The organism is Candidatus Pantoea rara (assembly GCF_051136265.1).
GTDB classification, from domain to species: Bacteria; Pseudomonadota; Gammaproteobacteria; order Enterobacterales; family Enterobacteriaceae; genus Pantoea; species Pantoea rara.
The window spans coordinates 2,569,546-3,030,918 of record NZ_CP194942.1; the positions used below are offsets into that span (position 1 = coordinate 2,569,546).

Consider the following 461,373-nt stretch of genomic DNA (forward strand, 5'->3'; position numbering starts at 1 on the left):
CTCGACGTCATAGCCACCGAGAAGCTCTGCGACCGTGAATTCCCCAATTTGGTCACGAATAACGATGTAACCATTGCGGTGTTCATGATGTCCGAGGACTCCGCGCATAAATATCCCTTTCTGGATGTATGAGAGCAACCAGAATACCACCTCGCCTGATGTGGTTAAAAGCAGGCTTATTTTCAAATGTGGAGAAACGGCAGTGGGCTATTGCAGTAGCCCACCAGCCATAATCGAGGAAATGATTATGATCCAGGACATCGACGACCTGATTACTGAAATTTTCGACGAATACCCCCAACCACGCCTCATCTGTAACACTCCTGGCGATTACACACCGAGGCTGGTTTCGCAGCTCAACCTAAGACGCACCGCACGCATCAACCCATCTCCTACCCGCTCCCCGGCAGGTTCCAGTCTTGCTCAGCAGGAGGCGCAGTTATGAAAAAACTCGCCCAATATCGCCGCAGCAACGGCCCGAACGCAGGTTTCAGCGAAAAACTCGCCTGGCAATTATCAAAAGGCCCGGCGACAGGCCGCGAGCTGGCGGAACGGTTTGGCATGAGCCTGCGTGAGTTCAATCGCCTAATCATTAATACGATGCGGCATGGCGGCAAAACGCTGCAGGTTGAGGCTTCCAATCCGGTCTGTCTCGGTGGCAACTCTATCGACCGCACCTACACGCTGATCAGACGTCCACGCCGGGTTGCTCCGCAGGCACTGCCGCCGATGGTCATTAACCAGAGCAATGACCGGTCCGAAGAGGCTATTAAGCGCCACCGTGCTGCAGCCAAACGACGTGCCCGATTGATTGCCAGCGGGATTTACATGGAATGTATGGGTTAAGGGGATCGAGATGAACGTAACTCAAGTTGGAGAAATTCATAACTGCGACTGTGGTTTCTCATGGCGCACCGGGAAAAGTGGTTCGCATGAATGCGGCTATGGACTAAGAAAGCAGCTGGCCGCCCTCAAAGCAGAGCGTGACTCCCTGGCGGCTGAGGGTGCGGCGCGGGGCGAAATCATCGAGCGCCTGATTGGTCAATACAGTGCAGCGGGTTATCACGCCGTGCAGAATTCACTTAATCCAGCACAGTCATTGCTATACGACGCAATGCAGGTGCTGAAACAGTCAGCCACCGACGCCTACCTCAACTCTGTGCGGGCTGAGGGTGTGGAGATGTTTGCGAAAGAATTGGGTAGTCCATATGGCGATGATGAGGGTCGAGACTACGAAACCGGCTTTAACAGAGCTATTGAGGTTTCAAAAAGCAAAGCAGCCAAATTTGTTACCCAGCTCCGCGCCGGTAAGGATGGTGAGTGATGGAACAGCCGATCCTCGATATGTGCTGTGGCTCTCGGATGTTCTGGCTCGACAAGAAAGACAGCCGCGCGATATTCGCAGACATCCGCAAAGAGTCACACGTGCTGTGTGATTACCGAGCTTTGCATATTAACCCGGATATCATCGCAGACTTCCGTTCTTTACCCTTTGCTGACTGCAGCTTCGCACAGGTGGTGTTTGATCCACCCCACCTGGACCGCGCTGGAGAGAACGGCTGGATGCGGAAAAAGTACGGTGCGCTGGATAAGCAGAGCTGGTGTGATGATATCCGAGCTGGTTTCAATGAGGCGTTTCGGGTTTTGCGGCCACACGGCACTCTGATTTTTAAATGGAATGAGACTCAGATACCGGTGAGCCAGGTGATCGCCCTTACCGAACAGAAGCCAACCATCTGGCAACGCACTGGCAAGGGAGATAAAACGCACTGGATTATCTTTTTGAAGGAGGCGAGTGATGGCGCTGACTCACGGAGAACTTAATTCGATAGCGGCAAAATGGCTGAAACGCCCACTGAGCAATAACGGACCAGGCTGCCAGGTTGCACTGACTGAGGTTGGTGGGCTATTCGAAGGCGAACGCGCAGATGCTTTCGGCTACCGCTGGGGATATGACGGCGGCTCAGTTGTTGTTGAGAGCAAAGTAAGCCGCTCTGACTTCCTTGCTGACCGTGCCAAACCTCACAGAAACGGCACCAGCCCTGGCATGGGAACCTACCGCTATTACATTTGCCCGGAAGGGCTGATTGATATCCCTGACCTGCCCCACGGATGGGGGCTTTTGTGGGTAAATCAGCGCGGTCACGTCAAACTGAAGGCAGGACATGTCTGTTGTCACAAGGTCGGCGGTTATGGTCCAGCGCGTGATATGGCGCTGTTCTGGCAGCATCCGGCTGATTTACGCTTTGAGTTGGACATGATGGCTCACTCACTGGTCAGGTTTGGCGATCCTGAAGAGGCCAAGGAGATGGTGCGCAGTGCTAACCGGGAATACCGCCGGGTAGCTGCGGAAGTGAACAAGCTGAGGGAAGATATCAAACAGTACCGGACGGATGCTTATCGCCTAAAACTGTATGAATCTCAAAATGGGGGCTTGTCCAATGCCTAAATCCCCCGCCGAACGCAAAGCAGCACAGCGTGCTCGCCAGGCCGCTGCCGGTGGTAAAAAGCTGGAGCTGGCGCTGGATAGTCAGGAACTGGAGATGCTGGCGCAGAACTGCGCCGCACGCCGCCCTGGTCGTGAACCGTATGAGCTGAACGAGTATATCGCGCTGTTAATCCGGAAAGACTCCGCTGAGCTGGCGCAGCAACTTGAGGCAATGGCCCACCAGCAGTGCGGGAAATGCAAAGAGCAGTTGCCGGTGCAGTCATGCCCTTGCAAGGGTGAAGCCGCATGCTGGACCACCAGCGGATGGCAGAAACTGAAATTAAATATTGATACGCCGTGATATGTCACGGCTCAGCAGACCTGTTGCAGCGGGGATGTGTGGAGAGAACGAGATGTCTGATATTGATAACGTGATAATTTCTGATGCCGATATCGAAAAAATAACCGGCTATAAAATCCCCTCAAAACAATGCCAGTGCCTGAAACAGGCGGGTATATTTTTCGTGGTTCGCCGTGATGGTCGTCCGAGAACAACATGGCAGCATTTCAATGATCCAATATCGTCACGGAAAGCCCCTGAAGCCAGCTTTCCTGAACCCAACTTTGGAGCACTGGATTAATGGCGCGCGTTCGCAAAAACGCTGCAGATGCCTGGATGCCGCCACGCGTTTATCGCGGGAGATCAGCCTATGAGTTCCATCCAAAAAACGGCGGCGCTATCCGCCTATGCGCGCTGGATGCAGCTCAGTCCTCAGTATGGGCTGCATATGAGGCGTTGATAAATGAGATACCTGATGACAGGCTGCTGGCGTCACTAGCTGACCGCTTTTTCAAATCGGCTGATTTTTTCGAACTGGCACGTGAAACACAACGGGACTACCTGAAATATTCAAAAAATGTTTTAGCTGTTTTTGGTGCCATGCCCTCTGATGCAATCCGGCCTGAGCACGTCAGAAAGTACATGGACAAACGCGGATTAAAAAGCCGGGTGCAGGCCAACAGGGAAAAAGCGTTTATGTCCCGCATGTACCGCTGGGGCTATGAGCGTGGCATGGTTAAGGGTAACCCAACGAAAGGAGTTAAGAAGTTCAAGGAGGTGTCCAGGGATCGGTATGTGACCGATGCGGAGTACCAAGCTCTCTATTCATGCGCGCCTGATGTGGTGAAAATCGCTATGGAATTAGCCTACCTCACCTGCTCGCGTCAGGGTGATATTCTCGCAATGAAAAAGAGCCAGATCATGGATGAGGGCATATTGATCAAACAGAGTAAAACCGGTGTTGCTCAGATCAAGGCGTGGTCGCCACGGTTTGCAGCAGCAATCAAAATGGCAGCGGAGTTGCCGCTCAAACCAGGGATGAGCAGTATTTTCATCATCCACCAGCCTAATGGTTCTGGCTACACCCGAGACGGGTTTAATAGCCGCTGGAGTGCTGCACGTGAAGCGGCAAAGATCAAATTTCCAGAACTACTGTTTGATTTCACTTTTCACGATTTGAAGGCAAAGGGCGTGTCTGATCTGGAGGGGGACTTGTACGAGAAGAGAGCCATTACGGGGCATAAAAATGTGGAGCAGACTGCGGCTTATGATAGAAAAATTACTGTAGTGCCAGTAGTTGGAGGACAGACAACGAGCAGATAAGAGAGGTCAATCCTCATCATCACTTGTTGGTGTAGCAGGAATAACAATTGGTTGAGGTTGTTTTAACGAATTATTAACCTGATCGAACAACTCAAAATCGAACCATGAAACATGCGATATCTCATCGGCAGAAAATATTATGTCCATTTTACTGTTTAACCTAACAGGTTTTACGGAGTTAGATGTAGCAGCAGATACAGTCATAACATAGCCAGGGTAAGCATTTGTGAATTCGATAGTTAAATCGTTTTTGTTTCTGTAGCCTGACATGATGGGGAAAATCGATAATGCGCTATTGGCACCCTCATCTTCTGTAGGCTCAAGTATGCCGTTAACAATTCCAACATAGACTTTTCTTGATTGAAGCGTAATCAATATAGGTTCTTTTTTTTGAGCTTCTATGCAGTCGATAAGCATCATATCTAGACTTCCTGTAGAAAGTGTTTTCCTTAACACCCGTAGTCTTGACGCATGATTGATGCTTTCGTGAGTATCTTTTTTATAAAATATCCCCATAAAAAAGTCTTTGATTTTTACCAAGCTAACCCAGACTATCGAAGAAAGCACACTACATAATGATATTATGACAAGCCAAACTTCTGCTTTGTTAGCGTCGACAATTTTTTTTATTCTTAATGACGTAGACACCTGTTCAATAAGGTGAAATTCTGGAAAGAAAAACTTTAGCAAAGCTGCGATGGTCATAACTACTATGACATTAAACGATCCAAAAGCTGCAACTTTAAGATAAAGAAGCTGACCATCGTATTTATGAAGTTGGTAAAAGTGATAAAGGTTAGCGACAACTAAAATGTAACCGCTAACCAGTATAGGAATGAGAAGAAGTGCGAACAACTAGGCCTTCCTTGGTTGAGGCGTCCCGACCATAGCTTCCTCACGGTTTTGTTGCCGTATAGAAGCAGTTCTGTTCACGATAGCAAGAGCCTTACGCTGCATCTCCTGAACTTCAGGAAGTGTTGCGATTTCTTCTGAAGGTATGAAGACCTCACCGCGACCGCCAACTCGAACCCTAGCTCTAGCCAAAACGGGATTGCCGTGCTTTGCAAAAGCTTTTCTAATCCTATTAGCGAATGACATAGTACTCTCCTTACAGCTTCAAAGCTGTCATGCGTAAGAATATCCATACGATAAAATTTTGCAACTTTTTATCGGATCTTATCCTTTGAGTAAGTATGGAGTTAAAGCTACAAGATTCAACATTTCTTCGCGAACGTATCAATAAATTTTGAAACTTCGATACCTACTTGTGTTCAGACAACCTTGCTCCCATAACGTTTGCCTTAAAGATAGTTTTTAGTTCGCCAACATTTAGTCCAGTAAATGAAATTGTAGCTTTATCAGGCACAACTAAGAGCATTGGATATTAGGAAGAGGTATTAGGAAGCTGAATTCAGGCACAAAAAAACCGCCTCTGAGGGGCGGTCATACGACACTGCTTATCATTGATTTTATTGGTAATTCGATATGGTGCCCGGGGCGGGACTTGAACCCGCACAGCCTTACAGCCGAGGGATTTTAAATCCCTTGTGTCTACCGATTTCACCACCCGGGCAGGGTGTAACTGGAGGCGCGTCCCGGAGTCGAACCGAGGTACACGGATTTGCAATCCGCTGCATAGCCACTCTGCCAACGCGCCTTAACTGATGTGCCGCCAGGATAACCTGACCTGCTAATCTGGAGCGGGAAACGAGACTCGAACTCGCGACCCCGACCTTGGCAAGGTCGTGCTCTACCAACTGAGCTATTCCCGCAATTTTCAGCAAATTTATCGAACCTGCTGATTTTACTTATCTTCTGGCAGCCTGGCCGCCGTTCGATGCGATGCATTCTACTTAGATGACGCAATGAGTCAATAAAATTATCCTCACAGGACGTCCGTTTGCTGCTTTTTAAATCGTATCGATCACGGTTCGAGCAGATCGCCGCGTGCGGCGCTTAAATACTGAAACATCGACCAGAAAGTCAGTACGGCTGCAATGTACAATGCCACCACGCCAATCGCTACGACGGTAGCATCCGGACGCCATAACAGTGCAAAAAGAGACAGCATTTGTGCCGTCGTTTTCACTTTACCAATCCATGAAACAGATACGCTACTGCGCTTGCCGATTTCCGCCATCCATTCACGCAACGCAGAGATAATGATCTCGCGGGCAATCATGGTCGCCGCAGGCAGCGTAATCCACCAGGCGTGGAAATGTTCTGCCACAAGCACCAGCGCGATCGCGACCAGCACTTTATCGGCAACCGGGTCGAGAAACGCCCCAAAGCGCGTCGTCTGCTTCCAGCGGCGCGCCAGAAAGCCATCAAACCAGTCTGTTACAGCAGCAAAGATGAAAATCAGTGCGGTGGCCAGCGGCGCCCAGGTGAACGGCAGATAGAAAGCCAGCACAAAGAACGGGATGAGCACGACTCGAAACAGGGTGAGACACGTCGGGATGTTTAATTGCATATGCCGGTAACTGTCTGGATATAGGTAGAATTTAGCCTATGTTCCTACATTGCCCCCCCTGTTTCAATGCTAGTGTTTCAACGAGTAGTATATTTTTTCTGCCAGAGCATGTGAGATACCGGGTACATTGGCGATCTCCTCCACCGACGCATTCATCAGCGGTTGCAGGCCCCCCATGTACTTAAGCAGTTGCTGACGCCGTTTCGGCCCCACACCTTCGATGCTTTCCAGCGCACTGGTGTTCTTTACTTTGGCGCGTTTTTTTCGGTGACCCGAAATGGCATGATTGTGAGCATCATCACGAATGTGCTGAATGACATGCAGCGCAGGCGCATCAGACGGCAGTGAAACGCCCTCGCCTTCCGCTTCAAAGAACAGCGTTTCCAGCCCGGCTTTACGATCGCTGCCTTTGGCGACGCCGAGTAAGATGGGCTGGTTTTTATCCCACGGCACATCCAGCTCTGCGAAGACCTGTATGGCCTGCGAGAGCTGGCCTTTACCACCATCGATCAGAATCACATCCGGAATCTTATCTTCTTCAATCGCTTTACCATACCGACGGCGCAACACCTGGTTCATGGCGGCGTAGTCATCACCCGGTGTAATGCCAGTGATGTTGTAGCGGCGATAATCGGCACGCAGCGGACCATTCTGGTCAAACACTACGCAGGAGGCGATGGTCTGCTCACCCATGGTATGGCTGATATCGAAGCACTCCATGCGTTTAATCTTGTCGAGATCAAGAAACTCCGCCAGCGCCATCAGTCGCTGATGAATCGTGGAGTGCTGTGCCAGACGCGTGGTTAACGCTGTGGCGGCGTTGGTACGTGCCAGCTTGAGATAACGGGCACGATCGCCGCGCGGCTTGCTCTGAATCGTCACCCGGCGTCCCGCCAGCTCGCTGAGCGACTCCGCCAGCAGTTCGCGCTCCGGCAGGGTAAAGTCCAGCAGGATGTCGCCTGGCAACGTGCGTGCCTCACTGCCCTGCAGGTAGAACTGCCCGACGAAGGTCTGCACGACCTCAGCCAGATCGGTATCCACCGGCACTTTCGGGAAGTAACTGCGGCTGCCAAGCACTTTGCCCTGACGGATAAAAAGCACGTGTAGACAGGCCATACCCGCTTCATAAGCGACACCCATCACATCAAGGTCATCGCCCTGATTCGAGACAAACTGTTTTTCCGTGATGCGTCGCACGGCCTGAATCTGATCGCGCAGGCGTGCCGCCTCTTCGAAACGCAGGCCAGTGCTCGCCTCTTCCATGCGTTTCACCAGCTGGTTGAGGACCTGATCGTCTTTACCGGCCAGGAACAGGCGCACGTAGTCGGTCTGCTGGGCATACTCCTCCTCACTGACCAGCCCCGACACACAGGGTCCCAGACAGCGGCCAATCTGATATTGCAGACAGGGACGTGAGCGATTGCGGTAGACGCTGTTTTCGCACTGGCGGATAGGAAAGACTTTTTGCAGCAGCCCTAACGTTTCACGCACCGCATAGCCGTTCGGGAACGGACCAAAGTATTCGCCTTTAGCATGCTTTGCACCACGGTGCATCGCCAGCCGAGGATGAGTATCGCTGCTGAGAAATATATAGGGGTACGATTTATCGTCGCGCAACAGTACGTTGTAACGCGGCTGATAGAGCTTGATGTAGTTATGCTCAAGCAGCAGCGCTTCGGTTTCGGTATGGGTAACGGTGACATCGATGTGCTGGATATTGCTGACCAGCGCTTCGGTTTTGCGGCTGCCGACCTGAACGCGGAAGTAGCTGGTCAGACGCTTCTTCAGGTCTTTGGCTTTGCCCACATAGATGACGGTGCCTGAGGCGTCATACATGCGGTAAACACCGGGTTTGCTGGTTACCGTACTCAGAAAGGCTTTAGAATCAAAAACGTCATTCACTACTGATTAACGGCTCCGCATTATAGAGGCCATGTCGAATGGCCAGATGCGTTAACTCTACGTCGCCACTGATATTCAGCTTGCTGAACATCCGGTAGCGATAACTGTTAACGGTTTTGGGACTGAGATTTAACTGCTCGGAAATTTCCGTCACCTTTTGTCCCCGGGTTATCATCAGCATAATCTGCAATTCCCTTTCCGACAAACAGCTAAAGGGAGATTCCGCTTTTTGCGGCTCAATCTGGCTCAGTGCCATCTGCTGAGCGATATCGGATGCGATGTAGCGCTGACCAGCATTGACCGAGCGAATCGCATTGATCACCTCCTGTGGCGCAGCGCCTTTACTGAGGTAGCCTGCTGCACCCGCCTGCATCACTTTAGCAGGCAGCGGATTTTCCGTGTGAATGGTTAGCATGATGATTTTGATATCGGGGTTGTAACGCACGATTTTGCGCGTCGCTTCCAGTCCGCCGATCCCAGGCATATTCATATCCATAAGGATTACATCAACCTGGTTGGCACGACACCACTTAGCCGCATCTTCGCCACAGTTGACCTCTCCGACCACGGCCAGACCTTTGACATCCTCAAGGATGCGACGGATTCCGGCACGGACAAGTTCATGGTCATCAACAAGAAGCACACTGATCAACGGGGAAACTCCAGAGGCTAAAAAAAGAGGAAGCAATTAACGATTGCAAGCGGTAATCATACCCGTTTTTACTTTAAAAGCACATCAACAAAGCAAAACTGTCCAGCCTTTACATCATAGCTTTTAGCCTTACCCAGCCAGCAATAACAGACATTTCTGATAACGAACAGCGCCGTTTAATAATAATTAAACTCTCACTATTTCATGGCATTAACATCCTGATCTTTGGATATGCGCCGCTGCAGGCTGATGGGTTCCCGGGTCCAGTAAACGCTGTGATTACTTTCAGCGATTGATTAGTTGTGCTGGATAAACCCGCTATTACTGAGGAAGCGAACCGGCTACTCAGCAACTTATCGACCCTGTGATATACTCACGCACTGCTGTTCGGACAGATTGCCGACACGTTGTCATTCACCAAGGAGAAATGCATGAGCGACGAAGATTTTGCAACTTCGCAGGAAGCCCGGAAATTAGCGGATGAAATCGCGGGTCTGAAGATGATGATTACCCTGATCCTGAAAGGTATGGGCCAGGCTGATGCCGGCAAAGTGATTATCAATATGGAACGCTATGTACAGACGCTTGGCGACAAGCCTCAGGCGGAAGTATTCAGCAACACCATCAAACAGATTAAAACAGCCTACCGTCAGTAAGTTTTTTTTGCCCCCAGCTGCGGGGGCAAATCCGCTAACTGTGTGCCTGCCAGTTAACCGAAACGCCCAGCGTTGGCAGCACCTCTTCAGGACTAAAGCGCCGTGTTCCCCGATACTTCTCTGCCAGCGCCGGCTGAACGACCGGAATGCGGATCGCAAACAGATTATCTTCTGACAGAATAAGTCCCGGCGTCAGGGGTTCATAGACCACCCCATGTTGTTCGAACATCTTCTCCAGCATTGGCGTTGCCGAACTGATGATGTACTCAATGCCGTTCAGTTCTGCCAGTTGCACAGCATGCCAGAGAATATTAAGTGGCAGTTCAGCATCGACCTCAAGCCGGGCCGAGAAGCGCGACATTTCCCACACTTTCTCATGGCTGAACGGCAACACGATGCCTTCGCTCTGCTCAGGACCGAACCAGGGCATCAGACGCGCGCAACCACTGATACCCTCACGCGCATTCCATGCAATAAGCCAGGTAACATCTGAACGATCGTAGCGATCATATTCCTGGCCCGGCGTGCTCAGGCGTGGCGGTATTGACCACCCTTCACCGCGCGCAAAAACGCTGTAACGGTAGCTGCCGAGTTCGGCAAGCAAAGAGGATGGCATATCCTTTAATTGCGTTTGCACTATTTTCATCATGCGCCTCTGACATCCCCATGTTTGCAATGATTTCTTTGCGCCAGCCTGGCAAAGTCCCGGCGCAGGGTAGACAACAGACCCTTACAAAGGAACTGCCATATGTAGCAGTTGTTTATGTTCAAATCAGTCCGATTGCGGCTGCGTAGCAGGCAATCTGCGTTTTATTGGAAACATTGAAACGCTTTTGTATATTCTTTTGGTGAAAGTTAACGGTATGTTCAGAGATAGATAAAATTAGTGAAATTTCGGCTGCTGTTTTCCCCTCAGCTGTCCATTTCAGAATTTCCAGCTCGCGCTGACTAAACTCTTTTTTTAGTACCATCATTGCATCATCGCTAAAGCGTTCCAGCGTATCCAGACTTAGTTCCGCTAAAAGCTGTAGTTTTACCTCCAGCTCAGAAAGGCAGAGCCGGGCAGAAGTGGGCTGTTGCGACGATATAGATAATATACCAAGGACGCGATTTGGTGCCATTGCAGAGCAAGAAAATCCGCTCTGTAGCCCATATTCTCTCGCCTCACGCCAAAAATTGCTGGCGTTTGCGAACAGATCATCCGTCCACGCTACCCCCTTGCCCGGTCGCTGACACACGATGAGCACCGGATCGACAGCGTAATAATTCTGCTTCTCATAACGTTTAACCCATAATTTGGGATAGGTGCTATGTAAATGAATACGTGGTCGATTAAAAGGCACCGGATGCTGAATCAAAAAGGCAAAATAATCGAAACCAAACGATTCAGTAAATTGCTGCAGTAACGGCTTCAATTCAGAAGCAGCCGTTAATGCCTGAAATTGTTCTTTCACCTCACTTCGCCAGGCGAAATAATTTTCAGTACTCATATTGCCTCAGTATTAATTTCACTCGCTCTTACGGTATTATTCATTCGGATTCATCGGATAAATAAATTAACAGAAGAAACTTAATTCATCGCAGGGCCTGAATCTTTCGTAAAGGTGCAGCGTATTTAACCTTTCACCGTTGGAGCGGAGTGAAAAAGTGTCTCTGCCTGTTCAATGTGAGGCCGATCCCAGCATTTTCAATCACCCCGATAGAATAAGATTTTTCTGATAGAATTTCAATCCCCGCCCTTAGGTATGATTTTATTTTATGTACGGAATTTCTGCTGAAAATATTCAAAAGCGCTGTTTCCTGTTGAGTAAATAACGAGTAAACAAGGCATTAATTGTGAACGGGTAAGTGAGGCAGCAGCTCTTTTTAGCTGACATAATTTTTATCAGGAAATAAGAGTCGCTTTGTTATTGTCGCCATAAGTCCAGGTATGGCCAGCCGACACCGAAATCGTGGTGCCCCTTCTCGTAACAAATCACCGGCTCACACCCCACGTTCTGCCACTCCTGCGTCAGTTCAGCCTCTGTTACTACGGGGTGTCATGGAAGCGTGAAGATGCCCTGTTGAATAAAGGCATTCTGCTAAGTCACGCTATGAGGTTACGATGCTAAACCATTCGCTGATTGCAGGGATATATCCACTTATCTGATTAAGGCTAATCCGGTGCAAGCACAGCACAACTATGACACTGACCTCGTCTGCCTTAGCGCAAGGCATGGCGGAAAAGGCTATATATAGTGAAAGCATGATGAATGCTGACTCTATTATAGCCAGTTAAATCACCTCACCGATAGTCACGCAACTAAATTACCTGAGAAATAAATGATGGTGTAGCCCGCTTCTTTTTCTTAACGGTTCCTTCATTATTTATACGATTAATTTGGCTTATCTCTTCCAGAGAGATCGTGAAGGAATTTCACTATAAAGCCTGCCGAACTGGCGCAGGTAATGCTGAGAATTTGCACACGTGGTTTATTCCGCTGGCGTTATTTTATTAAAATACCTGGCACTAAATTAAGGTCCTTTATCAGTGTGCTCATGCGCTGACAGACTCTTGCAGCGATGGATCCGGTTCAGCGAGGATCGCTGGAATGAATTTGCTGTCACCCTCTGAAAATCTCTTAACCAAACACGGTATTAATCCTGCCCGATGATTTATCGGCAATAGCCTGCTCCTCGCATACCCAGATGAAAATGTGAGGCGTGCGCGGCATTGTAATTCGGACCCAGTGCATTACCGAATACGTCACAGCCGCCGCGCCACAGCGTATGAAGCATGGCCGCTTTTTCTTCCGGCTTTTGCCAGTGACGACTGACTTCAAGCCGCTGTCCATCAGCCAACTGAAAGCCTGTTACATCCCAGGCATCAGCAGTAGCATGTTCACTAAGCCGCCCCTGTGTGCGGTGATAAATGTTACGACAGGCATAGCTGCCGACATGGGTAATTCGTACCAGTGGGCTGTGCATATCTCTGGCAGTCTGTTCGCGACTGCGTAGCGCATACATGGTGCTGGCGACTGCCATCGGACAGCTGGCAAGAAAGCTGCTGCTGAGGCTGACCGGCCCAAATTTATGAATCCGAAGCGGATGATTGAGCGGACAGTTCCCCGTAACGGCGGGACGCTCGCTGAAACTGACCCAGCCTGCCTGTTGAGCACGGCGCATCACCGCCAGACACGCCTGGGGATCGCTTAACCTTTTCATCTTGATCTGCGTGATCCAGCCCGGCGGATCGGTGACAGAGAGCGGTGTAAAAGGATTGAACTGCGGCGGCAGATGTTGCTTCAGCCAGGGTAAGCTGACCCATCCCAGCGCGATTAACAGCAGAAACAGGATAAGCGTGCGCATAGTCCCCTTTGCAGCATGATGATTAGCAAACGAAAAGTGTAGAAGCTCATTGCCCTTCACGCCGTTGGCCTGACACAACGTGATGAATCATTACTCAGTTTGACGGAGGATTGACCAGAATAACCTGCCGCTGTCACGTCTGCGCAGGATCCGGGTCACATCAGGTAAAAAACTGTTACCGGCTTTGGGGTGACTTCCTCTATCTTATCCGACTTGCCCTTGGGCAGATGCCTTTACTAACAGCCAGCAGAGCTGACACAACATCAAGACAGGAAAGACAATTCTATGGTTGATCAATCTAAAGAAACCGCACATGCCCCCGACGCGCCCGATAAGCTCCAGCGCAATCTGCATAATCGCCACATCCAGCTCATCGCCATTGGCGGTGCTATCGGCACCGGTCTGTTTATGGGCTCCGGTAAAACCATCAGCCTGGCTGGCCCCTCGATCATCTTCGTCTATATGATCATCGGCTTTATGCTGTTCTTTGTGATGCGTGCGATGGGGGAGTTGCTGCTCTCTAACCTTGAGTACAAATCCTTCAGCGATTTTGCCGCCGATCTGCTTGGCCCCTGGGCTGGGTACTTTACCGGATGGACTTACTGGTTCTGCTGGGTGGTAACCGGCATCGCCGACGTAGTGGCCATCAGCGCCTATTTCCAGCTCTGGTTCCCAGGCTTCTCGATATGGATGAGCGCCCTGCTCTGCGTGGTCGTTTTTCTGGCGCTCAACATTGCCACCGTCAAGCTGTTTGGCGAGATGGAGTTCTGGTTCGCGATTATTAAAATCGTCGCTATTGTGGCGCTGATCGTGACCGGCATTGTGCTGGTGTCGATTCACTATCCTTCACCCGGGGGCGGCACGGCAGCACTCAGCAACATCTGGGATCATGGCGGGATGTTCCCTAAAGGTCTGAGCGGCTTCTTTGCCGGGTTCCAGATCGCGGTGTTTGCCTTTGTCGGTATTGAACTGGTGGGTACGGCAGCCGCTGAAACCCATAATCCGCATAAAGTCTTACCGCGCGCGATCAACGCGATTCCGCTACGTGTGATTATGTTCTACGTGCTGGCACTGATGGTGATTATGGCGGTAACGCCGTGGACCCAGGTGATGGCCGATCGCAGTCCGTTTGTTGAGATGTTCGTACTGATTGGTCTGCCTGCTGCCGCGAGTATTGTTAACTTTGTGGTGCTGACCTCTGCCGCCTCCTCAGCCAACAGCGGCATCTTTTCCACCAGCCGTATGCTCTATGGCCTGTCGCAGCAGGGTGTGGCCAGTCGCGCCTTTGGCCGGCTCTCTGCGCGTGCGGTCCCAACCACTGGCCTGTTCTTCTCCTGCCTGTGTCTGCTGATTGGCGTAGCGTTAATCTACCTGATTCCGGATGTGATGAAGGTCTTTACGCTGGTGACCACCGTTTCGGCCATTCTGTTTATGTTCGTCTGGACCATCATTCTGTGCAGTTATCTGGCGTATCGTAAAAAGCATCCACAGCGCCATGCTGAATCAGCATTTAAGATGCCGCTGGGCAAGTTCATGTGCTGGGTCTGTATGGCCTTCTTTGCCTTTGTGCTGGTGCTGCTGACGCTGCAGGAGGATACGCGCCAGGCGCTGATGGTGACGCCTCTCTGGTTTGCCCTGCTGGGTGTGGGCTGGATGCTGCGTAATCGTCGCGGCCGCTAATCGGTAACAGCAGGAAAAAAGCCCGGTCAGTTGACCGGGCTTTTTTACAGACGCTCGCCCAACGCAGAGAAAATAGCCGAAAACGAGGGGCGTTCATAAGGTAAGCGCTCTGGCCGTGGATCAGGCTGCAGAGGCGTGCCCAGACCAAAGGTGAACGTATAATTATCGCCTTCGCCCATGCGCAGATCGGCAATCGTCGTCTGCCCATCCTGCTCACGCAGGGCATAAAAGCCGTGGCTGAACCAGGCAACACGTTCTGCGGACCAGCTACCCCGGAAGGCGTCGAACAGTTCGGGATGTCGCGGATACCACGTGACCTGCAACGGATGCGAGGGTGATAACAGCGACCAGTAAGCTTCGCCGTAGCGATCCTGCGTCATAATTACGCTGCGCCAGACCAGCGTGTTAAAGGCAGTTGGCGTCACCAGCACTTTATTTGCAGCAATCCCCTGCTGTGTCAGCGAATCACGAATCTGCCAGCCTGCGATGCCCTGAATCATCACGCTCCAGACGAGATACAATGTACTCAGCATCAGTCCGAGTCGGTTTCCGCGCAGCCCTTTACCACCACGACGCCAGAGCGCGACGCACAACCCTATAAGCAGCGGCAGCGTATAGAGGGGATCGACGATATAAATACTGCCAATGGCATAGGGATGATCAGTGATCGGCAGACCAAGCTGCGTGCCATACACCGTCATCAAATCGAGCAGCGGATGGGTAATCAGCGCCAGCCAGATCGCGGGCCACCAGTGCGGCCACTTCACCCGCTGACGAAACCATCCCGCGACAAGCCAGGCAATCAGTGGCGATGCCAGCGTGAGCCAGAGCAGCGCATGCGTTTCCGTGCGATGCAGCGTCATGTTGCGTATCGCATCGCCATGGTCAATAAACACATCGAGATCGGGTAAAGTGCCGCAGATACCGCCCACCAGCGCGGCCTGCCAGACCGGTACCCGACGTCCCATCACGGCGACACTGACCGAAGCACCCAGAACGAACTGCGAAACAGAATCCATTGATTAACTCCGTCACCGAACGGTGAATGTGGCCTGATTTAGCGTACGCGAATCCCTTCTATGATCATGCGCTGAACGTTATCAACGGCCTGGTCGAAAAACGCCGGATCGCTGAGTGTCTGGCCGGTGACGGCCTCAACCTGAGTAGCAAAATCGGCGTAGTGCTGCGTGGTGGCCCAGAGCATAAAGATCAGATGCTGTGGCTGTACGCCGGCCAGTTGTCCTTCATCAATCCAGCGTTCAATAATTGCCGCCTTGTCATCCACCAGTTGCTTGAGATCGCCCGCCAGCTCTCCTTTCAGCAACGGCGCCCCCTGCAACATCTCCAGACAGAACAGTCGGGAAGCCTGAGGATGATCGCGCGACACCTCCAGTTTCAGCCGGATGTAACGTCGGATCGCGACCAGCGGATCCTGATCGTGCGCCAGCGCGCGCAACGGAGCCAGCCAGACGTCCAGGATCTGTTTGAGCACCGCCACATAGAGCACTTCTTTAGAGGGGAAATAGTAGAGCAGATTGGTTTTAGAGACATCGGCCAGCTCAGCCACCTTATCGAGGCTGGTACCGTGAATGCCATACTGTGAGAAGAAGGTTAATGCCGCATCCAGTATGGCGGCCCGCTTCGCTGCGACCGCACGCGAACGACGCGTTGGCTTTTTTTCATCGGTATTCACACATTTACCTCATCCATCTGGTGTCAGCGCATCATAGCAAAGGGATTCATCGCTGCCCAATCCGCGTCCTGCACCTTTTTTGCTCACCCTGCATGCAAAACGTGCAGCGAATTTTGACCAGATGGTCCGAAATGGACCCGTTACTCCACTTACCTCTTTTGGGTTAAATTTAACTCATTGTTATTTAAAAGAATAAAAAATGTGGCACACAGATTGCAGAATTGTGACTGAGCGCAGCCTACAGGGACGTAGCAGGATGCAGTGCAGCGCGTGAAACACCTTTCCCCCATCGCAACGAGGTTTCACATGAAGATAGGCGTCTTTATTCCGATTGGTAACAATGGCTGGCTGATTTCGTCCAATGCGCCGCAGTACATGCCAACCTTTGAACTGAACAAAGCCATCGTGCTGAAAGCAGAGCATTACCACTTCGACTTTGCGCTCTCGATGATCAAACTGCGCGGCTTCGGCGGAAAAACAGAATTCTGGGATCATAACCTGGAGTCATTCACCCTGATGGCGGGACTGGCTGCCGTCACATCACGTATTGAGATTTATGCCACCGCGGCCACTCTGACACTGCCACCGGCAATTGTGGCGCGCATGGCATCCACTATCGATTCCATTTCAGGTGGTCGCTTCGGCGTTAACCTGGTGACTGGCTGGCAGAAACCAGAATATGAACAGATGGGGATGTGGCCAGGTGATGAGTACTTCGGCAGCCGTTACGCTTATCTGACCGAATACGTTACCGTGCTGCGTGACCTGTGGGGCACCGGAAAATCGGACTTCAAAGGTGAGTTCTTCACCATGAATGACTGCCGCGTCAGTCCGCAACCACAGCGCCCGATGAAAGTGATTTGCGCCGGACAGAGTGATGCCGGTATGGCCTTCTCCGCCCAGCACGCCGATTACAACTTCTGCTTCGGCAAAGGGGTAAACACGCCTTCTGCGTTCAGCCCGACCTCAATTCGCATGAAGCAGGCCGCTGAAAAAGCGGGCCGTGATGTCGGCTCCTATGTGCTGTTTATGATCATTGCCGCTGAAACAGATGAAGAAGCGCGGGCTAAGTGGGAACACTACAAAGCCGGTGCGGATGAAGAGGCGCTCTCCTGGCTCACCACCCAGAGTCAGCAGGACACCAAATCAGGCAGTGACACCAATGTGCGCCAGATGGCGGATCCGACCTCGGCCGTCAACATCAATATGGGCACGCTGGTAGGGTCGTACGCAAACGTAGCGCGGATGCTGGATGAAGTGGCGCAGGTTGAAGGCACTCACGGCGTGCTGCTGACCTTTGATGATTTCCTGCAAGGTATTGAGAACTTCGGTCAGCACATTCAGCCGCTGATGGCCTGTCGCAGCGCCCTGCCCGACGCACAGCAGGAGGTGGCATAATGAGTACCGTTTATTGTGCCCACACCCCGGATGCTCTGCAGGTTGAACTGCCTGCACGGCCAGAGCCCATCGCCTTTCCACCCGGCCAGACGGCGCTGATTGTTGTCGATATGCAGAATGCCTATGCCACTGAAGGCGGCTACCTCGATCTGGCGGGCTTCGATGTTTCCGCTACGAAACCGGTGATTGAGAAGATCCATCAGGCGGTGACGGCGGCCCGTGCGGCAGGTGTTCAGATCATCTGGTTTCAGAACGGCTGGGACAGTGACTATGTTGAAGCCGGTGACGCGGGTTCCCCCAACTTCCACAAGTCGAATGCGCTGAAAACCATGCGCAAGCGGCCTGAACTGCAGGGCTCGCTGCTGTCGAAAGGCGGCTGGGATTATGCGCTGGTCGATGAACTGGTGCCACAAGCGGGTGACATTGTGCTGCCAAAATCACGTTACAGCGGCTTCTATAACACCCCGCTCGACAGCATGCTGCGCAGTCGCGGGATCCGTCATCTGATTTTTACCGGCATCGCCACCAACGTCTGTGTGGAATCGACCTTGCGCGACGGCTTCTTCCTGGAGTACTTCGGGGTCGTACTGGAAGACGCCACGTATCAGGCTGGTCCGCCCTTTGCTCAGCAGGCGGCGCTGTTCAACATCGAAACCTTTTTTGGCTGGGTCTCGGATGTTGATACCTTCTGCGAAAGCCTGAACGCCCGATAATCCACTAAAAGGAGGTCATTATGCCGAAAAGCATCATTGTTCCGCCAGGTACCACCACACCCATCGCCCCGTTTGTCCCCGGCACGCTGGCGGATGGGGTGGTCTATGTCTCGGGTACGCTGCCATTTGATGGTGACAATAATGTGGTGCATGTGGGTGATGCCGCCGCGCAGACCCGCCACGTACTGGAAACCATTAAAAAGGTGATTGAGACCGCCGGTGGCAGCATGACCGATGTGACATTTAACTCGATCTTCATCACCGACTGGTCGAACTACGCCGCGGTGAATCAGGTTTACGCCGAATATTTCCCGGGTGAAAAGCCTGCCCGTTTCTGCATCCAGTGCGGGCTGGTCAAGCCTGACGCGCTGATTGAGATCGCCAGCGTGGCGCACATCGGCAAGCCGGAGGTCTGATGCAGCTGGATATTCTGGGCCTGCAAAATCCCGAGGCACCGACACTGGTACTCTCTTCCGGTCTGGGCGGCGTGGCGGGTTTCTGGCAGCCGCAGCTGGCGGCCCTGACGGCACGCTATCGGGTCGTGCTCTATGACCAGCGCGGCACCGGTCGCAGCGCGGACAGCTTACCGGAAGGCTACAACATGGCGATGATGGCGGCTGAGCTGGCCAACGCGCTGGCGCAACACGGCATCCTGCGCTTCAGCCTGATTGGCCACGCGCTGGGCGGTCTGGTGGGAATGCAGCTGGCGCTGGATTATCCGGATCGGATCGAACGGATTGTGGTGATCAACGGCTGGCTGACGCTGCATCCGCATACCCGCCGCTGCTTTCAGGTGCGGCAGGATCTGCTGCTCAATGTCGGCGTCGAAGCTTTCGTCCGCGCTCAGCCGCTGTTTCTCTATCCTGCTGAGTGGATGGCCGAGCATCAGACACGTCTGGAGCAGGAAGATAGCCATCACGTCACGCATTTTCAGGGGATGGAAAACCTGATGCGACGGCTGCATGCCCTGATGAGCGCCGACTTCAGCGCACGGGCGTCTGCCATTCCGCAACCGGTGCTGGTGATTGCCAGTCAGGACGATCTGCTGGTGCCATGGAGCTGCTCAACCGGGCTGGCCGCGGCGCTGCCGAACGCCACTGAACAGATGATGGCCTGGGGCGGCCACGCCATGAGCGTCACCGACCCTGAAAACTTTAATGCCCTGCTACTGCAGTGGCTGGATCAGACTGATGACGTGCAGCTGCTGCAGCGCGTCGCCGGCTAACCCTTTCGCGGAGAACACGATGAGCCTGGAAACCCTTACCCCAGTCGTTGAGAAAACTGAGTTTCGTAATGCGATGTCGCGGCTGGGTGCTGCGGTCAACATCATCACTACAGAAGGACCGGCCGGACGCGCAGGCTTTACCGCCTCTGCGGTGTGTAGCGTCACCGATTCGCCGCCGACGCTGCTGGTCTGCCTGAACCGCGCTGCATCGGTGTACCCGGTGTTCCGCGAAAACATGCAGCTCTGCGTCAATACGCTGGCGGCAGGACACGAAACGCTCTCCAATCTTTTTGGCGGAAAAACACCCATGGCTGACCGTTTTATTGCCGCTGAGTGGTCGACGGCCATGACCGGCTCGCCGGTGCTGAGCGGCGCAGTCGCCTCTTTTGACTGTCGCATTACGCAGATTGTCAGTGTCGGCACGCATGACACGCTGTTCTGTGAGGTTGTGGGCTTAGTGCGCAATGACGACACCCACGGCCTGGCCTGGTTTGACCGGGGATACCATCCCCTGATGCGGCAGGATGCCTGTTAACACTTCCCTGTAACTCACCGGCATTCATAGCGCTCTGGAGTAGACGATGGCACGATCCTGGTTTCCGCAATGGCAGAAGAAGTCGGCACTAACAGAAAACGGTATTATCGCCCCGGATGAGACACTGCCTCTGGGGCAAACGCTGGTGCTGGGTTTACAGCATGCGGTGGCGATGTTTGGCGCAACGGTGCTGATGCCGCTGCTGATGGGGCTGGATCCCAATCTGGCCATTCTGGTTTCGGGTATTGGCACGCTGCTGTTCTTCTTTATTACCGGCGGACGTGTGCCCAGCTATCTTGGGTCGAGCGCCGCCTTTGTGGGGGTGGTGATTGCGGTAACCGGCTTCAGTGGTCAGGGACTGAATCCCAATCTCAGCGTGGCACTGGGCGGCGTCATCGCCTGTGGCGTTCTTTACATGCTGATTGGGCTGGTGGTGATGAAGTCAGGGACGCGCTGGATCGAAAACCTGATGCCGCCGGTGGTGACTGGCGCGGTGGTGATGGCGATCGGGCTGAATCTGGCTCCAATCGCGGTTCACAGCGTCTCCGCCTCTTCATTCGACAGCTGGGTCGCGGTGATGACCGTGCTCTGTATCGGTCTGGTGGCGGTGTTTACCCACGGAATGATTCAGCGTCTGCTGATACTGGTCGGTCTGATTCTGGCGTGGGCAATCTATGCGATTCTGACCAACGGTCTCGGATTGGGCAAGCCGGTCGATTTTACGATGCTGTCACAGGCTGCCTGGTTTGGTCTGCCGCACACCACCGCACCGACCTTTGATCTGCAGGCAATGGTGCTGATCGCACCGGTCGCGATCATTCTGGTGGCTGAAAACCTCGGACATCTGAAAGCGGTAGCGGGCATGACGGGCCGGAACCTCGATCCTTACATGGGACGGGCTTTTGTCGGCGATGGCCTGGCCACCATCCTTTCTGGCTCGATCGGCGGCAGTGGCGTGACGACCTATGCCGAGAATATTGGCGTGATGGCTGTAACGAAAGTCTATTCCACCCTGGCGTTTGTTGCCGCGGCCATCATCGCTATCCTCGCCGGTTTTTCGCCGAAGTTTGGTGCACTAATCCACACCATTCCGGCCCCGGTTATTGGCGGCGCATCCATTGTGGTGTTCGGACTGATTGCAGTGGCAGGCGCACGCATCTGGGTGCAGAACCATGTCGATTTAGGTCAGAACAGCAACCTGATTATGGTTGCTACCACACTGGTTCTCGGTGCAGGGGATTTCGCGCTGAAAATCGGCTCTTTCACGCTGGGCGGGATCGGTACAGCTACCTTTGGCGCGATTATCCTTAATGCCATTCTGCGCCGACGCAGCGCGGCGCAGCAGGATAAGCCGCTGGCGCGGCAGCAGGGTTAACTACTCCAGCGGTGTGGCAGCAGGCTGCACCGTTTTTTTTCGTTTCAGCCGCAGCTCACTGACGATAACCCCGCAGACGATCAGCGCTCCACCCAGCAACGCCAGCGCAGGCAGACGCTCACCCGCAATACGTCCTACTACCCCAGCCCATACTGGCTCTCCGGCATAAATTACCGTGGCACGGGTTGGCGAAACGCTGCGTTGCGCCCAGTTCATGGTGACCTGAATCAGCGCACTGGCCGCGCCCAATCCCAGCGCGCTGAGTAGCAACGGCGTTGAGATCGCAGGCACCGTCTCCCCATCAGGGATCATCAGCCCAAAGGCACACAGCGACGCCACTGCCAGCTGGATCAACGTCACGCGGCGTACATCGACCTGACCGGCATAGCGGCTGATTAAGATGATCTCGGCGGCAATCGCCAGCGTGCTAAGAAGCGTCGCTATTTCACCGGCATTAAGCCTGATGCGGCCATCCTGCGGGCCGGCCACCAGTAGCAAGCCGGTAAACGCCAGCACAATCCCCAGCCATGACATGACTCCCGGCGGACGGCGTAAAAATAGCCACTGCAGCAACGGCACCACCGGAACATAGAGGGCAGTGAGAAAAGCGGACTGACTGCTGGAGATGGTCTGCATTCCCCAGGTCTGAAGCCCATAACCTCCGGCGATCGACAGGCCAATCAGCACGCCTGCTTTCACCTCCAGCCAGGTCATTCCAGCCAGATAACGGCGGAAAAACAGTGCCAGCAGCAGCGCGGCGGTGGCAAAACGCAGGCCGACAAAGAAGAACGGACCGGAGTACTGCATCGCACGATGCACGACCAGAAAGGTGCCGCCCCAGATCATAGTGATAAAAAGTAATACCAGTTCCTGCCGCGTCAGGCGCAGGGTTATACCGCGGAGTGTGTCCGACATAATTCACCTGATGATGGATTCGGACGATATTGTGGGGAGAGCGAAGTAGAAAAGCAATGACGTTCACCGCCGGTCTGAACCGGCGGCAATACGGAGTTATGCGTCCGCTTTTTTAGGACTGCTGCGTCCGCCCTTTTCACCGGCACGCGCGGCACGCTGCGGGTCATTTTTGAAATTACCGCCGCTGTTTTTTCCGCCTTTACGTCCCGCTTCTGCGGCACGCTCACGATTTTCAGCAAAATTGCCTGAACCTCCACGATGCGTTGTCATGATTTGCTCCTGTCGCGTAGTGCGATAAATAAGAATCAAAAAAAGGATTCAGGGTCCGAAGCGTGAACTCAGCCCTTGATTAAATAATAGCCAGATTCTGCTTTGACTCCTCCGCCAGTCACATTTCGCAACAGAGTTATCACCAGCAATTTGATTAAAGAACGAACATTTAGTCGGCATACAACCGATTAGCTGCAGATTTATTGCCCGACATCTTCACTGCGGCTTCAGCATCACCTGCGTAAAACGAAAGCTCTTCTATACTTTTTCTGGACGTCAAAACCACCTGGAGAGATCTATGGCTAAGATTCTGGTGCTCTACTATTCGATGTACGGACATATTGAAACAATGGCGAACGCGGTTGCAGAAGGCGCTCGTCGGGTTCCCGGCGCGGAAGTGGATATTCTGCGGGTACCAGAAACGATGGAGGCCGATCGCTTTGCACAGGTGGGCGGCAAAACTGATCAGCAGGCGGCAGAAGCCACGCCTAACGTGCTGCCGCACTATGACGCGATTATCGTTGGCACTCCGACCCGCTTTGGCAACATGGCCGGACAAATGCGGACATTCTGGGATCGCACAGGCGGTCTCTGGGCATCAGGCGCACTGTTTGGCAAAGTCGCCAGCGTCTTTACTTCAACCGGCACTGGCGGCGGTCAGGAACAGACTATTACGTCAGTCTGGACCACCCTGGCGCATCACGGCATGGTGATTGTCCCTATCGGGTATGGAACCAAAGAGCTGTTCGATATCTCACAGGTTCGCGGTGGCACACCTTATGGTGCGACCACGCTGGCGGGCGGAGACGGTTCGCGTCAGCCGACAGAAGCGGAACTCAACATTGCCCGTTTCCAGGGTGAACATGTTGCCGGACTCACCGTCAAACTGCAGGACTGATTTAATCAAAGGAGAAAAGTATGTCTACTGAACAATCGAAAGCACATCACGTTGGCGAATGGGCAAGTCTGCGTCATACCTCCCCTGAAATTGCCGAGGCCATTTTCGAAGTGGCGAATTACGATGAGAGACTGGCAGAAGAGATCTGGCGTCAACAAGGCAGCGATGACGTGCTGATTCGTGCCTTTGAAAAAACCGATAAAGATCTCCTGACCTGGGATGACAAGCCCGTAGAACGCAAGAACGTCTGATTCAGGGGCGGGACTTTCCCGCCCTCAATTTTTTAGATCACCAAGGAGTACCTATGTCTTCCTATCAAAGCATTAATCCCGCAAACAACCAGTTGCTGAAAAGCTGGCCGTCACACGATGAAGCCGCCGTCAGCCATGCCCTCGAAGTGGCCGATCGCCTTTTCCATTCTTCATGGAGCAAAGGTGATATTCAGCCGCGTCTGCAGGTGTTGAAAAAACTGGCTGACCTGATTGATAGCCGCGCGGAAGAGCTGGCCACCATCGCCAGTAAAGAGATGGGTAAACTGATTGGTCAAAGCCGTGGCGAAGTGAAAATCTGTTCGCAGATTGCCCGCTACTACGCTGAAAATGCGGAACGTATTCTGCAGCCGCAGTCCTATCCCAGCGAGCTGGGCGAAGCCTGGGTCGAGTATCACCCGATTGGTGTGTTAGTCGCTGTCGAGCCGTGGAACTTCCCTTATTATCAGCTGATGCGCGTGCTGGCGCCGAACCTTGCACTGGGTAACCCGGTGCTGGCGAAACATGCCAACATTGTGCCGCACTGTGCCGATGTCTTTGAAAAGCTGGTTCGTGAAGCAGGTGCGCCTGAAGGTGCCTGGACTAACCTGTTCATCTCCACCGATCAGGTCGCCGATCTGATTGCTGATGATCGGGTGCAGGGTGTCGCCCTGACCGGTTCCGAGCGCGCAGGCAGTGCCGTGGCTGAGCAGGCCGGTAAGCATCTGAAGAAATCGACACTGGAACTGGGCGGCAATGACGTGTTTGTGGTGCTGGATGACGCCGATCTCGACGAAGCCGTCCGTCAGGGCGTGCAGGCGCGCCTCAGCAACTGCGGTCAGGTCTGTACCGCCGCAAAACGTTTCATCCTTCATGAGAAGATTGCCGATCGCTTTATCAGCCAGTTCAGCGCTGCGCTGAGTTCTGCCACACTGGGCGATCCCCTGGATGAGAAGACCAGCCTTGGCCCGCTCTCTTCCGCTGACGCGCGTGACCGTCTGGTGAAACAGGTCGACGAAGCCGTGGCAAATGGCGCAAAACTGGTGACAGGCGGTAAAGCGGTTGAAGGCGCAGGTTGCTTCTATCAGCCCACCATTCTTACTGGCATTACCCCGGACAACCCTGCTTATTATCAGGAGTTCTTCGGCCCTGTAGCGCAGGTTTATGTCGTGGGTGATGATAACGCGGCTGTGGCACTGGCAAACGACTCGCACTACGGTCTGGGTGGCTCAGTCTGGACGCGGGATACGGCGCGCGGTCGTAAACTGGCGTCCTCCATTGAAACCGGCATGGTATTTATCAACTCGCAGAGCGACACCTCAGCGGAACTGCCTTTTGGTGGTGTGAAACGTTCAGGCTATGGTCGTGAGCTTTCTGATCTGGGTATCAAAGAGTTTGCTAACCAGAAACTGGTGGTTGTCGCGGGTTAATCGCCCTTCAGCCATAAAAAAAACCCCGTCTCGACGGGGTTTTTTATTATCGGCCAGATAGCGCGATTACTGCGTTGCTGCAGCCGCTGACTTTGATTCGTCATTGTGCGCAGCAACAGGCTTGTTCGCAGCGTTAGCCTGGTCAGTTTTCGCATCACTGGCTGAGGCTGCTTTGTCTTCCTTCTCTTTCTCAGCAGCGTCTTTATCGGCTGCCGCTTTATCCGCCTTTGCCTTTTCAGCAGCGGCTTTATCCGCTTTTGCTTTCTCAGCAGCGGCGGCTTTATCCGCTTCAGACTTCTCAGCGGCAGCTTTGTCGGCTTCAGCTTTCGCTTTGGCTGCGGTCGCTTTATCCGCTTCAGCTTTATCAGCAGCAGCGTCATTCGTCGCTGCGGCTTTTGCGCTGTCGTCGTCAGACTGTGCTGCCGGTTGTGGTGCCGCCGCAGGCTGCATTGGCGTACCCTGCAGCGCAGCATTCAGCGCCTGAGAGAACTGATCCCAGCTGCAATAGCCGTTGGCATCGGTCTCACACCCTGCCAGTTGCAGCGTCACGCGCTTCGGTGGGTTCTTCAGGCTTAGCACGTCCGCGTTGCGCAGCTGATCGGCGGTCTGATAGACATACTCAACTTTGAGCACGTCTTTATCATTTTTCGCATCATGCCAGCGTTCGAAAACCACCTGACCGCCAATCGGCGTTTTTTCGTAAGTATCAGGCAGTTCATAAGGCTTGACCTGCAGCGCGCTCAGCAGTGAGGCGATGTTCGAGTCATGGCCGACCATCAGCGTAATTTTTGGCGCGTTGGCTTTGTCCTGATCCACTAACTGACTGCGGATATAATCCACCAGTGGAGCCGCCACTTCACGTGAAACGTCCGGGCTGGTGAACAGCGCATCCTGATAACCATTTTTGATCGCAGACAGCTCTTTCCACTGTTCAGGCGTTTTGATCTGTCCCCACGCAACCTGATCCAGCGGGAAACCTTCGTAATATTGCAGGGTGAAGGCATCCATCAGAGAGTTACCCACTTTCAGCGGGCCACTGACAGTCGGCTCTTTACCGTTTTCAGCGCTGAAGGTGTTCTGGCCACTACTGAGGTCACACTGCTTTTTGTTGTTGCAGGCAGGCGATGCTTTGTAGTCAACAATCTTTTCCAGGCGCTGGAAGGCAGGCTTCAGCGACAGTTTTTCATTCGCGGCAGCCATCGCGGCCAGTGCTTTCTTATTGAATGCATCGGTGCCGTCTGTGATAACCGGATTGAAGATAGGATCCATGGAGCCCATTTCATCCTGATGAGTGACCGCGACGTCACAGCCAGGGAAGGCGCCATTGACAAAAAACTGGGCGGTGGCCACAGTGCGCTGCAGGCTGTTCGCGTATACAAAGACGTTATTGCTGTCAGGACAGCTGCCGTTCTTCACCAGGCCCTGCTGTGCCAGCCACTGACGGGTGTAGTTACCCATGTAGACTTCCAGCACACCACCTTTGGTGGTCAGCTGTCCGCCGGGAACATCCCACTGCGGCCAGCTCTTTTTGGTCGACTGCGCCAGCACGCTGCCATTATCAGCCAGCGGCGCACGCAGATTGTGACGACTTAACATCAGCACCTGTTGCAGCTGCATATCACCCTCAGCAGCAAATGCTACCGTTCCGACCGGCAATGCAGCGAGCACTGACAATGCGCAAAGACTCAGTTTCTTGATCATTGTGCCTATTCCATTCATTCAGTAAAGAAACACTCTGGCTATCAACCGATTAGCTCGCCTCAGAGCGATGTAATCAACAGTGTAACTCAGCTCGCCTCAGAAATGCGCCAGATGTTTGCAAAAACAGTGAGTGGACTATAGCAGAGATGCACCGGAGAGATGAATGCGCAGCCACACGTCACAGAGAGAGGCACGCTTTTTTCGGACAGGAAGAAGAAACAGAGAGGGCAGAAACGAAACAGGCCAGCACTGAGTGCTGGCCTGTAAAATGTGGCGGAGGAGGAGAGATTCGAACTCTCGGATGGTTTCCCATCGGCGGTTTTCAAGACCGCTGCCTTAAGCCGCTCGGCCACCCCTCCGTTTTGAAACTGTACTGCATCGGCAAAATTATTGATTTCTACCGCTTTATTGCTCATGGCAAATAAAGTGGCGGAGGAGGAGAGATTCGAACTCTCGGATGGTTTCCCATCGGCGGTTTTCAAGACCGCTGCCTTAAGCCGCTCGGCCACCCCTCCGCAATGACGCGCACTATAAACACCCCGTTTAGGGATGTAAAGCACCTATCTGTCTATTCGCCTGAAAAACAGCCAGATTGTGATTTTTTGATGTCAAAATCGCCACTCTGCTCAAACAATTAGCAGATTAACGCGTAAAGAAGGGTAAAACGCCTTTTCCCTCTTTAATGGCCTGCGTATTCTCGGCACATATTTGGTGTTCTGCTTAAAGGAGCGCAACATGGAAAGAATTGTCACCTCATCGCAGTCCTCATTGCTGTCAACGCACAGAGTTCTGCGCAATACCTATTTTCTTCTTGGACTGACCCTGGCTTTCTCAGCCGTTACGGCGACAGCCAGCACCCTGCTGGCCCTGCCTGCGCCGGGGTTAATCCTGATGCTGGTCGGCTTCTATGGCCTGATGTTTTTAACCTACCGTCTGGCTAACAGCCCGATGGGCATCCTGGCTGCTTTTGCTTTTACCGGCTTTCTGGGATATTGCCTGGGGCCTATCCTGAGTTCCTTCTTAACCGCAGGCATGGGTGACGTGATAGCGCTGGCGCTGGGCGGCACAGCGCTGGTGTTCTTCTGCTGTTCAGCTTACGTGCTGACCACCCGTCGTGATATGTCCTTCCTCGGCGGCATGATGATGGCAGGTTTCGTCGTGTTGCTGGTTGCTGTGGTCGCCAACATCTTCCTGCAGCTGCCTGCATTGCATCTGGCCATCAGCGCCCTCTTCATTTTGTTTTCAGCCGGTGCGATTTTGTGGGAAACCAGCAACATCATTCACGGTGGCGAAACCAACTACATCCGGGCGACGGTCAGCCTCTATGTTTCGTTGTACAACATCTTCGTCAGCCTGCTGAGCCTGCTGGGTTTTGCCCGCAGTAACTAACTGGCAGTGACTGTCGGTCTGTAAAACCCCGCTTCGGCGGGGTTTTTGCTTTTACTGCCCGCCATGTTTGCTAAACTGCCCGTCATTAATAAAGGGGACGTCACGTGAATTTTAACGGTAACGAAATCGCCGTCGATGCCGAAGGCTATCTGAAGAGTATCGACGACTGGAGTGAAGCGCTGGCGGCACATATTGCCGGACTGGAGGGCCTCACCCTGACTGAGGCACACTGGGAAGTGGTCCATTTTGTGCGCGCATTTTATCTGGAATTTAACACCTCCCCCGCCGTGCGGATGCTGGTAAAGGCGATGGCGCAAAAGTATGGGGAAGAGAAAGGTAACAGCCGCTACCTGTTCCGCCTTTTTCCTGAAGGGCCGGCTAAACAGGCGACGAAAATCGCCGGTCTGCCTAAACCGGCGAAATGTCTGTAATTAGCCCGTTCTGAAATCACGGGGCGGTTCTGCGGGCTGGTGCGGCTCCACCAGCACCTTATCAACGCGCGCACTGCGTGGCCCGCCTGCTTTAAGCCAGGCGATTAGCGCCTCGACCTGCTCAGCCTCTCCCCAGGCCAACACCTCGACACTGCCGTCATCCAGATTTTTCGCGTAACCCAGCACGCTAAGCGCCCTGGCTTCTGCCTGCGTGCTGTAACGAAACCCGACGCCCTGGACGTGGCCATGAACCCATGCTTTAAAACAGGCTGCTGACATTATTCTCTCCTGCTGCTGTTCGTTGCAATTTCCCGTTATCCACCGGACAATGGCGCCTCATTTTTTCAGGTAAGCATAGCAAACTATGACAGTCAGATTGATTCTCGCAAAGGGACGTGAAAAGTCCCTGCTCCGTCGTCATCCATGGGTCTTTTCAGGTGCCGTTGCGCGGCTGGAAGGTAAAGCGCAACTGGGTGAAACCATTGACGTTTGTGACAGCAACGGTAAATGGCTGGCTCGCGCCGCTTATTCACCTGAGTCGCAGATTCGCGCCCGTGTCTGGAGCTGGCAGGCCGATGAATCCATCGATATCGCCTTCTTTGTCCGCCGTTTTGAACAGGCGCAGCAGTGGCGCAAATGGCTGGCGGCCCGTGATGGTCTGGACAGTTATCGCCTGATCGCCGGTGAATCTGATAATTTGCCGGGCGTCACCATTGATCGTTTTGGCAACTTTTTAGTGATGCAGTTGCTCTCGGCTGGCGCGGAATATCAGCGCGCGGCGATTATCACTGCCCTGCAACAGTGTTTCCCCGGCTGCGCCATCTATGACCGTTCTGACGTCGCCGTTCGTAAGAAAGAAGGTCTGGAGCTGACACAAGGCATCGTCACCGGTGAACTGCCACCGCCGCTGTTGCCGATTACAGAACATGGCATGAAGTTACTGGTTGATATTCAGGGCGGCCACAAAACCGGCTATTACCTTGATCAGCGTGACAGCCGTCTCGCTACGCGTCGCTACGCTCAGGATGCACGCGTCCTTAACTGCTTCTCTTATACCGGCGGGTTCGCAGTTTCTGCACTGATGGGCGGCTGTAAAGAAGTGATCAGCGTCGATACCTCACAGGAAGCGCTGGACGTTGCCCGTCAGAACGTTGAACTGAATGAGCTGGATCTCTCCCGTGCGCGCTTTGAGCGTGATGATGTTTTCAAACTGCTGCGCCGTTATCGTGACAGTGGTGAGAAATTTGATCTGATCATCATGGATCCGCCGAAGTTCGTCGAAAACAAAAGCCAGTTGATGGGCGCCTGTCGTGGTTATAAAGACATTAATATGCTCGCTATTCAATTATTGAATCCGGGTGGCGTCTTAATGACTTACTCCTGCTCAGGTCTGATGGCCACCGATCTGTTTCAGAAGATCATCGCCGATGCCGCGCTGGATGCGGGCCGCGAAGTGCAGTTTATTGAGCAGTTCCGTCAGGCAGCCGATCATCCAGTCATCGCCAGCTATCCGGAAGGTCTCTACCTGAAAGGTTTCGCCTGCCGCGTGATGTGACTTGAAAAAACGGCTCCTGCCCCCATATTGACAGAAGAGCTTTTTTTCGGAGGTCATTATGATTGTCAGTAAAATGATTGCCAGTAAATTTGGTATTGGTCAGCAGGTTCGTCATCGTCTGTCCGGCGTACTGGGCGTGATCGTCGATGTCGATCCTGAATACTCGTTAGATGAGCCTGCAATTGAAGATGTTGGTGCGGAAGAGAAAATGCGTACCGCGCCCTGGTATCATGTGGTGATGGAAGATGAGGAAGGCGATCAGGTTCACACCTATGTCGCAGAGATCCAGCTTTCCGGTGAAACCAGCATTGAACACCCTGAGCAGCCTTCAATGGATGAACTGGCGGCATCAGTACGCCAGCAATTACAGGCGCCGCATCTGCGACATTAATCTGTGGCGGCACGCTCTGCCGCCACGCTAATTTTTTACCGCGTTATCCCAAGACGCGGAATTTCAATCTTCGGGCAGCGATCCATAATCACCGTCATTCCCGCATCCTGAGCCAGCACCGCCGCCTGCTCATTAATCACACCCAGTTGCAGCCAGAGTGTTTTTGCCCCCACGGCGATTGCTTCCTGTGCCACGCCCCATGCCGCTTCAGAATTGCGGAAGACATCCACCATATCAATCTCACCCGGTACATCCGCCAGGCTGGCATAACCCTGTTGTCCCAGCAGCGTTTTACCGGCCAGTTTTGGGCTAACCGGGATGACTTCATAGCCCTGATCAAGCAGATACTTCATTACACCGTAACTCGGCCGTTCGGGCCGATCACTTGCCCCGACTAAGGCGATACGTTGAGTTCGCGTCAGCACGTCACGAATTGTCTGGTCGTTCATGTTTACCTCCTTTCAGGCCAGTGTTGAGTGTAGATTGGTGCGCACTTTAGCGGATGAGTCCTGATTGCAATTAATTGAGCCCGCGCACGAATAAATGTGTTTAAATGTAAATAAGCTGCCATAATGTAAGAATTTGCTACACATCATCCTTTGTGTCATCAGTTACCGGAGTAGAAATGAAGTTGTCGCTGGCTGTAACGGGGTTATTGACTCTCCTCGTTTCGGCGTCCTGTTCTGCCATCACATTGAAGCTCGATCCACAGATCGATCTGCTGGTGCTGGATGGTCGAAAAATTTCAGGCTCGCTCCTCAAAGGAGCCGACAGCTTAGAGCTGGACCGTGGCCAGCATCAGTTTCTGTTTCGGGTAGAGCAGCAGCACAGCGGTCTGAAGGAGAAAGTCATCTCTTATCAGTCGCTGCCGATGATTGTCACCTTCACGGCAGTCACTAAAACCATCACCATCCGGTTACCTGCGCTGGAGACAAAACGCGAGCGTTATCATTTTGATCGCAGCCTGAACTTTCAGCTGGTGGATGAAAAAGGCACGGAGATAACCAGCGTGCGCGACCACCTGCCAGCCACCCAAACCGCAGATATGGAAAAAGCGATGCTGAATTATAACCGCACTCGTCAGGTCGCCTCTGTGCCCCGGTTTGCAAATCTGGCTTCTGCACCCCCCTCTTCCGTGCAACTGACCGCCGATCTTGACTGGACCAGCCAAGCCGAACTGCCCTCGCTGCATCGCTGGTTTCACCGCTTCGATGAAGCCACGCGCCAGCAATTTCTGACCCTGGTCAAAATGCTACGTACGAGTTGATAGAATCGAAAGGCCAGAGGTAAACTCGTGCTATCTCTTTTGCGCACGAGCCTTATCAGGACGCCTTTATGGAACAGACTGTTCGTACCCTTGGCACAATAAAGCATATCGCGCTGGTCGCCCATGACCATTGCAAAGCCGCCCTGCTTGACTGGGTGAAACAGAACCAGCCCGCGCTGGAATCTCATATCCTCTACGCAACCGGGACCACCGGGAATCTGATTAATCGCGATACGGGTCTGAATGTGACAGCCATGCTGAGTGGCCCGATGGGCGGCGATCAGCAGGTCGGTGCGCTAATTTCGGAAGGGAAAATTGATGCACTGATTTTTTTCTGGGATCCGCTTAACGCCGTGCCACACGATCCGGATGTCAAAGCGCTACTGCGTCTGGCGACCGTCTGGAATATCCCGGTCGCCACGAACCGCTCCACAGCGGATTTTATTATTCAGTCGCCCCTTTTTGCACAAAGCGTGGAGATTATGATCCCCGACTATCAGCGCTATCTGGCCGATCGTCTGAAGTAACTCAGGCTTTACGCAGTACCGGCACACCCAGTTGGCGGAAGTGATCGACAAACGGAGATGGCGATGCCTTATCAAACATCAGAAAGACCTGCTGGCGCGCGCGCGTCAGCGCCACATAAGCCAGACGGCGCTCTTCTGCATCCGGGAACGCTTCCGGTTGCGGTAACAGGCCCTGTTCAATAACCGACTCACGGACGTCGGCCGGGAAGCCCTCTTTCCCCTGCTGCAATCCCAGCAAAATGACATAATCTGCCTGCTGACCTTTGCTGGCATGGATCGTCATAAATTCCAGGTTGAGCTTCGGCCAGCGGGTTCGGGCTTTATCCAGTAAATCCGGTCGCAGAAAGTGATAGCGCGCCAGCAGCAGAATTCGCTCATCAGGTTTGGCGTAACCGCTGAGTTTATTCAGCAGGCCCTCCAGCTGATCCTCCGCCAGCAACGCAATCGACTTTTTATTACCTTTAGTGACGCTGTTCAGTGGTTTTGCCAGCTGCTGCGGATTCTGCTGGATAAACCGGTTGGCAATATCGCCGATGCGATCGTTAAAGCGATAGGTGGTGTCGAGCACGCAACGGTCACCCTCACCGAAATAGTGATGAAATGCAGTAGTCAGCGTCATCTCTGCACCGCTGAAGCGATAGATAGCCTGCCAGTCATCGCCCACGGCAAACAACGCGGTGCGCTTATTCTGCTGCCGTAGTGCGCTGAGCAACGCGGCACGCTGAGGCGAGATATCCTGGAACTCATCTACCAGTATGTGTTTCCATGGGCTGATAAAGCGCCCTTTTTCCAGAATGGCGATGGCCTGGTGAATCAGACCCGAAAAGTCGACCGCGCCCTCCTCTTTCATCGCGCTCTTCCAGGCTTTCAGTAACGGTGCCATCAATTTAATGCGTTTACTGAAGAGATCCCGACTCTCTTCCGGCACATCCGCGATCATGGCCGCCTGCGCGCCGCCATGCATGCGCATCAGGCCGATCCAGCGCTCCAGTCGTGACGCCAGCCGATTTGCCAGCCTGTCGTCCTCCCAGAATGGTCCTTCCGGTAGCTCCCACTCCAGTTCGTCACGCAGCCACTGACGCCAGCCATTTGCCATCGCCTTTTTCTCATGGCATTGCTGCCGCCACGTCTGGATCAGTAAAGTGCGACGCGCATCAGCATCGCTCTCCAGTTTGCTGATAACCGGCTGCTTGTTACTGCCTTCGCGGATAATATGCAGCGCCAGAGAATGGAAGGTCCGTGCCTGAATATCACCGGTGGAGAGGCGTGACTGGATACGATCGTTCATCTCTTCAGCAGCCTGGCGGCCAAATGCCAGCAACAGGATTTGATCGGCGCTGGCCAGCTTGCGCTGCATCAACCAGCCTGCACGGGCCACCAGCACCGAGGTTTTACCACTGCCCGCGCCGGCCAGAACCAGCAGAGAATCCTCGCCATTGACCACCGCCTCACACTGTGACTGATTGAGCGGCGTGCTCTCAACGCTGGCGAAGAACGCCTGATAGCGGGTCAACATAGCGGCAGTCCAGTCGCGGTTTCGCTGCCGCAAGGCTACTTCACCCTGATCCAGCCAGCGCTGACAAAACGCCCGGTTTTCGCGACAGTCAGGAAAATCTTTTAAGCGGATGAGCGGCATCGGCAACGCATCGAACTGTTTGAGAATTTTTGTTTTCAGCGCCTGTAACTCGTGGCGGTTGAGCCAGCGATCCTGTGCGCCAAACGCCTCAATTTCATCACGTAGCGACTGGAGCACATCGCGGCAGACCGTGCTCATCTCAAGACTCCAGTTCTGCCAGGCCTGCATCAGATAGTGGTGAAAACGCTGCGTCTCCTGCCATTCCGTTCCGTGCAGCCGGACCACTTTTTCATCGTCCAGCAAAAATTCCAGCTCACCCCAGACAAGCCCGCGTTTGCAGGCAATATCCAGTAGCTGGTTGAAAGGGATCAGATATTCATGCTTATCGCCACTGACTTCGACGCCCGCCGCCATAAGGCGGACACGATTATAAGGATGCTGGGCAAGCCGTTTGCCCATCGAGGTTGCTTTCAGTTCCACGCCGACACCAACGTCAGATAACAGGATTATGGGGAGTTTACCTGTCAGACCCTTGGCGCTCCAGCCTTAAAACAGGCTAAACTTGGTGTCACATCTTGCGGAATGCAAAAGGAAAAGAAGATTATGCGCACCGTTTTAAATATTCTGAATTTTGTTCTGGGCGGCTTTTTCACCACCCTGAGCTGGCTGTTTGCCACGTTAATCAGCGTCGTGCTGATTTTTACCCTGCCGCTGACGCGCTCCTGCTGGGAAATTACTAAACTCTCGCTGCTGCCGTTTGGCAACGAGGCAGTGCATGTTGATGTGCTTCGTCCTGAAAGTAAGAGCCATATTCTGAATACCGGCGGAACCTTTCTGAACATCTTCTGGCTGATTTTCTTTGGCTGGTGGCTCTGCCTTTCCCATATCTCCGTGGGTATCGTGCAGTGCATCAGCATCATCGGTATTCCGGTAGGGGTTGCGAATTTCAAGATCGCCGCGATTGCACTCTGGCCGGTTGGACGCCGGGTGGTGTCAGTGGAAGAGGCGCGTGCCGCGCGCGAAGCTAATGCCCGCCGCTATTAATATGATGTCGGATGCAGTGCCAGGCTGGCGAAAATATCTGTTTAATAGTACGTGGCGTTACCTGCTGCGGATTTTGTTTGCGATGAGTGGCTGCGCTGCCATCCCCTGGTGGCTGCATCAGATTGAGTGGACCATTCCCTTAACGCTGGGAGTAGTCGCGGCTGCGCTGGCCGATCTCGATGATCGCCTGGCTGGTCGTCTGAAGAATCTGCTGATTACTCTGCTTTGCTTTTGTATCGCCTCGGTTTCCGTGGAGTTACTGTTTCCTTATCCGTTCGCCTTTATTATCGGGCTGGCGATCTCGACCTGGGGATTTATTCTGTTGGGTGCCCTTGGCCAGCGCTACGCTACCATCGCCTTTGGTGCGCTGCTGATTGCGGTCTACACCATGCTGGGCATCGGGCTGTTTAGCCAGTGGTACATGCAGCCGATGCTGCTGCTGGTCGGCGCACTGTGGTACAACCTGCTGACACTGCTGGGTCATCTGATGTTTCCGGTCCGGCCGGTGCAGGAACAGCTGGCTGGCAGTTTTTCACAGCTGGCGCGTTACCTTGATGCCAAAGCGAATCTCTTCGATCCGGATGCAGGTGAGCAGGATGACGCCGCGTTTATCGATGCGGCGATGGTCAACAGCCAGTTAGTGGCGCAGCTCAACCTGACCAAGACCACACTGCAAAGTCGACTGCGTGGCGATCGGGGTTCGCGCGGTACCCGCCGCAGCCTGCACTACTACTTTGTGGCGCAGGATATTCACGAACGGGCCAGCTCTTCCCATTTGCAATATCATCTGCTGCGCGGCGACTGGCGCTATAACGAAATTCTGTTTCGCTTCCAACGCCTGTTGAATATGCAGGCGCAGGCCTGTCGTCAGCTGGCACACTGCATTCTGATGCGTGAAAGATGGGTCCATGACAGCCGCTTTGAGCGCGCATTCGAACGATTACAGAAAGCGATAGAACGTCTGGATCAGCATGAACCTGAGGCGACGCATACCCGTGCGCTATTCTGGCTGCTGCGTAATCTGCGTGCCATTGACGCTCAGCTCGCCTCTATTGAATCCGAACAGACGCTGGCCGGTGAAGATCCTCAGCACAGTGATAATCTACTGTCACGCGAAGGATTAAGTGGCTGGAGTGATATCCGGTTGCGCTTCAGTCGTCATCTCTCTCCCTCTTCGGCACTGTTCAGGCATGCGGTCCGCATGTCGGTGGTGCTCTGTGTGGGCTATGGTTTCATTCAGCTCACCGGGCTGCAGCGGGGATACTGGATTCTGCTGACAAGCCTGTTTGTCTGCCAGCCTAACTACAACGCAACGCAACGACGACTGGCCTTGCGCATCGGCGGAACGCTGGCAGGGATAGCGATTGGTCTGCCGGTGTTATGGCTGGTGCCCTCCATAGAAGGTCAGTTAATCCTGATTGTGATTACTGGCGTGCTGTTCTTCGCTTTCAGGCAGGTACAGTATGCGCAGGCCACGTTATTTATCACCCTGCTGGTGCTGCTCTGCTTTAACCTGTTAGGGGAAGGCTTTGAAGTCGCCTTACCGCGAGTAGTCGATACCTTACTCGGCTGTGGTCTGGCCTGGCTGGCTGTCGCGTTCATCTGGCCTGACTGGCGCTTTCGTCAGTTACCGGCGGTGGCAGAACGCACCCTGAAAGCGAACTGCCGCTATCTGGATGCGATCATGGAGCAATATCATCAGGGCAAGGACAACAGGCTCGCCTATCGTATTGCCCGCCGTGATGCGCACAATGCAGATGCTGAGCTGGCTTCGGTGGTTTCAAATATGAGCAGTGAAAGTCGTACCAGCCAGCAGCTACGTGAGTCGGCTTTTCAACTACTTTGCTCTAACCACTCTTTCCTGAGTTACATTTCTGCGCTGGGTGCGCACCGCGATAAAATTACCGCGCCGGAACTGCTGGCCTTGCTGGATGATACGGTTTGCTACGTTGAGGATGTGCTCCAGACTGACGTGGTCAGCGATGAACATGTAGAGACAATGCGCCAGCTGCTGGCCCAGCGCATCAGCCAGCTGGCAGCTGATGCGGATACGCGTGCGCCGCTGGTGCTACAGCAACTCGGTCTGCTGGTGGCCTTAATGCCGGATGTGGCTCGCCTGCGCCGCACGCTCATTACTGATTAACCTTCGCCGCCTCTCGGGTCTGGGTTAGATAAAAGCGTGCGCTGGAACCACGCATTCAGCTCAGCCCGGGTGGCCAGCGGTAGCGCGGCGGCATGATGGCCCGTAATCGCTCCCTGCAGCGCAAGTAATGTCTGAAACCCAACGTGCTGGTTGATTGCTTTCAGCTTCAGCCAGCACTGTTTAGCCCCCATTTGATAGAGATGATTGACGCTCATGACGCCAGCCTCGTACAGCATCATCTCCATTCGTACGCTGAGATTTGGCAGATCTTTCAACCGCGGAGAGGATTGTCTGTCCTGTAACTCCAGTTGCGCCGTTTCTAAAGAGGCGGCTGAGAGCGCCAGCAGATGATCAGAATCGCACCATAATGCCTCATCGACCCGATAATAGTTGAGGCTCACCAGTTTACCTCTCTTGCGAAAAATCAGGGGTTGTAGTGGACGATCGGTAATGTATTCCCGCAAAGGTTCACTGGCGCGCAGGTAGAGTTCATCTTTATTTATTAAGGCAAAAACCACACTTTCAACAGCCAGCGCATATCCCCCAAACTGGGTGCGGGACTCTATGGTTCCCAACGGGGCCAGGTGCGCTCTTGAGCGCTCTACGACCGGATTCACCTTTTTCATTGCACCACCTCCATGTAAGAAATATCTCGTAAATTACCTTGGGTATCAGGTAATTAGAAGATAGAAAAAAGTGTCTGTGGGTTCAATGAATAAATAGTGCTTCTACTAATCTTGTCGCGTTTTTGCGAGACGTTTTCAGAAATTTGGGTTGATCTTTATCCAGGATGACAGTACTGTATATTCATACAGTCCACTGCTGGTGATTAACTTATGCGAACACAACATCCTAATAATGCACGCTATGCTCATCATTATGCGTCCTCTTCCGTTCCGGCCTCTCAGGGTGGTGGAATTACTGAGTTACGTTACAGCGAGCAGCCCGGTATGATGCAGATGATGCTGTTGCCGTTATTGCAGCAGCTTAGTCAGCAGTCTCGCTGGCAATTGTGGTTAACCCCAGCGCATAAACTGAATCGCGCCTGGCTGCAGGAATCGGGATTACCACTGGATAAAAGTATGCATATCGCCGATTCTGAACGTCTGAACGCTGTTGAAGCGATGGTCAAGGCGTTGCGTACAGGAAATTACAGTGTGGTTCTGGCGTGGATTCCGTACGAATTAGATGAAGATGAAAGACGTCAACTCGAAAATGCGGCAGCTGAGGGAGAAGCGTTGGGTTTGATTTTGCGGGCAAGCGGGACATCGGAAGCGCCTCTCAGACCGCAAAGTGCGATAAAAATTCAGTCGGATTTGTTTCATTAAGTAAAAATCAGAAGTTTCCCAAGCTATTTTTCTTATCTGTTGCCGCTAAACCACTGATTCTGTTAGTTCGAGCTGTGACAATGGTTTAGCAGGTTTTTAGGCCTTATTGCCACAACATTACGGCCACTCTAATTGTTAGAAATTATGTATAAATCGCTGTTTCTTTACAGAAGCGCCTCATATCATACTTGTAAGTTTCCAATCTCGTTGTAGACTTTAGCTCGCCAGGGTGCTCAATAACCTCCGTTTTTTGCGGTAGAGTCATAAGCGAGCGTTTTGACCCGGCGAAGGATTTAAACCAAGAGCAACCTTTTTGCTCATTGCCTATTTGGATGATAACGAGGCGCAAAATGAAAAAGACAGCTATCGCAATTGCAGTGGCACTGGCTGGCTTCGCTACCGTAGCGCAGGCCGCTCCGAAAGATAACACCTGGTATACCGGTGCTAAACTGGGCTGGTCTCAGTATCACGACACTGGTTACTACGGTAACGGTTACGAGAACAATGACGGTCCAACTCATGAAAGCCAGCTGGGCGCAGGTGCGTTCGTTGGTTATCAGGCAAACCCATACCTGGGCTTCGAGATGGGCTATGACTGGCTGGGCCGCATGCCTAATAAAGGCAATGTGACTAACGGCGCATTCAAAGCACAGGGCGTTCAGCTGGCTGCTAAACTGAGCTACCCAATCTATGACGACCTGGACGTGTATACTCGTCTGGGCGGCATGGTATGGCGTGCAGATGCAACGCAGACTAACCCAACTACTGGCCGCATCAGCGACCACGACACCGGCGTTTCTCCGCTGGCTGCAGTTGGTGTTGAATATGCGCTGACCAAAAACTGGGCTACCCGCCTGGATTACCAGTGGGTTAACAACATCGGTGATGCACAGACCGTTGGTACTCGTCCAGACAACGGCATGCTGAGCGTAGGCGTTTCATACCGCTTCGGTCAGGATGATGTCGCTGCTCCAGCTCCAGCTCCGGCTCCAGCACCAGCGCCAGTTGTTGAAACCAAGCGTTTCACTCTGAAGTCTGACGTTCTGTTCACCTTTAACAAATCTACCCTGAAGCCAGAAGGCCAGCAGGCTCTGGATCAGCTGTACAGCCAGCTGAGCTCAATGGATCCTAAAGATGGTTCCGTTGTCGTACTGGGCTTCACCGATCGCATCGGTTCAGAGCAGTACAACCAGAAACTGTCTGAGAAACGTGCTCAGTCAGTCGTAGATTACCTGGTTTCTAAAGGTATCCCTTCTAACAAGATCTCTGCACGTGGCATGGGTAAATCTAACCCAGTTACCGGCAACACCTGTGACAGCGTGAAAGGCCGTAACGCCCTGATCGACTGCCTGTCTCCGGACCGTCGCGTAGAAATCGATGTTAAAGGCATCAAAGACGTTGTAACTCAGCCACAGGCTTAAGTTTACACGTGATAAAAAACCCCGCTAAGGCGGGGTTTTTTTATGCCGGTCATAAAACCGGACTTAAGCATAGAGTCTATTATTACTCTGCCTTTTTATTCGCTTTCTGAACCCGACTTACCCAGAATGGCCTGCAAATCCTGCTTCAGACTCGACATCTGCGTGGCATATTTTTCTTTGCGTTCTGCATCTTCTATCAGCTGAACAATCGTTTCAGAGAGCGTGCAGCCGCGCCGCTGTGCCAAACCTGCCAGTCGCTGCCAGACCAGATATTCCAGGTCGATAGATTTTTTTCGGGTATGCTGATGTTCAGCATTGAAATGGCGTTTCCGCCGGGCACGGATAGTCTGCTTTAGTCGGTTATCCAGATCAGAATGAATATGCTCTGCAATCCATTCATTTACCGTCACCGGATTATTTTCCATCGCCAGCAGCTTATCGACTGCCGCCTGCGCCGCGCTTAATTCAAGGTGACGCGTGATCAGTTCACCTTCCCGATGTTTTTTCACCAGGTATTTCCACTTCCATCCACATTCAAGATTTTCGAGTTGCTGATATTTCATCGGAATCTCATCGTGATCACGTAACGAACTAAGAATAACAGCTTTTTTCCCGGATGCAGCAACGAAAAACATGCTGTCATCGTCACATCTCCCACAGGAAGTCGGCAGTGCTTAACAAGGGTGAATCCTGTATAATCTCGCTTTTCTTAATACAGACAAATGCGATTATTTTGACCAGCACCCAACTTACGTGGCAGACCTTACAGCCGGATAGCGCGCAATACCAATCCGTTTTCTCCCGAATTGCTGATGAAGAAACTGATGCTCTGGCAACGGTACAGCCCCGGTTGCTGAATGCACTGGCGCATTTACACCACCAGACGCAAGGTTTCCCGTTACTGCTGGTTCGTAGCCAGGAGAATCGCGACTATCTGACATTCATTGCCCAGGCCGCTCAACGGGTGATGACAGACAGTACCACTCTGTTCGGCGGTGATTACCATATCATGGCTGACAATGTCACGCTGCAGCCCCCCTCCGATCCTCAACGTCCGTTTACCAGTCAGGGCGGTATTCACTTTACTGAATGGACTGAGATGGAGCAGTTATTTGGCTGTGTGCGCCAGTATAAGGATCGCATCCATCTCGAGCCGGGCCTGATCCATCGCGCTAATGGCGGCACGCTGATGCTGTCTCTGCGTAGCCTGATGACACAGCCGATTCTCTGGTTACGCCTGAAAAAGTGTATTGAGCAAGGCTATGTTGACTGGACATCTCAGGATGAACGCCGGCCTCTGCCTGTCTCAATTCCTCCACTGCCACTCAGCATTAACCTGGTCCTGTGTGGCGACCGGGAAGCGCTGGCAGATTTTCAGGAGTTCGACCCTGAAGCTCACGAAATGGCCATCTATACTGAATTTGAAGAGAACATTCAGATTCTTGATGAAGATGACATGCTCGCCTGGTGTCGCTGGAATGCTGAACTGGCGCAACAGGCAGGTCTGCCTCTCCCGGAAGAGGACTTCTGGCCGGAGCTGATTAAAGAAGGTGTCCGCTACAGCGGCGATCAGGATACCCTGCCACTCTGTCCTCGCTGGCTGCAGCGTCAGATGCGCGAATCAGCTCTGATGGGCGATGAACTAAATGCTGAAGCGCTACGTGATGCACTGGAAGCCCGACTGTGGCGCGAGAATTATCTCAATGAGCGGATGCGTGACGAGATTCTGCTGCGACAGATTCTGATTGAAACCGAAGGTGAAGTGGTTGGTCAGATTAATGGTCTCTCGGTGGTGGAATACCCTGGCCATCCCCGCGTCTGGGGTGATCCTTCGCGCATTAGCTGCGTGGTCCATCCCGGCGATGGTGAGTTCATGGACATTGAGCGTAAAGCAGAGCTGGGCGGTAATATCCATGCCAAAGGCATGATGATTATGCAAGCTTACCTGACTGCCGAGCTGGAACTTGATCAGCAACTGCCCTTCTCGGCCTCAATGGTGTTTGAGCAATCATATTCCGAGGTTGATGGTGACAGCGCTTCACTGGCTGAACTTTGTGCCTTAATCAGCGCACTGGCTAATCAGCCTATCAATCAGCAGATTGCGGTGACCGGCTCGGTCGATCAGTTCGGCAACGTACAACCGGTAGGCGGACTGAATGAGAAGATCGAAGGATTCTTTGATATCTGTCATCAGCGTGAATTGACAGGCCAGCAGGGTGTGATTATTCCTGCCTGTAATGTGCGTCATCTCAGTCTCAACCAGGCTGTTGTCACTGCGGTTGAGCAAGGTCGCTTCCACATCTGGGCCATTGAGCAGGCCGAGGAAGCGCTGCCGCTGCTGACTGGAAAAATCTGGAGTACCGAGGATGGTCTGGGCGATTGCCTGCTGAATATCATCCAGGAACGCATTAGCCTGTTCAACCAGCCGGACGGTCCGCAACGTCCCTGGGCGCTGCGCTGGCTTAACTGGTTCAACCACCGTTAATCCGATTTGCTCAGCGTACAACTGTTCGCTAATATTCGTGATTCACTAAAACAAGGCTTATTGAAAACATGGTAGATAAACGCGAATCCTATACCAAAGAAGATCTGATTCTGTCAGGTCGTGGTGAACTGTTTGGCGAAAATGGTCCGCCGCTTCCATCTGGCAACATGCTGATGATGGACCGCGTGGTCAAAATGACCGAAGACGGCGGCAAATATGACAAAGGCTTTGTTGAAGCGGAGCTGGATATCAATCCCGATCTCTGGTTCTTCGGTTGCCACTTTATTGGCGATCCAGTGATGCCTGGCTGTCTGGGCCTGGATGCCATGTGGCAGCTCGTCGGTTTCTATCTGGGCTGGCTGGGCGGCGAAGGTAAAGGCCGTGCGCTGGGCGTGGGTGAAGTGAAATTCACCGGTCAGGTCCTGCCAGAAGCGAAGAAAGTCACTTACCGCATTCACTTCAAACGCGTGATCAACCGTAAGCTGGTAATGGGCGTAGCAGATGGTGAAGTGCTGGTTGACGGTAATCTGATCTATACCGCCAGCGATTTGAAAGTCGGTCTGTTTAAAGATACTGCCGTTTTCTAAGCGTTTCCCCCGGAAACAAAAACCTCCGCGCATGGCGGAGGTTATATTCCCTTTTGAGTGACATCCGGCTATGCAGCTACCGACCTGTCCTCCATGGCTTGTCGCCAACCTCCCAACCAGTGAGACTTAGCGTCAATCAACTGATACGGACACATCTCTTTTGAGCGTCCAGTAATACCTGCCTGATAACCACGTGAATGGGCGCGCTCGAGGCGGTCTCGTTTCTGTCTCTTCATACTCCGTGTCCCTCATGTAAGGTCTGTGGAATCTGGTGGAAAGAAAAGTGGTGAATTAATGTTCAACCACCCTTATGTTCTACCTCCTGCTTACCCAAAGATCAATGCCCAATCTTCATGCCAGTGTCATAAATGTGACCTTAATCGGTAAAAAACACGACGTTTTGTGATGCATGCAACATCACTATCTTTCTGATTAAGCTAATAAAAAAAGCCCCTGACCCATGTCGGAAAAACACAACATTCAGTCAGGGGCTTAGCTTATTTATTCACATCAATCTTAATTTAACGCAACCACACTATTGGCAATCTTCTGCGCTGTCTGCTGCCAGCCCGCCGACAGCGTTCTGACCATCGCATCGTAGCCATCTTCGGTCTGCGGCAGTACCAGGTTAAACGCCTGTTTGGTCAGCCGGCCCTGATGTTCCAGTGTCCATTCGCCACTAACGACCGCTTTGCCATCATACCGTCCCTGGAAGCCTGTGACGGTCACGTTCAGCGTGTCATGCTGTGCGCCTAAAGGCGATCCTGCCACCAGCCGACCCGGCAGCGCCTTGCTCAGATTGGTAATCAGCGTCTGCTGCAGCTGCTGGTCCAGCGGGCTGGCCCAGAGATTATTCGCGGCGATGACATATTTGACATCGCTGGTCTGGTAAACCAGCCCATTACCTGCCAGATAGTCCGGAACCGTCACCTGCTGCACCCACAACATCGGTTGCGCTTCATTCAGCTGGCCGCTGCTGACCTGCATGGAAGCCGCCCCTGAGGGCAGCTGATACCAGGTATTGTCAACGCTGCTGCTGCACGCACTCAAGACCAGCGCGGCACTAAGTATCAATCCTTTTTTCACTGTTTCGCCCTCTTCGGCTGGGGATCCTGTCCCGGTTTCGCCTCAAATACCAGCGCATTACTTTTGTTGTTCAGCGTTCTCAGCACCGGCTGGAGTTCACGCAGCACCTGATCCAGTCGCTGCATATCACCTACCACTTTGGTGTAGGCTGGCGAACCTGGCTGCAGGCCTTTCATACTGCGATTCAGCTCGCGCAATGTCTGCTGCAAGTCGTCCGGCAGAGTTTTCATAGCCGGACTGCCGGTGACTTTATTGATGTTGTCGATAGTGCGCTGCAGATCACGCATCGTTTTCTGGCTCTCTTTCAGCGTACCTGTCGCTTCATTGACCATACCATTCAATGGCAGACTGTTGATCTTATCCAGCGCCGCCATCAGCTTCTGCTGAATCTGACTCAGGCCACCGCTGACCGTTGGGATAACTTCATAGCCAGCGACTTTCTGCGGGCCTTTGTATGTCGGCGCATTGTCATAGAAGTCGAGATCGACATAGAGCGCCCCCGACAACAGGCTACCGGTTTTCAGCGTTGCACGCAGGCCACGCTTTTTACCATCCTGAAGATGCTGCTCAAGGTCGAATTTCTCACCCAGTCGGCTGGTAAAGCGATCCGGCTCAATGCGAATCAGCACTGGCACGCGGTAATCATTATTCAGTGCCTGAACCAGACCGGCTTTCATCAATGGTGCTTCTGATACGGTTCCCAGACGAATGCCACGGAACTCAACCGGCGCGCCCGCCTGCAGACCACGAATCGAGTCTGAGAAGAACATCAGGTAATCAATATGGTTGGTATAGAGTGAATCCTGAATACTGCGCTGATCGTCAAACAGATGATAATCAGACTTGTTCTGCGCAGGCTGACCCAGATCCCAGCCATCAGGTACGTCAAAACTGACGCCGCCACTGAACAGCGTGGTCAGCGAGCCCATCTCCACCCGCATGCCAGAGGCGGACATATCCACGGCGATGCCGCTGTCCTTCCAGAAACGCACGTTAGTGGTCACCAGACGATCGTAAGGCGCAGCGACAAATAGCTGATAGGTCATCATACGTTTGTCAGTATCAAACACACTGGTCTCGACTGTACCGACGCGATAGCCACGGAACAGCACCGGATCACCTGGATTAAGCTGACCCGCTTTCTTGCTGTCCAGCACGATGCGAATACCTTTGGCATCGGGCGGCGCTAATGGCGGAGCATCCAGCAGCTGAAACTGCTCGGGTGGCTGTTTTTTAGTGCCCGGCTGCAATTCGATATAGGCACCTGACAACAGCGTGCCAAGACCACTGACCCCTTCACGACCAATCTGCGGTTTCACAACCCAGAAAACGCTGTCGCTGTGCAGCAGTTTTTCCATGCCTGAATTGAGGCGCGCTTTGATTTCCACATGGTGAAGATCGTCGCTTAATACCGCGCTTTCCACCACACCGACATCCACACTGCGGCTTTTAATCGTGGTTTTACCCGCAACAATGCCTTCGGCGTTTTCGGTGATGAGGGTAACTTCCGGCCCCTGATGGCTGAAGTGATAGAAGAGGATCCATCCGCCAATTAACAGCGTAACGATGGGGACAATCCAGACCGGCGACCAGCGCTTAATCTGTTCCACCTTTGCATGGCCGTGGTTAGTTTCCGTCAAGGCGCGACTCCTTCATATTGTTTTCGCGTGCACGATCCCAGGTTAATCGCGGGTCGAAGGCCATGGCAGCGATCATGGTGATAATCACCACCATCGCAAACAGTACTGCCCCCCACGCGGGATAAACATTCATCAATTGCCCCATGCGCACCAGCGCAGAGAGCACGGCAATCACAAACACATCGATCATTGACCAGCGGCCAACAAATTCGACCACTTCATAAAGTTTGTGCATCCTGTGGCTGTCACGCTTTCCGCGTCCGCTGGCATCCCAGCAGAGCCAGCCAATCGCCAGCATTTTCAATGTCGGCACCATTATGCTGGCGATAAAAATCACCAGTGCCACCGGATAAGAACCATCCGCCCACAGCACAATCACCCCCGCCATAATATTGGAGGGATAAGCTGTACCGAGGGTTTCTGTTACCATGATCGGCAACAGGTTGGCCGGGATATAAAGCAGTATCGAGGTGAACAACAGCGCCAGCGTCCACTGCAGGCTGTGCTTACGCCGTGCCTGCGCCGTGACGCCGCAGCGCGGACAGGTATGCTCAGCTTCAGGAAGAATAGCGGTACAGCAGGGACAGGATCGCAGGCCCTGCTCTAAACCACTGATACCCACTTCGGGCGGATGGGGCATCGCGGGTCGGGGTAACAGGCTGTCCCACAAGCCACGCCGGTCAACGCACTGAAAGGCCCGCAACTGCAGCAGGCAGAACAGCACCCACGGCCAGAAGCTGGTCTCAAGGCCGATCTCGCCATAGGCCATCAGCTTGACGAAGCTGACCAGCACGCCAGCCATAAAAATTTCTGCCATGCCCCAGTTACGCAGTTGAAACAGGATGCGTGCCAGAACGACTTTGAGGTGGGTGGGTAAAGGAACCGGATTGATCAGCAGGATAATGGTAATCATGCAGAAGGCTGGAACCGCCTGCACAAACAGCAGGAACAGCGTCGCCAGACTGCTGTAATCTTCTGTCACCATGACCTGAGGGATCTGCGCCAGCGTAATCTGGCTTGTCAGCCCCGCAACCTTCATTGAGACAAAAGGAAACAGATTCGCCAGCAGCAGCATAAACAGTGCTGCCAGCGCATAGCCCGTCGGCCGTTTACGCGGTTCGTGCCAGTTGGCCGTCAGGGAGGTGTGGCAGCGCGGGCATGACGCACGGCTGCCCACGGGAATGTCCGGCAGCTTAATCATTAAATCGCATTGTGGACAAAGCATCCACGCGTTACTTTTCACTGCTGAACACATCCGTTAGTCCTGCCCTACGCGCCGTTTTTCAGTGACTCAAGCTCTTCCCAGCGCGCAAAAGCCGTTTCCAGCTCCTGCTCAGCCTGCGCCAGATTATCCAGCACCGGTTGCGTCTGATCGTGTGCCTGACTGAAGAAGTCCGGGTGACTCATCTTCGCCTGCAGTTCACCGATGCGTGCTTCCAGCTGCTCCAGTTTTTGCGGCAGTTGTTCCAGCTCACGCGCCAGATTGTAGCTGAGCTTATTGACGTTACGCTTCGCATCACCCTTCTCTGCAACTGGCTTAGCGGTGTTACCGGTCACTTTGGCGGGGGCCGCAGCTCTGTGCTGCCGGTAGGCGGCGCGTTGCTGCTGAGCATCGTGATAACCCCCCACAAAAGTACCGATCTCGCCGTTACCTTCAAAAATCCAGCACTCAGTGACGGTATTGTCGACGAACTGACGATCGTGGCTCACCAGTAAGACGGTGCCCTGATAACCATCAATCAGCTCTTCCAGCAGTTCAAGCGTTTCGACGTCGAGGTCGTTGGTCGGTTCATCCAGAATCATCAGGTTGCTGGGACGCAGGAACAGGCGCGCCAGCAGCAGGCGGTTACGTTCACCACCGGAAAGGGCACGCACCGGCGTCATCGCACGTTTTGGATGGAACAGGAAGTCCTGCAGATAACCCAGCACGTGGCGCGGTTTGCCGTTAACCAGCACTTCCTGCTTGCCTTCGGCAAGGTTGTCCATCACGGTGCGATCCGGATCAAGTTCAGCGCGATGCTGGTCAAAGTAGGCCACTTCCAGCTTGGTGCCGGAATGCACGCGGCCATGATCGGCTTTAAGCTGCTGCAGCATCAGCCGCAGTAAGGTGGTTTTACCGCAGCCGTTCGGCCCGATCAGCGCAATTTTGTCGCCACGCTGAACCTGGGTAGAAAAATCTTTCACCAGCACTTTGCCATCGACCGCGTAGTCGACATTTTCCAGCTCAAACACAATCTTGCCGGAACGGGAGGCTTCGCCCACCTGCATGTTGGCTTTGCCCATCACTTCGCGACGCTCTGAATGTTCGCGACGCAGCGCTTTCAGTGCTCGCACACGGCCTTCGTTACGGGTACGACGGGCTTTAATGCCCTGACGGATCCACACCTCTTCCTGCGCCAGCTTGCGGTCGAATTCAGCATTCTGCATCTCTTCAACGCGCAACGCTTCTTCTTTGCCTTCCAGATAAAGATCGTAGTTACCCGGCCAGGAGACCAGCTTGCCCCGGTCCAGATCGACAATGCGCGTCGCCATGTTGCGGATAAACGAACGGTCATGGGAAATAAAGATGATGCTGCCAGTGAAGTTCTTCAGGAACGTTTCCAGCCAGTCGATCGTTTCGATATCAAGGTGGTTAGTTGGCTCATCCAGCATCAGGACGCGCGGGTTACTCACCAGCGCACGGCCCAGCGCCGCTTTACGCAGCCAGCCGCCAGAGAGTGACGACAGCTCGGTATCGGGCTGCAGACCAATCTGCTCCAGCACATCATGGATGCGGCTTTCCAGCTGCCACAGGTTCTGATGGTCGAGAATGGTCTGCAGACGCGCCATCTCATTGAGGTTTTTATCGCTGGGATCGTCCATCACCACATGGGAAATAGCGTGATAGGCTTTCAGATGTTCTGCCTGCTCTTCAACGCCCTCGGCCACGAAGTCATAAACCGAACCGGTGATATTGCGCGGTGGATCCTGTTGCAGACGCGCCACGACCAGATCGGTTTCATAGATAATGCGGCCATCATCCAGCGGCTGTTCGCCATTGATGATTTTCATCAACGTGGATTTACCTGCACCGTTACGGCCCACCAGACAGACGCGTTCGTTCTCTTCGATGTGCAGTTCGGTATTGTCTAACAGCGGCGCATCGCTGAAAGAGAGATAAGCGCCGTGGATACTGATTAATGACATGTAATCTTATTCCTTACCGGCGTGAGTGATCAGCCAGCAGTTGTGAATTTGACGGTTACGCGCGAAGTCCTGCGACTGCGTTTTCTGGGTAATATCCTGCGCCTGCAGGCCCAGTGCTTTCAGGCCATCCATGTCCATTTTGAAACCGCGTTTGTTATTGGAGAACATGATGGTGCCGCCGCGACGCAGCAGGCGCTTCAGGTTACGCATCAGCATCATATGATCGCGCTGAACGTCAAAGCTCTCTTCCATACGTTTTGAGTTGGAGAAGGTTGGCGGATCGATAAAGATCAGGTCAAAGTTCTCGTCACTCTCATTCAGCCAGCTCAGGCAGTCCGCCTGCATCAGACGGTGCTGACGCCCGGTGAGTCCGTTAAGACGCAGGTTACGCTCCGCCCACTCCAGATAGGTACGCGACATATCTACCGTGGTGGTTGAACGCGCCCCACCCAGACCGGCATGCACACTGGCGGTGCCGGTATAAGCAAACAGATTCAGGAAATCTTTGCCCTGACTCATCTGGCCGAGCATTTTACGGGCAATGCGGTGATCCAGGAACAGGCCGGTATCGAGATAGTCGGTCAGATTTACCCAAAAATGCGCATTAAACTCTTTAACTTCGAAATAGTCGCCCTTTTCGCTGAGCTTCTGATACTGCGCTTTGCCTTTCTGGCGCTCGCGCGTTTTCATAATCAGACGGTCGGCAGGCAGTTCCAGTACGCTCAGGGTCGCGCTGATCACATCGAACAGACGCTGACGCGCTTTGTTCGGATCGATAGTTTTCGGTGGCGCGTACTCCTGGATAATCACCCAGTCGCCATAGCGATCGACAGCGACGTTGTAGTCTGGCAGATCAGCGTCATAAATGCGGTAGCATTCAATGCCTTCATGTCTCGCCCACTTCTCCAGTTTCTTCACGTTTTTACGCAGACGGTTCGCGTAATCTTCCGCGATCTGTCCGGCGCTTTCATGGCTATTAACCGCCAGCTGATAGTTTTTTTGCACGCAATCCAGCGGACCGTTCTTCGCTTTGAACTGGCGATCGGCACGCAGTTGCAGGCAGCTCAGCAGCTCTGGAGAGGCGCTGAACAGCGACAGGTTCCAGCCGCCAAAATGCTGCTTCATCAGACGTCCAAGCTGGCTGTGCAGCGCAATCAGCGCCGGTTCGCTCTCCAGACGTTCACCGTAAGGAGGATTGCTCAGCACCGTGCCGTGAACCGCCGGATCAACCGGATTTGTCAGCTTCAGCAGATCCTGCTGAGCAAAGGTAAAGAGTTCAAAGACACCCGCGCGACGGGCATTCGCCTGTGCCCACTCCAGCACCCGACCGTTGTTGTCATAGCCAAAGAAGCGCGCCTGGGTGGCGGCCGTACCGGCACGGGCACGGTCCTGCGCCTCGGCTTTCACATCCTGCCACAGCGCAGCATTAAACTGGCTCCAGGCGGTGAAGCCCCAGTGTTTACGCAGCAGACCTGGTGCGCGATCGCAGGCGATCAGCGCAGCTTCAATCAGCAGCGTACCGGAACCACACATCGGGTCGATCAGCGGCGTGCTCGGCTCCCAGCCTGAACGCAGCACAATCGCCGCTGCCAGCGTCTCTTTTAGCGGTGCCTGACCGGTCTGCTGGCGATAACCGCGCTGATGCAGCGAGGTGCCGCTGAGATCCAGCGCAATGCTGGCGCGATCGTCATTCAACCAGACGTTGACACGAATATCCGCCTGCTCGCGATCGACATTTGGCCGTTCGAGGTTCTGACGGGTAAAGCTGTCCACGATGGCATCTTTCACTTTCAGCGCGCCAAACTGGCTATTACGAATCGAATCGTTGGTACCGCTGAAATGCACGACAAAGGTTTTGTCGCTGCCGAACATCGACGGCCAGTCCACGCTCTGCACACCCAGATAGAGATCGAGATCGCTGTAGACGCCAAACTCTCCCAGCGGCAACAGGATGCGTGATGCTAAACGACTCCACATCAGGCTTTGGTACATGGCGCGATCGTCGGCCTGGTAGTGAACGCCTCCCTGCACCACTTGTAAATCCTGCGCGCCCAGCGCGTCCAGCTCACTTTTTAACAGCTCTTCGAGCCCACGCGCCGTGCTGGCAAACAGAGAATTCATATCGTCACTTTTTAACTCTTGAGAAAATTGTCGCGCATTATAGCGAATCGGAGACCTATGTCATAAAGTTAGCTTCTTTTGTGTCGCGCGTCGGGTTCAAGGAGAACACCATGATCACGCTTTCCCGCTTATTTATTCATCCTGTGAAGTCGATGCGGGGATTAGCCTTGTCACACGCGCTGGCCACTGACAGCGGACTGGCGTTTGATCGTCTTTTCATGGTGACCGAACCTGATGGCACCTTTATTACCGCCCGGCAATACCCGGAGATGGTGCGCTTCACGCCTGCTATTCTGCCGGATGGCCTGCTGCTGGCGGCCCCGGATGGCAGTCAGTCACTGATCCGCTTCAGCGATTTCGATGAGCAGGATCACCCTACTGAAGTCTGGGGCAATCATTTTACCGCGCGTATAGCGCCGCTTGCGATTAATCAATGGCTGAGCCAGTTCTTCCCGCGTGACGTTCAGCTGCGCTGGGTCGGGCCGCAACCCAGCCGCCGCGTCAAAAAGTTTGATCATATTCCGCTGAGCTTCGCCGATGGCTTTCCATTTTTGCTGATCAACAACGCATCGCTGCATGATCTGCAACAGCGCTGCCCGTCCAGCGTCCGGGCCGAACAGTTTCGTCCGAATCTGGTCGTCAGTGGTGCTCCAGCATGGGATGAAGATAGCTGGGCGGAGATTCAGATTGGCGACGTGATATTTGAGGTGCCTAAGCCATGCAGTCGCTGCGTGCTCACTACGGTCAGCACTGAGACCGGCATTAAGCATCCCACCGGTCATCCGCTGGCGACGCTGCAGACTTTCCGCACCGCCCAGGATGGCAGTGGTGATATCGATTTCGGTCTTAACCTGGTGGCGCGTAACAGTGGCGTGGTGAGAACCGGGGATGAAATGGTTGTCCTGAAACGTCATGCACCGCGCCACTATGGTGCTGGTGCAGTGGTCGAAACGTTGAAACCCGTGCAGCAGACCCCTGACGCTGTGAACATCACGTTTCAGGGTGAGACGTTTACCGGAGATAATCAGCAGGTGTTACTGGATCAGCTGGAGATGCAGGGCTTCCGCATTCCTTACTCCTGTCGGGCAGGTCTGTGTGGCAGCTGCAAGCTTAATCTGGTTGCGGGTGAAGTGAAGGCACTGAAACAGAGTGCCCTGCGTCAGGACGGCACACTGCTAAGCTGTAGCTGTATTCCGGCAGGCGATATCGAGCTGAACTGACGTGATCAGACGGCGCGGGCGTAACGCGGCGCGACGTCCTGATGCCAGGGCTGCAGGCGATCGTTCATCACCTTGATGGCATCGCCGAGCACCATGTTTTTTCCGGCCAGCGTTAATCCTGGCTGCGCCAGCAGGCAGAGCGCCGCATTATCACCACTCTCAACCACCAGCAGACGTGCCAGCGTTCCCTCTTCGGCCAGCGTCACCTGTACCATTTCGCCAGGACGGGGCTGCATCGACGGGGCATACGAGGTGAAATGCCAGCTTTTCGGCATCAGGGGCTTGAGGAAGCGGGCAGCAATCAGCGCGTTTAACACCAGTTCAGCACGCTGGCTGCCACTGAGTTTGCAATGACGGCAGGTCTCTTCAAAGGTGTAATAAAGGGCCGCATCGTCGACACAAAAACCCGATTCAGTAAAAGCATCCGGCGTGAGCATTTTGCGATTATAACGGGAACGAAAAAGCATACCGTCTGCCAGGTCGAGCATCATTCGGTCGTGGCTGCTGTCAAAATACCAACGCCAGTTATCATCGGGTTTAATGTTCATCGTGTGCCCTGTATTTACCACCTCGCCAAAAATCACGCAGAATTCAGCGAAAAAAGAAACATAAGGAAAAGCTGAAAAAGCGTGTAACAGGACAAAATATAAACGAGCCGAGGGGATAAATAAACCCCCCGGCCAATCATTGTGAGAATTGTCTTAGAGATGCGTGACGATATCTTTAATTAATCCTGGTCCCTGATAAATAAAGCCTGAATAAATCTGAACCAGTGTTGCCCCTGCGGCGATTTTTTCACGCGCTGCCGTCAGAGAATCGATGCCGCCAACGCCAATAATGGGCAGGCGCCCCTGCAGTTCCTGAGAAAGGCGCTGGATAACCGCCGTGCTGCGAGACTGCACTGGCCGGCCACTTAATCCACCCACTTCTTCAGCATGCTTAAGACCGCTCACCAGCGAACGATCAAGCGTAGTATTACTGGCAATGACGCCATCAATTTGATGGCGAATTAAACTATCTGCGACCTGAATTAACTCTTCTTCAGAGAGATCGGGCGCAATTTTTACGGCCAGCGGAACATATTTAAGATGACGCTGTTCCAGCTCTTTTTGTTTCAGTTTGATCGAAGAGAGCAGATCATCCAGCGCCTCACCATATTGCAGCGAACGCAAACCGGGGGTATTAGGTGAAGAAATATTGATGGCAATATAACCGGCGTGGGCATAGACCTTCTCCATGCAGATCAGATAATCATCTTTGCCCTGCTCGACTGGTGTATCTTTATTTTTTCCGATATTGATCCCGAGCACGCCGTTAAAACGCGCTTTCTTCACGTTCTCAACCAGGTGATCAACACCCAGATTATTAAATCCCATCCGATTGATAATTCCGCCCGCTTCCACCAGACGAAACATGCGCGGCTTATCGTTTCCTGACTGAGCGCGCGGCGTGACGGTGCCGACTTCAACAAAACCAAAGCCCATCGCCGCAAACGCATCAATGCACTCTGCGTTCTTATCCAGACCCGCAGCCAGGCCAAGGGCATTCTTAAAGGTCAGTCCCATACAGGTGACCGGACGCGACGGCAGATTCTGGCGATAAAACATCTCCAGTGGGGTGCCATTCATAAAACGCAGTTGCTGAAAGGTGAGTTCGTGTGCGCGTTCGGGGTCGAGTTTAAACAGCGCCGGTCGGACGATAGGATAAAACATGCACTCTCCTGAAGGACGGAAGCGATCGTGGAAGTCGGTGCACGGGAAAATGTGCGCCAGAATGGTAAAGTGCTCTGGCGCAAAAGTAAATCGAACTGCGGGGATGCGTAAAGTTAACTGAAAATGCTTTGATCTTACGCTGCGGAATCGTTTACGGGATGATTTTCTACCCGGGATGGAAACAGGTAATCACGCAGGATGCCGTGACGCTGCATGATGCCAAAAATACCAATGCAAACAAACGCTTCAGCACCAACCATCGACCATGCGGCACCGATTGCGCCAAACTTCCACGCCAGGAAACAGCACAGCGGTACGTTAATCACACCCGCGGCCATCATCACCCACATACGCTGACGCGCTAAACCATGTGGGATCAGAATCTGCAATCCAGCCGGATAGGCAATGTTGCCAAACAGGAAACAGAGTACAAACACACGCAGCACATCCGCCGACGGAATAAAGTCTTTACCCAGCAGGATTGAAACCACCAGGTCAGCAAAGAACCACGTGAAGATTACAATTGACAGACTCAGGGAAAACGACAGCAGCAGGCTTTTACGCGTCGCCGCAATCGCAGCACGTTTATCCCGACCAAACAGGTGACTGACGCGTGGGAAGAAGGCACTGCCAATCTGTTCTGGCACTGAGTTAGCCGCTTTACGCAGACGATCCGCACCATTATAGATCCCGACCATATAGGTGGAAGTAAAGGAGGCAAGGATCACGACGTTAACGCTGTTAAATAGATTGGCACCCGCGATGGCGATAAACACATCCATGCTGTCGGTAATGCGCTGTTTGATTTCACGCGGTTCAAAACGGTAGCGGCCAATGACCTTCATCTCCAGCACGAACTTCAGCGTAATCGCCGCGCTGATGATGGAGACAGTACCCGGGATCAGCGCCGCCAGCCAGGTATCCTGCGGGGATTTCACCAGCAAAAAGGTCAGTGGAATCGCACAGAAGTTTCCGAACGTGGCAATCATCGCCGTCTTACCCAACTTCTCAAAGCCCTGCATCAGCCAGCCGAATGAAAACAACGAGCCTATCAGCGTGGTGCAGTTCGCCAGGATAATAAAGAACAACGGATGCCAGGCGGGATTGAACCAGGTCGCTGTCAGCAGTGTGCCGCTGGTCACCACCAGCAGCATCAGCTTGGCGTTAAATGTTGACCAGAACAGCTGACTGACGCGCTCTTTGTCATCACGATGGTGAGCAATATCTTTGGTGGTAAAAACATTGAATCCCCAGTCGGAGATGGTACTGCAATAGAGCACACAGGCGATCGCCAGCGCCAGCGTACCCATCTGCTCTACGCCCAGCACTCGGGCAAGGTAGGGCAACGTAGCCAGCGGGAACAAAAACGATGCGCCGCGGTATGCCAGCAGCGAGAAAATATTAATAATCAGACTTTTATCAAGAACTTTTGCCATGACGCAACAACCTTATACACATTGCATGTCTCACCTTCTCATTTCGCTAAGGCATAAACAATATCACTACACATTTTTCAGAATCAGGCTGTTTTTCAGAATCAGGCCGCGTTTTTCAGCTCTTTTTTAACCTTGTAATGCTGCAGCGCAATAAACAGTTCAGGGCGATTAAATAATAACCATTCTTTAAAGCTTTCTTTTTTTACATTACGCCCCATAAAGCGAATAGCATTAAGCACATATTCCGGCACAGCGGTACGGTTATAGAGTGATAAATAGATCATCAGACGAAAAGAGTGGACTAAGTAGGCTTTTTCCAGTGTGTCGCGCCATGCTGATTTAACCATAGAACCGGTTAATGTATTGTAGGCGTGCATAAAAGCATCATAGCGCTGATGGAAAAACTCATTACTTTTGGTACTGTTTGTCAGTGAGCCGTTGCGAATACGCTGTTTATAATAGATCTGACGACTGACCCAGGCCTGCTGACTTTTCATAAAACAGGAAAGCGTAAAATTATGGTCTTCATGAACGCGTTTAACAAAGCGTAATTTATGCTGCTCAATAACGCGTTTGCTGACGACATAGCTCCAGGCCGCCGACGTATAGCTGCCGTTGCGCAGCAGGCCTAACCAGACTTCCTGTGATTTTTGCTGGCCAAAGAGTTCATGTCTGACTTTTGGCGATGTGATGTCAATCTGACCATCGCGGTAAACACATGATTTAAAACAGAACAGGTCCGTTTCAGGGTACTTTTCCGCCACCATGGCCAGTTCAGCCACCAGCCCATCAACTACGACGTCGTCCGGGTCACAGAAAAAGAGAAACTGGCCCTGCGCCTGCGCAATACCCACATCTCGTGCATGACCGGCACCACCATTTTCAGTGGTAATTATTTTCACCTGAGAAAGATGCGCATAATTCTGTTCAAGTAAGGCTAATGTTCCATCGGTGGAACCATCATTCACAATGAGTATTTCATTGGGCGATTTAACCTGACGTAATAATGAATCGACGCACTCCACAATATATTTTTCAACATTGTAAGTTGGAATAATCACTGATAATAAAGTGTCAGACATAGACAATTCTCTGCTATTAGAAAAAAAGACAATACGAGTCACCCGCCAGATGCAGGTCCTGACCAGAGGCGAAGCGTCGAAAAGAGTGAAGCGCTAATATTATGATGGCTTTCATTTAGCCTGATTATCTTAAACCGGTAATGCGAAAAAAGACCAGTCGTAAAAATTATCTTAACGTTTCATTTGAGAATCACTGTTAATCAAAGTGCATCTATAGACCGCGTTAATGTTAAAACCGTTGATGATCGATTTAAATTAGCCCGGCTAAGGAGACGTAACCAGATTCCGGAATGTGTAAGAAAACATCTGTAACGGTGAACAACGTCACTATTACTTCATTTTTATTACAGTTTGCCTTCTGCAATTAATCCTAATTACTGGCAGATTCCGCCGCAGACAAGCTGATTCTATGGCGCTTTGACGCGCTGCTACGTCAGCCGTTTCGCTTTAAGGCTGCGCCATTCTCAGGAAGATTGATTAAGCAATAAGACGAATGGAAATTGTTCTCCCCGCTCCCCCAAATCTGACGATCTCGTATTACAGCCCTTAATGAATTGTTCTGCTGCGAAACCCTAATTTAAGAATTTTCGGAAGCAGCCAGGTTCCCTTCTTCCGCTGCGGCTTCTATTTGCAGTTTTCACCCTTACTTTGCCGGATAAATCATTTAAGCCCACTCCCCTGCTCTGACAGTATGAAGGAATTAGTTCTCAAGATTAGATAATCAATAACTTTTAGTTATAAGGAGTGATGATGCGAGTTATTACGCTGGCAGGCAGCCCACGATTTCCCTCCCGCTCCACCTCATTGCTGACGCTATGTCAGCACAAGCTGGAGGCACGAGGCATTGAAGTCATTCCCTGGAATATTCACAACTTTCAACCTGACGACCTGATCAATGCGCGTTTTGATGCGCCTGCACTCCTGGCCCTGCGTGAAGACCTGGCCTCGGCTGATGGCCTTATCGTGGCGACACCTATTTATAAAGCGTCGTTTTCAGGCGCGCTGAAGACCCTGCTCGATCTGCTGCCAGAGCGCGCTCTTGAGCACAAAGTCGTGCTGCCACTGGCCAGCGGCGGCAGCGCCGGTCACATGCTGGCATTGGACTACGCCCTGAAGCCAGTTCTTAACGCCCTGAAAGCGCAGGAGATCCTGCATGGCGTTTATGCCGAAGACAGCCAGATTACTCATTACGACCGTCAGCCTCTCTTACAGGATTCCCTGTCACAGCGTCTGGACGAAGCCGTCGCTGCTTTCTGGCTGGCACTGACCCGTCACCATCACCCCGTTGCACAAGCGGTATAAGGAAGAGTTCGATGAAGCAAATATTTGGAAAGTGGCTGGTGGCAGGACTTTTACTGGTTGGTCTTCAGGTTCAGGCCGCCGAATCGGATCCGCCCGAGATCCGTATCGGCTATCAGAAGGGTTCCGTGAGCATGGTGCTGGCAAAGTCACATCAGTTACTGGAGAAGCGTTTTCCCCATACTCAGATTAAGTGGATCGAGTTCCCGGCTGGCCCGCAAATGCTGGAGGCGCTGAATATACACAGTATCGACCTGGGCAGTACCGGTGACCTTCCGCCGCTGTTTGCTCAGGCCGCTGGCGCGGATCTGCTTTATGTCGGCTCGGAGCCGCCTAAACCCGAAGCAGAGGTGATTCTGGTGCCGAAAAGCAGCCCTCTGAAAAAGGTAGCGGATCTGAAAGGCAAGAAAGTCGCTTTCCAGAAAGGCTCCAGCTCTCACAACTTACTGCTGCGGGCCTTACAGCAGGCGGGTCTGACTTTTAAAGACATCACGCCGGTCTATCTGACGCCCGCGGATGCGCGTGCCGCCTTCCAGCAGGGTGACGTTGATGCATGGGCAATCTGGGACCCCTACTATTCCTCGGTACTGCTTCAGGGTAATTCGCGCCTGCTGATTGATGGCAGCGCACTGAATCTGACCGGCTCGTTCTATTTAGCGACCCGCAGCTATGCCGAAGCCCATGGCACGTTTATCCAGCAGGTGCTCGACACTTTCAGCACAGCCGACGCGCTGACTATCAGCCAGCGTCAGCAGAGCATTACGCTTCTGGCGCAGGCGATGGGCCTGCCTGAGCCGGTTATCGCCAGCTATCTCAGCCATCGACCACCAACCCGAATTTCGCCGGTCAGTGCCGAAACGGCAGCTGCTCAGCAGCGCACTGCTGACCTGTTCTATGCCAATCATCTGCTGCCAGTCAAAGTGACCATTCAGGATCGCATCTGGCAACCTCATACCGTAACGCAATAAGGAGTAGCAATGAGCGTATCCATTTTCTGGTTCCTGCCGACGCATGGCGACGGCCACTATCTTGGTACAGCCGAAGGGGCGCGACCGGTTGATCACGCCTATCTGCAACAGGTTGCACAGGCCGCTGACCGTCTCGGCTTCGGTGGCGTACTGATCCCCACCGGACGCTCCTGCGAAGATGCCTGGCTGGTTGCCGCCTCGCTGATTCCGGTGACTCAACGCCTGCGCTTCCTGGTAGCGCTGCGTCCCGGCGTGATTTCACCGACTCAGGCGGCACGTCAGGCGGCCACGCTGGATCGCCTTTCCAATGGTCGCGCGCTGTTCAATCTGGTGACCGGCGGCGATCCGGAAGAGCTGGCGGGCGACGGTGTGTTCCTGGATCACCGTGAACGTTACGCAGAATCTGCCGAGTTCACCCGCATCTGGCGTCGGGTGCTGGAAGGCGAAACCGTCGATTATGAAGGCAAGCACGTGAAGGTTCGCGGCGCGCGTCTGATGTTTAAACCGGTGCAGCAGCCTCGTCCTCCACTCTGGTTCGGTGGCTCTTCTGAACCGGCTCAGGAGCTGGCGGCCGAACAGGTCGACGTTTATCTCACCTGGGGTGAGCCGCCTGAACAGGTCAAAGAGAAAATTGAGCAGGTGCGCGCGAAAGCCGCCGCTCAGGGACGCACCGTGCGCTTCGGCATCCGTCTGCACGTCATTGTGCGTGAAACGAATGAAGAGGCATGGCAGGCCGCCGACCGGCTGATTGCCAATGTCGATGACGCCACTATCGCGAAAGCGCAGGCAGCGTTCCAGCGGGCAGATTCTGTGGGCCAGCGCCGTATGGCCGCACTTCACGGTGGTCGCCGCGACAAGCTCGAAATCAGCCCGAACCTGTGGGCAGGCGTGGGCCTGGTGCGTAGCGGAGCCGGTACAGCGCTGGTCGGCGATGGTCCGACTGTCGCCGCACGTATCAGAGAGTATGAAGCGCTGGGCATCGAGACCTTTATCCTGTCGGGTTATCCGCATCTGGAAGAGGCGTATCGCGTCGGCGAACTGCTGTTCCCGCATCTGGATCTGCAGGTTCCCCTGGTGCCACAGCCGCGCGTGGTTCAGGCGCATGGTGAAGCGGTCGCCAATGATTTCACCCCTGAGAAAAAAGTCGCCCGGGGCTGAGGAGAGCAAGATGGCCAGAACCCGAAAACACCTTGCTGATACGTTGCTGCCATGGCTGCTGCCGGCGCTGCTTGTCGTGGTGTGGCAGATTGCCTCGCAGACCGGCTGGTTATCGAACCGCATTCTGCCCGCGCCGGAGAAAATTGTGACCACCTTCTGGCAGCTGACCGCCAGTGGTGAACTCTGGCAGCACCTTGCGATCAGCAGCTGGCGGGCGCTGACTGGCTTCAGTATCGGCGGTTCGATCGGCCTGTTACTGGGCTTAATCACTGGCACCTCAAAAACCGGTGAGCGGTTGCTGGATACCTCGCTTCAGATGCTGCGTAATGTACCGCATCTGGCGCTGATCCCGCTGGTGATCCTCTGGTTCGGCATTGATGAGTCAGCCAAAATCTTTCTGGTGGCGCTGGGCACGCTGTTCCCGATCTACCTGAACACCTATCACGGCATTCGCAACATTGATCGCGGGCTGGTTGAGATGGCGCGCAGTTATGGCCTCTCCGGCTGGAGTCTGTTTATCCAGGTGATCCTGCCCGGTGCGCTGCCCAATATCATGGTCGGCGTGCGTTTTGCGCTGGGTCTGATGTGGCTGACGCTGATTGTCGCCGAGACCATCTCCGCCAGTTCTGGCATTGGTTATCTGGCGATGAATGCGCGTGAATTTCTGCAGACCGATGTGGTCGTCGTCGCCATCATTCTTTACGCCCTGCTCGGCAAACTGGCGGATGTCGCCGCGTTATTACTGGAACGTGTCTGGCTGCGCTGGCATCCCGCTTATCAACTGAAGGAGGAGAACGCATGAGCCAGACTTTCTCACCGGCCCGCCTTAACACCGGCACCCCGGTTGGCGTTAACGGCGTCAGTAAACAGTACGGCAGTCGCACCATTCTCAATAAGATCGACCTGCATATTCCTTCCGGTCAGTTTGTGGCGGTAGTGGGTCGCAGCGGTTGTGGCAAAAGCACCCTGCTGCGTCTGCTTGCCGGACTTGAACAGAGTACCAGCGGTGAACTGCTGGCAGGCAATGCCCCACTGCAGTCGGCGCGCGAAGATACCCGGCTGATGTTTCAGGATGCGCGACTGCTGCCGTGGAAAAAAGTGATCGATAACGTCGGTCTGGGCCTGCGTGGGCGCGAATGGCGCAGTGCGGCAATGGATGCCCTGGCGGCGGTAGGACTGGCCGATCGGGCCAATGAGTGGCCGGCCGCACTCTCTGGCGGCCAGAAACAGCGCGTGGCGCTGGCCAGGGCGCTGATCCATCGGCCCGGTTTACTGTTGCTGGATGAACCGCTGGGGGCGCTGGATGCCCTGACCCGCATTGAAATGCAGGGATTGATTGAGTCACTGTGGCAGCAGCATCACTTTACCGTGTTGCTGGTCACGCATGATGTCAGTGAAGCGGTGGCTATGGCGGATCGCGTGTTGTTGATCGAGGAGGGTGAGATCGGCCTGGATCTGCTGGTGGATTTGCCGCGTCCACGGCGTCGGGGATCGGCGCGGCTGGCAGAGCTGGAAGCGGAAGTCCTGGATCGGGTGATGCAGCGCACGGAACGACCGCAGCCGGTTCGTTACGCGCAGCAGCGCTGAAAAAAGGCGGAGGCCGTCTCAGACGCTCCGCCTTATGCTTATCAGGCGCTCAGCGCCTTAGTGATTTTCTCGTAGAGATCGCCTGAGAGCTTATCCAGCTCCAGCAGTTGTTCCAGCGCCTGGCGCATCATCGCCTGACGGCCTTCGTCGTAACGTTTCAGACGAATCAGCGGCTCTACCATTCTTGCCGCAACCTGCGGATTCCGGGTATTGAGGTCAGTGAGCATCTCCACCAGGAACTTGTAACCACTACCATCCTGAGCATGGAACGCAGCCGGGTTAGCCGAGGCAAAAGCCCCCACCAGCGAGCGCACGCGGTTTGGGTTACTCATGGTGAAGGAGCGATGAGTCAGAAGCCGACGTACATTGCGCATCACGTTGGCAGCCGGACTGGTGGCCTGCAGCACAAACCATTTGTCCATCACCAGACCATCCTGATGCCAGCGCTCATCGTAGGCCGCCAGCAGCGCATCACGGCACGGTAACTGTGCCGCGACAGCAGCGGAAAGTGCTGCCAGCGCATCCGTCATATTGGTTGCCTGGTGATACTGCGTCTGTACCAGTTTGTCCGCCAGCTGTGCATCGCTGAAGGCGAGATAGGTCAGGCAGATATTTTTCAGGCTGCGCTGACCAATCGCATCATGCTCCACGCGATATTCACGCTGCTGATTGGCGTTATAGATTGCAAAAAACTCATCAGCCAGTTCGCGTGCCAGCGTGCGTTGCAGTGCGTCGCGTACCAGTGCAATCGCCTGCGGATCAATAACATCAAACAGCTCGGCAATCTCATTTTCTGACGGCAGCGTCAGAATCAGCGCAGTCAGAGCCGGATCGCAGTCGGTGTCAAGCAGCACCGCGCGGAAGGCGTCGGCGACATGCAGTGGCAGCGACAGATGCTGGCCCTGCTGATAGCGTGCGACGTTCAGACGGATGTATGTCGCCAGCAGGCTCTGAGCTGCATCCCAGCGGGAGAAATCGTTGCGTGCATGCCGCATCAGGAAGGTAAGCTGCGCGTCACTCCATTTGTAGTCGAGCTTCACCGGGGCAGAAAATTCACGCAGCAGCGACGGCACCGGCTGGAAGTAGACATTATCGAAGATAAAGGTCTGGAACTCCTCGGTGACATTCAGCACATGATGCACCGGATGGCCGTTGTTCTGGAGCGGGATCACCTTGCCTTCGCCGTCATAGAGCTCAATATCCAGAGGGATATGCAGTGGCAGCTTCTCTTTCTGATCGGCCGTGGCTGGTGTGTGTTGCGTGACGTGCAGCGTGTACTGCTCCAGCTCCGGATTGTAATCGTCGCGAACCGTCAGTACCGGCGTACCGGACTGGCTGTACCAGCGGCGGAACTGCGACAGATCGACATTTGAGGCATCTTCCATTGCCTGCACAAAATCGTCACAGGTCGCGGCGCTGCCGTCGTGGCGATCAAAGTAGAGCTTCATGCCCTTCTGGAAATTCTCTTCACCCAGCAGGGTGTGCATCATACGGATCACTTCTGATCCTTTTTCATACACGGTCAGAGTGTAGAAGTTGTTCATCTCGATGACCTGATCCGGACGGATCGGGTGTGCCATCGGACTGGCATCTTCGGCGAACTGCGCACCGCGCACGATGCGCACATTATCAATGCGGTTCACCGCACGTGAACCCAGATCGGAGCTGAACTCCTGATCGCGGAACACCGTCAGTCCCTCTTTCAGGCTGAGCTGGAACCAGTCGCGACAGGTCACGCGGTTACCGGTCCAGTTGTGGAAATATTCGTGGCCGATGACGGCTTCAATGCCGAGGTAATCTTTGTCGGTCGCCGTTTCCGCTTTCGCCAGCACATATTTGGCGTTGAAGACATTAAGGCCTTTGTTCTCCATCGCGCCCATGTTGAAGAAGTCCACCGCCACGATCATAAAGATGTCGAGGTCATATTCCAGGCCGAAACGCTCTTCATCCCACTTCATGCTGTTTTTCAGCGAGGTCATCGCCCAGTCGGCACGGTCGAGGTTTCCGCGATCGACGAAGATCTCCAGCGCCACAGCACGGCCTGAACGGGTGGTGAAGCTGTCGCGCAGCACGTCGAAATCGCCCGCCACCAGCGCAAACAGATAGCAGGGTTTTGGGAACGGATCTTCCCACTTCACCCAACTGCGACCCTGCTCATCCCGGCCGCTGTCAATGCGGTTACCGTTGGAGAGCAGGAACGGATAGCGCTCACCGTCGGCATAAATGGTCGTGGTAAAACGCGCCAGGACGTCCGGGCGATCGAGGTACCAGGTAATATGACGGAAGCCTTCAGCCTCACATTGGGTGCAGAGCGCCTCGCCCGATTTGTACAGCCCTTCCAGCGCAGTGTTCTGATCCGGGTGAATATCATTAATGATTTTCAGGGTGAAGCTGTCCGGAAGCTGGCTGATCACCAGTGCGCCTTCTTCTTCACGGTAGGCCGTCCAGGGTTGCCCGTCGACCTCCAGCGTAATCAGCGTTAACGCTTCGCCGTCCAGTCGCAGCTCAGCCTGGCTGTCGCCCAGCCGTTTAACCTGACTGATAGCCGTGACACGGGTGGTCGACGCATCCAGTTCAAAGGTTAAATCGATATCGGTGATGGTGTAATCGGGGGCACGGTAGTCGTGGCGATACTTGATTTGGGGCTGTTGCGTCATATTGCGTCTCGCGTTGTTATAAGTTTACCGGCAAAGTCTAAGCTTGTTACAACAAGCTTGCCACGCACAATGCACCTAAAGGGTGAAATGGCTACAGTTTGTTAACAAAGGCACAGATTGGCCTCGACCCACCCGACTGAAATATGCTGTGATCGGGTTCAGATAGTGAATTATACTTTCGCGTCTTTATGACTGTGTACAACACCGGGCTCTGCGCCACCGAACAGGATGCTGAAACGCGCCATGACAGGACATGCTTCCCCGATACTGACCTCGCTGCTGGATACGGATGCCTATAAGCTCCATATGCAGCAGGCCGTTTTCCACCGTTATCATGACATAACGGTGGCGGCGGAGTTTCGCTGCCGCGGCGACGAACTGCTGGGTCTCTACGCTGACGAAATTCGTGACGCGATAACCGCAATGCAACACCTGGCGCTGACTGATGATGAAGCGACCTGGCTGTCTCACCTTCCCTTCTTCCAGCAGGATTACCTCAGCTGGTTACGCCAGTTCCGCTATAATCCGGATCAGGTTGAGGTGCGCAATCACCACGGCAAGCTGGATATCCGTATTCAGGGGCCGTGGCGTGAAGTCATCATGTGGGAGGTGCCGCTGCTGGCGCTGATTAGCGAGATTGTCCATCGTCATCGTACGCCGCAGGTCACCACCCAGCAGGCTGTTGACCATTTACATCAGAAACTTGGCGACTTTAAAACGCAGGTGGCTGACCTTGATATGTCACGCTTCCGCCTGATGGATTTCGGCACCCGCCGTCGCTATTCACAGGATGTGCAGCAGTCGATCGTCTCAACGCTGAAACAGGATTTCCCATGGCTGATTGGTACCAGTAACTATGATCTGGCGCGACGTCTGTCTCTGACGCCGGTGGGTACCCAGGCGCATGAGTGGTTCCAGGCCTTCCAGCAGATCAGTCCGGTCCTCGCCAACAGCCAGCGCGCTGCGCTGCAGGCCTGGCTGGACGAGTATGACGATCAGCTCGGCATCGCGCTGACCGATTGCATCGCCATGGATGCGTTCCTGCGCGATTTCGGTCCGGTGTTTGCCCGCCGCTACCAGGGACTGCGCCACGACTCGGGCGATCCGGTTGAGTGGGGCGAGAAAGCGCTGGCTCACTATCAGAAGCTGGATATCGATCCACAAAGCAAACACCTGGTCTTTTCTGACAACCTGAATCTTGACAAAGCCCTGGCGCTCTATCGCCACTTTGGCCAGAGGACGAATGTCGTGTTCGGCATTGGTACCCGTCTGACCTGCGACATTCCGGGCGTGACGCCACTGAACATCGTGATCAAGCTGGTGCAGTGTAATGGCAAGCCGGTGGCAAAACTCTCGGATAGCCCCGGCAAAACTATCTGCCAGGATAAAGCCTTTGTCAGAGCCCTGCGGAAAGCCTTTGATTTGCCGCTGGTGAAAAAAGCGAGTTAATCCTCTTCTTATCGGGGCGTTGATGCGCCCCGCCTCTGCTGTAATAAATCTGCCTTCCCCCTGAATTTTGCTTGTTTCCTGAAGACTCGCAAGTAACATAGCAAAACCCCGGATGGGGCAACTTTTAACTCACTTCTTCTATATAGAGAGATATTTATGAGCGTAGTGCCTGTAGCGGACGTACTGCACGGTCGCGTCGCGGTTGACAGTGAAGTCACCGTACGAGGTTGGGTGCGTACCCGAAGAGATTCCAAAGCCGGTCTTTCCTTCATCGCTGTCTATGACGGCTCCTGCTTTAATCCCGTTCAGGCTGTCGTCAATAATTCTCTGAATAATTATCAGGATGAAGTGCTTCGTCTGACCACGGGCTGTTCCGTTATTGTCACTGGTAAAGTGGTAGCATCGCCGGGTCAGGGCCAGGCGTTTGAGATTCAGGCGACCAGTCTGGAAGTCGTGGGCTGGGTCGAAGATCCCGACAGCTACCCGATGGCGGCGAAACGCCACAGTATTGAGTATCTGCGTGAAGTGGCTCACCTGCGTCCACGCACCAACCTGATCGGCGCGGTTGCCCGCGTTCGCCATACCCTGGCGCAGGCGCTGCATCGCTTCTTCCATGAAAATGGCTATTTCTGGGTTTCCACCCCGCTGATTACCGCCTCCGATACCGAAGGTGCTGGCGAAATGTTCCGTGTCTCGACGCTGGATCTGGAAAACCTGCCGCGTAACGACCAGGGCAAAGTTGACTTCAGTGAAGATTTCTTTGGTAAAGAGGCCTTCCTGACCGTTTCCGGACAGCTGAACGGCGAAACCTATGCCAGCGCCCTGTCGAAGATTTACACCTTTGGTCCGACGTTCCGCGCAGAGAACTCCAACACCAGTCGCCATCTGGCGGAATTCTGGATGCTGGAACCAGAAATTGCGTTTGCGTCACTGGATGATGCCGCCGCACTGGCAGAAGCGATGCTGAAGTATGTGTTCAACGCAGTGCTGGAAGAGCGTGCCGATGATATGGCCTTCTTTGCTGAGCGTGTGGATAAAGAGGCCGTAGAGCGCCTGCAGCGTTTCATCACGACTGATTTTGCCCAGGTCGACTACACCGACGCGGTTGAAATCCTGATGAATTGCGGTCAGACCTTCGAGAACCCGGTCTCGTGGGGTATTGACCTCTCCTCTGAGCATGAACGCTACCTGGCAGAGAAACACTTCAAAGCGCCGGTTGTGGTGAAAAACTATCCGAAAGACATCAAAGCGTTCTATATGCGCCTGAACGACGATGGTAAAACCGTAGCAGCGATGGATGTTCTGGCGCCTGGTATTGGTGAGATCATCGGTGGTTCACAGCGTGAAGAGCGTCTGGATGTGCTGGATGCACGACTCGAAGAGATGGGTCTGAATAAAGAAGATTACTGGTGGTATCGTGATCTGCGTCGCTACGGTACCGTGCCACATTCTGGATTTGGTTTGGGCTTTGAACGTTTAATCGCCTATGTCACTGGCGTACAAAATGTAAGAGATGTTATCCCCTTCCCACGCACCCCACGCAACGCGAGTTTCTGATTTCGACATTAAATATAAGAAATTCATATATATAACGAGGTCGGCACTGCCGGCCTTTTTTTATTTTTGTAAATTTTGAGTTGTCTCACAAAGTTCCGTATTTTTTACATTTTGTAATACAAATTTTCCTGCTGAAACAAGATTACGAGTTTAGTAGCATTTAAGCGCTAGAATTACGGCGGGTGGGATGGAAAGATGCGTGCAGACACAGGAAGACACCAAACTTCGTTCAGGGTTCCCGTAAAGATTTCCTGACGGCAGTGGCAGGTGTACAAATAACTCCAATGAGGGTAATGAATAATGATGAAGCGCAATATTCTTGCAGTGGTTATCCCTGCTCTGTTAGTAGCTGGCGCAGCAAACGCTGCAGAAATCTATAATAAAGACGGCAACAAACTGGACCTGTACGGTAAAGTCGATGCACGTCACCAGTTCTCTGATAACGATGGCAGCGATGGCGATGAGTCTTATGTTCGCTTCGGCTTTAAAGGCGAAACCCAGATTAATGACCAGCTGACCGGTTACGGCCAGTGGGAATACAACATTCAGGCGAACAACTCTGAAGGTTCAGACGCACAGGACGACAACAAGACCCGTCTGGGCTTTGCCGGTCTGAAATTTGGCGACGCTGGCTCAATCGACTACGGCCGTAACTACGGTCTGGTTTACGATGCAATTGGCTGGACCGATATGCTGCCAGTATTTGGTGGCGACTCAGGCAACTCAGATAACTTCCTGACTGGTCGTAGCGGCGGCGTTCTGACCTACCGCAACACCAACTTCTTCGGCCTGGTTGATGGCTGGGACTTTGCTGCTCAGTATCAGGGCAAAAACGATCGCGACGGTAACACCGATGGTGTGCGTCGTTCAAACGGTGACGGCTACGCGTTCTCAACTTCATACACCTCACCAATTGGTGTAGGCATCGTTGGTGCGTACAGCAACAGCGATCGTACTGATCTGCAGTCAGCGGGTGTTGCTGTTAATGGTAACGTAGTCGGTGAGGGCAAACGTGCTGAGAACTGGGCAACCGCGCTGAAATATGATGCGAACAACGTTTACCTGGCAGCGCTGTACGGTGAAGGCCGTAACTCTACCGTTATCGGCATCCCTGTAGCTAACACTACCAACACAGCGACTGCTTATGCAAACAAGAGCCAGACTATTGAGTTAGTTGCTCAGTACCAGTTTGACTTCGGTCTGCGTCCATCCGTTGCATACGTGCAGCAGAAAGGCAAAGATATCGAAGGTATCGGCGATGCTGACCTGTACAAATACATCGACGTTGGCGCGACTTACTACTTCAACAAAAACATGTCTACCTATGTTGATTACAAAATCAACCAGCTGGATGACAACAACCCACTGGCTCTGAACACAGACGACGTGGTTGGTGTTGGCCTGACTTACCAGTTCTGATTCCGCTTAAAACATGTTGAAAAACGGGGCCTCGGCCCCGTTTTTTTATGGCTGTTATTCCCATTAACTGCGTTTCTTCCCGCCCTGTTACCCCGCTTTAACCTCTGCAATCCTTCGTCTCGCAATCACCACCGCAAAATGTATGAATTTGTCTCGCAAACGGTTGGCATTTCCCTGGCCGGACGTTAACCTGACAGCTCTTTCCGCTTAAGTTCACGCTAATGGACCTGACACATGTTTGAATCGATCTCTGCTGCACCCGCCGATCCTATTCTTGGGCTGGCCGATCTGTTTCGTGCTGATGACCGCCCTGAAAAAATCAATCTGGGTATCGGCGTCTATAAAGACGAAACCGGCAAGACCCCGGTACTGACCAGTGTTAAAAAAGCTGAGCAATACCTGCTGGAAAACGAAACCACGAAAAACTATCTCAGCATTGATGGTCTGGCGGATTTCGCCCGTTGCACACAGGCGCTGCTGTTCGGCAATCAAAGCCCGCTGATCACGGCAGGCCGCGCCCGTACCGCTCAGACGCCTGGTGGCACCGGCGCGTTACGTGTAGCAGCAGATTTCCTCGCCACACAAACCTCTGTCAAGCGGGTCTGGATCAGCAATCCGAGCTGGCCGAATCACAACAACGTGTTCAATGCTGCCGGTCTTGAAGTCTGTGAATACCACTATTATGACGCGGCAAACCATACGCTCGATTTTGAAGGGATGCTGGCGTCACTGCAGCAGGTTCAGCCTGGTGACGTGGTGCTGTTCCATGGCTGCTGCCATAACCCGACCGGTATCGACCCAACCGCTGAGCAGTGGCAACAGCTGGCGCAGTTGTCACAGGCCAATGGCTGGCTGCCGTTGTTTGACTTCGCCTACCAGGGCTTTGCACGCGGTCTGGAGGAAGATGCAGAAGGCCTGCGCATTTTTGCCGCCTCGCATCAGGAACTGATCGTCGCCAGCTCTTACTCCAAGAACTTTGGTCTGTATAACGAGCGTGTGGGTGCAATCACCGTGGTGGCGGCGGAAGCCAGCGTGGCAGATACCGCGTTCAGCCAGGTGAAGTACACCATTCGCGCGAACTACTCCAATCCGCCTGCCCATGGTGCGGCCATCGTCGCCACCATTCTGGGCAACGAGACGCTACGTACGATCTGGGAGCAGGAGTTGTCGGACATGCGTCAGCGCATTCAGCGCATGCGTCAGCTGTTTGTGAACACCCTGGCAGAGAAAGGCGCACAGCGTGACTTCAGCTTTATTATTAAGCAGAACGGCATGTTCTCGTTTAGTGGCTTAACCAAAGACCAGGTGATTCGCCTGCGTGAAGAGTTCGGCGTCTATGCCGTCAACTCAGGCCGCGTGAATGTGGCAGGCATGACGCCAGACAATATGTCGGCGCTGTGCGAAGCGATTGTCGCCGTGCTGTGACGCAGACGATAAAACAAAAATGGGCCTGAGGGCCCATTTTTTATTGCAGAAAATTGCTGACTGTTTATTGCAGGAAAGGGTTACTGATGCGTTCCTGTCCCAGCGTTGAGATCGGGCCGTGACCAGGAAGAAACGTCACATCATCGCCCAGCGGCAGTAATTTCGTCCGGATAGCATCCATTAACTGCTGATGATCGCCCTGTGGGAAATCAGTACGTCCCACCCCACCATTAAAAATCACGTCACCTGAGATTAGTAATCGTCCTGGACGATCAAAGAAAACCACATGGCCAGGTGAATGTCCTGGGCAATGCAGCACTTCGAGCGTGGTCAATCCTACCTGCACACTCTCGCCCTCTTCCAGCCAGCGATCGGGAGTAAAAGGTGCGCACTCTTCGAGGCCAAACATCCGGCTCTGGGTAGGCAGCGCTTCCAGCCAGAAAGCATCACGCTTTTGCGGGCCGACAATCGGAATCTGATAGAACCTAGCCAGTTCGATGGCCGCTCCGACGTGATCAAGATGTCCATGTGTCAGCAGAATCTGAGCAGGTTTAAGTCTGAGCTGTTCCAGCGTTTGTTTAATCAGATCGGCATCGCCGCCAGGATCGACCAGCGCGGCTTCACGAGTGGACTCGCACCAGATAACCGAGCAGTTCTGGGCAAACGCGGTAACAGGAATAATGTGGTAATTCATAACGCTCCATGACCGGCTCACGCAGCGTTGCCGGTGTCGTTACCAGTGCCTGATCGGCCCGGTATCAATATGTACAAAGTTACTGCGGGGATAATATCCTACACCACCTGCACGCAGAGATAACGCCGCTTTGCGTACATTGGCTAATGAAATGCCTTCGATATGAAAATCCATCGCCTGGCCTTTGGTGTGATAGCTGTGCTTTGCCACACCGGGACCGCTCTCACGTAACATGTTGTTGGTTGCCAGTGAACGGTAGCCGGAAACCAGCTGGATCGGTTTACGCATGCCCAACAGCGCCTGCAGGCGGAAGATTTGGTCAAACAGGTGCGGATCGATGCTTTTCACTTTATTGGCGCGGTAGTCGCGGAAAAAGTGATTTAATCGTGACAACTCATCCTTGTCGTAACTCTTACCATTAAAAAACTCAGTTTTAAGGGTTTCACCGGTGTGAAGATTGTTGAGCATCAATACACGCGGACGAGACGTTGAGAGCGAGGCCCTTGCAGAAGCTGGCAATAATGCCAGTCCGGCGGCGGCGCTACCGCACAGCAGTAGTTTGCGACGAAAAGAATCAATAGTAGACATGTAACGATTTACCTGAGAGTGAAGCCATAGAAATGTGCAAAAAGCGCACAGGCCGAACCATAACTTTCTCTCAAAGAAGCGTCAACCCATCTGCCCGTAGTTTGCGAGGCGATCCCCGCAGGAATCGCCATTTGATAAGATTTTTGTTAATTAACGACATGCCGCTAACGATTTAAAATCAATCACTAGAGCAGCAATTGCTCAGCACGACTGAGTGCCTGACTCCCCGAACGCGCGGTGTCATCATAATTGTAAATATCTGTACGGAACTGCGGTTTGCCATCATCTGCGACCCATGCCGTCAGGTAATAGAGATTGACCGGAATACGATGACGAATCGGCACATAACGGGTGTCACCCTCTTTCAGCGTGCTGGAAATACGGGAGTCATTCCAGCCCGCATCCTGCAGTAACAGACCCGCCAGTTCAGACGCTTTATTGACGCGCACACAGCCTGAGCTGAGCGCGCGGATATCACGCTGGAACAGGTTATGGTTTGGCGTGTCATGCAGGTAGATTGCATCGGAGCTTGGCATATTAAATTTATAGCGGCCCAGCGCATTCGCCACCCCTGGAGCCTGAATCAGGCGATAAGGGAATGATGAGGCGGTAATCATGCGCCAGTCGATCATGCTAGGATCAATCACTTCAGCGTCAGCACTCCAGCCCGACAGCAGGGTATAGCCATGCTTGTAGAGGTAGGTCGGGTCCTGCTTCACTTTGGGAATGATATCTTTGCGCACCAGCGTCGTTGGCACATTCCACGGCGGGTTCAGCACCACATTGTTCAGCGCGCTGCGCATCAACGGCGTTTTACGGTCAGGACGACCGACGATGACCCTGGATGAGAGGATCTTGTTGCCGTTGTTGTAGTAAATCAGCGAGTAGTTGGCGATGTTCACCATAATGCCATTGTGCATATCGTCCGGCAGCAGGCGCAGTCGCTGAATGTTCAGCGCCAGTAGCGAAGCGCGCATCTGTGGCGAGACGTTAAGCCACTGGCGTGTCCGGGCACCAATAGCCCCGTCGCCATCCAGTCCCTGCCACTGCTGGAAGCGCTTCACCCCCGCCACCAGCGTCTCGTCATAGACATTGGCGCTATTCCCGTCCAGCGTCTGACTCTGGACGTTACCCGGTGACTGCAGCGGAGGCGCGGGCAGATCGCCTGTTGGCGCGGCAGAAGGACTGACCACGACCGGCTGATCGCTGTGAGTCACCGGCGAGGGCGCCACCGGCACCGCATCGTCATCCGGGGCAGGCGCGTTAACCTGCGCGGTGAGCATGCCGCTGCGCTGCAGAATTTCACGCAACGCCGGAACATCATCACTGACCTGTCCCGGACGCAGTGTTTCACTGCTTTTCAACTGCGGCCAGGGCTGCTTATCGCTCAACAGGGTTTTCAACGCGGTGTGCATCGGCTGATACTGCGGGTGCTGCGGCTGCAATGACGCAATAAAGGTGTCATCCGATCCCGCATTCACCGCGTTCTGCCACTGATTCACTACCGCCACCGACGGCTGTGTCAGCCGGTAGGGAACATTGCTGTAGAGCCAGGTTTCACCCTGGGTCGGCACATTCGACACAAATTGCAGATAGCCCAGCATCGCATCGGACAGCGCCACATCCCTGGCAAAGCCGGTAATGGCCGGATTGGTCAGACGCTCTATCCAGCGCGTGAACTGTGGCTGGACGCCAGAAAGCGCCACCTCAGCCAGCTGCTGCTGAAACTTCTGTACCGCCTGAGCATCCTGCCAGAGCGGCTGCATATGACGGGAGGCGTAAAGTGTCGCCAGCGGCCCCAGATAGAAAGGCTGATCGGCACTGGAAAAAGCCTGCCGGATGCGTTGCTGACTTTCGGATACGGAGATGGCCGCCTGCGTTGTTCCAGGCAAAGCGGCGATGACAGCGGCCTGCGGTAGCGTAAATGGAACAACGGTTAGCGCCAGCGCTAACAATGATACAACGCGATGATGATTTAATTTTTTTAACCGCAACATCCCTGCCCCCTTGTTTTTCAACTTCGCAGCGTTCCCTGTATCCGCTGCGATCGCGCCGTGACTCATAGTGTGAGTATACAAACAAAAACGGCATTTGCCTCATGCGACAAATGCCGTTATCAGATTAACGAATGGTTCAGTTTTTGACTACGTTTCCGCCTGCGATTTTTCAGCGGTTAAATCGGGTAGCGCATCCGCTTCGCTTCCTGCTCTCACCGGCGAAGGATCGGCAGCAAAACCACGCAGGCCAACCACATGCACATGCTCAGTGTTATTGAACACCTTACGCACCAGTTTGTAGGTCGTGCCTTTTTCCGGACTGATGTTCTCCGGTGCGGCAATCACCAGCTGCATCTCCAGTCGCTCGCACAGTTCAAACAGGGTGGCGATGGAGCGGGCATCCAGACGGGCCGCTTCATCAAGGAACAGCAGTCGGCATGGCGAAATATCTTTGCCACGCAGACGACGGGATTCCTCTTCCCAGCTCTGCACCACCATCACCAGAATGGACATACCGGTACCGATCGCTTCACCGGTTGACAGTGCGCCACTCTCTGCACGCAGCCAGCCATCGGAACCCCGGTTAACTTCCACTTCCATCTCCAGATAGTTGCGGTAGTCCAGCAGCTCCTCGCCGATAGTCTGCGGCGTACGCTGACCCATATCGATGTGCGGATTAAGACGCTGATAAAGTTTCGCCAGCGCCTCCGAGAAGGTCAGGCGATTGCTGTTAAACAGATCCTGATGCTGCTCATGCTCTTCCGACAGCGTATCCAGCAGCATAGCATGGGTTTCACGCACGTTGACGTTGAGCCGCACGCTGCGCACCTGACCAAAGCTAACGGTCTGCAGACCCTGGTTGAGCTGGCGGATGCGGTTCTGTTCACGCTGAATAGTTTTACGGATAATGTTCGCTGCACTGCGGGAACTGATCGCCAGCATCTGCTCACGCGCCGTCAGCTCTTCTGTCAGACGATTCAGTTCGATTTCCATCTGCTCTATCGCTTCGACCGGATCGTCAGTACGAATAATATCCTGACGAATACGCTCGCGAAGATGCTGATAGACCGCAATAAAGAACTGAATTTTACGTTCCGGACGTTTTGGATCTTCCGACAACCGCAGCACGTCGCGCAGATGTTCATTGTCCGCCACCGCCAGACGCAGCGCACCCAGCGCTTTATCCGACATAGAACGCAGTTCGTCGCCGCTCAGATAGGCCAGTTCACGACGATGCAGACGACGCTCGACGCCATTCTCTTTCACCAGGCGCAGGACGGTACACCAGCCCGCTTTGGCGCTGACCACCTGCTCACGCACCTGATGATAGTTACGCTCCAGCTGACGCAGGCGCTTTTGCAGGTTATCCATCTCCGCTTCGCAGAAGGTGAGCTGTTTTTCCAGCTGATTGCGGCGGGCGCGGTTGTGGCTCAATGCGGTGTAAAGCTCGTCACGGCGAACGCGCGCACGGGCTTCTGCGTTGCTGTCAGCCTGGACGCCAATGTCCTGCATCTCCTGCTGCAGCTCTTTCAGCATGTCACGCTTAGCGTCCCAGGCGCTTTTCAGTGAAGCCAGCACCTGCGAATATTGCGTGAGCTGTGCCTGATGTTCACGCAGGCGATCCCGACTGCGGCTACGTTCACCTTCAGCCTGCTCCAGACGCTGACGCAGCTTATCGCTCAGATCGTTATTGCCGTTGAGCATGCTGGCCGAGTCTTCATAGCTGAAGTGGGCGCGACGCTGTACCACTTCTGTCAGCGCAAAGGCCTGTTGACGCGCGTTGCGCTGCTGCTGCTGCGCCTGCTGATAATCGGCCTGTAACTGCTCGTGCTGTTCCGGATCGCTCTGCAATACTGCGATGATCGGTTCCAGTTTCGCCAGCTTAGCGCCATGCTGATGCAGGAAGCGCGCCGCCTCCTGTGCTGCATCAACCTGCTCACGGATCTCTTCGCAGCGATCGCCCAGCGTATCGTCCAGCAGCAGGTTAACGCGTGGCAGCAGTCGGTTTAGCTGTGATACGCCCTCTTTCGCCAGCTCATACTGCTGACGTTGCTGCTGGTTATTGCTTTCGTGCTGATTGAGTGCCCGCTCCAGTTCACCCCGGCGCGCGCCCAGCTGACGGATCTGCGCTTCCGGGTCGGCGTCAAAGGCCACGGCAAGATGAGTGCCGATAAAACGGCTGAATGACTGATGCAGACGCTGAGTTTTCTGCACGTCGAACGACAGTGTGGCATAACGTTCGGCCAGCCTGTCACGCTCAAGGTGCAGTTGCTCCAGCTGATTCTCACGTGCCGCACGACCAAACAGCGGGATTTTCGGGAAGCGGGAGTAGCGCCACTGACGCTCAGCCACCTTCACTACCACCGCATTCTGCAGCTCATCCACGGCAAAGACGCTGTCATCGAACGACTGCGGATCACCCTCGATCAGGTAGAGATCTTCCGGACAATCTTCCAGGCCATCCAGCAATTCACGAACGCGCGAAAGATCCGGCACCACAATGGCATGGCGCGATGGACCGTAAAGCGCAGAGAAATACGGCGCATCATCCAGCGTCACATCATCATAAATTTCAGAGAGTAATACGCCGCCAAAACGTTCCGCCAGCTGGGTCAGGCGCGCATCTTCCGCACCGCCTGGCTGGCTGAGACGTTCAATCTGCCGCTCAATATCACGTTTTTGTGCGGCCACTTCGTCGCGTTCGACGGTGGTTTCACGCTCACGCTCCAGCAGTTGCTGCATATATTCAGTAACGTCCTGGCTGCTGTTCAGCGCCTGGCCAGTCTGTTCGCTGAGCTGCGTCAGAATCTCCTGCGCCGCCAGCCAGTGTGGCGCGCGGGCGGTCAGGCTGGTGATACGTTCACGCAGCTGTTCCAGCTCCTGACGCATCATCATGCGCTGCTCACCGGCGTCCGAAACACTGCTGTTCAGCTGTTCAATCTGTGCTTCAAGCTCCTGCTGCAAGCCCGCCAGCGCATCCGCTTCGTAATGCTGCCCCTGACGCTTGCAGAAATCGGCCAGCAGACGCTCCGCCTCATGCTGCTCGCGCAGGCGCTGCTCCAGCTCGTTGAGACGCAGACGCAGCGAGGAGAGCTGTTCGGCATGATGCCGCTGATTACTGGCATCACGCAGCAACTCGCGGCCGGTTTGCCAGGCATCCTGACGGGTCACGTCACCGGCAATGCTGGTCACCAGCGCCAGCGCCTGTTCGAACTGACTGTGTGCCGCTTCCGCCACGCTCAGCTTCTGTTCAAGACGCAGCAGGCGTTCTGTCGCCTCTTCCTCTTTTGCCTGGAAGCTTTCCTGCCAGTCAGCGGCATTGTCGATACTCAGATCGGGCAGCTGGCAAAGCGTGCGGGCGCGTTCCAGCGCCTGCAAGGCCTGCTGATACTGGATGGCGCGGGTTTGCTGCACGTCCAGCGCCTGCTGGAAATCGGCCAGCTGACTTTTCAGCTCATCGACTTCCAGCTCAGCCGCTTCGGCACGCGCTTCATTCTCTTCCTGAATTTCACGTGCTTCGGCGACCACTTCGGTCTGCTCTTCCAGACGCAGCGTCAGATCTTCTATATCTGCGTCGTAGCGCTCAATCTTCTCCTGCTGACGCATCGCCGTCTGCACCAGGTTCAGGTGGTCGCTGGCAGCCTGATAATCCACTTCAAGATCGTTCTCTGCGCCACTGTGCTCAGCCAGTTCGCGCGCCATCTCCACATGACGATACTGCTCGGTGGCGAGCTGCTTACGGCTGCTGAACAGCTCGCTGCGTAGCTGTAAGGCGCTGTCGAGGTGTCCCCGACGCTCGTTGGCGTGACGCATATAGTCAGCCGATACGTAGCTGGTCGCCTCTGAGATCAGATGCTTAAAGAGATCGCGGTCAGACTGAGTTACGCGGATCGCCTCCAGTGTCATGCGGTTCTCGCGCAGCGCGGCTTCCATATCCTGGAACGCTTTGCGCACGCCACTGTTTTCAGGCAGCAGGTAATCACGCAGCGATCGGGTGATAGCACTGGAGATCCCCCCATAGAGCGAGGCTTCAATCAGGCGATAAAACTTGCTGCGATCGCTGGCAGAGCGCAGACGACGCGGCACCACACCGAGATCAAACATCATGGCGTGATAATCGATAACCGAGTTATAGGCGCGGAACTGCACGCCTTCCTGGGCCTCAACCCGCTCTTTCACCTCGTTAAGCGGCAGGACGCGTGCCTGACGGCTGTTAAGCACTTCCGTCAGCATATCAGTCGGGTTGGTGTCAGTTGGCAGGCCATGGATACTGAAAGGCTTGATATCGACCTTTTTATCGCGTCCGGCGACCTGTTGCAGACGCACACCGACCACCACACGCTGATGGCGTGAATTCACCACATCCAGCATGGAGTAGCAGACGCCCGCACGCAGTTTACCGTGCAGACCTTTGTCACGTGATCCCGACGTCGCGCCCGCTTCGGTGGTGTTACGGAAGTGCAGCAGCGTTAAATCGGGGATCAGCGCGGTGACAAATGCCGCCATGGTGGTGGACTTACCCGCACCGTTACCGCCTGACAGCGTGGTCACTAATTCATCAAGATCAAAGGTACGGGCAAAAAAGCCGTTCCAGTTGATCAGCGTAAGCGAACGAAACTTTCCGCGCTCAATCATGCCTGTTCTTCCTCTGCGTTCTCACTCGCGTCGCCTTCCTGTCCTTCACCGTCATCGGTGTCGACCGGTGCTGTCGCGTTTTCCAGTAGCATGGCTTCGCCATCACGAATCAGGCGAAGCTGCGCTTCACGGGCATCATCACCGCTGCGCACGTCAGCACCAAAGCGGAAAACTGACTCCGTAATGCGGAATTTGCTGCTGTCATTGCCGTAAAACCACACCATGCCAAGACGGCGCAGGCGGCTCAGGGAGGCGCGCACTTTCTCCTGCAGTTTGGTGCGATCCAGATCTGAGCCAGTTGAACGCTGGTTGACCAGCTTAAGCAGACGGTTCTCGTCGGCCAGCGACAGCAGCTCGTCATACAGCTCCTGTTGGGTGAAGATCCCTTCATTAGCCAGCCGTTCCGGGCTGAGATAGAGATAGCAGAGGATCTTCCCGACCATCATGTCCAGCTCAGAGAGCACGGAACGCGGGATCAGCGTGGTTGAACGCGGACGCAGATAGAAAAAGCCTTCCGGCGCACGAATTAACTCAACGTTATAGCGGCTGTAGAACTCTTCGAGAAACGACTGGTAATCCATCAGAAAAGCGTGATTATCCAGCTCTTCGATACCGATATGGCGTCCGGCGCGTAACTGGCTGTCCAGCGCGGGAAAAATCGGGTTGGCCAGTGCCTGTGCCAGCTTAACCGGCATCACTTGTTCAATATTTGTCGATGACATGTGCCTGCACCTTGGCTCCGTAATCATTGATGGCTTGCCATTCCACAGGCAAACCGGCTAAATCAGCTTCCGCCACGCCAAGACGCACCGCCTGATCCACCACAATGCGCGCCAGGTCGAAATGGCGGGCGCGTGGATACTGGGCCAGGTAGTCGCGCATCACTGACGCGAGGTTGAGCGGTTTTTGTTGCGATTTGTAGACCTGCAGCGCTTCTTCAATCATCGCTGCCAGCTGTTCGCGGATTTCGTTGATCTCTTCGTATTCCATCTCCGGCGGCAGTTCGCCCATCACTTCGTCATTTCGCAGCGTCAGCGCTTCATCGCGCATGTCATACAGGCGGTCGGCGTTGGCGTAGGTCAGCGCCCAGGGCGCGTCGAAGTAATTCTGTACCGATACCCGCAGGCGCTGCGCAAAGACACGGTTCTTATCCATATCGATGGCGGTACGAATAAATTTATGAACATGGCGGTCATAGCCGATCCACAGGTCAATCGCCTGCTGGCCCCAGCTGGTAATACGGTCGAGTTTGCTTTGCAGATCAAACACCAGCTTATCGACGAAACCCAGATCCGGGCTGTCCAGCGTGGCGTCCTGAATCCGAAGCAGGTTTTCCTGAAGCTTGTCGCCTGCAGCTTCAAGCGTATCCTGCAGTTCACGCAGCGTTCCTGACGTTTCGGAAAGCAGCATTTCACAGCTGGAGATAGCCGCGCGCCAGTCTTTGTTCAGCAGTTCGGCGATGTCGTTTTTGACCGCCTGCTGCTGTTCATCCATCAGGCGTTGAGTCATGTCGATACTGTCGAAGATCTCCGCTACCGAGTATTTCAGCGGCGCAAAAACATTGCGGTGCCAGTGGAACTCATCGCCGTTTTCCTGCGCGGCATCGGCTGCCCGCTTCAGCTCATTGGCCACAATCGACAGCTGCATCGACAGACGCAGCGTCGAAAACTCACGCTGACGGATGTAATAGTCGGTGATGCCGATCGCCAGCGGTGTCAGGCGATAGATGGCGTTGCCTTCGGTGAGTTCGCTGGTAAAGCGATTAAGCAGCCGCTGTCGCACCATATCGTTGATGGCGTTGTTGGCACGAACCAGCACGGTTTCATGGGTTTGTTCGAAAGCTTTACTGACGTGACGGAAAGCATCAATCAGATCGCCTTCGCTCATTTCGCCATCCATCCGCTCACCGTTAAGGGTGGCGATTGCCAGCAAAAAAGCCAGACGTTCCACCGGCAGCGCAAGGGAAAAGTCATTTTTGCGCGCCCAGGATACCAGTTCAGGTACCGTCTGGGAAAATTCACTCATAATTCGTCCTTCTGCCCGGGTTTACGCGCGGTCACGTGGATGTAACGCCCTAAGCTCAAAAAGGGTTCCTGACGGCAGTAACGCCGCTCCATCTCAATAATTTCGTCGTCGCTCTTAGGCTCGTCCCTGGGCTTCATGTAGTCACTGAATACCCGGATCCCGGCACGCTGCTCAATTACAAAGCCACACTCTTCCAGCCAGCGATAAACCTGCTCGGGATCGCGTGGATAGTCAGGCGACAACGTTCGCTTTTTGCGTTTGGTCAGGTTGGTACGCAGATAGCCGAAGTTACCCAGCGTCAAGGTGCGCAATGTCAGGCCGTGCAGATTGTAAAACATCAGCGACATGACGCCCCCTGGACGCAGCAGATCGAACAGCGCTTTGAGCACCTTCTCCGGTTCAGCGACCCACTCAAGCACCGCGTGGAACAATACCAGATCCACCGGCTTATCCAAATGTTCGCCCACCTGCTGAGCGCTGATTTGTCTGAATTGCATGTTGTGGCTCACACCCTGCGCCGCCGCATTCTCCCCGGCACGACGCAGCATCTCACCAGAGAGATCGCACAGCAGAACCTGATGGCCCTGCGCAGCAAGCCCGCTGGAGATCTGGCCGACACCGCCGCCAGCGTCCAGCACTGACAACGGATGTGACGGTAGTCCGGGCAGTATCTTCTCCAGCTCATCCCAGAGGATGGCCTGGCGTATCTTCCCTTTGGTGGTGCCGTAAATATTTTGCGAAAATTTATCCGCGAGATCGTCAAAGTTACGATCCTGCATGGCATGCGCTCCGGTATGCTGCGGTGAGACTTATGCTATTTTGTCACAGGCACCAGAAGAATGAACCTTTCATCCCCATCTTCCCTTCCGGGTGCTCTCTTTTCGGACAACAGGACTCTTTTTTGATGTTATTTACCCTGAAAAAAGTCATTGGCGGACTGCTTTTACCCCTGCCGTTTCTGCTTTTGCTGATGGCGCTTGGCATTTTACTGGTTTGGTTTACTGGCTGGCAGAAAAGCGGCAAAACCGTGATCTCCGTCAGCTGGCTGTTATTGCTACTACTGAGCCTGCAACCCCTGGCCGATCGTCTGCTTTTGCCGCTGGAAAGCCGCTATCCAACCTGGAACGGCTCAGAAAAAGTGGACTACATTGTTGTGCTGGGCGGAGGCTACACCTTTAATCCGGCATGGGCACCCAGCTCGAACCTGCTGAATAATAGTTTGCCACGCGTGGCAGAAGGTGTTCGTCAGTGGCAGCGAAATCCGCAGTCGACGTTGATTTTTACCGGCGCAGCAGGCGGTACCAATCCGAAGAGCAGTGCCTGGGTGGCGGCACAGGTAGCAGAGAGTCTCGGCGTGCCGCGTGAATATATTCAGATTCTCGACCAGCCACGTGACACGGCGGATGAAGCGCAGGCGGTAAAAACCGTGGTGGGCGAGCATCCGTTGCTGCTGGTCACCTCAGCGAATCATATGCCACGGGCAATTCGATTTTTCCACGCGGCTGGGTTGGAGCCGATTGCCGCGCCAGCCAATCAGCTGGCGATTACCTCACCATTGAATGGCTGGGAACGGGCGATACCTTCATCGATCTGGCTGAGTCACAGTGAACGGGCAGTATATGAGACGCTGGGCACGGTATTGCAGCGGCTGAAAGGCGAGGAAGACTCAGCCGAGCCAGGGAAGTAATTGCGCGCGTGCATGGTCAAAACGCACACGATTAAACGTGCCGGTCTGAATCAGATTTTCGATGCAGTCCCACAGTTGATAAGCCCACCGACGCCAGATAAAACCCTCTGAAACCGGCGCCCGTTGCAGGTAATGGTGCAGCAGCGCCGTTTCTGCGGGCGACGCATCCAGATGGATCAGGTCATATTCACGGGGTGCCCAGAGAATCGTACCCGGCTGCGTCATCGCGATTAACTGATCATTGCGGCTGTTTTTCAGCATGCTCTGCAGCCGCACGTTACCGTGAACCATCACACAGGGATCATCGAAGCCGCGGAACAAATGCGCCAGTCGCGCGCGGCAGCGGAACAGAATCTGGCGATCTTCCAGCGTAAAGGCGGGCGGACGCAGATAGCTCAGGGTCGCCCACAGCACCTCAACCCGTTGGGTATACCAGGCGGGCCAGCGGTTTTGCTGCGTGCTGTCTACCGTTCCGACCAGACCGTGACTGTCGAGCCGATGCCAGGACAGCAGTCCCTCGACCACCTGTTCGCAAAACTGTTGCCAGCGCTGAGCATCCCGCGCAGGGGCTTCCGCCGTCACGCCATTCAGTCGCGCCAGTAAGAGCATTTCATGCGCTGGCGGCTGCTGGCTCAACACCAGACCATAGACCGCTGGCACGGCGACCAGTCCGGCCTGCCCCAGCAATGCCAGCTTTCTGGCTTCCATTGCCGCCCGGCCCTGATGACGAAAATATTTGGCCACCACCGGCATAGGAAGACCCTCCCGATCGTATAACGCATAAAGACGGGTGGGTGGATGTTCACTGATCATTTCGAGGCGGCTGATGGTTTCACCCAGCGCCAGCGCGAGTTCTGATTTAAGCTGTTCCATGCGGCATCCTCCTCAGATGAGTATCACAATATCCTGAAGGAAGTGTTGGAGATAAGTTTAGCGGCGGATCAATAACGTTGTGCTGAAACGGGGAGACGGGCTCCCCAATTGTCAGGCCTGCATGGCAAGACGAACACGTTGCAAGTCGTCTGGCGTATCCACACCCACACTGGGGATGGTTTTCGCCACGGCGACATGAATTTTTTCGCCGTACCATAAAACGCGCAGTTGCTCCAGCAGCTCAATCTGTTCCAGAGGGCAAGGCGCCCAGGCAACATAGCGGCGAATGAACCCCGCACGATAGGCGTAGATGCCAATGTGGCGCAGCAGCGTGTCACCGATCTGCTCGCGCGAGGCGGCATAGCGTTCACGATCCCACGGAATGGTGGCCCGTGAGAAATAGAGCGCGTAGCCATTCACATCCATGACGACTTTGACCGCATTCGGATTGAATGCTTCTTCCGCATCGGTAATTGGCACCGCCAGCGTCGCCATGCCGGCCGCAGAACCCGCCAGATTGGTCGCCACCTGACGCACAATCTCTGCCGGAATCATCGGCTCATCGCCCTGCACGTTGACGATAATTTCGTCATCAGCAAACTGATATTTTTCGATCACTTCCGCCAGCCGTTCGGTGCCGGACTGGTGATCGGCGCGCGTCATGCAGACTTCACCGCCTGCCGCTTCCACCGCCTGCGCCACGTCGGGATGATCGGTGGCAACAATAACCCGACTGGCACCCGACTCACGGGCGCGCTCCATCACATGCACGACCATCGGTTTACCGTGAATATCGAGCAGCGGCTTGCCGGGTAAGCGGGTTGACGCATAGCGCGCAGGAATGATGGCAGTGAAACTCATGGATGAATCTCTTCAACTGACAGCGTGCGGGCTTCCGTTTCCAGCAGCACCGGAATGCCATCACGAACAGGGAAGGCCAGGCCATCAGGTTTGCAGATTAGCTCCTGCTGCGCATTATTGAAGTAAAGTTTGCCATTGCACACCGGGCAGGCAACGATTTCGAGTAAACGATGATCCATATGTCCTCCATCAGGGACCGAATGCTTAAGGATTCAAGCATACCATAGCGCGGCGCATGCGGGATGGAGTAAAACGCCATCCCGCAGCGGCTGCCACAAAATTGATTAATCCAGCGTCCACAGGGCTGGCCAGTGATCTTTGAGTGCATCAGGTACCTGAAGGATGGCGACGCTTTCTGCTCCCTGCCAGGCTGCAAAGCGCTCAATCGCACGCCGGACATCCACGATAAAGCGCGCCGTGACGCGAGTCTGCTCTTCCAGCCAGAGTTTTTTAATTTCCAGCTGTTTTGCCTGACGCAACATGCGGGCATCAAGCCGCCCTTTTATCTGACCGCGATGGAGGATAGGCAAAACAAAATAGCCAAATTTGCGCTTCTCCTCGGGGGTGTAGCACTCGATACGATAGTCAAAGTTGAACAGCTCAAGTGCACGTTTGCGATCCCAGACCACCGGATCAAACGGGGACAGGAGTGCACTGTGCGTTGCCTGCAGCGGGGTCTCCAGTAATGGCAGGTAGTCACGATGCAGCCACATCTCACCCAGCCCCTCTGTATCGACGGCGACAAGATCACCCGCAGCCTGTGCATCAGCGATAAAATCGTTGACAGGTGCCCGCTTCAGACGATAGTAATCCGGCAACCAGGCCGCGCGGAAAATCCCTAAGCTGCGGGCGCTGTTCATCAGCATCTGACGGATTGCCTCCGCTTCGCTGATGCCATGTACCTCATCCTGCCAGTGAGGCATGACACGACTGCGCAGGTCATAGACGCGCTGAAAATTGCGGCGTTCTGTTACCATCAGCTCACCGGCGCTGAACAGATTTTCCAGATGACGTTTGTGCGGTTTCCATGCCCACCAGCCTGATTTAGGGTTATCGGCATGCGTAAAATCGGCGGCGCGCACCGGGCCATTTTCCCGAATCTGCTGCAGTAATTCGGCAATCGCCTGCTGGTGATCAGCAACCCATTGCGCGTTGTATTTCCAGCCCAGACGTTCCGGCGACAGCATGCGATGACGAAGAAGTCTGTAATCGGCGCGGGGAATAAAGCAGGCTTCGTGCGCCCAGTACTCAAAAAGTTCACCCTGGGCCAGCGCCTGTTCCAGCCATGCCTGAGGATAGTTTCCCAGGCGACTGAACAGCACCAGATAGGGACTGCGGGCCACAACATGAATGGTATCAATTTGCAGCAGCGACATGCGGGAGATGCTGCTAATCAGATCCTGATAAACCGCGCGCTTTGCTGGAGCACGCAGCAGGCCCTGCGCGGCGAGATGAAGGTGACGGGCTTGCTGTAACGAAAGTGAATGCAGGCTGTTCATCCTCTTCCTTATCAGGTTTTACCTGAATGGCTGCGGGTATCAGAGAGTGCGGCGGCAGAGTTGTTCTATATCGGCCAGTAATGGCGTTACGGCTTTACCGGTTAAATGGGCATCGACCGGCAGATACCACCAGTCAGGCTGAGCAAAATGACGGCATTTCACCGCGTCTTTTTCGGTCATCAGCAATTGCTGCCCCGGCTGAACTAATCGGGTCAGCTCATCCTTGCTGTAGGCGTGATGATCGGCAAAAGCGATCTCTGCGACCGGCGTAATGCCCTGCTGTTTCAGCGTGGTGAAAAAACGAGGAGGATGACCAATACCGGCCATGGCTACTACCGCACCCAGCTTATCAGCTGAACAGGTTTCCCCGGTCAGGAGATGAGTGGCCAGCCCAGGCTGAAGCTGCATGGCAATCTCGTCGGATTGCGCTTCGCCGCCGTTGATGATGACGGCATCGACCTGCGTCAGTCGACTGGCCCGTTCGCGCATCGGACCTGCAGGCAACCACCAGCCATTACCAAAACGACGCACGCCATCAACCACCACGATCTCGCGATCGCGCTGCAGGGCGTAATGTTGCAGGCCATCATCAGTGATGATCACATCCAGCGTACCCTGTTGCAGTAACGCCTCAATCGCCCGTCGCCGTTCAGGCGCGACCGCAACCGGAGCACCGGTCCGCTGGGCGATCAGAACCGGCTCATCACCAGCCTGTTCCGTGCTGGTCTGCGCCGTAACCAGTAAGGGATAATGGTCGGCCTTGCCGCCATACCCTCTGGAGACAACGCCAGCGCGCAGGCCGCGCTGCTGCAACGCCTCAACCAGCCAGATGACAACCGGCGTCTTTCCATTGCCACCGGCAGTCAGGTTACCGACCACCACGACCGGCAGAGGCGCACGCCAGCTTTTATGCCAGCCGCGCCTGTAACTGAAACGTATCAGGGCCGTGATCGCACCATACAGCAGGCTGAAAGGCCACAGCAGTAGCCATAACAGTGAGCGACCACTCCAGATACGTTCAATCATTGGCCGAATTGCATCTTGTGCAGCTGTGCATAGGCGCCGCGTTCTGCTAACAACACCTGGTGCGTACCACGTTCAACAATCTGACCATCTTCAATCACGACGATCTCATCCGCTTTCTCAATGGTAGAAAGGCGGTGCGCAATCACCAGAGAGGTACGGTTCTTCTGCAACTCATCCAGTGCTGACTGAATGGCGCGTTCTGACTCAGTATCCAGCGCAGAGGTCGCTTCATCGAGGATCAGAATCGGGCAATCGCGCAATAACGCACGGGCAATGGCGATACGCTGACGCTGGCCGCCAGATAACAGCACGCCATTCTCGCCAATTACCGTATCCAGGCCTTTATCCATTTTATTGATAAAGTCCATGGCATGCGCCATGGTGGCCGCCTGCTCGATCTCTGCACGGCTATATTGCTCACTGCGAGCATAAGCGATGTTATTGGCAATGGTGTCGTTGAAAAGATGCACATTCTGTGAGACCAGCGCCACCTGATTACGCAGCGAGCGCAGGCTGTATTCACGCAGATCATGACCGTCCAGCAGGATTTCGCCCTGCTGGATGTCATAAAAGCGGGTCAGCAGGCTTGCCATCGTAGACTTACCTGAACCGGAACGGCCCACCAGCGCCACCGTTTTTCCTGCGGGCAGTGACAGATTGATATTACGCAGTGCGGGAATTTCACGACCGGGGTAGGTAAAGGTCACATCACGGAATTGAATGTCCCCTTTAGCACGGGTGATTTCGCGTGTACCGTTATCCACTTCCTGCTCACTATCCAGAATAGAGAACAGTGTCTGACAGGCTGCCATGCCACGCTGGAACTGGGCATTGACGTTAGTCAGAGACTTAAGCGGGCGCATCAGGGCAATCATTGAGGAGAAGACGACGGTGATGGTACCGGCTGTCAGGGTATCCATGACGCTGGGGAAGCTGGCGGCATAGAGCACAAAAGCCAGGGCCAGCGACGCGATCAGCTGAATAATGGGATCGGAAATGGAAGACGCAGAAACCAGTTTCATTCCCTGCTGACGCATCCGATTACTGACGCGGGAAAAGCGCTCTGATTCAATGTCCTGTCCACCAAAAATCAGCACTTCTTTGTGCCCTTTCAGCATCTGCTCGGCGCTGGTTGTCACCTGCCCCATAGTGTTCTGCATACTTTTGCTGATGGTGCGGAAACGCTTGGAGACGGTGCGAATCGCAAATGAGACGATAGGAGCCAGTACAATCAGTATCAGCGACAGCTGCCAGCTGTAGTAGAACATCATGATAAACAGGCCAATAATGGAAGCCCCTTCACGTACTACGGTGACCAGCGCGCCCGAAGAAGAAGAGGCGACCTGCTCAGAATCGTAAGTAATGCGTGACAACAGGGTGCCGGTTGACTGCTGATCGAAAAACGAAACCGGCATACCCATCATATGGCTGAACAGACGACGGCGGATATTCATTACGACGTTGCCAGAGACCCACGAGATGCAGTAGCTGGAGATATAACTGGTGACGCCGCGTACCAGCATCAGGCCAATAACCACTAACGGCAGCCACAGCATCACCGATCTGTCAGCTTTACCAAAACCATCATCCAGTAACGGTTTCAACAGTGAGAGCATTAAGGCGTCGCCCGCAGCATTAATAATCAGGGCAACTGAGGCCGCAATTAATCCCGCTTTATTAGGCGCGATCATCGGCCAGAGTCGGCGAAACGTCTGCCACGTAGAGAGATCTTTATCTTGATGCATTATTTATTCACGCTGTTGGAAATAGCCGGCCATTCTACCTGGATTCGCCTTTGACGCCAAACCACTGATGGTACCAACGGGGCATTAATTGTTCCCGCAGGGTAGAAATCTGTACTTTACCCTGCTCTATTCTGATACTGATTTGTCCTGACTGGCCCGTATCCAGCCACTGAAATCCGGCTGTTCGATAGTTTTCCAGCACATTTTTCGCGGGCATTCGCCAGGCATTGTAGCGTGCCAGAGAGGCGATGGCGGTGTGCCCTTCTGTTTTTCGCAGCAGCAGGGAGGTCGATGAAGTCCGGCTGCCGTGGTGCGGTACCTGCAGAATATCGACCTTCAGGCCCTGCTTCTCGAGTGCTACCAGTTGGCGCTCCGCTTTTGCCTCAATATCACCGGTTAACATCAGCCGGACCTGTCCATCATCAACAATCACCACACAGGAGTCATTATTACCCCCCGGTAAAGGTGCCGTCAGCGGCCAGACAACCCGAAAGTGGAGCCGCCGCCAGCGCCACTGCGTGCCACGGACACAGGGTAAATGCGCCTTATCTGCCTGCGCGCTTCTGATTTCAGCCGCTGGCCAGCGTTGCGTGACCGCCTCCAGCCCGCCAGTATGATCAAGATGTTTATGACTGAGGATGACCTGTTTTAGCCGCAGGTGCCTGCGCTCCAGCCATGGAATGATCACCCGACTACCCGCATTGTCGTTCTGCCAGCGCGGTCCTGTGTCATACATCACTGCCTCATTGTCCTGACTGATCACCAGGCTCAGTCCATGCCCGATATCCAGCATATCAATGCGCCAGCCCTGGTCCTGTTCTGGCTGGCGGCTCAGTATCATCGCCAGCGCCAGCGCGCAGCTGCTTAATGGCAGAGAGAAAAAGAGCTGCGCACGCCAGAGAATCAGACCGCCCCATACAATTACCGTAAACCAGGTTGTGCCACTCAATGGCCACCAGCCCGGCGGCAATAACCTCAGACAGTGAAACAGAGTACGTAACGTGAGATCGGCCGCGCCCCAGAAGAAGCCGGATATATGGGCCACTGGTAGCAGCATGGCGAGTGTCACTAACGGCATAGTGATAAACGAGACGATCGGGATAGCAACAATATTGGCCACCAGCGCGGTCAGGCTGATCCCATTGAATATCGCCACCTGCATCGGCACCATCAAAATCATCATGCCCGCCTGCAAATGCAGTAGTTGTATCGGAATCCAGCGCCGTTGTTGACGGAACCGTGCAGGCAGCGGAAACCAGTGGTACCAGACCAGTAGCATCCCGACAGCCAGAACCGAGAGCCAGAAACTGTCAGAGAGCACAGTCAGCGGATCCGTCACCAACAGCAACGCAATACAGAACGTCCAGACCTGCCAGCTATTTAACTGAACACCCGCAAACCGGGTTATTGCCCATAGCGTCAGGGCCAGCAGTGAACGGGCTGCGGGAGGCTGGGCCCCGGAGAGCCAGGTATAAACTGCAGCAAACAGCCAGCTTACGATGAGGGGAAAAAGATAGCCGATATAGCGGGCTGGCAGGATAAATTGTACTCCTCGCGCCATCATCCAGCCGGTGCTGGCGGCCAGGGCGATATGCATCCCCGATATCGCCATAAGATGTGCGGTGCCGGTATCCCGCAGTAACTGACGTGTCTGCTGGCTCATCTCATCCCTGATGCCAAAAGCCAGTGCCTCCAGTGTGGCACGAGAAGGCATTTCACGGGTTCTGTCGCGGTGCCATAAAATAAATCGCCAGCGGCCATCGCAGCGATCGCTGACGGCATTCTGTTTAAGGATTCTGCCCTGAAGCGGCGTGTTAGTAGCCAGTGCAAAACGCTGCGCATCGAAGTCGCCCTCATTAAGGCGGGCATGTACGGGCCGCAGACGAAGCTGCATGGTCCAGCGCTGTCCTGGGCAGTAAATATCCGGGTCAGTGTCGAACCAGATCCAGGCAAAGCGAGGCGGAAATATCATTCGGCCCCGCTCTTCCAGCAGACGAACCCGGATTTGCTTCTGCTCTTTTCGCAGTTCATCAATCTGAAGAGTAAAGGTGGCGGGCTGTGCGGAGAGCTGTTCGATATCCCGCACCATCAGACGCGCGTCGTTACAAGCCCATGCCAGAAACAGCAGAGTGATACCAGTCAGACGAAGAGGCGGATAAGCGCAATGCAGCAGAGCCAGACCCACGAAGACCAGGAGCAAAATCGCCTCTCCTGATGGCAGCCGCGCCATTAGCAGTAGCGGTAATGTTGCAACGATCGCCAGTCGCGCCAGTACAGTCCATGTCAGCATAATCGTATCCATTGATATAGTTCGATTATTCTGGGTAATTGGGAAGAAAGTAACAGCGGACGATGAGCGAAGCTGGAGCAGTCTCACAATGAGAGCGCGGCATTGCAGTGTTGATCACTGCAATCTGGATATCCGATCTCAACCTGAATAGCAGGCAAAAAAAAACGACATCCGGAGATGTCGTTTATCTGGTTCGGTATCGGCTCAGCCGTAGATATTTGCGCGATCACGAAGCTCTTTGCCTGGCTTAAAGTGGGGAACGTATTTACCTTCCAGATCCACTTTGTCACCCGTTTTAGGGTTACGTCCAGTACGCGGAGCGCGATAATGCAAAGAAAAGCTGCCGAATCCCCGGATTTCGATGCGTTCGCCCTGTGCCAGCGTAGTGGCCATGTGCTCCAGCATCTCTTTTACTGCATCCTCAACGACTTTCGCCGGTATATGAGTATGCTGTCCCGCCAGTCTTTCGATCAGTTCTGACTTGGTCATGTAACCTCCGGTTTATCCCTATAGGAATGTATGACAGCTTTTACCGAAACCGGGTGGTTGCCCACCCGGTGCTTCAGGTCGATTACTCGCCTTTAGCCGCTTTGAACGCTTCAGCCATAGCGCTAGAGAAATTGCCTTCTTCCTGTTTGGTATTAACAGTATTGATAGCTTCTTTCTCATCAGCCTGGTCTTTCGCACGAACAGACAGGCTTACGACACGGTTTTTACGATCAACGCCGGTGAACTTAGCTTCAACGTCGTCGCCAACGTTCAGAACCAGAGTTGCATCTTCAATGCGGTCCAGTGAAGCTTCAGAAGCGCGCAGGTAACCCTCAACGCCGTCTGCTAATTCAACTGTAGCACCTTTAGCATCAACTGCAGTCACTTTACCGGTGACGATGGCACCTTTCTTATTCAAAGTGATGTAGTTGTTGAACGGATCTTCTGCCAGCTGTTTAACGCCCAGAGAGATACGCTCGCGCTCTGCATCAACCTGCAGTACAACGGCAGCGATTTCGTCGCCTTTTTTGTACTCACGAACGGCTTCTTCGCCAGTCGCGTTCCAGGAGATGTCAGACAGGTGAACCAGACCGTCGATGCCGCCGTCCAGGCCGATGAAGATACCGAAGTCAGTGATTGACTTAATTTTACCTTCAACACGATCGCCTTTGTTGTGCGTCTCAGCGAACAGCTGCCATGGGTTAGATTTACACTGCTTCAGACCCAGGGAGATACGACGACGCTCTTCGTCAATGTCCAGAACCATAACTTCAACCACATCGCCTACGTTAACAACTTTAGACGGGTGGATGTTTTTGTTAGTCCAGTCCATTTCAGACACGTGTACCAGACCTTCAACGCCTTCTTCGATTTCCACGAAGCAGCCGTAATCAGTCAGGTTGGTAACACGACCGGTCAGGCGAGTGCCTTCCGGATAGCGCTTAGCGATAGCAACCCATGGATCTTCGCCCAGCTGCTTCAGACCCAGAGAAACACGGGTACGCTCGCGGTCGAACTTCAGCACTTTAACGTTGATTTCATCGCCCACATTGACGATTTCGCTTGGATGCTTAACACGCTTCCACGCCATGTCAGTGATGTGCAGCAGGCCATCAACGCCGCCCAGATCAACGAATGCACCGTAGTCAGTAAGGTTCTTAACGATACCTTTAACTTCCATGCCTTCCTGCAGGTTTTCCAGCAGCTGATCGCGCTCTGCGCTGTTTTCGGATTCGATAACCGCACGACGTGAAACCACGACGTTATTGCGTTTCTGATCCAGCTTGATCACTTTGAATTCAAGCTCTTTGCCTTCCAGGTGCAGCGTATCGCGCACCGGACGCACATCTACCAGTGAACCTGGCAGGAACGCACGGATACCGTTCAGCTCAACTGTGAAGCCGCCTTTAACTTTGCCGTTGATAACACCGGTAACAGTTTCAGCGTCTTCGTAAGCTTTCTCCAGCGTGATCCATGCTTCATGGCGCTTAGCTTTCTCACGTGACAGCAGGGTTTCACCGAAGCCGTCTTCCACTGCATCCAGAGCAACATCAACTTCGTCGCCTACCTGGATTTCCAGTTCGCCGGCTGCGTTCTTGAACTGCTCTGCAGGGATTGCAGATTCAGATTTCAGACCCGCATCAACCAGAACGACATCTTTGTCGATAGAAACGACGATGCCACGAACGATAGAACCCGGGCGGGTTTCGATTGTTTTTAAGGATTCTTCAAATAGTTGAGCAAAAGATTCAGTCATATTGATAATCTTCAGGATTCTTCAATTTAACGTCCATCTGACTTCATGTCGGATGGGGTTGTTTCACATGCCCGGCACCTGATCCATGGTACAGGGTGATAAATTCAGTTAAGCCGGAATGCCCAGCTTCTCGCGGGCATAGTGTAGCGCTTTTTCAATGACTTGATCGATAGACATCTCAGTAGAGTCCAGAACCAATGCATCGCCAGCGGCTACTAAAGGTGCGATTGCGCGGTTACGATCGCGGTCGTCGCGTTCTTTTATCTCGGCTAAAAGGCGGTCAAAGTTAACATTAAAGCCACTGTCCTGCAACTGTAGCATACGGCGCTGGGCACGCTCTTCAGGACTGGCATCAAGGAAAATTTTCACAGGTGCATCCGGAAAAACTACGGTGCCCATATCACGTCCATCAGCAATCAGACCCGGCATCTCGCGGAAACCGCGCTGGCGGCGCAATAGCGCTTCACGTACACGGGGAAATGCGGCAACACGTGATGCGGTGTTGCTGACCTCCTGAGTACGGATTTCACCAGTGACATCTTCACCTTCAAGTATGACCTGCATTTCACCGTTTTGTGACACAAAGCGCACATCGAGGTGTGCAGCAATCGGCACCAGTGCCTCTTCAGATTCAATGTCGACCTGATGATGCAACGCGGCTAACGCCAGCACGCGATAAATAGCACCGGAGTCCAGCAGATGCCACTGCAGCGATTCTGCCATCGCTTTGCACAGGGTTCCTTTTCCCGCTCCACTTGGCCCATCAATAGTTATGACCGGGGCAGTTACCGTCATTATTCCCTCCTGTTGCTGCGTGCTTCCTGACCTTTCGGTCACCATTAATGACTAGCATTATACGCTGCATAGCGCGGCTTGGTTACCCTTTCGCACTAACCGGTTTCGTAATATCAGTTAATTCAGAGGATCTCTGGGCTGTTACAGCCAGATTAAATCAGGGGGAGATCCGGTGCAGAATTGCACCGGAAAGGGCGATATCACGCACTCTGGCTGATTTTAGCCAGTTGAACGAAATAGTCCGGGAAGGTTTTTGCCGTACAGCCGGGATCAAGAATGGTCACTGGTGTATCGGACAGGGCAACTAACGAAAAACACATCGCCATGCGATGGTCATTGTAGGTACCGATGTCTGCATGAATCAGCGTCGCTGGCGGTGTAATACGAATGTAGTCATGACCTTCTTCGACTTCCGCACCCACTTTACGCAGTTCTGTAGCCATTGCGCTCAGACGATCGGTCTCTTTTACCCGCCAGTTATAAATATTGCGTAACTGGGTAGTGCCTTCAGCAAACAAGGCGGTGGTTGCGATGGTCATTGCGGCATCCGGAATATGGTTCATATCCATATCGATGGCCTGCAGTTTTCCGGCCGTGCAGGCAATATAATCATCGCCCCACTCAATCGACGCGCCCATCTTTTCCAGCACGTCAGCGAAACGGATGTCACCCTGCACGCTCTGACGTCCGATACCGGTGACCCGAACCGTTCCACCTTTAATGGCAGCAGCAGCCAGGAAATAAGAAGCGGAAGAAGCATCCCCTTCAACCAGGTAGTCGCTTGGTGACTGATACTGTTGTTGTCCCTTGATCAGGAAGCGCTGATAGTTCTGATTTTCAACTTCGACGCCAAAGCACCGCATCAGATTCAGGGTGATATCAATATAAGGTTTGGAAACCAAATCACCTTTGATAGTGATGCAGGTATTGTGCTGTGCCAGCGGCGCGGTCATCAGCAGTGCCGTCAGGAACTGGCTGGAGACACTGCCATCCACACTGACTTCACCGCCAGTAAAACCCCCGCGTAAACGCAGCGGTGGGTAATTTTCGTTTTCCAGGTACTCAATGGTTGCTCCACCCTGACGAAGCGCGTCAACCAGATGACCGATTGGACGCTCTTTCATGCGGGGTTCGCCAGTCAGTTCGATATCGTGCTCGCCCAGACAAAGTGCTGCTGCCAGCGGACGCATTGCGGTTCCGGCATTGCCCAAAAACAGTGACAGCGGTTGAGATGTGTGCAATGGCCCGGCATTTCCCGTCACTTCACACACGGTACGATTGCTGGAAAGCGTATAACTTACGCCCAGCGCGGTCAGCGCATTCAGCATGTGTTTCACATCATCGCTGTCGAGTAGGTTAGTGAGACGGGTAGTGCCTTTAGCCAGAGCAGCCAGCAGCAATGCGCGATTAGAAACGCTCTTTGAGCCAGGCAGATTTACGGTGCCATCGACGCGCGCAATCGGTTGGAGAGTCAGGGAGTCCTGCATGTGAAACGAAATCCTCAAAAAATACAGCGACCTCGCCGTATGACGAGGTCTGGCATCAGCATCAATGCTGATATTTTAGCAATCAGCCGTGACGGCGTTCAAAATCGACCATGAAATCGGTCAGAGTCTTCACACCTTCCAGCGGCATCGCATTATAAATTGAAGCGCGCATCCCGCCTACAACACGATGTCCTTTAAGCGCATGTAATCCCGCCTTAAATGACTCTTCCAGGAACAGCGCATCCAGTGACGCATCTGCCAGCTGGAAAGGAATATTCATGCGTGAGCGGTTTTCGGTCGCCACATCATTGCGATAGAAGCCACTGTGATCGATGACGCCATAAAGCAGGTCAGATTTTGCCTGATTGATACGATCAATTTCAGCAACGCCGCCCTTCTCTTTCAGCCATTTAAACACCAGCCCTGAGAGATACCACGCAAACGTCGGCGGAGTGTTAAACATCGAATCGTTATCAGCCAGCACTTTGTAATCGAGTATGGAAGGCACAGAAGCATGCGCCTGACCCAGCAGATCTTCGCGAACGACAACCAGTGTTAATCCGGCCGGGCCGACATTTTTCTGCGCACCCGCATAAATTACACCATAGCGACTGACATCGATCGGGCGTGACAGGATGGTCGATGAGAAATCAGCAACAACGGTTTTGTTGCCGAAGTCAGGCTGTTCATCAATAGCGATACCATCAATGGTTTCATTCGGGCAGAAGTGCAGGTAAGCGGACGCTTCACTCACCTGCCATTCGCTCATCGGGAGGATGGCTCGTTTACCGTCGCGTGTGGTTTTGACATCCAGCGTCCGGGGAGAACAATACTTTTCTGCTTCTTTGATTGCACTCTGTGCCCAGTAGCCGCCATCGACATAATCGGCACTGGTCGCCTGACCCAGCAGATTACCCGGCACAGCAGCGAACTGCGCGCGCGCCCCGCCATGACAGAATAAAACTTTGTAATTGGCCGGTATTTTTAGCAGATCACGGAAGTCCTGCTCCGCTTCTTCAGCCACCTGAATAAACTCTTTACTGCGGTGACTGATCTCCATTACAGAGGTACCCAGACCGCGCCAGTTCGTCAGCTCCTGTTCTGCACGACGAAGCACTTCAACCGGTAACATCGCCGGGCCAGAGCTAAAATTATAAACTTGCGTCATTTCCCCTCACCACTGTCATATCGAACGGTTATGAATAATCATCCGGTTTTATCACTGCATTCTGATAGCTGCAATCACAAATCGGGCCGCGGTCACATTTTCTGAATCAGGCCCGCCGGAGGTTATGTTACCAATGCAAACCATTACGGAATTTTGTGAGGCTTAATCCAGCACCATTAATCCGCGTTTGGCCTTAAAGTGGAATTGATGAAAACTAAGCGGGTAAAAATGTCCCGCCCTGATAGCGGTCTGTTACCAAAATCCGTATCATTGCGCGCTTTACGCACCCTATGACAACTGAGAGAGCGGCACTATGACGCAAACATTTATCCCGGGCAAAGATGCCGCACTGGAAGACTCCATTGCGCGTTTCCAGACCAGGTTGCAGGACCTTGGCTTTAATATCGAAGAAGCTTCCTGGCTGAATCCTGTTCCCCATGTCTGGTCAGTACACATCCGCGACCGCGATTGCCCGCTCTGTTTCACCAACGGCAAGGGCGCCAGTAAGAAAGCGGCGCTGGCCTCTGCGCTGGGTGAGTATTTTGAGCGTCTCTCAACTAATTACTTTTTTGCTGACTTCTGGCTGGGTAAAAAGATTGCAAACGGCGACTTTGTTCACTATCCCAATGAAAAATGGTTTGCATTACCTGAGGATGATTCCTTACCTGAAGGCATTCTGGATGCGCGCCTGAACGCGTTTTACGATCCCGATAATGCCCTGACGGCTTCCGGCCTGATTGATCTGCAGTCTGGCAACGCTGAGCGCGGCATCTGCGCCCTGCCATTTACCCGTCAGTCCGATCAGCAAACTGTTTATATCCCGATGAACATTATCGGCAACCTCTATGTCTCAAATGGCATGTCCGCAGGTAACACTGCGAATGAAGCGCGTGTTCAGGGACTGTCCGAAGTGTTTGAGCGCTGCATTAAGAACCGCATCATTGCTGAAGCGATCAGCCTTCCAGCAATTCCTGAAGAGGTGATGCAGCGTTATCCTGAAGTGATTGAGGCAATTGCTCGCCTTGAGGCGGAAGGCTTCCCGATTTTCGCTTATGACGCCTCGCTGGGCGGCAAATATCCGGTTATCTGTGTGGTGCTGATTAACCCGACCAACGGAACCTGTTTTGCCTCCTTTGGTGCGCACCCTGATTTCGGTGTGGCGCTGGAGCGTACCGTCACCGAGTTACTGCAGGGCCGAAGCCTCAAAGATCTGGACGTCTTTACCCCACCGACCTTTGATGACGAAGAAGTAGCTGAGCATGCCAACCTTGAAACACACTTCATTGATTCAAGCGGTCTGATCTCCTGGGATCTGTTTAAAGAGACGGCGGATTATTCCTTTGTCGACTGGTCATTCGCGGGCAGCACCGAACAGGAATTTGCCACGCTGATGGCCATTTTCGCCCAGGAAGATCAGGAAGTTTACATTGCTGACTACGAGCATCTGGGTGTCTATGCCTGCCGCATCATTGTTCCTGGCATGTCTGATATCTATCCGGCGGAAGATCTCTTCCTGGCGAATAACAGCATGGGCGCGGGCATTCGTGAAACTCTGCTGGCCCTGCCTGACAGCAACTGGAATCCGGAAGAGTATCTGGACCTGATTGGCCAGCTTGATGATGAAGGCTTTGATGACTTCACGCGCGTTCGTGAACTGCTGGGTCTGGCGACCGGTAAAGATAACGGCTGGTACACACTGCGTGTTGGCGAATTAAAAGCGATGCTGGCGCTGGCCGGCGGCGATCTGGATCAGGCTCTGATCTGGACAGAGTGGACAATGGAGTTCAACAGCTCAATCTTTACGCCAGAGCGGGCTAATTACTACCGTTGCCTGCAGACTCTGCTGTTACTGGCCATGGAAGATGAACGCGATCCGCTGCAGTATCACCATGCTTTCCTGCGTATGTATGGTGAGCGCGCGATGGAAGCGGCTTCAGCTGCCATCAGTGGTGAACATCCGTTTAACGGACTTCAGACTATTGATGATGAGCTGCAGGCATTTCCGGCCCACCAGTCCCTGCTTGCTGCTTACGAAAAACTGCAAACGGCTAAACGCCTCTACTGGAAAAATGCGTAAGTTATAACGCGTCAGTCCAGAAAAAGAGGGTTAAAAATGGCACCATGTTGATCGGGTGCCATTTTTCTACACTTTTCCCATGAAACATTAGCGGCATTTAATCCCACCCCCTTTACATTGCATCAATTTAATTAACATTTAAGCCATTAGTTAATAACAAAATAAAGATTATAAAAATTGCGCCCTGCTTTAAATTAAAAAATTTTTGTATTTTTAAAATTTATTTAAACTTTTAAATTCATAACTTTAATTCATTAATCCCTTATTTTCCTTCGACAGGATTGCTGCCCTCTCGGCAAACATGATCCACATCAATTACTGACCTATACTCCTTTGTTAGTATTTTTTCAGACAACTTCTGGAGTAAGTTAGTGTGAAAACTGACAACCCTTTTAATCTTTTATTGCCCGCCGCAATGGCGAAAGTCGCCGAAGATGCCGGTATCTATAAAGCCACCAAACATCCCTTCACCACTTTCTTTCTGGCAATAAACGCTGGCGTATTTATCTCCATCGCATTTGTTTTTTATATTACAGCGACTACCGGTAGCGGCGCGATGCCCTATGGCATAGCCAAACTGATTGGCGGTATTTGTTTCTCACTTGGCTTAATGCTGGTCGTGGTGTGTGGCGCTGACCTCTTTACCTCTACGGTATTAATCGTCGTTGCCAAAGCCAGTGGTCGCATCAGCTGGGGACAACTGGCACGCAACTGGATTAACGTCTACGCCGGTAACCTTGCAGGCGCCCTTTTCTTTGTCGCTCTGATGTGGTTTGCCGGGCAACATATGGTCGCGAATAGTGCCTGGGGACTGAATGTCCTGGAAACCGCCGATCACAAGATGCATCACACCTTCATCGAAGCGGTTTGTCTGGGTACGCTGGCAAATCTGCTGGTCTGCCTCGCCGTCTGGATGAGTTACTCCGGCCGTACCCTGACCGATAAGCTGGTAGTGATGATTCTGCCTGTTGGGATGTTTGTCGCCAGCGGTTTCGAGCACAGCATCGCCAATATGTTCCTGATTCCTTATGCCATTGTCATCCGCGACTTCGCGGCACCTGAATTCTGGCAGGCTGCAGGCACCACGGCTGCACAGTTTCACTCGCTTACCGTCAGTAACTTTATTCTCGATAATCTGATTCCTGTGACCATCGGCAACATCATTGGCGGCGGTATTCTGGTTGGGTTGACCTACTGGGTTATCTATCTCCGTAAAGGTGACCAGGTTCATTAAACACATTTTTGACGGCACAGGACGTTGACTGTGCCCGACCGTAAAGTCTCTTCATATAAGGCAGGTATATTATGACCGAACTTAATGCAAAACTGGCTTCAGCATGGGAAGGATTTGCTGAAGGCGAATGGCAGAATAGCGTCAATGTGCGCGACTTCATTCAGAAAAACTACACCCCTTATGAAGGTGATGAGTCATTCCTGGCGGGCGCAACTGAAGCGACCACTAAACTGTGGGAAAGCGTGCTGGAAGGCATCAAAATTGAAAACCGCACCCACGCGCCAGTTGACTTCGACACCGATCTTGCCTCAACCATTACCTCGCATGATGCGGGCTACATCATCAAGCCACTTGAAAAAATTGTTGGCCTGCAGACGGAGGCCCCATTAAAACGCGCGCTGATTCCTTTTGGCGGCATCAAAATGGTTGAAGGTTCATGCAAAGTTTATGGCCGTGAACTCGATCCTTCACTGAAAAAAATCTTTACCGAATACCGTAAAACACATAACCAGGGAGTGTTCGACGTTTACACCCCGGACATCATGCGCTGCCGTAAATCAGGTATCCTGACCGGTTTGCCAGATGCCTATGGCCGTGGCCGCATCATCGGTGACTATCGTCGCGTGGCTCTTTACGGCATTGATTTCCTGATGGCGGATAAATTCTCTCAGTTCGCGTCTCTGCAGAACGATTTAGAGAATGGCGTGAATCTGGAAGCGACTATTCGTCTGCGTGAAGAGATCTCAGATCAGCATCGTGCGCTGGCGCAGATTAAAGAGATGGCCGCAAAATATGGCCACGACATTTCAGGCCCGGCAACCAATGCTGTTGAAGCCGTGCAGTGGACTTACTATGGCTATCTTGCTGCCGTTAAATCACAAAACGGTGCTGCCATGTCCTTTGGCCGCGTCTCAACCTTCCTTGACGTTTACATCGAGCGTGATCTTAAAGCCGGTAAACTGACTGAAGAGCAGGCACAGGAACTGATTGACCATCTGGTCATGAAACTGCGTATGGTTCGCTTCCTGCGTACCCCTGAATATGATGAGTTGTTCTCAGGTGACCCAATCTGGGCAACCGAATCACTGGCCGGTATGGGCGTTGATGGCCGTACTCTGGTTTCAAAAAGTACCTTCCGCTTCCTGAATACCCTGTACACCATGGGTCCTTCACCTGAGCCGAACATGACCATTCTGTGGTCAGAAAAATTGCCGATTAATTTCAAAAAATACGCCGCTAAAGTCTCTATCGATACCTCATCTCTGCAGTATGAGAACGATGACCTGATGCGTCCTGATTTCGACAATGATGACTATGCCATCGCCTGCTGCGTGAGCCCGATGATTGTCGGCAAACAAATGCAGTTCTTTGGTGCACGTGCCAACCTGGCGAAAACCCTGCTCTACGCAATCAACGGCGGCGTGGATGAAAAACTGAAAATGCAGGTTGGACCGAAAGGCGACAAAATCAGTGACGCCGTGCTGGACTTCGACACCGTCATGGAGCGTATGGATCACTTCATGGACTGGCTGGCAAAACAGTATGTGACTTCACTGAACATCATTCACTACATGCATGATAAGTACAGCTACGAAGCAGCGCTGATGGCCCTGCATGATCGTGATGTCTATCGCACCATGGCGTGTGGTATCGCCGGGCTCTCCGTTGCTGCGGATTCACTGTCTGCGATTAAATATGCCAAAGTGAAACCGATTCGTGACGAAGATGGTCTGGCGATCGACTTCGACATTGAAGGCGAATACCCACAGTTCGGTAACAACGACTCCCGCGTTGATGACCTGGCCTGCGATCTGGTTGAACGCTTCATGAAGAAAATTCAGCAGCTGACCACCTATCGCAATGCCGTGCCGACTCAGTCTGTTCTGACCATCACCTCAAACGTGGTATATGGTAAGAAAACGGGTAATACACCGGATGGCCGTCGCGCTGGTGCACCGTTTGGACCAGGCGCTAACCCAATGCATGGTCGTGACCAGAAAGGTGCTGTTGCCTCCCTGACTTCCGTCGCGAAACTGCCGTTTGCCTATGCGAAAGATGGTATCTCCTATACCTTCTCAATCGTGCCAAACGCGCTGGGTAAAGATGATAACGTGCGTAAAACCAACCTTGCCGGTCTGATGGATGGTTACTTCCATCATGAGGCCAGCATCGAAGGCGGCCAGCACCTTAATGTCAACGTCATGAACCGCGAAATGCTGCTGGACGCGATGGAGCATCCAGAGAAGTATCCGCAGCTGACCATTCGTGTTTCCGGTTATGCTGTGCGCTTTAACTCACTGACTAAAGAGCAGCAGCAGGATGTGATTACCCGTACCTTCACACAGTCACTGTAATCACGGCCAGAACCACTATAAAAAGGCTCCTCGCGGAGCCTTTTTCTCAAGAGTCTATTCTGGTGGTTATCTCCATCAAGGTTCCCACCAGAATCGATTTCCTGCCCTGAGCGCAACAGAGATTGCGCCGTCTGTCCCGGCAGACTCACTGGAGAAAACATCGCAATGTCAGTTAATGGTCGTATCCACTCATTTGAATCCTGCGGCACCGTTGATGGTCCCGGCATCCGTTTCATCACCTTCTTCCAGGGCTGCCTGATGCGCTGCCTCTACTGTCACAACCGCGACACCTGGGATACCCATGGTGGCAAAGAGATCACCGTCGAAGCGCTGATGGCAGATGTGCTTTCCTATCGCCATTTTATGAATGCTTCTGGCGGCGGTGTCACTGCCTCAGGCGGTGAAGCAATTCTTCAGGCTGAGTTTGTGCGCGACTGGTTCCGCGCCTGCAAGGCGGAAGGCATTCATACCTGTCTCGACACCAACGGCTTCGTACGTCGCTATGATCCGGTGATCGATGAACTGCTCGACGTTACTGACTTAGTGATGCTTGACCTGAAACAGATGAATGACGATGTGCATCAGATTCTGGTGGGGGTCTCTAATCACCGTACCCTGGACTTTGCCCGCTATCTGCAGAAAAAAGGCAAGAGAACGTGGATCCGTTTCGTCGTCGTACCGGGCTATTCCGACGATGATGACACCGCGCATCGCCTGGGTGAATTCACGCGTGACATGGAGAACGTAGAGAAGATTGAGTTGCTGCCTTATCACGAACTGGGTAAGCATAAATGGATTGCAATGGGTGAAGAGTACAAGCTGGATGGGGTTAAACCGCCGAGTAAAGAGACGATGGAGCGCGTGAAAAACATTCTCGCCAGCTACGGCCACGAAGTGATGTACTAGATAACCGGCCACAAAAAAGGGAGCTTAGCGCTCCCTTTTTGCTGTTCAGCGATCAGGCATGTGCCACTGGCGTAGCCTGATGATTCGCTTTGCGCAGCAGCATAACCAGATAAACCAGCGCCACAGCCGCGATCATCACGAACAAAAGCTGGTCAGAATAATTCTGCATCAGCACAGAGGTCATTGCCGGTCCAGCCAGACTGCCCAAGGTATAGCTCATCAGCAGCGCCTGATTCATCGCCACCAGTTCATGGTGTGCGACCGTCTCACAAGCCCAGGACATTGCCACCGGATAGAGTGTGAAGCCCGCCAGTCCCAGCACAAACAGCGCCGGAGCCATAGCGGCATTGGTTAACATGGCCATCGCACCCAGGATAACCACAAAGACCTGGACCCGCAGCACCAGCATGCGACCAAAACGGTCGGCCAGACGGCCAATGGGCCACTGGCCCACAATGCCTGCGCTGACCAGCAACGCCATCCAGTAACCGACATTGGCATCACTCATTCCCTGATGTGACAGGTAAAGCGGCATCAGGCCATAAAGCGAGCCCAGAAGGATGCCAGAGATGATGCAGCCATTGATGCCCAGGCGCGAACTACGACGACGCAGCATCGGCCAGATGCGGGCCGGAGCGGCTTCTGTCGCTTCACCACTGGCGGAGACGCGAGTAAAGACCAGTGGCAGCACGGCGCAGAAGACCAGTGACGTTACCCACGGAATCACGCTGAGTAATTCCGTAGACATCTTGCTGACCAATAACTGGCCGGTCACGGTGCCGATGTAATAAACAACCATATAGGCCGCGAGCAACTGTCCCCGATTACGTACTGTACCGCTGCACAGAAGTGCGCTCTCAACCACCACCCACATCAGCGCACAGCCGACACCGGCGATGAAACGCATTGAACTCCATGCCCAGAAACCCGACATCATCGCCAGACCCAGAGTTGCGACGGCAAACATCACGGTCGCCAGGTAGTAGCTACGGTTAAAGCCGTACTGCCGGATTAACCAGCCAGCCAGCAGGGTTCCTGCCAGATTACCGGTGTAATAGGAGGAACTTACAATGCCCACCTGCCAGGTGGTCAGTAAGTCATGCGTCAGCCACAGTGGAACGAGCGTATTCAGCACGGCAATTGCGACAGTCATTAACATCAGGCCGCAAAGCAGCAATATCACAGGGCGTGACCAGATTGACATAGGGGATAGAAACCAGAGCAAAATGAAGGAAATTGCGCGCAGTTTGCCATTAGCTTTTTTAAAGTCAATGGGGGCAATTTGACGGCAGCACATTTTGCTGTCCGACAATTTAATTTACTAATCTTCAGTGGGTTACAATCGTGTTAAGCGGCAGGCCACCAAATGCTATCTCTATGAAAAAATAGGTTTTTAAGCATTCCAGCACATCTGATATCGATAACGTTTATTTGTGATTAAATCGGGACGTAATGCATCAATTTTTGCAGACAGAAGGCATAAAAAAACCCGGCCTTGGCCGGGTTCAGAGAAGCAGAATCACTTAGCCGATAACGTCGACACCATTCATGTATGGACGTAAAACTTCCGGTACAGCGATGCGACCATCTTCCTGTTGATAGTTTTCCAGCACCGCCACCAGGGTACGGCCGACGGCCAGACCTGAGCCATTCAGGGTATGAACCAGACGCGGCTTCTTATCCTGTTTGTTACGGCAACGCGCCTGCATACGACGCGCCTGGAAATCACCCATGTTGGAACAGGATGAGATCTCGCGGTAGGTGTTCTGCGCCGGTAACCAGACTTCCAGATCGTAAGTTTTAGTCGATCCGAAGCCCATATCGCCGGTACAGAGTAAAACCTTGCGGTATGGCAGGTTCAGCAGTTGCAGAACTTTTTCAGCGTGACCGGTCAGCTCTTCCAGCGCTTCCATTGACTGTTCCGGGGTCACTATCTGCACCATTTCAACTTTGTCGAACTGGTGCATACGGATCAGGCCGCGTGTGTCACGACCATAAGACCCCGCCTCAGAACGGAAGCACGGTGTATGCGCGGTCAGTTTAACCGGTAGGGTATCCTCTTCGAGGATCTCGTCGCGCACCAGGTTGGTCAGCGGTACTTCCGCGGTAGGAATCAGTGCATAGTTACTGCTGTCTGACTCTTCTTCCAGCGGACGGGTGTGGAACAGGTCTTCGCCAAACTTAGGCAACTGTCCGGTACCGTAAAGCGTTTCGTGGTTAACCAGGTAAGGCACGTAGGTTTCAAGGTAGCCATGCTGCTCAGTGTGCAGGTCAATCATAAACTGACTCAGTGCACGGTGCAGACGCGCAATTTGCCCCTGCATGACCACAAAGCGCGAACCGGTTAGCTTCACGGCAGCCGCAAAATCCAGGCCTTTCGCCGCTTCACCCAGCTCAACGTGATCTTTAACCTGGAAACTGAACTCGCGTGGAGTACCCCAGCGGCTCACTTCCTGGTTTTCGCTGTCATCTTTGCCCAGCGGCACTTCGTCTGCCGGAATGTTCGGCAGTGCCAGCGCGAAATCACGGATTCGATTCTGCAGTTCATCCAGTTCTGCTTTTGCGGCATCCAGGCGTTCGCCCAGCGCATTCACTTCCTGACGCAGCGGCTCGATGTCTTCCCCACGTGCTTTGGCCTGACCGATGGATTTGGATCGGGAGTTACGCTCTGCCTGCAGATTTTCTGTTTCTACCTGCAATACTTTGCGACGCTCTTCAAGCGAACGCAGCGTTTCCACATCCAGTTTGTATCCCCGGCGTGCCAGTTTTTCTGCGACTGCGTCTGGCTCGTTACGCAGCAGATTGGGATCGAGCATGCTTATCCTGTGTATAAAAAGTTGGTTGAAAGAAGGGACGCATTCCTGCGGAATGCGTTGAAAACATTGCCCACATTACCGTAAGGTCTGTTTCAGCGGTAGCGTTTTGTCGGGCTATTTTGATCCTGCTCAGCCAGCCAGCTTAGCTTTTCACCAATCTTACCCTCAAGCCCGCGTTGGGTTGGCATGTAATAGCGCGTGCTGGCCAGTTCCCTGGGAAAATAGACTTCACCGGCGGCATAGGCATTGGTTTCGTCATGAGCATAACGATACTCTTTGCCCAGCCCCATCTCTTTCATCAGCTTAGTCGGCGCGTTACGCAGATGTTCCGGCACATCGTAATCGGGATGGTCGCGTGCATCACGCATCGCGGCTTTAAACGCGTTGTAGACCGCATTACTTTTCGGCGCACAGGCCAGATAAACAATGGCCTGTGCGATGGCGCGTTCCCCTTCTGCCGGACCGACGCGCGTGAAGCAATCCCAGGCTGCAATCGCCACCTGCATACCGCGCGGATCGGCATTGCCGACATCTTCCGAGGCGATAGCCAGCAACCGGCGTGCCACATAGAGCGGATCGCCGCCCGCGGTGATGATGCGCGCATACCAGTAGAGCGCCGCATCGGGCGCGGAGCCACGTACTGATTTGTGCAAAGCCGAAATCAGATCGTAAAAACGATCGCCTTTATTATCAAAACGCGCGGATCGCTCACCCGAGACTTCGTTAAGTAACTGCGGCGTCAGTTCACGCTGACCCGAGTCGGTGATTTCGGCCATATCCGCCATCATTTCCAGCGTATTCAGTGCCCGGCGTGCATCACCATTAACCAGTTCAGCAATCATCCTGCGGGTGTTATCTGGCAGCACAATGCCACTGTCGCCATAGCCCCGCGCGTTATCCTGCATCGCCTGATCCAGCACCTGCTCTATATCTTCGAGCGTGAGTGACTTCAGCAGGTAAACGCGGGCACGAGACAGCAAGGCGGAGTTAAGTTCAAAAGAGGGGTTTTCAGTGGTCGCACCAATAAAAGTAATGGTGCCATCTTCAATATGGGGAAGAAAAGCATCCTGCTGGCTCTTGTTAAACCGATGGACCTCATCCACAAACAGGATCGTGCGCCGCCCGGCGTTTTTATTCTGTCTGGCGCGCTCAATCGCCTCACGGATCTCTTTGACGCCTGAGGTAACAGCTGAGATACGCTCGACATCGGCATTACCGTAATGCGCGATGATCTCAGCCAGCGTAGTCTTGCCAGTCCCAGGCGGTCCCCACAGGATCATTGAATGCAGGTGCCCTGCTTCAATCGCGCGTGGCAGAGGTTTGCCCGCGCCCAGCAAATGCTGCTGACCAATATACTGTTTCAATGTTTCTGGCCGCATACGCGCGGCCAGAGGTTTGAAATTCTCGGTGGAAAAATCCAGGGACAGGTTACTCACCGTGACCTCACTGACGTTGGTCGTCCACCGTCACGCCTTTTGGCGGTGTGAACGTGAATTTATCCGGACTGATAGCGCCATTCTGCTGGCTTTTCAGCTGGTAATCGCTGCGCTGACCATCCTGCTCGATAGCACTGAAGCGATTAATGGTTCCGCTGGACGTCACCTGGATAGTGAACTGTTTCAGGTTGCCGTCACTGTTTTTCGGTGTCAGTTCGAAATTGTCACCCTGCTGTTTGATGTTGTACTGCTTCCAGTCGTTTGACTGGTTACGGGCAATCAGCATAAACGGCGTGTTGCTGGTCGCATTCTGCAAAAGGCTTACTGTCGCCTGCTCAACAAACGGATTGTAGAACCACAGCGATTTACCGTCGGAAATGATAATGCTTTCGTCCGGCGCGGTCATATGCCAGTTAAACAGGCTGGGACGTTTTACCCACAATTCACCTTCGCCGTCCTGTACATTCGCGCCGCTGCTGTCGGTCACTTTTTGGGTGAAGCTGGCGTGGAAGCTGCTGACCTTGTTCAGGCGCTGTTGCAGATCACTGGAAGCATCAGCCAATACGCTGGCTGAAGAAAAGGTGGCCAACAGGCCCAGAGCGATTATGCGTAATTTCATCTGCTTCAATTCCTTATTTAAACGTTCCCATGGATAACTGCATTAAGCCTGGTCGCCGCTCCGCCATCAGAACAGAGGAAAAAACCGAAAGCTGATTCAGATATGGGGCTTAACCGTATAAAAACAATGAGCCAGTCGGAACTGGCTCAGTGAGTAATGTTTCAAAACATTTAACCGCTACATATCGTGTGGCGGCGGCGACAGCACTTCACGGTTACCATTGTGGCCTGGTGCAGAAACGATACCCTGCGCTTCCATCTGCTCAATGATACGTGCCGCACGGTTATAACCGATGCGGAACTGACGCTGAACGCCTGAAATTGACGCACGACGTTTATCAACCACAAAGCCGACTGCCTGATCGAATAGCGGATCAAGCTCTTCATCACTGTCAATGCCACCGGCATTTTCGCTCTCTTCGCCCGCCGTAATGCTGTCGATATATTGCGGACGACCACGCGCCTTCCAGTCCTGAACCACGGCATGGACTTCCTGGTCACGAACAAACGCGCCGTGAACACGAATCGGCAATGAGGAGTTTGGCGGCATGTAGAGCATGTCACCCATACCCAACAGTGACTCCGCGCCGCCCTGATCGAGAATAGTACGGGAGTCAATCTTGCTCGAAACGGTAAAAGCAATACGCGTCGGGATGTTTGCTTTGATCAGGCCGGTGATCACGTCTACCGATGGACGCTGTGTGGCCAGCACCAGATGGATACCCGCGGCACGGGCTTTCTGTGCCAGACGCGCAATCAGCTCTTCCACCTTTTTACCTACTGCCATGATCAGGTCGGCAAACTCATCGACCATCACGACGATATAAGGCAGTTTTTCCAGGAACGGCGGCGTCATATCCATGCTGTCGCCCGGCTTCCAGAATGGATCCGGAATAGGACGCCCCATCGCTTCAGCCTGTTCCACTTTTTCGTTGTAACCGGCCAGATTACGCACGCCCAGCGCCGACATCAGCTTATAGCGACGTTCCATTTCACCGACGCTCCAGCGCAGCGCATTGGCCGCATCTTTCATGTCTGTGACGACTTCAGTCAGCAGGTGCGGAATGCCTTCATAGACCGACAGCTCCAGCATTTTCGGGTCGATCATGATAAAGCGGACTTCTTCCGGCGTCGCCTTATAGAGCATGCTGATAATCATGGCGTTCACGCCCACGGATTTACCGGAACCGGTGGTACCGGCAACCAGTAAGTGTGGCATTTTCGCCAGATCGGCCACCACCGGCTGACCCGCAATGTCTTTACCCAGCACCACAGCCAGCGGTGATGGATTGTCGCGGAATTTAGGACAGTCCAGCACTTCACGCAGATAGACAGTCTGACGATGTTTATTAGGCAGTTCCAGACCCACGTAAGGCTTGCCGGGAATGACTTCTACCACACGCACCGCGACCGTGGACAGTGAACGCGCTAAATCGCGCGACAGGTTGGAGATGCGCGCTGCTTTCACACCTGGCGCCAGATCGAGTTCAAAACGGGTGATAACCGGGCCAGGCGAGATGCCAACCACCTCAGCTTTGACACGATAATCGCCCAGACGCGATTCAACCAGACGGGCTGTCTGCTCCAGCGAGAACATATCAACCGGCTCTTCCTCGACAGGAGGCGCGGTCAACAGATCCAGCGAAGGCAGTGGCGTGGAGGGCATCTCCAGCGGCTGCTCATGACGCATCAGGAACGGATGAATCAGGCTGTCGTGCAGTGAAGGTTTCGCTTCTTCCACCGGCTGAACCGGTGCTGCGGCTGGCGAGCCATAAGCGGGCGCTGCAGGCGCAGCATAAACCGGTTCGGCTGGTGCTGAAGGTGCACTGTAGGCAGGCTCTGCCGGCGCAAAACTGGCAGGCGCAGGCACCTGAGCAGGTGCCTGCGGTTGTGAAACCTCACTTACCTGCTGCCACGGTTCGTGTGAAACCGCAGGGGCTTCCGGCTCTGGCGTCGCAGCAATGGTAAACAGCGGTTCAGACGGACCGTCATCCACCAGATCTTTCATCGGTGAAAAATCAAATGCGGAGGCGGTATCAATATTAAATACTGGCTCTTTTCTGACTTCCGGCTCATAGCGCTGCTGCTGCTGATCGGCGAACTGACGCGCCAGGGCATCCTGCTGCTGCGCATCCTGCTCATCTTCCTCGTCCTGCTGCCAGCTGGTGCCATAGCGCTGCTGCTGTTCAGACTGGAAAGCCTGACGCAGTTCAGCCTGCTGCAGCGCGTCTTCAGTATCAGGTGCAGTGGAAACCGATCCAGCCGGAACCGTTTCACTTCCTTCCGTTTTGGCTTTCTCTTCAGCCATGCGCTGAGAAGGCAACTTAATGCCATAAGAGGCCAGCTCACGTCGTGTAGGCAATTTTACCGGATTCGGACGCGGCAGCGCCGGACCGATACCCTGTTTAACCTGCGGGTTGAGAGAAGTTTCAGGCGCTAAATCGAACACGGGTGCTGTACGCGTTGTCGCCTGAGCTGCCGTTGCAGCAACGGCTGCCGCAGCTGCAGGAGCCGCAGGGACGGCTGGCGTGTCACGCCAGTTCCCCATTTTAGGTTCGTCCTCGTCATAAGCACTAAACGACGGCGCAACCGGCGCGTCGTCCGGCATTTCAAAGTGATAACGCGGTGATGAGGTCACAGGGGCAGAAGCACTCTGAGCCGGAGTCGGAACAGTCGCTGCACCATAGGATGCGGGCGCGCTCTGTTCGGCCGCAGTTGCAGGTTGTGCCGTCGGCGATGCAGGCATTGCTGCAGGAGCAGATGCCGTAAACGCAGGAACAGCAGACGCTGCAACAGCGGCAGGCGCAGGTGTTACCGGAGCGAGAGTCACCTCTGCGGCTTCCGCAGTTGCCGCTACCGCCGCACTGGTTGCAGCTGCCGCTTTAGCCAGTAACGGATCGGGCTGTGACGGCGCAGACTCAGGGGCTGCACGTGGGGCTGAAAGCAGCACATCATCATCGTGATCGGCCGCATGCAGCTCAGGGACATCCGCGTATTCACGTGCGTCCTGCTCATCATCCTCTTCCTGCCAGGGTTCATCGTGACGTGAGCGGTTGCTGGCAAACGTCAGCACACCCATCACCACGCCACCAATTCTTTCTGCGATGGTGAGCCATGACCAGCCCGTGTAAAGGGTAATGCCCGCCGCCCAGACGCAAAGCAGCATCAGCGTGCCGCCAGCCGGACTGAACCAGGGGGCAATTGCATTACTCACCAGGCTGCCAATCACGCCACCCGACGCGAAGTACCAGATATCATCGGCGTTCAGCGCCGCCATACCACAGGTCGTCACCACCAGCGCAAGGACGCCAATTAAGCGTAGCCCAACGGCAAAGTAGTCAAAGTAGTCCTGGCTGTCGCGCTGACGGAAAGCAATCCAGCACAGACCCAGGATGACGGGAGGAATGGCGTACGCCATCACACCAAAGATGAAGAGTAAGGTGTCAGCCAGCCAGGCACCAACGCTGCCGCCGATATTATGGATAGGTTCATGCCAGGCCGTTTGCGACCAGCTTGGGTCGGAAGGGTTAAAACTGACCAGTGAAACCATCAGGTAGATGGCAAACAGCGCCACCAGAATAAGCAACGCTTCAAGCAGACGACGTCCACTGCTCAGCGATTGTAACGAAACGTCTTTATCTTCTGTATATTCCTGGCTCAAGAGGACTCTCCAGGTGCCTGTAAAGTAAGAAGCAACAGCGTCGGGCAAGCCCGACGCTGATCCTGTATGAATTCACAGGAGTGTACCGAAATCTCACAGGTTTTGCACCTGCCCCGCATCAGCGAGTTTTGATCACCAGTCGATTGCTCTGTTTGACCTCTTCCATCACCACATAAGTTCGCGTGTCGTTTACGCCCGGCAGGCGCAACAGGGTTTCACCCAGCAGCTTACGATAGGCAGACATATCAGGTACGCGCGTTTTCAGCAGGTAGTCGAAATCGCCGGAAACGAGGTGACACTCTTGAGTTTCCTCAAGTTTTTGCACAGCGGCGTTAAATTGCTCAAACACATCCGGCGCACCACGATTCAGAGTAATCTCAACAAATACCAGCAGAGACGCATCCAGATAGTGCGGGTTCAACTGCGCGGTATAGCCAAGAATAAATCCCTGACGTTCGAGACGACGCACGCGCTCAAGACATGGCGTAGGCGATAAGCCTACGCGTTTGGAAAGCTCTACGTTTGAAATGCGACCATCTTTCTGAAGTTCATTCAGAATGTTCCTGTCAATTCTGTCTAGGTCTTTCCCGGGGCGTTTCTTATTGTCTACCATTATTATTGTCTCTCTTAATTCCTTCCCTTTACCTGCCACGCCCTGAAAACGCTCATTGTTCGGGGCATTTCTGAAGTGAGCTAACAGAGCCTGTGATCTGACACCTATCGATATGACGTATGGTGTCTGTCCACATCATGCGTCATTATCCATATCAGGCTGCTTTTATTCGGCGTTAAGTGCAAAACAGGCGAGGAAAATCTGTTTTGTTCCGATAAATGTTATTCGCTTCTGATAATGTTTTCGCAAAAGCGCAGGCGATTGTCAAAGTAAAATCACCAAATTCAGGACAAGATGCCAGACAGACCGCTGGGTATCTGTTTTTAAATGAGTATTTTTCCACTATTGCACTGCTTCAACCCGAGTTTTGCCCCCTTTTGGCGCATTGACCAGGCAAAACCGCCGCTCATCGTCTACGCCGTTTGCAGCTATCGTTAACAAAATTGGCTAAGCCTTGTCATTGTCGCCGGATATTCCCTACAATCGCAGGTTATGTCAGCCGAATGAAACTGAGGAACGCATGAGTACGGGCAAACACAGTAAGTTACTCATTCTGGGCTCCGGCCCAGCGGGTTATACCGCAGCCGTTTATGCTGCACGCGCCAACCTGAACCCGGTGCTAATCACCGGTCTGGAAAAAGGCGGACAGCTGACCACCACTACTGAAGTAGAGAACTGGCCGGGCGACCCGCATGATCTGACAGGTCCATCGCTGATGGAGCGCATGCATGAGCATGCCGAAAAATTTAATACTGAGATCATTTTCGACCATATTCACACCGTCGATCTGCAGAACCGTCCGTTCCGCCTCACTGGCGACAGCGGCGAATACACTGCGGATGCGCTGATCATTGCTACAGGTGCATCAGCGCGTTACCTGGGCCTGCCTTCTGAAGAGGCATTTAAAGGTAAAGGCGTCTCTGCCTGCGCAACCTGTGACGGCTTCTTCTATCGTAATCAGAAAGTCGCGGTGATTGGCGGTGGCAACACGGCCGTTGAAGAAGCGCTCTATCTGGCCAACATTGCGGCTGAAGTGCATCTGATTCACCGTCGTGACAGCTTCCGCGCTGAAAAAATCCTGATCGACCGCCTGATGGAAAAAGTGCGTAACGGCAATATCGTGCTTCACACCCATCGCACGCTGGAAGAAGTGGTGGGCGATCAGATGGGCGTGACCGGTCTGACGCTGCGTTCTACACAGAACAGTGATGAGACAGAAGCGCTGGAAGTGGCGGGATTGTTTGTTGCTATCGGACATAGCCCGAACACGGCCATCTTTGAAGGTCAGCTGGCGCTGGAGAACGGGTACATCAAAGTTCAGTCCGGCTTGCATGGCAACGCAACGCAGACCAGCATCCCTGGCGTCTTTGCAGCGGGTGATGTGATGGACCATATCTATCGTCAGGCGATCACCTCTGCGGGCACCGGTTGCATGGCCGCGTTAGATGCTGAGCGTTTTCTTGACGGGTTAGTTAAAAACGATCAGTAAGTTGTTAACCCTCTGATCTTAAATGTTCCAGGCGACGGTTTTTCCGTCGCCTTTTTTATTGCTGTCATGCTAGATTCTTGCGCCTGAAGAGATGGAAATGTCTTTCCATTTTCCCCCATCATCGACATTTATCATGGTCTCGCATGGACAAATCGCGGCAGCAGCATCTTACCCGCTGGCTTCGTCAGCAACGTCATTTCGCCGGTCGCTGGTTGCGACTCAACACGCTGCTGGGCATGGCGAGTGCACTGCTGATCATTGCCCAGGCCGGTTTACTGGCCTCGCTGCTCCAGGCGCTGATTATTGAGCAGCAACCACGTGAAACCCTGACGATCAGCATTCTGCTATTACTGCTCTGTTTTGTGTTCCGTGCCCTGATTAACTACGCCCGGGAACTCACCGGCTATCGAGCCGGGCAGGCGATTCGCCAGGCTTTACGTCAGCGAGTTCTGGACCGTTTATCTGATCTGGGCCCGGCGTGGATTCAGGGAAAGCCAGCCGGTAGCTGGGCAACCCTGCTGCTGGAGCAGATTGAAGAGATGCAGGAGTATTACGCCCGCTATCTGCCACAGATGACGCTGGCGGTACTGATCCCCTGCTGCATTCTGCTGACTATTTTTCCGCTGAACTGGACGGCAGGTCTGATCCTCTTTGCCACCGCACCGTTAATTCCGCTGTTTATGGCGCTCGTCGGAATGGGTGCGGCCGAGGCCAACCGCAGAAACTTCCTGGTGCTGGCTCGTCTGAGCGGTAACTTTCTTGACCGTCTGCGCGGCAGAGAGACGTTGAGGCTGTTTCATCGTGGTGAAGCAGAGCAGCAGGCCGTTGCCGCTGCCACCACCGATTTTCGCCAGCGCACCATGGAAGTGCTGCGCTTAGCCTTTCTCTCCTCCGCCGTACTTGAGTTTTTTGCCTCGTTAGCGATCGCCGTGGTGGCAGTCTATTTTGGCTTCTCCTATCTGGGCGAATTGCATTTCGGCGATTATGGCCGGGGCGTAACGCTGTTTGCCGGCTTCCTGGTGCTGGTCCTCGCCCCGGAATTTTTCCAGCCACTGCGCGATCTCGGTGCGTTTTATCACGCCAAAGCTCAGGCGGTGGGCGGTGCCGATGCGCTTGAAGCCTTTATGCAGGCAACGCCCGACGCTGCACCGCAGAAAGGCCAGCGCCCTTTCACTACGGATCGCGCAATCGCGCTAATCGCTGATGATCTGTGTGTCTGCGCACCCGATGGCCAGGTGCTGTGTGGCCCGCTCACTTTTACCGTTGCCGCGGGTGAGCAGATTGCACTGGTCGGTCAAAGCGGGGCGGGTAAAACGGCCCTGATGAATGCTCTGCTCGGGTTTCTGCCTTATCAGGGCTCGCTGAAAGCCAATGGCGTTGAACTGCGCGATATACACCGGAGTGACTGGCATCAGCAACTGAGCTGGGTAGGACAGAATCCTCAGTTACCGGCCGATACATTGCGCGACAACATCGTGATGAATGCCGCCTGGGATGGCGATCGCTTTGCCGCGCTGCTGGAAACCTGTGGCATCAACGAGTTCCTGCCGCGTCTGCCTCAGGGCATTGAGACCCAGCCTGGCGATGGCGGTAATCAGCTGTCGGTGGGCCAGGCGCAGCGGGTCGCGGTCGCACGTGCCCTCTATAAACCCTCACATTTTTTGCTGCTCGATGAACCGGCAGCCAGCCTGGATGCACTCAGCGAACGTCATGTGATGCTGGCGCTGAACGGGGCGGCAGCGCGGCAGACCACGCTGATGATTACTCATCAGATCGATACGCTGAGTCGCTGGCAGACCCTTTGGGTGATGGAAGCGGGTAAGCTGGTGCAACAGGGTAACTGGCAGCAGCTGTCACAACAGCCAGGTGCCTTTAGTGAGATGCTGAAGCATCGTCAACAGGAGATCCGCTGATGTCCGCCTTGCGTCCTTTTCTTCGTCTCTGGCTGTGCCACCCTTTTCGCCTGGCGCTGGGCATCGTGCTGGCGATTGTTACCCTGCTGGCCAGCATCGGCCTGCTGACGCTGTCTGGCTGGTTTCTGGCCGCCTCGTCAGTGGCAGGTGTTGCTGGTCTCTATACCTTTAACTACATGTTGCCTGCGGCAGGCGTTCGGGGTGCAGCCATTATCCGCACCGCCGCACGCTATGCTGAACGGCTGGTCAGCCACGATGCGACGTTCAGGGTGCTTCAGCATCTGCGGGTCCACACGTTCAGCCGCCTGATGGCTCTTTCACCGGGCCAGCTTTCGCGGTTCCGACAGGCGGACCTGCTCAACCGCTTCGTGGCTGATGTCGATACGCTGGATCATCTCTATCTGCGCGTTATCTCGCCGCTGCTGGGCGCATTAGTCGTGATTATCGTGGTCACCATCGGGATGAGTTTTATTGATCTCCAGCTGGCACTGACGCTGGGCGGCATCATGCTGTGTACACTGGTCCTGATGCCCGCCCTTTTTTATCGTCTCGGGTCACCGGCAGGCGTCGCTATTGCTCAGAGTCGCGCCCGCTGGCGCTTACAGCTGATGCAGTGGCTGGCGGCTCAGGCTGAACTGACTTTATACGGTGCCTCACAGGGCTGGCGTCAGCAACTTGATGAAGATGAACAGCGCTGGCAACAGGCACAGAATCAGCAACAGCGTTTGCAGGCCACGGCACAAAGCCTGCTACTGTTGGTCAGCGGTGCAACGGTCACACTTCTGCTCTGGCTCAGTGCCGCAACCATTAGTGAACAGCAGTTGCCCGGTTCACTGATTGCCCTGGTGGTGTTTTGCGCCCTGGCCGCCTTCGAGGCACTGGCACCGGTAGCAGGAGCCTTCCTGCCCATGTCACAGGTGATAAACGCCGCTCAGCGGGTCAATGACATTATCGATCAGTCTCCCGCGATCGCTTTCCCGGCACAGTCAGATGCCCGGCCAGGACCTCTCTCGGTCGATATCGAACAGCTCGACTTCAGCTATCCCGACCGTTCGGATAAGGTGCTGAACGGCTGTACGCTTAAGGTGGCGGCCGGTGAACACATTGCGCTGCTGGGACCGACCGGCTGCGGGAAATCAACACTGCTGGCGCTGTTAACGCGTGGCTGGGAGAGCCAGCGCGGCGTTATCAGCCTGAATGCTCTGCCAGTCATCACATGGTCAGAGCCCGCATTGCGCCAGCGCATCAGCGTAGTGACTCAGCGGGTTCACCTCTTCAGTCAGAGTCTGCGCGATAACTTACTGCTGGCTTGCCCCGGTGCCAGCGATGAGCAGTTATGCCGCGTGCTGAACGACGTCGGCCTGCAGCGCCTGCTTGAAAACCAGGAAGGTTTAAACGCCTGGATGGGAGAAGGGGGTCGCCCGTTATCGGGTGGCGAACTGCGTCGTCTGGCGCTGGCGCGTGCGTTACTGCATAACGGCGATCTCTGGCTGCTGGATGAACCTACCGAAGGGCTGGATGCCACCACCGAGCAACATATCCTTGCCCTGCTGCAGCGGCTGATCGCCGGAAAGACCGTCATCATGGTCACTCATCGCCTCAGCGGCCTGGAACAGATGGATCGCATCTGCGTGATGGATAATGGTGCCATTGTTGAACAGGGTAGCCATGCGGAATTAATCTCAAAAGCGGGTCGCTACTGGCGTTTCCGGCAACGTATTGCGTTATAGTCTTAGCGAAATGCTGATGAGTAACTTAACGCGATGAGACTGGTACAACTGTCACGGGAATCTCTGCAATTTCCCCCACCTGAGATGGCGCTGCGTGAGCCAAACGGCCTGCTGGCCATGGGTGGGGATCTCTCCCCTGCCCGGCTGCTTAACGCCTATCAGCGCGGCATCTTTCCGTGGTTTTCACCTGGCGATCCGATTCTCTGGTGGTCGCCCGATCCCCGTGCAGTTCTGTTGCCCGAGCAGTTTCACCTCAGCCGCAGCATGAAACGTTTCCACAGCCGTTCGCCCTATCGGGTAACGATGAATGAATCGTTTGATGAGGTGATTGAGGGCTGTGCCACAGGTCGCGAGGAAGGCACCTGGATCACTTTTGAGATGAAACGTGCCTGGTTGCGTTTGTATGAGCTGGGCCACGCTCACTCCATTGAGGTGTGGGACGAGCATCAGCTGGTGGGTGGCATGTATGGGCTGGCGATGGGGCAAATCTTTTGCGGTGAATCAATGTTCAGCCGTCAGCAGAATGCCTCCAAAACCGCACTTTGGGTATTTTGTCAGCATTTCATCCGACATCAGGGCCGTCTGCTAGATTGTCAGGTACTTAACCCCCATACAGCGTCTTTAGGCGCGCAGGAGATCCCGCGCACGGACTATCTGCAATATGTACAAAGCCTTGCGAGCCAGCCAGTCAGCGATGGCTGCTGGCAGACACAAACGCTTTTTTAGCGGTACAAAGATGTTTTGCACACATAAAGGCGTATAAGTGGTATAATAGTCGAGTTTGGTATGTCGTCCGCGCTTCGCAATAACGAGCCGGAATTGCCAGGCTGGGAATCTCAACGCACTCTCGGAACTGTTTTCAATCGTGCGCGTGTAACCGGTTGATACAGATTCTTAGCCCGCTAATCCCCCGCAGACGCCACCCTAACCACCCTAATTTTACCGGATGCGCGCGAGTGACGTGCACCCCGGCAAAGCGTTGGCAAAATCGCCGACGGTTCTTTACATAAATCGTTGAATTGGGCATTATCTTGCCGGTTCAACTGAAAGGTAGTACACCCAGAGGATTCGATGGCCAAAGAAGACAATATTGAAATGCAAGGTACCGTACTGGATACGTTACCTAACACCATGTTCCGCGTAGAACTTGAGAACGGACACGTGGTTACTGCTCACATCTCCGGTAAAATGCGCAAAAACTACATCCGCATCCTGACGGGTGACAAAGTGACCGTTGAGTTGACCCCGTACGACCTGAGCAAAGGCCGCATTGTCTTCCGTAGTCGCTAATTTGCAGTAATCTTATCGCTCTGCATTTTAAAGCGAAAAAAAAGGCCGGATATTTATATCCGGCCTTTTTCACATCTGCAACGAGCTGTTAATGCACAGTGCCTTCAGTTTTGCGTTTTTCGGCACTCAGGAAGTGATAGGTCAGTTCACCTTTTTCACGATCCAGCGCTACTGACACCGAACCGCCATCCACCAGCGAACCAAACAGCAGTTCATTGGCTAACGGTTTCTTCAGGCTGTCCTGCACGGTGCGCGCCATCGGACGAGCACCCATCGCTTTGTCATAGCCCTTCTCAGCCAGCCAGTCGCGCGCTTCATCACTGACTTCCAGTGATACACCTTTAGCATCCAGCTGCGCCTGCAACTCGACAATAAACTTGTCGACCACCTGATGAATCACCTCTGGTGACAGGTGACTGAACCAGATGATGTTGTCGAGACGGTTACGAAACTCTGGCGTAAAGATCTTTTTGATCTCTTCCATCGCATCGGTGCTGTTGTCCTGATGAATCAGACCAATCGATTTACGTTCCGTCTCGCGCACACCGGCGTTGGTGGTCATCACCAGCACCACGTTGCGGAAGTCCGCTTTACGACCGTTGTTGTCAGTCAGCATGCCATTGTCCATCACCTGCAGCAGCAGGTTAAAGACATCCGGGTGCGCTTTCTCAATCTCATCCAGCAACACCACCGCATGAGGATGCTTAATCACCGCATCCGTCAGCAGGCCGCCCTGATCAAAGCCGACGTAACCTGGAGGCGCACCAATCAGACGACTGACCGTATGACGCTCCATATACTCGGACATATCAAAGCGCAGCAGCTCAATTCCCAGGGCTTTCGCCAGCTGCACAGTCACTTCTGTTTTACCGACACCCGTTGGTCCCGCAAACAGGAAGGAACCTACCGGCTTGCGATCCTGGCCCAGACCGGCGCGGCTCATTTTGATCGCCTCAGTCAGCACCTCAATGGCCTTATCCTGCCCAAATACCAGCATCTTCAGACGATCGCCGAGATTTCGCAACGTATCGCGGTCGGTTGCTGACACGCTTTGCTCAGGAATACGGGCAATGCGGGCCACGACGGTTTCAATGTCAGAGACATTGATGGTTTTCTTGCGCTTACTGGCTGGCATCAGGCGCGCACGCGCACCCGCTTCGTCAATCACATCAATCGCCTTGTCAGGCAGATGACGGTCGTTGATATATTTCACCGCCAGTTCCACGGCTGCGCGCACCGCCTTCGCGGTATAACGCACATCGTGATGCGCTTCGTACTTGGTTTTCAGGCCAGCCAGGATCTGCACGGTCTCTTCAACAGAAGGCTCCGTGATATCGATCTTCTGGAAGCGACGCGCCAGAGCACGATCTTTCTCGAAGATGTTGCTGAATTCCTGATAGGTCGTTGAACCCATGACGCGGATCCTGCCACCAGAGAGCAGGGGTTTAATCAGGTTAGCCGCATCAACCTGGCCACCCGACGCAGCACCCGCACCGATGATGGTATGGATTTCATCGATAAACAGAATGCTGTGTTCGTCTGACTCCAGCTGCTTCAGCAGCGCTTTGAAACGTTTTTCAAAGTCACCACGGTATTTGGTGCCCGCCAGCAGGGAACCGATATCCAGTGAGTAAATCGTGCAATCTTTCATCACTTCCGGTACGTCACCCTGCTCGATACGCCAGGCGAGACCTTCAGCAATAGCGGTTTTACCCACACCCGATTCACCCACCAGCAGCGGGTTGTTTTTACGGCGTCGGCACAATACCTGTATGGTTCGTTCCAGCTCTTTATCGCGACCAATCAGTGGATCGATACCACCGACGCGAGCAAGCTGATTTAGATTGGTGGTGAAGTTTTCCATACGCTCCTCCCCGCCTGCTTGCTCTTCGTTAACCGGATTTTCAGCGCCTGGCGCCTGGCCCGGCTCGTCTTTGCGCGTACCGTGAGAGATGAAATTCACCACATCAAGGCGGCTGACTTCATGTTTGCGTAACAGATAAGCCGCCTGAGACTCCTGCTCGCTGAAGATGGCGACCAGCACATTCGCGCCGGTGACTTCACTGCGACCGGATGACTGGACATGGAAAACCGCACGCTGCAGGACGCGCTGGAAGCTGAGCGTCGGTTGTGTATCACGCTCCTCTTCGCTGGCGGGCAGCACCGGCGTGGTTTGTTCGATGAAGGCTTCGAGTTCCTGCCGTAAAGCCACCATGTCCACCGTACAGGCTTCCAGTGCCTCTCTGGCCGACGGGTTACTGAGCAACGCCAGTAACAGATGCTCGACGGTCATAAACTCATGACGGTGCTCACGCGCTCTGGCGAAAGCCATATTTAAACTGAGTTCCAGTTCTTGATTGAGCATTAGGCACCTCCCCCAATTATCGCCCTGACCTGTTTCCTATATGGAGACGGGTTCAGGCTTTTTCCAGCGTACACAGCAACGGATGATGGTTTTCCCGCGCATAATTGTTCACCTGGGCCGCTTTCGTTTCGGCGACTTCTGCAGTAAATACACCACAGATCGCCTTGCCGTGATAGTGAACTTTCAACATCAGCTGCGTTGCACGTTCAACATCATAAGAAAAGAACTTTTGTACAACGTCAATAACAAATTCCATAGGTGTATAATCGTCATTATTCAGAATGACTTTATACATAGAAGGCGGCTTTAACCCTTCACGTACTTTATCTTCGGCCAGATGTTCAAAGTTAAGCCAGTCGTTTGTGTTTGCCATAGTGTTCCGTTGAGATTTTGCTTTTAGCCTTTTGGTGGCTACATGTTGAGAGTTTAACATGCCTGTCAAGCTGCTGGCCGCTGCTGAAAATTTATTCAACAATTTCCTTGCGCGACCTGTATCACAAAATTTGCAATAGCGTTAACTGCTTCAAATTTTGATGATTTTTTCCCCATCTGACCCGGTGGTTTGCTTGACGCCAGCGGCGCTTTCTCTACATTCTACCTGCACAGGCTGATTGAGTTTTAATCAAATCCGACTCACAGCTTAAAAGACCTCACCTACTTATAAAATGTCTTGCGAGGGAAGTAAAAGCATGGAGACGGGCACAGTAAAATGGTTCAATAATTCCAAAGGCTTTGGCTTTATCTGTCCGGTTGGCGGTGGCGAAGATATTTTTGCACATTACTCCACTATTCAGATGGAAGGCTACCGAACGCTGAAGGCAGGCCAGCAGGTTCAGTTCGATGTGCATGAAGGTCCGAAAGGCAACCATGCCAGCCTCATCGTACCGGTTGAGGTGCAGGCTGTAGCCTGACACGGAACCCACCTCTGAACAGTGACCCAAAAATGCCAGCCAGTGCCGCTGGCATTTTCCTATCCAACAGACCTTAGTCCGCCTGGCCCTGTGCCAGTCCAATCACCCGCGCGAACATCTGCCGCATTAACGGCGGAATAGCCTCCGGCCCGCGTTCCGCCGCTGACGTAGCCACTGCGATCGCCAGTTCTGGCTTAGAGCTCTGGTGAATCGCTTTGGTAATAATACGCCTGGAACTCATCGGAACGTTTAACGGCAGGTGCGCCATCTGATGATAGACATCCTGAAAACCGTGCTGATAGAGAAAATTCTCCATATCCAGCGCCGGTAACTGCGTCAGAAAACGCGGCTCAGGATCACCCGGCTGTAACTGTGTACGTGCCGTGCTGGCATATTTATTCCCCGCCTGATCGCCGTCAGTCAGCACGTGCCAGGCGATGCCCATGCGTCGGGCAAACTTCAACAGCGGCTTTAAACCCGATTGCGCAAATTCAATCACCTTCACCCCTTCCGCCGCGAAGTTATAACCGCACTGCTGCGCCAGCTCACTCATAATCCAGACTTCGGTTTCTCCCTCCACCAGCAGCCAGCAACGGGCGAACAGGGCCGCAGGCCGGTTGACGCGAATATGGAAGCCAATGCGACGACTCTCTTCGGCACTCAGCCCCTCCGGACCGATGCGCCAGGCCGCCACACGCGAGGGTTCCCGCACCAGCCGACAGACGTTTTCCACCGGCACCTGCGACAGCAGCTCAGAAGAGTTTGTGGTGGCGATTTTTTGCAGCGGCAACAGCTTCAGCAGGTTCCAGGCCACTGACAGCATAATCGGATGCAGGCGGGTTTCCGGATCTTCAATCAGCAGCAGTGGCCGGGCACCCGCGGCCAGCGGAACCTCGCCTCGTGCCTCAATCAGCAGAGTAAACATCTGCAGCAGGATAAGCTGACGGCTGCGTGAGTCGGTTCCGGCAATCAATTGATTCAGGTGATCCAGCGCCCGCCATCCCTGCCCCCCATCGCGCGTCTGCGGATCCCGCGACCGGGCCTCGCCACCCGCGCCGGGCGGCTGCACCAGAAAGTAGTGCTGCATCAGTTGCTGCATAGTTTTCAGCCCCTGTCGCAGTACCTCATCGCTGAGCTGCTGCGGATGTCGCTCCAGATCGCGTGCCAGCGTCTCCATACTAACCAGCAGTTCAGGATGCGGGGGTGCCACCGGCACGCTGTTCCGCGTCCGTTTACTAAAACGCGCATCGCGCAACCGCAATACCGGATAGCGTTTCAGCAACAGGTCTATTGCCGCCACACAGTTCTGCTCAGGTAACAGTTGAGCATTCACGTCAATAAAACGGCGACGGGTTTCGATACCGCTGTCACGCCAGGTGGCACTGACACTGTAATAGAGCCGACGCTGGCCCTGCGCATCACGCTGCCAGAAGGTGGAGAGCACCGCATCCGGGTCGCTGCCGTCATCACGAAAGTGGAACACCACCGAAAGACGCCGCATTGAATCGGTCACATCGCCCGGTGTGAAATGGAAATCAGCCTGGTTAAAAACATAGACCGGCTCACAGGGCGAAAGCAGCAGGCTCAGGGCATCCAGCAAGCTGGATTTGCCCCAGGCATTTTCACCAATCAGCAGATTGGTCTGGGTTAAAGGCAGTGAGAGCTTATTGATGCCGCGGAAACCGCGAATGTCGATATGTTCCAGAATCATAGGCGTCCATCCTCAGTTTATAAACAGCATGGTTGCCGCCAGCCAGCCGGTCAAGCCGCTTTCTCAGGGTTTACTCCGTTACGCTTTTTCGCTAGCGTGTGGCCTCTTTATCCCATGGATGGCAATGACATGTACTCCGGACTCCTGATTATTTTGCTGCCGCTGATTGCTGGCTGGCTGTTACCGTTCCGTAAAAGTGCCACTCTGCGACGCGTGAATCAGCTGCTGGGCTGGATGGTTTACGTCATTCTGTTCTTTATGGGCATCAGCCTGGCGTTTCTCGACAATCTGAGCAGCAATCTACTGGCGGTCTTTCACACCGCGCTGGTGGCGGCGTTCTGCATTCTGCTGTGCAACCTGCTGGCGCTGCGCGGGCTGGAAAAATATGCACCCTGGCAGCATGCGCATCGACAGGAGAAACTGCCGTCGCGGCTGCATATGGCGCTGGACTCCCTGAAGCTGTGTGGCGTGGTTGTCATCGGTTTTGTGCTTGGCCTGACTCAGTGGCCCCTGCTGCACCACGCTTCAACGGCCAGCGAATATGCGCTGATCTTTCTGCTGTTTCTGGTGGGCATTCAGCTGCGCGGCAGTGGCATGACGCTGCGGCAGATTATCCTGAACCGACGCGGCATGCTGGTCGCCAGCGTCGTGCTGGTCAGCGCGCTGATCGGCGGCATGATAGCGGCGTTACTGCTGGGCGTACCGCTGAAAACCGGTCTGGCGCTGGCAAGTGGCTTTGGCTGGTACTCGCTCTCCGGCATTCTGATGACCGAAGCTTTTGGTCCGGTCATCGGCAGCGCCGCCTTCTTCAACGATCTGGTGCGTGAACTGGTCGCAATCATGCTGATCCCGGCGCTGATTGGCCGCCATCGCTCCAGCGCTCTGGGGCTGTGCGGTGCCACCTCAATGGACTTCACCCTGCCGGTGCTGCAGCGGGCGGGCGGCAACGAGATTGTCCCGGCCGCTATTGTGCATGGCTTTGTCATGAGCCTGCTGGCCCCGATTCTGATTGCCCTCTTCTCTGCCTGAATCCGGTCTGAGATGCGCTGAGCTCTGCCAGCGCATTTTTTCACGCCTGCTTTTCTGCCGTTTCGTCTACGCTTCTTTTTTCGGTTCTGGTCACGTCACTCTTCAGGGCGGGCCGACATAGGAGAAGAGCATGAAACAAACCGTGGCGGCGCTGGTCGCCAAAACGCTGGAAAGCGCGGGCGTTAAACGCATCTGGGGCGTCACCGGGGATTCCCTTAATGGCCTGAGCGATAGCCTTAATCGCATGGGCACTATCGAATGGATGCCAACGCGCCACGAAGAAGTCGCCGCCTTTGCGGCGGGTGCTGAAGCCCATATTAGCGGCGAACTGGCGGTCTGCGCCGGCTCCTGCGGACCAGGCAATTTACATCTCATCAACGGTTTGTTCGATTGCCATCGCAACCGCGTCCCGGTTCTGGCGATTGCAGCGCATATTCCCTCCAGTGAAATCGGCAGCGGATATTTCCAGGAAACCCATCCGCAGGAGCTGTTCCGCGAATGCAGTCACTACTGTGAGCTGGTCTCGAATCCTGAGCAGTTACCGCAGGTGCTGGGCATCGCAATGCGCAAAGCGATTCTGAATCGTGGCGTCTCAGTAGTGGTACTGCCGGGAGATGTCGCGCTGCAACTGGCGCCAGAAAGCGCCAGCGCGGAGTGGTATCCGCCGCAGTTACCGCAGGTCGTGCCACAGCCCGACGAACTGGCCCGGCTGGCACAGACGCTGAACGAAGCCACTGACATTACACTGTTGTGCGGCAGTGGCTGTGCAGGTGCGCATCAGGAAGTGGTGGCGCTGGCAGAAGCGCTGAAAGCGCCTATCGTTCATGCGCTGCGCGGCAAAGAACATATCGAATATGACAACCCTTATGACGTCGGCATGACCGGCCTGATTGGGTTCTCATCCGGTTTCCACGCCATGATGAATGCCGGGACGCTGGTGTTACTTGGCACCCAGTTCCCCTATCGCGCCTTCTATCCGGAAAACGCTAAGATCATTCAGATCGACATCAATCCGGGCAGCCTCGGCTCACACTGCCACGTCGATCAGGCCTATGTCGGCGATGTGAAAAGCACGCTGCAGGCGCTGTTGCCGCAACTGACGCCCAAAAGCGATCGCCGGCATCTCGACAGTGCGGTTAAACACTATGGCGAGGCGCGTAAAAGTCTCGACGAACTGGCGCAGCCCAATGACAGGCAGCCGATTCATCCGCAATATCTGGCACAGCAGATCAGCCACTACGCCAGTGATGACGCTATTTTCACCTGCGATGTCGGAACCCCGACCGTGTGGGCCGCGCGCTATCTGAAGATGAACGGCCGACGTCGCCTGCTGGGTTCGTTTAACCATGGCTCGATGGCGAACGCGATGCCACAGGCGCTGGGCGCGCAGTCGATCGATCGCAATCGTCAGGTTGTCGCGCTGTGCGGCGACGGCGGCTTCAGCATGCTGATGGGTGATTTTATCTCGCTGGCGCAGCTGAAAATGCCGGTGAAACTGGTGATCTTCAATAACAGCGTACTCGGCTTTGTGGCGATGGAGATGAAAGCGGGTGGCTATCTTACCGATGGCACCGAGCTGGAGAACCCTGACTTTGCCGCTATCGCCCTGGCCTGCGGCATTCGTGGCATCCGGGTGGAAAAGGCATCGGACCTTAATGGCGCGCTGGAGCAGGCGTTTGCCCATGATGGTCCGGTACTGGTGGATGTCATTACTGCCAAAGAGGAGCTGGCAATGCCGCCGCAGATCAAAATGGAGCAGGCCAAGGGCTTCAGTCTCTACATGCTGCGCGCCATCATGAATGGTCGGGGTGATGAGGTAGTAGAACTGGCGAAAACCAACTGGCTGCGGTAAAACAGAGGTTCCATCCAGGCGGGCGCGATGCCCGCCTTTTTTTTCTCTTCCGCCACGTTCAGGAGCATAAGGTGATCGATTTACGCAGTGATACCGTGACCCGACCCAGCGCCGCCATGTTAAACGCGATGATGTCTGCCGAAACCGGTGATGATGTCTACCGTGACGATCCCACCGTGAATGCACTGGAGGCGGAAGCGGCACGACTGAGCGGCAAAGCAGCTGCCCTGTTTTTCCCTACCGGCACCCAGGCGAACCTGGTGGCGTTGCTCAGCCACTGCGAACGCGGCGATGAATATATCGTCGGTCAGCAGGCGCACAACTACAAGTATGAGGCGGGTGGCGCGGCGGTGCTGGGCAGTATTCAGCCGCAGCCGGTACTGGCCGCCGACGATGGCACCCTGCCGCTGGATGTGGTAGCCGCCGCCATCAAGCCGGAAGACATTCACTTTGCCCGCACTCGTTTGCTGAGTCTGGAGAATACCCATCACGGCAAGGTGCTGCCGACAGGCTATCTGGAACAGGCGTGGACTTTTACCCGTGAGCATAAGCTGGCGCTGCACATCGATGGCGCTCGTATTTTCAATGCGGTGGTGGCGCAGAAGACCACGCTGGCGGCGATTGCCCGCTACTGCGACACCCTGACCATTTGTCTTTCTAAGGGGCTTGGAACACCTGTTGGTTCGCTGCTGTGTGGCGATGCCGCGCTGATTGAGCGTGCCCGTCGCTGGCGTAAAATGACCGGTGGCGGCATGCGTCAGGCCGGTATTCTGGCGGCGGCAGGTCTCTATGCGCTAGAACACAACGTGGCGCGACTGCAGGAGGATCATGACAATGCGGCCTGGCTCGGACAGCAGCTGCATGAGCTGGGCGTCAGCGTTATCGATCAACAGACCAACATGCTCTTTGTGGCGGTGCCGGACGCTCAGGTCAAACCATTAGGTGAATGGATGAAAGCGCGCGACGTATTAATCAGCGTGGGGACGCGTACCCGACTGGTCACCCATCTGGATGCTGATCGTGCGGCACTGGAGCAGGTTGTCGCCCACTGGAAAGCGTTTCTGCAGCAGTAATCCGCTATTCCGCCGCGCCATACTTCTCCAGTAGCGCGGCAGCTATCGCGGCAGTTTCGGCATCGGGCTGACCGCGATAATCCGCAGGCCGGAAATGCATCTGAAACGCGGCAATCACTTTCTGCTGCTCACGCGCACTCATCCCCGCAGTTACCGCATAGCCGAAGCGTTGCAGACTTTCCATGAGTGGCTGCTCGGGCACCCGTGCGTATGGATCCTGACCCGCTAAATAAAACTGCACCCGTCCGGCATCAGGCCATGCACCGAGTCCGTGCTGCGCCAGCTGTTGCCACGGAAATAGCGGCCCCGGATCCTGCTTGCGCTGCGGTGCGATATCGCTGTGACCGACAATATTTTCGGGTGGAATGCCGTAACGCCGGGCAATATCCCGCACCAGTGCCTCCAGCGTAATGATCTGCGCGGCGGTAAAGGGCTGCCATTCAAGACCGTTCTGGGTGCGCCGGTAACCCCGGTTCACCAGCTCGATGCCAATCGAGGTGTCATTGATGCGGCTGGCTCCACGCCAGAAACTGGGTCCGGCATGCCAGGTGAGCTGCTGCTCCGGCACCAGCTGCCAGATAACGCCTTTACCGGCGCGCTCTGGCGGCTGGCGGGGGATCAGGTAGTGGGCGCTGACCTCCCGATCGGTGAGTGTTGCCAGCGACGAAGAAAAATCTTCGGCGGTGTAGTGAATCACAATCACTTTAACCCGCGGTCGCGCACCCTGCGCCGGATGCCGTAAATCGGCCCAGTAGCCGTCACGGGATTCCATTCCAGAGTGGCAACCCGCCAGCAGCAGCGCCATCAGCATCAGCAGCCCGCGTTTCAACGAATGATCACCGCCGTGCCGCTGACGCTGACCATCAGCATGCTGCCATCTTTACCGACCGTTTCATAATCAATGTCGATACCGACCACCGCATTGGCACCCAGCGCTTTTGCCTGCTCTTCCAGCTCTTCAAACGCGATCTCACGCGCTTTGCGCAGCTCTTTCTCATACGCGCCGGAACGGCCACCGACCACATCACGAATGCCCGCGAAAAAATCACGGAAGATGTTGGCACCCAGAATCGCCTCACCGGTGACGACGCCGCAATAGTTGCTGATGCTGTGACCTTCCAGCGTTGGGGTTGTTGAAAATTTCATTGCATTCTCCCTGGTGAAAACCGGACTAAGGCTCTTTCGACTAAAAAGCACGGCTATACTCTATGCTAAAAAGGGCACCTTGCCAGAGAACCATAAGGAAATCGAGATGAGAAACAACGCGTTTGCGCTAATGATCCCGGCGGCCCTGCTGCTCAGCGCCTGTACCACCGTTGAGCCCGTTATTAAGGATAATGGCCCGCGTACTGCCCCGTGCATCGAAGGCGGTCCTGACCAGGTAGCCCAGAAGTTTTACGACCTGCGTGTCGAAAAGCCCACGCAGGGTCTGCCTGACAGCAACACACTGGCAAAATATCGCCCTTACCTGAGTGATGCGCTTTACCACTCACTGCTGGCGGCCAGCGGCAGCAATGCCGGTGCACAGTGGCGCAACGGCGATCTCTTCTCCAGCCTCTCACAGGGCCCAACGGCCGCCAGCGTGGCCGATGCCTCCTCGATTCCAAACCGTGATGCACGCAATATCCCGCTGCGGGTCGAACTCAGCCGTGACGGTAAGCAATGGCAGGATGAAGTGCTGATGATTCATCAGGGCACCTGCTGGGTCGTCGACGACGTGCGCTACATGGCTAACCCGATGCATGCCGAGGGTGGAAGCCTGAGCCAGATGCTTGAAAAGTCAAAAAAATAACCTGATATTTTAACGGTTATGAGAAGCGCAGCCACCTCAGGTGACTGCGCTTTTTTTATTGCTGCAGCATGCCCACGGCTTGCGAATGACGCCAGACACTGCATGATATTCTGCTAAGCTTTGGCCGTTTACCTGTTGTTTTACAAATTTTAACCCACCTTATTTGCATAACTATTCTGGTGACGTTAAAATCCGCGACACTAATAGCTATTCAAATCTGGCGCATGAGTATTCAACTAAACGCAATAAACTGCTTCTACGGTGCTCATCAGGCGCTGTTCGACATCAACCTTGAGTGTCCGCAAGGCGAGACCCTGGTACTGCTGGGTCCCAGCGGTGCAGGCAAGAGTTCACTGCTGCGGGTGCTTAACCTGCTGGAGCAGCCTCGTTCAGGTCAGTTGCAGATTGCCGGCAATCAGTTCGACTTCACTCAGAAACCGTCTGATACCGCGATTCGCGAACTGCGTCAGAACGTCGGTATGGTGTTCCAGCAATATAATCTCTGGCCGCATCTGACCGTGCTGCAGAATCTGATTGAAGCGCCCTGCCGGGTTCTGGGCCTCAGCAAAAGCGATGCACGTGCCCGTGCCGATAAGTTGCTTGACCGGCTGCGCCTCACGCCTTACAGCGATCGCTTCCCGCTGCACCTCTCCGGTGGTCAGCAGCAGCGTGTGGCGATTGCCCGCGCACTGATGATGGAACCGCAGGTGTTACTGTTCGATGAGCCGACGGCCGCGCTGGACCCTGAAATTACCGCACAGATTGTCAGTATTATTCGCGAACTGGCGCAGACCCGCATTACCCAGGTGATTGTGACCCATGAAGTGGAAGTGGCACGTAAAACAGCCAGCCGCGTTGTGTACATGGAGAACGGTCGCATTGTGGAACAGGGCGATGCCAGCCGCTTTACACAGCCGCAAACCGAGGCGTTTGCTCACTATCTTTCGCACTAAGTCAGGATGCTAAAAATGAAAAAAATGGTACTTGCTGCACTGCTTGCCGGTTTTAGCCTGAGCGCTACTGCGGCACAGACAATTCGTTTTGCGACCGAAGCCTCTTATCCTCCTTTTGAGTTTGTGGATGCGGACAACAAAATTCAGGGCTTTGACGTCGATCTGGCTAACGCGCTGTGTAAAGAGATTGACGCGACCTGCACTTTCACCAATCAGGCGTTCGACAGCCTGATCCCGAGCCTGAAATTCCGTCGCTTTGATGCGGTGATGGCGGGCATGGATATCACGCCGGATCGTGAAAAACAGGTCCTGTTCACCAAACCTTACTACGATAACTCGGCGCTGTTTGTAGCCCAGAAAGGCAAAGTTGCCAGCGTTGACGCGCTGAAAGGCAAGCGTGTTGGTGTCCAGAACGGCACCACTCATCAGAAATACCTGACAGATAAACACAGCGACATCACCATCGTTCCTTACGACAGCTATCAGAACGCAGTGCTGGACCTGAAAAATGGCCGTATTGATGCCGTATTTGGTGACACCGCCGTGGTCAACGAGTGGCTGAAGCAGAATGCTGCACTGGCTGCCGTCGGCGACAAAGTCACGGACAAAGCCTACTTTGGTACTGGCCTGGGCATTGCGGTACGTACCGGTAACACCGATCTGCAGACCAGATTCAATGGCGCGCTGGATAAGATCAAAGCGGATGGCACCTATAAAACCATCTACAGCAAATGGTTCCAGCAGTAATCTCTGATGAATGAAATGATGACCCTCGCAAGCGCCGCCGGTATGACCGTCGGCCTTGCTGTTTGTGCTCTCATCGCTGGCCTGGTGCTGGCGATGATTTTCGCTGGCTGGGAGTCACTGCGTCTGAGACCGCTGGCGTGGATTGGCACCGGCATGGTGACGCTGATCCGTGGCCTGCCGGAAATTCTGGTGGTGCTGTTTATCTATTTTGGTGCCTCACAGCTGCTGCTCACCCTCTCTGATGGTTTCACGCTGAACTTCGGGCTGTTTACGCTGCCGGTTCAGATGCAGATTGAGAACTTTGATGTCAGTCCTTTCCTGTGTGGCGTCATTGCGCTGGCGATGCTCTATGCCGCCTACGCCTCACAGACGCTGCGCGGCGCGCTCAAAGCGGTGCCTGTCGGTCAGTGGGAATCGGGACAGGCGCTGGGCATGAAAAAGTCGGCTATTTTTCTCCGGCTGATTATGCCGCAGATGTGGCGTCACGCCCTGCCCGGTCTGGGCAATCAGTGGCTGGTGCTCCTGAAAGATACCGCGCTGGTCTCGCTGATCAGCGTTAACGATCTGATGCTGCAAACCAAAAGTATTGCCACCCGAACGCAGGAGCCGTTTACCTGGTTCCTGGTGGCGGCCGCGATCTACTTAGTGATTACGCTGTTCAGCCAGGCGGTGTTACGCCGCATCGAACTGCGCACGACCCGCTTTGAACGGGGGAACAGCTAATGCTGGCCTATCTGCCTGAACTCCTGAAAGGGCTGCACACCAGTCTGACGCTGACGGCGGCCTCGCTGGTGGTGGCGCTACTGCTTGCGCTGCTCTTCACCGTGGTACTGTCGCTGAAAACACCGGTGTTTAATCCGCTGGTGAAAGGTTTTATTACGCTGTTTACCGGTACGCCGCTGCTGGTGCAGATCTTTCTGATCTACTACGGTCCGGGACAGTTTCCGTCGATCCAGCAGATCCCCTGGCTGTGGCATCTCCTGTCGCAGCCGTGGTTATGCGCGATGCTGGCACTGTCGCTGAACAGCGCGGCTTATACCACGCAGCTGTTTTACGGTGCGGTCCGGGCGATTCCTTCCGGACAGTGGCAATCGTGCGCGGCGCTTGGCATGAGCCGTAAAGACACCCTGCGTATTCTGCTGCCGTATGCATTTAAACGCGCCCTCTCCTCCTACTCGAATGAAGTGGTGCTGGTGTTCAAAGGCACCTCGCTGGCCTACACCATCACTCTGATGGAAGTCATGGGTCACGGCCAGTTGCTCTATGGACGCACCTACGACATTACGGTCTATGCCGCGGCAGGTCTGATTTATCTCTGCGTTAATGGTTTACTGACGCTGATGATGCGACTGATCGAAAAACGCGCTCTGGCCTTTGAACGACGTAACTGAATTCAGGGCGAGACTCCTCGCCCTTTTCGCCTGAAAAACCACAAAAATTGCATAAAAATTCATTTTATGGCAGGGTATTGCCTTCTCTGACTGACCACATCACAGGAATTATAAAATGAAAAAATGGATTATTGCCGCTGCGCTGGCGTCACTCACGATGACAGCCCAGGCAGCAGAAAAGATTCGCTTCGCCGCCTCAGCGACCTATCCGCCGTTTGAAACGCTGGATCGGGAAAATAATCTGGTGGGGTTTGATATCGACCTGGCCAAAGCGCTGTGTCAGCAGATGAAAGCGGAATGCACCTTTACCAACAATGCTTTCGACAGCCTGATTCCGTCACTGAAATTCCGCCGCTATGACGCGGTCATTTCCGGCATGGATATCACCGCTGAACGTAGCAAGCAGGTCGACTTTACCCAGCCCTATTACGCTAACTCCGCCATTGTCATCGCGCAGAAAGGCAAGTTCAGCAGCGTCAGTGATTTGAAAGACAAACGCATCGGTGTTGAAAACGGCACCACTCACCAGAAGTACCTTCAGGATAAGCATCCGGAAGTGAAAGCGGTGGCGTATGACAGCTATCAGAATGCGATTCTGGATATGAAGAATGGCCGGCTGGATGGCGTGTTCGGCGACAGCGCAGTGGTAAATCAGTGGCTGAAGACCAATCCGGATCTCGCCACGGTCGGTGAACATGTGACAGATACAGACTACTTTGGCACCGGCCTGGGCATTGCGGTGCGAAAAGGCAATACCGCGCTGCGCGATCGGTTCAATCAGGCGCTGACCGAACTGAAAGCCAACGGCAGCTGGCAGCAGCTTAATCAGAAATGGTTCCCGGAATAATTCCGGTCACGTCACCGGGCTCAGTGGTGACGGCGGGTTAACAGCGTCAGCACTTCAAAATGGGCGGTGTGCGGGAACATATCGAACAGCTGTACCTTCGTGACCTCATACGCGCTCAGTCGGGCAATATCCTGCGCCATGGTCTGCGGATTACAGCTTGAATAGAGCAGATAATCCGGGGCCATCTGGCTGAGATAATCACACAACGCTTCACCTATCCCCCGACGCGGCGGATTCACCAGCACCAGCTGTGGCACCGCGTCGCGCCCGGACGCAAATGCCGTGGAATCCAGCGCCGCAAACTGCACTTTTTCCAGCCCCAGCATCTCAGCAGAACGTCGGGCGCATTTAATCGCCTCGGCGCTAATCTCAATACCCGTCAGTTCCATCTCCGGTGTCGCGCAGTGCAGGCCAAAACCGCCCACGCCACAGAAGAGATCCCACATGCTGTTCACCGGCAGCGCACGTACCCAGTCGCGCGCGGTAGCATAGAGCGCGCTGGCAACCTGCGGGTTGGTCTGGAAGAAGCTCTGCGGGCGGATCCACAGCGGCACGCCGTTGAAGTTCTCTGCCAGCGACTGCGCGGGCGTCAGCGCAATCTCCTCTTCCCCCTCCAGAATCGCCATATGCACCGGCTGAATATTGGCAGAGATGACCGCCAGCTGCGGCAGCTGTTGTTGCAGCCACGGCAATGCGGCACGCAGCTGTTCCAGCTTGGCAGTTGAGCGCAGGACAAAACGGAGCATAATGCCGCCCTGCTGACTTTCGGTGATCAGCAGGAATTTAAGCTCACCGCGTTTGCGTGCCACGTTATAGGGGGTCAACCCGGCACGGGCGATAAAGGGCTTAAGCGCCGTAAACACCGGCTGGAAGCTGGCGGGATAGAGCGGGCAGTCGCACAGATCGACAGCCTCGCCATCACGATGAATTAACCCCAGCACCGGACGCTCCACACTGCCGCTGACTACCATTTTGGCTTTGTTCCGGAATGCCTGCTGGGGTGAGGTAACCGGCGGCAACCAGGACGCAACCGGCTGCTCAGACAGTAACTGTTCCAGCATCGACTGTTTGTCGCTCAGCTGAGTGGGATAGGGTTTTTCCAGCCACTGACAGGAGCGGCAACGGTTAGCGTCATAAAGCGCGCAGTGCATGGTAAAGCCTTAACGATCGGGTCGGGCGGAGCGCGATTGTATCATCGCTTTCTGAAAAAAGCGCGGCTGCTGGCAGGCAGAAACAGCAGCATCAGCACCAGCAGATCGGGGATTTTCTGCGACAGCGTATGGTGGATAATCTGGACGTTATTGTCGCCATCAATGCTGAAAATTTCCGGGTAGATCCCGCCCAGCGAGGCGAACAGCATATAGATCAGCACAACCCCCTGCGTCGCCACATAGCCCCAGCGTCCACGGTTACTGCCGCGCATCAGGGTAAAGGCGCAGCGTAGTTCGAACAGAAAGATCAGCTGGCTGGCGATAAAGATGAGTGTCGCGTCCCAGGACTGGGCGCTGCGATGAACAAAGTTGGCGAGTTCACTGTAACCCAGTTCGTTTGCCAGCATCAGAACGCTCAGGCAGCGGGTGGCGATAATAGCAATGCCCGAAACCGTCACCGGAACCGGTGCGCCTGAGAGCGTAGCGCTGCTTTTGAAGATTTCTGACATAGTCCGTGACTCCACCTGATCGAAAAACGGGCCGGTTAAACCGGCCCGCTCATATAGTGGCAAAGGTTAGGGATTTCAGCCACGTTTAGCTTTCTGAATATCGCTTAAACGCTGTTTTTCTTCGTGCGCCATGAATCGCCAGGCGATAAAACCGACGATACCGACCACAAACAGGATCAACGAAGCCAGCGCATTGATTTCCGGGTTAACACCCCGTCGCACGGTGGCGAAGATCGCCATCGGCAACGTGGTGGCCCCAGGCCCGGTCACAAAGCTGGCGATCACCAGATCGTCGAGTGACAGGGTAAACGCCAGCAGCCAGCCGGTGATAATAGCCGGCGCAATCATTGGCACGGTAATCACGAAAAAGACCTTCAGCGGCGTAGCGCCTAAGTCCATTGCGGCCTCTTCGATTGAGCGGTCCAGCTCGCGCAGACGCGAGTTAATCACCACCGCCACATAGGCGGTACAGAAGGTGACGTGTGCCAGCCAGATGGTCAGCATGCCGCGTTCGCTCGGCCAGCCAAAGGCGTTGCCCATCGCGACGAACAGCAGCAGCAGCGACAGCCCGGTGATGACATCGGGCATCACCAGCGGCGCGGTCAGCATAAAAGCAAAACCGTTGTGTCCGCGGAAGCGACCAAAGCGCACAACGATCACCGCCGCCAGCGTGCCCAGCACCACCGCCATGGTGGCCGACAGCCCGGCAATGCTCAGACTCAGCAGCACCGCGTCGATCATCGCGCTGTCCTTGAATAGCACCTTGTACCAGTGGAACGAGAAGCTCTCCCACACCGTCACCAGCGGGGAGCGGTTGAAGGAGTAAACCACCAGCAGCAGCATCGGCGCATAGAGAAACAGGAAGCAGCAGACCAGAATGCCGGTACGCCAGGGCGAGCGGATGGTTGGCAAATTATTCATGCCTTCTCTCCCATTTCACGGTTTTGATGCTTATGGAACCAGATGATCGGCAGAATCAGAATCAGCAGAATAATCACCGCCAGCGCGGAGGCCACTGGCCAGTCGCGGTTGTTGAAGAACTCCTGCCACAGGATACGGCCAATCATAATGCTGTCCGGGCCACCCAGCAGTTCAGGAATCACGTACTCCCCTACCGCCGGGATAAACACCAGCATTGAACCGGCGATAATGCCGCCTTTAGTAAGCGGCACAATCACACTGAAAAAGGTCTTCAGCGGACGCGCACCCAGATCCAGTGAGGCTTCCACCAGCGAGTAGTCGATTCGGGTCAGCGCGGTGTAGATCGGCAGCACCATAAACGGCAGATAACAGTAGACGATACCGATATACACGGCGGTGTTGGTGTAGAGAATCACCAGCGGATGATCGATCACACCCAGCCACAGCAGAAAGCGGTTCAGAATGCCGTTGTTGTTCAGCAATCCCATCCAGGCGTAGACGCGCACCAGGAACGAGGTCCACGACGGCAGGATCACCAGCAGCAGCAGAATGGTGCGCATCGACGGCTTGCTGTGCGCCACGGCCCAGGCGAGCGGATAGCCAATCAGCAGACAGATTACTGTCGAGATCGCCGCCACTTTCAGCGACTGCAGATAGGCGTCGATATAAAGCGGATCGTCGGTCAGCGTCAGGTAGTTGCCGAAATTGAGCACAATACTGAACTGGTCATCCGCCCAGCTTACCAGCTCGGTGTAAGGGGGAATCGCCCGCGCAATGTCCGCGAAGCTTATCTTCAGCACCGTCAGAAACGGCAGCAGGAATAACAGCACCAGCCAGACATAAGGCAGTGCGATGACCAGCTTGCGGCCATGCTGCATTTTTATCCGCGTGGCCCAGCGTTGCAGCGGCGTGCCGACCAGTCGGGCGGGCGCTTTGGCGCGTTGGAAAATCTGGCTCATAGCCGCTCCTTAAACCGTCAACACCACGCAGCTGTCGCTTTCCCAGCAGAGGCGAACTTCATCACCCCAGGTCGGCAACCCTTTGCGGTAGCGATGCGCGTTTTGCAACTGTGCGCTGATCATCTGTCCGCTGTGCAGACGGACATGGAAGATAGAGAGGTCGCCGAGGTAGGCGATGTGAACCACTTCACCCACCGCAAAGTTATAGCCGTCGACGGGCACGTCATCACACAGCATCACTTTTTCCGGGCGCAGCGCAACATGTACCGGCACGTTATCGACAACCGAGACATCGGAATCGACTTTAAGCGGATGCATCAGGCCAGGACTGTCGATCACCAGGCCATCTGCCTGACGTTCACGCAGTAAGCCTTCGAAGACGTTAACCGATCCGATAAACTCCGCGCTGTAGCGGCTGGTCGGATGCTCGTAGATCTCCTCCGGCTCGCCAATCTGCACGAACTTGCCGCGATTCATAATCGCAATGCGGCCCGCCATGGTCATCGCCTCTTCCTGGTCGTGCGTCACCATCACGCAGGTCGCGCCAACGCGCTCCAGAATATCGACCACTTCCAGCTGCATCCTGTCGCGCAGTTTCTTGTCCAGAGCGCCCATCGGCTCATCAAGCAGCAGCAGTTTTGGCCGTTTCGCCAGGCTGCGAGCCAGCGCCACGCGCTGACGCTGACCACCGGAGAGCTGATGCGGTTTACGTTTCGCGAACTCCTGCATGTGCACCAGCGCCAGCATTTCGGCGACCCGACTGTTGATCTCCCCTTTTGGCAGCCGGTCCTGCTTCAGACCAAAGGCGATATTCTGCTCCACCGTCATGTGCGGAAACAGCGCGTAGGACTGGAACATCATGTTAATCGGGCGCTGATAGGGAGCAACGTGCGACAGATCCTGTCCGTCCAGCACAATCTGGCCGCTGGTGGGCGGCTCAAAACCGGCCAGCATGCGCAGCAGCGTGGACTTTCCACAGCCCGAGGCACCCAGCAGGGCAAAGATTTCACCTTTATAAATAGTCAGACTGACATCATCCACGGCGTGCTGGCCGTCAAAGGATTTGGTCAGATTGCGAATTTCCAGCAGCGGCGTTAATGCCTTTGCGGTTTTATTTTGAGGACGGGGAATAGCATCGTTCACAAAGGGTTCTCTCCGGAGCCAGGCGGAACATGGCGACAAAATTTGCCGCTAAAAATGGCACAACAGAGGCCGGGATTGCGCCTCTGTTGCTGATGCGTGACAGGTCAATCCGTTAAGGACGAACTACTTACCACTTTTTACTTTAGTCCATGCGCGCGTACGCACACGATCCAGTTTCGGATCCTGGACTTTCAGCACGAACAATTTCGACATCGCTTCTGGCGTCGGGAAGATACCCGGGTTGTTGCGAACGTCGGCATTGATCAGCGGCAGCGACGCTTTGTTGCCGTTGGCGTAGTTCATTTTGTTGGAGACATCGGCGATCACTTTCGGATCCATGATGTAGTTCAGCCAGGCGTAAGCACCGTCGAGGTTTTTCGCATCTTTCGGGATCGCCATCATATCGAAGAAGGCCAGTGCGCCCTCTTTCGGTACGCTGTAGCCCAGATGCACGCCGTTTTTCGCGGCATCAGCACGGTTTTTCGCCTGCAGAATATCGCCTGACCAGCCGATGGCGACGCAAATGTTGCCGTTGGCCAGATCGTTGATGTACTGCGACGAATGGAAGTAACGGATATTCGGACGCAGTTTCAGCAGCAGGTCAGTGGCCGCGCCGGAATACTCTTTGGCATCAGAGGTATTCGGATCTTTGCCCAGATAGTTGAGGACCGTCGCGAAAATCTCTTCCGGTGCATCCAGGAAGGAGACGCCACAGCTTTTCAGCTTCTCCAGGTTTTCTGGTTTCAGCACCAGATCCCAGCTGTTAACCGGTGCATCGGCGCCCAGTGCGGCTTTGACTTTGTCGATGTTGTAGCCAATACCGGTGGTGCCCCACAGATAAGGAATGGCATATTTGTTACCCGGATCGTGCTGCGCCACTTTTTCCATCAGCGCCGGATCGAGGTTTTTGTAGTTTGGCAGTTTGCTTTTATCCAGCGGCTGGAAGACACCCGACTGCAGCTGACGCGCCAGGAAGCTGGAGGATGGCACCACGACATCGTAGCCAGTGCTGCCCGCCATCAATTTGCCTTCCAGTACTTCGTTGGAGTCAAACACATCGTAGACCACTTTGATGCCGGACTGCTTTTCAAAGTTCGGCACGGTATCTGGCGAAATATAATCGGACCAGTTGTAGACGTGCAGCGTTTTATCTTCCGCCATGCTGCTGGCCGACGCGGCCATCAGCGCAGCAGCTACCACAGCTGACAGCCATTTCTGACGTGAGTTGAACATATTTTTCCATCCTCATGAGCGGGTCATTACAACGCTGCAAACCAGAGATCCCTGCATTGCGTTCCGGACAAAACGTCCGTGACACAATGAATCATTATTCAGCGGGAGTTTAATAGTAAAAACCTATAGCTGAAGCACAGTTACGCGCCTGTTACAGCTCCGCAAGCATAGCCCCCCTGGTCAGGCTGCACCAGACCCCAGCGTAAAAAACGCCTGAAACCGATATTTTATGCATGTTTAAGCTATGAGGTTCGGCTTTGATGGCATAAACCACGACAAATATCTGGCGTTAAAGGGCAAAGTGCAGAATAAAAAATTATCGCGGCTGTGGATGGCGGGCATAAAAAAGCCGTCGCGGGGACGGCTTAGTGGGCGACCATGTCGGGCTTAGTGCAGCACAGAATGGACGCTGGTCACCGGAACGTGCTCTTCTTCTTCGCCCACAATCAGCAGATTGTTAGCAAAGGCTTCCAGGATCACCATGGAGATCTGCTCTTCACTCTGTTTCATAAAGTGTGAGAACTGACCAAAGGTTAATCCGGCGGTCGTGATCAGTGACTGACAGACAATAAGCTTCGGCAGATTATCATCCTGAATGTCGATAAATGCTTTCACCGTCAGTGAACTGGCATTGATTTGCGACAAATCGCCAACCAGTGGAATCAGCGCCGTTGGCTTCACTTCAGCCAGCGCCGAAAACAGAATGACGTTGTCGACCAGATCGATTTTGGCGTCAAACACCCCATCGAAGTTTTGCATGTGCGGCAGATGAAGTGCCTGACAGGCATCGCATTCGAACCAGGTGATATTTTGCTGATCCAGCCAGCGACGCAGCAGGTCGATATCCGGAACGACAAGAGAATCCATCGTAAAATCCCAGTAGGGTGATAAACAGGCGACTTAGCTTACGGAAAAATGGGCGACGATGCCATGAAAACCGCTGAAAAGCGCGTGTCAGCCAGCGGTTTTAGGACGGAGCCCGGGGATGGCCTGCTGCTCAATCCGCTCAATCATAAGCGCGGCGATGTTAAGGTCACTAATGGTTTCGATGCCTTCCAGGCCGGGTGAGGCGTTTACTTCCATTACCAGTGGACCGCGATGGGCGCGCAAAATATCGACACCCGCCACTTCCAGCCCCAGAGTCGCGGCTGCTTTCACGGCGATCTGCCGCTCCTGTGGCGTGATCTCTACCGGATAAGCTTTGCCGCCGCGATGCAGGTTGGAGCGGAAATCGCCCTCTTTCGCTACCCGCTCAATTGCGGCCACCACCTGATTACCGATTACCAGACAGCGAATATCACGCCCCTGCGCTTCTTTAATAAATTCCTGCACCAGAATATGGGCATTCAGCCCGCGAAAGGCATCGATGACGCTTTCCGCCGCCTGCCGCGTTTCCGCCAGCACCACACCAATACCCTGAGTGCCTTCTACCAGCTTAACCACCAGCGGCGCGCCGCCCACCATCGCGATCAGATCATCGGTGTCATCGGGCGAGGAGGCAAAACCGGTGACCGGCATGTCAATGCCCTCACGTGCCAGCAGTTGCAGCGAGCGCAATTTGTCCCGCGTGCGGGTAATGGCGGCCGATTCATTCAGGGGATAGCTGCCGCACATCTCAAACTGCCGCAGCACTGCCGTGCCATAGAAGGTTATGGCGTTGCCGATGCGGGGAATAACAGCATCGAAATGGCCCAGCGGTTCACCACAATAGTGAACCGCCGGTGAAGCGGAATTGATGTTCATATAGCAGGAGAGCGGATCGATGATTTGTATCACATGGCCGCGTGCGGCAGCCTCGTCACGCAATCGTCGGCTGGAGTAAAGCGTCTCATCACGTGACAGGATAGCTATCTTCATCGCTGCTCTCGCTTACTGAAATTAACGCGTGGACCAGCCCTGCTGATGCAGATAGTCAAGCATAAACGGACGCGTCTCTTTAATAATCAGCCGCTGAATCAGGTCGCTCCAGTTTTCGCTACGCTGGTTGCTGTCACGGTGCTGATAATAGAGTTCCGTGCGGCTATCGTATTCTGCCAATACCGCAGGATCCAGCGGCTGATAGCGATTCTCATGCACCAGCATCGCATGTGGCATACGCGGTTTGACGTCTGGCTTTGACTCCGGATGGCCCAGGCAGAAGCCAAACAGGGGCAGAACAAATTTCGGCAGGCCCAGCAGTTCAGTCACTTCCGCAATGCTGTTACGAATCCCGCCAATAAAGACGCCGCCCAGATCCAGCGATTCCGCTGCGACCATAGCATTCTGTCCCATTAGCGCGGTGTCGACGCAACCCAGCAGCAACTGCTCGGCACGGCCCAGTTGCGCATCCGGGCAAATCTGCAGGTGGCGATTAAAGTCAGCGCAGAAAACCCAGAACTCAGGCGCATCCGCGACCCACGTCTGTCCACCTGTCAGCGTCACCAGCTTGTCACGCAGCGCCTTGTCGGTGATACGGATAATAGAAGAACACTGTAAAAAGCTGGATGTGGACGCCGATTGGGCCGCATTAATAATCGCTTCACGCTGGGCTTCGCTGACCGGCTGGTCAGTAAAGGCGCGGATCGAACGGTGGCTGCACAGTAAATCAATGGTCGGTGTCATAAAGTCTCCAGCAACATTATCTTTTTTTATCAATCTGATTGAAGAGCTGTGGCGCGATCGCTTTCGCGGTGCGCCACATTAATAGCCAGGCAGCAGGCAGCATCAGCACCACGCCAGCGATGAACAGCACAGTGGCCAGCGTTTTCACGTCAGCCAGGCCTGGCAGCGGAAGCCAGTGGTTGATCAGCAGCAGCGCGCCTAAAATCAACAGGCCACCCGCCGCCTCCAGCACCACCACAAACCGGGGTAATCTGGCCACACTCTGCATCACATCCTCCTGCCTTAGCAGCTTACTGAGCGTCAATTATGGTCAACAACCCCAAAATTGCGCGGGATACATGAGCCGCTGTCGCGAAAAAGCCCTTATTTCAGACGCTTCCTGAATGGGCAGCAATAGCGTGCGTGCATCAGACTAACAGGCAAATCCTGCTTTCCTTAAGCGATACGAGCGGGCATCATGGTTGCCATTCTCTGTTTCATTGTGTGATATACATCACACAATAGTCGCTGCAAGGAGTTCTCAATGATTGCTGTAATTTTTGGTCGTCCGGGCTGTCCCTACTGTGTCCGTGCCCATGAGCTGGCCGACAAACTGACCACTGAGCGCGATGATTTTAGCTACCAGTATGTCGATATTAATGCAGAAGGCATTACTAAAGCCGATCTGGAAGCAAGCGCCGGTAAACCTGTCAGCACCGTGCCACAGATTTTCGTGGACGAAAAACATATCGGTGGCTACACCGAGTTTGCTGCCTGGACTAAAGAGAATCTGGGATTTGTTGCGTAAGCGCGGATAGCCGGAATGAAAAAGGCGAGACAGGATTCCCTGCCTCGCCTTTTTGCTCTCTGCCTGACGACAGTTATCCGACACCATTTAATGAATTGATGCCATCACAATCTGCATCAAACGCACCAGCAATGCTCCACAGCCTGCCCAGAACAGCGCACTGAGACTCCAGGCGACTAAAAAGAATCCATTGCTGTGGATAAACAGGCTGTTATTTAACAGCAGTGCTGCCAGTAACGTTCCCCAGAGCCCCATTAGCAGCGTACTTTTTAACGGGCTTTCCACCTGCATTAATGCCATCACAACACCGGGCAACATAAAGAGCAGTAATTCAGGCTGACCACGAAGCGGGCCGGGACCGACCTGCCAGAAATGACAGGTAAAAACAAACACCAGACTATACAACACCACGCCGCACAGGCGGGTCGTCCAGAGATAAGAACGCTGCGGCATACCACCCCACTGATTAAAAGTAACCCCGACAATAACCTGCTGATATCCCTGATGCGTCCAGGTGGAAATAAAAAGAAACAGTTCGCTGTGGCAACGAATGAAAACAGCCAATGGCTGTGAAAGAATTTTCTGATTAGAATAGCGCCGCGGTAAAGGTTCTATTTGCAGTGTTGATACAACAGATCCTCAACGGCTTGCTCACGATAGCGAAAAACAGGCCACTCTTCAATAGCTTACATGTAAACAAGAAGTTAAACATTGAATATTAACGTCGCAGGATTGTTAAGCGCAAATGACATTTTGTTATTATTTGTTGTTTTAGCGCTCGGCCTCTGTCTGGGTAAGTTGCGTCTTGGCTCAGTTCAGCTGGGAAATTCAATTGGCGTATTAGTTGTTTCGCTCTTATTAGGCCAGCAACATTTCACCATCAATACCGATGCATTGAGCCTGGGCTTTATGCTGTTTATTTTTTGTGTCGGTGTCGAAGCGGGTCCCAACTTCTTTTCCATATTCTTTCGCGACGGTAAAAACTATTTCATGCTCGCCATCGTCATGGTGGTCAGCGCGCTACTGCTGGCGCTGGGGCTGGGCAAACTCTTTGGCTGGGATATTGGTCTTACCGCTGGCATGCTGGCTGGATCGATGACTTCAACGCCAGTGCTGGTCGGTGCGGGTGATACCCTGCGGCAAAGCATCACCGATCCAAAGCAGCTCGCACTGATGCAGGACCAGCTGAGTCTCGGTTATGCCGTGACCTATCTGATTGGCCTGGTCAGCCTGATTTTTGGCGCACGCTACCTGCCCCGTCTGCAACACCAGGATCTGCCCACCTGCGCCCAGCAAATCGCCCGTGAACGCGGCCTTGATGCCGACAGCCAGCGCAAAGTCTTCCTGCCGGTGATCCGCGCCTATCGCGTGGGTGCGGAACTGGTGGCATGGAGCGGCGGCAAAAACCTGCGCGAACTGGGCATCTATCGTCAGACCGGTTGCTATATTGAACGCATTCGCCGCAACGGTATCCTCGCCAGTCCCGATGGGGATGCGGTGCTGCAACTCGGTGATGATATCTCGCTGGTGGGCTATCCCGACGCACACGCCCGGCTTGATCCCAGCTTCCGCAACGGCAAAGAGGTGTTTGACCGCGATCTGCTGGATATGCGCATTGTCACTGAAGAAATTGTGGTGAAGAATCACAACGCGGTGAACAAACGCCTGAGCAAGTTAAACCTCACCGATCACGGCTGCTTCCTGAACCGGGTAATACGCAGCCAGATTGAGATGCCGATCGACGACAGCATCATGCTGAATAAAGGCGATGTGCTGCAGGTCAGCGGCGAAGCACGACGGGTCAAAAGCGTGGCGGATCGCATTGGTTTTATCGCGATTCACAGCCAGATGACCGATCTCTTAGCCTTCTGTGCCTTCTTTATCGTGGGTCTGATGATTGGTCTGATCACCTTTCAGTTCAGCAATTTCAGTTTTGGTATCGGCAACGCGGCGGGTCTGCTGTTCGCCGGTATCATGCTCGGCTTCCTCCGCGCCAACCACCCAACTTTTGGTTATATTCCGCAGGGCGCGCTCACCATGGTGAAAGAGTTTGGGCTGATGGTATTTATGGCGGGCGTGGGATTGAGTGCGGGTAGCGGCATCAATCACGGTCTGAGCAGTGACGGTGCCATGATGCTACTGTGCGGCCTCCTGGTGAGCCTGATTCCGGTCATCATCTGCTATTTGTTTGGGGCCTATGTGTTGCGGATGAACCGCGCCCTGCTGTTTGGTGCCATCATGGGCGCGCGAACCTGCGCACCGGCCATGGAGATTATCAGTGATACCGCACGCAGCAATATTCCTGCACTGGGCTATGCCGGAACCTATGCCATCGCTAACGTTTTGCTGACGCTGGCGGGAACGCTGATCGTCATCATCTGGCCAATATTGCCCTTATAAAATTATTTTGCCTGCGTCCAGAACTTTATAGTTAAGCGGCAGTCATAATAAGTGCCACTGCTTTTCTTTGAAATCCCCAAATTGTGGAGCCCGCTGGTCTTTTTCCCGGCGGGTTTTTTTATGCCTTTTTTCCCGCAGCCCCACTCCCACCGCCAGAACCACGCCTGAAACGGTCATAAAACTTAAACAGTTGTGCAACTCCTTATCAAATTCAGAGCCTTTCCGTAGACGAATTGTCCTCTTAAAAGCAGGATAGATGGCTGTTAAGTTAGCAATTTGTGCTGACCTATTTGGGTGGGCGCGCTGTCGCTAACCCTGTTTATTACCGCTGTTATCGGGCCGGGCTGGCAGAATGTCGCCCGCTGCCGTTAACCGGGTTGTCTGCTGAGGAATTTATCCCGAAATGGAAGAGCTGAACCATTTACTGTTTACTGCCATCAATGCCACACCGGCTTCTCCCGTCTGGTTACTGCACATGGCGACCTTTATTGCCAAAGATCTGATCGCCATCGTGCCGCTTTTAATTGTGGCGATGTGGCTCTGGGGACCGCGCGATCAGGTTTCTTCACAGCGGGCGCTGGTACTGAAAACCGGCATGGCGCTGATTTATGCCCTGGCGATCTCCTGGTGTGTGGGCCATCTGTTACCGCATCCCCGCCCTTTCGCCATTGGTTACGGTTATCAGTTCCTGCATCACGCCGCCGATGACTCCTATCCCAGCGATCACGGCACGACGATATTCACCTTTGCACTGGCCTTTATCTTCTGGCATCGCCTCTGGTCGGGTGTGGTGCTGATGGTGGCGGGTTGCGCTATCGCCTGGTCGCGGGTTTACCTGGGCGTTCACTGGCCGATGGATATGCTGGGTGGGTTCCTGGTGGGTCTGCTGAGTTGTCTGGCGTCGCATCTGGCGTGGCAGTTCTATGGTGAGCGGATGCTGGCGGTGATCAATCCGCTCTATCGGGCGCTGTTTGCCGTACCGATTCGTAAGGGCTGGACGCAGAATTAAGGAAGGGCCGCGATTGCGCGCCCTGGATTGTCGGAATTGTGCTTCATCTGGCGGTGAGATCGAGCCTGCTCAGAGAACAGAGTCAGATCGGAAAGACGTAAAAACCGCCATCCACGGCACGCCCGGCCCGCGCGATTACGCACCTCCTCCATGAGGTGCACCCGTTGACGGGCCAGCGCGTTGCGTTGTTCTAAAACGCTCCCGGCGTTTTTGTCCCAGGCGCGGGGCTTTCCTCTTCTGACCCCGTTGACCCCGTTCCCTGCGTGCTGAGCGAACGCATTGCTGCCAGATTATTATCGGGAAACAGCACTCGTCTCAGAGACGTCTCAGCGGCCCTGGGCGCTTACGACAGCCATTTCCCGAACCAGCCGTTGAACTTCATCATCACAAAATCAATCATCCGGCTGAAGAAGCCGCCTTCCGGCACATCCTGCAACACCACCAGCGGACGCTGCTCAATCATTTTGCCGTCCAGCTGGAAATCAATGGTGCCGACCACCTGATTCTTCTTCAGCGGGGCTTCCAGCTGCGGTGCAGTGAGCTTGAAACTCGCCTTCAGGTTCTTCATCTGCCCTTTCGGGATGGTCAGCGCGGCATCTTTCGCCACGCCCAGATTTACCTGACTCTTGTCACCAAACCAGACCCGCTGCTGCGCAAACGGTGCATCCGCTTTTATCGGCGTTACCGTTTCATAGAAACGGAAGCCCCACGTCAGCAGCTTTTCACTTTCGCGGAAACGAATCGCATCGCTGGCGGTGCCAAGCACCACCGAGATCAGGCGCATATCGCCTTCGGTCGCGGAAGCCACCAGGTTATTGCCCGCGCCGGAGGTGTGGCCGGTTTTGACGCCATCCACCTTGAGGTTGGTGCTCCACAGCAGACGGTTGCGGTTGATCTGACGAATATTGTTAAAGGTAAACTCTTTCTCTTTATTCAGCGCGTACTCTTCTGGCACATCGCGGATCAGCGCCTGAGCAATCAGGGCCATATCCCGCGCCGTGCTGTACTGCCCTTCTGCATCCAGACCATGCACCGTCATAAAGTGGGTGTTCTGCAGTCCCAGCGCTTTTACGTAGTTGTTCATCAGGCCAATAAACGAGTCCTGACTGCCCGCCACATAATCTGCCAGCGCGATACAGGCGTCATTACCGGACTGGATCACGATACCTTTGTTCAGCTCATGCACCGGAATGCGATCGCCCGGCTTGAGGAACATCAGAGAAGAACCGCGCAGTTTAGGGTTGCCGGTCGCCCAGGCATCCTGTCCGACGGTCACCAGGTCATCCGGTTTTATTTTGCCCGCTTTGATCGCCTGGCCAACCACGTAACTGGTCATCATTTTCGTCAGACTGGCAGGATCGAGACGCTGATCGGCACTGGACTCGGTTAGCACTTTACCGCTGGCGTAGTCGATCAGGATCCACGCTTTAGCATCAATGCCGGGCGCGGCGGGAGCCTGCTCAGCAAAAACGCTGATGGGGGCAAGAATCAGTAATGAGGTAGCAGCAAGGTGCCGCAGGTGAGATGAGAAGCGAGTGTTTGTCATGGGCTTGGCCGGATTGTCCTTGTTAAATCGAAATTCCAGGGGCAGAAAATTCTCACTCAAACGCTAACCGTTGATGGCAGCGAAAAAAACCGCCGAATCGTAAAGATTTTTAGATTTTAGTAGAGTAACCCTGGCATAAGCGCCGCGCGCGTGCCGGTTTTCCGGAATTCTGTCGCGATAAAAACCGAGTTAAATTCCGATTTTTTGCAGAAGAGTTAAGCCCGTCACAAATATCAGTTAACCTGAAAGCCAGTCAGCCGAGGAGACCGACCATGGACTTAGCCCTTTTTGATCTTGATGAAACCCTCATTTGTGAAGACAGCACCAGCCTGTGGCTGCGCTGGCTGGTATCCCAGGGATTCGCTCCCAGTGAACTGATTGATCAGGAACAGGCATTAATGAATCAGTACTATGCCGGTACGCTGTCGATTGAAGAATATATGAATAAAACGCTCTCCCCACTGGCGGGTATGGCGACACTGACCGTTGAAGGCTGGGTGCGTCGTTTCATCCAGCGCGACATCCTGCCTCGCGTCTACCCGGCCGCCCGCGAGCGAATTGAGTGGCATCGGGCGCGTGGCGACAGAGTGATGATCATTTCTGCCAGCGGCGAGCATCTGGTGGTGCCGATTGCCGAGAAGCTGGGAGCCTGCGGCGCGCTGGCGATTGGCGTTGAAATCGTGGACGAGCGCTACAGCGGCAACACTTACGGCACCATGACTTACAAAGAGGGCAAAGTGACCCGACTGGGCGACTGGAAAGCGCTGCAGCAGGCGGAGAGCTTTGACCGCACCTGGGCCTACAGTGACTCAATGAACGACCTGCCCCTGCTGGAACAGGCCGATCATGCTCATGTCATCAATCCGGATGAACAACTGCACCAGGAAGCGTTAAACCGCGGCTGGCAGGTTTATCACTGGGCTCGCTGATTCAGAGTCGGGTCAATCAGGCGTAATGATTACAGGCAGCCTGGACAGGGGCAGCGCGAAACAACCGGAACGTGCGCGTCTTACCTGAAGAGGGTGAGCATTGCCCGGGTCCGGACTGACGAATAAAACAGGCTGATGGGACAGGCTATTAGCCGCGGGACGCACCAGCGTCCTGCGCTAACCCCACTTTCAGCAGCTTGCCATTAGCCTCATCGGTCAGCACATAGAGATAACCATCCGGGCCCTGCCGGACATCGCGAATCCGCGCATTCTGATCCCCCAGCAGGCGCTGCTCCTCCACCACTTTTTCGCCGTTGATACTCAGACGAATCAGGTTTTTTTCTTTCAGTGCACCGATAAACAGCGAGTTTTTCCACTGGGGAAAACGGGCGCTGTTATAAAACGCCATACCGCTGATGGCCGGGGAAACCTTCCAGTGGTAAAGCGGTTGTTCGGTGCCCGCGACATGGGTGCCCTTTGACTCCGGCACTTTATCGCCGCTGTAGTCAATGCCGTACGTCGCCAGCGGCCAGCCGTAGTTCCTGCCCCGGGCCATAATATTCACTTCATCGCCGCCGCGCGGGCCATGCTCATTTTCCCATATCATGCCGGTCCAGGGGTTAAGTGCCAGACCCTGCGGGTTACGCAGACCATAGGCCCAGATTTCTGGCCGGGCGCCGGGCTTTTTCACAAACGGATTATCGTCCGGCACGCTGCCATCAGCATTGAGTCGCAGCAGTTTGCCCTGCAGCTTATCGAGGTCCTGCGCCGCGCTGCTGACAAAATTATCGCCGAATGCAATCCAGAGATAACCCTGGGTATCAAACGCCAGCCGGGTGCCGATATTGTTGCCACTGGAGAGCATCGGCGTCTGCTGAATCACCTCGCGGAAATCGCTGAGCTGCCGGTTATCCTGGCTCAGCGTGCCAGCGCCCACGACTGCCCCCGCTTTGCCACTGCTGTTCGCCTCGGTATAGCTGAGCCAGACGCGACGACTGGTCGCGAAATCGGGTGCCAGCACCACGTCCAGCAAGCCACTCTGCCGTTCTGCCCAGACTTTCGGCACCCCTTTGATTGGCTGCGACAGACCACTCTCCGGGCTCCAGCTGCGCAGCTGTCCGCTGCGTTCGGTAATCAGCAACGTTTTGTTGTCGGGCAGGAAGGCGATGGACCATGGATGTTGTAACTTATCCTGCAACACCTCGACCTTTACGTCGGCGGCAAACAGCGGCGAGGCACAAAATAGCGCGCTGCTCAGCAGTAAGGCAGTCGATAAACGGGACATAGGGTTCTCCTGACGGGATAGCGTGACCTTAAGCGTAGTCATCCGTCGCGGGGTGAACCTGAGGATTTACAAAAGATTAAACAGGAAAACCCGCCGCAGGACGCAGCGGGTGAAAAGTATTACTCGAAGCAGGTATCCGGATTATCCGACAGGGTAATAAACTGCTTGCCACCCTGGGTCAGCGCCATGATGGTGCCGCTTTCGATATCGTAAACCCAGCCGTGCAGGCGTAGCTTGCCATTACGCAGGGCAACGGAGACAGACGGATGAGTCTTCATGTTGTTAAGCTGAGCGATGACGTTCTCTTTGACCATCTCGTTAAGCTTCTTCTCGGGTGAGTCATACTCACGCTGCTCGACCACTGCTTTTGCCGCATCGGCATAGCGCAGCCAGTGTTCAACCGCAGGCATAGTGTCCATGCAGGCGCAGGAAGCGATGGCGTTCATCGCACCACAGTTGGAGTGACCACAGATGATGATGTCGGAGACACCCAGCGCAACGACCGCATATTCGATCGTGGCTGAGACACCGCCTGGCTCGGGGCCGAATGAAGGAACGATGTTGCCCGCATTGCGGATAACGAACAGCTCTCCTGGCTCCTGCTGCGTTACCAGTTCAGGCACCAGACGGCTGTCTGAACAGGAGATGAACAGCGCTTTCGGATTTTGATTTGACGCCAGGCTTTTGAAAAGATCCTTCCTTTCAGGAAACACATTCTGCTGGAAATTCAGAAATCCGTTGATGATCTCTTTCATTATTTAGCTCTCACATTATCCATTTCATTACCTGAGGGGCATAGCCCCCTCAGTGGGGTTTGCTGGTTTATTATTAATGAAAACAAGTGAATATCAACCCGCGTTTTATTGGATGTTGTAAACAAGGGCCACTGTCAGCGTTTCGCTTATCTGCCCCTCGCTTACTGGAAAAACCATTTCTTTTTACAGGACGGTGAGTTACTGGAAAATGCAGGCTGTAAATAGCGCGTTTTTTCGCTGGTGCCGTACAACGGCTTTTACGCGTTTTTTCACTACTTTACGCCGCCTGGCCATCAGCGATGCGGATTTTGCAGTCTGTGAATGGAAGGGGTGGTGTGGCGGGAGAGGCTGATTGATGTATTAACGGCAGCAGACTGATCTGCTGCCGGGCGAAAAGGATTTAATCTTTAACCATACTGCTGCTGATGCGCCTTTTTGCGTCGCAGATAGTCCTCATCTTCACGCAGCTTGTCCCAGTAGCCCTTGAAGATGGCCGCCGCCGCGGCCTTTTCCTCGTTGACGCCGCGCGGAAACTCTTTGCCGTCAGCATCATACTTGCGGCCACCTTTGTGGTTGCTGTAACGGCGCGCGCGGGTATATCCCATCTGGATAAACTTGCGCGCCATATCCATGCCGACAAAATCGTCCTGACGCCGGTAATCCTCAAACAGCGCCATGATTTTCTCAGCAGACTCTTCGGCAATGGGAACGGTACGAAAACGCCAGTGCGGCAGAATTTCGCTCTTATACGGCTCGACCATCAGCACACCCTGCTCGCCTCGCCCGACCTGATAAAGCTCGGGATGCTGGCGGAAGTTGATAGTGCTGAAGTCCTGATCATAATCGAAAGGTTTCATCTCTTTAGTTTAGGATCAAGCGCGTCACGTAGCCCGTCCCCGAGCAAATTAAATGCCAGAACAGTGAGAAAAATGGCCAGACTGGGGAAAATGGCCACGTGAGGCGCAATCACCATGTCGGCCCGCGCCTCATTCAGCATCGCGCCCCACTCCGGTGTAGGCGGCTGTGCGCCCAGCCCCAGAAACGACAGGCTGGCGGCGGTGATGATGGAGGTACCGACCCGCATGGTGAAATAGACCACAATCGGCGAGACCGTGCCCGGCAGGATATGCCGCATCAGGATCGTCCAGTCAGAGGCTCCGATACTGCGTGCCGACTCTATAAAAGTCTGATGCTTCAGCACCAGCGTATTACCGCGCACCAGGCGGGCAAAAGCCGGAATACTGAAGATCGCCACCGCCACTATCACGTTGCTCATGCCGCTGCCCATGATCGCCACGACCGCAATCGCCAGCAGAATGCCAGGGAAGGCAAACAGCACGTCACAGATGCGCATCGTGATGCGATCCCACCAGCCTTCGTAATAACCCGCTAACAGACCAAAGAAAGTACCAATCAGTGCGCCGATCACCACCGAGAAGAAACCGGCAATCAGGGATATACGCGTGCCGACCAGCACCCGGCTGAAGATGTCGCGCCCCAGCGAATCGACGCCAAAGAAGTGCAGCAGCGAGGGGCCTTCGTTGAGCCGGTCATAATCGAAGTAGTTCTCTGCGTCGAACGGCGCAATCCACGGAGCAATCACCGCCAGCACAATCAGCAGCAGCACAAAAGCCCCGGCCATCAACGCCACCGGCTGATGCCGGAAACGCCGCCAGAACTCTCGCCAAGGCGTACGAACCCGATTCTCCGTAATCAACGGCATCGTTTTCAGTGCCGCCTCACGTCGCCAGTTTTTCATCGCGACTCCTTAAAGCGAATAGCGGGATTGATCACCGCATAGAGCATGTCGACAAACAGATTGATCAGAATAAACTCCAGTGAAAACAGCAGTACTTCTGCCTGAATAACCGGATAGTCGCGCATCGCCACCGAGTCGACCAGCAGACGGCCCAGTCCCGGCCAGTTAAACACCACCTCGACGACGATCGATCCCCCCAGCAGAAAGCCAAACTGCAGCCCCATCATCGTGACCACCGGGATCATCGCGTTGCGCAGGCCATGTTTCACCACCACCAGCGACTCGCGCACGCCTTTGGCCCGGGCGGTGCGCATGTAATCTTCCTGCATCACCTCCACGAACGAGGCCCGGGTAAAGCGCGCCATTACCGCCGCCACTGCTGCACCTAACGTGATCGAGGGCAGAATATAATGTTTCCAGCTGTCGGCACCGACGGTTGGCAGCCAGCCCAGCTCTACCGAGAAGACCTGCATCAGCAGCATGCCCAGCGCAAAGGCGGGAAACGAAATGCCCGACACCGCCAGCGTCATCCCCAGCCTGTCAGGCCAGCGGTTGCGCCAGACAGCCGAAACAATGCCAATGGTCATGCCAAAAATCACCGCCCAGATCATGCTGACCAGCGTCAGCCACAGGGTCGGCATAAAGCGCGAGGCGATCTCATCCGCGACCGGCCGCTTTGAGACCATCGACTGACCAAAATCGCCCTGCAGCGCATTCAGCATAAAGTGCCAGAACTGTTGCGGCAGCGGCTGATCCAGCCCCAGTTCCTGACGCACCAGCGCCACCACGGAGGCATCGGCTTCCGGCCCGGCAATCAGGCGTGCGGGATCGCCCGGCAGCATATGAACAAACAGGAACACCAGCACCGCCACTATCAGCAGCGTCGGGATCAGCCCAAAGAGTCTTTTGAGAAAATAGTTAAACATGCAACATCCTGCAGCTGCGGCCAGCCACGCGGGCTGGCCGGCTCCGTTACTTCAGAGTGGCCTCATCAAAATTGAATGAGGTATCGGGCATCACATAAAAACCGCTGAGGTTTTTGCTATGGGCAGAAACCAGCTGCTCAACCACCAGCGGGATCCACGGATGGTCCTGCCAGATGGTGTCCTGTGCATCTTTATAGAGACGCGCTTTCTCTGCACGGTCAGTGGTTTTCAGCGCATCGGCCAGATCTTTATCGACCTTAGGGTTGCTGTAAAACGCTGTATTGAAGATCGCCGGTGGCCAGGCTGCGGTAGCAAACAGTGGCGTCAGCGCCCAGTCTGCTTCACCCGTTGAGGCGGACCAGCCGGTGTAGAACATCCGTACGCCGCTTTCCTTCTGGCCTTTGCCTTCTACTTCTGCAGCACGCTGGCCCGCATCCATTGCCGTGACTTTGACCTTCACGCCAACCTGCGCCAGCTGCTGCTGAGTGAACTGCAACACTTTCTGCGCGGTGCTGTGGTTATGTGACGACCAGAGCGTGGTTTCAAATCCGTTCGGGTAACCCGCCTCTTTCAGCAGCGCCCGGGCTTTGGCTGGATCGTAGCTGATGGCCGGATAGGTCTGCGCAAAGTCGACCGCGGAAGGCACAATGCCGGTAGCGGGCGTGGCGTAACCGGAGAAGGCCACTTTCGCCAGCGCCTGACGGTTGATGGCATATTCCAGTGCCTCACGTACCTTCGGGTTGTCGAACGGCTTCTGCGTGACGTTGAGGCTGATGTAACGCTGCATAATGGAAGGCGAGGTCACCACGTCCAGCTTGCTGTTTTTTTCCAGCAACTTTACCTGCTCATAAGGCACCGGGAACGCAAAGTTCGCTTCGCCGGTCTGCAGCATCGCCGCTCGGGTGTTGTTGTCCACCACCGGGCGCCAGGTGATGCTGTCCAGCTTCGGATAACCCGGCTTCCAGTAGCCGTCCCACTTCTTCACCTTCACAAAATCAGTCTGGTTCCAGGTTTCAAACACAAACGGGCCCGTTCCCACCGGATGGAAACCGATCTCTTTGCCATATTTTTTCAGCGCGGTGGGTGAAATCATCGCCGCCGCCGGATGGGCCAGATTGTTGATAAAGGCCGAGAACGGCTCTTTCAGCGTCACTTTCACGGTGGCTGGATCCACCACTTCGGTGCTGGCGATGCGTTTAAACAGGTTGTAGCGCTTGAGATGGTTATCCGGGTTGCTGGCGCGATCGAGGTTGACCTTGACCGCTTCCGCATTGAAGTCTGTGCCATCCTGAAATTTAACCCCGGGACGCAGCTTGATGGTATACGTCAGGCCGTCGGCGCTGGCCTGGTAGCTCTCCGCCAGCACGTTGGTGAGTTTCATGTCCTTATCGAAGCCAAACAGGCCCTGATAGAAGGATTTTGCGACCGCCTGAGACAGCGTGTCATTGGCATCATAAGGATCGAGCGTGGTGAAGTTGGACGCGACAGCAATCACCGCATCCTGTGCTGCCCACGCGGGCAATGTTATTGCGCTGCTTAACACGCCAGCTGCCAGTAACCCTTTACGCATCGTCATCTGCATCTTGTTCTCCTGTAATCCCTGTCGGGGTGGTCGCCGGGGCGACATTGTCACTGTTCAGGTCGCACTGATCACGTGGCGGGCGACGAAATGGCCCGGGGCCACCTCCATCAGCGGCGCCACTTCAGGTTCATCCCCTAACGCATGAATCGGGCTGGGGATCTCATCGACCAGTAAGGCGCGTTCGCGACGCCGGTGAGCCGGATCGGCGACCGGCACTGCTGCCATGAGTTTTCGGGTATAGGGATGTTGAGGCTGTTCAAACACCGCCTGACGCGGCCCCATCTCGACAATCTGACCGAGATACATCACTGCCACGCGGTGGCTGATACGCTCCACCACCGCCATATCGTGAGAAATAAACAGAAAGGCGATGCCAAACTCGCGCTGCAGGTCGAGCATCAGATTGATAATCTGCGCCTGAACCGACACATCCAGCGCCGAGACGGACTCATCGGCAATCACCACTTTAGGGTTCAGCGCCAGCGCGCGGGCAATGCAGATACGCTGACGCTGCCCGCCAGAAAACTCATGCGGATAACGCTGAGCATGCTCCGGCAGCAGCCCCACTTTATCCAGCAACCAGGCAACCCGCTGCTCTGCCTCGCGACGCGGCATTGCCTTGTGGACCAGCAGCGGCTCCATAATAGAGAAGCCGACCGTCAGCCGGGGATCGAGCGAGGCATAGGGATCCTGGAAGATAAACTGAATGTCGCGGCGCAGATGGGCCAGTGCGGCACCCGAAAGGTGGTCTATTCGCTGGCCGTCAAATGTCAATGTGCCGCCCTGACTGGCCACCAGCTTCAGCAGCGAGCGGCCGGTGGTCGATTTACCACAGCCAGACTCGCCCACCAGCGCCAGCGTCTCACCGGCATAGAGATCAAAACTGACTTTTTCGACGGCATGAACCCGGCTTTTAACCCGATTCAGCAGACCACCGCGAATATCAAAGCGGGTGACCAGATCGCGCACCTGAAGAATCGGCGGCTGCAGGCGGCGTACCGTATCCTGCGGCACATCATCAACGGCATCACTGTGCAGCAAGGGAAATTTGGCGGGTAAAGGCTGGCCCTGCATCGCGCCGAGTTTTGGCACCGCCGCCAGCAGCGCCTGGGTATAGGGCTGCTGAGGTGCGCTGAACAGTTCGGCGACCGGGGCATTTTCCACCACTTCGCCGCGATACATCACCTGAACCCGATCGGCCATTTCGGCGACCACGCCCATATCGTGAGTGATAAAAATCACCCCCATCTGCATCTCTTTTTGCAGCACGCGGATGAGCTGCAGAATCTGTGCCTGAATAGTGACGTCGAGCGCGGTGGTCGGCTCATCGGCAATCAGTAACGCCGGTTTGCAGCAGAGCGCCATCGCGATCATCACGCGCTGACGCATCCCGCCCGACAACTGGTGCGGAAAGCGGGACAAGACATTGTGCGCATCGGGAATCCGCACCAGGTCCAGCATCCGGCGTGCCTCGGCCAGCGCACCGGCGTGGCCCAGGCCCTGGTGCAGACGAATGGATTCGGCAATCTGCTCGCCGACGGAGAAGACCGGATTCAGCGAGGTCATCGGCTCCTGAAAAATCATCGCCATATCCGCACCGCGCACCCGGCGCATCTGACCTTTTGAAGCGCGCATCAGATCCAGCACGTCGCCATTGCGACGGCGCAACTGCACCTCGCCGCTGACGATTCCGCCCGTCTGCTCAATCAGCCGCATCAGTGCCAGTGAGGTGACCGATTTCCCGGAACCTGACTCGCCCACCAGCGCCAGCGTTTCGCCGCGAAACAGATCGAGTGACAAATGACGCACGGCGTCGGTGACGGTGTCTTCGTGCTGAAAACGCACATTGAGATCGCGCACCGCCAGTACCTGCTCAGGGGCAAGAGGTGGTAACGTTTGCCTGTCGCTCATCTCTGCTCCTTAACTTTCGCGATAGATAGCGACTTCCGCCGCCTCACCGACGCGCGCGACGCCCCGGTACATACCTTCGCTGTTAAACGGCAGCGCCACGTTGCCCGCGCGATCGACCGCAATCAGCCCGCCGCTGCCGCCCAGTTCCAGCACGCTGTCATGAATGACGTTAACTGTAGCCTGCTGCAGCGAACGTCCGGCGTAGCGCATCTGCGCAGCCACATCGTAGGCCGCCAGCGTGCGCATAAAGACTTCCCCGGTGCCGGTGCAGGAGACTGCCACGCTGTCGTTACTGGCGTAGCAGCCCGCACCCGGCAGCGGCGAGTCGCCGACACGCCCGGCCTGCTTGTTGGTCATACCGCCCGTTGAGGTGGCAGCAGCCAGGTTGCCCGCCAGATCCAGCGCGACAGCGCCTACCGTGCCGAACTTACGGTCCGGGTCCAGTGGATCGTCGCTATGCGCAGCGCCATCATGGTCCAGAACCGCTGTATCGCTGTTGAGCGCGCGCTGCAACTGCTCCCAGCGTTCCGGCGTTGAGAAGTAATCAGGCGCGACCGTTTCCAGTCCGTTCGCTACGGCAAACTGCTCTGCGCCCTCGCCGATAAACAGCACATGTTCGCTCTTTTCCAGCACGGCACGTGCCGCCAGCACCGGATTGCGAACCTGCGTCACGCCCGCGACCGCACCCACATCCAGCGTACGGCCATCCATAATGCAGGCATCGAGTTCATGGGTGCCCTGATGGGTGAACACTGCACCTTTACCGGCGTTGAACAGCGGACACTCCTCCAGCAGTCGCACGGCCTCGGTCACCGCATCCAGTGCACTGCCACCCTGAGCCAGTATCTGCTGACCCTGAGTGAGAATATCGTGTAGCGCCTGGCGATAGCATTGTTCCTTTTCGGCGCTCATTGCTGCGCGCGAAATCGCACCTGCGCCGCCGTGAATGGCGATCACTGCATTGACCATAACGCTCTACCCTGTGGTTGCATCAGGACGAAAAACACTGATTTAAAATGGTTTTCACCCATTTTGGGTGATTTTTGACTATAGAAAGCCTGCTAAGTGTTGTAAAGCGGAAACTGTTCCTGTGGTTATAACCTTTTCTTACCACTCTATTTCCTTTTTGCCATAGCAACTGGCGCGCTATGCCGACACCGATGTGACTCAGCAGCTAATCCGACCCATAATAGGCAGCATCTGAGTTAACCAGGCTGGACTATTTATGGAAAGTTTTACTGCAGGTTTGATCTCCCTTGAGGAGGCGCAACAAAAAATGCTGTCACAGCTGACGCCCGTGACCGATTCACTGAGCGTGCCGCTGGCCGATGCAGTCGGTCGCATCACGGCAAAAGCAGTGACCTCGCCGATTGCGGTGCCGCCCTTTGATAACTCCGCGATGGATGGCTACGCCGTCAGGCTGGCCGATGTCAGCAGCGGCCAGCCGTTACCCGTGGCGGGCAAAGCCTTTGCGGGCGCGCCGTTCAGCGGTGAGTGGCCGCAGGGCAGCGTGATCCGCATCATGACCGGTGCGCCGGTGCCCACAGGTTGTGAAGCGGTGGTGATGCAGGAGCAGACCGAGTCTCAGGGCGAGGCAATTGTGATTACCGCGCCCGTGCGTCCCGGACAAAACATTCGCCTGACCGGCGACGATATTCAGCCGGGTCATGTGGTGCTGGAAGCGGGAACGCGTCTGGGTGCCGCCGAGCTGCCACTGCTGGCTTCGCTGGGTATCGCGCAGGTCAGCGTGCTGCGAAAACTGCGGGTCGCTATCTTCTCCACCGGTGATGAACTCCAGCCGGTCGGTGAGCCGCTGGCAGAGGGCCAGATTTACGACACCAACCGTTTTGCCGTGTCGCTGATGCTTCATAAGCTCGGCTGTGAGGTCATCGACCTTGGCATCATCAAAGATGATCCTGCTGCTCTTCGCGCTGCCTTTGAGGAAGCCGATCGGCAGGCCGATGTGGTGATCAGCACCGGCGGCGTCTCGGTGGGCGAAGCGGACTTCACCAAAAATATGCTGGAAGAGCTTGGCGTCATCAGCTTCTGGAAGCTGGCGATGAAGCCCGGCAAGCCGTTTGCTTTTGGCCGCCTCAACAGTAGCTGGTTCTGTGGTCTGCCAGGTAATCCGGTCTCCGCCGTCGTCACCTTCTATCAGCTTGTTCAGCCTCTGCTTGCCACCCTCACTGGCCAGCAAAAATCCGCCTTGCCACCCCGTCAGAAAGTGCGCTGCGCCTCGCGACTGAAAAAATCGCCGGGGCGTCTCGACTTCCAGCGCGGCATCCTGCGTCAGAACGCCCAGGGTGATCTTGAGGTAGAGACGACCGGAATGCAGGGTTCACACGTCTTCAGCTCTTTTGCCCAGGCAAACTGCTTCATTGTACTGGAGCGGGATCGCGGTAACGTTGAGCCGGGCGAATGGGTTGAGGTAGAACCGTTCAACACCCTGCTGGAGGCATAAATGCTGCCTGAATTAAGCGATGAGGAGATGCTGCGCTACAACCGGCAGATTGTCCTGCGCGGCTTTGATTTCGACGGTCAGGAGCGGCTCAAAGCGAGCCATGCGCTGGTCGTGGGACTGGGCGGACTCGGCTGCGCGGCTGCGCCCTACCTGGCGTCTGCCGGCGTCGGTAACATGACGCTGCTCGATTTCGATACCGTGTCGCACTCTAACCTGCAACGGCAGATTCTTCACCATGACGCGGATATTGGCCGCGCCAAAGTGGACTCCGCCGCACAAAGCCTGGCCGCCATCAATCCGCGCTGCCAGTTGCATCCGATCAACGGACAGCTGGACGATACAGCGCTGCTGGCGCTGATTGCCCGGCAGCAGGTCGTGCTGGACTGCACCGACAACGTTTCGGTGCGTGAGCAGCTCAACCGCCTCTGTCGGCAGCAGCGCGTGCCGCTGGTCTCAGGCGCCGCAATTCGGATGGAAGGCCAGATCAGCGTATTCACCTGGCAATCTGGCACACCCTGCTATCGCTGTATCAGCCGCCTGTTTGGCGCACAGACGCTGAGTTGCGTGGAAGCTGGCGTCATGGCCCCACTGGTCGGCGTCATTGGTGCGATGCAGGCGATGGAAGCGATTAAAGTACTGACTGCCTTTGGCACACCCGCCACCAGCCGGTTGCTGATGTACGATGCGATGAGCGCGGAGTTCCGCAGCATGAAAGTCGCGCAGGACGCGCATTGTGAAGTGTGTGGTCGTGGAGCTTAACCCTCTGCGGGAATCATTTTGCAAACAGCTCAAAACTCAAAGTGAAGTAAGCATACGCCTGTAGCAAAGCATCACGGGACAGAGATGGCGGGGTTTACGTTTTTGTGAAAGGCGTATGCTCCCTGAGCTTATGCTGAACAACAGAACAAGCCGAACCACCCGCCTCAAAAATAATAAGCCAGTCATCGGCACAAAAAAAACGGGGTGGCCTGCGCCACCCCGTTTTTATCAGACGATACCCTGACTCCGCAGGTAATCTTCGTAATTACCGGTGAAGTCCACCACCTTGTCTGCTTTCAACTCAATGACGCGGGTTGCCAGCGAGCTGACAAATTCACGGTCGTGTGAAACAAACACCAGCGTGCCTTCATACATCTCCAGCGCCATATTGAGTGATTCAATCGACTCCATATCAAGATGGTTGGTCGGCTCATCCATAATCAGGATGTTCGGTTTTTCCATCATCAGCTTACCGAACAACATACGGCCCTTCTCACCACCCGAAAGCACTTTCGCCGGCTTCTTAATATCATCCTGAGAAAACAGCAGACGACCCAGAATACCGCGAATGGTCTGCTCATCATCGCCAGGCTGTTTCCACTGACTCATCCAGTCAAATACGGTCAGGTCATTGGCAAAATCATCCGCGTGATCCTGAGCGTAATAACCAATACGTGCATTCTCTGACCATTTAACGGTGCCATTATCTGGCGTAAGCTGACCCACCAGTGATTTCAACAGCGTCGACTTACCAATACCATTGGCACCAATCACCGCCAGCTTCTCACCCACTTCCAGCAGCAGATTTAAATTCTTAAACAGCGGACCGTTATCAAACCCTTTGGTTAAACCTTCCACTTCCAGCGCATTACGGAACAACTTCTTGTCCTGCTCAAAGCGGATAAATGGGTTCTGACGGCTGGACGCTTTCACTTCATCCAGTTTAATTTTATCCATCTGCTTAGCGCGTGATGTCGCCTGACGCGATTTAGAGGCGTTGGCGCTAAAACGACTGACGAATGATTGTAAGTCAGCAATCTGCGCTTTCTTCTTGGCGTTATCAGATAACAGACGTTCACGTGCCTGGGTTGCAGCGGTCATATATTCGTCATAATTACCGGAATAAACCCGCAGCTCGCCATAATCCAAATCGGCCATGTGGGTGCAGACCATATTAAGGAAGTGACGGTCATGCGAAATGATAATCATGGTGCTGTCACGCTCGTTCAGCACCTGCTCCAGCCAGCGAATAGTATCGATGTCCAGGTTGTTCGTCGGTTCGTCGAGTAACAAAATATCGGGATTTGAAAACAGCGCCTGCGCCAGCAACACCCGCAATTTAAAGCCCGGTGCAATTTCGCTCATCGGACCATAATGCTGCTCAACGGGAATGCCGACGCCGAGTAATAACTCACCGGCACGGGACTCGGCGCTATAGCCGTCCATCTCACCATAGAGCGCCTCAAGATCGCCGACTTTATACCCCTCTTCTTCGCTCATCTCTGGCAAAGAATAAATACGGTCGCGCTCCTGCTTTACTTCCCATAATTCATGGTGACCCATGATCACAGTGTCCAGCACGCTGAATTGTTCAAAGGCGAACTGATCCTGACGCAGCTTACCAATGCGCTCATTAGGATCGTAAGAGACGTTGCCGCCTGAAGGCACCAGATCGCCACCCAAAATCTTCATGAAGGTGGATTTTCCGCTGCCGTTCGCACCGATTAAACCGTAACGATTACCGCCGCCAAATTTAACGGAGATATTTTCGAACAGTGGCTTACTGCCAAACTGCATGGTGATATTGCTGCTAACTAACACGGCATTGACCTTTGTGAAGAGAATGGATGAAAAAACGGCGGCTATTATGCCAGATGTGACGCAGCGCACGCCAGCGTCAGGCGTGGATTCCTGGCGGGGTGATTGATATCCCGGCAGAAATAAAAAAGCCGGAGGGCCATATCGGCCCCCCGGCTCCCACTTACAAGGATTGTGCTGATCAATCGATCAGGAAACTGTCCAGGCTTTTACCGGAATCCAGCGCTTTTTTAATCGCTGCCGGGGTGCGGCCCTGGCCAGTCCAGGATTTCTGCTCACCGTTTTCGTCGGTGTAAGAATATTTAGCCGGACGCGGCGCACGCTTGGTGCGTTTTTTTCCGCTTTCCAGCGCACCTAATAATTCATTAGGATCGATGCCGTCGGCCAGCAGCATTTCGCGATATTTAGACAGCTTTTCTTCTTTTTCGCGATTCTGCGTCTCTTCCGCTTCTGCTTCTTCGCGGCGTTCAGTAACGACTACCGTTAATTTTTCCAGGATCTCTTCAAGATCGGTCAGTGGCAGTTCACGAGCCTGGGCACGTAATGTGCGAATATTGTTCAGTACCTTAAATGCGTCACTCATCACAATGTCCTTGATTAAGGGGGGTTAATAAAACTGTAGCGCCAAGACTACCTAATTCAAATAAAAAAATAAATTATTTTTACGCTACAGACAATTCTTAAGTATTAATTCACTCCACATACCACTATTAAAAACAGCAATGCCTGACCTTCTATTAACGCTGAATTAACAACAAATCGCACTTTTACTCAGCAAATGAAAACGATTTCAGCCAGATTATACCGCAAGCGGGCAGTTAATGCTGTTTGCTAAAAGTGGGCTGCTTGGCATTATTATTTACAATCAGGATACCGGCAATAACAGATTAAAAAGGTGGCCCGACTGCGATCCCTGTCACACCAGCTTACAGATTAAGCTTAAAAAGACACCCGCAGCACCATTAAATAGCGCAAAAGAATTACCGCTCTGCAGTGTTTTTAATTACACCCCCTGTCGCGGATCGATCCATTTTACCGCTGCGATTAACCGCAGAGTCAGATTAATCGCAGAACAGCTCCGCTGCGCAATAACAGCTCTGCCTGGGTCAGCCTGCCGAATACTTGCACAGCTCTCCACTTACTCACTCATGAGATGGTTTAAAAAAAACGCCAAAGAAATAAATCAGGAAAAGTGACGCAGTTCAAAAACCGAAATCCAGGATGGACCAGCAACATAAACATATTGGTTCGCCAGAAGCGCTGTTAATATTCCTGTCGTTACCTGTGGTTTATTTTCTGCTGCCTTATCCGAACAGAAGGATGCTGAGATACCTGGCTATTCAACAGGTTAGATCAATATGAACGATATTGAGAGGCTGAAACTTCTGTTTAGCGCGGATAAAAAAGAGATAAGGCGGTCGCTGCGCAGAGGCAGCGACCGCCGAGGGGTTAATTCGCCTGCGTGGCCGGGCCAAACACCGGGTAATCTGGCATATCAACGTTCTGATACGTTTCCCAGCCACCGCCCAGCGCTTTATAGAGCGCCACTAAATCGAGTGCGCTCTGCATCCTCGCCTGAGTGGCCTGCTCCTGCGCCTGCGCCAGCTGACGCTGTGCATCCAGCACCTCCAGGAAGGTCGAAAGCCCCTGACGATAACTGTCGCTGGCAAGATTAAAGGCGCGCTGCAGGGCACCGGTCGTCTCATCCAGTGCGGTGACGCGTTGTTGATCGGCGCGATAGCTGACCAGCGCATTCTCCACATCCTGCAACGCTGTCAGCACCGTCTGGCGATAATCCAGTGCGGCGCTCGCCTGCTGCGCGCGTGCTAACTTCACGCTCGACACCAGCTGACCGCCCTGGAAGATCGGGATCGATAACGATGGTCCATAACTGTAGAAATGGCTGCTCCAGTTATCCAGATAGCTGGCGTCGGTGTTGCGGACGCCAAGCTGGCCGGTCAGAGACAGACTCGGGAAAAGCTGGGCCACAGAAACGCCAATCTCAGCGGTTTGTGCATGCAGGGTCGCTTCAGCCTGCCGAATATCAGGACGGCGGCGTGCCAGCGTGGAAGGAATGCCCACCTGAACAAACTGCGGCAGCGGCGGCAACGCTTTAGGCGTACTGAGTTCAGCATCCAGCGCGCCTGGCGTCTTGCCGAGCAGCACCGCTAACCCATTCATTGCCTGTCGTTCCTGTGCCTGATACTGCGGCAGTTGCGCCTGCAGCGTACTGAGCTGGGCTCGGGCGTTTTCCACATCAGTCAGCGGAGCCAGACCATTACGCTGCTGGCTCTGGGTCAGCTCGGCCGTCTGCTGCGCAATCTCAATTTGCTGTTGCAGCGTTTGGATGGTGCTCTGCGCGCCTCGCAGCTGCAGCCAGGCTCGCGCCACTTCGGCTTCCAGCGAAACCAGCGCATCATTGCGTTGTTCTATCGCGGCCTGCTGCTGGGCATTGGCGGCCTCAACCTGACGGCGCACTTTGCCCCACAGGTCCAGCTCCCAACTGGCGTCAAAGCTGCCCTGATAGAGGTTAACCGGCTGGGTCAGCCCGTTAAGCTGGCTGGACACATTGCTGTCGAGCTGATCGGTGGCACCATTGGATTCCAGCAAGCCTTTAAGTCCGAGCTGCTGACGCGTCACTTTGGCCGAACCGCTCAGGCTGGGGAACAGACTGCCCTGCGCCTGCGTCAGCTGTTCACGCGCACCGGCAATGCGAAGCACGGTCTGCTGCAGGCTCAGGTTGCCCGCTATCGCCCGCTCAATCAGGCTGTCGAGCTGCGGATCGTTAAAGCTGCGCCACCAGCGGGAATTAATCGCGGCGTTTTGCGGCTTCGACGCCTCCTGCGAATCCAGGGTGTTATAGCCACCCGGCACGACAGGTTTCGGTGCCTGATAGTCAGGCCCGACGGCACAGCCTGCCAGCCCAAGGGCCAGCAGCAAACTCAGGGGTTTCAGGCGATGAGAGTAAAAAACCTTCATGTTAGTGTGCTCCTGCACTGCCTTCGCTCTTAATCGGCGACAGCAGCCAACAAAATGGAATCAAAATCAGGGCGACAATACTCAGGCCTGAGAAGACATCGATGTAAGCGAGAATACGCGACTGCGCAATCATCTCCTGATAAAGCTGTCCGGTTGCCAGCGTGACGGGATCGCCCACCGCCGAGGTAAAATCGCGTATCGCCTGCGCCCAGTGCTGAAGCGTAACGTTGAACGGCTCGTTCAGCGGCGTCATGTTATGCACCATATGCGCCGACCGCGCCTGGGCGCGCTCGGTGATGGCTGCAGTAGAGAGCGAAATCCCAATCGATCCGGCCACGTTACGGAACATGGTAAACAGCGCCGAGGCGTCCGCATTAAGTCGCTGCGGGATGGTGACAAAGGCGATCGTCGTCAACGGAACAAACAGGAAACCCAGCCCGATTGACTGCGCGCTACGCATCATCACCAGTGTTTTGAAATCGACATTCGGCGTCAGGGTGGCGGAATAGAAAAATGCTATAGCCAGACAGCTGAAACCAAAGGCGATGATGTATCGCGTCTGCACAATCGGCATCAGTTTCAGCACCAGCGGAATCGTCAGTACAATCAACACCGCGCCGGGCGATAACACCAGCCCTGACCAGGTGGCGGTATAACCCAGATCCTGCTGCGCCAGCTGTGGCAGCACCACAGAACTGCCATACAGAATCATCGCCATGCCCGCCATCAGCAGCCCGGCCACCCAGAAGTTGCGGTCTTTCATCACCAGAATATCGACCACCGGTTTACGGGCATACATCAGCCAGTAAATGGCCCCGACGATGCCGATCAGCGCCAGAATGGCGAACAGCACGATAAAGTGCGAAGCGAACCAGTCCTCATCTTCTCCACGATCCAGCATCACCTGCAGACAACCCAGTCCTAAGGTAATCAGGCTGATACCGATATAATCGATCTTCAGCTTACCTTTGGCCCATTTACGCTCCCACGGTGGATCTTCCAGCAGCTGATAGATCGCCATCACGGTCAGGATGCCCACCGGAATGTTGATAAAAAACACCCAACGCCAGCTGTAGTTGTCGGTGATCCAGCCCCCTAATGTCGGGCCAATGACCGGCGCGACAATAATAGCGATGGAGGAGAGACCAAAGGCCTTGCCGCGATCTTCCGGCTTGAAGTAGTCCAGCAGCACGGACTGCTGAACCGGCTGCAATCCGCCGCCAAAAAAGCCCTGCAGCACGCGGAACAAAATGATCTGCCATAGTTCCGTTGCGATGCCGCACAGGAAGGAACAGATGGTGAACATCACGATGCAGATCAGGAAAAACTGTTTACGGCCAAACAGACGGCTGAAGAACGCAGAGATAGGCAACACAATGCCGTTCGCCACCAGATAGGAGGTCAGCACCCACGTTGACTCATCGTAACTGGAGGAGAGCGAACCGGCGATGTGCGGCAGCGCCACGTTAACGATAGTGGTGTCGAGGATCTCCATAAACACCGCCAGCGTCACCGTGATTGCGACTAACCACGGATTACTGGCCGGTTTCCAGCTCTGCGCCGTACTCATTCCACCGTTACCTTCGGTTCAACCGAGAGACCCAGCGGCAGTGGATGGTTTGGATCCAGGCCCTTGTCGATGACGATTTTCACCGGCACGCGCTGAACGATTTTCACATAGTTACCGGTGGCGTTTTCTGACGGGAAGGTCGAGAAGCGTGAGCCGGAGCCCATCTGAATACTGTCGACGTGTCCTTCCAGCTTCATGTCCGGCCAGGCATCGACGCTGATTTCAACTTTATCGCCCGGATTCATGCGTTGCAGCTGAGACTCTTTGAAGTTCGCAGTAACCCAGATTTCAGGCGAAACCAGCGAGAACAGAGAGGAACCGGCCTGCACCAGTGTGCCCAGCTGAACGTTACGCTTGGTAATGAACCCGTCATAAGGCGCGCGAACCTGGGTATAGGAGAGATTAAGATCGGCCGTGCTTAACTGCGCCTTCGCCTGCTCAACCTGTTGCTGACGCGCTTCCACATTCGTCTCCTGCTGACGAATCTGCAGGGCAACCTGTGAGGCGACTTCAACCTGGGCTTTCGCACTCTGTAACTGCGCCTGCGCCGAACGTAGCTGCGCGGACGCGCTGTCGATATTACGCTGGCTGGTCGCACGTGGATCGACGCCACGCTGGCGACGGTAATCCGCCTGCGCATTCAGCATATTCGCTTCTGCTTTAGCCTGATCGGCCAGAGCCTGATCGCGCTGAGCCGGATACTGTACTTTTGACAGCGCCAGCTGGGCCTGCGCCTGATGCAATTGTGCAACGGCTAAACCGAGCTGCGCATTAGCCTGTTCACGCTGGGCACGGTTGTCGCTGGGATCGATCTCTACCAGCAGATCGCCCTTCTTCACCCGCTGGTTATCGTTCACCAGCAACTTCACGACATAGCCGGAGGCTTTAGGCGCAATAGTAACGGCATCGCCTTCAGTAAAGGCGTCGTCGGTGGTTTCGATATTGCGGGTAGATAACCAGAACCAGAGACCGACAATCAGCATAATCACCACCACCACCGCCAGAATAATCAGCGGCTTTTTACCGGGGCGTTTACGCTCAGGTTGCTGGTCGTTGTCCTGATTTTCCTCTGACTGACGGCTTTTATCCGTCACATTATCTGCGTCCTGCTGGTGTGGATCGTGTTGGTTATTCTCGCTCATAGTTCCCATCACTGGCTAAAGCCCTAATTCCCGGGCATAAAGGTCCTGTTAACCTTATCTCGGAAACTGACAAAATCCAGCGCAACTTTACGAAACTTGAGAAATGGCGCACATCCTGCCACCTCTCAGAGGTAGCAGGATGCGTCGTGCCTAATTGAGCAACCGCAGAAGCAGCCAGCCGCTGGCCATTGACCAGGCCAGCAGAGGAAGGGAAAAGAGATGGAATTGCCACCACACGGCGCGATCTTTCGCCATACGCAAAGCAATGAGGTTAGCCAGGGAACCCGGCAGCAGACCGAATCCGCCTATATTGACCGCCCAGGCGAGCACATCGGTCGGCGGGACTTTTTGCAGCAAAAGTATCGTTGCCGGGACGTTACTGATTACCTGTGACAGACCAATTGCCAGCAGATAGAGCTGCCCCTGACCAAAATGCGCCACCGCATCAAAATGAGCCTGCATGACTGGCAACCGCGTCAGCAGGAAGACGTCAACAAACATGGCGATGAACACTGCCAGCAGGCTCCAGTCGATACGCTGCAACACCGGGCGCGCCATCGCCATGAAGGTGGCAAGGATCAGCAGCAGTATCCAGCCGGTAATCTCCAGCTCCAGACCGGCGATAAACAGCAGGTATAACACCACGCTGACGATAAACAGCGGCTTTTGCCACTCCGGCTGCTCCGGGTTGTCATGCTTATCAATCGAACGCTTTGAGAAGCTAAACCAGGTCAACACCACCAGGCTCAGCAGCAGCCAGGCAGCCAGCGGCAGCATCTGAACAATAAATCCCATAACGCTGAGCTTGCCGTGACTCCACAGCAGGATGTTTTGCGGGTTGCCGACCGGCGTCAGCAGCGATCCGGCATTAACCGCGAGCGCCTCAAAAATGATCAGTCGCGAGATAGGTAAATGTGAGAACTTTCGCAGTGTCAGCGTCAGTGGCACCAGAATAAACAGCGCCACATCGTTAGTCAGAAACGTCGAGAGCAAGGCAGCAGCCAGCACCATAAATAGCGCAAGCGCACGCTCGTGCCGGAAACGGGCAATCAGTCGTCCCCCCAGCACATCAAAGTAGCCGCTGGTTTCCAGACCTTTGGTCAGAATCAACAATCCGGTAAGGGTGATAATCGTATGCCAGTCTACGGCACCCGGCAGATCGGCCCAGCGAAAATCTGCCAGGAATGCCAGAACTACACCAATCACGATTAATAAATGCAAAATTGAGTCATGCAAAAAAGATCGAAGCAGTTGAGGCATGGTGAGGGTACGCCTTAGCGTTAACGGGTTTCGGAGAACTTCTTAAATACAGCCAGGGTTTCATCACTGACGTGATGTTCAATACCTTCAGAATCGCGTCGGGCCGTTTCGGGACTAATGCCTAACGCCAGCAGAAAACTTTCAACAATATGATGACGGGCGCGACTCTCCTCTGCCAGTTTCTCACCTTCACTGGTCAGGAAGACACCGCGGTAAGGCACCTGCTCCACCAGCCCGGCACTGCCAAGCCGCTTCAGCATTTTAGCTACGGTGGGTTGCGAAACGCCCAGACGGGCCGCCATATCGACCTGACGTGCTTCGCCAAATTCACCAATCAAATCAGAGATTAACTCAACGTAGTCATCAATTAATTCCCGACGATGCGCTTCACGCACCTGCCGAAAACCTTCGACATGCTCTTCAATATCTTTCAGTGGTCCTTTTGGCGCAGAAACCACGCTTTTAGCACGACGACTCATTCAGCTTCCTCATTATTATTGCCCGTACTGACACTGCTGTACGGATTTAGCTGCGCTCATTGTAAACCAGCCGCAAAGAAGCTCAAATTTTTCGTCATTAGCCTTGGCTAAACGATATAGCCAGTGCTATATTTGTTGATAATGTAAGCAGCAAATGAGTGATCCTTGTTGATCCTCTGTTGCTCCGGTGATGATGACGCTTCTCACCGCAGGCTGCTGACTACTGCGTCGACTATGATTGGGAGGTGATTCTATGAGCACCCTGAAATGTTGCTTAGATTGCAGCAAATGCTTCCAGGCTGAAAAGAAAACAACCACGGAGATGAAATCCTGGCTGTGCCTGCTGACGCGTTCCCCGTTCACACTGCGTCTGATGTTGATTGAAAAACTGCTGGGCCATAAGCCTGCCGATCGTCGCTGTCAGAATCTGATCTGGCGCGGCTAATCCTGATTCAGTGCCTTTCAGCCAGTGGCTGAGAGGCGCACTTTCCCCCCTCTGATCTCTTTTTTCTAACGTTGCCACAAGCACATGATGCCCTGCGGCATAACGTCGCATGGCTGTTGATCGGCTTTAGATTTAAAGAAGAGGCAGGAAAGGTGCAGAAACGGAAAAGTGGCGGGTAAAATCAGCGCAATAAAAAACGGCCCACAAGGGGCCGTTTTTTGGCAGGTCAGCTAAGCTAAACTTAGAAGCTGTAACCTACGCCAGCAATCCAGGTACCGACGTCAACGCTACGGATACGGCTCTGCTCGTAACCAACGTCAAGTGCGATGTCCTGCATTGGGTTAAACTGAAGACCTGCACCGTAAGAGAAACCTACGTCGCTGGTGTCAGTTTTATCACGTGATGAAGTATCGTTGCCCTGGTATTTACCGTAGCCGATACCTACAACACCATAGATGCTAGCCCAGTCGTTCAGACGGAAAGCTGGACCACCGGTCACACCGTAGTACTGGCCTTTATTGTAAACGCCATCTTCGGTACGATCTTTTTCAGTGTAGGTGAATGAACCGATCCAACCCAGTGGGTTAGAACCGTCTTCGTAGCGGTATTTCAGGTTGAAGCCGTTAGCTTTGTTAGCAACGCCCTGATAATCGCTCTGAGCATAGCCACCAGTTACGGTGCTCTGTGCCATTGCTGAACCTGCAGATACTGCCAGTACACAGGCTAATGCTGAAAGACATGCAATTTTTTTCATAACCACCTCAAATGTGAAAATACTTCTCTCCTGACAACGCTGAAAATATAACAAAAAATAGCGAGAAACTCTGCCCGGATTTTGTTGTCTAACAGAAAGTTTGGTGTAACAGGAAGTTAATGCAACAGACTATGTCATTCATTTTTCTTATAAAAACCGTCATCTTCCTGCAATAATCATTTTGTGCTTATTACGTTGTTTAAGTTAAATCCTAAAAAAACCTGACATTTCTTTACCAAAATGGCACTGATTTTGACCAGATTTCGCTCAGTTAAGGCAAATTTAAAAACTTATTTCACTGATTTTTTGCCCGCCATTTCCTTTACACTGGTTCATTCACATGCTGATGACCAGGAAAAGTACACAGGATGTCTGCCTCTCCCGCTTCTAAAACCCTTGCCCCAATAGTGTTGCCGATAGCCGTACTGCTGATTGCGATGCTGTCGCTACAGGGCGGTGCTTCGCTGGCAAAAAGCCTGTTTCCTGCCGTGGGTGCCACCGGTATCACCGCGCTGCGCCTGGGATTCGGCACGCTGATCCTCTGTGTCATCTTTAAACCCTGGCGCTTACGTTTTAGTCGGGAGCAGCGTCTGCCTTTGCTGATGTACGGCCTGGCCTTGGGCACCATGAATTTCACCTTCTATCTGGCGATTCGTACCGTGCCGCTGGGCGTGGCGGTGGGACTGGAATTTACCGGCCCGCTAGCACTGGCACTGTTTGGATCGCGCCGGCCGCTCGATTTTGTCTGGGTGCTACTGGCGGTGATTGGTCTGTGGTTCCTGCTGCCTTTTGGCACCGGCATGACAGCCATTGATCCGCTGGGTGCAGCGCTGGCCGTAAGTGCGGGTGCCTGCTGGGCAATCTATATTCTGGCAGGACAGCGGGCAGGCGCAGAACATGGTCCGGCCACAGTGGCCATCGGTTCCCTGATTGCCTCAGTGATTTTTGTGCCGCTGGGGCTGACGTTCGCAGAAAGTGGCATCTGGACATGGGCTGTGATGCCTGTCGCGTTGCTGGTTGCCCTACTCTCCAGCGCCATTCCCTACTCACTCGAGATGATCGCCCTCACCCGCTTACCGGCACGCATCTTCGGTACGTTGATGAGTCTTGAACCCGCCATGGCCGCCTTTTCCGGCATGCTGTTTCTGGGGGAAACCCTGACCGGGCTTCAGTGGCTGGCGTTGCTGGCTATCATCATCGCCTCGGCCGGGTCCACGCTGACCATGCGGCCGAAAAAGAGTCAGTTAAACAGTGTTGAATTACCAGACGATAGTCAGAAATAACCCCTTTCAGCCCGCTCTGCTGGCGGGCTAAATAACAATCATGCTCATCATGAGAACTATTCTTAATCATCTTTCTTTTAAGCGCTGACTATTTTGAAATAGTCGCTTACCAGTTATTTACAAATTCATATAAGCTATTGATTTAATTTTATATGTTTAGCTGTTTTTAATTTAACATGGTATTAACGTTTCAGGCGATGCTTCGCATTTAAAAAAAGACCTACGCTATTTCATCCATCGACAAAGTCGTTTCTGCAAAGCTCAAAAGCGCTGCTATACTTATTCGGTACTTGATTAGGACAACCATCAAAGAGAGGACTGAAACGATGAGTACCGCTAAATTGGTTAAAACTAAATCTTCTGACCTGATTTATACCCGCAATGATGTGGCCGAAGACGAGAAGAAAGCCACCATCGCGGTGTTGAACCGTCTGGTAGTCGAGTTTATTGACCTGTCATTGATTACTAAGCAGGCGCACTGGAACATGCGCGGTGCGAACTTCATCGGTGTGCATGAGATGCTGGACGGCTTCCGTACTGCGATCACCGATCATCAGGACACCATTGCTGAGCGTGTCGTTCAACTGGGTGGCGTGGCGCTGGGTACTACGCAGGTTGTTAACGACACGACCCCGCTGAAAAGCTATCCGCTGAACATCCACAGCGTCCAGGATCATCTGAAAGCGCTCGCAGACCGCTACAGCGTTGTTGCTAATGATACCCGTAAAGCCATTTCTGAAGTGAAAGACGAAGATACTGCTGACATCTTTACTGCAGCATCACGCGATCTGGATAAATTCCTGTGGTTCATCGAAGCCAACATTGAATAAAACTCACTGCAGTCAATCAGGCGGGGAAACCCGCCTTTTTTACGTCTGTGTGACCGCATTTTTATGACCCTGTTAACAGTTCTTCCTTCCTTCGCTTCACAGCCTTAACATCTGAGGCACACTACCGTTTGCACCAAAATAGCCTCATGCACCAAAACTAAACACCAAAATGGTGCAAAGGCAGAATTAACTGCAAAATCGTGTCAGCTATGTTATTTAACTCTCTGATTTCTCGAATTTTGCAATGTTGGCATAGTTCTTTCATATGACAAGCCGCAAACGCAGGCCCTGCCGCCTGGTAGTAAAAAAAGGAAAAATAATGAAGTCACTGTTAAAAGTTTCTGTGGCCGCGCTGGCGCTGGCCTTCTCCCTCTCCTCCACTGCAGCCGAAAAGAAGCTGGTCGTCGCGACTGATACCGCCTTTGTTCCGTTTGAATTCAAACAAGGCGACAAATATGTCGGCTTTGATGTGGATCTGTGGGATGCCATTGCAAAAGAGCTGAAGCTTGATTACACCCTGAAGCCAATGGACTTCAGCGGCATTATCCCTGCACTGCAAACGCGCAATGTCGATCTGGCACTGGCGGGTATCACCATTACTGAAGAACGTAAAAAAGCGATCGAGTTTTCTGATGGCTATTACAAAAGCGGTTTGCAGGTCATGGTGCGTAACAACGAAAACGACATCAAAGGCATCAGCGATCTGAACGGTAAAGTGGTTGCTGTGAAAAGCGGTACCGGCTCTGTGGAATACGCAAAAGCTAACATCAAATCTAAAGACCTGCGTCAGTTCCCGAACATCGACAGCGCCTATATGGAGCTGGGCACCAACCGTGCGGACGCCGTGCTGCATGACACGCCTAACATCCTTTACTTCATCCACACTGCGGGTAAAGGCCGCTTTAAAGCGGTAGGCGACTCAATTGAAGCGCAGCAGTATGGTATTGCCTTCCCGAAAGGCAGCGACGATTTACGTGAAAAAGTTAACGGCGCACTGAAAACCCTGAAAGAGAACGGCACCTACAACACGCTCTATAAAAAATGGTTTGGCACCGAACCTAAATAATAATTTGCCCGTTATCTGATTTCAGCAGGGAAACTTTTTCCCTGCTTTTTTCCATCGCAACATATCTGGAGTGACACCATGGAGTTTGACTGGAGCGTCATCTGGCCCGCCATGCCAGCGCTGCTTGAAGGCGCTAAACTGACCTTAATAATCTCAATTATTGGACTGGTTGGCGGCCTGTTCATCGGGCTGGTAGCTGGTTTTGCCCGCGCTTACGGCGGCTGGATCACCAATAACATCGCACTGGTGTTTATCGAAATCATCCGTGGCACCCCGATCGTGGTGCAGGTGATGTTTATCTATTTTGCTTTGCCGATGGCCTTCCCCGACCTGCGCATTGATCCCTTCAGCGCGGCGGTGGTCACCATCATGATTAACTCTGGCGCGTATATTGCCGAGATTACCCGTGGTGCCGTGCTGTCGATCAACAAGGGCTTCCGCGAAGCCGGACTGGCGCTTGGCCTGTCGAGCCGCGAGACGCTGCGCTACGTGATTATGCCGCTGGCGCTGCGCCGTATGCTGCCGCCGCTGGGCAACCAGTGGATTGTCAGCATCAAAGATACCTCACTGTTCATCGTTATCGGTGTGGCTGAACTGACACGTCAGGGTCAGGAAATTATTGCCGGTAACTTCCGCGCTCTGGAAATCTGGAGCGCCGTCGCGATCATCTATCTGGTGATTACGCTGGTGTTGAGCTTTGTGCTGCGCCGCATTGAGAAAAGGGTGAAAATCCTGTGATTGAATTTAAAGATGTCTCCAAGCATTTTGGCCAGACCCAGGTGCTGCACAATATTGATCTGAAAATTAACCAGGGCGAAGTGGTGGTCATTATCGGTCCCTCTGGTTCCGGTAAGTCGACCCTGCTGCGTTGCATTAACAAGCTGGAAGAGATCACCAGTGGCGAGCTGATTGTTGATGGCCTGCGCGTGAATGACCCGAAAGTTGATGACCGCCTGATTCGTCAGGAAGCGGGCATGGTGTTTCAGCAGTTTCATCTGTTCCCACAGATGAGTGCGCTGGACAACGTCGCCTTTGGTCCCATTAGGGTGCGCGGTGCCAGCAAAGAGGCGGCACGCCAGCTGGCGCGTGAACTGCTGGGCAAAGTGGGCCTGGCCGAGCGTGCTCATCACTTCCCGTCTGAGCTTTCCGGTGGCCAGCAGCAGCGCGTGGCGATTGCTCGTGCGCTGGCGGTTAAGCCAAAAATGATGCTATTTGATGAACCCACCTCAGCGCTGGACCCGGAACTGCGTCACGAAGTGCTGAAAGTGATGCAGGATCTGGCGGAAGAAGGCATGACGATGGTGATTGTGACGCACGAAGTCGGCTTCGCACAGAAGGTCGCTTCGCGCCTGATCTTTATCGACAAAGGCCGGATTGCGGAAGATGGCGATCCCGACAGCCTGATCAGCAACCCCCCCAGCGATCGTCTGCGCGAATTTCTGCAGCACGTCTCCTGATCGAAACGGGCCGCATCGCGGCCCGTTCTTTTTTCCTCTTCGTCCGCAGATAAACCCGTTGCCTGCGTAAAGAGACCTCTTAGTTACCCAGGCGACTCAGCAGTTTGCTGCGCTGCGCGGCAGCCATAAAACTCCACGCCAGGAAGCGGCTCTGCTTCTGACCCTGCGCCATATTCACTACCCGCACCTCAGCGACGTCGAGCGCCTGCAGCTGTTTTTCCAGCGCCGGTAAGTTCTCTTTGCGCGACACCAGCGAGGTAAACCAGCCGATCTGACGACCCAGCGCCACGCTTTCGGCGATCATCTTGCCGATAAAGCCTTTCTCGCCACCGGGATACCACAGTTCATTGTGCTGTCCGCCAAAGTTAAGCGGTGCATTTTTATCCAGCCCGAGATTGCGGACCTTACGCTGTGAACCTGCCACTGCCTCATCCGGCGACGCGTGGAACGGCGGATTACACATTACTGCGCTGAAAAATTCCGTTTTGCTGACCACACCCGCCAGCACCGCATCGGTGTTTTTCTGACGACGCAAACGGATCTGGCGCGTCAGGCGTGGGTTGGCCGCGACAATGCGGTTAGCGGCTTTAATGGCGGCTTCATCAATCTCGGTGCCGGTAAAGCGCCAGCCATATTCTGCTGCACCAATCAATGGATAGATGCAGTTTGCACCGCAGCCGACATCGAGTACGTCCGCCATCGGGATGACGCCGTTGTTATCCAGCGCCAGCAAATCGGCAAGATAGTGCAGATAATCGGCGCGTCCCGGTACTGGCGGGCAGAGTGAGCCGGGAGCCAGTTGCCAGTCGATGTCGTAAAACAGTTTGATCAGCGCCTGGTTCAGCAGCATCACCGCCTCCGGGTCCGCAAAATCCACGGACTTCACGCCATATCCGTTGGGCCGGACTTTGGCCTTCAGCGGTGGATGGGCAGCGGTTAACGCGGCAAAATCGTATTCGCCCTGATGGCGATTGCGGGCGTGGAAGGGCGACGTGCTGGCTGACTTTTTCATACGTTCTCTCAATTATTCCGGCGCGCGTACAATACGCTGTAGGCGTCGGAAAATAAACCCGCACCATCCGCTTACCTCATTCCGGTTCCGTCGGGCGATGCTGTGGGGCTAAGATAAATAAAATTCCCTGCTGGAGACGTTATGACCCGGAAACGCTATTCCTATCAACCCCGTGCTGGTCACGGTCTGCCGCACGATCCGCTGAATGCGATTATCGGGCCGCGCCCAATTGGCTGGATTAGCTCTGTCAGCGCCAGCGGCCAGCATAATCTGGCCCCTTACAGCTTCTTTAACTGCTTCAACTATCAGCCGCCGATTATCGGTTTTGCCAGCAGCGGCTGGAAAGACAGCGTCCGGAATATCGCGGAGACAAAAGAGTTTGTCTGGAACCTCGCAACCCGCCCGCTGGCCGAAGCGATGAACGAAAGTTCCGCTTCACTGCCGGCCGATCAGGATGAATTTGCCTTTGCCGGGTTAACGCCGCTGGCGGCATCTCAGGTCAGTGCGAACCTGGTGGCAGAAAGCCCGGTCAACTTCGAGTGCCGCCTGACGCAACTGATTCAGCTGCAGGATGCCAGCGGCAACCTGCTCGACAGCTGGCTGGTCATGGGTGAAGCGGTGGCGATCCACATCGATGACTCGCTGCTGGAAGAGGGCATTTATCAGACTGCAAAAGCCGAACCGATTCTGCGCGCAGGCGGCCCCAGCGCCTATTACGGTATCAGTGAAGCGCAGCGCTTTGATTTAGTCCGTCCGGACGCACGCCGCAGGTAATCCTCACCCCACAGGCGCATCAGCCCGGTGCGCTTTTATCTGAGCCACTGCGCGGGCGATGTCGGGTGCCAGCCAGCGATCCTGCTGCCAGCGCGCAACACCCTGACGCAGATGCTGCCAGGCACGCCGTGTGCCTGCTGCCAGCTGCGATTCACCGTGAAATTCCAGCGCCTGTGCCGCCAGCAAATACTCAATCGCGATGATGTGATCGACGTTGCTGACCAGCTTCAGCAGCTTCAGCGCCGACCCGGTGCCGAGACTCAGATGATCTTCCTGTAATCCTGATGTGACATAGTTATCGAGCACCGCAGGCTGCGCCAGTTGACGGTTTTCCGCGCAGAGCGAGGCCGCCACGTACTGCGCAATCATCATGCCGGAATTGACGCCAGGCTCAGCCACCAGAAACGGCGGCAGGCCACTGACCAGCGGGTTCACCAGCCGATCAAGTCGTCGCTCAGCAATGCTCCCCAGCTCCGCCAGCGCAATCGCCAGCAGATCACAGGCCATGGCCACCGACTCACCATGCGGATGTGACTGAGACACCACGCGCCACTCCTGCGGCGTTCCAAGAATCAGCGGATTGTCAGTACAGGCGTTGAGTTCGGTCTCCACCTGGCGAGCGGCGTGATCAAACTGATCGCGGCAGGCACCGTGCACCTGCGGCATCGACCGCAGACTCAGTGCATCCTGAGTCCGGATACCGACGCTCGCGGTTAGCAGCGGGCTGTCACTCAGCAACTGGCGCAGACGTTCACCACTCCGCTGAATTCCCGGGCTGGCCTTGAGCGCCAGCACTTCGGGATCAAACGCCACCAGTTGACCGCGCAGCGCCTCAAAGCTCATTGCGCCTGTCACATCCGCCCAGTCCAGCAGACGTTCGGCATCGTCCAGCGCCAGGCAGGCTAAGCCGGTCATGCAGGGCGTGCCGTTGACCAGGCTCAGTCCCTCTTTGGCACCTGGCCGGTAAGGCGCTAATCCCGCCTGGGCCAGCGCCTGCTGCGCAGGCATGATTTCGCCCTGCCACTCAACCTCACCGATGCCGATCAGCGCCAGACCGATATGCGCCATGTGCGTCAGATAGCCCACCGATCCCTGCGATGGCACCTGAGGTGTAATCTGCAGATTCAGCAGCGCCAGCAGTTGCTGCACCAGCGCCACTGACACACCCGATTTGCCGTGGCTGTAGTTGGCAATCGCGGCACACAGAATGGCGCGCACCTCCGCTTTTTTCAGCACCGGCCCGACACCGCAGGCATGGCTCAGCAGGGTATTGCGCGACAGCTGGTTCAGTTCATCTTCCGAAAGAGTGATGTTGCACAACGCCCCTAATCCGGTATTGATGCCGTAGGCCACCTGCCCCGCTGCCACGATATTTCCGACAATTTCACGGCTCTGCGCGATGCGCTGCCAGGCGCTGTCGCTCAGCGTCAGGGTCGCGCCGTGCCGGGCGACCTGCACCAGCGCCTGCCACTTTAGCGGGCCATCACCCCAGACCCGCGTCTGATTCGTCTCGTCGCTCATACCACCGGCTCCACCTGATGATGACTGGAGATAAACTGCTTAAAGCGCGCCGATCCCGCCTCGCCGAACATCGCCTCTGGCGTGCCCTGACAATCAATCGTGCCCTGATGCATAAACACCACCCGGTTTGAGACGTTGCGGGCAAAGCCCATCTCGTGAGTGACCACCAGCATAGTACGCCCCTCTTCCGCCAGACTGCGCATCACCTTCAGCACCTCGCCCACCAGTTCCGGGTCCAGTGCTGACGTGGGTTCATCAAACAGCATCACCTCCGGGTCCATCGCCAGCGCACGGGCGATCGCCACCCGCTGCTGCTGGCCGCCTGAAAGCTGGGCAGGATAGAAATCTTTGCGATTCAGCAAACCGACCCGATCCAGCAGCTGTTCCGCCTGGACGATGCAGGCTTTTTTATCACGCTTCAGGACGTAGTGCGGCCCTTCAATGACGTTTTGCAGGACGGTGAGATGCGACCAGAGATTAAAGCTCTGAAACACCATCCCCAGCCGGGAACGCAGCCGCTCAATCTGACGCGGGTTAGCTGCCAGCTGGTGCCCGCGCGCATGACGCTTCATCTCAATGGTTTCCCCGCCGACGCTAACCACGCCAGAATCGGGCGTCTCCAGCAAATTAATACAGCGCAGCAGCGTACTTTTGCCCGAGCCGCTGGCACCGAGAATAGAGATGACATCGCCCTGGTGCGCCTGCAGCGAGATGCCCTTCAGCACCTCCATCGCGCCAAAGGATTTATGGATGTCGCTGGCCGACAGCGTGACGGGTGGCAGTTCAGACATTTTTTTCTCCTCCGGGGATCGGCTTAGCGGCTGGTAACGGTTTTTTTTCCGGTTTATGAACCGGTGTCAGACGCCGCTCCAGCAGGGCATACAATTGAACAATGATGAAGTTGAGGATCAGGTAGATCGCCGCCGCACACAGGAACACCTCCATGGTGCGGTAAGTACGCTGGATAATCTGCTGGGCTACCCCGGTGACATCCCACACCGTTACCAGACTGGCCAGCGCGGTCGATTTCACCAGCAGAATCGCTTCGGTGGAGTACGCAGGCAGCGCATAACGCAGCATCACCGGCGCGATAATGCGCCGCAGCAGCAGGCCACGCGACATACCGCACGCCATCCCCGCTTCCACCTGACCGGGCGGGACCGCCAGCAGTGCGCCACGCAGGATCTCCGCCGTGTAGGCAGCAGTACAGAGCGACAGTGCCAGCACCGCGCAGGTAAAAGGCTCACGCAGAAACGGCCAGAAGACGCTGTGGCGAATCACACCAAACTGTCCCAGACCGTAGTAGATCAGGAACAGCTGGATCATCAGCGGCGAGCCGCGAAACACCAGAATGTAGCCGCGGGCAAATGCACTCAGCAGCCGCCAGCGGCTCATGCGCAGTGCCAGAATGCCCACCGCCAGCACGCCCCCACAGAGAAAGGCGCTGATAAACAGGCCGAGCGTGACTGGCAGCGCCGCGCTGAGTTTCAGAAAGGTTTCAGTAAGGAACGCAAAATCGATCATAAATGTCCTTAATGCTGTGCAGCAGTGCGGCTTTGCCAGGCGCGACCCAGACGGGTTTCCGCCCGCAAAAAGGCGCGGTTCGACAGCAGCGTCAGCAGCAGATAACAGGCACCGCCCACCAGGTAAAAGGAGAAATAGTCCCGGGTTGAACCGGCCGCAATCTGGCTGGCCCGCATCAGCTCGACAATGCCGGTCACTGACACCAGCGCCGAATCTTTCAGGCTCATCTGCCAGACGTTTGACAGGCCGGGCAGCGCATAGCGCGCCACCTGCGGCAGCAGAATGCGTTGCCGGATGCGCCAGCGCGGCATACCAATGGCGACGGCGGCTTCGATCTCCCCTTTCGCCAGGGCCAGTCGTGCGGCACGATAGACTTCCGCCTGGTAAGAGCCAGAGATAAGCCCGATCGCCAATGCCCCGATCAGAAACGGCGGCGCTTCAATAAAGCCGTCCGCGCCAAACAGTTGTCCGATCTGCGTGATCAGTCCCGAACCGCCAAAGTAGAACAGGTAGATCACCAGCAGCTCAGGGATGCCACGAAAGATGACCGAGTAGCCTTCCCCCAGCCAGCGTACCGCGCGATGGGAAGATAACTTTGCGGCGGCAACGCCCGATCCCACCACCGCACCGACCAGCAGTGCGCAAAGCGACAGCAGCAACGTGGTCAGCGTGGCACTCAGAATCAACCGTCCCCAGCCGTCCGGTCCAAAACTCAGCAGGCTTATCATCAGTTACCTCACTCAGGGTGTGACGTCAGTTTTGAACCACTTCTCGCTCAGCTTTTTCACTGTGCCGTCGGCCAGCGCGGCTTGGATCGCCTGATCCAGTCGGGCTTTCAGATCGTTGTCTGCCATACGCACGCCCATCGCTTCACCCTCACCCCAGATTGGGCCGCCCAGCTGTGGACCGCTGAAACTCAGGTTACGGTTATCCGGCCGCGCCAGCATCGACTGCGCAAAGGTGACGTCGTCAAATACCGCGTCAATCCGCCCCGCCTGCAAATCGAGGATCGCATCCGCTGAGCTGGTGTATTCGCGGATGTCTGCCACATCTTTGAAATATTTGTCGATGAATGGCGTATAAACCGTGCCGGAGGCGATACCGATCGTTTTGCCTTTCAGCGCTGCTTTCAGGGGTGCAATGGCAGGTTCCACGGTTCCGGCGTCGTCGGTGAGTTTGATGATCTTACTGTCAGCGGGCAGCAGTGACCCTTTTACCGTGATGAAGGTGGCAGGCGTTGAGGCGTAGGGTACGGTGAAATTCACGACTTTCTTGCGGTCGGGCGTAATCACGATCGCATCCATAATGACGTCATATTTTCCGGCATTCAGTCCGGCGATCATCCCATCCCAGTTCTGCACCACCAGCTTGCACTGGATCGCCATGCGCTGGCAGAGATCCGCCATCAGTTCCGGTTCGAAACCGCCCAGCTTGCCGCCCGGCAGCGTGAGGTTCCAGGGTTCATAACTGCCTTCAGTGGCAATGGTGATTGACTTCCACTCTTTAGCCTGGGCACTGACGCCACAGAGCAGCAGGCTGGAAACCAGCGTAGTGAGACATAAACGACGAAAAGTCAGAGGGTGTGTCATACGGTTCTCCTGAAGTAGCGGCCTGGTGATCGCCCTGACGAGATTTAACATAAATTTCACAGGATGATATGTCATGTATATACAAGTTAACGCAGCGCAGTTCATTGCCGGCTTTATCATTTTGTGAGCCAGATAGAATTTATGATGTGGAGAGTGGCACTGCTGCACTTGTACATACAACCTAGCAAAGGTTATGCCAGCTCTGCAGAGACGGAAGAAGGGGCGGGAGGATGAGTGCAGGCAGGCAAAACGCCTTTGCCTGCACCCAATTGGCGCAGCGCTGCACCGGGGTGGCGCATCGCTGCTTTAGTGCGGTTTAGCCTGCGCCAGCATGGCGTGGATCATTGCCTTCAGTACTTTCTGTAATTGTGCGGCGCGCGCCTGCTGCCAGGCATAGGGCGAGGTTTCATCCATATAGTTGCGCTGCGCCAGCTCCAGCTGGACCGCCTCAATCTGCTGCTGCGGCTGACCGTAAGCGCGGGTGATGTAGCCACCTTTAAAGCGCCCGTTGATCACCCAGCTGTAGTCGGTCTGTGCTGCGCACACCGCCTCAATCGCCGCGCTCATGGCAGGCGTACAACTTGCACCGTCGTTGGTGCCGACGTTGATATCGGGCAGACGCCCCTCAAACAGGCGGGGAATTTCACTGGCGATGGAATGCGCGTCAAACAGCAGCGCATAGCCGTGCTGCGCTTTAAGCCGCGCCAGTTCCTGTTGAATCTGCTGATGATAAGGCTGCCAGATCTGATCGATGTAGCCCTGACGCTCCGTGGCATCGGGCGTTTTGCCTGGCGCAAAGGTCGGCGTGCCATCGAACAGGGTTTCCGGGAACAAGCCGGTGGTGGCAGTCGAATAGAGCGGCTGGTTATCGGGCGGACGATTGAGATCGACCACAAAACGTGAGTAGCGGCCAATTAACACGCTGGCCCCGAGATCACGCACAAAATCATACAGCAACGGAATATGCCAGTCGGTGTCAGGCAGGCCGCGCGCGGCCTCACTCAGTCCGGCTTCCACGCCAGGCGTCAACTCCGTACCGGCATGGGGAATGCTGACCAGCAGCGGCAGGCTGCCCTGGGAAAAATAGAAAGGGTTCATTGCAGTTCTCCACGATAGATAACGGTACAGGGCAACTCGCCCCCCAGCCAGTAAACCAGTTCCGCCGGACGGGCCAGCGGCCAGTGCACGAAGTTCGCCACTTTTCCCGCCTCCAGCGAGCCGTGACTGTCAGCCAGCCCCAGCGCTTTTGCCCCCCACAGCGTAACGCCTGCCAGCGCCTCTTCCGGCGTCATGCCAAACAGGGTGCAGCCCATATTGAGCATCAGGCGCAGCGACAGCGCGGGCGACGTACCGGGATTGGCATCACTGGCCAGCGCCATCGGCACGCCATGTTGCCGGAAGAGTTCCACCGGCGGACGCCGGGTCTCACGTAACAGGTAAAACGCACCAGGCAGCAACACCGCCACAGTGCCATGCTCTGCCATCGCTCTGGCATCCTCTTCGGTGGCGTATTCAAGATGATCAGCAGAGAGTGCGCCGTAGCGCGCGGCCAGGGCTGCGCCCCCCAGCGCCGAGAGCTGTTCCGCATGCAATTTCACCGGCATGCCCAGCGCCACGGCCCGGTCGAACACCCGCGCCACCTGCTCAGGGGAAAAGGCCAGATGCTCGCAGAACGCATCCACCGCATCCGCCAGCCCCAGCGCGTTAACCTGCGGCAGCAGACGGTCACAGATGATATCGACCCAGCCATCCGGATTGTGCGTAAACTCCGGCGGAAAGGCATGGGCGGCCAGACAGGTGGCACGTACATCGGCGGGCACGCTCTCGCCCAACTGGCGAATCGCCCGCAGCATCCGCATTTCGCTCTCTTCATCCAGACCGTAGCCGGATTTGATCTCAACAGTAGTGACGCCCTCGGCCAGTAGACGATTGAGCCGCCAGCGAGCCGATGCCACCAGCTCCTCTTCGGTGGCCGCGCGCGTGGCGCGCACGGTGGAGAGAATGCCGCCGCCCTGCGCGGCAATCTCTGCGTAGCTGACGCCATTCAGGCGCTGTTCAAACTCCTGACTGCGATCACCGCCAAACACCAGATGGGTATGGCAATCCACCAGTCCTGGCGTCACGATGCCGCCTGGTAGTTGATGATGCTGATCGGCAATGAACGCGGGCATCTCCGCCTGCGGCCCGACCCACACCAGCTTACCCGCCTGCACCACCAGCGCGCCTTCAGGTATCAGATGGTACTTTCCGTCACGCATGGTGACCAGGTCGGCCCCCGTCCACACCGTTTCTACGCGCATCTCTTCTGCCATCGCTACCTCATGCCTCCGCCGTTTACACTGTGCCTCAAAGTATGTATATGTATATACAACCACATCCGATGAGGATCAACCATGGCAACGTTTTTTGCCCCGCGCGCACTGCTGGCGGAGGGCTGGCAGCAGCAGGTACGTATCACGGTCAATCAGGCCGGTTTTATCGACTCCATTACCCCGGACAGCCACGCTGAGGAGGCGATAAGGCTCAACGGCGAGGTGATCCCGGCGATCGCCAACCTGCACTCTCATGCCTTTCAGCGCGCCATGGCAGGTCTGGCTGAGGTGGCGGGCGATCCTCAGGACAGCTTCTGGACCTGGCGGGATCTGATGTACCGCATGGTCCAGCGCCTGACGCCTGAGCAGGTGGGCGATATTGCCGCCCTGCTCTACATCGAGATGCTGAAAGGTGGCTACACCCAGGTGGCGGAGTTTCACTATCTGCATCACGACCCCAGCGGCACGCCCTACGGTGATGACGCGATGCTGCAACAGCTGATCGAAGCGGCGGAGATCGCCGGTATCGGTCAGACCATGCTGCCGGTGCTCTACAGCTACAGCGGTTTCGGCAGTCAGCCCGCGGCGGCCGGTCAGAAACGTTTTATCCAGCAGACCGATCGCTATCTGCAACAGCAGGCACGGCTGGATGCATGGCAGCAGCAGCGGCCACTACTGAACCGTGGCCTCTGTTTCCATTCGCTACGGGCGGTTAGTGAAAGCCAGATGCACGACGTGCTGGCAGCCAGCGATCCGGCACTGCCGGTGCATATCCATGTGGCTGAACAGCAAAAAGAGGTCAATGACTCGCTGGCCTGGAGCGGCGAACGTCCGGTCGCCTGGCTGCTGAACCGCTTTGCGGTGGATGCGCGCTGGTGCCTGATCCACGCCACCCATCTGGATGAGAGTGAGCTGTCGCGCCTTGCCCGCAGTGGTGCGGTCGCGGGCCTCTGTCCGACCACCGAAGCTAACCTCGGTGACGGCATCTTTCCGGCGGTGGAGTATATCGCACAGGGTGGACGCTGGGGCATTGGCTCTGACAGCCATGTCTCGCTGAGCGCCCAGGAAGAGCTGCGCTGGCTGGAGTATGCGCAGCGGCTGCGCGACCAGCGTCGCAACCGGATGACTCTGCCTGGCCAGCCGTCGGTGGGCGACCTGCTCTGGCAACAGGCGGCAGCGGGTGGCGCCCAGGCGTGCGGCATTCAGCAGGGCGTGCTGGCGGTGGGACAACGTGCTGACTGGCTGGTGCTACGCGATGAGGCGTGGCTTGGCAGCGTTGAGTCCTACGCCGTGCTGAACCGCTGGCTGTTTGCCGGACAGCGCGATCAGATTCGCGACGTTTATGTCGCAGGTAAGGCCGTGGTGGAAGATGGCGTGCATCCGCAGCAGACGGCGTGTGCCACGCGCTTTGCTCAGGCGATGGCGGCGCTGCGATGATCGCCCGGTTCGCGTACGCAGATCTGGCGGTCAGCCGCTGGCGCAACGGCGGTGGCGAGACCCGCGAAATCATCAGCTTCCCGCCCGGCTCGGATCGCTTCAGCTGGCGCGCCAGCATTGCCACCCTGGCGCAGGATGGCCCCTTCTCCGACTTTCCTGACATCGATCGGGTGATTACCCTGCTGCATGGCGATCCGGTGTTATTAACCGCGTCTGATGTGCAGCATCTGTTGACGCCGCAAAAGCCGTGGGCGTTTGCCGGAGAACTCGCCTTAACGGCGCAGCTGCAGGGCAGCATCAGCGAAGATTTCAATATCATGACGCGACGTGGTGAATGGCAGGCTACGGTAGAGGTGGTTAACACGGCGGTCAGCGCGCTGCATGGTGTCGCCTGGGTGCTGGGTGGCGCATGGCAGACGGCTGACGGAGAAAAGCTGAGCGCGCAACAGGGCGCGTGGTGGGTCGATGAAGAGACACAACTCAGCCCGTGTGACACGGATGCCCGGCTGCTGTTTGCCCGACTTAACCGTGTCCTCTGAAGCGGCCCAGTAGTTTGTAACGCGAGCCGGGATAGAGTAGCCGCGCATACGTCACGATCTTCGTGTCGCTCCAGGTCTGACGACGAATCAGCAGGCAGGGATCGTGCTCGTCCAGCGACAGATGTTTACGCTGACGCGCATCGGGCAGCACCGCTTCAACGATGTGCTCGCCCGCCGTCAGCGGCGCGACCCGCATCAGATAGGTGTACGGCGTCATCTTCTCATAATCCTGCGTCAGGTAGTCGGGCGCGACCAGCGGGTTGACCAGACGATCCTCCAGCTGCACCGGCAGATCATTTTCGTAATGCACAATCAGCGAATGGAAGAGCGTCTGCCCGGTAGTAAGTCCCAGTACCGCAGCCTGCTCGGGATCGGCTTTGTTCTGACCGATGGCGAGAATTTTGCTGCTGTGCTGATGGCCGCGCTGGGCAATCTCATCGGCAATGTTATGCACCTCCAGCATGGCGGTGTAGCCTTTCATCTCTGCCACGAAGGTTCCGACGCCCTGCATCCGCACCAGGAAGCCCTCGCTGGTCAGTTCGCGCAACGCCCGGTTAATGGTCATGCGGCTGACGCCCAGTTCATTGACCAGTTCACTTTCTGATGGCACACGCTGATTCGCTTTCCACAACCCTTCACGAATCTGGCTGACGATAGCCTGCTTCACCCGCTGATAGATCGGGGCAGGTTCATCGCTCATTGCCGCCGCCAGTTGTGCCAGTGCTGTATGCTCGACCATTTGCTGTTCCTTATGCTGAAAGTCCCCTAAGTTTACTGTCTCACCACGTGAATGTATATACATCCAGTAGAGCACCCGCTGCCCTACTGGTGCAGTCTGCGCATCCTCATGGTGCAGCCTCTGTAATGCTTTCAGGACGTAACCCGCAGCGGGCAGAGATTCGATTTTTGTGATCGGCCTGGCACGACGCTTGCTTTCAATACTTGATTGTATAGACAAGCATAGACAAGGGTTAACGCTTATGTTTCACTCGAATTATTCCGCTGGTCAGGGCAAGAAAAGCAGCTTAGCCACGCCAGCACACTTGTATAGACAGGAGTAGACTATGTCAGGTTCGTTTCAGGCTTTGCGCCTGGTGCCAGGCGAGGTGGACCTCGCCACATTACGCGCTATCTATCAGGGTAACGTCACGCTGAGCCTTGATGAGAGTGCGCATCAGGCGATTGCGGCAGCCCAGCAGACCGTGGATGCGATTGTCGCCTCTGGCAACGTGGTGTATGGCATTAATACCGGCTTCGGCAAACTGGCGCAGACGCAAATCCCGGCCAGCCGGCTGGCGGATCTGCAGCGTAATCTGGTGCTGTCACACAGCGTCGGGCTGGGCGATCTGTTGCCCGACAATGTCACCCGTCTGGTAGTCGCGACCAAAATCATCAGCCTGGCGCGCGGTCACTCTGGCGTACGTATCGAACTGGTTGAGGCGCTGCTGGCGCTGTTCAACGCGGGCGTGATGCCCTGCATCCCGGAAAAAGGGTCGGTCGGGGCTTCCGGCGATCTCGCACCGCTGGCGCACATGTCGCTGATGCTGCTGGGCGAAGGTCAGGTCCGGCTCAATGGCGGGTTAATTCCTGCCACAGAAGGACTGGCAAGCGTCGGCCTGTCGCCGTTTGTGCTTGGCCCGAAAGAGGGACTAGCGCTGCTTAACGGCACCCAGGTGTCGACTGCGCTGGCGCTGCGCGGCCTGTTTGAAGGTGAAAACCTGTTTGCTGCCGGTCTGATGGCGGGTGCGCTGTCGCTGGAAGCGATCAAAGGCTCGCTGAAACCGTTCGACGCCCGTATCCACAAGGCGCGGGGTCAGCAGGGCCAGATTGCGGTCGCCGCCGCCGTCAGCACCCTGATTGAGGGCAGTGAAATTCTGCAGTCGCATACGCATTGCGGCCGTGTACAGGACCCCTACTCCATCCGCTGCGTGCCGCAGGTGATGGGTGCCTGCCTGGACAATTTCAGCCATGCGGCACGCATTCTGGAAATCGAAGCGAACGCAGCCTCGGATAACCCGCTGGTGTTCAGTGACAGCGGCGATGTGATCTCCGGCGGCAACTTCCACGCCGAACCGGTGGCCTTTGCCGCTGACATCCTGGCGCTGGCCATTGCCGAAGTCGGGGCCATCTCCGAGCGGCGTATGGCGTTGCTGCTGGACAGCGGCCTGTCCGGTCTGCCGCCCTTCCTGGTGCGCGACGGCGGCGTGAACTCCGGCTTTATGATCGCCCAGGTCACCGCCGCTGCGCTGGCCTCTGAGAATAAATCGCTGGCCCATCCGGGCAGCGTGGACAGTCTGCCGACCTCCGCTAACCAGGAGGATCACGTTTCGATGGCGACCTACGCCGCCCGCCGTCTCGGCAGCATGTGCTTTAACAGCGCTGCCGTGGTCGGTATCGAAGCGATGGCCGCCGCGCAGGGCATTGAATTCAACCGGCCACTGAGAAGCTCCTCGCTGATTGAGCAGGCCATCGACACCATTCGCGAGCAGGTCGCCTTCCTTGAGGAGGATCGCCTGCTGGCGCCCGATATTGAGGCAATGCGTCAGTGGGCAAGTCGCACTGACTGGCCTCAGGCATTGACCGCGCTGCTGCCAAGCATGCGCCCAACTTCAGCTGAATTAAGGAATCTGTAATGAGCGAAACTCTTTCTCAGGCGGTAGCACGTGAGATTCGTGCGCCGCATGGCACCACGCTGCACTGCGCTAACTGGCTGATTGAAGCGGCTTACCGCATGATTCAGAACAACCTTGATCCCGATGTGGCCGAGCGCCCGGAAGATCTGGTGGTTTACGGCGGCATCGGCAAAGCAGCGCGAAACTGGGCGTGTTTTGAGCAGATCCTGCGTTCGCTGCGGGCGCTGCAGCCGGATGAAACGTTGCTGATCCAGAGTGGCAAGCCGGTCGGCATCTTCCGCACCCACGCGGATGCACCGCGCGTCCTGCTGGCGAACTCCAACCTGGTGCCGCACTGGGCGACCTGGGATCACTTCCATGAGCTGGATAAAGCAGGCCTGATGATGTACGGCCAGATGACCGCCGGTTCCTGGATCTACATCGGCGCGCAGGGCATCGTGCAGGGCACCTACGAAACCTTCGTCGAAGCGGGACGTCAGCACTATAACAACGACCTCAGCGGACGCTGGATCCTCACCGCCGGGCTGGGCGGCATGGGCGGCGCGCAACCACTGGCGGGCGTCCTGGCCGGAGCCTGTGTGCTGGCGATTGAGTGCCAGGAGTCACGCATCGATTTCCGTCTGCGTACCCGCTACGTCGACTATAAAGCCACTACGCTGGACGAAGCGCTGGCCATCATCAGTGAAGCCACCGCAGCGAAAAAAGCGATTTCAGTCGGCCTGCTGGGCAATGCTGCTGAGATCCTGCCGGAACTGGTGAAGCGCGCTCAGGCGGGCGGGCCGAAGCCGGACATCGTGACCGATCAGACCTCTGCGCACGATCCGATTAATGGCTATCTGCCAATTGGCTGGGATCTGGCGCGCTGGCAACAGGAGCGCATTTCACAGCCGAAAGCGGTTGAGAAAGCCGCGCGCGCCTCTATGGCAATTCACGTCCAGGCGATGCTCGACTTCTGTCATATGGGCATCCCGACGGTGGATTATGGCAACAACATCCGCCAGGTGGCGCTGGATGAGGGTGTCAGCAACGCCTTCGATTTCCCTGGCTTTGTACCCGCCTATATCCGCCCGCTGTTTTGTGAAGGCAAAGGCCCGTTCCGCTGGGTGGCGCTGTCTGGTGACCCGGAGGATATCTACAAGACCGACGCAAAACTCAAAGAGCTGTTCCCGCACCACAAAACGTTGCATCGCTGGCTGGATATGGCGCAGGAGCGCATCGCCTTCCAGGGCCTGCCGGCACGTATCTGCTGGCTGGGACTGGGTGAGCGGCATCTTGCCGGTCTGGCATTCAACGAAATGGTGCGCAACGGCGAGCTGAAAGCGCCGGTGGTAATTGGCCGCGACCATCTCGACTGCGGTTCAGTCGCCTCACCAAACCGTGAGACCGAAGCGATGAAAGATGGCTCTGATGCCGTCTCTGACTGGCCGCTGCTTAACGCGCTGCTGAATACTGCAGGCGGCGCGACCTGGGTCAGCCTGCATCATGGCGGCGGTGTTGGCATGGGCTTCTCGCAGCACGCTGGTGTGGTGATTGTTGCCGACGGCAGCAAAGAGGCCGATGCGCGCCTGAGCCGCGTGCTATGGAACGATCCGGCTACAGGTGTGATGCGTCACGCCGATGCAGGTTATGAGCTGGCGCAGAGTTGCGCGGCAGATCATGGCCTGAACCTCCCGATGCAGAAGTAGTTATTTGAACGGGGCAAGCTAAGGCTTGCCCCATTTTGTTTGCATGTTTATAGCCTGATACCCTTTCCTGAAATCACTTCCTTATTACTTATTCCTTTTTGATTTAGCCTATAGCCATATTTAGTCCCGACAGCGATAGACGCCGCGCCACCTGATCACTAAAGTGAAATCTTCTCATTCTGTAAGGAGCACGACGCTGCATGACTCTCTCCCCTGCCCTGCTTGAAGATGCCCTGCGCTGGCGCCGTGAATTTCATCGCCAGCCTGAATTGGGTTACCAGGAACAGCAAACCAGCCAGTTTATCGCGGAAGAGTTAGCGCGGGCGGGATTGCAGGTTTTTCGTGGTCTCGCGGGCACCGGGCTCATTGGCACGCTGGAAAACGGTCCCGGCCCGGTTATCGGGCTGCGTGCGGATATGGATGCGCTGCCGATCACGGAAAAGGGTGACGTCGAGTGGCGCTCTTCGACGCCTGGCGTGATGCACGCCTGCGGACACGACGGTCACAGCGCCATTCTGTTGGCCGCCGCCCGACAACTGGCCGCCACGCGTCAGTTCAGCGGCACGGTGCATTTTATCTTTCAGCCTGCCGAAGAGAATCTGGGCGGTGCGCGCAAAATGGTGGAAGAGGGACTGTTTCAGCGCTTCCCGATGGATGCGATCTACGCCATGCACAACTGGCCGGGTCTGCCGCTGGGCTCGCTGGCGGTTAACCCCGGTGCGATGATGGCGTCGCTGGATTCGTTTGAAATTACGCTGCATGGCAAAAGCTGCCATGCAGCAATGCCGGAAAGTGGTGCGGATCCGATGGTGGTGGCGGCCGAGCTGATTCTGGCGCTACAGACCATTCCATCACGTCGCCTCTCTCCACTGGCTTCAGCAGTGGTCAGTGTGACCCAGATCCACGGTGGCGAAGCAATCAACGTCATCCCGGAACAGATTGTGCTGCGCGGCACAGTCCGCTGTCTGCAGACCTGCGTGCGCGAAAAAGTGCGAGGGCTGATTGATGAGTTTGTAGCGACCCTGCCGCGTCCGTTTGGCGTCAGCGGTGAGATTGACTGGCTGCCGGGCTATCCGGTCACCGCCAACCATGCGGCACCGGCTGAACAGGTACGCGACGTGGCACTGGCGACGCTGGGAGCAGACCGGGTTCACTGGCAGGTCAATCCGTCGATGGCGTCAGAAGATTTTGCCTGCATGATGGAAGCCTGCCCCGGCGCTTACTTCTGGCTGGGTGCGGACGGCGAGACGCCATCCGCGCCACTGCATAACGCCCGCTATGATTTCAACGACGCGCTGCTGCCGATTGGCATTCGTTTCTGGCAGAGCCTGGTTGAACAGACGCTGCCAGTATCCTGACTCAATAACCGGCGGTGAGGATCTGCTGCTCTGCCGCCGCCAGCGAGTCGCACTGGCCGCTGGCGCGCAGGCAGCAGGCGAGTTGCAGTCGCAGTGACGCAGGTACCGGGCGCTGCTGATTCAGCACCTCCTCAATCCAGCGCGCAGTCACCTCTGCCGACTTATCTGCCGGCAGTTCAATCGCCACTTCAGGCTGACGCTCCACCCACACTTCCGCTTCCGTGCCTGCACCCTGAATCATACTGATCGCCGGGCAGCGCTGCGGATTTGCATAGACTTCCCCTTCGGTGCCATTGAGCAGTATGGCTGGCGCATCAATGTCACTGAAGAATTTTGCTACGCGCGGCACATACTCCGGATGCGACACGCTCGACAGCCGCAGCGCCGCTCGCTCTGCAAATGGGGTCGCCAGTTTCGCCAGCGTATGCGCGCTGTTACGCACCCCCATCCGCCAGCGCAGCGACAGCTGTTTCGCCATTGGTGGGCAGAGGTGATCGATAGTGATAAAGGCCAGCTCGCCCTGATCGAGTTTCGCCTGCGCCGCCTCAGCAGTAGTGACAGGGGTAATGCCCAGCGCGGCAAACACCGTTTCACTGGTGATGCGCGTCGCGTCGTCGCTGACGCCATGCACCAGCACCGGGAAGCCGAGTTTCACCAGCAGTAACGCCAGCAGCGGCGTCAGATTGCCCTGGCGACGCGCGCCGTTGTAGCTGGGGATCACCACCGGCATCGGCCGGTTTTCTGGCGCACGCAGTTGCATCATCTGCGCCTGCATCGCCTGATAAAAGCCGCGCATCTCCGCTTCACCTTCGCCTTTGATACGCAGCGCAATCAGGATGCCACCCAGCTCCAGGTCCGGCACCTCGCCCGCCAGCATTGCGCCATAAAGCGCCACTGCGGTATCAAAATCGATGTCACGAGCATGATTTTTACCGCGACCAATCTCTTTAATGATTTTATTCAGTTCCATCACTCGCTTCCGGTTAAGTGCGCGGCTCAGCGCCGCGTGGGACGTCGTTTACGCACCGTGTTTTTGGGCACCACAGTGGCCGGTATCGCTTCCGGCTCTGGCGTTTCCGGCTGTTCAATCGGGAAGATCGGCAGCGCTGCTAATAACCGGCTGCCGTAAGATTTGCTCAGCAGACGGCGATCATAAATCACGATTTCGCCATAACATTGATGGCTGCGAATCAGGCGTCCGACCTGTTGAATCAGGGTAAATGAGGCGCTGGGTAAGCTCTGCACCTCAAACGGATAACGCTTCAGGCTTTTCAGCCACTCGCCTTCGGTCAAAATTACCGGACTGTCTACCGGGGGAAAAGCGATTTTATGAATATGCACCTGACTCAGCAAATCGCCTTTCAGATCCAGTCCCTCGGCAAAGGACTGCAGGCCAATCAGAACACTGGTTTCCCCTTTAGTGACGCGCTGACGGTGCAGGTCCACCAGGCGGCTGCGCGGCTGATCGCCCTGCACCAGCATCGAAAGCCGCAGGTCTGGCAGACAGGCGACAAACTGCTGCATCGCCCGGTTGCTGGCAAACAGTACCAGCACGCCTTTGTGCTTTTTCTCCGCCATCTGCTGACGGAAGAAACCGGCCATCTCGGCGATGTGCTCCGCTTCGTGGGTCATCAGCGGCTCAAAGCGCATTTGCGGGATCACCAGCTTGCCCTGCTCCACATGGTTAAACGGCGAGTCGAGCGCCACAAACCGGTCGCCTGCTTTCTCGCTGAGTCCCGACATCTCCTGCAGGCGATTGAAGCTATTGAGCGATCGCAGCGTAGCGGAGGTGACCACCACATGCGGAATTTTACGCCACAGCATCTTCTCCAGCTGATCGCTGACACGGATCCCGGCACAGTGAAACAGCAGGTGCGCCTGACCTTCGCGCAGCTCACGGGTGATCCACTTGGACACCGGTGCGCCAGAGGCTTTTTCCATTGCTGCCAGCCGCCACAGCTTGCTGACCGATTCGAACCAGCCAAACTGGCGATTAAGCTGCAGCAGATTGCGATGCAGACGCACCAGATCGACTTTGCCGGTCTGCTCGCTGAGCGCATTAATCAGGCCTTCGCTCAGGCCGCGCAGTGCATCGCTGAGTTTGAACAGCCGGGCGCAGAGATCCAGCAATTCCTGCGGCAGCGTGCCCAGCACAAAGCGGAATTCGCCCGGCTGGTTATGTGGCGGCAGCAGCGGATTCAGCGCCTGCGCGGTAATGTTCAGCAGCTCGCGCAGCTCATCGCAGTGCGCCTTAAGCCGTTCGGGATTCGCCAACGGTGGTGGCGATTTTGGCCGCATTTGCGTCATGATGCTCTCAACCAGCTTAATAAACAGGTCGAGCTGCAGGCTGCTCCAGCCCGGCGTAATATCGGCGCTCATCTCCAGCGCATCGCGGGCCACTTCGGGCAGGTGATGCCCTTCATCCAGCACCAGCATCAGGTTTTTGGCCGGTGGCAGCACCGACTCATTCTCCATCGCCGCCATCACCAGCGCATGGTTCGCCACCACCACATCCACCTGCTCGATCTCGCGTCGTGCCACAAAGAACGGGCATTCACGATACCAGTGGCAGTGCGCACCCAGGCAGCTTGCCTTATCGGTAGAGAGGCGCTGCCACAGGCTGTCGCTGACGTTCTCTTCGCTGTGATCGCGCAGGCCATCCCACTGATAGCGGTCCAGGGATTTTTGTAAGCGCCCACACTGCGTCTGTTCCTCTTTGGTGCTGCTGACCGCATCATCGTCCAGATAGAGCAGCAGATCGCCCTGCTGATCGGCGTCGGCTGCCATCGCCGCCAGATTGCGCGGACAGACATAGCGCCCGCGGCCAAAGGCAGCAGTAAAGGTGAGGTCGGGGATGATTTTCTTCAGCAGCGGCAGATCTTTGGTGAAAATTTGATCCTGCAGCGCCACGTTAGCGGTGCTGATCACCAGCTGCTTTTCCTGGGCGCGGCTGGCCGCGATGCCCGGAATCAGATAAGAGAGAGTTTTACCCACGCCGGTCGGCGCTTCGACCGCCAGGTGGCGTGAATCGTCGCCCGCCAGGCATTTTGCCACTTCAGCAATCATCTGGCGCTGCGGTGCACGCGGGATGAAATCAGGCACCTGCTCCTGAAGCGCTTTATACCATTGCGCTATCTGGCTTTTTACTGCGGCTGTCAGGGCCATGATTTGCTTTACCACACCGAAAATATGGCCTGTATTTTTACACAGTATCCCGGCGGCGTCAGCTTTCGCGCCGAATTTTTCGAACGCTGTCGTAAATTTCAGCGGTTGCCTGGCGGCAGCGCTCTACGCCAGGACTTTGTACATAAAGGTGGTGGCATCCAGCACGCCTGCCGTGGATTCCGCATAAAACGGGATCGACCCCGCCACCTGCCAGCCCAGAGAACGGTAAAGCTCGCTGGCAACATCGCCGCTGCGCGTATCCAGCACCAGCAGGGTTTTGCCCTGCGCACGCGCGCGCTGCTCAGCATGCTGCATCAGCTCACGGGCGATCCCCTGACGGCGCGCCTGCGGATGCACCAGCAATTTACTGATTTCCGCCCGGTGGCGACCATTGGGCATGGCGCTGCAACTCATCATAACCGTCGCCACGATACGTCCATGCTGACGCGCGACGATTAACTCGCTGTCGCCGTCTGTGATGCTGGCGATCCGCTGCTGCCAGAATCGCGTCATCACCTGAATCTCCTGAGCATCAATGAACCCGACGCTGGCCCCGTCTTCCACACAGCCCTGTAAAACATCGGTCAGTTCGGCCAGATACCGTTGTGCCTGTGTGCCGCTAAGGTTTGCGTATTCGATCATGGTTTCGCCACCACCAATAAATAGCGCGCGCCGTCGGTCAGGTGCGCCTCAAAAGCCGACTTTCCAGTCAGATGAAAACGTAAGCAGTCGCCTGGCTGCAACGTCCACTCCTGAGACCCCATCGTAATGGTGAGTCCCCCGTCACGCAGCCAGATATGCTGCTCCAGCCCCTGGATGGGGGGCGCATCGTAATCGATACGCGCACCAGGACGTAACCTGCCCTCGACCAGTTCGCATCTAAAATGAAGTGCGGGTGGTGAAATATTCCGGCGAATAAATCCGCTGGCCTTATCCTGCCATACCGGCTGCTGCTCCTGTGTGACCAGCAGACTGGACTCTTCCTCCACTTCACTGAGCAGGCGCGACATGGTTAATCCGTAGGCCGCACACAGACGATTAAGCAGTGCAGCAGTAGGACTGGTCTCGCTTCGCTCAATGCGCGATAATGACGCGCGACTGATACCCGTGGCGACAGAAAGTTCATCCAGCGACCAGCCACGTTGCAGGCGTAATTCTGCCAGCCTCACCGCCAGTCGTTGCTCAGTATTCAGCTCCGGCATTGTGATTTCTCATACTTGGGAAATATTCTCTTAAATGAGATATAGCTGAGAAAGGACGTATCAGTCAAGTTGTACATTGAGAAATGTATTGTACAACTTAGTCTGCTTCGTTATGGTAATTGCACTCAGACAAATCGAAAGAGGAATTTATGACCTTATACAGTATCGGTGATGTCGCCGAGCGCTGTGGCATAAACCCAGTCACCCTGCGCGCCTGGCAGCGTCGTTATGGCTTACTGAAGCCGCAACGTACCGAGGGCGGACATCGTCAGTTCGATGAAGAAGATGTTCATCGTATTGAAGAGATTATGCGCTGGATTGAAAGCGGCGTGCCGGTCGGTAAAGTTAAAGCATTGCTGGAGGGTGGCGATGTTGATGCTCATGACGGCTGGACCACACTGCAGGATGAGCTGATCAGCGTACTGCGTCACGTCAGGCCCGCTAAACTTCGTAACAAAATTGCCGCGATTGGTCGCGAACATCCGATTGATGCATTGATCGACCACGTTTTCATGCCGGTACGCCAGAAGCTGAGTCTGGACCAGAACACCGCCCGCACGATGTGCAGTCTGCTTGATGGCCTGCTGATCGACTATGTGGCTTTTTGCCTGACCGGCAGCCGCAAAAAATCGGGAAAAGATGCGCTGATTATTGGCTGGGGTATCGACGATCGTACCCGCATCTGGCTGGAGGGCTGGCGTCTGTCGCAGCATGGCTGGCGGATTGATGTGCTGGCTGAACCGCTGGATTTACCGCGTCCTGAACTCTTCCCGGGCATGAATATGTTTGTCTTTACCGGCAAAAAACTGACCCGTCGCCAGCAGGAGCAGCTGTCACACTGGCAGGAACAGGGCTATGCCGTACGGTTACACGAACCCACCTGATAACAAAAACGCACGCCGGGCACTTTGCCTTCTGCCTTGCGCGCGCTATTATCCCCGCCTCACTGTTAACGAGCTCAGGTTTTAACCATGAATGTCAAAAAAGCCTTTTTCGCCACGCTGTTTTTTATCATGGCGGCCGGCGGCACCAGCGGTCTGATGCTGGTCGGATACTCTCTCATCGTTCACTCACGCTAAACCCGCGCTGAAGGCGCTCAAAGAGGCGATCACTCACTATCGCCAGCAGCGCCACCATTAGTGCCCCCTGAATGACATAGGCTGTATTAAAGCCGCTTAAGCCGATAATCACCGGCGATCCCAGACTTTTTGCCCCGACCGTTGAGGCGATGGCCGCCGTGCCGATGTTGATAACCACCGAGGTGCGTATCCCGGCAATAATTACCGGCGCAGCCAGCGCCAGCTCAATCTGCCATAACCGTTGCCAGTTGCTCATACCGACCCCGATGGCGATCTCCCGGCTGCTGGCCGGTACGCTATCAATGCCCGCCAGCGTACCCTGTAATATCGGCAGCAACCCGTAAAGTAGCAGCGCCACCACCGCAGGCCAGGCACCAAAGCCCATTACCGGCACCGCAATTGCCAGCACCGCGACCGGCGGAATCGTCTGACCCGCCGCCACAAGCGTTTCGATTAGCGGCCGGAACGCACTGCCTGCCCGCCGCGTCACCAGCACGCCACTGCCGATGCCAATGACGATCGCCAGCAGGCTGGCGGTGATCACCAGAAACAGATGCGCCAGCGTCAGCTGCCAGAAACTTTCCTGCTGATAGAGTGGCCGCGCCAGGTCCGGAAACCAGCGGTGAAACAGCAGCCCGCTATAGGGCATCAGCGTCAGCAGCGCGCCATAGAATAGCACCAGCCACAGCAGCGGATCCTTTAGCCTGTGCATGTTGACGCCTCGCGCAGTTGCAGCAGGTCGCCAAAGTGAAGTACACCCAGTGGCTGCTGTTGATCGTCCATGACCGGCAGTTTATCGGTGCGCCGCGCGATAAACTGCGACAGAGCGTCGCGCAGCGTCAGGCCGGCGGCGATCGGTTCGCCCGCCAGCCACTCCCCGCGCCGCACGGCATGACCGACCAGCGCCAGCGATAACAGCCGCACGCCCATTTCACTGCGACCAAAGAAGTCGCGCACAAAATCGTTTTTCGGCTGGGTCAGCAGCTCCACCGGCCTGCCCTGCTGAACAATCTCACCGTTATCCATCAGTACGATGCGGTCCGCCAGCGTCAGCGCTTCGTCGATGTCATGGGTCACCAGCACGATGGTGCGGCCCGACAGGCGATGAATACGCAGCATCTCCTGCTGCAGCACCCCGCGTGTCACCGGATCGAGCGCACCGAATGGCTCATCCATCAGCAACACCTCCGGGTCCGCCGCCAGCGCCCGTGCCACGCCAACCCGCTGCTGCTGCCCGCCAGAGAGCTGATGTGGATAACGGCTCAATAGATGCTCGTCAAGATTGAGTAGCGCCAGCAGCGCGGCAATGCGCTCATCGACCTGTGCCCTGGGCCAGCCGAGCAGCACAGGCACCGTGGCGATATTCTTCCGCACCGTCCAGTGCGGGAACAGGCCAATCGACTGAATGGCATAGCCCATGCGCCGCCGCAGCGTGCGGGCATCAAGCTGGCGAATCGACTCGCCGGCAAAACGGATTTCCCCGCTATCAAACTCCACCAGCCGGTTAATCATCTTCAGGGTGGTCGATTTGCCGGAACCGGAGGTACCGAGCAGCACGCAAAACTCACCTTTTGCCACCTGCAAAGAGAGATTTCTTACTGCGGCTTTGCCGTTAAAGGCGCGGGAAACACCATCAAATTCAATCATCTTTTCTCTCCAGCAGTGAGATCAACAGGCGGAACAGCGCATCGATGACGACCGCCAGCGCAATCACCGGGATCACCCCCAGCAACACCAAATCAAGCGCACTGCTTAACAGCCCCTGGAAAATAATCGCACCAAAACCGCCCGCGCCAATCAGCGCCGCCACCACCGCCATGCCCAGCGTCTGTACCACGACGACCCGCAGGCCCGCCAGCCAGACCGGCAGCGCCAGCGGCACATCCACCGCAATAAATTGCTGCCAGCCGCTCATGCCCGTGCCGCGCGCACTTTCGCGCACTTCCTGCGGTACCTGTTGTAAGCCCACCACCACGCCACGCACCAGCGGTAACAGGGCGTAAAGCACCAGCGCGATCAGCGCCGGCGCCATCCCAATGCCGCTGATACCCCAGTCACCGAGCCACGGAAAATGCTGAGCCAGACCCGCCAGTGGCGCAATCAGCAGACCAAACAGCGCGACCGACGGTACCGTCTGAATCACATTCAGTACGCCAAACACCCCGCCCTGCCAGCCAGGCCGCCGGAACAGCGTGACACCCAGCGGCAGCGCAATGATCAGCGCTGGCAGCACCGTGCCCGCGAGCAGTGTGAGATGACGGCTCAAGGCCGCATCAAACACCGCGTGGCGGTTGGCATACTCTTTCAGCAGGGAGAGATCGCTGAGCTGGCCGCTGAACAGCAGCCACAGTGGCAGCAGCCAGACCTGCAGATTGAGCAGCAGTTGTGCCAGCCGATGGGAAGTCAGTTGCCGCACCTGATCGGTGATCAACAGCAGGATCAGCGCGCCGCTGCACCACAGACCACTGGCAAAGCTGGTGCGCGCCAGACGGCTGCCCTGCTGGCTGAGCAAAGTGGCCTGATGACCACTGAGCCAGACAATCGCGGCCAGCATCAGTTCGGCGGCCAGCAACGCCACAATCAGCGTGCTGCGTCCAGGCGAACGCCACAGCAGCAGCCACAGCGTCGCCAGCGGCAGCAACAGCAGCCCGAAACGGCTGATTTGCCAGCTCATCAGCGGTTCGCCCGCCACCAGCCGGTTCGGGGCGAAGTTAAGAAAAGGTAATGCCACCAGCGCCAGACTCAGCAGCGTCAGCAGCAGCAATGCCACTGGCTGATCAACCGGACGGCGTATCGCTTCCCGCGATATCTGCATCGTTTACAGCAGCTTTTTCTGCTGCAGCCACTCGGTGGCTACACTGCTGGCATCCTGACCGTCGACTGCGATTTTTGCGTTGAGCTGTTGCAGCGTCTTCTCATCAAGCGCGCTGAACACCGGCTTCAGCCAGTCGGCAATTTGCGGATAAGCCTTCAGCACAGATTCGCGGATCACCGGCGTCGGTGCATAAATCGGCTGAACGCCTTTGGGATCGCTGAGCGTCTGCAGACCCAATGCCGCCACCGGACCGTCGGTGCCGTAAGCCATCGCCGCGTTTACGCCGGAGGTCTGCTGTGCCGCCGCGCTGATGGTGACAGCGGTATCGCCGCCCGCCAGCGACAGTAGCTGATCCTGCTTAAGATCGAAGCCATACGCTTTTTCAAAGGCCGGTAAAGCATCACTGCGTTCAATAAATTCCGCTGAGGCCGCCAGTTTGAAGGTGCCGCCTTTTTTCAGAAAGGTGCTGAGATCGGCCAGCGAAGTGAGCTGGTTTTTCTCCGCCAGGTCCTTACGCACGGCGATAGTCCAGGTGTTGTTGGCCGGCGCCGGTGTCAGCCAGACCAGATGGTTTTTCTCCGCATCCAGTTTCTTCACTTTTTCGTAGCCTGCGGAAGCATTTTTCCAGGCGCTGTCTTTCTCATCGTTGAAGAAAAATGCGCCGTTACCGGTGTATTCCGGGTAGATATCGAGTTCACCCGCCGTGATAGCACCGCGCACCACCTGCGTCGTGCCAAGCTGGATTTTATTGACGGTTTTTACCCCATGCTTTTCCAGCACCTGAAGGATTACGTTGCCCAGCAGTGATCCTTCAGTATCAATTTTTGAGCCGACCCGTACCGGATCGGCCGCCTGTGCCATCCCCATGCTGAGCAGCAACGCGCTGACTCCCATCCAACCCCGAATTCTGACCATGGCCTTTTCCTTATCGCATCTCGTTAGTGCGTGATGTGTTCGTGTTCGTGTGGTGTCGTTCAGGCTGCTCTCCTGCCCCTGAGAGAGGCGGGAAGAAGAGGCAGCGGAAATAATCTGCCTTAAAAGCGTAGCCTGGCGCGGCGGCGATGCAGCTGACTTTATCGCAAATTGATAACAATTTGAGATGAGAAAATTATTATCTATAACTGAAATGAATTTACGTCTGGGCGTCTAAACGGCTATCCTCGAAAACCTGTTTTTATCATAAAAGACGTACAACATCATGTCTGACCTGACCTCTTCCGCCCATGTAGCAACAGCAGGGAGTTCGCCCGGCGGCGAAACACAGTGGATTCGCAGCGCAGCGGATGTTTCCCGATTGGTGAACAGCGGCGACAGTGCCCGAAATAATGCCCGCATCGTGGTGGCGATTGCGCTGGGCGGCGTGTTCCTTGACGCTTACGACCTGGGTGCCCTGGCGTTTGGCATCAAAGACATCACGCGCGAGTTTACTCTCACCCCAGCCGGCACCGGCATGGTCGCCTCGGCCATTACCTTCGGGGCGATTATTGGCGCGCTGATTGGCGGCTACCTCACTGACAAAATTGGCCGTTATCGGGTCTTTATGGCCGATATGTTCTTTTTCGTGGTGGCGGCTATCGCCTGTGCGTTTGCGCCGAATGAGTATGTGCTGGCTGGCGCGCGCTTTGTGATGGGACTGGGTGTCGGGATTGATCTGCCGGTGGCGATGGCCTTTCTGGCAGAGTTTTCAAAGCTGCGCGGCAAGGGGAATAAAGCGGCCAGCGTGGCGATGTGGTGTCCAACCTGGTACGCGGCGATCAGCATCTCTTATCTGCTGGTGCTGCTGCTCTATGCAGTGTTGCCCGAAAGTCACACCGACTGGCTATGGCGGCTGATTCTCGGATTTGGTGCCGTTCCGGCGATTGTCATCATCGCTATCCGCAGCCGTTACATGAGTGAATCCCCGGTGTGGGCAGCCAATCAGGGGGATCTGAAAGGCGCCGCGGCGATTTTGCGCAGTGCGTGGAATATCAATGCGCAGGTGGCTCCCGATGCCGGGCTGACCGCTGCCACGCCGGTGCGCAAGGCGAGCTGGCGAAACTATGGTGCGCTGCTGCAGGGTGTCTATCGCCGCCGTACGCTGCTGGCGACCATTACCGCTATCGCCTCGTCGTTTGCCTATAACGCGGTGGCATTTGGTCTGCCGGTGATTATCTCCAGCTTCTTTGCCCAGTCGATGCTGACCACTATTCTGGTGTCGCTGGCGCTGAATCTGCTGTTCGCCTTTGTTGGCGGGATTCTGGCGGTGCGGCTGGTGCCACGTCTGGGGGCGTGGAAGATGTCGGTAGCGGGTTATGGCTGTCAGTGTGTGGCCCTGCTCGGGCTGGCGCTTATTGGTCGCCCGGAAGGTGGTCAGGAAGCCGCGCTGGCGATCGGTATGCTGGCGCTGTTCCTGTTTGGTCAGGGATTTGGGCCGGGTTCGCACACCATGACGTTTGCTTCATTAAGCTACCCGACTTCGCTGCGCGGTGTCGGCGTGGGCCTTAACCAGACGCTGATGCGCGGCAGTTCGACCGTTTCGCTATTCCTGTTCCCGGTACTGGTCGCGGCGCTGGGCACCGGCGTGTTCTGGGTCATCTTCCTGGCTCCGCTGGCCGGACTGCTGGCGCTGCTGGCAATTCGCTGGGAACCATCGGGTTATGATGTGGATGCAGAGGATTTTGAGCTGCCGCGTTAAACAGCGGTCAGGGCGCTGAGCGCGCGCAGGCTCAGAGAACAAACGTCCTTCGCAAAGACGCAAAAGACGCCCTCTAAGGCAATGCTCAGCGCGGGCCAGCCATGGCCCGCGCTGCTTAGCTTTGGACGCTGGCTCCCATCGCGTTGAATTCAAACCATCTGACCGCACCTTAATGCGGTTTTTTTATGCCGTAACGGCCGGGAAAGGAAACTGCTCCAGATAATCCGGGATGCGCGGGAACGTGTGCAAAAACCAGGGCGTGAACTGTTGTGGTTGCTGCTGCATCTGCTCCTCAATCAGCGCCATCGGGCGATAATCAAAGGCGTCTGCTTCCTGCGGATTCAGCTGCGGCAGCGTGTCGCAGACAGCGAAGAAGACGTGGCCATATTCATGCTCAGTCAGGCCATTACTCAGCTTCAGGTTATAGCTCAGCTCAAATACCGGCGTCAGCGTCACTACCATCCCCATCTCTTCACGCAGACGGCGTTCAGCGGCGTCGCGGGTCGACTCATGCGGATAAGGATGACCACAGCAGGTATTACTCCACAAGCCACCACAGTGATATTTATCACTGGCACGCCGCTGCAGTAACAGCTCCTGCCGGGAATTGAAGACGTAGACCGTCACCGCGCGGTGCAGTAATCCTTTTTCATGCACTTCCAGCTTTTCCATTTTGCCGGTGGGACGATCGAGGTGGTCAACGAGGATAACTTCAATAGCAGACATGGCGTTTCCTTGAGATTATTCCCAACTATTCTGGCACAGAATACGCAGTTTGGGCGGATCATCGAGGATTTTTTACCCGTGTCGGGTGGAGATAAGCGGATGAAGCAGAGAGAAAATCAGGCCAGCAACGCTGGCCTGAAGGAGGATTACAGCCGGAAGCTCTGAACCACCTGCTCAAGCTGGGTGCTCTGCGATTCCATCGCCTGTGCGGCCGCAGAAACCTGCTCCACCAGCACGGCGTTCTGCTGTGTAGTGCCATCCAGCTGGGTAATCGCCACGTTAACCTGTTCAATACCCAGGCTCTGCTCGCGGCTGGCTGACATGATTTCACTCATCAGAGTCGTCACACTGCTCACGCCCTTCATCAGCTCATCCATCGTCTGACCCGCCTGCTCAACCAGCGCACTGCCGGTATCGATATTCGCCACAGACTCTTCGATTAACTTCTTAATCTCTCGCGCCGAGTTGGCTGAACGCTGTGCCAGGTTGCGCACTTCCGATGCCACCACCGCAAAACCACGGCCCTGTTCACCGGCACGCGCGGCTTCTACTGCCGCGTTAAGCGCCAGAATATTGGTCTGGAATGCGATGCTATCGATCACGCTGATGATATCAACCACTTTACGTGACGAGTGATGAATCTCACCCATGGTGGTGACGACCTGACGGACCACTTCTGTGCCGCGTGCGGCCACCTGTGAGGCATCGGCCGCCAGCTGGTTAGCGTGCGTCGCGTTGTCGGCATTCTGACGTACGGTGCCGGTCAGCTGCTCCATTGACGCAGCCGTTTCCACAATCGAACTGGCCTGATCTTCAGTACGGGAAGAGAGATTGGCGTTGCCGCTGGCGATTTCGCGCGATGCGGCGGTGATCGCCAGCGCGCTGTCACCCACCTGCTGGAGCAGGCCCTGCAGATAGCTGATGAACTGGTTAAAGCTCTGTGCAACGGCGTTGAATTCCGGGCTGTTGCTGGCTGGCAGACGCTGGGTCAGATCGGCACCACCGGTCGACAGTGCTTCAATGTTGCTGTTCAGCACGTTAAGACGTTTCATCATGGCGCGAACAAAGCCCAGTGACACCAGCAGCAGGATCACCGCCAGTGGGATCTGCACCAGGCCCAGACGGGTCAGCATGTTGTGCGACTGCGCTTTCAGCAGGCTGGTTGGCAGGCTGCTGGCGAGATACCACGGGCTGCCTGGAATGGCCTGCAGGAACAGCGTCTGCTCGCCTTCACTGCTGTCATAGGTGGTTTCCAGCGGCTGATTGCCCACACCGTTCAGCAGCGTTTTCAGCGGCGCGGCCATCGGCATCTGCACGTCAGCCAGGTTTTCCAGCTTCGGAGCGGCATTTACCAGCGCGCCATTGCCCACGACTTTACCGTCGGCTTCGACGATCAGCACGTTGCCCTGAATGGTTTCACCCATCTGCTTCGCCAGCTGGTTAAAGAACCCCAGGGTCACGTCGATGGTGGCGACACCCCAGGCCGTGCCGTTTTTGTAAATGGCCATAGCACAGTTGGTGCGCGGCTGTGGGCTGGCGGCATCCTGATAGGCTTTTGCCCAGGCACACTGCCCTTTCGGCGCGGCCATGCCATCTTTGTACCAGGGTTGCTCCCAGTATTTGTCAGCTGCGTCAGAGTTCCAGTAGGTGTTCACCTGCAGTTCGTTGCTGGCATTACGGGCAAAGAAGCTGCTGTCTTTCTCTTTGGCCGGATCACGACGGTTGGGCAGTGGCCAGATACCGCCACCAAACACATTGCTGTCCTGATACTGGTTTACCAGTGTCGGTAACAGGGTGTCGATAGTGGCGCTGTCCATGACGGAGGCCGCTTCGGTAATCGCACGCTGCTGAGCCTGCACGCGGTTCATCTGTTCAACGATACCGGAGGCCAGTGAATTGACCTGATAGCGGACCAGACGGCTTTCGCTGTCGACGAGCTGTGGTGCGACAAACTGATTAATCACCCAAACAGTAACGAGTAAGAGCGCAACAAAGAACGCAATCATTGTTGCGGTAAAGCGGGATTGTGTTGTTTTGAACATCTTTGTTCCCCTGAACCTGGTGCGGCGCGATTGCCTGATCGGGTTAACGGCTCGCTTAAAGGGAACTTGAGATGGGCGGGATCACATATTTAAGAAATGTTTGATTTTTGTAAAAATTTAATTTCACTACGGGACTATCACGTCCCCGGCGGGCGCCGGGGAACAGGTGAAAAGGCGCGTCATTTCTGGGCTACTCTGCTGAATCAACGACCTGCTGACGGGGACGAAAAACGTGATCGTTACCATCCGCTGTTAACAATTCCCGTAACTTCTGACCACCATGCTCATCGGCCTGCGCGAACTGCCGCTCCGCTTCGGTGATCGGCGTGGTCCAGAGCAATGTCGGGCGATCGCCATCGCGTTTTGGCAGTGTGAACTGCGCCTTTTCGGTTGCCAGCTCATTGGCCAGCAGGAAACTGTCAAAGCCGACCGGTGCCACTTCTGATGCCAGCGTATGGCCCTCACCCAGCCAGGTCAGGCGTGCCCACGGCAGATGCACGAACTCTGCCAGCGCGCTGGCCATCTGCACCGCGTTGCCTTCCGTCATGATTTCACCGTCAACCGCCATACCCAGTTCAATGCGGCGATACTGCGGTGCCAGCTCATCAAACAGATAATCGACCTGCGGCATGGGCCGGATACTCATACCGAGCGTCAGGAAAACCCAGACGCCCTGATGCCAGTGCTGGGAGATTGCCATCGGCGGCCAGCTACCCTGATCAATGGCGTAATATTTCACTGACTCACCGAAGCGCGCCTGATAGCAGGCCATCAGATCCTGCTGCACGTTGTCCCACTCGCTGCCGTCGTGCCATTCACGCCAGAACTGACGCTGATGCTCCGCACGGGCATAGTAGTCATTGGTCGATGCCGACCCTAATGGGGCCGTCAGCCGGTTCTTTTTAATGCAGCCCGCAGAGAAGCTCACCTGCTTTTCCTGATAGAGGCTCCAGCCGGGTATCACCGCCAGCAGCTGACCGTAGTACCACAGCGCCGCCCCATCATCAGAAGGCTCCCACAGAATCTGCAGACCCGCCGGATCCAGCGCAGGTTCCGCCTCCAGATTACGGCAATGTTCGGCGCTGAGTAGCGGCGCTATGCCCTGCTCCATCGCCTCGCGATCTTCCTGAGCCGGTGAAGGCAGCAGGTTTCTTAGCCAGCAGCCGCGCACCGCATACTGACTGCGGAACAGGTCGGTTGGCCAGATGTAAAAATAGGCAGTGCGCTCATCCTGTTCGACAATCGCGGTCAGGGTGCGCTGCTGATTGTGGACTTCAGCAATCAGGAATTTGTACGTCATAGTGCCTCGACAAAGCCTGGAGGAATCCATTTTCCCCGAGAATAGAGCAGGATCCTGGCTGTGGCGATCTGAGACAAGGGTAATAGTCTCAAAGTGTGGGAGTCCGAGGGGGTTGTGAGGGCTCTGATGAGATGGGAATTTTGATAATATCAACTTTTTTGGTCTCCAGAGCCTTTTTGAGAGAAAGCAAAGCTAAAGTAGTTCAGGCTAAAGTGCTCTTCAATCTACTCAGTGTTAACGAGCAATCACGCTAGGTCTTTTTTCAACCGCCAGTAGCGCCATGACTTCCAGGCCAGCACTGGCGGTTGAATAAACGTCACTATGACTATCCCGATAAGTAGTGACATGCCACCGCCTAAAATGTAAGGCATAGTTGAGAAGCAGAGAAGAAACACAAATACTAACGTGCAGGCTGAAACGATCCATAACAGCACTCTAAATCTGTTCTTCAAATCCACTACAGCCTCTTCCAGCGTGCCACCGTAGCTTTCAGGATTATTTTTGATTTTTTTCAAATCAGCATCAGTAAAGCCCGATTTCAACAGCTCTGATTCATTAGCTTTCATGGTGCGTTACCTTTTATCCTTAAAACGTGCAGTCATTCTACCGCGATTAGATACGTGCATGACTCCCATGCGGCAACTTCCTTCGTTGGCACAAATGGGACATTAATATCTGTCCCCATCACTCCAGGGTGACTAACACCATTTAATTAACTGTCTGAACAAAAGCCCTTACCCAAAACCCTTATTAACTACTGCGGTTAGATGTTTTCTTTATGAACAGCAATAACCCTCTTTTTTCTGGTGAACATCTCACCTTACCGCCCGTCTCATTCATACCATCGCCCGATACCACGCACCCCGCTGAATCGACCACCTTAATCCTACTGCAATCGCAGTAATCTTCTGGTCAATCATCGCCTGCTCAAAGCGGTCAGTCTCATGTCCGGAAATTGCCTGCGCCCAGCGCTTGGGCAATCAACGCTGCTTCCTGATAGTACTGATCCTGTTCGGCGCGGCTGAGCTGCGGATTTTTGTAGCGCAGATGAGCGGCCAGAAAACGGCTGGTCTCCGCCACATGCACCCAAGTCAGCAGATGCGGATCGCTGGCGACATAGGGTTTACCTGCGCTGTCGACGCCGCTGACTTTCAGATGAACGCGTTTTACGCGGTCGATCAGCGTCTGTGCATCCTGTTGAATGACCGTAGGTGGTCACGCCAATAAACTGGCTCGTACGCCGCAGACGGCCCATCATCTCTTCACGGAAACTGGAGTGATCCAAGAGGCCCACCAGCGCCGTCGCGCCATAACTGACGCTGATGATCCGCGCAGGTATGATAGTTATTGAATGACAAAACCACTATCTCGTTAAAAAACATGAGTAATCTTTCTGATTCATGTCAGTTTTTTAAGCTATTACGCCAAAAAAACCCTGTCCAATCGGCACAACATGCACTTTCTGCAAAGCAAATCATTTGAATGTGAGAAATAAATTAAACTTGACACAAAGAGGTTAAACTGTAAATTAGGGCAAGCGCTCTAATTTAACTTTTATAATAAAAATTTGTTTAGTTTATGTTTATTTTTTCATATCTTAAATTAAGGGGTACAGAATGAAAGCTGAAAAATTCCGCGGCATAAAACGTCTGTGCAGTTTTTTCTTTAACTCATTAGTGATGGCATCCTCAATCGGATATGCGCCAGCAACCTATTCTAACGAAACAAAGCCCGTCAGTATCGCCGTTTACAGAGGAGAAGCTGGCTGCGAAGGCTGCTCAGAAATGGTTTTAAAATCGCTTATTAGCGCGGGATTAAACCTGTCTGTCAGCTATATAGGCGAAAATGAAATGTTAAAATTAAACAGCAGGAATCTGGATAAATTTGATCTCTATATTCAGCCCGGGGGCGGTCAGAATATTTCTGCGGCTTATAATGCTTTAGGCGATGAAGGAGTTAAAGCTATCCGGAATTTTGTTCGCTCCGGCAAGGGATTTCTGGGCCTTTGTATGGGCGCTTATCTTGCTGACAAAGACTGGATAGGTCTGATTGATGCGCCTCTTGATACAGAAGCAGGAAGACCGGGCGCAGAAGCCACTGATGATGGCGATTACACGCTATCAATACTGTGGGGAGGAAAGAAAGAATCAGCTTATTATCAGGATGGTCCCTATCTGAATAACAGTTCAACCAGCAAAGGATTTACCCCTATATCCTATTACAGCAACGGCGATGTTGCCATGGCGGCCTATACCTATGGAAAAGGCAAAGTAGTACTCACTGGACCTCATCCTGAAGCAGACGAAAGCTGGATCGATGCCAGCCAGCCAGGATTTTTACCAGCGCAACGCAAAATGACAAAGTTACTGAAATATTTTGATGTGACTAATCACTGAACTTTGGTAAAGCCTCAACGCCTGAGTGCATCTTTATTTCAACAGTTGAAGAGAAAAATTAAAAATCTCTGCAAGAAAAAGGGCACGTTTTTCCTCGGAATAATCAAGTATGATCATGCTTGAATAACCATCAAGTACGGCAGCAATTTGCCGTGCTGCAACAGTTCTATTTGTAGAGGTAAATTCTCTGGCTTCAGTTCCACGCGTGATGATATTTTCAACAATTTCATTCCATTGCATTAAGTTGCGGTGGATGAGATCAGTATAACGCTGATCTCTTGCTGAAAGAGGCCATATTTCAAGATATAAGATCCAGTAAGAAGAAGGGGCATCTGGCAGGAGGTAATCTAAAAAAAAGAGTAGCTCCTCAGGGGCGCCTTTTAGTTTCTCCTCATTTTTCCTGATAAAATAGTCATTGACATCATCATCCAGCATTTTTTTTATTGCATCCAGCTTAAGCTCTTCCCAGTTGCCGTAATAATGATACATATGGCTTCGGGAAATATTAAGGCGGGAATTTAAATCACGTGTTGAAACATTATTCAGGCCCTTCTCTTTGAAAAGGTTCAAGGCTGCTTTCCTGATGATATCTTTGAATGAATCGACTTTCATTTCCAATAACGGCTTTTTTTAATTTTTCATTTTCGCATAATACCAGTTTAAGAAATTCAACGCTAATGACCATAAAATGAAAACAGCGTCTTAGCTCTGACTAAACAGACCTGCGACCTTTGCCTGTAAATAGCCGCTGAGATAAACGATCTTTTCCAAAGCCAGGCAGATACCGAAGCGGCAGTAAGGCTGGTTATAACCCAGCGTCTCAACCCGGATCCCTTCCCATTCTCACCATTGCCCGATACCAGGCACCGCGCTGAATCGACCATCTCAACCCGACCGCAATCGCATTAATCTTCTGGTCAATGATCGCCTGCTCAAAGCGGCCGGTTTCACGGCCAGACATTGCCTGCGCCCAGGCTGGCATCAGCCCGAAGCCTGACTTAAGCATGATTTTCATCACCGGTTTCGCCTGCCAGCTGGGTGCAGGGGCATTCATCAGTAGTCGCGTCACTTCGGCGGTGCGCTCATCAAAGCGCAGCTCTGAACGCATCTGTTGCAGATAATCCGCCACATCAACGACGCTTTTCGGCACCTTCTCCGCGCCCAGCGCTTCGGCAATCTGCGCCGCTTCCTGATAATACTGATCCTGTTCGGCGCGGCTCAGCTGCGGATTTTTGTAGCGCAGATGGGCGGCCAGAAAACGGCTGGTCTCCGCCACATGCACCCAGGTCAGCAGATGCGGATCGCTGGCGGCATAGGGTTTTCCCGCGCTGTCGACGCCGCTGACTTTGAGGTGAATGCGTTTTACGCGCTCGATCAGCGTCTGTGCATCCTGCGCATTACCGTAGGTCGTCACGGCGATAAACTGACTGGTGCGACGCAGACGGCCCATCATATCTTCGCGGAAATTGGAGTGATCCCAGACGCCCGCCAGCGCCGCCGGATGCAGCATCTGCAACAGCAGCGCGCTGATCCCGCCGCACATCATAGCGGTGAAATCACCGTGGACGCGCCAGATCACGCTATCGGGGCCAAACAGACCGGGATCGCCAGGCGGTTGAGAAAGGTCAAATTCATTCATCGACAGGCCATTAAGGCGGAAGACCTGCTGCTGAATGCGGTCACGCAGATTAATCATAGCGGCTCTGATAGTGGATATGATGCGGCGCGCGGTAGCAGGACGCTCACGACGCGCCGCATCACCTTCCCCTGCATTCAGGGAAAAGGCTGACGGTTATTGATAGTTGAACTGCGCATCCTGAGTACGCACGGAATCGAGTCCAATCATCACGTTGAATTTGCCGGGCTCCGCAACATGCTGCATCTGCTGGTTCCAGAATTTCAGCGCATCGACGTCAATCTTAAAGGTCACGGTTTGCGACTCACCCGCTTTCAGCATGATGCGTTTGAAACCACGCAGCTCCTGCACCGGACGGCTGATGGACGCGACCGGATCGTTCAGGTACATCTGCACCACCGTCGCGCCATCGCGCTTACCGCTGTTGGTCACCGTGACACTGGCTTCAATGCTGCCGTCGCGTGGCATGGCTGGCGACGACATTTTGACCGGCGACACGGTGAAAGTCGTGTAGCTCAGGCCGTAACCAAACGGATAGAGCGGACCATTAGCTGCATCGTAGTAGTGCGACGTGTACTTGTTCGGCTTAGCAAAGTTGTAAGGACGACCGGTTGGCAAATGGTTGTAGTAGATCGGAATCTGACCCACTGAACGCGGGAAGGAGACCGGCAATTTGCCCGACGGGTTGTAGTCGCCGAACAGCACATCGGCGATGGCGTTGCCGCCTTCAGTGCCGCTGAACCAGGTTTCCAGCATCGCATCAGCCATGCGATCTTCATTCACTACCGACAGCGGGCGTCCGTTCATCAGTACAATCACCAGCGGCTTACCGGTGGCTTTGAGCGCGGCTAACAGCTTCTGCTGGCTCGGCGGGATCACCAGATCGCTGCGGCTGGAGGCTTCGTGCGCCATACCCTGCGCTTCACCCACGGCGGCGACCACCACATCGGCCTGCTTCGCTTTAGCGACCGCGTCATCAATCATCTGTTGCGGTGAACGCGTATCAACAGAAACAGCCTGCTCATAGAGGTTCAGGAAGTCCTGAATCCCTTTGTTGTCGGTGACGTTCGCGCCCTTCTCATACAGCAGCGTCGCTTTGCCTTCGGTGGCATTGCGCATGCCCTGCAGCAGCGAAACGGATTGCTTCGCCACGCCCGCCGCAGACCAGCTGCCCATAATGTCGCGCTGACTGTCTGCCAGCGGACCAATCAGGGCAATGGTGCCCGATTTTTTCAGCGGCAGTGTTTCCAGACGATTTTTCAGCAACACGATGCTTTTACGCGCGACGTCGCGTGCTTCAGCCCGGTGCAGACGGCTTTCCGCATTGGTATCCTGCGGGTCACTCTCTTTCGGACCTAAATGGCTGTAGGGATCGTTAAACAGGCCCATGTCATATTTGACGTTAAGCACATGCCGTGCCGCATCATCAATTTCAGCCATGGTAACGTCGCCGCTCTTCACCAGCGCAGGCAGATACTTGCTGTAATATTCGTCGCTCATGCTCATATCGACGCCCGACTTCAGAGCGATGCGCACCGCTTCCTGCGGATCGCTGGCAACGCCATGTTTGATCAGCTCTTTAATCGCACCGTGATCGCTGATGGTGATGCCTTTGAATTTCCACTTATCACGCAGCAGATCTTTCAGCAGCCAGCTGTCTGCCGTGGCCGGTACGCCATTGATGGAGTTGAGCGCCACCATCACGCCGCCGCTGCCCGCATCCAGTGAGGCTTTGTAGGGCGGCAGATAGTCCTGGAACATACGCTGCGGACTCATGTCCACGGTGTTGTAGTCGCGTCCCCCTTCCACCGCGCCATAGAGTGCGAAATGCTTCACGCTGGTCATTACGCTGTAGCGATCGGCCGCGCTTTTTCCCTGCATCGACTGCACCATGCTGCGACCCATTTCGCTGGTGAGATACGTATCCTCACCGAAACCTTCGGAGCCACGACCCCAGCGCGGTTCGCGGCTGACATCCACCATCGGTGCCCATGTCATATTCAGCCCATCGTCGGCCGCTTCATAGGCGGAGACGCGCCCCACCTCTTTCACCGCATCCAGATCCCAGCTCGACGCCAGGGCTAAAGGAATCGGGAAAATGGTGCGCTGACCATGAATAACGTCGTAGGCGAAAAACAGCGGGATCTTCAGGCGGCTGAGCTGCATCGCCTGATCCTGCATCGCGCGGATATCCTGACGGGTCACAGTATTAAAGATCGCGCCAACCTGACTCTTCTGAATCATGTCGCGAATCACTTCTTTCGGATTATCAGGTCCGACGCTGATTAAACGCAGCTGGCCGATTTTCTCGTCCAGCGTCATTTTTTTAAGCAGTTGGTTAACGAAGGCATCCCGCGCCTGTTCGGTCATCGGGTGGTTACCTTGCACTGTCTCAGCTAAAGCGGGTTGCATCGCGAGGGAGACAGCGAGACTAACAGAGCAAATCCATTTCATCAGGTTGGGTTCTCTTAAGTAACTGCGCAATATCGAATTAACAGGCGGCAGTGTGCCACAAGATGAGAATAGCAGGTAGCGGTCAGGGTCACACTGCGTTGTGGTCAGTTGACGTGCTACAGTTAGGACGCACTGATAAGACAAGGGAATTGCTCATGACACAAACCTCTGCCCTGCTTTCTGACCTGCGCCGCCTGGTCGGCCCCTCTCATCTGCTGACAGAACCTGAACAGACCGCCCGCTATCGCAAAGGCTTTCGCTCCGGCGAAGGTGACGCGCTGGCCGTGGCGTTTCCTGGTACGCTGCTGGAGCTCTGGCGGGTACTGCAAACGCTGGTGAATGCGGATGTCATCATCCTGATGCAGGCGGCCAATACCGGCCTGACCGAAGGGTCAACGCCGCATGGCGACGATTACGATCGCCCGCTGGTGATCGTCAGTACCCTGCGACTCGATAAGCTTCAGCTGATTGACAGTGGCCAGCAGGTGCTGGCGTTCCCCGGCAGTACACTCTATCAGCTGGAAAAAGTGCTGAAGCCGCTGGGGCGCGAGCCTCACTCTGTGATCGGCTCCTCCTGTATTGGTGCCTCGGTGCTGGGCGGCATCTGCAATAATTCCGGCGGATCGCTGATCAAGCGCGGCCCGGCCTACAGCGAAATGGCCCTGTTTGCTCAGATTGATGCACAGGGAAGACTGAAGCTGGTTAACCATCTGGGTATCGATCTGGGGACCTCGCCGGAAGAGATTCTGGGGCGACTGGATGACGATCGCTGGCAGCCTAAAGATGTGCAGCACGATGGCCGTCACGCTTCCGATCATGAATATGCAGACCGGGTGCGTGAAGTTGATGCCGATACGCCAGCGCGTTACAACGCTGATGCGCGTCGCCTGTTCGAAGCATCCGGCTGTGCCGGGAAACTGGCGGTCTTCGCGGTGCGACTTGATACCTTCCCCACCGAACCGCAGCAGCAGGTGTTTTACATCGGCACTAACGAACCCGCTGTGCTCAACGATATCCGCCGTCACATGCTGGCGCATTTTACTCATTTGCCGGTGGCGGGCGAATATATGCACCGCGACATCTATGACATTGCGGAAGTCTATGGCAAAGACACCTTCCTGATGATCGACAAGCTGGGCACCGATAAGATGCCGCTGTTTTTCACGCTGAAGGGGCGGATTGATGCCTGGCTGAACAAGCTCTCCTTCGTTAAACCGCACTTCAGCGATCGCCTGCTGCAGCGCCTGAGTAAACTGTTTCCGGCGCATCTGCCCAAACGCATGAAGCAGTATCGCGATAAATATGAACATCATCTGATGCTGAAGATGTCGGGCGACGGCGTGGCAGAAGCGCGTCAGTTCCTGCGTGACTACTTCCGCGAAGGCGGCGGCGAGTTCTTTGAGTGTGAAGGCAAAGAAGGTGCGCACGCCTTTCTGCATCGCTTCGCGGCGGCAGGTGCGGCCGTGCGCTACCACGCGGTGCATGCCGATGAGGTCGAGGATATTCTGGCGCTGGATATCGCCCTGCGTCGCAACGATGCGGACTGGTTTGAAACTCTGCCCGATGAGATTCGCGCATCTTTAAGCCATCGCCTCTACTATGGTCACTTCTTCTGTCATGTCTTCCATCAGGATTACATCGTCAGAAAAGGGGTCGATGTGTACGCGCTGAAAGCGCAGATGCTGGAGATCCTTCAGGCGCGCGGCGCGGAATATCCCGCTGAACATAACGTTGGGCATCTCTATCAGGCGAAACCGCAACTGGCGGCGTTCTATCGCCGGCTCGATCCGACTAACAGCTTCAATCCGGGCATTGGCAAAACCAGCAAGCAAAAAGGCTGGGCGGTGAAACAGGTTTAATGGCATTACCGGTCAGCCTGCCTGTCTGAGCAGGCTGACCGTCATATTTTTGATTGATCTGTTCGTTCCCGGCTGCGGCCCATTTTATTACTAACATCTTTTCAAAAAATTAATTCCCCTTCCCAGATTGCACCTTATTAATTCCCCCGTTGTTGGGTTATGCGCAACGTCTCACAAATCGTCACACTACCAATTGATAATTCGCGCCACGAAAAATACATTATCGCCACAAAAACAATATCTTTATTAAATTGAATCTCATTCAGGGAGGATGAGTGATGGGGAAAATTAATTACGCGCTTGCGTTACTGGAATTAGCCATTTTGACCATTGCGTTATCAGCAGTCAGCCCCTCGCCGGCTTATGCCAGTGGGTTTATTGACGACGCATCGCTTAAAGGGAATGTTTTTTACTGGCAGCGTCAGCGCGATCGCAGAGACACCGAGCCCGCCAGTGAATATCAGGGGCAATATCGGGCTAATTTACATCACACCTCGCTCAACAGTAATCTCGACTTTCAGTCAGGCTATGCCGGGGAGTGGATTGGTCTGGACCTCGCCATTTTTGGTGCAGCCGAACTCTCTGACAGCGGCCCCGCTGCTCCCAATGAAATTGGCTTCAGTAAGGCACGTACCCGCTGGGATGAAAAGTGGAATGGCGACAGCGGCGGCGCATCAATTTATAAAGCCGCGCTAAAATTAAAATATAACGATTACTGGTTACGCGCCGGATATATTCAGCCAACCGGCCAGACGATTCTTGCGCCGCACTGGAGTTTCTTACCCGGTACCTATCGCGGCGCCGAAGTGGGTGCGATGTATGATTTTCAGGAGGCGGGCGCATTATCCCTCTCCTGGATGTGGAGCGATAAATATAAAGCGCCCTGGTATCGTGATTTATATGATTTCCGGCAGGCTGATGGCAAAACGCATATCAGCTACCTGCATTCATTCGGCATGAAATATGACTTCAAAAATAATCTGGTGCTGGAAGGTGCATTTGGCCAGGCAGCAAATTATATGGATCAATATTTTGCCAAAGCTTCCTGGTCGGCCACACCTTACGGCAATGCACTCTCCACCAGCTATCAGTTTTACGGTGCGCACGACAACGTTTCAGGTGGTGCCGCTAATCCCCGTGATGTCTACGATGGGCTGGCCTGGTTACAGGCGATCACGGTCGGCTATAACGTCGGCCCGGTAGATTTGCGCCTTGAAGGCAGCTGGGTTAAGGCGGAGGGTAATCAGGGCTTCTTTCTGCAGCGCATGACGCCCGGATACGCCAGCTCCAATGGACGACTGGATATCTGGTGGGATGCCCGTTCCGACTGGAATGCCAATGGCGAAAAAGCGGTTTTTGCCGGTGCGATGCTCGACTTAACGCCGTGGCAGCTGGCGGGATGGAAAGTGGGCGCATCGTACGTCTGGGGCTGGGACGCCAGACCCGCCACCCTGCCCACCGTTGACCAGAGTCAGCGGCTGAAAGAGTCTGCCTGGAACCTTGATCTGATCTATCAAATCCAGCAGGGCCGCGCCAAAGATACTCTGTTCAAACTGCACTATACCCGCTACGACAATCACAGCGATCTGCCCAGTTACAGTGGCGGTTACGGCAACATTTTCCAGGACGAGAAGGACATCAAATTTATGGTTATCGTGCCATTTACCCTGTTCTGACGCCCTGCGAACGCCCGGATACTTTTTCACCAGCAAGGATGAATCAACATGTTTAAGTTAAGCCTTATCGCGCTCACTCTGCTGGGCGTTGCAGCCGCAGGCCACGCCAGCTCGTCAGAGCAGCAGGTCGTGAATCAAATCAGCCAGTTCGGCGTCACGTATCAGGTGAATGATAATCAGGCGGCCCTGAATGGGATCGACTGCGCCACGCTGGGTGCTGACTATGCTGCCTGCAATCGTGCCACCATCACCCTGACCAACAATGGCCCGGCACTGACCGACAAGCACTGGGCGATCTACATGAGTAATGTTCACCAGACGCTAAGGGTCGAAAACGACCAGTTTAAAATGACGCATCTGGTTGGCGATTTAACCCGGCTGGAGCCGACAGAGAAGTTCACCGGAATTGGCGCAGGCGAATCGGTGCAGATTCCCATCATTAACGAATACTGGCAGTTGTTTATTACCGATGTGATGCCGCGCTGGTATGTCACGGCCGGGCAGGCAACCCCCAAAATTATTGCCAGCACCGACCACGAAGATCTCACTCAGTTTGTGTTGCCGCTGGGTGATCACTGGCGTCGCAGTGCCGATGACCATAATGTTCTGATGCAGCCCGCCAGCCGGTTCGATAAAAATAGCGATGTTGCCACCCTGTCCGCCTCTGCGCTGCGGGGTCAAATCACACCCACACCGCTTGAGGTCAAACTCCGCCCGCACGATGCTGACCTCAGCCATGGCATCAGGCTGACGCTGACCGGACTGAGCCGTGAAACTGGTGAAGCGGTAAAACAGCATCTGAACCAGCTTGGCCTGAAAGAAGCGCCTGATGGGTTTGCCATCACGACGCAGATCGCACCGGGGCACTTCACCGGCAAGACCGCGAAATCGGGCGCTTACGATCTGGATATCACGCCTCGTCGCGCCATCGTAGTGGGCTACGATGCCGCCGGGGCGTTTTATGGTCTGATGTCGATTCTTTCGCTGGTACCCGCTGAAGACACGCCGCGTATCGCCTCGCTGGAAGCCCATGATGCGCCGCGCTTCGCCTACCGCGGTGCGTTTCTTGACGTTGCCCGTAACTTTCACAGTAAGCAGGCGGTGATGCGACTGCTTGATCAGATGGCAGCCTGGAAGATGAACCGCTTCCACTTTCACCTCACTGACGATGAAGGCTGGCGGATTGAGATTCCCGGCTTACCGGAACTCACTGATGTCGGGGCCAAACGCTGTCATGACCTGACCGAACAGCACTGTCTGCTGCCGCAGCTCGGTTCTGGTCCGTTCAGTGATAACAACGGCAGCGGGTATTTCAGTCGCGCCGATTACATTGAGATTGTGAAATATGCACAGGCCCGGCACATCCAGGTGATCCCGGAAATTGATATGCCAGCGCATGCCCGTGCGGCCGTCATCGCCATGGAAGCACGCTATCAGCGGCTGATGAAGCAGGGAGAGTCTGAACAGGCCAGCGCGTATCGCCTGATTGATCCTACCGATGATTCCAATACCACCTCCGTACAACTCTATGACCGCACCAGCTATCTCAATCCCTGCATTGCGGGTTCGCAGCGTTTTGTCGACAAAGTGATCGGCGAGATTCAGGCGATGCACCAGGAAGCAGGACAGCCACTCAGCGTCTGGCATTTTGGCGGCGACGAAGCGAAGAATATTCGGCTGGGCGCAGGCTACTCAGACAAAAACAGCCCCAAACCGGGAACCGGTCTGCGCGACTGGCGTAAAGAAGATCTGCCGTGGGCAAAATCGCAGGTTTGTCAGGCGCTGGTGAAAAGCGGCAAAGTCGAAGATCTGGCGCACCTGCCCAGCTATTTCGCCCTGTCCGTGAGTGAGATAGTTAACCGGCACGGCATTGGCAAAATGCAGGCGTGGCAGGATGGCCTGAAAGATGCCAAAGATGCGACGGCCTTCGCTACCCCGCGTGTTGCGGTCAACTTCTGGGACACCCTCTACTGGGGCGGTTATGACAGTGCCAGTGACTGGTCACAGAAAGGTTATGACGTCGTGATATCCAGCCCTGATTACCTCTATCTGGACTTCCCGTATGAAGTTAACCCGCTGGAACGTGGCTATTACTGGGGCACACGCTTTAACGACGAGCGCAAAATCTTTGGCTTCGCACCGGACAACCTGCCGCAGAATGCGGAAACCTCGGTGGATCGCGACGGCAACTTTTTCAGCGCCAAATCAGAGAAGCCGTGGAGCGGTGCTTATGGCATTTCAGCCCAGCTATGGAGTGAAACTGTGCGCACTGACGCTCAGATGGAGCACATGATCTATCCGCGCCTGTTTGCGGTCGCCGAACGAAGCTGGCATCGCGCCAGCTGGGAGCGGGATTATCAGGCCGGTCAGGAATACGCAGGCGGCAAGACGCATCTGGTCGATCAGCAGGCACGACTGAATGACTGGCAGCGATTTGCCAATCTGCTGGGACAACGGGAACTGGCGAAACTGGATAAGTCGGGTATCGATTATCGCCTGCCTGTGCCGGGAGCAAAAATCGTGGATGGCATCCTGTCGATGAACGTGGCCTTGCCTGGCGTGATGCTGGAGTACAGTCTGGATAAGGGCGCTAACTGGCAGCGCTATGACGTCACCAGACCGCCTCAGGTCAGCGGTGCTGTAGCAATCCGCTCGGTCAGCCGTGACGGCCAGCGCACCAGCCGTGTGGAAACGTTGTAGCAAGCGGACGTGAGAGAACAGGCTAAGAAGCCAGTGTTTTGAACATAAAAAAGGCCGACAGACGTCGGCCTTGTTTATCTAAACCGGGTTCTCTTAAACCAGCTTCTCTTCTGCTACCGGCTCTACACCTGCCATCTGCTGACGGCGCTCGATAATCATGGTTTGCGGTGTGGAGAGCAAGATGCCCTCTTTACGCAGACGCGTCAGAATATCGAACAGCAGGTCGCTCTTCGCGCCTGAGATCTGACGCTGGCCCGCTACGTTACCGGTGACGCTCAGAATAATGCCCTGCTGGGTCAGATCTTTAAACGAAACAGACGGCTCCGGCGTTTCCAGAATGCGTTCGTTTTCGTTGTAGACCTCAAGCAGAATATCGCGCACTTTCACCGGATCGATATCGAGCGGGAAGGTCAGCGTAATGGTGACAACGCCCTGCGCATTCCCCATTGTCGCATTGCGCACGTTCTGCGAGATGAACTGTGAGTTCGGCACGATCACCGTGGATTTATCACCCAGTTGAATTTCTGTAGCACGCACATTAATCCGGCGAATATCCCCTTCGATGCCGCTGATGCTCACCAGATCACCGACTTTGACTGGCCGCTCGGTCAACAGAATCAAACCGGAAATAAAGTTCTTAACAATCTCCTGTAAACCGAAACCGATACCGACCGACAGCGCACTCACGATCCAGGCCAGTTTGTTCCACTGCAGCCCCATAATCGACAGCGTCAGCAGGATAATCAGCACATAGCCGATGTTGCTGAACAGCGTCACCAGCGACACCCGCATTCCCACATCCATGGTGGTTTTTGGCAGGAAATCGGTGTCGAGCCAGCGGCGCACCGAGCGCAGCACATAGATACCGACAATCAGGCAGATGATCGCATTCACCATGTGCGCTGGCACGATGTTCAGGGACTCAAGGCCTTTACCGCCCCAGAACTCAATGACTTTTTGCAGCAGCTCAATCGGCGTTGATGAGGCAAAGGTGCCGTTCATCAGCGCCAGTGCCACAACCAGTACCAGGAAGGTTTTACCGATGGCCGTCAGCAGCGTAGCGGTTTGCTGCAGGTGACGCTCATTAATGTTGAGCGAACTCTGAATACGGCGACCGGTGGCGTTACTGGTTGAGAAAAGACTTTCACAACCATCTTTGAGCAGATGACTGAGGAAGTAGAACGAGCCAAACAACAGGCCGCACCAGATCACCTCATAACTCAGGAAGCGCGCCAGCGTAACGTAACCGATCAGCAGCGACACAAGAATAGCAAGCGCGGTCAGCGTCAGGCCCATCTGGATCAGCCCGACCAGCGTCGAGCGGGCTTCCGGTGGCGTACCCGCCTGAGTCAGGCGACGACGCACGCGGTTGGTGCGCATGCTGATGGCCAGCGCGGTACAGCCAATCAGCAGCGCTGTCAGTCCGTTGGCAAAAATGGTGGTATTCAGGCTGGTGCCAACGCTGTAGTTAAACGCCTCGACCGTCTGGAAGATAAACACCAGCACCGCGGTAATCGGCGGAAACGGCTTAAGTGCCATCGCCACTTCATTGGAGATCGTCGGTAAGCGCCAGCTTGGCCGCCGGGTCGAGAGGAACGCGCGTCCCAGTCCGGCAATCAGGCCACAAAAGACGCTGAGCTGCACCAGCCGATCAACAAAGTCCTGAACGTTTTCAGAAACCTCATCACGGCGGGTAAAGGCCAGGGCGATAAAGTTAAAGGTGAGGACGACTGCCACCAGCGTGGTGATCGCTATCGCCGCCGCCAGGAAACTGCGGCGCAGTTTTCCTTCCGGCAGTTTATTAATGCTGACCCAGGCCAGAAACTCTTCACTGTAGCGACGACCCACCGTCATCACCAGCAATGCCGCCAGCAGCCAGAAAACACTGCCCACGCGCCAGCCCGGCTCCCATGAGAGTGCCGCGGTATCCTGCAACTCCTGCAGGAACTCACCAATCTTCTCACCATCCAGATCCTGGCTGTTGAGCAGCGGTGACCAGAAGCGTGCACCAAGGATGCTGCCGGAGTTCAGCGCCAGCTGGCTTTTCAGCTGATCACGACGAAGGTTAACAATCTGCGACGACAGCGTTAAGGCGCCATTTTTAATCCCTTCGGCCTGTTTGATCTGGTCGTCGAGTTTGCTTTTCTGGCTCTCAAGCGCGTTACGCTTGCGCGTTACTTCCGGGGTTTCTTTCACTCCGCTGTCGGCTTTCGGGGCCGGGCCAAGTACACCCAGTTGTGCATCGACCTGCTGGCGATCGGGTACCAGCGCCTGACCCAGCGTATCGGCATTGCCAGAGAGTTCCAGCGCCATTTCATTCAGCTGTGTCAGCTTGTTTTCGCCCGCATCGACGGAGACCTGACTTTTGATTTTATCGAGGATCTTCTGCATTTTCGGCAGTTCCACCGTAGCATTCAGCTTCGGTAGTGCATCCTGTTCCTGAGCAGGCGTGGCCGTATTATCCGCGGCCAGTGCCAGCGTCGGGGCAAACGCCACCAGCGCCAGCATAAACAATGCATAAAAGGATCGTATAAACATATGAGTAAGATTCCGGCAGCTTAAATCAGGCGATCTTCCCTCGCCAGTCGTGCGTAGTGTAGGGCTTTGCAAGAGAGGGCAATATAGGAATAACGGGCATTTTCCGGGCTGATTCCGGGCGGTAAGAGGCATTAAGATGCTTTTATACCTCTTACCTTATCTTCCCGAAGTCCTGCTCAGCCAGCAGGTAACGCCAGCGCACGCAGCGCGCGACACTGGCTAATGTCTACTCGACGTCGGCACTGCCGGCACCATTACTGGCGACCTGACCCGACTTCTGTTTCTTATAAGCCAGCGCGGCGGCAGGCACCGGAGCCGCTTTGCCGGTCTCAATCCAGCTGCGCAGACGGTTGGCGTCGGCGAAGTGAGTATATTTGCCAAACGCATCCAGAACGACCAGCGCCACCGGACGATTGTTAATCATGGTGCGCATCACCAGGCAGTGGCCTGCCTCGTCGGTGTAACCGGTTTTGGTCAGCTGGATGTGCCAGTCATTTTTATAGACCAGATGGTTAGTGTTGCGGAACGGCAGCGCATAGCTCGGATGGGCAAAAACCGCCGTCTCTTCTTTCGTGGTGCTGAGCGCGCCAAGTATCGGATATTCCCGCGTCTCTTTAAGCAACTTAATCAGGTCCTGCGCGCTGGAGACGTTCTGTGTCGACAGGCCGGTTGGCTCGACATAGCGGGTCTGTTTCATACCCAGAGAACGTGCTTTGGCGTTCATCGCCCGGATAAACGCGTTGTACCCCCCCGGATAGGCGTGAGCCAGGCTGGCGGCAGCGCGGTTTTCTGAGGACATCAGCGCCAGCAGCATCATATTACGGCGGCTGATCTGGCTATTGAGCTTCACGCGCGAGAAAACGCCACGCATTTCCGGCGTCTGGCTGACATCGACGTTGATCATTTCGTTCATCGGCTGATGCGCATCCAGCACCACCATCGCGGTCATCAGCTTAGTGATTGACGCAATCGGTCTGACCCGATCCGGGTGGCTGGAGAAGAGCACTTTATTGGTCGTGAGATCGACAATCATCGCACTGCCAGACGCGATCTGCGGCTGAGCAATCGGCGCAAGTTGCGACAGTGACGTGGTCGCCTGCGCCGGAAGTGAAACAATCTGCCCTGAAACGAGCAGCGCCAGCGAAAGCAGGGTGGAACGAATTTTTGCAGGCATCGTAGAAAAAACCCGGTTATGAAGGTGTACTGTGTCAGACCGACACAGGCCGCCCGCTTCAGTGACGTCGGAGCGCGGGCTGGCAGCGGTATCATACCCGTAAGGTTAAGAGATTTCCTGGTGAGATTGTTTCCGGGCGTAAAAAGAGAACTGCCGCCAGAGCGGCGGCAGCGGTCAATCAAAACAGATGCGGTCCATATCCCCACAGCACCACGGTGAGTGCCAGTAACACTTCAAATACCAGCACGCCGATGGCAAGCGTAGAACCGGAAAAGCGCAGGCTCTCTTCACGGTCAATATTCAGAAACAGGGGAATGCCAATATAAAGCAAATAGCCGGTATAGAGCAGCGCCAGCGCGCCTGCCAGCACGCAGAGCCAGACCAGTGGATAAAGCGCTACCAGCCCGCTGAGAAACAGCGGCGTGGCCACATAGCCTGCAAATACCGTACAGCGCTGTACGCCGGGACGCTGCGGATAATCACGTGCCATCCAGTGAATGACGCGTCCCATCACTGCAACGCCACCCAGAATAATCATATAGAACAGAATGCCCAGCCCGATCCCGGTCGCCAGGTTAAGTTGCACATATTGCCCCTCGCCCAGATTCCAGCCCAGCTGAGTTGTACCGATAAAGGCGCAGATCACCGGGATCGCCGCCATCAGCAGAACATGGTGGGTGTAATGGTGCGAGACGCTCTCATTCTCTTGCTTGATATGGCGCATTTCCTGATTCGGATGCGCCAGAAGTCCCCAGACATGGTTCATACAGTCACTCCTCTGATGCGATGGGCCGCCCGGTGCTGCATACGTCTTTGGGGCAGCGTCTCTTCAAGTATAAGCGGCAGTAAAATTTTCGTGGTGACCGGACAAAAAAACAGCATAAATAAACAGACGTGATGCGCGGGCGGAAGCGAAGCCAAATCGCGTATAGACTTGGGGAACCATCACCGAACAGGGAGAGTCATTTTGCATCTGGATATTAACGCATTAATTACGCAGTACGGTTATCTTGCACTTTTTATTGGCTGTATTGCCGAGGGGGAGACATTTACGTTACTGGGCGGCGTTGCCGCGCATGAGGGGCTGCTGCATTACGTTGGCGTTGTGCTGGCTGCGATGGGCGGCGGTATTGTCGGCGATCAGCTGCTCTACTGGGTCGGCCGCCGCTGGGGCACGCGTATCCTGCGCCGCTTTAAAAAGCATCAGGATAAAGTGGTGAAAGCGAACCGCCTGATTAAACGCCGTCCCAGCCTGTTTGTAATCGGCGTGCGCTTTATGTATGGCTTTAGGCTGATTGGTCCAATCATTATTGGTTCCAGCCGCCTCAACCCAATGAAGTTTTTTATTCTTAACGTCATTGGCGCGGCTATCTGGTCGGTGATTTTTGTGACACTGGGCTATTTCGCGGGCGGCATCATCGCACCGTGGTTGCACAAGCTTGACCAGCATCTGAAGCACCTTCTGTGGCTGGTCGGCGCGGTAGTTTTCGCCTTTGTGCTACGCTGGGTGATCCGCCGCTGGCACAACCGACGTGCCGATCAGCAATAAATGAACAGCGGATTCGTCCGTTGACGCACAGGTCGCCGGGTGCTGATCAGAGCCCGGCGACTCTGCTGCCGATTCGGTGCGTCTCACGCTCCCTCCTCCTCTTTCCTTTCTCATTAAACCCCGCGTTAACCATCTGTGCCCAAACGAAGCCGCATCGAATAGCTCAGCTATAGTTAGCATGGACACTGACAGGGAGATGAGGATGAGTAAGGTAAAACGTAAGATTGAAGATCACGGCGTCATCGGTGATTTGCGTACCTGTGCGCTGATCGCCAATGACGGCACCATTGATTATCTCTGCTGGCCCGAACTCGACAGCCCGTCGGTTTTTGCCGCGCTGCTCGACAGCGATGAAGCCGGACTTTTCTCCCTGGCCCCAGACTGGCCCAATGCGCGACGTCAGCAACTCTACCTGCCCGATACCAACATCCTGCAGACGCGCTGGCTGGATGATGAAGGCGTGGCGGAAATCACCGACTACATGCCGATTTGTGATGATACAGACAAACAGCCGCGCCTGATCCGGCGGGTCAAAATGGTCCGCGGCAGCGCGACCTTCCAGATGCGTTGCTCACCCCGCCACGACTATGCCCGCGCGCAGACCCGTGCCGAAGTGAATAAAGGTTGTATCGATTTTCATGCTGAGGGCCAGCCATCACTGCGCCTCGCCGCCTCCGTGGTCATGACGCTGGAAGAGGAGAGCGCAACCGCCCACTTCACCTTACAGCCCGGCGAACATGCGCAGTTTGAATTTGGCAGCGTGGATGATGCGCATATCGAAGCGCTGGCCACCGAACACTGCTTTGAAGAGACCGTGAACTACTGGCGACGCTGGAGCGCCCACAGTACTTATCAGGGACGCTGGCGCGAGATGGTGCAGCGTTCGGCGCTGGTCCTGAAGCTGCTGACCTCGCATCAGCACGGCTCCATTGCGGCGGCGGCAACCTTTGGCCTGCCTGAAGAGCTGGGCGGCGAGCGCAACTGGGACTATCGCGCCTCCTGGATACGCGACGCCTCTTTCAGCATGTATGCTCTGATGCGGCTTGGCTACATCGATGAAGCCAAACACTTTACCCACTGGGTGGGTCGCTGCGTTGAAAACAGCCATCACGAAGAGATGCGTCTGCAGGTAATGTACCGGCTGGACAGCGGCACTGAGCTGCATGAAATGGAGCTGCTGAATCTCTCCGGCTACGCTGACTCCCGCCCGGTACGTATCGGCAATGGCGCCTGGGAGCAGACGCAGCTCGATATCTATGGCGAGCTGATGGATGCGGTCTATCTGGCCAATAAATATGGCGAGGCCATCTCCCAGCGCGGCTGGGAACATGTGGTCAAAATGATCGACTGGCTGAGTGAAAACTGGGATCAGCCCGATGCGGGTATCTGGGAGATGCGCGGCGAACCGGAGCATTTTCTGCATTCGCGTCTGATGTGCTGGGTGGCGATGGATCGCGCGCTGCGTCTTGGCATGAAGCGATCTCTGCCAATGCCTTATGAGCGCTGGGATCGGGCGCGCCGCGAGATCCGCGAAGATATCTGGGCTAACTTCTGGAACAGCGAGCGCGGCCACTTCTCTGCAACACGGCATGGCGAACATCTCGACGCCTCCATGCTGCTGATGCCGCTGGTCCGCTTCGTCGGCGCCACCGACCCGGACTGGATTGCCACGCTGGATGCGATTAAAACCAACCTCGTCAGCGACGGTATGGTGCGGCGCTACAATACACATGAAACACCCGCCGATGGCCTGAAAGGATCGGAAGGCTCTTTTGGCGCCTGCTCCTTCTGGTATGTCGAGTGTCTGGCACGCGCAGGCCGGATTCAGGAAGCGCATTTTGAATTTGAGAAGCTGCTGAGCTACGCCAATCCGCTGGGTCTCTATGCCGAGGAGTTCGACAGCCACGGCCATGCGCTGGGCAATACGCCGCAGGCGCTGACGCATCTGGCGTTGATCAGTGCCGCCTTTTTCCTGAATCGTAAACTCAGCGGCGAACAGACGCAGTGGCAGCCTTAGTCAGTGGCAACCCCGGAAAGCCCCATTTTTACGCTCCTGCTTTCCTGAAATGCGATAACATCCGCGGTGAATTTACGTAAAGTATTGCAGGCAGGTTAAAATCCCGATTCACAACGTCAGTTTAATGAACATATAATGCGCAGCAGGTCACATTGGCCAGCATGAATTCGACACACTGAACAGCCTGAAATATGGCGATAAAGAATTGTAAAATATGAAAATAATTCGCGCTTTCGCTTCAATCGCACTGGCTCTGGCGGCCTTCAGCCAGTCAGCCTTTGCTGTGGTTTACCCGTTACCGCCGGCTAACAGCCGTCTGATCGGGGAAAATATCGAAATTACTGTTCCTGAAGACAGCAAACTGCCGCTGGAAGCTTTTGCGGCGCAGTACCAGATGGGCCTCAGCAATATGCTGGAAGCCAATCCGGGCGTTGACGTTTATCTGCCTAAGGCTGGCAGCAAAATGATCATCCCACAGCAGCTGATCCTCCCTGACGCACCGCGTGAAGGCATTGTGATTAACAGCGCGGAGATGCGTCTTTACTACTACCCGAAAGGCAGCAAAACCGTCGTGGTTCTGCCGATTGGTATCGGTGAGCTGGGTAAAGATACCCCGATCAGCTGGACTACTGCGGTAGAACGTAAAAAAGATGGCCCCACCTGGACGCCAACCAAAGGCATGCATGCGGATTACGCGGCACGCGGTGAGACGCTGCCAGCGGTGTTCCCGGCAGGCCCGGATAACCCGATGGGCCTCTACGCGCTCTACATTGGTCGTCTCTATGCGATTCACGGCACCAACGCCAACTTCGGTATCGGCCTGCGCGTGAGTCATGGCTGTGTGCGCCTGCGTGCTGACGATATCAAATGGCTGTATCAGAACGTGCCGGTTGGTACGCGCGTACAGTTCGTTGATCAGCCCGTGAAAGCGACCGTGGAGCCAGACGGTTCACGTTATGTAGAAGTGCATAACCCACTGTCCACCACCGAAGAGCAGTTCAATTCACGTGAGCTGGTGCCGATTACACTGACTCAGGCCGTGAGCAAAATTGTGGTTGATGCCAGCGTGAATCAGGATCAGGTTAACGCCGCGATTCAGAACCGTACTGGTATGCCCGTAAAAGTGAATGGTGTGGAGAATAACATCCAGACCGCGCCTGTTCCGGTGCCGGAAAACTCACAGGCTGCGCCTCAGGAAGAGCCAATGACGCCGATCACGCCACAGGGTGCAAGCAGTGATGCCACGCAGCCCCAGCAGCCGGCCACTGAGCCAGCCGCACCCGCAGCGCCGGTAACGCCCGCAGCGCCTGCAGCAGCGGCGAACACCAGCTCGTAACCGTCGCCCTGCCCTCTGAAGCCAGCGCCTGTCGCTGGCTTTTTTATTGCCTGCATTAAGGCAAATTAGCGAACATTTCCGCCATCCTTCCCCGCATGACGATCATTAATCTGTCATATAAAGCGCGTATCACACTGCGTTAACCCGATGCAAATCAGCATCCGGCATCAGCCACGTGAGGTACACCATGAGCGAAAACAGTCTCTCTTCCTCATCAGCCCAGGGACGCCCTGATTTCAACGGCAAAGGCAGTCGCTTCAGTAAGCCGCTGTTTTTCATTCTCCTGGCCGCCGGTCTGGCCTTCGCCGGCCTCAACCTGGTCAATGACGTTGAACAGACCAATACTCCGGTCACCAGCTATCTGCCGTTCTTTCTGCTGGGACTGGCGCTGCTTATTGCGCTCGGCTTTGAGTTCGTCAATGGTTTCCACGATACCGCCAATGCGGTCGCCACGGTGATCTACACCCATTCGCTGACGCCCGGCGTCGCGGTGGTCTGGTCCGGTTTCTGTAACTTTATGGGTGTGCTGCTCTCCAGCGGCGTGGTCGCATTTGGCATTATCTCACTGCTGCCGGTCGAGCTGATCCTGCAGGCCAGCAGCGGCAACGGCTTCGCCATGGTCTATGCGTTGCTTTTCTCCGCCATTATCTGGAATCTCGGCACCTGGTATTTCGGCCTGCCGTCGTCGTCGTCACATACTCTGATTGGTTCAATTATCGGCGTCGGGGTGGCTAACGCCATGCTGCATGGGCGCAGCGGACTGAGCGGCGTAGACTGGGATCAGGCACTGAAGGTGGGTTATGCCCTGCTACTGTCACCGGTGGTCGGTTTTGTCTGCGCCGGGCTGCTGCTGTGGGTAATGAAGATTTTTATCCGCAATCGCCAGCTTTATCAGGCACCGAAGAGTGACCAGCCGCCACCGGTCTGGATTCGAGGCCTGCTGATCCTGACCTGTACCGGCGTCTCATTTGCGCACGGCTCTAACGACGGGCAGAAAGGCATGGGGCTGATTATGCTGATCCTGGTCGGCACCATGCCGATCGCCTACGCCCTGAATCGATCGCTGCCTGCCGATCAGATCCCACGCGTGGCCGCGCTGACCGAAGTCACCGCACATCAGCTGCTGCAACTGCAACCGGCAACGGCGCATCCTCCGGCGGCTCGCGACGTGCTGACCGGCTTTGTCGGCAGCAACAACATGAACGCCGATGTGTTACCAGCGCTGGCGAGGACGCTCACCGAGGTGGGCGATCAGATTCGCCGTTACGGCTCCATGGATAATATTCCTGCTCAGGCGGTGACCAACACCCGCAACCAGATGTATCTGGCTTCAGAGTCGATCAAGCATCTTCAGAATGCAAAGGTCACCCTGCCGCAGGAGACCGAACGCAACCTGAAAGCAGTGAAAACAGAACTCGACAGCGCCACCCGCTTTATTCCGATGTGGGTGAAAGTGGTGGTGGCGATTGCGCTGGGACTTGGCACGATGGTGGGCTGGCGCAGGATTGTGGTGACGGTGGGAGAACGGATCGGCAAAACCCATCTGAGCTATGCGCAGGGTGCCAGCGCCGAACTGGTGGCAATGATGACCATTGGCGCGGCCGATGGCTTTGGCCTGCCGGTGTCGACCACCCATGTGCTGTCGTCCGGCGTAGCGGGCACGATGGCGGCCAACCGATCCGGCCTGCAGTTTTCGACCCTGCGTAATCTGGCTGTCGCCTGGATATTAACGCTGCCAGTCTCTATTCTGCTTTCCGCCCTGCTCTACTGGCTGTTTACCCATTTCTGATACTCAGCGGCTCACCCTCTCTCAGGGGTGAGCCGCTGCTGCCCATAGAGTCGCAGCGTGATCAGCAGCGCGCCCAGCACCATTATCGCGGCAGCCAGATAGACCGACTGCATCCCCCAGTGTCCGATAAACAGCCCCGCCACCGGGCCGGTTAAGCCCAGCCCCAGATCGAGAAAGGCGGAATAGGTACCCAGCGCCGAGCCCTGATCCTGACGCTCAACCCTTTTTACTGCCTCAACACCCAGTGCCGGAAAGACCAGCGAAAAGCCGCTCCCGGTCAGGAATGCGCCCACGCCCACCAGCCAGGCACTGTCCGCCTGCCATATAATCAGCAGTCCCAGACACTCCAGCAGGAAAGAGAAGAGTGATACGCGCAATCCGCCAAAGCGGGTAATGAAGCGACCAAACCCCAGCCGCACCAGCACAAACCCCAGGCTGAACAGCGTCAGCGCATAGGCCGCGCCCTGCCAGTCACGGCTGGCAAAATAGAGAGTGATAAAGGTCGCGATAACGCCAAAGCCGATCGTGCCGAAGCCCAGCGCCAAGCCATAGAGCCAGACGCGGGAGAAGACGCGGTGAAACGGAATGCGCTCACCCACGCTGACCGTCACCGCCGGTTTGCGGCTGGCCATCAGATAGCCAGCCACGCCCATCAGCGCAATCAGCCCGGCAAATCCGCTGATGCCAAATTCACTGTTGAGCAGCACGCCCAGCGGCGCACCGACGGCCATCGCCAGATAGGTGGCGACACCGTTCCAGGAGATCACGCGCGCGGTCTGCAACGGCCCGACGATATTCATACCCCACAGCGTGGAGCCGGTGCTGCTGAAGCTCTCACCGACCCCAAGAAACAGCCGCCCGATAGCCAGCAGCGCCAGACTCAGCCAGGGCCAGCTGCTCAACAATGCAGCCACGATAGTCAGCACCCCGCTCATGCCGCAGCAGAGCAGTCCCAGCATCACCACCCGTTTTGGCCCAAAGCGATCGGCAAGACGGCCCGACTGCGGACGACTGAGCAGTGTCGCAAAATATTGAATGCTGATAATCAGCCCGGCGATGAAGGAGCTGAAGCCAAGATGATTTTTGACGAAGCCCGGCAGTACGGCCAGCGGCAGGCCGACGGAGAGATAGCAGAAGAAAGTGAAGATGACAACTGAGAGGATTCGTTTGTTGAGCTGGCTGTTGCTCAATACAGCGGTGTCAGACATAGCACGCAAAGAGTATGAGAAATTTTGCCCACTATACCGTCAGGTCGCTAAGGGGTCGCCTGATTTTTTATCACAAACCATGAACCATCGCGTGACGATCAATCGCCTGCGCGATGTCACCCGAGTTTTTTAACGCGCGGATTTCACTGAATAAGCCCTCGGCTTCGCCATAAGCTTTGCGCAGATAACCCAGCCACTGTTTGATACGCGCCACATGATAGAGGCCAGTATCACCCTGCTTTTCCAGCCGGCTGTATTTCTGCAATAACCGCACCACATCCGGCCAGGCCATTGGCGGTTCGTTATATTTCACGACCCGGCTCAGGTTGGGGATGTTCAGTGCGCCACGGCCAATCATCACCGCATCGCAGCCGGTGACCGCCATACAGTTTTGCGCACTTTGCCAGTCCCATATCTCGCCGTTAGCAATCACCGGAATGCGCAGACGCTGACGAATCTCGCCAATCGCCTGCCAGTTAATCGCCTCTGCACGATAGCCCTCTTCTTTGGTTCGTCCATGCACCGTCAGTTCGCTGGCACCCGCCTGCTGAACCGCATCGGCAATCTCCAGACTGCGGGCGCTGGAATCCCAGCCGAGTCGCACTTTCACCGTCACCGGCAAATCCGCAGGCACGGCTTCACGCATCGCTTTCGCGCCGCGATAAATCAGATCGGGATCTTTAAGAAGCGTTGCGCCGCCTCCGCTGCCGTTGACCAGCTTAGAAGGACAACCACAGTTGAGATCAACACCCCAGGAGCCCAGTTCCACCGCGCGTGCGGCGTTCTCAGCTAACCATTCGGGGTGCTGCCCCAGCAGCTGCATACGCACCCGCGTGCCTGAAGGCGTGCGACTGGCGTTATGCAGTTCGGGGCAGAGACGGTAGAAGGATTTTACCGGTAGCAGTTGATCGACCACGCGCAAAAACTCAGTGATGCAGAGATCGTAGTCGTTCACTTCCGATAACAGCTGGCGTACCAGTGAATCCAGCACGCCCTCCATCGGTGCCAGTAAAACCCTCATACTCAGACGTTTCCGGTGCGCTTCGCTGCTGCCGGACGACGCGGACGGGCTGCAGGCCTATCGCCCTGCGGTGCGGCCTGGCTCTGACGACGCGCCTGAGGACGCTTTTCGCCGGATGAAGAAGCGCGCGATGCGCCCGCACCCTGACCGCCCTGGCTGCGACCACGGCCGCCGCCACCACCTGCACCGCCGCGAGACTGCTGCTGACGACCGTTGATGATCGGCTCCGCTTTGATGCTCGGATCGGGTTCATAACCCTCAACGGCCAGACGCGGGATTTCACGCTTCAGCAGACGCTCGATATCACGCAGCAGTTTATGCTCATCGACGCAGACCAGCGACAGTGCGACACCGGTCGCCGCTGCACGACCGGTACGGCCAATACGGTGAACATAATCTTCGGCGACGTTAGGCAGCTCGTAGTTCACGACATGTGGCAGCTCTTCGATATCCAGGCCACGGGCCGCGATATCGGTCGCAACCAGCACGCGAATGCCGCCTGACTTAAAGTCGGCCAGCGCACGGGTACGTGCACCCTGGCTCTTGTTGCCATGAATGGCTGCGGCGCTGATGCCATCTTTGCCCAGTTGCTCGGCAAGGTGGTTCGCGCCGTGTTTGGTACGGGTGAAAACCAGCACCTGCTGCCAGTTACCTTCGCCAATCAGCTGCGACAACAGTTCACGCTTGCGCTTCTTATCAACGAAAGCCACCTGCTGCGCGACCTGCTCGGAGGCGGTGTTGCGGCGAGCCACTTCAATCATTTCCGGGTTGGTCAGCAGTTTTTCAGCCAGACCTTTGATCTCATCAGAGAAGGTGGCAGAGAACAGCAGATTCTGACGTTTCGCCGGCAGGCGCGCCAGTACGCGACGGATGTCATGGATAAAGCCCATATCCAGCATACGGTCCGCTTCATCCAGCACCAGAATTTCGACCTGTGACAGGTCAACGGCATTCTGTTGCGCCAGATCCAGCAGGCGGCCAGGTGTTGCGACCAGGATATCAACGCCGCCACGCAGCTTGACCATCTGTGGATTGATGCTGACACCACCAAACACCACCATCGAACGCAGCGAGAGGTATTTGCTGTAGTCGCTGACGTTTTCGCCGACCTGCGCCGCGAGTTCACGGGTTGGGGTCAGGATCAGGGCGCGCACCGGACGACGACCGCGAATTGGCGTGGCAGTGGCAGAGAGTTTCTGTAGCAGCGGTAAAGTAAAGCCGGCCGTTTTGCCGGTGCCGGTCTGGGCACTCGCCAGCAGATCGCGGCCTGCCAGCACAACAGGAATCGCCTGGCGCTGGATAGGTGTAGGTTCGCTGTAGCCTTGTTCGGCAACAGCGCGCAAAATATCGGCACTCAGGCCGAGAGAGTCAAAAGACATTAAGTGTTTTACTCCGGTCCGCTCTGGCCGTGAATCACGGTGTAGTTTTCAGAGGGATAGTGACGCCAGTTGGGGCTGACGCGTGAAAAGGGCACAAACTACGATGCGTAAGCGGGCGAGTGTATCAGCTTTAAAGGCAGTGTGCGAGATAGCTCACATTTCGTGACACAACTTAACCGCCTGAAAACAGGAAGGCCACCTTCCGGTGGCCTTCAACTTAACTACGTTTGTTTTCGATTCGCCGCGGTGGCTCTTTTACCAGCAGCGAGACCAGCGCCGGACCCAGCAACATCACTACGCCGAGACACGCCAGCAGCAGGTTGTTGTGGTAAATCCGTGACACCAGGAACAGTGTCATCATGGCGGCGCCAAAGTAGTAAGTGGTGGTCGCTTCTTCAAGATAATCGCCGAGAGTGCGTAAACGGGGAATGCGCTGTGTTACCAGCATGGCAACAAAAACCAGTGCATACATCGCCACCAGCGTGCTGCAGACATCAACCAGAGCTTTGTGCTTCCAGCCCCAGATCAACGCAGCGATCACCAGCAGATGCATAGCGATATGCATTAACGTCTGACCCGTGATGATTTGAATACGATTAGACCATTTCATTCAGTTCTCCTGGCAGACCCAACAGGTCGCCCAAGTGCTACCGGCACAAGCCGGAAACGATTTCCTCAATGTAAAACAATTTTCGGATAACGCCCTAATTATTGCCCTCTTTCACCACCCGTTTGTGACAAAGACTACACTTTGATTCTATTGATGATGAAAAGGAGTGCGTCGCGAGTATGCCACAAAACAAGCAAGGATTTTCAATAAAAGTCCTGACGATCAATACACACAAGGGTTTCGCCCCTTTTAATCGCCGCTTCATCCTGCCCGAATTACGCGACGCTGTTCGCGCAACAGAGGCGGATGTGGTCTTTTTACAGGAGGTGATGGGCACGCATGCCATCCACTCCCTTAACCATGAGGAGTGGCCCGAGTCTCCTCATTATGAGTTTCTGGCCGACACCATATGGAACGATTTCGCCTATGGGCGCAATGCGGTCTATCCGGAGGGACATCACGGCAATGCGGTGCTGTCGCGCTTTCCAATCGCCGAACATGAAAACCGGGATATCTCGGTGGCGGGCAGTGAAAACCGCGGGATGCTGCATTGCCAGATCGCCCTGCCTGAGCCGCACGGCACGCTGCATGTCATCTGTGTGCATCTGGGGTTGAAAGAGGCGCATCGTCACGCGCAGATGAAGAAAATCTGTGAAATGGTCAATTCGCTACCGCCTGACGCGCCGGTCGTGGTGGCGGGCGATTTCAACGACTGGCAGGGACGCGCCAACCCCATCCTGAAACAGGGCGCAGGCCTGAAAGAGGTATTCAGCATGAAGAGCGGACGCCCGGCGCGCACTTTCCCGGCGCGTTTCCCGATCCTGCGACTCGATCGCATCTACGTGCGTAACGCCACCGTGAGTCATCCCTGGGCGCTGCCGCGTAAACCCTGGTCCCATCTTTCCGACCATGCACCGCTGGCCGTGGAGATTCACCTATGAATTTTAGCTGGCAGGAAGGCAACCGGCTGCTGTTGCTGGAAAATGGTGAGGCGTTTTTCCCCCGCGTCTTTGGCGCTATCCAGCGGGCAGAACGCACGGTATTAATCGAAACCTTTATTCTGTTTGAAGATGACGTCGGCAACGCCCTGCACCGTGAGCTTCTGGCGGCAGCCCAGCGCGGCGTGCGGGTCGAAATCATGGTCGATGGCTATGGATCGGCCGAACTCTCTGACAAGTTTGTGAACAGCCTGACCAGCGCGGGCGTGCGCTTCATCTATTATGATCCGCGTCCGCTGGTAATGGGGATGCGCACCAACGTGTTCCGCCGTCTGCATCGGAAAACTGTGGTGGTGGATGATGTGGTCGCCTTTGTTGGCGGCATCAACTTTTCGGCTGAGCACAACACCGACTACGGCCCGGAGGCGAAACAGGATTACGCGGTGCAGGTCAAAGGCCCGGTCGTCGCAGATATTGCCCGCTATCTGCAAGAGGCGATTGGCAGCGAACAGCATACCCGCCGCTGGTGGGGATCGCGTTCTCATCGTCCGGCGGTGAACGCTAAACCTGGTGATGCCCAGGTGCTCTATGTCTATCGCGATAACGACGAGCATCGCGACGACATTGAAGTGCATTACCTGGAGATGCTGCGCGAGGCAAAGCGGGATGTGATCATTGCCAACGCCTACTTCTTTCCTGGCTACCGGCTGCTGCGTGAGATGCGTAATGCCGCACAGCGTGGCGTCCGGGTGCGCTTGATCGTTCAGGGCGAGCCGGATATGCCGATAGTGAAAGTGGGCGCGGAGTTGCTCTACAACTATCTGGTCGATGGTGGCGTCGAAGTTTACGAATATATCCGTCGTCCACTGCACGGCAAGATCGCCGTAAAAGACGATCACTGGGCCACCGTCGGTTCCAGTAATCTCGATCCACTGAGCCTCTCTCTGAATCTTGAAGCCAATCTGATTATCCACGATCGGCCGTTTAACCAGACGTTGCGTGATAACCTGGAAGTGCTCCTGGCTAATGATTGCCAGCGCGTGCAGGAGGATCGCTTACCGCCACGCAACTGGTGGCAACTGAGTAAAAGCGTGGTGGTATTCCACTTCCTGCGCCATTTCCCGGCTATCGCTGGCTGGCTTCCGGCGCATACACCGCTACTGGCCCAGGTGGATGCGCCGGTACAGCCTGAAATGGAGACGCAGGATCGCGTTGAAACTGACAACCCGGGAGCAAAATCCTGATGGCAAAAAAACATCCACGCTGGCAACTGGCGAAAAAAATCCTCACCGTGCTGTTTTTCATCGCGGTCGTGGTTCTGCTGGTGGTTTATGCCCGTAAAGTGAACTGGGAAGATGTTTATGACGTCATCGTTAACTACGACCGCTTTGTGGTATTGACTGCCGCCGGGCTGGTGGTGCTGAGTTACCTGGTGTATGGCTGCTATGACCTGATTGGTCGCGCCTACTGCGGCCATAAGCTGGCGAAGCGGCAGGTGATGCTGGTGTCGTTTATCTGTTACGCCTTCAACCTGACGCTGAGCACCTGGGTGGGCGGCGTGGCGATGCGCTACCGGCTCTACTCCAGGCTTGGCCTCGACAGCGGCACGATCACCCGCATCTTCTCCCTGAGCATCGCCACCAACTGGCTGGGTTATATTCTGCTGGCGGGCGTGGTGTTCAGTGCCGGTATGGTTTCGATCCCCAGCGGCTGGTTTATCGGTGAGACCACGCTGCGCCTGATTGGCGGGGTTCTGCTGGTGCTGGTCGCGGTTTATCTCTGGGCCTGCGCCTTCTCAAAGCAGCGGCGCTGGACGGTGAAAGGCCAGACGCTGCAGCTTCCCTCATTGCGCATGGCGCTGCTGCAGTTTGCGGTGTCCTGTGCCAACTGGATGGTGATGGGAGCGATTATCTGGCTGCTGCTGGGGCGCGACGTCGGTTATCCGATGGTGCTGGGCGTGCTGCTGATCAGCAGTATCGCTGGGGTGATCATTCATATTCCGGCGGGCATCGGCGTACTGGAAGCGGTTTTCCTGGCGCTGCTCAGCGGTCAGCACGTCTCGCATGGCACCATCATTGCGGCGCTGCTGGCCTATCGCGTGCTCTACTTTATCCTGCCGCTGCTGTTAGCGCTGGTACTCTATCTGGGGCTGGAGAGTCGGGCGAAGCATCTGCGTCACAAGAATGAGCAGAAATTGCAGAAGTCGTAAATAAAAAAAGGGGGAGGCGCAGACAGTGCGCCTCCCCCACTCTTTCCTCAGCCTCAGCGGCGGTTGCCGAAAATCCGCAGCAGCATCAGGAACAGGTTGATGAAGTCGAGATAGAGCGTCAGTGCACCCATAATTGAGTAGCGACGCAGGTTTTCCTTGTCGCGGGCATCGATCTGCTCACCGATGTTTTTCAGCTTCTGCGTGTCATACGCGGTCAGGCCAACAAACACCACCACCCCAATGTAGGTAATCGCCCACATCAGCGCCGGGCTTTTCAGCCAGAAGTTCACCAGCGACGCCAGTACTATACCAATCAGCGCCATAAACAGCAGGCTGCCAAAACGACTCAGATCCCGTTTGGTGGTGTAGCCGTAGAAGCTCATCGCGCCAAACATACCGGCCGTGACAAAGAAGGTGCTGGCAATAGAGGAGTAGGTGTAGACCAGGAAGATACTCGCCATGGTAATGCCGGTGAGCGCCGAATAGAGCATAAACAGCCCGGTTGCTACGGTCCCGCTCAGGCGATGCACCATACCTGACAGGATAAACACCAGCGCCAGCTGCGCGATAATCAGCCCGAAGAAGGTAATCCGGTTGGCAAACACCAGCTCCATCACCGCAGGCGTGCGCGCAGCGTACCAGGAGACAAACGCGGTCAGTAACAGACCACAGGTCATCCAGCCATAGACTTGTGCCATATAGGCTTGTAAACCGCGAGATGCGGGTTGAACGATGGAATCATTTCGTGGATATCGGTCCATGATGCACCTCTTGTTAGACGGATGAACAGATGCGCTCCCGACAGGGAGCCATGCCAGAGACTAAGTGTGGCACAGGTCAGCTCAACTGCGCCACAACATGCCGCTTAACGCCGCGACAGGCACTGCTGATAACGGCTGTCAACGCGCTGTGCAAACCACGCCGTGGTGAGGTTACGGGTAATTTTCGGGCTTTCCAGCTTGATGCCCGGCAGCATTTCACGCGGTAATTTGCGACCCGCCATTTTATCCGCCAGGGTAAAGACCTGTTTCCAGAGTTCGCTGTCGCTGAACGACGCTTTCTCCCCTTTCTCCAGATCGCGGCGAATATCGCTGTTGCTCATGTCGATCTGCTTCGACAGCGTGCGCACCGCCAGCTCGGTGCCACCCGCTGCATCCGATCCATAAAGAATCAGATCGCCATCCAGCGCCAGCTTCATACCGGTGGCGCGCGACACCGCCGCCTGGAACGCCGCATTGCGACTGGCATACCAGCCCGCATTGTAATCGGCAAAGCGATACAGCGGCTGGCTGTAGTCAGCCGGGTAGCCCAGCAGATGCATCGTTCCGAAGTAGATCCCGCCGTGACGGGTAAATACCTCGCGGCGGATTGTGCCATCGACCGGCCACGGATAGCCTTTGGCGTGCGCTTCGGCAAACGCAATGCTGACCTGCATCGGGCCGCCGGTGTGGATCGGGTTGAGATTACCAAACAGGGTCTGGCCCATCGGCACCATGTCGATCAGGTCATCGAAAATAGCGCTGAGATCTTTTTCACTGCGCACTTTGTCCAGTCGTGCCGCGTAGCTTTCCCCTGTGGGGGATTTTATCTGCAGCGCGGTACGCACCAGGAAGGCCGGGACGTGCACTTTTGCCGCACGGCGATCGATCTCACCCCAGGCGATTTTTGGCAGGCCTGGCACCGCAGCCTCGGCGCTGAAGTTGCTCTCCTGATCCGCCACGGCGATCACCGCGCAGAGGTTACTGGCGCTGGGATCAATCTGCTGCGTGCGGAAGGTGGTGTAGATATCGTCGCTCCACGCCGTTTTATTGCTGACGTGCGACGGCAGCAGCCGCTGAATCTGCGCTTTGACATCTTCAGGCTGCCGTACCGGCGCCTCTGGGGTTTTCTTGCTGCTACAGCCTGCCAGTACCAGTGCGGCGACCAGTGTCAGACGTTGCAGAATTGGGGTGGATGACATGCCTGTCCCTAAAATAAACCAAAACGCTACTCTATCATCGCCAGCGTTTCGCAGGCAGGAGAGAACTGGACTAAGGTTACCTTTTTTACCGTTAAAGGAACTTACGATGTTTAAACTCTGGCCTGTTGCGGCATTCAGCCTGTTATTAACCGGTTGCGGCGCCAATAATACGCCTGCCCAGGTGCAGTCACCGGGCGCGCCCACCTCCTCCTCGCTTAAAGTGCTGGAGACCGGCGCCAGCGTGATGCAGTCACGTCCGCCCATCGATGCCATCAACACCTATCTTGACGGCTTCCATTTTTATAATGGTGATAAAAACGGACAGATGGAGGCACACCACTATGTCACCGTGCTGAATGACGATGTGATGCAGGCGGTGATTTACGACGGCAATACCCGCGACGCGCGGCTGATGGGCGTGGAGTACATTATCAGCGAACGGCTGTTTAAGACCCTGCCGCCCGAAGAGAAGAAGCTGTGGCACAGCCATCAGTATGAGGTGAAATCAGGCACGCTGATTGCGCCAGGCTTACCGGAAGCCGCCGACCATGCGCTGATGAATCGCATTGTGAACACCTACGGAAAAACCTGGCACACCTGGCACACCGATCGCGACAAAACGCTGCCAATTGGGATTCCGGCCTTGATGATGGGCTTTACACAGGATGGTCAGATGGATTCGCGACTGCTGGCGGACCGCGATCGCCGCTTTGACGTCGATAGCAAAAAGATCCGTGCCGAACGGGCGGATATCGTGGCGCATCCGGCAGCACCGGGTGCCAACGCGTGGGAAAAGGGCCAGGTTATTCAGCTTAAGCGCACCACGGGCGGCGGTGAGCACAGCCACGGTCAGACTGGATTTGGTCCGGCTGAGCAGCTCAGGCAGCCTTAAGCGACGTGATGCGCGCGTTTACAGGTAATCGCGTGTAGACGTTCAGAGGAAACTCAGCGGGCAGAAACTCTCCGCCCGCTGAGTTGAAAACGCCGTCTTAGTCCCAGCGCTGAGCAGCCTGGTGGTCGCTGTCGCGGGCATCCACCCAGCGTTCGCCCTGCTCTGTCGCTTCGCGCTTCCAGAACGGCGCGCGGGTTTTCAGGTAGTCCATGATGAATTCGGCGGCAGAAAAGGCGCTGCCGCGATGGGCGCTGGTAACGCCCACCAGCACGATCTCATCGCCGGGAAACAGCTCACCGACGCGGTGAATCACCGTGACGCGCTGCAGCGGCCAGCGTTCACGCGCCGCATCAATAATCTCCTGTAGCGCTTTCTCGGTCATGCCGGGATAGTGCTCCAGCGTCAGCGCCGCCACGTTATCACCCAGATTGTGGTTACGGACTTTGCCGGTAAAGGTCACTACCGCGCCATCTTCATCACAGGCCGCCAGCCAGCGATACGCTTCCGCCATATCAAACGGCGCGGGGCCGACGCGAATCTGCGTGTCCATCTCAGCCTCCGGTCACGGGCGGGAAAAAGGCGACTTCATCACCCGCACACAGCGGATGCGTCATCGGCACCAGCGTCTGATTTACCGCCGCCAGCAACTTGCCTGACTCCAGCGCCAGCGCCCAGCGATCGTCGCGTTCGGCCAGCGCACTGCGCAGTGCGGCCACATCCGGATAATCAGCACTGACCTCAAGCGATGCGGTGCCGATCAACTCACGCACCTGGGCAAAAAACAGCACCTTAATCATGCGTGACCGCCAGGAAATCGCCGCTTTTACCGCCGCTCTTACTGATTAAACGCAGCTGATCGATGACAATATCTTTCTGTACCGCTTTGCACATGTCGTAGATGGTGAGGGCGGCAACCGAGGCGGCCGTCAGCGCTTCCATCTCAACACCGGTTTTGCCGGTCAGACGGCAGAGCGTGGTAATACGAACCCGGTTATGGTCCGATTCCGCTTCCAGATTCACTTCCACTTTACTCAGCATCAACGGATGACAGAGCGGAATCAGCTCCCAGGTACGTTTTGCTGCCTGGATCCCGGCGATGCGCGCAGTGGCAAAGACATCCCCTTTGTGATGGCTGCCTTCCATAATCATCTGCAGCGTTTCTGGCTGCATCAGCACCAGCACTTCTGCCCGCGCTTCGCGCACGGTTTCAGCTTTGGCGGAGACATCCACCATGTGCGCTTCGCCCGCGGCGTTAATGTGTGTGAGTTGAGACATGCTTATCGTTTCTTCAAATGTGAGACAAAATTACAGGGCGCGGTGCGTGCATCAAGCTGGTCAGCGATAATACGTTCCCAGGCGGTACGGCAGGCGCTTGTCGATCCCGGCACGGCCAGGATCAGCGTACCATTGGCCAGACCGGCAACGGCACGCGACTGTAATGTTGAACCGCCAATCTCTTCATAGGAGACCATCCGGAACAGTTCGCCAAAGCCGTCAATCTCGCGATCGAACAGCGGCAGCAGGGCTTCCGGCGTGCTGTTTTTCAGGTTAAAGCCGGTGCCGCCATTAATGATGACCACCTGTACATCTTCACTGGCGATCCAGCGCGACACGGTGGCACGGATACGGTAGAGATTATCCGGCACGATAGCGTGATCAACCACTTCATGGCCCGCTTCCGCTGCCGCCTCGCGCAAATAGTCGCCGGAGGTATCGTTGCTGGCATCACGACGATCTGACACCGTCATCACCGCCATCTGCAAAGCCTGAAATTCGCTGGCTGGTTTACCCATACTTCCTCCTGAAATTAGCCGCCAATGTAAGAGAGATTCTGTGTGATGCCGGTGTTGCCCTGATGCAGGAAGTGTGTCTGCTTTTTCTGCCCCAGGCTGCTGGCAATGCGAGCCTGCAGTTCGGCCTGCTGCTCATCTGACGCCAGCAGATCACGCAGTGGCACACCGCCGTCACCAAACAGGCACAGGTGCAGATTACCGTGCGCTGAGACGCGCAGACGGTTGCAACTGGCACAGAAATCTTTGGCGTAAGGCATGATCAGGCCAATCTCGCCGACATAATCGGGATGGTAAAAGACCTGCGCCGGACCGTCGCTGCGTCCGCTTTCGCGGCGCTGCCAGCCCTGAGCGATCAGTTGATCGCGGATCACCATGCCGGAAACGTGCTGATCGCGGAACAGCGTGCCGCCATCGCCGGTCTCCATCAGTTCGATAAAGCGCAGCTGAATCGGACGGGTACGGATCCAGTCGAGGAAGGTGGCCAGATTACGGCTGTTGAGATCGCGCATCAGTACGCTATTGACTTTGACCTGACGAAAACCGGCGTCGAGCGCGGCATCGATGCCGCTCATCACCTGATGGAATTTATCCTGACCGGTGATAGCGTGAAACTGACGGGCATCCAGGCTGTCGACGCTGACGTTAAGTGCGGTTAAACCTGCATCTCGCCATTGCTTTACGTCACGCGCCAGCCGGTAGCCGTTGGTAGTGACGGCGATCTGGCGGATCGAAGCGTTTTCACGCACCGCCGCAATGATGTCGGTGAAATCACGGCGCAGCGACGGCTCACCGCCAGTCAGCCGTACTTTTTCGGTACCGGCAGCGGCGAAGGCCCGCGTGACACGGCGGATTTCATCCAGTGAGAGAAAGCTTTTGTTACGAATTCCCTGCGGCTTGTAGCCGTCGGGCAAACAATAGGTACAACGGAAATTGCAGACATCCGTGACCGACAGGCGCAGGTAATAGAACTTACGCGCGTATGCATCAGTAAATTGTGACACCAGAACACCTTTCCAGATTGGGAGATGCAGTCATTTCTTCCTGCACCCTGGCAGCTCAATGGCTACGGCCTGACCCCCCTATCCGCAGACTTAGGCACTCAGGCTTGAGTGTACGCTGACCCGTTGGTCAGCGCGGTAAACATGATGGTAGCGTGTATTTCGTCACTCTTCCATTTGCTCTTTTCGCTATATATTCTTATACATACCGAACTTTCGCCGCATTTTCGCGACAGGATACGTTAAAATACAATCCAGATTTTGACGTAAGTCATCCGCGCGGGCTTAGCGATTAGAGCCACGCCACGCGAACGGGTATTAAGGAGAAGTATGAATCGCACACTGGCCGATCTTGATCGCGTTGTGGCACTGGGAGGCGGGCACGGTCTGGGGCGCGTCATGTCTGCGCTTTCCCCGCTTGGCTCGCGTCTCACCGGTATCGTCACCACCACCGACAACGGCGGATCAACCGGCCGTATTCGTCGCTCCGAAGGCGGCATCGCCTGGGGCGACATGCGTAACTGCCTTAATCAACTAATTGCGGAACCCAGTGTTGCCTCCGCGATGTTCGAGTATCGCTTTGCCGGTAACGGTGAACTGGCCGGACATAACCTCGGTAACCTGATGCTGCGGGCACTGGATCATCTTAGCGTCCGCCCGCTGGAAGCGATCAACATTATCCGTAACCTTCTGAAAGTGGATGCCTTTTTAATTCCGATGTCAGAGCAGCCGGTGGATCTGGTGGCGATGGATGCCGAGGGCAACATGGTTTACGGCGAAACCGCGATTGATGAGATGAAACAGCCGCCGCAGGAGCTGATGCTGCACCCCAACGTGCAGCCCACGCGGGAAGCACTGCAGGCGATTGGTGAAGCGGATCTGATTCTGATTGGGCCAGGCAGCTTTTATACCAGCCTGATGCCGATTCTGCTGATGGAAGAGATGGCACAGGCACTGCGTCGCACGCCCGCCACCATGGTCTTTATCGGCAATCTGGGCCGCGAACTCAGCCCCGCCGCCGCCAGTCTCTCGGTGGCTGACAAGCTTCACATGATGGAGCGTTACATCGGCAAGCGTGTCGTCGATGCACTGGTCGTCAGCCCGGCCGTGGATACACGGGGGATTGAAAACCGGCTCATTGTCCGTGAACCGCTGGAAGCCGCCGACATCAAATATCGTCACGACCGCCAGCTGTTAAGGGTAGCGCTGGAACACGCCATTCAGGGCTTTAACGGCGCTACGAGGCCGCAATAAACAGCGTACGTAGCTCATGCAGCTGATCGCGTACATTGGCCGCCTGTTCGAACTCCAGATTCTGCGCGTGCTGCTGCATCTGCCCTTCCAGTTCGTGGATCTTTTTCTGCAGAGCCTGCGGCGTTAAAAGCTGGAAATCGGCCAGCGCCTGGGCTTCGCCAGGACGTGCCGGTTTCGCTTTGCCACGGGTTTTCACCACGTTTTTACCCAGTTCCAGAATATCGGTGATCTTCTTATTCAGGCCCTGCGGCACAATGCCATTCTGTTCGTTGTGCAGCTGCTGCTTCTCGCGGCGGCGCTCGGTCTCTTCAATGGCGCGCGCCATCGACGGCGTGATTTTATCGCCATAGAGAATCGCCTTACCGTTGATGTTACGCGCCGCACGACCGATGGTCTGAATCAGCGATCGTTCGGAACGCAGGAAGCCCTCTTTATCCGCATCCAGAATCGCCACCAGCGATACTTCCGGCATATCCAGTCCCTCACGCAGTAAGTTAATGCCCACCAGCACATCAAACTCACCCAGACGTAAGTCGCGGATAATCTCCATACGCTCTACCGTATCGATGTCGGAGTGCAGATAACGCACCTTCTCGCCATGCTCAACCAGATACTCGGTGAGATCTTCCGCCATGCGTTTGGTCAGCACCGTCACCAGCACACGCTCATTGATCGCCACGCGCTGACGGATTTCCGACAGCAGATCGTCGACCTGGGTGCCGACCGGACGCACTTCAATGATCGGATCCAGCAGGCCGGTAGGTCGCACCACCTGATCGACCACTTCGTCGCCCGATTTTTCCAGCTCATATTTGCCCGGCGTTGCCGAGACATAGATGGTCTGTGGTGCCAGCGCCTCAAACTCTTCAAACTTCATCGGACGGTTATCCAGCGCCGACGGCAGGCGGAAACCATACTCCACCAGCGTCTCTTTGCGCGCACGGTCGCCTTTGTACATACCGCCAATCTGCGGAATGGTGACGTGTGACTCATCCACCACCAGCAGGCCATCGGCGGGCAGATAGTCAAACAGCGTCGGCGGCGCTTCGCCCGGTCCACGTGCGGAGAGGTAACGTGAGTAGTTCTCGATGCCGGAGCAGTAGCCCAGCTCACTCATCATCTCAAGATCAAACTGGGTACGCTGCGTAATACGCTGCTCTTCCAGCAGCTTATTGTTCTCCAGCAGCACCCGGCGACGGTCCGCCAGCTCCACTTTGATATCTTCCATCGCCTGCAGAATGCGCTCACGCGGCGTCACGTAGTGCGTCTTGGGGTAGATGGTAAAGCGCGGCACCACCGAATCGATCTGGCCGGTCAGCGGGTCAAAGAGTGAGAGACGTTCAACCTCCTGGTCAAACAACTCGACGCGCAGCGCAATATCGTCCGACTCTGCCGGGAAGATATCGATCACTTCACCACGCACGCGGAAGGTGCCGCGCTGGAACGCCTGGTCGTTACGGGTGTATTGCAGTTCTGAGAGGCGGCGCAGAATACTGCGCTGATCGATAATCATGCCACGTGTCAGATGCAGCATCATTTTCAGATAGAGATCGGGATCGCCCAGACCGTAGATTGCCGAAACCGACGCCACCACGATAACGTCGCGTCGCTCCAGCAGTGCTTTGGTGGCCGACAGACGCATCTGCTCGATATGTTCGTTCACCGACGCATCCTTTTCGATAAAGGTGTCGGAGCTCGGCACATAGGCTTCTGGCTGATAGTAGTCGTAGTAAGAGACGAAAAACTCGACGGCATTATCCGGGAAAAACTCTTTCATCTCGCCGTAGAGCTGAGCGGCCAGTGTCTTGTTCGGTGCCAGCACCATCGTCGGGCGGTTGAGATCGGCAATGACGTTGGCGACGGTAAAAGTTTTACCGGACCCGGTTACCCCTAATAAGGTTTGATGGGCCAGTCCATCCTCCAGCCCCTCTTCCAGGCGACGAATCGCCTCAGGCTGGTCGCCCGAAGGTTTAAAGGCGGAATTCAGTTTAAAAGCTTTGGTCATGAATGCAGTTCCTGCTGGAGAAGTCGGCGGGCAGGCACTTATTTTACTCTGCTATGGTGATTTTGCCAGAAAATAATACTGGATATAAAAACAGTATTAATGCACTCTTATAGCCTGCATTGTGAGACTTCCGCCACAGCCGATGTGATAGCGATAGCGAAAAATGCGTTGCGCAATGTTATCCCCAGACCGGGATCTGATTTAACATTTGTCAATAGAGCGTCACAAAATTACAGTTCGGTTACCTGGCAGATAATTCGCAGGCTTGTTTTTTAATAAACAATTGATTTTATTGAGTTAAGCCTATAAGGCCAGATTCTCGTCATTATGTTACCAGGCCGCGTATTTCCTCGCTTCCAACTGGTTTTCATTACCTAATGCACAAGGTTATCCACAGGAATGGTGGATAAGTGATGGCAGCCCCGCCGCCATCAGCTGTGTATAATTTTTCCCTGCCCCTCCCTCACCGTGAAAATAATTTTTTTTGCGTTAAATTTCGCGTCAGCTGCTCACGGATTATTCTGCATTTTAATCTGTCACCTGATGCAGCACGCAAATTCCAGCCATTCCACTAACATTCTTAATCAGACTTATTGCCTCTTAACAGCACGTCTGCACCAGAAACAGTGCCCTGAGGCACTGCAAAAGTGCAGCGGTGTGACCACCCTGAGGAATTGATAAGTTTTTCTCACCTTTTATTCCATAAACCCCGCATTCTGGCAGGCATCAGGACCGTTTTTAAATCTGGCCTGGGAATTGCAGGACTTACTGGCGTCACCGCGCTTTACGCGCACTGTGCTGCAATGGCGAGGCTGCTATTGTTGATGACTTGTTTGCCAGACGACAGAGAGCGGAAGCAATCAGGCTAATGATCGGGAAGGAGAGTGTCAGATGCTGAGTCTACGTTCGGTAAATCAATTTTATGGTCAGAACCATATTCTGTGGGATGTGGACCTGGATCTGTCGCCTGGTACCTGCACCGGCGTTCTGGGCCGCCCTGGCATGGGTAAAACCACGCTGGTGAACTGCATCATGGGCAGACTGCCCATTAACAGCGGCTCCATATCCTGGAAAGAGAATGGCTCTCCGCCGGAAGATCTGCTGCTGCAACCCGCTGAACAGCGGGCGCAGATGGGGATTGGCTATGTGCCGCAAGGCCGCCATATTTTTACCCAGATGAGCGTGGAAGATAACCTGCTGATTGCCCTGCTGGCAGGTGCCAGCCAGCGCGATCGCCATCGCGCCATTCCCGAAATGGTGTTCGATCTGTTCCCGGCACTCTATTCACTGCGCCAGCAGCGCAGCGGCGATCTGCCAATCGATCAGCAGCAACAGCTGGCCCTGGCGCGCGCACTGGTACTGCAACCCAAACTGCTGATCCTGGATGAACCGACTGATGGAATGTCGCCGTGGCTGGAAGAGGAGATGGGCAACCTGATCCGCCGCCTTAATCTTGACTACGGGCTGACCATCCTGCTGCTGGAGCAGCGACTGTCGCTGATCCGTCGCGTGGCGGATTATTTCCTGCTGCTGCACCGCGGCCGCAATGTGGCGCAGGGCAGCATGGAACAGCTCGATGATCACACTGTGGATAAGTGGCTGACGGTAGCCTGAGGCTCACGCCGGGAGTGTCAGGTAGTGACCACTGGACGCCTGCTGCGCCGCATCGGTGAGATACGGAATCGTGCCCAGGCAGGGCGCAGGCAGTCGGTTTTTCAGGCTGGTGAGATACTCCGGATAGCGTTTTCCAGGCGGTTCGACGGTGTTGGCGATCCACCCCACCAGCGGCAGGCCACGCGCCCGCACCGCCTCTGCGGTGAGCATCGCGTGGTTGATGCAGCCGAGCTTAATCCCCACCACCAGAATGACGGGCAGCTTTTCGCTGACCACCCAGTCCGCATAAGTGTGTGTCTCTGACAGCGGGGTGTACCAGCCGCCCGCGCCCTCAACCAGAATCCAGTCCGCCAGGGGTTCCAGCGCCGCCAGCCCCGCCGACAGCGCCAGATGCGTAATGGGCCGGCCCTCTTCAGCGCTGACGATGTGCGGCGAGGTCGGTTCCATAAACGCCAGCGGATTGACCTGCTGATAGGCTAACGGCACGCTGCTGAATCGCTGCAGCGCCAGCGCATCGCTGTTGCGAATCCCGTGTGGTGTCATCTCACATCCTGACGCAACCGGCTTATAGCCCGCACAGCGAAAGCCTGCTGCGGCTGCCGCCTGCAACAATGCGCCACTGGCGACAGTTTTACCGACCTCAGTGTCAGTGCCGGTAATAAAAAACCGTTTCATGAAAGGGTAACTCCATAAATTAAATGGTAACTCAGGCGATAGCCGTGCCGATCGCGCGGCCAGTGCGCCTCTAACTGGTTAAGCCGCTGGCGGGTGACTATCTGCCCGTCGCGGCCCTGATGCAGATGGGTCGCACCAATCCCCTTCAGGGATCGCATGGCGCTGAGCGCATCAGGAAAATGCAGGGTCACCACCTCTGAGCTGCAACACAGTTGCTCTGCCTGACAGGCCGCCGCAATTTGCGGCTCGCTGAGAAAGCGATTGGCATGCGGTAATGCATCCAGATGGGACCAGGCCTCATGAACCTCCTGTAGCGAACCGTCGCCCAGCGTGGAAAACAGCAGCGTGCCATCGGGCCGCAGCACCCGCCGGAACTGGCGCAGCGCGCCGGGCAGATCCTCACTCCACTGCACCGCCAGGTTGCTCCATACCAGGTCGATGCTGTTATCTGCCAGCGGCAACGCGTCAATGTCGCCCGCCAGATAGTGCTGCGCCGCGTCGTTATCCCGCGCCTGTTGCAACATCTGCGGCGAGAGATCCAGTGCCGTCACCTGTTTGCCACGTTCGCGCCACAGCCTGCTATACCAGCCGGTGCCACACCCGGCATCCAGCAGTTGCAACCCGCTGTGAACCGGTGCGCGAGCCAGCAGCGCATCGCCGCTGAGACGTTGCAGCGCCGCATGGGTGTCGTAATGGCTGGCCGCCCGGCCAAAGGCGCGCGCAACCGCCTGCTTATCAACCCGCAGCGTCATGCAGCGCCTCCAGCAACCTGTCAATGTCCTCAGCGCGATGTGCCGCCGTCAGGGTAATGCGTAGCCGTGCCGTTCCCGGCGGCACGGTCGGTGGCCGGATCGCGCTGACCCAGCAGCCCGCCTCTGCCAGCTGGGTTGAGAGCGCCATCGCATCGCTATTTTCGCCCACCCGCAGCGGCTGGATCGCGCTGGTGGAGTTCATCAGTTGCCAGGGCAGCGACGCCGCGCCCCGCCGGAAATGCTGGATGTTCTGCTGCAGTTGCTGGCGCAGTGCATCGCCCTGCTGAATCACCTGCAGCGCCGCCTGCAGCGCGACAGCCTGCGCGGCGGGCATCGCGGTGGAGTAGATCAGATGCCGGCTGAACTGCAGGAAATAGTCGGCGGTGTCCGCATCGCACAGCAGCGCGGCACCGCTGACGCCAAACGCTTTCCCAAAGGTGACCACCAGCAGTTCCGGTTTAACGCCCTGCAGCCAGCAGCTGCCGCGCCCCTGCTCACCCACCACGCCGATGCCGTGCGCATCATCCACCAGCAGCCAGCCCTGCGCCTGCTGTGTCTGTTGTGCCAGTGCGGCCAGCGGCGCACTGTCGCCATCCATGCTGAAAATGCCCTCGGTCACCACCAGTGTCTCCCCCTCGCAGGGTGAGTCGAGTCTCGCCGCCAGGCTCTCCGGATCGTTGTGACTGAAACGGCGCAGCTGCGCCGGGCTGTGGCTGGCGGCGTCGAGCAGCGAGGCATGGCTGAGTTTGTCGGCCAGGATGCGATCGTTTTTCTCGCCCAGCAGATGAATCACCGCCTGATTAGCTGCAAAGCCGGAGATAAAGAGCAGCGCACGGTCATAGCCGAGCCAGTTGGCCAGCTGCGCTTCAAGATCGGCGTGCTGACGGTGATAACCGGTGACATGCCCTGAAGCGCCCGCCCCCGCGCCCGCCAGCGCCGCGCCCTGCTGCCAGCCCGCAATCACCGCAGGATGGCGGGTTAAGCCGAGATAATCATTGCTGGAGAAGTGGAGATAGCGGCGGCCGCCGCTCTGCAGCGTGCGGGTGGATTGCTGATCGATGATCCGACGCTGCCGCCAGCCATCGACCGCACGACGCTGCGCCAGCCCCTGCTGAAGTCGTTGCTGCCAGCTCATTACAGCGCCGCGTTGTAGAACTGTTCAGTGTCGGCATGGAACAGCTGCTCGCTGAGTTGTTCTTCCTGCTGCTGATCGCCGTGTTGGGTGTGGGTATGCTCCGGGTTCAGCCCCAGTTTGCGGAACAGCACGCGATCGTTATCCTCTTCCGGATTCGGCGTGGTCAGCAGTTTGCAGCCGTAGAAAATCGAGTTCGCCCCGGCCATAAAGCACATTGCCTGGGTCTGCTCACTCATCTGTTCGCGGCCCGCAGAGAGACGTACATGCGAGGTCGGCATCATGATGCGCGCCACCGCGATGGTACGGATAAAATCGAACGGTTCGACATCATCGTTATCCGCCAGCGGCGTCCCTTTAACCTTCACCAGCATGTTGATCGGCACACTCTCCGGCGGCGTCGGCAGGTTCGCTAACTGCACCAGCAACCCGGCGCGGTCGTTCACGGTTTCGCCCAGACCAACGATGCCTCCCGAACAGACTTTGATCCCGGCGTCACGCACTTTGCCCAACGTATCCAGACGTTCCTGATAGCTGCGGGTAGTAATAATGGAGCCGTAGAATTCCGGTGAGGTGTCGAGATTATGGTTGTAGTAATCGAGGCCCGCGCCCGCCAGTCGCTGTGCCTGCTGATCGCTGAGGGTGCCGAGCGTCATGCAGGTTTCCATCCCCATCGCCTTCACGCCTTCGACCATCTTTTCCAGGTATGGCATATCGCGCTCGTGCGGATTTTTCCACGCGGCCCCCATGCAGAAACGGGTTGAACCGGCGGCTTTGGCCTGACGCGCTGAGGTCAGCACCTCCTCCACTTCCATCAGACGTTCCGACTCCAAACCGGTCTTGTAGCGCGCGCTCTGCGGGCAATATTTGCAATCTTCCGGACAGGCGCCGGTTTTAATCGACAACAGGGTACTGACCTGCACCTGGCGCGGGTCGAAGTGCTGACGATGCACCTGCTGCGCCTGAAACATCAGTTCGAGAAAAGGGTGATCAAACAGTGCTTGCGCCTGTGCAATTGTCCAGCGTTGAGCCATTACTTACTCCAGAAAAGGGTGTCATCCCGACAGAAAGCAGGGGTATACTTGTAAACTATATTTTTTTATTTTGGTTTACAACTCCGATGACTACCCCTGTTTTTTCCTCAGATGATGCCCGTTTTGACCGCCAGCATATCTGGCATCCCTACACCTCCATGCAGGACCCGCTGCCCTGTTACCCGGTGGTGGCCGCGCAGGGTTTTCAGCTGCAGATGGCCGATGGCCGTGAGCTGGTGGATGGGATGTCATCGTGGTGGGCGGCGATCCACGGCTATAACCATCCGCGCCTGAACCGGGCGCTGACGGAACAGGTGACGCAGATGTCGCACGTCATGTTTGGCGGGATTACCCATCCCGCGGCGGTGGCGCTCTGCCGTCAGTTAGTGGCAATGACACCCGACGCGCTGGAGTGCGTTTTCCTGGCCGATTCCGGCTCGGTGGCGGTGGAAGTATCGATGAAGATGGCGCTGCAGTACTGGCTGGGACGGGGTGAAACGCGCCAGCAGTTCCTGACGCTGAAGCGCGGCTATCACGGCGACACCTTTGCGGCGATGTCGGTGTGCGATCCTGAAAACTCGATGCACAGCCTGTGGCGCGGCTATCTTCCGGAGCACCACTTTGCGGCAGCCCCGGCCTGCGGCTTTGAAGATGAATGGGACGAGCGTGATTTCGATGATTTCGCCCGGCGGATCGAAAAACATCACCGGCAACTGGCGGCGGTAATTCTGGAGCCAATTGTGCAGGGTGCGGGCGGGATGCGTTTCTATCATCCGCGCTATCTGCAGCAGGTGCGGGAAGCCTGCGACCGTTATGGCGTGCTGCTGATTGTGGATGAGATCGCCACCGGCTTTGGCCGCACCGGCAGACTCTTTGCCTGTGAACACGCGGGGATTACCCCGGATATACTTTGCGTCGGCAAAGCGCTGACTGGCGGCATGATGACACTGGCGGCGACTCTGACCACCCGCGACGTTGCCGACACCATCAGCCGCAGCGCGGCGGGCTGTTTTATGCATGGCCCGACTTTTATGGGCAATCCGCTGGCCTGCGCGGTCGCGGCAGAAAGCCTGACCATGCTGACGGAAGGTCACTGGCAGCAGCAGGTGGCCGCAATTGAACAGCAACTGCGGGCTGAGTTGCTGCCGCTGCGCAGTTCACCGCAGGTGGCCGATGTGCGCGTGCTGGGCGCGATTGGCGTGGTGGAAACCCATCAGGCGGTCAACATGGCGGCACTGCAGCACTTCTTTGTTGAACAGGGCGTCTGGATCCGGCCATTTGGTCGTCTGATCTACCTGATGCCACCCTATATCATCACGCCACAGGCGCTGAGTCAGCTGGTGCAGGCGATAGGCGGAGCGCTGGAACATTCACAACATTTTGTCGCCTGAAGCGGGCTGACTGCTGGCACTGATGGCGCTTTTGGTTATGATGAAAGGCTATTCATCGACAAGTGAGGAGATGTGATGCGCGTTTTTAGTCAGGATTTTAATGACGGCGACAGGATGCCTGAAAAGCATGTTTTCAACGGCATGGGTTATCAGGGCGAGAATATCTCTCCCCATCTTGCCTGGGAAGCGGCGCCGGAAGGCACCAAAAGTTTCGTGGTGACCTGCTACGATCCTGATGCGCCGACCGGTTCAGGCTGGTGGCACTGGGTGGTAGCGAATCTTCCGGCCAGCACCACGTCACTGCCGCAGGGTGCCGGTTCCGGCAAAGCCTCACTGCCAGCTGGCGCAATTCAGACCCGTACCGATTTCGGTCAGGCGGGCTACGGTGGCGCGGCTCCGCCGCAGGGCGAAACCCATCGCTACATTTTCACCGTGCATGCACTGGATGTGGAGACGATTGAGGTGGATGAAGGCGCCAGTGGCGCAATGGTCGGCTTTAATGTGCATTTCCACGCACTGGCGAGCGCCTCGCTGACCGTGAATTATCAGTAATTCAGTACGCCTCTCCCGTCCGGGAGAGGCATTTTTCGTGGTGCGTTACGCCTGAAGCGGGTGAATCACGACCCACATCGGGCCTTGCCCTACTGCATAACGTCCTGACGGCTGTAACAGCCCTTTCGGTTCGGTAATCGAATAGACTTCGATGTGATGCGATTTCTGTCCCGCCGCCACCAGATAGCGTCCGCTGTGATCGATATTGAACCCGCGCGGCTGCGTTTCGGTCGGCTGGAACCCTTCCAGAGTCAGCTCATCGCCCAGTTCGCTGACGCTGAACACCGCCAGAGTGCTGCTGGTGCGATCGCAGGCGTAAAGGAATCGGCCATCCGGCGTCAGGTGAATATCAGCTGCCCAGCGCGTACCGGTGAAGTCAGGTGGCATCATATCCAGCGTCTGCACACTTTCTGCTTCGCCTTCGCCCGTATTTAATGCCCAGACCTCAACCGTGCTGTCGAGCTCGTTCACACAGTAAGCAAACTGGCCGCCCGGATGGAACTGCATATGGCGTGGGCCTGCACCTTCTACTGTCGTGACCTGCGCCTGTTTACGCGGCGTCAGCTGACCGTCGGCACCCAGCGCGAACAGACAGATACGATCCTGCTTCAGTGCTGGCACATAGAGGGTCCTGTTGTCCGTATCGATATTGGCCGAATGGCAGCCATCCAGCCCCTTGATGACCTGCAGCGGGGCCTGCGGAATGCCATCATCGCCAATCGGGCTAACGCTCACGCAGGCATCATTGTAGGAGCCGCAGAACAGAAACCGGCCCTCGCGATCGGTGGAAATGTGGGTCGGGCTGCCAGGCAACGGTGCCTGACCGGCTTCGGTCAGCGTGCCATCAGCGGCAATCTTAAAGGCCAGCACGCGAAAATTGGGACGCACGCCGACATAGAGAAAATCGCGTTTCGGACTCACCACCATCGGCTGAACCTGGCCGGCGACATCCGTCACCTGAAGCAACGTCAGCGCACCCTCATCATTCATCTGCCAGACGTGAATCTGTTGGCTCTCGGGACTGGCGGTGTAGACAACCTGTTTCATGCATTCTCCTTTTTTGCTGCCTTGTCATGATCTTTGAATCACTGTAGCGCGTTTTAGTGCCCTACGCTGGAATCATTTGTGCCCTGTTTTTTGTCTCCGGACCTTAGTCAGGTGTAGACTTCAGGCCCTGTAGAACCGGAAAAACGTGAGGATTAATGAGCTACCGTGTAATTGCCCTCGACCTCGACGGCACACTGCTGACCCCAGCCAAAACGATTCTGCCGCAGTCAATCGACGTGTTAAACCAGGCCCGCCAGGCGGGCGTTCATGTTGCTATCGTGACCGGACGGCATCACTGCGCTATCCACCCTTTTTATCAGGCGTTACAACTGGATACCCCCGCAATCTGCTGTAATGGCACCTACCTGTATGATTACCCGGCGAAAAAGGTGCTGGCGTCTGATCCGCTGGATCCCCAACTGGCGTTACAGGTGATTGAAAGGCTGGAGCAGCAGCAGATTCATGGGTTGCTCTACGTGGATGATGCGATGCTCTATCAGACGCCGACGGGTCACGTAATGCGCACCCTGAAGTGGGCCGAATCGCTGCCTGCTCATCAGCGTCCGGTGTTCCGCCAGGTGCCCGATTTAGCTCAGGCTGCGCGTGACGCCGGTTCGATCTGGAAGTTTGCCCTGTCGCACGATAATCACGAAGAGCTGCAGCAGTTTGCTACTCGTGCCGAAGCGGAGCTGGGTCTGGCCTGCGAATGGTCATGGCACGATCAGGTGGATATCGCCAAAGGTGGCAACAGCAAAGGCAAGCGGCTGGCGCAGTGGGTTGAATCACTGGGACTGAATATGTCCGATGTGATTGCTTTCGGGGATAACTACAACGATCTCAGCATGCTGGAAACGGCCGGACTGGGTGTGGCGATGGGCAATGCTGACGACGCGATCAAAGCGCGGGCGAAAAGGGTAATCGGCACCAATCTTGAAACGGGTATTGCCGATACCCTCCGTCAGTACGTGTTGTAATCAGGGCGTTACTGAGACGCTTTTGATCTGGGCATAGAGCCACTGATCTGGCCGGATGCCCAGCTCATCACGCGCCCATGGCGTGATGCGCGCCCAGAGCTCGCTGATACCGATGCGCAGCTTCACCTCCACCTGATCGCCGACCTCCAGCAGTTCTACCACCTGCGCCGGTAAAATGTTGCGGATAGAGCTGTGCTGCGGGGGTTGCAGCGCCAGCGAGACATCAGAAGAGGCGATGCGAATACGCAGCGCAGTTTTAATAGGCTGATTCACCCGGCTGACCCAGATGTGCTGGTCGCCCAGCGAGAGCGCGGTCATCGGATAATCGGGATGCTGCTCCAGCACCAGTACCCGCAGCACACTGGTCAGTTCGCTCACCGGCAGCCAGGGACGCATCGCGTTGCTGCTCCAGACCCGCTCCAGCGGACCAAAGGCCTTGACCTTGCCCTCATCCAGCACCAGCACGTTATCCGCCAGATGCAGGATCTCATCGAGACTGTGCGAAACGTAGAGCATCGGAATGTCGACCTGCTTCGTCAGCTTTTGCAGATAGGGCATCAGTTCACGTTTGCGTGGCAGATCCAGCGACGCCAGCGGCTCGTCCAGCAGAAGCATATCCGGTGCGGTCAGCAGCGCACGGCCAATCGCGACCCGCTGCTTTTCTCCACCCGACAGCGATAGCGGAAAGCGCGGCAGCAGCGCCTCCAGACCCAGCAGCGACACCAGGCTGTCGAACTGCGCTTTCATCGACGGAGCCATGCCATATTGAAGATTGCCACGGACCCGATAGTGCGGGAACAGTCGCGCATCCTGAAACACATAACCGATGCGCCGTTTTTCGGGCGGCAGCGCAATCTTCTGCTCCGCATCAAACAGCAGACGATCGTTAAGCTGGATCCGTCCCCGCTGCGGCTGGGTCAGCCCGCTGATCGCGTTAATCAGGGAAGTCTTACCGGCGCCGGAAACACCAAAAATGGCGGTGATCCCTTTGGCCGGGATCTGCAGGTCGATCGCAAGCTGGTGATCCCCCTGCTGCTGCATAAAGTTGAGTGATAGCATCAGCTTCCCATACGCTTACGGCCTGCGCGAGCCAGCCATTCCGACGCCAGCAGTGACGCCAGCGCCAGCACGATAGCGATAACGCAAAGGCGCGCCGCCGCGCCTTCCGCGCCGGGGGTTTCGATCAGGGTAAACATCGCCAGCGGAAGCGTACGCGTCTCGCCGGGAATATTAGAAACGAAGGTGATGGTGGCACCGAATTCGCCCAACGAACGGGCAAACGCCAAAACCGTGCCGACGATCACGCCCGGCAGCGTCAGCGGCAGCGTGATGGTGAAAAAGACCCGCCAGCGTCCGGCACCCAGCGTGCGCGCTGCCTGCTCCAGCCGGCTATCCACCGCCTCCAGCGCCAGCCGGATGGCGCGCACCATCAACGGAAAGGCGATCACGGCAGACGCCAGTGCCGCGCCGCGCCAGCTGAAAGCAAAGCTAAAACCAAACCAGTCAAAAAGCTTTTCGCCAATGATGCCGCGCCGGCCCAGGCTAATCAGCAGCAGATAACCCACCACCACCGGCGGCAGCACCAGCGGCAGGTGAATCAGGCTGTCGAGCAGCGCTTTGCCGGGAAAACGGCAGCGCACCAGAATCCAGGCCATCAGGATGCCAAATGGCAGACTGCCCAGCACGGCTATGCCAGAGACTTTAAGGCTAAGCAGTACCGCCTGCCATTCAGGATCGCTGAGTATCATTTCGTCGGTGTGAATCCGTAGTTTTTGAAGATAGCCGCGGCCTGCGGTCCTTTCAGATAATCATAAAACGCTTTAACAGCAGCATTGTCGTGATCGTTCACGATCGCCATGGGATATTCCACCGGTTTATGGCTGTTTGCCGGAAAACGGCCCACTACCTGTACTTTGTCACTGGCGACGGCGTCCGACCCATAGACAATGCCATAAGGCGTTTCGTTACGCTCGACCAGCGCCAGCGCCGCCCGTACATTATTGGCTGGCGCCAGCGACGGTTCAACACCTTCCCAGGCACCCAGCTTTTGCAGCGCCTCTTTGGCGTAGATACCGGCCGGAACATGGTCCGGATCGCCGACCGCCAGACGTTCACCGTGCAGCAGGGTTTTCCAGTCGGTCTGCGCGTCCAGCGTCACCGCTTTGGCTGCAGCACTGCGTGGCGCAATCAATACCAGGTCGTTGCCCAGCAGAGTGTAGCGAGTGCGTGTGATCACGCTTTTTTTCGCCACAGCATCATCCATCCATTGCTGATCGGCAGAGATAAACAGGTCGGCAGGGGCACCCTGCTCAAGCTGGCGCGCCAGCGTTGACGAGGAGGCGAATGAAGAGACCACCGTCACCCCCTTCTCTTTTTTATAGTGGCTGGCAATCTCCTGCATCGCGTTGGTCAGTGAAGCCGCGGCAAACACAGTTATATTGTCGGCGGCCACAGCCTGCCCGGCCAGCGAAACGGTGATCAGCCCCGCTACGCCCCAGCGAGTGTAATTCAATGACATGATGTTCTCCGGCTATGCGTTGTGTAGCGAATAATATAACGCAATGTCAGTGAGGTTCAGTAAATTATCGGCAGGAGGGACAAAAGGTTAAATTCGGGGAGGGTAAAACGACCACGCCCGCACGGATGGCAGGCGTGGCAGCTATTAATTGTGCGAACGAGCTGAGGATTTTTCGCGATGACCAATTTTAGAAATGACGTTAAACACTTCACCCAGGCCATAAATCATACCCAGCATCAGCGCCATCACGACAGGCACCATCAGGACGGCGAAGGCGAGGCTTTTCAGTAATTCCAGCATGGAGAGTCTCACTCTGCTAACAAAAAAGTGATTGTAACGGGTCAGGAAAATTTTGCGCAGCCCTTTTCGTGCTTTTACTTTGGTCACATAACGCCGCTATCATCGGCCTTCGCCTTAACCCTTTGCCGGAGCTGTCATGGAAGCCGAACTGTCCCTTCACATCCGTTTACAACAGAAACTGTTTGCCGATCCCCGCCGTATTGAACTGCTGAAACGCGTGCAGCAGACCGGGTCGATCAGTCAGGGGGCGAAACTGGCCGGCATCAGCTACAAAAGTGCCTGGGATGCGATTAATGAGATGAACCAGATGGCGGATGAAACGCTGGTGGCACGGGCCACGGGCGGTAAAGGCGGCGGTGGCGCAACGCTGACCCGGTACGGTGAGCGTCTGATACAGCTGTTTCAGCTGATGGAGCAGATCCAGCAAAAAGCCTTTGATGCCCTGCAGCAGGATACGCTGCCGCTCGACAGTCTGCTGGCGGCCATCGCCCGCTTCTCTCTGCAGACCAGCGCCCGCAATCAACTGTTTGGCACCGTGGTCAGTAACGATGCGCAGCAGGTGGTGCAGCATCTGATGATACAGCTGGCTGATGGCGTCACGCAGCTCAATGTGGCGCTAACGCAGCGCAGCGCCGATCGTCTGCAGCTGGCGGCGGGTAAAGAGGTACTGGTGCTGATCAAAGCGCCGTGGATCCGCATCAGTCGTGACGCCGCTGAGGAAGACAACCAGCTGGCGGTCACGGTCAGTGCCATCGAACCCGGCGAGCAGATGAGCGAAGTGCTGATGCAGCTCGCCAGTGGCGAAACGCTGTGCGCCACTCTGAGCAACGATCAGCTGCAGCAGCTGAAGCTGCAGCCGGGCGACGACGTCATCGCCAGTTTTAAGGCGGAAAATGCCATCGTCGCTACCCTGCTCTAGCGGTTGATTTGACTTCATTACGGGCAATGGTTACAACTCAGTGACACGATGCACAAAATGGAACAGATCATGGCTTCATTGCAGATTTTGCAAGGCATGTTTCGTCTTAGCGATACCCGGATACTGAACCTGAATCAGGTGGAACTGCAGCGCGGCGCAAGCTGGGCTTTTGTTGGTGCCAACGGCAGTGGTAAATCCTCACTGGCGCGCGCGCTCTCCGGTGAACTTCCGCCGCTGGCGGGTTCCGTCAGCAGCGATTTCAGACGGCCGGTCCGGCTGTCGCTGGAGCAGTTACAGACATTGGTGGCGCAGGAATGGCAGCGCAACAACACCGATATGCTCAGCGAAGGCGAAGAAGATACCGGGCTGACGGTGGCAGAGGTGATTCAGGCGGAGGTGGAGCAGCCCGATCGCTGCAAACAGCTTGCCCGGCAGTTTGGCATCGAACCGCTGTTGTCTCGCCGCTTCAAATATCTTTCCACCGGCGAAACCCGCAAAACCCTGCTCTGTCAGGCGCTGATGAACGAGCCCGATCTGCTGATTCTGGATGAGCCGTTTGACGGACTGGATGTGGCGTCACGCGCCAGCCTGACCGACACGCTGCGCAGCCTGCAGCATCCAGCGTTTACTCTGGTGCTGGTGCTCAATCGCTTTGACGACATTCCCGATTTCATTCAGCAGGTTGGCGTGCTGGCAGAGTGCACACTCACCCACAGCGGGCTACGCCAGGCTATTTTAACAGAAGCGCTGGTAGCGCAGCTGGCACACAGTGAACAGCTGACAGGGATGGCGTTACCGGAGGCAGATGCGCCAGATCAGTTGCCCTCACTGGCGGATGATGCCCCGCGCGTTATTCTGCGCAACGGCAGCGTCTCGTACAACGACCAGCCGGTGATTCAGGGACTGAACTGGCAGGTCAACGCCGGTGAGCACTGGCAGATTATCGGACCAAACGGCGCCGGGAAATCGACCCTGTTAAGCCTCGTGACCGGCGATCATCCGCAGGGCTATAGCAATGATTTAACCCTGTTTGGCCGCCGTCGCGGCAGTGGCGAAACCATCTGGGATATTAAACAGCATATTGGCTATGTCAGCAGCAGCCTGCATCTCGATTACCGCGTCAGCACCAATGTGCGGACGGTGATTCTGTCGGGCTTCTTTGACTCCATCGGGCTGTATCAGGCGGCGTCTGATCGGCAGAAAGGGCTGGCGCAGCAGTGGCTGACGCTGCTGGGGATGGATAACCGGCTGGGCGATGCGCCTTTTCACTCGCTCTCATGGGGACAACAGCGGCTGGTGCTGATTGCCCGCGCGCTGGTTAAGCATCCGACGCTGCTGATTCTGGATGAGCCCCTGCAGGGACTGGACCCGATTAACCGCCAGCTGGTGCGGCGCTTTGTGGATGTGCTGATTGGCGAGGGACGGACTCAGTTGCTCTTTGTTTCACATCATGCTGAAGATGCGCCCGCCTGTATTACCCATCGCCTGAGTTTTGTTGCCGATAATGGCGGCTACGTTTTTCAGCAGGAAACGCTGCGCTAAAGCCTTTACGTCACGTCCTTCAACGCCGCTAGCGCGGCGTTTTAAAGCACTTTGGTGTAAGCGCTACCATTCCTCACCGCCTTTGACTCCGCATTACCGCACACAATGCCATGAAATAAGAATATTCAGCTTGTGTAAACGATACCATTTATCCAGACTTGATCACGCTTTCGGGCGCGCTGTTGTGCTACTTTTTACCGATGCCTCTTTGGCTTTTGACGCTTACCAGGATCTCACATGGAAAAATTCAACCCGGTCGATCACCCGCATCGCCGTTACAATCCACTGATTGATCAATGGATTTTAGTTTCACCTCATCGGGCCAAACGTCCGTGGCAAGGCGCGCAGGAAACTCCGGCGGTGAATACTTTACCGGCGCATGATCCGGACTGTTTCCTGTGTGCCGGAAACACCCGTATCACCGGCGACAAAAACCCGGATTATGCTGGCACGTATGTTTTTACCAATGACTTTGCCGCACTGATGACTGACACACCTGACGCGCCCGAGAGCGACGATATCCTGATGCGCTGTGAAAGCGCACGCGGCACCAGTCGGGTCATCTGCTTCTCGCCCGATCACAGCAAAACCCTGCCGGAGATGTCACTGAGCGCGCTGGAGGAAGTGGTACGCACCTGGCAGACGCAGACCGCCGATCTGGGTCAGCACTATCCGTGGGTGCAGGTATTTGAGAACAAAGGTGCGGCGATGGGCTGCTCCAACCCACATCCGCACGGTCAGATCTGGGCCAACAGCTTCCTGCCGAATGAAGCGCAGCGCGAAGATGACCATCAGCGCGACTATTTCGCTAAACATGGCTCGCCGATGCTGGTCGATTATCTGGCCCGCGAGCTTCAGGATGGCAGCCGTACCGTGGTGGAAACCGAACACTGGCTGGCCGTAGTGCCGTGGTGGGCCGCCTGGCCGTTTGAAACCCTGCTGCTGCCGAAAACACACGTTAAACAGCTGACGGACCTCAATGAGGCGCAGCGTACCGATCTGGCAAAAGCGATTAAGCTGCTGACCAGCCGCTATGACAACCTGTTCCAGTGCTCCTTCCCCTACTCGATGGGCTGGCACGGCGCGCCGTTTAACGGCGAAGCCAACGACCACTGGCAACTGCATGCTCACTTCTATCCACCGCTGCTGCGTTCAGCAACGGTGCGTAAATTTATGGTTGGCTATGAAATGCTGGCCGAAACCCAACGCGATTTAACGGCGGAACAGGCGGCGGAACGTCTGCGTTCTGTCAGCGACGTCCACTTCCGTGAGGCACAACAATGAGCTTAAAAACCATCACGCAGCAGCTTTTCTCTGACACTTTCGGTTACGCTGCTACGCATACCATTCAGGCCCCAGGCCGCGTTAACCTGATTGGCGAGCACACAGACTATAACGACGGTTTCGTGTTGCCGTGCGCCATCGATTACCAGACGGTCATCGCCTGTGCCCGTCGGAACGATCGCCAGATCCGCGTGGTCGCTGCCGATTATGAGAATGCGCAGGATACCTTCTCACTGGATGAGGAGATCGTCAGCGTGAAGGAACCGATGTGGGCCAACTATGTGCGCGGCGTGGTAAAACATCTGCAGAAACGTCATGCCGATTTCGGCGGCATCGATATGGTGATCAGCGGCAACGTGCCACAGGGCGCGGGCCTCAGTTCATCTGCCTCGCTGGAAGTCGCGGTTGGCACGGTGGTGCAGCAACTCTATAACCTGCCGCTGGATGGCGCAGCTATCGCCGTTAATGGCCAGGAAGCGGAGAACCAGTTTGTGGGCTGTAACTGCGGCATCATGGACCAGTTGATCTCCGCTCTGGGCCAGAAAGATCACGCCATGCTGCTCGACTGCCGTACACTGGGCACCCGTCCGGTGTCGATGCCGGAAGATATCGCCGTGGTGATCATCAACTCCAACTTCCGTCGTACGCTGGTCGGCAGCGAATACAACACCCGCCGTGAGCAGTGTGAAGCGGGCGCACGTTTCTTCAATAAGAAGGCACTGCGTGACGTTGAGCTGAATGAGTTTGAAGCGGCGCAGGCGCAGCTCGACCCACAGGTGGCCAAACGCGTGCGTCACGTGCTGACCGAGAATGCCCGTACTCTGGAAGCCGCCGATGCGCTGACTCAGGGCGACCTGACCCGTATGGGCCAGCTGATGGCCGAATCTCACGCCTCTATGCGTGACGATTTCGAAATCACCGTGCCGCCGATCGACACCCTGGTTGAGATCGTTAAAGCACAGATTGGTGAGCGCGGCGGCGTCCGTATGACCGGCGGCGGCTTTGGTGGCTGCATCGTGGCACTGATGCCACTGGACCTCGTCGATCAGGTTAAAGCTGCCGTCGCGGAGCAGTATGAAGCCGCGACCGGTATTAAAGAGACCTTCTACGTCTGTAAAGCCTCCGAAGGAGCTGGCCAATGCTGAATGACGTTAACTCCCATGCGCCCGACGGTCAGCCGTGGCGCATAACGGTGCTGCGCAATGCCAATGGCATGCTGGCAACCTTTATGGACTGGGGCGCGACCTGGCTTTCCGCCCGCGTGCCAATGCAGGATGGAACGGTGCGTGAAGCGCTGCTCGGTTGCGCCACGCCTTCTGACTACCTGCATCAGGATGCCTATCTGGGTGCCACGGTGGGCCGTTACGCCAACCGTATCGCCGGGGCAAAACTCAATAAACTGAACCGCCAGCTGGTACCCAACCAGGGTGCACATCAGCTGCATGGCGGACCGGAAGGCTTTGATAAACGTCGCTGGCAGATTGTCAGTCAGTCCGATAGCGAAGTGCACTACCGCATCGATTCGCCGGATGGCGACCAGGGCTATCCGGGCAATCTGATTGCCGACCTGCGCTATCAGCTGGATGACCAGAACTGCCTGAGCATCAGCTATGAAGCGCGCTGCGATCAGCCCTGCCCGGTCAATCTGACCAACCATGCCTACTTTAATCTTGATGCGCATCATGGCGACGCACGCCAGCATCGCTTACAACTGCACGCCGACCATTATTTGCCGGTCGACAGCGAGGGCATTCCGAATGCGCCGCTGAAAGCGGTCACCGATACCAGCTTTGATTTCCGCAACGCCAAAGTTGTGGCGCAGGATTTTTTGGCAGATGACGACCAGCGCGCCGTGAAGGGCTATGACCATGCGTTTCTGCTTAACAGCGCTGGCGACGAGAGTCAGCCTGCGGCAGAACTCTGGTCGGAAGATGGCAAATTACAGCTCAGCGTGACCACGTCAGCCCCGGCGTTGCAGTTCTACTCCGGCAACTATCTGGCGGGCACTCGTGCCCGTGAGCAGGCGAGCTATACTGCATTTCAGGGCATTGCGCTGGAGAGTGAATTTTTACCGGATTCGCCTAATCATGCTGAGTGGCCTCAGCCTGATTGCTGGCTGCAGCCGGGAGATCGCTGGGAATCGGTGACGCGTTATCGCTTTACACCACGCTGAGCCTCCGGCTGAAAAACGCGCAGTGCGTCACACACAGGCTTACGCGCTGCTCGCTTTTCCGTTATGGTATGGCGCAATCAGCTCGTGTATCAGGCGGGCAGCAGCAGGTTTCCAATCTCACAGAAACATCACAGTATTAAGGAGTTAAGCTATGGCTGTAACTAAGCTGGTTCTGGTGCGACACGGCGAAAGCCAGTGGAACAACGAAAACCGCTTTACCGGTTGGTATGATGTTGACCTTTCTGAGAAAGGTCGTGGCGAAGCCAAATCAGCAGGTCAGTTGCTGAAGAAAGAGGGCTTTGTTTTTGATTTCGCTTACACCTCTGTACTGAAGCGTGCGATTCACACGCTGTGGAATGTACTGGATGAGCTGGATCAGGCCTGGCTGCCGGTTGAGAAAACCTGGCGTCTGAACGAGCGTCACTACGGTGCGCTGCAGGGTCTGGATAAAGCTGAAACTGCCGCCAAATATGGCGACGAGCAGGTTAAGCAGTGGCGTCGCGGCTTTGCCGTCACCCCGCCAGAGCTGGATCGTTCTGATGAGCGCTTCCCGGGCCATGACCCGCGTTACGCGAAACTGACTCCAGAGCAGCTGCCAACCACCGAAAGCCTGGCGCTGACCATCGACCGTGTTATCCCTTACTGGAACGACACCATTCTGCCGCGCATTAAAAGCGGTGAGAAAGTGATCATTGCCGCACACGGCAACTCACTGCGTGCGCTGGTGAAATATCTGGATAACCTGAGCGAAGATGAAATCCTCGAACTGAACATCCCTACCGGCGTACCGCTGGTCTATGAGTTCGATGAAAACTTCAAACCGCTGAAACGCTACTACCTGGGCGACCAGGACGAGATTGCCGCGAAAGCCGCAGCCGTTGCGAATCAGGGTAAAGCGAAGTAATTCCTCGCTGAAAGGCAAAAAGGCCAGACGAAAGTCTGGCCTTTTTTATTAATGACAAAGTCAGGTCAGGAATCAACCGCGGCGCTGTTTGACCGCTGCCGCCAGCTGACGCAGCACTTTGTCGGTATCTTCCCAGCCGATACAGGCGTCGGTGACGCTTTTGCCATAGACCAGTGGCGCGCCGCTCTCCAGGCTCTGGTTGCCTTCCACCAGATGACTCTCAATCATCACACCGACAATCGCCTGCTCCCCGTTTATCAGTTGCTGTGAAACATCATCAGCCACGACCATCTGACGCTGGAACTGCTTGCTGCTGTTGGCGTGGCTGAAATCGATCATCACCTGCTGTGGCAGACCCGCTTTTGCCAGACCCTCTTTGACCTCAGCCACATGCTGCGCGCTGTAGTTTGGCGCTTTACCGCCGCGCAGAATGATATGACAATCACCGTTGCCACTGGTTTCCACAATGGCGGAGTGACCATACTTCGTCACTGACAGGAAACAGTGTGGCGAACCCGCCGCGTTAATCGCATCGATCGCGACCTTAATGGTGCCATCGGTGCCGTTTTTGAAACCGACCGGACAGGACAGACCCGATGCCAGCTCGCGGTGAACCTGAGATTCCGTGGTACGCGCACCAATCGCGCCCCAGCTCATCAGGTCTGCCATATATTGCGGGGTAATCATATCCAGAAACTCACCCGCCGCCGGTAAACCACTGTCGTTGATATCCAGTAGCAGCTTACGCGCCAGACGCAGACCGTCGTTGAGCTGATAACTGTTGTCCATATACGGATCGTTAATCAGCCCTTTCCAGCCCACCGTAGTGCGCGGCTTCTCAAAATAGACCCGCATCACCACTTCCAGCTCGCCTTTTAGCTCATCACGCAGCGCCAGCAGGCGGTCGGCATACTCTTTCGCCGCTTCTGTGTCATGAATGGAGCAGGGACCAATCACCACCAGCAGGCGGTCATCCTTGCCCTGCAGAATCTGATGAATCGCCTGACGGGCCTGTGAAACGGTCTGTGCAGCACGATCGGTCGCCGGGAATTTTTCGAGCAGCGCAACCGGAGGTAACAGCTCTTTAATCTCTTTGATGCGTAAGTCATCGTTCTGGTAATTCATACTGATTCCATATTATTTCTGGCCCGGCGCCCGCCGGACACAACCTGCCCAATGTAGCCCGAAGCGCCAGGGGTGTAAATTCCCACTGCGGGTAAAATGTGCGGGTCATATTTGCATTAATCAGGTTAGCGACTAGACTTTTTAACAGTAAGCACTGAGGAACATTCCGCTTACCAAATTTAATCACCCTGTTTAAGCCAGCCGGCGAATTATATTTCGTCAGGGATTTTATTACCCGAAATTGCACCTCTGGGCTTAAAGCAACTTCATTTATTAACGGGAGCATAATGATGAAAAAGTTAGCCTTAGTTTTTTTGACAGCAGCAATGACACTGAGCAGTGGTGCGGTACTGGCCGCGGACAGCAGCAGCAATAACGGTACAGCTAACCAGGCGGCCAGTGCAGGTGCAGCAGCGGGCGGAGCGAAAGAGAATCTGCCGCCAAATAAAGTTGATAACGACAAAATTAATAACACTGGTAATGACACTAATCCTGCAACGTCTGGCAGCACCACCAGCCAGGGTAATATGTCTGCTAACGAAATGGACCAGAACGCCCAGTGTAAAGATGGCAAATGTCCAAACATCAATAAAAAAGTTCAGACTAAAGTGGGCGGCGGTGACGTAGATACTAAAACCGACGGTACTACTCAGTAATTCTGTTTAACCCGGATTGCTTCGGCTTTCCGGGTTTTTCTCCCCTCTGCCCCACTCTTCCGCTATGCTAATCCTGTGAAATTTACAGGGAATCCTTCATGGCCGTTTTGCTTCTGATTGACGATCATCCGCTGGTTGAAGTGGCACTTGAAGCCGCCCTGAGCCAGTCACCCATTCCGGTTCAGCTCCTCTCTGCCAGCAGTGAAAAAGCCGCCCGTCCCCTGCTTCAGCAGCCACTGGACATTATCGTGCTGGATATCGGCCTGCCGGATAGTGATGGGCTGGAGCTCCTGCGTCGCCTGAAGATCCATCGGCCCGATTGCCCGGTCCTCATCTACTCTGCGCAGCAGACCCGCCACTATGTGCGCCGCGCCCAGGCGTTGGGTGCCGCTGGTTACGTCGTGAAGAGTCAGCGCATGGCGCAACTGCTCAGCGCCATCCTGGCCGTGCTCGGCGGGCAGATGGCTTTCCCGGAGATGGATGATGAGCCTGAACTCCCGTTAACCCAGAAAGAGCGGCAGATTCTGGCACTCCTGGCCAGCGGTCTGTCTAATCTGCAAATCGCTGCGCAGCTGCACATCAGCAACAAAACGGTCAGCACCCATAAAAAGAATATTCTGGAAAAAACCGGTGCCCGTTCGGTGGTTGAGCTGGCTGACCTGTGGAAGGCGCAGTTATGAGAGTTTTTCTGCTGATGCTGCTGTTGCTGTGCGGCTCCGTCCTGGCTGAGGTGCGTCCGGTGAGCAGCGTCAATCTGCCGATGATGCTGCCAGTGACGCACGCAGAAACGATGCAGGGCAAAATCCTGCGCGTCGGCCTGCTGGAAGAAAACCATGCACCCTGGGCGATGCGCATCGGCAATGACCTCTATGGCATTAATGCCGACTATCTTTCTGCGCTGCGACAGCTTACTGGTGCGCAGTTCACGCTCAATCTTTACAGCGATCAGCAACATCTGATGCAGGCACTGAGCAGCGGCCAGATCGATTTTGCGCTGGGCATGTGGGCCACACCCCTGCCAGCGGGCACCCTGAGCAGCGATAACTGGTATAGCAGCCCGCTGCGGGTCTACCGCAATCAGCAAAACCAGCGTGCCGTGATGTTTAACAGCCAGAATGCCCAGCTGGCGATCAGCAACAGCACGCTGGCTCAGCTGCCGCCCGCGCTGGCGGCCCGCCACAGTTTCAGACGCTACAGCAGCGATCTGCAGGCGCTCTATACCCTGCTCAATCAGCAGAATGACTATGTGGTGGCGGATGAGACCAGCGCCGGTTTTCTGTTAAGCCAGCTTCAGCAGGGCCAGATTTACCAGATCGCTTCCCACATCGAAGCCGGACAACTCAATCTGCGCGCGGTGGCGCGTGATCCCCAGCTTATCAGCTGGATTAATCAGAGCCTGCGGCAGTTGCCAGCGGAACTGATGAACACGCTACAGGCCCGCTGGAGCAGTAACCTGCCGCGCTATCAGGATACGCAGACCCTGATGCTCAGCCCTGATGAACGCGCCTGGATCGCCGGGCATCCGCGTATTACCTACACCGCCGAACCGGACAACTACCCCTGGAGCTACCGCGATGCCAGCGGGACCGCCAGAGGCTACGGCGTGGATTTACTGAAAGCGATAGCACAGAGCACCGGGTTGCAGTTTGAACCGGTGTGGGTCAGCAATCCCCGCCAGGCCAGCACCCTGATTGAGCAAAAGCAGGCGATGCTCCAGTTGATGCAACCGCTTAATGGTGATGCGATGCAGAGCACCTCGCTGCCGGTATGGCGTGCACTGTGGGGCATCTACAGCATCCAGTCCGACACGCTGGCGAACTGGCGTGACCTGCGCGGCAAACGGATTGGCGTATTACAGGATGATCTGGCGCTGCGTCTGTTGCCTGCGGAGCTACAGCCGCAGCAGTTTGCCGATCGTAATAGCCTCTATGACGCGCTGGCAAAAGGGCAGATCGATGTGCTGGTTGATAACGTGCTCTCCGCCCGCTGGCGTATCGCCAGCCGCGATGATGCGCGCATCCACCTGGCCTTTGCCGCCAGCGATATCGCCTGGCCCATCGCGCTGGGTGTCACACCGGACCAGGCGGTGCTGCGCACGCTGCTGGACCGCGCTTTGCAGCAGATCCCAGCCGATACCCAGAGCCAGATGCGTGACAGCTGGTCAACGCCGCCGCAGCCTGGCAGTGTGATGGTCATGGGGTCGCTGCCGATGATGGTGCTGGCGGTGGCCGGTGCAGCGATTGTGCTGCTGTTACTGTTGCTGGCACGCCGTTACTGGCAGCAGCGCCGGGAGCGTCAGCAACGCGAACAGGCAGAGCACGCTAACGCGATGAAGAGCCAGTTTCTGGCGACCGTCAGCCACGAGCTTCGCACGCCGATGCAGGCGATCCTCGGACTGCTTGAGCTTGAGAAGCAGCAGCACAGCAGCCAGAACCTGACGTTGTTGCACAGCAGCGCACAATCGTTGCTGACCCTGCTGAATGACCTGCAGGATCATGCGCGCATCGAGAGCAACAGTTTTACCCTGGCACCCCGTCCGCTGGCGCTGGCGCAGTGGCTCAGTCAGCAGCAGCACTTTTATCATCCGTTAATGCGGGGTGACGGTCCGCGTCTGATCGTCGAAGCCCTGACGCCGCTGCCTGACACGGTGCTGATCGATACCGACCGTTTGCAGCAGGTGGTGAACAACCTGATGACTAATGCGCTGAAATTTACCCGCCACGGCGCGATTCGCCTGACCCTGGCTGCCCAGGATCAACAGCTGATTCTCACCGTGAGCGACAGCGGCAGCGGTATCCCGCCCGAGGAACAGCAGAAGCTGTTTGACCCGTGGTATCAGGCACCGTCCGGAAAATCGGTCTCGGTGCAGGGCAGCGGCCTGGGACTGTTCATCTGCCGGGAAATGGTGCTGCGGATGGGCGGTGATATCCGGCTCGCCTCTGAACCCGGTCGCGGCACCCAGGTCACCGTGTCGCTGCCGCTGGAGGCCTGCGCGCCAGCAAGCCACGTGAACGAGACGGCCCTGCCCGGCTTGCCGCAGCTTCGGGTGGCGATTGTTGATGACCATCCGACCAATCTGCTGGTGATGCAGCAGCAGCTGGCGCGCTTTGCGATTCAGGCTGACATCTTTGAACACGGGCGCGCGCTATTGCAGGCCGATGCACATGAGCCTTATGACCTGCTGTTTATCGACCAGATGATGCCGCGTCCCGACGGCACGCTGCTGCTGCGGATACTGCGTCGGCGTGACCGCCAGCGGAGACGGCAGGCGGTACGGGTGCTCTGCTCGGCTGATGCGCAGCTGCTGTCGCGCGCCCTGGAGGAGCGGGAGCGGGTATTGATCAAACCGGTGCAGTTAACCGATCTCAGCGCGCTGCTGGCAGATTGGCAGCAGGAGTGGCAGGACGATCCTCTGGCGTCGCTGGATGACAATCTGTGGCAACTGGCACAGCAGAATGAAAAATTCCTCCGCCGACTGAGCCATACGCTGCACAGCACCGTGACGCAGGATCTGGCGTTGATGCACGAGGCGCACGATCGCGCGGACTGGACGCAGTTCGCCGAGGCAGCACACCGGATGAAAGGAAGCTGGTTACTGGTCGGGCTGGAGCATGGCGCGCAGATCAGCCAGCAACTGACGGAGCAGGTAAAACAGAATCAGGACACGTCTGAGACGTGGCAATTACTGATATTATTAGCAAACAGGTTACTGAAAAAACTGGAAACTTATGGCACACACCCACACTCATAGCGGGCAGGATAGTAATCGCACGCGTCTGGCGGCCGCCTTCGGGGTGACCGTCGTCTTCATGGTTGCTGAAGTCATTGGCGGCTGGCTCTCTGGTTCACTGGCGTTGCTGGCGGACGCCGGACATATGCTGACCGATGCCGCCGCACTGCTGATGGCCTTGCTGGCGGTCCATTTCTCACGCCGTAAACCCAATGCACGGCACACCTTTGGCCTGCTGCGTCTGACCACAGTCGCGGCGTTTGTTAACGCCATTGCGCTGCTCGGCATTACTGCGCTGATCGTCTGGGAGGCAGTGCGCCGCTTTGCCGACCCGCAACCGGTCACCGGCGGACTGATGCTGGGCATCGCGATAGGTGGCCTGCTGGCCAATATTCTGTCGTTCTGGCTCCTGCATCACGGCAGCGGAGAGAAGAACCTTAACGTGCGTGCGGCAGCGCTGCACGTGATGGGCGACCTGCTTGGTTCAGTGGGCGCGATTGTGGCGGCGGTGATCATTCTGCTGACCGGCTGGACGCCAATCGACCCGATTCTGTCATTGCTGGTGTCACTGCTGGTGCTGCGCAGCGCCTGGTCGCTGCTGCGTGAGAGTCTGCAGGAGTTACTGGAAGGGGCACCGCATTCCGTGGATGTGAACAAGCTGATACGCGATCTCACCCTGAACATTGCCGAGGTACGCAATGTTCACCATGTGCATCTATGGCAGGTGGGCGAAAAGCCGCTGCTGACGCTGCATGCTCAGGTGATCCCGCCTTACGATCATGATGCGCTGCTGCATCGCATTCACGACTATCTGCGCGAGAACTATCAGATTGCGCACGCAACGGTGCAGATGGAGTATCAGCCCTGTGCTGGCGCCGAGTGTGAACTCGGTTTAAGCAGCGCGCCTGCCACCCGTCATGACCACAGTCATTCTCACGACCCTGATCATGACCATGCTCATGCTCATGCTAAAGGCAAAGCGCATACTCACTGAGCCGACAGCGCGCGGGAACCCTGTTGCCGCGCGCTGCGGATCCACATGCGTGATCCGTTTAGCGCTATCAGCGTCAGAATGACATACTCCAGCGACATCGCATAAACGCCCTGACGGGCGAAAATCATTACGCTAATCACATTGATGATGACCCACAGCAGCCAGTTCTCAACATATTTGCGCGTCATCAGCACCATCGCGGCAATCGACAACACCATCATGCAGGAATCCCAGAACGGGAATGCATCCGGCTGCAACACGGGCATTGCCACCGACAGGCCAGGACCGTTCATTAGCGTCACTGCCGCGCGGGTTAACAGCGCAAACACCGGATCGATGTAGAGGGTCATCAGCGCAATCGCAATCACACAACCAGCTGCCCAGGCCAGCGCTTTAGGCAGAGGCAGCCAGCGGATTTTCAGCGCTGCCTGGTGATCTTCTGTCTGACGGCTCCAGGCGTACCAGCCGTAGATATTGGCGGCAAAGAAGAAGAGCTGCAGCAGCAGGCTGGCGTAGAGCTGGATCTGAAAGAAGATCACCGCAAACAGCGTGACGTTAATCAGGCCGAAGGGATAGTTGATGATCTTTTCCAGGCTGGCAAACCAGATACAGAGCAGGCCTGCGAGCGTGCCGATGGCCTCAATCCATGAGAGATCGTAGCCTCCGGCACCCAGAGGAATATGAACCAGAATATTATGTGTGCTGAAGAAATCCATGCAAAGCACCTGTCCGGGAACGCTTAGGCGTTGCCCTTCACGTTGAGTTTAAGTTCCGCTGCAAAGGATAGCATGCGATTAAGCGGCAGTAACGCCGCCTCTCGCAGCGTCTCGTCCACCTGAATCTCATGTTCCACCCCACCCGACTCTAGCGCCTCTGCAATGGCTTTAAGGCCGTTCATCGCCATCCACGGACAGTGGGCACAGCTGCGGCAGGTTGCACCTTCACCGGCGGTCGGCGCTTCCAGCAGCTCTTTGTCTGGCACCGCCTGCTGCATTTTGTAGAAAATGCCGCGATCGGTGGCGACAATCATCTGCGGATGCGGCAGGGACTTTGCCGCCTGAATCAGCTGGCTGGTCGAGCCGACCGCATCCGCCAGATCGACGATTGCCTGCGGTGACTCAGGATGCACCAGCACCGCCGCATCGGGATAGAGCGCTTTCATGCGCTGCAGCGCCTGGGTTTTGAACTCGTCATGCACGATGCAGGCGCCCTGCCAGCACAGCACATCCGCGCCCGACATCCGGGTGACGTAGCGGCCAAGGTGACGATCCGGTGCCCAAATGATCTTTTCACCCAGACTGTCGAGATGCTCGATCAGCTCTACCGCAATGCTGGATGTGACCACCCAGTCGGCCCGCGCTTTGACGCCCGCCGAGGTATTGGCATAGACCACAACGGTGCGATCAGGGTGCGCATCACAAAAAGCGTTAAACTCCTCGATCGGACAGCCAAGATCCAGTGAGCACTCCGCCTGCAGAGTCGGCATCAGCACGGTTTTTTCGGGACTGAGGATTTTGGCGGTTTCACCCATAAAACGCACGCCCGCTACCAGCAGCGTGGTCGCCGGATGATTGCTGCCGAAACGCGCCATCTCCAGCGAGTCGGAGACGCAGCCACCGGTCTCTTCCGCCAGTGCCTGAATTTCCGGATCGGTGTAATAGTGCGCCACCATTACCGCGTTTCGCGCCTTCAGAAGCGCTTTGATTTTCTCACGGTAAAACGCCTTTTCATCGTCACTCAGGCGGGCTGGTTTTGGCGGGAAAGGATAAACGGCGCTTTCAGGATCGAACATCACACTCATGACACAGCTCTCGTTTTGTCTAATTAACGAAAATCGCCTGATAAGGCGAATCGTGGCGAATAACCCGCCTTAATGTTTTATATGCTAAACAAGATAGCGGAAAAGCCACACTGTGTCGTGAGATTTTTACTCGGCCTGCATTACAGCACCTGCCCTGCCCGGCTGCGTTTCTTCCGCCAGCGCCCGCGGTTTCTGTGGCGCTTCCAGTGCCAGCAGGAAGGCTTTGATATCCAGCCCGCCCGCAAAGCCGGTCAGCTTGCCGTTGGCACCAATCACGCGATGGCACGGCGCGACGATGGAGAGGGGATTACGACCGTTGGCCGCGCCGACCGCACGCACCGCCAGCGGATGACCGATCTCCCGTGCAATCTGGCTGTAGCTGCGCGTCTCACCAAATGGGATCGCCACCAGCGCCTGCCAGACTTTTTTCTGAAAGTCGGTGCCGACCATGTCGAGCGGCAACGCAAAACAGCGACGAGCGCCGGTAAAGTACTCAGTGAGCTGACGCTCGGTTTCGATCAGAATGGGATGATCGTCATTGCGCGTTTGCGGCAAAAACCGGGTGCGTTTCGGATCGTCGTTTTCCCACAAGATCCCCGCCAGGCCACTATCGCTGGCGACCAGTTTCAGCTCGCCTACCGGGGTAACTATCGGTTTGAAGTAGTACATGGTGATTCTCCCGTCACGATTCCGACACCCAGTATCGCACTTTTCATCAGCCTGACTGGCTGTTTTCGGTCATGGTTATAAACTGTTGTGCTGTCCGAATACAGCCAGTCTGCCGGAATTCACCGGTGTAGGCTGCGCTTATTTACCGGAGAAATGACATGCTCGATCCCGACATTGCCTATCAGGCGCTGACCTCTCGTGATACACGCTTTGACGGCGTTTTCTTTGTGGGCGTGACCTCAACCGGCATCTATTGCCGTCCGGTCTGCCCGGTCAAAGCGCCGATGCAGAAGAACTGCCTTTTCTTCAGCAGCGCCGAGGCGGCGGAGAAAGCACGCTTCAGACCCTGCCTGCGCTGTCGGCCTGAGCTGGCTCCCGGCAATGCGCCGGTTGATCAGCCGCATCGCGTGGCGGAGCAGCTGATTCAGCGTATTGAAGAAGGGATGCTGGAGGAACGCGAAGGACTGGAGGCGATTGCCGCTGAATTCGGTCTCAGCCTGCGTCAGCTGCGCCGTATTGTGCAGCATGAACTCGGCGTCTCGCCACTGGAGCTGAAGCAGACGCGGCGAATGCTGCTGGCAAAGCAACTGCTGACAGAAACGCAATTGCCGGTCACAGAAGTCGCCTACGCCAGCGGCTTCAACAGCCTGCGCCGTTTCAATGATGTTTTCCAGGCGCGCTACCGTATGACGCCGAGCGCGCTGCGCCGTGACGATACAGGCACGAAACGTGCGCAGCCTGGCGACCGCGTGACGCTGCGGCTGGCTTATCGCCCTCCCTACGATTGGGCGGCGATGCTCTGGTTTTTGCAGACACATCTGATGAAAGAGGTTGAGGCAGTGGAAGATGGCTGCTGGCGACGCACCGTGGCGCTGGGACGCTGCCGGGGCTGGGTCAGTGTTTCCCATCTGCCGCAGAAGAACGCGCTGCAGGTGACGCTCTCAACCTCACTGACGCCGGTTCTGCCGCTGCTGCTGCGCCGCCTGCGCGATCTGTTCGATCTCGACGCACAACCGCAGCGTATCGCCGCCTGTCTGGCTCAGGATCCGCTTCTGGCACCCAGCCTGATCGCACATCCGGGTCTGCGTGTGCCTGGCGCCTTCGATGCCTTTGAACTGGGCGTGCGCGCGATTATCGGCCAGCAGGTGACCGTCAAAGCCGCCACCACGGTCAGCAGCCGTTTTGCCGCTGCCTTTGGCGAGCCGTGTGAAACGCCGTTTGCGGATTTGACCCGCTACACCGCGCATCCTGAACGCATCGCCGGACTGACGGTAGACGATGTTGCGCCAATGGGAATTGTCAGCGCCGCCCGATCCCGCGCCATCCTCGCTTTTGCCGCTGCCTGCGCCAGCGGCGATCTGCGTCTCAGTGCCGCGCAGCCGCCTGATGAGGTGATAAAAAAGCTGGTCAGCCTGCCCGGCATTGGTCCCTGGACCGCGCACTATATCGCGATGCGCGCCCTGCGCTGGCCAGATGCTTTTCCCAAAGAGGATATCGCCATCCGTAATAATCTGGGCGGCATGTCATCCAAAGAAGCAGAGGCGCGCTCGCAATCCTGGCGTCCCTGGCGCAGCTATGCAGTGATGCATATCTGGGAGAGCCTGGCAGTGGCGAAGGTAAAGAAAAAGGCGTGACGGTGATAATTGAGAGTCATTCTTCTCAGCCGCGAATAAACCCGACGCGCAGGGAACAGTGTCAAAAGAGGACGGCACGGGCCTCACCCTGCGGTGATGTCCGTGCCCCGGAAACGAAAAAAGCGCCCAAAGGGCGCTTTTTTCTTAATTGGTGGGTCGTGCAGGATTGCCTCGGCCCATCCGGGGCCTCGCCCTGCGGGTGATGCTGACGCATCAGCCTGAATCGCCGGGCGATTCAGTCGAACCTGCTGCAGGTTCTCACCCTGCACGGTGACATCCGTACCCCGGAAACGAAAAAAGCGCCTTAAAGGCGCTTCTTTCTTAATTGGTGGGTCGTGCAGGATTCGAACCTGCGACCAATTGATTAAAAGTCAACTGCTCTACCAACTGAGCTAACGACCCGCTGGGGGCTTACAACCGTTCAGCGCGCCAGGCGGCTGAGATAAGATGGTGGGTCGTGCAGGATTCGAACCTGCGACCAATTGATTAAAAGTCAACTGCTCTACCAACTGAGCTAACGACCCATCTTAAGTTGTGAAGCAATGCTGAAGTGTTCTTCTTAAAACTGCGCGGTAAAAGCGCGTCTGAAGGAGATGGTGGGTCGTGCAGGATTCGAACCTGCGACCAATTGATTAAAAGTCAACTGCTCTACCAACTGAGCTAACGACCCATCTTCAGGCTTACCAGACACTTTTCAATGTGTCCCGGCAACGGCGGCATATATTACTGATTTAGCGGGGTAGCGCAACTCTTATTTCTGCCAAATGGTTCAGTTGCTTACCTTTCATACGGCAAGACCAGAAATCACACGATATCTGGTCTGAACCGGACAAATTACAGACCGCTCAGACGTTTCTGAGCTTGTTTAGCAGATTCGGTGTCTGGATAAAGTTTGATCACCTGCTGGAAGACCGCTTTGGCTTTCGCCGTGTCTTTTTTCTCCTGCATGATCACACCCACTTTCAACAACGCTTCTGCAGCTTTCGGCGACTTCGGATAGTTTTTTACTACCGTGGCGTAATAATAAGCCGCGTCGTCCTTTTTGCCTTTGTTGTAGTTCAGCTGACCCAGCCAGTAATTTGCATTCGGCTGATAGGTCGAATCAGGGTAACGTTTTACCCACGCCTGAAGCGCACTGATCGCCTGGTCATACTGTTTCTTCTCCAGAATCAGCGCCACAGCCGCATTGTAATCGCGGTTAGCGTCACCGGTCTGCGCAGGTGCGCTCTCCGTTGATGCTGCCGCGCCTGCGGATGCTGCTGCGCCTGTATCCGCTGTGGCATCGCTGCTGGCTGCCTGTTGCCCGCCGCTGCTGCTGGCGCTGCTCAGCGTGTCAATCTGCTGGTAAAGCTGCTTCTGCCGCTCAACCACCTGATTTAACTGATACGTGTTTTGCTGGATTTGCCCACGCAGCGCATCGATATCACGCTGGTTATCGCTCATCTGCTGCTGCAATTGCTGCATCAGCTGAGCCTGGGCATTAGAGATTCGTTCAAGAGTGGTGACACGGTCTTCGACCGAGCCGGAGCCAACGCTACTGATTGACGCTTGGGCATTAGCGGCCCAGGAGGCCGCTACGCCAATCAGTAACGACAGACTCAACAGATGACGTCTGAAGTTACTAACCATGTGATTCTCTTAGTAGACCAGAACGGCACGACGGTTTTTAGAATACGCTGCTTCGTCATGACCCAGAACGGCTGGCTTCTCTTTACCGTAAGAAACGATAGACATCTGATCAGCCGACACGCCTTTGCCCTGCAGGTACATTTTAACGGCGCTGGCACGACGTTCGCCCAGAGCGATGTTGTATTCCGGCGTACCGCGCTCATCCGCATGACCTTCGATGGTCACTTTATAGGATGGGTTGCTGCGCAGGAAGGTCGCGTGCTGATCCAGCATCTGTGCGTAATCAGACTGAACGTCATACTTGTCCAGGCCGAAGTACACGATGTTGTTCTGCTGCAGCTGCTGCATCTGCAGACGAGCCTGCTCGTCAGAAGACATGTTGCCGCCGTTGCCGTTCATGCCAGAATTTGCACCGTAAGCGCCATCAGCGCCTGAGCCAGTCTGGTCATTGTTGTTGTTTTTGTGTGAGCTACAAGCCGCTACTGCCAGAACCGGCAGAGCCAGCATCAAACCCTTCAGCACTTTGTTCAGTTGCATTTCAAAAATCCCATTATTGTTTATTGTTTGCGATGTCTGAATTGTCAGACATTACAGATACGGCGACCAGGCAGGAAATTTTACCTGTCCATCAGTTGCCGGAAGACGCGCTTTGAAACGGCCATCGGTTGAAACCAACTGCAACACGGAACCCATACCCTGAGTAGAGCTGTAGATTACCATTGTACCGTTTGGTGCCAGGCTCGGCGTTTCATCCAGGAACGTGTCCGTTAACGTTTGAACGGCTCCCGTTTCCAGATCCTGTTTGGCGACGTGTTGAGCACCACCGTTGGTGCTAATCATCACCATTGATTTACCATCTGTTGCCACATCCGCATCCTGGTTCTGACCACCTTCCCAGGTAATACGCTGTGGCGTGCCGCCATTCAGACCGACTTTATAAATCTGTGGGGCACCCGCCTGATCGGAGGTATAAGCCAGTGTCTGGCTGTCCGGGAACCAGGTCGGTTCAGTACTGTTATAACGACCATCCGTCACCTGACGCGTCTGACCTGAAGCCAGATCCATCACATAGAGGTTCAGGCTACCGGTTTTAGAGAGCGCGAAAGCGAGCTTAGATCCATCTGGCGAGAAGGCCGGGGCACCGTTGTGACGCGGATAAGAGGCGACCTGACGGATTGCACCGTTAGACAGCGTCTGAACCACCAGCGCAGATTTGCCGCTTTCAAAGGTCACGTAGGCAACTTTGCTGCCATCCGGAGACCAGGCTGGCGACATCAGTGGCTGTGGTGAGCGATGCACGACGAACTGGTTATAGCCATCGTAGTCAGCTACACGCAGTTCATACGGGAACTGGCCGCCATTGGTCTGCACGACATAGGCGATGCGGGTGCGGAAAGCGCCCTTAATGCCTGTCAGCTTCTGGAAGGTTTCGTCACTGGCAGTGTGAGCAGCATAACGCAGCCACTGCTTCGTGACTTTATAAGAGTTCTGTGCCAGCACAGTACCTGGCGCACCGCCAGTATCCACCAGCTGGTAAGAGACCTGATAGCTGCCGTCCGGGTTAGAAGCGACCTGACCGACGACAACGGCGTCGATGCCGAGTGCGCTCCACGCGGCAGGCTGAACTTCCTGTGCGCTGGTTGGCTGCTGTGGCAGACGTGAGCGGTCCAGTGGATTAAATTTACCACTGTTGCGCAGGTCAGCCGCCACGATGCCGCCGACATCTTCCGGCGCTGCGCCAGAACCGGCCCATTTAAACGGCACCACGCCAATCGGGCGCGCGGTGTTAACGCCCTGGGTGATCTCAATTCGAACTTCTGCATGCAGCATGGCTGCCCACAGCAGGATAAAAAAGCCTAACGTAACGCGAAGAGCTTGCTTCATTTTATCTCCCTTATCTGAACCTCAGTCCACGATAATTGGCACTGTTCCTGGAAACCACGAGTACAACATAAGTACGGCAAGCTAAACATAGATCAACTTGCCGACCGTGACTGCATTATTGCGGTTTAAAACGCATCGGGGCGTTTTTAAACACTTCGTAGACCGCCTGCGAAGGCGGCTTCGGAATACGTGCCTGTTTGGCGGCAGCAATCGCGGCCTGACAGAGCGCGGGATCACCACCCTCTGACTTAACATCAATCAACAAGCCATCAGGCGCAAGTTTAATCCGCAAATCACAGGTTTTTCCGCGATACAGATCGGCATCGTAGAATCGGCTCTGAATCGCACTCACGACCTGCCCCATGTAGGAGTTGATTTCTGCGCCAGATGCACCCGCTTTCTTCTGGTTTCCCTGCCCTGCTGCGCCACCAGAGGTGCCACTTTTCGGTGCATTTTTACCGGAAGTGAGTCCACCCAGCAAATCATCGACATCGCTGTCATTGGCCGCATCGGCGGCAGCTTTGGCTTTAGCATCTGCTTTGGCCTTAGCGGCAGCATCTGCCTTCGCTTTGGCCGCTGCATCGGCTTTCGCTTTAGCCGCTGCTTCCGCCTTCTCTTTGGCGGCTTCTTTAGCCGCTTCAGCTTTTTCTTTCGCGGCCTCTGCTGCTTTTTCTTTGGCTTCTGCGGCTTTCTCTTTTGCTTCTTCGGCCGCTTTGGCTTTTGCTTCCGCAGCCGCTTTCACTTTGGCCTCAGCCGCCGCTTTTGCATCCGCTTCAGATTTTGCCTTCGCTTCCGCAACGGCTTTCTCTTTGGCTGCAGCAGCAGCAGCGGCTTTCGCCTGCTGATCAGCCTGCTTCTTTGCGTCAGCCGCGGCCTGCTTCGCCTGCTCAGCGGTCGCTTTAGCCTGGGCATCCGCCTGGGCTTTGGCATCCGCTTTGGCTTTCGCTGCCGCTGCTTCAGCGGTTTTCTGCTGTTCCTGCGCCTGTTTAGCGGCGTCTTCTGCCGCTTTCTGCTGCTCAGCCTGCTGTTTAGCCTCTTCTTTCGCGGTTTCCTGCGCGGCTAAACGCTCTTTTTCCAGCGCTTTCAGACGCTGCTGTTCAGCAGCCTGTTTCTGTTGTAGCTCTTCAGCCTGCTGCTGCGCCTGCTTTTTACGCTGTTGCTCAGCCCGCTGGCTGTCGCTCTGCTGGTTCTGCTGACGATTATATTGACTCACGACGGCACCGGGATCGACCATCACTGCATCAATATCACTGCCTCCGCCACCCGCACTGCTGGGGTCAACGTGCTCATTAAACGAGCTCCAAATCAGCAGCGCGATCAGCACGATATGCAGAATCACCGAAATGATTATCGCGCGCTTTAACTTCTCGTTTTGCTCGGTTGCCTTCGACACACTCGGTTCCCAAAAAACGGTTCGATTTTAAATCGGCTGCGTCATCAAACCGACAGATTTAACACCCGCCTGATGCAGCAGGTTGAGCGCTTTAATAATTTCATCGTAAGGCACTTCTTTCGCGCCTCCGATCAAAAAGACCGTCTTAGGATTCGCTTCCAGTCGACGCTGCGCTTCGCTGATCACCTGCTCTGGCGGGAGCTGATCCATACGATCGTGATCCACGACCAGGCTGTACTGCCCCACACCCGCAACTTCAACAATCACCGGCGGATTATCATCGCTGGAAACCGTTTTAGAGTCGGTCGCATCAGGCAGATCCACTTCCACGCTCTGGGTAATAATGGGCGCCGTTGCCATGAAGATCAGCAGCAGCACCAACAGGACGTCCAGTAGCGGAACGATGTTGATTTCCGACTTCAGGTCGCGGCGTTTGCGACCACGTACTCTGGCCATCATTAACCTCTATTTACTTAGCGCTATCGCTGGAGAAAGCCTGGCGATGCAGAATGGCAGTGAACTCTTCCATGAAGTTGTCGTAGCCCTGCTCCAGTTTGTTCACGCGCTGGTTCAGACGGTTGTACGCCATCACCGCAGGAATCGCCGCAAACAGACCGATCGCAGTGGCAATCAGTGCTTCAGCAATACCCGGTGCGACCATCTGCAGCGTCGCCTGCTTTACCGCACCCAGCGCGATAAAGGCATGCATGATCCCCCAGACGGTACCGAACAGTCCGATATAAGGACTGATAGAACCGACGGTGCCGAGGAACGGAATGTGGTTTTCCAGCGCTTCCAGCTCACGGTTCATAGAGATACGCATCGCACGACTGGCACCTTCAATGACCGCTTCAGGCGCATGACTATTGGCGCGATGCAGACGGGCGAACTCTTTGAAGCCGGAGTAGAAAATCTGCTCCGAACCGCCCAGCTCTTCCCGGCGTTCCTGGCTCTCCTGATACAAACGCGAGAGTTCGATACCGGACCAGAATTTGTCTTCAAATGCCTCAGCTTCTCTTCCCGCCGCATTCAGAATACGTGTGCGCTGAATAATGATGGCCCAGGAGGCAATAGAAAAGCCGATCAAAATCAACATGATAAGTTTGACCAGAAGGCTCGCCTTCAGGAACAAATCAAGAATGTTCATGTCAGTCACTGCTTGAACTCCGCGACAATAGACTTGGGAAGCGCAATCGGCTTCATTAGATGAGGGTTAATGCAGGCAATCAGGACTTCTGCCTCATTGAGCACTTTGCCTTCGGTATTCACGATACGCTGAGTGAACGTCATGGTAGCCCGAGTCATTGAGGTGACCTCGCTCTGGATCTCCAGAAGGTCATCAAGACGCGCCGCCGCAAGATAGTCCACCGTTATGCGCCGCACCACAAAAGCGATCTGCTGTTCCAGCAGCGTATGCTGATTGAAATGATGCTGTCGCAACATTTCGGTACGTGCTCGTTCATAAAAAGCGATATAGCTGGCGTGATAAACCACGCCACCGGCATCAGTATCTTCGTAGTAGACCCGAACCGGCCAGCGAAACAGCGTTGTACTCACTCTACATCCCGGCCTCGTTTTAAACGTTGCTACTATACGCAAGAGAATTGGGGTTGGGAATGGCTCGTCAGAGCCAGGTGAAAATAATTATCGCGCCGTAACAAATGGAACGATTTCAGGGAGATTTATTGACCAGACGCTGACAAATATTCACTGACAGCGCCGGTGAGGCGGGGTGTTAAAGGTAAAAACGGTAAAGCGCAACAAATAGCACCAGCATGGCAGGTAACGGGCTAAACAGCGCCTGCCATCGGGTTTGCTGTGGCCGGAAGCCGACACCGTGGATTACGCCACTGCAGACCGCCCAGATCAGCACCAGCCCCTGCAGGGCTGGCAACTGATCCGCGTGATTGGCAAAGCGGGTCGGATCCCACATTACACCACCTGCCGTCAGCAGCGCGAATATCAGTGAAAGGGCCCGTAACGGGCCCTTATCCATCAGATCATACAGCATCCGAATTGGCGTACGCATCAGTGAGGCTCATCCTGCGCTTCAACGTGTTCAATCGCCAGCGCCGTCACGATACCAAAGGCACAGGCCAGCAACGTGCCGAGAATCCAGGCAAAATACCACATGCGACATCTCCTTTATTAATAGAGTGAGTGACTGTTGCTTTCAATATGCTCTTTGGTAATACGGCCGAACATCTTCCAGTAGCACCAGGTGGTGTAAATCAGAATGATTGGGACAAAGATAGCGGCGGCAACGGTCATCGTTTGCAGCGTCAGCAGGCTGGACGTTGCATCCCACATCGTCAGGCTGGTACCCGGCACGGTACTGGATGGCATGATGAACGGAAACATCGCAATGCCGGCAGTCATGATGACACAGGCCAGTGTCAGTGAAGAGAACAGGAACGCCCAGGCGCCCTTCTCAACCCGCGAGCAGAGTATGGTCAGCAGCGGCAGCACTACGCCCAGCAGCGGGAACAGCCACAGCACAGGATGGTTCTGGAAGTTAACCATCCAGGCACCCGCTTCGCGCACCACCGTTTTACCCAGTGGGTTTGAGGCGGCGAAGTGATCCATCGTGCTGGTCACCACATAACCATCGATGCCATATTTCACCCAGACACCCGCAAGGATGAAGCAGATCATCATCACCAGGGCAGCAAGTTGAGCGGCAGTACGAGAACGCAGATGCAGTTCGCCAGTGGTGCGCATCTGCAGATAGGTTGCGCCCTGAGCCAGAATCATCGCCACGCTGACCATACCCGCCAGCAGACCAAACGGATTCAGCAACTGGAAGAAGTTGCCGGTATAGAACAGGCGCAGATACTCATCGGCATGGAATGGCACACCCTGTAACAGGTTGCCAAACGCTACGCCAATCACCAGCGGCGGCACGAAGCTGCCGATGAAAATGCCCCAGTCCCAGGCACCGCGCCAGCGGCTGTCTTCAATCTTCGAGCGGTAATCGAAGCCGACCGGACGGAAGAACAGCGATGCAAGCACCAGAATCATGGCCACGTAGAAGCCTGAAAAGGCCGCCCCATAGACCATCGGCCAGGCGGCAAACAGTGCGCCACCGGCCGTGATCAGCCAGACCTGGTTGCCGTCCCAGTGCGGGGCGATACTGTTAATCATAATGCGACGTTCAGTATCGGTACGACCCAGAATGCGCGTCAGCATGCCGACGCCCATATCAAATCCATCTGCGACAGCAAAGCCGATTAGCAGCACGCCAATCAACAGCCACCAGACAAAGCGCAGAACTTCATAATCAAACATGGTCGCTCTCCTTATCCCTGAACCGGCTGCGTGGTTGCCGTGATCTGCTCATGATGATAACGCCCGGTTTTCAGGCTGCTCGGCCCAAGGCGGGCGAATTTGAACATCAGGTACATCTCAGCCACCAGGAACAGTGTGTAGAGTCCGCAGATCAGAATCATTGAAAACAGCAGATCGCCAACGGTCAGAGAAGAGTTCGCTACCGCAGTCGGCAGAACTTCACCGATAGCCCAGGGCTGACGCCCATACTCTGCCACGAACCAGCCTGATTCGATCGCGATCCACGGCAGGGGAATACCCAACAGCGCCGCTTTCAGTAACCAGCGGTTTTTGCCGATGCGGTTACGTAATACGCTCCAGAACGCCAGCGCGATAATGCCCAGCAGCAGGACACCACACAGCACCATGATGCGGAAGGCGAAATAAAGTGGAGCGACACGCGGAATAGAGTCCTGCGTCGCCTTCATGATCTGTGCTTCGGTCGCATCCGCTACGTTATCGGTATAGCGTTTCAGTAGCAGACCGTAGCCGAGATCCTGCTTGTGACTGTTGAATGCGTCACGTACCGCCTGATCCTGGCTGCCACCGCGCAGTTCATTCAGCAGGGCATAGGCTTTCATGCCGTTACGGATGCGCACTTCATGCTGCGCCATCAGTTCTTTCAGGCCAGTCACCGGTGTATCGGTTGATCGGGTAGCGATCAGGCCCAGCAGCCAGGGGATCTGAATGGCATACCGGTTCTCCTGAGTTGCCTGATCGGGCAGGCCAAACAGGGTAAACGACGCCGGCGCGGGCTGGGTTTCCCACTCGGCTTCGATAGCCGCCAGCTTGGTTTTCTGCACATCACCCATTTCGTAACCAGACTCATCACCCAGCACGATCACTGACAGCACCGCCGCCATGCCAAAACTGGCCGCGATAGCGAATGAGCGTTTAGCAAAGGCGAAGTCACGGCCTTTCAGCATGTACCAGGCGCTGATGCCCATGATAAACATCGCGCCAGTTGTGTATCCGGCCGCGACGGTGTGAACGAATTTCACCTGCGCTACGGGGTTGAGCACCAGCTCAGAGAAGCTGACCATCTCCATGCGCATGGTTTCGAAGTTGAACTCAGAGGCGATAGGGTTTTGCATCCAGCCGTTAGCGACCAGAATCCACAGCGCAGACATATTCGAGCCCAGCGCCACCAGCCAGGTCACCGCCATGTGCTGCACTTTACCGAGTCGATCCCAGCCAAAAAAGAACAGGCCGACAAAGGTCGATTCCAGGAAGAATGCCATCAGACCTTCAATGGCGAGCGGCGCGCCGAAGATATCGCCGACGTAGTGAGAGTAATATGACCAGTTTGTCCCGAACTGAAATTCCATGGTCAGGCCGGTGGCGACACCCAGCGCAAAGTTAATACCAAATAACTTGCCCCAGAACTTCGTCATATCTTTATAAATTTGTTTACCGCTCAGGACATATACCGTTTCCATGATCGCCAGCAAAAACGCCATACCCAGCGTTAAAGGGACGAACAGAAAATGGTACATCGCCGTTAAGGCAAACTGTAACCGCGACAGCTCGACGATATCTAACATAAGGACTCCTTGCTCCTCGCTTTGTCTCCGTCACGCGCGCGTTCAGATCGAACGTAATCAGAGTCAGGAACGACTGTTTATTGATTCCAGTTTTTTTATTACCAGCAGAACAGGTTTTTGAGCTGCCCGAAAAGGCGAGTAGCGAACGAGGCAGCTCTGAAAATTGTCAATTAGCGCTTTCATTAACGCGTGCTTTAACAGGAGGAAAGTGGGTGTCATCCCGGGTTGAGCAGACGTTTGAAAATGTGTGTAAAAGGCTGGATTGATGCAGCGCAATTTACGCCTTTAGCGTCGCGCTTTGCCAGAGATATAGTTGGATATAAAACGTGATTTATTGATCTGGATTAACGCAATAAGTTTCCAGATAGAGTCAGGTGGGTTTCTTGTTAATGAAATGTCATTAATGAAATAAGGCGTGAAGAAATAGTTTACCTTTGCCACTTTTTATTAACGTGATAAACCGCGAACGGGTAATTTAACCGCGCCCTCCTCTTTTTAACGGCCTGCGTAATGCGCATGCGTGACCGGCATAAAAAAAGCCACCCGGAGGTGGCTTAGTTTCAGATGACACTGACTTATTTAATAGGTAATACAGCTTTAACTGCGTCACCGATGTCCGCCAGGCTGCGAACGGTCTTCACGCCTGCCGCTTCCAGCGCAGCAAATTTCTCATCTGCTGTGCCTTTACCACCGGCAATGATGGCGCCCGCATGGCCCATACGCTTACCTTTTGGCGCGGTTACGCCTGCAATGTAGCCCACAACCGGTTTAGTCACGTGCTCTTTAATGAAGGCTGCGGCTTCTTCTTCTGCACTACCGCCGATCTCACCGATCATCACGATAACTTCAGTCTGTGGGTCATCCTGGAACATTTTCAGGATGTCGATGAAGTTAGAGCCAGGGATCGGGTCACCGCCGATGCCGACGCAGGTTGACTGGCCGTAGCCGATGTCAGTGGTCTGCTTAACCGCTTCGTAGGTCAGAGTGCCTGAACGGGAGACGATACCAACACGGCCCGGCTGGTGAATGTGGCCTGGCATGATGCCGATCTTACATTCGCCTGGGGTGATAACACCCGGGCAGTTTGGACCGATCATTCGCACGCCTGCTTCATCCAGCTTCACTTTCACGGTCAGCATATCCAGCGTCGGGATACCTTCGGTGATGGTGATGATCAGTTTGATGCCTGCTTCGATCGCTTCCAGGATGCCATCTTTACAGAAAGGTGCTGGCACGTAGATCACGGTGGCGGTTGCGCCCGTCGCTTCTACGGCTTCGCGCACGGTGTTGAACACCGGCAAACCGAGGTGAGTCGTGCCACCTTTGCCTGGCGTTACGCCGCCAACCAGTTGGGTGCCGTAAGCCAGCGCCTGCTCAGAATGGAACGTCCCCTGGCCACCGGTGAAACCCTGGCAAATGACTTTGGTGTTTTTGTCGATCAGAATGGACATTATTTACCCTCCGCGGCAGCAACAACACGCTGTGCGGCGTCTGTCAGGCTGGTTGCTGCAATGATGTTCAGACCGCTGTCCGCCAGTTTCTGGGCGCCCAGCTCGGCGTTGTTACCTTCCAGACGTACCACCACTGGCACGTTCACACCCACTTCAGCCACTGCCCCGATGATGCCGTCGGCAATCAGGTCACAGCGTACGATACCGCCGAAGATGTTAACGAACACGGCTTTAACCGCATCGTCAGACAGGATGATTTTGAAGGCTTCGGTCACGCGCTCTTTGGTTGCGCCGCCGCCGACATCAAGGAAGTTGGCTGGTTGACCGCCGTGGTGCTTAACGATGTCCATGGTGCCCATCGCCAGGCCTGCGCCGTTAACCATACAACCGATGTTGCCTTCCAGCGCAACGTAGTTCAGTTCCCACTGTGTCGCATGGGCTTCACGTGGATCTTCCTGGCTTGGATCGCGCATTTCGCGCAGCTCTGGCTGACGGAACAGGGCATTGCCATCGGCACCCAGTTTGCCATCCAGACAGATCAGATCGCCCTGCTTAGTGATCACCAGCGGGTTGATCTCAACCATCGCCAGATCGCGCTCCAGGAACAGCGTCGCCAGACCCATAAAGATCTTGGTGAACTGTCCTACCAGCTTGCCAGTCAGGCCAAGTTTGAACGCCAGCTCACGGCCCTGATAAGGCTGCGGACCCGTCAGAGGATCCAGCGCCATTTTGTGAATCAGGTGCGGGGTCTCTTCCGCCACTTTTTCAATTTCCACGCCACCTTCAGTCGAGGCCATGAAAATCACGCGACGCGTTGCGCGATCGACCACAGCGCCCAGATAGAGCTCCTGATCGATATCGGTCGCCGCTTCAACCAGAATCTGGTTGACCGGCTGGCCGTTTGCATCTGTCTGATAGGTTACCAGGCGTTTGCCCAGCCAGTTTTCAGCAAATGCACGAATCTCTTCTTTGCTGTTAACCACTTTCACACCGCCCGCTTTACCGCGGCCACCGGCATGAACCTGACATTTAACTACCCACGGGCCTGCGCCAATTTTAGAGGCTGCTTCTTCCGCTTCACGTGGTGTAGTACAGGCGTAACCCGTTGGTGCCGGCATGCCATACCGTGCAAACAGTTGTTTCGCCTGGTATTCGTGTAAGTTCATGATGTTCTATCCATTCAGGTCTGAAAAGAGTATTGAGGTTGGGCGCGCGAGGCGCGCCCGGTGAAAATCAGACATCCAGCAGCAGGCGCGCCGGATCTTCCAGCATCTCTTTCACTGCAACCAGATAACCAACTGACTCACGGCCATCGATCAGACGGTGGTCGTAGGAGAGCGCCAGATACATCATTGGCAGCACCACGACCTGACCATTGACCGCCATCGGACGATCCTTGATGGCGTGCATGCCCAGGATGGCGCTCTGCGGTGGGTTGATGATCGGGGTAGACATCAGTGAACCAAAGACGCCGCCGTTGGTAATGGTGAAGTTACCGCCGGTCAGATCTTCCACTGTCAGCTTGCCATCACGGCCTTTAACTGCCAGCTCTTTGATTTTCTTCTCGATGTCCGCCATGCTCAGCGCATCAACGTCACGCAGGACTGGTGTAACCAGACCACGTGGCGTAGAGACCGCAATGCTGACGTCGAAGTAGTTGTGGTAAACCACATCTTCCCCATCGATAGACGCATTTACTTCCGGATAGCGTTTCAACGCTTCAACAACCGCCTTGATGTAGAAGGACATAAAGCCCAGACGTACACCGTGACGCTTCTCGAACGCCTCACCATACTGCTTACGCAGATCCATGATGGGTTTCATGTTGATTTCATTGAAGGTGGTCAGCATTGCAGTGCTGTTCTTCGCTTCCAGCAGACGCTCGGCAACACGCTTACGCAGACGCGTCATCGGCACGCGTTTTTCGCTGCGGTTAGCGACTGGCTGCTGTGGTGCAGCAGCAGCGGCTGGCGCGGCGGCTTTAGCAGCCTGCGGCTTGTCCGCCAGATGTTTTTCAACATCTTCACGGGTCAGACGTCCGCCAACACCGCTGCCTTTGATCTGCGAGGCATCAAGATTATGCTCTGCAATCAGGCGGCGGATAGCCGGGCTGAGCGCATCGTTGCTCTCTTCTTCCAGAGACGCAGTCTGACGCTGAGCCGGGGTAGACTCTTTGCTTTCAGACTTCGCACTGCTCTCTTTACCGGCGCTGTTGCCTTCTTTCAGACGACCCAGAATCTGGCGGGAAGTGACCGTTGCGCCCTCTTCTTCCAGGACCGCTTCCAGGATACCGTCAGCCGAGGCTGGCACTTCCAGCACAACTTTGTCGGTTTCGATTTCGACCAGCACTTCATCGCGAGTCACTGCATCGCCTGGTTTTTTGTGCCAGGTTGCCACAGAGGCATCGGCAACCGATTCAGGCAGGTCGGGAACGAGAATATCTACGCTACTCATTATCTTTCCTTTTAATTAATTAACGTTCAGCGCGTCATTAACCAGGTCTTGCTGCTGTTGTTGGTGTACGGACATATAACCCACGGCCGGTGAGGCGGAGGCCGGGCGGCCGGCATAACGTAAGGTCGCACCAAATGGCACAACTTCACGGAAATGATGCTGGCTGCAGTACCAGGCGCCCTGATTCAGCGGCTCTTCCTGACACCAGACAAAGTCCTGTACGTGAGAATACGCTTTTACTGCTTCCTGAACCGCATGATGCGGGAACGGATAGAGCTGCTCGATGCGCACAATAGCCACATCGGTCTGCTCATTTTTACGACGCTGCTCAAGCAGGTCGTAATAAACTTTACCGGAGCACAGCACGACGCGTTTCACGCCCTGCGGATCCAGATCGTCAACTTCGCCGATCGCAGGCTGGAAGCTGCCGTTAGCCAGTTCATCCAGCGTAGAGATCGCCAGCGGATGACGCAGCAGAGATTTCGGCGACATCACAATCAGCGGACGGCGCATACCGCGCAGCGCCTGACGACGCAGCATATGGTAAACCTGTGCGGGGGTAGACGGCACGCAGACCTGCATGTTCTGCTCAGCGCAAAGTTGCAGATAACGCTCCAGTCGCGCAGAGGAGTGCTCTGGCCCCTGGCCTTCATAACCGTGCGGCAGCAACATCACCAGGCCACACATACGGCCCCATTTCTGCTCGCCGGAGCTGATGAACTGGTCGATAACAACCTGTGCACCGTTGGCGAAGTCACCAAACTGCGCTTCCCAGATGGTCAGGATGCGCGGCTCTGCGGTGGCGTAGCCATACTCAAAGGCCAGTACCGCCTCTTCAGACAGCACGGAGTCCCAGACTCTGAACTGGCCCTGTCCGCTGTGCACATGGTGCAGAGGGGTATACGTTGAGCCGTTTGCCTGGTTGTGCACAACCGCGTGGCGGTGGAAGAAGGTGCCGCGACCGGTATCTTCACCCGACAGGCGAACCGGAATACCTTCATCAACCAGCGTGGCGTAGGCCAGGTTTTCTGCGCCGCCCCAGTCAAAGGCTTTCTCACCTTCAGCCATCAGACGACGATCGTTATAAATCTTGGCAACACGCGACTGCACTTCAACCTCTTCAGGCACCTGGCTGATACGCAGCGCCAGTTCCTTCAGACGTTTCATGTCGACCTGAGCCGGGTATGGCTCATCCCACTCGTGATTCAGATAAGGGGACCAGGTAAAGGAGTGCAGACTCATTGGACGCCATTCCGGCACCACACACTCGCCCGCATCCAGCGCGTCACGGTAAAGATTGACCATTTCGGTCGCATCTTCCTGCGTAGCAACGGCTTCACCTTCCAGACGATCGGCGTAGATTTTACGCGGCGTCGGGTGTTTTTTGATTTTCTGATACATCAGCGGCTGGGTCGCACTTGGCTCATCCGCCTCGTTGTGACCATGACGGCGATAGCAGACCAGATCGATAAACACATCACGTTTAAAGGTGTTGCGGTAATCGAGCGCCAGACGGGTTACAAAAGCAACCGCTTCCGGGTCATCTGCGTTGACGTGGAAAATCGGTGCCAGCACCATTTTGCCGATGTCGGTGCAGTAAGGGGTAGAACGCGCATCTTTCGGATTGGAAGTGGTAAAGCCAACCTGGTTGTTGATGACGATGCGAACGGTTCCGCCCACTTCATAGCCGCGCGCCTGAGACATGTTCAGGGTTTCCTGAACCACGCCCTGGCCAATCACAGCCGCATCACCGTGAATGGTGATCGGTAAGACTTTATTGCTGGCTGGCTCATCCAGACGGTCCAGACGGGCACGCACAGAACCCATGACCACCGGGCTGACGATCTCCAGGTGTGACGGGTTAAATGCCAGCGCCAGGTGAACCAGGCCGCCTTCGGTTTCCACGTCAGAGGAGAAGCCCATGTGGTACTTCACGTCACCGGTGCCCAGATGCTCTTTGTGCTTACCGGCGAACTCGTCAAACAGATCCTGTGGCTTTTTACCCAGCACGTTGATCAGCACGTTGAGACGACCACGGTGCGCCATACCCAGTACGACTTCACGGGTACCGCTTTTACCGGCGTGACGAATCATTTCGCGCAGCATCGGCACCAGCGCATCGCCGCCTTCCAGCGAGAAGCGTTTAGCCCCTGGGAACTTCGCCCCAAGATATTTTTCCAGCCCTTCTGCCGCAGTCAGCTCTTTCAGGAAACCTTTTTTCTCTTCGTTGCTGAACGCTGCACGGCCCGCGACCGACTCAAGACGCTGCTGAATCCAGCGTTTCTCATCGGTGTTGTTGATGTGCATATATTCTGCGCCAATCGAGCCGCAGTAAGTCTGCGTCAGCGCCTCGAAGAGATCGGCCAGCTTCATGGTGTCTTTGCCAATGGCAAAAGAACCTACGTTAAAGCTTTCCTGAAAATCAGCCTCGGTCAGATCGTGAAAAGCGGGTTCGAGATCGGTGACACGGTCCTGTTTCCACAGGCCAAGCGGATCAAGATTGGCATGCTGATGGCCGCGGAAACGAAACGCGTTGATCAGCTGCAGCACTTTCACTTGCTTGGAGTTGGTTTCCGGATCGGAGACAGATGAGGTGTAACGAGATGCATCTTTCGCCAGGCGACGGAAGTACTCACGTGTGGTGGAGTGAAACTGCTCAGGTTTCATTCCGGTGCCCGGTAACTGCTGGAACATCGAGCGCCACACTGCATCGACAGAGTCAGGATCGGTCAGGAAATCCTCATAGAGCTGCTCTATGTAAGACTGATTCGCGCCGGCCAGCCAGGAAGAGTCCAGCCAGGGCTTCATCGCGCTGTTCTGCATTGTGATCCCTTAAGCATTGCTATGCTTTTTTGAGGTTTCATTTGTTGCCGCTTTCGCGGTTTGCCGTAGTGAGTTCAGCGATACGAGCACTTTGCGCAGCGCGCGTGGCCCGTAAGGGAACCTTTGTAAACGTGGTCATCACCGCGCTTACAGAGGCTTCCGTAAAACACCGGGAACCTGAGGTTCCCGGTGAAGAGTACTTATGCGCCGCGCTGCAGCAACATCGACTTAATATGGCCGATGGCACGCGTCGGGTTCAGCCCTTTCGGGCATACGCTCACACAGTTCATGATGCTATGGCAGCGGAATACGCTGAAAGCATCATTCAGATTATCAAGACGCGCTTCCGTTTCGGTGTCGCGACTGTCAATCAGGAAGCGGTATGCCGCCAGCAGGCCAGCAGGACCGATGAACTTCTCAGGGTTCCACCAGAATGATGGGCATGAGGTTGAGCAGCAGGCACAGAGAATACACTCGTACAGGCCATCCAGGTGCTCACGCTCTTCCGGCATCTGCAGATGTTCACGCGCTGGCGGATTTTCCCCATTATTCAACAGGAAAGGCTTAATTTTCTCATACTGTGCATAAAACTGGCTCATGTCTACGACCAGGTCACGCACCACCGGTAAACCCGGCAAGGGACGGATAACGATCTTCTGTTTGCCGTTACCCAGTGCCGAGACGGGCGTAATGCAGGCCAGTCCATTTTTACCGTTCATGTTGAGGCCATCAGAGCCACACACGCCTTCACGGCAGGAGCGACGAAACGCCAGAGTAGGATCTTTCTCTTTCAGGCGAATCAGCGCATCCAGCAGCATCATGTCGCGACCGTCTTCCGACTCCAGGGTGTAATCCTGCATGCGCGGTTTGTCGTCAACGTCTGGATTGTAGCGATAAATTGAAAACTCGAGTCTCATGATCGTCTCCGAAATTAGTAGGTACGCACTTTCGGCGGGAAGGCCGCGCGCAGTTTCGGCTGCATGTTCACCTCACGGCGAGTCATACTTTCGGTTTCCGGGACATAAAGACTGTGGCACAACCAGTTTTCATCATCACGCTCCGGGAAGTCGAAGCGACTGTGCGCACCGCGGCTCTCGGTACGATAGTTAGCCGCTACTGCCGTGGCAAAGGCCGTCTCCATCAGGTTATCCAGCTCCAGACACTCAATACGTTGAGTATTGAAATCCGGTGAGCGGTCATCCAGACGCGCTGACTTCAGACGCTGACGAATCTCTTTCAGCTCTTCCAGACCCTGCGCCATCGCATCGCCTTCGCGGAATACAGAGAAGTTGTTCTGCATGCAACGTTGCAGCGCTTTACGAATCTCAACCGGATCTTCACCCGTGGTGTTGTTTTCCCAGCGGTTGAAACGCGCCATCGCTACGGCGATCTCATCTTCAGAAGCATCACGCAGGTCGCCCTGCTCATTAATACTTTCCAGCAGATGCAGACCGGCTGCACGGCCAAAGACCACCAGGTCAAGCAGTGAGTTACCGCCCAGACGGTTGGCACCATGCACGGATACACAGGCAATTTCGCCGACGGCGAACAGGCCTGGAATCACCACATCTTCGCCCTGCTCATTGACGCGCAGTGCCTGACCGGTCACTTTGGTCGGAATACCGCCCATCATATAGTGACAGGTCGGGATGACCGGGATGGGTTCTTTAATCGGATCGGCGTGCGCAAAGGTGCGGGACAGCTCAAGGATACCTGGCAGACGTGACTCAAGCACCTCTTTACCCAGGTGATCCAGTTTCAGCTTCAGATGCGGACCCCACGGGCCATCACAGCCGCGACCTTCACGGATTTCAATCATCATTGAGCGCGCAACCACGTCGCGGCCCGCCAGATCTTTGGCGTTCGGCGCATAACGCTCCATGAAGCGTTCGCCATGTTTGTTCAGCAGATAGCCGCCTTCACCACGACAGCCCTCGGTGACCAGCACGCCTGCACCGGCGATGCCGGTTGGATGGAACTGCCACATCTCCATATCCTGCACCGGTACGCCCGCACGCAGTGCCATACCGACGCCGTCACCGGTGTTGATATGCGCATTGGTGGTGGACTGGTAGATACGGCCTGCGCCGCCGGTTGCCAGAATGGTCGCTTTCGCTTTGAAATAAACGGTTTCACCGGTTTCGATGCAGATTGCGGTACAGCCCACGACTGCGCCATCAGCGTTTTTCACCAGATCCAGTGCATACCACTCAGAGAAGATGGTGGTTTTGTTTTTCAGGTTCTGCTGATAAAGCGTGTGCAGCAACGCGTGACCGGTACGGTCAGCTGCAGCTGCGGTACGTGCCGCCTGCTCGCCACCGAAATTCTTCGACTGACCACCAAACGGACGCTGATAAACACGACCATCTTCCAGACGCGAGAAAGGCAGGCCCATGTGCTCCAGTTCCAGAATCGCTTCCGGGCCGGTTTTGCACATATATTCAATCGCGTCCTGGTCACCGATGTAGTCGGAACCCTTGACGGTGTCGTACATATGCCATTCCCAGTTATCTTCATGGGTATTACCCAGCGCAACGGTAATACCACCCTGCGCAGATACGGTGTGGGAACGGGTCGGGAAAACTTTAGATAACAGAGCGCAGGTCTGGCCGCCCTGGGAGATTTGCAGTGCGGCCCGCATTCCTGCGCCACCTGCGCCGATTACCACGGCATCGAACTCTCTGATTGGCAAACTCATTTACACACCCCACACCACAACAAAGCCATAAATCGCATACCACAACAGCGCCACGACAATCACAAACTGCAACAACAGGCGAACCGGCAGCGATTTGACGTAGTCTGTTAACACCTGCCACATACCGATCCAGCCGTGGACCAGAATGGAGAACAGTGTCAGCAGCGTGAACACTTTAGTGAATGCGGACGCGAAGAAGCCACGCCACAGGTCATAAGTCAGCGTGTCTGTCATCACCACGAAACCGAGGATGTAGACGATGTAGAGCGTAATGAGGATTGCTGTTGCCCGCAGCAGCAGCCAGTCCTGAATGCCGTTGCGACCCAACGCGGATGCATTGCTTACCATACGAGGACTCCCGCCAGAATTGCCAGCACGACAGTGATCACAAAAGTCATATGGGCGGAACGCTTACCCACTTCCAGCGTTTCGGCCAGATAACCAAAATCCATCAACATATGACGAATCCCGCTCACCGCGTGATAGGCCAGCGCCGTTAAAATGCCCCACATAATGAACTTCGCGAAGAAGCCATCCATGATAGACGCAGCGTGCTGGAAACCTTCAGGAGAAGAGAGAGAGAGACCGAGCAGCCACAGCAGGATGCCAATGGCAACCAATGTGATTACGCCGGAGACGCGGTGAAGAATGGACGATATTGCAGTAACGGGAAACCGGATCGTCGAGAGATCCAAGTTGACAGGTCTTTGTTTTTTCACGGTTTTGCCCACACAGCTCTTTTTTATTTTGCTTCCTCCGGACCTGAGGCGGAGTCTAATCACAACGTGTGGCAGACTTAACCGTCACCAAAAAAGCAACATCCAGTGTTAAGTGACGCGGAAGTAAACGCTGGGTGGCTCCTGGTGTCAGGGTGTTCCGGAGACCTGCCAGGAGTATAGGAGGATCACATTCTGATTACAATTCCCCTACAAACTCTTTGGTATATTTTAGGTGGAACAGTGATCCTACTCACGATTTTCACAATTGATACAATTTTAATTATCTGATTTGACAATAGTTCAACAATTCAGTTACAAACTAAACCTATAAAAGCCTATGATGCACAAAAGTTATGGGGATACACTTTCCCCTAAGCGCAAGTTATGTAACATTGCGATAATGAGCTTTAAAAAGCATCAGGTTATTGGTTACCAAGAAGTTATGTCCTGAACGGATCTTTAACAACCGCGATATGCAGCATGTCCATGGCTCACCGGTTTCCACTGGAAACGCGCCGCTCACTCTGTACCCTGCACCGCTTTACCTCCGCAGAGTGATACTGTGTAGTTTTGCCAACCGCAACATGAACGCGTTTCAGGTGTCTAAAGATCCTTACCTACATAAGGCGCTATGGAGACGAAAATGACAGATAAAAAAGTAACGCTAACCCTGCAAGATGGAACATCTATTGAACTGGACGTGCTGAAAGGTACGCTGGGCCAGGATGTTGTTGATGTCCGCTCTCTGGGTTCAAGTGGCCTGTTCACCTTCGATCCCGGTTTTACGTCTACAGCGTCCTGCGAATCTGCCATCACCTTTATTGATGGTGACGAAGGCATTCTGCTGCACCGTGGTTTCCCTATTTCTGAGCTGGCGACCCACTCTAACTATCTGGAAGTCTGCTACATCCTGCTGAACGGCGAAGCGCCAAACCAGAAACAGTTTGATGAGTTCTGTAACACCGTTACCCGCCATACCATGATTCATGAGCAGATTACCCGCCTGTTCCACGGTTTCCGTCGTGACTCCCATCCAATGGCGGTAATGTGCGGTGTGACCGGTGCTCTGGCTGCGTTTTACCACGATTCGCTGGATGTAAACATTGAGCGCCACCGCGAAATCGCGGCATTCCGTCTGCTTTCCAAAATGCCGACGATGGCAGCAATGTGTTACAAATATTCAATCGGCCAGCCGTTTGTTTATCCACGCAACGACCTCTCTTATGCCGGTAACTTCCTGCATATGATGTTTGCTACGCCGTGCGAAGAGTACAAAGTGAATCCAGTGCTGGAACGCGCCATGGACCGTATCCTGATCCTGCATGCTGACCATGAGCAGAACGCCTCGACGTCGACCGTACGTACCGCGGGTTCAAGCGGCGCGAACCCGTTTGCCTGTATCGCTGCCGGGATCGCCTCCCTGTGGGGACCCGCGCACGGCGGTGCCAACGAAGCGACCCTGCGTATGCTGGAAGAGATCAGCACCGTTGAGCACATCCCGGAATTTGTTAAACGCGCCAAAGACAAGAATGATTCATTCCGTCTGATGGGCTTTGGTCACCGCGTGTATAAAAACTACGATCCACGTGCGACCGTAATGCGCGATACCTGCCATGAAGTGCTGAATGAGCTGGGTATGAAGGATGACCTGCTGGAAGTCGCGATGGAGCTGGAACACATTGCGCTGAACGACCCGTACTTCATCGAGCGTAAACTCTATCCAAACGTGGACTTCTACTCCGGTATCATTCTGAAAGCGATGGGTATTCCATCCTCCATGTTTACGGTGATCTTCGCGATGGCCCGTACTGTTGGCTGGATTGCACACTGGAAAGAGATGCACGACGAAGGCATGAAGATTGCCCGTCCGCGTCAGCTCTACACCGGTTATACCGAGCGCGAATTCAGTTCACAGCTGAAGAAGTAAGATTCGGTTGATAGCGGAGACGGCTCTCCGCTTGATGTTGCTTAAAAGCCGGGGGCGGTTGGCTGTAATACCGCGCCTGCGCAGAGAACATGGTCAGATCGGAAAGACGCAAAAGCCAGTCCATGGCACGCTCGTCCCGCGCCTTCACTGGCGCGGGACGCTTTCCTCCTCTGACCATGCTCCCTGCGCGTTAAGCTATTTTATTGCTATAAGATTCACACAGGCCTGGCTCTGTCAGCCGTAAGAGCATTTTACCCTTTTGACTTTACTGTCTATCTCTGACACCCCGGACACCAGTAAAACGGCCGTGATGAAAGTGTGCCCTTCTCAATTACCGTGCCACAGCGCCGGCATTGCTTACCCTGCCGATGAAACACCTCAAACTGAAACGCTGCTTCCTCATGATATTTCTTCATGGTTCCACGCATCCGATAAGCATGACGCGGCACTGACAGCAGCGCGTCGCTGAAAGCAGTCAGCTGATCGTCACTGAGATCCTGGACGCGATGCTGGGGCAGCAGCTGTGCCAGCCAGAGAATCTCGGCGCGCAGGTAATTTCCCAGCCCGGCCAGAAAAGCCTGATCCAGCAGCAGACCACTGAACTGTCGCCGCCTGAAACGGGGTGATAGCAGACGCTCTTTTACTTCATCCACGTTGAGCTGGCTGTTCAGCACATCTGGTCCGATGCGGGTCAGAAACGGATGCGCCGCCAGCGTATCAGCGTTAAGCAGTTCAATATCTGACGCGCTGTAAAGCAGAATCGCTTTACCCGCCGTCGCCAGCCTCACGCGCAACTGACGCGTGGTATTCAGTTCGGTATCGGGTTTCACAATCCGCCAGACACCATAAAGCTGGTTATGACTGTAAAGCGTCAGACCATTGCTGAAATGAGTCAGCAGCGCTTTACCCCGCGTCTCAATCGCCTGCACCTGCTCACCAATCAGCGAGGGTTCGTAGGTCTTGAGCTGAGGAAAGGCGAACCATGCTTCCGTTAACGGCTTACCCACAATGGCGGCTTCAAGCTTATCCGCCACGCGGCGAATTTCCGGTCCTTCAGGCATCGTTCTTCCTCTTAATGGGTGGCACCGCCAGCCTGTTTAATATCTTCGCTGGTCTCCAGCGTCACCTTCACTGCAATCGCCAGCGCCTGAACAATGGTGGCGACCGCCATGCTCGGCGCACCAGGATGCTGGGCCGCCTGTTCAGGCAGGTAAGGAATATGAATAAAGCCACCCCGCGCCGGACTCTCTTGCTGCTCAAGCCAGTGCAGCAGGCCATACATCACCCGGTTACAGGTGAAGGTACCGGCGGTCTGTGAGACCGATGCGGGGATGCCCGCTTCGCGCACTGCCGCCACAATCGCCTTGATGGGCAGACGTGAAAAATAGGCTGCTGGCCCGCCAGCCACAATCGGTTCATCCACCGGCTGATGACCGGCGTTATCCGGGATACGGGCGTCATCGACGTTAATGCCGATACGTTCCACGGTGATGTCGCTGCGGCCGCCCGCCTGCCCGACTGACAGAATCGCATCCGGTTTGATCTCTTCCAGCGCCTGGTTCAGCACAAGGAGTACTTCGCTGAATACCACGGGTAGCTGGCGAACCACGATGGTCGCCCCGCCAATCTGTTTGCCCTCCAGCGCGCGCACCGCTTCCCAGGAGGGATTAATCGTTTCACCGCCAAAGGGTTCAAAGGCGGTCATCAGGACAGTTTTCATGCAGCCTCACAGGAACATCAGGAAATAGAGCAGGAAAATATTAACGATTAACAGTAGCACACCGGTCGGAATCTGAGCCTTGATCACTGCATTACGATCGGGTAACTCCAGCAGCGCCGCCGGGACAATATTGAAGTTGGCCGCCATCGGCGTCATCAGCGTGCCGCAGTAACCGGAGAACATACCAATCGCCGCCATTACCGCTGGATTTCCGCCGTGCTGTAATACCAGAATGGGAATGCCGACGCCTGCGGTGATAATCGGAAATGCCGCAAACGCATTACCCATAATCATCGTTAACAGCGCCATCCCAACGGCATAGACGGTAACGGCGATAAAGCGGTTATCCACCGCCAGCCAGGTTTCTGTCAGATGCGAAATAGCGCTGCCCACGCCCGCGCTGGTAAACAGCAGTCCCAGCGTGGCGAGAATCTGTGGCAGGATAAAGGCCCAGCCAATCGAATCCAGCAGGCGACGGGTCTCCTGCATCGACTGCACCGGTTTTTCGTGCGTCAGTTTTAATGCTACCAGCCAGCCAATCACACAGCCGACCGTCATTGAAAAGAGTGTCACCAGCGTGGCGTGATTGCCGGGACCAAACACCGTATCCTGCAGGCCGGGAATATTGTTGAACGCCAGCACACCGACCACGGTCACGATCGGAATCGCCAGCGCGGGCAGAAACAGCTTATTGCGCAGACGCAGCGCACTGCCCTGTTTCTCTTCATCACTGCGCTGATGATAACGACCCAGCCGGACGCCTCCCAAACCAGCAATCAGTGCCATGACCACGACAATGCCCCCGATGATGATGTGCAGCATACGGGTGCCCGCTGCATCAGAACCCATCAGGCTGCTCATCAGCTGCGTCGCCCAGTCACCGACAAGAAAGACCAGGCCATATAAAGCCCAGAACAGCCCGGTGGTAAAGCGACGCGGATTCGCACTGTCACGCCAGGAGAGAATCGCCACCACCAGCAGGATAATGCCCGCCAGCCACATCAGATATTGTTGCTGGAACATTACTGACCTCCTTTGGCTTTCAGCGCCTGGCTGTTGAGCTGCTGCAGCTCACGTGCCAGCTGACGATCCAGACGCACCAGACGCGCGGAATGGATTAGGAAGGCAGCAACGGCAGTCGGAATGCCCCATAAGGCGATGTGCAGCGGCTCGGTCTGAATCCCGGCTGACTCCTGCATAAAGTTGTGCATAAAGATAATCGCGCCAAATGCCACGAAGATATCCTCACCAAAGAACAGGCCGACGTTATCCGTCGCCGCAGACATCGCGCGCAGTTTATGGCGCAGTTCAGGTGTGATCTCGCCATAGCGGTTTTCCGTGGCGCCTTCCGCCATCGGTGCCAGCAACGGACGCACCATCTGCGGATGTCCGCCGAGACTGGTTAATCCCAGTGCCGCAGTGATTTCACGCACAAACAGGTAGACGATCAGCAGACGTCCGGCGGTGGCAGTTTTGATCTGAGCAATCCACGCCTGCGCCCTTTCCTTCAGCCCGTGACGTTCCAGCAGGCCAATGACCGCCAGCGGCAGCAGCAGAATCAGCGGCAGGTTACGGGTATTCAGAAACCCTGCGCCAAGCTTTTCCAGAATGTCCGCCAGCGGCATCATTGCGGCCAGACCGGTCACAAATCCGGCGACAATGACTACCAGCACCGGATTAAAACGTAATACGAAGCCGACGACGATCGCGGCAATGCCCAATAGCGGCCAGAGATTCACTGCACTTTCCATGGATTCCCCCAGAGTTAAAAAAACCCGACATGAGCCGGGCTAAATGTGTTTTTATGCGCTGGTGACACGAATCTGCTGATCGGCAAACGCATCACGCAACCGCTGTGCAAACTGCAGGGCGTGCGCGCCATCACCATGTAAGCAGACGGTCTGTGCATTCACCGTCACCCATTCTCCAGTGATACTTTTAACTTTGCCCTGCTGCACCATCGTCAGCGTCTGATCGATAGCCTGCTGCTCATCTTCGATCAGCGCGCCCGGCTCGCTGCGCGGCACCAGCGCACCGGAGTTGAGATAGCCACGGTCAGCAAACACCTCCTCCCGCGTGCGTAAGCCATAATGCGCCGCAGCACGGATCGATTCGCTATTCGCCAGCCCGACCACAATCAGCTGACTGTCGACCGCCCTGATGGCGCGGGCAATGGCGTCCGCCAGTACCGGGTCAGCTGCGGCCTGGTTGTAGAGCATGCCGTGTGGTTTCACGTGAACCAGCCGCGCCCCCTCGCTTTCCGCCAGGCTTTTCAGCGCGCCAATCTGATAGATCATCTGGGCATAAACCGTTTCCGGCGGCAGCTGCATGGCGCTGCGGCCAAAGTTCTCGCGATCGGGAAAGGCAGGATGTGCCCCGATAGCGACACCGGATGCCTGCGCCCAGCGCACCGACTGCAGCATGGTCTGCGCATCACCGGCGTGAAAGCCACAGGCGATGTTGGCGGAACTCACCAGTTGCAGGAGCGCCTGATCGCTGGCGCAGCCCTCGCCCAGGTCGGCGTTTAAATCAATGTTCATTGAGTCCCCACGTCATCTGGTCCAGTGCGCGTTGCTGATGCTGACGGGCCAGCATTGCTTCCGGCAGTGTGCAGTGAATAAAGTGAATCGGCTCACCCAGACGGATTTGCGCCAGGTGATAGAGATCGGCTTCGATAACCGAGGCGATGCGGGGATAGCCGCCGGTAGTCTGGGCATCGGCCATCAGCACGATGGGCTGTCCGTTTGGTGGCACCTGAATCACACCCGGCATTACGCCGTGTGACAATAGCTCGCGCGGGCGCTCACGTTTAAGCTCACGTCCCTCCAGCCGGTATCCCATCCGATTACTTTGCGGGCTGAGTTTCCAGGCGGTGCGCCAGAACGCCTGCTGCGCTTCGGGGCTGAACTCGTGATACTCCGGACCGGGCAAGGCGCGAATGCGGTTACCCCACAGCAGTTGTCGTACACCGACTTTGCGGTCGAACTGACGGGTCGGTTTACCCAACGGGACCTGATCGCCATCCTGCAAGGCGCGCCCCTGAAATCCGCCAAATTTTGCTTTAAGGTCGGTGCTGACAGAGCCAAGCACCGCCGGGATGTCAAAACCGCCCTGCACCGCCAGATAGCTGCGCATACCGCGCTGCGGCATCGCCAGCGACAGGACCTGCCCGCGTTTCACCGGCGTGCGCCAGCCCGTCCAGACCGGCTGACCGTCCAGCTCCGCATGGCAGCCTGCACCCGTCAGCGCAAACCATCCATCACGGGTAAATTCCGCTTTGAACTGGCCGAGCACCATCTCCAGTACCGCGCTGTCGGGGGCATTGCCCACCAGCACATTGGCGGTAAACATGGCGGGATGATCCAGCACGCCACCGGGGCTGATGCCATACTGACGCCAGCCGTAGCGGCCCGCATCCTGAATAGTAGCGGCCAGACCGGCTCGCAGAATATTTAACATACGCCCTCCTGTTGTGGCACAAAGCGTACCCTGTCACCGGGGCGGAGCAGCGTGGGCGGTTGCTGCAGAGGATCAAACAGCGCGGTGCGTGTCTGGCCGATTAACTGCCAGCCGCCGGGCGAAGCCAGCGGATAGACGCCGGTCTGGCTACCGCCGATGCCGACCGATCCGGCGGGTACCGCGACCCGGGGCTCAGCCCGACGCGGAATGTGCAGACGCGGATCCAGTCCGCCCAGATAGGGGAAGCCCGGCTGAAAGCCGATAAAAAACACCACATAATCGTTGCTGCTGTGCAGCTCAACTACCTGACGAGGCGTCAGCGCGGCATGTTCCGCCACCACGTTCAGATCGGGGCCAGACTCCCCGCCGTAGATCACCGGGATTTCTACCAGACGCGACGCTGGCAACTGCGCCTCACTCTCTTCCCACCAGCGCTGAAGCCGCTCTATCGCGTCCAGCGGACTCTGCTGGGGATCCCGCAGATGCAGGGTAATATTGTTCATGCCGGGAATGACCTCCAGCACGTCCGCGTAGGACTGCAGTCGCTGATTCAGTCCCCAGATACGGTGCTGACTCTCCAGTGAGACCGGCGGTTCCAGCTCCAGCACAACAGCGCGTTCACCCAATAAATAACACCGTGCTCGTTGCAACAGCTACCTCCCGCCTGGTTAAGATCGCGTCTGACCGGATGCCCGGTTCAGCCGATGGCTTATCTACATAAAGCAAATAGTTATGCGAAAGTGACGGGGATGTGTCAACAGATTTAGGTCCTGCGCAGGCGCGCAGGACCTGTGAAGGGGATCAGGCAGGATTAGGAATATCGATGAAGGTCACATCCAGATCGTGGTGCTGCGCCAGCCACTCACCCAGGGCTTTTACGCCGCCGCGCTCGGTCGCGTGATGGCCTGCAGCAAAGAAATGCAGCCCCTGCTCGCGTGCGCTGTGAATGGTCTGTTCAGAGACTTCACCCGTGATATAGGCATCGACGCCCGCAGCGGCAGCCTGGTCGATGAAGCCTTGCCCACCCCCACTGCACCAGGCAATGCGACGAATCAATGCCGGCGCATTGTCACCGCAATGCAGCGGTTCACGTCCCAAACGATCGCTGATTCGGCGGGCCAGCTCTTCGCCGGAAATCGGCTCAGCCAGCTCGCCCCAGAACACCAGCGGCATCACTTCGCCACGCACGTCGATATCCAGTAGTTTCGCCAGCTGGGCGTTATTGCCTGATTCGGGATGCGCATCGAGCGGCAGGTGCCAGCCATAAAGATTAATATCGTTAGCCAGCAGGGTCCGCAGACGGCGGCGCTTCATGCCTTTAATGACAGCCGGTTCACTTTTCCAGAAATAGCCATGATGGACAATAATCGCATCGGCCTGACGTGCTACCGCTTCATCCAGCAGGGCCTGGCAGGCTGTCACGCCAGTGATAATTGTTTTGACTTCGCTCCGTCCCTCCACCTGCAAACCGTTGGGGGCGTAATCACTGAAGCTGTGGCTGTCGAGTTGCTGGTTGATCAGCGTCTCTAATTCGTAATGGTTCATTCAGGCTCCTTCGAGGCCTCAGGCGGCGCTTTTGGCGCGCTCAAAGGCGTCTAATGTCTTTTTACGGGCTACCTTATGATCCACGATTGGTGCCGGATAATCGAGTTTCTTATGATGCTTCTCTGCCCAGACATGGGGCTGGTGAATATCGCTGTCAGGGACGTCGGCGAGTTCCGGCAGATAGTGACGGATAAAATCGCCCTTTTCATCGAAACGCTCGCCCTGCGTCGTCGGGTTGAAGATACGAAAATAGGGAGCCGAGTCCGTGCCAGTCGATGCCGCCCACTGCCAGCCGCCGTTGTTTGCGGCCAGGTCACCATCAATCAGCTGCTGCATGAAGTAACGTTCACCTTCGCGCCAGTCAATCAGCAGATCTTTCACCAGGAAACTGGCGGTGATCATGCGCAGGCGGTTGTGCATCCAGCCCAGCGCATTCATCTGACGCATCGCGGCATCGACAATCGGGTAGCCGGTTTTACCCGCTTTCCAGGCATCGAAATGCGCGTCGTTACGCTGCCATTCCACATTACGGGTCCAGCCGATAAACGGCTGATGCCGACACATCGCCGGATAAGCCACCAGCAAATGGCGGTAGAACTCACGCCAGATCAACTCGTTCAGCCACGTAAATGCGCGACTGTTATCCAGCGCATCGGGATGTTCATGCAACACGCGATGCAGACACTGACGGGGCGAAAGCACGCCGGTCGCCAGATAGATCGACAGACGGCTGGTAGCGTCGAGCGCCGGAAGGTCACGCTTTGCGGGATAGTCAAGAATGGGTTGAGTGGCGAAATGGCGCAACCGCTTCAGCGCAGCCGTTTCGCCTGCCGGGAACAGATCCTGATCAAAGTCTTCGGCTGGATAGTCAAAAGCAGGAATCGGGGTGGTTTTCACCGGCGCACCTTTACGCGGTTTCGGTGCTGGCACGCACTCCGGCAGTCCCTGCTGTAAGCGGCGCACGAAAGCCTTGCTGAAAGGCGTAAACACTTTGTACATCGAGCGATCGCCGCTCTGCACGCTGCCGGGCGGCAGTAACAGGCTGTCATCAAAGCCCTGGCAAATCACGCCCGCTTCATTGAGGCGCTTTTCAGCCTCCGCATCGCGCTGGCGCTCGTTAACTTCATACTGGTAATTGTAGAAAAGCTGATCGACCTGCTGCTCTGCACAGAACTGCATCAGCGCATCAACACTGTCGCTGAAGGCATGACATGTCTGGTAGTGCAGCCCGATACCCCGCTCAGCCAGCGCACTCTGCACCTGCAACAGACTGGCGTGGATAAACGCCGCCTGCTTTGGGGACATATCATGCCGCTGCCACTGTTGCGGCGTCGCAAGGTAGAGTGCAATCACTTTTGCCTCGCTGTCGCGGCAGGCGGCGTGTAGCGCAAGATTGTCGTTAATGCGTAAATCGTTACGCAGCCAGACCAGATGGGTGGTCATACGCCTCCTGAATTACTGTCCATAGCGTAAGCACAAGGCTTCGGGATAGGGATCAAAATAACGTTGCTGTGCCAGCCACGGATGCGGGTATTCGGCCATGTAGTGCTTGAGAATGGTGATCGGCACCAGCAAGGGTTGTGTACCCTGACGATAGCGGTCAATCAGGGTTGCCAGCTCCTGGCGCTGTGGTGAGCTCAGATGCGAACGGAAGTAGCCCTGCACATGCATCAGCACATTGGTGTGATTACGACGTGAGGCGGGACGTGACATCAGTTCCATCATTCGATTGCGATACTCAAAGGCAAAGGCCTCCAGCGACGCCCACTCGCTCATTGAGGCGACAAACGGTCCCAGTTCGCGGTATTTTTCCTGTGAGTGCGCCAGCATCATCAGTTTGTAGCGGCTGTGAAAAGCAATCAGCCCCTGACGGGTCAGGCCGTTTTCCCACATCTGATTAAACTCATGCAGCGCACAAATGCGGCCAATGAAGTTCTCACGCAGGGCAGGATCGTGCAGGCGCCCGTCTTCTTCCAGTGGCAGCCAGGGCATTTCGCGCTGCAGAAATTCAGCAAAAATGCCGGTGCCCACTTTACGGTTATTGTTGTTGTCCGGCTCGTAGACCCGCACACGCTCCATGCCGCAGCTGGGAGATTTGGCACACAGAATATAGCCACAGAGATGATGGAGCGATTTTACCCGCCCGCCGGACCAGTCACGCATCTGCGTGGTGACCTCCTCTCCGCCATCTTTACTGAAGCAGAGATGCAGCTCGTCATCACCCTGTTTTACCAGTCGTAAAGCCGGGCGTGGTGTGGGCAGACCAATCGCCATTTCCGGGCAGATCGGCTCAAAGTGGACAAATGGGGTAAGATCGTCGGTCGCAAAAGTAAGACGCTTATGCCCACCATCAAATCTGACGCGGTCGCCGAGCAGGCAGGCACTGATTCCAACGGGGATTTTTTTGCTCATACTTGTACAACCTCCGAAATCTTGTAGAGGTTTAAGTGTAGCGCAAAATGGTCAGGAAAAAAGGTTTAAAACGCGGTTCCGATCAGCTTATTCTCAGAAAAATCGCAAAAAAAAGCCCGGTCGGTTGACCAGGCCTGTTTTGCAGCAGGGCAAATTACCAGAACGCGCCGCCACCGGCTTCAGACTGCGCCAGCCAGACCGGCTTCGCGCTGGTCTTACACCAGACGCGGTGCAGATAACTGTAGAAACGCGCCCGATCCTGTCGGAACAACATGACAGGCAGTGCCAGAACGCCGAGAAGAACCACCAGCGTACGGCGTGCGATAATTTTGTAACGTGGATAAGCCTGATACATGGTTTCTCCTCCCGGTAAGATAAAATGTTCGAATGTGATCTGTGTCTGACTTTACGCCAGGTTGTGTAATTTTACTACTCATCTGACCACTCTTTTGCCGCTATTTACACTGTTTAAGAATTAACCTGTAATTAAGTTACATATAAGTTATCGTCTGGTTACACTAAGGTTGGAGCATCTAAAAGGTGAAGCACGCGGACGGCAACCTGTAATATTGATAAAATGGCATTTCGGCCCTCCTCCAAGGCAGGTATTGCGTGACCACGGTTTTGATCGTTGAAGATGAAAAAGAGATCCGCCGCTTTGTCCGGCTGGCGCTGGAAAATGAAGATCTGAAGGTGTTTGATGCCGATACACTGCAGCGCGGACTGATTGAAGCAGCGACCCGCAAGCCCGACTTAGTGATCCTCGATCTTGGTCTGCCGGATGGAGATGGGACCGATTTTATCCGTGACCTGCGCCAGTGGAGCGCTATCCCGGTCATTGTGTTGTCGGCGCGCAGCGACGAGCAGGATAAGATTGCCGCGCTGGATGCTGGAGCCGATGACTATCTCACTAAACCCTTTGGCATTGGCGAACTGCTGGCGCGCGTACGGGTGGCACTGCGCCGTCATAGTGGTCAGCAGCCTGACGCCAGAATTCATTTTGCCGACGTCAGCGTCGATTTCGCCGCACGACGCGTACAGCGCGGCGGCAGCGAGATTCATCTCACCCCGATAGAGTTTCGTCTGTTGAGTATTCTGCTTAACAATGCCGGAAAGGTGCTGACGCAGCGACAGCTGCTGAGCCAGGTCTGGGGGCCCAATGCGGTGGAGCACAGCCACTATTTGCGGATTTATATGGGGCATCTGCGCCAGAAGCTGGAAGCGAATCCGACCCAACCGGCCCATCTGCTGACCGAAACCGGTATCGGCTACCGTTTTATGCCATAAAAAAAGGCGCCAGAGGCGCCTTTTCTCATCCTGACTTATCAGGCGTTTTTCAGCACTTCGCTGACAATCTCTACAGCTTCTTTCTCAATCTGCGCGCGGTGTTCTGCGCCCAGGAAGCTTTCACAGTAGATTTTGTAGGCGTCTTCGGTGCCTGAAGGACGGGCAGCAAACCAGCCATTCTCCGTCATTACTTTCAGACCGCCGATAGAAGCACCGTTACCTGGCGCGGCCGTCAGACGCGCGGTGATGGGATCACCCGCCAGCGTATCCGCGCTCACCATCTCTGGTGACAGCTTCGACAACGCAGCTTTCTGCGCTGAAGTGGCTGATGCCTGCAGACGGTTATAGCTTGGTGCGCCAAAGCGTGCGGCCAGCTCGTCATAGTGCTGCTGCGGATTTTTACCGGTTACGGCAGTAATTTCAGCCGCCAGCAGACACATGATGATGCCGTCTTTGTCCGTTGACCACGGCGTACCGTCGAAGCGCAGGAATGAAGCACCCGCGCTCTCTTCGCCGCCGAAACCGAAGCTGCCGTCATACAGACCATCAACAAACCATTTGAAACCAACCGGCACTTCCACCAGCTTGCGACCAATGTCGTTGACCACACGGTCAATCATGGCGCTGGAGACCAGGGTTTTACCCACGGCAACATCCTGGCCCCACTGTGGACGATGCTGGAACAGATAGTTGATTGCAACCGCCAGATAGTGGTTCGGATTCATCAGACCTGCTGGAGTCACAATGCCGTGACGGTCATAATCGGGATCGTTACCGAACGCCAGATCAAACTTGTCACGGTAGGCCAGCAGGCCTGCCATTGCACTTTCAGATGAGCAGTCCATACGCACCACGCCATCTTTATCCAGATGCATAAAGCGGAAGGTCTGATCGACCGCGTCATTCACCAGCGTCAGATCCAGCTTGTAGTGCTCAGCAATACGCTGCCAGTAAGCAATACCAGAGCCGCCAAGGGGATCAACACCCAGCTTCAGGCCTGCTTTCTGAATTGCCGGGAAGTCGATGATTTCTGCCAGACCTTCAACGTAAGGCTGGATCAGATCTTTCTCGACCACGTGACCGCTGGCCATAGCCTGTTCCAGTGGCAGACGCTTAACCTCTTTCAGCCCATCTTTGATCAGCTGGTTGGCGCGATCTTCCACCACTTTGGTGACATTGGTATCAGCCGGCCCGCCGTTAGGTGGGTTGTACTTGATGCCGCCATCTTCCGGTGGGTTGTGCGATGGCGTGATGACGATGCCGTCAGCCAGCGGGCCACCCGCTTTGTTGTGCTCAAGAATAGCATTTGAGATCGCAGGGGTCGGCGTATAGCCATTGTCCTGCTGCACAATCACATCAACGCCGTTCGCCGCAAGCACTTCCAGTACCGACAGGATAGCCGGCTCTGACAGCGCATGAGTGTCTTTACCGACGTAGCACGGCCCGGTGATGCCGTTCTTTTTACGCTCTTCGGCAATTGCCTGAGCGATCGCCAGAATGTGCATCTCGTTGAAGCTTTGACGCCCTGCACTGCCGCGATGGCCAGAGGTGCCAAATTTCACCGCATGTTCCGGGTTCGCCACATCGGGCTGCAGGACATAATATTGTGACGTTAATTGTGCAACGTTAATCAAATCGCTCTGCTGGGCGGGTTGCCCGGCACGTGGGTGATTGGCCATTGGCGCTGCTCCCTGACGCTTAAGTTTTTAAATGGTGCCGCAAACTTTCTCGGTCAGTTCCGCAGGGAACTGCATCGAGAGCATGATGTGTTCGACCATGCTGCATTTACGACCAGTATTGGTGTTGGTGATCACCCAGTACGGGGTGCCGGGTACATGCTTCGGCTTAGTATGGGTGCCATTTTGCAACAGCGTATGCTCATCACCTGCAAAATAGACGCGGGTACGGCCCTGCAGCGATGCAGTAGCCTCAGCAAAGGCTGCGGTATCAAGACGATAGAGCGTTGACAAGATAAGCATAAAGCGATTCACCGCCCGCTTCTGCTCCGCATATTCATCGGAGAGCAGCAACTCACGCACCGCGCGGACACGGTCCTGCGGGCGCGAACCCACAGAAACCTGGGACTCTTTCGCTGCCTCTTTTGACGCTGGCTGTACAGGCGAAGCGGGTGCAGTCTGACCGGCCGTGAATTTCAGCATACGACGCAGAATGTCGGATGCGCTTTCACCAATGTGTTGCGTGTGGCTGGCAATATAACGGTAGAGCTCTTCGTCAACTTCGATCGTTTTCATCTTATTCCGTACGGTTCTTTCTCATGACAGAACCACCTGTTTCCTGAAAAGATCTGAGTATAGTCAGGCAATTCAAAGGATGTGTGGGTTCTAACATCAGGATTATAAAGTTAAATTCAGGCGGGTTGTTAGCAATCAAACGGTTTACGGGCAAAAGTCAGAATATGTCCTAATGCCGCCGGAACCAGCGCGCCTGAAAAGGTGAAACCATGATAACCTAAGCTCAGGTCTCAAACTTAAGAACTTTGCTATGATTTTGAACGCCCGTCTGCAAACTGAACAATCCTCTGCGGATTCCCTGCCCATCCTGTTAATTCACGGCCTGTTTGGCAGTCTGGATAACCTTGGCGTGCTGGCACGCGGCCTGAAAGATGCCGGTCCTCTGCTGCAGGTTGATGTCCGCAACCACGGACTCTCACCCCGCTCTGACGAGATGAACTACGCTGTAATGGCGCAGGATATGGTCGATACGCTGGATGCACACGGCATTGAGCGTGTCGCGGTGATCGGCCACTCGATGGGCGGTAAAATCGCCATGACCATGAGCGCGCTTGTACCGGACCGCATTGAGCGACTGGTGATGATTGATATCGCCCCGGTGGACTACCAGACCCGCCGCCATGACCAGATATTTGCAGGTATTCGTGCCGTGACGGATGCGGGCGTTTCTTCCCGCAGCGAGGCGGCCCGCATTATGCGCACGGTGATTGATGAAGAAGGCGTAATTCAGTTCCTGTTGAAGTCGTTTCAGGAGGGCGAGTGGCGATTCAACGTGCCGGTGCTGTGGGATAACTACACTACGATTTCTGGCTGGCAGACGGTGCCTGCCTGGAATCATCCTGCACTCTTCATTCGCGGCGGCGACTCCAGCTATCTGGATAACCGCTATCGCGATGCGTTGCTGCAGCAATTTCCGGCGGCTCAGGCCCATGTGATCGGCGGTGCGGGACACTGGGTTCACGCAGAGAAACCCGATGCCGTTTTGCGCACTGTTCGTCGCTTTTTTGCGCTTTAAAAGCAATCAGATGGCGGCAAAAGTTTAGGATTGGCGTCAGGAGTACGCGTGAAGTATGATGGCGCGCTAAAATTTTGCCGCGAGTCAGTTTTGCTGTGGCAATAGCCATTAATTTATAATCTGCGCGGTGAGTGTCTGGCGCCCGCCCCCATTCAGTTTTACTAAGCCATGGCAAAAGAACAGACTGACCGCACGACGCTCGATCTCTTTGCTGATGAGCGCCGCCCTGGTCGACCCAAAACCAGTCCGCTGTCGCGTGATGAACAGCTGCGCATCAACAAGCGCAATCAGCTTAAACGTGACAAAGGACGCGGACTTCGTCGTGTCGAACTGAAAATGAACAGTGAAGCCGTCGATGCACTCAATACGCTGGCAGAACAGCGTAATCTCAGTCGCAGCGAACTCATTGAACAGATGCTGCTGGCGCAGCTCAAACTGGATTGATGTGCGCAAATCGCACGCAGGAGCAAATGTCGGGGCTTTAACCGTTCACCGGTTTTCTCTCGTCTGCTATTATTCGCTGAAATGTGCTGCGGCACACATCTCATCATCAGGATTTAAGAGGTTATTTTACTCATGGCACTCGTAGGCATCTTCTTTGGCAGCGATACCGGCAATACCGAAAATATTGCAAAAATGATCCAGAAACAGCTGGGTACTGACGTTGCAGAAGTGCATGACATCGCGAAAAGCACAAAAGAAGATCTGGAAGCGTTTGATATCCTGCTGCTGGGCATTCCGACCTGGTACTACGGCGAAGCGCAGTGCGACTGGGATGACTTTTTCCCGACGCTGGAAGAGATCGATTTCAACGGCAAGCTGGTTGCGCTTTTTGGCTGTGGCGATCAGGAAGATTACGCAGAATATTTCTGTGATGCGATGGGCACTATTCGCGACATCATTGAGCCACACGGCGCGGTAATCGTCGGACACTGGCCAACAGACGGATATCACTTTGAGGCATCAAAAGGGCTAGCCGATGATACTCATTTCCTGGGTCTGGCCATTGACGAAGATCGTCAGCCTGAACTGACTAACCAGCGTGTAGAACAATGGGTTAAGCAGATCTTTGATGAACTGCAATTGAAAGAGATTATCGAAGCCTGATCCCGTCTGCCTCAATGTGAGCGCCAGCTCACATTGAGGCAATGGAAATTCCTATAGAAATAATAGCCACATTTTTTTAACTTTCTCCGTTTAATCTGTAGAATACCCGCATCGATCTTCCGCTTATTCTCTTAGCGGCAAGACTAAGCGATGTACAAACAGACATCTGCCACAATCCTCCCCGGCCCGGTGACTTATCCCCAATAGCCCATGATGATTCTGGCACGCCCACTGGTTTTCATTTCATCGCTTCAGTTCTATAATGAGACGCAAATGAGAATGAGTGAAGATCGACATTCAAGGCGACAAGCCACAAAAGTGAATATTAGTAACAGGACAAAATCCGCATGACTGACAACAACACCGCATTAAAGAAGGCTGGCCTGAAAGTGACACTGCCCAGACTGAAAATTCTGGAAGTGCTTCAGGAACCTGAGTGCCATCACGTCAGTGCGGAAGATTTGTACAAACGCCTGATTGATATCGGCGAAGAGATTGGCCTGGCTACCGTTTACCGTGTTCTGAATCAGTTCGATGACGCCGGTATTGTTACCCGCCACAATTTTGAAGGCGGTAAATCGGTCTTTGAACTGACGCAGCAGCATCACCACGATCACCTGATCTGCCTGGATTGCGGCAAGGTTATTGAGTTCAGCGATGAGTCGATCGAAACGCGTCAGCGTGAAATCGCGACCCGCCATGGCATCAAGCTGACTAACCACAGCCTCTATCTTTATGGACACTGCACACTGGGCGATTGCCGGGAAAACGAAACCCTGCACGATCAGTAATGCGGCCTGAAATTAAAAAACCGGTGAATTCACCGGTTTTTTTTCGTCTGATTTCTGCTGTAACGCATCAGGCAACCAGCGTCTCCTGCAAATAACGCCAGCGCGGAATTGAGCTGCTGCAATCCAGTATCGCCAGCGAGATGCGGCTATGGTTATTGCCATTCATCATCTGCATTTCGCGATATTGTACGGTGATCTCTTTATCATGATGAGAGAGGATCACATGTTCGCATGTGGCAATGCGCATCCCTTCCCGTTGCCCCTGCAACTGTCGGAAAAGATCTTCAACTTCGTTCAGATTGTACTCTTTGCCCTTCGGGGTCACCATGCGGAAGTCAGGATGAAAATAGGACATCAACAGCTCAAAACTGTCGTCAGATCCGGCAGGCTGATTAAAAATACGTTCAATGAGCTGATGTAAAACGACAACACTGTTTCTGGCTTCCTGGGCGAGAACGGTCATTTTTTTTCCTTCTGTAACCCGCTGTGCAACCTCTGAGAGCGAATAGCCTACCTGAAAGCGGATAATTCACATCTGTAAATTGATTAATTTTTTTAAACTCAGATTTCTCTCACACTGCGGCATTTAACCAGTTGCAGTTAATGCAGAACAAACGTCGGCAATGGTAAAAATCGGGGCAATAAAAAAGGGCGATAAATCGCCCTTGAGTCATTTTATGAGGTCAGCCACAAAAAATTATTCGCCGGTTTTCGTCCAGGTATCACGAAGACCGACGGTGCGGTTAAACACCAGCTGCGACGGTTTAGAGTAAACGCTGTCAGCGCAGAAATAACCTTCACGCTCAAACTGGAACGGTGTAGTCGGTTCCACATCGCGCAGGCCGGGTTCAACAAAACCCTGTTTGATCGCCAGTGACTCAGGGTTGATCACCGCCAGGAAGTCCTCTGCCGCGCCCGGATTCGGCACGCTGAACAGACGGTCATACAGACGGAACTCAGCAGGCTGCGCGTGATCGGCAGACACCCAGTGAATCACCCCTTTGACCTTGCGGCCATCCGCTGGATCTTTACTGAGCGTATCAACATCGCTGGTGCAATAGATACAGGTAATGTTACCCGCTTCATCTTTAGCGACCCGCTCAGCGCGAATCACATAGGCGTTGCGCAGGCGAACTTCTTTGCCCAGTACCAGACGCTTATACTGCTTATTCGCCTCTTCACGGAAATCTGCACGATCAATCCAGATTTCACGGCTGAACGGCACTTCACGCGTGCCCATCTCAGGCTTGCCCGGATGATTTGGCATGGTGATGATTTCGCTGTGGCCGGCTGGCAGGTTTTCGATCACGACTTTAAGCGGATCCAGCACCGCCATGGCGCGTGGCGCATTCTCATTCAGGTCATCACGGATACAGGACTCCAGCGAGGCCATCTCCACAATGTTATCCTGTTTGGTCACGCCAATACGACGGCAGAACTCGCGGATAGAAGCCGCGGTATAACCACGACGACGCAGACCTGAAACGGTCAGCATGCGCGGATCGTCCCAGCCTTCAACGTGCTTCTCGGTCACCAGCTGAGTGAGTTTGCGTTTTGACATCACCGCATACTCCAGATTCAGACGCGAGAACTCGTACTGGCGCGGATGAACCGGAATCGTGATGTTATCCAGTACCCAGTCATAAAGACGGCGGTTGTCCTGGAACTCCAGCGTACACAGCGAGTGTGTAATGCCTTCCAGCGCATCGGAGATGCAGTGGGTAAAGTCATACATCGGATAGATGCACCACTTGTTGCCCGTCTGGTGGTGTTCCGCGAACTTGATGCGGTAAAGCACCGGATCGCGCATCACGATGAAAGTAGAGGCCATGTCGATTTTAGCGCGCAGACAGGCAGTGCCCTCGGCAAACTCACCGTTACGCATCTTCTCAAACAGCGCCAGGTTTTCTTCCACGCTGCGATCGCGATAAGGGCTGTTTTTGCCAGCCTCTTTCAGGGTGCCGCGATATTCGCGAATCTGATCCGGGCTCAGTTCATCAACGTAGGCCAGACCTTTGGAAATCAGCTCGACAGCATAGTGATAAAGCTGATCAAAATAGTTTGATGAGTAACAGACCTCACCGCTCCACTCAAAACCCAGCCACTGGACGTCACGCTTGATGGATTCGACAAATTCCAGATCCTCTTTAACCGGATTGGTATCGTCGAAACGCAGGTTGCATTGCCCCTGATAATCCTGGGCGATGCCAAAATTCAGACAGATCGATTTCGCATGACCAATATGCAGATAGCCATTGGGCTCTGGCGGGAAACGGGTATGCACGCTGCTGTGCTTACCGCTCGCCAAATCTTCGTCAATGATCTGACGAATAAAGTTAGTTGGGCGGGCTTCAGCCTCACTCATCTCAAAAATCCTCAATACGAATAACGGGTGATTTGTACCATGAAGTAACGGAGTATGATCCACAAAGCGTCTGAGGGAAACAACCGTTTGTTAAGCCTTTAAAACAAAAAAGGCAGGAATCGCTTCCTGCCTGTGGGGTTCTGTTGCGGGGGGATTAGCCTTTCACTTCATACAGCGGGGTTTCACCTGCCACCACCTGGCCGCGGGCCAGTAACGTCAGCCCTGCGAAATCATCGCTGTTGCTGACCACGACCGGACTCACCATTGAACGGGCGTTCGCATTCAGGAATTCAAGGTCCATTTCCAGTACAGGCTGACCGGCAACCACAGTGGCCCCCTCTTCAACCAGGCGGGTAAAGCCTTTACCTTCCAGCGCCACGGTATCCAGTCCCATATGCACCACAATCTCTACGCCGTTGTCCGTTTCCAGACAGAAGGCGTGATTGGTGTTGAAGATTTTAACCAGCGTACCCGCTATCGGTGCCACGACCCATTTGTCGCTGGGTTTGATCGCCAGACCGTCACCCACCGCTTTGCTGGCGAAGGCTTCATCCGGTACATCCTCCAGCGCAACCACTTCGCCCGTTACCGGTGCCAGCAGGGTTGCGATGACACGTTTCTCACTGTTCAGTACTGCCTGCGGTTTCACGTCCGGCTCAGCGGGTGTGCTGCTGGTAGCCGCTGCAGCAACCGGACCTTTGGTCAGCACTTTTTTCATGGCCGAGGCGATGCTTTCTGCCTGGGTGCCCACGATGATCTGCACGCTCTGTTTGTTAAGACGAATCACACCGGATGCACCAAGACGCTTCGCCACAGCCTCATTAACCTGAGCGGAATCAGTCACATTAAGACGCAGACGGGTGATACAGGCATCGATGCTGGTTAAGTTCGCTGAACCACCCACCGCACCAATATAACGGCGCGCCAGTGATTCAGTGGCGGTTTCACCATTATCCGTTTTATCCACGTTGACGTCATAGCCATCGCTTTCATCACCGGCAACCGCCAGCTCGCGGCCCGGCGTCATCAGGTTGAATTTTTTGATAGTGAAGCGGAACACCACGTAGTAGATAACGAAGAAGACCAGACCCTGCGGAATCAGCATGTACCAGTGTGTGGCCAATGGATTACGGGTCGACAGCACCATATCCACCAGCCCGGCGCTGAAACCAAATCCGGCAATCCAGTGCATGCTGGCGGCGATGAAGACAGAAATACCGGTCAGGACGGCGTGGATCAGATAGAGCACAGGCGCCACGAACATGAAGGAGAACTCCAGTGGTTCGGTGATACCCGTAAAGAAGGCCGCAAACGCAGCAGCCAGCATAATACTGCCGACTTTGACGCGGTTCTCAGGACGCGCACAGTGGTAGATGGCCAGCGCCGCACCCGGCAGACCAAACATCATAATCGGGAAGAAGCCCGCCTGGTAACGGCCGGTAATGCCCACGGTTGCGGTTCCATTTGCCAGTGACTGCGCACCGCCCAGGAATTTAGGAATGTCATTAATGCCCGCAACGTCAAACCAGAACACCGAGTTCAGGGCGTGATGCAGACCGACCGGAATCAGCAGACGGTTGAAGAAGGCGTAGATACCGGCACCGGCAGAGCCAAGTTTCTGGATATGTTCACCGAAGTTAACCAGCCCGTTAAAGATTACCGGCCAGATATACATCAGGATAAAGGCGACCAGGATCATCAGGAACGAGACCAGAATCGGCACCAGTCGTCGTCCGCTGAAGAAGGAGAGTGCTTTCGGCAGCTCGACGTGGCTGAAGCGGTTATAGACCTCCGCTGACAGGATACCGACCAGAATACCGACAAACTGGTTATTAATTTTGCCAAACGCCACAGGCACCTGGTCAACCGGCATCTTCTGTATCATCGCCACCGCAGCCGGTGAGCAGAGCGTGGTGACCACCAGGAATCCGACAAAGCCGGTCAGGGCTGCCGCACCATCTTTATCTTTCGACATGCCATACGCGACACCAATCGCAAACAGCACCGACATGTTTTCAATGATGGCAGAACCGGACTTGATCAGTAACGCAGCCAGCGCATTGCCGGCACCCCAGCTGTCGTGATCAATCCAGTAACCTACCCCCATCAATATTGCTGCTGCTGGCAGGGTTGCTACCGGCACCATTAGTGCGCGCCCCACCTTTTGTAAGTAACCTAACATATCCCTTCCCCCTATGAGCCTGACTAGTCGCTTTGCGCCGCTTAAAGTTGTTATGTCAGCTGCAAAGATCGTTAATACACTTGATATCACGCAGCGAAGTGTAATGATAAATTAATTCGCCTCGCAAATTAAAACCAGTGTAACTGTGATTTTTATCACTAAAAAACATCGTTTCATACGGCAACATCTGGCTATGACACCTAACTTATTTTATGATCCGAAATATTGAATTACGCGCCGCCCGTAGCGAGAATAGACAATCTGCTCAGGCTGATGACAGACGCAGCGGTTTAGCGATCCCCTTTCCATTTTCTAATGAGGTGAAACATGAGACTGATTCCTTTAGCGACGCCAACCCAGGTAGGTAAATGGGCCGCCCGCCATATTGTCAACCGCATCAATGCGTTTAACCCGACGGCGGACAGGCCTTTTGTTCTGGGTCTGCCTACCGGCGGCACGCCACTGGAAGCATACAAACACCTGATTGATATGCACAAAGCGGGCCAGGTCAGTTTCAAACATGTCGTAACCTTCAATATGGACGAATATGTTGGCCTGCCAAAAGAGCATCCGGAAAGCTATCATAGCTTCATGTATCGTAACTTCTTCGATCACGTTGATATTCAACCGGAAAATATCAATCTGCTGAATGGTAATGCGCCCGATATTGACGCAGAATGTCGTCAGTACGAAGAGAAAATTCGCGCACTGGGTAAAATTCACCTGTTTATGGGCGGTGTCGGCAATGACGGTCATATCGCCTTTAACGAACCGGCTTCTTCACTGGCTTCGCGTACCCGCATTAAAACCCTGACCCATGACACCCGCGTGGCAAACTCTCGCTTCTTTAACGGCGACGTTGATCAGGTACCTAAATATGCGCTGACGGTCGGCGTCGGCACGCTGCTGGATGCAGAGGAAGTGATGATTCTGGTTACCGGCCATGTCAAAGCGCAGGCATTACAGGCGGCGGTGGAAGGCAACGTGAATCATATGTGGACCATCAGCTGCCTGCAGCTGCATGCGAAATCGGTCGTGGTCTGTGATGAGCCAGCCACCATGGAACTGAAAGTGAAAACCGTGAAATATTTCCGCGAAATGGAAGCGGAAAATATGAAAGGCGTGTAACAGAACATTGTCATGCCCTGCTGTTACGCTGAGTGACAGCAGGCCAGGACGGGAGAAGAGAGATGTACGCATTAGTAAACGGTCGAATCTACAGCGGCCATGAGGTTCTGGATAATCACGCCGTTGTGATAGCTGACGGGCACATTGCGCGCGTCTGCCCGCGTGAATCGCTGCCTGCCGATATTGAACAACGAGATGTGGCGGGTGCGATTATTGCGCCCGGCTTTATCGATCTCCAGCTCAATGGCTGTGGAGGCGTGCAGTTCAATGACAGCCTGGATGCGCTTAGTATTGAGACGCTGGAAACGATGCAACGCGCCAATGAAAAGTCTGGCTGCACCAGCTTTTTACCGACGCTGATCACCAGTAGCGATGCCCTGATGAAGCGGGCGATTGAAACCATGCGCGCTTACCTACAGAAGCATCAGCATCAGGCGCTGGGCCTGCATCTGGAAGGGCCATGGCTGAACAAGGCGAAAAAAGGCACCCACGATCCAGCGCTTATTCGCCTGCCAGATGCGGCGATGGTGCAGTACCTCTGTGACAACGCCGACGTCATCACCAAAGTCACCCTGGCACCAGAAAACGCTGGCAGTGAAGTCATTCGTCAGCTGACTGAAGCCGGGATCATCGTCTCAGCGGGTCATTCAAATGCGACTTATGAAGAGGCGAAAGCGGGCTTTTCTGCTGGCGTGAGTTTCGCGACCCACCTCTATAATGCCATGCCGGTGTTTGCCGGACGTGAACCGGGGCTTATCGGTGCGCTGTTTGATTCGCCTGATGTATACTGCGGCATTATTGCGGATGGTTTACATGTACATTACGCTAACGTACGGAATGCAAAACGCATTAAAGGCGACAGGCTGATACTGGTAACGGATGCCACTGCACCCGCTGGCGCTGACATTAACGAGTTTATTTTTGCAGGAAAAACAATCTATTATCGCGATGGGCTCTGTGTCGATGAAAACGGCACATTAAGTGGTTCTGCCCTGACGATGATTGAAGCGGTACAAAACAGCGTCGAGCATGCAGGTATCGCACTGGACGAAGCGTTACGCATGGCATCACTCTACCCGGCACGGGCGATGGGCGTGGAAAGGCAGTTAGGCTCGATCGAAGCAGGAAAAATCGCGAACCTGACTGTGTTTACGCGCGACTTTAAAATCATTAAGACGTTTGTCAATGGAGACGACGTCCTGAGCGAGTAAGCACTGAATGACCACTGGCGGCCAGTCACAAATAGGAAATGTCGATCTTGTTAAGCAACTCAATAGCGCAGCGGTTTACCGGCTGATTGATCAACAGGGACCGATATCGCGCATTCAGATTGCCGAACTTAGCCAGCTCGCGCCCGCCAGCGTCACCAAAATTACCCGCCAGTTAATTGAGCGCGGTCTGATTAAAGAGGTAGACCAGCAGGCGTCTACCGGTGGTCGCCGCGCTATCTCGATTATCACTGAAACCCGCCATTTCCATACCATCGGGGTTCGCCTCGGCCGCAATGATGCCACCCTGACCCTGTTCGACCTCAGCGGTAAATCGCTGGCACAGGAAGATTATGCGCTGCCGGAACGTACCCAGGAGACGCTGGAACATGCGCTGTTTAACGCCATCAGCGGCTTCATTGAGCAGCACCAGCGCAAGATACGTGAGCTGATCGCGATTTCCGTGATTCTGCCAGGGCTGGTCGATCCGATAAACGGCGTGATCCGCTATATGCCGCACATCTCTGTCAGCCACTGGCCGCTCGTCGCCAGCCTGAAAAAACGTTTTAACGTCACCAGTTTTGTCGGCCACGATATTCGCAGCCTGGCGCTGGCCGAGCACTACTTCGGTGCAAGCCGTGATTGTGCTGACTCAATCCTGGTGCGTTTACACCGTGGCACCGGCGCCGGCATTATTGCCAACGGCCATATTTTTCTCGGCAGCAACGGCAACGTCGGTGAAATCGGCCATATTCAGGTCGATCCGCTTGGCGAACGCTGTCATTGCGGCAACTTTGGCTGCCTGGAAACCATCGCCGCCAATGGCGCCATTGAAAATCGCGTGCGACATCTGCTAAGTCAGGGCCATCCCAGCATGCTGACGCTCGAGGCCTGCCAGATGTCTCACATCTGCAAAGCGGCCAATCAGGGTGATGCACTGGCCTGTGAAGTGGTCGAGCATGTGGGCCGTTATCTCGGCAAAGCGATCGCGATTGCGATCAACCTGTTTAATCCACAAAAAGTGGTGCTGGCGGGTGAGATCACAGAAGCAGAAAAAGTACTGCTGCCCGCAATTGAGGGTTGCATCAATACCCAGGCCTTAGAGGCTTTCCGTAAAAATCTGCCGGTGGTGCGTTCTGCCCTGGATCATCGTTCTGCGATTGGCGCGTTTGCGCTCGCTAAACGTGCCATGCTTAACGGCATTCTGCTGCAACATCTTCTTGAAGACTAAGCTAACCCGCTGCTGTGGCGGGCCACATCGGATCTGACTATGACCATTAAAAGCGTAATTTGTGATATCGATGGCGTGCTGATGCACGACAACACGGCCGTTCCCGGCGCGCAGGAGTTTTTACAGCGCATTCTGGCCAAAGAAATGCCGCTGGTGGTGCTGACAAACTATCCCTCGCAGACCGAGCAGGATCTGGCTAACCGTTTTGCTTCGGCTGGCGTAGAAGTTCCTGAATCCGTTTTCTATACCTCCGCGATGGCCACCGCCGACTTCCTGCGCCGCCAGGAAGGCAAAAAGGCCTATGTGATTGGCGAAGGTGCACTGATTCATGAACTCTACAAAGCGGGCTTTACCATTACCGATGTGAATCCCGATTTTGTCATCGTCGGAGAGACGCGCTCGTTTAACTGGGACATGATGCATAAGGCGGCCTTCTTCGTGGCTAACGGCGCCCGCTTTATTGCCACTAACCCGGATACGCATGCGCGCGGTTTTATTCCCGCCTGTGGCGCGCTCTGTGCGGGTATTGAGAAGATCTCTGGCCGTCGCCCGTTTGTGGTTGGCAAACCCAGCCCCTACATCATGCGTGCCGCGCTGAACAAGATGCAGGCTCACTCGGAAGAGACGGTGATTGTCGGTGACAACCTGCGCACCGATATTCTGGCTGGATTTCAGGCGGGTCTGGAGACGGTGCTGGTGCTGTCCGGCGTCTCGACGCTGACTGATATCGATGCCATGCCGTTCCGTCCGGACTGGATCTACCCTTCTGTGGCTGACATTGACCTGTTCTGATTCATTTCTCTTATGACGCATCCGGCTAATCTGTGATGCGTCACCCCTTTTATGCCCCGCTCTCCCTGCTTTTGCTGTCTTTTTTTTAATCAAAAAAACACATTCTATTGCTGATCCAACAACAAAAGCACCTTAAAATTATCGTTTATTCAATTTTATTGCCATGAGAGCAATATTTTTATCAGTAAATCACGATTCCTCTTGCATTGAATGCACTAAATAGCGCATTTTCTTATGTATCACGCAGCGTCAGGCTGCCGGACAAACGTAAAAGATAACATCACCGTAAGGTGAGCTCAGGAGTCAGCTATGTGTTCAATTTTTGGTGTGCTGGATCTGAAAACCGATCCTGTTGAGCTGCGCAAAAAAGCGCTGGAATGTTCACGCTTAATGCGTCATCGCGGCCCGGACTGGTCAGGCGTCTTCGCGGATGACCATGCTATTCTGGCGCATGAACGCCTCTCAATTGTTGACGTTAACAATGGCGCCCAGCCACTGTACAACGCCGATCACACCCACGTACTGGCGGTTAACGGCGAGATTTACAACCATCAGGCACTGCGCGCTGAACTCAGCGATCGCTACGAATTCCAGACCGGCTCTGACTGTGAAGTCATTCTGGCGCTCTACCAGGAGAAAGGTGTCGATTTCCTCGACGAGCTGGAAGGCATGTTCGCCTTTATCCTCTATGACACCGTTAAAAAAACCTGGCTGATTGGTCGCGACCACATTGGCATCATCCCGCTCTATATGGGTAATGATGAGCATGGCAACCTGTTTGTTGCTTCAGAAATGAAAGCGCTGGTGCCAGCCTGCCGTTCCATCAAAGAGTTCCCGCCGGGAAGTTACCTCTCCAGCACCGATGGCGAAATTCATCGTTACTGGCAGCGTGACTGGATGGAATACAAAAACGTTGAGCACAACACCACCGACGCTGCTGGCCTGAAACATGCCCTGGAAGAGTCCGTGAAAAGCCACCTGATGTCAGATGTCCCTTACGGCGTGTTGCTGTCAGGCGGTCTGGACTCTTCCATCATTTCTGCCGTGACCAAGCGTTTCGCGGCGAAGCGGGTTGAAGATCAGGATAAAAGTGATGCCTGGTGGCCGCAGCTGCACTCTTTCGCGGTAGGACTGGAAGGCTCACCCGATTTAAACGCGGCGAAAACCGTGGCGGAACATCTGGGCACCGTGCACCACGAAATTCATTTCACTGTGCAGGAAGGACTGGATGCGATTCGCGATGTGATTTATCACATTGAAACCTATGACGTCACCACTATTCGCGCCTCTACGCCGATGTACTTAATGTCCCGTAAAATCAAAGCGATGGGCATTAAGATGGTGCTGTCGGGCGAAGGCGCAGATGAAGTGTTCGGTGGCTATCTTTACTTCCATAAAGCGCCAAATGCCAAAGAGTTCCACGAAGAAAACGTGCGTAAACTTCAGGCGTTGCACATGTTCGACTGCGCCCGTGCCAACAAAGCGATGTCTGCCTGGGGCGTTGAAGCCCGCGTACCCTTCCTGGATAAAAAATTCCTGGATGTGGCGATGCGCATCAACCCGGCCGACAAAATGTGTGGCAGCAACGGTAAAATGGAGAAGCACATTCTGCGTGAATGTTTCTCCTCTTACCTGCCAGAGAGCGTGGCGTGGCGTCAGAAAGAGCAGTTCTCTGATGGCGTGGGTTACAGCTGGATCGACTCATTGAAAGAAGTCGCTGCGAAGCAAATCAGCGATCAGCAGCTGGCAACCGCCCACTTCCGCTTCCCGTTCAACACGCCGGGTTCGAAAGAAGCCTATCTCTATCGTGAGATTTTCGAGGAGCTGTTCCCGTTAGCGAGCGCGGCAGAGTGTGTGCCTGGCGGTCCATCAGTCGCCTGTTCTTCTGCCAAAGCGATTGAGTGGGATGAAGCGTTTAAAAACATGGACGATCCTTCCGGACGTGCCGTAGGTGTTCATCAGTCAGCCTATAAATAAGCAGACAGAGAGCAGCCAGAATGGGTCGCTGCGGCCCATTTTTTTTACGATTAGCGTTGTATTCACTGAAAAATTGCCGAATAAACCGCCAGGCTGGTTATAAGCCAGTCAAACAGCAATTATCTGGCAAAAAACGGTAAAAAACTTGTTGACGCTGTCTGGTCAACTCCGCATAATGCGCCCCGCAACGCCGATGAAGGTAACGCGAAAAAAAGATGGCTACGTAGCTCAGCTGGTTAGAGCACAGCACTCATAATGCTGGGGTCACAGGTTCGATTCCCGTCGTAGCCACCATCTTTTTTTGCGGGAGTGGCGAAATTGGTAGACGCACCAGATTTAGGTTCTGGCGCCGCAAGGTGTGCGAGTTCAAGTCTCGCCTCCCGCACCATTTCATTATTCGGCAGCGTGGATGGGATATCGCCAAGCGGTAAGGCACCGGTTTTTGATACCGGCATTCCCTGGTTCGAATCCAGGTATCCCAGCCAATTTCGATGATTCTTGATGCTGAGAACGGACGAATGGGATATCGCCAAGCGGTAAGGCACCGGTTTTTGATACCGGCATTCCCTGGTTCGAATCCAGGTATCCCAGCCATCATTGAAATGCAGTAAAATTTGGCTACGTAGCTCAGCTGGTTAGAGCACAGCACTCATAATGCTGGGGTCACAGGTTCGATTCCCGTCGTAGCCACCATATAATTGGGGTGTCGCCAAGCGGTAAGGCACTGGTTTCTGATACCAGCATTCCGGGGTTCGAATCCCTGCACCCCAGCCATATAAAGACAATTTGAAAAACACCATAATTGGGGTGTCGCCAAGCGGTAAGGCACTGGTTTCTGATACCAGCATTCCGGGGTTCGAATCCCTGCACCCCAGCCAAATTGCACAACCAGGCCCGCTTTTGCGGGCTTTGTTGTTTTTGTACCTTCCCAAACGCTGATCGCTTCCTGATTTCTGGCCCGCCCTGCGGCGAGCCTCAATGCGTAATCGGCTATAAACCCAGTGCGTAACGCAATACCTGCCGCTTCAGCACACCGGAATGTTCGGCAGCAATCAGTCCGAGATTACGCGCAAACCGCAGCGGTGCCAGCTGATTGCTGAAGGCGAAATAAAAAAGATCCATGCCGCCCTGCATCAGCATATTGTCTTTACGACGCTGCCGGTGATAGCGCTGCAGGATGCGCTCCGACGCCCAGTCCTCCGCCGCACCGCGTGCGCTGACCAGCACATCAATCAACGCATCAATATCGCGATAGCCCAGATTCACGCCCTGCCCGGCCAGCGGGTTTATGGTATGCGCGGCGTCTCCGACCAGCGCCAGTCCCGGCAGAACATAGCGTGAAGCATGGCGGCGCACCAGCGGAAAGCCACCTGCCGCATGGGCTTTAAAACGTCCCAGCCGCGCCGGGAAGTGGCTGGCAATCTCTTTTTCCAGCTGGGCCATCGGCATCGCCTGCAGCTGACGGATTCTTGCTGGTGCGTCATACCAGACCAGCGAGGCCCGATTGCCATAGAGCGGCAGGAAGGCGCGCGGTCCCTGCGGTGTAAAGTGCTGCCATGTGGCCTCCCCTGCCGGATGTTCGCAGGTCACGCTGATCAGCAGACAGGACTGCGCATAACTCCAGCCATGAATCCCGATGCCCGCCATCTGCCGCACCTGAGAGTTTGCACCATCTGCACCAACCACCAGCCGGGTGTGTAAGGCCACGCCGTCGTTAAGATCAACGCGCCAGCCGCCATTTTCTGACTGCAGGTTCTCCAGTGTGGCCGGGCAATAGCATGTCACGCCCAGCGACTGCATCTCCTCCCATAATGCCCGCTGAAGCACGCTGTTCTCGACCATAAAGCCCAGTTCGGGCAGGCCCAGCGAGGCCGCATCAAAACTCACCTGCGCCGTCTGCCACTCCCAGGTTTCCAGCCTGCGATAAGGCGCGCTGCGCATCGCATCTACCCGTGGCCAGACGTTAAGTCTCTTCAGTAAAGCCACCGAAGAGGAACCAATCGCTGAAATTCGCAGATCGGGATCGCTATCGGCATCAAATGGAGCGGGTTCGGCACGCTCAATCACCGCCACGCGAAAATGTTGTTGTGTCAGTCCACAGGCCAGCGCAGCACCAACCATGCCACCGCCGACAATCACGACATCAAACTGATTATCCTGCATTGCTTATGTCCCTCTCTGATTCCCGCAAGCCTGCGCAACACGGGTCTGAATAGAGCAAAGTGTACCGGAAAACGCGATGGCTGGCAGAAAAGCCCTCAGGCTGGTCACCACAGCATCAAAGCATTACAATACGCCCCCCTCACTTCACTGCACTGAATCAATGGCTAGCGCGATGACAAAAAAACTGCATATCAAAACCTGGGGATGTCAGATGAATGAGTATGATTCATCCAAGATGTCTGATCTGCTGAACAGTACGCACGGCTATACGCTGACCGAGGTCCCTGAAGAGGCGGATATTCTGCTGCTGAACACCTGTTCAATTCGTGAGAAAGCGCAGGAGAAAGTGTTCCATCTGCTGGGACGCTGGAGAAAACTTAAAGAGCGCAATCCGGATGTGATTATTGGCGTGGGTGGCTGTGTGGCGTCGCAGGAAGGGGATCATATCCGCCAGCGTGCACCCTGCGTCGATATCGTTTTTGGTCCGCAGACACTGCATCGCCTGCCGGAGATGATCAACACGGTGCGCGGCACCAAAAGCCCGGTGGTCGACATCAGCTTCCCGGAAATCGAGAAATTTGACCGTCTGCCGGAACCGCGCGCAGAAGGCCCGACAGCTTTTGTTTCCATCATGGAAGGCTGCAACAAATATTGTACTTTCTGCGTGGTGCCTTACACGCGCGGCGAGGAAGTGAGCCGTCCCAGCGATGACATTCTGCTGGAGATCGCTCAACTGGCGGCGCAGGGTGTGCGTGAAGTTAACCTGCTGGGCCAGAACGTCAACGCCTACCGGGGTGCCACCTTTGATGGTGAAATCTGTACCTTCGCGGAGCTGCTGCGTCTGGTTGCTGCCATCGACGGCATCGACCGTATTCGTTTCACCACCAGCCACCCAATTGAGTTCACCGACGACATCATTGAGGTTTACCGCGATACCCCGGAACTGGTCAGTTTCCTGCACCTGCCGGTTCAGAGCGGCTCAGACCGTATTCTGACGCTGATGAAGCGTGCCCATACCGCCCTGGAATATAAGGCGATTATCCGCAAGCTGCGCGCAGCGCGCCCGGATATTGAGATCAGCTCCGACTTCATTATCGGCTTCCCCGGTGAAACGCAGCAGGATTTCGAGCAGACCATGAAACTCATCGCCGAAATCAATTTCGACGTCAGTTTCAGCTTTATCTACTCTGCCCGTCCCGGCACGCCCGCCGCTGACCTGCCAGATGATGTCAGCGAAGAGGAGAAAAAGCAGCGTCTGTGGATCCTGCAGGACCGCATCAACCAGCAGGCGCAGGCGATCAGTCGCCGCATGGTGGGCACCGTGCAGCGTATTCTGGTGGAAGGCATCTCCCGCAAGAACGTGATGGAAGTCTCTGGCCGCACTGAAAATAACCGCGTGGTTAATTTCGAAGGTACGCCTGAGATGATTGGCCGCTTTGTGGATGTGGAAATCGTTGATGTCTACACCAATTCGCTGCGCGGCATACTGGTGCGCACAGAAGATGAGATGGGTCTGCGTATGGCAGAAAGCCCGGCGTCCGTGATTGCCCGTACCCGTAAAGAAAACGAAATCGGCGTGAGTCTGTTCCAGCCGTGATGCCTGCTATACTGTGCGGCAGCGCGCATCGCGTTGCCGCCAATTTCACTCTGCACCACTTGGTTTCTGAAAGTGTCGCCCAAATATCTTTCCTTAAGCTTGCGCCCAGGCGTTACGGCATAAATAATTTTGTTATGGTGCATCCGGTTAAGCCCAACGGTGCGTCAGACACACCCCATAACTGGCCCTGAGTGACCCAAAGGATTCGTTTGAATATCGAAACTCGTGAAATCGCCCTTGAACCGGCTGATAACCGTCGACTGATGAGCCTGTGTGGGCCTTTCGACGATAATGTGAAACAGCTTGAGCGTCGTCTGGGCATTGAGATCAATCGCCGCGACAACGTCTTTAAGCTGGTGGGACGTCCACTTTGCGTCAATGCCGCCGCAGATATTCTGAAAACCCTGTATGTCGACACCGCGCCGATGCGTGGTGATATCCCGGATATCGAGCCTGACCAGATTCACCTGGCCATCAAAGAGAGCCGGGTACTGGAGCAAACCGCTGAAAGCGTGCCGGAGTACGGTAAAGCGGTCAATATCAAGACCAAGCGTGGTGTGATTAAGCCGCGCACACCAAACCAGGCCCAGTACATCGCAAATGTGCTTGACCACGACATCACCTTTGGCGTCGGCCCGGCCGGTACCGGTAAAACTTATCTGGCGGTCGCCGCAGCCGTTGATGCACTGGAGCGTCAGGAGATTCGACGCATCATGCTGACCCGCCCTGCAGTAGAAGCGGGTGAAAAACTCGGCTTCCTGCCAGGTGACCTGAGCCAGAAAGTCGACCCTTATCTGCGCCCGCTCTACGATGCCCTGTTCGAAATGCTTGGCTTCGAGCGGGTAGAAAAGCTGATGGAGCGCAATGTCATTGAGGTTGCCCCGCTGGCCTACATGCGCGGTCGTACCTTAAATGATGCGTTCATCATTCTTGATGAGAGCCAGAACACCACCATCGAGCAGATGAAGATGTTCCTGACGCGTATTGGCTTTAACTCAAAAGCGGTTATTACAGGCGACGTTACCCAGATTGACCTGCCGCGTCACGTCAAGTCGGGCCTGCGCCATGCCATTGAGGTGCTGGCGGACGTTGAAGAGATCAGCTTTAACTTCTTCCATAGCGAAGATGTCGTGCGCCATCCCGTCGTTGCCCGCATTGTTACCGCCTATGAAGCCTGGGAAGCGGCCGATCAGACCCGCCGTGACCAGCAGGCCGAAGAGCGTAAACGCGAAGCGCTGGCTGCACAGAGCGCCACGCAGGAGAACAAATGAGCGAGGTTATTCTCGACCTGCAGGTCGCCTGTGAGAATACGGCTGACCTGCCGGATGAAAGCCAGTTTCATCGCTGGCTGTCAGCCGCTGTCATTCCTTTCCAGCCCGACAGCGAAGTAACCGTGCGTCTGGTTGATGAAGCGGAGAGTCATGATCTTAATCTGACTTATCGTGGCAAAGACAAACCAACCAACGTTCTCTCCTTCCCGTTTGAAGCGCCGCCGGGTATTGAGCTGCCGCTGCTGGGCGATCTGATCATTTGCCGCCAGGTGGTTGAGCAGGAAGCCGCTGAACAGGGTAAAAGCGTTGAAGCCCACTGGGCGCATATGGTGGTACATGGCACGCTGCATCTGCTGGGTTACGACCATATTGAAGATGACGAAGCTGACGAGATGGAAGGACTGGAGACCGAGATAATGCTTGCTCTTGGGTATCCTGATCCGTACATTTCGGAGAAAGAAGACGCCTGAATCCTCCATTCTGGCTATCCGGCTGTCAGCACAGTTTGCTGACAGCACCTATTCCTCACCAGAGAGATCTTTAAAAACCGCCATGAGCGACGACCATTCTCAAAACAGCGATGCACCCAGTAGTAAAAAGGGATTTTTCTCCCTGTTGATCAACCAACTCTTCCACGGCGAACCGAAAAGCCGTGATGAGCTACTGGAGCTGATCCGCGACTCGAATAACAAAGAGCTGATTGACCAGGACACCCGCGACATGCTCGAAGGGGTTCTGGATATTGCGGAGCAGCGCGTGCGTGACATCATGATCCCGCGCTCGCAAATGATCACCCTGAAACGTAATCAGAGCCTCGAAGAGTGTCTGGATGTCATCATTGAGTCCGCTCATTCCCGCTTCCCGGTGATCAGCGAAGATAAAGATCATGTGGAAGGGATTCTGATGGCGAAAGATCTGTTGCCGTTTATGAGCAGCGAATCTGAGCCTTTCAGCATTGAGAAAGTACTGCGTCCTGCGGTGGTTGTGCCTGAAAGTAAGCGTGTAGATCGGATGCTGAAAGAGTTCCGCTCCCAGCGCTACCATATGGCGATCGTTATTGATGAGTTTGGTGGTGTCTCCGGTCTGGTGACCATTGAAGACATTCTGGAACTGATCGTCGGTGAGATTGAAGATGAGTATGACGATGAAGAAGATCGTGATATCCGTCAGCTCAACCGTCACACCTTTACGGTGCGCGCACTGACCGCCATTGAAGATTTCAATGAGGTGTTTGGCACGCAGTTCAGCGATGATGAAGTCGACACCATTGGTGGTCTGGTGATGCAGGGCTTCGGCCATCTGCCTGCTCGCGGTGAAAGCATCGACATTGAGGGTTACCAGTTCAAGGTGGCGATGGCTGACAGCCGCCGCATCATTCAGGTTCACGTGACTATTCCGGAAAATTCGCCACAACCTCAACTGGAAGACGAATAAGTCTATGGCTTTAGCCTCACTCTACCCGCGCCAGCGGGTTCGCCTGCTGCTAGCTTTAATAACGGGTGCAGTTGGCACCCTCGCCTTCTCTCCTTACGATTTCTGGCCCGCCGCGCTGCTTTCGCTGTGCGGCTTACAGCTTCTGACTTTGAACCGCTCCAGCCCACAGGCCACCGCGATCGGCTTTGTCTGGGGATTGGGTCTGTTCGGCAGCGGCATCAACTGGGTTTACGTCAGTGTCGCCACCTTTGGCGGCATGCCTGGCCCGGTCAATGTCTTTATCGTGGCATTGCTGGCGGCGTATCTGGCGATCTACCCGGCGCTGTTTGCCGGCGTACTGAATCGCCTGTGGCCGCGTACAACGCTGTGGCGACTGGCGCTGGCCGCACCGGCATTATGGCAAATGACCGAGTTCCTGCGCGGCTGGGTGCTGACCGGCTTTCCGTGGCTGCAGTTTGGTTACAGCCAGATTGATGGCCCGTTAAAAGGGCTGGCCCCGCTGGTGGGCGTCGAGACGCTGACCTTCCTGCTGATGGTGGTGGCTGGACTGCTGGCTTATGCCCTGCAGCAGCGCAATGTCAGAAGTCTGGTCGCAGCACTGCTGCTGCTAGCCCTGCCGTGGCCGTTGCGCTACATCCAGTGGGTTCAGCCGATGCCCGGACGTGCGGTTGAAGTGGCGCTGGTGCAGGGAAACATCCCGCAGTCCATGAAGTGGGACCCGCAGCAATTGCTCACGACCCTGCGCATTTATAACGGTCTGAGTCAGCCGCTGATAGGCAAAGCGCCGATCATTATCTGGCCTGAATCGGCCATTACCGATCTTGAGAGTAATCAGCAGCCGTTCCTGCGTTCGCTGGATGATGAACTGCGTGAGCGCGGCAGTTCGCTGGTCACCGGCATCGTGGACTCCCGGCTGGAACAGAACCGTTATCACGATTACAACACTGTGATCGTGCTGGGTGGTAAGGCGCCTTACAACTACTTCAGCGGTAATCGCTACCAGAAGAACCATCTGGTGCCGTTTGGCGAGTTTGTACCGCTGGCCGATCTGCTGCGTCCTCTGGCCCCGTTCTTTGATCTGCCGATGTCGGCATTCAGTCGTGGAAACTATCTTCAGCCGCAACTGAACGTAGCGGGCTACAACCTGACCAGCGCCATCTGTTATGAGATCGTGCTGGGTGAACAGGTGCGGGCCAATTTCCATCCAGACACCAACTTCCTGCTGACTGTTTCGAACGATGCCTGGTTTGGTCACTCAATCGGTCCCTGGCAGCACTTCCAGATGGCGAGGATGCGTGCGCTGGAACTGGGTCGTCCGCTGTTGCGTAGTACCAATAATGGCGTGACGGCGGTGGTCAATGCCAGCGGTGATGTGGAAGCCATGCTACCGCAGTTTACCCGCGGTGTGCTGACCAGCAAGGTCACACCAACGCAAGGGGAAACGCCGTATGCGCGGGCAGGCATCTGGCCTGTGTGGTCACTGACGCTGCTGGCCGCGTTGATAGCCCTGTTGCGTCGACGTCGATAATCTCTTAAATAGCAAAGGCGAAGCCCAGGCTTCGCCTTTTTTCTTTGCTTGCTCCCCAGCCTGTATCACTTCCACTGACCGCAGACTCTGCTGCCTTTCTCACCCTACACCGCTTTCTGGCACGATGATTGCAAAATATTTCACTGTTTTTCGCTAACAGCCTGATTACAGGCGCTGCCGCGAGGCGGGCTGCACCAAAACAGTCCTATCTCCTGCACCGTTAACGCGCAGTGTGGAAAAATTGCCTTTTTTTGGTGCGGATCACCTCGCAAAAAAGAAACTTTTTTGTTTCATTGCGTTAACAATCCGCTATGTTAGTGACTCTTCTGCGCCCGTTTACTCCGCAGAATGAGCAGAAATGCAGCAGAAAACAGACACAACATCATAATCAGCGCAGGTTATATCCTGTGCCTTTTTCATACGAAGGAGTTGGAACATGCAACTACGCAAAGTGGCATTATCTCTTCTGCTGATCAGCGCAGCGGCGGGAGCGGCCCAGGCGGAAGATCTCAGCGGCACCCTGAAGAAGATTAATGACAATGGCGTCATTGTGGTCGGGCATCGCGAATCATCAGTTCCCTTTTCTTATTATGACAACCAGCAAAAAGTCGTCGGCTATTCACAGGATTACTCAAATGCCATCGTGGAAGCCATTAAAACGAAGCTGAACAAGCCTGACCTGCAGGTCAAAATGATTCCAATCACCTCACAAAACCGTATTCCGCTGCTGCAAAACGGCACTTACGATTATGAGTGTGGCTCGACGACTAATAACCTCGAGCGCCAGAAACAGGCTGCCTTCTCTGACACCATTTTTGTCATCGGCACCCGTCTGCTGGTTAAGAAAGATGGCCCGATCAAAGATTTCGCCGACCTGAAAGGCAAAACTGTGGTGGTGACCTCAGGAACAACCTCTGAAGTGCTGCTGCACAAACTCAACGATGAACAGAAACTGGATATGCGCATTATCAGCGCAAAAGATCATGGCGACTCCTTCCGTACGCTGGAAACCGGTCGTGCCGTGGCCTTTATGATGGATGATGCCCTGCTGGCAGGTGAACGTGCCAAAGCTAAAAAGCCGGACAACTGGGAGATTTTAGGCACGCCACAGTCCAAAGAGGCTTACGGCTGCATGCTGCGTAAAGATGATCCGCAGTTCAAAGCGCTGGTGGATGAAACCATCGCTAAAGCTCAGACCTCAGGTCAGGCAGAAAAATGGTTCGGGAACTGGTTCAAAAAGCCAATCCCGCCAAAGAACCTGAACATGAATTTTGACCTGTCAGATGACATGAAAGCGCTGTTCAAAACGCCAAACGACAAAGCACTCAATTAACAACAAAATACCTAATGGATTTCAGATTGCATTGAGGTGGCAGGAAAGTGAATCCCGAATCGCTTACTCCGGTAAGAGATTTGTGTGAGTCAACGTAGCCAACAAAAATGCAGCCTGAATAACAACGGGTATAACAAGGGCGGCCTGGCTGCCCTCTCGATTGCTGAAACCGCGGCATGGACAGACAGACTGACACGGGTCGTTCCCCTGAGTCAGGACATAAAACGCCGTTCATCAATCTTCAGGGTAGCTTAGCTACCCTTTTTTTCCGGAGCTCGTTATGGGTATCGATTGGAACTGGGGCATTTTCCTCGAACAGGCCCCGTTCGGTAACACGACCTACCTCGGCTGGCTGTGGTCCGGTTTTCAGGTGACGATAGCCGTCTCCTGCTGCGCCTGGATTATCGCCTTCTGCGTGGGTTCATTTTTCGGCATTCTGCGCACCGTGCCGAATCGCCTGCTGTCGACCATTGGCACCTGCTATGTCGAACTGTTTCGTAACATTCCGCTGATCGTCCAGTTCTTCTTCTGGTATCTGGTGGCGCCCGAACTGGTGGGTGAAAACCTCGGCATGTGGTTTAAGTCTGAGCTGGACCCCAACATTCAGTTCTTCCTCTCTTCCATGATCTGTCTTGGCCTGTTTACCGCCGCCCGCGTTTGCGAGCAGGTGCGCGCGGCGATTCAGTCACTGCCGAGTGGACAGAAGAATGCCGGCCTGGCGATGGGATTAACCCTGCCACAGACCTATCGCTATGTACTGCTGCCCAATGCGTATCGCGTGATTGTCCCGCCGATGACCTCGGAAATGCTGAACCTGGTAAAGAACTCGGCTATCGCCTCCACCATTGGTCTGGTTGATATGGCAGCGCAGGCGGGCAAACTGCTCGACTATTCTGCTCACGCCTATGAATCCTTTACCGCCATTACGCTGGCCTATGTCGCGATTAACCTGGTAATTATGTTGTTGATGAGTCTGGTCGAGCGCAAGGTCCGGCTGCCAGGCAATGCGGGAGGCAAGTAATGTACGATTTTGACTGGAGTTCGATTGCACCCAGCCTGCCTTATCTGCTTAACGGCTTAGTCATTACCTTTAAGATCACGATTACCGCGGTGGTGTTCGGCATTCTGTGGGGCACCCTGCTGGCGGTAATGCGTCTGTCGGCCTTTAAGCCCATCAGCTGGTTCGCCAAAATTTATGTGAATCTGTTCCGCTCAGTGCCGCTGGTGATGGTGTTGCTGTGGTTCTATCTGGTAGTGCCGAGCTTCCTGCAGCAGGTGCTTGGCCTGTCGCCTAAAACCGATATCCGCCTGATTTCAGCCATGGTCGCCTTTTCGCTGTTTGAAGCGGCGTACTACTCAGAAATCATTCGTGCCGGCATCATCAGTATCTCACGAGGACAGGGCAATGCCGCACTGGCGCTGGGCATGACACAGTGGCAGGCAATGAAACTGATTATTCTGCCGCAGGCATTCCGGGCAATGGTTCCGCTGCTGCTGACGCAGGGTATCGTCCTGTTCCAGGATACCTCACTGGTCTATGTCTTAAGCCTGGCGGACTTCTTCCGTACCGCATCCACCATTGGTGAGCGCGACGGCACCCAGGTTGAAATGGTTCTGTTTGCAGGTCTGGTCTACTTCGTTATCAGCCTGAGCGCATCGCTGTTGGTCAGCTATCTAAAAAGAAAAAGGACGGTTTAAATGATTAGCCTGAAAAATGTTTCTAAGTGGTATGGTCACTTTCAGGTGCTGACCGACTGCTCAACCGAAGTCAAAACCGGTGAAGTAGTGGTGGTGTGCGGCCCGTCCGGCTCCGGTAAATCAACACTGATCAAAACGGTGAACGGACTTGAGCCAGTTCAGCAGGGCGTGATTGCGGTCAACGGCACCGAGGTGAATAACAAAAAAACCAACCTTGCGCAGCTGCGCAGCCAGGTCGGCATGGTGTTCCAGCACTTCGAGCTGTTCCCGCATCTGAGTATTATTAATAATCTGGTGCTGGCACAGGTGAAAGTGCTGAAGCGCGACAAAGCGGCGGCCCGCGATAAAGGGCTGAAGCTGCTGAAGCGTGTGGGACTGTCAGCGCATGCCGAGAAGTTCCCCGGCCAGCTTTCTGGCGGTCAGCAGCAGCGCGTGGCGATTGCGCGTGCGCTCTGCATGGATCCTATCGCGATGCTGTTTGATGAACCGACCTCTGCGCTGGATCCGGAAATGATCAACGAAGTGCTGGATGTGATGGTCGAGCTGGCGCAGGAAGGGATGACAATGATGGTGGTGACACACGAGATGGGCTTCGCCCGTAAAGTTGCCAATCGCGTGATCTTCATGGATGAAGGGAAAATTATCGAAGACACTAACAAAGATGACTTCTTTAATAACCCTCAGTCTGACCGTGCGAAAGATTTCCTCGCTAAGATTCTGCACTAAACACGCTTTGCGGGTCACACAGTGTGGCCCGCATAGATTTTGTTATCAGGGCTCAAAAGGCTGACGCTGAAACTGATCGTTGCCGCACTCCGGACAACGGGACAAGGTTTCAGGGGTGTAGATTGACCGGGTAAACTGGCACTTCTCGCACACCAGATTGCCCAGCCCCACGATTTCACCGCTCTGATACACCCCGTGGTGATGCAGGTCCTGAAAGACCTCGCGCCACTCCAGCTGACTTTTATCGGTGATATCTGCCAGCTCTTTCCAGACACTCTCGCGGATAATGCGCATAAACAGTGAATCAGCCAGGGGTTCTTCCACGTCGGTATAGCTGCGTGCAAATTCGCCCAAATCACGGCGCACCGAATTCAGCGCCTGGTCAATCTCACTTTCCGACATATCATCGCGTACCAGTAACTGACTTCTCCGCCCGGCAATCAGCTCATCAAGGTTACGATCGCCCTGACGAAGACGTTCGGTCAATACGGCTAACGACTCGCGATATTCCTGAGCCACTTTATTCATTTTATTCTCCTTTAATACAGACTCTCGCTGAACTAAGTTTAGTCGGAATGTTGCTTTTGCCGTGTCGTCTGTACAGTGAATTACAAAAGGGTGAAGGGGCTGACGCTTTCAGCAGAAATCGTGCCGCCAAAAGTGGGAAGTGTTGTTGATACGCGGCCTTATGGGTATGCTATGCGGATCTTAGAGCCAGAAAAATGTTTTTCATAAAGGACCACAGGCAGCCATGCAAGAGCAATACCGCCCGGAAGAAATTGAATCCCGTGTGCAGCAGCACTGGGATGAAAACGAAACGTTTAAAGTGACTGAGCAGGAAGGTAAAGAGAAATACTATTGCCTCTCCATGTTGCCCTATCCTTCTGGCCGCCTGCATATGGGCCACGTTCGTAACTACACCATCGGCGACGTAATCGCGCGTTATCAGCGTATGCTCGGCAAAAACGTGCTACAGCCGATTGGCTGGGATGCTTTCGGCCTGCCTGCGGAAGGCGCTGCGGTTAAAAACAACACCGCGCCTGCCCCGTGGACGTACGACAATATCGCCTACATGAAAAACCAGCTCAAACTGCTGGGCTTTGGCTATGACTGGAGTCGTGAACTGGCGACCTGCCAGCCAGAGTATTATCGCTGGGAACAGTGGTTCTTCACCAAACTGTATGAAAAGGGTCTGGTCTATAAAAAGACCTCTGCTGTGAACTGGTGCCCGAACGATCAGACGGTGCTGGCCAACGAGCAGGTCATTGATGGCTGCTGCTGGCGCTGTGACACAAAAGTTGAACGCAAAGAGATCCCGCAGTGGTTTATCAAAATCACCGATTATGCGGAAGAGTTGCTGAACGACCTGGATACGCTTGAAGAGTGGCCTGAGCAGGTCAAAACCATGCAGCGTAACTGGATTGGCCGTTCCGAAGGCGTCGAAATCACTTTCGACGTGGCGGAGAGCGAAGAGAAAGTCACCGTCTACACCACTCGCCCGGATACCTTTATCGGAGCAACCTATGTTGCTGTGGCGGCGGGTCATCCTCTGTCGGCTCAGGCGTCGGTAAATAATCCGGCACTGGCCGATTTTATTGCTGAATGCCGTAATACCAAAGTGGCCGAAGCCGATATGGCGACCATGGAGAAGAAAGGCATGGCGACCGGCCTGTCTGTTATTCATCCGCTGACCGGCGAGCTGATTCCGGTCTGGGTTGCCAACTTCGTCCTGATGGAATACGGCACTGGCGCCGTAATGGCAGTTCCGGCACACGATCAGCGCGACTGGGAGTTTGCGACTAAATACGATTTGCCAATCAAGCCGGTCATCCTCAACCTGGATGGCTCCATTCCTGACGTCAGCGCGGCGGCTATGACGGATAAAGGTGCCCTGTTTAACTCGGGGGAGTTCAACGGCATGGATCACGCAACAGGCTTTAACGCCATTGCGGATTTACTGGCGGCAAAAGGCGTGGGCGTACGTAAAGTGAACTACCGTCTGCGCGACTGGGGCGTTTCACGTCAGCGTTACTGGGGGGCGCCAATCCCGATGGTGACGCTGGAAGATGGCACCGTGATGCCTGCACCTGAAGACCAGCTGCCGGTAATCCTGCCGGAAGATGTGGTGATGGATGGCATTACCAGTCCGATTAAAGCAGATCCAGAGTGGGCGAAAACCACGGTAAACGGCCAGCCAGCTCTGCGTGAAACCGACACCTTTGACACCTTTATGGAGTCCTCCTGGTACTACGCGCGTTATACCTGCGCCAGCTACAAGGAAGGCATGCTGGATCCGGCCGCGGCAAACTACTGGCTGCCGGTCGATCAGTATGTAGGCGGTATTGAACACGCCATCATGCATCTGATGTATTTCCGCTTCTTCCACAAGCTGCTGCGTGACGCAGGCCTGGTGAACTCCAATGAGCCTGCCAAACGTCTGCTGTGCCAGGGCATGGTGCTGGCTGATGCCTTCTACTACCTGGGTAACAACGGCGAGCGTAACTGGGTTTCACCGGTTGACGTTGAGGTTGAGCGTGACGAGAAAGGCCGCATCGTTAAAGCGACCGACACGCAGGGTCGAGAAGTGATCTACGCGGGCATGAGCAAAATGTCGAAGTCGAAAAACAACGGCATCGACCCACAGCTGATGGTTGAGCGCTACGGCGCAGACACCGTGCGTCTGTTTATGATGTTTGCTTCACCAGCGGATATGACGCTGGAGTGGCAGGAATCAGGCGTTGAAGGGGCTAACCGCTTCCTGAAACGTGTCTGGAAGCTGGTCTACGAGCACACCTCGAAGGGTGCGACCGGGGCACTGAATGTGGACAGCCTGAACGAAGATCAGAAATCGCTGCGCCGCGATGTACACAAAACCATCGCCAAAGTAGCGGATGATATTGGGCGTCGTCAGACCTTCAATACCGCCATCGCGGCGATCATGGAGCTGATGAACAAACTGGCCCGCGCCCCGCAGGAAAGCGAACAGGATCGCGCCCTGATGCAGGAAGCACTGATGGCCATCGTCCGTCTGCTCTATCCGTTCACCCCGCACGCCTGCTATGTTCTGTGGCAGACGCTGGGTGGCGAAGGCACCATTGACGAAGCGAGCTGGCCGGTTGCTGATGAAGCCGCTATGGTTGAAGATTCACTGCTGGTGGTGGTGCAGGTTAACGGTAAAGTGCGTGGCAAGATTACCGTGCCAGCCGATGCTTCACAGGAACAGGTTCAGGCACGCGCTGCGCAGGAGCATCTGGTAGCGAAGTATCTGGACGGCGTGACTATCCGTAAAGTCATTTATGTACCGGGCAAACTGCTTAACCTGGTCGTAGGTTAAGTTCAGGAGGAACTGTGCGACATCCGATTATCAGGCTGTTTGTCATGCTGGCAGTGGTGATCACTGCTGGCTGTGGTTTTCATCCGCGCGGCACTACTCAGGTGCCCAGCGAACTGAAAACCCTGATTGTTTCAACCGGCGATCCGTATGGACCGCTGGCACGTACTGTGCGTCAGCAACTGCGTATCAACGATGTCACCATTGTTGAAGATAATAAACATACCCGCACCGATATTCCGACGCTACGTCTGGGTCCTGAAGCGCAGGGCCGTAACACGGCTTCGGTCTTTATCAGCGGCACCACTGCCGAGTATCAGCTGGTGATGACCCTCACTGCGCAGGTGTTGTTGCCGGGCAAAGGTATCTATCCAATCAGCACCACGGTTTATCGTTCGTTCTTCGATAACCCGAATGCGGCGCTGGCAAAAGATGCCGAGCAGGATCTGATTATGCAGGAGATGCGTCAGCGTGCGGCTGAACAGCTGGTTCGTAAACTGCTGACGGTGCATGCTGCACAGATCAACAGCAAAGATACCCTGCCTGCATCCGTGATTTCGGTGCCGGGTCAGGGTTCACAGGAAGCACCCTCTTCCTCTGCTACCAGCCTGCAATGATCAGGATTTATCCTGAGCAACTCAGCGCGCAGCTCCGTGAGGGGCTGCGCGCCTGTTATTTGTTAGCCGGTAACGAACCGCTGCTGTTGCAGGAAAGCACGGATGCCATCCGTGCCGCCGCAACCACGCAGGGATTCGAAGAACATTTCAGTTTTACGCTGGATGCCCAGACCGATTGGGAGAGCCTGTTTGTCAGCTGCCAGTCGCTGAGTCTGTTTGCCCAGCGTCAGACCATGACGCTGCAGTTCCCCGATAATGGCCCCAATGCCGCGATGGCCGAGCAGCTGGTTAAGCTGTCGCAGCTGCTGCACGCCGATATTCTGCTGATCTGCCGGATGCCAAAGCTGACCAAAGCGCAGGAAAACAGCGCCTGGTTTAAAGCGTTGTCCGCCTCTGCGGTTTTAGTGCCCTGCCAGACGCCTGAACAGGCGCAGCTGCCACGCTGGGTCGTTAATCGCGCTAAAGCGCTGAAACTCTCGGTGGATGACGCGGCCGTGCAGCTGCTGTGTTACTGCTATGAAGGTAATCTGCTGGCGCTGGCCCAGGCGCTGGAGCGGCTTTCGCTGCAATGGCCAGACGGCAAACTTACCCTGCCCCGGGTTGAAGAGGCGGTCAGTGATGCCGCGCACTTCACGCCCTTCCATTGGGTAGGTGCCCTGCTGGCGGGTAAGAGCCGTCGTGCGCTGCACATCCTGCATCAGCTCGAGAAAGAAGAGAGCGAAGTCGTGATTTTGCTGCGTACGCTGCAGCGTGACCTGCTGACGCTGCTGCATCTGCAACGCCATCAGAACCAGCAGCCGCTGCGCACCCTGATGGATCAGCAGCGTATCTGGCAAAACCGCCGTGCGCTGTTCACCGACGCACTTCAGCGACTGGATGCCACGCGTCTGCAACGGGCCATTCATCTGCTAAGTCAGATTGAGATCACCCTGAAGCAGGATTATGGTCAGCCGGTGTGGCCGCAGTTACAGACTCTGACGCTGCTCATCAGCAGTCGTGCTTTTCCGACGAGTTTTGCCCATGTCTGAGTTACACGCGCTGTTTGGTGGCACCTTCGATCCGATCCACTTTGGCCATCTGCGCCCGGTCGAAGCGCTGGCTCAGCAGACCGGCTTACAGCGTGTGACGCTGCTGCCGAATAATGTGCCACCGCATCGTCCACAACCGGAAGCCAGCGCATCTCAGCGGGTTGATATGCTGCGCTGCGCTATCCGCGGCTTACCGCTGTTTGAAATTGATACCCGTGAACTGGAACGCGACACGCCCTCCTGGACCGTCACCACCCTGGAAGCCTGGCGCGCTGAACGCGGTGCAGAGCAGCCGCTGGCTTTTATTATTGGTCAGGATTCCCTGCTGAGCCTGTCTAAATGGCATCGCTGGCAGGATCTGCTGTCGCTCTGCCATCTGCTGGTATGTCAGCGCCCCGGCTATCCAACCCGGTTTGACTCGCCAGAGATGACGGACTGGCTTGATCAGCATCTCGCTCAGGATATCCGGCAACTGCATCAGCACCCTGCAGGTCATATCTGGCTGGCCGAAACCCCACTCTATGATATTTCGGCGACCGAAATTCGCCGCCGTCGCCATCAGAATCAGCCCTGCGACGACCTGTTGCCTGCCGCGGTTATCGACTATATCGACCGCGAAGGCTTATATCGCGACTGATCCGGGCATGATATACTGCGCCGCTTAAATTTTTGGCTGTACTCTCCGGGCTTACAGCCGGCCCGATATCACCAGATTCCAAGGGGAACCTTTTGCAAGGTAAAGCACTCCAAGAGTTCGTTATTGATAAGATTGATGATCTTAAAGGCCAGGACATCGTTACCATCGACGTTCAGGGCAAATCCAGCATCACCGATTTCATGATCATCTGCACCGGCACCTCCACGCGTCATGTGACTTCAATCGCAGAACACGTCGAGCAGGAGTCCCGTTTAGCGGGCCTGATGCCATTAGGCATTGAAGGCAAAAGCGCGGCAGACTGGGTCGTGGTTGATCTGGGTGATGTCATCGTGCATGTGATGCAGGAAGAGAGTCGCCAGCTTTATGAGCTGGAAAAACTCTGGGGCTAATCGGTGAAACTGCAACTTGTTGCCGTCGGCACGAAAATGCCTGACTGGGTGCAGACCGGTTTTATGGAGTATCTGCGCCGCTTCCCGAAAGATATGCCGCTTGAGCTGACCGAAGTGACCGCGGGTAAACGCGGTAAAAATGCTGATATCAAACGCATTCTTGAAAAAGAGGGCGAAGCGATGTTAGCGGCGGTCGGTAAAGGCAATCGCATCGTCACGCTGGATATACCGGGTCATCCGTGGGAAACCCCACAGCTGGCACAGCAGCTTGAACGCTGGAAGCTTGATGGTCGCGATGTCAGCCTGCTGATTGGCGGGCCTGAAGGCCTGGCCCCCGCCTGTAAAGCGGCGGCAGAGCAGAGCTGGTCACTGTCAGCATTGACGTTGCCCCATCCGCTGGTGCGCGTGCTGGTAGCCGAAAGTCTGTATCGGGCCTGGAGTATAACGACAAATCATCCTTATCATCGTGAATGACCGATCAGCCCACATCAGACATGACAAGTAGCGGATGAAATTACAAAGCAACGCCTTTCGCGATTACAGCGCCGAACAGAAACTCTTTGTCCGTCGGGCGTTTATTGCCTTCGTCGGTATCTTAATGCTCTCTTCAGTCCTGGTGGTTAACCTTTACCACCTGCAGATTCTTCGCTTTGATGATTACAGTACCCGCTCCAATCAGAACCGCATTAAACTGGTGCCGGTGGCGCCCAGTCGCGGCATTATTTACGATCGTACCGGCACCCCGCTGGCACTGAACCGCACCATCTATCAGGCAGAACTGGTTCCGGAAAAAGTCGATAACCTTCAACAGACGCTGGAAAATTTACGCCCGGTTCTTGAGCTGACGGACGAAGACCTTGAAAACTTCCAGAAAGAGCGAAAACGCTCGCGTCGTTTCACCTCCATCCCGGTTAAAACCGGTCTGAATGAAGTGCAGGTGGCACGCTTTGCGGTCAATCAGTACCGTTTCCCTGGCGTGGAAGTGAAAGGTTATCAGCGCCGTTACTATCCTTATGGTGCCACGCTGACGCATGTGGTCGGCTACGTCTCAAAAATCAACGACCGTGACGTTGCACGCCTCGACAAAGAAGGCATATGGCCGAACTATGCCGCGACGCACGACATCGGCAAGCTGGGGATTGAAGCCTATTACGAGAGTTTGCTGCACGGTAAAACTGGCTTTGAAGAGGTTGAGGTCAATAACCGTGGCCGCGTCATTCGCCAGCTGCACGAGGAGTCCCCTCAGGCGGGTCGTGATATCTATCTGACGATCGATCTCAAACTGCAGCAATATGTCGAGACTTTACTGGCGGGCAGCCGCGCAGCTGTGGTGGTCAGCGATCCCCGCACCGGTGAAATTCTCGCCATGGTTTCAACGCCGAGCTACGATGCCAACTTATTTGTCGACGGTATTTCCAGTAAGGATTACCGTGGACTGCTGGAAGATGAAAACCGTCCGCTCTACAACCGCGCGATTCAGGCCGCCTATCCACCTGCTTCGACGGTCAAACCCTATGTGGCCGTCTCTGCGCTGAGCGCGGGTGTGATTAACCGTAATACCAGCCTGTTTGATCCTGGCTGGTGGCAGCTTCCCGGTTCAGAAAAGCGTTTCCGTGACTGGAAAAAATGGGGCCACGGTCGTCTTAACGTCACCAAAGCGCTGGAAGAATCTGCCGACACCTTCTTCTATCAGGTCGCCTACGACATGGGTATTGACCGCCTGTCAGAATGGATGAATAAATTTGGTTATGGCAGCCGTACCGGCATTGATTTACCGCAGGAGAGCGCCGGTAACATGCCGACCCGCGACTGGAAACTGAAACGCTTTAAAAAGCCATGGTATCAGGGTGATACCATCCCGGTGGGGATCGGACAGGGTTACTGGACTGCGACCCCGCTGCAGATGAACAAAGCGATGATGATTCTGATCAACGACGGCGTCGTCAAAGTGCCGCATATGCTGCGCGCCACCCGTGAGGGCCGCACGCTGGTGCCCTATCGCCAGCCCACAGCGGCCCCGATTGGTGACATCCATTCTGGCTACTGGGAACTTGCTAAAGATGGCATGTATGGCGTGGCGAATCGCCCCAACGGCACCGCACACAAGAGCTTTGCAGATGCACCTTATAAAATTGCCGCCAAGTCCGGTACGGCACAGGTCTATGGCCTGAAAGAGAACGAAACGTATAACGCCCATAGAATTGCTGAACGATTACGCGACCATAAGTTAATGACCGCGTTTGCCCCTTATGACAAACCTCGGGTGGCTGTGACCATTATCCTGGAAAACGGTGGCGCCGGTCCGGCTGTCGGCACCGTGATGCGCCAGATTCTGGATCACATTATGTTGGGTGATAACAATACAGTTCTGCCGGACGCCGCCCCTGTGCCGCCCGGTTATGAAGGTGAATAAACATGTCGATGCAAGATAGTCCGCAGAAACGATCGATCTGGATGCGCATCCACATCGATCCGATGTTTATGCTGATCATCCTCGGGCTGCTGACTTACAGCGCTGTGGTGATCTGGAGTGCCAGTGGACAGGATCCCGGCATGATGGAGCGTAAACTCGGGCAGATCGCGATGGGTCTGGTGATCATGATTGTGCTGGCGCAGGTGCCGCCGCGCGTCTATGAAGGCTGGGCGCCCTATCTCTATATTATCTGCGTTATCCTGCTGGTGGCAGTGGATGCCTTTGGGCAGATCAGTAAAGGTGCACAGCGCTGGCTCGATCTCGGCTTTGTGCGTTTTCAGCCTTCGGAAATAGCCAAGATCGCGGTGCCGCTGATGGTGGCGCGCTTTATTAACCGCGATGTCTGTCCGCCGACGCTGAAAAATACCGGAATTGCGCTGATCCTAATCTTCCTTCCTACCCTGCTGGTGGCTGCACAGCCCGATCTCGGCACCTCGATTCTGATTGCCGCCTCCGGCCTGTTTGTGCTTTTCCTCTCAGGAATGAGCTGGAAACTGATTAGCGTGGCGGTGCTGCTGGTCGCCGCCTTTATTCCGATTCTGTGGTTCTTCCTGATGCACGACTATCAGCGCGATCGCGTCATGATGCTGCTCGACCCGGAAACGGACCCGCTGGGCGCTGGCTATCACATTATTCAGTCGAAAATCGCCATTGGTTCGGGGGGACTGCGCGGCAAAGGCTGGCTGCAGGGCACCCAGTCTCAGCTGGAGTTTTTGCCGGAACGTCATACCGATTTTATCTTTGCGGTTCTGGCCGAAGAGTTAGGCCTGGTTGGCGTGCTGCTGCTGCTTGCCCTTTATCTGCTGCTGATCATGCGGGGACTGGTGGTGGCCGCCCGGGCGCAGACCACTTTTGGTCGCGTCATGGCGGGTGGTTTAATGCTGATTTTATTCGTTTATGTTTTCGTTAACATTGGCATGGTTAGTGGTATCTTACCGGTAGTTGGCGTGCCGCTGCCGCTGGTCAGTTATGGCGGCTCCGCGCTTATTGTGCTTATGGCGGGATTTGGCATTGTGATGTCGATCCACACTCACCGAAAAATGTTATCTAAAAGTGTCTAAGAGGCTGCAGATGCGTAAGGAATGGCTTGGCGTTGCACTGGCATCACTGGTTCTGGCGGCCTGTACCACGCCCGAACCTCAAAATACGGCGCCGCCGCAACCGGCTTACAATGGACCGGTGGTTGAGATTCCAGGCGTTGAGCCACGTTATGAGCCGATCAATCCGGGCACCAGCCAGGATTACAGCGTTAACGGTAAAAATTACCGCGTTATTAAAGATCCTTCGAACTACAGCGAAGTCGGCCTGGCTACCTGGTACGGTGAAGAGGCGCAGGGCAACCGCACCGCCACCGGCGAAGCTTACGATCCCGATGCGCTGACTGCTGCTCACCCTACTCTGCCGCTGCCGAGCTATGTGCGCGTGACCAATATCGCGAATGGCCGTCAGATTGTGGTGCGGGTTAACGATCGCGGCCCCTATACGCCAAGACGCATTATTGACCTGTCGCGGGCTGCCGGTGACCGCCTGAACATCTCCAACAATTCGCGTGTGCGGGTCGACTATATCAAGGTCGCACCAGACGGAACGCTCTCGGGTCCAGGCACCATCGGAACCGTGGTAGCAAAACAGAGCTACTCTCTGCCGGCCCGCCCGGATCTGAGTGGTGGCGCGGTGATGAACGGCGGCAGCGCAGCGCCATCTGAACCGCCTGCGCAGAATGTTGAGGCTATCAGCAACAGCACGCTGCAGAGCGGTGACAACATGGGTGCGCCGGTACAGAGCAGCGGCTTTCTTGGCGCTCCCCAGCCATTAGCGAACGGCGTGCTGGAAGGTAACGAACCGCCCGCCGCCGCACCTGCCAGTCCCGCACCGGCAGCCAGCACCGCAGCTCCCGTAGCCGCCGCGCCGGCAGCCAGCGGTGGCACCGCCAGCGGATATGTGGTGCAGGTCGGCGCGCTGAATGATCCGGCGCGTGCCCAGCAGATGATGAAAAGCCTGAGTCAGCGTTATGGCGTGCCCGGTAAGGTTGAAGACGCGGGCAACAATGTTTACCGCGTTCAGCTTGGCGGTTACGCCTCCCGCACCGAAGCGGCTGCGCTGCAACAGCGCCTGAGCAGTGAAGGCAAGACGGCTTCATTTATTACGAACACGCGTCGCTGAAGTGCTTATCAGACGGCTGTACGTTAAGCCTGCTAACAACCCAATCATCATGCGCGGTGCCAGATAATCTGGCATTGGGTATGATGAGTGACATTTTTAACCTCAAACTCACGGATGTTGTAGTCCTACACATGAACACGCTGAAATCATCTCGTTTGCTGAAACGCCTGACAGTGGGATCACTGATCGCTTTTTCTCTCAGCCATGCTGCTATTGCTGATGACGTCAACCTCAAGACCATGATTCCGGGCGTGCCGGACATTGATGCCGAAGCGTATGTCCTTATCGACTACAACTCAGGCAAAGTGCTGGCAGAGAAAAACGCCGATGCACGCCGCGATCCTGCCAGTCTGACCAAGATGATGACCAGTTATGTCATTGGTCAGGCCGTTAAAGCGGGCAAGATTCATCAGGACGATTTAGTCACCGTCGGCCCGGATGCCTGGGCGACCGGCAATCCGGTGTTCAAAGGCTCCTCACTGATGTTCCTGAAGCCAGGCGACCGCGTTCCGGTTTCTCAGCTGACTCGTGGGATAGTCCTGCAGTCTGGTAACGACGCCTGTGTTGCGATGGCTGACTATGTCGCCGGCAGCCAGGATGCATTTGTTAACCTGATGAATAACTACGTTAAAGCGATTGGCCTGCAGAATACCCACTTCGGGACCGTGCATGGTCTGGACGCTGAAGGTCAGTACAGCTCAGCGCGCGACATGGCGCTGATCGGCCAGGCGCTGATCCGCGACGTGCCGGAAGAGTATGCTGTTTATAAAGAGAAAGAGTTCACCTTCAACAATATTCGTCAGATGAACCGTAATGGTCTGCTGTGGGATACCAACCTGAACGTCGACGGGATCAAAACGGGTCATACTAACTCCGCTGGTTACAATCTGGTGGCGTCAGCGACCGAAGGCCAGATGCGCCTGATCTCCGCTGTGATGGGCGGTCATACCTATAAAGGCCGTGAAACCGAGAGCAAGAAACTGCTCACCTGGGGCTTCCGTTTCTTTGAAACTGTTGCGCCACTGAAAGCGGGCAAAGAGTTCGCTTCTGAGCCAGTCTGGTTTGGTGATAATGACCGTGTGCAACTGGGCGTGGAAAAAGATGCTTACCTGACCATTCCACGTGGCCGCATGAAAGATCTGAAAGCCAGCTATGTGCTGACCAACACAGAACTGCATGCTCCGCTGAAGAAAAACCAGGTCGTCGGCAGCATCAACTTCCAGCTGGATGGCAAAACTATCGAACAACGTCCACTGGTGGTGCTGAACGAAGTCTCTGAGGGTGGTTTCTTTGGCCGTATCGTTGATTACATCAAGCTGATGTTCCATCACTGGTTCGGTTAAGCGCAACGGGTGATTGAAAAATCACCCCTTCGCCCCCATTACACGATATTATGATGCTCCCGCTCAGGCGGGAGCCTGTTTTTTATGCACCGGAGTTAATATGAAAACCAAACTGAATGAGCTGCTCGAATTTCCTACCCCATTTACCTACAAAGTAATGGGTCTGGCGCAACCGGAGCTGGTTGATCAAGTGGTTGAAGTGGTGCAACGTCATGCGCCCGGCGACTACAGCCCTGAAGTTAAGCCGAGCAGCAAAGGCAACTATCACTCCGTAAACATCACTATCACCGCCACCCATATCGAACAGGTCGAACGCCTGTATGAAGAGCTGGGCAACATCGAAATTGTGCGGATGGTCCTGTAATTTACGCGTCGGCAAGGCGCCTTTGCCTGACGGTTTGCCGACATCATCCTTAGCGTTATTTCCTTTAGCGGGCCATCGTTTTGTCAGTTGAAACCCTCTTTGTCCGTCAGTCCGGTCTGTGCGACTGGCAATCTGTCTCCGACGCCATGCATCACTACACCGACCAGCGCGACGACCAGAGTCGTGACGAAATCTGGCTGGTCGAGCATCCGCCAGTCTTTACTCAGGGTCTGGCGGGAAAAGCGGAGCATCTGCTGATGCCGGGCGATATTCCTGTGGTGCAGAGCGATCGTGGCGGTCAGGTCACCTATCACGGTCCTGGACAACAGGTGATGTACGTCCTGATCGATGTGAAACGCCGTAAGCTCGGCGTTCGCCAGCTGGTGACCATTCTGGAAGAGACGGTGATCGCTACGCTGGCAGAGTTCGGCGTCAGCGCCCGCGCCCGCGCAGATGCACCTGGCGTCTATGTCGGGGAAGAGAAAATCTGCTCACTGGGATTGCGTATCCGTAAAGGTTGCTCGTTTCACGGTCTGGCGCTGAATGTGGCCATGGATTTGTCACCTTTCCTGCGCATTAATCCCTGTGGTTACGCCGGGATGAGCATGACCCAGTTGAAAAATTTCCAGCCAGAGGTGACGACGAAGCAGGTATGCCCTCTGCTGGTCAGCGCCTTTGCACGGCTGTCAGGTTATGAAAATGTTGAATGGTTATCAGACGATATCCCTGTTAAGCCTTAACGCAGAATGCGAATTTACAAATATGTAACGTATACGTGCTGACTGTGGCTGCTTCACAGGCGATGTGATGATATAATTTTTGCACTTTTTTCAAATAAAGTTGAAAGCCCTCTTCCCGGTTTGATTGGGAACGCTTTCAAATCGCAATCCGACCGGAACCTGCTGATTTATGAGTAAACCAATTCAGATGGAACGCGGCGTCAAATATCGTGACGCAGACAAAATGGCGCTGATCCCGGTGAAAACTGTGGCTGTTGAACGGCAGGAGATGTTGCGTAAGCCGGAATGGATGAAAATCAAGCTGCCAGCTGACTCCAGTCGTATTCAGGGCATTAAAGCCGCGATGCGTAAAAACGGACTGCACTCAGTCTGTGAAGAGGCGTCCTGCCCTAACCTCGCCGAATGCTTCAACCACGGCACCGCCACCTTTATGATACTTGGCGCAATCTGCACCCGTCGTTGTCCGTTCTGCGATGTGGCACATGGCCGTCCCAACGCGCCTGATGCTAATGAACCTGCAAAACTGGCGCAGACGATTGCCGATATGGGCCTTCGTTACGTCGTTATCACCTCGGTTGACCGCGATGATTTGCGTGATGGTGGTGCGCAGCACTTTGCCGACTGCATTAGTGCGATTCGTGAAAAAAACCCTACGATCAAAATTGAAACACTGGTGCCGGACTTCCGTGGCCGTATGGATCGCGCGCTGGAGATTCTCACCGCGACGCCACCAGATGTGTTTAACCACAATCTGGAAAACGTACCGCGTGTCTACCGCCAGGTGCGTCCGGGCGCTAACTACGAGTGGTCACTGAAATTGCTGGAGCGTTTCAAAGAAGCGCATCCGCATATTCCGACCAAATCGGGTCTGATGGTTGGCCTGGGTGAAACCAACGCCGAAATCGTTGAAGTGATGCGCGATCTCCGTCGCCATGGTGTCACCATGCTGACGCTGGGCCAGTATCTGCAGCCGAGCCGTCACCACCTGCCGGTTCAGCGCTACGTCAGCCCGGCTGAGTTCGATGAGATGAAAGAAGAAGCGATGGCGATGGGCTTCACCCATGCCGCGTGCGGTCCGTTTGTCCGCTCTTCCTATCATGCGGATATGCAGGCTAAAGGCGAAGAAGTGAAATAAGCACGAGAATGCGTCGTGAAGCCTGAAAAACAAAAAACCAGACTGGAAACAGCCTGGTTTTTTTATGGGTGTCTGAAATAAAAAGTAACAGTTATTTGCAGCAAATAACCGATTAATCTTTATGAACGACGCGCTCTGCCGGCACGTCTTCAGCCGTTGTTCGGGTTGCACTGGTATCTTCGTCTTTCATGGCTTTTTTAAAGCCTTTAATCGCGGAGCCCAGATCGCCGCCCAGTGAGCGCAACTTGTTGGTACCAAAAAGCAGTACGATAAGCGCACCGATAATCAGCAGCTTGGCAATACTGATACCTTCCATATTTAACCTTTCAACTTAATCGAATCACGGTGACTGTTATTTACGCGCAGTTTGCCTGTAGCGACAAGTGGAATCTGTAACAGAGTAAGATCTTAGATGAAGCGACTAAGAAACGCCTGGGTGCGCGGATGCTTTGGATTCGCAATCACCTCTTCAGGCGTGCCCTGCTCCACCACCACCCCACCATCCATAAAGACCACGCGGTCGGCGGCTTCACGCGCAAAGCTAATCTCATGAGTCACCACGATCATCGTTAATCCCTGGTCGGCCAGGGTGCGCATGGTCGCCAGGACTTCACCCACCAGTTCCGGATCGAGCGCGGAGGTCGGTTCATCAAACAGCATCAGCTGCGGCTTAATCGCCAGCGCCCGCGCAATGGCCACACGCTGCTGCTGCCCGCCCGACAGGTGCCGGGGCCAGGCGTCCGCTTTATCACTTAATCCCACCGTCGCCAGCAGCGATCGGGCATGGGCCATCGCCTCCTGACGCGGGAATTTATGCACACCGATGGGCGCTTCAATGATGTTCTGCAGTACGGTCATATGGGGGTAGAGATTGAACTGCTGAAATACCATGCCAATTTTCTGGCGCTGACGGGCAATCTGACGTGGCGACAAACGGTGCAGCACATGCCCTTTCAGCACATAGCCAATCTGCTCATCACCGACCCGAATCGATCCGGCGTTCATCTCTTCAAGATGATTGATGCAGCGCAGAAACGTGGATTTACCGGAACCGGAGGGCCCAAGAATCACAACCACCTCACCAGGATAAACATCCAGATCGATCCCTTTCAGAACCTGATTGTCACCATAATTCTTCTGCACGTTGCGGGCGCAGACCAGGGGTTCATGCTGACTCATTGTTCCTCCTGCTGGGGTTGCGCGTGAGCCACGACGGCGGCGCGTCTGGGGACGCTGGCCACCCGGCGGGTACCACGCGCGTAATAGCGCTCGATAGCGGACTGGCCCAGATTAAGGATCGAGGTGATCAGCAGATACCAGATCACCGCCACCATCAGCATCGGGATGATCTCGAAGGTACGGTTATAGATCGCCTGCACCGAGTAGAGTAGATCGCCCATTGCGATCACGCTGACCAGCGACGTCGCCTTGATCATGCTGATCAACTGGTTGCCGGTGGGCGGAATAATTGACCGCATCGCCTGCGGAATAATGATGCGTCGCAGCGCCCGCGACCGGCTCATGCCAAAGGCCTGGGTGGTCTCCACCTGACCGTTATCCACCGACAGCAGACCGGCGCGAATAATTTCCGCCATATAGGCTGCTTCATTCAGCGCCAGCCCGGCAATAGCGGCCGTCAGCGGCGTAATCAGATCGTTGGTATTCCAGCTGGCCAGCGTGATGTCGGTCCATGGCAGTGTCAGCGACAGCGCGGGAAACAGCGTGGAGAAGTTGTACCAGAAGATCAGCTGCACCAGCAGGGGCGTTCCCCGGAAGAACCAGATATAGAGCCCGGCAACACCGCGCAGCAGTCGATTCTCAGAGAGTCGCCACACGCCCAGCAGCAGGCCCAGCAACGTGCCGAGCACCATTGACACCACTGTCAGTCCCAGGGTGACCTGTAACCCTTTGAGTACAGATTCTTCGGTAAACCACTTAAGCACCACCTGCCATTCAAAGTTCGGATTGCTCGCCACCAGCCACAGCAGATTCGAGCCGATTACCAGCACCACAATCCAGCTGATCCAGCGGCCGTAAGTGGGCGCGCTACGGGCGAAGGCCACATCGCGCAACTGCGCCTCGCCACTATTATCGCGGTGCAGATGGCGAGACGGGCTCATTTGCTGGCCTCTTTCGCCAGATTCAGCCCAGGTGCTGTGGTCATGTTGCCCTCAAGCTGCCACTTTTTCATGATCGCCGCATAAGTCCCGTTTTAATAGAGCGCTTTGTAGGCATCAAGCACGACCTGACCCAGAGGAGAGCCTTTCGGCACCACCGTGCCCTGGAAAATATCACCAAAGCCGTTTTTCTGCCCTTTGCCCGCCAGCTCAAGTTGCCCCTTCGCCTGATTAACAAAGTAAGTCAGCGGAGCCTGTGATGAGAAGAACGCATCGGAGCGTTTAGAGCGTACGGCCAGAATTGATGAGGGCTGATCGGTAAAGGCCTGCACTGTTACCGCCGGTTTCCCGTCGGCCACACACCGGGCTGACTGCTTACGGATAACCTGTTCTGCAGAGCCCGCGGCCATGACGGCAATGCGCTTGCCGCAGGTGTCGTCCAGCTGAGTGATTCTGGCCGGATTGCCCCTCTGCACGCCGAACACCACAAACTCCTGCACAAAATCGATAAAATCCACTTTCTGCTGGCGGTCGGGATAATCACCAATCGGACCAATCGCCAGCTGATAACGACCCGCATTGATGCCGGTGAGTACGCCTGATAAACCACTCACCGTCGCATGCTCGATCTTCACACCCAGCAGCTGTGCCAGCGCAGTCGTTAACTCTGCCGAAGCCCCCTCCATTGAGTGCGGGCCATTCACAATTTCATAGGGCGGAAATGAGCCGTTATTCACTGAAATCATTTTGCCCGATTTTTTGATCTCATCCGGCAGCCTGTCATGCAAGGCCTGGTCAACTTTTTGCACCGGAATAGCGTCGGCAGCCTGCGCCAGGGATGCAGTCAGCCCCAGCGCCACGATTAAGGCGGTTGCTCTCTTCGTCATAATGGATTCCTGGTCAGCAGTTTAGTTGAGTTCAGGGCGGGCAAAGCGCCGGTTTTCCAGTACCGGTAGCACCCGACGGGCATAGGCGACGCGCTCAGGATCGAGATCGGCAAACAGCAGCGCGGGCGATTCGGCCGCATTCGCCACCGCCACGCCCAGCGGATCGACCACCAGACTATTGCCGATATTGCGCGGGCCACACTCCCCCACCGCCACCATATAGCAGGTGTTCTCCAGCGCGCGGGCGCGGGTCAGCAGTTCCCAGTGCATCTCTTTCAGCGGACCTTTAACCCAGGCGGCAGGCAGGACCAGGACGTCTGCACCATCCAGCACCAGACGACGCGCCAGCTCCGGGAAGCGCACGTCATAGCAGGTCATTAATCCGACTTTCATACCCGCGACTTCAACCAGCGGCGGAATGACGTGGCCCGGATTGACCCGCTGCGACTCCTGCATCGCAAAGGCATCGTACAGATGCAGTTTTTCATAGGCGGCGATGATCTCACCGTTGCGGATCGCCACCAGCACGTTGAGCGCTTTTTGCTCGCCAGTGGGAACATGTACGCTCATCATAGTGGTCAGCGCAGTGTGCTTGCTGGCGGTCAGCAACTGACGCAGAAAAGGGCCATCCAGTGGCTGCGCCGCCTTCAGCACTAAATCGGGGTCGGCTATATCACGTGCCAGCACCCCTTCCGGCAGTACCAGCAGATCGGCGCCACCCTCTGTTGCCCGCTGCATTAAGTCCAGACAGATACGGGCGTTCTCCTGCCATTCGCGGCTCACCGCAAATTGTCCCAGTGCCACTTTCATCATTTCTCTTCTCCCGCAGCGGCCGGAAACATTGCTTCCGGCGTCAGTAATTGATGCGTCAGCCCTTGCTCATAGAGCTCACGACCAAAGTCCGCAATCATCTTTCTGTTAGCGCTAAAACCATTCTGATTCCAGTCAGCGGGCAATTCCTGCGCAGTACGTCGCAAATCGTCCAGCAGCCACGGCGTGGTATCGGCATATTTCTCTCTCTTCTGCATCCACAGCTGATAAGAGCGATCGATGACCTCACTTAACGCCGCTGGCAGCCAGGGATGTTCCGCCGCCAGCGCCGGTTTAAGGGCCAGAATATGAATGCCCGGCACATAGCCGACTCGGTGGAAGTAGTCCCGCTCCGCCTGATAAAAATCGTTTTGCAGCTGCCGCAGTCCTGAATCAGGCAGGAAAAAACCCTCCGGCATAAACGGCGTGAAGATGGCATCCAGATCACCCGCCTGCAGCATCTCGATTAGTGGTCGCTCATCGGGAGCCGGTTCAATACGGCCCGGGCGACCAAATCCCGCCAGCCGATCGACAATCGGATGATCGGCCGTAAGACGCCCGGCATACCAGAACACATCATCGATTTCGACGCCCGCTTCACGCAGCACCGTGCGTGTCCAGGTATTGCCCGAATCCTGCCAGCCGGTGACGCCGATTCTCTTACCTTTCAGCTGTGCAGGCGTGGTGATGGGGCTGCTGGCGGAGGTGATAATGCAGCGCTGGCGGAAGCCACGCATCAGGAAGTGTGGCAGGCCAAGCAGTGTTTCATCTCCTCTGGCCCGGCCCTGAGCATAGCGGCTGAAGGAGACTTCGCCCGCGTCATACCCGGGGCTGGTCGCCAGATCATTCACCAGCGTGCCGACGCGGTCGATCTGCAGTTCAAAACCTTCTGGTTTGATATCGCCCAGCGCCAGCGGCGTGAAGTAGTCCCAGTCGCGTACCGCCAGTCTGATGAGTAGCCTTGCCATAATCTCTCCGTTTACGCTGCACCGTCGGGACGGGGCATAAATAGTGCTTGAATTTGATACTAGATCCGGAATACTTATCTGAACAATCATTAATTTGTTACTGAACAAAGTATTTTCTTATGACAGAGAGCGTCGACCTCAACTGGTTTTGCAGCCAGATAACATCACCTTCAGTGAAAGGCATTGCCCAGGTGGCCTCCGCGCTCATCCGGGACGGACAGATTGCGACAGGTATGCAGATGCCCGCAGTTCGGGACATCGCGGAACAGCTGGGCGTCAGTCCGGCAACCGTTTCTGCTGCCTGGGCGCAACTCAGAAAGCAGAAAGTACTGGCGGGCAAAGGGCGAAGTGGTGTCTGGGTCAGTGGCAACACGGTCATGCCGCGGCCGATTCGCTTTGAAAAGATTGGCAACTACGGCGAAAACATCCGCGCCGACCTGACTATGGCCGCGCCTGACCCTGCCCTGCTACCTGACCTGCAGCGCGCGCTACAGGCGGCTCTGCACTCACCGCAACTTAACAGCTACACCCGTGAAGCGATCTCGGCGCCGCTGCTTCAGGCGATAACGCCGCGCTGGCCCTATACGGCAGAGGCGTTTCTGGCAACAGATGGCGGCTTTGATGCGATGAACCTGCTGGTGCAAACCCTTGTCTCGCCGGGTGATCGCGTGATTATTGAAGACCCGACCGCAACCCGGCTGCTCGATATGCTGGATAACGTCGGCGCAGAGATTCTGCCACTGGCGTGTGATGAGCAAGGTCCGCGGCCTGATGTCTTGTCTGTGCTGCTGGCGCAGGCACCGGTGATGTTGATCTATCAGCCCCGCACCCACTCGGCCACCGGGAATAGCATCAGCCCGGCGCGACGTCAGGCGCTGGCGCAGGTTCTGCAACAAAGCAACACACTGATCGTTGAAGATGACGGGATTGGCGATCTCTCTGCGGAGGCGAGCTGGAGCCTGGGTTCGCACTTTCCTGAGCGAACACTGCACATCCGTTCCTTTTCCAAAGCCTACGGGCCTGATCTGCGGCTGGCTGTGCTCTCTGCCACCTCGGAGATGGTGAAGCGTATTCAGTCATGGCGAAATTTTGGTGTCAGCTGGACCAGTCGTATTCTGCAGGATGCGGTGGCGTGGCTGCTGGAGGATGAGGAAACGCAACAGCAGATTGCTTCCGCGCGCGCCATCTATCGGCAACGGCGTGAAGCGATGCTGGCATCGCTGGCCCAGCGCGGTCTGGATCTGCCACTTCGTGACGGGTTAAGTCTCTATATTCCGGTGGCTTCGGAGCAGTTTGCCATGATTACGCTGGCTGCCCGTGGTATTGCCGTGGTGCCTGGTGAGCGTTGCCGGCTCGGTCCTACCCAATTTATCCGCGTCAGTATCGCCAGCCTAAGGGATGAGCAGCGGGAAATGATTGCCGGGGCGCTGGTCATCGCCTCAGGACGGGAAGTTAACCCGCTTGCAGATCTTTAATGAGATAACAGGGTGATTCAGCATAGCCTTCGCGCGCGTAGAACTGATTCGCCTTGAGACGCGACTGGTGGCAATGGACTTCCATGCGATCGCAGCCACGACGTACCGCCAGCGTTTCGGCATGCTCAAGCAGCTGCTGGCCGACGCCTTTGCTGCGCTCTCCTTCTGCAATGCAGAAATAGCTGATGCGAGCGAAATCACCGGCCAGGGCCAGCTGAGGAATAAAATGCAGGGAAAGGAAACCCAGCACCTGACTGCCATGTTCAGCCACCAGCAGCGCTTCACTGGGATCGCTGCACAACTGTGCCAGACGCTGTTCAATAAAGCTTTCGGTGCCGCCGTAGCCTAGCTCACTCAGCAAGGCACTCAACGCAAAACTGTCTTTCAACGCTGCCTGACGTATGTTCATCCTGTCTCCTCTCTCACCGGGTTCTCTTGCACAGTTATATAGCGTCACACGCTAAAAAGCTGCATATCAGGTTGTTATAAATATGTTACGGGGATTTATTGTGAACCGCCGCGCAGTTTGTGCGGCAACAGGGACGATTAACGAGGTTACGATGAAAGGGATGAAGCGCAGATTACAACCATAAAAAAACCCGCCATAAGGCGGGTTTTTAGAATTCTGACTGTTAACTTACAGACTGATAACGTTAGCAGCAGATGGGCCTTTAGCGCCGTCGGTGATTTCAAACTCTACGCGCTGACCTTCAGCCAGAGTTTTGAAGCCGTTGCTCTGGATTGCAGAGAAATGTACGAATACATCTTTGCTGCCATCTTCAGGAGTAATGAAACCGAATCCTTTAGATTCATTAAACCACTTAACGTTACCTTTGATCTTAGACATCTATATTACCTTTACATGAAAAATGGACACTAAACTGTGTCGGGGTCTAGTACAGCAATTGCTGAAGGATTTGTCCAGCATGATTTGATGAAAAAGTGATAAATATCGACTTTCTGTGCATCCATCACACTTTCCTGCTTTTGGACTTGCGTAACTTACCTCAGCAGGTATCAGGCGCAGAGCGTACACCTGCAGCTAACCCGCTGGAAAGGCGAAACTTTTCAGGTTTAAATCGTTACGTCATTGACGTTAAAAAGAAAAATCTTACTAAGACGTATTCCTGTTCTTACTAACAATTCCGTCCTTGAAACGCCTTTTTTTTGCCGTGCGGTGGGCCGAAGATCTCTTCGCTAAGAGCCGGTTTTTCTACTGCCGTGGCCAGGCCTCATCTGTCTGATGCTTTAATAACCGGAGAAGCGTCAATTTCTCAGCGCACTACCCGCTCCTGCCCCCCACAAAAATGCGCCTGCTTTACCATCCACCCCAGCCAGAGCAGGCTATTCGCAGATAATTTAGCCAGTACGTGATAAACATTGATCAGGATCAATGAAGTGCTTTTTAGGGAACGGATTCGCATTTGGCAACAAACAATCAACCTCATAAGAAACTACTTTTCTGAACGCCGTGTGAAATAGTATTTCCTGGCAATAGATAACATCCGCTTAAGCGGTCCGGGACGGACAATCTGTTAATGCAGGATTAAAGGAGGGTAAGAAAAAGGATGGTGATGAAGATACGCTGCAGTCAGTGTGGAAGCGCCCGGTTCTTTTTTACGGATTACCGTGAGGGCCAGCCCAACGTCCATGGTGCCCGCTGTGCAAGCTGTAAAAAACGACTGGATTCCCAGGATCTGTTGCCCGGTACGTCGATGGATCCCATTACACACTGTCTTCTGGCCAGCCAGAAAACAGTTCGGGCACCTGATTAGGTGCCCGCTGTCGCTGAAGCTTAAACAGAAATCAAAAAATCAGTTTGAACACCCCTGTCAGGGTCAGCAGGCCGACGATAAAGATAATCGCAATAATCCACAGAATAATTTTCATTTCCTTTTCCCCTCACTGATTAGACACGTTTCCTGTAGGCAGTATAGACAGGAATATTTATCGTGCCGCTTCACTCATGTTTTAACTGGTCAAAAGTTCATCAATCCTGCTCTTTATTTACTTTCTGAGACAGCGATCGCAACCCCCAATTTTATCCTCTCTCTTTGTTCGTTCTACACCCCACTCCTGGCTAAAATTTATGCGGCAAGGCAGGCCTCAATAGTGATGAGATTGGAATGAGTCGCGAGGAGATCTTATGAGCACGATTAATACCAGCATGGGCCGTTACAGCCTTAAGGCCAAAAACAGTGGTAACCACATTAAAGGTTCTTTCGCTATCAACGATGAAGGCGGCACGCAGCTCTCTATGCAGGAGTTTGACGAGCACTATCTTGATGATGTGGTGAATAACGTTATCTACCCCGTCACCGGCGGCAACCGTGACATTGCGCACGCGCTGCGGGAACAGATGGTGAAAGCCGGTTTTGAGCCGCCTCACTAAGACGTCAGATTGATGTGACAGGCTGGGCCGCACGTGCGGCCCTTTTTATGTTGAAGGCGACACCCGAGGCAAAAGCAGAGAGCCGCTGACAGGATTGCCAGCGGCCAGAGGTTAGATCACCCAGGAGAGCAGCAGACACCCCACCAGACCACAGACCGAAATAATGGTCTCCAAAGCCGACCATGAGCGGATGGTTTCACCAATGGTCAGATTGAAATACTCTTTGAACAGCCAGAAGCCTGGGTCATTAACGTGTGAGAAGATCACGCTGCCAGACCCTACGGCGATCACCATCAGTTCCGGGCTCGCGCCACTGGTGACAATCAGCGGTGCCACGATGCCCCCGGCGGTAATCGCTGCTACCGTGGCAGAACCCAGGGCAATACGCAGCACTGCGGCAATCGACCAGGCCATAAAGATGGGAGACAGCTGAGTCGAGTGCATCATGCTGGCGATATATTTATCCACACCGCTGTCCACCAGCACCTGTTTGAAGGCTCCGCCACCGCCGATAATCAACAACATCATAGCGATGATTTTGATTGAGTTGGTCAGAGTATCCATCACCTGCTCCATCGTGCGGCCGCGATTCAGTCCAAATGTGAAAATCGCAATCAGCACGGCAATTAGGGTTGCCATCACCGGATCGCCAAAGAACTCTGCGTAAGGCAGCAGCGCATGGCCTTTAGGCAACAGCATCTCCGCCACGGCACGCAGTGCCATCAACACCACTGGCACCAATGCCGTCCAGACGCTGACGCCAAAACCTGGCATTTCCGCTTCGGTAAAGGTTTTCGGGTTATAAAGCCCCTGTGGAATCGGTTTATCGATGTTTTTCAGGAAACGGGCGTAAACCGGGCCCGCCAGAATGACCGTTGGGATACCCAGCAGCGTACCAAACAGCAGCGTTTTCCCCATGTCAGCATTAAACAGCGTGGCGATAGCGGTCGGACCGGGATGTGGCGGAAGAAAACCATGTGTCACGGACAAAGCCGCCGCCATCGGCACCCCGACGTAGAGCAGCGGTACGCGCGCCGATGCCGCCACGCTGAACACCAGCGGCAGCATCAGCACAAAGCCGACTTCGTAGAACAGCGCAAATCCGACAATGAAACCGGTCAGCACCAGCGCCCACTGAATATGCTTCGTACCGAACTTTTCAATCAGGGTAGTGGCAATACGCTGCGCGCCACCGCAGTCGGCCAGCAACTTACCCAGCATGGCCCCAAAGCCCATGATCAGCGCCAGGCTGCCCAGTGTGCCACCCACGCCCGCTTTGATTGAGGTAATGACTTTATTGACCGGCATGCCCTGCATCACGCCGACGGCCAGCGCCACTAAAATCAGCGCGATAAATCCATTGAGCTTAAAGCGAATCATCAGCAGCAGCAGTAGCGCGACGCCGATCGCCACATAGAGTAATGGCATAGCTTTTCTCCACCTTGTGCACCGAACGGAATTCAGTGTCGATTTATTATCATGATCCCCGTAGGGCGACAAAACAGTGCAAATGTAAGATGTTTACACATCCCGACAAATGCTGTTACCGATAACATGTTAAGGGTAACATCCGCAGGAAAGCACCACCCCGCTGACGGTGAATTTCTGTTTTGCGAAGGTGATCAACTTTTTGCCAATGCGTTATCAGAAAGTTTGCCAGTGTCGACGCCGCGCTTTTCGTTACACTCAGATTTTAGCGAAATGTAAAAAGGATGTGCTGGTGAGTGAGAACCTGAGTGAGCTGTACAGTAATCAACGAACCCTCTTTGGCCGGGGCAGCCTGGATAAACTGGTGCCGCTGCTGGCCGCCCGGTCACAGCCTACCCTGCTGTTTTGCGGACAATCTTTCCTGCAGGGACCGACCTATGCCCGGCTGAAAGCCGGACTCAACGATCACATTATTGGCTATGAAATTGTCAGCCATGAAGCCTCACCTGCCGAGATCGATAGCTGGGTGGCGCGCTGGCGCGGTCATGTCGATCGGGTGGTGGCGATTGGCGGAGGGAGCGTCCTGGATGCAGCGAAAGCGTTTAGCGCGATGATTCAGCACCCGTTGCCCACCGCCCGTTATCTGGAAAAAGTGGGCGATAGCGCCGTTCAGCCCATCACGCTGCCGCTGATTGCTGTCCCGACCACCGCCGGGACCGGCAGTGAAGTCACGCAAAATGCGGTGGTGACAGATCAGCAGGATATCCAGATCAAAGCCTCGCTGCGTCATCCGGTCTTTGTGCCGGAGGTGGCGATTCTTGACCCGGATCTGCTGAAAGGCGCGCCTGATTCAGTGCTGGCGACCTGCGGAATTGATGCGTTTACCCACCTGTTTGAAGCCTATCTCTCCAGTAAAGGCAACCTCTTCACCCGGCAGCTGGCGCTGACCGGTCTGCGCCAGTTTATTCAGGCCTGGCCTGCATTGAATCGTGAGGATACGACGGGTGATGCGGCACGCGAGGCGATGATGATGGCGTCCTGGCTGGGGGGTGTCAGTCTCAGCAGTGCGGGTCTCGGGGTGATTCACGGTATTGCAGGCGAACTGGGTGCGATAAAACCGTTCCATCACGGTGAAGTGTGCGGGCGTCTGCTGTTTCCGTTTCTGGATCTGCTATCCGACAGCGATCATCCGCTGCAGCGTAAGCTGATGGCGGAGCTACACCCACAGCTCTTCAGCGCAGCCACAGACTCACCAGCACAGTTTCTGAAGCAGTGGCTGCAGCAGCAGGCGATTACCCCGTTCTGGCAGGAAGGCCCCTCGCTGAGTCAGGCCGAGGCAGAGTGGATTCTGGCGCGAGCCAACAGTAAAAATTCGCTGGTGAATTACAGCCGCGAACAGATGCAGATGATGATCGCGCAGGCCTGGCACATCACAGCGTGATCAACGCACTGCCCGCCTTCTCTGTCGTGGAAATCCTGACCCGCCAGCCCTGGCAGGTCAGGCATCCCCTCAGGAGAATACCGTTACGTCCGGATTCTGAGCCTGACAGCTAGGCCTGTATGGCAGCAAAAGGCCCCTCGCCTGCCAGCATCTGTTCAATCACCTGCAGCACGCCCTGCTCGTTGTTCGAGGGCGCTTCAAAGCGCGCCGTATGCTTCACCCGCTCAGGCGCGTTACCCATGGCAAAACTGAAGCCGGATTGTTTCAGCATCTCCAGGTCGTTACCGCCATCGCCGAAGGCCAGCACCTGGTCGTGCGTAATTCCCCAGCGTTGAGCCAGCAGATCCAGCCCGTGCGCCTTATGATTTCCCGGCACGATCAAATCAACCGAACCATGACCGCTTGAGGTCGCTGCCACACGCCCCTGATGCAGTCGCTCAATATCTGCCATCAGTGGCCCGATGTAGTCGTCAGAAAGATTGAGCGCGAACTTAAACAGCCGGTCACCCTGCACCTCATTCAGATGATGAATCGGCTTCAGCCGGTGACAGTAGTGGCGCATCTTCTTAAGCCAGGTTTCTTCCATGCCATCGAAGTAATACGCGCTGTCACGTCCACACAGCAGGTAACGCAGGCCCGGATAGTTGCCGTTTTGCAGGGTGTCGATAACCGCGTCCACATCGCGCCGTTCAAAGGCACCGCAAAACAGCTCCTCATCACGATCAATAATCCATGCGCCGTTCTCCGCCACAAAGGCGATATCGCTGGCGATCTCCGGGAAGAAGGATTTGAGCTGGTAATACTGATTGCCGCTGGCCACCACAAATTTGATGTCACGGGCGGTGAGTTGCTGATAGCAGTCGAGAAAGCGGGAACGATTGTACTGCTTGTTATCGTCCAGAAACGTGCCATCCATATCTACCGCAACCATCTTAACCGTCGTCATCATGACTCCTTACACAGGAAATTTCAGAGTGGAGTCTCAGGATAGCCGCTGGCGCAGCAAAACGGAAAGAAAGAGGGATGGCCGCAGCCATCCCTGGGGATCAGTTCAGGGCACTGTTCAGCACCAGTGCGGTAATCACCCCGGTCGCGGCGGCAATCAGCACATAGTTGCCGTCGATGTTTGCCCAGTGATAACCACGCGGTGGTTCACGCAGACCACGTTCATGCCAGTCGGCTACACGATAAGAATCGCCGCGATATGCCGGCGGAACAGCATGGCCACGACGGAAGTCGTGCCCCTGCCAGGCAAAATGGTCGCGGTCATTGCGGGCGTCTCTGCCACGGCGGTTGTAATCCGGGTCATGACGATGATCGCTCATGTCATGATGGGTGTTGTCGCGGCCACGATTCTGGTCAGGACCGCGACTGTCAGAACGATGATCATCATTCTGATGTGGCACCGGCATACGCTGCCCGTCATCATGATCATCTGCCCGTGAGGCCTGAGAAAAGAGTGTGCTGCATGCCAAAAATGAAGCGATAAGCGTGAGTGTTGTTTTTTTCATGATACTGCCTCCGAAAATAACGGCTGTTCAGGCACCGTTGATCGGCATCATGGCAATAATCGTGGCGGGAAACATGTGTAAATGTCTTAAAATCCGGTTACTTACACACTATTACGCTTATTTAGCGCTTTCTTAACAGCGGTCGTTTCCGGACAACATTCCTGACGAAATCCAGATTTAACGGCCAGCCTGAGAATGACGCATCAGGCTGACCGGTCAAGACGCATTACGGCGTGCTGAGGATCACCGGCGCGTCCGGCAGTCCGGTAAAGTGCGTCACGATGTGATGGTAATCAGCCGTCGGATCGAGATCGCGGAACACATCCGGATAGAGATCTTTTGCCAGGATTTCCATGCCAATGATGTTGTAAGGGTGATTGTAGAAATGATGGTAAACCCCATACACCCGCTTCTGTTTCACCGGTTCGATCTGCTCCAGACCGGTGCGGCTCTGCAGGCGGTTAAAAGTGGCAGTTACGTCGGTCTGACTGGCACTATAACCAAACGGCAGCACGTTGCTGTTCGGGCGTTTAGAGCCGGTCATGATGTAAACGTCTGGCTTCATGGCGATGATTTTCTCCAGCGAGACAAAACCTGAACTGCCGGGCAGCAACGCGGAGCCGATATTTTTTCCACCGACCGCTTCTACCAGCGCACCCCAGCCGTTATGACCGTGGGTAAAACAGCAGTTGTCGCTGTTACCGGCAATCGGCTCGATAAACACCGTCGGCTTGTGCTGCACCTGCGCAATCTTCTGCTGAAGCATCTCCCAGCGCTGCTGGTAAAAATCGGCGTAGTCTTTTGCTTCGGCTTCGCGATTCAGAACCGTGCCCAGCACTTTCACGCTCTTCAGGGTGTTCTCTTTCGGATGGAGTTCATCATCCAGGAACAGCACCGGGATATGCAGATTTTTCAGGGTAGCCAGAACGCCTGACTGCGTCAGGGCCGGTTTGGCACGCAGTTGCGCAATCATCAGATCGGGCTGCTTCGCCAGTACGCTCTCCAGATTGACCTGTCCCTGATCGTTAAAGCCCATATCCACAATCGAGGCCGCCTGCGGCCAGCGCTGCTTCAGCAGGTCCCAGGTCTGGGTGTCCTGCTTTTTAGGCAGGTTGTTCCAGGCAACGACCCGCTTAAACGGATCCTGACGATCCAGCAATGCCAGCGCCATCACATCGCGCCCATCCTGCAAAATCACATGCTGCGGCTCTTTCTGCAGCGTAATTTTCTGTCCATCCATATCGGTCACTGTGACCGGGTAGGTGGTGGCCGCACAGGCGGTTGAGAGTAAAAGTGTGGTGGCTGCAGCTATCCCGATTTTCATTGTTCTCCTGTCCTTTAAAGGAATAATAATTATTCGCGTTTACTCTACCATGCGAATAAGTAACAAATGTAAGAATTGCTGACCAGATGCTACTGACAGAGAGCGTTCACGAGGCAACTGCAGGGTAAAATTACGGGGTGATGTCGCTGAATAGCGGGAGGATCATAGGGAAAATGGCGAGTTGCAGCCAGAATGGCAGGCGCATCTCAACGATACTGAGATACGCCTGCAGGCTTAGCGTTACTTCACCAGCGAATAAAAGATCGCAGAGATAGCAATCAGCCCAATCAGCACCACAAACAGGTTGCTGATGTGACCGCTGTACTTCCGCATCGCGGGCACTTTCTGAATGGCATACATCGGCATCAGGAACAGGATCATGGCAATAACCGGTCCACCCAGCGTCTCAATCATGCCGAGAATATTCGGGTCCAGCGTCGCCACCCCCCAGGTGGTCAGCAGCATAAAGAGTGCCGTCAGGCGATTCAGTCTGGCGGGCGCGATGGTTTTACCGCGACTGCGCAGCGCCTTATTGACCATGCCGTTGAACCCTTCGCGCGCGCCCAGATAGTGACCGAGGAACGATTTGGTGATCGCCACAATCGCGATCAGCGGCCCCATCCAGGCAATCATCGGCACCTGAAAATGGTTAGCCAGATAGGAGAGGATGGTAATGTTCTGCGCCTTGGCGGCGTGTAAATCTTCAGGCGACAGGCTCAGCACGCAGCTGAAGACAAAGAACATCACCGTCACCACCATCATCAGGTGCGAGCAGGCCAGAATGCGCGAACACTTTTTCTCGGCGGCATCGCCATACTCTTCGCGTTTCGCCAGCGCAAACGAAGAGATGATTGGCGAATGATTAAATGAGAAAACCATCACCGGAATCGCCAGCCACAGCGTCATCCACAGGCTGCTGCCCGCAGGCTGAACGTTAAGCGTCGACAGTACCGCGCCATGCCAGTGCGGGATCAGGTAGCAGGCCATCAGCATCAGCACTGCCACAAATGGATAAACCAGCACGCTCATCGCTTTAACGATCATCTTCTCGCCGAAGCGCACGATGGTCATCAGTCCGACAATCAGCAGCAGCGACAGCAGCACACGCGGCGGCGGCACCAGGCCGAGCTGATGCACCATCAGGCTCTCGACCGTATTGGTTATCGCCACGCTGTACATCAGCAGAATCGGGTAGATAGCAAAAAAGTAGAGCAGCGTAATCAACTTGCCCGCCCCGACGCCGAAATGCTCTTCGACCACCTCGGTGATATCACCGGCCGGGTTTTTACCGGAGAGCACAAATCGGGTCAGCGCGCGGTGCGCAAAGAAGGTCAGCGGAAAGGCCAGCACCGCCATGATGATCAGCGGAATCAGCCCACCGACGCCCGCATTAATGGGCAGGAACAGCACCCCCGCACCTATCGCCGTGCCATATAAACCCAGCATCCACATGGTGTCGGTTTTGCGCCATCCCGTATCGACGTCACTCTCAAGCGCGCCCAGCGTGCCAGTTTGCGTGGTTTTCATCAGATTTTCCGTGTTAAAAGCCGCCATTAACCTGAGTCGTCAGGCAGGTATAGGTCTGCCCCGCTCTCGTTAGCTGCAACCGGAGCAGTGAAGCGTAATGCTGACCCGCCCGTGCAGAGGTAATCGATTGCGTGCGCCACTTTTTACACCACCTGACGATAAAAGTTCAAGCCATGCAGATAAACACGCATGGATCGGCTAAAAAACCGTCAGGTTGTGCAACATGACTGCGCGGCGATCATGCCATCTTTGAGGCCGTTTTACTGCCCCTGAAAAGGCGATCCCAGTAACGATTTCGCGCAACGGGCTACGCTTAAACAGACGCTGTCGCGATCATGCCGACAGCCGCAAAGGAGAAGAGAATGAAAATTGCCTGCCTGGGATGGGGATCGTTGATCTGGAAAACCGGCGCGCTACCGGTCGCCAGTCAGTGGCATCACGATGGTCCGGAGATACCGATCGAGTTTGTGCGCATCGCAGACGGCGGCGAGTTGTCGACCGCGATCTGCCTGAATGCCCGCCCGGTGCCGGTGTTCTGGGCCTTGCTGAACACGGCATCACTGGAGAGCGCCTGCCGCGCACTGCGCCTCCGTGAGGCGATTCCGGACAGCCGCATTGATGGCGTCGGGATGATGACGGTGACAGAAACGTCGGCGGGGCCGCTGGCGGAGTGGGCGCAGGCGAAAGGCATTGAAGGGGTAGTCTGGACCGGTTTGCCTGCCCGTATAGCGGGTGTGGAAGGCCAGATCCCGACGCTGGATGAAGCACGGTGCTACCTGCAGACTCTCACCGGTGAAACCCGTGAGCACGCGTATAACTACATCCAGCAGGTTCCGGCACAAATCGACACGGTTTATCGTCGTGCGTTTGCCGATCTGACACGCTGGCAGCCCGATTCTGCTCCCGTGACGGTCACGACACCCCGGCAGTATCCGCCCTGCCAGCCTGGCTGAAACAGTCCAGCAGCCTGCACCGCTCTGCTTACTCTTCAAAGCGTTACTACACTTCAGGCAGGTTGCGATTTCAGGTTTCCTGAGTCTTTTCCGCGGATGGTCACGCCTTCTGGCCTGGCCGCTAGCCCCTTCTCAGCAGGAGATGAACAGATGAAAGCATTAACCTACCATGGCCCCCATAAAGTCAGCGTGGACAACGTGCCCGATCCGGGACTGGAAGCCGCCGATGACATTATCCTGCGCGTGACCGCCACCGCCATTTGCGGTTCAGACCTGCACCTTTATCGCGGCAAAATCCCCGGCACCGGGCATGGCGATATTTTTGGTCATGAGTTTATGGGCGAAGTGGTTGAGGCAGGCAGCGCAGTGACCGCCGTGGCCAAAGGCGATCGGGTAGTGATCCCGTTTGTTATCGCCTGTGGCGACTGCTTTTTCTGTCTGATGAGCCAGTATGCCGCCTGTGAAAATACCAACCCCGGACGGGGAGCCATCCTGAACCGAAAAAACATCACGCCACCCGCTGCGCTGTTCGGTTTCAGCAAACTCTATGGCGGTGTGCCCGGCGGCCAGGCAGAATATGTCCGGGTACCAAAAGCCAACACCGGCCCGTTTAAAGTGCCGTCAGTGCTGTCAGATGAGAAAGTGCTGTTCCTGTCAGACATTCTGCCCACTGCCTGGCAGGCGGTTAAAAACGCCGAAGTAAAACCGGGTTCCAGCCTGGCGATTTTCGGTGCCGGCCCGGTTGGCCTGCTCAGTGCCGCCTGCGCCCGACAGCAGGGTGCCGAACAGATCTACATGATTGACCACAACAACTACCGCTTAAACTTTGCCCGCGAGCGTTACGGCGTCATCCCGATTAACTTCGATGAAATTGATGATCCGGCTGGCTGGATTATCGAACACAGCCCCGGTAATCGCGGTGTGGATGCGGTCATTGACGCAGTCGGATTCGAGGCGAAAGGCAGCATGACTGAGACTGTGCTCACCAATCTCAAGCTGGAAGGCAGCAGCGGCAAAGCGTTGCGTCAGTGCATTGCCGCCGTCCGGCGTGGCGGTATCGTGAGCGTGCCGGGCGTCTACGCCGGATTCATTCACGGCTTCCTGTTTGGTGACGCCTTTGACAAAGGCCTGACCTTTAAGATGGGACAGACTCACGTGCATGCTTATCTGCCTGACCTGCTGAAACTGATTGAGCAAGGCCATCTGACTCCGGAAGAGATTGTGACCCACCATCTGCCGCTGGAAGATGCCGCACGCGGCTACGATATTTTCGCCAAACGCGAAGAGGAGTGCCGCAAGGTGATTCTGGTGCCAGGCATGGCAGCGACCCAGGCTACGATCTGATCGACTGAACCTTAACACTGGATCCCCGGCAGAGCACTCTGCCGGGGAACGCATTTCAAAACGGCTTACGTTCCAGACTGCTTCGCCACTCCCGTCTCTCCAGCAAATGTTCATCCGGCGTATCCGCCGTATCCACCTGCCTCCCCTGCTCCAGCCATCGCGCACTGCGTGAATGGGGATGATTTTCACTGATCACCTGTTGTGAAAATGCGCCAAACGATAACAGCAAAAACAGTAATGCACTGGCCAGCCTCACTTTCATACGCATACCTCTTTAATAACGGTGCCGCTATGCTGCCCGAAGGGTTTTCATTTTCTGTCAGTAACAGGCAAAGTTATGTGGGGAGCGGGAACAAGCTGCGACGGGTTTAATCGCGGTTCAGGATAGCCAGGCAGTCCAGCCCGAAAGTTTTCCCGCTTACCGTCCATTTCCTTTCTGGAGGATGCCAGTGAACATCAATCAGTTTGATCAGCCGATCGGTGAAGCGCTGCCCGACTGGCAGCCGGTCGCCAGACCGCCCCGCGCGCCCCTCACCGGCCAGCACTGCCTTCTTCTGCCGCTGAGCGTGGATCATGCGGAATCGCTGTTACAGGCCTTTATGCTGGCACCGGATGAGCGTGACTGGACCTGGCTGAGCGTGGAGCGGCCCACCTCACTGTCACAGATGCAGCACTGGATTGCGGATAAAGTGGCGGATGTGGCACTGGTGCCCTTCACGGTCTGCACTGTGAATCAGCGGCCCTGCGGCGTGGTCTGCTTCGCCAGCATTGAGCCCGAACAGGGCACGCTTGAAATCGGCCACGTCACCTGGTCGCCACTGATGCAGCGCAGTGTCATCGGTAGCGAGGCGATTTTTCTGCTGTTGCACAGGGCCTTCTCGCTCGGCTATCGGCGGGTAGCGTGGCGCTGTGATTCAACCAATGTTGCGTCCCGACGCGCAGCAGAACGGCTGGGGTTCCGCTTCGAGGGCCGCTTTCGTCAGGTGATGACGCGAAAACAGCGCAACCGCGATACCGTCTGGCTGTCGATGATTGACCGTGAATGGCCTGAGGTTCAGCGCGCCCTGAGCGTCTGGCTGAGCGCGGATAATTTCACCGACGAAGGGCAGCAAAAGCGCCCGCTCAGCGCCTGCTTCGCCGGTGTTAATCGGGCCGATACAGACGCGACAAGCCCTGAACGCTGAGACGATTAATGTAGCCGACGCACGCTCAGTGCCGCAGACCAGCGCTGTCGCTGACAGCGCGGACAGATAGCCGGCTGCTCCGCCGCTATCCTCTGTGTCTGGCCGCAATGGGTACAGGCATAGCGCGCGCTAACCGGCACCGTGCTGTAATCCTGCCGGTGCTCCGGCGGCAGGATGCTTAACCCGGCGCGCATCTCATCATCATCGTAGAAATAGAGGCTGAGCTGGCCATCCACCTCCACCAGCGCCAGGCGGATCTGCCCCAGATGCTCCACACCACTCTGCCGCAGCTCCATAAAGAACTCATCTTCAGAAATATTCAGCCGATCCAGACTCTCCAGCACATACAATCCGTCTTTAATCAGGGTAATGACGTCGCCCTGAATTAGCCGGGAAAAGCGCGAGCTGTGTGCTGTCAGCCAGGTGGTCAGGCGATAGAGCGCCAGCAGGACTACAAACACCATAATGACCGGTAGCACCGGCACATCATCGTAAAACGTGACGTCACCGGATGCAGAACCCAGCGTCAGAATGACTACCAGCTCGAACAGCGACAGCTGGCGGACGCCGCGCCGCCCGGACACTTTCAGAAAGGTAAATACCACCAGATAAGCGATCAGGACCCGCGCCACCACCTCAAACAAAAAGGTGGCGGGTTGATCGTTGAGTAAGAAACGGTGCCAGTCGAATGAGAACATAGTCTGCTAAACATCCTGTTTTAAAGGGGCGTGCATCGTCGCAGTCGCCCGTTGATGACCTGCAGCTTCAGGCCAGTGATAACTCAATCTTGTCGCCAGCCCGGCAAAAGGCAAGCGAAGCAGTAAGACGAAAACGGGCGAGTCTGACCTCTCTGCATGTTCAGGAAAAGGTTAATAAAGCCGAAAATGACGCTGAGCCTGTTCACGCTGCGCTTATCTGATCAGCCATAAACCTGAATCAAAAACTTCCTGTTTCTGGATGGTTTATTTTTACCGCTACGCTTTTTCTTTTCACTTCAGCAAGTTGCGAACAAAAACTTCATGCCTATACTTTCCAGTAAGGCTTCCGCAAAATCCATTAACGTCCAGAGAAGCCAGAATTTTCCTGCCGATAGCGCCGCCCGTGTCGTCCCGCTATCTCACTCGTCAGTACGCCACAGGACCTGATGTCTGAACCTCAGTGGCTGTGCCTTATGGCAAGGATCGCCCGTCCGCTCAGAGTGGTCAGATCGACCAGTCTGTAATGCAAACCTGTCACGCCCTGACCCGTTTCACGACGGCTCGTCAGCGGGAAGCGTTTTGCTTTTTTTGGGAGATGCCATGACGCCCTTTCTCAGTTTCTGGCAGGCCGGCTACGAAGGTGCCGACCATATCAATCCTGCCGGTCTTGCGCTGTCGATGAACGATCTGAACCAGCATCAGGCGCGTGCAGCAGAGGACTATGCCGCGCTGGCCCCCTTTTCAATTCGCACGGTGCGCGAAAGCGTCGGCTGGCGCTTATGTGAGCGTGATGGCGGCTATGATTTCTCGACGATTGCTGCCCGGATGCAGGCCGCAGAGCAGCAGGGTATCCAGATAAGCTGGACGATCTGCCACTACGGCTGGCCCGCTGGAGTCAGCCTGTTTGATCACGACTTTGTCAGCCGTTTCGCCGCCTTCTGTGGCGCACTGGCCCGCTTTCTGGCCCCCTGGTATCAGCAGCCGCCGGTCTACTCCCCCATGAATGAAATCTCCTTTGTCAGCTGGGGCATCTCGGTCGGGCTGTTCGCCTGTGAGGCGATCCCGGAACCCGATGGGGCAAATGCTGCCAAGCAGCAGCTGGTGCGCGCGACCCTGGCCGCCTGTGATGCGATCTGGCAGGCCGATCCGCGTGCCCGTCTGCTGCACTGCGATCCGCTGATCCATATCGTGCCCGATCCTGCCGATCCCGCCAGCGACGTGCTGGCACGCGAAATGTGCGATACCCAGTATCAGGCATGGGACATGATCAGCGGCAGGCGCAACCCGGAGCTGGGCGGCGCTCCCCGCTATCTCGATCTGACTGGCGTGAATTACTACCACGACAACCAATGGGAACAGGGGACGAACCAGCGGCTTTACTGGCATCTGGGCGAGAGCCGTCGCCTGCCGCTGCATCAGATGCTGCAGCAGGTCTGGCAGCGTTATCAGCGGCCACTGCTGCTGGCGGAAACCAGCCACGTCGGCAGCGGACGCGGAGCCTGGATCCATGAAATTACCGCTCAGGTGGCGCAGGCGCAGCTGGCAGGCACTGAACTGCTCGGTATCTGCCTCTATCCGATTATCGATCGTCCCTTATGGGAGGAGACCACATTCTGGACCCGTAGCGGTTTGTGGGACCTCGATCTGCTGGGGCCGGATCCTTACGCCCGCCAGTTACAGCAGCCTTATGCCGACGCTTTACACCAGGCGCAGCGCTTTTTGCAGCACATCCAGTCCCCACGACAACAACGTCAGGAGCACACAATGAAACCACCTGTTCTTATTGTTTTCAGCCATTTACGCTGGGGATTTGTTTTTCAGCGCCCGCAGCAGCTACTGACACGTCTGGCTCAGCACTATCGTGTGCTGTTTGTCGAAGAGCCGGTCTGGCAGGCGGGGCCGCCTGGCCTGCATCAGAGTTCGCCAGCCGCGAATATCACGGTGATCCAGCCGCATACCGACAGCGACGCGCCCGGTTTTCACGACAGCCAGATTGCCCCACTGCTGCTGCTGCTCACGCCGCTGCTGGAAGAAGATGAACAACCGCTGATCTGGTTCTATACGCCGATGGCGTTGCCGCTGCTGACCCCTTTTGACCCCTCTCTGGTCATTTACGACTGCATGGATGAGCTTTCCGCCTTCCAGAATGCGCCGCGCCAGCTGCAGCAGCGCGAATCCGCGCTGATGACGCGCGCCGATCTGGTCTTTACCGGCGGCTCCAGCCTGTATGAAGCAAAGCGTGATAAACATCCGCAGGTCTACTGCTTCCCCAGCAGCGTCGACGCCATCCATTTTGAACAGGCACGCGATCGCACTAACCGTCATCCGCTGCAGGATACGATTCCGCCGCTGCGCCTGGGTTATTACGGCGTGCTGGATGAGCGCATCGATCTGCCGCTGATTGCGGCGCTGGCAGACAGCCATCCCGAATGGCAGATCATTATGGTCGGGCCGGTGGTGAAAATTGATCCCGCCAGCCTGCCGCAGCGCGACAACATTCACTGGCTCGGCCAGCAGCCTTATCAGGCGCTGCCGCAGTTTCTGGCGGGCTGGGATGTCTGTCTGATGCCGTTTGCCATTAATGCCTCGACCCGCTTCATCTCCCCTACCAAGGTGCTGGAGTATATGGCGGCGCAGCTGCCGATTGTCAGTACCGCCATTGTCGATGTCGCTCGCCACTACGCAGAGGAAGTGGCGGTAGCAGAGACTCACGCGGCGTTTATCGCCGCCTGTGAACAGGCAATGGCGATCGGGGCCGCAGAACGGCTGGCGCTGGCGGGACGGATGCAGGCCAAAGTGGATGCCACCTCGTGGAATCACACCGCAGAGCAGATTCATGGACTGATTCAGCAGGCGCTGACGCAACGTCAGCCTGCATGCAAATCGTCGAGCGAGACCCAGGCACAGTCTAACGTCACGCCTCTCACACCAGCGATGCTGGAGAGTGATGCGGTGCCCTGCCTGATTATCGGCGCCGGCCCCACCGGACTGAGCGCCGGTTATCACTATGGCGAAGGCGCGGTGTTGCTCGAAAAAAATAGCACCCCAGGCGGCTGGTGCCGCTCAATTGACGATCAGGGTTTCACCTTCGATTATGCCGGTCATATTATGTTCTCGCAGGACCCGTATGTGTTGCAGCTCTATGAGATGCTGCTGGGCGATAACCTGCACTGGCAGGCGCGTGAAGCCTGGGTTTACAGCGACGGCGTGTATACCCGCTATCCGTTCCAGTCAGCGCTACACGGCTTGCCGGTCGAAGTGGTAAAAGAGTGCGTGCTGGGCGCTATCGAGGCGCGTTATGGTGAAACGGCCGCCGCCGCCGTACCGCTGGATCGGGCGCGGGCGCGACGGGACTGCTGTGCGGATGGCGCGATCCCCGATGAGGGCAGCAGCACCGGCCTCGTGGAAGGGGAAGAGGATTTCCAGCACTTTATTATGCGCACCTGGGGTAAAGGCATCGCACGTCACTTTGCCCTGCCCTACAACCAGAAGCTCTGGAAGGTGCCGCTGACCGACATGGAAACCTCGTGGCTGGGTGGACGCGTCCCGTTGCCCGATCTGTCGCAGATCATCGATGGCGCGCTGCAACCGCTGGCGAAACCGGTCGGCCCTAACGCCCGATTCGGCTATCCGCTACGCGGCGGTTTCCAGGCACTGATGTCCGGCTTCCTGCCGCACCTGAAATGCAGGCTGGAAACGGATACGACGCTGACCCGCATCTATCCGCAGGCGCATGTCGCGCTGCTGGCCGATGGTCGCCACTACCGTTATGAGCAGTTGATCAGCACCATGCCGTTGCCGGAGCTGATTAAACTGATGGGCGATGAGGTGCCACAAAGTGTGCAACAGGCCGCGCAGCAGCTGCAGTTTGTGTCGGTGCGCTGCGTGAATCTGGGGATTGGCCGGGCTGACCTGACTGAAAAGCACTGGATTTACTATCCTGGCGATACGCTCTTCCACCGCATCTTTGTACAGGGCAATGCCAGTCCGCACTGCAACCCGCCGGGCGGTTTCGGCTTGACCTGTGAAATCACCTACAATGCGGCCAATCCGCTGCCGCTACAGGGCGATGCGCTGATTGAGCGATGCCGTCAGGATTGCATCCGGGTCGGTATGATCACCGCGGACGATCCGCTGCTCTGTGCCTCAGAGGTCGATATGCCCTACGCCTACGTAGTCTATGACCATGCGCGCAGCGCTAACGTGGCGTTGATCCGCCAGTGGCTGCTGACCCAGGATATTCATCTGTCAGGTCGCTACAGCGAGTGGGAATATTACAACTCGGATCACGCCTTCCTTGCCGGTAAGCGTGCCGCCGAAAACGTGCGGCTGCAGCATGTCAGCGCAGGCACTCTGGGCTGACCTGACGCCGCCCGCTACGACAGTCGCTGATTGCACTTCGCGGCTTTCAGCGACTGTAACTCAGTGACTCGCTTCTCCGCCTTCTGAGTGGCATTGTATTTCGCAATGCCATTGCCCAGCCCGAAATCCCCGACAAAGCCCAGCACGGTCAGTGCATCAAACTGGCCGGTCTGCTCAATATCACTCTGCACGCTGTGCGCTTTGACCAGTTCCTGATCCAGTGTGCTGCAATTCAGCGTCGCGGTCTCTTCCGGCGTCACTGCCGCCGCCTGTGGATACTGCTTGGTGGCGCAGCCGGTTAATACCAGCGCCAGCAACACCACGAAGAATGTCTGTTTACCCATTTCTTATTGCCTGTTTTTCGCCCGGTCAACAGCGTTATCGGCAGCATACACCGGGAACATGAGTCTCTGACCTACCAATAATGGTCGAAACCGCTACGCTAATGTAGGATTCAGCGCGCTGCTGTCAGAGGCAGCCTGTTACCGACCGGAAGTCATGCAGCGAACGCACATTATCCGTTCATCATTTCTGCCAGATCTTTCAACCCGTTAGCCAGCATAATGCTGCCACCAGCAGCGTTTAAAGAGCACAGCCTGAGCGTTAATCCGTGATGCGGCAACCGCATAAGCGAAGCCAGACACAGAATTTTTGCGCGTCGGGTTTATCAGAGTTTGTTCCAGATGAGGTTTTTCCATGCGTTTTAAAGGATTGAACATCGGATTTTTCATTTTGATTCTGGCTATCGCCACGGTCGCTTTTTTTGACGTGCTTTCGCCTTATTTCTCGTCGATTTTGTGGGCGGCGATTCTGGCAGTGATTTTCCATCCGCTGAAGACCTGGCTGCGGACCCGACTGGGCGACCGCAATGGCGTGGCCGCATTAATTACCCTGCTCTGTATCTGTCTGATTGTGTTTACGCCGCTGGCCATTATCGCCTCCTCACTGGTGGTCGAAACTAACGCGGTCTATCACAAACTGCAGACCAACTCGTCACAGTTCCCGGCCGTGTTCGCCGATTTGTTGCAGCATCTGCCGCGCTGGGCGAGGCATTTTCTGGCTGAAAACAATCTGGATAACGCCGGGCAGATTCAGCAGAAGCTCTCTTCGTTTGCCCTTAAGGGCGGCCAGTATGTCGCGGGCAGCGCCTTTATCATCGGGAAAGGGACGTTCAGCTTCACCGTCGGCTTTGGCATCATGCTTTATCTGCTGTTCTTCCTGCTGAAAGATGGCTCCTATCTGGTGCATCTGATTCTGGAAGCGCTGCCGCTCTCAACTTACGTGAAGCATCACCTGATGGTGAAGTTTGCTGCCGTGGCGCGTGCGACGGTGAAAGGCACGGTGGTGGTTGGTATCGTTCAGGGTATTCTCGGCGGGCTGGCGTTCTGGTTTACCGACATTGACGGCAGTCTGCTGTGGGGTGCGCTGATGGCCTTCCTCTCCCTGATTCCGGCCGTCGGTTCCGCCATCATCTGGGTGCCTGCGGCGATCTTCTTCTTCGCCACCGGCGTGCTGTGGAAAGGGCTGTTCCTGGTCGGTTTCTTCGTGGTGATTGTCGGTCTGGTGGATAACATTCTGCGTCCGTTGCTGGTCGGCAAAGACACCAAAATGCCTGACTATATGATCCTGATCGCCACGCTGGGCGGCATGGAAATCTACGGCATCAATGGTTTTGTTATCGGTCCGGTGATTGCTGCGCTGTTTATCGCCTGCTGGAATCTGCTCTCCGGCCGCGATAACCGCGAAAACATCGAAGCCATCGACGAAGAGTTTATCGATGAAGGCAAGAAACAGTCCGATGACGTCGCAGAGGCAGCAGCAGAGGCGGCGGCTGAAGCGGCGGCGGCCTCCGCCCATGCCGCTGCAGAGACTGAGATGAAAGTCCTGGCGTTGAAAAAAGAGACTGAGGAAAAGAAAGCGTAATCCCCGTCAGTCCATAAAAAAACCCACCTTTCGGTGGGTTTTTTTTAACCTGGAAACAGCAGCGAATTAGTTAGTCGCTTTGTTTTTCAGATCTTCAGCACCCTGCTTGGTTTTATCCCAGCCTTTCTCAGTGCCTTCTTTGGTTTTGTGCCAGCCCTTCTGAGTCCCTTCGGTAATTTTGCTACCGGTGGTGTGGCTCTTGCCTTCAGCGGCGTGCTCAGACTTCAGCTTCAGCTCTTTGCCTTCATTCTGGGTCTGGTGCAGTTTTTCTTTCGCGGTGTCAGCGCCTTTATGCGCTTCCGCTACGGTGTTGTCTGTGGTGGTAGCAGCAAATACTGGCGAGGCCAGCAAAATAGCAGACAGTGCGATAATTGATTTCTTCATAATTCCCTCTGTATTCATCGTTGCCGTGTAGGTTTTAATCCTGGCATAGCCTTTCCAGGAAAGATTTAAGAATAAACCAGGAATCAAAAAGGGCCAGTTTTCACCAGAAAAAGTGTTTGATTGTAGATTTTTCGTCCACTACCACAGTGCAAGCTGCGGATCGTCGTCTTTTTCAGGCGGTGTTCGGGTCACGCGAGCAGGCGGCGCAGGCTGATCCCTCTGTCGCGTAATCCATGCCAGTAACACCGTCACTACGTACGCCTGCTGCTCAGCACTCAGCGGCTGAAATTGTCCGATGTTGTGCCATTTGCTCAGACAGCCACGACAGCAGGTTGCGGTGGCGTGCTGGGCGATAAACACCGGATGGCCGCGCATGGGCGTCTGCTTGCCATCATTTTCTGGCTGGGCAGGCGCCAGGCGCTGTGCCACAAACGCTGCGGCATGCTGACGCAACACCGGCTCGCCTTTGCTGACCGCATAATCATACTCAGCACGTCCCAGCCGAAAGCGCTGACGGAACGGTGAACGTGCCAGCCGGGTAAACAGATCGTCAGAAACGTTCATGCTGATGCCACTCACTCATATTTACGTCCCGCCAGATAAGTGACGCCCTGCGGCCCGAACGCCTCGCGATGCAGTTCATTCGGCTGCAGGTGAAATGTCTCACCGGGATGATAGGTGGTATCACCCTGTTCAGTACTGATGGTGATGTCCCCACTGAGAATCAGTGCCAGCGCTTCAAAGGCGTGGACGTGATTATCAAGCTCGGCTGACGCTGCACGTTCGATCAGCAATGGTTCGTTAAAACCCTGTTCGGCTAACAATTTTCGGTATTCATGTTCAGTCATTGCAACGCCTCAATATGGAACTGACCCTAAGCAGTGTAGACGATCTTAATACCGCGCATGGCACTCAACAGGTTACGTAAAGTCGCGCAAACAGAGTTGTTCGCCGTTCATGCCGATGCTGTACTTGCCGCCTCATTACAGCCATTTTGACATCAGGATGACGCAAAAGTATGACTCAACAGGAGAGAACCGCCCTGCTGCTGATTAATCAGCGCTCACGCAAAGGACGCATTGAAGCCAGCCGGGCACAGTCGCTGCTGACTCAGGCCGGATTCACCCTGCTGCAACCAGCCGGGGATGAGACCCGCAGCTACAGCGAACTGATCGCGGCTTATGCCGATCGCGTCGAGACGGTCATCGTCGGCGGTGGTGACGGCACACTTAACGCGGCCGCGCCGGGGCTGATGCAGAGCGGCCTGCCGCTGGGCATTTTACCACTGGGCACCGCCAACGATTTTGCCCGGACGCTGGGCATTCCGGCTACGCTGGAGCAGGCCGTGAAGATTATCGCAGACGGGTATCTGCGCGCCGTGGATCTGGGTGAAGTCAATGAGCACCTGTTCCTGAATGTCTCCAGCATCGGCTTCTCGGCGGAGCTGGCGCGAAACCTTACGGCAGAATCGAAAAAGCGCTGGGGCGTGGGCGGTTATGCCCTGGCGGCGTTGCGGTTGCTGCGGCAGAGCCGTCCGTTCAGCGCCACGCTGGTCCATCAGGGTCAGCGGACGCCAGTTAAAACGGTTCAGGTCTCGGTGGGTAACGGGCGCTTCTACGGTGGCGGCATGACGGTGGAAGCGCGCGCGGCGCCAGACGATGGGTTGCTTGATGTTTACAGCCTGGAGTTAAAGCACAGCTGGCAACTCATTGCACTGCTGCCCTTTCTGCGTCGCGGCACTCACGGTCGCTGGCGTAATGTGCGGGCATTCAGCGCCACGGCGCTGACAATTGAGACGCGCCGCCCCCATTACATCAATGCCGACGGTGAGATTATTGGTCAGACACCCGCGCGTTTCCGCCTGCTCGCCCGTGCGCTTCAGGTGTATGCACCGGACGATAGCGCAGCGAAATAGTCTGCCAGTGGGTATCATCACCGATCGCGGCACGAAACTAGTGCTGGGTGCCCATTTTTTCAGCGTAGTCGATGTGTTCGGAAAGACTGGCGACCAGTTTTTTGGCCATTTCGAGGGTCAGACCCAGAAACAGGGTTTCCTGCGGGCCTTGTTCATGCGGGGCATCGGGATCGATATAACCGAATTTCACTACCAGCGCCTGATGGGTGTTCAGGGGGCCAATATGCCAGCCGGTAACCGGGTAGAAGGTAAATCGCGTAAATTCATTCACTTTAATCCTGACTGTAAAAGCATAACGCTGATTGATAGTCAGGCCAGCTCTGATGATAAAACATGAGTGGATGACTAAGTCTGAACTAAATCGACAGGAATACAAGGGCAGCGGCTGAATAAGCGCAGCGTGACGTGTTACTGAAACGTGCTGCGTTCAGCGCCCGCTGTAGCAAGCAACGGACCCGCACGGCACTATGAGGTCAGGCTAAACGCCAGCACCGGCAACTAACTATCGGTCTGGGGGATAATCGAGATATGACCATTTACCTCCAGCACCGCATATTTAATCTGATCAAACCGTTCCAGCCCCGGCCCGGAACGCGCTGCCTCCAGCACATCATCAGGACTGATGCCTGTCATCTTCATGCGTTCGGTCAGCAGATTACCATTCTCCACCAGAATCACCGGTCCGCCGTCGATCGCCTGCTCCACCATCGGAAAACGGCTTTTGAGTTTGCCCAGCACAATGTCAATCGTCACCAGCGTGATAATGGTCAGCGCCGCGCCAGTCACTGAAAAATCGTCGCCCAGTAGCGCCTGCTGGGTGGCTTCGCTGATGATCAACAGCAGAATCAGATCGAAAGAGGTCATCTGCAGCAGGGTGCGTCTGCCCGCAATTTTGAACACCACCATCAGCACCAGGTAAATTGCTGCGGCACGTAATACCGTTTCCATTAAGCACTCCTGTCAGGGATAGATCCATTGGGTAAAACGGGCCGGCGGATGATCGCCACTGCTGACGCTGACAGCAATGCGACCAGGATTTCGGGGCTGCAGTCCGATCCAGATAGCGTGATCCAGACCGGTATCACGCGACGAAAAGGTCAGCCGCAGATCGCTGCCAATCGTTACCGCCTCCAGCGGCTGAGGCTGCAGCGTCTGGATTTGCAGGTTATCGAGGGCACCACCGCCAATCGTAACGTTAAAGCGATCGGTTACCGGTGCGTTGTAGCGAATGCGCATATCCATATTACTCTCAACCCGGCCAAACCGTTCATACTCCACCTGGATCGTCCCGTCCGGCGAGCGGGCGCTGCCATTACTCAGTACGCCTTTGGAAAAGAGTCCGCAAGCCCCCAGAATCACCAGCGCAATCAGGACGTATTCACCGATACGCTGAATACGCCATTCACGACGTATCCAGCGCATATCTTCTTTTATCGGGTAATCCCGACTGCCTGTGTGATCTTTTTTCATCCTGCAATTCTCTCCTGTCAGTCGCCAGCCTCAACGGCTCGCGGCCCAAATCATACCGGACGCAGGTCATTTAGCGCGCCGTTCAACCCAGAACGACCAGCTGTGATAGAGCAGCGTCAGCGGCATGGCAATCGCCGCGCCCACCAGCACGAATCCCTGCGTGACCTGCGAGGAAGCGCTTTCACTGATGGCAAACTGGTACGGCACCAGCCACGGATAAAGGCCGCACAGCAAACCGATAAACACGGCCCCGATCAGCATCAGTGCAACAATAAGCTGTAGCAGCGGCCTGGCTCGCCACAGCGTTACCGGCAAAACGATCCATAGCATGACAATCGCCATGCCAGCCACTTTTCCCAGCGGTCGTTGCCAGCTCTGGTGCCAGATATCGGCGTTAAAATAGAGTTCGAACAGAAAGATTATCAGCGCCAGCAGCCACCATAACCAGCTTTGCGCTTCTGCCAGAGGTTGTACTCTGTCGCCAATTCGCCAGCCGATCCAGCAACAGGCCAGCAGCGAATTGATCGCCATTAATCCAACACCGCTCATCAGCGGAACCAGGCTCAGCCCATCGGGCAGCCCAGTCTGAGGCTGAGCGCTGATGATCATGCCCGCGCACCAGCCCTGAATAAAGGTCGCCAGCGCCGAGCAACTGGCCATAATACGGTCGAGCCAGCGGCGTAAACGGTTACTGCTCCGGGCGCGATACTCGAGCGCCATCGCCCGCATCACCAGTGCCAGTAGCATGGCGAACAGTGGCGCGCTCAGCTCACTGAGCAGCAGACTGTAGACCGGTGGAAACAATGCCAGCAGACCGCCTGCGGCCAGCACCAGCCAGGTTTCATTTGCATCCCAGACCGGCAGAATACTGTGCGTCATCAGTTCACGCTGTTGATCATCGTGAAACCAGAAAAACAGCATACCCACACCCAGATCTGTCCCATCCAGTAACAGATAAAGCAGTAACGAGAGACAGATGATCATCGCAGACAAATCAGCCATAGCGACTCCTAATGGGGCGTTTTCAGCTCAATGACCACCGGCTCACCTGAGGGTAGCTCACCTTTAATCCGACGCAGCAAATAGCGTAAGCCGAGGGCGAACACCAGGCCGTAGATCAATAGTACCGCCACGAAAATGCTCAGCGTGGTACTCAGGGCCAGCGGTGACACGCTCTGTGCTGTACGCAACATGCCATAGACCGTCCAGGGCTGACGCCCCACTTCAGTCACGACCCAGCCTGACAGCAGTGCGATAAAGCCCGCCGGTGAGAGCCACGTCAGCCAGCGCAGCAACCGCCCTGATTCTGCCAGTCGTCCACGCCAGCGCTGAAGATTTGCCGCCAGCGTGGTCAGCAATATGATCAGCCCCAGCCCTACCATCAGACGAAATGCGAAAAAGACCGGTAACACCGGGGGAATCGCATCCGCAGGAAATTCGCTCAGACTTTTGATATGACCGGAAAGATTGTGCCGCAGATAGAGCGATCCAAGGCTGGGGAGGCTGATCTCCAGCGTGTTACGCTGCGCCTGCTGATCCGGTAGCGCAAACAGTCGCAACGGTTCACCCTCGCTCTGTGCGGGTCGATGCCAGCTGCCTTCCATCGCGGCCAGTTTAGCGGGCTGATAGTCGCGCGTATTTTCACCGTGCAAATCGCCGAGTACGATTTGTAATGGAACCGCAAGCAGCAGAAAGGTCAGCGCACTGTTGAGCATCAGCCGCGAAGCGGACTCACCCTTAAAATGCCGAAGTCTCCAGGCCGCGACACCCATCATCATCACTGCCGCGGCAATCAGCGACCCCACCACCATATGACTGAAGCGCCATGGAAAAGAGGGAGCCAGCAAAATTGACCGCCAGCTTTCAGCCAGAAACACGCCGTTCTCAGTGCGCGTGAAACCGACTGGGGTTTGCATCCATGAATTGGCGGCCAGAATCCAGAACGCACTAAGCAACGCCCCGATCGCCACCAGACAGGTAACGACGAAATGGACACCAGGCGAGATTTTATTGAAGCCAAACAGCATCACACCGGTCAGAGCTGATTCAAGAAAAAAAGCGACCAGCACCTCATAAAACATTAAGGGTCCAATCACGCCGCCGACCTGATGTGAAAAGCGCGCCCAGTGTGTTCCAAACTGAAATTCCATGACTACGCCGGAAGCCGCCCCAATCGCTACCGTCAGGGAAAAAATGTTCAGCCAGAAGTGAAGAGCATCCCGGGCAGCCTGCTGTTTGCCCCACAGCCAGCGTGCCTCAAACCAGACCAGAAACGGTGCCAGCCCCAGCGTCAATGCCGCCAGCGTGATATGCATGCCCATGGTGATTGCAAACTGCGTCCGGGCGATGATCAGAATCCAGTCCAGCATCAGGCTTATTTCACCAGCGAAGCGTTTATCTGTGAAGTTATCTGATCATCGTAGTGAAGAAATAAAAAATCGGCCAGCAGTACTGTTTTCTTAAATAACGACGATCACGAAACTGATCTTATTGTTACGGGGTGAAGAGAAGTAAAAGAGGTTATTATCTCAGGCTGCTCTCGCTGCGTTTAAATAAGCGCAAAATAAAATTAAGCGAGGCGGTTATTTACTCCGCCCCGCTATGACGAAACAGACAGCCGCCTTATAGCCAGCCCGAGCGGCGCAATTTGGCCCACAGCCCGCCGCAGGCCAGCAGTGTCAGCCCCACCGCCAGCGGATAACCATACAACGACTTCAGCTCGGGCATATGCTCGAAGTTCATGCCATACATGCTGAACACCACGGTTGGAATGACCAGTATCGCACCCCAGCCCGCCAGCTTTTTGACGACCTCATTCTGCTGCACTGTCACCAGCGCCAGGTTAACCTGCATGGCACTGGTCAGCATCTCGCGCATATCTTCCGCATCGGTCACTACATGGCGGGCGTGATCCTGTACGTCACGGATATAGGCGCGCAGCGGGCGCGGGATCAGATCTTCATGCAGGTGGATCAATTGGTTGCAAATCTCTTCCACTGGCAGCGCCGCATTGCGCAGCGACAGCAGATGACGCCGCATGGTGTAAACCGACTGCACCGACTTGCGATCAAATTCGCTGGTGAAGAGATCGTTCTCCATCTCCCCGACCCGCTCATTCAGCGACGTGGAGAGTTGGGCATAGCGATCCACCACAAAATCGAGCAGGCAGTAGAGCGGATAAGCAGGGCCAAACTTCAGCAGCGCCGGGTTTTCAGACGCCCGCTGCCGCACCGGGGTATAACTTTCCGATGCGCCGTGACGGATGCTGATCAGAAACTTTTTTCCGACAAAAAAATGGGATTCACCCAGTTCGCAGCTGTCATCCTTCGCGCAAACCGTTTTCACCACGATAAACAGCGAGTCGCCATAGTGTTCAATTTTAGGTCGCTGATGGGCATTCAGCGCATCCTCAACCGCCAGTTCGTGAAGTCCGAACTCCTCTTTAATCTTCGCCATAAACTCAGCGTCAGGCTGCCACAGACCGAGCCAGATAAACGCCTCCGGCTCCTTCATCACTTCACTGATATCATCGACCTGAACCTCTTCACCCGCGCATCCCGGACGATACACCATGCTGCTTACGATCATCTTCTGCATTCCTGTTGTGACAGTAAATGGAGCTTAGCTAATGCCGGGTCGGTAACCGGATAAAAACAGTAAGGATTTGCTGCAACGTGGCGCGATCAGCGGGTTACCACTTCAGCCCCAGTCCGGTGGAGAAAATGCCCTCATTCAGGGTATCGGGTATGCCGCTGACCAGATTGCGATGATAGCCAATATGCAGGGTTGACCAGGAGGTCAGGCTGTAACGCATCCCGACTTCTGCATCCAGCATAAATACCCCGTCATCATCCAGCGAATGACCGACATCACCGTTGCTGTAAAGCGTGACCGATTTGCCCAACAGATAGCGCTGATAGTTCCAGCGCAGCGAGCCGCCAAAATGCTTTTCTTCCCGATCGTCGCTGTAGCCATACTCAAAGGCCCCGCCCAGCACGGAAAGTGAGAACGCGCTGAGTTCGGTGTCCCACAGCTGATAACCCGGGCCGGTACCGATCAACGCCTGGCGTGACAGATTCTCCACCCAGTCGCGTTTATAGGTTGCGCGGGTCTGCCAGAAAAACTGCTCCCTGACCAGATAGTCAAAGGCGTAGCGCAGGCTGTAGTTGTCTGTGTTGACGCTTTCATTTTCCTGCTCGCGATTGTAAGTCGCGCCGATATCGTGCCGCCATTTCCCCTGGTTGAGTTTGGTGTTGAGCGCGAAGCTATAGTCATCGGTTTTGGTCGAGGCTTTTTTGACCTTCACGCCTGCATCAATGTTGCCGGTCCAGGCGAGCTGATCGGTGCGAACTTTGGCTTTCATAAACTCGTCGATGCGCCGCAACGAGACCTGCTGTTCCTGCTCATTGCGTTCCACCCAGACATAACCGGGATCGGAAGAAGAGAGCCGCACCTGATAATGCTCGCCGGTCTTTTTGTTTTCGACGTTCACCGGATTCTCGCTGGCGAGCGTACTGACTGCACGCCAGTCCAGCGTGACGGTCCCGGCATACTGTGTCTCTATCCCCAGCTTGCCGTCGCTGAGATAACGAATGGTGCCGGTCAGCCGGTCGCCATTATTCAGCCAGACGGTATCGGCTGCGGCCTGCTGTGCCCATCCGGCACAGCAAAGCGTGACCAGCAGCCTGGTAAAGGAAGTGGGGCAACGCATAGCTTTCCCTGTAAAGGCGTCGTCTTAAGCAGGCGACGTGTCAACGCAAAATCTGACCTGACAATTAAGCCGATCCCGCGATGATATGCAATCAGCCTTCAGGAGAGATCATGCAATGCTTTACCAAGAGGCGGGCCCAGCGTGAAATCGCTAAAACGGATTCCCAGTCCCTGGCGTTCCGGCGAGCAGCCCATCACACCGACAAAACGCCGTGCCTGATCGGGCCACGGACAGAGTCGTAACAGCGGCCAGGTCACTCCGTCGCTGGAGTACTGGATCCTCAGCGCCGCATTTTGCAGCGTGGCACGCATCCAGAACTGTCGTGCATCGCCGGGAAAGACGCCCGTAGACCAGTCGGAGAACTCACGCGTTACCACGCTGCCAATGGCGGGCTGATCATCGTTAAACTCAATACCCGCTTTGACCCAGTGCGTTTCGCTGTCCTGAATAAACAGACCGGCCTGATCGTAGAGCTGACTGAAGTCCGCTCTCACCTGCACCTGAACGGTAAAATCACTTTCTACCCAGAAGCCAAAAGCGTGGCCACTGTGCCGTTCAAAGCCGTACCAGGTATGGAGCCAGAAATCGCTGTTTAACGCGGTTTCGAACTGCAGCGTATCACCATCAAAACGGTGTACTGGCGGCTGATTAATCCAGACGCCTCCTTCGGTGGTCAGTGAACTCACTGCTGGCATAAGGACTCCTTTCTGTACGTTAAGCCGCCTGCGTTTAGTCCGGGCTGCTGTATGGCGATTATTCTGATTATCATAGCGTTTATTGGTCAGGTAGCGGCAGACTGAAAGGTAAATCTGATGATGCTGATGAAAACGGCGAAGTGATGACCAGCCCAGTGATAGCAGACCATTCAGTCTGTTTGCGGCTTCGCTTATTTTTCTTAGCGGAAACAAATGATATTCATCAGGACCAGTTCACTTAACTATTTCATTTTGTTAATTGCCTGGCGAAAACCACGTTTAACAACCAGGCTTGTTTTGTCTGAGGGCAACTGAACTCATTAAATATAAGGATTAAGCCACCATGGTAGATAAATCAGAAATTCTGGATCACGCACAGGTTGTTGATGTCAATGGCGAACATGTCGGTGTTGTCGACCATTTTGAAGGCGACGACAAAATTAAGCTGGCGAAAAGCGATCCTGAAGCAGGCGGCAAACACCACATTATTCCATTCAGCTGGGTGAAAGAAGTTGACGATAATAAAGTCATCCTCTCTAAAGCCAAAGCGGATGTAGAGAGTGAGTGGCAGTCTGCATAAAAAAATAGCCGTGGCGCCTGCCGCGGCTTATTTCTTTTCTGTTACGTATATCTGCGCTGTAAATATTTCCCCCTTCTCTTCCCGATAATTCAATCGCACTGCCCTGTCGCCTCAGAGGCTGGTATTTTCCGCCTGTAGTGAGGAATAACAGCCAAATACCCCGTCAATCAGCAAATAGCTTTCTGAGCCCGGCAATTCAAAATGCCACCACTCGGTTGCAATGCCGGTGAAGCCGCCCCCCAGCATGATGGCATTGAGCATCAGCCGGTTGCGCTGCGTCTGAACCCCCACATCAGGATAATAAGGATGGGAGTGCTCACTCATCTCATCGAAGCCAGTGCCCATATCCACGATTTCGCCGCGCTCATCGATCAGCGTCACATCTACCGCAGTGCCACGGCTGTGGTTTGATCCGCGCGAAAGCGGCACAACATAGTCGGGATTCGGGCAGGCATTCCACAGAATTGCCTGCGCTTCGGGTGGACGGTACGCGTCGAGGATGAGCAGTGTATAGCCCGCAACACGGGCGATATTGATACTTTTCGCCAGCGCTTTCGCCGCATCAACGTGCAGCAGACAGCGTGCGTCGCGATAGATCGGCTGACTGGTAAGGTTCTCGGCGGTGGCATATTTAAGGTCAATCGCTAACTGAGGAAATGCCTCAGCAATATCAACAAGATTTTTACTTTCCATGACGGGGTGCTCCCTGTTTTGTGCTCTGTGGCGGGTTGTCGTAAGCGGAGTGTTGAAGCGGTCATCATGGCATTACGGCGGAAGGAAAAAAAGATGCCGTGAATTTTTGAGTCTGAGTGTAGTGTGGCAGTTTACTTACTCAGGATTCTGACTGACAGCGTTGATGGCTTCAGGAATGGGTACAGGCGCAATAATCAGTTTGCTGAACTCAGGAACTGCAGCACTTAATAAATAATCACAGTAAAATGAAAAGCATTATTTAATTCCCAGGAAATTTAAATACTTTGTCATTTTTACTTCATAGCAAAGCGCAAGAGTTAATTATTTTATTTTGCGATTCTGGCCGCAAAATACATTATTTTAATTGCGAGACAACTCGCTGGCTTACATCAGCTTTCAGCTGGACTTTATTCTTATTAGTTGATTATACGTACAGGTATTTAGCGCGATACAGAGGTGTTGGAGCACCTCTGCAATGCTAATCACAATCCTATTTAGAGAGAATAGAGATCAGGACTGAGTCAGAGTGTAATGCAGTTGGTTTAACTTCAGAAGCCCCTTCTATTACTCAGCATAAGTTAACAGTGAGTTACGCCAGCCGGTATCCCAGCTATACCCGAATTCCATCGATCATTATGAAAGGCCAGTGGCTGACTGCCGCCGGATTCATCACCGGCACCGAAATCGAGGTGAATTTCACCGCAGACCGCATCGTGCTGACCGTTAAACCACCAGAGCATGTTGATGAACAATTGGTCAACGTGTTAGTGCAACTGAATAAGTTGCCTGCAAGGAAACAGAAGCAGGTGCTAGCATTGTCAGGTGTGGCTAAAGGGTAATGGCACTGGCGTGAAAGCATGCCGCTTCTTGTTAGTGAGCGGCAGATTAAATCATTTATTATTGTGGGTGCCGGTGAACGGTGACTGCAAGATGCTGGATGTGGCAATAGAAACAAAGCCAGACTGCTTTAAGAATCAGTTGCAGGAAGAGAGATTTATGTAGCTTGTCAGAAGCATTATGAATGGGCTGTGAATTGATAACAGTAGCATTACAGTGCAAATATGCATGATGGATTATGACCGCCTTTCAAGTGATGGAAAACGGGTAAAGCTAAACTGCTATGGTGTTGGTTCTTTTGACATTTTTTCGGGCATTGAAAGGTATATTAACAATCCAGATTGCTCTGACATTGAGAAGGCAGCAATTCCGCCTGGAACATACTGCATCGTAGACAGGCCAGAAGGCAGTTTACTAAATCGCGCCCGAGCAGAGTTGATTGATATGGCCCATTTGTACCGAAATCATCACTCAGAGTGGTTCGGTCTATACAGCGCGAAAACCATGAGTGACTACGTTTTTGTTAATGGCGTAAAGCGCGGCAGCTTCAGGCTTCACCCACTCAATACTGACGGTTCCGGCGTATCATGGGGATGCATAACCCTCTATCGTTCAACTGACTTCCAGACTTTGCGCAGTTCGTTGTTGCGGAGAAAAAAAGTCGTCGTGCCGGGTAGTCATGGTTTACTGGCATACGGACGCATTGATGTTCCTGGAGTTCCTGATTTCACAAAGTGTGTAGTGCGGTGAAAATACAAATATTTATTATAATTCTATCCGCTTCCTGGATTCTTATTCCTGAAGAGTTCATCAGATCACTGGTTGAAGGCCACATTAGTGGTGATGGTGAAAGCGCTATGGATAGTTTTGAATTCACCGTGATTGTGCTTAAGGCAGTGTTTTCCCTGCTGCTAGCCTTTATCGGTGCCTGACTTTATCGTAAAGCGAGTCAACGATAACGTAGCGACATTTTAGAAGTGGATCTTATGCCATGTGTGCAACATGGCATCTGAAATGGCGTGCTTGCGGGCATAAACTCCGGATTCAGCTTCGTGAAGAACATTGATGATCTGTTCCCAGGCAAAACGCTTCTTCAAAGGATGTTCTCATTGAGCTTATGAAGACATTACTAACATCGCGGTGTGTTAGTCAAAGGGAAGCAGTTAAATTGAACTAAAATAGTTATCAAACTTTATCATATGCAAAATAACCCAGCACAAAACTAACTTCTAATTTTCCTGACAAATTTATAGGATTTCCAGGTCAGTTTCAGAGGAGTCACAAAATAGACCACAAGAAATGCAAACGTCAGAATGATAATATATGGAATAGCATTTGAAGCATCCGCATTGAAAATGCCATCCAATCCAATAAGCATCAAAATAACAAGAGCAATGACACCGCCCCAAAAGCGTTTACTCAAATCAATAACGAGGCTTTGTAGTGTATCTTTTTTTGATTCGTCTTTTTTGATGGTGCTCTTGAGCTTACCGATATCTTTAGCAGAGAAGCCGTTATTATAGAGTTCTTGCTCAAATTCGTTCATCTGATTCATCCTGAATGATGTTGCGATACGTGTGAGTATTGCACAGTGAACGAGACACAAGCTAACCAACCTGCTTACCTGGCCAGCACTGGTATCAACGTTTCCTCACCTCAGAAGGCTCTGCCTGAACATCATACTTATCATGCAATTGCGCATGATATTAAAATGCTATATGCAATAGACATCACGAACAATAAGCAGATCGTATGCACAGAAAAAATACAACCCTATCCAAACTACCATGGGAGTAATACTGGCAATGAGTTTATTGAATATAAATAAGAGTAAAATGTTGCGGTATCGAACTGACAGTAGAGGAAAAAGAGTACCAGACTGCGAAACAGAAGAGAAAATTTGGTACGCCCTACAGGATTCGAACCTGTGACCTACGGCTTAGAAGGCCGGTGCTCTATCCAACTGAGCTAAGGGCGCATGGAGATGGCACGGATTATACGTCGGGAAGCGGGTACGTCAACGTTTTTGCCGTTTCTCCGCAGCGAAGTGCTGCGGGAATAACCAACTGGCATCAATGACGCCTGCGCCATTCACTGAGCGACACGAGTTTACTGCTGCCGGTCAATTCTCCTTCCAGCTCAATCCCTTGTGATGTGAAACGCGCATTGTATTGCTCACGAAGCGCATGCAGTTCCTGGCTGTCTGGCTCCAGCTGTCGCAGAAAGCCCAGCGCGAGCAGCAACTGCTGGCGGCTGATAAGCGGTGAAAAACCGGCGCGACTGAGAATCGCATGCCAGCGCTGGCAGTTCTCCTCGCTGCAGTCAACAATCAACACCTGCCAGATCAGCAGTACCGCTGCGGCATTATGCAGATGCGTTTCATTATCGTGGCTGAGATAGTCGGTAAACTCTTTCGCCGCCTCTTTTCCCATCATAGAGATCATTGATTCCACCTGTACCGGTGGCAGCTGCAGTCGTTTGCTGAGCCGCTGGGCAGCGTGGCGTGAGCCCGCGGTGAGCAGCTGAAATCCAGCGACAAACACCACCGCCAGAGTCGCAAGCATTATCCAAATCATTACATCGTCCCCGGATTGTCCTGTCGATATCATACGCATGCAGGCGGGTACTCGTCGCGGCGAAAAAGCAGGAAAGCGCGTACGCGGCTGAAACTGTGACTGACAGCGCGCCGCGCTTCTGACAAAATAGCGTCCTTCCCCGATTCAACACAACACAGTGGATTTCCTCTCTGATGGCAGCAAAAATTATTGACGGTAAAACGATTGCGCAGCAGGTGCGTCTTGAGGTTGCGGAAAAAGTGAAGCAGCGTCTGGCCGCCGGAAAACGCGCGCCGGGTCTGGCCGTGGTTCTGGTGGGTGAAAACCCGGCATCGCAGATTTACGTGACCAGCAAACGCCGCGCCTGTGAAGAGGTCGGTTTCCACTCCCGCTCTTACGATCTGCCTGCCAACACCCGCGAAGCTGAGCTGCTGGAGCTGATCGATAAGCTCAATCAGGATGACGAAATCGATGGCATCCTGGTGCAGCTGCCGCTGCCAGCGGGCATCGATAATGTGAAGGTGCTGGAGCGCATCACGCCTGATAAAGATGTTGATGGCTTCCACCCTTATAACGTGGGTCGCCTGTGTCAGCGCGCGCCAACCCTGCGTCCCTGCACGCCGCGCGGTATCGTAACGCTGCTGGAGCGCTACAATATCGACACCTATGGCCTGAACGCTGTGGTGGTCGGGGCGTCCAACATTGTCGGCCGTCCGATGAGCATGGAGCTGCTGCTCGCGGGCTGTACTACGACTGTGACCCACCGCTTTACCAAAGATCTGCGCCATCACATTGAGCATGCCGATCTGCTGGTCGTTGCGGTGGGCAAGCCAGGCTTTATTCCGGGCGACTGGATCAAACCCGGTGCCATCGTTATCGACGTGGGTATTAACCGTCTGGATAGCGGCAAAGTGGTGGGCGACGTTGATTTTGACCGCGCATCAGAGCGTGCAGCCTGGATCACTCCGGTGCCGGGCGGTGTGGGTCCGATGACAGTGGCAACCCTGATTCAAAACACGCTGCAGGCGTGCGAAGAGTTTCATGATAAAGAGGTAGTTTAAATGACAAGTTTTTCACTGGGTAAATTCCCGCATGTCGATCTGTGTGACCTGCTGAAACTGGAAGGCTGGGTTCAGAGCGGTGCACAGGCGAAAGTCGTGATTGCCGAGGGTGAAGTGAAGGTGAATGGCGCGGTTGAAACCCGTAAGCGCTGCAAGATCGTGGCTGGTCAGACCGTGGAATTTGCCGGTTTCCGCATCACTGTGGTCGAGTAATTCCGGGGCGTCCCTGCGGGGACGCTACTGTAGCGGTTCATCCCCCTCAATGCGCGTCTCCCCTTCCCGCTGTTCCAGTGCAATATGATTCACCGCCGTATGCTGCGCAATCAGCGTGGCGAGCCGGGGTGAATGGCTGGTGATCCAGAGCTGACTGTACTCGCTGGCTTCAGCGATTAAGCGCGCCAGCGCAGGCAACAAATCCTCATGCAGACTGTTTTCCGGTTCATTCAGTGCCATAAAGGCGGGCGGACGCGGGCTGAGCAGCGCCACAACCAGGCAAAGAAAACGCAGCGTGCCATCAGAAAACTCCGCGCTCTCCAGCGGACGCAGAATGCCATGACGGGACATCAGCATCTGAAAGCGGCCATTCTGCACCTCGACGTCAAACTGGCAGTCGGGAAACGCCTGCGCCATAACCTCAAACAACAGCTCTGAATGACCCCGCTCCACAATGGTCGCCCAGGCCGCCGCCAGATTGCTGCCATCATGAGCGAGTACCGGCGCACGCACGCCAATCTGCGGCGCACGAATCGGTGAGCCGGGCCAGACGGCGAACTCGTGATAGAAGCGCCACTGCTGCAGACGTTCGCGCAGTTGCGAAAGCTCCGGATAAAGATGGGGTTCGCCAAGCTGACCAAATAGCGACTCCTCCGGATGCAGCACCGCCGGATAGGCGACGCGCTCACCTTCAACATTGTGCAGAAAGGCGGTCTGGTTTTCGCGCTGCATGATGCAGGCAGAAGGACGACGACGCTGGCCGCTGAGCCAGAGCCGTTCCTGCTTCACCAGCGGATCGAGATTGAACAGGCTGGTCGCCAGCGGCTCGGGGAAACCCATTTCCAGCTGGTAATCCATGTCATCCATCACCACCGCCAGCTCCAGCCGCTTTGGATCGTGTCGGCGATCGCCCCGGCGTAAACCACCCGCCCACATCGCTTTCTGAATGCCGCCTTCGTCAGCCAGTGCCAGCGCCAGACGACCGCTGGCGGCCTCATGCAACAGCCGCACCGCTTTATAGAGGTTGGATTTACCGCAGCCGTTGGGACCGCTCACCACATTCAGCTGCTGCAGCGACAGCGTCAGGTTACGTATTGAGCGGAAGCCGCGAATCTGAATCTGTTCAATCGCCATAATAAAAAAGGGCGATTGCTCGCCCTCTCCGGTTTATTTTCGACGCCAGCTGGAGCCTTGTGGCCCATCCTCGACGATGACACCCAGCGCGTTAAGTTTGTCACGCGCGATATCCGCTTCTGCCCAGGCTTTGGCGGCGCGCGCATCGGCACGGGCTTTCACCCAGTGCTCAATCTCGGCAACCTCTTCGTCGTTCACCTGCGCGCCGCTCTGCAGGAACAGTTCAGGATCCTGCTGCAGGATGCCCAGCACATTGGCCATCTCGCGCAGCTTCGACGCCAGTCCGTGTGCAGAAGCGCCCTCTTCACTTTTCAGGCGATTCACTTCACGCGCCATGTCGAACAGCACTGAGTAGGCTTCCGGGGTGTTGAAATCATCATCCATCGCGCTGCGGAAGCGCGCTTCAAACGCGTCGCCGCCATGGGCTTTCACGCTGCTGTCGGTGTGACGCAGTGCCGTATAGAGACGCTCCAGTGCCGCACGCGCCTGATTCAGGTTATCTTCACCATAGTTAAGCTGGCTGCGATAGTGACCGGACATCAGGAAGTAACGCACCGTCTCCGCATCATAATGTTGCAGCACGTCCCGCACGGTGAAGAAGTTGCCGAGCGATTTGGACATCTTCTCGCGGTCAACCATCACCATGCCGGAGTGCATCCAGTAATTGACGTAAGGGCCGTCATGGGCGCAGCTCGACTGAGCGATTTCGTTTTCATGGTGCGGGAACATCAGGTCTGAACCGCCGCCGTGGATATCGAAATGGGTGCCAAGCTGTTTGCAGTTCATTGCCGAGCACTCGATGTGCCAGCCGGGACGGCCATTGCCCCACGGCGATGACCAGGCTGGCTCATCCGCTTTGGACATTTTCCACAGCACGAAATCCATCGGGTTGCGCTTCACGTCGGCGACTTCAACGCGTGCACCTGCCTGCAACTGCTCCAGATCCTGCCGCGACAGTGCGCCATAATCGGTGTCGCTGAGGACATCAAACATTACGTCGCCATTGTCTGCCACATAGGCGTGACCCCGCGCAATCAGTGTTTCCACCAGCTCAATGATTTCAGCGATGTGACGGGTGGCTCGCGGCTCCTCATCGGGTGGCAGGATCCCCAGCGCGGCGAAGTCATTGTGCATCTCGCCGATCATGCGGTTAGTCAGGGTTTCGATACTCTCGCCGTTTTCATTGGCGCGTTTGATGATTTTGTCATCAATGTCGGTGATGTTACGTACATAATTAAGCTGATAACCGAGGTAACGCAGGTAGCGCGCCACCACGTCAAACGCCACGAACGTCCGCCCATGACCAATGTGACAAAGGTCATACACCGTGATGCCGCAAACATACATCCCGATTTTACCGGCATGAATGGGTTTGAATTCCTCTTTCTGTCGACTCAGGGTGTTATAAATCTTAAGCATTGAACGGTTCCGTTTTCGCGTGTGGTTGGCTTTTTTAAGTATCCAGACATTGTGCCGTATTTTTATCGCTCGCGCGACGCAAAGCAAGCCAACTGCGCCGCGCTGCTGACGCGTCATTGGAAATTATGATATAAGAACGGTCGACAAAAAGGGGGTCGCCGATCGACAACGCGACCTCAGCAACTGATGACAACCTTTACAGGACGACAAAAATGGTAACTTTCCAGACGAACCATGGCGATATCGTAATCAAAACTTTCGATGATAAAGCGCCGGCAACCGTACAGAACTTCCTGGATTACTGCCGTGAAGGTTTTTACGACAACACCATTTTTCACCGCGTAATCAACGGCTTTATGATTCAGGGCGGCGGCTTCGAGCCGGGCATGAAGCAGAAAGAAACCAAAGCCGAAATTCAGAACGAAGCGAGCAACGGCCTGAAAAACACCAAAGGTACGCTGGCAATGGCACGTACCTCTGCGCCGCACTCTGCGACCGCACAGTTCTTCATTAACGTCGCTGACAACGACTTCCTGAACTTCCGTGACGAAAGCGTTCAGGGCTGGGGCTACTGCGTGTTCGCTGAAGTGGTTGAAGGCATGGATGTGGTCGAGAAGATCAAAGCGGTCTCTACTGGCCGTAGCGGCATGCACCAGGATGTGCCAAAAGATGACGTCGTTATTCAGAAAGTGACCGTCAGCGAGTAATGTCGCGCACGCTGTTTATCGCAGATCTCCATCTGTGTCAGGAAGAACCGGCGATTACCGCCGGTTTTCTGCATTTTTTACAGCGCGAAGCGCCCCACTGCGACGCGCTCTATATTCTCGGCGATCTGTTTGAAGCCTGGATTGGCGACGACGATCCCGATCCCCTGCATCATCAGATTGCCCGCGCCCTGCGCGCCCTGCCGGTTCCGGTTTACTTTATTCATGGCAATCGCGACTTCCTGATTGGCCGACGCTTTGCGCAGGCCTGTGGCATGACGCTGCTGCCGGAAGAGCAGGTGCTGACGCTCTACGGCCATCGACTACTCATCATGCACGGCGATACACTCTGTACCGACGATGTGGGTTATCTGCGCTTTCGTGCCAAAGTGCACAATCCGTGGATCCAGCGACTGTTCCTGGCGCTGCCATTGTGGATACGCAAACGCATTGCCGCCCGGATGCGCGCCGACAGTAAACAGGCCAACCAGCACAAATCCCAGACCATCATGGATGTAAACCAGGATGCCGTGGCCGCTGCCATGCTGCGCCAGCAGGTACCGCTGCTCATTCATGGTCATACCCATCGTCCTGACATTCATACATTGAGCCTGCAGGGTGAAACGGCGCAACGCGCTGTGCTGGGCGCCTGGCACAGCCGGGGTTCTATGATTCAGCTCGACGCCAGCGGCATTCAGCTTATCCATTTCGATTTTTAATCTGCAGGTAACTCCCTGACGTCAGGCCGACGCAACCGTTTTCCTTGCGTGCTTCTCATGCTATTCTCGGTGCCCTTCAAAACCTGTCCGCCCGGCCAGGTCTGTTTGTTCATTCACAGGAGTTGACCGCATGTCATCCAACGCCCCGGCCCGCATCGCCCTTGTTATGGGTTCCAGAAGTGACTGGGCCACCATGCAGTTCGCCGCTGAAATCCTCTCCAGCCTGGACGTTCCTTTTCATGTTGAAGTCGTCTCTGCGCACCGCACCCCGGATAAACTGTTCAGCTTCGCCGAAACGGCAGCCGAAAACGGTTTTCAGGTGATTATTGCTGGCGCAGGTGGCGCGGCACACCTGCCGGGAATGCTGGCGGCCAAAACCCTGGTACCGGTGCTGGGTGTGCCGGTGCAGAGCGCTGCGCTGAGCGGCCTGGATAGCCTCTATTCGATTGTGCAGATGCCTCGCGGTATTCCGGTCGGGACGCTGGCGATTGGCAAGGCGGGCGCTGCCAATGCCGCGCTGCTGGCGGCGCAGATTCTGGCGCTGCATGACAGTGCGCTGGCGTCACGTCTGACTACCTGGCGTCAGAGCCAGACTGATGAGGTGCTGAACCATCCTGATCCGCGGGTGGATGCATGAAGCCGGTTTGCGTACTGGGTAACGGCCAGCTAGGTCGTATGCTGCGTCAGGCGGGTGAGCCACTGGGCATCGCGGTGTATCCGGTGGGTCTGGATGCCGATCCTGCTGCCCTGCCTATCGCCGATAGCGTGATCACCGCCGAAATCGAACGCTGGCCCGAGACCGCGCTGACGCGCGAACTGGCGAGCCATCCGGCCTTTGTTAACCGTGATATTTTTCCACGTCTGGCCGATCGTCTGACGCAGAAACAGCTGCTGGATCAGCTGGGGCTTGCCACCGCGCCGTGGCAGTTACTGGCCGATAAAAGTGAATGGCCAGCGGTGTTTGACTCTCTGGGCGAGCTGGCGATTGTGAAAAGCCGCACCGGCGGTTACGACGGGCGGGGTCAGTGGCGTCTGCGCGCTGATGAAACGCACCAGTTGCCGGATGCGTGCTACGGCGAATGTATCGTTGAGCAGGGCATCAACTTTTCCGGTGAGATGTCACTGGTGGGTGGGCGCGGTCACGATGGCTCGGTTGTGTTCTATCCGCTGACGCATAACCTGCATCAGGACGGCATTCTGCGCACCAGCGTGGCGTTTCCGCAGGCGGATCCGGCACAGCAGCAGCAGGCTGAAGCGATGCTGAGCGCGATCATGCAGGAACTGAACTACGTCGGCGTAATGGCGATGGAGTGTTTCGTTACGCCAGCCGGACTGCTGATCAATGAGCTGGCGCCGCGCGTGCACAACAGTGGGCACTGGACGCAGAACGGTGCGTCGATCAGCCAGTTTGAGCTGCATCTGCGCGCCATTCTTGGCCTGGCCTTGCCACAGCCGGTGGTGTTTGCGCCGTCGGTGATGGTTAATCTGATTGGTACTGACGTGAATCTCCACTGGCTGCAACAGCCGCTGGTGCATCTGCACTGGTATGACAAAGAGGTGCGTCCGGGTCGTAAAGTAGGCCACCTCAATCTCACCGACAGCAATGCAGAGCGGCTGAAAGCGGCGCTGAATGCGCTGGTGCCTCAGCTGCCGGAAGAGTACGCCAGCGGCATCGCCTGGGCCGTTGAAAAGCTGTAGTTTCCCGCTACCCGCTTGCGGGTTCTGGGAACGTTCCGGATAAAGGTCAAAGGCGGCCTCATGCCGCCTTAGCCAGCCCTGCCTTATGCCGCATCAAACTTCCTGAACAGCGCCTTCCCTTTCAGTAACCGGATTCCCAGCCAGCCGCCGCACAGCGATAGCAGCAATGCGCCACACAGGGGCAGCGCCAGCCATAAAGTCCAGTCAGGCTGCCATGGGAAGTCGAAAATCTTTGTCTGTAATCCCCATAGCGCCGCTTCTGCCCCCATCGCGGCCGCCACGCCAGAGACCACGCCGAGCAGCGCAAATTCGCACCATAGCGTTGTGCGCAGGAGACGTTTCCCCGCACCCAGCGTGCGATAGACCACCAGCTCCTGCCGACGCTGTCGCATCCCGACCTGAATCTGCGCCAGCAGCAGTAACACACCACAGGCGGTAACCAGCACTACCATGATCTCCAGCGCCTGGCTGACCTGCGTCAAGACCTGACCGATCTGCCGCATAATGCTGCCGATATCCAGCAGACTCAGCGCCGGAAAAGCTCGGTTCAGCTGCGCCAGCAGAACCGGATTCGCCTCCATGCGGAAGCTGGTAAGCCAGGTCTGCGGCTGGCTGTCGAGCGCGCCCGGCGGGAAGATAAAGAAGAAGTTCGGCTTGAGGCTTTCCCAGTCTACTTTACGAAGACTGGTGATACGGGCGCTGAACGTCTGCGTATCGCCGTCGAACGTTAAGGTATCGCCGAGCTTCAGCCCCAGCCGATCCGCCAGTTCCACCTCCATCGATACTTCACCCGCTTTTGGCGGCCAGTTGCCAGCCACCAGTGGATTGTGATCCGGACGATCGGCAAGCGCCGTCAGATTGAGCTCGCGGTTCAGGGCATTATCCAGTTTTGGATCGGCCGGTTTGCCGTTGAGTTCACTGAGCCGCACCCGCGCAATCGGATAAAAAGTTTCAGGTTTAATCTGGTGTGCTTGCAGGAAGTCCCGCACCTGCGGCACCTGATCCGCCGTCATGTTCAGCAGGAAGAAGTTCGGGCTATCTGCCGGTAACTGCTGCTGCCAGCGATCCAGCAGATCGCCACGCATCACCAGCAGCAGCGCCAGCAGCATAAACGACAGTGAAAAAGCCGCCAGCTGACTCAGTGTCATGCCGGGCTGGCGCAACAGCCGGTTGATCGCCAGTCGCAGCGCCAGATTGCGCACCACCAGCCGGCGCAGCAGGAGCAAGGTTCCCCAGCCGAGTAACGCCAGTAATCCCGCCAGCACCACGACACCTGCAAGCAGCGCCCAGAGCATTTTGCTGCCGCCGACCAGCAGGGCTAACAGCGTTACCACGACGGCGATCATCACCGGGATATAAAATTTCAATGGCCAGAGATTCGCCACCGCATCACGCCGTAACACCCGCAGAGGTTGGGTTGCCAGCAGCAGACGATAGGGGCGCAGACCCACCAGCAGCGAAATCACAAACAGCGACCCTACTGCCCAGATCCACGGCCAGACGCTGGCCGCCGGTAAGCTGGCAGGCAGCACCGGCTTCAGCATCGTCATCAGGATCGCTTCCACGCCCTGTCCCACCACGCCACCGGCAATCGCTGCCAGCAGTAGCACCGCCAGCCACTGCCCGATGATCAACCGCTGCAACGCGCCATGCGTTGCGCCCAGGGTTTTCAGCACTGCCACCAGATCGTAACGGCTGCGGCAGTAGTGACTCATGGCGACCGCTACGGCCGCAATCGCCAGCATCAGCGTCAGCAAGGCCGAGAGCAGGAGAAACTGCTGCGCGCGCTGCATCGAACGGCCCAGCGCATCGTCCGAGTTATCCACGCTGATCCAGCGCTGGTCGGCCTTCAGCTGCGGTTCAATCCAGCGGTCGTAGCTGGCCAGCTGATCGGGATTACCGGAGAACTTATAGCGCCAGGTAATGCGACTACCGGGCTGAATCGCACCGGTTTTTGCCGCATCCGCCAGGTTAATCAACAGACGCGGCGCCATCTCGAACGGGTTAAAGCCGCCATCCGGCTCCTGGATGACCTCGCCGCTGATGCGCAGCCGGGTATCCCCCACGTCCAGCATGTCACCCACTTTCAGATTCAGCAGCGCCATCAGGCGCGGTGCCACCAGCGCGGTGCCCGCCTGTGGCCGCAGGCCTGGCGGCTGCGTCTGCAGCGTGCCAAACATCGGGTAGCGGTCATCTACTGCTTTGACTGAGGCAAGCTGCGGTGACTGGTCGGCAAAGGTCATGGTCATAAAAGTCAGCTGACGACTGACCGTCAGACCGCTTTCCCTCGCCTTTTCCAGCCAGGCTTCTGGTGCAGCATCCGTGCTGCGCAGCGTGCGGTCACCCGCCATAAAATCACGGCTCTGCTGATTCAGCCCCTTTTCCATGCGATCGCTGATCGACCCCAGCGCCAGTACGCAGGCTACCGCCAGCGTCAGGGCCAGCCAGACAATCAGCAGCGAGGGCGAGCGCCATTCGCGCCAGAACCAGCGCCAGATCATTGCTCCTCCCACAATTTTCCGTCGCGCAGCCGCAATCGACGATCGCAGCGCGCCGCCAGTTGCTCATCATGCGTCACCAGAATCAGCGTGGTGCCAAAGTCGCGATTAAGAGAAAACAACAGGTCGGCTATGCGGTCACCGGTTTTGCGATCGAGGTTACCGGTCGGCTCATCGGCAAATAACAGGCCTGGACGACCACTGAAGGCGCGGGCCAGCGCGACACGCTGCTGCTCGCCGCCTGACAATTGGGCGGGCAGATGATGCAGACGTTCACCCAATCCGAGCAGCGTCAGCAGTTCACGTGCCTGTTCGCGGCTCTGGCGATCACTGTCGCCGCGCAGCAGCGATGGCAACTGCACGTTTTCCTGTGCATTCAGCGTCGGCACCAGCATAAATGACTGAAATACAAAACCAATCTGCCGGGCCCGCAGGGCCGCGCGCTGCTCTTCATTCATCTGGTGCAGCGGTTGCCCCAGCAGATGAACTTCACCGCTACTGCCATCGTCCAGCCCGGCCAGAATGCCCAGCAGGGTTGACTTGCCGGAGCCGGACTCGCCAATCAGTGCAATGGTCTCGGCTGGTTTGACAACCAACTCAACTCCGGTAAGGATGGTTAACTGATGCTCTCCCTGACCGACGGACTTAGTAAGATGATGAACTTCAACAATGTTTTCCGCTGGCATTATCCCTTCCTGTTATTAATGCTTCTGCTGGTATCACGTCTTGCTGCTGCAGATACCCTGATGGTGCTGGGCGACAGCCTGAGTGCGGGCTATCGCATGTCTGCCACGGCGGCCTGGCCCAGCCTGCTCAATAAGCAGTGGGAGCAGAAACCGAAAGTGGTCAACGCCAGTATCAGCGGCGATACTGCCGCACAGGGACTGGCGCGTCTGCCTGCGCTATTAAAACAGCATCAGCCGCAATGGGTGTTAATCGAACTGGGCGGTAACGATGGTCTGCGCGGTTTCCCGCCCGACGCTATCGCGCAGAATCTGAGTAAAGTGATCGACGACGTCAAAGCCGCCAATGCGAAGCCGCTGCTGATGCAGATCCGCCTGCCCGCCAACTATGGCCGCCGCTACACCGAGGCGTTCAGCGGCATCTATCCTGGACTCGCCCAACAGCATGACATCCCTCTGGTGCCCTTTTTCATGGAGCAGGTCTATCTGAAACCCGAGTGGATGCAGCAGGATGGTATTCATCCCAATCCTGATGCCCAGCCGTTTATCGCCGGGTTGATGGCAAAAGAACTGGCCCCCTTAGTTAAGCAGCCGTAGCGCGCCTGGATGCGCAAATAGGGTAAAGAAATGCAAAAAACCATTCTGATTACAGGTTGTTCAAGCGGTATTGGCCTGGTGGCCGCGCACGATTTGCTGGCGCGGGGCTACCGGGTGATCGCCGCCTGCCGCAAAGCCGACGATGTCGCGCGTATGAACACGCTGGGCTTTAAGGGGTTGCAGCTCGACCTCGACGATCCACAGAGCGTGGATGAGGCTGCCGACGCGGTGCTCGCGCTTTGCGATAACCGTCTGGCGGCGCTGTTCAACAACGCCGGTTTTGGGCTTTACGGCCCGCTGCACACCCTCTCCCGTCAACAGCTGGAGCGGCAGTTTTCCAGTAACTTTTTCGGCGTTCATCAACTGACGCTGCGGCTGTTACCCGCGTTGCAGGCCAGCGGCGATGGCCGCATTGTGAACACCAGTTCGGTGCTGGGACTGATCTCCACGCCAGGCCGGGGAGCCTATGCCGCCAGTAAATATGCGCTGGAAGCCTGGAGCGATGCGCTGCGGCTTGAAGTACGCAGCCGCGGCATCCGGGTCAGCCTGATCGAGCCAGGCCCGATTGAAACCCGCTTTACTGACAATGTGGCGCAGGGCGAACAGCATAACCCGGTGCGTAACCCTGGCATCGCGGCTCGCTTTACCCTGCCAGCGGAAGCCATTCTGCCTAAACTTCGTCATGCACTCGAGAGTAAACATCCGCGTTTACGCTATCCAGTGACACTGATCGCACACGTGATGAGCCTGCTTAAACGGTTGCTGCCAGGCTGGATGCTGGATCGCATTTTGCGCAGCCATCAATAAGCCATGTGCAATAGCGCTTGAAGCCGTGCCAGTTGGCCCCATATTCTTAGAACACTTTTTGCAAAGAGACTTATCCATGTCACCACAAGCTTCTATCATCGACATCAACGAATCTAACCTGCAGCAGACCCTTGAGCAGTCGATGCAGCTGCCGGTGCTGTTCTACTTCTGGTCTGAGCGCAGCCAGCACTGTCAGGAGCTGACGCCAGTGCTGGAGCGCCTGGCGCAGGAGTATGCGGGTCAGTTTATTCTCGCAAAACTGGATTGCGACAAAGAGCAACGGGTCGCGTCACAGTTTGGTCTGCGTTCAATTCCAACCGTCTACCTGTTCCAGGATGGTCAGCCGGTTGACGGCTTCCAGGGACCGCAGCCGGAAGACGCGATCCGCGCCCTGCTGGAGAAAGTGCTGCCGCGCGAAGAAGAGCTGAAAGCGCAGCAGGCGATGGCGCTGATGCAGGAAGATAAACCACTGGAAGCGCTGCCGCTGTTAAAAGATGCGTGGCAGCTGAGCAACCAGTCGAGCGAAATTGGTTTCCTGCTGGCGGAGGTGCTGATTACCCTGAACCGCAGCGATGAAGCGGAAGCGGTACTGAAAGTCGTCCCCCTGCAGGATCAGGATACCCGCTATCAGAGCCTGATGGCGCAGATCGATCTGTTGAAACAGGCTGCCGATACGCCGGAGATTCAGCAGCTGCAATCCGAGCTGGAAGCGGACCCGACTAATGCCGGGCTGGCTGCTAAACTCTCGTTGCAGCTACATCAGGTGGGTCGTAATGAAGAAGCGCTGGAACTGCTGTTCAGCTTCCTGAAATCCGATCTTAATGCCGCTGATGGTCAGGCGCGTAAAATGCTGCAGGAGATTCTGGCAGCACTGGGTACCGGCGATGCACTGGCTGCGCGTTATCGTCGCCAGCTCTATTCCCTGCTGTACTAACCAGCAGCACCCCGGGCCGAAACGACTCGGCCCGTTAATCTGACAATGTGGAGGTTGTATGATAACTGTCATTCCTGCCCTGATTATTCTGGCCCTGGTGGCGGTCTGGGCAACCGTTAAGATCGTGCCACAAGGTTTTCAATGGACGGTTGAGCGTTTTGGCCGTTATACCCGCACCCTGCAGCCAGGATTAAGCCTGGTGGTACCGTTCATGGATCGTGTCGGTCGTAAGATCAATATGATGGAACAGGTACTGGATATTCCCTCGCAGGAGATCATCTCCAAAGACAACGCTAACGTCACCATCGACGCGGTCTGTTTTATTCAGGTCGTTGATCCGGCGCGTGCCGCGTATGAAGTCAGTAATCTTGAGCAGGCGATCCTGAATCTCACCATGACCAATATGCGTACCGTGCTTGGCAGCATGGAGCTGGACGAAATGCTGTCGCAGCGCGACAGCATCAACACTCGTCTGCTGCATATTGTGGATGAAGCGACCAACCCGTGGGGCGTCAAGATCACGCGTATCGAGATTCGCGACGTGCGTCCGCCACAGGAGCTGATCGGCGCAATGAATGCGCAGATGAAAGCCGAGCGAACCAAGCGCGCCGATATTCTGACGGCCGAAGGGGTACGACAGGCGGCTATCCTGCGGGCTGAAGGGGATAAGCAGTCGCAGATCCTCAAAGCGGAAGGTGAACGTACTTCGGCATTTCTGCAGGCAGAGGCGCGTGAACGTCAGGCTGAAGCGGAAGCTAACGCCACTAAAATGGTTTCAGAAGCCATCGCGGCGGGTGACATTCAGGCTATCAACTATTTCGTGGCGCAGAAGTACACCGATGCGCTGCAAAAAATCGGTGAAGGCAACAACAGCAAAGTGGTGATGATGCCGCTTGAGGCAAGCAGTCTGCTGGGGTCGATTGCGGGTATCGGTGAACTGCTGAAGGAATCACGTCCAGAGTCGAAACGCTGATGCTGGTCGACATTATCGCTCATCCGCACTGGTTCTGGCTGACGCTGGGCGGATTACTGCTGGCCGCAGAGATGCTGGGCACCAGCGGCTATCTGCTGTGGAGCGGGCTGGCGGCAGTCATCGTTGGCCTCATTGAATGGTTTGTGCCGGTGAGCTGGACGGCGCAGGGTTCCCTGTTTGCCGCCATGACGCTGGTCTGCGTCTTTTTGTGGTACCGCTGGATGCGCCATCGTGAAGTGCGTCAGAGACCTAATGCCCTCAATCAGCGCGGAAACCAGATGCTCGGGTTGCAACTGACGCTGGATAGCGCGCTGAATAACCGCACCGGTCACGTGCGTATCGGGGACAGCAGCTGGCGGGTTGAGGCGGATCAGGATCTACCTGCGGGCACGCCCGTCGTCGTGGTCGGTATTGAGGGGATCACCCTGCGTATTCAGCCACGCTGACCGCAGCATCCGGCCAGGTTGTTGATGATGGGACATTCGGCGCTGTCATCACCGGGACAGGCGTCGGCCAGCGCCAGCAGGCGAGCGCGCATGGCGTGAAGTTCTTCTATGTGCGCGGCAATTTCATCGGCTTTCTGCAGGGTACGAGCTTTAACATCAGCACTATGGCGTGACGGATTATTGAACAGCGCCACCAGCTCGCGACACTCATCCAGCGTGAAACCCACCTGCCGCGCCTGACGTAGCAGATTCAGCTCATCAAGATGATGGCCGTTATAGGTGCGGTAACCATTCTCACTGCGCAACGGTGGTGTCACCACCCCCTTTTCTTCGTAAAACCGAATCGCCTTGCTGCTCAGCCCGGTCTTTTTCGCCACATCGCTGATGTTCATTTTCGTCCCCTTGACCTTCCCCTTGATGGAAGGTTTATGCTTAAGCATGAATCGAAACTGGCCAATCGGTCAAATGGGATTACAAGAGGAGTTCATTATGTCACACACCATTTCTCTGGCACTGGACGGCTTGTCCTGCGGCCACTGTGTCAAACGCGTTAAAGAAGCGCTGGAACAGCGCGACGATGTTGTTCAGGCCGAGGTGACTCAACAGGAAGCGCAGGTTTCCGGTCACGCGGATGCCGCTGCGCTGATCGCGACCGTCGAACAGGCGGGCTATCACGCGACGCTGAAAACAGCGGACGCTTCCCCAAAGTCTGAACCGTTGACAGCATCGGAGCCGCCGCCGGAGGCGCTGACAACGGAGACCGCTTCTTATCCGGCAGAAAAAACATTACCCACCCATATGCTGCTGATTGAGGGCATGACCTGCGCCAGTTGCGTGAGTCGGGTGGAAAAAGCGCTGCAGCAGGTCGCGGGTGTCAGTCAGGCGCGGGTCAATCTCGGCGAACGCAGTGCGCTGGTAATGGGCGATACTGATCCGCAGCAACTGGTTGCTGCCGTCGATGCCGCCGGTTACGGCGCGCAAGTGGTAGATGACGAGCAGGAGCGACGTGAGAAGCAACAGCTCAGCGCCCACAGCGCGATGCGGCGTTTCAGCTGGCAGGCGGCTGTCGCCTTAGTATTTGGCGTGCCGCTGATGATCTGGGGCATGGTGGGCGACAACATGATGCTCACCGATCACAATCACACCACATGGCTGACGCTGGGCATCGTAACGCTGCTGATCATGATCGTGACCGGCAACCATTTTTATCGCAGTGCCTGGCGCAGTCTGCGCAATGGCAGCGCCACCATGGATACGCTGGTGGCACTCGGCACAGGCGCGGCCTGGATCTACTCCTTTAGCGTGGTGCTGTGGCCCGACTTCTTCCCGCCGCAGGCACGCCACCTCTATTTCGAAGCCAGCGTCATGATCCTGGGATTGATCAATCTGGGACATGCGCTGGAACAGCGGGCGCGTCAGCGATCATCTAAGGCGCTGGAACGACTGCTTGATCTGACGCCAGCCCAGGCGCGGCTCGTCGATCAACAGGGCGACCGGCTGATCCCAGTCAGCGAAGTTCAGCCTGGCATGACGCTGCGTCTGGTCACCGGCGATCGGGTCCCGGTCGATGGTGAAATCGCCGCGGGTGACGCGTGGTTTGATGAAGCGATGCTGACCGGTGAAGCCGTGCCGCAAAGCAAAAGTCCGGGTGCGGCGATCTTTGCCGGAACCCTGGTGCAGGACGGCTCGGTAGAATTTATCGCCCGGGCGACCGGGAATCACACCACCCTGTCGCGCATTATCCGGCTGGTACGTCAGGCGCAAAGCAGCAAACCCGATGTGGGCCGTCTGGCCGATCGCATCTCCGCCGTTTTTGTCCCGGTGGTGGTGTTGATTGCGCTGCTCAGCGGCGCAGTATGGTATCTGTTCGGACCGCAGCCTCAGATTGCTTACATGCTGGTGATCGCAACAACTGTCCTGATTATTGCCTGCCCCTGTGCGCTGGGCCTGGCGACGCCGATGTCGATTATTGCCGGTGTTGGCCGCGCCGCCGAGCTGGGCGTGCTGGTGCGCGACGCCGATGCCTTACAGCGCGCCAGCCAGATAGATACCCTGGTGTTTGATAAAACCGGCACCCTGACAGCCGGCAAGCCACAGGTCAGTGAAGTGCTGGTCTGGGGTGAGGCCAGCCGTGAGTCCGTGTTAGCGACCGCTGCCGCACTGGAGTTCGCCTCAGGTCATCCGCTGGCGAAAGCGATTGTCGCCGAGGCGAAACTGACACAACCGCCTCTGTTAGCGCAATTTCGTACAATACGCGGTAAAGGGGTCAGCGGTAATCTGGCTAACAGAACACTGCTGCTGGGTAACGCTGCGCTGTTACAGGACAACGGTGTCGATTATCAGGCGGCAGAAGCAGAGATTGCGCGCCTGACACAACAGGGTGCAACACCCGTGTTGCTGGCTGAACAGGGCCAGTTAACCGGCCTGATTGCGCTGCGCGATCAGCTACGACCGGAAAGCGACGCAGCCCTGAAGCGGCTGCATCAGCAGGGCTATCGTCTGATTATGCTGACCGGCGATCATGAAAATACCGCACGCGCTATTGCTGCCGAGGTCGGTATTGATGAAGTTATTGCGGGCGTGCTACCGGAAGGCAAAGCGGCCGCCATCGAACAGTTACAGCAGCAGGGCCGCCGCGTCGCGATGGTCGGTGATGGCATTAATGACGCGCCCGCTCTGGCACAGGCCGATGTGGGCATTGCTATGGGGGGCGGCAGCGATGTGGCAGTAGAAACCGCGGGTATTACGTTGATGCGCGCCGACCTCAACAGTGTGGCGGATGCGCTGGCACTTTCTTCCGCGACGCTGCGCAATATCCGACAGAATCTGTTTGGGGCATTTATCTATAACAGCATCGGCATTCCGGTGGCCGCAGGTGTGCTCTATCCGCTGACCGGTACCCTGCTCAGCCCGATTGTGGCCGGTGCCGCAATGGCGCTGTCATCCATTACCGTGGTCAGCAATGCTAACCGCCTGCTGCGTTACCGGCCGCCGCGCCAGTAATCGCCGTTTCAGCGCTGTTTTTCACTCTCTGAAGTCGCTAGCATGGGGTTTTGAATCGCAAAGGACCGGGAATGACAGGCAACGTTTGGCGCTCACTGCGCGGCTTTATGAGCCAACTTTTTCCCGCCAGTTACCGCTGGCCTGCGATGGATGTCAGGCTTGGCGATCGTCAGCTACATCTGGTAGGTAGCATTCACATGGGAACGCGCGATATGCAGCCGTTGCCTGCCCGTCTGCTGCGACAGTTGCAGCAGGCGGATGCGCTGATTGTGGAAGCCGATATTACGCAGGGTGGCTCGCCCTTTGATCACCGTGGCGATCGCCCTGCGCTCGCTACCCGGCTTGAGAGCAGCGCGATGCAAACGCTCACCGCGCTGTGTCAGGAGATGAGTCTCAACCTGAGCCTGTTTGATAACCTGCCCGCCTGGCAGGTGGCGCTGATGTTACAGGCACAGCAGGCGCAACGGCTGGGATTGCGGCCTGACTACGGCATTGATTATCAGCTGTTGCAGGCAGCAAAAGGCTTTAATAAACCGGTGATTGAACTGGAAGGCGCGGATGCACAAATCGCCCTGCTGACGGCGCTGCCGGATGACGGCATGGCACTGTTACAGGATACGCTGCTGCACTGGCATACGAATGCACGACTGCTGCAAATGATGGTGAGCTGGTGGCTCGATACACCGCCACGTCAGCCGGAAATTACCCTGCCCGCCACCTTCAGTCAGGCGCTGAATGATACGTTGATCGGTCAGCGTAATGCGCAATGGCGTAGCAGGCTGCAGGAATTAGCGGCGGGAAACTATGTGGTCGCGGTCGGTGCGTTGCATCTTTACGGCGAAGATAATCTGCCTGAGATGCTGAAGAAGCCCTGAAAAAAAGAGAGCCGATAATGTTATCGGCCCGTCAAAGAGGAATTTGTTTATGATTTTGGTTATCGCTCAGCAATCGGGTTGCTGGCGCGCGGCTAATTCTCACTCAAAGAACAAATTTTCGCCACCTTTTTCCACGATTGTGCTTAATAAGATTTTTCTTAGTAAGGAACCTGTATGACGCCCGCCGTAAAATTGCTGGAAAAACAAAAAGTCAGCTTCATCCTGCATCCCTATGAGCATGACAGCAACGAAACCCATTTTGGTGACGAAGCGGTTCGTAAACTCAATCTGGATGCGCGCCAGGTCTATAAAACGCTGCTGGTAGCGCTGAATGGTGAGGCGAAACAGCTGGCGGTGGCGATTACGCCCGTATCAACGCAGCTGGATCTCAGGAAGGTGGCAAAAGTGCTGGGTGCGAAGAAAGCGGATATGGCTGACCCGCAGCTGGCGCAGCGGGTCACGGGTTATCTGGTGGGCGGTATCAGTCCGCTGGGACAAAAAAAACGGCTGCCCACGGTGATTGACCACTCAGCCAGCACGTTTGACGCCATGTTTATCTCAGGCGGCAAGCGGGGACTGGATATCGAACTGGCTCCACAGGATCTTTCACGACTGCTGGACGCCCCGTTTGCAGATATCGCCCGCCACGACTAAACCCGTGGCTGTGCACAAAGCTGATCGATCATCCAGCGACCTGCCGGGCCGGGCGGTGTGCGTCGCGACCAGACTACCTCAACAGCGATATGCTGCGGCCAGCCCGGCATCGACAACTCTTTCAGGACGTCATGTCCAAACTGCTTCACCAGCCAGCGCGGCAGAACAGTCCAGCCAAACCCCTGCTCCGCCATCTCCAGCAGCAGTAAATAGGTGGGCGCCGACCAGATGCGTCCCATTGGCGTGGGTTCAGAGGCCTCAACCCAGGTGTTTAATCGCAGGTGACGAACCCCTTCCAGTTCGCTTTCGCTAACGGTATTAAGCTGTGCCAGTGGATGATCGCGATGTAAAAAGACGGCCATCTGCGCTTCCACCTGCAGCCTTGCCACCGCGATATCCACCGGCAGATTAGGTTGTGCCCGCACTACGCCCAGATGAACCCGCCCGGCCTGCAGCAGATCCAGCACATCGCCATCTTCGGCAATCATGACTTCCAGTTCAATCTCCGGATAACGGGCATCAAATTGCCTGAGCAGATGTTCGTGATGATCGGTTTGCCAGAAATCGGACATGGCAAAACTCAGCCGGGGCTCAACGCCCTGCGACAGACGTATCGCCAGCGCATCCAGCCGCTCACTGGCGGCGAGGATTTGCTGAACCTGAGGAATTACGCGGCGTCCCTGCTCGGTCAGAATGGGTTGACGACCGGCGCGATCAAAGAGCACGAAACCGAGATCGTCTTCTAAATTTGCCACTGCCGCGCTGATGGTGGACTGACTTTTACCCAGCGCGCGCGCAGCCGCAGAGAAAGAACCGCTCGCCACGGTCTGCATAAAAGCCTCAAGGGATTCCGGGGAGTAACGCATCTGAACCATCGCTTTTTTCGATAGGTGTTCATTTTATCTTAGCATTCTGACGTGTGAGAATGCGCCGCATTATTCAAGGAGAATTAACAATGCGTACCCGCTCAATTAAAGAACGTATTCTTCATGCTGTCTGCTTTGAAACGCTGGCGATTCTGACCGTTTCGCCGCTGGCGGCATGGGTGATGGATAAGCCGCTGTTTCAGATGGGATCGCTGGCGATTATGCTCTCAACGGTCGCGATGCTATGGAACATGATTTATAACAGCGGATTTGACAGGCTCTATGCGCCGGGCCAGAAACGCGGACCCGGCGTGCGTGTGTTACATGCGCTGGGTTTTGAAGGCGGGTTTATCCTGATTGGTCTGCCGATTGCGGCCTGGATGCTGGATATTTCTCTGGGTCAGGCGTTGCTGGTAGAAGTGGCCTTTTTCCTCTTCTTCCTGCCCTACACCATGGCCTACAACTGGGTATGGGACAAACTGCGCGAGCGCTGGATTAGACGTCACTCCTGCCAGGCGTAAGAAAAAAGGGAGGCGCAAGCGCCTCCCGTTAAGCTCAATGCGTACGGGCTGTTTCATTCCCCCACGGCCAGATCCACGCCAGAATCATTTTTGGATAGTTACGCTTCCGCGCTTTTTCCGCTGCTTCATCCCGTGCCCGAATCTGCTCATCGGTCAGGTGCACAATCTGCTCTTTTGGCTGATAATCGCTGGCCTTCACCGGCGAATGCGCCTTGATCCAGTCACGCAGCACCTGCGCATCCACAGCTCCGCTGTTGACATACCCGGCATGATTATCCAGACGCGGATAACCGTCGCCACCCGCCGCATTGAAGCTGTTGGTCGCCAGGCGATAACTCTGCGTGTCCTGCAGCGGTTTACCGTTAATGCTGACGTCGCTGACCTGCTTACCGTCGGCGGTCAGGCTGATACCGGCAAACTGGGCGTAGCCGCCTGAGTCAGGCTGAATATTGGCCACGACATCCAGATATTTTTTGATCTCCGCACCGGTCAGAGTGACCGAGACCACCTGGTTGCCAAACGGCTGAACCTGAAGCAGGTCACGCCAGCTCAGCTTGCCCGCTTTCAGCGAGGTGCGAATACCGCCACCGCTCATTACCGCAAAGTCTGCTTTGGTGTGCGCCATCTGAGCGCGGAGAATCAGCTGGCCAAGATTCGTCTGCTCAAAACGAACCTGCTCTTTTTCACCGCTGAAGTTGCCCTCAGCGCTGCCGACATTCACGGTTAATTTCGCCTCGGCCCGTTTCTGGAACGGCATCAGCAGTTTCATCATGGCGGTGTTTTTCGGGATCTCTTCCTGCCAGGTCAGCCAGGTTTCGCTGCCGTCCGCATTCTTTATCTGGTGTTTAAGGTTAACCGGCACCAGCTGATAAGCCTCCAGCGTCACCTGACCATTGCGGAAGGTGAAGTCACCGCGGCCAACATATTTGCCCCACTTGTCGGCCTGCATAATCCAGATCCCGTTCTGCTGATCGGGTTTGCACGGCTGGCCAGGTTGATAATTTTTAACGCTGACGTTCGCTTTCTCCATGCAAACCGCGTCATGCGAATGACCGCCGACAATCAGATCGAGGGTGCCAGCAGGCAGGCTTCGCGCCAGAGTGACATCATCAATGCCGTTGCTGCCATGCTTACCGTTGTCATAGTGGCCAAGATGTGTCAGCGCGACAACCACGTCCGGCTTTTCGGTGGCGCGCAGTTCGGCCACCGCCTTCTCCGTCTCCGCAATCGGATCGCGGAACTCGGTATCTGTCAGTCCGGCCGGATTAGCCAGTTTTGCGGTGTCCGGAGTGATCAGCCCGACTACGGCGATTTTCAGTCCGAGACGGTTGAATACCGCCCAGGGTTTGAACATGCGCTTACCGGTACTTTTCTGGTAAACGTTGGCGGCCAGCAGCGGGAAGCGCGCCCACTTCTCCTGCTTGCGAAGGACTGTGATTGGCTTGTCGAACTCATGATTGCCCAGCGCCATCGCATCGTAACCAATCAGGTTCATCGCACGAAAATCGGGTTCAGCGTCCAGCTCGTCGGACTCCGGCACGCCCGTATTCACATCACCGGCAGAGAGGATCAATGCGCCACCGCCGTGGGACTGCACATCGTAGCGCAGGGTATCCATCAGGGTTTTCTGCGCGGCCAGACCATATTCCCCCTGTTCATTAAACCAGAAGTGACCATGCTCATCGTTGGTGTGCAGTAAACTGAAACGATAGGTGTGATCGGCCTGGGCGGCCTGTGAAAACAGCGGCATCAGGGCCACCAGTAGCGTCACGCCCACCCCTGTCCATTTAGATAACAACACTGTGATTCTCCTTAAATTACCGTCTGGCCCGATTTTCTGCCGCATTGCCCCACTGTGTCGCATATTCCTCCGGCGAACTCAAGGCCAATGCACACTCACGTGCCTGACGATGCCTTTTTTTTACCCTGGTCCACCTTTACTAAGCGTGACAGTGTCTGCGAGGAGGTGACACCACGGTGCCCGATTCTGCGAATCCGGCAGAGACAGGCTGTAAACTACGTTGTTAAACCGTTGTTTACGCCTGCAAAAGTGCCGCTGATGGGCTTTAACCACTCTGTGTGCGTATTTAACCCTTATTCGTGCCACACCAGCGTCATTCAGAACGTATAAATTTTATTGAGTCGGGCCGGTTTAAAGCGTCAAATCAGCCAATATTATGGATAACGAATAAAAATACCCTTTCGATTGCGTATTTGGCTTTTTTACGTGGTTTTTTTGGGTATTCCCGCAAATTGCTCAGCGAAAGAATAGATTTTGTTTTAAACTCATTTGTTACAAGCGGATACATTTGTATACAAGGAGAGAGGCATGCATCACACCACACCGTTGATCACTACCATCGTCGGAGCACTGGTTCTGGCATTTCTCCTTGGAATGCTTGCCCACCGCCTGCGTATCTCCCCGCTGGTAGGTTATCTGCTCGCAGGCGTGCTGGCGGGTCCCTTTACTCCCGGCTTTGTTGCTGATACCAATCTCGCCCCTGAACTGGCAGAACTCGGCGTTATCCTGCTGATGTTCGGTGTCGGCCTGCACTTCTCAATGAAAGATCTGATGTCGGTAAAGTCGATCGCCATTCCCGGAGCCATCGCACAGATCGCGGTTGCGACTTTACTGGGAATGGGATTGTCGTGGACGCTGGGATGGTCGTGGATGACCGGCCTGGTATTTGGCCTCTGCCTCTCTACCGCCAGTACCGTGGTGCTACTGCGCGCCCTGGAGGAACGACAGCTTATCGATAGCCAGCGCGGACAGATTGCGATTGGCTGGCTGATTGTTGAAGATCTGGTGATGGTGCTGACGCTGGTGCTGCTGCCTGCGATTGCCGGCATGATGGAACAGGGCAACGCCAGCGCCGGACTGCTGGCCTGGGATCTGCTGTGGACCATCGGTAAAGTGGCTGCCTTTATGGTGCTGATGATGGTCGTGGGTCGTCGTGCCGTGCCCTGGATCCTCGCCCGCAGCGCCGCCACCGGTTCGCGCGAGCTGTTTACGCTGGCGGTATTAGCACTGGCGCTGGGCATCGCTTTCGGTGCGGTTGAATTCTTCGATGTGTCGTTTGCCCTGGGTGCCTTCTTTGCCGGTATGGTGCTGAACGAATCAGAACTGAGTCACCGCGCCGCGCGCGATACCCTGCCGCTGCGCGATGCCTTTGCCGTGCTGTTCTTTGTTTCCGTCGGCATGCTGTTCGATCCGTCGATTCTGGTGACGCAGCCGCTGGCGGTACTGGGTGCGCTGGTGATTATTGTGGTCGGCAAGTCGATGGCCGCCTGGCTGCTGGTGTCGCTGCTCGGCCATTCGCGTCGTACGGCTCTGACTATTTCGGTCAGCCTGGCACAGATTGGTGAGTTCGCCTTTATCCTGGCCGGCCTGGGTATCTCGCTGGGTCTGCTGAATGATGAGGGCCGCAACCTGGTACTGGCCGCCGCCATCCTGTCGATTATGCTTAACCCGATTCTGTTTACCCTACTGGAGCGTTTCCTGGCGAAAACAGAGACGATGGAAGAGCAAACGCTGGAAGAAGCAGTTGAAGATGAGAAGCAGATCCCGGTGGATTTCTGCAATCACGCGGTGATCGTCGGCTATGGCCGGGTTGGCAGCCTGATTGGTAAGAAGCTTCTTGAAGCTAATGTGCCGCTGGTGGTGGTTGAAAACTCCCGCCCACGGGTTGAAGCGCTGCGCGAGCAAGGCATTAAAGCGGTGCTGGGAAATGCAGCTCGCGCGGACACCATGGAGCTGGCCCGGCTCGACTGTGCCCGCTGGCTGTTACTGACCATCCCGAATGGCTATGAAGCAGGTGAAGTGGTAACGGCGGCGCGTGAAAAGCATCAAAATATTGAGATTATCGCCCGCGCCCACTATGACGATGAAGTGGAATACATCATGGAGCGTGGTGCCACCCGCGTCGTAATGGGTGAGCGTGAGATTGCCAGCAGTATGCTGCAAATCCTGCAGGATGAGATGACGCAAGGCGAGGATTTACAGCCCTGCGATGTCGTGCGCTGATGCGTGTTCAAAAAAAGCCCTTCTGTTCAGAAGGGCTTTTTTTATGTGTGGCAACGACCCGCTTTACCGATCCCAGTAAGACTCTTCCAGACTGTCTTCCCGCTCCGGCAGACCACGGGTTAAACGCGGCGAATGCTGATTCAGCACCTGATAACTGACGCGGTTAGCATACTTACACACCTGCGCCAGCGACGAGTAGGTCAGATACGGACGCGCATGTTTACTGGAGTTCGGCACATTCAGGCTGTGATAGTTGTTGGCGGTGATGTCATGCAGTAACGCCGCCAGCGCACCATCTCCGGCGCCATTCGTGTTCATGATCTTTTCCGGTCCGCCCATATAAGGCGCGATGTGCGAGAAGATGCGCAGCGGCTGATGGCAATCCTGCTGGCGCATCACACGGCTGAACTCATACTGGTTGAACTCAGCAATTGCGCCAGGCAACAGCGGATGGTTGGTTTTGCGTTTGAACTCGTCTTCGGTGTAGCCCGCCATGTAAAGCCCAATCGGACCAGCGGTACAGAGCACGAGATCTACCCAGTCCAGCGCCATGTTGGAGGCGAGCAGCGGATCGGCTTCGCCAGTCAGCGCCAGCGCTTCCTCTTCATTCATCGCCACGATGGTGACGTGATCACGCAGGAAATCCCGCCAGAATTGGGGATTGTCGCCAATTACATGTTTGGTGCCCAGTGTCAGTACCACCGGCACGTTGTGGCGTTTGGCGTACTCAATTGCCCGTAGCGTCGCCTGCGGCATCGGTTCACCTTCGGCACAGCGCACCAGATAAGAGGTCAGCACTAGCGCAGAGGCTCCGGCAATCACCTCTTCCGGGACATTATCCGCATGCAGCTGGTTCATCTGGCCGGGACTGATAGCGAAAGTTCGCTCGCCATGTTCGCCAATCAGCGTAAAGCAGCGGCCAATGGCACCATCGACGCCCTGCAGATAGTTGAGATCGACCCGGCTTGAGGTGTTGCAGAGATAGCGATAGGCGTAGCCGCCTATCTGGATGTTGTTGCACATAACGCCCAGCAGTACGGAGCGGTCATCGGCCAGGACCGAGAAGTTATGCAGCGTGTTACCGATGGTGCCACCGGCGAACTGATGGGTGATCAGCGCCTCGCGCATCAACTCGTTGTACAACGCTTCCGCGACGGCATTATCGATGACCAGTGAGTGCCCGGCACTCAGGCCGTAACGTGCGAGAAAGTCGTCATCGACTTTGGCTTCGATATCCACCAGCGTCTGATCGATACCTACCACCCAGCTGCCAGCATCAATGTCGTGCTGGGCCGGCTGTAACAGGGGATCGCGTGCGCTGACAGGAAAGTAGTGTTTGGATTTGCGTTTGCCGGGAAATTTCATCGGGACTGCCGTCTGGAAAAACAGACGGAGAATGATATCACACTCTCCGCCTGCACTTTAACGGCGTGCGTCGACCAACTGCACCATCATGTCGATATGCGCCTCGTCGGCGTTCAGCGCAGGGATATACTCAAACTTTTCTCCACCGGCATGCAGGAAAATTTCGCAGTTTTCACCACTGATCTCCTCCAGCGTCTCAAGACAGTCAGACGAGAATCCCGGGCTCATCACCTGAACATGTTTGATCCCTTTGGCGGGTAAGCTTTCCATAGTTTTGTCGGTGTAAGGCATCAGCCAGGGCTCACGACCAAAACGTGACTGGAAGGTCATCATGTACTGATCGTCACGCAGACCCAGCGCTTTAACCAGGGCCGCCGTGGTATCCGCACAGCGCTGCGGGTAGTCATCGCCTTCGTTGGCAAAACGCTGCGGAATGCCGTGGAACGACAACACCAGCAGATCGGGCTGACCGTGCCGCTGAAATGAGCGCTCCACCGTCGCTTTCAGCGCAGCGATATAGGCCGGATGTTCGGCGTAGTCGCGAATAAACTGCACGTCAGGTAGCGAACGGTAATCATTGAATACGGCGGTCAGACCATCCCACACCGCGGCCACGGTAGAGCAGGAGAACTGCGGATAGAGCGGCAGCACAATCAGGCGGGTTACGCCCTGCGCCATCAGCTTATCGACTGCACTTTTCAGGCTCGGGTTGCCATAGCTCATACCCAGCTCAACCGGCATATCGACCCGTGCCGCCAGGGCATGGCGCTGACGCATGCTGTAAACCAGCAGCGGTGAGCCGCCTTCCATCCAGACGGATGTATAAAGCTTAGAAACGCGCGGCGAACGAAACGGCAGAATGACGGCATTGAGAACCGGCCACCAGAGCCAGCGCGGCGCATCGACAACGCGCGGATCGCTTAAAAACTGTTTCAGATAGCGTTTAACTGCAGGTGTGGTTGGGGCGTCTGGCGTGCCTAAATTAACCAATAATACGCCGGGCTGATCTTGCCTCATTTGAGTTCCTTGCTGACAACGGGGATGCGTGAAAACAGGGAAATTGTAGCGGAATCAGGGGGAGGTAAAAGCAATCGCTGCAAAAGGGGCCAGTAATACCGGCCCCATTGGGCTTAGCCCAGGATCTTAGCCAGCTCGGCACTCACTTCGGTCACCTTACGGGTGCCATCGATTTTGTGATAGGCGGTGTTGCCTGCTTCCGCTTCTTTGCTGTAGTAAGCAATCAACGGTGCGGTCATCTGATGGTATTCCACCAGGCGCTTACGCACGGTCTCTTCCTGATCATCTTTACGTGTGGTCAGCTCTTCGCCTGTCAGATCATCTTTACCTTCCACTTTCGGTGGATTAAAGGTGACGTGATAAACGCGGCCAGATGGCGCGTGAACGCGACGGCCCACGATACGTTCAACGATCAGTTCGTCCGGTACGGCAAACTCCAGCACGTGATCAACTTTGATCCCGGCTTCTTTCATTGCATCTGCCTGAGGAATGGTGCGCGGGAAACCGTCCAGCAGGAAACCGTTTTTGCAGTCTTCCTGAGTGATACGCTCTTTAACCAGCGCAATCACCAGCTCATCGGTCACCAGTTTGCCAGCATCCATGATGGCTTTCGCCTGGTTGCCCAGCTCGCTGCCTGCTTTTACTGCTGCACGCAACATGTCGCCGGTGGAGATTTGCGGAATGCCGTACTTCTCCATGATGAATTGGGCCTGAGTCCCCTTACCTGCGCCCGGAGCTCCGAGCAGAATAATACGCATTGCGTAAATCCCCTTGCGAATCGCATTGATCTATCTTAGAAGCGGAAGAACATACCATTATGACCCGCTCATCACAAGGAAGGGCGCGGATCGCGCGGGGCGACTTTAGTCGCTTTTTGGCCCTGACCCCGACCCACCTGGCCTGCCTGCTGCTTTTTCAGATTTACCGCCTGCGCTGAGCAGGAATTGCAGTCGCCGACTCAGATGGTGCGTCATATTGACGCTTTTTTTGCCGCTGCCGCGCACATTAGCAGTCAGCTGCAGCCTCGCCAGCTGCGGCCATTTCACCACATCTTCCGCATCTGACAACGCAGCGATCAGCGAGGGCGGGACGTTAAAGCTGGCAAACGGCAATCCGGGCTGATGGCAGGAGTTCAGCGACAGCGGGGCTGACAGGGAAAGCGCATCGACAGTGGCGGCATTGTAAGGTCGCCATTGCGGATCGTCGATGCGGCGCAGCGCCTCGTGCATGGCGGTCAGGGTCAGTCCCTGTTCAAACAGCCGTAGTTCGCTGCGAACCAGCGTACTGAAGTCATGTGTTCGCAATGCCACCAGCACCAGATCGCTGCAGATCTCTGCGTGGCGATCCAGTCGGGTCACAAACAGATGGGCTTCGTCGATCAGTTTCTGATGCAGCACGCTGGCAAAACTCTCGCTCGCTTCTGTCACACCCTGATTCTGGCAATCCTGCAGCGGGCGCACACGACCATTAGGCAATTCGACATGCGGGACCAGCCTGATAGTGCCCGCTATCAGCGGAACCGCTGGCAGGTTGTTGAGTTCGGTGACCGGATAACGTGAGGCATAACGGTGCTGATTGCGCGCCTGTTCCTGCCGAAGAAACAGCTGAGAAAGTAGCACCTGCGCCACATGGAGTGAAGGCGCGAAGAAGAGATCAAACTGCTCCAGCCGGTAAAAGCGTGAGAGCGCCAGGCGTAACCGATGGCGCGCCTCTGCTGATGTTTCAGAGGTTAAAGGGCCGTGTGCCATGGCTGTCTCGCTTCAGGGAGTGTGCGGCGTAAGCGCAGGTCAGGCGAGGCGGAATATCCGAGTGAAATCACAGATATAAGGCTGAGTCAACCCGCCATAATTTGCCCTACAGAGTAGGTCAATGCGGCTGGACTTTGAAATGATATAAATTGACAATCGCTGTGAGATTTTTGCACAGGGGATAAGGATGAACGGACTGCCGCCACTGAGAGCGCTGCACTATTTTCACCAGGCAGCCTTACACAGCAGCTTTAGTGTGGCGGCCGAACATCTGCATGTCACGCACAGCGCTATCAGCCACCAGATTCGCCAACTGGAAAGCTGGATGGGCAAACCGCTTTTTGTCCGCAGCAATGGACGCGTGAAACTGACTTCACACGGCGATCACCTGCTGGTGAGCTGTCAGCAGGCCTTTAGTGAGTTACGCAGCAGCTGCGAGAACATTCGCACCGGCCTGCTTCAGCAGATTCGGATTTCCTGTGCCCCCAGCTTTTTATCTCAATGGCTCATTCCTCGCATCGCCAGCTTTTATCAGTGCTATCCGGAGATTGAGGTTCACTTTCTGCCGCTGGCACCGATCTCGCAACTTCGCAGCGAACATGTGGATGTGCTGATCCTCAGTCACGGCGATCCACCTGAACCGGATATCGACGCGACCCTGGTGAGCGAGGATGAGATTGGGCCGCTCTGCGCGCCGCATCTGGCCTCGCAGTTACGTGTCGGCAATGATCTGGCAAGGATGACCTTGCTGCATGCGGATACCCGACTGCATGCATGGTCAGAGTGGGCGGCAAAAACCGGGCACAGTGGCCGTTTAAACGGTGGCAAGCATTTTGAAACGCTGACGCTGGGCATTCAGGCCGCACGAAGCGGTCTTGGCGTTCTGATGGCGCCGCGTTTACTGGTTCGCAAAGAGCTGGAGGATGGCACGCTGCTTGCGCCGCTTGGCTTTGTCCGCGTCGAGCGGGCGACCTGGATGATGACGAAGCAGAGCCGGCGTCAGGATACAGAGATTAGTGTGTTTCGTGCCTGGCTGCGGGATGCCGGACAGCCATAAAAAAGCCGGTGATGATCACCGGCTTGATTTTGATGACTGCATCTGGCCTGTTGCCGTTATGCGGTCAGCAGCTGGTTCATGCGACGGATAAACTGGTTAGGATCGTCCAGCGTACCGCGTTCTGCCAGCAACGCCTGATCCAGCAGCAGCTCAATCCACTCACCGAAGCGTGCTTCATCCTGCGTATCCGCAACACGTTTCACCAGCGGGTGATCCGGGTTGATTTCAAACAGGTACTTCACTTCCGGCACTTCCTGTCCGGCCGCCGCAAACAGCTTCGCCATCTGCGTGGTCATCTCGTTGGCATCGGTCGTCACAATCGCTGGCGTGTCGGTCAGACGATGCGTCAGACGCACCTCTTTCACGCGTTCGCCCAGCAGATTTTTCACACGCTCAACAAAAGGCTCCAGCGCTTTTTCCGCCTCTTTCTGCTCTTCGGTCTCTTCATCCGCCAGCTTGCTCAGCGAGTCATCTGCTTTGCTGACCGACTGGAAGGTTTTACCATCGAACTCGGTCAGGTAGCTCATCATCCATTCGTCGATACGATCGGAGAGCAGCAGCACCTCAATACCTTTCTTGCGGAACAGCTCCAGATGCGGGCTGCTCTTCGCGGCGGCATAGCTGTCAGCCGTGATGTAGTAAATCTTCTCCTGACCTTCCACCATGCGGCTGACGTAGTCTTCCAGCGAAATAGTCTGTGCCGAACCGTCACTCTGGGTGGTGGCGAAGCGCAGCAGCTTAGCGATCGTTTCCTGGTTGGCATGATCTTCCGCCGGACCTTCTTTCAGCACCAGACCGAATTCATTCCAGAAAGTCTGGTATTTCTCGTTGTCCTCTTTCGCCAGTCTTTCCAGCATCTGCAGAGTACGCTTAGTCAGCGCAGCACGCAGGCTCTGGGTCACACGGCTATCCTGCAGGATCTCGCGGGAGACGTTCAGCGGCAGATCGTTGGAGTCAATCAGGCCACGCACAAAGCGCAGGTAGTTCGGCATAAACTGCTCAGCGTCATCCATGATAAAGACGCGCTGCACGTAGAGTTTCAGGCCATGCTTCTGATCGCGGTTCCACATATCGAATGGCGCACGCGCCGGAATGTAGAGCAGGCTAGTGTACTCCTGCTTACCTTCCACCCGATTGTGGCTCCAGGCGACCGGGTCGCTGTAGTCATGGGCGATATGCTTGTAGAACTCGTTGTACTCGTCGTCGCTGATCTCAGATTTATTGCGGGTCCACAGCGCCTGGGCTTTGTTGATCTTCTCCCAGTGAGTGCCTTCGCCTTCTTCATCTTTGCTCTCGATCTCAACCGGCAGCGCGATGTGATCGGAATATTTGCTGATGATGCTGCGCACGCGCCATGCGTCCAGGAACTCATCCTCGCCTTCGCGCAGATGCAGTGTGATCTCGGTGCCGCGATCGGCTTTCTCAATCTCCGCCAGGGTATATTCGCCCTCGCCCGCTGATTCCCAGAACACACCCTCATCGGCTGATGCGCCAGCGGCACGGGTACGCACCGTGACTTTATCCGCCACGATAAAGGCAGAGTAGAAACCCACACCGAACTGACCGATCAGCTGGCTATCTTTAGCCTGATCGGAGCCCAGGGATTCCAGGAAAGATTTGGTGCCTGATTTGGCGATAGTCCCGAGGTTCTCAATGACCTCATCGCGACGCATACCGATACCATTGTCGCTAAGCGTCAGCGTACGGTTGTCCTTATCAACAGAGAGACGAACACGTAGCTCGCCATCACCTTCATACAGGCTGGAATCTGACAGGGCGCGGAAGCGCAGTTTATCTGCGGCATCCGAGGCGTTGGAGATCAGCTCACGCAGGAAAATTTCTTTGTTTGAATAGAGAGAATGGATCATCAGATGCAGAAGTTGTTTTACTTCCGACTGAAAGCCACGGGTCTCTTGTCCTTTCATGGTCATTGCTACCTCAACAAAACAGGTTGAACAAACGTTGAGGTTGATGTGGGGATGACGCGGGGATTTTCAAGCCGGTGTCTTTCACAACACCGGCAAGTGATTAAAATTTAAACTTCTGGCGACCCGCCAGTGAGTGAGACAGCGTGGTGCCATCCACCATCTCCAGCTCTCCGCCTACCGGCACGCCGTGTGCGATACGGCTGGCGTCGACGCCATACTGACCACAGAGCTCAGCAATGTAGTTCGCGGTTGCCTCACCTTCCACCGTCGGGTTGGTGGCGAGGATCACTTCCTGCAGGTTTTCACTCTCCAGACGCTGCTCCAGACGATCCAGGCCAATATCAGCCGGACCGATGCCGTCGAGCGGCGAGAGATGTCCCATCAGCACAAAGTAGCGACCGCCAAACTGGCCGGTTTGCTCAATGGCGTGGATATCTGCCGGGCTTTCAACCACGCAGATTTGACCATTCTGTTGACGCCGTGGATTGGCGCAGATGGTGCAAATTTCCTGCTCGGTAAATGTCCGGCAATCAGAACAGTGTCCGATCTCCGACATCGCCCGCGTCAGTGCCTGTGCCAGCCGCATGCCACCGCTGCGATCGCGCTGCAGCAGCTGAAAAGCCATGCGCTGCGCCGATTTTGGCCCAACGCCAGGCAGACAGCGCAGCGACTCCATCAATGATTCAAGCAGTGGACTGGTTTGCATCAGAACGGCATCTTAAAGCCTGGTGGCAGCTGCATGCCTGAGGAGACAGACGCCATCTTCTCTTTCTGGGTTTCATCAATGCGACGTGCCGCATCGTTGAACGCCGCGGCAATTAAATCTTCCAGCATATCTTTGTCATCTTCCAGCAGGCTGGGATCGACTTCCACACGACGGCAGTTGTGCGCGCCGTTAATGGTGACTTTCACCAGGCCAGCACCCGATTCACCGGTCACTTCAATCGCGGCGATCTCTTCCTGCACCTTGGCCATTTTGTCCTGCATCTGCTGGGCCTGTTTCATCAGGTTACCCAATCCGCCTTTACCACCAAACATAGTTTTCTCTCTCAGCTAAGGCTACAACGCTATCATTACGATAGCAGCAGCGTGTTCAAACAGGTCGGATACTCTCCTCATCCAGATCGGCATCAAAAAATCGCTGCAGCGTCTGGATGTGGGTATCACAGGTGATCGACTGACGCGCCTGCGCCAGTTTCTCTTCGTAAATGGCCTGACGCCACTCCAGTGGCGTCAACACCGATGAATTATCGTCTTCAACGACAGAGAGTTCAACTTTCTGCCCGGCACGATCACTCAGCGCATCACTTAACACCTGCTGCGCCGAGGGTGAATTAAGGTGACGCTGGCTACTGCGTAAATGCAGACAGACCCCATTTTCGGTGGTCTCTTTCCAGGCATTCAACGCCAGCTGCTGCACCAGTTTCGGCAGCGGCAGTGTTGCAATCTCTGCGGCCCACGGATCGCGCTGCTGTGCTTCTTCCGCCAGACGCGCCGCCAGCTCAGGGGTTTTCTCATGCTCCAGTGCGGAACGCAAGGCCTTAGGCGTCGCGACCGGCTCCGCCACTACGACCGTCTGATTGACCGCTTTCCAGCGGTACGCTTCCTCTTTTACCGGGGCGGCAGGCTCGCGATCGCGGATACGCTGCTGACTGCGCTCGGTGACCGAGGCCAGACGCTCCAGCGCGGAGTTGGCCGGCCGCGCACCTGGCGCTGCCGGCTCACTCTTTTTTGGCTTGTTCGCTCCCTGACGCAACAGCTGAGTGCGCGCCTGCAGGAGCTGACTGGTGGAACTTGAGAGTGGCGCATCATGTGCTGCATCCGGCGGCGGCGCAGGCTGCTGAGCGGCATCGGGCGCGGCCATCTGCGGCTGAGCGGCAACCGGCTGTTGCGGCGCAGGCGTCGGCTGCTGAGCCACGGACGACGTTGTCTGAGACGGCATCGCGGCTGCAGGTGACGATGTGGCTGGCTGTGCTGCCATGTTTCGTGCACCCGGCGAAGGCGCTGAGGCTGCCGGTGAGGTCTGCGCCGGAATGACAGGTGCCATCTGCTGAGTTAACACAGGACGTGCAATGGGTTCAGCCACATCAGCTTTAGGATGAAACGCCAGTGCGCGCAGCAATGTCATTTCTACACCCATGCGGCGATCGGGCGCAATAGGCAGATCCTTGCGGCCCATCAACAGCGTCTGGTAATAGAGTTGCAGATCGGCAGGCGGTACCACGCGTGCCAGTTCCCGCAGCCGCAGGGCGTTGCTCTCATCGTCGTCGTTGAGCGAAGCTGGCAGCAGCTGCACCATTGCGATCTGGTGCAGCAGGCGCAGCATCTCGACCAGCAGCGCCTCCCATTCCACCCCGCGAGAGGCGGCCTGGCTCAGCAGGTTCATCACCTGCTGACCGTCGCCGTCCACCAGCGCTTCCAGTAGCCCAAGCGGCTGTTCATCATCCAGTGTGCCGAGCATGATGCTGACCGTACTGCTGGTCACAGCCCCCTGCCCCATAGCAATGGCCTGATCGGTCAGGCTCAGCGCATCGCGCATACTGCCATCGGCGGCCCGTGCCAGAAGCTGCAGCGCCCGGGTTTCACTCTCAATCTGTTCCTGCTTCAGAACATGCTCAAGCTGCTGACGGATTTGGTCAACATCCAGCGCTTTGAGGTGGAACTGCAGGCAACGCGAAAGAATGGTCACGGGTAGTTTCTGCGGATCGGTGGTCGCCAGCAGGAATTTAACGTGTGAAGGGGGTTCTTCCAGCGTCTTCAACAGCGCATTGAAGCTGTGACGTGACAGCATGTGCACTTCATCGATCAGATAGACCTTGAAGCGGCCACGCGCCGGCGCGTACTGCACGTTGTCGAGCAGATCGCGGGTATCTTCAACTTTGGTACGCGATGCGGCGTCAATTTCAATCAAATCGACAAAGCGGCCCTGCTCGATCTCACGGCAATTATCACACTGACCACAGGGCGTGGCGGTGATACCGGTTTCACAGTTAAGGCCTTTGGCCAGCAGACGCGCAATGGTGGTTTTCCCTACGCCGCGGGTGCCGGAGAAGAGATAAGCATGATGGATGCGTCCCAGAGACAATCCATTCGCCAGCGCCGTCAGAACATGTTCCTGACCGACAACATCAGCAAAAGCCTGGGGACGCCATTTTCGCGCAAGTACCTGATAGCTCATGTGGGTTCGACGAAGTTGGATGGAAAGATGAGCGCAGACGCTCTGCAACCCCTGTATAAGATTGCAGTAGTCTATCAGCTACGCTTTTGGCTGGCACTCGTTATCTTGACGCCGAAGGCGTGACGGCCTCGCCGGTTGGCAAGGCCGAAAGCGTGGCTTAGTGGCCGGGGAATTTGACCAGGCTGTAGCTCTCAATGCCCAGGGCACTGAGACGCGATTCACCGGTCAGATCGAACAGGTTAATAATGAAGGCTGCGTCTTTCACTTCACCGCCTGCACGACGAATCAGTTTAACCGTCGCTTCAATGGTTCCGCCGGTCGCCAGCAGGTCATCAACCACCAGCACCAGGTCGCCTGGCTGGATGGCATCTTTGTGCAATTCCAGTTTATCGGTGCCATATTCCAGCTCATAGGATTCGCTGTAGACCTCACGCGGCAGTTTGCCGGGCTTACGCACCGGAACAAAACCGACGCCAAGACCTAATGCCACCGGTGCACCAAACAGGAAACCACGCGCTTCCGTACCCACCACTTTAGTGATGCCTTTATTACGGTAACGCTCAACCAGCAGCGCTATAGACGCGGCATAGGCTTTGGGATCTTCCAGCAGGCTGGTGACATCGCGGAACAGGATGCCTGGCTTAGGATAATCGGGAATACTTTTAATGCTGTTTTTAATGAATTCAAGCTGCTGCGCAGTGTCGGTCATAATGATACGCCTGGTAAAAAATTCTGTTTCGCGCAGCTTCAAAAGCGCTAATACCTGGTAAAAGGCTCAGCGGAAGTCAATTCACAAAGGGAAGCCACGCACGAAGACGCCCAAATCTAAGCAAATGACCGGCTAAATGCAACTTTATCGCGGCGACTTCGGTGCGTCCGCTGCTTCTGCCACCACCGGAATACGCCACATAAACAGCAGTAGCGCAGCCAGCATGATGAGCAACATGATGCGGACCCAGAGCTGATGCACCAGGAAAAGTGAAAGCGTAAAAGAGGCGACTATCAGGCAGATAGCGCGTACTTTGGCTCCCGGCGGCATTGCGCGATGCTGTTGCCAGTGGCGCAGATAACGGCCAAATGGCGATTTCCACAGCAGCCAGTGATGGAAACGCGGCGATGAACGGGCAAAACACCAGGCCGCCAGCAGCATGAATGGCGTGGTAGGTAATAAAGGTAATACAATGCCCAGCGTCCCCAGCACAATGGCCAGCCAGCCGAGGGTTAATAACAGAATGCGTTGCATGAATCCCGTCCAGCTCTTTCCTCATCCGCTTACGTTAGCACAACCGGGCACCATGCAATGAGTGCGAACGCCGTGCAACAGCGCCTGCAACAGCTCCTTGTCGACCTGCGTCAGGAGATTGCCCGCCATTCTGATGGGGTTTGTCGCCTGCCACGCTTTGACACGCAGCTGTTTCACACCAAGGGCACGCGACTGGCGGATTACCTGCTGGAAGTAGAACAAAATTTCGCCCGGCTGTGCGATAACAGTGACGATCTGGCCCGCTCGGCCTGGCTGGCTGAACGTCTGGTCGATCAGATTGCCGCCCTGCAACGGGAGGCGAGTACCCAGCAGCTGCGTACCCGACGCGAACAGCCCGTTAAGAACCCACGCGCTTCAAAATATCAGGAGTACCGGGAGTTTGAGCGGCGTTTACTGGCGATGATTGATCAGCGTGAGCAGCGGCTGGCGCTGGCCGGGACGCTGGCGGTCCAGCGTCAGCTTAAGCAGGATTTGGAAACGTTAGAGGGAAGACTGGCGCGCTGTCGGCAGGCAATTCGTTCTGTCGAATGGGCCTCTTCATTGCGCGGTGGCGAGCACAGCGAATAAAGCGTACCGTGACAAAAGCGCTTCTATACTGGGTGTAATTCTGCGCGGAGATGAAAAATGGGCTTACTGAGCTGGCTGATATGCGGGCTACTGCTGGGGTTGCTTAAGCGTTTGCTGATGCCGGGACGACCCGGCGGCCTGATGGCGACCCTGACGCTGTCGATAATCGGCGCACTGATTGGCGGTTATATCGCCACCTATTTTGAACTGGGCACGCTGGCAACGCTACATATCGGCGCGCTGGGCATGGCGATTCTCGGCGCCTTACTGATGCTGCTGGTCGCAGCCCGATTACGTATTTAGGAGAAAAGATGTCACTGGAAAACGCCCCTGACGACGTGAAGCTGGCTGTTGATCTGATTCAGCTACTGGAAGAGCATCAACTCCCGGTGGAAACCGTGCTCTCCGCGCTGGCTATGGTGCAGCGCGATTACGAGAACAAGCGCGATCGTCAGCAGGCTTAGCACCGCGCCGTCAGCGTCGGACTGAGGCGCAGCATATCAATAAAAGCATTGGTCAGAATCGGCGCGTCAGCAGCTAAATCAAAACTGTCTGGCGCAAACAACCAGCTTTCCATCATACCGTTGACGTAACCACGCAGGATAAGAGCGGCCTGACGCGTGCTGAGACTGCCCGGAAGTTGCCCGGCTTCAATACACTGACGCAGGACATCTTCAATTTTGTCGTAGCATTCCAGGAGTAAGCTCTGCTGAATATTCTTCAGGGCCGACATTTCGCCTACAAATTCGCATTTATGGAAAATGATCTCCATCAACGCGCGGCGTTGGGGATCCTTTGCAGTCGCATCAAAGATATAGACCAGCATTGCGCGCAACACAGAGAGTGGATCGCCAGGGTATTTTGTCTGATACTCAAGTTCCACATCGTCCAGACCAGCATCGCAACGAAGCCATATTTCATGTAATACATCGGCTTTATTTTTGAAATGCCAGTAGATAGCCCCACGCGTAACGCTGGCTGCGGTTGCAATCTCTGCCAGAGAAGTGGCTGAGACACCTTGCTGTGAAAACAGAACAATAGCGGCATCAAGAATTTGATGTCGTGTTTCAAGTGCTTGCGCTTTGGTTTTTCGTGCCATAGTGGGCTTTTTTTACAAACAGGTAAGTTTACATACATTTGTGAATGTATGTACCATAGCATGACCTGCGACTTGCCACAGCAATGGGTTTTTCAGTTTGTGATCCATTGACCATTTGATATCGGACACTAGAGGTTTATTTATGAATAAAATCAGAGGATTATCGCCTCTGGCGGCCGTCCTGATGCTATCAGGCAGCTTTTTGTTAACAGGATGTGACAACAATAAATCCGAACAAGCCGCCCAGCAACCGCCAGCAGTGGGGGTTGTCACACTGAAAACTGAACCCCTGAAAATCTCGACTGAATTACCTGGCCGCACCTCGGCATATCGTGTTGCCGAAGTCCGTCCGCAGGTTTCCGGTATCATTCTGAAACGTAATTTTATTGAAGGCAGTGATGTCAAAGCAGGTCAGTCTCTTTATCAGATCGATCCTGCTACTTATCAGGCCGCCTATGACAGCGCCAAAGGTGATTTAACTCAGGCGCAGGCTAATGCACGAATCGCTCAACTGACCGTCAAACGTTATAAGCCGTTACTCGGTACTAAATATATCAGTCAGCAGGATTACGACACTGCCGTTGCCACTGCGGCGCAAAACGATGCCGCCGTTCAGGTTGCAAAAGCCAATGTGGAAACAGCCCGCATTAATCTGGCTTACACCAAAGTTACCTCGCCTATCAGTGGCCGCATTGGCAAATCTTCTGTAACGGAAGGTGCGCTGGTACAAAACGCTCAAACCACCGCGCTGGCTACCGTGCAGCAACTGGATCCAATGTATGTCGACGTTACCCAGTCGAGCGAAGATTTCATGCGCTTACGTTCAGAACTGGAGTCGGGTCAGCTGAAGCAGAACGATGGCAAAGCCAATGTGACCCTGCTGATGCAGAACGGCAGCAGCTATCCACAGACAGGTACGCTGGAGTTCTCTGACGTCACTGTCGATGAGACCACCGGTTCTATCACCCTGCGCGCCATTGTCCCGAACCCGAACCATGCTCTCTTACCGGGCATGTTTGTTCGCGCGCGTCTGGATGAAGGCACCAATCCAAATGCATTGCTGGTTCCGCAGCAGGCGGTAGCCCGGACCCCAACCGGTCAGGCAACAGTCATGGTGGTAGGTGCAGACAACAAAGTGGAAGCGCGTCAGGTCACAACCTCTCAGGCGATTGGCGACAAATGGTTAGTCACCGACGGCGTTAAAGCGGGTGAGCGTGTAATCAGCACGGGTCTGCAGCGAGCCAAGCCGGGCGCACAGGTTACCCCACAAGAAGTCTCAGACGATGCGAAAGCGGCACCCGGTTCAAAGCCGCAGTCTGACAAGTCATCGTCATAACAGGAGCCGTTGATTCATGGCTAAGTTCTTTATCGATCGCCCCATCTTTGCGTGGGTGCTCGCCATCATCATCATGTTGGTTGGTGCGCTATCGATTCTCAAACTTCCGATCGAGCAATATCCCAATGTTGCGCCGCCGGCGATTGAGATTCAGGCCACCTACCCTGGTGCGGATGCCAAAACGCTGCAGGACTCAGTAACTCAGGTTATTGAGCAGAACATGAACGGTATCGATGGACTGATGTATATGTCCTCGAGCAGCGACTCCTCCGGCACGCTGACGCTGACAATCTCCTTTGAGTCAGGCACAGATGCGGACATCGCGCAGGTTCAGGTGCAGAACAAACTGCAGCTGGCCACGCCGCTGCTGCCGCAGGAAGTACAGCAACAGGGGATTCAGGTCAAAAAATCCTCCAGTAGCTTCCTGATGGTTGCGGGCTTCATCAGCGACGATGTCAATATGACGCAGAATGATATTTCTGATTTCATTTCGTCATCTATCAAAGATCCCATCAGCCGAACCAAAGGTGTGGGTGATACCCAGGTATTTGGTGCGCAGTACGCGATGCGTATCTGGATGGATCCGCACAAGCTGAACAACTACAACCTGACGCCGGTTGATGTGATCAGTGCGCTGAACACCCAGAACACCCAGGTCGCTGCCGGTCAGTTAGGGGGTACGCCTCCGGTGCCGGGACAGCAGCTCAACGCCTCGATCATTGCGCAAACCCGTCTGACCTCAACGGATGAGTTCGGCAAAATCCTGCTCAAAGTGAACGAAGATGGTTCTCAGGTTCGTCTGCGTGATGTGGCAAGGATTGAACTCGGCGCAGAAAACTACGAGATCGTTGCCCGTTATAATGGCAAGCCTGCGTCCGGTATCGGTATCAAGCTGGCCACCGGTGCGAATGCGCTGGATACCGCCAATGCGGTGAAAGAAGAACTGGCCAAATTGCAGCCGACCTTCCCGGACGGATTGAAAGTGGTCTATCCCTATGACACCACGCCGTTCGTTAAGATCTCGATTTTCGAAGTAGTGAAAACGCTGATCGAAGCGATTGTGCTGGTGTTCCTGGTCATGTACCTGTTTCTGCAGAACTTCCGCGCCACGCTTATTCCGACCATCGCGGTACCCGTGGTGTTGCTGGGTACGTTTGCCGTTATCGGTGCGTTTGGTTATTCGATAAACACCCTGACGATGTTCGGGATGGTGCTGGCCATCGGCTTGCTGGTGGATGATGCCATCGTGGTGGTCGAGAACGTTGAGCGCGTGATGGCGGAAGAAGGATTACCGCCAAAAGAAGCGACCAAACGTTCCATGGAGCAGATCCAGGGCGCACTGGTCGGTATCGCGCTGGTGCTGGCCGCCGTATTTATTCCAATGGCGTTCTTTGGGGGGTCGACCGGTGTTATTTACCGTCAGTTCTCCATCACTATCGTGTCGGCCATGGCGCTATCGGTGCTGGTCGCCTTTATTCTGACGCCGGCACTCTGTGCCACCATGCTCAAGCCGATTAAAAAAGGCGAGCACGGTAAAACCACCGGTTTCTTCGGCTGGTTCAACCGTATGTTCGACAAAAGCACTAACCACTATGTGGATGGTGTGGGTCACATGGTTCGCAGCACCGGTCGCTATATGGTGATCTACCTGGTGATCGTGGTCGGTATGGCGTTTCTGTTTATGCGCCTGCCCTCTTCCTTCTTACCGGAAGAGGATCAGGGTCTGCTGCTGGCTCAGGCGCAGCTGCCTGCTGGTGCAACCCAGGAACGTACTCAGAAAGTCCTGGATCAGGTGACGGATTACTTCCTGACGCAGGAGAAAGACTCGGTCAAATCGGTGTTCACCGTTAACGGCTTTGGCTTTGCCGGTCGTGGACAGAACACCGGTATCGCCTTCGTCAGTCTCAAGCCGTGGGATGAGCGTACCGGTGCCGACATGAAGGTTCCGGCGATTGCTGGCCGTGCCATGCAGGCGCTGGGCGCAATCAAAGATGCCATGGTTATTCCTTTCAACCTGCCAGCCATTATCGAACTGGGTAACGCGACCGGCTTCGACTTTGAACTGATCGACCAGAATAACCTTGGCCACGATAAGCTGACGGAAGCGCGTAATCAGCTGTTCGGCATGATTGCCCAGCATCCTGATACGCTGGTTGGCGTGCGCCCGAACGGTATGGAAGATACACCGCAGTACAAGCTGATGATCGATCAGGAAAAAGCACAGGCGCTGGGTGTGTCACTGAGTGACATCAATACCACGCTGGCCGCCTCCTGGGGTGGATCCTACGTCAATGACTTCATTGACCGTGGTCGCGTGAAGAAAGTTTACGTCATGGGTAAAGCGGATTCACGCATGCTGCCGGACGACATTGGCAAATGGTACGTGCGTAACAGCAGCGGAACCATGGTGCCCTTCTCTTCCTTCTCTACGGCGAAATGGCAGTACGGTTCACCACGTCTTGAGCGATACAACGGCTTGCCTGCGATGGAAATCCTGGGACAGGCTGCGCCAGGTAAAAGTTCAGGTGCGGCAATGGACCTGATGGAAGAGCTGGCGGCGAAACTACCTGCCGGTATCGGCTATGACTGGACAGGCATGTCCTATCAGGAACGCCTGTCGGGCAACCAGGCTCCAGCGCTCTATGCCATCTCGCTGATTGTGGTCTTCCTGTGTCTCGCCGCACTGTACGAGAGCTGGTCGATTCCCTTCTCGGTCATGCTGGTCGTTCCGCTCGGGGTTATTGGTGCGCTGCTCTTCACCACACTGCGTGGCCTGAGTAATGACGTCTACTTCGTGGTGGGGTTACTGACAACCATCGGCCTCTCAACCAAGAACGCCATCCTTATTGTCGAATTTGCTAAAGATTTGATGGATAAAGAAGGCAAAGGGCTGATTGAGGCCGCGCTGGAAGCGTGCCGTATGCGTCTGCGTCCTATCCTGATGACGTCACTGGCGTTTATCCTCGGGGTACTGCCGCTGGCGATCAGTACCGGTGCTGGCTCCGGTTCGCAGAACGCGGTAGGCACAGGCGTAATCGGTGGTATGGTTACCGCGACCATCCTGGCAATCTTCTTCGTTCCTGTGTTCTTTGTGGTGGTGCGCCGCCGCTTTGGCAAGAAAAAAGAAGAATCAGCGAACGGTCATCCGGTTGAATCTGACCAGACTCACTAAGCTGTAAATCATCTGAGGCCGCGCAAGCGGCCTTTTTTTTGCCTGCCATTCCCCCCTCCTTCTCGCCTGCCACTTCACCTGAACCAGCGCTGCGGCAGTTGCAATCCCGAAAGGTGCGGCGCATAATAATGTAATATTATAACATTACATAGGCGCGTATTATGAAAGCGAATATCCATCCTCATTATCGTCACGTGGTCTTCCATGACACATCAGCGGATGTCTGGTTCAAAATTGGATCCACCATCAAAACCGATCGTACCGTGGAGTTCGAAGGCGAAACGCTGCCCTACGTCACCCTGGATGTGTCGTCAGCTTCACACGTTTTCTACACCGGTAAACAGAAAGACTTTGCTAAAGAGGGCAGCACCGCGCGCTTTAATCAGCGTTTCGGGCGCTTTCTTGGCCGTAAATAAGGGAGAGAGTCATGCAGGTATTAAGCTCGCTGCGTTCAGCAAAACGTCGTCATCGGGACTGTAAAGTGGTGCGCCGCAAGGGCCGGATTTACGTCATCTGTAAAACGAATCCACGCTTTAAAGCCGTACAGGGAAGAAAGAATAAACGCTAGTTTGTGTCGTGATGACTGGCCGGGCTTGCCCGGCCTTTTTTATGCTTAGCGCATGCTCTTCAGCATCGCATTCACGTTGTGTTTAAAAGCGGCCTGATAGGTCGCCGCCGGGCCAGAGGCGGTGGATAACGCTTCCGGATAAAGCTCACCACCCGGCTCGGCGCCGGTGGCACTGGCAATCTGCTTCACCAGGCGCGGGTCGGTCTGATTCTCAATGAAATAGCGGTTAATGTGCTGCTGCTTCAGCTGGTTGATTAAGCTACCCACGTTACTGGCACTCGCTTCCGCTTCCGTAGAGAACCCGACTGGCGCCAGAAACGTCACGCCATAGCGCTGTCCAAAGTATCCAAACGCATCGTGACTGGTCAGCACTTTACGCTTGTCTGCAGGCACAGCATCAAAGGCCGTTTTTGCCCAGCTATCCAGCGCCTGAAGTTGCTGTATGTAATTCTGCCCGCGCTGACGGATTGCTGGCGCATCCTCCGGGTCAGCTTTAACCAGCGCATTCATCACATTGGTCGTGTAAATAACGCCGTTCTGCATGCTGTTCCAGGCGTGAGGATCGGTAACGGTTTTGCCATCCTCGTCCATGCTGCGGGTGGCCACGCCCGTTGAAGCGACCACAGGCTCGCCGCGATACCCCGACGCGCTGACTAACCGATCCATCCATCCTTCAAGCCCAAGCCCGCTAACAAATACCAGATCGGCCTTCGCCAGCGCCTGGCTATCCTGGGGCGTTGGTTCAAACGTGTGGGGATCGCCATTCGGACCCACCAGACTTTTTACGTTGACATGATCGCCGCCGACCTGTTTAACGATGTCTGCCAGCACGGTAAAACTGGCCACAACATCGACCGTTTTTGCCATCGCCAGTGGCGTGGCAAACAGCGCAGCGAGCGCCAGGCTAACCGGTAATTTTTTCATAGATACCCCTTAAGATTAATGGCGGCGCAAAATCCCGCCGCATGGCCCTGCAAGAATGGAGAAAAAAAACAGCATGGCAGCGCTCAGCACCACAGCGGGACCGGCCGGTAATGAAAAGTGCCAGGAGAGCATCAGTCCAGCCAGGGCTGAAATCATTGCCATGAAAATGGCGATAACCAGCATCGCGGCAAGATGGCGGCTCCAGAAACGGGCGCTGGCGGCGGGCAGCATCATTAACCCCACTGACATCAGTGTGCCCAGCACCTGAAAGCCCGCCACCAGATTCAGCACCACCAGCATTAAAAACAGACCATGCACCAGCGGTGCGCTCCATTTTCCCTGCGCCCGCAGGAAGTCACTGTCAAACGCATCAATGACCAGCGGACGATAAATGATCGCCAGCATAATCAGCGTAAAGGCGGCGATGCCGCCGACCAGCAACAGTGCAGCATTATCCACCGCCAGCAGCGAGCCAAACAGAACGTGCAGCAGATCCACGCTTGAGCCGCGGAGTGAGACCAGCGTGACGCCCAGCGCCAGTGAGCCAAGATAGAACCCGGCAAAACTGGCATCTTCTTTTAAGGGCGTGTATCGACTCACCGCGCCGGAGAGCAGCGCCACGGCTAAACCAGCGATCAGGCCGCCGATACCCATTGCGACCAGTGACAGTCCCGAAATCAGATAGCCAATGGCGGCACCGGGTAACACTGCATGTGATAACGCATCGCCAATCAGGCTCATACGACGCAGCGAGAGAAATACGCCGAGCGGTGTGGCACTGACGGCCAGCGCGACACAGGCGACCAGCGCACGCCGCATAAAACCAAACTCAATAAAAGGCTGTATCAGGGTCACGGCGCACGACTCCGAAGGGGGGAAACAGAGAGGCAGGTGCAGCTGACATCACTTTCATCCATCGACATGACGTTACTGAAGTAGCGCGCCACCAGCGGACGATCGTGCAGCACCACCAACAGCGTTGTGCCAGCCTGCTGTTGCTGTTCAAGTATCGACATCAGTAATGTTACCGTCTGGCTGTCAATGCCGTTAAAAGGCTCATCCAGCAGCCAGAGCTGGCTGCGTTGCAACATCAGCCGCGCGAATAATACCCGCTGGAGTTGTCCACCGGATAAGGTGGCGGGCTGCGCATCCGCATAATCACTCATCTGCACTGCTTCCAGCGCCTGCCAGATCTCGCGATGCAGTACCCGGTTGATGCCGCCGAACCAGCCGCAGCGTGGCCAGCAGCCAATTGAGACCAGTTCAAATACCGTCAGGGGAAAGCGCGTCTCCAGTTCAGTGCGCTGCGGCATCCAGCCAATATCCCGGCGCGCAACCTGCAGCTCGCAGCGACCCGCTATCGGTGGCAGTAAGCCCGCGATAGTTTTTAACAGCGTTGATTTGCCGCTACCGTTAGCGCCGACCAGGGCTGTCATCGAGCCAGTTCCGAGCTGACCATGAATGGCGGGAGTAACAACCTGTCCCTGATAGCCTGCGCGAAGTGCGTTAAACCGGATCATGCGCTGATCCCCCATTTTATCGCCACAGCAAGCAGCGCAATGAATAGCAGTGCGATAGCCAGCCGCCCACCCAATGACATAAGTAATCCACTTTGACGCATCACTTCACCAATATGTTATAACATAACAATAATATATCGGATGTTGTCGTTAGTTAAACGCGTGATTGTGTATCAAAAGATAAATTCTCCCTGAACTGACTGTCAGCCGCACAACCGTGAAACAGCCTGCTAATACGTCTGGCTTGTTTTATAAACTGACGTTTTTGTGCTCACCTGACTTGCAAACCTGTTGCGGAAAACCAATGATAGGTTTATTAACGGTTATAAGCGGATGAGATATGCTGTCACGAATTGAATGTGATATTGATGCAGGCGAAATGGATTGCGCAAAAATAGCCGGGGTTGTTCAGCGGAATATTCTCAAAATAACAGATTTGCTGGTAGGTGATTTACGCTGGTACTCTCAGAATGCGCAGTTAGTTCCAGGCAGTTTAAAAATCGTTTCGGTTGAATACCAGGATCTGAATAGTTTTAAATTACTTTACGATTTTGACTGGAATTTATTTAGTCCTTGTCAGGATTTAAATGAAACGGTCACGCAGTCTGAGCAGGTAATTTTCTACATTAAGCCCGGTGCACTTGAGTTTGATGTGATTGAGAATGAGCAACCCTCACCCGGTGATGAATTGTAATATTTAGTAATGGAGGTGAGCAGAACTAATGGTTTTACACTATCTTTAAGATATCCCGTTTAATAACTGCCCGAATAATCGCTTCCCGGCGGCATTATTCTGACTCGCTGCCCTATGGCAACTGTGCTAGCTATGGAGGGGAAAAAGATGGACGAATACTCACCGAAACGGCATGATATTGCCCAGCTTAAATACCTGTGTGAAAGCCTGTTTGACGACAGCATGGCAACGTTAACCGACAGCCATCATGGCTGGGTAAATGATCCCACTTCTGAAAGCAATCTGCAGCTTAACGATCTGATTGAGCACATCGCCTCTTTCACCATGAATTACAAAATTAAGCACGTTGAAGATGAAGCGCTGATTTCGCAAATCGATGAATATCTTGATGATACCTTTATGTTATTCAGCAACTATGGTGTCAATAGTCCGGATCTTCAACGGTGGCAACGTTCAGCAAAACGCTTATTTAATCTGTTCACTGAAGAGTGCGCTTTTCTCCAGCAACCGAGCCATTCATTATAGTACAGACATGAGAACGGTTTATTTATGAACAAAACACTGACTAAAACCGATTATTTGATGCGACTGCGGCGTTGCCGCTCACTTGATACCCTTGAAAGGGTGATTGAAAAAAATAAGTATGAATTACCTGAAGACGAGTTAGCGGTATTTTACTCGGCTGCTGACCATCGTCTGGCGGAGCTGACGATGAACAAGCTTTACGATAAAGTCCCGGTTTCCGTCTGGAAATTTGTCCGTTAATCTGATCGATTAGAACTTAGCATTACCCCTGTTTAGTACCGGATATTCCTGCCTGCCAGCAAAGGAGCGGCCCAGGCGGGTTTTGCCTGTCTGCAGTTTTCGGGGGGGATGTTGAGGGGGTAAAGTGGTGGGGGCCCTGCCAGCTACATCCCGGCACACGCGTCACCTGCTACGGCTGCTTCCTTCCGGATCTGACCGAGTTCACAAGCTAGCATTGCGGGAGAACCAACAGGGCCCCCATTGACAAGCCCTCTTTACGAGAGCGGGTGCATTATCTGGGAAGGAGGTGGCAATTGCAAGCGTAGTCGGGACAACCGTTGTTTTCTTGAACAATCACCGCGTTAACACTTTCACTGCCCTCTCCTCATGCTAAAGTTAACCCCCTTTTTCCTGATGAAATAAGCACATGGATCAGCCTGACACTTTCCAGCAACGCATCTGGCAAATTGTTGCCGCTATTCCATATGGCCATATCAGCACCTATGGCGATGTGGCGCTGCTGGCCGGTTCGCCGCGCGCGGCACGGCAGGTTGGCGGCGTACTGAGCCGTTTACCTGAAGGCACGACGCTTCCCTGGCATCGCGTCGTCAATCGTCACGGTAAAATTTCACAGCAGGGCGACAGTCTGTTGCGGCAGCGGGATGCACTGGAAGCGGAAGGAATAGTGGTGAGTGATGAAGGACAGCTCGATCTTAAAACTTATCGCTGGGATTTCAGTCAGGAAAAAGGGGTGACGACGTCACCCCGATAAATCATCAGATATGGGTTGGTGCAGGAACTGCAGCAGACGGCGTCACCTGAGTCGGTGAAGTCGAAGGCACGGTGGTCGCTGCCCCAGGCTGGGTTGGCATCGCCACTGACGGTACCGGAACCAGCAGCAGTTCAGCTTTGGTGCCACCCTGGTTGATGACTGGTTTCACGCCTTCGGTTACAAAGGTCAGTTTGCCATCAATTGTGATAGCGGCACTTAACAGAATACGTGCATTAGGCTGAATGTCGGCCGGGTTAAACGGCAGCACGAACTGGAACGGTGCCTGTTTGCCTTCAGTACGCACTACGCGCTGCGACAGCACTTTAGAAGGTGCGTCGGATACAGAGGCATCAGAGAGCGTCACGGTTAATACCGCATCCGGCGGCAGCGCAATACGCTGGCGGATATAGATCGAACCACTTACATTTGGCTGCGCAATCGCGGCCGTCTGTCCTGCTACTGCAGAACCCAGCGTTGGTGTAGGTACGGGTTTACTCTTGTCGGCGCATCCCGCAACAGCAACCGCAATAACCACTCCACTAAACACATGCCTGAGTTTCATTGATGTCGTCTCCATTTGATCAAAATGATTGTCGGCAGCGAATCCTGCTTACAGCGCTTCACTCGCCGTATGTCCTTAATTTTGGCACATATTTGAAATTTTGCCTGACACAGGCAAAACGGAAAGTCTGATTGACGTCAACTGGTCCGATCTTTCACACTGAGCAGGTCACTATATTGAGGAATGCGCCATGAGTCAGGCACTGCAAAATCTGCTGAATTTATTGAATCTGGAAAAACTGGAAGAGGGTTTATATCGCGGCCAGAGTGAAGATCTGGGTCTGCGCCAGGTGTTTGGTGGTCAGGTGGTGGGTCAGGCGCTGTATGCTGCTAAACAAACCGTCCCGGAAGATCGCGTTATCCACTCTTTTCACAGCTATTTTTTGCGGCCAGGCGATAGCCAGAAAGCGATTATTTACGATGTTGAAACGCTGCGCGATGGCAAAAGTTTTAGCGCTCGCAGGGTCAGTGCCATTCAGAACGGGCAGCCTATTTTTTATATGACCGCCTCTTTCCAGTCACCGGAAAGCGGATTTGAACATCAGAATCCAATGCCGCAGGTGGCGGGACCCGAGAATCTGCTAACTGAACAGGCGATGGCGCAAAAAATGGCGCATATGCTGCCAGATAAGTTACGCGAGAAATTCATTGCTGAACGTCCGCTGGAGATCCGCCCGGTGCAAATTCACAACCCTTTGCGCGGCCATGTGGATAAGCCTGAACGCCAGGTGTGGATACGAGCTAACGGCCCACTTCCTGCCGACTTGCGTATCCATCAGTATCTGCTCGGCTATGCTTCGGATCTCAACTTCCTGCCCGTCGCGCTGCAGCCCCACGGTAAAGGCTTTTTAGAGCCGGACATGCAGGTCGCCACAATCGATCACTCCATGTGGTTCCACCGCCCTTTCGACTTCACTGAATGGTTGCTCTACAGCGTGGTCAGTACTTCCGCTTCGGGTGCCCGGGGTTTTGTCCGGGGTGAGTTTTACAATCAGCAGGGTGTACTGGTGGCCTCAACGGTTCAGGAAGGGGTAATGCGCCAGCGCAGCGAATAAAAAAAGGGGGCGATTTCTCGCCCCCCTTTTTTTTCAGTGCCTATCCATTACTGGTTGTAAGCATTCTCGCCGTGGCTGTTTACATCCAGACCTTCACGTTCATGCTCTTCCGGTACGCGCAGACCGACAATCAAATCGGCCAGCTTGAAGCCGATGAAGGCAACAACGCCTGACCAGACAATAGTCAGACCCACGCTGAAAAGCTGAACCCAGATCTGATGGCCCATGGTGACGCCCTGTGCATAGCCGACGCCGCCCAGTGAAGAGGAAGCAAAAACGCCGGTCAGGATACAGCCCACAATGCCGCAGACGCCGTGCACGCCGAACACATCACAGGGATCATCCACGCGCAGCCATTTTTTCAGCGTGGTAACACCCCACAGTCCCGCCAGTCCGCCGACCAGGCCGATGATTAATGCACCGCCAACGCCGACATAACCACAGGCAGGGGTAATCGCGACCAGACCGGCAATAAAGCCTGAACAGGCACCCAGAAGAGAAGGCTTACCGCGTACCGCCCACTCGCCAAAGGTCCATGCAAGTACGGCTCCCGCTGTTGCGACGACAGTGTTCAGGAAGGCCAGTGCTGCGATTTCGTTTGCTGCAGACGCAGAGCCGGCGTTGAAACCGAACCAGCCGACATAGAGAATGGCGGTGCCGGTGAAGACCATCGGCAGGTTGTGTGGTTTGAAGGCTTCTTTACCAAAGCCAGCACGTTTGCCAACCAGATAAGCGCCCACCAGACCCGCGACAGCAGCGTTGATATGCACCACGGTACCGCCAGCAAAGTCCAGCGCGCCATCCTGAGCCAGGAAACCGCCTGCCCACACCATGTGCGCGATAGGCAAATAAGAGAGCGTAAGCCAGACACCGACAAAAATCAGTACTGCAGAGAAGCGGATACGTTCTGCGATGGAACCAACAATCAGACCCACAGTGATACAGGCAAACGAGGCCTGGAATGCCACATGAATATACTGATAGAAGCTGCCCATGACGGCGGTCAGCTGAATGTTTTTCAGCATGGCCCAGCCAAAGCCGCCAAAGAAAGCGTTGCCTTCACTGAATGCCAGGGAGTAGCCATAGACTACCCACAACACGCAGACCAGCGAGAAGGTCACAGCGACCTGCGTCAGCATCGAAAGAACGTTTTTGCCGCGAATCAGACCGCCGTAAAAGAGCGCAATACCTGGAATTGACATAAACAGCACCAGCGCGGTGCAAATCATCATAAATGCGTTATCAGCCTTGTCCGCAACGGCAGGCGCAGCCATGGCGAGTGAGGGTAACAGTGCCAGGCTGGTGAGGCCCAACTTAGCTAACATTTTATTCATTTTTATTCCATCCCATCACAGTACTGAGTCTTAATTACAGAGCGGCTTCGTCGGTCTCGCCGGTACGAATGCGGATGACGCGCTGCAGTTCAGCCACGAAAATTTTACCGTCGCCAATTTTGCCGGTGTAAGCCGCTTTACTGATGACATCGACTACTTCGTCTAACTGATCGTCGGCAATCGCGATATCAATTTTGACCTTCGGCAGGAAGTTCACGCTGTACTCTGCGCCACGATAAAGCTCTGCATGGCCCTTTTGACGGCCAAAACCCTTCACTTCGGAGACGGTCAGTCCCTGAATGCCGATAGAGGATAAAGCTTCACGTACATCCTCCAGCTTAAATGGCTTAATTACGACGGTAACCAGCTTCATTGAATCCCCTCCAGCGAGTAAATAGGTAACGTTTACGGACACGCAGGGATATAAGCAAAGCCTGTGCCAGAGTGCAAAACTGACGTAAATCAGTTATTCAGGCGAGACGGGGCAAGGGATATTTTGATGAGGAAGGGAAAGAGAGAGGCCTGATGGCGGGCATGACAACATAACACTGCACTCCTTTGGTGCTTCAGGCGTCAAAGGAGTGCATTTATACAGATTATTCTGATAAAGCTGCGCAATAAAGGTGCAACTCAGCTTTCAGATGTTACCGGCACGCCCGACGCCAGATCTTCACCTGCCTGCTGCAGCTGATACATCTGCCAGTAACGTCCCTGCAGCGCCAGCAATTGCTGATGGGTACCCTGCTCGACAACGCGGCCACGATGCAGCACCAGAATCTTGTCCGCATCAATAATTGTTGAGAGGCGGTGAGCAATCACCACCAGCGTGCTGTGCTGGCGCAGCCTCTCAAGCGTCTGCTGGATTGCCTGCTCGGTGCCGGAGTCGATATTGGCCGTTGCCTCATCGAGGATCAGTATCTGCGGCAAATCCACCAGCACGCGGGCCAGCGCCAGCAGTTGCTTTTGTCCGACCGACAGATTGTTACCCTGCTCGCCCAGCCGGGTATGAATTCCCTCCGGCAAGGCATGTGCCAGCTGCACCTGCTCCAGCACCGTCCAGACGGCCTCTTCGCTGATATCTCGGCCCAGCCGCACATTCGCCAGTAACGTATCGGCCAGCACCACAGGATCCTGCTGCACCATCGCAATACCGCGGCGCAGCACGGCATGGCTCAGCTCGCTAATCGGTCGGTCATCAATACGGATTTCACCGCGCGTCACCGGGTAATAGCCCATTAGCAGGTTAGCCAGGGTACTTTTGCCGCTGCCGGTATGACCTACCAGCGCCACGAACTCACGCGGAGCGACCTCAAGATTGATATCACTCAGTACATCGCGATTTTCACGATAGGCAAAACTCAGGTTGTTCAGGGCGATACGACCTGACGTCAATGGCTGCTGATCAGTACCATATTGCTGCTGCGCGGCATCCATCAGCTCGAAGATGCGCTCGCCGGATACTACCGCCTGCTGCAGCATTGATTGCTGTGTGGTCAGCTCAATCAGCGGCTCGTTCAGACGTCCCAGATAAGTAATAAAGGCATACAGCACCCCCACCTCAAACACGCCCGGCACCGAGAAACTGAACAGGATCAGCAGCCCGCACAGCACCATCGCTGAAAACAGACTCAACAGCGGACGCAATAAAAAGCCATCCAGACGCAGCGTTTCCATGCGCGCCAGATAGTGAGAGCGGCTTGCTTCGCCCATCCGCTCACCAAATCGCGCCTGCTGACGAAACTGCTGAATCACGCTCATGCCGCTGATCACTTCGTTAAAACCGTTGTTGATGTCCGCCAGATAACTGCGAACCCGGCGGGCAATCGGCGTGCTGAAGCGCTGATAGATGAACATCACAATCAGAACCAGCGGGAAGATCATCATCGCCACCAGCGCCATGCGCCAGTCAAGGCTGAACATCGCCACCATCATGGCACCGACCAGTGCGGCGCTGCGCAGTACGGTAGAGACCACCGTGACATAAAGATCGCGGATCACCTCGGTGTCGTTCGTGACGCGCGAAATAAGCTGCCCGACCGGCTGAGTATCAAAAGCGCTCAGCGGCTGGCAGAGTGCCGCATTCATCACGTCGCTGCGCAACCGCTGGACCACACCGATAGCCGCGCGGTTAAACAACAGCGCCTGCCAGTAGTGCAGCCCGGCGGCCAGTAACTGAAGCAGGATAAAACTCACTACCAGTCCGGCGACCAGTCCCCAGGGCATTTGATGTTTCGCCACCAGGTTATCAATAAAGTAGCTGACCAGCACCGGGCCAGTCACTTCCGCTGCGGCAGCAATCCACAGCATCCCTACCGCCAGCGACAGGGATTTACGCCAGGGTTTGCCGTAACTCAGCAGGCGCTTCAGGGTTGGCCACAAGCGTGCAGACTTAGCCATGCGGCACTCCTTTCTCATTTTCATCATCATCCAGCGCCGCTTCCAGTTGCTGGTAACGGTACATGTCACGATACCAGCCAGCCGTGTCGGCCAGCGTGTCATGGTCTCCGCGCTGAGCCACGCTGCCCTGCTGCAGCACCAGAATTTCACTGGCTTCTGTCAGCGCCGACAGGCGATGTGCGCTGATAATCAGCGTGCGTCCCTGCCCCCAGATGCGCAGGTTATGCAGGATCTCGTGTTCGGTACGTCCATCCACTGCAGACAGCGCGTCATCCAGAATCAGGATTTCAGCATTCAGCAGCAGTGCCCGGGCAATTGAAAGACGCTGCTTTTGTCCACCGGAGAGCATCACACCGCGCTCCCCGACTTCCGTTTCATAGCCCTGGGGCAGACGCAGGATATCCTCATGAACGCAGGCCAGCGTGGCCGCATGTTCAATCTCCTGCTGGGTTGCACCCGGTTTCCCCAGCGCAATATTGTTCGCCACACTGTCTGAGAACAGGAATGGCGTCTGGCTGACCACGGCCAGACGGCTGCGCCAGCTGTCGAGCCGCAGTTGCGGCAGCGGGATTTGATGATAGCGGATGTCGCCCTGCTGAATATCGAAGTGGCGCTGAATCAGACTGAGCAGTGTGCTTTTACCACTGCCGGTTGGCCCGCACAGACCCAGCATCTCGCCGGGTTTGAGCTGGAAGCTGACATCGCTTAACACCGGAGCCGCGCTGGCCGGATAGTGAAAGGCGCGTATCGCGACCTGCAGCGTGCCAGGATCCGGTGGCAATGACTTCTCACCATCTTCCACCGCGGGTGCTTCCGCCAGCAGTGCGCCGATACGACTCCAGGCGGCGCTGCCACGTTCGACAATATTAAACATCCACGCCAGCGCCAGCATCGGCCAAATCATCAGGCCGAGATACATCACAAAGCTGGTGAGCTGCCCCAGCGTCATCTGGTCATGCCACACCAGCCAGCTGCCGCCGCCAATCGCCAGCAGGTTTGAGAAGCCGATAGCGATGTAGATAGTGGGATCGAAGCGGGCATCCACCCGCGCCACGCGCAGGTTTTTCTCGCCAGTATCGCGGGCGATGTCGGAAAACTGCTGCGACTGATGCTGTTCAAGGCCAAAGGATTTGATCATCCGGATACTGGTCAGGCTTTCCTGCGTCTGATCGTTGAGGCTGGAGAAGGCCGCCTGTGCCAGCTTGAAACGATGATGCAGCTGATTGCCATAACGATGGATTACGATGGCCATAATCGGCATTGGTACCAGGGCCAGCAACGTCAGCTGCCAGCTGATCTGCGTACTCATCACCAGCAGCACCACACAGCCCATGACCAGCGAGTCGACCAGCGTCAGTACCCCTTCCCCGGCGGCAAACACCACCCGATCTACGTCGTTAGTGGCGCGCGCGATCAGGTCGCCGGTACGATGACGCAGATAAAAAGCCGGTTGCTGACGACTCAGCTGGCGGTAAAAATCTTCGCGCAGCTCAACTGCCAGTTGGTAGGAGGCTCCAAACAGCAATACGCGCCAGACGTAGCGCAGCAGATAGACCACCACTGCGGTGGCCAGCATGATCCCAATCCACATCATAATGCGGCTGGTACTCATGTTGTCACGCGTCACGCCATCAACAATGACCCCGACCACATGCGGCGGCAGCAACTGCAGAATAGCAATCACAATCAGCAGGATGACTGCGCCCAGATAGCGTCGCCACTCCCGCAGAAAATACCAACTTAACTGGCTGAATAATCTCACAACGCTGTTCTCAATCTCAGGCCCTCACGGGGCGACAGGTAAAGCCGTGGTGTATTTAATCTCTTCCATGGCAAAGCTGGATGTCACATCAATAAGGCCGGGCATCCCATTCACTAATCGCTTGTAGAACGCATCATAACTTTTCATATCGGCCACCTGAATGCGCAGCAGGTAATCATACTCGCCTGCCATTCGGTAAAAGGCCATGACCTCCGGCATGCTACTCACCACCGAGACAAAAGCCTGATACCAGTCGCGGCTGTGCTGCTGTGTTTTCACAAACATAAACGCCGTCAGTGACAGTCCGATTTTATCCCCATCCAGCAGCGCCACCCGGGCGCGAATAATGCCATCATCTTCCAGCTTTTTCAGGCGCTTCCAGCAGGGTGTGGTGGTAAGGTTGACGGCATCCGCCAGCGCCTGCAGCGACAGCGTGCAGTCCTGCTGCAACAGTGAGAGCAGTTTAAGGTCAGTTTTATCTAACATTCAGGGCTCCGAGAGAATCATTTTCTCCATTAGCGCGATTTTAGCGGTAATTTTGCAATCTCTTTTTCCTGCACGTGCCATAAAATAGCCGCATCACTCTTACCGGACGCCTGAGATGCAGACCTGCTGGATTCGCCACGCTATCAACGAAATTAATGCTGATTTCCAACGATCGGCTGAGACTCATTTGATCCGTTTCGATCTGGCGGACTTTCCCGGCATCTGGTTCTATCTGAAAGATGAGAGCACCCATCCCAGTGGCAGTCTTAAACATCGGCTGGCACGATCGCTGTTCCTCTATGGCCTCTCCAACGGCTGGATTAAAGAGAATACGCCGATTATCGAAGCGTCGTCAGGCAGTACTGCTGTATCTGAGGCGTACTTCGCAAGACTGCTGGGCCTGCCGTTTATTGCCGTGATGCCCGCCAGCACGGCGAAGCGTAAAATTGAGCAGATCACGTTTTATGGCGGACAGTGCCATTTTGTCCAGGATCCCTGCCAGCTCTACGCGGAATCTGAACGTCTGGCACATGAGCTGAATGGCCATTTTATGGATCAGTTCACCTACGCTGAACGCGCTACCGACTGGCGCGGCAATAACAATATCGCTGAGAGCATTTTCCGCCAGATGCAGCATGAACCCTATCCGATTCCCCATACGGTCATCATGAGTGCAGGCACAGGCGGCACCTCAGCCACGCTGGGCCGTTATCTCCGTTATCAGGGACTGGAAACGAAACTCCTGGTAGTCGATCCGCAGCATTCGGTGTTCTACGACTACTGGCAACACCGTGATGCCACACTGACCAGCACGCGCGGCAGCATGATCGAGGGGATTGGCCGTCCACGAGTAGAACCGTCTTTTATGCCCGACGTGATCGACGAAATGATCAAAGTGCCGGATGGTGCGACGCTGGCCGCTATGCTGAAGCTGGAAAAGATTCTGGGACGTAAGCCTGGCGCCTCTACCGGCACCAATTTCTGGGGCATGTTGCAGGTGGCAAAACGATTACGGGCAGCGAATCAGCAGGGATCGCTGGTGACCCTGTTGTGCGATAGCGGCGAACGCTATCCTGATAGCTACTATCAGCCTGAATGGGTGGCAAAACATATCGGCGATATCGCACCGTGGCAGCGCGAGCTGGAATAAAAACCCGGACATCCTGTCCGGTTCACGGCAATCCTCAGCATTCGGGGGAATACGCGAGGTCGGGTGTCGCCAGCCAGTGATTTAAATAATGAGACACCGCCTGTGTCTCGCAATGCCCTAACACCGGCAGATGCGGCAGCGCGGCTTTCAGCTGCGCCATCGCATTGCCCATAATGAAGCCCTTCCCGGCCTGTGCCAGCATCTCGCGATCGTTCATCGCATCACCAAATGCCATACAATCCGCCATTGTCAGTGAGAGATGATCACACAGGAGTGTCAGCGCACTGCCTTTGTTACAGCTGGCGGGCAAGACCTCCAGACAATCCACGGCAGAGAAACAGACATTAGCCTCATCGCCCAGTGCGGCATCCAGCTCTGTTTTGAGCTGGCACAGCCGCTGATGCTGATCGATGAAGCAGATTTTTGTCACCTGATGCGCAGGCAGTTTTTTAAGATCGCAGAGCTGATAGCTAAATCCGCTCATCTGATGGGGCACCAGCAGCTCAGGCTGGGGTCGATCGGTAAACCATCCCTGATCGTTGAAAATATGGATTGAGGCGGGTGTCTTCCAGTGGCGGTGGATAACCTCTTCAGCGACGGCAGAAGGCAGATCCCGCGCAAAGATGAGATTGCCTGACTGATCGTGCACGCGTGTGCCATTCCCGGTAATCAGCCAGGCAGACAGCGTCATTTTTTTTCGTAATATCTGCATTTCCAGCAGATGGCGGCCCGTTGCCAGCGCCAGATTAACGCCTCGCAGATGCAGCGCCTGCAGACTATCCAGCGTCTGCTGACCCACCTGATGATCCGGCAGCAACAATGTGCCATCCATATCGAACGCGGCTAAACGCACCATGATTTACCTCCTGCTGAAAGTTGAAGGCCACTATTGCCTGTTAATTACGGAACTAATAGTGAATACTTTAAAAAAACTGTTCCGGTTTTATTATGCGCCAGCTTAACCGCCTTAATCAGTTTCAGCGTCTTTGGCAGCAGAGCCAGGGGGCTCCTCAGCAGACCTGCGTGGCAGAGATGGCACGCCACTGCATCTGCAGCGAACGCCATCTGCGCACGTTGCTGTCTCAGTGGCAGCATGCGGGCTGGCTGAGCTGGCACGGCGAGCCGGGCCGGGGCAAACAGGGGCGATTACAGTTCCTGCGCACGCCTGAACAGTTAAGACAGCAGCTGCTGCAACGGCAGCTCGATGCCGGAGAGGCAGCGGATGCCTTACAGCTGCTGGATCTGCCGCCGGAAAGGCTGATCAACATGTTGCGGCCTATGATGGGAGGACAATGGCAGAACGATACACCGGTTATGCGCATCCCCTACTATCGGCCAATGGAAAGCACCGAGCCGCGTCAGATTACCGGGCGGGCTGAACAGCATCTGGTTCGCCAAATCTATTCCGGTCTGACCCGTTTCGAGCAGGATGAGCCGGTCGGCGACCTGGCGCATCACTGGCAGCACGATGAAGAATCATGTCGCTGGTTATTCTGGTTACGGCCTCAGTTGATGTGGCACAACAACGAGCCGATGCAGGCCGCGCAACTGGTGACGCAGTTCCGCCAGCTGTTGCGAGATACGCGCGTCAGTGCGCTGCTGGCCGATGTAATTAGCGTGGATGCCCCCCATCCGCTTACGCTGCGTTTTGTGTTGCGGCGCCCGGACTTCTGGCTGCCCCATCGCCTCGCACACGTGTTGTGCCTGCTGCACCACCCTGATGAACCCGCCACGGGTAGCGGGCCGTGGAAACGGGCGCACTTCAGCGCCGAACTGGTCAGGATTGAAAGTCATGCACGCTGGCATCTGCAGCGCCCGCTGTTGCAGGCGGTGGAGTACTGGATTACCCCTCAGCTGTTTGATCCCACTCTCGGCAGCAGCTGTCGTCATCCGGTGCAGATTGCGATAGGCGATGCTTCAGAGCTCAGGACGTTGCAACCGGTCAGCAGCAGTATCAGTCTGGGCTTCTGTTACCTGGTCTGTCGACCGCGAGCCGGATTTACACCCGATCAGGCGCGCATGCTTTTCCAGCTGATCCAGCAAAGTGGCATCGTCAGCCGGTTGCCACTGGATGAGGGCTTGATTACCCCCAGCAACGAGCTGTTACCCGGCTGGGATGTACCGCTGATTGAAACGATCCCGGTCCCCCTGCCGGCGACCCTGACGCTGCACTATCAGCTACCTGTTGAGCTGCATCAGATGTCCCAGGCGCTGGTCACATTGTTAAAACAGCACGGCTGCACCCTGAACGTCGTTTTTCATCCGGTTAAAAGCTGGCACTGCATCAATCAGCTTGATGAGGCGGATATCGTGATGGGCGATCGACTGATTGGCGATTCGCCGGTCTTTACGCTGGCCAACTGGTTGCAGATTGACCCGCTATGGCGACGATTGTGGCCTACATCGCAGGGCGAAGAAGTACAGGCGCAACTGCTGGCGATCCAGCAGATAGCGGATAGCCACATTCGAACGCGCGCGCTGCATCAGCTTTATCATCAGTTGATGACGGGCGGCATCCTGCTGCCGCTGTTTAATTATCGCTACCAAATCTACGCGCCGTCTGGCGTCGAGGGGATTGAAATGAACACGCTGGGCTGGTTCGATTTCAACCGGGCATGGATTCCGCCGCCCATTGATCCACCCTGAAGCTGTTCAGCAGAGGACTGAGGCATTACCATAAGCGCAAAATTAATGATCAGGAAAACACCATGAAACGCGCTGTTGTAGTTTTCAGCGGTGGACAAGACTCCACTACCTGCCTGATTCAGGCTTTGCAGCAATATGATGAAGTTCATTGTGTCACTTTCGACTATGGACAACGCCATCGGGAAGAGATCGATGTCGCCCGTGATCTGGCGAGTAAACTGGGTGCCGTCGCGCATAAAGTACTGGATGTCACCATGCTGAACGAACTCGCCGTCAGCAGCCTGACGCGGGATAACATTCCGGTGCCGGCTTACAATCCTGAGGCCAGTGGATTACCCAGTACGTTCGTACCAGGACGTAATATTCTCTTTCTGACGCTGGCCTCGGTTTACGCTTATCAGGTCGAAGCGGAAGCGGTCATTACCGGTGTCTGCGAGACCGATTTCTCCGGCTACCCTGATTGCCGTGATGAGTTTGTCAGAGCGCTGAACCATGCAGTGTCGCTTGGTATGGCGCGCGAAGTTCGTTTTGAGACGCCACTAATGTGGCTCAACAAAGCGGAAACCTGGGCGCTGGCGGATTACTGGCAACAGCTTACGCTGATACGCGAGCAGACGCTGACCTGCTATAACGGCGTGAAAGGTGACGGATGTGGTGAGTGTGCAGCCTGTCATTTACGCGCTAATGGCTTGCAGGGTTATCTCACCGATCGTGCAGGCGTAATGGCTGCTATGAAAGCAAAAAACGGCCTTAGCTAAGGCTGTCTGGCGTGGCGGCAGAGAATCTGGTTTGCCGCCTCGTTATCAGCTCATGCCATCAAACGCATCAATCTTTCGCGTAACTCACCTTCCAGCACAACCGCCTTCTGGGTCCGCAAATCAATACAGACAAACGTGAGTGCGGCATCCGCCACCACGGTATCCTGACCAGCCAGCAAAACGCGCTGCGCAATAATGCCACTTTTGCCATTCAACTGCGTGATCTCACTGTCGATAGTCAGTACGTCGCCAAGCACCGCCGGGCGACGATAATTGATGTTGATGTTGACCACCACAAAAGCCAGTTTCTGTTCCTGCAACCAATGGAATGCTTCAACCTCTTCGAGCCATTGCCAGCGCGCTTCCTCAAGAAACTCAAGATAGCGCGCATTATTGACGTGCTGATAGACATCCAGATGATAGCCGCGCACTTTTATGGTGGTCTGCATGGTCATGCTCTCCTGCTGTGAGTTAACTGGTTGGACCTGTTCACTTTAGCAGAGTCGCCTCGTTAGCGTGAGTTAAGCATCACAGATGTGTAGTGCCTCACAATTTCATCCGGGAAGCATTTCGTTCTATCAGCGCATTGCCGATACCCGGCACTTCACTGAGTTGCTGAATCGCGCTAAACGGGCCGTACTGTTCGCGATAGCTCACTATCGCCTGGGCTTTTTTAAGTCCCACCCCATTCATGACGGCAGACAGCTGTTCGGCTGTCGCTTCATTGATGCTGACCTGCTCCTGCTGTGGCTGTGCTGCGGCCTCCGGCTTCGCCGCAGGGTGTGCGTTCTGCGTGACAGCGGTGCTGGAAGGTTCAGGTGCCGCAGAGACGCTGTTGTGACAGAGTGCGCCACCCAGCGCGAGTGAAAGATAGAGGGCAATAATTTTAGGTTTAGCCATGCTGTGTTTCTCCTTGTGTGTAAACAGCAGCGACAGAGTGGCATTACTGCGCACAAGGCTCAAAAGCGGGATCTCAGAAATGGAAAAGGCCGCGAATGCGGCCTTTGATTGTTACAGTCGTTGCGAATTTTCTGCGAAGCTTACTGCATTTGCGCAGCAGCGCCGTACTTAATTTTGGCCTCTTTACGCAGGTTTTGCAGTAACGCTTCAAACGTCAGTTGCGCATTGTTCTGCGTGACGCCTTTGACCATTTCGTCAATCTGCGCCTGCGGCATGCTGCCGGTTTTAACCTTATCAACCGCCACCAGGACTACATTGCCCTGCATATCTTCGCTCACACCCCAGGAAGGTTTATTTTCCGCAGGCTGAGGCAGATTAAAGGCAGCCTGTGAGACCGGGTCCTGCGCATTACGATCAACGGTTTTGCTGGCGCTCAGGGTCAGGCCCGCAGCGGTCAGTGCATCCTGCTTACCGGCTTTGAGGTCGGCCAGCAATTTATCAGCCTGGGCTTTCGCCTGTTGCGTTGCTTTGTCATGCTTAAGCGTGTCGGTGATCTGCGCCTTAACCTGATCCAGCGGTTTCACCGTTTCCGGTTTGTGCTCGCTTATACGCAGCACAAAGGCACGATCGCCATCAACAGTGATGATATCGGAGTTGTTGCCCGGCGCGCCGTTTTGCCCCACCAGCCCCCCGTTAAAGATCGCCTGCTTCACCGCATCGAAATTAAGCGCATCTGGCAGCGTATCCTGACTGAACCAGCCGGTCTCTTTCGCTTTCAGACCAGAAGCCTGCTCAGCACCCGCCAGTGACTCATTGTCATTGCTGGCTGCTTCGCTGACTTTTTGCTGCAGTTTGTAGAAGGCATCAACGCCCTTCTCCTGCTTCACTTTCGCGGCAATGGCGCTGCGAACATCATCCAGCGGTTTAACCTGCTCTGGCTGAATATCGTCAAGACGCACGACCAGGAAACCCACTGACGATTTAATTACGCCGGACATCTGGCCTTTCTCAGTCAGACCGGCATTTTTCAGCTCATCAGGGGTCGTTGACGGTTCCAGCCAGCCCATATCACCGCCCTTACGCGCAGAAATTGGGTCGATTGATTTGGCTTTCGCCACATCCGCGAAGTTAGCGCCACCTTTTAGCTGAGCCAGTACCGCATTGGCATCGGCTTCAGTTTTGGTCTGAATCACGCTGTAGCGCGTACGCTGTGGCTGCGAGTAATCCGCTTTATGCTGGTCGTACCATGCCTGGATATCGGCCTCGCTGGCATCCTGCTGCATGCTGGCGGCGTCCATCAGGATGTAGCTGACACGGTATTGTTCCGGTGCCATAAAGCTGGTCTTATGCTGCTGATAATACTGACTGATTTCGTCATCGGTGACGGCTTGCTTCGCCGCCAGTGCATTGACGTCCAGTGTCGCCTGACGAATATCGCGCTGCTGTGAAACCAGGTCCACCAGTCGGCTCGCTTCGCCTTTCAGCGTAAAGTCGGTGTTAGCCACGGCATTGATCAACTGCTGATTGGAGAGTTGCTTACGCAGCGCTTCAGCATACTGGTCGGCGCTAAAACCCATATTGCCGATCAGAGCCAGATATTTACCGTTGTCGAACTTGCCGTTGGTCTGGAAAGCCTGCTGATTGAAGATAGCCTGCTTAACCTGATCGTCGCTGATGCTGAGGTGGAGATCTTTGATGTAGCTATCGAGTAGCGCCTGATCGATTAACTGAGACAGCGCCTGCTGGCGGATCTGCTGCATATAGCCATCGTTGCTGGCCAGCTGCGAGAACTGGTCGCCCAGCATCTGCTGCTGACGACTGCGTTCGCTGTTGAACGCCTGCTCCAGCTGTCCACGGCTAATCTCCTGACCGTTAACTTTGGCCGCATAGTCGTTATTGCCGCCAATCAGATAGTTGCCAACGCCCGTCAGCACAAAGGAGACCATAATCAGTCCCAAAATAATCTTGAGCACGACATTGTTCGACGCCGCGCGTAAATTGTCCATCATGGTATGGCAACACTCCGCTGTAGTGTGAATGTAAAGCTCGGTCGCAATTCGCCAGTGGCTGGCGACTCACGCAACTGCTGGCTTAGCTGGCAGTCTCAATCCGGTCCAGGTCCATCTTTCGGCCCGATTATCACCGGTTAAAACAAAAAAGGCACATCTGATTGATGTGCCCGTATGTTACATGAGAACGGGTTAATCGTCCTCTAATCCACTGAAGAAAATGCGTCAATGAATCTATTCTTTGTTATTAATTGACAGCGTCTTTCAATGCTTTACCCGCACGGAAACCGGGTACTTTACCGGCTGGGATGGTGATCTCTTTACCCGTCTGCGGGTTGCGGCCGGTACGTGCAGCGCGGTCACGCACAGAGAATGTGCCGAAACCAACCAGAGCCACTTCATCACCGTCTTTTAGTGCATCTGAAACTGAGCCCATAAATGCATCTAAAACACGTCCCGCTGCAGCTTTAGAAATATCAGCATCGGCAGCAATTTTGTCGATCAATTGTGACTTATTCACTCTATTCATCCCCTCTTTTATTATTTCACATCGTACCCTGCATCCGGCCAGGTACGAACGCGCAGCAAGTTATATCAAGCCTGTGGAGCCGAAACAACGGAATTTCTCTGAGAACGTCGCGTCGGCAGCCACCTAAATTAGCGGCACAAAAAAAAGCTGGCAAGCGCCAATTGCCTTGCCAGCTCCGCTTTTTAACGGTTTTTGCCGTTAATCACTATTTTGCTGTTGCGACCTGCATACCGTATGGCGCATTTTCCAGTGCCAGATTCAGCACCTCTTCAATGCGTTTCACCGGATGAATCTCCAGATCGGCAATCACGTTCTGTGGAATCTCTTCCAGGTCACGCTTGTTGTCGTCCGGAATCAGCACAGTCTTAATACCACCACGGTGCGCTGCCAGCAGTTTCTCTTTCAGCCCGCCAATCGGCAACACCTGACCACGCAGGGTGATCTCTCCGGTCATGGCGACATCCGCACGAACCGGGTTACCGGTCAGACAGGAAACCAGCGCAGTACACATGGCAATACCGGCACTTGGACCATCTTTCGGTGTGGCGCCTTCAGGGACGTGAACGTGAATATCACGTTTTTCGTAGAAGTCACCATTGATGCCCAGCTTCTCGGCACGGGCACGCACGACAGTCAGTGCGGCCTGAATCGACTCCTGCATCACTTCACCCAGAGAACCGGTGTAAGTCAGCTTGCCTTTACCCGGCACGCACGCGGTTTCGATGGTCAGCAGATCGCCACCCACTTCCGTCCACGCCAGGCCAGTGACCTGACCGACACGGTTTTCACTGTCTGCACGGCCATAGTCAAAGCGCTGTACGCCCAGGAAGTCCTTGAGGTTTTCGCCATTGATGGTGATGTGCTTCTTAGTCTTGTCCATAAGCAGCGATTTCACCGCTTTACGACACAACTTCGACAGCTCACGCTCAAGACTACGCACACCGGCTTCACGGGTGTAGTAACGAATGATGCCAACAATCGCGCTGTCTTCAACCGTAATTTCACTGGCTTTCAGGGCGTTGCGCTCAATCTGCTTGGTCAGCAGATGCTGCTTAGCGATGTTCAGTTTCTCATCTTCGGTGTAACCCGAAAGACGAATCACTTCCATACGGTCCAGCAGCGGTGCCGGGATGTTCATTGAGTTCGATGTTGCCACGAACATCACATCAGAGAGGTCATAGTCGACTTCCAGATAGTGATCGTTGAACGCAATGTTCTGCTCCGGATCAAGCACTTCCAGCAGCGCTGAAGCCGGATCACCGCGCATATCAGAGGACATCTTGTCGATTTCATCCAGCAGGAACAGCGGGTTTTTAACGCCCACTTTTGCCATTTTCTGAATGAGTTTACCCGGCATTGAGCCGATGTAAGTACGACGGTGACCACGGATTTCCGCTTCATCGCGCACGCCGCCCAGCGCCATACGCACATATTTACGGCCGGTCGCTTTAGCGATCGACTGGCCCAGAGAGGTTTTACCCACCCCCGGCGGTCCGACCAGGCACAGAATCGGCCCTTTGATTTTGCTGACGCGACTCTGAACCGCAAGATACTCAAGAATACGATCCTTCACGCGCTCCAGGCCGTAATGGTCGGTATCCAGCGTCTCCTGCGCTTTACGCAGATCCTTCTTCACTTTACTGCGCGCAACCCACGGAACCTGCACCATCCAGTCGATGTAGCCGCGAACCACCGTAGCTTCAGCAGACATCGGGGACATCATTTTCAGCTTCTGCAGCTCAGCTTCTGCTTTCTCGCGCGCTTCCTGCGGCATTTTGGCCGCGTCGATTTTGCGTTTTAACGCTTCGTACTCGTCAGGCGCATCGTCCATCTCGCCCAGCTCTTTCTGAATCGCCTTCATCTGCTCATTAAGATAGTACTCACGCTGGCTCTTCTCCATCTGCTTCTTAACACGGTTGCGAATACGCTTCTCAACCTGTAGCAGATCGATTTCAGATTCCATCATCGCCATCAGATATTCCAGACGCTCGTTGACGTCGGACATCTCCAGCACAGACTGTTTATCTGCCAGTTTCAGTGGCATATGTGCTGCGACGGTGTCGGCAAGGCGGGCCGCATCGTCAATGTTGTTAAGTGAGGTTAATACCTCTGGTGGGATCTTTTTATTGAGTTTGATGTAGCCTTCAAACTGATTGATCGCCGTTCGCACCAGCACTTCCTGCTCGCGCTCTTCAATCTCTGGCGAAACCAGATATTCAGCCTGTGCTACAAAATGGTCACCGTTATCGGCCAGCGTCGTAATATGGGCGCGCTGTAAACCTTCGACCAGAACTTTGACGGTGCCATCCGGCAGTTTCAGCATTTGTAATACTGAGGCAACGGTCCCTACTGAAAAGAGATCGTTAATGCCAGGTTCATCCGTTGAAGCCTCTTTCTGCGCGACCAGCATGATTTTTTTATCATGATCCATTGCGGCTTCAAGGCACCGAATTGATTTTTCCCGGCCAACAAACAACGGAATTACCATGTGCGGATAAACCACCACGTCGCGCAGCGGCAACACGGGGATTTCAATGCGTTCAGAACGCTCAGGATTCATAGAGCTCTCTCTTTGTTTAATGTCCGCCAGGTGATGGGAACCGCATCAGGCAGGTATGCAGTTAAACCCACAGGTATCTGAGTATATGGGGATGCTTGTCCGACATTCAACGTCACAGAGGCGAGAAAAGCAAAAGGGGAAACATTTTCCCCTTTTTTATTTATACAACATGGACGATCTGTTTAATTATTCGCCAGATGCCTGCGCTTCATGCTTACCGTAGATCAACATCGGCTCAGACTGACCTTCAATAACTGATTCATCAATCACTACTTTTTCCACGTCGTCCATGGAAGGCAGGTCATACATCGTTTCCAGCAACGCGCCTTCTACAATGGAACGCAAACCACGTGCACCGGTTTTGCGTATCATCGCTTTCTTCGCAATGGCGGTTAACGCTTCGTCACGGAACTCCAGCTCAACGCCTTCCAGGTTAAACAGCGCCTGGTACTGTTTTGTCAGGGCGTTTTTCGGCTCACGCAGAATCTGAATCAGCGCTTCTTCACTTAACTCGCTCAGGGTTGCTACCACTGGCAGACGACCAATGAACTCAGGAATCAGGCCAAACTTAATCAAATCTTCCGGTTCGCACTGTGAAAGCAGTTCGCCTTCGCTGGCTTTCTGCGACTTCCCTTTGACGGTCGCGCCAAAACCGATACCGGATCCGGTTTCCACACGCTGGGAGATCACTTTGTCCAGACCGGCAAATGCGCCACCGCAGATAAACAGAATTTTCGAGGTATCAACCTGCAAAAACTCCTGCTGCGGATGCTTACGGCCACCCTGCGGTGGAACGGCAGCAACGGTGCCTTCGATCAGTTTAAGCAGAGCCTGCTGTACGCCTTCACCAGATACGTCGCGGGTAATCGACGGGTTATCAGACTTACGAGAGATTTTGTCAATTTCATCGATATAGACGATGCCGCGCTGTGCTTTCTGTACATCGTAGTCACACTTCTGCAGCAGTTTCTGAATGATGTTTTCAACATCTTCACCCACATAACCCGCTTCAGTCAGCGTGGTGGCGTCAGCCATGGTGAATGGCACATCCAGCAGGCGTGCAAGTGTTTCTGCCAGCAGCGTTTTACCGCTACCGGTCGGGCCAATCAGCAGAATGTTACTTTTGCCCAGTTCGATACCATTGCTGGTATCGCCGTTGCGCAGACGCTTGTAGTGGTTGTAGACCGCAACCGCCAGCACTTTCTTCGCCCTTTCCTGACCGATGACATAATCATCGAGGTGATGGCGAATCTCATGTGGGGTTGGCAACGCACTGCGTTCACGATGCGGGGCAACTTCTTTAATCTCTTCGCGAATGATGTCGTTGCACAGGTCAACACACTCATCGCAGATATACACTGACGGCCCGGCAATCAGCTTTCGCACTTCATGCTGGCTTTTGCCGCAAAAAGAGCAGTACAGCAACTTTCCTGAACCGTCTTTGCGCTTATCTGTCATCAGTTAACCTCTTCTAGTTCTCAGGCCATACATGCGTACGGCTCTGGCCGTGCAGAGACGGCCGAAATTCATTCAACCCATAATAGTACCGTTGTCCTGTTAACTATAGACCAGGGACAACGGTAAGTCGGGTCTTATTGACGATGCGTCAGAATTGAATCGACTAATCCATACTCTACCGCTTCACTTGCTGAGAGGAAACGGTCACGCTCAGTATCACGTTCGATTTCTTCCAGCGTTTTACCGGTGTGCTCAGCCATCAGCTCATTCATACGCTGTTTAACTTTAAGAATTTCGCGCGCATGGATCTCAATATCTGACGCCTGGCCCTGATAACCGCCCAGCGGCTGGTGGATCATGACACGTGAGTTTGGCAGGCAGAAACGTTTGCCTTTGGTTCCCGCCGTCAGCAGAAACGCACCCATTGAACAGGCCTGTCCCATACAGATGGTGCTGACATCCGGTTTGATAAATTTCATGGTGTCGTAGATCGACATACCGGCAGTGATCACACCACCCGGTGAGTTAATGTAGAGATAGATATCTTTTTCCGGGTTTTCAGCTTCCAGAAACAGCATCTGCGCCACGATCAGATTCGCCATGTGATCTTCAACCTGGCCGGTCAGAAAAATGACGCGCTCTTTCAGCAGACGGGAGTAGATGTCGTAAGAACGCTCACCACGCGAAGTTTGTTCAACCACCATTGGCACCAGCGCATTGTGCGGTGCAGTATATTCACGATCGCCACTGTATGACATTACCGTCTCCTGGATAAATTTCATTGGCAACATTCTGTACCGATTCTACGTAAGACGCGCGGCAAACGCTACGTTGCGCCTTTTCCGACACCTTCAGGACGGTTAATCAGTCAGCCTCACTCTCATTTCTGCATACTCCCACTATCTGGGGATGCTGAACGCATGTTTCAAGCATAACAATCTTTTCCCTGTTCGCTAACCCGGAAAAAGCGATGGGTGAATAATTTGCCGATTAATTAAACAAATAGCGCCGAAAGGGGGCGTTCTGTACGCAAAATACAAAAAAGCCCGCGACTTTTCAGTCACGGGCTTAGCACAGACGGTTAAATGCGTGATCAGGCCTGAGCGGTCTGATTCATCAGTTCCTGGAAGTTGGTCTCTTTCTCGGTCACTTTAGCTTTCGCCAGGACCGCTTCAACCGCTTGCTCTTCCAGCGCAACGTTGCGCATATTGTTCATCAGCTCGTTATTCTTGCTGTAGAACTCGATCACTTCCTGCGGATCTTCGTACGCAGAAGCCATCTCTTCGATCATGGTGTTTACGCGTGCTTCGTCAGCTTTCAGCTCGTGAGTACGAATCACTTCGCCCAGCAGCAGACCGACCACAACACGGCGTTTAGCCTGCTCTTCGAACAGTTCGCGTGGCAGTTCCAGCGCCTGCTGTTCGTTGCCACCGAAACGCTGTGCAGCCTGACGACGCAGAACGTCGATTTCGCTGTCAACCAGCGCAGCTGGCACGTCGATTTCGTTAGCGTCAACCAAGCCGTCGATCGCCTGCGTTTTAATGCGGTTACGGATAGCACCTTTCAGTTCGCGATCCATGTTCTTGCGCACTTCAGTACGCAGACCGGCAATTGAACCATCTTCAACGCCGAAACGCTTGATGAACTCTTCAGTCAGCTCAGGCAGTTCGCGCGTTTCAACTTTCTTCAGCACGATTTCGAACTTCGCATCTTTCCCTTTCAGGGTTTCTGCGTGGTAGTCGTCCGGGAATTTCACGTCGATAGTGAAAGTCTCGCCCGCTTTGTGACCCACAACGCCTTCTTCAAAGCCTGGGATCATGCGGCCCTGGCCCATGGCCAGAACGAAATCAGCGGCTTTGCCGCCTTCGAACTCTTCACCTTCAACTGAACCGTTGAAATCGATAGTGGCGCGATCTTCCGGACCTGCAGCAGCGTCGCTTTCGATCCAGTTGGCCTGCTGCTTACGCAGGGTGTCCAGCATGGTATCAACATCAGCATCAGTTACTTCAACCACAGGTTTTTCGACTTCGATGTTTTCCAGGCCTTTCAGCTCAACTTCCGGATAAACTTCGAATTCAACCGCGTAGGTGAAATCCTGGCCTTCTTTGTACTCGCCCGGCACGTAGTTTGGTGCGCCAGCCGGATTAATTTTTTCTTTGATGATGGCGTCAACGAAGTTGCGCGTCATCAGCTCGCCCAGCACGTCCTGACGGACAGAAGCGCCGTAACGCTGCGCAACGATGTTCATCGGCACTTTGCCTTTACGGAAACCATCGATACGGACTTTCCTGGCAACGTCAACCAGTTCTTTTTTTACTGCGCTTTCGATGCTGTCAGCTGCAACAGTAATCGTAATGCGACGGCCCAGGCCCTGAGTGGTTTCTACAGAAACTTGCATCTTGTTACCTCAAAAAAATCACGTGCTCGGTCAACTTCAGACACCACACATAGTGAAATGCGCCGTATCCAACAACCGGGACGGCTTCCGTGAAGAGAACCTGATCCCTGTTACCAGAAGCGTCCCGAAGACATTCAGGAAAAATAGACGCAGCATTATAGCGGCAACGCTGGAATGAGTCGAGGATGCTAACTCACCACGTGTCTGATCTCACGTACCTGATTGCGTTGATGAACCTGACATCATTTTCAAAACGAATCCGGTATGCGGATGCCTGATAAAAACGTGAGCTCAGGAACGCCCGTTTTTATTCTTCTTAGCCCCCCATCGACCGGCCAGACGGCCTTGATCTTAATAGCGGGAATCATCTGCCAGATATCATTTACATGCGCCGTGCATTTGACTGGAACCGACCATTCGCCAGACACCCCACTGGCCATCTGAACCCGGTGTTACCCCCCGTGTCCACCAGCCATTTTTCCACACGCTGCCCTTCCATAAGACAGGGGTACAAGGAGCGCTGTATGTTGTTCCTGCATTCCACTCGGGTGCCTGAGGTTGTGGTGCGGGTGCGGGTAACTCAGAAGGCTTCACCTCAAAGTCATGAACAGACACTGCCCGACGTAATCCTGAACTGCTGGTTGCTGTGACCTCCGCGCTGTAATGCCCTGCAGCCAGACCTGCTGTTATCTGGCCTGAAGCATCAATACCCTTTTCTACAATCTGGTTATTCTTACGCAGGATCCACTGGTAAGCCGCTTCCCGGAAGTTAGCCGCCGCTTTCAGCTGCTGAGGCTTATCACGAGCAATGCTGCCCGGGCCGGTAATGGTCACTTCCGGTGAGACGCTGGTGATATCGACAAATGTGGCCGTAGTGCCATGATTGTTGCTGGCCGTGACCTGAAAACGCGCCGTGACATTTTGCACCTCTTTCGGGATAACCAATTCTGCCGTCGCAGCTTTGCTGTTTCTGACATAAATACGCTGGTCTCCCGAAATATGCGACCAGTTGTAAATCACATCATCACGATTGCTTTTCGCTGTCACACTGTAGGCAAAACCGTGATTAAACGTGGCAACGGCAACAATGTTGTCCCGGCTCACGCTAAGCTCAGGTGCCAGATTCGACGTTTCATCCGATTTCTCGCCAGGCTGGGGTAAATGCATTTCCGCGACCTTTTGTCCCGCCGCTTCGCTAAAATGCATGCCCCATTGCAGGAAATAATTCCGCAGATCGTATCCTGCGGCCTGGCTGTAAGCCACTACGCTGAAATCGTAGACCTTTTGATTTCCATGCATGACATATTGCTTCTTAGCAGCCATATCCGCACCGGGCGCCGCGTAAATAGCACGCAGTCGCGCCTGATTCACTTTTGGGAAGAAGTCTTCACCATAGCTGAAACGCAGAAAGTTAAAGAAGGCCAGCTTACGGAACACATTTGTTATTTTCGTATAATCGGCATAATGAGGACCAGACTGGAGGAATTTCACAACGGCATCCTTGTCCCAGTTCCCCTCTTCCTCGGTAATACCGCTATGACACTTGTTGAGAGGATAGTGCTTTCCTCTTATCAGCTGACAGGCTTCTGAGGAATAGCGGTTGACCTGGATTTCCGAAAACGGTCCCCATACATACTCATGCATGGGTTCATGTAAATGCCCTACTTCATGCCACCGCCCCCAATCATCCGCATTCATTCTTGATGAACTGAAACCGATACCGGTAAACCCTCGCCGGTAAGCGGCATAGCAACATGTGTCATAATTATAAAAAAGTGATCCCAGCCCTGATTTGAATATCTCTTCAGAACCATCCATTCCATTTAATTTTTCATACAACGCAGAGACCTTCAAATTTTCGCCAAGCACAGCGTTGATATTTTCGGGGGTGACATCAACAATCTTTCTGGGCACCAGCGTATTGGCTCTGCCATCAAATAAATAAGCAAAACCAAAATGACTGGCCGTTATTTTACTGTTTCCCCAGTCATCCTGAACATTTTGACCCAGAATGAACAAATGATTATCTTTTCCGCCCGTGACCGTCAGGGGAACCGTAACGTCGCGTTGTGCTTTAACCGGATCGCCACAACCTAATAATAAAACCCCGCTTTCGCTGAATGTATATTGGGTAGTTTTTCCCGCAGCCAGCTCAACCTGGTTTTTAAACATGGTATCTGTATCTTTAAAACCATTCCCGGTAACGGCATAACAGGTCGCGCCTGCGGGAATCGCACCCGCTGAGATCGTCACTGTCTGACCCGCATCTGCAGCAGTACGTGTAAAGAAGAAGATCCCTCTGCCCATGGTGGCCTGCAGACTGTTCGTCCAGTCCCGGGTTTCATGGTGAACGATCGGCAGATTATAGTGATTGGGCGTGGCTGGCGGGTACATTTCCATCGAACGCTTCAGCCAGAACAGCGGGGTACGGCTGTCGCCAGAGTCTTTTATCACCTGACTGCTGTTTATTTCGAGCTGATCATAATCATAGCCAATCGCGGACAGGCCTTCTTTAAAACCAGGCTGGTTACCATACTGCTGCCACCAGTGTGATTCGGCAGCACTGGCCTGCCATACAGAAGCACCCAATGACATTGCAAGGGCAACACATAATGTTATTTTGTTTATTTTCATAGTGCTTTAATGAGACCTTTAGATGAGTCATTGCCATAAAAAATGACTTTAATTAAATATATTGAATTACAGGTCATTACATCCACCGCACGGCCTTTTAGTATAGTGCTGCTATAACAGCATACCCACCGGGAATATATCAGGCTAAAAAACACCCACTGAGACAGCGGGAAGTACACACTGGCCGTTCTGATTCAGCGAAAGAACAATGGTTGATCACGTATTCCTGAACACCTCTTTTAATAAACTGTTGCACTAAGGTTTATATTAACGCACCGCGAATCAAAGGTAATACCCGGCCATATATCATTTTAAGCATTGGCTTAGCTGAATAAATAGAGGTAATAACAGATAAAACCGGACCACCTCAGAAAAAAGCACTGGAATATTTCACCGCACGTTTTCCGATAATTTTTCCGGAGGCCTCTGCACTCAGGCAGAGGCCTGGCCTGTAGTTAAATCGTTAGCGAATAACCTGCCAGAGGGATTGCGTTGCTTCTGGCGTCCAGTGTGCCATTGATGGGTGTCCCTGCAGACAGCGATACTCTTTGCCTTTGTAGGTCACAATATCGCCCGGTTTATAGTTCACACCGGTTTTCCAGGCTGCTGACGGCGAAGGTGCGGGAGCGGGTTCTGGAGTTGGTGCTGGTGCTGGTGCTGGTGCTGGTGCTGGAGTCGGTGCTGGAGCTGGTGCCGGCGCAACTGCGCTGGCCTGCGTTTTAACCTTCAATGCAGCACTCGCCAGTGACGTTTGTCCTTTAGCATTTTCAGCCACTACGG

Annotated in this window: 430 protein-coding genes, 16 tRNA genes, 2 other RNA genes, 3 pseudogenes, 1 riboswitch and 1 other annotated feature (2 of these 453 cut by a window edge); of the genes and pseudogenes, 193 read left to right on the plus strand and 258 right to left on the minus strand. The window is 55.2% G+C overall.

The genetic code is table 11. From position 1 onward, the window contains the following. A protein-coding gene (locus ACR8BF_RS12225; RefSeq protein WP_434745040.1) for a hypothetical protein crosses the window boundary here: on the minus strand, positions 1–108 show its 5' end (the start). 147 nt of this gene lie to the left of the window's left edge; 108 of the gene's 255 nt are visible here — the first part of the coding sequence; it begins with the start codon at positions 106–108; its stop codon lies off the left edge, out of view. Between the two features lie 139 nt (positions 109–247). Between ACR8BF_RS12225 and ACR8BF_RS12230 the strand changes: the two genes are divergently transcribed. Genes ACR8BF_RS12230 through ACR8BF_RS12265 form a run of 8 tightly spaced genes read left to right on the plus strand, consistent with a single transcriptional unit; the run spans position 248 to position 4,091 of the window. Then, positions 248–445: a hypothetical protein gene (locus tag ACR8BF_RS12230; RefSeq protein ID WP_045140563.1), complete on the plus strand. Its 198-nt coding sequence runs from the start codon at positions 248–250 to the stop codon at positions 443–445. Next, a complete protein-coding gene (locus tag ACR8BF_RS12235; protein ID WP_434745041.1) occupies positions 442–846 on the plus strand; it encodes a hypothetical protein in 405 nt (134 codons plus the stop codon). Before ACR8BF_RS12230 ends, ACR8BF_RS12235 begins: the two co-directional genes overlap by 4 nt. A 10-nt stretch (positions 847–856) precedes the next feature. Continuing rightward, positions 857–1,324: a hypothetical protein gene (locus ACR8BF_RS12240; RefSeq protein WP_434745042.1), complete on the plus strand. Its 468-nt coding sequence runs from the start codon at positions 857–859 to the stop codon at positions 1,322–1,324. After that, complete coding sequence (locus ACR8BF_RS12245; RefSeq protein ID WP_434745043.1) at positions 1,324–1,824, plus strand: class I SAM-dependent methyltransferase; 501 nt, start codon at positions 1,324–1,326, stop codon at positions 1,822–1,824. Before ACR8BF_RS12240 ends, ACR8BF_RS12245 begins: the two co-directional genes overlap by 1 nt. Next, the gene (locus tag ACR8BF_RS12250; RefSeq protein WP_434745044.1) at positions 1,799–2,449 is read left to right on the plus strand and encodes an adenylosuccinate synthase; all 651 of its coding nucleotides are present in this window, start codon (positions 1,799–1,801) and stop codon (positions 2,447–2,449) included. The genes ACR8BF_RS12245 and ACR8BF_RS12250 overlap by 26 nt, the downstream gene beginning before the upstream one ends. After that, positions 2,442–2,789 (plus strand): hypothetical protein, encoded by a 348-nt coding sequence (locus ACR8BF_RS12255; protein WP_434745045.1) that lies wholly within the window; start codon positions 2,442–2,444, stop codon positions 2,787–2,789. Before ACR8BF_RS12250 ends, ACR8BF_RS12255 begins: the two co-directional genes overlap by 8 nt. Before the next feature lie 52 nt (positions 2,790–2,841). Beyond that, positions 2,842–3,069 (plus strand): DUF4224 domain-containing protein, encoded by a 228-nt coding sequence (locus tag ACR8BF_RS12260; protein WP_337030363.1) that lies wholly within the window; start codon positions 2,842–2,844, stop codon positions 3,067–3,069. Then, positions 3,069–4,091 carry a tyrosine-type recombinase/integrase gene (locus ACR8BF_RS12265; protein WP_434745046.1) on the plus strand — a complete coding sequence of 341 codons (1,023 nt, stop codon included), beginning with the start codon at positions 3,069–3,071 and terminating at the stop codon, positions 4,089–4,091. The genes ACR8BF_RS12260 and ACR8BF_RS12265 overlap by 1 nt, the downstream gene beginning before the upstream one ends. A gap of 6 nt (positions 4,092–4,097) precedes the next feature. On the opposite strand, the gene ACR8BF_RS12270 is transcribed toward ACR8BF_RS12265, so the two are convergent. The 7 genes from ACR8BF_RS12270 to uvrY form a co-directional block, all read right to left on the minus strand. Continuing rightward, the gene (locus ACR8BF_RS12270; protein ID WP_434745047.1) at positions 4,098–4,946 is read right to left on the minus strand and encodes a hypothetical protein; all 849 of its coding nucleotides are present in this window, start codon (positions 4,944–4,946) and stop codon (positions 4,098–4,100) included. A 631-nt stretch (positions 4,947–5,577) separates the two neighbouring features. Next, a tRNA-Leu gene (locus ACR8BF_RS12275) sits at positions 5,578–5,664 on the minus strand. A gap of 10 nt (positions 5,665–5,674) precedes the next feature. After that, positions 5,675–5,748, minus strand: a tRNA-Cys gene (locus ACR8BF_RS12280). 39 nt (positions 5,749–5,787) lie between these two features. Beyond that, positions 5,788–5,863 (minus strand) — tRNA-Gly (locus ACR8BF_RS12285). Positions 5,864–6,015: 152 nt separating this feature from the next. Further along, entirely contained in the window at positions 6,016–6,564 is a 549-nt protein-coding gene (gene pgsA, locus ACR8BF_RS12290; RefSeq protein ID WP_090962392.1) for a CDP-diacylglycerol--glycerol-3-phosphate 3-phosphatidyltransferase, read from the minus strand. 69 nt (positions 6,565–6,633) lie between these two features. Continuing rightward, positions 6,634–8,466, minus strand: a complete 1,833-nt coding sequence (uvrC, locus tag ACR8BF_RS12295; protein WP_292990780.1) for an excinuclease ABC subunit UvrC — start codon at positions 8,464–8,466, stop codon at positions 6,634–6,636. Beyond that, the gene (gene uvrY, locus ACR8BF_RS12300; protein ID WP_010246608.1) at positions 8,459–9,118 is read right to left on the minus strand and encodes a UvrY/SirA/GacA family response regulator transcription factor; all 660 of its coding nucleotides are present in this window, start codon (positions 9,116–9,118) and stop codon (positions 8,459–8,461) included. Before uvrY ends, uvrC begins: the two co-directional genes overlap by 8 nt. 431 nt (positions 9,119–9,549) lie before the next feature. Between uvrY and ACR8BF_RS12305 the strand changes: the two genes are divergently transcribed. Continuing rightward, positions 9,550–9,774 (plus strand): DUF2594 family protein, encoded by a 225-nt coding sequence (locus tag ACR8BF_RS12305; RefSeq protein WP_003849983.1) that lies wholly within the window; start codon positions 9,550–9,552, stop codon positions 9,772–9,774. A gap of 34 nt (positions 9,775–9,808) precedes the next feature. On the opposite strand, the gene ACR8BF_RS12310 is transcribed toward ACR8BF_RS12305, so the two are convergent. The 3 genes from ACR8BF_RS12310 to ACR8BF_RS12320 all read right to left on the minus strand — a co-directional run bounded on the left by ACR8BF_RS12310 (position 9,809) and on the right by ACR8BF_RS12320 (position 13,122). Then, positions 9,809–10,420 (minus strand): acyl-homoserine-lactone synthase, encoded by a 612-nt coding sequence (locus ACR8BF_RS12310; RefSeq protein WP_179897120.1) that lies wholly within the window; start codon positions 10,418–10,420, stop codon positions 9,809–9,811. Between the two features lie 121 nt (positions 10,421–10,541). Then, positions 10,542–11,264, minus strand: coding sequence for a transcriptional regulator SdiA (gene sdiA, locus ACR8BF_RS12315; protein ID WP_179896132.1), 723 nt, complete (start codon positions 11,262–11,264; stop codon positions 10,542–10,544). Positions 11,265–12,429: 1,165 nt separating this feature from the next. After that, a complete protein-coding gene (locus ACR8BF_RS12320) occupies positions 12,430–13,122 on the minus strand; it encodes an extensin-like domain-containing protein (RefSeq protein ID WP_434745048.1) in 693 nt (230 codons plus the stop codon). A 285-nt stretch (positions 13,123–13,407) separates the two neighbouring features. On the opposite strand from ACR8BF_RS12320, the gene cycA reads away from it, so the two are divergent. Continuing rightward, on the plus strand, positions 13,408–14,802 hold the full coding sequence (gene cycA, locus ACR8BF_RS12325) for a D-serine/D-alanine/glycine transporter (RefSeq protein ID WP_292990750.1): 1,395 nt from the start codon (positions 13,408–13,410) through the stop codon (positions 14,800–14,802). 44 nt (positions 14,803–14,846) lie between these two features. Here cycA and ACR8BF_RS12330 read toward each other — a convergent pair whose 3' ends face one another. Then, on the minus strand, positions 14,847–15,821 hold the full coding sequence (locus tag ACR8BF_RS12330; RefSeq protein WP_292990748.1) for a metal-dependent hydrolase: 975 nt from the start codon (positions 15,819–15,821) through the stop codon (positions 14,847–14,849). 38 nt (positions 15,822–15,859) lie between these two features. Next, the gene (gene rutR, locus ACR8BF_RS12335) at positions 15,860–16,495 is read right to left on the minus strand and encodes an HTH-type transcriptional regulator RutR (RefSeq protein ID WP_292990745.1); all 636 of its coding nucleotides are present in this window, start codon (positions 16,493–16,495) and stop codon (positions 15,860–15,862) included. A gap of 306 nt (positions 16,496–16,801) precedes the next feature. Here rutR and rutA point away from each other — a divergent pair, with 306 nt between their 5' ends. The 6 genes from rutA to rutG are packed head-to-tail and all read left to right on the plus strand — an operon-like array spanning position 16,802 to position 21,741. Next, positions 16,802–17,893, plus strand: a complete 1,092-nt coding sequence (rutA, locus tag ACR8BF_RS12340) for a pyrimidine utilization protein A (RefSeq protein WP_292990742.1) — start codon at positions 16,802–16,804, stop codon at positions 17,891–17,893. Next, a complete protein-coding gene (rutB, locus tag ACR8BF_RS12345; RefSeq protein ID WP_292990739.1) occupies positions 17,893–18,606 on the plus strand; it encodes a pyrimidine utilization protein B in 714 nt (237 codons plus the stop codon). Before rutA ends, rutB begins: the two co-directional genes overlap by 1 nt. 20 nt (positions 18,607–18,626) lie before the next feature. Beyond that, a complete protein-coding gene (rutC, locus tag ACR8BF_RS12350; protein WP_314983490.1) occupies positions 18,627–19,022 on the plus strand; it encodes a pyrimidine utilization protein C in 396 nt (131 codons plus the stop codon). After that, positions 19,022–19,831: a pyrimidine utilization protein D gene (gene rutD, locus ACR8BF_RS12355; RefSeq protein ID WP_314983489.1), complete on the plus strand. Its 810-nt coding sequence runs from the start codon at positions 19,022–19,024 to the stop codon at positions 19,829–19,831. Before rutC ends, rutD begins: the two co-directional genes overlap by 1 nt. Before the next feature lie 19 nt (positions 19,832–19,850). After that, positions 19,851–20,366 (plus strand): NADH-dependent FMN reductase RutF, encoded by a 516-nt coding sequence (gene rutF / locus ACR8BF_RS12360; RefSeq protein ID WP_314983488.1) that lies wholly within the window; start codon positions 19,851–19,853, stop codon positions 20,364–20,366. Positions 20,367–20,412: 46 nt separating this feature from the next. After that, positions 20,413–21,741 carry a pyrimidine utilization transport protein G gene (rutG, locus tag ACR8BF_RS12365; RefSeq protein ID WP_292990726.1) on the plus strand — a complete coding sequence of 443 codons (1,329 nt, stop codon included), beginning with the start codon at positions 20,413–20,415 and terminating at the stop codon, positions 21,739–21,741. On the opposite strand, the gene ACR8BF_RS12370 is transcribed toward rutG, so the two are convergent. Then, complete coding sequence (locus ACR8BF_RS12370) at positions 21,742–22,656, minus strand: DMT family transporter (protein WP_292990723.1); 915 nt, start codon at positions 22,654–22,656, stop codon at positions 21,742–21,744. A 96-nt stretch (positions 22,657–22,752) separates the two neighbouring features. Then, entirely contained in the window at positions 22,753–22,926 is a 174-nt protein-coding gene (locus ACR8BF_RS12375; protein WP_013357370.1) for a general stress protein, read from the minus strand. 298 nt (positions 22,927–23,224) lie between these two features. Here ACR8BF_RS12375 and wrbA point away from each other — a divergent pair, with 298 nt between their 5' ends. The 3 genes from wrbA to ACR8BF_RS12390 are packed head-to-tail and all read left to right on the plus strand — an operon-like array spanning position 23,225 to position 25,502. Then, complete coding sequence (gene wrbA / locus ACR8BF_RS12380) at positions 23,225–23,824, plus strand: NAD(P)H:quinone oxidoreductase (RefSeq protein ID WP_434745049.1); 600 nt, start codon at positions 23,225–23,227, stop codon at positions 23,822–23,824. Between the two features lie 20 nt (positions 23,825–23,844). After that, positions 23,845–24,075: a YccJ family protein gene (locus ACR8BF_RS12385; RefSeq protein ID WP_003850006.1), complete on the plus strand. Its 231-nt coding sequence runs from the start codon at positions 23,845–23,847 to the stop codon at positions 24,073–24,075. Positions 24,076–24,128: 53 nt separating this feature from the next. Next, on the plus strand, positions 24,129–25,502 hold the full coding sequence (locus ACR8BF_RS12390; protein ID WP_434745050.1) for an NAD-dependent succinate-semialdehyde dehydrogenase: 1,374 nt from the start codon (positions 24,129–24,131) through the stop codon (positions 25,500–25,502). Between the two features lie 66 nt (positions 25,503–25,568). Here ACR8BF_RS12390 and agp read toward each other — a convergent pair whose 3' ends face one another. The 3 genes from agp to ACR8BF_RS12405 all read right to left on the minus strand — a co-directional run bounded on the left by agp (position 25,569) and on the right by ACR8BF_RS12405 (position 27,718). Continuing rightward, positions 25,569–27,203, minus strand: coding sequence for a bifunctional glucose-1-phosphatase/inositol phosphatase (gene agp, locus ACR8BF_RS12395; protein ID WP_434745051.1), 1,635 nt, complete (start codon positions 27,201–27,203; stop codon positions 25,569–25,571). 271 nt (positions 27,204–27,474) lie between these two features. Next, a tRNA-Ser gene (locus ACR8BF_RS12400) sits at positions 27,475–27,562 on the minus strand. 68 nt (positions 27,563–27,630) lie between these two features. Continuing rightward, a tRNA-Ser gene (locus ACR8BF_RS12405) sits at positions 27,631–27,718 on the minus strand. A gap of 220 nt (positions 27,719–27,938) precedes the next feature. On the opposite strand from ACR8BF_RS12405, the gene yccA reads away from it, so the two are divergent. Further along, a complete protein-coding gene (gene yccA, locus ACR8BF_RS12410; RefSeq protein ID WP_003850014.1) occupies positions 27,939–28,592 on the plus strand; it encodes an FtsH protease modulator YccA in 654 nt (217 codons plus the stop codon). 104 nt (positions 28,593–28,696) lie between these two features. Next, positions 28,697–29,023 (plus strand): TusE/DsrC/DsvC family sulfur relay protein, encoded by a 327-nt coding sequence (locus ACR8BF_RS12415; protein WP_179896154.1) that lies wholly within the window; start codon positions 28,697–28,699, stop codon positions 29,021–29,023. Here the strand turns inward: ACR8BF_RS12415 and yccX are convergent, their stop codons facing one another. After that, a complete protein-coding gene (yccX, locus tag ACR8BF_RS12420; protein ID WP_314983484.1) occupies positions 29,024–29,302 on the minus strand; it encodes an acylphosphatase in 279 nt (92 codons plus the stop codon). An 85-nt stretch (positions 29,303–29,387) separates the two neighbouring features. Here yccX and rlmI point away from each other — a divergent pair, with 85 nt between their 5' ends. Continuing rightward, entirely contained in the window at positions 29,388–30,578 is a 1,191-nt protein-coding gene (gene rlmI, locus ACR8BF_RS12425; protein ID WP_292990699.1) for a 23S rRNA (cytosine(1962)-C(5))-methyltransferase RlmI, read from the plus strand. Between the two features lie 73 nt (positions 30,579–30,651). Next, positions 30,652–30,969 (plus strand): heat shock protein HspQ, encoded by a 318-nt coding sequence (hspQ, locus tag ACR8BF_RS12430; protein WP_179897122.1) that lies wholly within the window; start codon positions 30,652–30,654, stop codon positions 30,967–30,969. Between the two features lie 35 nt (positions 30,970–31,004). Here hspQ and ACR8BF_RS12435 read toward each other — a convergent pair whose 3' ends face one another. Further along, the gene (locus ACR8BF_RS12435; RefSeq protein WP_179896159.1) at positions 31,005–31,418 is read right to left on the minus strand and encodes a CoA-binding protein; all 414 of its coding nucleotides are present in this window, start codon (positions 31,416–31,418) and stop codon (positions 31,005–31,007) included. Between the two features lie 176 nt (positions 31,419–31,594). Between ACR8BF_RS12435 and ACR8BF_RS12440 the strand changes: the two genes are divergently transcribed. Together ACR8BF_RS12440 and mgsA are read left to right on the plus strand one after the other, a co-directional pair. Continuing rightward, a complete protein-coding gene (locus ACR8BF_RS12440; protein WP_179896161.1) occupies positions 31,595–32,236 on the plus strand; it encodes a YccT family protein in 642 nt (213 codons plus the stop codon). Positions 32,237–32,304: 68 nt separating this feature from the next. After that, the gene (mgsA, locus tag ACR8BF_RS12445) at positions 32,305–32,763 is read left to right on the plus strand and encodes a methylglyoxal synthase (protein WP_090962438.1); all 459 of its coding nucleotides are present in this window, start codon (positions 32,305–32,307) and stop codon (positions 32,761–32,763) included. 1 nt (position 32,764) lies between these two features. On the opposite strand, the gene helD is transcribed toward mgsA, so the two are convergent. Beyond that, positions 32,765–34,819: a DNA helicase IV gene (gene helD / locus ACR8BF_RS12450; RefSeq protein ID WP_434745052.1), complete on the minus strand. Its 2,055-nt coding sequence runs from the start codon at positions 34,817–34,819 to the stop codon at positions 32,765–32,767. A 123-nt stretch (positions 34,820–34,942) separates the two neighbouring features. Between helD and ACR8BF_RS12455 the strand changes: the two genes are divergently transcribed. Together ACR8BF_RS12455 and yccS are read left to right on the plus strand one after the other, a co-directional pair. Next, positions 34,943–35,383: a YccF domain-containing protein gene (locus ACR8BF_RS12455; protein WP_179896164.1), complete on the plus strand. Its 441-nt coding sequence runs from the start codon at positions 34,943–34,945 to the stop codon at positions 35,381–35,383. Continuing rightward, on the plus strand, positions 35,367–37,526 hold the full coding sequence (gene yccS / locus ACR8BF_RS12460) for a YccS family putative transporter (RefSeq protein ID WP_434745053.1): 2,160 nt from the start codon (positions 35,367–35,369) through the stop codon (positions 37,524–37,526). Before ACR8BF_RS12455 ends, yccS begins: the two co-directional genes overlap by 17 nt. Here yccS and ACR8BF_RS12465 read toward each other — a convergent pair. After that, positions 37,523–38,152, minus strand: a complete 630-nt coding sequence (locus ACR8BF_RS12465) for a TfoX/Sxy family DNA transformation protein (protein ID WP_292990690.1) — start codon at positions 38,150–38,152, stop codon at positions 37,523–37,525. The genes yccS and ACR8BF_RS12465 overlap by 4 nt on opposite strands. A 210-nt stretch (positions 38,153–38,362) precedes the next feature. Between ACR8BF_RS12465 and sulA the strand changes: the two genes are divergently transcribed. Beyond that, positions 38,363–38,854, plus strand: coding sequence for an SOS-induced cell division inhibitor SulA (gene sulA / locus ACR8BF_RS12470; protein ID WP_179896169.1), 492 nt, complete (start codon positions 38,363–38,365; stop codon positions 38,852–38,854). A 350-nt stretch (positions 38,855–39,204) separates the two neighbouring features. Beyond that, a complete protein-coding gene (gene ompA / locus ACR8BF_RS12475; RefSeq protein ID WP_179896171.1) occupies positions 39,205–40,275 on the plus strand; it encodes a porin OmpA in 1,071 nt (356 codons plus the stop codon). A 95-nt stretch (positions 40,276–40,370) separates the two neighbouring features. On the opposite strand, the gene matP is transcribed toward ompA, so the two are convergent. Further along, on the minus strand, positions 40,371–40,838 hold the full coding sequence (matP, locus tag ACR8BF_RS12480) for a macrodomain Ter protein MatP (protein WP_143813132.1): 468 nt from the start codon (positions 40,836–40,838) through the stop codon (positions 40,371–40,373). 53 nt (positions 40,839–40,891) lie between these two features. On the opposite strand from matP, the gene ACR8BF_RS12485 reads away from it, so the two are divergent. Both ACR8BF_RS12485 and fabA read left to right on the plus strand, forming a co-directional pair. Next, entirely contained in the window at positions 40,892–42,760 is a 1,869-nt protein-coding gene (locus ACR8BF_RS12485) for an AAA family ATPase (RefSeq protein WP_434745054.1), read from the plus strand. Between the two features lie 68 nt (positions 42,761–42,828). Beyond that, positions 42,829–43,347, plus strand: coding sequence for a bifunctional 3-hydroxydecanoyl-ACP dehydratase/trans-2-decenoyl-ACP isomerase (fabA, locus tag ACR8BF_RS12490; protein ID WP_179896175.1), 519 nt, complete (start codon positions 42,829–42,831; stop codon positions 43,345–43,347). A gap of 68 nt (positions 43,348–43,415) precedes the next feature. Here fabA and rmf read toward each other — a convergent pair whose 3' ends face one another. The 6 genes from rmf to rlmKL all read right to left on the minus strand — a co-directional run bounded on the left by rmf (position 43,416) and on the right by rlmKL (position 51,380). Beyond that, on the minus strand, positions 43,416–43,583 hold the full coding sequence (rmf, locus tag ACR8BF_RS12495; RefSeq protein WP_008925875.1) for a ribosome modulation factor: 168 nt from the start codon (positions 43,581–43,583) through the stop codon (positions 43,416–43,418). Between the two features lie 280 nt (positions 43,584–43,863). Further along, a complete protein-coding gene (gene pqiC / locus ACR8BF_RS12500) occupies positions 43,864–44,433 on the minus strand; it encodes a membrane integrity-associated transporter subunit PqiC (protein WP_179896177.1) in 570 nt (189 codons plus the stop codon). Further along, on the minus strand, positions 44,430–46,073 hold the full coding sequence (gene pqiB / locus ACR8BF_RS12505; protein ID WP_292990659.1) for an intermembrane transport protein PqiB: 1,644 nt from the start codon (positions 46,071–46,073) through the stop codon (positions 44,430–44,432). Before pqiB ends, pqiC begins: the two co-directional genes overlap by 4 nt. Next, positions 46,060–47,328, minus strand: coding sequence for a membrane integrity-associated transporter subunit PqiA (gene pqiA, locus ACR8BF_RS12510; protein ID WP_434745055.1), 1,269 nt, complete (start codon positions 47,326–47,328; stop codon positions 46,060–46,062). The genes pqiB and pqiA overlap by 14 nt, the downstream gene beginning before the upstream one ends. A 14-nt stretch (positions 47,329–47,342) precedes the next feature. Beyond that, a complete protein-coding gene (locus tag ACR8BF_RS12515) occupies positions 47,343–49,259 on the minus strand; it encodes an ABC transporter ATP-binding protein (protein WP_179896182.1) in 1,917 nt (638 codons plus the stop codon). 6 nt (positions 49,260–49,265) lie between these two features. After that, on the minus strand, positions 49,266–51,380 hold the full coding sequence (gene rlmKL, locus ACR8BF_RS12520) for a bifunctional 23S rRNA (guanine(2069)-N(7))-methyltransferase RlmK/23S rRNA (guanine(2445)-N(2))-methyltransferase RlmL (RefSeq protein WP_434745056.1): 2,115 nt from the start codon (positions 51,378–51,380) through the stop codon (positions 49,266–49,268). A 110-nt stretch (positions 51,381–51,490) separates the two neighbouring features. Between rlmKL and ACR8BF_RS12525 the strand changes: the two genes are divergently transcribed. Further along, the gene (locus ACR8BF_RS12525; protein ID WP_434745057.1) at positions 51,491–52,600 is read left to right on the plus strand and encodes a YcbX family protein; all 1,110 of its coding nucleotides are present in this window, start codon (positions 51,491–51,493) and stop codon (positions 52,598–52,600) included. Between the two features lie 5 nt (positions 52,601–52,605). Here the strand turns inward: ACR8BF_RS12525 and ACR8BF_RS12530 are convergent, their stop codons facing one another. The 4 genes from ACR8BF_RS12530 to ACR8BF_RS12545 form a co-directional block, all read right to left on the minus strand. Then, positions 52,606–53,148 carry a cell division protein ZapC gene (locus ACR8BF_RS12530; protein WP_179896187.1) on the minus strand — a complete coding sequence of 181 codons (543 nt, stop codon included), beginning with the start codon at positions 53,146–53,148 and terminating at the stop codon, positions 52,606–52,608. 153 nt (positions 53,149–53,301) lie between these two features. After that, positions 53,302–54,312: a quinone-dependent dihydroorotate dehydrogenase gene (gene pyrD, locus ACR8BF_RS12535; protein WP_179896188.1), complete on the minus strand. Its 1,011-nt coding sequence runs from the start codon at positions 54,310–54,312 to the stop codon at positions 53,302–53,304. Between the two features lie 134 nt (positions 54,313–54,446). Continuing rightward, on the minus strand, positions 54,447–55,748 hold the full coding sequence (locus ACR8BF_RS12540) for a flippase (RefSeq protein ID WP_179896190.1): 1,302 nt from the start codon (positions 55,746–55,748) through the stop codon (positions 54,447–54,449). Positions 55,749–55,849: 101 nt separating this feature from the next. Further along, on the minus strand, positions 55,850–56,830 hold the full coding sequence (locus ACR8BF_RS12545; protein WP_434745944.1) for a glycosyltransferase family 2 protein: 981 nt from the start codon (positions 56,828–56,830) through the stop codon (positions 55,850–55,852). A 750-nt stretch (positions 56,831–57,580) separates the two neighbouring features. On the opposite strand from ACR8BF_RS12545, the gene ssuE reads away from it, so the two are divergent. Genes ssuE through ssuB form a run of 5 tightly spaced genes read left to right on the plus strand, consistent with a single transcriptional unit; the run spans position 57,581 to position 61,842 of the window. Then, entirely contained in the window at positions 57,581–58,132 is a 552-nt protein-coding gene (gene ssuE / locus ACR8BF_RS12550; RefSeq protein ID WP_292991140.1) for an NADPH-dependent FMN reductase, read from the plus strand. 11 nt (positions 58,133–58,143) lie between these two features. After that, complete coding sequence (locus ACR8BF_RS12555; RefSeq protein ID WP_434745058.1) at positions 58,144–59,097, plus strand: sulfonate ABC transporter substrate-binding protein; 954 nt, start codon at positions 58,144–58,146, stop codon at positions 59,095–59,097. A gap of 9 nt (positions 59,098–59,106) precedes the next feature. Beyond that, on the plus strand, positions 59,107–60,255 hold the full coding sequence (gene ssuD, locus ACR8BF_RS12560) for an FMNH2-dependent alkanesulfonate monooxygenase (protein WP_179896193.1): 1,149 nt from the start codon (positions 59,107–59,109) through the stop codon (positions 60,253–60,255). A gap of 10 nt (positions 60,256–60,265) precedes the next feature. After that, positions 60,266–61,057, plus strand: a complete 792-nt coding sequence (gene ssuC, locus ACR8BF_RS12565) for an aliphatic sulfonate ABC transporter permease SsuC (RefSeq protein ID WP_434745059.1) — start codon at positions 60,266–60,268, stop codon at positions 61,055–61,057. Beyond that, positions 61,054–61,842, plus strand: coding sequence for an aliphatic sulfonates ABC transporter ATP-binding protein (gene ssuB / locus ACR8BF_RS12570; RefSeq protein WP_434745060.1), 789 nt, complete (start codon positions 61,054–61,056; stop codon positions 61,840–61,842). Before ssuC ends, ssuB begins: the two co-directional genes overlap by 4 nt. A 41-nt stretch (positions 61,843–61,883) precedes the next feature. Here ssuB and pepN read toward each other — a convergent pair whose 3' ends face one another. Further along, positions 61,884–64,499, minus strand: a complete 2,616-nt coding sequence (pepN, locus tag ACR8BF_RS12575; protein WP_292990629.1) for an aminopeptidase N — start codon at positions 64,497–64,499, stop codon at positions 61,884–61,886. A 243-nt stretch (positions 64,500–64,742) separates the two neighbouring features. Between pepN and pncB the strand changes: the two genes are divergently transcribed. From pncB to ACR8BF_RS12595, 4 genes are all read left to right on the plus strand, one after another. Then, on the plus strand, positions 64,743–65,948 hold the full coding sequence (gene pncB, locus ACR8BF_RS12580; RefSeq protein ID WP_179896200.1) for a nicotinate phosphoribosyltransferase: 1,206 nt from the start codon (positions 64,743–64,745) through the stop codon (positions 65,946–65,948). Between the two features lie 156 nt (positions 65,949–66,104). Further along, positions 66,105–67,505, plus strand: a complete 1,401-nt coding sequence (asnS, locus tag ACR8BF_RS12585; RefSeq protein ID WP_434745061.1) for an asparagine--tRNA ligase — start codon at positions 66,105–66,107, stop codon at positions 67,503–67,505. Between the two features lie 300 nt (positions 67,506–67,805). Beyond that, positions 67,806–68,924 (plus strand): porin OmpF, encoded by a 1,119-nt coding sequence (ompF, locus tag ACR8BF_RS12590; RefSeq protein WP_314983474.1) that lies wholly within the window; start codon positions 67,806–67,808, stop codon positions 68,922–68,924. Between the two features lie 234 nt (positions 68,925–69,158). Further along, a complete protein-coding gene (locus ACR8BF_RS12595; protein ID WP_314983473.1) occupies positions 69,159–70,349 on the plus strand; it encodes an amino acid aminotransferase in 1,191 nt (396 codons plus the stop codon). Between the two features lie 64 nt (positions 70,350–70,413). On the opposite strand, the gene ACR8BF_RS12600 is transcribed toward ACR8BF_RS12595, so the two are convergent. From ACR8BF_RS12600 to cmoM, 7 genes are all read right to left on the minus strand, one after another. After that, positions 70,414–71,043 carry an MBL fold metallo-hydrolase gene (locus ACR8BF_RS12600; protein ID WP_434745062.1) on the minus strand — a complete coding sequence of 210 codons (630 nt, stop codon included), beginning with the start codon at positions 71,041–71,043 and terminating at the stop codon, positions 70,414–70,416. Between the two features lie 39 nt (positions 71,044–71,082). Continuing rightward, positions 71,083–71,631, minus strand: a complete 549-nt coding sequence (locus ACR8BF_RS12605) for a YcbK family protein (RefSeq protein ID WP_013357329.1) — start codon at positions 71,629–71,631, stop codon at positions 71,083–71,085. A gap of 185 nt (positions 71,632–71,816) precedes the next feature. Then, entirely contained in the window at positions 71,817–73,628 is a 1,812-nt protein-coding gene (gene ldtD, locus ACR8BF_RS12610) for a L,D-transpeptidase (RefSeq protein ID WP_179896206.1), read from the minus strand. Positions 73,629–73,775: 147 nt separating this feature from the next. Continuing rightward, the gene (mukB, locus tag ACR8BF_RS12615) at positions 73,776–78,263 is read right to left on the minus strand and encodes a chromosome partition protein MukB (protein ID WP_292990613.1); all 4,488 of its coding nucleotides are present in this window, start codon (positions 78,261–78,263) and stop codon (positions 73,776–73,778) included. Beyond that, complete coding sequence (gene mukE / locus ACR8BF_RS12620) at positions 78,260–78,985, minus strand: chromosome partition protein MukE (RefSeq protein WP_179896208.1); 726 nt, start codon at positions 78,983–78,985, stop codon at positions 78,260–78,262. Before mukE ends, mukB begins: the two co-directional genes overlap by 4 nt. Continuing rightward, positions 78,966–80,288 carry a chromosome partition protein MukF gene (mukF, locus tag ACR8BF_RS12625; RefSeq protein ID WP_003849384.1) on the minus strand — a complete coding sequence of 441 codons (1,323 nt, stop codon included), beginning with the start codon at positions 80,286–80,288 and terminating at the stop codon, positions 78,966–78,968. Before mukF ends, mukE begins: the two co-directional genes overlap by 20 nt. After that, a complete protein-coding gene (cmoM, locus tag ACR8BF_RS12630) occupies positions 80,285–81,067 on the minus strand; it encodes a tRNA uridine 5-oxyacetic acid(34) methyltransferase CmoM (RefSeq protein ID WP_179896209.1) in 783 nt (260 codons plus the stop codon). Before cmoM ends, mukF begins: the two co-directional genes overlap by 4 nt. Positions 81,068–81,192: 125 nt before the next feature. On the opposite strand from cmoM, the gene elyC reads away from it, so the two are divergent. Next, the gene (elyC, locus tag ACR8BF_RS12635; RefSeq protein WP_434745945.1) at positions 81,193–81,975 is read left to right on the plus strand and encodes an envelope biogenesis factor ElyC; all 783 of its coding nucleotides are present in this window, start codon (positions 81,193–81,195) and stop codon (positions 81,973–81,975) included. Here elyC and ACR8BF_RS12640 read toward each other — a convergent pair. From ACR8BF_RS12640 to serC, 12 genes are all read right to left on the minus strand, one after another. Then, positions 81,955–82,848 (minus strand): phosphotransferase, encoded by an 894-nt coding sequence (locus ACR8BF_RS12640; RefSeq protein ID WP_434745063.1) that lies wholly within the window; start codon positions 82,846–82,848, stop codon positions 81,955–81,957. The genes elyC and ACR8BF_RS12640 overlap by 21 nt on opposite strands. Positions 82,849–82,959: 111 nt before the next feature. Further along, positions 82,960–83,709 (minus strand): 3-deoxy-manno-octulosonate cytidylyltransferase, encoded by a 750-nt coding sequence (gene kdsB / locus ACR8BF_RS12645; protein WP_179896211.1) that lies wholly within the window; start codon positions 83,707–83,709, stop codon positions 82,960–82,962. Continuing rightward, positions 83,706–83,888 (minus strand): Trm112 family protein, encoded by a 183-nt coding sequence (locus tag ACR8BF_RS12650; protein WP_003849374.1) that lies wholly within the window; start codon positions 83,886–83,888, stop codon positions 83,706–83,708. Before ACR8BF_RS12650 ends, kdsB begins: the two co-directional genes overlap by 4 nt. 105 nt (positions 83,889–83,993) lie before the next feature. Then, positions 83,994–85,208 carry a winged helix-turn-helix domain-containing protein gene (locus tag ACR8BF_RS12655; RefSeq protein ID WP_434745064.1) on the minus strand — a complete coding sequence of 405 codons (1,215 nt, stop codon included), beginning with the start codon at positions 85,206–85,208 and terminating at the stop codon, positions 83,994–83,996. 39 nt (positions 85,209–85,247) lie between these two features. Further along, the gene (lpxK, locus tag ACR8BF_RS12660) at positions 85,248–86,234 is read right to left on the minus strand and encodes a tetraacyldisaccharide 4'-kinase (protein ID WP_434745065.1); all 987 of its coding nucleotides are present in this window, start codon (positions 86,232–86,234) and stop codon (positions 85,248–85,250) included. Next, complete coding sequence (gene msbA / locus ACR8BF_RS12665) at positions 86,231–87,979, minus strand: lipid A ABC transporter ATP-binding protein/permease MsbA (protein WP_179896216.1); 1,749 nt, start codon at positions 87,977–87,979, stop codon at positions 86,231–86,233. Before msbA ends, lpxK begins: the two co-directional genes overlap by 4 nt. 34 nt (positions 87,980–88,013) lie before the next feature. Beyond that, entirely contained in the window at positions 88,014–90,269 is a 2,256-nt protein-coding gene (locus ACR8BF_RS12670; RefSeq protein ID WP_434745066.1) for a DNA internalization-related competence protein ComEC/Rec2, read from the minus strand. Positions 90,270–90,473: 204 nt separating this feature from the next. Next, the gene (ihfB, locus tag ACR8BF_RS12675; RefSeq protein WP_003849360.1) at positions 90,474–90,758 is read right to left on the minus strand and encodes an integration host factor subunit beta; all 285 of its coding nucleotides are present in this window, start codon (positions 90,756–90,758) and stop codon (positions 90,474–90,476) included. An 82-nt stretch (positions 90,759–90,840) separates the two neighbouring features. Next, positions 90,841–92,514, minus strand: coding sequence for a 30S ribosomal protein S1 (gene rpsA / locus ACR8BF_RS12680; protein ID WP_179896218.1), 1,674 nt, complete (start codon positions 92,512–92,514; stop codon positions 90,841–90,843). Positions 92,515–92,622: 108 nt separating this feature from the next. Next, entirely contained in the window at positions 92,623–93,309 is a 687-nt protein-coding gene (gene cmk / locus ACR8BF_RS12685; RefSeq protein WP_179896219.1) for a (d)CMP kinase, read from the minus strand. Between the two features lie 200 nt (positions 93,310–93,509). Beyond that, entirely contained in the window at positions 93,510–94,796 is a 1,287-nt protein-coding gene (gene aroA, locus ACR8BF_RS12690) for a 3-phosphoshikimate 1-carboxyvinyltransferase (protein ID WP_434745067.1), read from the minus strand. 82 nt (positions 94,797–94,878) lie between these two features. After that, positions 94,879–95,964 (minus strand): 3-phosphoserine/phosphohydroxythreonine transaminase, encoded by a 1,086-nt coding sequence (gene serC, locus ACR8BF_RS12695; protein WP_292990537.1) that lies wholly within the window; start codon positions 95,962–95,964, stop codon positions 94,879–94,881. Between the two features lie 313 nt (positions 95,965–96,277). On the opposite strand from serC, the gene ycaO reads away from it, so the two are divergent. The 4 genes from ycaO to pflA all read left to right on the plus strand — a co-directional run bounded on the left by ycaO (position 96,278) and on the right by pflA (position 102,535). After that, positions 96,278–98,041 carry a 30S ribosomal protein S12 methylthiotransferase accessory factor YcaO gene (gene ycaO / locus ACR8BF_RS12700; protein ID WP_434745068.1) on the plus strand — a complete coding sequence of 588 codons (1,764 nt, stop codon included), beginning with the start codon at positions 96,278–96,280 and terminating at the stop codon, positions 98,039–98,041. A 373-nt stretch (positions 98,042–98,414) separates the two neighbouring features. Next, the gene (gene focA, locus ACR8BF_RS12705; RefSeq protein WP_179896223.1) at positions 98,415–99,275 is read left to right on the plus strand and encodes a formate transporter FocA; all 861 of its coding nucleotides are present in this window, start codon (positions 98,415–98,417) and stop codon (positions 99,273–99,275) included. A 71-nt stretch (positions 99,276–99,346) separates the two neighbouring features. Beyond that, positions 99,347–101,629 (plus strand): formate C-acetyltransferase, encoded by a 2,283-nt coding sequence (pflB, locus tag ACR8BF_RS12710; RefSeq protein WP_179896225.1) that lies wholly within the window; start codon positions 99,347–99,349, stop codon positions 101,627–101,629. Positions 101,630–101,794: 165 nt separating this feature from the next. Next, entirely contained in the window at positions 101,795–102,535 is a 741-nt protein-coding gene (pflA, locus tag ACR8BF_RS12715) for a pyruvate formate lyase 1-activating protein (RefSeq protein ID WP_090962597.1), read from the plus strand. Between the two features lie 52 nt (positions 102,536–102,587). Here the strand turns inward: pflA and ACR8BF_RS12720 are convergent, their stop codons facing one another. The 6 genes from ACR8BF_RS12720 to lrp form a co-directional block, all read right to left on the minus strand. Further along, positions 102,588–103,739 (minus strand): MFS transporter, encoded by a 1,152-nt coding sequence (locus ACR8BF_RS12720; protein WP_434745069.1) that lies wholly within the window; start codon positions 103,737–103,739, stop codon positions 102,588–102,590. Positions 103,740–104,058: 319 nt separating this feature from the next. Next, the gene (gene serS, locus ACR8BF_RS12725; RefSeq protein WP_313699640.1) at positions 104,059–105,351 is read right to left on the minus strand and encodes a serine--tRNA ligase; all 1,293 of its coding nucleotides are present in this window, start codon (positions 105,349–105,351) and stop codon (positions 104,059–104,061) included. 92 nt (positions 105,352–105,443) lie between these two features. Then, positions 105,444–106,787 carry a replication-associated recombination protein A gene (locus ACR8BF_RS12730; RefSeq protein ID WP_434745070.1) on the minus strand — a complete coding sequence of 448 codons (1,344 nt, stop codon included), beginning with the start codon at positions 106,785–106,787 and terminating at the stop codon, positions 105,444–105,446. 7 nt (positions 106,788–106,794) lie between these two features. Continuing rightward, positions 106,795–107,406, minus strand: coding sequence for an outer membrane lipoprotein chaperone LolA (gene lolA, locus ACR8BF_RS12735; protein ID WP_163843034.1), 612 nt, complete (start codon positions 107,404–107,406; stop codon positions 106,795–106,797). A 177-nt stretch (positions 107,407–107,583) separates the two neighbouring features. Further along, entirely contained in the window at positions 107,584–111,066 is a 3,483-nt protein-coding gene (locus ACR8BF_RS12740) for a DNA translocase FtsK 4TM domain-containing protein (protein WP_434745071.1), read from the minus strand. A 118-nt stretch (positions 111,067–111,184) separates the two neighbouring features. Continuing rightward, the gene (gene lrp, locus ACR8BF_RS12745) at positions 111,185–111,679 is read right to left on the minus strand and encodes a leucine-responsive transcriptional regulator Lrp (protein WP_006118610.1); all 495 of its coding nucleotides are present in this window, start codon (positions 111,677–111,679) and stop codon (positions 111,185–111,187) included. Positions 111,680–112,199: 520 nt separating this feature from the next. Between lrp and trxB the strand changes: the two genes are divergently transcribed. The 5 genes from trxB (at position 112,200) to infA (ending at position 118,101) form a co-directional block, all read left to right on the plus strand. Further along, positions 112,200–113,168 (plus strand): thioredoxin-disulfide reductase, encoded by a 969-nt coding sequence (gene trxB / locus ACR8BF_RS12750; protein WP_179896235.1) that lies wholly within the window; start codon positions 112,200–112,202, stop codon positions 113,166–113,168. A 143-nt stretch (positions 113,169–113,311) separates the two neighbouring features. Continuing rightward, the gene (gene cydD / locus ACR8BF_RS12755; RefSeq protein ID WP_434745072.1) at positions 113,312–115,081 is read left to right on the plus strand and encodes a heme ABC transporter permease/ATP-binding protein CydD; all 1,770 of its coding nucleotides are present in this window, start codon (positions 113,312–113,314) and stop codon (positions 115,079–115,081) included. Further along, entirely contained in the window at positions 115,081–116,811 is a 1,731-nt protein-coding gene (gene cydC, locus ACR8BF_RS12760; protein ID WP_434745073.1) for a heme ABC transporter ATP-binding protein/permease CydC, read from the plus strand. The genes cydD and cydC overlap by 1 nt, the downstream gene beginning before the upstream one ends. A gap of 33 nt (positions 116,812–116,844) precedes the next feature. Continuing rightward, complete coding sequence (gene aat / locus ACR8BF_RS12765; RefSeq protein WP_179896240.1) at positions 116,845–117,537, plus strand: leucyl/phenylalanyl-tRNA--protein transferase; 693 nt, start codon at positions 116,845–116,847, stop codon at positions 117,535–117,537. Between the two features lie 345 nt (positions 117,538–117,882). Beyond that, entirely contained in the window at positions 117,883–118,101 is a 219-nt protein-coding gene (gene infA, locus ACR8BF_RS12770) for a translation initiation factor IF-1 (RefSeq protein ID WP_002211347.1), read from the plus strand. Positions 118,102–118,189: 88 nt separating this feature from the next. On the opposite strand, the gene clpA is transcribed toward infA, so the two are convergent. Together clpA and clpS are read right to left on the minus strand one after the other, a co-directional pair. Further along, entirely contained in the window at positions 118,190–120,466 is a 2,277-nt protein-coding gene (clpA, locus tag ACR8BF_RS12775) for an ATP-dependent Clp protease ATP-binding subunit ClpA (protein ID WP_179896242.1), read from the minus strand. A 52-nt stretch (positions 120,467–120,518) separates the two neighbouring features. Next, positions 120,519–120,839 (minus strand): ATP-dependent Clp protease adapter ClpS, encoded by a 321-nt coding sequence (clpS, locus tag ACR8BF_RS12780; protein WP_003849318.1) that lies wholly within the window; start codon positions 120,837–120,839, stop codon positions 120,519–120,521. Between the two features lie 316 nt (positions 120,840–121,155). Between clpS and cspD the strand changes: the two genes are divergently transcribed. Further along, a complete protein-coding gene (cspD, locus tag ACR8BF_RS12785) occupies positions 121,156–121,377 on the plus strand; it encodes a cold shock-like protein CspD (RefSeq protein ID WP_179896244.1) in 222 nt (73 codons plus the stop codon). 73 nt (positions 121,378–121,450) lie between these two features. Here cspD and ACR8BF_RS12790 read toward each other — a convergent pair whose 3' ends face one another. Beyond that, positions 121,451–123,088, minus strand: coding sequence for a DUF2813 domain-containing protein (locus ACR8BF_RS12790; protein WP_434745074.1), 1,638 nt, complete (start codon positions 123,086–123,088; stop codon positions 121,451–121,453). Between the two features lie 129 nt (positions 123,089–123,217). Here ACR8BF_RS12790 and ACR8BF_RS12795 point away from each other — a divergent pair, with 129 nt between their 5' ends. The 3 genes from ACR8BF_RS12795 to ltaE all read left to right on the plus strand — a co-directional run bounded on the left by ACR8BF_RS12795 (position 123,218) and on the right by ltaE (position 127,042). Next, the gene (locus ACR8BF_RS12795) at positions 123,218–124,117 is read left to right on the plus strand and encodes a lysine exporter LysO family protein (protein WP_179896247.1); all 900 of its coding nucleotides are present in this window, start codon (positions 123,218–123,220) and stop codon (positions 124,115–124,117) included. Positions 124,118–124,247: 130 nt separating this feature from the next. Then, complete coding sequence (gene poxB, locus ACR8BF_RS12800) at positions 124,248–125,969, plus strand: ubiquinone-dependent pyruvate dehydrogenase (protein ID WP_434745075.1); 1,722 nt, start codon at positions 124,248–124,250, stop codon at positions 125,967–125,969. Between the two features lie 71 nt (positions 125,970–126,040). Beyond that, positions 126,041–127,042, plus strand: coding sequence for a low-specificity L-threonine aldolase (ltaE, locus tag ACR8BF_RS12805; protein WP_434745076.1), 1,002 nt, complete (start codon positions 126,041–126,043; stop codon positions 127,040–127,042). Positions 127,043–127,046: 4 nt separating this feature from the next. Here ltaE and ACR8BF_RS12810 read toward each other — a convergent pair whose 3' ends face one another. Together ACR8BF_RS12810 and ACR8BF_RS12815 are read right to left on the minus strand one after the other, a co-directional pair. Then, positions 127,047–127,871 (minus strand): N-acetylmuramoyl-L-alanine amidase, encoded by an 825-nt coding sequence (locus ACR8BF_RS12810; RefSeq protein ID WP_434745077.1) that lies wholly within the window; start codon positions 127,869–127,871, stop codon positions 127,047–127,049. Beyond that, positions 127,868–128,188 carry a heavy metal-binding domain-containing protein gene (locus ACR8BF_RS12815; RefSeq protein ID WP_313699624.1) on the minus strand — a complete coding sequence of 107 codons (321 nt, stop codon included), beginning with the start codon at positions 128,186–128,188 and terminating at the stop codon, positions 127,868–127,870. Before ACR8BF_RS12815 ends, ACR8BF_RS12810 begins: the two co-directional genes overlap by 4 nt. Positions 128,189–128,294: 106 nt before the next feature. Between ACR8BF_RS12815 and ACR8BF_RS12820 the strand changes: the two genes are divergently transcribed. The 6 genes from ACR8BF_RS12820 (at position 128,295) to artJ (ACR8BF_RS12845) (ending at position 132,772) form a co-directional block, all read left to right on the plus strand. Then, positions 128,295–128,834, plus strand: coding sequence for a lipoprotein (locus ACR8BF_RS12820; protein ID WP_179896256.1), 540 nt, complete (start codon positions 128,295–128,297; stop codon positions 128,832–128,834). Between the two features lie 224 nt (positions 128,835–129,058). Continuing rightward, entirely contained in the window at positions 129,059–129,787 is a 729-nt protein-coding gene (artP, locus tag ACR8BF_RS12825; RefSeq protein ID WP_434745078.1) for an arginine ABC transporter ATP-binding protein ArtP, read from the plus strand. 15 nt (positions 129,788–129,802) lie between these two features. After that, on the plus strand, positions 129,803–130,534 hold the full coding sequence (artJ, locus tag ACR8BF_RS12830; protein WP_179896258.1) for an arginine ABC transporter substrate-binding protein: 732 nt from the start codon (positions 129,803–129,805) through the stop codon (positions 130,532–130,534). A gap of 6 nt (positions 130,535–130,540) precedes the next feature. After that, positions 130,541–131,257, plus strand: coding sequence for an arginine ABC transporter permease ArtQ (gene artQ / locus ACR8BF_RS12835; protein WP_179896259.1), 717 nt, complete (start codon positions 130,541–130,543; stop codon positions 131,255–131,257). Then, complete coding sequence (gene artM, locus ACR8BF_RS12840; RefSeq protein WP_179896261.1) at positions 131,257–131,925, plus strand: arginine ABC transporter permease ArtM; 669 nt, start codon at positions 131,257–131,259, stop codon at positions 131,923–131,925. Before artQ ends, artM begins: the two co-directional genes overlap by 1 nt. A 115-nt stretch (positions 131,926–132,040) precedes the next feature. Beyond that, the gene (artJ, locus tag ACR8BF_RS12845; RefSeq protein ID WP_179896263.1) at positions 132,041–132,772 is read left to right on the plus strand and encodes an arginine ABC transporter substrate-binding protein; all 732 of its coding nucleotides are present in this window, start codon (positions 132,041–132,043) and stop codon (positions 132,770–132,772) included. 20 nt (positions 132,773–132,792) lie between these two features. Here the strand turns inward: artJ (ACR8BF_RS12845) and rlmC are convergent, their stop codons facing one another. The 10 genes from rlmC to ACR8BF_RS12895 form a co-directional block, all read right to left on the minus strand. Then, positions 132,793–133,923 (minus strand): 23S rRNA (uracil(747)-C(5))-methyltransferase RlmC, encoded by a 1,131-nt coding sequence (gene rlmC / locus ACR8BF_RS12850; RefSeq protein WP_179896265.1) that lies wholly within the window; start codon positions 133,921–133,923, stop codon positions 132,793–132,795. Between the two features lie 41 nt (positions 133,924–133,964). Next, a complete protein-coding gene (locus tag ACR8BF_RS12855) occupies positions 133,965–134,432 on the minus strand; it encodes a YbjO family protein (protein ID WP_434745079.1) in 468 nt (155 codons plus the stop codon). A 75-nt stretch (positions 134,433–134,507) separates the two neighbouring features. Then, positions 134,508–135,353: a putrescine ABC transporter permease PotI gene (gene potI, locus ACR8BF_RS12860; protein WP_434745080.1), complete on the minus strand. Its 846-nt coding sequence runs from the start codon at positions 135,351–135,353 to the stop codon at positions 134,508–134,510. Further along, on the minus strand, positions 135,350–136,312 hold the full coding sequence (gene potH, locus ACR8BF_RS12865; RefSeq protein WP_179896270.1) for a putrescine ABC transporter permease PotH: 963 nt from the start codon (positions 136,310–136,312) through the stop codon (positions 135,350–135,352). The genes potI and potH overlap by 4 nt, the downstream gene beginning before the upstream one ends. Positions 136,313–136,321: 9 nt before the next feature. Then, on the minus strand, positions 136,322–137,455 hold the full coding sequence (gene potG / locus ACR8BF_RS12870; RefSeq protein WP_292990463.1) for a putrescine ABC transporter ATP-binding subunit PotG: 1,134 nt from the start codon (positions 137,453–137,455) through the stop codon (positions 136,322–136,324). Between the two features lie 123 nt (positions 137,456–137,578). Beyond that, positions 137,579–138,688, minus strand: a complete 1,110-nt coding sequence (gene potF / locus ACR8BF_RS12875) for a spermidine/putrescine ABC transporter substrate-binding protein PotF (protein WP_010669743.1) — start codon at positions 138,686–138,688, stop codon at positions 137,579–137,581. A 387-nt stretch (positions 138,689–139,075) separates the two neighbouring features. After that, positions 139,076–139,555, minus strand: a complete 480-nt coding sequence (locus ACR8BF_RS12880) for a YbjN domain-containing protein (RefSeq protein ID WP_136197187.1) — start codon at positions 139,553–139,555, stop codon at positions 139,076–139,078. A gap of 87 nt (positions 139,556–139,642) precedes the next feature. Then, on the minus strand, positions 139,643–140,545 hold the full coding sequence (rimK, locus tag ACR8BF_RS12885; protein ID WP_179896273.1) for a 30S ribosomal protein S6--L-glutamate ligase: 903 nt from the start codon (positions 140,543–140,545) through the stop codon (positions 139,643–139,645). A 21-nt stretch (positions 140,546–140,566) separates the two neighbouring features. Beyond that, complete coding sequence (gene nfsA / locus ACR8BF_RS12890; RefSeq protein WP_434745081.1) at positions 140,567–141,289, minus strand: oxygen-insensitive NADPH nitroreductase; 723 nt, start codon at positions 141,287–141,289, stop codon at positions 140,567–140,569. Positions 141,290–141,305: 16 nt separating this feature from the next. Further along, a complete protein-coding gene (locus tag ACR8BF_RS12895; RefSeq protein ID WP_179896277.1) occupies positions 141,306–141,557 on the minus strand; it encodes a DUF1418 family protein in 252 nt (83 codons plus the stop codon). Between the two features lie 255 nt (positions 141,558–141,812). On the opposite strand from ACR8BF_RS12895, the gene ACR8BF_RS12900 reads away from it, so the two are divergent. Next, on the plus strand, positions 141,813–142,076 hold the full coding sequence (locus ACR8BF_RS12900; protein WP_179896278.1) for a GrxA family glutaredoxin: 264 nt from the start codon (positions 141,813–141,815) through the stop codon (positions 142,074–142,076). A gap of 87 nt (positions 142,077–142,163) precedes the next feature. On the opposite strand, the gene ybjM is transcribed toward ACR8BF_RS12900, so the two are convergent. Next, positions 142,164–142,529 (minus strand): inner membrane protein YbjM, encoded by a 366-nt coding sequence (gene ybjM / locus ACR8BF_RS12905; protein ID WP_292990447.1) that lies wholly within the window; start codon positions 142,527–142,529, stop codon positions 142,164–142,166. A gap of 258 nt (positions 142,530–142,787) precedes the next feature. Between ybjM and ACR8BF_RS12910 the strand changes: the two genes are divergently transcribed. Next, positions 142,788–144,476 (plus strand): aspartate:alanine antiporter, encoded by a 1,689-nt coding sequence (locus tag ACR8BF_RS12910; RefSeq protein ID WP_434745082.1) that lies wholly within the window; start codon positions 142,788–142,790, stop codon positions 144,474–144,476. 403 nt (positions 144,477–144,879) lie between these two features. Then, on the plus strand, positions 144,880–145,485 hold the full coding sequence (gene ybjG / locus ACR8BF_RS12915; protein ID WP_179896283.1) for an undecaprenyl-diphosphate phosphatase: 606 nt from the start codon (positions 144,880–144,882) through the stop codon (positions 145,483–145,485). Between the two features lie 343 nt (positions 145,486–145,828). Here the strand turns inward: ybjG and ACR8BF_RS12920 are convergent, their stop codons facing one another. Beyond that, on the minus strand, positions 145,829–147,031 hold the full coding sequence (locus tag ACR8BF_RS12920; protein WP_179896285.1) for a serine hydrolase: 1,203 nt from the start codon (positions 147,029–147,031) through the stop codon (positions 145,829–145,831). Between the two features lie 272 nt (positions 147,032–147,303). Between ACR8BF_RS12920 and ACR8BF_RS12925 the strand changes: the two genes are divergently transcribed. Next, complete coding sequence (locus ACR8BF_RS12925) at positions 147,304–147,960, plus strand: HAD family hydrolase (protein WP_179896286.1); 657 nt, start codon at positions 147,304–147,306, stop codon at positions 147,958–147,960. A 148-nt stretch (positions 147,961–148,108) separates the two neighbouring features. On the opposite strand, the gene ACR8BF_RS12930 is transcribed toward ACR8BF_RS12925, so the two are convergent. The 8 genes from ACR8BF_RS12930 to ACR8BF_RS12965 all read right to left on the minus strand — a co-directional run bounded on the left by ACR8BF_RS12930 (position 148,109) and on the right by ACR8BF_RS12965 (position 157,147). Continuing rightward, positions 148,109–149,245 (minus strand): PQQ-dependent sugar dehydrogenase, encoded by a 1,137-nt coding sequence (locus ACR8BF_RS12930; RefSeq protein WP_434745083.1) that lies wholly within the window; start codon positions 149,243–149,245, stop codon positions 148,109–148,111. A gap of 119 nt (positions 149,246–149,364) precedes the next feature. After that, positions 149,365–150,000 (minus strand): carbonic anhydrase, encoded by a 636-nt coding sequence (locus tag ACR8BF_RS12935; protein WP_128085280.1) that lies wholly within the window; start codon positions 149,998–150,000, stop codon positions 149,365–149,367. Between the two features lie 407 nt (positions 150,001–150,407). Next, positions 150,408–150,857: a DUF4385 domain-containing protein gene (locus ACR8BF_RS12940; protein WP_179896290.1), complete on the minus strand. Its 450-nt coding sequence runs from the start codon at positions 150,855–150,857 to the stop codon at positions 150,408–150,410. Next, complete coding sequence (gene gsiD, locus ACR8BF_RS12945) at positions 150,854–151,759, minus strand: glutathione ABC transporter permease GsiD (protein ID WP_179896292.1); 906 nt, start codon at positions 151,757–151,759, stop codon at positions 150,854–150,856. The genes ACR8BF_RS12940 and gsiD overlap by 4 nt, the downstream gene beginning before the upstream one ends. After that, positions 151,756–152,685, minus strand: coding sequence for a glutathione ABC transporter permease GsiC (gene gsiC, locus ACR8BF_RS12950; RefSeq protein ID WP_179896293.1), 930 nt, complete (start codon positions 152,683–152,685; stop codon positions 151,756–151,758). The genes gsiD and gsiC overlap by 4 nt, the downstream gene beginning before the upstream one ends. 46 nt (positions 152,686–152,731) lie before the next feature. Beyond that, positions 152,732–154,267, minus strand: a complete 1,536-nt coding sequence (gsiB, locus tag ACR8BF_RS12955; protein ID WP_179896295.1) for a glutathione ABC transporter substrate-binding protein GsiB — start codon at positions 154,265–154,267, stop codon at positions 152,732–152,734. A gap of 54 nt (positions 154,268–154,321) precedes the next feature. After that, a complete protein-coding gene (locus ACR8BF_RS12960; RefSeq protein WP_179896297.1) occupies positions 154,322–156,178 on the minus strand; it encodes a dipeptide ABC transporter ATP-binding protein in 1,857 nt (618 codons plus the stop codon). A gap of 9 nt (positions 156,179–156,187) precedes the next feature. Next, on the minus strand, positions 156,188–157,147 hold the full coding sequence (locus ACR8BF_RS12965) for an isoaspartyl peptidase/L-asparaginase family protein (RefSeq protein ID WP_179896299.1): 960 nt from the start codon (positions 157,145–157,147) through the stop codon (positions 156,188–156,190). A gap of 256 nt (positions 157,148–157,403) precedes the next feature. On the opposite strand from ACR8BF_RS12965, the gene moeA reads away from it, so the two are divergent. Then, a complete protein-coding gene (gene moeA, locus ACR8BF_RS12970) occupies positions 157,404–158,639 on the plus strand; it encodes a molybdopterin molybdotransferase MoeA (RefSeq protein ID WP_179896301.1) in 1,236 nt (411 codons plus the stop codon). Further along, entirely contained in the window at positions 158,640–159,398 is a 759-nt protein-coding gene (gene moeB / locus ACR8BF_RS12975; RefSeq protein WP_179896303.1) for a molybdopterin-synthase adenylyltransferase MoeB, read from the plus strand. It abuts the gene before it with no gap. Between the two features lie 228 nt (positions 159,399–159,626). Here the strand turns inward: moeB and ACR8BF_RS12980 are convergent, their stop codons facing one another. The 7 genes from ACR8BF_RS12980 to mntR form a co-directional block, all read right to left on the minus strand. After that, the gene (locus ACR8BF_RS12980; protein ID WP_033782451.1) at positions 159,627–161,219 is read right to left on the minus strand and encodes an ABC-F family ATPase; all 1,593 of its coding nucleotides are present in this window, start codon (positions 161,217–161,219) and stop codon (positions 159,627–159,629) included. A gap of 178 nt (positions 161,220–161,397) precedes the next feature. Next, positions 161,398–161,799, minus strand: coding sequence for an H-NS family histone-like protein (locus ACR8BF_RS12985; protein WP_003850507.1), 402 nt, complete (start codon positions 161,797–161,799; stop codon positions 161,398–161,400). Positions 161,800–162,665: 866 nt separating this feature from the next. Beyond that, positions 162,666–164,195 carry an efflux transporter outer membrane subunit gene (locus ACR8BF_RS12990; protein ID WP_179896305.1) on the minus strand — a complete coding sequence of 510 codons (1,530 nt, stop codon included), beginning with the start codon at positions 164,193–164,195 and terminating at the stop codon, positions 162,666–162,668. A gap of 1 nt (position 164,196) precedes the next feature. Further along, positions 164,197–165,765, minus strand: a complete 1,569-nt coding sequence (locus ACR8BF_RS12995) for a DHA2 family efflux MFS transporter permease subunit (RefSeq protein WP_179896307.1) — start codon at positions 165,763–165,765, stop codon at positions 164,197–164,199. After that, complete coding sequence (locus tag ACR8BF_RS13000; RefSeq protein ID WP_179896309.1) at positions 165,762–166,907, minus strand: HlyD family secretion protein; 1,146 nt, start codon at positions 166,905–166,907, stop codon at positions 165,762–165,764. The genes ACR8BF_RS12995 and ACR8BF_RS13000 overlap by 4 nt, the downstream gene beginning before the upstream one ends. Before the next feature lie 150 nt (positions 166,908–167,057). Then, positions 167,058–168,167 (minus strand): SLC13 family permease, encoded by a 1,110-nt coding sequence (locus ACR8BF_RS13005; RefSeq protein ID WP_179896311.1) that lies wholly within the window; start codon positions 168,165–168,167, stop codon positions 167,058–167,060. A gap of 20 nt (positions 168,168–168,187) precedes the next feature. Next, complete coding sequence (gene mntR, locus ACR8BF_RS13010; RefSeq protein ID WP_003850512.1) at positions 168,188–168,646, minus strand: manganese-binding transcriptional regulator MntR; 459 nt, start codon at positions 168,644–168,646, stop codon at positions 168,188–168,190. A gap of 253 nt (positions 168,647–168,899) precedes the next feature. On the opposite strand from mntR, the gene ACR8BF_RS13015 reads away from it, so the two are divergent. After that, complete coding sequence (locus ACR8BF_RS13015; RefSeq protein ID WP_033782439.1) at positions 168,900–169,091, plus strand: hypothetical protein; 192 nt, start codon at positions 168,900–168,902, stop codon at positions 169,089–169,091. Positions 169,092–169,332: 241 nt separating this feature from the next. Here ACR8BF_RS13015 and ompX read toward each other — a convergent pair whose 3' ends face one another. Further along, positions 169,333–169,845 carry an outer membrane protein OmpX gene (gene ompX / locus ACR8BF_RS13020; protein ID WP_090962715.1) on the minus strand — a complete coding sequence of 171 codons (513 nt, stop codon included), beginning with the start codon at positions 169,843–169,845 and terminating at the stop codon, positions 169,333–169,335. Between the two features lie 368 nt (positions 169,846–170,213). Between ompX and rhtA the strand changes: the two genes are divergently transcribed. The 5 genes from rhtA (at position 170,214) to glnQ (ending at position 174,481) form a co-directional block, all read left to right on the plus strand. Next, on the plus strand, positions 170,214–171,128 hold the full coding sequence (gene rhtA / locus ACR8BF_RS13025) for a threonine/homoserine exporter RhtA (protein ID WP_434745084.1): 915 nt from the start codon (positions 170,214–170,216) through the stop codon (positions 171,126–171,128). A gap of 326 nt (positions 171,129–171,454) precedes the next feature. After that, positions 171,455–171,958 (plus strand): DNA starvation/stationary phase protection protein Dps, encoded by a 504-nt coding sequence (gene dps, locus ACR8BF_RS13030; protein ID WP_090962719.1) that lies wholly within the window; start codon positions 171,455–171,457, stop codon positions 171,956–171,958. A 319-nt stretch (positions 171,959–172,277) separates the two neighbouring features. Next, positions 172,278–173,024, plus strand: a complete 747-nt coding sequence (gene glnH / locus ACR8BF_RS13035; protein WP_090962721.1) for a glutamine ABC transporter substrate-binding protein GlnH — start codon at positions 172,278–172,280, stop codon at positions 173,022–173,024. A gap of 78 nt (positions 173,025–173,102) precedes the next feature. Beyond that, positions 173,103–173,762, plus strand: coding sequence for a glutamine ABC transporter permease GlnP (gene glnP / locus ACR8BF_RS13040; RefSeq protein ID WP_022625976.1), 660 nt, complete (start codon positions 173,103–173,105; stop codon positions 173,760–173,762). Next, entirely contained in the window at positions 173,759–174,481 is a 723-nt protein-coding gene (gene glnQ / locus ACR8BF_RS13045) for a glutamine ABC transporter ATP-binding protein GlnQ (RefSeq protein ID WP_003851741.1), read from the plus strand. The genes glnP and glnQ overlap by 4 nt, the downstream gene beginning before the upstream one ends. 79 nt (positions 174,482–174,560) lie before the next feature. Here the strand turns inward: glnQ and rlmF are convergent, their stop codons facing one another. Further along, a complete protein-coding gene (rlmF, locus tag ACR8BF_RS13050) occupies positions 174,561–175,493 on the minus strand; it encodes a 23S rRNA (adenine(1618)-N(6))-methyltransferase RlmF (protein WP_179896314.1) in 933 nt (310 codons plus the stop codon). 141 nt (positions 175,494–175,634) lie between these two features. Here rlmF and ACR8BF_RS13055 point away from each other — a divergent pair, with 141 nt between their 5' ends. Continuing rightward, positions 175,635–176,267: a flavin reductase family protein gene (locus tag ACR8BF_RS13055; protein ID WP_179896316.1), complete on the plus strand. Its 633-nt coding sequence runs from the start codon at positions 175,635–175,637 to the stop codon at positions 176,265–176,267. A 3-nt stretch (positions 176,268–176,270) separates the two neighbouring features. Here ACR8BF_RS13055 and ACR8BF_RS13060 read toward each other — a convergent pair whose 3' ends face one another. The 7 genes from ACR8BF_RS13060 to hutI all read right to left on the minus strand — a co-directional run bounded on the left by ACR8BF_RS13060 (position 176,271) and on the right by hutI (position 183,213). Then, positions 176,271–177,788, minus strand: coding sequence for a histidine ammonia-lyase (locus ACR8BF_RS13060; protein WP_314983442.1), 1,518 nt, complete (start codon positions 177,786–177,788; stop codon positions 176,271–176,273). After that, positions 177,785–178,579, minus strand: coding sequence for an ABC transporter ATP-binding protein (locus ACR8BF_RS13065; protein ID WP_179896320.1), 795 nt, complete (start codon positions 178,577–178,579; stop codon positions 177,785–177,787). The genes ACR8BF_RS13060 and ACR8BF_RS13065 overlap by 4 nt, the downstream gene beginning before the upstream one ends. Beyond that, complete coding sequence (locus ACR8BF_RS13070; protein WP_434745085.1) at positions 178,572–179,312, minus strand: ABC transporter permease; 741 nt, start codon at positions 179,310–179,312, stop codon at positions 178,572–178,574. Before ACR8BF_RS13070 ends, ACR8BF_RS13065 begins: the two co-directional genes overlap by 8 nt. An 8-nt stretch (positions 179,313–179,320) precedes the next feature. Continuing rightward, the gene (locus ACR8BF_RS13075) at positions 179,321–180,040 is read right to left on the minus strand and encodes an ABC transporter permease (RefSeq protein WP_292990373.1); all 720 of its coding nucleotides are present in this window, start codon (positions 180,038–180,040) and stop codon (positions 179,321–179,323) included. 12 nt (positions 180,041–180,052) lie between these two features. After that, positions 180,053–180,901, minus strand: a complete 849-nt coding sequence (locus ACR8BF_RS13080) for a transporter substrate-binding domain-containing protein (protein ID WP_179896325.1) — start codon at positions 180,899–180,901, stop codon at positions 180,053–180,055. Between the two features lie 306 nt (positions 180,902–181,207). Beyond that, a complete protein-coding gene (hutG, locus tag ACR8BF_RS13085; protein WP_179896327.1) occupies positions 181,208–181,999 on the minus strand; it encodes an N-formylglutamate deformylase in 792 nt (263 codons plus the stop codon). Next, complete coding sequence (gene hutI / locus ACR8BF_RS13090; RefSeq protein ID WP_434745086.1) at positions 181,996–183,213, minus strand: imidazolonepropionase; 1,218 nt, start codon at positions 183,211–183,213, stop codon at positions 181,996–181,998. The genes hutG and hutI overlap by 4 nt, the downstream gene beginning before the upstream one ends. An 81-nt stretch (positions 183,214–183,294) precedes the next feature. On the opposite strand from hutI, the gene ACR8BF_RS13095 reads away from it, so the two are divergent. Continuing rightward, positions 183,295–184,650, plus strand: coding sequence for a formimidoylglutamate deiminase (locus ACR8BF_RS13095; RefSeq protein ID WP_434745087.1), 1,356 nt, complete (start codon positions 183,295–183,297; stop codon positions 184,648–184,650). Continuing rightward, positions 184,647–185,189: a HutD/Ves family protein gene (locus ACR8BF_RS13100; RefSeq protein WP_434745088.1), complete on the plus strand. Its 543-nt coding sequence runs from the start codon at positions 184,647–184,649 to the stop codon at positions 185,187–185,189. The genes ACR8BF_RS13095 and ACR8BF_RS13100 overlap by 4 nt, the downstream gene beginning before the upstream one ends. Here ACR8BF_RS13100 and hutC read toward each other — a convergent pair. Further along, the gene (gene hutC / locus ACR8BF_RS13105; protein ID WP_179896334.1) at positions 185,173–185,928 is read right to left on the minus strand and encodes a histidine utilization repressor; all 756 of its coding nucleotides are present in this window, start codon (positions 185,926–185,928) and stop codon (positions 185,173–185,175) included. The two genes, ACR8BF_RS13100 and hutC, sit on opposite strands and share 17 nt — an antisense overlap. Before the next feature lie 325 nt (positions 185,929–186,253). Here hutC and hutH point away from each other — a divergent pair, with 325 nt between their 5' ends. The 3 genes from hutH to ACR8BF_RS13120 all read left to right on the plus strand — a co-directional run bounded on the left by hutH (position 186,254) and on the right by ACR8BF_RS13120 (position 190,865). Continuing rightward, positions 186,254–187,822 carry a histidine ammonia-lyase gene (gene hutH, locus ACR8BF_RS13110; RefSeq protein ID WP_292990351.1) on the plus strand — a complete coding sequence of 523 codons (1,569 nt, stop codon included), beginning with the start codon at positions 186,254–186,256 and terminating at the stop codon, positions 187,820–187,822. After that, entirely contained in the window at positions 187,822–189,507 is a 1,686-nt protein-coding gene (gene hutU / locus ACR8BF_RS13115; RefSeq protein ID WP_179896338.1) for a urocanate hydratase, read from the plus strand. Before hutH ends, hutU begins: the two co-directional genes overlap by 1 nt. A gap of 200 nt (positions 189,508–189,707) precedes the next feature. Then, positions 189,708–190,865, plus strand: coding sequence for a M20 aminoacylase family protein (locus ACR8BF_RS13120; protein WP_314983435.1), 1,158 nt, complete (start codon positions 189,708–189,710; stop codon positions 190,863–190,865). Position 190,866: 1 nt separating this feature from the next. Here ACR8BF_RS13120 and ybiB read toward each other — a convergent pair whose 3' ends face one another. The 4 genes from ybiB to ACR8BF_RS13140 form a co-directional block, all read right to left on the minus strand. Continuing rightward, positions 190,867–191,835, minus strand: coding sequence for a DNA-binding protein YbiB (gene ybiB / locus ACR8BF_RS13125; protein WP_434745089.1), 969 nt, complete (start codon positions 191,833–191,835; stop codon positions 190,867–190,869). A gap of 26 nt (positions 191,836–191,861) precedes the next feature. Further along, the gene (gene dinG / locus ACR8BF_RS13130; protein ID WP_179896342.1) at positions 191,862–194,030 is read right to left on the minus strand and encodes an ATP-dependent DNA helicase DinG; all 2,169 of its coding nucleotides are present in this window, start codon (positions 194,028–194,030) and stop codon (positions 191,862–191,864) included. 123 nt (positions 194,031–194,153) lie between these two features. Further along, positions 194,154–194,672 (minus strand): GNAT family N-acetyltransferase, encoded by a 519-nt coding sequence (locus ACR8BF_RS13135; protein WP_179896345.1) that lies wholly within the window; start codon positions 194,670–194,672, stop codon positions 194,154–194,156. Then, positions 194,669–195,232 carry a helix-turn-helix domain-containing protein gene (locus ACR8BF_RS13140; protein ID WP_434745090.1) on the minus strand — a complete coding sequence of 188 codons (564 nt, stop codon included), beginning with the start codon at positions 195,230–195,232 and terminating at the stop codon, positions 194,669–194,671. Before ACR8BF_RS13140 ends, ACR8BF_RS13135 begins: the two co-directional genes overlap by 4 nt. 149 nt (positions 195,233–195,381) lie before the next feature. On the opposite strand from ACR8BF_RS13140, the gene ACR8BF_RS13145 reads away from it, so the two are divergent. Further along, the gene (locus ACR8BF_RS13145) at positions 195,382–196,116 is read left to right on the plus strand and encodes a MerR family transcriptional regulator (protein ID WP_179896349.1); all 735 of its coding nucleotides are present in this window, start codon (positions 195,382–195,384) and stop codon (positions 196,114–196,116) included. Between the two features lie 175 nt (positions 196,117–196,291). Here ACR8BF_RS13145 and ACR8BF_RS13150 read toward each other — a convergent pair whose 3' ends face one another. The 4 genes from ACR8BF_RS13150 to osmF are packed head-to-tail and all read right to left on the minus strand — an operon-like array spanning position 196,292 to position 200,041. Continuing rightward, the gene (locus ACR8BF_RS13150; protein WP_434745091.1) at positions 196,292–197,023 is read right to left on the minus strand and encodes an ABC transporter permease; all 732 of its coding nucleotides are present in this window, start codon (positions 197,021–197,023) and stop codon (positions 196,292–196,294) included. Continuing rightward, positions 197,011–197,958 carry an ABC transporter ATP-binding protein gene (locus ACR8BF_RS13155; protein ID WP_434745092.1) on the minus strand — a complete coding sequence of 316 codons (948 nt, stop codon included), beginning with the start codon at positions 197,956–197,958 and terminating at the stop codon, positions 197,011–197,013. Before ACR8BF_RS13155 ends, ACR8BF_RS13150 begins: the two co-directional genes overlap by 13 nt. Beyond that, entirely contained in the window at positions 197,951–199,126 is a 1,176-nt protein-coding gene (locus ACR8BF_RS13160) for an ABC transporter permease (protein WP_434745093.1), read from the minus strand. The genes ACR8BF_RS13155 and ACR8BF_RS13160 overlap by 8 nt, the downstream gene beginning before the upstream one ends. Before the next feature lie 3 nt (positions 199,127–199,129). Beyond that, the gene (osmF, locus tag ACR8BF_RS13165) at positions 199,130–200,041 is read right to left on the minus strand and encodes a glycine betaine ABC transporter substrate-binding protein OsmF (protein WP_313699545.1); all 912 of its coding nucleotides are present in this window, start codon (positions 200,039–200,041) and stop codon (positions 199,130–199,132) included. Positions 200,042–200,324: 283 nt separating this feature from the next. Between osmF and ACR8BF_RS13170 the strand changes: the two genes are divergently transcribed. Then, entirely contained in the window at positions 200,325–201,800 is a 1,476-nt protein-coding gene (locus ACR8BF_RS13170; RefSeq protein WP_434745094.1) for an MFS transporter, read from the plus strand. Positions 201,801–201,983: 183 nt separating this feature from the next. On the opposite strand, the gene idi is transcribed toward ACR8BF_RS13170, so the two are convergent. The 6 genes and pseudogenes from idi to ACR8BF_RS13200 all read right to left on the minus strand — a co-directional run. Beyond that, entirely contained in the window at positions 201,984–202,526 is a 543-nt protein-coding gene (gene idi / locus ACR8BF_RS13175) for an isopentenyl-diphosphate Delta-isomerase (protein ID WP_179896359.1), read from the minus strand. A 146-nt stretch (positions 202,527–202,672) separates the two neighbouring features. Next, on the minus strand, positions 202,673–204,568 hold the full coding sequence (locus ACR8BF_RS13180; RefSeq protein ID WP_179896361.1) for a methyl-accepting chemotaxis protein: 1,896 nt from the start codon (positions 204,566–204,568) through the stop codon (positions 202,673–202,675). 190 nt (positions 204,569–204,758) lie between these two features. Next, on the minus strand, positions 204,759–205,868 hold the full coding sequence (locus ACR8BF_RS13185) for a suppressor of fused domain protein (RefSeq protein WP_434745095.1): 1,110 nt from the start codon (positions 205,866–205,868) through the stop codon (positions 204,759–204,761). A 245-nt stretch (positions 205,869–206,113) separates the two neighbouring features. After that, a complete protein-coding gene (locus ACR8BF_RS13190; protein WP_292990312.1) occupies positions 206,114–206,434 on the minus strand; it encodes a hypothetical protein in 321 nt (106 codons plus the stop codon). A gap of 270 nt (positions 206,435–206,704) precedes the next feature. Continuing rightward, positions 206,705–206,848 carry a hypothetical protein gene (locus ACR8BF_RS13195; RefSeq protein ID WP_409522194.1) on the minus strand — a complete coding sequence of 48 codons (144 nt, stop codon included), beginning with the start codon at positions 206,846–206,848 and terminating at the stop codon, positions 206,705–206,707. Beyond that, positions 206,829–207,168 (minus strand): annotated as a pseudogene (locus ACR8BF_RS13200) (oxygenase MpaB family protein); the annotation flags it as partial. The pseudogene ACR8BF_RS13200 and the gene ACR8BF_RS13195, both read right to left, overlap by 20 nt. A gap of 316 nt (positions 207,169–207,484) precedes the next feature. On the opposite strand from ACR8BF_RS13200, the gene ACR8BF_RS13205 reads away from it, so the two are divergent. Next, the gene (locus ACR8BF_RS13205; RefSeq protein WP_409520686.1) at positions 207,485–208,264 is read left to right on the plus strand and encodes a BPL-N domain-containing protein; all 780 of its coding nucleotides are present in this window, start codon (positions 207,485–207,487) and stop codon (positions 208,262–208,264) included. A 33-nt stretch (positions 208,265–208,297) separates the two neighbouring features. On the opposite strand, the gene ACR8BF_RS13210 is transcribed toward ACR8BF_RS13205, so the two are convergent. The 3 genes from ACR8BF_RS13210 to bglX form a co-directional block, all read right to left on the minus strand. Beyond that, entirely contained in the window at positions 208,298–208,876 is a 579-nt protein-coding gene (locus ACR8BF_RS13210; RefSeq protein ID WP_292990309.1) for a TetR/AcrR family transcriptional regulator, read from the minus strand. A gap of 208 nt (positions 208,877–209,084) precedes the next feature. Next, complete coding sequence (locus ACR8BF_RS13215; RefSeq protein ID WP_434745096.1) at positions 209,085–209,960, minus strand: oxygenase MpaB family protein; 876 nt, start codon at positions 209,958–209,960, stop codon at positions 209,085–209,087. Positions 209,961–210,056: 96 nt separating this feature from the next. Continuing rightward, on the minus strand, positions 210,057–212,354 hold the full coding sequence (bglX, locus tag ACR8BF_RS13220) for a beta-glucosidase BglX (RefSeq protein WP_292990303.1): 2,298 nt from the start codon (positions 212,352–212,354) through the stop codon (positions 210,057–210,059). Positions 212,355–212,509: 155 nt separating this feature from the next. Here bglX and dld point away from each other — a divergent pair, with 155 nt between their 5' ends. The 3 genes from dld to ACR8BF_RS13235 all read left to right on the plus strand — a co-directional run bounded on the left by dld (position 212,510) and on the right by ACR8BF_RS13235 (position 218,589). Next, positions 212,510–214,213, plus strand: a complete 1,704-nt coding sequence (gene dld, locus ACR8BF_RS13225; protein WP_434745097.1) for a D-lactate dehydrogenase — start codon at positions 212,510–212,512, stop codon at positions 214,211–214,213. Positions 214,214–214,491: 278 nt separating this feature from the next. Further along, on the plus strand, positions 214,492–215,889 hold the full coding sequence (gene chiP / locus ACR8BF_RS13230) for a chitoporin ChiP (protein WP_434745098.1): 1,398 nt from the start codon (positions 214,492–214,494) through the stop codon (positions 215,887–215,889). Between the two features lie 48 nt (positions 215,890–215,937). Next, positions 215,938–218,589, plus strand: coding sequence for a beta-N-acetylhexosaminidase (locus tag ACR8BF_RS13235; RefSeq protein ID WP_434745099.1), 2,652 nt, complete (start codon positions 215,938–215,940; stop codon positions 218,587–218,589). Positions 218,590–218,682: 93 nt separating this feature from the next. Here ACR8BF_RS13235 and ACR8BF_RS13240 read toward each other — a convergent pair whose 3' ends face one another. The 3 genes from ACR8BF_RS13240 to ACR8BF_RS13250 all read right to left on the minus strand — a co-directional run bounded on the left by ACR8BF_RS13240 (position 218,683) and on the right by ACR8BF_RS13250 (position 223,067). Further along, a complete protein-coding gene (locus tag ACR8BF_RS13240; protein WP_434745100.1) occupies positions 218,683–221,127 on the minus strand; it encodes a DUF3772 domain-containing protein in 2,445 nt (814 codons plus the stop codon). A gap of 226 nt (positions 221,128–221,353) precedes the next feature. After that, on the minus strand, positions 221,354–222,301 hold the full coding sequence (gene pbpG, locus ACR8BF_RS13245) for a D-alanyl-D-alanine endopeptidase (RefSeq protein WP_179896390.1): 948 nt from the start codon (positions 222,299–222,301) through the stop codon (positions 221,354–221,356). Positions 222,302–222,479: 178 nt separating this feature from the next. After that, positions 222,480–223,067: a Yip1 family protein gene (locus ACR8BF_RS13250; protein WP_179896392.1), complete on the minus strand. Its 588-nt coding sequence runs from the start codon at positions 223,065–223,067 to the stop codon at positions 222,480–222,482. A 201-nt stretch (positions 223,068–223,268) separates the two neighbouring features. Here ACR8BF_RS13250 and ACR8BF_RS13255 point away from each other — a divergent pair, with 201 nt between their 5' ends. The 4 genes from ACR8BF_RS13255 to ACR8BF_RS13270 all read left to right on the plus strand — a co-directional run bounded on the left by ACR8BF_RS13255 (position 223,269) and on the right by ACR8BF_RS13270 (position 228,992). Continuing rightward, on the plus strand, positions 223,269–223,850 hold the full coding sequence (locus tag ACR8BF_RS13255) for a DedA family protein (protein WP_292990286.1): 582 nt from the start codon (positions 223,269–223,271) through the stop codon (positions 223,848–223,850). 202 nt (positions 223,851–224,052) lie between these two features. Next, complete coding sequence (locus ACR8BF_RS13260) at positions 224,053–225,867, plus strand: glycoside hydrolase family 15 protein (protein ID WP_179896396.1); 1,815 nt, start codon at positions 224,053–224,055, stop codon at positions 225,865–225,867. Between the two features lie 214 nt (positions 225,868–226,081). Beyond that, positions 226,082–227,203 carry a L,D-transpeptidase family protein gene (locus ACR8BF_RS13265; protein ID WP_179896397.1) on the plus strand — a complete coding sequence of 374 codons (1,122 nt, stop codon included), beginning with the start codon at positions 226,082–226,084 and terminating at the stop codon, positions 227,201–227,203. A gap of 187 nt (positions 227,204–227,390) precedes the next feature. After that, positions 227,391–228,992, plus strand: a complete 1,602-nt coding sequence (locus ACR8BF_RS13270; RefSeq protein ID WP_179896399.1) for an inorganic phosphate transporter — start codon at positions 227,391–227,393, stop codon at positions 228,990–228,992. A gap of 11 nt (positions 228,993–229,003) precedes the next feature. Here the strand turns inward: ACR8BF_RS13270 and ACR8BF_RS13275 are convergent, their stop codons facing one another. The 4 genes from ACR8BF_RS13275 to ACR8BF_RS13290 form a co-directional block, all read right to left on the minus strand. Next, a complete protein-coding gene (locus ACR8BF_RS13275; RefSeq protein WP_179896401.1) occupies positions 229,004–230,200 on the minus strand; it encodes an MFS transporter in 1,197 nt (398 codons plus the stop codon). A 70-nt stretch (positions 230,201–230,270) separates the two neighbouring features. Then, on the minus strand, positions 230,271–231,221 hold the full coding sequence (gene dusC, locus ACR8BF_RS13280; protein ID WP_314983419.1) for a tRNA dihydrouridine(16) synthase DusC: 951 nt from the start codon (positions 231,219–231,221) through the stop codon (positions 230,271–230,273). A 2-nt stretch (positions 231,222–231,223) separates the two neighbouring features. Continuing rightward, positions 231,224–232,600: an ATP-dependent RNA helicase RhlE gene (gene rhlE, locus ACR8BF_RS13285; RefSeq protein ID WP_179896405.1), complete on the minus strand. Its 1,377-nt coding sequence runs from the start codon at positions 232,598–232,600 to the stop codon at positions 231,224–231,226. 217 nt (positions 232,601–232,817) lie between these two features. Beyond that, positions 232,818–233,210: a YbhQ family protein gene (locus ACR8BF_RS13290; protein ID WP_179896407.1), complete on the minus strand. Its 393-nt coding sequence runs from the start codon at positions 233,208–233,210 to the stop codon at positions 232,818–232,820. Between the two features lie 179 nt (positions 233,211–233,389). Here ACR8BF_RS13290 and ACR8BF_RS13295 point away from each other — a divergent pair, with 179 nt between their 5' ends. From ACR8BF_RS13295 to ACR8BF_RS13305, 3 genes are read left to right on the plus strand one after another with little or no spacing between them, the layout of a single operon-like run. After that, positions 233,390–234,151, plus strand: a complete 762-nt coding sequence (locus ACR8BF_RS13295; RefSeq protein ID WP_179896409.1) for an endonuclease/exonuclease/phosphatase family protein — start codon at positions 233,390–233,392, stop codon at positions 234,149–234,151. Beyond that, positions 234,148–235,392: a cardiolipin synthase ClsB gene (gene clsB, locus ACR8BF_RS13300; RefSeq protein ID WP_434745101.1), complete on the plus strand. Its 1,245-nt coding sequence runs from the start codon at positions 234,148–234,150 to the stop codon at positions 235,390–235,392. Before ACR8BF_RS13295 ends, clsB begins: the two co-directional genes overlap by 4 nt. Then, a complete protein-coding gene (locus tag ACR8BF_RS13305) occupies positions 235,392–236,357 on the plus strand; it encodes a lysylphosphatidylglycerol synthase domain-containing protein (protein ID WP_179896412.1) in 966 nt (321 codons plus the stop codon). The genes clsB and ACR8BF_RS13305 overlap by 1 nt, the downstream gene beginning before the upstream one ends. Before the next feature lie 53 nt (positions 236,358–236,410). On the opposite strand, the gene ACR8BF_RS13310 is transcribed toward ACR8BF_RS13305, so the two are convergent. Both ACR8BF_RS13310 and ACR8BF_RS13315 read right to left on the minus strand, forming a co-directional pair. Continuing rightward, positions 236,411–237,118, minus strand: coding sequence for a Bax inhibitor-1/YccA family protein (locus ACR8BF_RS13310; RefSeq protein ID WP_434745102.1), 708 nt, complete (start codon positions 237,116–237,118; stop codon positions 236,411–236,413). 104 nt (positions 237,119–237,222) lie between these two features. Next, positions 237,223–238,317 carry a DUF1615 domain-containing protein gene (locus ACR8BF_RS13315; RefSeq protein ID WP_292990261.1) on the minus strand — a complete coding sequence of 365 codons (1,095 nt, stop codon included), beginning with the start codon at positions 238,315–238,317 and terminating at the stop codon, positions 237,223–237,225. Between the two features lie 106 nt (positions 238,318–238,423). On the opposite strand from ACR8BF_RS13315, the gene ACR8BF_RS13320 reads away from it, so the two are divergent. Continuing rightward, complete coding sequence (locus ACR8BF_RS13320; RefSeq protein WP_179896417.1) at positions 238,424–239,209, plus strand: OBAP family protein; 786 nt, start codon at positions 238,424–238,426, stop codon at positions 239,207–239,209. Between the two features lie 97 nt (positions 239,210–239,306). On the opposite strand, the gene moaE is transcribed toward ACR8BF_RS13320, so the two are convergent. From moaE to moaA, 5 genes are all read right to left on the minus strand, one after another. Continuing rightward, the gene (gene moaE / locus ACR8BF_RS13325) at positions 239,307–239,759 is read right to left on the minus strand and encodes a molybdopterin synthase catalytic subunit MoaE (RefSeq protein ID WP_434745103.1); all 453 of its coding nucleotides are present in this window, start codon (positions 239,757–239,759) and stop codon (positions 239,307–239,309) included. A gap of 1 nt (position 239,760) precedes the next feature. Then, a complete protein-coding gene (gene moaD / locus ACR8BF_RS13330; protein WP_179896421.1) occupies positions 239,761–240,006 on the minus strand; it encodes a molybdopterin synthase sulfur carrier subunit in 246 nt (81 codons plus the stop codon). After that, a complete protein-coding gene (moaC, locus tag ACR8BF_RS13335; RefSeq protein ID WP_434745104.1) occupies positions 239,999–240,484 on the minus strand; it encodes a cyclic pyranopterin monophosphate synthase MoaC in 486 nt (161 codons plus the stop codon). The genes moaD and moaC overlap by 8 nt, the downstream gene beginning before the upstream one ends. A gap of 2 nt (positions 240,485–240,486) precedes the next feature. Next, the gene (gene moaB, locus ACR8BF_RS13340; protein ID WP_008925052.1) at positions 240,487–241,002 is read right to left on the minus strand and encodes a molybdenum cofactor biosynthesis protein B; all 516 of its coding nucleotides are present in this window, start codon (positions 241,000–241,002) and stop codon (positions 240,487–240,489) included. 14 nt (positions 241,003–241,016) lie between these two features. Then, positions 241,017–242,003, minus strand: a complete 987-nt coding sequence (gene moaA / locus ACR8BF_RS13345; RefSeq protein ID WP_003851849.1) for a GTP 3',8-cyclase MoaA — start codon at positions 242,001–242,003, stop codon at positions 241,017–241,019. Then, positions 241,993–242,126, minus strand: a riboswitch (molybdenum cofactor riboswitch). It overlaps the preceding gene by 11 nt. Positions 242,127–242,330: 204 nt before the next feature. Here moaA and ACR8BF_RS13350 point away from each other — a divergent pair. Continuing rightward, entirely contained in the window at positions 242,331–243,254 is a 924-nt protein-coding gene (locus ACR8BF_RS13350; protein ID WP_179896423.1) for a gluconeogenesis factor YvcK family protein, read from the plus strand. Here ACR8BF_RS13350 and uvrB read toward each other — a convergent pair. Then, positions 243,238–245,259, minus strand: coding sequence for an excinuclease ABC subunit UvrB (uvrB, locus tag ACR8BF_RS13355; protein ID WP_179896425.1), 2,022 nt, complete (start codon positions 245,257–245,259; stop codon positions 243,238–243,240). The genes ACR8BF_RS13350 and uvrB overlap by 17 nt on opposite strands. A gap of 891 nt (positions 245,260–246,150) precedes the next feature. Here uvrB and ACR8BF_RS13360 point away from each other — a divergent pair. Then, positions 246,151–246,873, plus strand: a complete 723-nt coding sequence (locus tag ACR8BF_RS13360) for an ABC transporter ATP-binding protein (protein WP_292990239.1) — start codon at positions 246,151–246,153, stop codon at positions 246,871–246,873. 3 nt (positions 246,874–246,876) lie between these two features. On the opposite strand, the gene bioD is transcribed toward ACR8BF_RS13360, so the two are convergent. Genes bioD through bioB form a run of 4 tightly spaced genes read right to left on the minus strand, consistent with a single transcriptional unit; the run spans position 246,877 to position 250,466 of the window. After that, positions 246,877–247,548 (minus strand): dethiobiotin synthase, encoded by a 672-nt coding sequence (bioD, locus tag ACR8BF_RS13365; protein WP_434745105.1) that lies wholly within the window; start codon positions 247,546–247,548, stop codon positions 246,877–246,879. Further along, a complete protein-coding gene (gene bioC / locus ACR8BF_RS13370; protein ID WP_179896430.1) occupies positions 247,545–248,300 on the minus strand; it encodes a malonyl-ACP O-methyltransferase BioC in 756 nt (251 codons plus the stop codon). The genes bioD and bioC overlap by 4 nt, the downstream gene beginning before the upstream one ends. Continuing rightward, positions 248,284–249,435, minus strand: a complete 1,152-nt coding sequence (bioF, locus tag ACR8BF_RS13375) for an 8-amino-7-oxononanoate synthase (protein ID WP_434745106.1) — start codon at positions 249,433–249,435, stop codon at positions 248,284–248,286. Before bioF ends, bioC begins: the two co-directional genes overlap by 17 nt. Continuing rightward, positions 249,435–250,466 (minus strand): biotin synthase BioB, encoded by a 1,032-nt coding sequence (gene bioB, locus ACR8BF_RS13380; protein ID WP_179896433.1) that lies wholly within the window; start codon positions 250,464–250,466, stop codon positions 249,435–249,437. The genes bioF and bioB overlap by 1 nt, the downstream gene beginning before the upstream one ends. 86 nt (positions 250,467–250,552) lie before the next feature. On the opposite strand from bioB, the gene bioA reads away from it, so the two are divergent. Both bioA and ACR8BF_RS13390 read left to right on the plus strand, forming a co-directional pair. Continuing rightward, positions 250,553–251,857 (plus strand): adenosylmethionine--8-amino-7-oxononanoate transaminase, encoded by a 1,305-nt coding sequence (gene bioA / locus ACR8BF_RS13385; protein ID WP_434745107.1) that lies wholly within the window; start codon positions 250,553–250,555, stop codon positions 251,855–251,857. Between the two features lie 75 nt (positions 251,858–251,932). Then, the gene (locus tag ACR8BF_RS13390) at positions 251,933–252,409 is read left to right on the plus strand and encodes a kinase inhibitor (RefSeq protein WP_179896437.1); all 477 of its coding nucleotides are present in this window, start codon (positions 251,933–251,935) and stop codon (positions 252,407–252,409) included. A gap of 45 nt (positions 252,410–252,454) precedes the next feature. On the opposite strand, the gene pgl is transcribed toward ACR8BF_RS13390, so the two are convergent. Further along, positions 252,455–253,456 carry a 6-phosphogluconolactonase gene (gene pgl / locus ACR8BF_RS13395; RefSeq protein WP_179896439.1) on the minus strand — a complete coding sequence of 334 codons (1,002 nt, stop codon included), beginning with the start codon at positions 253,454–253,456 and terminating at the stop codon, positions 252,455–252,457. 155 nt (positions 253,457–253,611) lie between these two features. Between pgl and ACR8BF_RS13400 the strand changes: the two genes are divergently transcribed. Continuing rightward, positions 253,612–254,430, plus strand: a complete 819-nt coding sequence (locus ACR8BF_RS13400) for a pyridoxal phosphatase (RefSeq protein WP_179896441.1) — start codon at positions 253,612–253,614, stop codon at positions 254,428–254,430. On the opposite strand, the gene modC is transcribed toward ACR8BF_RS13400, so the two are convergent. From modC to ACR8BF_RS13420, 4 genes are all read right to left on the minus strand, one after another. Next, positions 254,431–255,489 carry a molybdenum ABC transporter ATP-binding protein ModC gene (gene modC / locus ACR8BF_RS13405; RefSeq protein WP_179896443.1) on the minus strand — a complete coding sequence of 353 codons (1,059 nt, stop codon included), beginning with the start codon at positions 255,487–255,489 and terminating at the stop codon, positions 254,431–254,433. Beyond that, positions 255,489–256,178, minus strand: a complete 690-nt coding sequence (gene modB, locus ACR8BF_RS13410) for a molybdate ABC transporter permease subunit (protein ID WP_179896444.1) — start codon at positions 256,176–256,178, stop codon at positions 255,489–255,491. The genes modC and modB overlap by 1 nt, the downstream gene beginning before the upstream one ends. Continuing rightward, on the minus strand, positions 256,175–256,948 hold the full coding sequence (gene modA / locus ACR8BF_RS13415; RefSeq protein ID WP_179896446.1) for a molybdate ABC transporter substrate-binding protein: 774 nt from the start codon (positions 256,946–256,948) through the stop codon (positions 256,175–256,177). Before modA ends, modB begins: the two co-directional genes overlap by 4 nt. Before the next feature lie 144 nt (positions 256,949–257,092). Further along, positions 257,093–257,248 carry an AcrZ family multidrug efflux pump-associated protein gene (locus ACR8BF_RS13420; RefSeq protein WP_008925042.1) on the minus strand — a complete coding sequence of 52 codons (156 nt, stop codon included), beginning with the start codon at positions 257,246–257,248 and terminating at the stop codon, positions 257,093–257,095. 136 nt (positions 257,249–257,384) lie between these two features. Here ACR8BF_RS13420 and modE point away from each other — a divergent pair, with 136 nt between their 5' ends. From modE to gpmA, 6 genes are all read left to right on the plus strand, one after another. After that, entirely contained in the window at positions 257,385–258,167 is a 783-nt protein-coding gene (gene modE / locus ACR8BF_RS13425; protein WP_313699491.1) for a molybdenum-dependent transcriptional regulator, read from the plus strand. Between the two features lie 69 nt (positions 258,168–258,236). After that, positions 258,237–259,709 (plus strand): molybdate ABC transporter ATP-binding protein ModF, encoded by a 1,473-nt coding sequence (gene modF, locus ACR8BF_RS13430; protein WP_179896450.1) that lies wholly within the window; start codon positions 258,237–258,239, stop codon positions 259,707–259,709. Between the two features lie 237 nt (positions 259,710–259,946). Next, a complete protein-coding gene (gene galT / locus ACR8BF_RS13435; RefSeq protein ID WP_179896452.1) occupies positions 259,947–260,993 on the plus strand; it encodes a galactose-1-phosphate uridylyltransferase in 1,047 nt (348 codons plus the stop codon). Further along, positions 260,990–262,138 carry a galactokinase gene (galK, locus tag ACR8BF_RS13440; RefSeq protein WP_434745108.1) on the plus strand — a complete coding sequence of 383 codons (1,149 nt, stop codon included), beginning with the start codon at positions 260,990–260,992 and terminating at the stop codon, positions 262,136–262,138. Before galT ends, galK begins: the two co-directional genes overlap by 4 nt. Beyond that, a complete protein-coding gene (galM, locus tag ACR8BF_RS13445) occupies positions 262,132–263,166 on the plus strand; it encodes a galactose-1-epimerase (protein WP_179896456.1) in 1,035 nt (344 codons plus the stop codon). The genes galK and galM overlap by 7 nt, the downstream gene beginning before the upstream one ends. 151 nt (positions 263,167–263,317) lie before the next feature. Then, on the plus strand, positions 263,318–264,070 hold the full coding sequence (gpmA, locus tag ACR8BF_RS13450) for a 2,3-diphosphoglycerate-dependent phosphoglycerate mutase (RefSeq protein ID WP_003851893.1): 753 nt from the start codon (positions 263,318–263,320) through the stop codon (positions 264,068–264,070). Between the two features lie 72 nt (positions 264,071–264,142). Here gpmA and aroG read toward each other — a convergent pair whose 3' ends face one another. After that, the gene (aroG, locus tag ACR8BF_RS13455; protein ID WP_179896458.1) at positions 264,143–265,195 is read right to left on the minus strand and encodes a 3-deoxy-7-phosphoheptulonate synthase AroG; all 1,053 of its coding nucleotides are present in this window, start codon (positions 265,193–265,195) and stop codon (positions 264,143–264,145) included. A gap of 287 nt (positions 265,196–265,482) precedes the next feature. Between aroG and ACR8BF_RS13460 the strand changes: the two genes are divergently transcribed. The 4 genes from ACR8BF_RS13460 (at position 265,483) to zitB (ending at position 270,575) form a co-directional block, all read left to right on the plus strand. Further along, a complete protein-coding gene (locus ACR8BF_RS13460) occupies positions 265,483–265,851 on the plus strand; it encodes a YbgS-like family protein (protein WP_179896460.1) in 369 nt (122 codons plus the stop codon). 98 nt (positions 265,852–265,949) lie between these two features. Next, on the plus strand, positions 265,950–266,531 hold the full coding sequence (locus ACR8BF_RS13465) for a response regulator transcription factor (RefSeq protein ID WP_179896462.1): 582 nt from the start codon (positions 265,950–265,952) through the stop codon (positions 266,529–266,531). Then, positions 266,528–269,602 carry an ATP-binding protein gene (locus ACR8BF_RS13470; RefSeq protein WP_434745109.1) on the plus strand — a complete coding sequence of 1,025 codons (3,075 nt, stop codon included), beginning with the start codon at positions 266,528–266,530 and terminating at the stop codon, positions 269,600–269,602. The genes ACR8BF_RS13465 and ACR8BF_RS13470 overlap by 4 nt, the downstream gene beginning before the upstream one ends. Further along, positions 269,580–270,575, plus strand: a complete 996-nt coding sequence (gene zitB, locus ACR8BF_RS13475) for a CDF family zinc transporter ZitB (RefSeq protein WP_434745110.1) — start codon at positions 269,580–269,582, stop codon at positions 270,573–270,575. Before ACR8BF_RS13470 ends, zitB begins: the two co-directional genes overlap by 23 nt. Here zitB and pnuC read toward each other — a convergent pair. From pnuC to ACR8BF_RS13490, 3 genes are all read right to left on the minus strand, one after another. Next, positions 270,569–271,291, minus strand: coding sequence for a nicotinamide riboside transporter PnuC (pnuC, locus tag ACR8BF_RS13480; RefSeq protein ID WP_313699477.1), 723 nt, complete (start codon positions 271,289–271,291; stop codon positions 270,569–270,571). The two genes, zitB and pnuC, sit on opposite strands and share 7 nt — an antisense overlap. Positions 271,292–271,314: 23 nt before the next feature. Further along, positions 271,315–272,376 (minus strand): quinolinate synthase NadA, encoded by a 1,062-nt coding sequence (gene nadA / locus ACR8BF_RS13485; RefSeq protein ID WP_434745111.1) that lies wholly within the window; start codon positions 272,374–272,376, stop codon positions 271,315–271,317. Between the two features lie 126 nt (positions 272,377–272,502). After that, complete coding sequence (locus ACR8BF_RS13490; RefSeq protein ID WP_434745112.1) at positions 272,503–273,045, minus strand: methylated-DNA--[protein]-cysteine S-methyltransferase; 543 nt, start codon at positions 273,043–273,045, stop codon at positions 272,503–272,505. A 158-nt stretch (positions 273,046–273,203) separates the two neighbouring features. Between ACR8BF_RS13490 and ACR8BF_RS13495 the strand changes: the two genes are divergently transcribed. After that, a complete protein-coding gene (locus ACR8BF_RS13495) occupies positions 273,204–274,679 on the plus strand; it encodes an AlkA N-terminal domain-containing protein (protein WP_434745113.1) in 1,476 nt (491 codons plus the stop codon). Positions 274,680–274,828: 149 nt separating this feature from the next. Here the strand turns inward: ACR8BF_RS13495 and ACR8BF_RS13500 are convergent. From ACR8BF_RS13500 to sdhC, 23 genes are all read right to left on the minus strand, one after another. Further along, positions 274,829–274,962: non-coding RNA, RtT sRNA (locus ACR8BF_RS13500), on the minus strand. A gap of 43 nt (positions 274,963–275,005) precedes the next feature. Next, positions 275,006–275,081 (minus strand) — tRNA-Lys (locus ACR8BF_RS13505). Between the two features lie 46 nt (positions 275,082–275,127). After that, positions 275,128–275,203, minus strand: a tRNA-Lys gene (locus ACR8BF_RS13510). 70 nt (positions 275,204–275,273) lie between these two features. Next, positions 275,274–275,349, minus strand: a tRNA-Lys gene (locus ACR8BF_RS13515). A gap of 164 nt (positions 275,350–275,513) precedes the next feature. Then, positions 275,514–276,308: a cell division protein CpoB gene (gene cpoB, locus ACR8BF_RS13520; RefSeq protein WP_434745114.1), complete on the minus strand. Its 795-nt coding sequence runs from the start codon at positions 276,306–276,308 to the stop codon at positions 275,514–275,516. A gap of 9 nt (positions 276,309–276,317) precedes the next feature. Next, positions 276,318–276,845: a peptidoglycan-associated lipoprotein Pal gene (gene pal, locus ACR8BF_RS13525; RefSeq protein WP_090962904.1), complete on the minus strand. Its 528-nt coding sequence runs from the start codon at positions 276,843–276,845 to the stop codon at positions 276,318–276,320. Between the two features lie 51 nt (positions 276,846–276,896). Then, a complete protein-coding gene (tolB, locus tag ACR8BF_RS13530) occupies positions 276,897–278,192 on the minus strand; it encodes a Tol-Pal system beta propeller repeat protein TolB (protein ID WP_313701731.1) in 1,296 nt (431 codons plus the stop codon). Between the two features lie 115 nt (positions 278,193–278,307). After that, positions 278,308–279,585, minus strand: coding sequence for a cell envelope integrity protein TolA (tolA, locus tag ACR8BF_RS13535; RefSeq protein WP_434745115.1), 1,278 nt, complete (start codon positions 279,583–279,585; stop codon positions 278,308–278,310). A 27-nt stretch (positions 279,586–279,612) separates the two neighbouring features. After that, complete coding sequence (tolR, locus tag ACR8BF_RS13540) at positions 279,613–280,041, minus strand: colicin uptake protein TolR (RefSeq protein WP_003853140.1); 429 nt, start codon at positions 280,039–280,041, stop codon at positions 279,613–279,615. A 13-nt stretch (positions 280,042–280,054) separates the two neighbouring features. Continuing rightward, positions 280,055–280,741 (minus strand): Tol-Pal system protein TolQ, encoded by a 687-nt coding sequence (tolQ, locus tag ACR8BF_RS13545; protein WP_090962944.1) that lies wholly within the window; start codon positions 280,739–280,741, stop codon positions 280,055–280,057. After that, on the minus strand, positions 280,738–281,142 hold the full coding sequence (gene ybgC, locus ACR8BF_RS13550; protein WP_179896482.1) for a tol-pal system-associated acyl-CoA thioesterase: 405 nt from the start codon (positions 281,140–281,142) through the stop codon (positions 280,738–280,740). The genes tolQ and ybgC overlap by 4 nt, the downstream gene beginning before the upstream one ends. Positions 281,143–281,320: 178 nt before the next feature. Continuing rightward, positions 281,321–281,614 carry a cyd operon protein YbgE gene (ybgE, locus tag ACR8BF_RS13555; protein ID WP_434745116.1) on the minus strand — a complete coding sequence of 98 codons (294 nt, stop codon included), beginning with the start codon at positions 281,612–281,614 and terminating at the stop codon, positions 281,321–281,323. Beyond that, complete coding sequence (gene cydX, locus ACR8BF_RS13560) at positions 281,614–281,718, minus strand: cytochrome bd-I oxidase subunit CydX (RefSeq protein WP_072040350.1); 105 nt, start codon at positions 281,716–281,718, stop codon at positions 281,614–281,616. The genes ybgE and cydX overlap by 1 nt, the downstream gene beginning before the upstream one ends. A 15-nt stretch (positions 281,719–281,733) precedes the next feature. Continuing rightward, on the minus strand, positions 281,734–282,873 hold the full coding sequence (cydB, locus tag ACR8BF_RS13565; RefSeq protein WP_434745117.1) for a cytochrome d ubiquinol oxidase subunit II: 1,140 nt from the start codon (positions 282,871–282,873) through the stop codon (positions 281,734–281,736). Positions 282,874–282,884: 11 nt separating this feature from the next. Next, positions 282,885–284,456 carry a cytochrome ubiquinol oxidase subunit I gene (cydA, locus tag ACR8BF_RS13570; protein ID WP_292990149.1) on the minus strand — a complete coding sequence of 524 codons (1,572 nt, stop codon included), beginning with the start codon at positions 284,454–284,456 and terminating at the stop codon, positions 282,885–282,887. Between the two features lie 575 nt (positions 284,457–285,031). Then, complete coding sequence (gene sucD, locus ACR8BF_RS13575) at positions 285,032–285,907, minus strand: succinate--CoA ligase subunit alpha (RefSeq protein WP_090962952.1); 876 nt, start codon at positions 285,905–285,907, stop codon at positions 285,032–285,034. Beyond that, positions 285,907–287,073: an ADP-forming succinate--CoA ligase subunit beta gene (gene sucC / locus ACR8BF_RS13580; RefSeq protein WP_003853151.1), complete on the minus strand. Its 1,167-nt coding sequence runs from the start codon at positions 287,071–287,073 to the stop codon at positions 285,907–285,909. Before sucC ends, sucD begins: the two co-directional genes overlap by 1 nt. Positions 287,074–287,140: 67 nt before the next feature. Continuing rightward, on the minus strand, positions 287,141–288,361 hold the full coding sequence (gene odhB, locus ACR8BF_RS13585) for a 2-oxoglutarate dehydrogenase complex dihydrolipoyllysine-residue succinyltransferase (RefSeq protein ID WP_434745118.1): 1,221 nt from the start codon (positions 288,359–288,361) through the stop codon (positions 287,141–287,143). 15 nt (positions 288,362–288,376) lie between these two features. Further along, positions 288,377–291,184, minus strand: coding sequence for a 2-oxoglutarate dehydrogenase E1 component (gene sucA / locus ACR8BF_RS13590; protein WP_179896493.1), 2,808 nt, complete (start codon positions 291,182–291,184; stop codon positions 288,377–288,379). A gap of 200 nt (positions 291,185–291,384) precedes the next feature. After that, a complete protein-coding gene (locus ACR8BF_RS13595) occupies positions 291,385–292,101 on the minus strand; it encodes a succinate dehydrogenase iron-sulfur subunit (RefSeq protein ID WP_179896495.1) in 717 nt (238 codons plus the stop codon). A 14-nt stretch (positions 292,102–292,115) separates the two neighbouring features. Beyond that, the gene (gene sdhA, locus ACR8BF_RS13600) at positions 292,116–293,882 is read right to left on the minus strand and encodes a succinate dehydrogenase flavoprotein subunit (RefSeq protein ID WP_179896497.1); all 1,767 of its coding nucleotides are present in this window, start codon (positions 293,880–293,882) and stop codon (positions 292,116–292,118) included. Next, complete coding sequence (gene sdhD / locus ACR8BF_RS13605) at positions 293,883–294,230, minus strand: succinate dehydrogenase membrane anchor subunit (protein ID WP_008925023.1); 348 nt, start codon at positions 294,228–294,230, stop codon at positions 293,883–293,885. Further along, on the minus strand, positions 294,224–294,613 hold the full coding sequence (gene sdhC, locus ACR8BF_RS13610; RefSeq protein WP_033782341.1) for a succinate dehydrogenase cytochrome b556 subunit: 390 nt from the start codon (positions 294,611–294,613) through the stop codon (positions 294,224–294,226). Before sdhC ends, sdhD begins: the two co-directional genes overlap by 7 nt. A gap of 631 nt (positions 294,614–295,244) precedes the next feature. On the opposite strand from sdhC, the gene ACR8BF_RS13615 reads away from it, so the two are divergent. Next, a complete protein-coding gene (locus ACR8BF_RS13615) occupies positions 295,245–296,528 on the plus strand; it encodes a citrate synthase (protein WP_179896499.1) in 1,284 nt (427 codons plus the stop codon). 272 nt (positions 296,529–296,800) lie between these two features. Here the strand turns inward: ACR8BF_RS13615 and nei are convergent, their stop codons facing one another. The 11 genes from nei to ACR8BF_RS13670 all read right to left on the minus strand — a co-directional run bounded on the left by nei (position 296,801) and on the right by ACR8BF_RS13670 (position 306,019). Continuing rightward, the gene (gene nei / locus ACR8BF_RS13620) at positions 296,801–297,589 is read right to left on the minus strand and encodes an endonuclease VIII (RefSeq protein ID WP_434745119.1); all 789 of its coding nucleotides are present in this window, start codon (positions 297,587–297,589) and stop codon (positions 296,801–296,803) included. Positions 297,590–297,600: 11 nt separating this feature from the next. Further along, positions 297,601–298,248, minus strand: a complete 648-nt coding sequence (gene pcp / locus ACR8BF_RS13625) for a pyroglutamyl-peptidase I (RefSeq protein ID WP_434745120.1) — start codon at positions 298,246–298,248, stop codon at positions 297,601–297,603. A 6-nt stretch (positions 298,249–298,254) separates the two neighbouring features. Continuing rightward, positions 298,255–299,271 (minus strand): DUF979 domain-containing protein, encoded by a 1,017-nt coding sequence (locus tag ACR8BF_RS13630; RefSeq protein ID WP_434745121.1) that lies wholly within the window; start codon positions 299,269–299,271, stop codon positions 298,255–298,257. Further along, positions 299,271–299,999 carry a DUF969 domain-containing protein gene (locus tag ACR8BF_RS13635; RefSeq protein ID WP_161732131.1) on the minus strand — a complete coding sequence of 243 codons (729 nt, stop codon included), beginning with the start codon at positions 299,997–299,999 and terminating at the stop codon, positions 299,271–299,273. Before ACR8BF_RS13635 ends, ACR8BF_RS13630 begins: the two co-directional genes overlap by 1 nt. A gap of 51 nt (positions 300,000–300,050) precedes the next feature. Further along, positions 300,051–300,788: a 5-oxoprolinase subunit PxpA gene (pxpA, locus tag ACR8BF_RS13640; RefSeq protein ID WP_434745122.1), complete on the minus strand. Its 738-nt coding sequence runs from the start codon at positions 300,786–300,788 to the stop codon at positions 300,051–300,053. Further along, positions 300,778–301,707, minus strand: a complete 930-nt coding sequence (gene pxpC / locus ACR8BF_RS13645) for a 5-oxoprolinase subunit PxpC (RefSeq protein ID WP_179896508.1) — start codon at positions 301,705–301,707, stop codon at positions 300,778–300,780. Before pxpC ends, pxpA begins: the two co-directional genes overlap by 11 nt. Then, positions 301,701–302,357: a 5-oxoprolinase subunit PxpB gene (gene pxpB / locus ACR8BF_RS13650; protein WP_434745123.1), complete on the minus strand. Its 657-nt coding sequence runs from the start codon at positions 302,355–302,357 to the stop codon at positions 301,701–301,703. The genes pxpC and pxpB overlap by 7 nt, the downstream gene beginning before the upstream one ends. A gap of 151 nt (positions 302,358–302,508) precedes the next feature. Next, complete coding sequence (locus ACR8BF_RS13655; RefSeq protein ID WP_292990102.1) at positions 302,509–303,252, minus strand: type 2 GTP cyclohydrolase I; 744 nt, start codon at positions 303,250–303,252, stop codon at positions 302,509–302,511. Between the two features lie 18 nt (positions 303,253–303,270). After that, positions 303,271–304,695: a deoxyribodipyrimidine photo-lyase gene (gene phrB / locus ACR8BF_RS13660; RefSeq protein WP_179896514.1), complete on the minus strand. Its 1,425-nt coding sequence runs from the start codon at positions 304,693–304,695 to the stop codon at positions 303,271–303,273. A gap of 12 nt (positions 304,696–304,707) precedes the next feature. Beyond that, complete coding sequence (locus tag ACR8BF_RS13665) at positions 304,708–305,664, minus strand: YbgA family protein (RefSeq protein ID WP_434745124.1); 957 nt, start codon at positions 305,662–305,664, stop codon at positions 304,708–304,710. A gap of 154 nt (positions 305,665–305,818) precedes the next feature. Next, entirely contained in the window at positions 305,819–306,019 is a 201-nt protein-coding gene (locus ACR8BF_RS13670; protein WP_090962986.1) for a DUF2517 family protein, read from the minus strand. Positions 306,020–306,276: 257 nt separating this feature from the next. Here ACR8BF_RS13670 and kdpE point away from each other — a divergent pair, with 257 nt between their 5' ends. Continuing rightward, positions 306,277–306,951: a two-component system response regulator KdpE gene (kdpE, locus tag ACR8BF_RS13675; RefSeq protein WP_292990097.1), complete on the plus strand. Its 675-nt coding sequence runs from the start codon at positions 306,277–306,279 to the stop codon at positions 306,949–306,951. A gap of 38 nt (positions 306,952–306,989) precedes the next feature. Here the strand turns inward: kdpE and pgm are convergent, their stop codons facing one another. Beyond that, entirely contained in the window at positions 306,990–308,630 is a 1,641-nt protein-coding gene (gene pgm, locus ACR8BF_RS13680) for a phosphoglucomutase (alpha-D-glucose-1,6-bisphosphate-dependent) (protein WP_033731859.1), read from the minus strand. 27 nt (positions 308,631–308,657) lie between these two features. Further along, entirely contained in the window at positions 308,658–309,203 is a 546-nt protein-coding gene (gene seqA / locus ACR8BF_RS13685) for a replication initiation negative regulator SeqA (RefSeq protein ID WP_179896520.1), read from the minus strand. A 250-nt stretch (positions 309,204–309,453) separates the two neighbouring features. Between seqA and ybfF the strand changes: the two genes are divergently transcribed. From ybfF to fur, 4 genes are all read left to right on the plus strand, one after another. Continuing rightward, on the plus strand, positions 309,454–310,218 hold the full coding sequence (gene ybfF, locus ACR8BF_RS13690; protein WP_434745125.1) for an esterase: 765 nt from the start codon (positions 309,454–309,456) through the stop codon (positions 310,216–310,218). Positions 310,219–310,386: 168 nt separating this feature from the next. Continuing rightward, positions 310,387–310,662: a LexA regulated protein gene (ybfE, locus tag ACR8BF_RS13695; protein WP_003852811.1), complete on the plus strand. Its 276-nt coding sequence runs from the start codon at positions 310,387–310,389 to the stop codon at positions 310,660–310,662. Between the two features lie 132 nt (positions 310,663–310,794). Next, the gene (gene fldA, locus ACR8BF_RS13700; RefSeq protein WP_179896524.1) at positions 310,795–311,325 is read left to right on the plus strand and encodes a flavodoxin FldA; all 531 of its coding nucleotides are present in this window, start codon (positions 310,795–310,797) and stop codon (positions 311,323–311,325) included. 347 nt (positions 311,326–311,672) lie between these two features. Further along, complete coding sequence (gene fur / locus ACR8BF_RS13705; protein WP_003852805.1) at positions 311,673–312,116, plus strand: ferric iron uptake transcriptional regulator; 444 nt, start codon at positions 311,673–311,675, stop codon at positions 312,114–312,116. 67 nt (positions 312,117–312,183) lie between these two features. On the opposite strand, the gene ACR8BF_RS13710 is transcribed toward fur, so the two are convergent. The 3 genes from ACR8BF_RS13710 to nagE form a co-directional block, all read right to left on the minus strand. Next, the gene (locus ACR8BF_RS13710; RefSeq protein WP_090963002.1) at positions 312,184–312,579 is read right to left on the minus strand and encodes a hypothetical protein; all 396 of its coding nucleotides are present in this window, start codon (positions 312,577–312,579) and stop codon (positions 312,184–312,186) included. A gap of 234 nt (positions 312,580–312,813) precedes the next feature. After that, the gene (gene glnS / locus ACR8BF_RS13715) at positions 312,814–314,481 is read right to left on the minus strand and encodes a glutamine--tRNA ligase (RefSeq protein WP_314985802.1); all 1,668 of its coding nucleotides are present in this window, start codon (positions 314,479–314,481) and stop codon (positions 312,814–312,816) included. Positions 314,482–314,635: 154 nt separating this feature from the next. Then, positions 314,636–316,663 (minus strand): N-acetylglucosamine-specific PTS transporter subunit IIBC, encoded by a 2,028-nt coding sequence (gene nagE / locus ACR8BF_RS13720; protein ID WP_434745126.1) that lies wholly within the window; start codon positions 316,661–316,663, stop codon positions 314,636–314,638. 327 nt (positions 316,664–316,990) lie between these two features. On the opposite strand from nagE, the gene nagB reads away from it, so the two are divergent. The 12 genes from nagB (at position 316,991) to ACR8BF_RS13780 (ending at position 323,877) form a co-directional block, all read left to right on the plus strand. Beyond that, positions 316,991–317,791 carry a glucosamine-6-phosphate deaminase gene (gene nagB, locus ACR8BF_RS13725; protein ID WP_013357120.1) on the plus strand — a complete coding sequence of 267 codons (801 nt, stop codon included), beginning with the start codon at positions 316,991–316,993 and terminating at the stop codon, positions 317,789–317,791. A gap of 62 nt (positions 317,792–317,853) precedes the next feature. Beyond that, positions 317,854–319,002 (plus strand): N-acetylglucosamine-6-phosphate deacetylase, encoded by a 1,149-nt coding sequence (gene nagA, locus ACR8BF_RS13730; RefSeq protein ID WP_434745127.1) that lies wholly within the window; start codon positions 317,854–317,856, stop codon positions 319,000–319,002. A gap of 7 nt (positions 319,003–319,009) precedes the next feature. Further along, the gene (nagC, locus tag ACR8BF_RS13735; protein ID WP_434745128.1) at positions 319,010–320,230 is read left to right on the plus strand and encodes a DNA-binding transcriptional regulator NagC; all 1,221 of its coding nucleotides are present in this window, start codon (positions 319,010–319,012) and stop codon (positions 320,228–320,230) included. 39 nt (positions 320,231–320,269) lie between these two features. Further along, on the plus strand, positions 320,270–321,022 hold the full coding sequence (locus ACR8BF_RS13740; protein ID WP_003852790.1) for an HAD-IIA family hydrolase: 753 nt from the start codon (positions 320,270–320,272) through the stop codon (positions 321,020–321,022). 309 nt (positions 321,023–321,331) lie between these two features. Next, positions 321,332–322,999, plus strand: a complete 1,668-nt coding sequence (asnB, locus tag ACR8BF_RS13745) for an asparagine synthase B (RefSeq protein ID WP_434745129.1) — start codon at positions 321,332–321,334, stop codon at positions 322,997–322,999. Between the two features lie 217 nt (positions 323,000–323,216). Further along, positions 323,217–323,293: transfer RNA gene (locus ACR8BF_RS13750), tRNA-Met, on the plus strand. 9 nt (positions 323,294–323,302) lie between these two features. Then, positions 323,303–323,387, plus strand: a tRNA-Leu gene (locus tag ACR8BF_RS13755). Between the two features lie 22 nt (positions 323,388–323,409). After that, positions 323,410–323,484: transfer RNA gene (locus ACR8BF_RS13760), tRNA-Gln, on the plus strand. Between the two features lie 34 nt (positions 323,485–323,518). After that, a tRNA-Gln gene (locus ACR8BF_RS13765) sits at positions 323,519–323,593 on the plus strand. 22 nt (positions 323,594–323,615) lie between these two features. Next, positions 323,616–323,692, plus strand: a tRNA-Met gene (locus tag ACR8BF_RS13770). Between the two features lie 6 nt (positions 323,693–323,698). Next, positions 323,699–323,773, plus strand: a tRNA-Gln gene (locus ACR8BF_RS13775). 29 nt (positions 323,774–323,802) lie between these two features. Beyond that, positions 323,803–323,877: transfer RNA gene (locus tag ACR8BF_RS13780), tRNA-Gln, on the plus strand. Between the two features lie 112 nt (positions 323,878–323,989). On the opposite strand, the gene ubiF is transcribed toward ACR8BF_RS13780, so the two are convergent. Next, entirely contained in the window at positions 323,990–325,162 is a 1,173-nt protein-coding gene (gene ubiF / locus ACR8BF_RS13785; RefSeq protein WP_434745130.1) for a 3-demethoxyubiquinol 3-hydroxylase, read from the minus strand. A 172-nt stretch (positions 325,163–325,334) separates the two neighbouring features. Between ubiF and miaB the strand changes: the two genes are divergently transcribed. From miaB to ACR8BF_RS13830, 9 genes are all read left to right on the plus strand, one after another. After that, positions 325,335–326,759, plus strand: coding sequence for a tRNA (N6-isopentenyl adenosine(37)-C2)-methylthiotransferase MiaB (gene miaB / locus ACR8BF_RS13790; protein ID WP_179896539.1), 1,425 nt, complete (start codon positions 325,335–325,337; stop codon positions 326,757–326,759). A gap of 209 nt (positions 326,760–326,968) precedes the next feature. Next, on the plus strand, positions 326,969–328,030 hold the full coding sequence (locus ACR8BF_RS13795; RefSeq protein WP_314984990.1) for a PhoH family protein: 1,062 nt from the start codon (positions 326,969–326,971) through the stop codon (positions 328,028–328,030). After that, the gene (gene ybeY / locus ACR8BF_RS13800; protein WP_292990061.1) at positions 328,027–328,500 is read left to right on the plus strand and encodes an rRNA maturation RNase YbeY; all 474 of its coding nucleotides are present in this window, start codon (positions 328,027–328,029) and stop codon (positions 328,498–328,500) included. Before ACR8BF_RS13795 ends, ybeY begins: the two co-directional genes overlap by 4 nt. Positions 328,501–328,582: 82 nt before the next feature. After that, positions 328,583–329,464 carry a CNNM family magnesium/cobalt transport protein CorC gene (gene corC / locus ACR8BF_RS13805; RefSeq protein ID WP_179896541.1) on the plus strand — a complete coding sequence of 294 codons (882 nt, stop codon included), beginning with the start codon at positions 328,583–328,585 and terminating at the stop codon, positions 329,462–329,464. 4 nt (positions 329,465–329,468) lie between these two features. Next, on the plus strand, positions 329,469–330,992 hold the full coding sequence (gene lnt / locus ACR8BF_RS13810; protein ID WP_434745131.1) for an apolipoprotein N-acyltransferase: 1,524 nt from the start codon (positions 329,469–329,471) through the stop codon (positions 330,990–330,992). Between the two features lie 436 nt (positions 330,993–331,428). Further along, positions 331,429–332,325 (plus strand): amino acid ABC transporter substrate-binding protein, encoded by an 897-nt coding sequence (locus ACR8BF_RS13815; RefSeq protein ID WP_179896545.1) that lies wholly within the window; start codon positions 331,429–331,431, stop codon positions 332,323–332,325. Between the two features lie 280 nt (positions 332,326–332,605). Next, positions 332,606–333,346, plus strand: a complete 741-nt coding sequence (locus ACR8BF_RS13820) for an amino acid ABC transporter permease (RefSeq protein ID WP_003854005.1) — start codon at positions 332,606–332,608, stop codon at positions 333,344–333,346. Beyond that, positions 333,346–334,023, plus strand: a complete 678-nt coding sequence (gene gltK / locus ACR8BF_RS13825) for a glutamate/aspartate ABC transporter permease GltK (protein ID WP_179896547.1) — start codon at positions 333,346–333,348, stop codon at positions 334,021–334,023. Before ACR8BF_RS13820 ends, gltK begins: the two co-directional genes overlap by 1 nt. After that, the gene (locus tag ACR8BF_RS13830) at positions 334,024–334,749 is read left to right on the plus strand and encodes an amino acid ABC transporter ATP-binding protein (protein ID WP_013357105.1); all 726 of its coding nucleotides are present in this window, start codon (positions 334,024–334,026) and stop codon (positions 334,747–334,749) included. 45 nt (positions 334,750–334,794) lie between these two features. Here the strand turns inward: ACR8BF_RS13830 and ACR8BF_RS13835 are convergent, their stop codons facing one another. Beyond that, positions 334,795–335,277 (minus strand): zinc ribbon-containing protein, encoded by a 483-nt coding sequence (locus tag ACR8BF_RS13835; protein ID WP_434745132.1) that lies wholly within the window; start codon positions 335,275–335,277, stop codon positions 334,795–334,797. Positions 335,278–335,500: 223 nt separating this feature from the next. On the opposite strand from ACR8BF_RS13835, the gene leuS reads away from it, so the two are divergent. From leuS to lipA, 13 genes are all read left to right on the plus strand, one after another. Then, on the plus strand, positions 335,501–338,083 hold the full coding sequence (gene leuS, locus ACR8BF_RS13840) for a leucine--tRNA ligase (RefSeq protein WP_434745133.1): 2,583 nt from the start codon (positions 335,501–335,503) through the stop codon (positions 338,081–338,083). 14 nt (positions 338,084–338,097) lie between these two features. Next, positions 338,098–338,697, plus strand: a complete 600-nt coding sequence (lptE, locus tag ACR8BF_RS13845; protein ID WP_179896552.1) for an LPS assembly lipoprotein LptE — start codon at positions 338,098–338,100, stop codon at positions 338,695–338,697. Beyond that, a complete protein-coding gene (gene holA / locus ACR8BF_RS13850) occupies positions 338,694–339,725 on the plus strand; it encodes a DNA polymerase III subunit delta (protein ID WP_434745134.1) in 1,032 nt (343 codons plus the stop codon). The genes lptE and holA overlap by 4 nt, the downstream gene beginning before the upstream one ends. Further along, entirely contained in the window at positions 339,718–340,362 is a 645-nt protein-coding gene (nadD, locus tag ACR8BF_RS13855; protein ID WP_434745135.1) for a nicotinate-nucleotide adenylyltransferase, read from the plus strand. The genes holA and nadD overlap by 8 nt, the downstream gene beginning before the upstream one ends. 92 nt (positions 340,363–340,454) lie before the next feature. Next, the gene (gene rsfS, locus ACR8BF_RS13860; protein WP_010258968.1) at positions 340,455–340,772 is read left to right on the plus strand and encodes a ribosome silencing factor; all 318 of its coding nucleotides are present in this window, start codon (positions 340,455–340,457) and stop codon (positions 340,770–340,772) included. A 3-nt stretch (positions 340,773–340,775) separates the two neighbouring features. After that, on the plus strand, positions 340,776–341,246 hold the full coding sequence (gene rlmH, locus ACR8BF_RS13865; protein ID WP_031377197.1) for a 23S rRNA (pseudouridine(1915)-N(3))-methyltransferase RlmH: 471 nt from the start codon (positions 340,776–340,778) through the stop codon (positions 341,244–341,246). Between the two features lie 34 nt (positions 341,247–341,280). Further along, complete coding sequence (gene mrdA / locus ACR8BF_RS13870) at positions 341,281–343,185, plus strand: peptidoglycan DD-transpeptidase MrdA (protein ID WP_292990037.1); 1,905 nt, start codon at positions 341,281–341,283, stop codon at positions 343,183–343,185. Positions 343,186–343,193: 8 nt separating this feature from the next. Beyond that, positions 343,194–344,306, plus strand: a complete 1,113-nt coding sequence (gene mrdB, locus ACR8BF_RS13875) for a peptidoglycan glycosyltransferase MrdB (RefSeq protein WP_179897133.1) — start codon at positions 343,194–343,196, stop codon at positions 344,304–344,306. 10 nt (positions 344,307–344,316) lie between these two features. Continuing rightward, the gene (gene rlpA, locus ACR8BF_RS13880; protein ID WP_434745136.1) at positions 344,317–345,408 is read left to right on the plus strand and encodes an endolytic peptidoglycan transglycosylase RlpA; all 1,092 of its coding nucleotides are present in this window, start codon (positions 344,317–344,319) and stop codon (positions 345,406–345,408) included. Between the two features lie 131 nt (positions 345,409–345,539). After that, positions 345,540–346,751 (plus strand): D-alanyl-D-alanine carboxypeptidase DacA, encoded by a 1,212-nt coding sequence (dacA, locus tag ACR8BF_RS13885; RefSeq protein WP_090963598.1) that lies wholly within the window; start codon positions 345,540–345,542, stop codon positions 346,749–346,751. A gap of 100 nt (positions 346,752–346,851) precedes the next feature. Continuing rightward, positions 346,852–347,115, plus strand: coding sequence for a DUF493 family protein YbeD (gene ybeD, locus ACR8BF_RS13890; protein ID WP_003854030.1), 264 nt, complete (start codon positions 346,852–346,854; stop codon positions 347,113–347,115). Between the two features lie 80 nt (positions 347,116–347,195). Further along, complete coding sequence (lipB, locus tag ACR8BF_RS13895) at positions 347,196–347,855, plus strand: lipoyl(octanoyl) transferase LipB (protein WP_434745137.1); 660 nt, start codon at positions 347,196–347,198, stop codon at positions 347,853–347,855. Between the two features lie 169 nt (positions 347,856–348,024). Further along, complete coding sequence (gene lipA, locus ACR8BF_RS13900; RefSeq protein WP_010258979.1) at positions 348,025–348,990, plus strand: lipoyl synthase; 966 nt, start codon at positions 348,025–348,027, stop codon at positions 348,988–348,990. A gap of 112 nt (positions 348,991–349,102) precedes the next feature. On the opposite strand, the gene tatE is transcribed toward lipA, so the two are convergent. The 6 genes and pseudogenes from tatE to ACR8BF_RS13930 form a co-directional block, all read right to left on the minus strand. Next, on the minus strand, positions 349,103–349,306 hold the full coding sequence (gene tatE / locus ACR8BF_RS13905; protein WP_003854033.1) for a twin-arginine translocase subunit TatE: 204 nt from the start codon (positions 349,304–349,306) through the stop codon (positions 349,103–349,105). Between the two features lie 92 nt (positions 349,307–349,398). Continuing rightward, on the minus strand, positions 349,399–350,169 hold the full coding sequence (locus ACR8BF_RS13910) for an amino acid ABC transporter ATP-binding protein (RefSeq protein ID WP_292990022.1): 771 nt from the start codon (positions 350,167–350,169) through the stop codon (positions 349,399–349,401). Further along, a complete protein-coding gene (locus ACR8BF_RS13915) occupies positions 350,166–351,110 on the minus strand; it encodes an amino acid ABC transporter permease (RefSeq protein ID WP_434745138.1) in 945 nt (314 codons plus the stop codon). The genes ACR8BF_RS13910 and ACR8BF_RS13915 overlap by 4 nt, the downstream gene beginning before the upstream one ends. Then, positions 351,107–351,994, minus strand: a pseudogene (locus tag ACR8BF_RS13920) (ABC transporter substrate-binding protein). Before ACR8BF_RS13920 ends, ACR8BF_RS13915 begins: the two are co-directional and overlap by 4 nt. A 21-nt stretch (positions 351,995–352,015) precedes the next feature. Beyond that, positions 352,016–352,804, minus strand: a complete 789-nt coding sequence (locus ACR8BF_RS13925) for a deaminated glutathione amidase (RefSeq protein ID WP_179897135.1) — start codon at positions 352,802–352,804, stop codon at positions 352,016–352,018. After that, positions 352,804–353,772 (minus strand): ABC transporter substrate-binding protein, encoded by a 969-nt coding sequence (locus ACR8BF_RS13930; RefSeq protein ID WP_434745139.1) that lies wholly within the window; start codon positions 353,770–353,772, stop codon positions 352,804–352,806. Before ACR8BF_RS13930 ends, ACR8BF_RS13925 begins: the two co-directional genes overlap by 1 nt. A gap of 119 nt (positions 353,773–353,891) precedes the next feature. Between ACR8BF_RS13930 and ACR8BF_RS13935 the strand changes: the two genes are divergently transcribed. Further along, positions 353,892–355,247, plus strand: a complete 1,356-nt coding sequence (locus tag ACR8BF_RS13935) for a PLP-dependent aminotransferase family protein (protein ID WP_292990010.1) — start codon at positions 353,892–353,894, stop codon at positions 355,245–355,247. Here the strand turns inward: ACR8BF_RS13935 and ACR8BF_RS13940 are convergent. Both ACR8BF_RS13940 and cspE read right to left on the minus strand, forming a co-directional pair. Continuing rightward, complete coding sequence (locus ACR8BF_RS13940) at positions 355,225–355,656, minus strand: GNAT family N-acetyltransferase (RefSeq protein WP_179896575.1); 432 nt, start codon at positions 355,654–355,656, stop codon at positions 355,225–355,227. The two genes, ACR8BF_RS13935 and ACR8BF_RS13940, sit on opposite strands and share 23 nt — an antisense overlap. 228 nt (positions 355,657–355,884) lie before the next feature. Further along, positions 355,885–356,094 carry a transcription antiterminator/RNA stability regulator CspE gene (gene cspE / locus ACR8BF_RS13945; protein ID WP_006118399.1) on the minus strand — a complete coding sequence of 70 codons (210 nt, stop codon included), beginning with the start codon at positions 356,092–356,094 and terminating at the stop codon, positions 355,885–355,887. Between the two features lie 1,299 nt (positions 356,095–357,393). Between cspE and ACR8BF_RS13950 the strand changes: the two genes are divergently transcribed. Beyond that, on the plus strand, positions 357,394–357,639 hold the full coding sequence (locus tag ACR8BF_RS13950; protein ID WP_136197708.1) for a hypothetical protein: 246 nt from the start codon (positions 357,394–357,396) through the stop codon (positions 357,637–357,639). 111 nt (positions 357,640–357,750) lie between these two features. Here ACR8BF_RS13950 and gntT read toward each other — a convergent pair whose 3' ends face one another. After that, complete coding sequence (gene gntT, locus ACR8BF_RS13955) at positions 357,751–359,067, minus strand: gluconate transporter (protein WP_434745140.1); 1,317 nt, start codon at positions 359,065–359,067, stop codon at positions 357,751–357,753. A gap of 292 nt (positions 359,068–359,359) precedes the next feature. Between gntT and ACR8BF_RS13960 the strand changes: the two genes are divergently transcribed. After that, positions 359,360–360,508, plus strand: coding sequence for an iron-containing alcohol dehydrogenase (locus ACR8BF_RS13960; RefSeq protein ID WP_434745141.1), 1,149 nt, complete (start codon positions 359,360–359,362; stop codon positions 360,506–360,508). A 109-nt stretch (positions 360,509–360,617) separates the two neighbouring features. On the opposite strand, the gene ACR8BF_RS13965 is transcribed toward ACR8BF_RS13960, so the two are convergent. The 4 genes from ACR8BF_RS13965 to ACR8BF_RS13980 all read right to left on the minus strand — a co-directional run bounded on the left by ACR8BF_RS13965 (position 360,618) and on the right by ACR8BF_RS13980 (position 364,870). Continuing rightward, the gene (locus tag ACR8BF_RS13965; RefSeq protein ID WP_434745946.1) at positions 360,618–361,454 is read right to left on the minus strand and encodes a Cof-type HAD-IIB family hydrolase; all 837 of its coding nucleotides are present in this window, start codon (positions 361,452–361,454) and stop codon (positions 360,618–360,620) included. A 100-nt stretch (positions 361,455–361,554) separates the two neighbouring features. Further along, a complete protein-coding gene (locus tag ACR8BF_RS13970; RefSeq protein WP_434745142.1) occupies positions 361,555–362,019 on the minus strand; it encodes an RcnB family protein in 465 nt (154 codons plus the stop codon). Positions 362,020–362,245: 226 nt separating this feature from the next. Next, the gene (locus ACR8BF_RS13975; protein WP_313699738.1) at positions 362,246–363,343 is read right to left on the minus strand and encodes an ABC transporter substrate-binding protein; all 1,098 of its coding nucleotides are present in this window, start codon (positions 363,341–363,343) and stop codon (positions 362,246–362,248) included. 240 nt (positions 363,344–363,583) lie between these two features. Beyond that, entirely contained in the window at positions 363,584–364,870 is a 1,287-nt protein-coding gene (locus tag ACR8BF_RS13980) for an HAAAP family serine/threonine permease (RefSeq protein ID WP_179896584.1), read from the minus strand. Between the two features lie 362 nt (positions 364,871–365,232). On the opposite strand from ACR8BF_RS13980, the gene ACR8BF_RS13985 reads away from it, so the two are divergent. Both ACR8BF_RS13985 and ACR8BF_RS13990 read left to right on the plus strand, forming a co-directional pair. Then, positions 365,233–365,823, plus strand: coding sequence for a hypothetical protein (locus ACR8BF_RS13985; protein ID WP_179896586.1), 591 nt, complete (start codon positions 365,233–365,235; stop codon positions 365,821–365,823). Positions 365,824–365,973: 150 nt separating this feature from the next. After that, the gene (locus tag ACR8BF_RS13990; RefSeq protein ID WP_179896588.1) at positions 365,974–367,167 is read left to right on the plus strand and encodes a zinc-dependent alcohol dehydrogenase; all 1,194 of its coding nucleotides are present in this window, start codon (positions 365,974–365,976) and stop codon (positions 367,165–367,167) included. A 55-nt stretch (positions 367,168–367,222) separates the two neighbouring features. On the opposite strand, the gene ACR8BF_RS13995 is transcribed toward ACR8BF_RS13990, so the two are convergent. After that, a complete protein-coding gene (locus tag ACR8BF_RS13995) occupies positions 367,223–367,429 on the minus strand; it encodes a hypothetical protein (RefSeq protein ID WP_434745143.1) in 207 nt (68 codons plus the stop codon). Positions 367,430–367,616: 187 nt separating this feature from the next. On the opposite strand from ACR8BF_RS13995, the gene ACR8BF_RS14000 reads away from it, so the two are divergent. Then, complete coding sequence (locus ACR8BF_RS14000) at positions 367,617–368,351, plus strand: GNAT family N-acetyltransferase (protein WP_434745144.1); 735 nt, start codon at positions 367,617–367,619, stop codon at positions 368,349–368,351. Between the two features lie 5 nt (positions 368,352–368,356). Here the strand turns inward: ACR8BF_RS14000 and ACR8BF_RS14005 are convergent, their stop codons facing one another. Further along, positions 368,357–369,049 (minus strand): YetF domain-containing protein, encoded by a 693-nt coding sequence (locus ACR8BF_RS14005; RefSeq protein ID WP_434745145.1) that lies wholly within the window; start codon positions 369,047–369,049, stop codon positions 368,357–368,359. Positions 369,050–369,649: 600 nt separating this feature from the next. On the opposite strand from ACR8BF_RS14005, the gene ACR8BF_RS14010 reads away from it, so the two are divergent. Continuing rightward, on the plus strand, positions 369,650–373,411 hold the full coding sequence (locus ACR8BF_RS14010; protein ID WP_434745146.1) for an FAD-dependent oxidoreductase: 3,762 nt from the start codon (positions 369,650–369,652) through the stop codon (positions 373,409–373,411). Between the two features lie 14 nt (positions 373,412–373,425). On the opposite strand, the gene ACR8BF_RS14015 is transcribed toward ACR8BF_RS14010, so the two are convergent. Further along, positions 373,426–373,755, minus strand: coding sequence for a hypothetical protein (locus ACR8BF_RS14015; RefSeq protein ID WP_314985028.1), 330 nt, complete (start codon positions 373,753–373,755; stop codon positions 373,426–373,428). Positions 373,756–374,107: 352 nt separating this feature from the next. Between ACR8BF_RS14015 and ACR8BF_RS14020 the strand changes: the two genes are divergently transcribed. Beyond that, entirely contained in the window at positions 374,108–375,334 is a 1,227-nt protein-coding gene (locus ACR8BF_RS14020; protein WP_179896600.1) for an AI-2E family transporter, read from the plus strand. Positions 375,335–375,400: 66 nt separating this feature from the next. Here the strand turns inward: ACR8BF_RS14020 and ACR8BF_RS14025 are convergent, their stop codons facing one another. The 3 genes from ACR8BF_RS14025 to ACR8BF_RS14035 form a co-directional block, all read right to left on the minus strand. After that, a complete protein-coding gene (locus ACR8BF_RS14025; protein ID WP_179896602.1) occupies positions 375,401–375,718 on the minus strand; it encodes a hypothetical protein in 318 nt (105 codons plus the stop codon). Positions 375,719–375,856: 138 nt separating this feature from the next. Continuing rightward, positions 375,857–376,282, minus strand: a complete 426-nt coding sequence (locus ACR8BF_RS14030) for a DUF4186 domain-containing protein (protein WP_179896604.1) — start codon at positions 376,280–376,282, stop codon at positions 375,857–375,859. Positions 376,283–376,293: 11 nt separating this feature from the next. Beyond that, positions 376,294–376,566, minus strand: a complete 273-nt coding sequence (locus ACR8BF_RS14035; RefSeq protein WP_179896606.1) for a cupin domain-containing protein — start codon at positions 376,564–376,566, stop codon at positions 376,294–376,296. A 170-nt stretch (positions 376,567–376,736) separates the two neighbouring features. Between ACR8BF_RS14035 and ACR8BF_RS14040 the strand changes: the two genes are divergently transcribed. Further along, positions 376,737–377,633 carry a lipid kinase gene (locus ACR8BF_RS14040; RefSeq protein ID WP_434745147.1) on the plus strand — a complete coding sequence of 299 codons (897 nt, stop codon included), beginning with the start codon at positions 376,737–376,739 and terminating at the stop codon, positions 377,631–377,633. A gap of 37 nt (positions 377,634–377,670) precedes the next feature. Here the strand turns inward: ACR8BF_RS14040 and ACR8BF_RS14045 are convergent, their stop codons facing one another. The 8 genes from ACR8BF_RS14045 to ACR8BF_RS14080 form a co-directional block, all read right to left on the minus strand. Continuing rightward, complete coding sequence (locus tag ACR8BF_RS14045; protein WP_292989842.1) at positions 377,671–377,904, minus strand: hypothetical protein; 234 nt, start codon at positions 377,902–377,904, stop codon at positions 377,671–377,673. Positions 377,905–378,131: 227 nt separating this feature from the next. Continuing rightward, positions 378,132–378,581: a DUF421 domain-containing protein gene (locus tag ACR8BF_RS14050; RefSeq protein WP_434745148.1), complete on the minus strand. Its 450-nt coding sequence runs from the start codon at positions 378,579–378,581 to the stop codon at positions 378,132–378,134. 12 nt (positions 378,582–378,593) lie between these two features. Continuing rightward, entirely contained in the window at positions 378,594–379,103 is a 510-nt protein-coding gene (locus ACR8BF_RS14055; RefSeq protein ID WP_292989836.1) for a hypothetical protein, read from the minus strand. Positions 379,104–379,169: 66 nt separating this feature from the next. Beyond that, on the minus strand, positions 379,170–380,105 hold the full coding sequence (locus ACR8BF_RS14060; RefSeq protein ID WP_434745149.1) for a cytochrome d ubiquinol oxidase subunit II: 936 nt from the start codon (positions 380,103–380,105) through the stop codon (positions 379,170–379,172). An 8-nt stretch (positions 380,106–380,113) separates the two neighbouring features. Then, on the minus strand, positions 380,114–381,472 hold the full coding sequence (locus tag ACR8BF_RS14065) for a cytochrome ubiquinol oxidase subunit I (RefSeq protein WP_434745150.1): 1,359 nt from the start codon (positions 381,470–381,472) through the stop codon (positions 380,114–380,116). A 253-nt stretch (positions 381,473–381,725) separates the two neighbouring features. Beyond that, positions 381,726–382,691: a magnesium and cobalt transport protein CorA gene (locus tag ACR8BF_RS14070; RefSeq protein WP_179896620.1), complete on the minus strand. Its 966-nt coding sequence runs from the start codon at positions 382,689–382,691 to the stop codon at positions 381,726–381,728. Positions 382,692–382,794: 103 nt separating this feature from the next. Further along, positions 382,795–383,814, minus strand: coding sequence for a DUF481 domain-containing protein (locus tag ACR8BF_RS14075; protein WP_434745151.1), 1,020 nt, complete (start codon positions 383,812–383,814; stop codon positions 382,795–382,797). A 98-nt stretch (positions 383,815–383,912) separates the two neighbouring features. After that, the gene (locus ACR8BF_RS14080; RefSeq protein ID WP_292989821.1) at positions 383,913–384,509 is read right to left on the minus strand and encodes a DUF1349 domain-containing protein; all 597 of its coding nucleotides are present in this window, start codon (positions 384,507–384,509) and stop codon (positions 383,913–383,915) included. 343 nt (positions 384,510–384,852) lie between these two features. Here ACR8BF_RS14080 and ACR8BF_RS14085 point away from each other — a divergent pair, with 343 nt between their 5' ends. Next, the gene (locus ACR8BF_RS14085) at positions 384,853–385,089 is read left to right on the plus strand and encodes a DUF2171 domain-containing protein (protein WP_090963114.1); all 237 of its coding nucleotides are present in this window, start codon (positions 384,853–384,855) and stop codon (positions 385,087–385,089) included. A gap of 111 nt (positions 385,090–385,200) precedes the next feature. Here ACR8BF_RS14085 and ddpX read toward each other — a convergent pair whose 3' ends face one another. Beyond that, a complete protein-coding gene (gene ddpX, locus ACR8BF_RS14090) occupies positions 385,201–385,782 on the minus strand; it encodes a D-alanyl-D-alanine dipeptidase (protein WP_434745152.1) in 582 nt (193 codons plus the stop codon). A gap of 584 nt (positions 385,783–386,366) precedes the next feature. Here ddpX and ACR8BF_RS14095 point away from each other — a divergent pair. Together ACR8BF_RS14095 and ACR8BF_RS14100 are read left to right on the plus strand one after the other, a co-directional pair. Continuing rightward, positions 386,367–386,621, plus strand: coding sequence for a SymE family type I addiction module toxin (locus tag ACR8BF_RS14095; RefSeq protein WP_370463426.1), 255 nt, complete (start codon positions 386,367–386,369; stop codon positions 386,619–386,621). A gap of 226 nt (positions 386,622–386,847) precedes the next feature. Next, on the plus strand, positions 386,848–387,369 hold the full coding sequence (locus ACR8BF_RS14100) for a DUF2778 domain-containing protein (protein ID WP_370463427.1): 522 nt from the start codon (positions 386,848–386,850) through the stop codon (positions 387,367–387,369). Between the two features lie 233 nt (positions 387,370–387,602). Here ACR8BF_RS14100 and ACR8BF_RS14105 read toward each other — a convergent pair. The 4 genes and pseudogenes from ACR8BF_RS14105 to ACR8BF_RS14120 form a co-directional block, all read right to left on the minus strand. Further along, positions 387,603–387,716 (minus strand): annotated as a pseudogene (locus ACR8BF_RS14105) (IS3 family transposase); the annotation flags it as partial. A 125-nt stretch (positions 387,717–387,841) separates the two neighbouring features. Next, complete coding sequence (locus ACR8BF_RS14110; protein WP_179896626.1) at positions 387,842–388,165, minus strand: hypothetical protein; 324 nt, start codon at positions 388,163–388,165, stop codon at positions 387,842–387,844. A 355-nt stretch (positions 388,166–388,520) separates the two neighbouring features. Continuing rightward, positions 388,521–388,597 (minus strand) — tRNA-Arg (locus ACR8BF_RS14115). 94 nt (positions 388,598–388,691) lie between these two features. Further along, the gene (locus tag ACR8BF_RS14120; protein WP_434745153.1) at positions 388,692–389,195 is read right to left on the minus strand and encodes a DUF1198 family protein; all 504 of its coding nucleotides are present in this window, start codon (positions 389,193–389,195) and stop codon (positions 388,692–388,694) included. Positions 389,196–389,368: 173 nt separating this feature from the next. Between ACR8BF_RS14120 and folD the strand changes: the two genes are divergently transcribed. Together folD and ybcJ are read left to right on the plus strand one after the other, a co-directional pair. Continuing rightward, entirely contained in the window at positions 389,369–390,235 is an 867-nt protein-coding gene (gene folD / locus ACR8BF_RS14125) for a bifunctional methylenetetrahydrofolate dehydrogenase/methenyltetrahydrofolate cyclohydrolase FolD (protein WP_434745154.1), read from the plus strand. Continuing rightward, positions 390,236–390,448 (plus strand): ribosome-associated protein YbcJ, encoded by a 213-nt coding sequence (gene ybcJ / locus ACR8BF_RS14130; RefSeq protein WP_003849455.1) that lies wholly within the window; start codon positions 390,236–390,238, stop codon positions 390,446–390,448. It abuts the gene before it with no gap. Positions 390,449–390,472: 24 nt separating this feature from the next. On the opposite strand, the gene ACR8BF_RS14135 is transcribed toward ybcJ, so the two are convergent. Together ACR8BF_RS14135 and cysS are read right to left on the minus strand one after the other, a co-directional pair. Then, the gene (locus tag ACR8BF_RS14135; RefSeq protein WP_434745155.1) at positions 390,473–391,582 is read right to left on the minus strand and encodes an AAA family ATPase; all 1,110 of its coding nucleotides are present in this window, start codon (positions 391,580–391,582) and stop codon (positions 390,473–390,475) included. 33 nt (positions 391,583–391,615) lie between these two features. Then, positions 391,616–393,001: a cysteine--tRNA ligase gene (cysS, locus tag ACR8BF_RS14140; protein ID WP_179896633.1), complete on the minus strand. Its 1,386-nt coding sequence runs from the start codon at positions 392,999–393,001 to the stop codon at positions 391,616–391,618. 212 nt (positions 393,002–393,213) lie between these two features. Here cysS and ppiB point away from each other — a divergent pair, with 212 nt between their 5' ends. The 4 genes from ppiB (at position 393,214) to purK (ending at position 396,122) form a co-directional block, all read left to right on the plus strand. Beyond that, entirely contained in the window at positions 393,214–393,708 is a 495-nt protein-coding gene (ppiB, locus tag ACR8BF_RS14145) for a peptidylprolyl isomerase B (RefSeq protein ID WP_010259052.1), read from the plus strand. Next, entirely contained in the window at positions 393,708–394,424 is a 717-nt protein-coding gene (locus tag ACR8BF_RS14150; RefSeq protein WP_179896635.1) for a UDP-2,3-diacylglucosamine diphosphatase, read from the plus strand. Before ppiB ends, ACR8BF_RS14150 begins: the two co-directional genes overlap by 1 nt. 130 nt (positions 394,425–394,554) lie before the next feature. Further along, positions 394,555–395,061: a 5-(carboxyamino)imidazole ribonucleotide mutase gene (purE, locus tag ACR8BF_RS14155; RefSeq protein WP_179896637.1), complete on the plus strand. Its 507-nt coding sequence runs from the start codon at positions 394,555–394,557 to the stop codon at positions 395,059–395,061. Further along, positions 395,058–396,122, plus strand: a complete 1,065-nt coding sequence (gene purK / locus ACR8BF_RS14160; RefSeq protein WP_434745156.1) for a 5-(carboxyamino)imidazole ribonucleotide synthase — start codon at positions 395,058–395,060, stop codon at positions 396,120–396,122. Before purE ends, purK begins: the two co-directional genes overlap by 4 nt. Positions 396,123–396,205: 83 nt before the next feature. Here the strand turns inward: purK and ybbP are convergent, their stop codons facing one another. Then, positions 396,206–398,623 carry a putative ABC transporter permease subunit YbbP gene (gene ybbP / locus ACR8BF_RS14165; RefSeq protein ID WP_434745157.1) on the minus strand — a complete coding sequence of 806 codons (2,418 nt, stop codon included), beginning with the start codon at positions 398,621–398,623 and terminating at the stop codon, positions 396,206–396,208. Beyond that, a complete protein-coding gene (gene ybbA, locus ACR8BF_RS14170; protein ID WP_179896643.1) occupies positions 398,620–399,306 on the minus strand; it encodes a putative ABC transporter ATP-binding protein YbbA in 687 nt (228 codons plus the stop codon). The genes ybbP and ybbA overlap by 4 nt, the downstream gene beginning before the upstream one ends. On the opposite strand from ybbA, the gene tesA reads away from it, so the two are divergent. From tesA to ACR8BF_RS14195, 5 genes are all read left to right on the plus strand, one after another. Continuing rightward, on the plus strand, positions 399,274–399,900 hold the full coding sequence (tesA, locus tag ACR8BF_RS14175; RefSeq protein WP_179896645.1) for a multifunctional acyl-CoA thioesterase I/protease I/lysophospholipase L1: 627 nt from the start codon (positions 399,274–399,276) through the stop codon (positions 399,898–399,900). The two genes, ybbA and tesA, sit on opposite strands and share 33 nt — an antisense overlap. 30 nt (positions 399,901–399,930) lie before the next feature. Further along, positions 399,931–400,707: an SDR family oxidoreductase gene (locus tag ACR8BF_RS14180; protein WP_313699781.1), complete on the plus strand. Its 777-nt coding sequence runs from the start codon at positions 399,931–399,933 to the stop codon at positions 400,705–400,707. Between the two features lie 76 nt (positions 400,708–400,783). Continuing rightward, on the plus strand, positions 400,784–401,641 hold the full coding sequence (locus ACR8BF_RS14185; protein WP_292989771.1) for a thioredoxin family protein: 858 nt from the start codon (positions 400,784–400,786) through the stop codon (positions 401,639–401,641). A 58-nt stretch (positions 401,642–401,699) separates the two neighbouring features. Beyond that, complete coding sequence (locus ACR8BF_RS14190) at positions 401,700–402,614, plus strand: SPFH domain-containing protein (protein WP_090963162.1); 915 nt, start codon at positions 401,700–401,702, stop codon at positions 402,612–402,614. Further along, positions 402,614–403,060 carry an NfeD family protein gene (locus ACR8BF_RS14195; protein ID WP_179896652.1) on the plus strand — a complete coding sequence of 149 codons (447 nt, stop codon included), beginning with the start codon at positions 402,614–402,616 and terminating at the stop codon, positions 403,058–403,060. The genes ACR8BF_RS14190 and ACR8BF_RS14195 overlap by 1 nt, the downstream gene beginning before the upstream one ends. On the opposite strand, the gene cueR is transcribed toward ACR8BF_RS14195, so the two are convergent. After that, complete coding sequence (gene cueR / locus ACR8BF_RS14200; RefSeq protein ID WP_179896654.1) at positions 403,048–403,452, minus strand: Cu(I)-responsive transcriptional regulator; 405 nt, start codon at positions 403,450–403,452, stop codon at positions 403,048–403,050. The genes ACR8BF_RS14195 and cueR overlap by 13 nt on opposite strands. 97 nt (positions 403,453–403,549) lie before the next feature. On the opposite strand from cueR, the gene copA reads away from it, so the two are divergent. From copA to ybaK, 3 genes are all read left to right on the plus strand, one after another. Further along, positions 403,550–406,063, plus strand: a complete 2,514-nt coding sequence (copA, locus tag ACR8BF_RS14205) for a copper-exporting P-type ATPase CopA (protein ID WP_434745158.1) — start codon at positions 403,550–403,552, stop codon at positions 406,061–406,063. A 71-nt stretch (positions 406,064–406,134) separates the two neighbouring features. Beyond that, positions 406,135–406,938 carry a TraB/GumN family protein gene (locus ACR8BF_RS14210; protein ID WP_179896658.1) on the plus strand — a complete coding sequence of 268 codons (804 nt, stop codon included), beginning with the start codon at positions 406,135–406,137 and terminating at the stop codon, positions 406,936–406,938. A 174-nt stretch (positions 406,939–407,112) separates the two neighbouring features. Then, entirely contained in the window at positions 407,113–407,592 is a 480-nt protein-coding gene (gene ybaK, locus ACR8BF_RS14215) for a Cys-tRNA(Pro)/Cys-tRNA(Cys) deacylase YbaK (protein WP_179896660.1), read from the plus strand. On the opposite strand, the gene ACR8BF_RS14220 is transcribed toward ybaK, so the two are convergent. Then, positions 407,589–408,458: a LysR family transcriptional regulator gene (locus ACR8BF_RS14220; protein ID WP_179896662.1), complete on the minus strand. Its 870-nt coding sequence runs from the start codon at positions 408,456–408,458 to the stop codon at positions 407,589–407,591. The two genes, ybaK and ACR8BF_RS14220, sit on opposite strands and share 4 nt — an antisense overlap. Before the next feature lie 89 nt (positions 408,459–408,547). On the opposite strand from ACR8BF_RS14220, the gene ACR8BF_RS14225 reads away from it, so the two are divergent. Then, a complete protein-coding gene (locus ACR8BF_RS14225) occupies positions 408,548–408,979 on the plus strand; it encodes a multidrug/biocide efflux PACE transporter (RefSeq protein WP_179896664.1) in 432 nt (143 codons plus the stop codon). 34 nt (positions 408,980–409,013) lie between these two features. Here ACR8BF_RS14225 and ushA read toward each other — a convergent pair whose 3' ends face one another. Beyond that, complete coding sequence (ushA, locus tag ACR8BF_RS14230; RefSeq protein ID WP_218928150.1) at positions 409,014–410,729, minus strand: bifunctional UDP-sugar hydrolase/5'-nucleotidase UshA; 1,716 nt, start codon at positions 410,727–410,729, stop codon at positions 409,014–409,016. Positions 410,730–411,308: 579 nt separating this feature from the next. Here ushA and ybaL point away from each other — a divergent pair. Next, on the plus strand, positions 411,309–413,003 hold the full coding sequence (ybaL, locus tag ACR8BF_RS14235) for a YbaL family putative K(+) efflux transporter (RefSeq protein ID WP_179896667.1): 1,695 nt from the start codon (positions 411,309–411,311) through the stop codon (positions 413,001–413,003). 63 nt (positions 413,004–413,066) lie between these two features. Here the strand turns inward: ybaL and ACR8BF_RS14240 are convergent, their stop codons facing one another. The 4 genes from ACR8BF_RS14240 to ACR8BF_RS14255 all read right to left on the minus strand — a co-directional run bounded on the left by ACR8BF_RS14240 (position 413,067) and on the right by ACR8BF_RS14255 (position 417,133). Further along, positions 413,067–414,368, minus strand: coding sequence for an inosine/guanosine kinase (locus ACR8BF_RS14240; protein ID WP_434745159.1), 1,302 nt, complete (start codon positions 414,366–414,368; stop codon positions 413,067–413,069). A 57-nt stretch (positions 414,369–414,425) separates the two neighbouring features. After that, a complete protein-coding gene (gene hemH / locus ACR8BF_RS14245; RefSeq protein WP_179896671.1) occupies positions 414,426–415,385 on the minus strand; it encodes a ferrochelatase in 960 nt (319 codons plus the stop codon). Between the two features lie 113 nt (positions 415,386–415,498). Continuing rightward, positions 415,499–416,143, minus strand: a complete 645-nt coding sequence (gene adk / locus ACR8BF_RS14250) for an adenylate kinase (RefSeq protein WP_090963185.1) — start codon at positions 416,141–416,143, stop codon at positions 415,499–415,501. Positions 416,144–416,248: 105 nt separating this feature from the next. Next, positions 416,249–417,133: a DUF6024 family protein gene (locus ACR8BF_RS14255; protein WP_434745160.1), complete on the minus strand. Its 885-nt coding sequence runs from the start codon at positions 417,131–417,133 to the stop codon at positions 416,249–416,251. Positions 417,134–417,320: 187 nt separating this feature from the next. Between ACR8BF_RS14255 and ACR8BF_RS14260 the strand changes: the two genes are divergently transcribed. Then, positions 417,321–418,190 (plus strand): LysR substrate-binding domain-containing protein, encoded by an 870-nt coding sequence (locus ACR8BF_RS14260; RefSeq protein ID WP_179896675.1) that lies wholly within the window; start codon positions 417,321–417,323, stop codon positions 418,188–418,190. 56 nt (positions 418,191–418,246) lie between these two features. Here the strand turns inward: ACR8BF_RS14260 and htpG are convergent, their stop codons facing one another. The 6 genes from htpG to ACR8BF_RS14290 all read right to left on the minus strand — a co-directional run bounded on the left by htpG (position 418,247) and on the right by ACR8BF_RS14290 (position 424,539). After that, positions 418,247–420,121: a molecular chaperone HtpG gene (htpG, locus tag ACR8BF_RS14265; RefSeq protein ID WP_292989735.1), complete on the minus strand. Its 1,875-nt coding sequence runs from the start codon at positions 420,119–420,121 to the stop codon at positions 418,247–418,249. Positions 420,122–420,218: 97 nt separating this feature from the next. Further along, entirely contained in the window at positions 420,219–420,824 is a 606-nt protein-coding gene (gene recR / locus ACR8BF_RS14270; protein ID WP_136198751.1) for a recombination mediator RecR, read from the minus strand. Further along, on the minus strand, positions 420,824–421,156 hold the full coding sequence (locus ACR8BF_RS14275) for a YbaB/EbfC family nucleoid-associated protein (RefSeq protein WP_003850423.1): 333 nt from the start codon (positions 421,154–421,156) through the stop codon (positions 420,824–420,826). Before ACR8BF_RS14275 ends, recR begins: the two co-directional genes overlap by 1 nt. A 55-nt stretch (positions 421,157–421,211) precedes the next feature. Next, entirely contained in the window at positions 421,212–423,296 is a 2,085-nt protein-coding gene (dnaX, locus tag ACR8BF_RS14280; protein WP_179896679.1) for a DNA polymerase III subunit gamma/tau, read from the minus strand. Beyond that, positions 421,809–421,870: a sequence feature (DnaX frameshifting element), on the minus strand. Its footprint overlaps the gene before it by 62 nt. A gap of 157 nt (positions 423,297–423,453) precedes the next feature. Beyond that, a complete protein-coding gene (gene apt / locus ACR8BF_RS14285; protein ID WP_179896681.1) occupies positions 423,454–424,005 on the minus strand; it encodes an adenine phosphoribosyltransferase in 552 nt (183 codons plus the stop codon). 144 nt (positions 424,006–424,149) lie between these two features. Beyond that, positions 424,150–424,539 carry a DUF454 family protein gene (locus ACR8BF_RS14290; RefSeq protein ID WP_179896684.1) on the minus strand — a complete coding sequence of 130 codons (390 nt, stop codon included), beginning with the start codon at positions 424,537–424,539 and terminating at the stop codon, positions 424,150–424,152. Positions 424,540–424,596: 57 nt separating this feature from the next. On the opposite strand from ACR8BF_RS14290, the gene priC reads away from it, so the two are divergent. The 3 genes from priC to rsmS are packed head-to-tail and all read left to right on the plus strand — an operon-like array spanning position 424,597 to position 425,591. Further along, entirely contained in the window at positions 424,597–425,127 is a 531-nt protein-coding gene (gene priC, locus ACR8BF_RS14295) for a primosomal replication protein PriC (protein WP_179896686.1), read from the plus strand. A 57-nt stretch (positions 425,128–425,184) separates the two neighbouring features. Next, positions 425,185–425,430 carry a hypothetical protein gene (locus ACR8BF_RS14300; RefSeq protein ID WP_314985084.1) on the plus strand — a complete coding sequence of 82 codons (246 nt, stop codon included), beginning with the start codon at positions 425,185–425,187 and terminating at the stop codon, positions 425,428–425,430. An 8-nt stretch (positions 425,431–425,438) separates the two neighbouring features. Further along, on the plus strand, positions 425,439–425,591 hold the full coding sequence (gene rsmS, locus ACR8BF_RS14305; RefSeq protein ID WP_434745161.1) for a pleiotropic regulatory protein RsmS: 153 nt from the start codon (positions 425,439–425,441) through the stop codon (positions 425,589–425,591). On the opposite strand, the gene acrR is transcribed toward rsmS, so the two are convergent. After that, positions 425,588–426,226, minus strand: coding sequence for a multidrug efflux transporter transcriptional repressor AcrR (gene acrR, locus ACR8BF_RS14310; RefSeq protein ID WP_292989715.1), 639 nt, complete (start codon positions 426,224–426,226; stop codon positions 425,588–425,590). The genes rsmS and acrR overlap by 4 nt on opposite strands. A gap of 142 nt (positions 426,227–426,368) precedes the next feature. On the opposite strand from acrR, the gene ACR8BF_RS14315 reads away from it, so the two are divergent. From ACR8BF_RS14315 to ykgO, 4 genes are all read left to right on the plus strand, one after another. Beyond that, positions 426,369–427,562 (plus strand): efflux RND transporter periplasmic adaptor subunit, encoded by a 1,194-nt coding sequence (locus tag ACR8BF_RS14315; protein ID WP_179896695.1) that lies wholly within the window; start codon positions 426,369–426,371, stop codon positions 427,560–427,562. A 16-nt stretch (positions 427,563–427,578) separates the two neighbouring features. Next, on the plus strand, positions 427,579–430,734 hold the full coding sequence (locus tag ACR8BF_RS14320) for an efflux RND transporter permease subunit (RefSeq protein WP_179896697.1): 3,156 nt from the start codon (positions 427,579–427,581) through the stop codon (positions 430,732–430,734). 161 nt (positions 430,735–430,895) lie between these two features. Beyond that, entirely contained in the window at positions 430,896–431,150 is a 255-nt protein-coding gene (locus ACR8BF_RS14325; RefSeq protein WP_136196485.1) for a type B 50S ribosomal protein L31, read from the plus strand. Between the two features lie 11 nt (positions 431,151–431,161). Beyond that, on the plus strand, positions 431,162–431,302 hold the full coding sequence (gene ykgO / locus ACR8BF_RS14330; protein ID WP_179896699.1) for a type B 50S ribosomal protein L36: 141 nt from the start codon (positions 431,162–431,164) through the stop codon (positions 431,300–431,302). A gap of 45 nt (positions 431,303–431,347) precedes the next feature. On the opposite strand, the gene ACR8BF_RS14335 is transcribed toward ykgO, so the two are convergent. The 3 genes from ACR8BF_RS14335 to ACR8BF_RS14345 are packed head-to-tail and all read right to left on the minus strand — an operon-like array spanning position 431,348 to position 433,746. Further along, entirely contained in the window at positions 431,348–432,226 is an 879-nt protein-coding gene (locus tag ACR8BF_RS14335) for a metal ABC transporter substrate-binding protein (protein ID WP_434745162.1), read from the minus strand. Between the two features lie 15 nt (positions 432,227–432,241). Then, positions 432,242–433,081 (minus strand): metal ABC transporter permease, encoded by an 840-nt coding sequence (locus ACR8BF_RS14340; RefSeq protein WP_179896704.1) that lies wholly within the window; start codon positions 433,079–433,081, stop codon positions 432,242–432,244. Continuing rightward, a complete protein-coding gene (locus tag ACR8BF_RS14345; protein WP_179896706.1) occupies positions 433,078–433,746 on the minus strand; it encodes a metal ABC transporter ATP-binding protein in 669 nt (222 codons plus the stop codon). The genes ACR8BF_RS14340 and ACR8BF_RS14345 overlap by 4 nt, the downstream gene beginning before the upstream one ends. Positions 433,747–434,086: 340 nt before the next feature. On the opposite strand from ACR8BF_RS14345, the gene ACR8BF_RS14350 reads away from it, so the two are divergent. From ACR8BF_RS14350 to ACR8BF_RS14360, 3 genes are all read left to right on the plus strand, one after another. Continuing rightward, entirely contained in the window at positions 434,087–434,440 is a 354-nt protein-coding gene (locus ACR8BF_RS14350; RefSeq protein ID WP_314985093.1) for a hypothetical protein, read from the plus strand. Between the two features lie 147 nt (positions 434,441–434,587). Further along, complete coding sequence (gene tomB, locus ACR8BF_RS14355) at positions 434,588–434,965, plus strand: Hha toxicity modulator TomB (protein WP_003850455.1); 378 nt, start codon at positions 434,588–434,590, stop codon at positions 434,963–434,965. A 24-nt stretch (positions 434,966–434,989) separates the two neighbouring features. After that, positions 434,990–435,205, plus strand: coding sequence for an HHA domain-containing protein (locus tag ACR8BF_RS14360; RefSeq protein ID WP_179896709.1), 216 nt, complete (start codon positions 434,990–434,992; stop codon positions 435,203–435,205). 134 nt (positions 435,206–435,339) lie between these two features. Here the strand turns inward: ACR8BF_RS14360 and ffs are convergent. Further along, an RNA gene (ffs, locus tag ACR8BF_RS14365) (signal recognition particle sRNA small type) lies at positions 435,340–435,436 on the minus strand. A gap of 175 nt (positions 435,437–435,611) precedes the next feature. On the opposite strand from ffs, the gene ACR8BF_RS14370 reads away from it, so the two are divergent. Continuing rightward, entirely contained in the window at positions 435,612–435,956 is a 345-nt protein-coding gene (locus ACR8BF_RS14370) for an MGMT family protein (protein ID WP_434745163.1), read from the plus strand. Positions 435,957–435,960: 4 nt separating this feature from the next. Here the strand turns inward: ACR8BF_RS14370 and ACR8BF_RS14375 are convergent, their stop codons facing one another. Further along, the gene (locus ACR8BF_RS14375; protein WP_179896713.1) at positions 435,961–436,518 is read right to left on the minus strand and encodes a YbaY family lipoprotein; all 558 of its coding nucleotides are present in this window, start codon (positions 436,516–436,518) and stop codon (positions 435,961–435,963) included. 190 nt (positions 436,519–436,708) lie between these two features. Here ACR8BF_RS14375 and tesB point away from each other — a divergent pair, with 190 nt between their 5' ends. Continuing rightward, complete coding sequence (tesB, locus tag ACR8BF_RS14380; RefSeq protein ID WP_179896715.1) at positions 436,709–437,572, plus strand: acyl-CoA thioesterase II; 864 nt, start codon at positions 436,709–436,711, stop codon at positions 437,570–437,572. Between the two features lie 47 nt (positions 437,573–437,619). On the opposite strand, the gene amtB is transcribed toward tesB, so the two are convergent. From amtB to ACR8BF_RS14405, 5 genes are all read right to left on the minus strand, one after another. Continuing rightward, the gene (amtB, locus tag ACR8BF_RS14385) at positions 437,620–438,906 is read right to left on the minus strand and encodes an ammonium transporter AmtB (RefSeq protein WP_179896717.1); all 1,287 of its coding nucleotides are present in this window, start codon (positions 438,904–438,906) and stop codon (positions 437,620–437,622) included. A 34-nt stretch (positions 438,907–438,940) separates the two neighbouring features. Further along, positions 438,941–439,279 (minus strand): P-II family nitrogen regulator, encoded by a 339-nt coding sequence (gene glnK / locus ACR8BF_RS14390; protein WP_003850469.1) that lies wholly within the window; start codon positions 439,277–439,279, stop codon positions 438,941–438,943. A gap of 257 nt (positions 439,280–439,536) precedes the next feature. After that, a complete protein-coding gene (locus ACR8BF_RS14395) occupies positions 439,537–441,303 on the minus strand; it encodes a SmdB family multidrug efflux ABC transporter permease/ATP-binding protein (protein ID WP_434745164.1) in 1,767 nt (588 codons plus the stop codon). Beyond that, a complete protein-coding gene (locus ACR8BF_RS14400) occupies positions 441,296–443,065 on the minus strand; it encodes a SmdA family multidrug ABC transporter permease/ATP-binding protein (RefSeq protein WP_314985097.1) in 1,770 nt (589 codons plus the stop codon). The genes ACR8BF_RS14395 and ACR8BF_RS14400 overlap by 8 nt, the downstream gene beginning before the upstream one ends. A gap of 24 nt (positions 443,066–443,089) precedes the next feature. Continuing rightward, positions 443,090–443,551: an Lrp/AsnC family transcriptional regulator gene (locus ACR8BF_RS14405; protein WP_090963233.1), complete on the minus strand. Its 462-nt coding sequence runs from the start codon at positions 443,549–443,551 to the stop codon at positions 443,090–443,092. Positions 443,552–443,666: 115 nt separating this feature from the next. Between ACR8BF_RS14405 and ACR8BF_RS14410 the strand changes: the two genes are divergently transcribed. Then, entirely contained in the window at positions 443,667–444,701 is a 1,035-nt protein-coding gene (locus ACR8BF_RS14410; protein WP_179896723.1) for a PLP-dependent cysteine synthase family protein, read from the plus strand. A 34-nt stretch (positions 444,702–444,735) separates the two neighbouring features. On the opposite strand, the gene cof is transcribed toward ACR8BF_RS14410, so the two are convergent. Then, positions 444,736–445,557: an HMP-PP phosphatase gene (gene cof, locus ACR8BF_RS14415; protein ID WP_434745165.1), complete on the minus strand. Its 822-nt coding sequence runs from the start codon at positions 445,555–445,557 to the stop codon at positions 444,736–444,738. 92 nt (positions 445,558–445,649) lie between these two features. On the opposite strand from cof, the gene ACR8BF_RS14420 reads away from it, so the two are divergent. Next, positions 445,650–447,347: an SgrR family transcriptional regulator gene (locus ACR8BF_RS14420; protein WP_434745166.1), complete on the plus strand. Its 1,698-nt coding sequence runs from the start codon at positions 445,650–445,652 to the stop codon at positions 447,345–447,347. Positions 447,348–447,409: 62 nt separating this feature from the next. Beyond that, positions 447,410–448,105, plus strand: coding sequence for a 7-cyano-7-deazaguanine synthase QueC (queC, locus tag ACR8BF_RS14425; protein WP_434745167.1), 696 nt, complete (start codon positions 447,410–447,412; stop codon positions 448,103–448,105). 50 nt (positions 448,106–448,155) lie between these two features. Here the strand turns inward: queC and ACR8BF_RS14430 are convergent, their stop codons facing one another. The 10 genes from ACR8BF_RS14430 to ACR8BF_RS14475 all read right to left on the minus strand — a co-directional run. Beyond that, positions 448,156–448,554, minus strand: a complete 399-nt coding sequence (locus tag ACR8BF_RS14430) for an acyl-CoA thioesterase (protein WP_434745168.1) — start codon at positions 448,552–448,554, stop codon at positions 448,156–448,158. Positions 448,555–448,651: 97 nt separating this feature from the next. Then, a complete protein-coding gene (locus tag ACR8BF_RS14435) occupies positions 448,652–449,005 on the minus strand; it encodes a ComEA family DNA-binding protein (protein ID WP_179896733.1) in 354 nt (117 codons plus the stop codon). Between the two features lie 140 nt (positions 449,006–449,145). After that, positions 449,146–451,014 (minus strand): peptidylprolyl isomerase, encoded by a 1,869-nt coding sequence (gene ppiD, locus ACR8BF_RS14440; protein ID WP_434745169.1) that lies wholly within the window; start codon positions 451,012–451,014, stop codon positions 449,146–449,148. A 247-nt stretch (positions 451,015–451,261) separates the two neighbouring features. After that, complete coding sequence (gene hupB / locus ACR8BF_RS14445) at positions 451,262–451,534, minus strand: nucleoid-associated protein HU-beta (RefSeq protein WP_009091701.1); 273 nt, start codon at positions 451,532–451,534, stop codon at positions 451,262–451,264. Positions 451,535–451,748: 214 nt separating this feature from the next. After that, the gene (gene lon, locus ACR8BF_RS14450) at positions 451,749–454,103 is read right to left on the minus strand and encodes an endopeptidase La (RefSeq protein WP_179896737.1); all 2,355 of its coding nucleotides are present in this window, start codon (positions 454,101–454,103) and stop codon (positions 451,749–451,751) included. A 186-nt stretch (positions 454,104–454,289) separates the two neighbouring features. Next, positions 454,290–455,561: an ATP-dependent protease ATP-binding subunit ClpX gene (gene clpX / locus ACR8BF_RS14455; protein WP_179896739.1), complete on the minus strand. Its 1,272-nt coding sequence runs from the start codon at positions 455,559–455,561 to the stop codon at positions 454,290–454,292. A gap of 134 nt (positions 455,562–455,695) precedes the next feature. Then, complete coding sequence (gene clpP / locus ACR8BF_RS14460; RefSeq protein ID WP_003850496.1) at positions 455,696–456,319, minus strand: ATP-dependent Clp endopeptidase proteolytic subunit ClpP; 624 nt, start codon at positions 456,317–456,319, stop codon at positions 455,696–455,698. A gap of 335 nt (positions 456,320–456,654) precedes the next feature. Then, on the minus strand, positions 456,655–457,959 hold the full coding sequence (gene tig, locus ACR8BF_RS14465) for a trigger factor (protein ID WP_434745170.1): 1,305 nt from the start codon (positions 457,957–457,959) through the stop codon (positions 456,655–456,657). Positions 457,960–458,337: 378 nt separating this feature from the next. Next, positions 458,338–460,593, minus strand: a complete 2,256-nt coding sequence (locus ACR8BF_RS14470; protein WP_434745171.1) for a M60 family metallopeptidase — start codon at positions 460,591–460,593, stop codon at positions 458,338–458,340. Between the two features lie 463 nt (positions 460,594–461,056). After that, positions 461,057–461,373, minus strand: partial view of a glycosyl hydrolase family 18 protein gene (locus ACR8BF_RS14475; protein WP_434745172.1) — the final stretch only. It continues 1,606 nt past the right edge of the window; 317 of the gene's 1,923 nt are visible here — the last part of the coding sequence; its start codon lies off the right edge, out of view; the stop codon is at positions 461,057–461,059.

Coding starts and splice junctions, on each gene's coding strand:
- ACR8BF_RS12230 (WP_045140563.1), top strand. CDS start 248: ATGATCCAGGACATCGACGACCTGATTACTGAAATTTTCGACGAATAC.
- ACR8BF_RS12235 (WP_434745041.1), top strand. CDS start 442: ATGAAAAAACTCGCCCAATATCGCCGCAGCAACGGCCCGAACGCAGGT.
- ACR8BF_RS12240 (WP_434745042.1), top strand. CDS start 857: ATGAACGTAACTCAAGTTGGAGAAATTCATAACTGCGACTGTGGTTTC.
- ACR8BF_RS12245 (WP_434745043.1), top strand. CDS start 1,324: ATGGAACAGCCGATCCTCGATATGTGCTGTGGCTCTCGGATGTTCTGG.
- ACR8BF_RS12250 (WP_434745044.1), top strand. CDS start 1,799: ATGGCGCTGACTCACGGAGAACTTAATTCGATAGCGGCAAAATGGCTG.
- ACR8BF_RS12255 (WP_434745045.1), top strand. CDS start 2,442: ATGCCTAAATCCCCCGCCGAACGCAAAGCAGCACAGCGTGCTCGCCAG.
- ACR8BF_RS12260 (WP_337030363.1), top strand. CDS start 2,842: ATGTCTGATATTGATAACGTGATAATTTCTGATGCCGATATCGAAAAA.
- ACR8BF_RS12265 (WP_434745046.1), top strand. CDS start 3,069: ATGGCGCGCGTTCGCAAAAACGCTGCAGATGCCTGGATGCCGCCACGC.
- pgsA (WP_090962392.1), bottom strand. CDS start 6,564: ATGCAATTAAACATCCCGACGTGTCTCACCCTGTTTCGAGTCGTGCTC.
- ACR8BF_RS12305 (WP_003849983.1), top strand. CDS start 9,550: ATGAGCGACGAAGATTTTGCAACTTCGCAGGAAGCCCGGAAATTAGCG.
- ACR8BF_RS12310 (WP_179897120.1), bottom strand. CDS start 10,420: ATGAAAATAGTGCAAACGCAATTAAAGGATATGCCATCCTCTTTGCTT.
- sdiA (WP_179896132.1), bottom strand. CDS start 11,264: ATGAGTACTGAAAATTATTTCGCCTGGCGAAGTGAGGTGAAAGAACAA.
- ACR8BF_RS12320 (WP_434745048.1), bottom strand. CDS start 13,122: ATGCGCACGCTTATCCTGTTTCTGCTGTTAATCGCGCTGGGATGGGTC.
- cycA (WP_292990750.1), top strand. CDS start 13,408: ATGGTTGATCAATCTAAAGAAACCGCACATGCCCCCGACGCGCCCGAT.
- ACR8BF_RS12330 (WP_292990748.1), bottom strand. CDS start 15,821: ATGGATTCTGTTTCGCAGTTCGTTCTGGGTGCTTCGGTCAGTGTCGCC.
- rutA (WP_292990742.1), top strand. CDS start 16,802: ATGAAGATAGGCGTCTTTATTCCGATTGGTAACAATGGCTGGCTGATT.
- rutB (WP_292990739.1), top strand. CDS start 17,893: ATGAGTACCGTTTATTGTGCCCACACCCCGGATGCTCTGCAGGTTGAA.
- rutC (WP_314983490.1), top strand. CDS start 18,627: ATGCCGAAAAGCATCATTGTTCCGCCAGGTACCACCACACCCATCGCC.
- rutD (WP_314983489.1), top strand. CDS start 19,022: ATGCAGCTGGATATTCTGGGCCTGCAAAATCCCGAGGCACCGACACTG.
- rutF (WP_314983488.1), top strand. CDS start 19,851: ATGAGCCTGGAAACCCTTACCCCAGTCGTTGAGAAAACTGAGTTTCGT.
- rutG (WP_292990726.1), top strand. CDS start 20,413: ATGGCACGATCCTGGTTTCCGCAATGGCAGAAGAAGTCGGCACTAACA.
- ACR8BF_RS12370 (WP_292990723.1), bottom strand. CDS start 22,656: ATGTCGGACACACTCCGCGGTATAACCCTGCGCCTGACGCGGCAGGAA.
- ACR8BF_RS12375 (WP_013357370.1), bottom strand. CDS start 22,926: ATGACAACGCATCGTGGAGGTTCAGGCAATTTTGCTGAAAATCGTGAG.
- wrbA (WP_434745049.1), top strand. CDS start 23,225: ATGGCTAAGATTCTGGTGCTCTACTATTCGATGTACGGACATATTGAA.
- ACR8BF_RS12385 (WP_003850006.1), top strand. CDS start 23,845: ATGTCTACTGAACAATCGAAAGCACATCACGTTGGCGAATGGGCAAGT.
- ACR8BF_RS12390 (WP_434745050.1), top strand. CDS start 24,129: ATGTCTTCCTATCAAAGCATTAATCCCGCAAACAACCAGTTGCTGAAA.
- agp (WP_434745051.1), bottom strand. CDS start 27,203: ATGATCAAGAAACTGAGTCTTTGCGCATTGTCAGTGCTCGCTGCATTG.
- yccA (WP_003850014.1), top strand. CDS start 27,939: ATGGAAAGAATTGTCACCTCATCGCAGTCCTCATTGCTGTCAACGCAC.
- yccX (WP_314983484.1), bottom strand. CDS start 29,302: ATGTCAGCAGCCTGTTTTAAAGCATGGGTTCATGGCCACGTCCAGGGC.
- rlmI (WP_292990699.1), top strand. CDS start 29,388: ATGACAGTCAGATTGATTCTCGCAAAGGGACGTGAAAAGTCCCTGCTC.
- hspQ (WP_179897122.1), top strand. CDS start 30,652: ATGATTGCCAGTAAATTTGGTATTGGTCAGCAGGTTCGTCATCGTCTG.
- ACR8BF_RS12435 (WP_179896159.1), bottom strand. CDS start 31,418: ATGAACGACCAGACAATTCGTGACGTGCTGACGCGAACTCAACGTATC.
- ACR8BF_RS12440 (WP_179896161.1), top strand. CDS start 31,595: ATGAAGTTGTCGCTGGCTGTAACGGGGTTATTGACTCTCCTCGTTTCG.
- mgsA (WP_090962438.1), top strand. CDS start 32,305: ATGGAACAGACTGTTCGTACCCTTGGCACAATAAAGCATATCGCGCTG.
- ACR8BF_RS12455 (WP_179896164.1), top strand. CDS start 34,943: ATGCGCACCGTTTTAAATATTCTGAATTTTGTTCTGGGCGGCTTTTTC.
- yccS (WP_434745053.1), top strand. CDS start 35,367: ATGCCCGCCGCTATTAATATGATGTCGGATGCAGTGCCAGGCTGGCGA.
- ACR8BF_RS12465 (WP_292990690.1), bottom strand. CDS start 38,152: ATGAAAAAGGTGAATCCGGTCGTAGAGCGCTCAAGAGCGCACCTGGCC.
- sulA (WP_179896169.1), top strand. CDS start 38,363: ATGCGAACACAACATCCTAATAATGCACGCTATGCTCATCATTATGCG.
- ompA (WP_179896171.1), top strand. CDS start 39,205: ATGAAAAAGACAGCTATCGCAATTGCAGTGGCACTGGCTGGCTTCGCT.
- matP (WP_143813132.1), bottom strand. CDS start 40,838: ATGAAATATCAGCAACTCGAAAATCTTGAATGTGGATGGAAGTGGAAA.
- ACR8BF_RS12485 (WP_434745054.1), top strand. CDS start 40,892: ATGCAGCAACGAAAAACATGCTGTCATCGTCACATCTCCCACAGGAAG.
- fabA (WP_179896175.1), top strand. CDS start 42,829: ATGGTAGATAAACGCGAATCCTATACCAAAGAAGATCTGATTCTGTCA.
- rmf (WP_008925875.1), bottom strand. CDS start 43,583: ATGAAGAGACAGAAACGAGACCGCCTCGAGCGCGCCCATTCACGTGGT.
- pqiA (WP_434745055.1), bottom strand. CDS start 47,328: ATGTGTTCAGCAGTGAAAAGTAACGCGTGGATGCTTTGTCCACAATGC.
- ACR8BF_RS12515 (WP_179896182.1), bottom strand. CDS start 49,259: ATGTCATTAATCAGTATCCACGGCGCTTATCTCTCTTTCAGCGATGCG.
- rlmKL (WP_434745056.1), bottom strand. CDS start 51,380: ATGAATTCTCTGTTTGCCAGCACGGCGCGTGGGCTCGAAGAGCTGTTA.
- ACR8BF_RS12525 (WP_434745057.1), top strand. CDS start 51,491: ATGATCACGCTTTCCCGCTTATTTATTCATCCTGTGAAGTCGATGCGG.
- ACR8BF_RS12530 (WP_179896187.1), bottom strand. CDS start 53,148: ATGAACATTAAACCCGATGATAACTGGCGTTGGTATTTTGACAGCAGC.
- pyrD (WP_179896188.1), bottom strand. CDS start 54,312: ATGTTTTATCCTATCGTCCGACCGGCGCTGTTTAAACTCGACCCCGAA.
- ACR8BF_RS12540 (WP_179896190.1), bottom strand. CDS start 55,748: ATGGCAAAAGTTCTTGATAAAAGTCTGATTATTAATATTTTCTCGCTG.
- ACR8BF_RS12545 (WP_434745944.1), bottom strand. CDS start 56,830: ATGTCTGACACTTTATTATCAGTGATTATTCCAACTTACAATGTTGAA.
- ssuE (WP_292991140.1), top strand. CDS start 57,581: ATGCGAGTTATTACGCTGGCAGGCAGCCCACGATTTCCCTCCCGCTCC.
- ACR8BF_RS12555 (WP_434745058.1), top strand. CDS start 58,144: ATGAAGCAAATATTTGGAAAGTGGCTGGTGGCAGGACTTTTACTGGTT.
- ssuD (WP_179896193.1), top strand. CDS start 59,107: ATGAGCGTATCCATTTTCTGGTTCCTGCCGACGCATGGCGACGGCCAC.
- ssuC (WP_434745059.1), top strand. CDS start 60,266: ATGGCCAGAACCCGAAAACACCTTGCTGATACGTTGCTGCCATGGCTG.
- ssuB (WP_434745060.1), top strand. CDS start 61,054: ATGAGCCAGACTTTCTCACCGGCCCGCCTTAACACCGGCACCCCGGTT.
- pepN (WP_292990629.1), bottom strand. CDS start 64,499: ATGACGCAACAGCCCCAAATCAAGTATCGCCACGACTACCGTGCCCCC.
- pncB (WP_179896200.1), top strand. CDS start 64,743: ATGACAGGACATGCTTCCCCGATACTGACCTCGCTGCTGGATACGGAT.
- asnS (WP_434745061.1), top strand. CDS start 66,105: ATGAGCGTAGTGCCTGTAGCGGACGTACTGCACGGTCGCGTCGCGGTT.
- ompF (WP_314983474.1), top strand. CDS start 67,806: ATGATGAAGCGCAATATTCTTGCAGTGGTTATCCCTGCTCTGTTAGTA.
- ACR8BF_RS12595 (WP_314983473.1), top strand. CDS start 69,159: ATGTTTGAATCGATCTCTGCTGCACCCGCCGATCCTATTCTTGGGCTG.
- ACR8BF_RS12600 (WP_434745062.1), bottom strand. CDS start 71,043: ATGAATTACCACATTATTCCTGTTACCGCGTTTGCCCAGAACTGCTCG.
- ACR8BF_RS12605 (WP_013357329.1), bottom strand. CDS start 71,631: ATGTCTACTATTGATTCTTTTCGTCGCAAACTACTGCTGTGCGGTAGC.
- ldtD (WP_179896206.1), bottom strand. CDS start 73,628: ATGTTGCGGTTAAAAAAATTAAATCATCATCGCGTTGTATCATTGTTA.
- mukB (WP_292990613.1), bottom strand. CDS start 78,263: ATGATTGAGCGCGGAAAGTTTCGTTCGCTTACGCTGATCAACTGGAAC.
- mukE (WP_179896208.1), bottom strand. CDS start 78,985: ATGTCATCGACAAATATTGAACAAGTGATGCCGGTTAAGCTGGCACAG.
- mukF (WP_003849384.1), bottom strand. CDS start 80,288: ATGAGTGAATTTTCCCAGACGGTACCTGAACTGGTATCCTGGGCGCGC.
- cmoM (WP_179896209.1), bottom strand. CDS start 81,067: ATGCAGGATCGTAACTTTGACGATCTCGCGGATAAATTTTCGCAAAAT.
- elyC (WP_434745945.1), top strand. CDS start 81,193: ATGTTATTTACCCTGAAAAAAGTCATTGGCGGACTGCTTTTACCCCTG.
- ACR8BF_RS12640 (WP_434745063.1), bottom strand. CDS start 82,848: ATGGAACAGCTTAAATCAGAACTCGCGCTGGCGCTGGGTGAAACCATC.
- kdsB (WP_179896211.1), bottom strand. CDS start 83,709: ATGAGTTTCACTGCCATCATTCCTGCGCGCTATGCGTCAACCCGCTTA.
- ACR8BF_RS12650 (WP_003849374.1), bottom strand. CDS start 83,888: ATGGATCATCGTTTACTCGAAATCGTTGCCTGCCCGGTGTGCAATGGC.
- ACR8BF_RS12655 (WP_434745064.1), bottom strand. CDS start 85,208: ATGAACAGCCTGCATTCACTTTCGTTACAGCAAGCCCGTCACCTTCAT.
- lpxK (WP_434745065.1), bottom strand. CDS start 86,234: ATGATTGAACGTATCTGGAGTGGTCGCTCACTGTTATGGCTACTGCTG.
- msbA (WP_179896216.1), bottom strand. CDS start 87,979: ATGCATCAAGATAAAGATCTCTCTACGTGGCAGACGTTTCGCCGACTC.
- ACR8BF_RS12670 (WP_434745066.1), bottom strand. CDS start 90,269: ATGCTGACATGGACTGTACTGGCGCGACTGGCGATCGTTGCAACATTA.
- ihfB (WP_003849360.1), bottom strand. CDS start 90,758: ATGACCAAGTCAGAACTGATCGAAAGACTGGCGGGACAGCATACTCAT.
- rpsA (WP_179896218.1), bottom strand. CDS start 92,514: ATGACTGAATCTTTTGCTCAACTATTTGAAGAATCCTTAAAAACAATC.
- cmk (WP_179896219.1), bottom strand. CDS start 93,309: ATGACGGTAACTGCCCCGGTCATAACTATTGATGGGCCAAGTGGAGCG.
- aroA (WP_434745067.1), bottom strand. CDS start 94,796: ATGCAGGACTCCCTGACTCTCCAACCGATTGCGCGCGTCGATGGCACC.
- serC (WP_292990537.1), bottom strand. CDS start 95,964: ATGACGCAAGTTTATAATTTTAGCTCTGGCCCGGCGATGTTACCGGTT.
- ycaO (WP_434745068.1), top strand. CDS start 96,278: ATGACGCAAACATTTATCCCGGGCAAAGATGCCGCACTGGAAGACTCC.
- pflB (WP_179896225.1), top strand. CDS start 99,347: ATGACCGAACTTAATGCAAAACTGGCTTCAGCATGGGAAGGATTTGCT.
- pflA (WP_090962597.1), top strand. CDS start 101,795: ATGTCAGTTAATGGTCGTATCCACTCATTTGAATCCTGCGGCACCGTT.
- ACR8BF_RS12720 (WP_434745069.1), bottom strand. CDS start 103,739: ATGTCAATCTGGTCACGCCCTGTGATATTGCTGCTTTGCGGCCTGATG.
- serS (WP_313699640.1), bottom strand. CDS start 105,351: ATGCTCGATCCCAATCTGCTGCGTAACGAGCCAGACGCAGTCGCAGAA.
- lolA (WP_163843034.1), bottom strand. CDS start 107,406: ATGAAATTACGCATAATCGCTCTGGGCCTGTTGGCCACCTTTTCTTCA.
- lrp (WP_006118610.1), bottom strand. CDS start 111,679: ATGGTAGACAATAAGAAACGCCCCGGGAAAGACCTAGACAGAATTGAC.
- trxB (WP_179896235.1), top strand. CDS start 112,200: ATGAGTACGGGCAAACACAGTAAGTTACTCATTCTGGGCTCCGGCCCA.
- cydD (WP_434745072.1), top strand. CDS start 113,312: ATGGACAAATCGCGGCAGCAGCATCTTACCCGCTGGCTTCGTCAGCAA.
- cydC (WP_434745073.1), top strand. CDS start 115,081: ATGTCCGCCTTGCGTCCTTTTCTTCGTCTCTGGCTGTGCCACCCTTTT.
- aat (WP_179896240.1), top strand. CDS start 116,845: ATGAGACTGGTACAACTGTCACGGGAATCTCTGCAATTTCCCCCACCT.
- infA (WP_002211347.1), top strand. CDS start 117,883: ATGGCCAAAGAAGACAATATTGAAATGCAAGGTACCGTACTGGATACG.
- clpA (WP_179896242.1), bottom strand. CDS start 120,466: ATGCTCAATCAAGAACTGGAACTCAGTTTAAATATGGCTTTCGCCAGA.
- clpS (WP_003849318.1), bottom strand. CDS start 120,839: ATGGCAAACACAAACGACTGGCTTAACTTTGAACATCTGGCCGAAGAT.
- cspD (WP_179896244.1), top strand. CDS start 121,156: ATGGAGACGGGCACAGTAAAATGGTTCAATAATTCCAAAGGCTTTGGC.
- ACR8BF_RS12790 (WP_434745074.1), bottom strand. CDS start 123,088: ATGATTCTGGAACATATCGACATTCGCGGTTTCCGCGGCATCAATAAG.
- ACR8BF_RS12795 (WP_179896247.1), top strand. CDS start 123,218: ATGTACTCCGGACTCCTGATTATTTTGCTGCCGCTGATTGCTGGCTGG.
- poxB (WP_434745075.1), top strand. CDS start 124,248: ATGAAACAAACCGTGGCGGCGCTGGTCGCCAAAACGCTGGAAAGCGCG.
- ACR8BF_RS12815 (WP_313699624.1), bottom strand. CDS start 128,188: ATGAAATTTTCAACAACCCCAACGCTGGAAGGTCACAGCATCAGCAAC.
- ACR8BF_RS12820 (WP_179896256.1), top strand. CDS start 128,295: ATGAGAAACAACGCGTTTGCGCTAATGATCCCGGCGGCCCTGCTGCTC.
- artP (WP_434745078.1), top strand. CDS start 129,059: ATGAGTATTCAACTAAACGCAATAAACTGCTTCTACGGTGCTCATCAG.
- artJ (WP_179896258.1), top strand. CDS start 129,803: ATGAAAAAAATGGTACTTGCTGCACTGCTTGCCGGTTTTAGCCTGAGC.
- artQ (WP_179896259.1), top strand. CDS start 130,541: ATGAATGAAATGATGACCCTCGCAAGCGCCGCCGGTATGACCGTCGGC.
- artM (WP_179896261.1), top strand. CDS start 131,257: ATGCTGGCCTATCTGCCTGAACTCCTGAAAGGGCTGCACACCAGTCTG.
- artJ (WP_179896263.1), top strand. CDS start 132,041: ATGAAAAAATGGATTATTGCCGCTGCGCTGGCGTCACTCACGATGACA.
- rlmC (WP_179896265.1), bottom strand. CDS start 133,923: ATGCACTGCGCGCTTTATGACGCTAACCGTTGCCGCTCCTGTCAGTGG.
- ACR8BF_RS12855 (WP_434745079.1), bottom strand. CDS start 134,432: ATGTCAGAAATCTTCAAAAGCAGCGCTACGCTCTCAGGCGCACCGGTT.
- potI (WP_434745080.1), bottom strand. CDS start 135,353: ATGAATAATTTGCCAACCATCCGCTCGCCCTGGCGTACCGGCATTCTG.
- potH (WP_179896270.1), bottom strand. CDS start 136,312: ATGAGCCAGATTTTCCAACGCGCCAAAGCGCCCGCCCGACTGGTCGGC.
- potF (WP_010669743.1), bottom strand. CDS start 138,688: ATGTTCAACTCACGTCAGAAATGGCTGTCAGCTGTGGTAGCTGCTGCG.
- ACR8BF_RS12880 (WP_136197187.1), bottom strand. CDS start 139,555: ATGGATTCTCTTGTCGTTCCGGATATCGACCTGCTGCGTCGCTGGCTG.
- rimK (WP_179896273.1), bottom strand. CDS start 140,545: ATGAAGATAGCTATCCTGTCACGTGATGAGACGCTTTACTCCAGCCGA.
- nfsA (WP_434745081.1), bottom strand. CDS start 141,289: ATGACACCGACCATTGATTTACTGTGCAGCCACCGTTCGATCCGCGCC.
- ACR8BF_RS12895 (WP_179896277.1), bottom strand. CDS start 141,557: ATGCAGAGTGTGGCCAGATTACCCCGGTTTGTGGTGGTGCTGGAGGCG.
- ACR8BF_RS12900 (WP_179896278.1), top strand. CDS start 141,813: ATGATTGCTGTAATTTTTGGTCGTCCGGGCTGTCCCTACTGTGTCCGT.
- ybjM (WP_292990447.1), bottom strand. CDS start 142,529: ATGCCGCAGCGTTCTTATCTCTGGACGACCCGCCTGTGCGGCGTGGTG.
- ybjG (WP_179896283.1), top strand. CDS start 144,880: ATGGAAGAGCTGAACCATTTACTGTTTACTGCCATCAATGCCACACCG.
- ACR8BF_RS12920 (WP_179896285.1), bottom strand. CDS start 147,031: ATGACAAACACTCGCTTCTCATCTCACCTGCGGCACCTTGCTGCTACC.
- ACR8BF_RS12925 (WP_179896286.1), top strand. CDS start 147,304: ATGGACTTAGCCCTTTTTGATCTTGATGAAACCCTCATTTGTGAAGAC.
- ACR8BF_RS12930 (WP_434745083.1), bottom strand. CDS start 149,245: ATGTCCCGTTTATCGACTGCCTTACTGCTGAGCAGCGCGCTATTTTGT.
- ACR8BF_RS12935 (WP_128085280.1), bottom strand. CDS start 150,000: ATGAAAGAGATCATCAACGGATTTCTGAATTTCCAGCAGAATGTGTTT.
- ACR8BF_RS12940 (WP_179896290.1), bottom strand. CDS start 150,857: ATGAAACCTTTCGATTATGATCAGGACTTCAGCACTATCAACTTCCGC.
- gsiD (WP_179896292.1), bottom strand. CDS start 151,759: ATGAAAAACTGGCGACGTGAGGCGGCACTGAAAACGATGCCGTTGATT.
- gsiC (WP_179896293.1), bottom strand. CDS start 152,685: ATGTTTAACTATTTTCTCAAAAGACTCTTTGGGCTGATCCCGACGCTG.
- gsiB (WP_179896295.1), bottom strand. CDS start 154,267: ATGCAGATGACGATGCGTAAAGGGTTACTGGCAGCTGGCGTGTTAAGC.
- ACR8BF_RS12960 (WP_179896297.1), bottom strand. CDS start 156,178: ATGAGCGACAGGCAAACGTTACCACCTCTTGCCCCTGAGCAGGTACTG.
- ACR8BF_RS12965 (WP_179896299.1), bottom strand. CDS start 157,147: ATGGTCAATGCAGTGATCGCCATTCACGGCGGCGCAGGTGCGATTTCG.
- moeA (WP_179896301.1), top strand. CDS start 157,404: ATGGAAAGTTTTACTGCAGGTTTGATCTCCCTTGAGGAGGCGCAACAA.
- moeB (WP_179896303.1), top strand. CDS start 158,640: ATGCTGCCTGAATTAAGCGATGAGGAGATGCTGCGCTACAACCGGCAG.
- ACR8BF_RS12985 (WP_003850507.1), bottom strand. CDS start 161,799: ATGAGTGACGCATTTAAGGTACTGAACAATATTCGCACATTACGTGCC.
- ACR8BF_RS12990 (WP_179896305.1), bottom strand. CDS start 164,195: ATGAAGGTTTTTTACTCTCATCGCCTGAAACCCCTGAGTTTGCTGCTG.
- ACR8BF_RS12995 (WP_179896307.1), bottom strand. CDS start 165,765: ATGAGTACGGCGCAGAGCTGGAAACCGGCCAGTAATCCGTGGTTAGTC.
- ACR8BF_RS13000 (WP_179896309.1), bottom strand. CDS start 166,907: ATGAGCGAGAATAACCAACACGATCCACACCAGCAGGACGCAGATAAT.
- ACR8BF_RS13005 (WP_179896311.1), bottom strand. CDS start 168,167: ATGCCTCAACTGCTTCGATCTTTTTTGCATGACTCAATTTTGCATTTA.
- mntR (WP_003850512.1), bottom strand. CDS start 168,646: ATGAGTCGTCGTGCTAAAAGCGTGGTTTCTGCGCCAAAAGGACCACTG.
- ACR8BF_RS13015 (WP_033782439.1), top strand. CDS start 168,900: ATGAGCACCCTGAAATGTTGCTTAGATTGCAGCAAATGCTTCCAGGCT.
- ompX (WP_090962715.1), bottom strand. CDS start 169,845: ATGAAAAAAATTGCATGTCTTTCAGCATTAGCCTGTGTACTGGCAGTA.
- rhtA (WP_434745084.1), top strand. CDS start 170,214: ATGTCTGCCTCTCCCGCTTCTAAAACCCTTGCCCCAATAGTGTTGCCG.
- dps (WP_090962719.1), top strand. CDS start 171,455: ATGAGTACCGCTAAATTGGTTAAAACTAAATCTTCTGACCTGATTTAT.
- glnH (WP_090962721.1), top strand. CDS start 172,278: ATGAAGTCACTGTTAAAAGTTTCTGTGGCCGCGCTGGCGCTGGCCTTC.
- glnP (WP_022625976.1), top strand. CDS start 173,103: ATGGAGTTTGACTGGAGCGTCATCTGGCCCGCCATGCCAGCGCTGCTT.
- rlmF (WP_179896314.1), bottom strand. CDS start 175,493: ATGAAAAAGTCAGCCAGCACGTCGCCCTTCCACGCCCGCAATCGCCAT.
- ACR8BF_RS13055 (WP_179896316.1), top strand. CDS start 175,635: ATGACCCGGAAACGCTATTCCTATCAACCCCGTGCTGGTCACGGTCTG.
- ACR8BF_RS13060 (WP_314983442.1), bottom strand. CDS start 177,788: ATGAGCGACGAGACGAATCAGACGCGGGTCTGGGGTGATGGCCCGCTA.
- ACR8BF_RS13065 (WP_179896320.1), bottom strand. CDS start 178,579: ATGTCTGAACTGCCACCCGTCACGCTGTCGGCCAGCGACATCCATAAA.
- ACR8BF_RS13070 (WP_434745085.1), bottom strand. CDS start 179,312: ATGATCGATTTTGCGTTCCTTACTGAAACCTTTCTGAAACTCAGCGCG.
- ACR8BF_RS13075 (WP_292990373.1), bottom strand. CDS start 180,040: ATGATAAGCCTGCTGAGTTTTGGACCGGACGGCTGGGGACGGTTGATT.
- ACR8BF_RS13080 (WP_179896325.1), bottom strand. CDS start 180,901: ATGACACACCCTCTGACTTTTCGTCGTTTATGTCTCACTACGCTGGTT.
- hutG (WP_179896327.1), bottom strand. CDS start 181,999: ATGAACCCTTTCTATTTTTCCCAGGGCAGCCTGCCGCTGCTGGTCAGC.
- hutI (WP_434745086.1), bottom strand. CDS start 183,213: ATGGCAGAAGAGATGCGCGTAGAAACGGTGTGGACGGGGGCCGACCTG.
- ACR8BF_RS13095 (WP_434745087.1), top strand. CDS start 183,295: ATGGCAACGTTTTTTGCCCCGCGCGCACTGCTGGCGGAGGGCTGGCAG.
- ACR8BF_RS13100 (WP_434745088.1), top strand. CDS start 184,647: ATGATCGCCCGGTTCGCGTACGCAGATCTGGCGGTCAGCCGCTGGCGC.
- hutC (WP_179896334.1), bottom strand. CDS start 185,928: ATGGTCGAGCATACAGCACTGGCACAACTGGCGGCGGCAATGAGCGAT.
- hutH (WP_292990351.1), top strand. CDS start 186,254: ATGTCAGGTTCGTTTCAGGCTTTGCGCCTGGTGCCAGGCGAGGTGGAC.
- hutU (WP_179896338.1), top strand. CDS start 187,822: ATGAGCGAAACTCTTTCTCAGGCGGTAGCACGTGAGATTCGTGCGCCG.
- ACR8BF_RS13120 (WP_314983435.1), top strand. CDS start 189,708: ATGACTCTCTCCCCTGCCCTGCTTGAAGATGCCCTGCGCTGGCGCCGT.
- ybiB (WP_434745089.1), bottom strand. CDS start 191,835: ATGGAACTGAATAAAATCATTAAAGAGATTGGTCGCGGTAAAAATCAT.
- dinG (WP_179896342.1), bottom strand. CDS start 194,030: ATGGCCCTGACAGCCGCAGTAAAAAGCCAGATAGCGCAATGGTATAAA.
- ACR8BF_RS13135 (WP_179896345.1), bottom strand. CDS start 194,672: ATGATCGAATACGCAAACCTTAGCGGCACACAGGCACAACGGTATCTG.
- ACR8BF_RS13140 (WP_434745090.1), bottom strand. CDS start 195,232: ATGCCGGAGCTGAATACTGAGCAACGACTGGCGGTGAGGCTGGCAGAA.
- ACR8BF_RS13145 (WP_179896349.1), top strand. CDS start 195,382: ATGACCTTATACAGTATCGGTGATGTCGCCGAGCGCTGTGGCATAAAC.
- ACR8BF_RS13150 (WP_434745091.1), bottom strand. CDS start 197,023: ATGCACAGGCTAAAGGATCCGCTGCTGTGGCTGGTGCTATTCTATGGC.
- ACR8BF_RS13155 (WP_434745092.1), bottom strand. CDS start 197,958: ATGATTGAATTTGATGGTGTTTCCCGCGCCTTTAACGGCAAAGCCGCA.
- ACR8BF_RS13160 (WP_434745093.1), bottom strand. CDS start 199,126: ATGCAGATATCGCGGGAAGCGATACGCCGTCCGGTTGATCAGCCAGTG.
- osmF (WP_313699545.1), bottom strand. CDS start 200,041: ATGGTCAGAATTCGGGGTTGGATGGGAGTCAGCGCGTTGCTGCTCAGC.
- ACR8BF_RS13170 (WP_434745094.1), top strand. CDS start 200,325: ATGTCTGACCTGACCTCTTCCGCCCATGTAGCAACAGCAGGGAGTTCG.
- idi (WP_179896359.1), bottom strand. CDS start 202,526: ATGTCTGCTATTGAAGTTATCCTCGTTGACCACCTCGATCGTCCCACC.
- ACR8BF_RS13180 (WP_179896361.1), bottom strand. CDS start 204,568: ATGTTCAAAACAACACAATCCCGCTTTACCGCAACAATGATTGCGTTC.
- ACR8BF_RS13185 (WP_434745095.1), bottom strand. CDS start 205,868: ATGACGTACAAATTCCTGATTGCTGAAGTCCACAATCAGCAGCGCACC.
- ACR8BF_RS13190 (WP_292990312.1), bottom strand. CDS start 206,434: ATGAAAGCTAATGAATCAGAGCTGTTGAAATCGGGCTTTACTGATGCT.
- ACR8BF_RS13205 (WP_409520686.1), top strand. CDS start 207,485: ATGAAAGCTGAAAAATTCCGCGGCATAAAACGTCTGTGCAGTTTTTTC.
- ACR8BF_RS13210 (WP_292990309.1), bottom strand. CDS start 208,876: ATGAAAGTCGATTCATTCAAAGATATCATCAGGAAAGCAGCCTTGAAC.
- ACR8BF_RS13215 (WP_434745096.1), bottom strand. CDS start 209,960: ATGATTAATCTGCGTGACCGCATTCAGCAGCAGGTCTTCCGCCTTAAT.
- bglX (WP_292990303.1), bottom strand. CDS start 212,354: ATGAAATGGATTTGCTCTGTTAGTCTCGCTGTCTCCCTCGCGATGCAA.
- dld (WP_434745097.1), top strand. CDS start 212,510: ATGACACAAACCTCTGCCCTGCTTTCTGACCTGCGCCGCCTGGTCGGC.
- chiP (WP_434745098.1), top strand. CDS start 214,492: ATGGGGAAAATTAATTACGCGCTTGCGTTACTGGAATTAGCCATTTTG.
- ACR8BF_RS13235 (WP_434745099.1), top strand. CDS start 215,938: ATGTTTAAGTTAAGCCTTATCGCGCTCACTCTGCTGGGCGTTGCAGCC.
- ACR8BF_RS13240 (WP_434745100.1), bottom strand. CDS start 221,127: ATGTTTATACGATCCTTTTATGCATTGTTTATGCTGGCGCTGGTGGCG.
- pbpG (WP_179896390.1), bottom strand. CDS start 222,301: ATGCCTGCAAAAATTCGTTCCACCCTGCTTTCGCTGGCGCTGCTCGTT.
- ACR8BF_RS13250 (WP_179896392.1), bottom strand. CDS start 223,067: ATGAACCATGTCTGGGGACTTCTGGCGCATCCGAATCAGGAAATGCGC.
- ACR8BF_RS13260 (WP_179896396.1), top strand. CDS start 224,053: ATGAGTAAGGTAAAACGTAAGATTGAAGATCACGGCGTCATCGGTGAT.
- ACR8BF_RS13265 (WP_179896397.1), top strand. CDS start 226,082: ATGAAAATAATTCGCGCTTTCGCTTCAATCGCACTGGCTCTGGCGGCC.
- ACR8BF_RS13270 (WP_179896399.1), top strand. CDS start 227,391: ATGAGCGAAAACAGTCTCTCTTCCTCATCAGCCCAGGGACGCCCTGAT.
- ACR8BF_RS13275 (WP_179896401.1), bottom strand. CDS start 230,200: ATGTCTGACACCGCTGTATTGAGCAACAGCCAGCTCAACAAACGAATC.
- dusC (WP_314983419.1), bottom strand. CDS start 231,221: ATGAGGGTTTTACTGGCACCGATGGAGGGCGTGCTGGATTCACTGGTA.
- rhlE (WP_179896405.1), bottom strand. CDS start 232,600: ATGTCTTTTGACTCTCTCGGCCTGAGTGCCGATATTTTGCGCGCTGTT.
- ACR8BF_RS13290 (WP_179896407.1), bottom strand. CDS start 233,210: ATGAAATGGTCTAATCGTATTCAAATCATCACGGGTCAGACGTTAATG.
- ACR8BF_RS13295 (WP_179896409.1), top strand. CDS start 233,390: ATGCCACAAAACAAGCAAGGATTTTCAATAAAAGTCCTGACGATCAAT.
- clsB (WP_434745101.1), top strand. CDS start 234,148: ATGAATTTTAGCTGGCAGGAAGGCAACCGGCTGCTGTTGCTGGAAAAT.
- ACR8BF_RS13305 (WP_179896412.1), top strand. CDS start 235,392: ATGGCAAAAAAACATCCACGCTGGCAACTGGCGAAAAAAATCCTCACC.
- ACR8BF_RS13310 (WP_434745102.1), bottom strand. CDS start 237,118: ATGGACCGATATCCACGAAATGATTCCATCGTTCAACCCGCATCTCGC.
- ACR8BF_RS13315 (WP_292990261.1), bottom strand. CDS start 238,317: ATGTCATCCACCCCAATTCTGCAACGTCTGACACTGGTCGCCGCACTG.
- ACR8BF_RS13320 (WP_179896417.1), top strand. CDS start 238,424: ATGTTTAAACTCTGGCCTGTTGCGGCATTCAGCCTGTTATTAACCGGT.
- moaE (WP_434745103.1), bottom strand. CDS start 239,759: ATGGACACGCAGATTCGCGTCGGCCCCGCGCCGTTTGATATGGCGGAA.
- moaD (WP_179896421.1), bottom strand. CDS start 240,006: ATGATTAAGGTGCTGTTTTTTGCCCAGGTGCGTGAGTTGATCGGCACC.
- moaC (WP_434745104.1), bottom strand. CDS start 240,484: ATGTCTCAACTCACACACATTAACGCCGCGGGCGAAGCGCACATGGTG.
- moaB (WP_008925052.1), bottom strand. CDS start 241,002: ATGGGTAAACCAGCCAGCGAATTTCAGGCTTTGCAGATGGCGGTGATG.
- ACR8BF_RS13350 (WP_179896423.1), top strand. CDS start 242,331: ATGAATCGCACACTGGCCGATCTTGATCGCGTTGTGGCACTGGGAGGC.
- uvrB (WP_179896425.1), bottom strand. CDS start 245,259: ATGACCAAAGCTTTTAAACTGAATTCCGCCTTTAAACCTTCGGGCGAC.
- ACR8BF_RS13360 (WP_292990239.1), top strand. CDS start 246,151: ATGCTGAGTCTACGTTCGGTAAATCAATTTTATGGTCAGAACCATATT.
- bioD (WP_434745105.1), bottom strand. CDS start 247,548: ATGAAACGGTTTTTTATTACCGGCACTGACACTGAGGTCGGTAAAACT.
- bioC (WP_179896430.1), bottom strand. CDS start 248,300: ATGACGCTGCGGGTTGATAAGCAGGCGGTTGCGCGCGCCTTTGGCCGG.
- bioF (WP_434745106.1), bottom strand. CDS start 249,435: ATGAGCTGGCAGCAACGACTTCAGCAGGGGCTGGCGCAGCGTCGTGCG.
- bioB (WP_179896433.1), bottom strand. CDS start 250,466: ATGGCTCAACGCTGGACAATTGCACAGGCGCAAGCACTGTTTGATCAC.
- bioA (WP_434745107.1), top strand. CDS start 250,553: ATGACTACCCCTGTTTTTTCCTCAGATGATGCCCGTTTTGACCGCCAG.
- ACR8BF_RS13390 (WP_179896437.1), top strand. CDS start 251,933: ATGCGCGTTTTTAGTCAGGATTTTAATGACGGCGACAGGATGCCTGAA.
- pgl (WP_179896439.1), bottom strand. CDS start 253,456: ATGAAACAGGTTGTCTACACCGCCAGTCCCGAGAGCCAACAGATTCAC.
- ACR8BF_RS13400 (WP_179896441.1), top strand. CDS start 253,612: ATGAGCTACCGTGTAATTGCCCTCGACCTCGACGGCACACTGCTGACC.
- modC (WP_179896443.1), bottom strand. CDS start 255,489: ATGCTATCACTCAACTTTATGCAGCAGCAGGGGGATCACCAGCTTGCG.
- modB (WP_179896444.1), bottom strand. CDS start 256,178: ATGATACTCAGCGATCCTGAATGGCAGGCGGTACTGCTTAGCCTTAAA.
- modA (WP_179896446.1), bottom strand. CDS start 256,948: ATGTCATTGAATTACACTCGCTGGGGCGTAGCGGGGCTGATCACCGTT.
- ACR8BF_RS13420 (WP_008925042.1), bottom strand. CDS start 257,248: ATGCTGGAATTACTGAAAAGCCTCGCCTTCGCCGTCCTGATGGTGCCT.
- modE (WP_313699491.1), top strand. CDS start 257,385: ATGGAAGCCGAACTGTCCCTTCACATCCGTTTACAACAGAAACTGTTT.
- modF (WP_179896450.1), top strand. CDS start 258,237: ATGGCTTCATTGCAGATTTTGCAAGGCATGTTTCGTCTTAGCGATACC.
- galT (WP_179896452.1), top strand. CDS start 259,947: ATGGAAAAATTCAACCCGGTCGATCACCCGCATCGCCGTTACAATCCA.
- galK (WP_434745108.1), top strand. CDS start 260,990: ATGAGCTTAAAAACCATCACGCAGCAGCTTTTCTCTGACACTTTCGGT.
- galM (WP_179896456.1), top strand. CDS start 262,132: ATGCTGAATGACGTTAACTCCCATGCGCCCGACGGTCAGCCGTGGCGC.
- gpmA (WP_003851893.1), top strand. CDS start 263,318: ATGGCTGTAACTAAGCTGGTTCTGGTGCGACACGGCGAAAGCCAGTGG.
- aroG (WP_179896458.1), bottom strand. CDS start 265,195: ATGAATTACCAGAACGATGACTTACGCATCAAAGAGATTAAAGAGCTG.
- ACR8BF_RS13460 (WP_179896460.1), top strand. CDS start 265,483: ATGATGAAAAAGTTAGCCTTAGTTTTTTTGACAGCAGCAATGACACTG.
- ACR8BF_RS13465 (WP_179896462.1), top strand. CDS start 265,950: ATGGCCGTTTTGCTTCTGATTGACGATCATCCGCTGGTTGAAGTGGCA.
- ACR8BF_RS13470 (WP_434745109.1), top strand. CDS start 266,528: ATGAGAGTTTTTCTGCTGATGCTGCTGTTGCTGTGCGGCTCCGTCCTG.
- zitB (WP_434745110.1), top strand. CDS start 269,580: ATGGCACACACCCACACTCATAGCGGGCAGGATAGTAATCGCACGCGT.
- pnuC (WP_313699477.1), bottom strand. CDS start 271,291: ATGGATTTCTTCAGCACACATAATATTCTGGTTCATATTCCTCTGGGT.
- nadA (WP_434745111.1), bottom strand. CDS start 272,376: ATGAGTGTGATGTTCGATCCTGAAAGCGCCGTTTATCCTTTCCCGCCA.
- ACR8BF_RS13490 (WP_434745112.1), bottom strand. CDS start 273,045: ATGTACTACTTCAAACCGATAGTTACCCCGGTAGGCGAGCTGAAACTG.
- ACR8BF_RS13495 (WP_434745113.1), top strand. CDS start 273,204: ATGCTCGATCCCGACATTGCCTATCAGGCGCTGACCTCTCGTGATACA.
- cpoB (WP_434745114.1), bottom strand. CDS start 276,308: ATGGTTAGTAACTTCAGACGTCATCTGTTGAGTCTGTCGTTACTGATT.
- pal (WP_090962904.1), bottom strand. CDS start 276,845: ATGCAACTGAACAAAGTGCTGAAGGGTTTGATGCTGGCTCTGCCGGTT.
- tolB (WP_313701731.1), bottom strand. CDS start 278,192: ATGAAGCAAGCTCTTCGCGTTACGTTAGGCTTTTTTATCCTGCTGTGG.
- tolR (WP_003853140.1), bottom strand. CDS start 280,041: ATGGCCAGAGTACGTGGTCGCAAACGCCGCGACCTGAAGTCGGAAATC.
- ybgE (WP_434745116.1), bottom strand. CDS start 281,614: ATGCGTACGCCAATTCGGATGCTGTATGATCTGATGGATAAGGGCCCG.
- cydX (WP_072040350.1), bottom strand. CDS start 281,718: ATGTGGTATTTTGCCTGGATTCTCGGCACGTTGCTGGCCTGTGCCTTT.
- cydB (WP_434745117.1), bottom strand. CDS start 282,873: ATGTTTGATTATGAAGTTCTGCGCTTTGTCTGGTGGCTGTTGATTGGC.
- cydA (WP_292990149.1), bottom strand. CDS start 284,456: ATGTTAGATATCGTCGAGCTGTCGCGGTTACAGTTTGCCTTAACGGCG.
- sucD (WP_090962952.1), bottom strand. CDS start 285,907: ATGTCCATTCTGATCGACAAAAACACCAAAGTCATTTGCCAGGGTTTC.
- sucC (WP_003853151.1), bottom strand. CDS start 287,073: ATGAACTTACACGAATACCAGGCGAAACAACTGTTTGCACGGTATGGC.
- odhB (WP_434745118.1), bottom strand. CDS start 288,361: ATGAGTAGCGTAGATATTCTCGTTCCCGACCTGCCTGAATCGGTTGCC.
- sucA (WP_179896493.1), bottom strand. CDS start 291,184: ATGCAGAACAGCGCGATGAAGCCCTGGCTGGACTCTTCCTGGCTGGCC.
- ACR8BF_RS13595 (WP_179896495.1), bottom strand. CDS start 292,101: ATGAGACTCGAGTTTTCAATTTATCGCTACAATCCAGACGTTGACGAC.
- sdhA (WP_179896497.1), bottom strand. CDS start 293,882: ATGAGTTTGCCAATCAGAGAGTTCGATGCCGTGGTAATCGGCGCAGGT.
- sdhD (WP_008925023.1), bottom strand. CDS start 294,230: ATGGTAAGCAATGCATCCGCGTTGGGTCGCAACGGCATTCAGGACTGG.
- ACR8BF_RS13615 (WP_179896499.1), top strand. CDS start 295,245: ATGACAGATAAAAAAGTAACGCTAACCCTGCAAGATGGAACATCTATT.
- nei (WP_434745119.1), bottom strand. CDS start 297,589: ATGCCTGAAGGACCGGAAATTCGCCGCGTGGCGGATAAGCTTGAAGCC.
- pcp (WP_434745120.1), bottom strand. CDS start 298,248: ATGAAAACTGTCCTGATGACCGCCTTTGAACCCTTTGGCGGTGAAACG.
- ACR8BF_RS13630 (WP_434745121.1), bottom strand. CDS start 299,271: ATGTTCCAGCAACAATATCTGATGTGGCTGGCGGGCATTATCCTGCTG.
- ACR8BF_RS13635 (WP_161732131.1), bottom strand. CDS start 299,999: ATGGAAAGTGCAGTGAATCTCTGGCCGCTATTGGGCATTGCCGCGATC.
- pxpA (WP_434745122.1), bottom strand. CDS start 300,788: ATGAACATTGATTTAAACGCCGACCTGGGCGAGGGCTGCGCCAGCGAT.
- pxpC (WP_179896508.1), bottom strand. CDS start 301,707: ATGTTAAATATTCTGCGAGCCGGTCTGGCCGCTACTATTCAGGATGCG.
- ACR8BF_RS13655 (WP_292990102.1), bottom strand. CDS start 303,252: ATGAACCATTACGAATTAGAGACGCTGATCAACCAGCAACTCGACAGC.
- phrB (WP_179896514.1), bottom strand. CDS start 304,695: ATGACCACCCATCTGGTCTGGCTGCGTAACGATTTACGCATTAACGAC.
- ACR8BF_RS13665 (WP_434745124.1), bottom strand. CDS start 305,664: ATGAGCAAAAAAATCCCCGTTGGAATCAGTGCCTGCCTGCTCGGCGAC.
- ACR8BF_RS13670 (WP_090962986.1), bottom strand. CDS start 306,019: ATGTATCAGGCTTATCCACGTTACAAAATTATCGCACGCCGTACGCTG.
- pgm (WP_033731859.1), bottom strand. CDS start 308,630: ATGGCCAATCACCCACGTGCCGGGCAACCCGCCCAGCAGAGCGATTTG.
- seqA (WP_179896520.1), bottom strand. CDS start 309,203: ATGAAAACGATCGAAGTTGACGAAGAGCTCTACCGTTATATTGCCAGC.
- ybfF (WP_434745125.1), top strand. CDS start 309,454: ATGATTTTGAACGCCCGTCTGCAAACTGAACAATCCTCTGCGGATTCC.
- ybfE (WP_003852811.1), top strand. CDS start 310,387: ATGGCAAAAGAACAGACTGACCGCACGACGCTCGATCTCTTTGCTGAT.
- fldA (WP_179896524.1), top strand. CDS start 310,795: ATGGCACTCGTAGGCATCTTCTTTGGCAGCGATACCGGCAATACCGAA.
- fur (WP_003852805.1), top strand. CDS start 311,673: ATGACTGACAACAACACCGCATTAAAGAAGGCTGGCCTGAAAGTGACA.
- ACR8BF_RS13710 (WP_090963002.1), bottom strand. CDS start 312,579: ATGACCGTTCTCGCCCAGGAAGCCAGAAACAGTGTTGTCGTTTTACAT.
- glnS (WP_314985802.1), bottom strand. CDS start 314,481: ATGAGTGAGGCTGAAGCCCGCCCAACTAACTTTATTCGTCAGATCATT.
- nagE (WP_434745126.1), bottom strand. CDS start 316,663: ATGTTAGGTTACTTACAAAAGGTGGGGCGCGCACTAATGGTGCCGGTA.
- nagB (WP_013357120.1), top strand. CDS start 316,991: ATGAGACTGATTCCTTTAGCGACGCCAACCCAGGTAGGTAAATGGGCC.
- nagA (WP_434745127.1), top strand. CDS start 317,854: ATGTACGCATTAGTAAACGGTCGAATCTACAGCGGCCATGAGGTTCTG.
- nagC (WP_434745128.1), top strand. CDS start 319,010: ATGACCACTGGCGGCCAGTCACAAATAGGAAATGTCGATCTTGTTAAG.
- ACR8BF_RS13740 (WP_003852790.1), top strand. CDS start 320,270: ATGACCATTAAAAGCGTAATTTGTGATATCGATGGCGTGCTGATGCAC.
- asnB (WP_434745129.1), top strand. CDS start 321,332: ATGTGTTCAATTTTTGGTGTGCTGGATCTGAAAACCGATCCTGTTGAG.
- ubiF (WP_434745130.1), bottom strand. CDS start 325,162: ATGCAGGATAATCAGTTTGATGTCGTGATTGTCGGCGGTGGCATGGTT.
- miaB (WP_179896539.1), top strand. CDS start 325,335: ATGACAAAAAAACTGCATATCAAAACCTGGGGATGTCAGATGAATGAG.
- ybeY (WP_292990061.1), top strand. CDS start 328,027: ATGAGCGAGGTTATTCTCGACCTGCAGGTCGCCTGTGAGAATACGGCT.
- corC (WP_179896541.1), top strand. CDS start 328,583: ATGAGCGACGACCATTCTCAAAACAGCGATGCACCCAGTAGTAAAAAG.
- lnt (WP_434745131.1), top strand. CDS start 329,469: ATGGCTTTAGCCTCACTCTACCCGCGCCAGCGGGTTCGCCTGCTGCTA.
- ACR8BF_RS13815 (WP_179896545.1), top strand. CDS start 331,429: ATGCAACTACGCAAAGTGGCATTATCTCTTCTGCTGATCAGCGCAGCG.
- ACR8BF_RS13820 (WP_003854005.1), top strand. CDS start 332,606: ATGGGTATCGATTGGAACTGGGGCATTTTCCTCGAACAGGCCCCGTTC.
- gltK (WP_179896547.1), top strand. CDS start 333,346: ATGTACGATTTTGACTGGAGTTCGATTGCACCCAGCCTGCCTTATCTG.
- ACR8BF_RS13830 (WP_013357105.1), top strand. CDS start 334,024: ATGATTAGCCTGAAAAATGTTTCTAAGTGGTATGGTCACTTTCAGGTG.
- ACR8BF_RS13835 (WP_434745132.1), bottom strand. CDS start 335,277: ATGAATAAAGTGGCTCAGGAATATCGCGAGTCGTTAGCCGTATTGACC.
- leuS (WP_434745133.1), top strand. CDS start 335,501: ATGCAAGAGCAATACCGCCCGGAAGAAATTGAATCCCGTGTGCAGCAG.
- holA (WP_434745134.1), top strand. CDS start 338,694: ATGATCAGGATTTATCCTGAGCAACTCAGCGCGCAGCTCCGTGAGGGG.
- nadD (WP_434745135.1), top strand. CDS start 339,718: ATGTCTGAGTTACACGCGCTGTTTGGTGGCACCTTCGATCCGATCCAC.
- mrdA (WP_292990037.1), top strand. CDS start 341,281: ATGAAATTACAAAGCAACGCCTTTCGCGATTACAGCGCCGAACAGAAA.
- mrdB (WP_179897133.1), top strand. CDS start 343,194: ATGCAAGATAGTCCGCAGAAACGATCGATCTGGATGCGCATCCACATC.
- rlpA (WP_434745136.1), top strand. CDS start 344,317: ATGCGTAAGGAATGGCTTGGCGTTGCACTGGCATCACTGGTTCTGGCG.
- dacA (WP_090963598.1), top strand. CDS start 345,540: ATGAACACGCTGAAATCATCTCGTTTGCTGAAACGCCTGACAGTGGGA.
- ybeD (WP_003854030.1), top strand. CDS start 346,852: ATGAAAACCAAACTGAATGAGCTGCTCGAATTTCCTACCCCATTTACC.
- lipA (WP_010258979.1), top strand. CDS start 348,025: ATGAGTAAACCAATTCAGATGGAACGCGGCGTCAAATATCGTGACGCA.
- tatE (WP_003854033.1), bottom strand. CDS start 349,306: ATGGAAGGTATCAGTATTGCCAAGCTGCTGATTATCGGTGCGCTTATC.
- ACR8BF_RS13910 (WP_292990022.1), bottom strand. CDS start 350,169: ATGAGTCAGCATGAACCCCTGGTCTGCGCCCGCAACGTGCAGAAGAAT.
- ACR8BF_RS13915 (WP_434745138.1), bottom strand. CDS start 351,110: ATGAGCCCGTCTCGCCATCTGCACCGCGATAATAGTGGCGAGGCGCAG.
- ACR8BF_RS13925 (WP_179897135.1), bottom strand. CDS start 352,804: ATGAAAGTGGCACTGGGACAATTTGCGGTGAGCCGCGAATGGCAGGAG.
- ACR8BF_RS13930 (WP_434745139.1), bottom strand. CDS start 353,772: ATGGCAAGGCTACTCATCAGACTGGCGGTACGCGACTGGGACTACTTC.
- ACR8BF_RS13935 (WP_292990010.1), top strand. CDS start 353,892: ATGACAGAGAGCGTCGACCTCAACTGGTTTTGCAGCCAGATAACATCA.
- ACR8BF_RS13940 (WP_179896575.1), bottom strand. CDS start 355,656: ATGAACATACGTCAGGCAGCGTTGAAAGACAGTTTTGCGTTGAGTGCC.
- cspE (WP_006118399.1), bottom strand. CDS start 356,094: ATGTCTAAGATCAAAGGTAACGTTAAGTGGTTTAATGAATCTAAAGGA.
- ACR8BF_RS13950 (WP_136197708.1), top strand. CDS start 357,394: ATGAGCACGATTAATACCAGCATGGGCCGTTACAGCCTTAAGGCCAAA.
- gntT (WP_434745140.1), bottom strand. CDS start 359,067: ATGCCATTACTCTATGTGGCGATCGGCGTCGCGCTACTGCTGCTGCTG.
- ACR8BF_RS13965 (WP_434745946.1), bottom strand. CDS start 361,454: ATGACGACGGTTAAGATGGTTGCGGTAGATATGGATGGCACGTTTCTG.
- ACR8BF_RS13970 (WP_434745142.1), bottom strand. CDS start 362,019: ATGAAAAAAACAACACTCACGCTTATCGCTTCATTTTTGGCATGCAGC.
- ACR8BF_RS13975 (WP_313699738.1), bottom strand. CDS start 363,343: ATGAAAATCGGGATAGCTGCAGCCACCACACTTTTACTCTCAACCGCC.
- ACR8BF_RS13980 (WP_179896584.1), bottom strand. CDS start 364,870: ATGAAAACCACGCAAACTGGCACGCTGGGCGCGCTTGAGAGTGACGTC.
- ACR8BF_RS13985 (WP_179896586.1), top strand. CDS start 365,233: ATGAAAATTGCCTGCCTGGGATGGGGATCGTTGATCTGGAAAACCGGC.
- ACR8BF_RS13990 (WP_179896588.1), top strand. CDS start 365,974: ATGAAAGCATTAACCTACCATGGCCCCCATAAAGTCAGCGTGGACAAC.
- ACR8BF_RS13995 (WP_434745143.1), bottom strand. CDS start 367,429: ATGAAAGTGAGGCTGGCCAGTGCATTACTGTTTTTGCTGTTATCGTTT.
- ACR8BF_RS14005 (WP_434745145.1), bottom strand. CDS start 369,049: ATGTTCTCATTCGACTGGCACCGTTTCTTACTCAACGATCAACCCGCC.
- ACR8BF_RS14010 (WP_434745146.1), top strand. CDS start 369,650: ATGACGCCCTTTCTCAGTTTCTGGCAGGCCGGCTACGAAGGTGCCGAC.
- ACR8BF_RS14015 (WP_314985028.1), bottom strand. CDS start 373,755: ATGGGTAAACAGACATTCTTCGTGGTGTTGCTGGCGCTGGTATTAACC.
- ACR8BF_RS14020 (WP_179896600.1), top strand. CDS start 374,108: ATGCGTTTTAAAGGATTGAACATCGGATTTTTCATTTTGATTCTGGCT.
- ACR8BF_RS14025 (WP_179896602.1), bottom strand. CDS start 375,718: ATGAAGAAATCAATTATCGCACTGTCTGCTATTTTGCTGGCCTCGCCA.
- ACR8BF_RS14030 (WP_179896604.1), bottom strand. CDS start 376,282: ATGAACGTTTCTGACGATCTGTTTACCCGGCTGGCACGTTCACCGTTC.
- ACR8BF_RS14035 (WP_179896606.1), bottom strand. CDS start 376,566: ATGACTGAACATGAATACCGAAAATTGTTAGCCGAACAGGGTTTTAAC.
- ACR8BF_RS14040 (WP_434745147.1), top strand. CDS start 376,737: ATGACTCAACAGGAGAGAACCGCCCTGCTGCTGATTAATCAGCGCTCA.
- ACR8BF_RS14050 (WP_434745148.1), bottom strand. CDS start 378,581: ATGGAAACGGTATTACGTGCCGCAGCAATTTACCTGGTGCTGATGGTG.
- ACR8BF_RS14055 (WP_292989836.1), bottom strand. CDS start 379,103: ATGAAAAAAGATCACACAGGCAGTCGGGATTACCCGATAAAAGAAGAT.
- ACR8BF_RS14060 (WP_434745149.1), bottom strand. CDS start 380,105: ATGGCTGATTTGTCTGCGATGATCATCTGTCTCTCGTTACTGCTTTAT.
- ACR8BF_RS14065 (WP_434745150.1), bottom strand. CDS start 381,472: ATGCTGGACTGGATTCTGATCATCGCCCGGACGCAGTTTGCAATCACC.
- ACR8BF_RS14070 (WP_179896620.1), bottom strand. CDS start 382,691: ATGATCGTAAGCAGCATGGTGTATCGTCCGGGATGCGCGGGTGAAGAG.
- ACR8BF_RS14075 (WP_434745151.1), bottom strand. CDS start 383,814: ATGCGTTGCCCCACTTCCTTTACCAGGCTGCTGGTCACGCTTTGCTGT.
- ACR8BF_RS14080 (WP_292989821.1), bottom strand. CDS start 384,509: ATGCCAGCAGTGAGTTCACTGACCACCGAAGGAGGCGTCTGGATTAAT.
- ACR8BF_RS14085 (WP_090963114.1), top strand. CDS start 384,853: ATGGTAGATAAATCAGAAATTCTGGATCACGCACAGGTTGTTGATGTC.
- ddpX (WP_434745152.1), bottom strand. CDS start 385,782: ATGGAAAGTAAAAATCTTGTTGATATTGCTGAGGCATTTCCTCAGTTA.
- ACR8BF_RS14100 (WP_370463427.1), top strand. CDS start 386,848: ATGATGGATTATGACCGCCTTTCAAGTGATGGAAAACGGGTAAAGCTA.
- ACR8BF_RS14110 (WP_179896626.1), bottom strand. CDS start 388,165: ATGAACGAATTTGAGCAAGAACTCTATAATAACGGCTTCTCTGCTAAA.
- ACR8BF_RS14120 (WP_434745153.1), bottom strand. CDS start 389,195: ATGATTTGGATAATGCTTGCGACTCTGGCGGTGGTGTTTGTCGCTGGA.
- folD (WP_434745154.1), top strand. CDS start 389,369: ATGGCAGCAAAAATTATTGACGGTAAAACGATTGCGCAGCAGGTGCGT.
- ybcJ (WP_003849455.1), top strand. CDS start 390,236: ATGACAAGTTTTTCACTGGGTAAATTCCCGCATGTCGATCTGTGTGAC.
- ACR8BF_RS14135 (WP_434745155.1), bottom strand. CDS start 391,582: ATGGCGATTGAACAGATTCAGATTCGCGGCTTCCGCTCAATACGTAAC.
- cysS (WP_179896633.1), bottom strand. CDS start 393,001: ATGCTTAAGATTTATAACACCCTGAGTCGACAGAAAGAGGAATTCAAA.
- ppiB (WP_010259052.1), top strand. CDS start 393,214: ATGGTAACTTTCCAGACGAACCATGGCGATATCGTAATCAAAACTTTC.
- ACR8BF_RS14150 (WP_179896635.1), top strand. CDS start 393,708: ATGTCGCGCACGCTGTTTATCGCAGATCTCCATCTGTGTCAGGAAGAA.
- purE (WP_179896637.1), top strand. CDS start 394,555: ATGTCATCCAACGCCCCGGCCCGCATCGCCCTTGTTATGGGTTCCAGA.
- purK (WP_434745156.1), top strand. CDS start 395,058: ATGAAGCCGGTTTGCGTACTGGGTAACGGCCAGCTAGGTCGTATGCTG.
- ybbP (WP_434745157.1), bottom strand. CDS start 398,623: ATGATCTGGCGCTGGTTCTGGCGCGAATGGCGCTCGCCCTCGCTGCTG.
- tesA (WP_179896645.1), top strand. CDS start 399,274: ATGATGAACTTCAACAATGTTTTCCGCTGGCATTATCCCTTCCTGTTA.
- ybbA (WP_179896643.1), bottom strand. CDS start 399,306: ATGCCAGCGGAAAACATTGTTGAAGTTCATCATCTTACTAAGTCCGTC.
- ACR8BF_RS14180 (WP_313699781.1), top strand. CDS start 399,931: ATGCAAAAAACCATTCTGATTACAGGTTGTTCAAGCGGTATTGGCCTG.
- ACR8BF_RS14185 (WP_292989771.1), top strand. CDS start 400,784: ATGTCACCACAAGCTTCTATCATCGACATCAACGAATCTAACCTGCAG.
- ACR8BF_RS14190 (WP_090963162.1), top strand. CDS start 401,700: ATGATAACTGTCATTCCTGCCCTGATTATTCTGGCCCTGGTGGCGGTC.
- ACR8BF_RS14195 (WP_179896652.1), top strand. CDS start 402,614: ATGCTGGTCGACATTATCGCTCATCCGCACTGGTTCTGGCTGACGCTG.
- cueR (WP_179896654.1), bottom strand. CDS start 403,452: ATGAACATCAGCGATGTGGCGAAAAAGACCGGGCTGAGCAGCAAGGCG.
- copA (WP_434745158.1), top strand. CDS start 403,550: ATGTCACACACCATTTCTCTGGCACTGGACGGCTTGTCCTGCGGCCAC.
- ACR8BF_RS14210 (WP_179896658.1), top strand. CDS start 406,135: ATGACAGGCAACGTTTGGCGCTCACTGCGCGGCTTTATGAGCCAACTT.
- ybaK (WP_179896660.1), top strand. CDS start 407,113: ATGACGCCCGCCGTAAAATTGCTGGAAAAACAAAAAGTCAGCTTCATC.
- ACR8BF_RS14220 (WP_179896662.1), bottom strand. CDS start 408,458: ATGCGTTACTCCCCGGAATCCCTTGAGGCTTTTATGCAGACCGTGGCG.
- ACR8BF_RS14225 (WP_179896664.1), top strand. CDS start 408,548: ATGCGTACCCGCTCAATTAAAGAACGTATTCTTCATGCTGTCTGCTTT.
- ushA (WP_218928150.1), bottom strand. CDS start 410,729: ATGCCGCTGTTTTCACAGGCCGCCCAGGCCGATCACACCTATCGTTTC.
- ybaL (WP_179896667.1), top strand. CDS start 411,309: ATGCATCACACCACACCGTTGATCACTACCATCGTCGGAGCACTGGTT.
- ACR8BF_RS14240 (WP_434745159.1), bottom strand. CDS start 414,368: ATGAAATTTCCCGGCAAACGCAAATCCAAACACTACTTTCCTGTCAGC.
- hemH (WP_179896671.1), bottom strand. CDS start 415,385: ATGAGGCAAGATCAGCCCGGCGTATTATTGGTTAATTTAGGCACGCCA.
- adk (WP_090963185.1), bottom strand. CDS start 416,143: ATGCGTATTATTCTGCTCGGAGCTCCGGGCGCAGGTAAGGGGACTCAG.
- ACR8BF_RS14255 (WP_434745160.1), bottom strand. CDS start 417,133: ATGGCACACGGCCCTTTAACCTCTGAAACATCAGCAGAGGCGCGCCAT.
- ACR8BF_RS14260 (WP_179896675.1), top strand. CDS start 417,321: ATGAACGGACTGCCGCCACTGAGAGCGCTGCACTATTTTCACCAGGCA.
- htpG (WP_292989735.1), bottom strand. CDS start 420,121: ATGACCATGAAAGGACAAGAGACCCGTGGCTTTCAGTCGGAAGTAAAA.
- recR (WP_136198751.1), bottom strand. CDS start 420,824: ATGCAAACCAGTCCACTGCTTGAATCATTGATGGAGTCGCTGCGCTGT.
- ACR8BF_RS14275 (WP_003850423.1), bottom strand. CDS start 421,156: ATGTTTGGTGGTAAAGGCGGATTGGGTAACCTGATGAAACAGGCCCAG.
- dnaX (WP_179896679.1), bottom strand. CDS start 423,296: ATGAGCTATCAGGTACTTGCGCGAAAATGGCGTCCCCAGGCTTTTGCT.
- apt (WP_179896681.1), bottom strand. CDS start 424,005: ATGACCGACACTGCGCAGCAGCTTGAATTCATTAAAAACAGCATTAAA.
- ACR8BF_RS14290 (WP_179896684.1), bottom strand. CDS start 424,539: ATGCAACGCATTCTGTTATTAACCCTCGGCTGGCTGGCCATTGTGCTG.
- priC (WP_179896686.1), top strand. CDS start 424,597: ATGAGTGCGAACGCCGTGCAACAGCGCCTGCAACAGCTCCTTGTCGAC.
- ACR8BF_RS14300 (WP_314985084.1), top strand. CDS start 425,185: ATGGGCTTACTGAGCTGGCTGATATGCGGGCTACTGCTGGGGTTGCTT.
- rsmS (WP_434745161.1), top strand. CDS start 425,439: ATGTCACTGGAAAACGCCCCTGACGACGTGAAGCTGGCTGTTGATCTG.
- acrR (WP_292989715.1), bottom strand. CDS start 426,226: ATGGCACGAAAAACCAAAGCGCAAGCACTTGAAACACGACATCAAATT.
- ACR8BF_RS14315 (WP_179896695.1), top strand. CDS start 426,369: ATGAATAAAATCAGAGGATTATCGCCTCTGGCGGCCGTCCTGATGCTA.
- ACR8BF_RS14320 (WP_179896697.1), top strand. CDS start 427,579: ATGGCTAAGTTCTTTATCGATCGCCCCATCTTTGCGTGGGTGCTCGCC.
- ACR8BF_RS14325 (WP_136196485.1), top strand. CDS start 430,896: ATGAAAGCGAATATCCATCCTCATTATCGTCACGTGGTCTTCCATGAC.
- ykgO (WP_179896699.1), top strand. CDS start 431,162: ATGCAGGTATTAAGCTCGCTGCGTTCAGCAAAACGTCGTCATCGGGAC.
- ACR8BF_RS14335 (WP_434745162.1), bottom strand. CDS start 432,226: ATGAAAAAATTACCGGTTAGCCTGGCGCTCGCTGCGCTGTTTGCCACG.
- ACR8BF_RS14345 (WP_179896706.1), bottom strand. CDS start 433,746: ATGATCCGGTTTAACGCACTTCGCGCAGGCTATCAGGGACAGGTTGTT.
- ACR8BF_RS14350 (WP_314985093.1), top strand. CDS start 434,087: ATGCTGTCACGAATTGAATGTGATATTGATGCAGGCGAAATGGATTGC.
- tomB (WP_003850455.1), top strand. CDS start 434,588: ATGGACGAATACTCACCGAAACGGCATGATATTGCCCAGCTTAAATAC.
- ACR8BF_RS14360 (WP_179896709.1), top strand. CDS start 434,990: ATGAACAAAACACTGACTAAAACCGATTATTTGATGCGACTGCGGCGT.
- ACR8BF_RS14370 (WP_434745163.1), top strand. CDS start 435,612: ATGGATCAGCCTGACACTTTCCAGCAACGCATCTGGCAAATTGTTGCC.
- ACR8BF_RS14375 (WP_179896713.1), bottom strand. CDS start 436,518: ATGAAACTCAGGCATGTGTTTAGTGGAGTGGTTATTGCGGTTGCTGTT.
- tesB (WP_179896715.1), top strand. CDS start 436,709: ATGAGTCAGGCACTGCAAAATCTGCTGAATTTATTGAATCTGGAAAAA.
- amtB (WP_179896717.1), bottom strand. CDS start 438,906: ATGAATAAAATGTTAGCTAAGTTGGGCCTCACCAGCCTGGCACTGTTA.
- glnK (WP_003850469.1), bottom strand. CDS start 439,279: ATGAAGCTGGTTACCGTCGTAATTAAGCCATTTAAGCTGGAGGATGTA.
- ACR8BF_RS14395 (WP_434745164.1), bottom strand. CDS start 441,303: ATGGCTAAGTCTGCACGCTTGTGGCCAACCCTGAAGCGCCTGCTGAGT.
- ACR8BF_RS14405 (WP_090963233.1), bottom strand. CDS start 443,551: ATGTTAGATAAAACTGACCTTAAACTGCTCTCACTGTTGCAGCAGGAC.
- ACR8BF_RS14410 (WP_179896723.1), top strand. CDS start 443,667: ATGCAGACCTGCTGGATTCGCCACGCTATCAACGAAATTAATGCTGAT.
- cof (WP_434745165.1), bottom strand. CDS start 445,557: ATGGTGCGTTTAGCCGCGTTCGATATGGATGGCACATTGTTGCTGCCG.
- ACR8BF_RS14420 (WP_434745166.1), top strand. CDS start 445,650: ATGCGCCAGCTTAACCGCCTTAATCAGTTTCAGCGTCTTTGGCAGCAG.
- queC (WP_434745167.1), top strand. CDS start 447,410: ATGAAACGCGCTGTTGTAGTTTTCAGCGGTGGACAAGACTCCACTACC.
- ACR8BF_RS14430 (WP_434745168.1), bottom strand. CDS start 448,554: ATGCAGACCACCATAAAAGTGCGCGGCTATCATCTGGATGTCTATCAG.
- ACR8BF_RS14435 (WP_179896733.1), bottom strand. CDS start 449,005: ATGGCTAAACCTAAAATTATTGCCCTCTATCTTTCACTCGCGCTGGGT.
- ppiD (WP_434745169.1), bottom strand. CDS start 451,014: ATGATGGACAATTTACGCGCGGCGTCGAACAATGTCGTGCTCAAGATT.
- lon (WP_179896737.1), bottom strand. CDS start 454,103: ATGAATCCTGAGCGTTCTGAACGCATTGAAATCCCCGTGTTGCCGCTG.
- clpX (WP_179896739.1), bottom strand. CDS start 455,561: ATGACAGATAAGCGCAAAGACGGTTCAGGAAAGTTGCTGTACTGCTCT.
- clpP (WP_003850496.1), bottom strand. CDS start 456,319: ATGTCATACAGTGGCGATCGTGAATATACTGCACCGCACAATGCGCTG.
- tig (WP_434745170.1), bottom strand. CDS start 457,959: ATGCAAGTTTCTGTAGAAACCACTCAGGGCCTGGGCCGTCGCATTACG.
- ACR8BF_RS14470 (WP_434745171.1), bottom strand. CDS start 460,593: ATGAAAATAAACAAAATAACATTATGTGTTGCCCTTGCAATGTCATTG.